Raw genomic sequence first — 461373 nt, forward strand, 5'->3', positions numbered from 1 at the left:
GCCATTAAAGATGGATTAGTTGTAACACCATCTAAAACACCTAAAGCTTGTGCTTCTTCAATTTGAGCTAAGTTTGCTGTATCAATAAAAAATTTCATAGTATTTATGTTGTGTTTATTTGTTATTAAAGTTTATAATGATTCATTAACATTTTTTCGTACATTTTATCTGGTAAAATGCGTTTTAATACAATAGAAAATTTTTGCATAAAAGCACCTATTTTGTAATGTACATTAGGGTTGCCGTTTTTTATAATTTTTGCTATGCCTTGAGCCATTTCTATCGGATCGCTTCCACCAGAAACATGCTCGTTAATTGTAGCTAGCTGTTGGCCGTAAACTTTTTTGTAAGGCGAATTTAAAAGTACGGGGGCATGAAAACGTCTGGATGCAATATCAGTAGCAAAATCGCCAGGAGCAACATTGGTAACCTCAATTCCAAATTGTTTTACTTCCATACGCAACGATTCGGTAATTAATTCTAAAGCACCTTTGCTAGATGAATAAACGCTGCGGAAAGGCAAGCCCATATATCCTGCAATAGAAGTTATGTTTATTATTAATCCTGATTTTTGTTTACGCATTTGTGGTAAAACCGCACGCATGGTTTCAATAGGGCCAAATAAATTGGTTTCAAAGTTGTTTTTAATTTCCTCCATCGGAATTTCTTCTAACGGACCAGTAATTCCAACGCCAGCATTGTTAATTAAAACATCTAATCTTCCTTCTTTTTCTATTACTTGGTTGATGCATTGCTTAATAGAAACTACATCACGAACATCTAAAGCAACTAAAGGAATCAAGCTATTGGTAATTTTTTCCGGAGTACGGCTCGTACCATAAACAATATAACCTTGTTTTTGTAAATATTCTCCAATTGATTTTCCAATACCCGATGAACCTCCGGTAATTAAAATAACTTTTTGCATCCTTTAAAATTGTATATACTGCGAAAATAGTAAATAATAGTTAATCTTACTGCCTTTACCAACAGATTGTAAACAGATAAACATCGATTTTAAGCTTTTTGCCAAAAATTCAGAAATAAGCAAAATTAAGTTTGGTATATTTTGTAAAAACTATAATTTAGCAAAATAAACACAATCAGCATGAGCTTTAAAGCCAAGGTAAATCACTTTAGAAGAACAGTAATGCACGGTTTAACCCGTGGCATAGGAACTAATTCTATAAACAAACTTAAAAACACTAATACAGAATTAGTTATAAAAAATGTTTTAATAAGTAGACCCAACCAACGGTTAGGAAACACCTTGCTTATTACGCCATTAATTCAGGAAATTGTTAAAACTTTTCCAGAAGCTAAGATTGATTTATTCGTAAAAGGAAAAGTTGCACCTATTGTTTTTCAGAATTACCCGCAAGTAGATCAAATTATTGAACTACCTAAAAAACCCTTTAAACAGTTGGCCGATTATATTGGTGTTTGGTTTAAGCTACGTCAGAAAAAATACGATTTGGTTATTAATGTTGAAAAATCGTCTTCATCAGGGCGTTTATCAACCACGTTTGCCAATGCAACGTACAAATTATACGGAGATGAATTTTTAAAGAATGAAGTTGATGAAGATCAGATTCATTATGGTAAATATCCGGTTTATCAGTTTAGAAAATTTGTTGAGCTTTTTACAAAAACCGAAGTTACTGCTCCGTATCCTATTTTAAATATTCAATTAACTGAAGAAGAAATTACGAAAGGAAAAGAAACATTAGCAAGCTTTTTCCCCGATTCTAACAAAAAAACAATAGCTTTTTTTACCTACGCAACCGGCGAAAAATGTTACCCAGTAACGTGGTGGCAATCATTTTACAATTTATTCTACCCAAAATATGCCGAAAATTACAATTTGATTGAAATATTACCGGTAGAAAACATTTCGATGCTAGAACATAAATTACCTGAATTCTATAGCAAAGATGTTCGTGAAATTGCTGCAGTAATGTACAACTGCGAACTTTTAGTTGCTGCAGATTCTGGAATGATGCACTTAAGCGTTGCTGCTCCTACAAAAACCATTGGTTTATTTAAACTTACTTTACCCGTTAAATACTGCCCTTATGGTAAAGGAAATAGTTATTTAATGGTTACAGATGACAACCAAGCTGGTGTTTTAGAACGCATGGAAGAAACTTTACATAAATAAAAAAAGCCCTTGATATCAAGGGCTTTTTTTATGCTAACCAACCTTCACGATCTAAACTTCGGTATTGAATGGCTTCTGCGATATGTTGTGGTAAAATACAAGCTTCAGCTTCTAAATCAGCAATGGTTCTGGCAACCTTTAAAATTCTGTCGTAAGCGCGAGCTGATAAATTTAATCGATCCATCGCTTTTTTTAATAAGGTTAAACTTTTTGCATCTAATTTACAATACTGCTCTAACAAGTTGGTTTGCATTTGTGCATTGTAAAAAATTTGTTCGTGTGCTTTATAACGCTCCAATTGTATGTTTCTAGCTGCTATAACACGTTTTCTAATCGATTCTGAACATTCTCCTTTTTCAGCACTAGAAAGCTGCTCAAATTGCACCGGATTAACTTCAATATGCAAATCAATTCTGTCTAACAACGGACCCGATATTTTTGCTAAATATTTACGCATTTCGTTTACGGCTTGTAACGGAGCATTCTCATCTAAGAAAAATCCTGAAGGACTGGGATTCATACTAGCAATTAGCATAACCGACGATGGATAAGTTACGGTATATTTAGCGCGTGCAATAGTAACTTCTCGATCTTCTAATGGCTGACGCATCACTTCTAAAACTTCGCGTTTAAATTCGGGCAATTCATCTAAAAACAAAACACCATTATGCGCTAATGATAATTCTCCGGGCTGTGGATATCCACCTCCGCCGACCAGCGCAACCGAACTACACGTATGATGTGGGGAACGAAATGGACGTTGTGAAATAAGCCCAACGGCATTTACCTTACCAATTACGCTATGTATTTTGGTAGTTTCTAAAGCTTCATGCAAGCTCATAGGTGGTAAAATACTAGCGATGCGTTTGGCTAACATCGTTTTTCCGGAACCAGGCGGGCCAACCAAAATTATATTATGTCCGCCTGCGGCGGCAATTTCTATCGCACGTTTAACAGATTCCTGCCCTTTTACATCTGCAAAATCAAATTCTGATTGGTGATAAGCATCAAAAAATAATTGACGTGTATTTAATTGCACAGGAAGAATTTTACCAGAATCAGATATAACCTCTAAAACTTCATTCAGGTTTTTAACTCCATAAACAGCAATACCATCTACAATAGCCGCTTCATTGGCATTAGCATGAGGAATAATTAGTTTAGTAAAACCATCTTTTTTTGCCTGAATGGCTATAGGTAAAGCACCTTTTATGGGTAAAACAGAACCATCTAACGAAAGTTCTCCTAGAATAAGATATTCTTTAAAATCAGAAATAGTAATTTGCTGTGAAGCGGCCAAAATTGCAAGGCTTATTGGCAAATCGTAAGCAGAACCTTCTTTACGTAAATCGGCAGGCGCTAAGTTTATGGTAATTTTTTTTCCTGGAAGTTTAAATCCATTATTTGCTAATGCGGCAGCAATTCGGTAAGAGCTTTCCTTAATCGCATTATCAGGCAAACCAACCAAATGGTACCCAATGCCTTTATCTATAAAAACTTCTATGATGATTAATTGTGCATCAATACCAAATACAGCACTACTATAAACTTTTATTAGCATACAAATAGCTTTAAATATAAAAAGGCCAAGCAATGTTGCTTGACCTTAGTATAACTAAAAGAATAATAAATATATTATAATTCTTTAAAAATTGTGTGCATTAATCGTTTTTTATCGTTGATGCTTTCTTCTAACGAAATCATAGTTTCTGTTCTATAAACGCCGTCAATATCATCAATCATAAAAATAACTTCTTTAGCGTGCTTAGTATCTTTCGCTCTAATTTTGCAAAAAATATTGTACTTACCTGTAGTTACGTGCGCAACCGTTACGAAAGGAATTTCACTCACACGCTCTAAAACAAATTTAGTTTGTGAGGTGTTGCTTAAAAATACACCAACGTAAGCAATAAAAGAATAGCCTAGTTTTTCGTAATCTAAAGTTAAAGAAGAACCTTGAATAATTCCTGCATCTTCCATTTTTTTAACTCTAACGTGAACCGTACCAGCAGAAATTAATAATTTTTTTGCAATATCAGTAAATGGTACTCTTGTATTATCGATTAACATATCGAGAATTTGATGATCTACCTCATCTAATCGAAACTTACTCATTGTATTTATTTTATATATTTCTGAAACAAAGTTACAATATTTTAAAAAATAAACGAATAATAATTTAAATAATTATTGTTTTATTAGCAAACCATTAACTAGTTTTAATTTTTCGTTTATTTTGAAGTCGGCCAATTGCCCAACGTGAAATTTATTTAATTCAAAATCAGAAGTTTCCACTCCTAATAAATCGTATTCCAAATGACCGTAAGATTGATCTAAATTATCAATTTGAGATATTTTTGCCACAAATTCTATACGATTGTTAACCAAAACTTCTTCATATTGTACTGCAAATTTAAATGTTTTTTTCAAATTATCTACATTTAATTCAAAATTAACAAACAAAACATCGAAAAAGCTCTTAGTATTCTCAGGTATTTCCAAATAATTCTCTATTTTTTGATGATTATATGTATTTTCTAATAATGATTGAAAAAACGCCAAATAACTAATAAAAATATATTTTCGAGTTTCTTCTCTTTCGTAATCATCCGGATAATGCCCGGCCTCAAACAAAATGGTTGGAATACCTAAACTGGTACACATATCACCAATACAGTTTACATTAAATCCATCGTCAAAACGACCGATTTGATTCGGAATATAATTTTGCAAAACATTATTCATAGCCGCTATTAGTTGCATAGCTGTTTCACGAACTGCATTTATGTTTCGATCTTCATCATAAGAAGGTGCTAAAAAAGAAACCGTTGCTGGCAATTTATGCCCGGTTGTACCAAAAATAGTACGTTGATCGTGCAGGTTTAAACAAAAATCTGGTACAAATGTATCAATTTGATTGCGTAACAAGGTGCTTTCTTTTTGAGATAAATCAACTGAATCGCGATTTAAATCAACTGCATTAGCATTTACACGCGTATAAGCTAAAGCACCATCCGGATTTAAAATTGGAATAATTTGTAACGTACACGTTGTTGCTATTTTTTTTGCTAACTCATTATCAGAACCTAAAAAATTAAACAAATCAAACAAAGCTTTTGTGGTGGTAGATTCGTTACCGTGCATTTGCGACCACATTAATATTTTAATTTTTCCGGTTCCAAATGTTACTTGTTGAATGGGAAGGTTGTTTTCTGAATGTCCAATTTGTTCAACCTTAAAAGCAATGGGTAAATTATGCAATAAAGGTTCTATATGATTATTTGTAATGTAACGGCCCGATAATGCCTCACAATTAAATTGATTGTATAAAGCTGTAAATTCCATGATTCTAATTTAATTACAAATGTAAATATTTCTAAATTAACATTCGTAACTGGTTTTTAGGCCATCTAATAAACAAATGTAAATTGTTAATTCAATTAACAAGAACAAACATGAGTTACATTGTTAAATTGTAAATTACAAAATTAACAAAAAAACATAATTTACTTGTTTTCAGTTTTTTAAATACAACTACCTAAAGTTTACGTTTAATTTAATTTACTTGTTTAATATTTGTTTACATTTGTAACATTGTTTTACAACCTTGTTTTATATATATTTGTAAACACATAAAAAATGATTTGTTACAATGTTAAACCTTGACGAATTTACAAAAAGATTAGAACAGCTTTTTAATTTTTACGAGCTTACCCCTTCTACTTTTGCTGATAAAATTGGTGTGCAACGCTCAAGCGTTTCACATTTACTTTCTGGGCGAAATAAACCTAGCTTGGATTTTGTCTTAAAAGTACAAGATTCATTTTCGGATTTAGATTTGAATTGGTTGTTGCACGGTAACGGAAATATGCTTACTTCGGCATTTGCTTCTACTCCATTTTTAACAGAATCAACTTTTACAAATCAGCTTTCGGATCACGAATCTGAAAATGAAAAAAAAAGAGGAAGCCGTTGCTCAAGCAAAAAATGAAACACAACTAAATGAAGAAAATGCAGTTTCGGTTGCCCAAGCTTTTTTGTCTGAAACCAAAGAAGATTTTGAAATTGAAAAAATTGTAATTTTTTATAAAAATGGTACATTTAAATCTTTTAAACCTGAAAAATGATTTATACCGTATTTTTTTAAAAGTTTTAAGCTATTTATATCCTATTCGTATAAAAACTTTTCAATCTGAATTTTCAGGAAAATTAGAACTTACCTATTACGATGGTGCTTTAGTTTTAGATACACAAAAAACAAATTATTCGTACGGCAATTTGCAACGTTTATTAGCTGCTGGCTTAAAACAAATTCCGGAACGGGAAATAAATCGGTTTACAGAAATTCTGATTCTTGGCGTTGCTGGCGGAAGCGTAATAGAAACCTTGTATAAAAATCATTTTTATACAGGAAATATTGATGCGGTAGATATTGATCCGGTAGTTTTACAAATTGCTGAAGATTATTTTAACATCAATCAATTTACAAAATGTAAATTATGGGTTGCTGATGCGGCGCAATTTGTTGCACAAAGCACCAAGTTGTATGATTTGGTGCTGGTAGATTTATTTTTGGATGAGGTAATTCCTGATTTTGTGTTTACAGAACCTTTTTTAAATCAGCTAAAAAAACTTATTGCAACACAAGGTTACGTGCTATTTAATACCATTAAAACAAAAAATAAAGATGCTGGCATAAACGGGATGTTACATGCTGTTTTTGGAACAGATTACAACATATTGGTGCTTTCGCATCTAAATCCGTTTAATACCTTATATTTAATTCAGAAAAATACATAACGCTGATAAAATAAAAAAATCCGAAAGCAAGCTTTCGGATTTTTTTTAATGTTGGTTGGCTAAAAATAAGCGGGCTTTTTCTAAATCTTCTGCCGTATCAATGCCTAAACTTCCTTCGGTAGTTTCAATCATTTTAATGCGTTTGCCATATTCTAAATAACGTAATTGTTCAAGCTTTTCAGAAGCTTCAAGACTTAACATTGGCAAATTATAAAAATCTAGCAAAGCTGATTTTCTAAATGCATAAATTCCGATATGTTTCATATAACGCACGCCAACATTTGTTTCGCGCGGAAATGGAATTACGGAACGTGAAAAATACAATGCAAAACCGTTTTGATCGGTAACTACTTTTACGTGATTTGGATTGTTTATATCTTCTAAATCCGTAATTTGATACATAGCTGATGCTAAATCTACCTGTTTGGCTGTATCTTGTTTAAAAACCTCAACCAAATTTTGTAAGGTTTGTTTGTTAATAAAAGGTTCGTCACCTTGCACATTAACCACAACATCAACATCCATATTAGCAACTGCTTCGGCAATACGATCGCTTCCGCTTTCGTGTTGTTTTATACTCATAATAGCTTTTCCGTTGTTTTGGATAATTTCATTGTAAATTAACTCAGAATCGGTTACAACAAAAACGTCATCAAACAATTGGGTTGCTATAGCTGCTTGGTAGGTGCGTAAAATAACAGTTTTACCACCTAAATCTTGCATTAATTTTGCCGGAAAACGCGTAGATGCGTAACGAGCGGGAATTACAGCAATTATTTTCATTTTTATTCGGTTTGATCTTTAAATCCTATTAAATATAATTTGTCTTTTGCTCGGGTAATTGCGGTGTACAACCAACGAATATAAGCTTCGCTAATTCCATCGGGTAAATACGGTTTTTCTACAAAAACGGTATTCCAGTGCCCACCTTGTGATTTATGGCACGTAATGGCGTACGAAAATTTAACCTGCAAGGCGTTAAAATATTCGTTTTCGCGCATTTTTTGATGTTTTTTATATTGAGCGCGTTCGTTTTCATAATCCAACATAATTTCTTGATACAACTGATTTTGTTGTTGGTAGGTTAATGAAGGTGATTCGCTATATAACGTATCTAACAAAATCATAGTTTCAAAATCAGGTTCGTTGGGATAATCAATTAACCGAACCTTAACACGGGCAAATTTAAAACCATACAATTCAATGGTTTTATAAATTTGTAATACCTCAATAATATCGCCATTGGCTATAAAATCGGTATGTTTACTATCTTTTAACCAAAAGTAATTATTTTTTACTACCATCATATAATCGCCAGGCGAAATTTCAGATTCTCGGTCTAAAATACGCATACGAATTTGTTGGTTGTATTGGTTGGCACGCTTGTTTGAACGGACAATAAACGCGGTATCTTCAACCGAAAAATCGTTATAAGCCGAATAAATGGCATCTTGAATGTCGTAACCATCGGTTAAATGCACAATATCTTTAAATCCTTTGGTTTTAAAATCAATATGATCCCAAAAGTTTTGATGCAGCAATTCGCGCAATTCGGTAGCGTTATACAAAATACCCGAATCTACTTCTTGGCGCATTACTTCGCTCAGTTCAATATGCGTAACTTCCATATTGTAATTGCGCATCAACTTATCTACATTCAATGCAGGGCTTTCTACGCTACCAACGGGTGGTAACTGCGCTGTATCTCCAACTAAAATAAGCTTGCAGTTTTGCCCTGAATATACGTACATAATTAAATCATCTAAAAGTGAACCGTTTTCGTATAACTGAGAATCGTTGCTGTAATCGGATATCATAGAAGCTTCATCAACAATAAAAATAGTATTTTTATGTTTGTTAGGTTGCATGCTAAAGCCCATGCTTGCTCCTGCTTGTTTTTTAGGAAAATATATTTTTTTATGAATAGTATAAGCAGATTGATTGGCATAATTGCTAATTACCTTTGCCGCTCTACCAGTTGGTGCTAATAAAACATATTGCCATTTTACAGCGGCTAAATTGTTAACCAAAGTAGATATTACAGATGTTTTACCAGTACCTGCAAAACCTTTTAAAACAAAAATTTGATCCTGAATTTTAGTACTTAAAACAAAATCGGCTACTTTATTAAAAAAAATATCTTGGTGCAAGGTTGCGTCGAACGGAAATCCGGAACGTAAAATTTTATAAAAATCGGTAGCAGTCATGTAATCGTTGTATTCATTAGCATACAAAGATACATAGTAATACCCACAGAAACATTTATAACTAAAAAAATTGTATTTTTGTACAAGCAAAATTTTAAATCAAAAATGCTCAATCAACCAATAACTGCTAAAACCTATAAAAAATTACTTATTAAGATAGATGCGCATCATCTGTCTTACGCTATTGTAGATGTACTTACACAAAACATTGTGCATTTACAACAAGTAAAGTTTACTGCCTATGCCAATACAATTAGCGTTTTAACCGAGCAAATTAAGCAAAGCTTAACCACGTTGGTAGATTTAAAAATGGTTTTTGACGAAGTTTTGGTGCTGCACAACAACAACTACAATTGTTTTGTACCTGGCGCTTTTTTTGATAAAAACAAGATAGAAAGCTATTTGCAATACAACACCAAAGTTTTTGAAAGCGATGATACGGCTTATGATTTTTTAGAACGTTATGATTTGTACAACATTTACGTACCGTTTACCAACATTAATAATTTGTTATTAGATTTTTGGCCCGAAATTAATTACAAAAATGCCAATTCGGTTTTAGTGCAAAAAGTTTTAGATTTATCTAAAAACAAAGAGCAAAACCTTGCATTTGTACATTATCAAGAAAATCATTTTGAATTGGTAGTGGTAAACAACCAAAAACTTATTTTTTACAATTCGTTTGAACATAAAACTACTGAAGATTTTATTTATTACCTGCTATTTACTTTTGAGCAGCTTAAACTAAATCCAGAACATATTATTACCTATTTTATTGGTAACATACACAAACAACATACTGCCTTTTTAATGGCTTACAAATACATTCGTTACGTTTCTGTTTACGACACGCAACCTTTTGTAACCTTAAATAAAGCAAGCAAACAAGAAAACTTAGAACATTTTATTTTATTACACGCATGAGAATTATTTCTGGTAAATATAAAGGCCGAAAAATAGATCCACCCAAAAACCTACCGGTACGCCCAACAACCGATATGGCAAAAGAAGCTTTGTTTAACATTTTAAACAATCATTTTAACTTAACCGAACTTAAGGTTTTAGATTTATTTGCAGGTACTGGCAGCGTTTCGTTCGAATTTGCATCGCGCGGTTCTAAACCCATTGTTTCGGTAGATGGCGATATGGGCTGCGTAAATTTCATTAAAAAAGTTACAAAAGAATTTGATTTTGATATTTCTGCCGTAAAATCTGATGTTATCAAGTTTTTAGAGCGTCATCAGGCAACCTACGATATCATTTTTGTTGATCCACCTTACGATTTTTCTGACGAAACCTTCAAACAAATTATCGATTTAATTTTTGAAAATGAATTATTAGATGAAGAAGGTATGTTGGTAGTAGAACATTCTAAACATACCAACCTAGAAAATATAGAACATCATAGTTTTGATCGTAATTACGGCGGAACCGTTTTCTCCTTTTTTGAATATGAATTTGAAGAAGATGAAGACGAGGACGACGATGTAGATGATTTTGAAACCGATAACGAATAATCGTTAAAAAGAGAACAACCATGTTCTCTTTTTTTTTATCTTTAATTAAAATATATAGCAACAAAAAAGTTGTAATCAAAAACCAATCATCATAAAACATGACTATTAAACGCGTATTTTTTGCCTTAGCTTTTATTGTAATAGCTTTAGTTGCTGTTTTGGTTATTAAAATGGTTAGCTATCCATTTCAACCAACCAAAAAACTAAAAGATCATGCTAAAGTTTATCCTTACAACGGCAAAGCGATAAACCGCTTAGCTCAAGCCATTCGTATTCCTACAATAAGCAACGTAAATTACGAAAACACCGATTTTAAACCGTTTAATGATTTTAAATCATTTTTAATCAATTCGTACCCGGCCATTTACAAACAAATGGATACGTTAACCATTAATAAACACGGCTTAGTTTTTAAATGGAAAGGAAAAGATGCTACCAAAAAGCCCATTTTATTTCTATCTCATCAAGATGTAGTACCAATTAGCGATTATAATTTTGAACTTGATCCTACAACAGGCGATCGCGTATTTAACTTAACCAATACCGAAACCGATTCGATTACTGAATACCAAAGCGAATGGAAATATCCGCCATTTAGTGGCGCAGTTGCTAACGGCCGTATATACGGACGCGGAACTTTAGATATGAAAGGGATGCTTATTGCCATTATGGAAGCTGCAGATGAATTAATTGCTGAAAACTACCAACCCGAACAAGATGTTTATTTTGCTTTTGGACAAGATGAAGAAGTTAGCGGACTAAACGGTGCTAAAAAAATTGCAGAATATTTTAAAGAACAAAACATTCATTTTGATGCTGTTTATGATGAAGGCGGATTTGTATTAGGTCCAAAAACGGTATTAAAAGCGGTAGATAAAGCAGTTGCAACCGTTGGCGTTGGCGAAAAAGGCTTTTTAACCGTTGCCATTCGTGTAAACGGTACGGGCGGACATTCTTCTATTCCTCCTAAAAAAGGCAGCTTAGTTTTAGCTGCAGAACTTGCAGAAAAACTAAATACCAACCAATTGCCTGCAACTATAATTCCGCCAGTAGCAAACTTTATTAATAATATTGGTGGTGCCATGGATTTTAAATCAAAATTGGCTATTTCAAACCAATGGTTGCTAGGGGGCGTTTTACTAAAAACACTCGAAAATACGCCAGCATCTAACGCTATGGTTCGTACAACAACAGCTTTAACCATGATGCACGCCAGCGATGCACCTAACGTTTTATCGGCAACAACTACGTTAACCGTAAACTTTAGAATTTTACAAGGACAAACGGTTGCTGATGTTTTAGAACATGTTAAAAAGCAATGCGAAGGTTATGATACCGAAATTGATATTATATCGCAACGTGAACCATCTAACCTTTCGCCAACCGATAGCAAACAATATTTATTTTTAAAAGATGTTATTGCTAAAAACTATCCAAATGCTATTATAACCCCATATTTAACCATTGGCGGAACCGATAGCTATAAATACGAATTGGTTTCTGATAATGTTTTTCGCTTTATGCCAGTACAAATAAATGAATACGAGCAACGTTTAATTCATAATGATAACGAATCGATTTCAATAGAAAACTACATGCGCATGATTAACCATTTTAAATTACTAATGCAACAACCTTAGGTGATTTAATACATAAATGCAAAAAGGCAGTTTTATAACTGCCTTTTTTATTGTTTATAAATTTCTGTATTTGATTGATATAAAACCCCAGAATCAGAATCGTAAGCATATTCAGTATTAGAATACGTTGCCCCATCTTTATTTGGCAAAATAACTGATACATCTGCATCAGGTAAAAATATTTCTGCTTGCGATTTATCACTATTAAATACTATAAAAGCACTAGAAACTGCTGTATCAGCTGTTTCAATAACCGGATCTAATCGAATACCAATAGTAAAAACTTGCACACAACTATTTTGTAATTGGCTCCAAGTTTGGCCTGCGCTACCAATGCATCCATGATCATCTTTATCATTCCCAATAATTGAATGATTTGTTTCTTGCATCGAATCAGTTTCTTTTAAATCAGTAGTAACCGATTTGTTGGTACACGAAATGCTTATAAAAGCTAAAAATATAAAGGTGTAAAATTTATTCATAATGCGGTTTTTTTAAATAATAATTTGTTTTTTCTGCTTGTTCAAAAAACTCTTTACAATATATTTAAATTAATATTTGTAAATCGCATTAAAAAAATAAGTAATTTAAAGTTATAATTTTTTTACGAATGAATGCAACATATGTTCCGATTGCTGAAGCGCAAATGCTTATTAAAAAACCTGTAAGTGAGGTTTTTAATGCTTTTATAGATCCAGAAATCACCAAAAACTTTTGGTTTACCAATGCAAGTGGTAGCCTAGAAGTTGGTACAACCATTACCTGGGAATGGGAAATGTACAAAGTTAAAACCGATGTTTTTGTGTTTGATATAAAACCGAATCAACTTATCGCTTTAACTTGGGGAACGCCTGCAACGTATTTAGATTTTGAGTTTGAAGCAGTTTCTGAGCAAACTACCTACGTACAGATAAAAAATTATGGATTTACTGAAGTTGGAAACGAATTAATTGAAGTTATAAAAAACAACACCGGCGGATTTACAACCGTTTTAGATGGTTTAAAAGCATATTTAGAACATGGGATTAACCTGAATTTGATTCACGATAAGTTTTTAAAAAAATAAAAAATGCCAACAGAAAATAAATTTTGCCAAAGTTGCGGCATGCCAATGAAAGAAGATCCGCAACACGGTGGTACCAATGCAGATGGTAGTAAAAATACAGATTATTGCAGCTATTGCTATGCTAACGGATCTTTTACATTTACGGGCACTGTTAGCGAATTTCAAGAACATTGTAGACAACAAATGATAAAAAGCGGCCGCTCTAAAATAATTGCTTGGTTGTTTACAAGAGGAATGAAACGTTTAGCCCGTTGGAAAAATTAAACTGATAAACTATGAAACATTTATACGTATTACTAGCTCTATTTGCTATGCAAATCCTTTCAGCCCAAAAACTAAGTTCAATCTCGTATTCAGACAACGGAAAACCTTTATCAGGAAAAACCATTAAAACCAACAAAAAAAATATACCGGGGGTACTAATTTTACCTGCTTGGATGGGCATCGACAGCGAAGCAGAACAAGCTGCTGTAAATTTAAACAACCAAGGTTACAAAACCTTTATTGCAGATATATATGGTGTTGGTAACGAGCCTAAAGATGCAAAACAAGCTAAAGAATTATCTAGTTATTACAAAACCAACCCTGAAATATACCAACAACGCATTCAGTTAGCGCTTAATGAATTAATAAAACAAGGCGCAGATCCGAATAAAATTGCAGTTATTGGTTATTGTTTTGGCGGAACGGGTGCCTTAGAAACTGCTCGCGGAATATTGCCCGTACAAGGAGTTGTTTCTATTCATGGTAATTTAGGTAAAGGCGATCGAGCAAACGGACCAATAAAAACTAAGGTTTTGGTATTAAATGGTGCTGCAGATGCAAGCGTTTCTAAACAAGAAATTTTAAATTTTGAGCAAGAAATGGATCAGGCAGAAGCCGATTGGCAATTTATTAATTACGCAAACTGCAAACATACGTTTACCAACCCTGCATCGCCTGATTATAACAAAATTATGGCCGACCGATCTTGGCAGCATATCTTATTATTTTTAGATGAAGTTTTGCGCAACTAAATAAAAAAAAGATGGAAAAGTCCATCTTTTTTTATTTTATAATTAATCGAGTACTACCCCAACCCGTAAAGCTTTTAAACCAGAAACGCCTTGTAAATCTTCCAATTCTAAAAATTCTAAATCATCTTTTAAAACACCTTGTTTCTGTAAATATTTTACGTATTCTTTATATTCAGTTTCTTCGCTTTTGTTGTAATAAACAATTGCTATTTTTTCTGGTTGCGTTAAACGCTGTATCGAATTTTTTATATGCACTTTATCAATGCGTTTTTTAATAATATGATATCGAATATTATAACTACCGTCAACATCAAACTTACGTTCATCTACACGAAACGATATATCAATGGGCAACGAACGTACAAAAATTAATTGCGTAGTTTGTAAGGCATACTCAGAATCAAAAGCAATATTTTGGGTTGCTTTTGTTATTTCGGCCATTGAATTTAGCTGTTTTAATCTGATATTTTTAAGATAAAGCTGATTGAACTTTTTACTTGGCGTTATAGATTGGCCTATGTACAAATCGTATTCTACCCCGTCGGTCCTAAATTTTTCAAAATAAGCCGGAAAAGTTTCTTGCAGTTCGCTATTTAAAACTTCTAAATGCGTATTAATTAAATTATTTACGGCTTTCATAGAATTTTCGAACGCACGGCGGTTTTTATACGCAGCACCCGTTGCTGGGGTTACCAATTGTAGGTAATTTTTTAAATCAGTTTCCAGCTGGCTATTTTCGTTTAAAACAACTTCTTTTAATAGCGGTAAAACTTCTTGATCTAAAAATTCATTCAATAAAACCGCATCATTATCATTAAAATATGCGTTTACAGATGCTAACCATTCTCGCGTTCGGAACAAAATTTCATCTAAAACAATAATTCCGGTTTCAGATTTTGCACTTTCTAATAAATTAGCCAATGCGGTTAACTGAAAAACCAAATCTTGTACCAAAGCTTTGTTACGCATTATGGTAGAATCTTTTACATCTACAACGCCAAAAAGCGGATAAACGTTGGTAAACTTAATATCTTCTATTATTTTACTTTTTCCTGAATCTTTTTGTAAATAATGCCAAGCTATTTCATTAAACTTCCAACGTACGGCAGGTTGCAAGGCCGTAAAGTTGTTTTTAATAATGTTGTCAATTTTATAATTAAAATCGTCGATCGAATTTTTAAGCAATTGCGCCAATGTTGGCAAAACAGCACGAAGTTCGCCCAAACGTCCGGTAAATAATTGCTCTTTTTGCATGCTGTAAATTTCTAAAACCCCAACAATATTACTGCTGTGAAAAATAGGTAATAAAGCATACGACTGAATGTTGGTACGTTTTAAATACTCGGCAATAAACTCATATTTTTCATCAATTACTTCGCCTTCAAAAATAAGCGTTTCTGGATTTTTAAGTAGCTCATCTAATAGCACATGAAAACCTTGCCTAATATTGGTTGCTGCAGATCCTGGGTTGGTATTAAAATCGGTTTCACCCGGAAAAACCGTTCGACCGTTTATTTTAAAATTAGGCAACAAACCAAATTCAATAGCATTAGAACCCATTAAGGATTTTAACGATCGAACAATTTCTTCGTTATCATTGGCTGCGCACGAGCGCTGATTTAAAGCCAGATTTTTAATATTTTCAACTGATTGTTCAGCCGTAACATCTTCAGCACTGGTTATACAAAATCCTTTAAAAGTAAAAAGATTTAATGGCAATTGTTGCAAACCTTTTTCCCAATCAAAATTTTCTTTCTGCATCTCGTTAGCAATTGCAGATAAATTGATTTTTGGCAGCGGTTGTTTGGCTTGAACTTCTACAAATCGGGTATCAATATGAAAACGATAATATTTAGGTAAGCCATTTTTTTCTACAAAAACGGTTTGCGAAAAATCGGTTTTATTAGATACATCGTAATGATACAGGTTTTCTAAAATTAACGTGTAACAAAGCAACATTTTCTTTTTAATCAGTTGCTTGCGGCGATCTTTTAAACTGCTACAATTATCAAACAAACGTGCTTTGCTATGTAACAAATCATAAAAGGCATTGGTGCCATAAAACACAATGGGTTCTATAACTAAACCCATGGCCCAAAAAGCAGTTTCTTCGCATTCTAGCGGAGGTTGTAAAACGCTATAAATCCATTCTAAATCATCTTTAAAATGATTTATATTTTCTAAATCTATGGTATCGTTTATGTACGGATTAGCTTTAATTTTGGCAACGGTTTGTTTAAAAATATCTTTTTTAACCACCGATGCCGATTCAATCCGATTTTCTAAATAGGTAATAAATGGCGTAAAAGACAATTGTACGTCTAAACCATAAACTCCAACATTTATATCATTTGTTATATCGAGTAATTGCGTTTTCATATTTAAAATTTAAATCCAGAGGTAACATACGGGTACCAACCTTCTTTAGAATAACCGGCTTGTACTTTAAGTACAAACATATCTAACGGCACAAAATAAACTCCGCCACCAACACCGGTATGTATTTGGCTGCTATTGTAATTTTTGGCCCAAACTTTTCCGGCATCAAAAAAGCCTAAAACGCCTAATTCGCCTGGTAAAATGTAATTGTTTAAATGTGCTAATCGGATTCGGGTTTGAAAATTGTTATACAACATATTTTCGCCCGCAAATCGAAACTGACGGAATCCCATTAAATTACCTTGTCCACCTAAAAATAAAGCATTGTAAAAAGGCACATCGCCCAATGTTACACCACCACCTAATCGGTTAGAAATTACAAAAACGCTAGCTGGATCTAATTTTTTATTGATAGAAACTTCTGCTTTGGCTTGAATAAAATCTTTAGCATATGAATTTAACCCTTTGTAGCCACCAATTTCTATTTGAAAAAGACCGCCATTTGTTGGTAAAATTACATTATCGCGCGCATCAATTAAATATTTTAAAGATAAACCGGCATATAATTTAGTTTTATCAACAAAATCAGCATCGTAAGTACCAACTAAATTCGGATTCGAAATTAATCGGCCGTCATTTTTATCCGGATTGTACGAATAATATTGAAAAAACGGAGAAACACTAAATGCAGCACGATCGGATTTACGCCATCTAATTTCTGGTTTTGCTTCTAAAATTGAAAAACGGCTGCGGTAATAACTAATATCGCTTTCGTTTTTATTATAATTCGTTCCGTTACCCCAACCAAAATAATTTTGCGTGTTATTTGGTGCCATAACTTGAGCATTAAATAAAATATCAGCTGAACCTAAAGCCTGAATCCATTCGCTATTAAATCCAAAATGGTATGCATTGGTAGCAAAGGAATGTTTAAAATAAAATTCTTGTGAATTGGCATACGGTGCCTTTCTAAATCCTTGATTAATAAACTTAATTCCCGCACCTATTAACAATCCGTCATCTTTATTAAACCCAACGGCTGGTAAAATTCGGGCACGATTGTATAAATTGGTTGGCAAATACGCAGTTGTAATGCTATCATTTTTTAAATGTTTAATTACACGGTTTGTTGCACCGGTAAACGTAACGCCTTCTTTTTTTCCGTAAATACGTACCTTTTTTTGGCTGTTAACAATATTGTACGTTTTATTTCCTTTTTGTCCTACAATGCGTAAACGAATCGGAGTTGTATTATCAACCTGAACAACATCATCGCCCTTATGAACAAACAATCGAATTTCTTTAGTAACTGCCGGATCAAAAACGCGTTCAAAAAGTACCTGATCGGTGTTCCCTTTTTTACTAATTTTATTAATTTGAATCTTTAATTGATTACCAACGGTGGTTATAGAAACTAATTCTTCTTTATTTGAGGTTTGAATATCTACAATACGATTAAAAAACTGATAATACGTTTGCATGGCTTGCGGCATATTATCTCGGCGTTGTTTTAACTGCTCGTAAATTTGTTGGCCTCGAATTTTTTGAGAAGATTCTGGCAAAGCCTGAACAGCAGCTTGTAAAACCGAATCAGTTACCGTAGCAACAAATTCGTTTACCATGGCATTCCAACTGTTTTCGTCATAACGATTTAAAAATTTGCTATTTAAATCGCTCCCAGCCATAAAAAAGTAATTAATCTTTTTAATTTCTCCATCAAAATCGTGCAAGCGTGGCATAACCATTGGCCCAGCAGCAATGCCTGGTAAAATACCATCTACCACATGTAAAACCTGATCGCGATCGCGTGGTACAGCGCTGTATTTTCTATTTCCTTTTTTATCTTTTTTTACAGCCCAACGCCATTGGTCTTGATGACGATCCCAATCGCCAACCAAAACATCTACCAAACGCGCTCTAAAATATTCGTCGGTATCAACTTCGTTATCGTTATCTTTTTTCAGATTTTTAAATAACTTGGGCGTATTATCTGATTTCCCGATAGGTTCGCGCTCTTCTAACAAAACAACTTTTCCAATAAAATCGGGGGCGTAATCTCCTAAATTAATATCGGGCGCAACCACACCAATGATTGGATTGGCGTGAGGAATTTCGGCAGCTTCAGCAATTGGCGGAACTAATAATGCCGAATACGGATGTTGCCCGCTTAATGCATCGCTTACCACATCTTTAGCAAAGGTTTCACGCAGTGCATCAGGTAAAAGCAATTCCATGTTTTTGTTTACGTTTCGTAAAACCCATTCTTTGCCCGACGGATCTACCAATCGTAATGATTTGGTTTGCATACCACCGCCGGCTTGCGTTGGTACTAAACCACCTTTTAATTCTGAAAGTTTAAATACGGGTAGTTTTGTATCGGCAGCCCATTCTTCTCGATAATTTTCGCCCAACCATTTGCGATGTCCTTTGCCGCCTTCATTCAATTTTTCATTGGCTTTAACCACTACCGAATCTTGATGCATTAATGGCGATGTACTTATCGCATTTTCTAATTTGGTTTGTTTTAAAAACGGAACTGTATAAGTAAATGCTTGTTGCATGCTATTTTTATCAATTGCATAATAGGTAATCTGTATTTCGCCATTTTCTAATTGATCGGCAACTACAAATCCGCCATTTTTGGTAGCAAATAAACTGCCATTTCCTTTTTTAATGGCTGTGTTTTTTGCACCTGCGCCGCTTACAACCTGAATGTTGTTGTTATTTTTTATAAACTGCAAGCCGTGTTCGTGACCGGCAACATGAATTACATTTTTATTGTATGCAAATGCTGCATTAATTTGTTGTACCATTTGTTGGTACGATGGATGCATTTGATCTTCTGGGTTTGGCAATGCCGTTCTTAAAAACGGATATAAAGAACCTAAAACAGGTAAAGGCACATATAGATTTTTATTTACGTTTGTTAACGGAAATAAATGATCTTTAAAGCTGAAATGACCGCTATGCACGCCATAACTTTGCATGGGATGATGTGCAACAAGCAAAACCATTTTGTCTTTGTTTTTACCAGCAAGCTCTTCTATTTTTTCAATAAATTCTTCTTTGGTTGTACATTCGCAATCTTCATTAGTTTTGTTATGCGGAAATAACCACCATTCGCTATCAAAAGTTATTAAAACCAGCTTATCATCGATAGGAATTTCAATTGGGCCGGGACAACCGTTTTCGGGCACAAAATGCAACAACGGATTGTTTTGGTTGTTTATAAAATGAGCTTGTTCGGTAACTTTAGCCAAACCTTTTTTACCCATTTTATCCCAATCGTGATTTCCGGGAATAAAATATACGCTTGCATTTTTAGCCAACATGGGCTGATATTGAGATGCTAAAATATGTTCGGTTTTGTTACGTTCTTTAGAACCTGGCAATCCCATTCCTTTAGGATAAATATTATCTCCTAAATAAAAAACAATGGTTTTGTTTGGAATAATAGCTTGTTCGGCATTTTTTAACACCAATTGTTGTTGCTCATTAATTTCGCCGGCATCGCCTATAAAAATAATGCGTTGAAAAATTTTATTTTGTGCGAATAAATTACCAATATTAAAAAGTAAAAACAGGGCAAAAAATTTGGTTGCTTTTTGCATAAATTATTTGTTTATTTTTTATACTCAAATTTCATTAAGGTTGCGTTTGGCTGTTTTCCAGCTTCAGAGCTTATGTACAGATTTGCATCTTTATCAAACACAATGCCTTCGGGCTGTTCAAAAATCTTGCCGTTTAGCTTATGGTAAGTTAAAACTTGTCCGTTTAAATCGGTTTCAACTAACATTTTATTTACAGATGATATTATGAACCATTGTTTGGTTTGTGCATTAAACGCTATAGCGCTTGGTTTAAAAATAATTGGCCCTAATTGATCGGTAGCTACGGTAAACGTGTTTTTTAATTTTAGGTTGTTGGCTGTTATGGAAAATACATAACCGGTTACAACTTTATTTTTACGATCGCCGGGGCATTGTTTGCATAACATAACGAGCTCGTTCGTTAAGGGATTAACTGCTAAAGATTCGTATTCACCTTTGGGAACTAAGTTTTTATATTCTTTTACTTTCGGATTTTCGGTTTGCCAAAAATCTTTTAGTGATAAGCTATAAAGCGTTCCATCACTTTTTAAAATAAATAACATGTTATTATGAGCTGCCAATCCTTCGTAATCTCCTTTTTTTCCAAACTTTTTAGATTCAAATTGATTTTTTTCTTTATCAAACCAATAAATTCGGCCCAATTCATCTTGAACAGCTAATAAAATTTCAGTCCCGTTATCTTGGTAAAAAGTTATGCCAGAAGTTTCGTCAAGTTCTTTAGGTAAAACTTGCGTTTGTGGGTTATTTAAATCGTAACCTTTCGGGCTTGAGTAGTTATTCTGGGGATTTGTGCACGAACACAAAACCAGTAAAAAAAGATTAACTAGTAATTTACTCATATTTTATTGAACAGAGATTACAGAGATTACAAAACCAATTACAGAGACAATAATACCGTACATAAATATGTTGTAAGCCAAGCGCAATAATTTATATTTTCGGCCTAAAACTACGCCCTGAGAATACACATCGTCAATTAAAGTTCCGTACAAAAACGTTCGGTCTTCCATCACTTTCCACATGCCATCGGCATATTCATCACGAGTCATTTTATAAAAATTACCAAAAAAAAGTAAATTTACCTTTTTAGCTTCTATATCTTTTTGAGAAAAAACGCCGGGCGGAATTGAAGGTCGTGTAGCTAAAATACTAACCACCATAGTTACAACTGAAACAATTAATATTAAAAAAGTAGGAACAATTAAATAGGTATTGTTATCTAACTTTCTTAACAACAAACTGATTATTACTGAAAGAATAATAGAATTTACCGTTATTAAAATTTGCGCTTTGTTATCGGCCATGTCGCTTAAACGCTGATTGTTGGTTGAGGTTACGCGAAACAAGGTTTCTACCCCCCTAGCCGTTTCTTTATTACTTTTATCGGTCGTATTTTTTTCTTTAGGCTTGTCAGCAGCTGTTTTTTCTTTAGGTTTGTCGTCTAGTTTAGCAATTAGTTTTTCTATATTTTGTTGTTTTTTTGCATTTAGTAATTGCTTACAATAATCAGTGTGGTACTGGTGCCCCGCTAAAAAGGCAATAGAACATTTGTGCCATTCTTTTTTGGTTGGCGTGAATGCAGATAAAGCGGTGTTTTCATCTCGAACTAATTTATTACAGATAGAAAACTCATCTGTTCCAAGATGAAACAAATCGGCATCGCAAATAATTTGCTCTAACAAATTATTTGGTTGTTGCGGCATTTTTGTTGCTTTAATACAATTACTAACCTGAGTAATTAGGTTTGTTGATACATTAAGATTTGTTAAATAAGATGCTGCCTTTTCGGCGCTAACCTGCTCGTGATTGTTTTTACCACCAAAATAATATCCGATGTCATGAAACCATGAAGCTGCTCGCAAAACAAAAAAATCGGTTTCATTTAATTGATAATGATTTCCTATTTGTTCTGCTGCTTGAACAACATTTAATGTGTGATTTATGTTGTGGTATACCAGCGTTTCGTCTTGATTTTTAGCAAAAACATCTTGCACATATTGCGCAATATTGGCTATTATTTCTTGATAGTTCATTTGTAATTTAACTTTTATATAAGCTATAACTTTTATAAAACATTTTTAGTTTATAAAGCAGCTATACATGGTGCATTTTTAACAATTAAATATACAAATTTAGTGCTGAATAAACTATTAGTACTTAATACAGATTAATACTTTAACAAAAAGATAAAACAGTAACACAAAAAAATCCGTTAGAAATTCTAACGGATTTTTTAAAAACAATTCTATAAGCCGGATTCTGTCACCCTAAGGTGCCTTATCATTTATCTAGGCTTACAATTACTTGTAAGCTCCATCTGCCTACCCCTCAACAACGGACGAGTAACCCTTAGATGTTGATATACATGGCATTTCACCGCATAGAGTTTACCTGGTTTCACTACAGCATTACCTGTACATTCTTTCTGTTGCACTTGTCCTCCTAAAACGAGTTTAGTGACGGGCGTTACCCGCTATGCTACTCTTTGGTGTCCGGACTTTCCTCTGACATAGAGCCAGCGATAAGGCGAATTGCTTGGCAAATTTACGTTATTTAAGTGTAAAACTGTTAGTAAAAAAATATAAAAAATTGTATATTTAGCTAATTAAGTGATAAACAAGTAACCAAAACCTCTTATTATGGAACCTATTTACAAATACGAAACAACAACGGTAGCTTTAGAGCAGCTAAACAACTTAGGGTATACCAAAGATTTTAATGTTGATGCCCACCATTTACAAAAACATTTAGATGATGTAATTATTGATTATGTATATCGTTACGAAGGTAACTCGAATCCGGGTGACGAAAGCTTAGTTTTAGGCTTAACATTAGGACATGAAAAAGGTGTTTTTGTTTCAGGTTTCTCTGCAAATTCAAACAACGATTTGGCAATGCTTTTATGGAAAAAAATTTCACATAAATTCTAGTTATTTAAAAATAGAAAAGATTTTGCAAGTAGCCCTTCTAAAGGTTATATTTGCTATTCAATAATTTTATATGGAACAATTTGTAGTATCCGCACGTAAATACAGACCACAAACTTTTAAAGATGTTGTAGGTCAGCAAGCTATTACAAATACGTTGGTGAATGCCATCGAAACAAATCATTTAGCGCAAGCCTTATTATTTACCGGACCACGTGGCGTTGGTAAAACAACTTGTGCCCGCATTTTAGCTCGAAAAATAAATCAGCCCGGATATGATGATCCGAATGAAGATTTTACGTTTAATGTTTTTGAGCTGGATGCCGCATCAAATAACTCGGTTGACGACATTCGTTCGTTAATAGAACAAGTTCGCATACCGCCCCAAACCGGAAAGTACAAAGTTTATATAATTGATGAGGTTCATATGTTATCTACCTCTGCTTTTAATGCCTTTTTAAAAACTTTAGAAGAACCGCCTGCGCATGCTATTTTTATATTAGCAACTACAGAAAAACATAAAATTTTACCTACCATATTGTCGCGTTGTCAAATTTTTGATTTTAAACGCATTACAATAAAAGATGCTAAAGAACATTTAGCCGAAGTTGCACAATCTCAAAACATTACTTTTGAAGATGATGCCTTACAAATAATTGCTCAAAAAGCAGATGGTGCCATGCGTGATGCCTTATCTATTTTTGATCGTGTTGTTTCTTTTTGTGGCAATCATTTAACGCGAAAAGCAGTTGCAGAAAATCTAAATGTTTTAGATTTTGAAATTTATATCACCTTAACCGATGCAATTTTAGAAAATAAAATACCGGATTTGTTGTTGCAATTTGACAGCATTTTAGCCAAAGGTTTTGATGCGCATCAATTTGTTATTGGTTTAGCTTCGCATTTTAGAGATTTATTAGTTTGTAAAAATCCAAATACGCTTGTCTTGTTAGAAGCTGGTGAAATAGCACAACAATTATATCGTTCACAAGCAGAAAAAGCAAGTACAGAATTTTTACTTGAGGCAATTGATTTAGCAAATACGTGTGATTTAAAATTTAAAACAAGCCAAAACCAACGTTTATTGGTTGAACTTTGTTTAATGCAATTGGCTTCGATAACATTCGAACAAAAAAAAAATCCAATAACACATTCATAATTCCAGCATCGAATTATGTTAATAGCGTTCCAGAAGTAACTAAAACCTCAAATCAAGTTATCAGTAAACCTGTAACTGAAGTTCCTACTGTTAATCAAGTTAAAAATACTGAAGTTATTGAAGCAAAACAGGAAATAGCAGCTCAAGAACTGGTTGCACAAAAACAAGTTGTTTCTAAATACTCATTATTGGGTTTACAGAAAAAAAGGAAGCCGAATTACAACAAAAGGAACGGTTAAATCAATTATCTAAAGGGCCGGTTACGGCTATTGATTATGATAACTTGATGCAACATTGGAATAGCTTTGCTAAAAAATTAAATAAAAATGGCGAAAAAATTATGTACACGTACATGGTTTTAGATACGCCGAAATTAGAGAACAACACCATTAAATTAGATTTTCCGAATCAAAGTTCGAAAGAAGATTTTATAAAAAGACAAGGAAATTTAATGGCATATTTGCGCGAAAGTTTGCAAAATTTTGAACTTACCGTAGAAATTAACGTAACAGAAGAGGTAAAGCAAAAGTTTGCATTTACCCCTGAAGAAAAGTTTGAAAAGCTGAAAGAAATTAATCCAGCTATTGATTTGATGCGAAAATTGTTTGAGTTGGAATTAAGCTAACATTTGAGCTAATTTTTGTCCGGCAAAAACCAAAGCAATACCTACAACAACACTTAAAATGATGTAAATAAAACTGTCGAAAGATTGATTTGTTTGCATCATTTTTTGATTTTCTAAAGCAAAGCTCGAAAAGGTTGTAAAACCACCACAAAAACCAGTAATAAACAACAAACTTAAATGATCGTGGTTAATCTTATTTAAAAAATAAGTTGATAAAAAACCAATAACGAAACAACCAATTAAATTGGCCGCCAAAGTGCTTAAATGCATTTTTGTATTGGGAAAAATGTTTGAATAGCCAATTAAGTAACGAAAAACGCTACCAATACCACCGCCAACAGCTACTAAAATAATGTTTTTAATCATTTTCTATTTAATTTTGTTATAATAAAGTGCTTTTACAATTCCGTCAGAAAGCCCAATTTTAGGAACATAAATGTATTTGGCGCCAGACCATTTCATGGCATTTTTATATATTTTTAGGGCATGAATAATAACATCGGCACGGTCAGTATTTAATCCCAATTCATAAATACGTTCTTCGTATGACAAGCTATTTAGCTTATGATATTCTTTAGATAAATACGTAAAAGAAAGCGGTTTATTTTGTGCCTTACCAGATAGTTTGAATATTTTATTAATGTTACCGCCCGAACCAATTAAAGTAATTTCTGCTCCTATTTTTTTGGTTGTAATTTTTATCCATTGTTCTATTTCATCCCAAACTTCTTGGGTTACCATATCGTTTAACAAACGTACGGTTCCGATTTTAAACGATTTAGATTCGCTAATTTTTCCGGCAGTAAAAAATGAAAATTCGGTACTACCGCCGCCAACATCAATATATAAATAGCTTTTATCATTAGCTATAAACTTTTTTAAATCGGTGGTTGCTATAATTTGAGCTTCTTTTTTTCCGTCAATTACTTCAATAGCAATAGCTGCTTTTTCTTGAATGGCTTGTAAAACTTCAGGTCCATTATTTGCTTCGCGCATGGCAGATGTAGCACAAGCTTTGTATTTTTCAACGCCATAAACTTTCATTAAAAGCTTAAATCCGTTCATGGCATCAATCATTCGCTCTTTATTCAGGTCCGATATTTTACCATTTGTAAAAACATCTTGTCCTAAACGAATAGGCACTCGAATTAAAGAGCTTTTATTAAATTGTGGTTCTTTATCTTTTTCTTCAACAATATTAGCAATTAACAAACGCATGGCATTAGAGCCAATATCAATTGCTGCATATTTTTTAATTGTAATCATGTAGTTTACTTCGGGTTATACTAAAGTACTTTGGCTTCGTAATATTTATATATTTCCTTTTGAGATCTAATTTTTTCCGGATTGTCATCAACTTTATATTCGTTAGCTAAATCGGATGATTGAATGCGTGCTTTTACATTATCGCTCCAACCAATATCAAAAGTTTCAATCAATTCTTTTTTAATTTCTTTGTCGTAAATCGGACAAATTACTTCTACTCGATGATCTATATTTCTTGTCATTAAATCGGCAGAAGAAATAAAAACTTCTGGATTACCTGAATTTCCGAAAATAAACAAACGGGTATGTTCTAAATAATTATCTAAAATGCTAATTACCTCAATATTTTCACTTAAAAAAGGAATTTGAGGACGTAAACAGCAAATACCGCGAATAATTAGTTGAATTTTCACTCCTGCCATGCTGGCTTCGTACAACTTATCTATCATTTTAAAATCGGACAAGCTGTTCATTTTCATTTTAATTAAACCTTCGCGTCCGCTTTCAACATTATAAATTTCGCGTTCAATTAATTTGTAAATGCGTTGGCGGGTATAATGTGGCGAAACAATTAAGTCTTTATAACGATGAATTTTATAATTGGTTTCAAAAAACTCAAAAACGCGGGTTACATCTTTTAAAATAGTTAATGATGAAGTTAATAACGTAACATCAGTATAAAAACGTGCTGTTGATTCGTTAAAATTACCGGTAGATATAAAGCCATAACGTTTAATCTTTTCATTTTCAATACGTTCTACAACACAAATTTTACTATGTACTTTCAAACCTTTAACACCAAAAATAAGTTTGATGCCCTCGGTTTGCATAATTTCGGAATAATTGATGTTGCTTGCTTCATCAAAACGCGCTTGCAATTCAATACAAACGGTAACTTTTTTACCGTTTTTGGCAGCATTTATTAACGAACTAATTATTTGAGAATGTTTAGATAAACGGTAAAGCGTAATTTTTATACTGGTAACCGACGGATCTAAAGCTGCTTCACGTAAAAACTTAATAATATAGGCATAACTTTGGTACGGAGAATGCACCAAATAATCTTTCTCGGCAATGCGTTTTAAAATACTACCTTGCAAAGACAAGCCCGGAACGGGTAATGCTGGTTTAGTTTCCTCTAACAAATCAAACCTACCTAAATTCGGGAAATCCATATAATCACGGCGGTTATGGTATCTTCCGCCAGGAATAATGCTATCGGTCGCATCAATACCCATTCTGTTTAATAAAAAGGATAAAATATCTTCATCCATTTCTTTATCATACACAAAACGTACAGGTTCACCAACGCTACGATCTTTAACGCCTTCGTAAATTTTTTCTAAAAAACTTTTATTTAAATCGCTATCAATTTCTAGTTCGGCATCACGCGTAATTTTAATCATATGTGCCGATATATGTTTGTAATCAAACATATTAAAAATTTCACGCAGGTTGTAACGAATAATATCGTCTATTAAAATGATGTATTTTTTATTATCTGCTGATGGAATTTCTACAAATCGGTTTATTGTAGTAGGAATCTCGATAACGGCATACAACACACGCTTTTCCGGAAACGGCTGCAAACCATATGGGGATTCTGGATTTAAAACCATTTTTATGGCTAAATACCCCGATGTATCACGTAGCAAAGGAAACTCCGTAATATCGTTTAACATAATAGTAACCAAAGAATTGCTTACTTTATGTAAAAAGAATTCTTTTACAAATTTTTCCTGATTTTGTGAAAGTTGCGTTTCATTAATGATATAAATATCATGTTGTTCCAATTGCTTTTCGATATCGCTTAAAATACGTAAGCTTTCGGCTTGTTGCTGAATTACAACTTCGGTAATTTGTTGCATAAGCTTTTTAGACGAAATACCGCCTAAAATTTTTTCCCCCGAAATTTTTTGGTTACGCATACGTCTGATTGTTGCGTAGCGAACGCGGAAAAATTCGTCTAAATTATTAGAAAAAATACCCAAAAAGCGTAACCTTGATAGCAAGGGTACACTTATATCTGCGGCTTCTTGTAATACACGTGCATTAAAAGCCAGCCAGCTTAAATCACGGTTAATATATTTATCACTAAGTCGTAATTCTTTCATTTTTTAATTGCTTTGGAAAAATAGCATGTTCTAACGTGCCGTTATCAATCGATTTCCAACTAGAATCAGGAAATGCTATGGAAATATACGACGAAGTTGGCACATTAATAAGCGTATTACCGGTAAATTTATTAACAAAATCTAATATTGCATCGTTATGACCAAATAAAATAAGGTTAGAATATTTATCGTCGCAATTTTTAATACAATGTTCTAAATTTTCGGCCTCAAAAGTATACAACTCGTTTTTAAAAATAATAGTTTCTAACGGAATTGATAAGTTTTGTGCAAAAATTAGCGCAGTATCTTTTGCGCGTTTTGCAACACTAGACCAAACCACAAATTTTTCAGGTAGGTAATCGGTGATAAATTCTGAAACTTTAAAAACGTCTCGAATTCCTCTACTTGATAAGGGGCGTTCTAAATCTGAAGTCATTTTTTTCCAATCAGATTTTCCGTGGCGAATTAATATTATTTTTTTCATAACAAAATAAGGATATAAAACGGTTGAACTTTTGTTTTATATTTTCGAGAAATAAACTTGTATTTCTCGATTAAATATATTATGAATATACTGCTTTATTTGTAAAGTTAATTTAATAAAACACTAAATTTTATATAATAATCTCTAAATTAACTATTTTTTATTACATAAAGTTAAGTAAAGCAATGGCTGCCATGGCCTCAACAATAGGTACAGCACGCGGAACAACACACGGATCATGACGTCCTTTACCATGTAAAGTTATAATTTCACCTTCGTTTGTTAAAACTTCTTGATTTTGAATTAGAGTTGCTACCGGTTTAAATGCAACGTTAAAATAAATATCCATTCCGTTAGAAATTCCTCCTTGAATACCGCCCGAAAAATTTGTTTTTGTTGTGCCATCTGCATTAAACAAATCGTTGTGCTGGCTACCCAACATTTCAGTACCTGCAAAACCGCTACCGTATTCAAAACCTTTTACCGCGTTGATAGATAACATGGCTTTACCAAGTTCTGCATGTAATTTATCAAAAACAGGTTCACCCAATCCTACCGGCACGTTTTTAATCACGCAAGTTATAATTCCGCCTACAGAATCGCCTGCTTTTTTAACTTGTTTAATATACATTTCCATTTCTGCAGCTTTAGCTAGATCCGGGCAACGTACTGCATTACTTTCTGTTAAAGTTAAATCTAACTCTGTGTATGGTTTTTCAACTTTTATATTTCCTACGGAAGAAACGTAAGCTTGAATGCTAATTGTGGGCATTACTTGTTTTGCAATGGCACCAGCAACTACGCGAGCTGCTGTTTCGCGCGCTGAGCTTCGCCCTCCGCCACGATAATCACGAAAACCGTATTTCTTATCGTACACGTAATCTGCGTGCGACGGACGGAAGGTATTTTTAATATCAGAATAATCGTGTGATTTTTGATTGGTATTTGGAATAAAAAAACCAATTGAAGTTCCTGTGGTTTTTCCTTCAAAAATTCCAGATAAAAACTTTACTTCGTCTGGTTCTTTACGTTGGGTAACAATTGCTGACTGCCCCGGTTTACGACGGTCAAGTTCTACTTGAATTTGATTAAAATCTAACGCAATGCCCGAAGGACATCCGTCAATAACTCCACCAATTCCTTCGCCGTGCGATTCGCCAAAGGTGGTTACTTTATATTTTGTGCCAAATGAATTTCCTGCCATTATTTTACTTAAAATGCGTGTTACGCTAAGTTATTATTTTTAATTCAGAAAGCCAATTCATTACTGAACTGGCTTTTTATTTGCTAATGCTTTTTCATAAATTGCTACATACATAGGTAAAATAGCTTCGATATTAAAAACCTTTGCGCGTTTGTAGGCGTTTTCTTTAAAGGTTTCTAAACGCTCTGGGTTTTCTAAAATATATAAGGCGTTTTTTGCCATATCGGCAACATCACCAACATTACTTAAAAATCCTGATTCTCCTTGAATGTTTACTTCCCCTAATCCGCCAGCGTTAGATGATATTACGGGAACTTTACATGCCATAGCTTCGAGCGCAGCTAAACCAAAACTTTCGCTTTCAGAAGGTAGTAAAAACAAATCAGAATATTTTAATATGCGGTCTACATCGGTTGTATTTCCGAAAAAGATTACTTTGTTTTCAATACCTAATTGTTCGCATAAATCTTCTGCTTTTTGCTTGTCAGGCCCTTCTCCTACCATCATTAACTTAGCAGGAACCGTTTTCTGTATTTCATTAAATATTTTAACAACATCCAAAACTCGTTTTACAGTTCTGAAATTAGAAATATGAGTAATAATAAATTCTTCGGGCTGTGCCATATTAGCACGGCAACATTTAGAAGTATTAAATTGCTCTTTAATTTCGGCATCGATAAAGTTTGGAATTACGTAGATTTCTTTTTTAATATCAAAAAAATCGTAGGTATTTTTCTTTAAACTTTCTGAAACAGATGTAACATAATCTGATTTATTAATACTGAATGTAGCTGCTGTTTTATAATGCGGATGTTTACCAACTAAAGTAATATCTGTACCATGCAACGTAGTTACAATAGGTAAATAAATTCCTTCTTCCAATAACATTTTACGAGCCATATAACCGGCAAACGCATGCGGAATTGCATAATGCACGTGTAAAATATCTATTCCGTATAATTTTACGGTATCTACAATTTTACTTGAAAGCGCTAATTCATAGGGTTGATAATGAAATAATGCATATTCAGGAACATTAACTTCATGAAAAAATATATTTGGATTTAGTAAATCTAAACGTACGGGTTGTTTGTAGGTAATAAAGTGAATTTCATGGCCTTGACGGGCTAATTCTAATCCTAATTCAGTAGCTACTACTCCACTCCCACCAAATGTGGGGTAGCATACAATGGCTATTTTCATTACTTATTATTTTTAGTACAATATAGCACGAACAATTGATATAATTTATTTTTTTATAAAAAAAAGACTAGTAAAACTAGTCTTGAATTGCGTCGTAAATCACACGCTGAATATCTTCTCTAATATTATTTTTGGATAACAAATTGGTATTCGCATTAGGATAGGTTCGGTTTGATAAAAACACATACACCAATTCTTTATCCGGATCTGCCCAAGTCATGGTACCGGTAAAGCCCGTATGTCCAAAACTGCTTTTAGACGTACAACCACAAGTTGGTCCTAAATTACCTAACTGCGGTTTATCGAACCCTAAACCACGACGATTACCCACATTACAATTATAACACGTATTAAATGCATCTAAAGTTGTTTCAGCAATAAACTGATCGCCCCCGTAATAGCCTTTTTGCAAATACATTTGCATCATTTTGGCCACATCGGTCGCATTACCGAACAATCCGGCATGACCAGAAACGCCATTTTGCATGGCTGCTGCCATATCATGCACATAACCTTGTACTTTTGTATGACGGAAATAATTATCTTCTTCTGTTGGTGGAATTCGAGAAACATCAAACTTTTTTAACGGGTTGTAAGTTAACGTATTTGCTCCCATTTTGTTATAAAAAGTTGCATCAACCAAAACATCCAACTTTGTTTTATATTCTTTTTCTAAATATTCTTTAAAAATAATGAATGAAAAATCGGTGTATTTGTATTCTTTTTTAGGCAACAATTTGCTTGTAGCAATGGTTTTTAAAATGGTATCGTTGTAATCGTTTCTCAGGTATAAATTTTCTGAAACTTGTGCAGAAAAACCTGTTGCGTATGTTTGACGGTAATATTTAGCTAAAGGTTGTTTGTTTGCATCTAATGTTTTTAAATAAAAACCAATCCACGGATACAAACGTGCTTGATGCAACAACATATCTTGCACGGTAATTTTTTCTTTATCCGAATTTCTAAAAACAGGCATTAGTTTTCCTAACGGATCAGTAAATTCATATTTATTTTGCTCGTAAGCGCGCATCATCATTGGTAGAGTTGCTAAAATTTTAGTAAGCGATGCCAAATCGTAAATATCGGTATTGGTTATAGCATCTGTTTTTGTATAATCTTGATAACCAAACGATTTTTGATATACAATTTTACCTTTACGCGCAACAACTACTTGAATACCCGGTGTCATTTTCTCAGCAATTGCACGATTGGCAATAACATCAATATCTTGTAACATAATCGAGCTCATTCCAACATTCTCCGGATATGCGGTTGCCAACCTTTTTAAAGGAACCGTTTTAAAGCCCGTACCATAAGGCATTTGTGGAGCAATAGAAACAGGTAATTCCCCCTTAGCGCCTATGCCACCAAAAATAACATCGGCAGCAGCTTGCTGAGCAGGTTCAACATTTTGATACGCAACAATTAGATTGTTGATTTTGGTGTAATCCTTAATATCTAACAAAACATAAGGACGTGCAAAAACCGTAAAATATACCGTATTTTCGGCAGCAATTGCTTGTAATTTTGCAATTTCTGAAGCACTCATGGTTTGCTTTTTCCAAGCTCCATCTTCTTTATGATAACCCACAATTACTTTGCTGTAACCTTTTAAATCGGCTAATAAAGATGGGCTGTCTGCTTCTAAAACAGTTATTTCTTTGTAATTATTTAAGGTGTTTAAAAATGATTGATTATCACCATCGCCTAATTTTACGTAAGCGATGTTTTCAAACTCCAAATCGCGAATCGGAATTTCTCCAACTTCTTTTTTCGCAATGGTAATCATGTTATCAAACAATTCTCGATTTAGAGCGTCATATTTTGGTGCATTTAAATCGGCAACTAAATAATTTAAATCTATTGGGCGGTACTTGTTTAAACCTGCGTAATATTTATATTTTAATATTTTTTTTACAGAAGATGCTAAGCGCTTGTCAGAAAACGCATCTTTTTCATAAGCTTCTTTAAACTTTTCAATCGCTAACGGAACATTTTCTGAAAACAACATCACATCATTACCTGCTAAAAATGCAGCTAAATCAACTTCACCTGGTGATTTGTAGCTTGATGCACCTTTCATGTTTAATGCATCCGTAAAAATTAAGCCTTCAAAGTCAAAATCTTCTTTTAATAACTCGGTAATCGTGCTGTATGATAATGAGGTAGGAACTCCTTTTTCTTTTTCTAAAGCCGGAACATCTAAATGCGCAACCATAACGCTGGCTAAACCAGCTTTTATAGCACTTTTGTATGGATAAAGCTCAACCGCATCTAATCTTTTACGATCAAAATTTAAAAATGGTAACGTATGGTGTGAATCTACCGACGTATCGCCATGCCCCGGAAAATGTTTTCCGGTTGCAAAAATACCACCCTTTTGTAATCCTTTAAGCAAAGCAACGCCTTTATGAGCTACGTTATGCGGATCTTCCCCAAAAGAACGATTCCCGATAATTGGATTTAGCGGATTAACGTTTACATCTAAAACCGGCGCAAAATTAAATTGAACACCCATGCGTTTTGCTTGTTCCGCCATGGCATAACCAGTTTTTTCGATCAATTTTTCGTCTTGAATAGCCCCCAAACTCATATTCCAAGGAAAGCGATAGGTAGAATCTAATCGCATGGCTAAGCCCCATTCGGCATCAATACCAATTAGCATGGGCACTTTACTTTTGGCTTGGTAACGGTTGGTTAATGTTGCTTGACGCACTGGCCCGCCTTGAAAGAAAATAACTCCGCCAATTTTATATTTTTCAACAAGTTCATCAATTTGTTTATAATGCGTTTCGTTTTTATTAGAATAGGCTGCAACCATAAATAATTGCCCCAACTTTTCTTCAAAAGTTAATTGTTTGTAAACGCTATCTACCCAATGATGCATAGCACGCTCATCTACCTGATAATAGCTTGAAATTTTTTGTGCAACTACTAAATAACTACTTAAAAAGAATAAAAAAACAAATTTATAACGCATAATATATTTTAGAAGTAAAAAAAAATCATCATAAAAATATGATGATCTTTTTTAAAATTTTAGATTTTATTTAAAAAAAACGATTGTGCCAACTTTCTTTTGCAGGAACTTCCCAAAACTCTTCAAATTCGCCAATTGTGTTTACTAAATTGTTAAAAACAATGGTATTATTTGATACAGCTTTTTGTTTTGCCATTTGCTTAAATTCAATAAGCGGTTTATGAGCAATATGTTCGCCTAATTTAAAGGTTACATTCATTTTATCCAACAAATCTACCGTATATTTTTTTTCTAATTGCTGAATAAATCCAACAGAAGCATCAATTGAACAACCAGAAACATTTTGAATTTCTTGATTTACCGCAATTATTATAAAACGGTTGTATTTTATTTCGAAAGATGCATGCAAATCTTTACCATGCGTAGCCCATTGTTGCAAGAAGTTTTTTAAATCTTCTTGAATTTCTAGTACTTCTTCATCAGAAAATTTGCGGTTGGATTGATAAATCCAGATTTTAGAATCTTTTGGTAATTCATTAAAAGGAATATACATGTTATTTTTTTTCGATAAATGAAACAATATTAAAAATTCTGAATTGCTTAAGTTTCGGATCGTATAAACTAGATTCAAAATACGTTAACTCAACCACATCATTTTTTTTAAGTTGGTTATCGGTTAACAAATAAGCCGATTCAAAATCATTTAGTAAATAAAATTCGGTTGTTTTTCCTGAATTTTCTTTTATGGTGAAAGACAAAAACTGTTTATTTTGTATTTTATCAAACCTTCCAAATGCCGTTTGATACGCCGTATCATTAGCTTCTTCATCAGTAAAAAGCGCTGTAAATGCATCGGGACATTCTATAGCTAAACGCATGCCAATTTCTTCACCAAAACGTTGCATAGTTTCAATGCCAATTGTACCGTCGGTACCGAAATAATAAATCACATCGTCTTTATAATCGCCAACGTTTTTAAGCAAAAACAAGCCCATAGCTGTATCATTATGAATATCTACGCCTGGCTTGGCTAATTCTTCACAAATATTTTTAGCTATGTGTTCTAAAAGTTCGGGTTTAGAAAGCTTTTGCGCAAAAGCGATTTGGCTTAGTAAAAGAAAAATGATTGTTTTTTTCATGTAACTTTATAAATCTTGTGCGTTAGCAATAATTTCAGCAATATCTAGCACTTGCACTTCACCTTCTTTATGATTAAATTTTACACCGTCTGTTAACATGGTATTACAAAACGGACATCCGGTTGCAATTACATTTGGCGTGGTTTCTAACGCATCATCTGTACGCTCCATATTAACTTCGCGATTTCCTGGTTCAGGCTCTTTAAACATTTGAGCACCTCCAGCACCACAACATAATCCGTTAGCACGAGAGCGTTTCATTTCTACCAACTCGGCATCTAATTTTTCTATTAAATCACGAGGTGCTTCGTAAATGCTATTTGCACGACCTAAATAACACGGATCGTGAAAGGTAATGCGTTTGCCTTTAAAGCTTCCGCCTTCAACCTTTAAACGGCCTTCATCTAACAACGATTTTAAAAATTCGGTGTGATGAACAACCTCATAATTACCACCTAGCCCAGGCCATTCGTTTTTAATGGTATTAAAACAATGTGGACAAGCGGTAACAATTTTTTTTATTTCGTAACCATCTAAAACCTGAATATTCATCATGGCTTGCATTTGAAATGCAAATTCATTCCCAGCACGCTTAGCAGGATCGCCCGTACAACTTTCTTCTTGTCCTAGAATTGCAAAATCAACTTTTGCTTGGTTTAATATTTTTACAAATGCTTTCGTAATTTTTTTAGCGCGATCGTCAAAACTTCCGGAACAACCTACCCAAAATAAAACTTCGGGTTGTTTGCCTTGAGCCAAAAAATCGGCCATTGTTGGTACTACTAAATTTGACATATTTATGTTTTTGAAATCGGTTAATAAATTAGGCTTCGTTTACCCAGTTTGCACGGTCTTGTTGGTTGTACTGCCATGGTGCACCATTGTTTTCTATATTGGTCATCATGTTGTTTAATTCGGTTGGGGCTGCAGATTGCTCCATAACTAAATAACGGCGCATATCCATAATAATAGACAATGGTGAAATGCTTACCGGACATTCTTCTACACAGGCATTACATGTCGTACAAGCCCAAAGTTCTTCTGGCGAAATATGATCGTTTAATAACGAGCGACCGTCGTCAACAAATTGACCGTTGTTGGCATCTAAAACAGCGCTTACTTCTTCTAATCGATCGCGCGTTGCCATCATTATTTTACGTGGAGATAATTTTTTACCGGTAATATTTGCTGGACATGATGATGTACAACGCCCGCATTCAGTACACGTATATGCACTTAGTAATTGAAACCAATTTAAATCCATTACGTCTGAAGCTCCAAACTTTGCAGGAACTGCATCTGCACCTTCTGCAGGAGCAGCGTACGGATCGGCATTTGGATCCATCATTAATTTCACTTCGTTTGTAACCGATTCTAAATTGTTTAGTTCTCCTTTCGGATTTAAATCGGCAAAATACGTATTTGGAAACGCCAATAAAATATGTAAATGCTTAGAATAATACAGGTAATTCATAAAGGCTAAAATTCCTAAAATATGAATCCACCAACAAGCACGTTCTACCATGTAAACCGATTCGGGGCTCCAACCGTTAAAAATTGGCGCAATAAATTGCGAAACCGGAAAGGCTCCAACAGCAGTAAAATGTGAATAACCTAAAGTTTGTAAATGTAAATCGGCTGCGTTCATGGTTAAAAAAACAACCATTAAAACAGTTTCGATTAATAAAATAATGTTCGCATCTTTTTTTGCCCATCCTTTTAAATCGATACTATTGAATCGTTTTAAATGAATAATGTTTCTTCTGATAAAAAAGATAACAACAGCAACAATTACTAAAAAGGCTAAAATTTCGAATGAGCCAATTAGGTAATTGTAAATGCTACCAACTGCTGATAAAACGCGATGGGTTCCAAACAAGCCGTCAATCAATATTTCTAGTAATTCAATATTAATTACCACGAATCCTACATATACTAAAATATGCAAAATACCGGCAACCGGACGTTTTACCATTTTAGATTGCCCTAAAGCAATTCTTACCATGTTCTGAAAACGTTGTTTCGAATTATCCTTTCGATCAACTTTTTGCCCAAGTTTAATGTTACGAATTAGTTTTTTTACATTTTTAGCAAAGAAACCAAATCCGATAATTAAGACAATGGCGAAAAATATATTGTCTAAATAACTCATCATGTAATTTAAGTAGTTTAAGGTTAGTTTATAGTAATTATTGTTCTACCACTTCAATAGTTTCTGGAACAACATATGGTTTATTTTTTTTACCAAAAACAGAAATATTAATATAACGTGTTGGATTTAAACGAACGTCTTGTAATAATAAATTTAATTCGTTAGATGCTTTGGTAAGGTTATCATACATTTCAGGATCTTTAAATATTTTACCCACCGTACCGTTACCTTGCTCAATATCAGCCAACAATCCGTTAACTTTAGTTAAGGTTGATTGTAACTCGTTTACTAATTTATCTAGTTCTGCTTTTTCTAGGTCAGATGCAATATTAGCAAAACTTTTGGTAGTTTGGTCTAAATTGGTAACTGCTGAACTTAATTTAGATTTGTTCTCAACAAGTAACTGATCTACATTTTTAGAAATAGATGTAAAGTTATGCATGGTTGTATTTAAAGATGCAATTGTACCTTTTAATTCTTGCTGTGTTTTAGCATCTAAAATGGTATTAACGCTAGATAAAGTTGTATTTAAACTGCTTAACACCGAATCAACCTTTGCTTGTAAAGGCGATAACAAACTGCCTATATTATCTGTTAAACCTAATTTTACAGTTCCTTCTAAATACGCACCATCTTGTGCATATTCGGTACTATTAAAATCTAAATTTAACGCAATTGCTTTTGCACCAATTAAACTTGGTTCGTAAATGCTTGCTGTAGTATTTGTAGGAATATCTACATCGGTAGTCATTAAAATTTCAACCAATAATTTACCAGATTTAGGTTCTAAAGTAATTGTATTTACTTTACCTACATGCAACCCGTTGATTGTAACAGCAGCCGATGGTGCCAAACCTTCTACATTATCATAAACCACGTAATAGGTATGTGACGTATTAAAAAGGTTACGCCCTTTTAAAAAGCTGTATCCCCAAATAAAAAGTAATACAGATCCGATTACTAAAATGGCTGCTTTTATTTCTCTAGTTAATTTCAAAATATCTATTTTTAATTATTTATCACAAAAGTATAAAATTATTGTTTTTAGAAGTTACTTTAAAGCTTCAGAAACGCTAACTTTTTTTCCGTCTTTGTAGGCAACAACAAATGCTGAGTCGTAACCTTTTGCTTGTGCTTGTTTAAGTAATTCTTTTGCAGCATCATAGCTTGATGTGCTACCGTAGTAATATCGGTATAAATTTCCGGCACTTTCTATAGAAATTGGACTTAAACCTTTAAAATTTTGAGCTTTTAGTTCTAATTTTTTTCCACTTGCAGATATTTGAACTTTAAATTCTACATTATTTATAGCCTTAGAATCGCTCACATTTGTAGCTATTGTAGTACTTGGTGCCGTATCAGCAATTAATAAATTATCTCCACCATAATATTCTTTTTTATAGCTGATAATTGAATTGGCGATTTGCTGTGCTAATTTACGTTGTCCGGCAGCCGAATCTAAATATTTTGCTTCGTTTTTATTGGTTAAAAAACCTAATTCGATTAAAACGCGTGGCATATAAATATCTCGCAAAACTAAGAAACCAGCTTGTTTTACACCTCGGCTGTAACGGTTGGCACCTTCAAAGTTTTTTTCTAACGCTGCTGCTAATTCAATACTTTGAATTAAATTATCTTCCTGTAAAATTGATGTACCAATAACCGATTCGGGCGATTTTGGATCGTACCCATCATATTTAATTTTATAATCACTTTCTAAAGTAATAACCTCATTTTCTCGGCGTGCAACCTCTAAATTGGATGCGTTTTTTGTTACCCCCATTACAAAGGTTTCTGTACCATGCGCCGCCGGTGCTTTTGCTGCCGAGTTACAGTGAATCGAAACAAATACGTTTGCATGCGCTGCATTAGCAATTTTAGGGCGGTTAGCAAGCTCAATAAACACATCGGTTTTACGGGTATAAACCACCTCTATATCTTTTTCTTTTTCTAACATTTCGCCAACTAATAAAGTTGTAGCCAAAACCACATCTTTTTCTTTTACTCCATTTGCAATAGCTCCTGGATCTTTACCACCGTGACCGGCATCAAGTACAACTTTAAATTTTCCATTTTGCGCTGTAACACAAATTGGTACAAAAAACAAGACAATTAATAAAGTAAGTATGTAATTTTTTTTCATATTATTTTAAATCCTAATAAGATTATAATTTTAATAAATGCTTAAATTTCACAAAAAATATATGTAGTTTTGAACCTTTGAATTTAAGCAACATTCTACAAAAATAGTATATAAAGACTTGCGTACAAATATATTTCATATCGTTTTCATATTTTCCTGCGTTTTAGGAACATTTACACCGGCTTTAGCACAAGACGGAAAAGCAAAAAACATTCAGTTAAACGCTGAAAAACAAAACAATATCACCCAAAAACCACTACCTAAGGTTCCTCAGGATTCTATACCTGTAACAGATACAATTCCTGTTAAAAAAAATGCTCCTTTAGATGCCATTGTTAAAAAATCGGCTAAAGATTACGAAAAGGTAAACCTTAAAAAAAGTGAGCTAACCCTGTACAACGAGGCGCATTTAATTTACAAAGATATCGATTTAACAGCCGGAATTATTGTTTTTAACTTTGATAAAGACGAAGTTTATGCCGGTCGCATTAAGGATTCTTTAGGAAATTATACTCAAAGGCCTGTTTTTAAACAAGGACAAAATATTGTAGAACCCGATTCAATCCGCTTTAATACTAAAACAAAAAAAGCATTGGTTTGGAATTCTAGAACCACGCAACAAGATTTTAAAATTAAAGCTGAAGTATCAAAACGTGTTAATGATTCGGTTTATTACATGCAAAAAGCACGTTTAACAACTTCTGAAGATATTGATAATCCGGAATATTACTTTAATATTCAAAAAGTAAAATTTGTACCCGGCGAAAAAGTTGTTGCTGGTGTTACCAATATGGTAATTGCCGATGTACCTACTCCATTAGGTTTGCCTTTTGGCTATTTTCCGATTACTAGCAATGCGGTTTCCGGTTTCATTATTCCGTCATTTGGAGATACCAACAACCGTGGATATTTTATTCAGAACGGGGGGTATTATTTTGCAATTAATGACCATGTTGATTTAACTGTTTTAGGTGATTATTATACAAACGGAAGTTGGGCTACGCGTTTTGAATCGTCTTACGGAAAACGTTATCGATATAACGGACGTGTAAACATTCGTTTTGAAAATATTATTTTAGGTGAGCGTGGGTTTCCTGATTATTCTAAAACAAGAAACTACAACATTCAGTGGTCGCACGCACAAGATCAGAAGGCAAATCCGTATTCTAAATTTTCGGCTTCTGTAAATATGGGTAGTAGCCAATATTTTAGAAACTCATTAAACATGGCTAACATTGGTGCCAGCTTAAACAACACCTTAAGCTCATCTATTAACTACAACAAACGTTTTACTACTGTTCCAGAAGTTAATTTAAGCATCACAGCAACCCATTCGCAAAACACCAACACCAAACGTATTGATATGACCTTACCAACGGTTCAGGCCAGCGTAGACCGTATTTATCCGTTTGCTAAACGTGACGAATCTAAACGTGGTATTATAAAAAACATCAACTTACAATATAATTTTAACGCTCAAAACAAATATACAACTAGCGATTCGTTGTTTTTCTCACCAACCATGTTTAAAGATCAGGGAAAAACCGGCTTTTCACATAATATTCCTTTAAGCACAAACTTTAAAATTTTCAAACATTTTTCGGTTAGTGCCTCAGCAAATTACAACGAGGTTTGGCAATTAAACACCATTCGCAAATATTACGACAGCCAAAGTAACAAGGTAGTTGACGAGAATATAAATGGTTTTGAAGCATACAGAACCTACAACTTAAACACCTCGATCGGAACAACATTTTACGGAACATTTAACTTTGGTAAAGAAAAGCGAATTCAAGCCATTCGTCATACGGTTCGCCCTTCTATTTCTTATATGTACACACCAAGTTTTGAGCAATATTATGATACATATGCGTTAGATGCTTCGGGAACAAATTATGGAGATTATACCAAGTTTCAGGGTGGTTTATACGGAGTTCCATCATTAAACCAGGCCAGCAATGTAGGGATTAATATAGGAAACTCATTTGAAGCAAAAGTACGTGACGACGAAAAAGGCGAATCTAAAAAAGTAATGCTTTTAAATTCATTAAACATTCAAACCACGTATAATTTAGCTGCCGATTCGTTAAAATTGGCTCCTTTACGAATTGTTGGTGGTACCGCCTTGTTTAACAACAAATTAAACGTAAACTTTGGTACAACTTTAGATCCGTATGCAATTGATAACGCAGGACGAAGAATTGACAAATGGAACATTGATAACGGCGGAAGCTTGTTTAGAATGACATCAGCCAACTTAACGTTGGGTTATTCGCTTTCTAGCCGCGATTTAAAAGCCGACGGAAAAGAAAATTTAGAAAATTTAAACGCTGCAAACGGTGGTAGACCAGATGATTTATTTGGCCGTGCTATTGATATGGCAGATCAACGTAAAAGTTTATTTAACAAACAAAGTGAAGAAAATACGAGCGAATTATATAACTTAGATATTCCTTGGGATATTCAGTTTGCTTATTCCCTAACCTACGCTAATACCAATCGTGAAAGCCGAATTGTAACCAATTCATTAATGGTAAACGGTAACCTAGATATTACACCACGCTGGAAAGTTGGTGCATCTACCGGATACGATTTTGCCAATAAAGGAGTTACTTTTACGCAATTGCGATTTGAAAGAGATTTATTATCTTGGCGTATGAGTTTTAACTGGGTACCTATTGGATTTAATTCGAGCTGGGGCTTTTTTATCGGAATCAAATCCGGAGCTTTAAGTGATATTAAATGGGATAAACGCAGTTTACCAGAACAACGATTAAGATAAACTAAAACAACTATGAAAAAAATAATTTATACAGACAAAGCACCTGCTCCAATTGGGCCATACAGCCAAGGCGTTGTAAACGGTAATATTTTATATACATCAGGTCAGATTGGTTTTGATGTAGCTAAAAACGATTTGGTTTTAGATACCATAGAAAACGAAACGCGTACCGTGCTAAACAACGTAAAAGCTATTGTTACAGCTGCAGGTTTTACTTTAGAAGACGTGGTTAAAGCAACCATTTTTATCTCTAACATGGACGATTTTGCACGCATAAATGCGGTATATGCAGATTTTTTTAACGAAGCTACTGCCCCAGCACGCGAATGTGTACAAGTTGCAAAACTACCTAGAAACGTGAATGTAGAAATTTCTGTATTCGCTATAAAAAATTAAACAACAACATATAAATACATAATTAATATGATTATTAAGCCAAGAACCAGAGGTTTTATTTGCCTTACTTCTCATCCAGAAGGAACTGCTCAAAACATAAAAAATCAAATAGAATACGTTAAATCAAAAGGTAAAATTGCTAACGGACCTAAAAAAGTACTTGTAATTGGTGCTTCAACTGGATTCGGAATTGCATCTCGCATTTCTGCAGCTTTTGGTTCTGATGCCGCAACTATTGGGGTGTTTTTTGAAAAACCAGCAGCAGAAGGCAAACCAGGAACTGCAGGTTGGTACAACACAGCAGCTTTTGAACAAGAAGCTCATGCAGCAGGTTTATATGCAAAATCAATTAACGGTGATGCGTTTTCTGACGAAATAAAACAACAAACTATTGATTTAATTAAAAAAGATTTAGGTCAAGTAGATTTAGTAGTTTATTCATTAGCATCTCCACGTCGTACGCATCCAAAAACAGGAGTTGCTTACGCATCGGTTTTAAAACCAATTGGCGAAACTTTTACAAACAAAACGGTTGATTTTCATACCGGAGTAGTTTCTGACATTTCAATTAATCCAATCGAAAACGATGAAGATATTACCAATACAATTGCCGTTATGGGTGGTGAAGACTGGAAGTTTTGGATTGAAGATTTAAAAGCAGCTGGTGTATTAGCAGACGGCGTTAAAACTGTTGCTTACTCGTACATTGGCCCTAAATTAACTTTCCCAATTTACAGAAACGGTACTATTGGTCAAGCTAAAAACGATTTAGAAGCTACCGTACCGGTATTAAACAATTTGTTAGCAGATATTAACGGAGTTTCGTACGTATCAGTAAACAAAGCTTTAGTAACGCAATCAAGTTCTGCAATTCCGGTAGTTCCGTTATATATTTCATTATTATTTAAAGTAATGAAACAAAAAGGAATTCATGAAGGAACTATTGAACAAATGCAACGTTTATTTGCTGAAAGATTATACACCAATGAACCTATTTTATTAGATGCTGAAGGACGTATTCGTGTTGACGATTTAGAAATGCGCGAAGATGTACAAGAAGAAGTTGCCAAACTTTGGGAACAAGTTACTACAGAAAATATTGAAGAAATTTCTGATATTGAAGGATACAGAAATGACTTTTTTAACCTATTTGGTTTTAACTTTGATGCGATTGATTACGATGCAGAAACCAATGAAGTTGTTCAGGTAAGCAGTATTTCTGAATAATTAAAATTAGATAAATAAAAAGCGTGAAAGTTAACTTTCACGCTTTTTATTTTATATCAACCGTATTAAAAATTATTTTAAAATGTTTAATCCAACATAATGCGTTGGTCTAAAAAAGTATAAGGCTCGTCAAAATCATCTTGCGTATCAATAAACTGAATGGTATTAGGGCTTAAAACAACAAAAGCATAACATTCGTAATGAGTTGCTTTTTCTTTTAATTCATAAAATAATCGGTCAGTAACCCACCATTCTCCCTGCTCTTCTAAAGTTTCAACTCCTCCATTAGCATATTGGGTTGTAAATTGTATTTTAAACACTCCGTTTTCATATCTATTTAGTATCCAACTATTTACTTCGCCAACAAAATAACTCCCGTTATCTGTTCCTTTCCACATTCCTACAAAACGAGAATCAATTTCTTTCAAATTTAAGATTTTATTATAGAAAGCAAATGTAATAAAATTGCCTACGTAGTTCATCGATAAAAAGTAATCTTTCATCACATTTTAATAAGTTAAAATAATATTAAAAAAAAAAAACACGTTAATCATTAATTAACAAACAAAAAGTTACCATGAAAAAAATATTTTTTTTTATTTTTAGTATTATAACCCTAAATTCTTTTGCACAAGTTGGTATAAATACGCACACCCCTAAAGCGAGTTTAGAAATTGCTTTTGATGCCGATAGTTCTGTTCCTAGTGGTGTTCTTGTACCGAGAATGACCGTTGCTGAATTAGAAGCTACTACTGTTACTTTAACAGCAGATCATCACGGAACATTAATTTTTATAACTGATGGGGAATCGGGAACAAAAGATGAAACGAGAGAAATTAAAGGTTCAGGTTTTTATCATTATCACTCAACTTTTAAAAAATGGATTCTAAATGACACTGAACCTTGGATGTCTAAAGAAACAAATTCAGCAGCAAGACTAAACTCTGAAAGCATTTATCAGCTAGGGTCTGTTGGCGTAGGGCACTCCCAAATAGATAATTCGGCACAATTAGACATTTCCGCTTCAAACAAAGGTTTATTAATTCCTAGACTTACAACACAACAGCGTAATACCCTGTCTGAAACTGCCGCAAATGGTTTGATGATATTTAATACTACCACCAATTGTTTAAACTATTGGGAAGGTAATCTTAAACAATGGTTAAGTTTATGTGGTACATACGACCCTGCGGAGTTTAATCTTTTAGATTGTACTTCACCCACTGGTCCTTCCGAGAAGTTATTGCAAGGTCAAGGTTTAGTTAGTACATCAGATACTTATACTGTTAAAATAAATGTTACTCAAATTGGCACATATACTATTTTAATTTATACTGCAAATGGCTATTCGTACTCTAAAACAGGTGTATTTACTCAAACTGGTTCGCACACTATAGTTTTAGAAGGACAAGGAACTCCTGCTAAGCCTGGAAACGATGAAGTTAAGCTTCGTTTTAACGGAATTGAAATTACACCAAATTGTACATTACCTACTGTAGAGGTATCACCGGCAAGTACAACTTTTGATATCGTTTGTACCACAACCCCTACATTAGGCCCTGGCGAATATAAAAACGCAATATCAATGACAGGCAGTAATTATGTTGAGTTTGACCTAGCTTCTGTTACGACACCAGGTAGCATAATTATAACAAGTAATAATCAAAATGGCATAAGCTTTTCATCTAATGCAATTACTATTTCTACGGGTGATACAAAAATACGTCTATATGCTCAAGGGACACCTACAAACATAGGTACGTTTACTTACAATATACAGTTACCTGGAACCTCAGTAACTGCTTGTTCCTTCCAAATCAAATTTGAAAACTCAACAGGTACATTTGAAAACCCAGCAACTTCATGTTTAGAAATTCTTAATAACGACTCTTCTACTAAAGATGGTTATTTCTGGGTTCAAGTAGGCGGTTCTGCTAAATATAAAACATATTGCGACATGAGTAATGGTGGCTGGACATTAATTAGTTCTCAATCTGAAAAAACATTAATCTCTTCACCTTATAGAAATTACCAACATACTTTAACTTTATTTGCTGAGATAAATGCGGTTAAAGATAAGACTACTCCTTTTAACGAATATAACTTTAGATTACCTAAAAATGCAATTGATGGAATTAACAAAACTCCTAGTCTTGCAAATCCGATGAAACTAAGGTATAGTATAAAACAAAATGGGCACACCGGTACAACAGTAACTGATATTGAAAATAGTACTGTTGCTCCTAAAGATGATATATGGAGTAATCAGAACTACTATGAAATTGATTTACATGAAAGAAATCCGTTTAACACTTATCATACAGGAAACATTCATGATCATTCATTAAAAGGAAAGTTGTTTAATTTACCTTTTGAAAAGTTGAATTCAAGCAATACACCAAGAACTCAGTTCGACGGGAATGTAAGAGGAAATTCATATGGTTTTTATTCTGATTTTTTTACTGGTTTTTACGGAGATCCTGGTTGGGCGGGTCCTGGTACAAAGAATTATACATATACTTATCCTGCACCAAATGCAGACAAAACCTTTGGCTTTAATGCAAATCAAATTAATGATATTTTTGGCTTATACCCTGGTGAAACTCAAATAAACCATCACATTGGCACATGTAGTCCTGTTGGTGACGATTTTGGTGGTCCTGCTACTTGTAGTGTTGGAGCTTACTGGACTGGTCATAGACCACATAATTTTAACAACAATGAAGGAAGAATTTTACAAGTTTGGTTTAAATAACATAAGTACATTATTTTTAAATATTTATCTATTTAATTTACTATGTTTTATTCCGTAACTAAAATAGATTAATAAACCTATTAAAAGCCAAACCCCAAAATAAATCCAGTTCCATAAAGACAACTCAGCCATCATATAAAAACAGCAAACCAATCCTAATAACGGAATTAAGGATAAATTTTTTCTGTAAGCCCAAACTACCAAGCCAACTAATGAAACAAGAAAAATCCACATCGGAATTTTATGCTGAAATAAAGCCCAGCCAGTTTCCCATTTTTGTGCTTCTGTAATAGGTAATTCAGAAACTACTTGTTTGTACAAATTAAAATCGTGTGCTTTTATTGTTGCTAATTCTTGCTCTACATCGGTAGAATGATAAAAATTATTCGCTAACAAATAAGCTGCAACTTTATCGTGCTGATTACCGGTAAAAGAAGTTACAATACCTGCTGGCGTATTAATTTCTGGCTGATTGGTTAAAAAGTTGTGTGTAGCTTGTTTATTTACTGTAAAACACAAAATTAAGCCTAAAACAAGTGCTGCTGGAGCAATGTATTTAGAATTAATGTAAGGTGTTCTAAATTTACCACGCGGAATATCTTTACGGTCTTGTAAAACCAAAACACCGGCGCAAACTAAAACAAAAGCAAATAAGGTTCCTATACTACATAAGTCAGTTACGGTAGTTAAATTTAAAAATAAAGCAGGTACAGCAACTACAAATCCGGTTACTATGGTTGCGAAAGATGGAGTTTTAAAACGTGGATGTATTTTTGCAAACTTTTTTGGCAACAAACCATCGCGGCTCATGCTCATCCAAATACGAGGTTGTCCCATCTGAAAAACCAATAAAACACTAGCCATGGCAACTACGGCACTAACAGCAATAATTCCGGATAACCATTTTAAGTTTAATGTATCAAAAACATAAGCCAACGGATCGCCTACTGCTAATTCCGAATAATTTACCATTCCGGTTAAAACAAGGGCAATAACAATATATAAAATGGTACAGATAATGATAGACCACATCATGCCTCGAGGTAAATCACGTTGTGGATCTTTACATTCTTCTGCCGTGGTAGAAATGGCATCAAAACCAATATAAGCAAAAAACACGGCCGAAACGCCTTTTAAAACTCCATTAGCACCATTGGGAGCAAATGGATTCCAGTTTTCTACATCAATATAAAATACCCCCACAGCAATTACCAACAATATAACGGCTAACTTAACCACAACCATGGCATTAGATGCGTTTCTAGATTCTTCTATTCCGCGGTAAACCAACCAAGTAATTAAAATAATAATTAACAATGCCGGAATATCTGCCACAAAATGAAAATCGCCCAATAATGGTGCTGTTTGCCATGCCATGTATGCATCTTGAATGTTTTGTGGCAAATTCTCGAACGTTTTACCAGCATTCATTAATGCAACAGCATCTGTAAATCCGGTCGATGCTGTAATATAATCGGTTTGCATCCACATCGGAATTTCAATTCCACCTGTAGCCAATAAAGTAGTAAAATAATCACTCCAAGAAATGGCAAGCGTAATATTTCCTACTGCGTATTCCATTATCAAAGCCCAGCCTATAACCCAAGCCATTAATTCACCAAAAGCAACATAGCTGTATGTATAAGCACTACCCGAAACCGGCACCATAGATGCAAATTCGGCATAAGCAAAGGCAGCAAAACCACAGGCTAGTCCAGTAAAAATAAACAAGAATATTACCGCTGGCCCTCCGTCAGCACTGGCTGTACCAATGGTAGAAAACACCCCCGCCTCCTACTATAGCAGCAATACCAAACGAGATTAAATCTCGTAACCTTAAATGTTTACCTAAAGCGTTGTCTGAAGTTTTAACTTGTTCGAGAATATTTGCTACTGTTTTTTTTCTAATTAATGCGCTCCAGTTCATTTATTTCGTTTGTATTTATACTTTTATTAAGTGAAAAATGATTCAAAATTTATTATATTGCAAATATAAAGCAATTATTACTTTGGTTTTTAATTTATGCATACTATAAGCAAAATCTATTTAAAGATAAAAAATTATAATTAAAGTTTTAAAAATGTCTTGAACCAAGGCTGTATATTTGCAGTATAAATATTAATAATCTAAATAAATTATATTAATTATGTCATTAGTAGGTAAAAAATTCCCAAACATTACAGTTGATGCTATCTCAGAAATGGGTGACAACTTAAGATTAAACATCTTTGAAGAAGCTACAAAGAATAACAAAAAAGTTTTATTATTCTGGTACCCAAAAGATTTTACTTTTGTTTGTCCAACAGAATTACACGCTTTTCAAGAAGCTTTACCAGAATTTGAAAAAAGAAATACAATTGTTATTGGTGCATCATGTGATACAAACGAAGTGCACTTTGCTTGGTTAAACACACCAAAAGATAACGGTGGTATTGAAGGTGTAACTTACCCAATTTTAGCAGATACAACTCGTAACTTATCTAGCGTTTTAGGTATTTTAGATGTTGAAGGAACTGAATACAACGAAGAATTAGACACAGTACTAATCAGCGGTTCTAACGTAACTTACAGAGCTACTTACTTAGTTGATGAAACAGGAAAAATTTTCCACGAAGCAGTAAACGATATGCCATTAGGTCGTAACGTAAACGAATTCATCCGTTTAATTGATGCGTACACACACGTACAAAAATTCGGTGAAGTTTGTCCTGCAAACTGGGAAGAAGGAAAAGAAGCAATGACTGCTGACAGAAATTCTACTGCTGAATACTTAGCAAAACACTAAGATTCAAAAAGTTTAGTCCAAATTCTCGATTCAAGTACATCTTGAATTTGGACTTTTTTTAACCTTTAATTTATTTTTATTATGTTACTAGAATTAGATCAAGATACATTACAAGACGTGGTTTCGTCTAACAAAAAAGTTGCTGTTCAATTTTCTGCATCATGGTGCGGAAACTGCAGAATTATGAAACCAAAATTTAAAAAATTAGCTACAGAAAAAGAAGATATTACTTTTGTTATTGTTGATGCAGAAAAATTTCCTGAATCAAGAAAATTAGCAAACGTTACAAACTTACCTACTTTCGCTACATTTGTTGACGGAAAATTGGTTAACGAAACACAAACAAATAAGGCTGAAGTTTTAACTGAATTAATTAATGAAATTTAATTAAACCATGAAACTACCTATTATTAAACAGTTAACTCAATTTATTGAGGATAACGATCAGGATTACGTAAACGAAGCAATTGAGGTATTAGAATCTATTTGTGAAGTTTCATCTTTAAAAGATGAAGAATTAGATGTTATTGCCGAATTAATTTCGAATATGTACGGCGCTATTGAAGTGGATAAAATGATAAAAGATGGTACTCCTAAAAAAGAAGCGTTAAATGCATTTATGCAACGCGTTTTAGGATCTATTGACAAATAAAATTTACTTACCTACATTGCATATTTCCCCGCAAAATTTAAACTAATTTTGCGGGGTTATTGTTTATAATTAATTTGTATTTATACCCATTTAATAAATTATAATCGTTATTTTTGGTAATAAAAACTTATATATTATGGCTACAATTACTTTAAAAGGAAATGCTTTAGAAACAGTTGGTAACTTACCAGCAGTTAACACTCAAGCTCCAAAATTCGAATTAGTTGCAACAGATTTATCTACAAAAACCTTACAAGATTTTGCTGGTAAAAATGTAGTTTTAAACATATTTCCGTCTGTAGATACCGCTGTTTGTGCAATGTCAGTAAGAGAATTTAATAAAAAAGCTTCAACTTTACCAAATACTGTAGTTTTATGTATTTCTAAAGATTTACCATTTGCATTGGCTCGTTTTTGTGGTGCAGAAGGTTTAGATCAGGTAGTTTCTTTATCTGACTTTAGATCGGATTTTGGTAAAACCTATGGCGTAACTATGCAAACAGGTCCATTGGCAGGTTTATTATCTCGTTCAATTGTTGTTATCAATCCTAAAGGAGAAGTTGTTTATACAGAACAAGTTCCAGAAATTACCCAAGAACCAAATTACGAAAAAGCAATCGAAAATATTAAATAGTAGTACTCTTGAAACAATTCATTATTGGCCGCATTAAAAGTGTAAAATACGCTGCAAAAGGAATGTTTATTTTAGCAACCAACGAGCACAGCGTAATTTCTCAGCTAACAGCTGGTATTTTAGTAACCATAGCTGGCTTTTATTACGATCTTTCGGCTACAGAATGGGCAATGCAATGCTTATGCATTGGCCTTATTGTTACAGCAGAAGGATTAAACACGGCAATTGAAGCGATTTGTGATTACCTACAACCTAATTTTGATCCAAAAATTGGTTTTATAAAAGATATTGCTGCAGGAGCTGTTGCTTTTGCAGCATTTTTCGCTCTCATTGTTGCCCTTATTATTTATTATCCAAAAATATTTTAATTCCGATAGATAATGTCTGAAAAATCAGCTAAAAAAAAGGTTGAAAAAACAACAAATAAAAATACGGCTAACGCACCTTCTAATAAAATGAGCTTTTTCGGGCTCTTTTTGTTATTATTCGCCTTAGCATTACTTATTTCATTTGTTTCTTATTTTTTACACGGACAAGAAGATCAAAGCACATTAACTGCCTTTTCCGACAGATCGCAATTACCTAAAAATGCTTTAGGTAAATTGGGTGCTCATTTAGCCGAATTTTTTATTTTTAAAGGTTTTGGTATTGCCGCCTTTCTTATCATCAGAATTCTTTTTTCACTTGGGGTTCAGCCGTTTCGTTCAGAAGCTAAAAAGAAAACACGCAATCAAATAAAGAAAATGGTTTTCTGGAACCTGTATTTAATGATTACCTTATCGTTTATTTTTAGTTTTTTTAACACTAAAAATGGCGTTTTAGGCGGAATGATTGGTTTTGAAATTAACAGCTTTTTTACCGACTATATTGGTAAAGTTGGTACCTTTTTATTATTTGTTTTACTACTAAGTTTTTATTTTATTTTTAGATTGAATATTTCTGTGCAAACCATTCAAGCGTTTGGAAACAAATGGTCAACGTATTTTAATGCGAAGCTTCAAAAACAAACCAATCCTGAAACCGAAGCAGAAAAACCAATAGTAAATGTTGAAGAAACCGAACCACAACCACAAATTACTAACCCAACGCCTACCCCAATCGTTTCTGAAACAATTGCTGAAAAACCGATTACTAAACCGGTGGTAGAAAATATTTCTATTCCTAAAACCAATGCAACCGATCCGGATATTGAGGTTATTGTAAATAAGGAAGAAGCTTTAAACGAATCTGAAATTACCGCCAAACAATTGGTTACCGATTTTGGCGAATTTGACCCAACTTTAGAACTTTCTAACTTTAGGCTACCCAGCTCAGAACTTTTAAACGAACATGCCAATAGCGACGTAGTTATTGACAAATCTGAATTAGAAGAAAATAAAAATCGAATTGTAGAAACCTTACGTAACTACAAAATCGAAATTACCAATATAAAAGTTACCGTTGGACCAACCGTTACGTTGTACGAAATTGTTCCCGAAGCGGGCGTACGAATTTCTAAAATTAAAAATTTGGAAGACGATATTGCCCTTTCTTTATCTGCCTTAGGTATTCGTATTATTGCTCCTATTCCAGGTAAAGGAACCGTGGGAATCGAGGTTCCAAACAATAAACCATCGGTTGTTTCTATGAAATCGGCAATTCAATCGCCTAAATTTCAATCCGCAGCAATGGAACTTCCAATTGCATTGGGCCGAAACATTCAGAACGAAACGTATGTTTTTGACTTAGCTAAAATGCCGCACTTACTAATGGCCGGAGCAACCGGACAAGGTAAATCGGTAGGTTTAAATGCCATTCTAACATCTTTATTGTATAAAAAGCACCCAGCCGAAGTAAAATTTGTATTGGTTGACCCTAAAAAAGTTGAGCTTACTTTATTTAACAAAATTGAAAGGCATTATTTAGCCAAATTACCTAATACCGAAGATGCCATTATTACAGACAACACCAAGGTAATTCATACCTTAAATTCGTTATGTATCGAAATGGACAACCGTTATTCTTTATTAAAAGATGCAATGGTTAGAAATATTAAAGAATATAACGAAAAATTTAAGCAACGCAAACTTAACCCAGAACAAGGACATCGTTTTTTACCTTATATTGTTTTAGTGGTGGATGAGTTTGCCGATTTGATAATGACAGCAGGTAAAGAAGTAGAAACGCCAATTGCGCGTTTGGCTCAACTTGCTCGTGCTATTGGTATTCACTTAATTATTGCTACGCAACGTCCTTCTGTAAACGTAATTACGGGTATTATTAAAGCCAACTTCCCGGCTCGAATTGCCTTTCGTGTAACATCAAAAATTGACTCACGAACCATTTTAGATGGTCCAGGTGCAGACCAATTGGTTGGCCGAGGAGATTTACTTTTTACGCAAGGTAATGATATGGTACGCGTACAATGTGCTTTTGTTGATACGCCCGAGGTAGAACGCATTTGCGAATACATTGGTTCGCAAAAAGCATATCCGGACGCTTATTTGTTACCTGAATATGTAGGTGAAGACGGAGATGGCACAAAACTTGATATAGATATTTCAGACCGAGATGTATTGTTTAGAGAAGCTGCCGAAATTATTGTTACAGCACAACAAGGTTCTGCATCGCTTTTACAACGTAAACTTAAATTAGGTTACAACCGCGCTGGCCGATTAATTGATCAGCTAGAAGCTGCTGGTATTGTTGGCCCTTTTGAGGGTAGTAAAGCACGCTCGGTTAATATTACAGATTTAGTTTCGCTAGATCAGTTTTTTGAAAATGAAAAAAAATAAATACCATGAAAAAACTTTTTACAATTCTTACTATATTTTTTATTTCGGTAAACGTGAGCGTTGCTCAGGATGCTAAAAAATTATTAGACGAGGTTACAAACAAAGTAAAAACCTACAAAAACGTTCAAATAGATTTTAGATTAACCATTCAGAATTTAAACAAAGAAATTAATCAAGAATCTAAAGGAAACGTAACCATTGAGGGCGATAAATACGCGCTTAACATGATGGGAATTACAAAGCTTTTTGATGGTAAAAAAATATATGTAATTGATCCGGAAGAAGAAGAAGTTACCATTTCATCGCCAAGCGGACAAGATGCTGATTTTACCCCTGCTAAAATGCTTACGTTTTTTAATTCTGGTTTTAAATATACATGGGATATAACGCAAAATGTAAAAGGCAGATCAATTCAGTACGTAAAATTAACGCCTACAAACGCGAAAGATTACCGAAAAGAAGTTTTAATTGGAATTGATAATCAGACCAAAAACATTTACAATTTGATTGAAGTTGGAAAAGATGGTACAAAAACAACAATTATTGTAAATTCTTTTAAAACAAATCAACCCATTTCAAAAAATGAGTTTACCTTTGATGCTTCAAAGTACGCAAATTATTACATTAACAAATTAGATTAAAAGAGTGAAAATTCTTGATCGTTATATTTTAACTTCATTTTTACAAACATTGGCAACAGTGTTTGTAATTTTGTTTTTTATATTCATCTTACAGGGCATTTGGTTGTTTATTGCTGACTTGGCAGGTAAAGATTTAGACCTATGGATTATTATAAAATTCTTATTGCTGTATTCGCCTAGAATGATTCCGTTGGTTTTACCTTTATCGGTATTATTAGCTAGCATTATGACCTTTGGATCGTTCGCAGAAAATTATGAATTTGCTGCCATGAAATCGTCTGGAATTTCTTTAAAACGTACCATGCAGCCGTTAAGCCTTTTTATCTTTATTTTGGCTTTTATTTCCTTCTGGTTTGCCAATAATATCATTCCAAAATCGGAATTCGAATTTATTAAGTTGCGTCGCGAAATTGTACAAACCAAACCAGCAATGGCTATTGCTGAAGGGCAATTTAATCAGATTGGAAATACAAATATTAAGGTTGAAAAAAATCTGGCGAAAACGGTGAAAAACTTGAAAACGTTACCATTCACATAAAAAACCAAAACGGCACTGGCAACAAAGCTTTTATTAAGGCCAAAAACGGGTTATTAACCAGTACTAACACCAACACATTAAGTTTAGATTTATTTGATGGCTATTATTATGAAGATGTTTTAAATATCAGAAAACCGAATAATCCGAATCAGCCGTTTGTTAAATCATCTTTCGAAAAAAACAGAATTAATATTGATATTTCTAAACTTAACGAAAGTAATGCGAATGATGAGAACGTAAGTTCGAACACCATGCTAAACATTACCGAATTAAATTATACTATTGATTCGTTAAACGTAAAGTTTACTAAAGAAATTAATTCGTATTCCGAAACAGCAACCATTCCGTTGCAAGTAAAATTGATTTCATACGCAAAAGATTCAACTAAAATAAAATCTTTTCAGAACATTGATGAAGTGCTGAATCATTTTACACCCGATGATCAAAACCGCGTAATGAATTTAGCCGTTAGCGTTTTTGAAAACAACATTTCTAACATAAGCCTTAAAAAACTTTACTTAGACGAACAACAAAAAAACATAAACAGCCATTGGATTATTTTAAATGAAAAATTTGTAATCGCTGCTTCGTGTATTTTAATGTTTTTTATTGGCGCGCCCTTAGGTGCTATTATTCGTAAAGGCGGAATTGGTTTACCAATTGTTTTTGCCATATTAATTTTTATTACCTACCATTTTATAAACACATTTGGTAAAAAAGTTGCCCAAGAAGACGGAATGAACCCCATGTTAGGTGCTTGGTTAGCAACTTTAGTATTAGTACCTTTGGCTATATTTTTAACCTATCGCGCCACAAACGACATGAATGTTACTATTAACTTAGATTGGCTGATAGATCCGATAAAAAAACTTTTTTCAAAAAAGAAAAAACAAACAACATAACAACAATGCATTCAGAAAAAATAAAATTAAATACGATTGAAGAAGCTATCGAAGATATTCGTCAAGGTAAAATCATCATTGTAGTTGATGACGAAGACCGTGAAAACGAAGGCGATTTTTTAGCTGCTGCAGATAAAGTAACGCCAGAAATGATTAATTTCATGGCTACACACGGGCGCGGATTAATTTGTACACCGCTTACCGAAAAAAGATGTAAAGAATTAGGTTTACCTTTAATGGTTTCTAAAAATACTGTTTTACATCATACCGCTTTTACCGTATCGGTAGATTTGATTGGGAACGGATGTACAACCGGAATTTCGGCTCAAGACCGCTCTAAAACTGTTGAAGCTTTAGTAAACCCAGATACAAAACCTGAAGATTTAGGAAGACCAGGACATATATTTCCATTAATTGCTCGTGAAGGTGGAGTTTTACGTCGTACCGGACATACCGAAGCTGCTATTGATTTTGCGCGTTTAGCTGGATTTAGGCCAGCGGGCGTTATTTGCGAAATTATGAATGAAGATGGTACTATGGCGCGTTTACCGCAATTGGTAGAAGTTGCTAAAAAATTCAATTTAAAATTAGTTTCTATTGAAGATTTAGTAGCTTACCGCATGAAGCATGACAGCTTAATTCAAAAAAAGTTGATTTTGATTTAAACACACGTTTTGGCGTATATCGTTTAAAAGCTTACCAACAAGTAACCAACAAACAAGTACATATTGCTTTAACAAAAGGAACTTGGAATGCTGGCGAAGCTATTTTAACCCGAATTAATTCGTCACAAGTTAATAACGACATTTTACAATCTATTACAGATAATTCGTCAGACGAAAAATTAGATCAAATTTTTGAAGCTATAAATAAAGAAGAAAAAGGTGCTGTTATTTTTGTTAATCAAGATATTGCAACTACCGATTTGCTTGACCGTTTAGAAACTTTAAAAAACTTACAAGCAGAAAACACAAACGCTATTGTAGCAGCGCCAAAAGTACAATTAGATAGCAAAGACTTTGGTATTGGTGCTCAAATTTTACACGATTTAAATATTTCTAAAATAAAATTACTTACCAACTCAGAACAACAAAAACGCGTGGGAATGATTGGTTATGGTTTAGAGATAACAGATTATATTAAATTTTAATAAAAAGGCTTTACAAATTGTAAAGCCTTTTTATTTATAGGAAGGTTTAAAAATAATTAAAGCAACGTTGTTTTGTTATTAAGTTGATAGAAAATAAATATTTAGTTTCTATTTAAGAACACGACGAATAAGTCTTACATAAGACAGAAAAATTACTTTTAGGAGCTAAACAAACACAACGAGAAGTAAATAATAACTAAAATTTTAAGCAACGTCTTTTTAATACACAATAAAAAGCAAGTTAAACGTTAGTTATTAATTAACTACAAAATTAATAGCATGAAAAAGATTATTTTAATCTTAGCTTTTCTGTCTTTTAATCAAACCAAAGCACAGGTAGGTATCAATACTATTGTTCCAAAAGCAACGCTAGAAGTTGCATCAACAGATCCAGACGGAACTTTAACTACGCCAGATGGTTTGCTTGTACCACGTATTTCTAGATTAAGAGCTCAAAGCATGAATAATATTGAAGAATCAACTTTAGTATTTATTCATGATATAAACTCTGGTTCGTTATCAGGAAAAACCATTAATGTAACAGAAAAAGGATTTTATTTCTTTGATACCACATTAAACGTTTGGATAAGAATCAAAGATGCGTTAACAAATATTACAGTAAATAACGGAATAACAAATACAGATGGAGTAATATCCTTAGGTGGAGCATTAAATCAATCTACAATCATTTCTACAACCTCTGCGCATAAATTATCAATTGAAGGAAATCATCAAAACTTATTTTCTGTTGATGGACAAACCTTAAGCGTAGATGGTAACTTAAACAATGTTGGAATAAGAACCAATGCCCCAACCGAAGCTTTACATGTTGTTGGAAAAGCAAAAATTACTGATGTACCTAATAGCGAATCAACGCAAGATTATCAAGTTGTTGTTGATGAAGACGGAATACTAAAAAAGAACGTAAAACAAACTTTAGGTGTATTTAGGGCGTATTTAAGCCAAAATTTTAATGCTGGATCAACTGAAGGAGTTGTTCATCAAGTTAACAACTTTACTGTTATTGATAACCCAAACAACGATTTCAATACTACATCAAATTTTTTTACCGCACCATTAGCTGGATTGTATAAAGTTACTTTCACAGCAACCATTACAATCCCAAGTACAGTAAATACTTCAAATATTGTAATAGGTATTGCAGACTACTCAACTAAAAAATGGATTACTCGATTTGGAATTAACAAAGGTTCCATTCTACCAAATACTAATAGCTCCGGAGGGATGCATAGTTTTGTTGGTCTTATAGTTTTAAATAAAGGGCAAAGATGTTATTTTGGAACTTCAACTGAGGTTAGAATTATAGCCAACCCTACCGGAAGTTCAGGAAGTGGAATTGGAACCTATTTTGAGCTAGAATTAATAAAAACCCTTTAATCTTTTTTAAAAAACATACTAAAACCTCAAAAATTTAAGTTAACTTATTTGTTACAAATAAGTTAACTTTTTTTATATGGTACCATTAAACGCAAAAACGTTGTTTTACAATTTACCTATTGATGCAACTTTGGTTTACTATCAAACGCAATTTGATAACATTACGGGCATAAAAGAAAACAAAACAAGTACTACAACCTTTCATTTGTTTTCTATTTCCGATTCTGATGTAATTGAAAAAGCACTTGCAGATAAAATTTCTTGTAAAGAAGTTAGCACAACCAATCAAAAGGAAGAAAAAAAAGACAACTTACCTCCTATTTCTATTTCAAAACTTCCAAATATTTTTGAAACAAAGCCCGAAAATACAAAAATTGCGGAGGAAAAAACCGATGTGATTTTTGATGAATCCTCAAAAAACAAATTCAAATTTTTAAATAATTATGCGTTAGATAAAAAAAATGTTAATATATTTCAAAATAAAAAACATAAACTACCGTTTAATACTAATATTTCAGATGCAAAAACAAAAACTGCTACTATGTTTACAAATCATATTAAAAAAAGGCACGAAGAACGTGATGTTGTAATTTCAAATGAAATTGCAGAGCAAGCCCAACAAATTCGCGAAACTTTTAACCAATACGAATCTTTTTTTAATTCCGGATCTTTTGATGCCATTAAGCATTTTAAACCCGTTGATTTTGATCGCAGTATTTTAGAAACCGAAGTAAATACAATTTCAGATAGCAGTTTTGATGCCATTAGTAAAATAAACAACTTTTTTTCGCAATCTAAATCAACAAATAAATCGTTAAATTCTGAAACAATTTCAACCATTCAGAATTCAAAAATCACGGTTGACGAAAGACATTTATTATGTCGTTTAAATTTAGATGAGAAAGAAGAAAACAAAACCTTTTACTTAAAATTTGATACGCATCATAATAAATTAAAAGAATGTGCTGAAGAAAATGAAGATAATATTTTTGCAATAAGAAAAGTTGCAAATGATGCCTTTGAATTTGAAATGTTAGAGAACAAAATGGATCATAACTTTTATTATCTAAAAAAAGATTTGTTTTTAGAACTTTGCGAGGTATTAAACACCCAACACGAATCACACAACAAGATAAAAACTATTCGAAAAGGCGAACTTGCTAAAAACCAAGATAAATGGGTAGTTACAAGTAAAGCAAAAACCATGTACCAGTAAAATTAAAACTATATATTTTATTAAAAGCCAGGATTTAAATTCTGGCTTTTAATTATAAAAAAAATCCAAGAATATTTCTTGGATTTTTTTTATTCGTTATGTAAAAAAGCTTGTCTTGCTAATAAGGTTTCTTCAGATTCTACGTGATTATCGTCAGGAACGCAACAATCTACAGGGCAAACAGCAGCACATTGTGGTTCTTCATGAAAACCTTTACATTCTGTACATTTACCCGGAACAATATAATAATAATCGTCAGAAATTGGTGTCTGAGCCGCGTTTGCATCAATAGCAGTACCATCAGGTAAAACAACATTTCCTGTTAAAGCAGTTCCGTCTTTATATCTCCAGTCATCAGCACCTTCATAAATTGCAGTGTTTGGACATTCTGGTTCACAAGCTCCACAGTTAATACATTCATCGGTTATAATGATTGCCATAGCATTTTTATTTATAAATTTGTACAAATTTACAATCAAATCAATTCATACACAAATTTAACACCATGATAAAAATCAATAACATTAAAACTTTTGTAGAATTAGGTCATTTTTTGAGCCAATTTGACAAAAATGGTAACAAAAAGAAGGAAGATGTTTTGTTTAATGACGAATTTTACGATGCTTTTATTGAGCTTATTTATGGTGCGCAATCTTTAAACGGCTGGTTTACACCAGAACAAGTTTATTTTGCTATTCAATCATGGGCCGAAGCACTTACAGAAACAAATTTAAATACGTGGGTAAATGCTTATGCTGATACAGAAAATAAACCAAGCAAAACTATCGGATTAATCTTAGCTGGTAATATTCCGCTTGTTGGTTTTCACGATTTTTTATCGGTTTTAATTACTGGTAACAAAGCTTTGGTTAAACTTTCTAGCAACGATCAAAATTTACTACCTTTTCTTGCCTCGTATTTAATTAAAATAAACCCAGATTTAACTAATCAAATCACTTTTGTAAAAGGCAAATTAGAAGGTTTTGATGCCGTAATTGCTACGGGTAGTAATAATACATCACGCTATTTTGATTTTTATTTTAGCAACGTACCAAACATTATTCGTAAAAACAGAAATTCAGTAGCTATTTTAACCGGAAACGAATCTTTAGAACAACTTACCGCTTTAGGCCAAGATATTTTTACCTATTTCGGATTGGGCTGCCGTAACGTTTCTAAACTTTTTGTACCTGAAAATTACGATTTTAAATTATTCTTTGAGGCCATGTATGCCTATAAAGATGTTATTTATTACGAAAAATACGCCAACAATTACGATTACAACAAAGCGGTATATTTAATGAGCCTGTTTTCTATTTTAGATAATGAATTTATGACATTAAAAGAAGATGCAGGTTACGCCTCACCTATTTCATCAGTTTTTTACGAACGTTATACCGATTTAGAAGCTGTTTTAAATAAAATTGAAACGGATAACCAGCAAATTCAGTGCGTTGTGTCTAATTCTATTAAAAAAGGACATGTTGCATTTGGCGAAACTCAACATCCAAAATTGTGGGATTATGCAGATAATGTAGATACTATTCAATTTTTGTTAAAATTATAATTAAATAATTATTAAATAATTATTAAATAATTATTAAATAATTATTAAATTATTAGTTACTAATTGTTTTTAATTTCTCAATTTTGTAGTTAACACAACTATTTAATTTACAATGGAATTAGAATTTAAAAACAACGAAAGTCCTGTTTTAAAAGATGGGATAAAAAACTATTTGATTGATATTGACGGTACTATTACCGACGATGTACCGAACGAACAACCCGAACGTATGGAAACGTGCTTGCCTTTTCCAGATGCATTAGCTACGTTAAACAAATGGTTTGACCAAGGTCATCAAATTTGTTTTTTTACTTCGCGCACCGAAGCACATCGTGAAGTAACCGAAAATTGGTTAAAAAAACACGGGTTTAAATACCACAGCTTATTAATGGGTAAACCACGTGGTGGTAATTACCACTGGATTGACAACCACATTGTTCGTGCGACGCGTTACGAAGGTAAATTTACCGATTTGGTAGAAAGCGATGCAAAAATTGAAGTTTTTAAAAAATAACATAACCATTAATAAATGAAAATACATAATTTTAGTGCTGGTCCTTGTATTTTACCACAAGAAGTATTTACAAAAACAGCCGAAGCCGTTTTAAATTTTAACAATTCAGGTTTATCAATATTAGAAATATCACACCGTAGCAAAGATTTTGTTGCTGTAATGGAAGAAGCTCGTGATTTAGCCTTAGAACTTTTAAACTTAAAAGGCAAAGGTTATCAAGCTTTATTTTTACAAGGTGGCGCAAGCATGGAATTTTTAAGAATTCCGTACAACTTTTTAAAACAAAACGGTAAAGCAGCGTATTTAGATACCGGAACTTGGGCTAATAACGCAATTAAAGAAGCTAAAGCTTTTGGCGAAACTTTGGTTATTGCTTCATCTAAAGAAGCAAATTACTCGTTTATCCCCAAAGATTATAGCATTCCAACTGATGTAGATTATTTTCATTGCACCAGTAACAATACCATTTACGGAACTCAAATCAAAGAATTTAAATCAAGTTCGGTTCCTTTAATTTGTGATATGAGCTCAGATATTTTTTCTAGAACTTTAGATTTTTCTAAATTTGATGTTATTTATGCAGGTGCACAAAAAAACATGGGCCCAGCTGGTGTAACTTTAGTAGTAATTAAAGAAGAATTATTAGGTAAAACTAACCGAGCAATTCCAAATATTTTAAACTACCAGGTGCACATTGCAAAAGAAAGCATGTATAATACGCCAGCAGTTTCGGCAATTTACACATCTTTATTAACTTTGCAGTGGTTAAAAAAACTTGGCGGCGTACAAGCAATCGAAAGTAAAAATCAGGCAAAAGCCGATTTATTATATCAAGAAATTGATCGCAATCCATTGTTTAAAGGAACAGCAGCTGTTGAAGACCGATCGAATATGAACGCAACGTTTTTATTACAAAACGATGCCGCACATAAAGAACAATTTGATGCCTTATGGAAAGCTGCCGGAATTTCTGGCATAAATGGTCACCGTTCGGTTGGTGGTTACCGCGCATCCATGTACAACGCCTTACCTATCGAATCGGTTCAGGTTTTAGTTGACGTAATGAAAGAATTAGAAAAAAAGCTTAAATAAACAGAATGAAAATATTAGCAAACGACGGAATCTCTGAAAGCGGTAAAGTAGCTTTAGAAAATGCCGGTTTTGAAGTAATTACAACCAAAGTAGCACAAGAACAAGTAGCTAACTTTATTAACGATAATAATATTGATGCTTTATTAGTACGAAGCGCAACTAAAGTAAAAAAAGATGTAATTGATGCCTGCCCTAACCTAAAACTTATTGGTCGTGGTGGCGTTGGTATGGATAATATTGATGTTGATTATGCAAAATCAAAAGGAATTCATGTAATTAACACGCCAGCATCTTCATCTGCATCAGTTGCCGAATTGGTATTTGCACACATTTTTGCAGGTATCCGTTTTTTACACGATTCAAATCGTACGATGCCGTTAGAAGGAGATACCAATTTTAACGGACTGAAAAAAGCTTACGGAAACGGTACCGAATTACGCGGTCGTACTATTGGTATTGTTGGCTTTGGGCGCATCGGCCAAGCAGTAGCAAAAGTTGCTATTGGTTTAGGAATGAAAGTGATTGCTACCGATAAATTTATTGAAAAAGCTACTATTGAATTAGATTTTTTTGATGGCCAAAAAGTAAACTTTACTATTGAAACTGTTCCTTTTGAAACGGTTTTAAAACAAGCCGATTTTGTAACCTTACATGTACCAGCACAAAACGGATATTTAATTGGTGAAGCAGAATTAGCTTTAATGAAAGAAGGTTCTGGCTTAATTAACTGCGCACGTGGTGGTGTTGTTAACGAAGTTGATTTAATTAACGCATTAAACTCAGGTAAATTGGCTTTTGCTGGTTTAGATGTTTTTGATACCGAACCAACCCCACAAATGCAAGTTTTAATGCACACGCAAATTTCATTAACTCCGCATATTGGTGCTGCAACTATTGAAGCGCAAGACAGAATCGGAACTGAATTAGCTACGCAAATTATAGCATTATTAAAATAAAAAAGTAAAGGTCGAAATTAGTTTCGGCCTTTTTATTTTGCATCTTTTCATTATAAACAACAACTGTTAAAATTAAACAGCTAAGTTTTGTTGCTTTCGCTTAAAATGGTAACTTTGTATAGATTCATTTTAAATTATGGAAAAGTTAAAACAACGTTGGGGTTTAAAATCTAACTTTCAGGTAGCAGTAATTTTGCTTGTTTTTGCCATTACTGGTAGTACATCAGCTTATATAGCCAAACCTATTTTAAGCTATTTGGGCATTCAAAAAACAGATATGCACATTTTACTTTATATTGTTTTGTATGTGCTTATCATTTTTCCTATTTATAAAGTTATTCTTTTAGTAATCGGAACCTTATTCGGTCAACATACCTTCTTTAAAAACTTTTTAATAAAAATGCTTTCGCGAATGGGATTTGCTTTTTTATTTAAAAATCAGACAAAATAATATTTTATATGCTAATAAAAACTTAAATTTATTAGCATATTTTTTTTAACATGACCAAAACAAATTTCTTTCTACTGCCCTTTTTACTTTTATATGCCGTTATAACGCATGCACAAACAACCCATCATATTGAAGCGCTTTTTGTAGAAGAAACCAAATCCATAAATATAAAGCAACAAACGCAGTTTTTCACGAGCCAATTATCACAAATTGACACCTTGATTTTTAACGATTGGAATAACGCGTACGCATCTAAAATTTCGCCTTTAGGCAAACGTTTTTCAGACGAATTTAAAGGCAGTTTTTTATTGGCCAACAAAGCTGATTTAGGAAAAACAACCATTCATAAATTTGAAATTAACGGACAAAACGTTTTGCCGTTAATGCAACAAGATATTGATCTTATAAAAATTCCGAATTATTTTAACACAACCCAACCGTTAGCAATTACTATTGAATATACGGTGCATTTACCCAATGCAAAGTTTAGTGGTTATGGTATTGATAAAAACGGAAATGTGGTTTTAAAAAACTGGTTAATTGTTCCTTCTCGTATTGAAGGAAACAAAATGGTTGCTTATCATAATGAGAATTTAGACGATGCAGCTTTACAAAACGCAAATTTTACAGCAACTTTTACTACCTTATCTCAAAACAGATATTTTTTGGCAGCCAACGGAACGGTTGAAACCACCGAAAATGTTTGTAAAATTGAAGCCAATGGAGTAAAAAACTTAGAAATTCAACTTTATAAAAGTGATGAATTTATTACCTACGTTACGCCTGATCGATTGGTTTTTTCGAACATTAACGAAGCTAAAATTACCAACCACCAACAAAGCGAATCGGTTAACAAAATTGTACAATTTGTAGATGGTGCCTTGCTTATTCAAAACAGCAATCCGGTATTGGTTTCTTATCACGATTATTTAGAAAGTCCGCTTTACGGTCTAAATCAATTACCTTCTTTCATTGCTCCGTTTGACAATCAGCTGTTGTTTGAGCTTAAGTTTTTAAAAACGTACATCAGCAAAATTACCTATCAAAACTTTAATGATAATCCGCGAACAGAAACTTGGATACGTGATGGCTACCAAACGTACCTAATTATGGAATATATAAATACCTTTTATCCGGGTATTAAAATGATGGGGAATATTTCGAATATTAAACCGCTTCAATATTACAACTTGTTTCGCCATAACTTTAACGATCAGTTTTATTTGGTTTATTTATTAATGGCTCGAAAAAATTTAGATCAGCCCATTGGCGATTCTAAAGAAAATGCCATTAAGTTTAACGAGCAAATTGCTGGGCGCTACAAATCGGGGTTAAATTTTAATTATTTAGCAAATTATTTAGGCGAAAACACGTTTGAAAACATGTTGGAAAATTACAGCTTGTTAACTCAAAAACAACAAACAAATGAAAATGATTTTTTCAATTTAATAAATAACAAAGCCAGCAAACCAACCGATTGGTTTTACAATTTAGTGCACAGCAATCATTTAATTGATTATAAAATTAAAAAATCTGAAACCGATAGCACAGGCACGTATTTGCACCTTACAAACAAAACTGCAAATCCGTATCCAACAACCTTATATACCGTAAAAAATGATACGATAACCGGCCGCATGTGGATTCCAGGATTTGTAAACGATACGGTAATTCATTTTAAAGATTCAGATCAAAAATATGTGTTAAATTATTTTGGCGAAGTTCCTGAAATGTACCGCAATAACAATTGGCACAACCCAAACGGGACATTCGGAATTAGTAAACCAATAAAACTTACGTTTTTAAAAGATACCGAAGATCCGAACGCCAACCAGATCTTTTTTTTACCAGAATTTGGCTATAATTTGTACGATGGTTTATCGCCAGCATTGAGCTTTAATAACAAATCGGTTTTACCTAAAAAATTTATTTTTGATGTTGCGCCAACATATTCGTTTAAAACAGAATCGTTAATTGGTAATGCTAGCTTTACCTACAACCAAATGTTTCGCAATCAAAAATTACAAAACATTCGGTACAACATTTTTGGAAATACTTACCATTATGCGCCGAATTTGCGTTATTACAAATTTTCACCATCGGTAACTTTTAGTTTTCGAGATCCAGATTTACGCATCAATTCATTTCAAAACATCATGTTGCGTTATGTGGTTCTTAATCGTGAAAAAAGCGCTTTGTTTGATCCAAAAGATGCCAGTTATTCTATTTTTAATTTACGATACTCGAGCGTAGAACATGAATTTATACGTTTATTTTCGAAACGAGTTGATTTACAATTGGCAAATATTTTTGGTAAAATTAGTGCCGAAACCCATTATCGTTATTTATTTAAAGACAAGCGTCACGTATCGGTTCGTGGTTATTTTGGAACATTTTTGTACAATAAAACCGAATCAGCATTTTTTGATTTTGGTGTAGATCGTCCAACCGATTATTTGTACGATTACGGCTTATACGGACGATCTGAAACTACCGGATTTTTTTCGCAACAATTTGTAATGGCCGAGGGCGGATTTAAATCGCGTTTTACCAACCAATACGCCAACCAATGGCTGACAACCAGCAACGTAAGTTTTACCATTTGGAATTGGATTGAAGCTTATGGCGATATTGGTTTTATGAAAAGCAAAGGCTCAAACCCGTATTTTATTTACGATTCGGGCATAAAATTAAACTTAGTACAAGATTATTTTGAGCTGTATTTTCCGATATATTCTAGTAACGGATGGGAAATTGCCGAGCAAGATTATTCCAAACGCATTCGGTTTTTAATAACCTTAAGCCCCAGAACGCTCTCTTCATTATTTACAAGAAAGTGGTTTTAAATTTAAATATTCATTATTTTTAACCCAAAAAAATATATAATAAATAATTACATTGCTATAAAAATATGTTTTTTTAATAATTACTTAGCACAACATAGGCAAACCAATTGCATTTTAATAATAAATAATTAAATTTGTAAGAATCAATATTTAAACTTATGAATCAACCTGCAACTAAAGAAGTACTATCATTTGATGATTTTAAAGCCGAAGTTTTACACGATTACAAATTAGCTCGTGTAAGCCGAGAATGTAGTTTGTTAGGTCGTAAAGAGGTTTTAACAGGAAAAGCTAAATTTGGCATTTTTGGCGACGGAAAAGAACTTCCGCAAATTGCAATGGCAAAAGCCTTTAAAAATGGCGATTTTAGATCGGGTTATTATCGTGACCAAACGTTTATGATGGCAATTGGAGCTTTAACTCCACAACAATTTTTTGCCGGATTATATGGCCATGCGGATATAGATTTAGAACCTATGAGTTCTGGACGTCAAATGGGCGGACATTTTTCTACCCCATTTTTAGACAAAAACGGAAATTGGAAAAACTTAACCGAGCAAAAAAACTCGTCGGCAGATATTTCTCCCACAGCGGGGCAAATGCCACGTTTATTAGGTTTAGCGCAAGCTTCTAAAATTTTTAGAAACGTACCAAACATTGATACAACCAACTTCTCAAACAACGGAAACGAAATTGCTTGGGGAACTATTGGTAACGCATCAACTTCAGAAGGTTTATTTTTTGAAACTTTTAATGCTGCTGGTGTTTTGCAAGTTCCAATGATTATTAGCGTTTGGGATGATGAATATGGGATTTCCGTTCACGCTAAACATCAAACAACAAAAGAAAATATTTCTGAAATATTAAAAGGTTTTCAACGTGAAGAAAACACAAACGGTTACGAAATTTTTACCGTTTTAGGCTGGGATTATGTGGCGTTAATTGAAACGTATACTAAAGCAGCTGATTTAGCACGTAAAAACCATGTACCGGTTTTAATTCACGTACAACAATTAACTCAGCCACAAGGGCACTCAACTTCAGGTTCACACGAACGTTATAAATCGGCAGAACGTTTACAATGGGAAACCGATTTTGATTGTATTGCTAAAATGAAAAGCTGGATGATTGCCAACCAAATTGCAACAGAAGCTGATTTAGATACAATTGATGCAGATGCTAAGGCAGAAGTGCTTGAAGCTAAAAAAGCAGCTTGGAGCGCGTATTTAGAACCAATTAAGGCAGAAAGAGAACAGTTGTTAGTTGTTTTAAACAACTTGATTGTTACAAATGTAGAACCTGCTTATATTTCTAACTTAGCTGCAGAATTAAAAACCATAAAAGATCCAATTCGTAAAGACATTTTAGTAACAGCACGTAAAGTTTTATATAAAATTAAAACACAAGCTGCTAAAACTGAATTAAGCGAATGGATTAAAACATATACCGAAAAAATTCAGCCGTTATATAGCGATCATTTATTTTCGAGTTCAAATGCAAATATCGAAAATTCTCAAACTGTAAATCCTGCTTATGCAGCCGATGCTGAGTTAGTTGATGCTAGATTGATTTTACGAGATAACTTTGATGCTATTTTTAACAAATACCCAGAAACTTTAATTTTTGGAGAAGATTCTGGAAATATTGGTGATGTTAATCAAGGTTTAGAAGGCATGCAAGAAAAATACGGAGAACTACGTATTGCAGATGCCGGTATCAGAGAAGCAACTATTTTAGGCCAAGGAATTGGAATGGCAATGCGCGGATTACGCCCAATTGCAGAAATTCAGTACTTAGATTACTTGTTATACGCTTTACAAATTATGAGTGATGATTTGGCTACGTTACAATATCGTACGCGTGGGCAACAAAAAGCACCTTTAATTATTAGAACGCGTGGGCACCGTTTAGAAGGCATTTGGCACTCAGGCTCGCCAATGGGCATGATAATTAATGCTATTCGTGGTATTCATGTTTTAGTTCCGCGTAACATGACAAAAGCTGCTGGTTTTTACAACACTTTATTAAGTTCTGACGAGCCAGCTTTAGTAATTGAATGTTTAAATGGTTACCGATTAAAAGAAAAAATGCCAATTAATTTGGGTGAATTTAAAACACCTATTGGTGAAATTGAAGTTTTAAGAGAAGGTACCGATATTACTTTAGTTTCTTACGGTTCTACCCTTCGTTTGGTAGAAACAGCTGCTGAAGAATTAGCTCAAATAGGTATTTCTGTAGAAATTATTGACGTTCAATCGTTATTACCTTTTGATATAAAACATGACGTGGTTAAATCAATAGCTAAAACCAATCGTTTATTAATTGTTGATGAAGATGTTCCTGGAGGAGCTGCGGCTTATTTAATGCAACAAATAGTTGAAGAGCAAAATGCTTATCGCTTTTTAGATAGCAAACCGGAAACATTAACGGCTAAAGCACACAGACCGGCATACGGTACAGATGGTGATTATTTTTCTAAACCTTCGGTTGAAGATATTTATGAAAAAGTTTATGCCATGATGCACGAAGCAAATCCAAAAAAATATCCAAGTTTATATTAACAAAAAACCTCCTAGTTAACTAGGAGGTTTTTTTATGCTTAATTAAAGCTTCCTTCAACAGCATGTATAACATTATCAGTGGTCCAAATTGCAATTAAATTATTTGTTTCAAAATTTAAAACTAAATTTACTGGAATATCTAGGTTGTCTTTCCAGGAAATTGATAGCAAGGCATCATCTAAATTTTGACAGCTAATTTTTTCTCTTCCAAAAGAAATGGTTGTGTCTGTAACCATTTTCCAATACATATGATCCTGGTCATCAAATTTAATATGAACGGCTGTATTGTCGTAATTTAAACATGTAACTTTACCTAACATGGAATGCATCATAGCAGTTGGATTTTAAAATAAACGTAACAATTTAATTAACAAAGTTTTATATAAAAAAACAAATCGATTAAATGCATTTTTAATCGATTATTGAAATAAAAAAAAAAGACAACGTAATGTTGTCCTTTTTTTTTATTATTTAGCTATTTTTTAATGCTTTGTGTTTTGCATCCATATCTAAATTTCTGTATGTGTTTAAAAGCAATTGTTTTAATTGATCGTTAGGATTCAATTCGTATGCTTTTTCGAAAAAAGGTAAAGCTTTTTGGAAATTTTCTTTACGTTTTTTTGATAACGCATCGTATTCCGCTTGTTCTTTTTTAGACATTCCTAATGAATTCATTTTATTCACTAAGTTTACATCATCACTTAAATAAACAACTCCAATGTTATTATATGCGTTATAATCTTTCGGGTTTAACTCAATCGCTTTTTTGTAATATTTAATAGCGTTTTCGTTATCTTTTGCTTCTGCAGAAACAACACCTAAATTATAATATAAAACCGGATCGTTTGGTTTTAATTTAATTGCTTCTTGTACTAAGCTAGAATATTTAGCTTTATCACCTTCTTGAAAATACAAGTTTGCTTCTGCTAAAATTAAATCTGTATCTGTTGGATTTAATTTACGTGCATCAGCCATAATGGTTTTAGCTTGAGCACCTTTGTTTTGGTATAATAAAATGTTTACCAAGTTTTTGTAAATATCTCCTTTTTTAGATGGTACGTGCTCTTCTGTTGGGTTTTCATAAACTTTAGAAGTAACAGCTTTATCACGGTTAGCTTTAGAATCAAATAATTCCTCCTGACCAGAAACTTTGTTTACTGCTAAATAATTTGTTGTTTCTCCGGTATAACCGCTATCTAATAAAGCATTGTATAAGTTAACTGCTGCATCTAAATTATTGTTTTGGTGAGATAAAACAGCTGCATTGTATAAATATTCTTGTTTAGAATTATTCATATCATACATTGCTTTAAAACCTAAAGCTGCATTGTTTAAATCTTCAGCACGGTAAGCTTCCATAGTTAACTTGTGAGCAACGGCTTCTAATTGTGCAAACATATCATCAACTTTAGCAGCATATTCTTTTTTTGCTGTGTTATCGTTGTTTTTAATGTTTTGCAATTTTCCTGTAACATCAACAATTTGAGTTAAAGTAAACTGATCAACCGCATTCGGATCTTTTTGGTAAGCCGAAAGTCCTTTAATAATTGGACGGATAGTAGCAAAATAATCTGCTGCTAATTGATCTTCTGCAGATAAACCTGACATTGCAGATAATGCAGTCGAATTGCTGTTGAACGTTGCAACATCTTTATCACTAAGCCCTTGTTTTGCGCTTAATTTATTTAATGTTTTTAGCTCTGATTTTTGAGCATAGTTAGCAGCTGACATTAGTAAAGCTACTGCTAAAATTGAGTATCTAATTTTCATCTGTAATATATGTTTGTTTGTTTTTATTCTTCTGTTTCGTCTTCTAAATCATCTTCAAATTCTTCTTCTTCATCCATCAAATCTTCTTCTGGGAAGTCAAGAATTTCTTGATGCTCAGCAGCTACAACAATTGGATTTCCGTCTTCGTCTAAAGCAGGTTCAAAATCTTCATCTCCTTCTTCACGCATAACTTTTGCTACAGCAGCAATGGCATCGTTACCTTTAATGTTAATTAACTTAACACCTTGTGTATTTCTACCCATTACGCGTAGGTCAGAAACTTTTAAACGAATGGTTAAACCTGAACGGTTGATAATCATTAAATCATCTGCATCAGTTACGGCACCAATAGAAACTAATTGACCTGTTTTATCGGTAACATTCATTGCACGAACACCTTTACCACCACGGTTTGTTTCGCGGTAAACCGAAAGGTCAGAACGTTTTCCGTATCCGTTTTCAGAAACTACTAAAATTTCTGAATCTAAATCAGAAACGGTTACTAAACCAATAACTTCGTCTGTTTCATTAGCTAAGGTAATACCACGAACTCCAGATGCCGTACGGCCCATTGCACGTGTTTTTTCTTCGCTAAAGCGAACCATTTTACCAGATTTTAATGCGATTAAAACTTGGCTTTGTCCGTTAGTTAATTTAGCTGCAAACAATTCATCATCTTCCTTAATTGTAATGGCATTAATACCGTTTAAACGCGGACGTGAATATTGCTCTAATGGTGTTTTTTTAACCTGTCCTTGTTTTGTAACCATGATTACAAAATGAGAATCAATATATTCTTGATCTTTTAAATCTTGTGTACAGATAAATGCTTTAACTTTATCATCACTTTCGATATTGATTAAGTTTTGAATTGCTCTACCTTTTGATGTTTTTGATCCTTCTGGAATTTCGTAAACGCGCATCCAGAAACATTTTCCTTTTTGAGTAAAGAACAACATATATTGGTGATTTGTTGCCACGTACATATGCTCTAAGAAATCGTTATCACGAGTTCCTGCAGATTTTTGTCCAACACCACCACGGTTTTGCGTTTTGTATTCTGACAATGGCGTACGTTTAATATATCCTGCGTGCGAAATGGTGATTACCACTTGCTCGTCAGCAATTAAATCTTCAATAGAAACATCACCACCTGCATATTCAATTACCGAACGGCGTGCATCACCGTATTTATCACGTATTTCAATTAATTCTTCTTTAATTAATTCCATACGTAATTCTTTAGAAGCCAATAATTCTTTTAAATGATTGATTAACTTCATAATTTCGTCGTACTCCGCACGTAACTTATCTTGTTCTAATCCGGTTAACTGACGTAAACGCATTTCTACAATAGCACGTGATTGTACTTCAGATAAATTGAAGCGTTCTATTAAACGGCCTCTTGCTTCTTCCCCATCTTTAGATGAACGGATAATAGCAATTACTTCATCAATATTATCTGAAGCAATAATTAATCCTTCTAAAATGTGCGCTCTTTCTTCGGCTTTACGTAACTCAAATTGAGTACGACGCGTAACAACATCATGACGATGTTCTACGAAATGGTAAATTAAATCTTTTAAATTTAACATTTCTGGCCTACCATTTACTAATGCAATGTTATTAACCGAGAATGAAGATTGTAATTGTGTGTATTTATATAAGGTATTTAATACAATGTTAGGCACTGCTTCACGTTTTAAAACGTAAACAATACGCATACCGTTACGATCGGATTCGTCACGAATGGTAGAAATACCTTCTATTTTTTTCTCGTTTACTAAATCGGCTGTTTTTTTAATCATTTCAGCCTTATTTACTTGGTACGGAATTTCAGTTACAACAATAGCTTCTTTACCATCAACTTCTTCAAACTGCGCTTTTGCACGCATTACCACTCTACCGCGACCTGTTTTAAAAGCTTCACGTACGCCTTCGTATCCGTAAATAATTCCACCCGTTGGAAAATCAGGTGCTTTAATGTAGTTCATTAACTCATCAATAGTAATTTCATTATTATCGATGTAAGCCAATGTACCATCAACCACTTCTACCAAGTTATGAGGTGCCATATTTGTTGCCATACCTACTGCAATACCCGATGCTCCGTTAACAAGCAAGTTTGGTATTTTGGTTGGCATAACTTTAGGCTCTTCTAAGGTATCGTCAAAGTTTAATTGAAAATCAACCGTTTCTTTATCTAAATCTGCTAAAATTTCTTCAGCAATTTTTTTCATTCTTGCTTCTGTATAACGCATAGCAGCAGCGCTATCCCCGTCTACCGAACCAAAGTTACCTTGTCCATCAACCAACGTGTAACGTAAAGACCAATCTTGAGCCATACGAACCATGGTATCATAAACCGAGCTATCTCCGTGCGGGTGGTACTTACCTAATACTTCCCCAACAATTCTAGCCGACTTTTTATGTGCTCTATTAGATAAAACCCCTAACTCATACATTCCGAAAAGAACCCTTCTGTGCACTGGTTTTAAACCATCTCTAACATCAGGTAGAGCTCTCGAAATGATTACAGACATAGAATAATCTATGTAAGATGATTTCATTTCGTCTTCAATGTTAATAGATATTAACTTTTCTCCTTCAGACATATTTATTTTATTAATTTATAATCTTTTTCTTAACGTGCTAATATACGTATTTTAACTTTATTTCACGTAATTCTTAAAACAAAAAAACACAAAAAAAGTTTCGCACTTGTGCACAATTTTTCTTGATTTTTAACGCTTTTATTTTTAAATCTCATATTTTTTTTGTCAATTAGCAAAAGTACAAAACATGACAAGTTAGCATTAAAACTTAAATTAACACTTTAGGTACGATATTTGCGGCTTAAATTATTTACTAACAATTAAAATGTTAACTTACAGATGGATGAAAATTTTTCAAGAACAGTAAAGAACATTATCACATATAGTAAAGAAGAAGCTTTACGCTTAGGACACGAATTTATTGGCACAGAACATATATTATTAGGAATTCTTAGAAACGGCAAAGGATCTGCAATTGATTTATTGCGATCATTAAACATTGATTTAGCCGTTTTACGTAGAAAAATTGAAGGTGTTAATTTGTCTGAAGCCGAAAACGCCTTTACAAGTAGTAATGACAAAAAAAGCATGTATTTAACACGCCAAGCTGAGCGTGCTTTAAAAACATCTTTATTAGAAGCAAAAACATTTCAGAGCCGAGAAATTAAATCGGTTCACTTGTTGCTTTGCATTCTAAAAAATGAAAAAGACCCGATTACTAATTTATTTAACAACAGCTTTAATGTAGATTACGAACAAGCTAAGCAACTTTATAGCTCGCTTGAACATGATAATGATACATTATTAGACACACCGCAAAACGATGCATTTGGCGACTCGGACAACGACGATCGCGATAATCCGTTTGCGCAAAATCCAAGCCAAACCAACAAATCAAACAAAAAATCTAAAACTCCGGTTTTAGATAATTTTGGACGTGATTTAACCGAACTTGCTGAGCAAGGTAAATTAGACCCGGTAGTTGGTCGTGAAAAAGAAATTGAGCGCGTTTCTCAAATTTTATCGCGAAGAAAAAAGAACAATCCGTTGTTAATAGGTGAACCTGGGGTTGGTAAATCTGCCATTGCAGAAGGCTTAGCCTTACGCATTATTCAGAAAAAAGTTTCTAGAATATTGTTTAACAAACGCGTAGTAACTTTAGATTTAGCAAGCTTAGTTGCTGGAACAAAATACCGTGGGCAGTTTGAAGAACGTATGAAAGCAGTAATGAATGAGTTAGAAAAAAACACAGACATTATTCTTTTTATAGATGAAATTCACACTATTGTTGGTGCTGGTGGTGCAACCGGATCGCTGGACGCATCTAACATGTTTAAACCAGCGTTAGCACGTGGTGAAATTCAATGCATTGGCGCAACAACATTAGATGAGTACCGCCAATATATTGAAAAAGACGGTGCTTTAGAGCGTCGTTTTCAAAAAGTAATTGTAGAACCAACCTCGGTTGAAGAAACCATTACGATTTTAAATAATATTAAAGGTAAATACGAAGATCACCACAGCGTAACCTATACGCCAGAAGCTATTGAAGCTTGTGTTAAGCTTACCAATCGCTACATGACGGACCGTTTTTTACCTGACAAAGCAATTGATGCTTTAGACGAGGTAGGTTCTCGCGTGCATATTATTAACATTTCTGTACCAGAAGAAATTTTAACGTTAGAGAAAAACCTAGAAGAAGTTCGTGCAGAAAAAGATGCTATGGTTAAAAAGCAAAAGTTTGAAGAAGCTGCAAAGCTTCGTGATGACGAACGTAATATTGAACGTAGTTTAGCCGTTGCTCAAGAAAAATGGGAATTAGAATCTAAAAATAACAGAATTACTGTAACCGAAGATAATGTTGCCGATGTAGTTTCTATGATGACCGGAATTCCGGTAAATCGCGTAGCACAAACAGAAAGCAATAAACTAGCCCATTTACCTGATTTAATTAAAGGTAAGGTGATTGGCCAAGATGAAGCTGTTTTAAAAATCGCAAAATCAATTCAACGCAACAGAGCCGGGTTAAAAGATCCGAATAAACCTATCGGATCATTTATCTTTTTAGGCCAAACCGGAGTTGGTAAAACGCAATTAGCTAAAGTTTTAGCTAAAGAACTTTTTGATTCTGAAGAAGCTTTGGTTCGAATTGACATGAGCGAATACATGGAGAAATTTGCAATTTCTAGATTAGTTGGTGCACCTCCGGGCTATGTTGGTTACGAAGAAGGCGGACAATTAACCGAAAAAATAAGACGCAAACCATACGCAGTTTTATTGTTAGATGAAATTGAAAAAGCGCATCCTGACGTATTTAACATGTTGTTACAAGTTTTAGACGACGGCCATTTAACCGATTCTTTAGGACGTAAAGTTGATTTTAGAAATACAATCATTATCATGACATCAAACATTGGTGCACGTCAGTTAAAAGATTTTGGCACCGGCGTTGGTTTTGGTACAGCTGCAAAACAATCACAACAAGCTGATATAGAAAAAGGTGTGATTGAAAATGCTTTAAAGAAAGCATTTGCTCCAGAATTTTTAAACCGAATTGACGATGTAGTTGTATTTAATGCTTTAGAAAAAGAAGATATTAATAAAATTATTGATATTGAATTGCAAAAGCTTTATGCACGTATTGCAGATTTAGGTTATAGCTTAAAATTGTCTGACGCAGCAAAAGATTTTATTGCTGATAAAGGTTTTGACAAGCAATTTGGAGCAAGACCTTTAAAAAGAGCCATTCAGAAATACATTGAAGATGCTTTAGCTGAAAAAATAATTACTTCTAAGATTCAGACTGGCGACGAAATTTTAATGGAATTAGACGCAGAAAAAGAAGAATTAACTGTTGAAATCATAAAAGCGCAAGAAGCGAACTAATAAAAAAAGCGAAACCAAAGGGTTTCGCTTTTTTGTTTTATATCTAAATCTAGCTTAAAAACTTTCGTCTAAATCTACATCCATTGCATGTAAAAAATGAATGGCTTTTTCAATATCATAATGTAAAACGCGATCGTTTTCTACTAAAGGCACATCCGTTCTAAATAATTTTACAAAACTTTCAATAAATTCTGACGATTGTAACGGACGTCTGAATTCTAAAGCTTGCGAAGCATTCATCAATTCAATAGCTAAAATACGAACTAAGTTTTCTAGTATTTTGTAACATTTGGTTGCTGCGTTTGCTCCCATGCTAACATGATCTTCTTGTCCGTTACTCGAAACAATACTATCAACAGATGCTGGAGTTGCCAATTGTTTGTTTTGACTTACAATGCTTGCTGCTGTATATTGCGGAATCATAAACCCAGAATTTAATCCCGGATTGTTTACTAAAAATGCTGGCAAACCACGTAAACCCGAAATTAATTGGTAGGTTCTGCGTTCTGAAATACTACCTAATTCTGCCAAAGCGATGCCTAAAAAATCTAAAGCTAAAGCCAAAGGTTGCCCATGAAAGTTTCCGCCAGAAAGCACCTGATCATCACCCACAAAAACATTTGGGTTATCGGTAACCGAATTAATTTCAGTTTTAAAAACTTTTAATGCATAATCAATAGCATCTTTACTTGCTCCGTGAACTTGCGGCATACAACGGAAAGAATATGGATCTTGAACATTTTCTTTAGGTTGCTCAATCAATTCACTACCGTCAAGAAAATCTAAAATACGGCTTGCTGTAACAACTTGCCCTTTATGCGGACGGATTAGATGAATCATTTCATTAAACGGATCTTTACGACCATCAAACGCTTCTAACGAAATGGTTCCGATTAAATCGGCTAAATAAGCAATTTTACGTGCTTTAATCAATATTGAAACACCATAAGCGCTCATAAACTGCGTACCGTTTAATAAAGCTAAACCTTCTTTAGATGCTAATTTTATAGGTTCTAAACCAAGTTTTTCTAAAACTTTATCGGCTGGTTGGCGGTAACCGTCGTAAAAAACTTCGCCCTCGCCAATTAAAGGTAAACTTAAGTGCGCTAAAGGAGCTAAATCGCCCGAAGCACCTAACGAACCTTGTTGGTAAACAACCGGAATTACCTCGTGGTTATAAAAATCAACCAAACGTTGTACGGTAACCAATTGCACACCCGAAAAACCGTAAATTAACGATTGTATTTTAAGCAACAACATTACTTTCACAATTTCTTCGGGCACCAAATCGCCGGTTCCACAAGCGTGAGATTTTACAATGTTTTCTTGTAAAAGGCTTAAGTTTTCGTTCGAAATTTTTACGTTACATAAAGACCCAAAGCCCGTATTTATACCATAAATAGGTTCTTTTTGGGTTTGCATCTTATGATCTAAATAATTGCGGCATTTTTCGATATTAACAATAGCATCTTGCGACAATTCTAATTTTTTGTTTTCTGCTATTATAGCAGCAACATCATCTATGCTTAAAGTTTCGGTACTTAAATAATGTACGGATTCCATGATCTATTTTTTATCAAAAATGGGTATTAATAATATTATTTGCAAATTTTAACCCGAACAAAATACTTAAAATAATGCTAAAACAATTCAATCAATAAAGAAAAACAATATGAAATACGTTGTTTGTACTTTGCAGGATATCTGCATTTAAAATTTTAAAAATTGAAAAAATTACGCTATTTTAGCCTATATTTTTAGAACATAAAAAACAACACATAAAATCATGAAAAACATAGCTTTAACACACATTCATGAACAATTAGGAGCAAAAATGGTTCCTTATGCTGGGTTTAATATGCCCGTACAATATGAAGGAGTAAATGCAGAACATGAAACCGTTCGTAATGGTGTGGGTGTTTTCGACGTTTCTCACATGGGAGAATTCTTTTTAAAAGGAGAAAACGCGTTAGCACTTATTCAAAAAGTTACTACTAACGATGCATCTAAAATTGCTATTGGTAAAGCTCAATATTCTTGTTTACCAAACTTAACAGGCGGAATTGTAGACGATTTAATTGTTTACCGCATGGCAGAAAACGAATATTTATTAGTAGTTAATGCATCAAATATTGAAAAAGATTGGAATTGGATTTCTCAGTTTAACGATTTTGGTGTTGAAATGACAAATGCTTCTGATCAATATTCATTATTCGCAATTCAAGGTCCTAAAGCTGCTGAAGCTATGCAACCTTTAACTAATGTAGATTTAACCAATTTACCTTTTTATTCGTTTGAAGTTGGTACTTTTGCTGGAGTTGACAACGTAATTATTTCTGCAACAGGATATACAGGTTCTGGAGGTTTTGAAATTTATTTTAAAAATGAAGATGCTGAAACTATTTGGAATAAAGTTTTTGAAGCTGGAAAAGCTTTTGACATTAAACCTATTGGATTAGCTGCACGCGATACATTACGTTTAGAAATGGGCTTTTGCTTGTACGGAAATGATATTGACGAAACAACTTCTCCGTTAGAAGCTGGTTTAGGTTGGATTACTAAGTTTGATAAAGAATTTACAAACTCTGAAAACCTTAAAAAAGAAAAAGAAAACGGTCCGAAACGCAAGCTAATTGGTTTTGAATTATTGGATCGCGGTATTCCACGTCATGGCTACGAAATTGTTGATGCAAACGGAAATGTAATCGGTCACGTAACTTCAGGAACTCAGGCACCTTCATTAAATAAAGGAATTGGTTTAGGCTACGTTACTACAGAAAATGCTAAAGTTGATACAGATATTTTTATTCGCATTCGTAAAAACGATGTACCAGCAAAAATTGTTAAAACACCTTTTTATAAAAAATAATTACCAACTAAGAGTTTCTGTACAGAAACTCTTAGTTTTTTTTGATTAACAGAATAAGTTATTTTATTTTTGCAATCAAGTTATTTTGACTTTTAAAACATACATATTTTATGGGAAGAGCGTTCGAATTTAGAAAAGCTAGAAAAATGAAACGTTGGGCTGCTATGGCTAAAACGTTTACACGCATTGGTAAAGATATTGTAATTGCCGTAAAAGAAGGGGGACCTCATCCAGAATCTAACGCACGTTTAAGAGCTGTAATGCAAAATGCAAAAGCAGCAAACATGCCTAAAGAAAACATTGAAAGAGCGATTAAAAAAGCTACCGAAAAAGATACTGCTAATTATAAAGAAGTTTTGTTTGAAGGTTATGCACCTCACGGAATTGCAATTTTAGTTGAATGTGCTACTGACAACAACAACCGTACGGTTGCAAATATTAGAAGTTATTTTAATAAATGTAACGGTACATTTGGTACACAAGGTTCGGTTGAATTTATGTTTGACCATACCTGTAACTTTAGAATTGCGGCTGAAGGACGTGATGTAGAAGAACTTGAGTTAGAAATGATTGATTTTGGTGTAGAAGAAATTTTTGTTGACGAAGATGGTATTTTAATGTACGCTCCGTTTGAAAGTTTTGGTGCAATTCAGAAAGAATTAGAAGGTCGTGAAATTGAAATTCTATCTTCTGGCTTTGAAAGAATTCCACAAATTACTAAAGAATTAACTGCTGAAGAAGCTGCTGATGTTGAAAAGCTTTTAGAAAAAATTGAAGAAGATGATGACGTGATGAACGTATATCATACCATGCAAGAATCTTCTGAAGAATAAAATAAAAAACTTAACCTACCGGTTAAGTTTTTTTGTTTAAGTTAAAACCTACTTTATTATCCGCTTATAAAAATTTTAGTATTTTTGCACAACTTGTAATAAAATACAAATAATGAATATTAACCCATCTGCCAATGGTTGGATTGCTAAATATTTTGCAACAAATGCCAACAATCCGGCTGCGCATCTTAGTGATATAGCGCTGCATCAAACCATTCGTAATTCAGGATTTATTTACGGTTATACGCTAAATTTATTCAATTTAGAACATTTAAGTTTAAAAGGTTTAACTAACGAAGAGCTAACCAAGCTTGCTTTGCTGCATAACTTGTATTTGCTTTATTTTAAACTAGAACCAAACGGATCTGTTGATGCGTTTGTGCAGAAACTTTTAGAATTTTATACCCAGATTCACCCCACTCCAAAAAGTTTTTTAAATCGATTTTTACCGGAAGAAAAAAACAGCATCAAATTAGAAAAAATTATTGCTTTGAGGGTGGCAACTAATCATAATTTTTTCACCAAATCTTTTTCACATCTTATTACAAATGCTTTTTTATATATAGATGTTTTAGCGTTTAGAAAGTATTTATTACACGCCATTAATCCTTTAAAATATATTGAAAAGATCGAAAAGGTTGTAACCAAAATTGCGTACCAAACCTTAGCTATTAAAACAGAAAAAAGTAAATACGACGAGCTCTTTATTAAGTTGTTTGACAGCTCGATGCGAACCATAAAAATAAATACTGAAGAACAACAAATTGAGATTAACTTGGCTTATTTTGATTCTGTTTTAGAACGCAATTATTTTTTAGATATTGCTTGCATGGCCGTTTGGAGTGATGCAAAAATGGAAACCGATGAATTGGCTTTTATACAAAGTTTTGCGCAATATTTAGAAATAAATAAAACGCAGGCGACCGAAGCTTTAGACAGTATTTTTTATTTTATAACCAACTACAAAGACAAAATTCCGTATTTTAATTACAGCAATCCGGTAAAACATTTTTACGATCATACCTCATTAACGGTAATGAACTTAATTGTTCGTAATAAAAACAGATTGGTTAAAGAAATTATGGCCAGTGGTGAATTGGTAAAATTATTAGCAGCTTCAACCCAACGCAATTTAAATAATACGGAACGAAAAAAAGTAAAAAAACAATTAATAGAAATTTGTAAAACCATTCCGTCGTTGGCCATTTTTGCTTTGCCGGGCGGTAGTTTGTTGCTTCCTATTTTAATTAAGTTTGTACCTACTTTTTTACCAGCATCTTTTAATGAAAATTTAGATGTTTTAGACACCGAACTTCCTGCTGATGAAACTAAAAAGTAATTAATTTAGTTATGCCATTTGATTACAAATTGCGTTAATTAAGGTTTCAAAATTAAAAGGTTTTGTCACCACATCATTTATTTGATGCTTTTTTATTTCATTATAAACATCTTCTTTATTATAAGCCGTTAAAGCAATAATCGGCATGTTTTTGTTCAAGTTTCTAATATAAGTTGCAAGTTCAAATCCTGTCATTTCTGGCATATTAATATCGGTTAAAATCACATCAAAATGTTGTTTTTTAATCAATTCTAAGGCTGCTTCGCCAGATTGAACCATGCAGCATTGTATTTCATGTTTCTCGAACATGCGCTGACAACTTAATCGGCTTATTTCATTATTTTCAACCAACAACAAACGTAATTTTTTATAATCAACAGTAATTTTATTTGCTATTGCTGTAGGTTTATCTTCTTGCTGCTGAAAGTTTTTGCAAGGAATTGAAACAAAAAATGTTGTACCTACATTCAGCTTACTTTTTACATTAATTTCTCCTTGCAATACGTTTACTAATTGTTTTACAATTGATAGGCCCAATCCGGCACCAACATATTCTGAATCTTTTAAATTAAACCGTACAAACTTGTCGAATAATTTAGATTTGTTTTTAGATGCTATACCAACACCAGAATCAGTAATTTGAATCTGTAAAAGCAATTGATTCGCTGCAACTTGCATTTGTTTAATCACAACTGCAACTTTGCCATTTTTTGTAAACTTTAGCGCATTGCTTATTAAATTGTATAAAATTTGATTGAGCTTAATTTTGTCAATTACTATAAAAGAATCAGAACAAGCAGAAACATGGATTTGAACTTGATTGTTATTAGCATTTGCAATGGGTTGTAAGCTTGATACGATTCCTTTAATTTCAGATTCAATTTCGTAAGCTGATGGTTCTATTTTAACGGCATTTGCTTCTATTTTTTGCAACTGCAACAAATCATTAATCAAACTCATTAAATAATCTGACGAAAATTTTAATGCTTTAATTATTTTATTTTGTTTTAGATAGGTAAAATCTTGTTCTAAAACCTTAGTAAGTCCAATAATGCCGTACAAAGGCGTTCTGATTTCGTGCGAAACTTTTCCAATAAATTGATTTTTAACCAAAACACGTGATTCGGCTGCATCCTTCGCTAAAGCCAATTCTGCATTCTGAAATGCTATTTGCTGTAACATTTTATTTTTTACTTGATATTGTTTTACAAGCACATAAGTACTATAAGCTAAAAACAAAAGAAGTCCGAACAATAAAATGTAAATAAGTTGGGTATAAGCAATGGTTTTGTTTTGCTGTGCGTGCAACTTACTCATTTTATAAAGTTCGTGCTTAAAATGACTCGAATCAATGCGGGAAGTAAAGTTCGCAATTGAAGGAATATCTATAACCGAAACGAGATTTGTTTTTGTTAGCGTAAAAATATTTAAGTAATAATATGCTAATTCTGTTTTTTGTTACAAATGATAAAAATCGGCTAAAGCCTTGGTTATTTTTAACTTTAACTTTGGTAAAACCACAGCGTTATTATTCTGTTCTATATGATGCAGCGCTTTTAAATAATGTTTTTCGGCTACCAAAAAATTTTGCTTATATACGTGATAATGCCCGTTTAACAGATGAAAATGAGCGTTTAACAACGAAGAATCTTGCAATAAAATTTCGGTAGCAAAAATTTGTAAAACTTTTACTCCATCTTCAAATTGATTAAGTAAAAATAAAGTTTCGGCTTTATGCAATTCGGTCATTAATTTATCGGCAGGTAAAACTTCTGTTGATAAATCAGCTAACGCTTGATTAAAAAAATACAGCGCTTGTTTCGCATCTACCGATTTAAAAACTAAAGCTAAAGTGCGTAATATTTTAAATTTTACTATCGGCTCATGATGCGCTTTTATTGTTTTTAAAGCTTTTTTTAAAATATTAATAGCTTTATCAGATTCTCCTAGTTCATTGTAATTTAAAGCTAAAACAACATAAGCTTGTGCAGCTAAAACTTCGTTAAAAGAAAGATAAGCATGATCCAGTACTTTTTGTGCTTTTTCTAAAGATGCTTTATAATTTAACTCGTGAAAATTATTTTGAGCAGTAACCAACATTTCAGCATAATCTTTTTCATTATGCTGTGCGTTTTTTGCTATTGTTTGGGTACAATACAACAAAAAGCATAGTACAAAAAATTGTACTACTGTTGGTATAGGTTGGGTTTTCATAAAAAAAAGGGCTTTTTTTATTTGATGCTCATTACTAAAAACGTTAAAAATTTAACAAAATTGTGTTTTATTTTTTTTTTTTTAAAATAATATGATAAAAAACATCCTTAAAAACCAACCGAAATACAACATTTATTCACGTTGTGTTTAACAGTAAAACAATTGTATCTACTAAATAAAGTAGTGCATTCACTAAATTATGGCTATCGCCTAAAATTGATTTTATGAGATTTGCGGCTGAAATGTAACTGAATTAAAAAAAATAACATGAATGATATTTTAACCAATGGATTAGAAATACATTTATAAGGTAACGCCTTGATAAGTTATTTATACTGGCAACCAACAGTGGGTTTAAAAGTTTTAATTGGAAAAAATATTAGTTTTTTTTACTTTTAAAACATGAAAATTCAAGGTACGGTGGTTTGCTTGCCCATAAAAAGCATTGAAAAAACATTGCATTTTTATAAACATGTTTTTGAGTTAGAAAATTTGAAAGAAGATGAAGGCATAATAGCCATTGAGCTACTCAATTTATCTTTATTTTTAATTGAACAAAATGCATTTTTAAGCTACAGCAAAAAAGCCAATCGCGGGGTTTTGTTTCCTGAAAACAACGTTGCAAATATTATTAGTTGTGCCGTTGAAACCGTTAATGATGTAGATTTAGCATTAGAAAAAGCATTACTAAACGGCGGTTCTATTTCTAGCAAAGCCGGAATTGATAATCAATATGGTTTTTATATGGGTTATATAAGCGATCCGGATGGCCATTTGTGGGAATTAGTTTGTGCCAAACCTAACCTATAATAATAAAAATCCTTTTGCAGTACATGTAAAGGATTTTTTACTTTAAGTTTACATTACTTAAGCTTTAAATAATTATTGTATTTATTAATTCAGCTTTTTTGTGCAGCATTTACTTATATTTTTGTTTTACTAAATATTGTAAACGCATGAAAAAAATATTTTTAACCACCTCTGCCCTTTTTATTATGGGCTTAGCAACAGCACAAGCACAACAAACACAAATTATTGCACATCGCGGTTTTTGGAAAACCGAAAATAGTGCTCAAAATTCCATCACAGCATTACAAAAAGCAGCACAAGAACAATTTTTTGGTTCAGAGTTTGATATTCATATTACGAAAGATAACGTTTTAGTAATTAACCACGATGCTGACGTAAACGGAATTGAAATAGAAACAAATAACTACAATAAAATTGCGAAAGTAAAATTAAAAAACAACGAGCCCTTACCTACGTTAGAAAATTATTTAAAAGCCGGAAAAGCGCTGCCAAACATAAAACTAATTTTAGAAATTAAACCGCATAAAAATGTCGAACGCGAAAACCAAGCGGTGGCAGAAACCATACAATTAGTAGAAAAATTAAACTTAGCCAATCAGGTAGAATATATTTCGTTTAGCCAAAACATTTGCGATCAGGTTAAAAAACAAAATCCACAAGCAGTTGTTTCGTATTTAAATGGTGATTTATCTCCGCAACAAGTAAAAAGTAAAGGTTGGGACGGCATCGATTATCATTTTAAAATTTATCAAAAAAATCCAACTTGGATTACTGATGCACATAACTTAGGTTTAATTACCAATACCTGGACGGTAAACAATCCCGAAGTTATGGAAGAAATGATTGCGAATAAAATTCAATTTATTTCTACCGATGAACCTTTGGTACTTAAAGCCAAATTACAAAACTAAAAGCACAACAATAAATAGTAAAATACCTGATTATCATCAGGTATTTTTTTATTGCATCATTTAAAAAAAAAAAAAAAATGATTATATTTACTTACTTCTCAAAAAAATAATCCCCCACTTAATTTTTTAAATAATTTATTTATGAATTTAATTTCAGACTACAACAAGTTCAACATCGTTTTTATACACGGTTTGGGTGGAAGCATTACTACGGGTACAAAATTTAATTTTTTTAAAGGTATATATTCGCAAATAAAAGGTTTTGGATGGACGCAGGAAGATAATATTCCGGAAAAATTGGCCGCATTTATACCAGAAAATATAGATTTAGCCAAACCAACTTTAATTATTGGTTCATCAGCTGGCGGAAAAATAAGTTTACTTTTAAAACAAATGCTATTAGAACAAAGCAACCAACAAGTTTTGGTTTGTTTGCTTAATCCTTTGGCAGATGTTAGCATGCGTTTGGTAGAAGTTCCGTTAACCAATTCATACCTTTTAACCGGTGATTTACACAAAACTGCAAAAGATGCTTTGATTATTTGGTCGGCAGAAGATGAAGTAATTAATCAAACCGAATCAATCAAAATGTTTCATCCGCACAATTGGTTTGTACAAGTTCAAGACAATCATCAACTAAAGAATTCTTTATCAACGGTTGTAAAACGCATGGATGAATACGTGTACCAAAACCAAAACGTAACACAACCTGATTTTGTAAACTAATGAAAGCATACCTTGCGTTAAGCTTTTCTAATCGTACCAAATTAACAACCGAAATAGAAACAATTTCGGCTGTTTTGTTAGCACATAAAATTACCCCATGGTTTTTTGTGGATAAATATCAGTTTAGCAATACGCAAGAAAAAGAAATGATGCAACAAGCCTTACATGATATTGATGCGTGCGATTTTTTACTTGCCGAAACCAGTTATAAAGGCATTGGTATTGGTTTAGAAGCCGGGTATGCCAAAGCTAAAAATAAACCGATTGTTTATTTACGCAATAAAAACACTTCGCATTCAACCACCGTTGCAGGTATTAGTGATTATCAGATTATTTATACGGATGCAGCAGATTTAAAACACCAATTGGAATTGGTACTAAATAAATTAAAACCAAATTATGATTTATAAAGCTTCATCAGATACTATGGTTAAAACCATTACCATAGGTTGTTTTATTTTATTTGCAGCAATTGGAGGACCTATTTTATACAAAGCAATTGCAAACGCAAGCAGTTTTAAAGCTATTTTACCAGCTTTAGGTACTAGCTTACTTATGTTTGCCATATTATTTATTTGCTGGCTGTACGCACCTTATTGTTATGAAATTACTTCAACCGATTTTATCATTCGCAGGCGAATTGGTGCTATTAAAATAAAAAAAGATGCTATTCAATCCGTACAAATGCTAACAAAAAATGAAATAAGCGGTTCGATTAGAACCTTTGGCGTTGGTGGATTATTTGGTTATTACGGAATTTTTGAAGTTTCTAAAATAGGAAAAACAACGTTTTACATTACACAGTGTAAAAACTTAATTTTATTGGTTACCAATACCAACAAAAAAATGCTGATTTCACCAAACGATGTAAATTTAATAAACCAATTTACATTATAAAACTTCGCAGGTTGCTTGATGCACAACCTCAAAATTACATGAATTTGCTATAAAACATAATTGATTGGCTTTTTGATGCAAATCTAAAGCCAATTGCTTTTGTGATGCATTTGCGATTAGAACTTTTGGACGCAAAATAGCTTGCGTTATTTGTCCGCTTCCGTCAGGATGAACTTCTAAAATTGCTTCGGCCTGATCGGAGTAACTTACAACCTCAATATTATGTTGCTCACAGCAATATAAATACGACATAAAATGACAAGATGCTAAACTGCTTAACAACAAATCTTCTGGATTATGTAAAGTTGCATCACCTTTAAAAGCTTTTGCAGCCGAAACGTGTAAATCGGGTTTAAACGCGATTGAGATTCGGTGGTTTTTTAGCGCTTTTTTGTTTTGTTTTAAAGTTTTATCGTTGGGCTTGTGCCAATTTAATTCGCTTTTAAAATGATGCTGATTGGACTTGAATTTACATTTAAAATTACTTGCTTACCAAATGTACATTAGATTTACTAAAAACAAATTGTTTTATTTTGAATTAACTTATAAAATTGGCAGCGCGCGTTAGGGATTGTTGCCTTGTTTGAGCACATTTGCTATGCAATAGCAAATTGCGAGGGCTAAAGCCCGATCTAAACTTGAATAAGTTTAGGTAACGCCCTAAAAATTACAGTTTTAAAAATATTACTAATAAATTGTTATAATTCTTTATTTAATTGTTATTTTCGCAGCGCTTTTGGTGCGAACTTTATAGTTCGTTAAAAGGGAATTAGGTGCAAATCCTGAACAGACCCGCTGCTGTGAGCTTCGAAAAAAAATCTTTAACAAACTGCAATCCACTGTTTTTAAAATGGGAAGGACGTTTAAAGATGAAGCAAGTCAGAAAACCTGCCATGAGCTTATACATTTTAACGCTTTCGGGGACTAAAGCTTGAAGTACATTTTTGGGAAATTGGATTTCCTAAATACCTTCATATCTACTCGTTAGCAACAAACTTTAAAAGCTGATGAGATTTACTTTTAATTTTTGTTGTTATTTGGTATTTTTTGCAACTACTGGTGCTGTGGCGCAGGTGGTTCAGGATAGCATTTACCACTTGCAACAACTTGAAATTTTTACACAAAAAAACAAAGAAGTTATTGCTGGGCAATCGCTTAAGGGCGAAGCTTTGCAGCGGTTAAACAGCCAATCGGTTGCAGATGCGGTGCGTTATTTTTCGGGCGTTCAGCTAAAAGATTACGGCGGAGTTGGTGGCATAAAAACCATTGACGTTCGGGGCATGGGCAGCCAACATGTTGGTGTTTTTTATGATGGCATTCAGCTAGGTAATGCACAAAATGGCGTAGTAGATCTAGGTAAATATGCTTTAGATGATTTAGAAGCGATTAGTTTGTACAACGGGCAAAAAAGTTCTGTTTTTCAGGCAGCTAAACATTTTGCATCTGCTTCTTCCATTTACTTACAATCTAAAAAACCAGTTTTTAATGCTGATGCAAAAACCAATGTTACGTTTCGATATAAAACGGGTTCTATTCAGCTAGTTAATCCTTCATTCCGAATAGAGCAAAAATTATCGGATGCCGTTTTTGCCACTGCAAGCGCAGAATACATAAAATCTGACGGGGAATATAAATTTAGATACAGTAAAAAAAATTTAGATCAATCAGTAGCTTACGATACAACAGCAATAAGAAAAGATGGGCAGATTGATGCCAAACGCTTTGAGCTGGGCTTATTTGGCGAAAAAAACAATACTATTTGGCAGGTTAAAGGTTACAGCTATTTGTCGGACCGTGGCATTCCGGGTGCAATTGTTCGTGGCAGATTTGATGCACGCGGACAAACTTTGGTAGATAAAAATTACTTTTTACAAGCTACGATTGAACAAAAGGTTGGACGTTTTGAAACTAAATTAAACACCAAATATGCGAATGATTATACACGATTTACAGATACGGTTAGCCTTTTTAAATATCAAAACACCTACAAACAACAAGAATTTTACGCATCTTGGGCAACGGTTTATAAAGCAACTTCAACCCTATATATAAATGTAGCAGCTGATTATCAGTTTAATACCTTGGATGTGGATTTAACTAATTTTTCTTACCCCAAACGAAAAACAACTTGGGTTGCTTTTGCTGCTTCTTACCAACAAAAAAAATTACAATTTCAGGCAAGCGTTTTAGGAACTTTTGTAACAGAATCGGTTAAAAAAAACACCAATGCACCTGATAAAAACATTTGGGCGCCAACCTTACTTGCACAATATAAAATAAATAATGCATTTAGCATTCAGGCTTTTTATAAGCGCATTTTTAGAATGCCAACTTTTAACGATTTGTATTATACCGCACTTGGCTATTCTAATCTAAAACCTGAATATGCTACCCAATATAATTTTGGCTTTACTTACGCGAAACCCTTAAACGGAATTGTACAACAAATAAGCATTCAGGCAGATGGTTATTACAATTTAATAACAGATAAAATTATTGCTGCTCCTAATGGCAGCATGTTTAGATGGATGATGATGAATTTAGGAAAAGTACAAATTTTGGGTACAGACGTTAAGTTAAAATCAGACTTTATTTGGGGGCAAACCGAATGGCAACTGATGCTTAATTACAGCTACCAAAAAGCACAAGATTACAGCAACAAAAAAACGACATATTACAAACATCAAATTGCTTATATACCCTGGCACAGCGGATCGGCGGTTTTAAATGCCAATAACAAAACTTGGGGAGCAAATTACAGCTTTATTTATGTGGGCGAACGTTATGATGCTAATCAAGACAATATTCAGTACAATCACATAAACCCATGGTTTACGCATGATGTATCGATTCAGAAAACCTTTGCTTTTAATCGGTATACTTCTACCCTATCCTTTCAGGTAAATAATATTTTAAACCAATATTACGATGTGGTTTTAAATTATCCCATGCCAGGGCGTCAATTCAAGTTTATTCTAAATCTAACAATATGATTACTAAATTTAAATCAGCAGCTTATGTAAGCTTGCTTGCCTTGTTGTTTGCTTGTCAGCAAGACGACAACTTAGTTACCTCAACCCCAGAAGTTGTAGCACCGCCAGAAAAAACAGAAGTTTTAGGCTTTTATTTGTTAAACGAAGGCATGCTAAATAGCAATAAAGCAACTTTAGATTTTTACAATTACGAAACCGGTATTTACACAACCAATATATATGCCGAAGCGAACCCGACCATGGTTAAAGAAATGGGCGATGTTGGTAATGATATAAAAATTTACGGTAGCAAATTGTATGCAGTACTTAATGCATCAAACTTTATTGAAGTTATGGATGTAAAAACAGCCAAACACATAGCAACGATTCCGTTAGAAAACGGGCGTTATATTGAGTTTCATAACGGTAAAGCTTATGCAACTTCTTACAACGGAGAAATAGTTTTAGGAAAAGATCAACCGCTAGGTAAAGTTGTAGAAATTGATACCACCAGCTTACAAATTACTCGCGAAGTTGCCGTTGGATACCAACCCGACGAACTTGCTATTGTAAACAACAACATTTTTGTTGCCAATTCGGGCGGATATATGTACCCGGATTACGACCGAACGGTTTCGGTAGTTGATATTGCATCTTTTAAAGAAATTAAAAAAATTGATGTAGAAGTTAATTTACACCGAATAAAGGCAGATAATCAAGGAAATGTTTATGTAACCAGTCGTGGTGATTACTACGATATTGCATCAAACTTATATGTAATTGATGCTAAAACATTGGAAGTTACTAAAACATTTAATGTTCCAGTTTCTAACTTTACCATTGTAGAAGATAAGCTATATTATTTTGAAAATACGTTTAGCTACGAAACTTTTGATTATGTAAAAGGCATGGGAATAATAAACACCAAAACACAAACTTTAGAAACGGCGAATTTAATTGATAATGCCATTTTTGATGAAATAGAAACCCCTTACGGCATTGCTGTTAACCCAATTACCAAACATATATATATTACCGATGCAGGAAATTACGTTTCAACCGGTTTTGTATATAGTTTTGATGCCAACGGTAATTTATTATGGAAACAAGCTGCAGGTAACATTCCGGCACATTTTGTGTTTCTTTATAAATAAAAGATAATAAAAAAAACCACAAAGTTAAACTTCGTGGTTTTTTAATTATTACTTTTCAAGCAAAATTACTTGCATATAACCTTCGGTTCCCATAATCTGAATGTCTTTTATTTTAGAAATCGGAATTTGGTTTAATTCTTTATACGAATATTTTTTATTAGAATTTAAGGTGTAAAAAGTAGAATGTCCAAAAAGCGTGGTAGGAATTGTTAGTTTTCTTTCGGCTAACTTTTTTTCTACCAACTTATATAAATCACTCTTTTCAGCTTCATTTGTAATCGGAAAATCTAAGTTTCTTGAAGACATACCATATTGATATTGCCCGGGTTTTAATGTATGTAAAAATTCATTATAGGTTGCCTCAGCACTTTCAGAAAATGTTGTAGATAAATCTTTTTTTATAGCTTTAGAATTTTTATCACAACCAATAGTTTTAAAATAATATTTACCATTTTCCACTATTTCTATGGTAGTTTGAAAACAATCAATAGGATATACAGGATTAATTGCTTTTAATGATGCTATAGTTGTAATATTTTCAGGAGTACCAGCATAAGTAATTTGAAACGGATATTCTTTTTTTTAAATCTGAGTTATATTCAGCCAGACTTACCGAAGTACTATCATTTGCATAAGTAGTAACAAACCTAACTTGCCAAACACGAATTGCATTATGGGGCGAAGTACGCAAATTGTTTACTTGATACTTATTTAAATTTTCATCTAAATTTTTATAATAAAACTAAGTTTCTTTATCCTGACTCACTTCAATAGTATTTTGAGCGAATAATAATGTTGTAAAAAGCAAAAAGCTGAAGGTTATTAGTGTTTTTTTCAATATAAAAATTTTAATACCTAAATAAACTATTTTATAAAAGCATGGTTATTTTTTCTTATAATTAATTAGAATGTGATTTACTATAATAGTTTTATTTTTTAGTTACTATTATATCATGAATTATCTTAAACAAATAATCAAAATCGTAAGGTTTAGTAACCACTTCTTGAATATCGGTTAAGGCCAAGTCTTTCGCAATATCTTGTTTAGAATAGGCCGTTAAAGCAATTATTGGCGTTTTAATGTTTAGTTTACGTATGCGTTTAGCAAGTTCAAAACCATCTATTTCTGCCATATTAATATCGGTTAAAATGACCGAAAAAGTTTGTTGCTGTAAAACAGCTAAAGCTTCTTTTGCGTTAGCTACTACCGTACAAGCAATATTATGCTTTTTAAATGCATGCTGGCTTACCATTCTATTAATTTCGTTGTTCTCAACCAATAAAACATGTAAATCTGCGCAGTCAAACGGAACTGAATATGCATCAGCAGCATCATTTATTTTTAAATGATGTGCCAAACAAGGAATAGTAAAAGTAAACACTGTACCAACGCCAACTTTACTTTTAACGGTTATAGATCCGCCTAAAACCTGAATCAATTGTTGTACAATAGGTAATCCTAATCCGGTACCTTGATATTCGGAACCTTTGGTATGAAACTGAGAAAATTTCTCAAAAATAGTTTCTAAGTTTTTCTCAGAAATTCCGCTGCCGGTATCTTTAACCTCATAAGTTAATTCTACCGAATTATTAGAAACTATTTTTTGCGATACCGTAACAGTAATAGTACCATTGCTAGTAAACTTTAAAGCATTACTTAATAAATTAAATAATATTTGATTGAGTTTTAGCTTATCTGTTTCTACCGATTTAACTACAAAATCATCTTTTACTATTATAACCTTATTGTTGTTTTTTTGAGCGTAAATGCTAAGGCTTTCTACAATATTTTGCAGCTCTTTTTTAATTGGGTAAGGTTTTAAATCAATCGAAATATTTTGAGATTCTATTTTCTGAATTTCAAGTAAATCGGTAATCAAGCTCATTAAATAATCAGCCGAAAAATTAAGGGATTGTAAAACTTTATTGTTTTTTAATTCCGGGAAATCTTGTTCTAATATTTTAGCCAAACCAATTACACCGTATAAAGGCGTGCGCAGTTCGTGCGAAACGTTGCTGATAAACTGTGTTTTTAAATCTGAAAGTTCTTCGGCCTTGGCTCTTGCTTTTTCGAGTTCAATATTCTTAGATTCAATTTCAGCAATCAGTTTGTTTTTTTGCTTTTGATTGCGTTTTAATAAGATAACCGAAAAAACTAAGTTTAGTACAATAAAGGTAAGCAAACCACCAACTATTTTAGAATAGAAAATAGTTTTTTGCTGTTCTTCATTCAACTTTTCAACCTCGTTAATCTGACGTTTGTATTCGTCTAAATCAATCTGATTGGCAAAGTTAACCATGGCATCCGTTTTTTCTTTAGAATATAAAGAATCTTTTAAGGTTATGTGTTTTAACAAGTAATCATAACCTTTGGTCATATCGCCCAACTTGGCATACAAACGCGCAACATCATCGTAAAGCTCCATTTCGTGAGTCGAAATAAGTTTGAACTTTTCCGGATTGGTTTCGCAATATTTTAAAGCTTCTAAATAATACTTTTCGGCTTTTTTTAATTCATTTTTATGTTTGGCATAAGCAGCCTTTAATGAATTATAGGTTATAAATATTTCGGGCTCGTTAATTTTAAATAAAAACTTTTCTGCTTCTTTTAGATATTTGTTTCCAAGTTCAAAATCTAATTTATCAAAATATAAAATACTTAAATTTAACGTAGAAAGTAATACGTCGTATTCCGAGTTAAGTTGTTTGGAGTTTTCTAACGATTTTAAATGATAATCAATTGCCTGATTATAATCTTTAAAATAAACTTGATAAAGGTTAGCAATATTAGTTTCTATCCAAGATTTAATTCGAATATCATCATTATTTTCTAATACACGCAAACCATTCAAAAAAGCTTCTTCGGCTTTTTTGTATTCTCCATATTCGGTATAATTTAAACCGATAATATTATAAATACGAGCCAATAAAAGTACATCATTACTTTCGTACGCGTGGTTTAATGCGTTTTGAGCATGTCGTAATGAAGCTTTGGTATCTAATTCCTGATATGCCCTACCCGCTTTAGTTACTAAATTAACCAAGCTGTCGTGCGAAATAGTTTGAGCAACACCAAGAGCAGGTGCAGTAACTACATACCATAGCAAAGCTAATTTAACGGGATTAAAATTCATATTTAATTTTATTTCAAATATAACATAATGCAATTATTATAAACAGCAAAACTGTTAAATATATGTAATAAACTTACAAAAATTAAATATCATAAAGAATTCTATTTTATTAGTTATAAAAACAAGCAAAAAAAAAACGACTGCACAAGGCAGCCGTTATTTTTATTAGCGAACTAATTTTTTATATTTTAAACGTGTTGGAGCAACATCACCCAAACGCTTTTTACGATTTTCTTCGTATTCCGAGAACGATCCTTCAAAAAAGTAAACCTGAGAATCTCCTTCAAACGCTAAAATATGCGTACAAATTCGGTCTAAAAACCAACGGTCGTGAGATATAACAACAGCACAACCTGCAAAGTTTTCTAAACCTTCTTCTAAAGCACGTAGCGTGTTAATATCTAAATCATTCGTAGGCTCATCTAATAACAATACGTTTCCTTCTTCTTTAAGCGTCATAGCCAAATGCAAACGATTACGCTCACCACCAGATAAAGTTGAAACTTTTTTGTTCTGGTCTGATCCGGCAAAGTTAAAACGTGATAAGTACGCACGTGCATTAACTTGGCGGCCGCCCATCATAATTAATTCCTGACCATCAGCAAAGTTATCGTAAATAGATTTTTCAGGGTCAATATTAGAGTGCGCCTGATCTACATAACCAATCTTTACCGTATCACCTACAACAAACTCACCACCGTCTGGTGTTTGCTCGCCCATAATCATACGGAAAATAGTAGATTTACCAGCACCGTTTGGCCCAATAATTCCAACAATTCCGGCTTGTGGTAAAGTAAAGTTTAAATTGTCATACAACAATTTATCACCAAATGCTTTAGCAACACCTTTTGCTTCAATTACGTTGGTACCTAAACGTGGTCCGTTCGGAATGTATATTTCTAATTTCTCTTCTAATTCTTTCTGATCCTCATTTAACATGCGGTCGTAATTTTGTAAACGCGCTTTTTGTTTGGTTTGTCGGCCTTTTGCACCTTGACGTACCCAATCTAACTCACGCTCTAAGTTTTTACGACGTTTAGAAGCTACTTTTTCTTCTTGTGCTAAACGTTTTGATTTTTGATCTAACCAAGAAGAGTAATTCCCTTTCCACGGAATTCCTTCCCCACGGTCTAATTCTAAAATCCAACCTGCTACGTTATCTAAAAAGTAACGGTCGTGCGTTACAGCAATAATGGTTCCTTTGTATTGTTGTAAATGTTGCTCTAACCAATGCACCGATTCGGCATCTAAGTGGTTAGTTGGCTCATCTAATAATAATACGTCTGGTTCTTGCAATAACAATCTACATAAAGCAACACGGCGACGCTCACCACCCGAAAGTACTGAAATTGGCGTATCAGCATCCGGACAACGTAACGCATCCATAGCAACTTCTAATTTATTATCCAATTCCCAACCGCCACAAGCATCAATTTTATCTTGTAAGTCGGCTTGGCGATCCATCAGTTTTTGCATTTTATCTGCATCTTCATAAACTTCTGGTAAGCCAAACATATCGTTAATTTTATTGAATTCTTCTAGAATAGCAACCGTTTCGGCCATACCTTCTTTCACAATTTCAATAACTGTTTTATTCTCATCCAATTGCGGCTCTTGCTCTAAATATCCAACCGAATATCCTGGTGCAAACACCACATCACCTTGGTAGTTTTTATCTACCCCAGCAATAATTTTTAATAACGATGATTTACCCGAACCATTTAAACCTAAAATACCAATTTTAGCTCCGTAAAAAAAGCTTAGGTAAATGTCTTTTAATACCGTTTTGTTAGTTGATGAATAGGTTTTAGAAACCTTAGACATCGAAAAAATAACTTTTTTATCTTCTCCGTTGTTACTCATAATGCAAGTAGCGTTAAATAATTTTATTCAATCAACGCAAATATAAGCCAAATAACTTAGAGTTAATAATTTGTCTGCTTTATTTAAGTCAAAGCTATAACTGCCCATTACTAAAGCATTTGGGCGTTGCGCTGCCTAAAAACACCGTTAAAAAACAAACAAATATTTTAGCGGCAGCGCCGGGCTTTACGCCCTTGCTTTTTTACAAGAAAAAAAACTTGTAAAAAAAGTTCAAACAAGGCTACAATCCCTAACGCAGGGTTAGCACCATAAAAAAAACGCTACAACTAAGTAACGTTTTACAAGGTTTTATTCATTTAAATAAAATTGCGCTATTTTAACTTTTTTTACTTTTCCGGTTTTTACATCTTTAAACCGAATAACATTATTTTTTTTCTGTGTAACATGTTTAAAATTAATTAGCTCACACATGGTTTTATTTTGATAAGAAATGTTGTTGTAGGCTAAAACCTGATCGCCAATATTTATCTTATCTTCCAGCTCTTTATTCCATATGGCGCTAACAAATAAGCCATTTTTAGTAATGGTGTTATCAAAAGCTTGAAGCAATTGATTTTTAAAAACAAACAAATCCGGTAGCGGCGTATAATAAAAACGCTTATTTACATAATCTAACGTTACCGTTCCGTAATCTAAAATACCCAAACCTAATCTTGAGGCACGGTCGTAAGTTCCTACAGATAAAACATTTGTAAAAGCAGTACCATTAATACTTAACTCAGGTATTTTATAAATATATTGCTTATTCGGGTCTTCAAACCCAGTATAACTCCACGATAAGGCACCAAACGTTTCGGCAAACACCGAAGCCATTGGGTAGTATTTTTCATACCATTGATACTGTGCAATTGCCAAATCAAAAAAACTAGCTACGCCCGTATCAAAAATTACACTTTCGGCAATTTCGTTTGCTCCATTTTTTAGCGTTACATCCACAAATGGCGAATTCTGATCATCAAATTCTAAACTTTTATACGGTATATCTGATGCATGTAGTTTTGTAATATCTGTAGTAAAAATAAGGTGTTTGTTTTGCATATCAAGTTGCACTATTTTACCTACTAACATATTCGCACCAAAAATACCATCAATACCCAAGCATTTAAAAAACTCAGAGGCATCTTCTTCCATTTTTAAACCTTCTGTATTGTAAAAAGTAATATCGCCCAGTTTTATTTCTGGAACTTTAACAATGGTAACTGTATCTTTTTTTCCGTTGGCATCAGACAAATCGGCCACATACAACTCTTTATAATTGTATTTTTGCTGAATAGTTTTGCTAATAGCTAAAGGAGCCCCCGTATCAAACAAAAAAGTAAAAATTTCTCCCTCAATGGTTACCGGTATTTTTATCTGGTTATTTTCAAACACAAATGGTACTACCTGATAAAAGGATGTGGGCGTAAAGCTCCCCCCGGTACGCTCGTCATCACTTTGTGCCAACGCAAACTGAATAAAAAATAGAGCAACTAAAACAAATACTTTTTTCATCTTTAAATTTTAATACAAAATATGCTTTATTTTAACCCAAAACAATACACTTTATTGCCTTATTTTTTATAAAAACAACAAAGCAAATTACTTATATTTTTACTACAACTAAACCTTTTAAACACAAAAAAACATATTTTACATACAAATTTGCTGTTACTTACGTTATAGTACTAATAATTATATAAAAGGATGAAAAAGTATATCTTATTATTTTTAGTAGCCTTTGGCTTTACACACTTTAGCATGGCACAAGACAACCAGTATTTACTTTCTACCCATATTCTAGATATTTCTGTGGGTAAACCCGCAGCAAACGTAACGGTAGAGCTTTACAAGTGGAATGTTATAAAAGATACTTGGGAGAGAAAAGGAAAAAGCACCACGGACGAAAACGGTCGTATTACCAACTTTTTAGACAAACAAAACAGCCACCCAGGCACGTACAAATTGGTATTTTTTACTCAAGAGTATTTTAAACGCAAGGGCGTGCAAACGTTTTACCCGTTAATAGAAGTATCGTTCGAGATGCTAAATACCGAGCATTACCACGTACCTATTACGCTATCGCCTTTTGGCTACTCTACCTACCGCGGTAGTTAATGCTAATATACCCATTAAAACACATAAAATTATGAAACAAAGAGTTCCCGTATCACACATTATGGCTAAAGGCTTGCTTGTTATTACACCCAATAAAAAAGTAAGTGAAGCCTACCAATTGTTAAACGAATACGATATTAGACATTTACCCGTTGTAGAGGGCACCAAGTTAGTAGGCGTTATTAGTAAAAACGATTTATCTAAAGCCGGTTACGTAACCCCAGAGATGAACGAAACAGCTATAATGGAAATTTACAGCGCTTATAAGGTAGAAGATATTATGGTTAAAAACCCAGTAGCTATTACTGCCGATACCAATATTAAAGAAGCTGCCGAATTGCTAGCCCAACAAAGCTTTCACTCCTTACCTGTAGTAGATAATAACGAGGTAGTAGGTATTATTACCACCACCGATTTAATTAAATATTTAATAGACCAATATTAATAAAAGCCGTTACAAGTAACGGCTTTTATTATGCGCTGTTTTTACAAAAAAAGCACAGTTTACTCTTAAAATTTAATATAAATTGTAACGTTTAAAAAAATAAAAAAAGCCAGCATTACTGCTGGCTTTTTCATACTAAACTCAACTAAACTCACTACGCATTATATGGTTAATGCATCAATCAATTAAACCAAACAAGCTATACGGTATTATAGCCGTTTGCTTTAAAACTTAAACTCACAATTTTATAAATATATTATTAGTTATTGGTTTACTAAAACTTTAATTTACTACCAAATAATTGTTCATAAGCAAGATTGCAATCTGTACATCCATATTTATAAAAACCACGTTTTAAGTATCTTTTCGCAGCACTTTCATTCCCCCTGTAATAAACTGAAATTCCCATATAATACCAAAAATCAGCGCTATGCCACCCATCCTTTTCCGCATGTTTTAAATAATAAAAGGTTTGATCATAATCTTTTTTTATAAATTCTTCTCTAGCCAGATTCATGTAATGGGAAAAATTTTTAAGATTCTGTTCAGACACAATTGGATCAGGAATTTTAAAATTTATTATCTGTAATTGATTCTGAGAAAAAACTTGGTTTGTAAATAATGTAATTATTCCAAATATCAATAAATTAATTTTTTGCATAAATAAGTAAATTAAAAATTAATGTCCTTTTTTAACTAACATCTAGCAAATAACTTAAAATACACGTAGCAAACCCTTTACTTTTTAGTGAACCCTACTTTTTATTTAGTAAACCCCAAAATAGAGCCGAGTGCGCTAACAAAAACGCCCTTAAAAATTGGCAACTTTAGCGGCCTAAATAAAAGCAAGCCCAACAAAAACCCAAACTAAACAATTAATAGCCAAATAAATACGTTAGTAGTGTTTATAAATAGGGTATCATGAAAAAAGAAAAACCGAGCCAAGAACCCGATACGTTTACCCCCCGTACCACAGGTAAAAAGCCTGAAACACCCAAACGTACAGAAAGTACCCCCACCAACAACCAATGGTTGTATGGTGCCGAAGTTAAGCGCATACTAAGTATATCTGAAAGTACATTAAAACGCATGCGAGACCGCAACGATATACCCTTTATTAAAATAGGCCGTACGTATTACTACCCCAGCATGTATTTTGAACACGTTTTATTACAAAAAATAAAAAACAAGTTTAAAAACATTTTTGATTAAGCAACCACAAACACTTGGCAAACCAGGCCAAGTGTTTTTTTTTTGTTTGTAGCTGTAAGTAAGTTTTAAGGCAGTTTGCTTGGGTAAAACGGGTAAAAAGCCGAAGCCACTGCAACCAAACTGCAACCAAACTGCAAGCGCATGTAAAAGGAGTTGTCAAAATACAGCAAAAGCAGTCAAAAACCAGGTGTTTGTATTTTAAATAAGCATACGCAAGCAGGAATAAGCAGCTTGTTTGGGGTGTAAAAAAGGCGTTGTATTTTTATAGTAATAGTAACCGTTTTATTAACCAACAACTAAAAAAAATAAAAATATGGCAACGTATAACAAAGGTATTTTAGGTCCGTTTACCGGAACGGTAGGCACCGTAGTAGGCGCAAATTGGCGCGGAAAAAATGTAATGCGCAGTTTACCTAAAAAAACAGGTAATACCCCCACCCCTGCACAACTTGTGCAACGAGAACGTTTTGCGGTGGTTAGTAAGTTTTTAACCCCGCTCCGTCCGCTACTTAATCGGTACTTTGGTACCAGCACCGGAGTACAATCTAATTTTAATTTAGCTACTTCTTACCATATAAAAGAGGCGTGTTTGGTACAAAACAACACCCCAACTATGGTATACAACAAGGTGCTAATTACTAAAGGAGAACTGCAAGGCTTGCAAGAGGCAACCCTAACAACAAACAACAAGCTTTTATTTACTTGGGCAGACAATTCGGGCCAAGGCCAAGCCTTAGCAACCGATACGTTATTGGTTGTTATTTATGCACCAGATTTGCATTTGTTTGAAGTGTTTGAAACGCAAACTACCCGCCAAGCTAAAAAGGCAACTCTAACAGCCGAAGCGTATTTTACAGGCGTGCCCATTCACATTTGGGCAACTTTTGTTAACAGCACAAAAAAAACAGCAGCGGTTAGCCAATATTTAGGCACAGTAATTTTAAACTAAACAAAAAAAAACCGAAGGCCTAACGCCTTCGGTTTTTTGTTTTTTATAACGTGTGGTAGGTAATTTTTAAAAGTTGCCAATACAACATCCCTTCTTTTTCATATAATTTTGTAAACTGCAGTTTGTTAAGCAATTTTATAGAGGCCGTGTTGCTAACCAAAGTTGCAGCGGTTATTTGTTGCAATTGGGGTGCGGTAAAAGCCCAAGCCAGTAAGGCCTTGGCAGCCTATTCTGCAAAGCCGTTACCTCGTGCAGCAGCAACTAAACCGTAACCCAAATCGCAACTGTTATTGGGCTGATAGCCTTTAAAACCAATATTGCCAATTAAGGTTCGGTTTGCTTTATCAACTATAAGCCACGATTCAAACCCGATAGGGTTGGTAACTTTTTGTAAGTTAATTAAAATACGCGGCTAACTATCTAATACATCGGCGTCTGGCCAACCGGTTGCGGGTTGTAACCCTAGTGCGGTAAGCGTGGTATAATTTGCCTGCAAAACCTCGTTACAAATGGTTTGCGTAAAAGGCAATAGTAACAAATGTGGGGTTTTTATACAAAAGTTTTGGGGTAAGGTTTTTTACAAATGTAGTATAAGTAAAAATTAATTTATGAGGTGGGTTTGGATGGGGTTCTAAAAACTGAAAATAACAAGCCTAAGGCAACCACTACATCAACTACATTCCATAACGTGCGGCCTAAAGCCAATTTAAAAAAGGGCTGAAACAAGAGCATTAAAAAAAGATATACCATTACAGCATTACTTTTTTTAGTTTGATTGGCGCTATACGCCAAATACCCAAAAGTAAAAGCAGCAAGGTAGCGTACTAAAATATAGTAGCCGTAAGGCATAGGCAACAAGCAGCTAAGTAATACAAGGGCTAAACCTATTTTTAATCCGTTTTTCATGATACTAAAATAACACATTTTTGGTGTAGTGAACAAAAAAAAGAGAGCCGTAGCTCTCTTTTTTTATTCAACTTTATCGTCTGTTAACTCAAAGCCCCAGTCTAAGCCTTTGCTTGTTGCCGGAATTCCTTTAGTCATCCAAACAGGCGCTTTTGCATCTTTTAAGTAATAGTCAAAAAACTGTTGCTGACGTATTTGAATGTCTTTACGGTTTTGACGTTTAATTAAATTGTGGTCGTCGCCGTTGTAGTTTAACATCCAAACCGGTTTATCTAACCTGCGTAAAGCCGTGTACATTTCTATACCTTGGTACCATGGCACCGCTCCGTCCTGATCGTTGTGCATAATTACAACTGGTGTATTTACTTTATCAAAATGGAATAAAGGCGAGTTTTCGATATATAAATCTAAATCTTCCCATAAGGTTTTACCAATACGCGATTGTGTTTTTTCGTACTGAAATTGGCGTGTCATACCACTACCCCAACGAATACCACCGTAAGCCGATGTCATGTTCGCTACCGGAGCGCCGGCCCAACCTGCTGCGTACATGTTAGTACGTGTAATTAAGTGCGCTACTTGGTAACCACCCCAACTTTGCCCTTGAATACCAATTTTGTCTGGGTTAATCCATTTGTATTTTTTAATTAAATATTTTACTCCAGAATTGATATATTCTTCAGCAGATTTACCTGGTTTACCGTCTGTATAAGCAATGTCTGGTACAAAAACCACGTAACCGTTAGAGGTAAAATACGGAATATTTAAACGTGATGGTGTTGGTGCTGGTTGCTCGTAACGGTGTAATTCTTCGTTATTTTTTTCGTAAAAATACACAATCATTGGGTATTTTTTGTTCGGATCAAAGTTTTCTGGTTTGTATAATAAACCTTCTGAATTGTTTTTCTTATTGGTTTTCCATTTAACCAATTCAACCGTATGCCAATTGTAGTTAGCCTGTTGTGGGTTTAACTGCGTAAGTTTTGCTTGGTTGGTTAAATTTTGAGTAACGTATAAGTTAGCCGGTTCTATAGCATTTTCTTTTGTAAAGAAATAAAAATCTGCATTTTCTGCTTTTTGAATGTTAGGGTATCCTTTTACCCCTTCTTGAATTACTAAAACCGGATCTTGCGCATTTTGTAACGTTGCCAATTGGTATAAACCGCTTTGCTTATCTGTTTCGTTAAAGCTAGAAAGTAAAACAACGTCTTGCTCGTTTAGGGTTTTAAATTCGTTATGCAGTTTCGGAATTCTGAAACGCACTTTGTTTTTACGGCCGTATCCGTTGGTTACATTTTGTGGCTTTTGGTTGTTGTTTAAATCAAACGCCCAAATGTCGTAACGGTCGTAAATATACGCTTTGTTATCTGCCTCATTAAAAAAAGCGAAACCATACTGACGCGCCGTATCTGGCACATCATTATCTTCTATGGTAAAAGATACGGGTAAGTTTTTAGTTAAATTGGTAGTGGTTTGATTGGCTACGTTGTACGAAAACCATTGGCCTTTGTCTTTATCAAAATAAACAATAAAGTTGCCTTTTGGTGAGGCATATACGCTACCCACTAAATCGGTAATAATTTCGGTTTTATTTTTAGTTTCGCGATCGTAAATATAATACGTTCTTGGAATTGAAGCGGTCCATTGTGACGGGATGCGTTTGCCATAATCTGACGAAAGTAACAAATAACGAGAATCGCCTTCGTTTAACAATTGCGCATCAGCAATTTCTAATGTATTTACCGGAACAACTTGGTTTACATTATTTAAATCTAAAATGGTAGTGTACGAACGTTTTAACTCGCGCTCTAAGTTTTTTAGCTGAATTGGCTGAATAAAATCATCTCTAAAGCCCCAAACATCAACAACTGCCTGATCTACGCTTAACGTTACCGTATCTTTAGCTACCGGAATAGGTGCCACGCCTAAAAATAAGCTTTGTCCGTTTTTAGAGAATTGTAAGTTTTTGTCGCCCGAAACATACCAATTTGCAGGTACGCCAGCAGTTTTTTCATCAATTACCACTTTAACCTCATTGTTGTTTAAATCGGCAACATACAATTGGTGGTATTTAATTAAGGCTTTTTCATCGTCTTGATTTCCGTAGAAAGAAACCCATTGTTCGTTTTCGTCAAAAGCAAACCCTTTAAAAGTGCCCTTCTGATCTACTAACGGTTTGGTAGAAAAATCTTTAGTGTTGATTACAAAAACACCTTTAGGTGCTAACGAATCTTTTTTATTAGTTTCTAACGTATACAATACGTAGTTTCCTTTGGTAGAAACCGCATATTCTAAAATATTTTTAACCTTGGTTTCTTGGTTGGTTTCTAAGTTTTTTACTACTAAATCTTTAAGCTTATCGTTTGGTTTTGCTCCTTTTTTAGTGGTATCTTTTTGTACTTCTGTGGTATAAGCTAAAATAAAATCGTCTTTTTTACCCAACTTGTACCCCGTAACATTAGGAATTTTTTCTAATGCCGATGTGTTTAAGTTTACAATAAAAAGGCTGTCTTTAGCCAACTTTTCTTTTTTAAGTTTTTTAGCCTGAACCAGTTTTTGGTCTTTGTAAAAAGGTTTAATTAACCCAACTGCAAAGGCATCGTTATTTGTAAAAGCGCCTGATGCTGCACGGTTAATTTCAAATTTTTTACTGCGGTTGGTTTGCTCTATAAACAAAGTAGGATCTCCCTCTTGTGGGCGTACGCTGTACATGATCCATTGTCCGTTTTTAGAGATTTCTTTTTGGCCTAAACTTTGCCAGCTGTCGTAAACAGCATGATCTAAGGGCTTTTTCTGAGCCCAAACCGTAGTAGTTATCGGTTGCACTGCAAGTAAACCGAATAGTACCAGTTTTTTCATGATAATTTAGTTTTGAGTTTAATATGAATAGTGAATAGTAAAAGCATGCAATATAATTAAATACTTACAAAACATATTATTTTTTTGTAAAATGAACCGCTTAAAAAAGCTTTTTCTGTACTTTTAAGGCGCTAAACACAGTACAGACCAATATGATTACTTTACAAAACGAGCAGCTTACCGTAAACCTTTCTGCCTTAGGTGCCGAGTTAAAAAGCATTACAAACAAGGTAGGTTTTGAATTTTTATGGCAAGCCAACCCGGCGTTTTGGAACAAAACTAGCCCTATTTTATTTCCTATTGTTGGTAGCTTAAAAAACAACAGCTATTGGTATAACAACCAAGAATATAAACTAAACCGCCACGGATTTGCCCGAGAAATGCTTTTTGATTATCAACAAACCTCTGCAACTCAAGTTGTTTTTACGTTGCAAGATACCGATGCAACTTTAGTTAACTACCCATTTTCTTTTCAATTGCAAGTTCGTTATCAACTGCAAGGCAATCAAGTAACATGTACCTATTTGGTTACCAACACCGGGGTACAAAACATGTTGTTTAGTTTGGGGGCACATCCGGCTTTTGCATTGCCTGAGCTAGCCAATGGTTCGTATTATTTAGCTTTTAATAAAGACGAAACACTAGCACGTTATGTTTTAAATACTGAAGGTTTGGTAACCAACCAAACAAAAAACATAACTTTAAACCACAAAACATTACCTTTAACAAAACCTTTGTTTTATGATGATGCCTTGGTGTTTAAACATTTAAAAAGCGATTGCATTACGTTAAAAAAATACCGAAAATAAGCATGAAGTTAGCATGCAGTTTCCGTCCTATTCGCATTTTGGTATTTGGAGTGCTAAAAACGCCTCTTTTGTTTGTTTAGAACCGTGGTGCGGCGTTGCCGATTTAGAAAGCCATAACAAAAAATTAGAAGAAAAAGAAGGTGTTATAACTTTAGCCCCACAAAAAACTTGGACTGCTTTTTGGAATATTACTTTAAAAGCTTAAAAAATGCACTTTAACAGTTTTTAACATCCCTTTATCTATTTTTTTAGATTCAACAAAAAACCTAGCCTACCTTGTATCATTAAACTTATAGGATATAACAATATGAAATTCAGGTTTTTATTACTGTGTATTTTTGTACAAACTTGGCTTTTTGCTCAAAATAATTATTCGGTTTATTACGAATCCGGTAGCACTGCAATTAGCAGCTCTGAAGAAACCCGATTGTTAAATGCTTTAACAAAAATTGCGCCAAATAACATATCTTCATTTGTTTTTCATTTGTATCATGATGATACGGGCAACAAAGCTGTAAATCAAAGAATTTCTAACCTACGTGCAGCATCATTACAAAAGTTTTTACAAAAAAATGGTTTTACACAAGATGTTGTTAATCAATACGAAGGGGCTATTCCTATTTTAAATATAGAACAGCTTACCAGCATAGAAATTCTGCAAATACGCAATAAAAACCGTAAAATAGAAATTGTTGTTCTTTTAAATCAAGAACCACAACAAGTAACAAATCCGATAGTTTTAGAACAACAATCAGTATTTTTTACTGCAGAAAATATTCAGCCCAATGCAACAGATTTACAAAACTTACTATTCTCTTTAAAAGCAATTGCTGATGAAAAGGTAGAATCAATTACATTACATGTTTATAATGATGATACCGGGGCTAAAAACAGAAATAAGAATAAATTAACCTCACGCAAAAGAGCCGAAGTTTTACAACAACAAATAAACCAAAATTACCCAGATTTAAAGGTTTTAATTACTTACGAAGGCGATATTAAAGCTGATATTAGAGAGGAATATTCTGCAAAACATATTGAATTTTTACGAAATAAAAATAAACGTATTGATGTAACGGTTAACACGCCTAAAGCAATGGCCATTGCACAACAACAACAATCTATTACTCCTAAAAAAGAGCTTCAAATTACACCTGTAAAAATGCAGCATCGCTTTTCGGAAGCCAACAACAGCTATTCTATACATTTTAACACCGACCAAAAAACTAAACCAGAAGCTGAGGATGAAGCTTTGTTAAAAAGTGCTATTCAAGAAATTGATATAGACCAATTTAAATTTATTGTTCTTAATGTTTATAATGAAGATTCGGGCAATAAAAATTCTGACGAAGCTATTTCTAAACAACGCGCAGAAGCAATAAAAAAAATAGTTGCAACCAATCCCAAACTTCAAGTTGTTGTAAATTATAAAGAACCTGTTAAATCAGAAATTAAAGATGTATATTCTGACACACATATAGCCTATTTAAAAACGAAAAACCGACGTATTGATGTTATTGCAAGTGCTGACGGCGTTGTGAATAATTTGACCAGTCAACCTAAAATAAACTTTGTACATCATTTTTCGCCAAACAACCGCGTGGGCGATCGCGTTCATCTTAAAAATGGTGTGTTTTTAAACGACAGAAGCATTATATCTAAAGAAATTGCCAGAGAACTAGATATTATTGCCATGCAATTAACCAAATATAATAATCTTCATATTGAAATTCAAGGACATGTTTGTTGTACCAACGGTGGACATGAAGCTATAGATAAAGGAACCGGTAAGTTAGAACTTTCTGCCAACCGAGCTAAAGCAACCTATCAATATTTGGTTAGAAAAAACATTGATCCGAAAAGAATGCGATTTAAAGGTTATGGCAATTCTAAACCATTAGGTTATGAAGAAGAATTGAATAAACGCATAGAATTTTATGTAATAAAAACATAATACAGATAAAACAACTTGATATAACATTGTTAATAAATTGTAAAATTTGTTTGAGTACTTTTTTTATTTTAATAGTTTTATAAAACATTTTACAGTATTATTCTTATTTATAAAAGAATAAATTGTAGTAATGTTATAAGATAAAAACTCAAATTTAAATTACCTATGAAAAAAATAACAACGTTTTTAGCCCTTGTTGCAGCCTCAACAAGTTTATTTGCGCAAGATTATGATAATTCAATTGGATTGCGTTTCGGATCTGGTTATTATGATGCGGCAGGTATTGCCTTTAAAACTTTTGTTAGTAGAGATGGAGCCATTGAAGCCGATTTAGGTTTTAAAAATTACTCGCGCCGCAACCACAACTGGACCAATGTTTCGGTTTCTGGTACGTACCAACATCATTTTCCTATCGGAAATGTAGAAAACTTTAAATGGTTTGTTGGTGGCGGTATTGTTTTTGCCAATTCGTTTTCTAACCATTCAGATCGTGAAGGATTTAACATGGGTATTTACCCAACGGGTGGTGTAGAATATAAACTTAAAAACGCACCTTTTGTTTTTTCGGCAGATATTAGACCAACCATTCATGTTGTTGAAGCATACGATTATTACAACAATGCCTTTTTTAATACCGGAATTACAGCCCGTTATACCTTTTAATAAAAAAGCTTCGAAAACTCGAAGCTTTTTTATTTTTATAACCCGCTATCTTTAGCCGATAATCTATCTTTTACATATTCTACTTGCGTTTTACCATGAGGTTTTGGTTTACCGTTTTCGTCTAAATTTACCATAGTAATGCGATCAACCGTAATAATGGTTTCGTGTGTCATTTTGTTTCGAACTTCACAGCGTAAAACTAATGAAGTTCTACCAAAACTAATTACGTCAATACCAATTTCAACAATATCGCCTTGCTGGGCAGATGCCATAAAATTAATTTCAGACATAAATTTGGTTACCACATGCGGGTTTTCGAGCTGAACAATGCTATATAAAGCTGCTTCTTCATCAATCCAAGCTAAAAGCTTACCACCAAATAATGTTTTATTTGGGTTTAAATCTTCGGGCTTAACCCATTTTCGTGTGTGAAATCTCATAAACATTTTTTCTAAAATTAAGTCATATTTGGCTATTTCAAAAGCAAAAACACACATTATTTTGTAAATTTTAAGTAACTTGCAATAAAAATATAATTATGAAATATATTTTCGTTTTAGGTTTACTTTTTAGTTTATCAAGTTGTGTAAACCAAACGCAACAACAAAACTTAGAATCGTTAGATCAGAAATCGGCACGCGAGGTTACTTTAACAACAGCAACCAAAGGCGATACGGTTTACCACATTACCAAACAAATTATTTGGGTAAATGGCGAAAAAATTCAAGAAAAAGCAGATACAATAACTACTAATTTGATTGAAAATACTTGGGCATCGGATACAAATGCTGATAAACCATTAAATCAAATTCCTATTTATGTAACGGTACAATAATTATGAAAAAATCATCTAAAGCAGTTCAGTTGGTATTAATCACGTCGTTATTAGCTTCGTGTAACAAGCCCAACCCTGCCCCAGAAACTTTAGGACAAAAGGTGTATATGCGCGCAGATTCTACCGCTCAATATACCGATGTTACACAACAATATTCACAACAACGTACCGGCGGTATGGGCATGGGCAATGCCTTACTTTGGTACATGGCTTTCAGACATTTAGGCGGCGGCATGGGTTATGGTGCGCAAGGCATTCATCCAAGCTCGGTTTCTGGTACAAATGCTAGTAAAGCAAAAGCTTTTGAAGGAGCAAAACGTGGCGGATTTGGTAACACAGCAAAAACTAAAGAAACAAGCGCATCTTCTTAAATGAAAATAAAATACAATACAAAAGATCCGAATTGGATAAAACGTGTGGAAGATTTGGGTTACGGGTACCATACCGACAACCAAACGCCATATTGGATTGATCATTACCATTTTAGCATTACCGATTATTTTGCCGAAAAAATTTATGCTGCCACGGCAGAGCTTTGGCAAATGTGTTTGCATGCGGTAGAACATGTTATCGAACATAAAAAATACGATATATTTCATATTCCTAAATACATACAACATCATATTGAACGTAGTTGGGAAAATGATGTACCAAGCATTTATGGCCGTTTTGATTTTGCTTACGATGCAGAAAAGCAACAACTAAAAATGCTAGAATTTAATGCGGATACGCCAACTTCGTTATTTGAATGCGGTGTGGTACAATGGCATTGGAAAGAACATTTTTTTGGCTCAGGCAAAGATCAGTTTAACAGCGTGCACGAACAATTAATACAAAGTTGGACCGATTTAAAACCTTACTTAAAAGGGAATATTTTACATTTTACTTGTATTCAGGAAAGTTTAGAAGATTTAACCAATACCGAATATTTACGCGACACAGCCATTCAGGCAGGAATAAATACCAAATTAGTTTACATTGAAGATTTAGGTTGGAATGGGCGTTGTTTTGTTGATTTGGAAGGTGAAGAAATAAACAGCATTTTTAAGCTTTATCCGTGGGAATGGATGGTGCACGAAGAATTTGGAATTAACCTTGTAAACGATAGCAACGAAGCGCAATGGATTGAACCCAGCTGGAAAATGATTTTGTCTAACAAAGCTATTTTAGCTATTTTATGGGAGCTTTACCCACATCATCCGTTGTTACTAGAAACCTACATTGGTACACCTAATGGTATGACCAATTATGTAAAAAAACCTTTATTATCTCGAGAAGGTGCTAATATTAGTTTTGTAGTAAACAAAAGCGAAATATATAATACAGAAGGAGATTACGGTTCTGAAGGTTTTGTTTACCAAAAGTTAGCGCAATTACATAAAGAAGAAACTGGTTTTACCATTATTGGTAGCTGGATTATTGGACAAGAACCTTGTGGAATTACTTTTAGAGAAAGTGATTACCCGATTACCACGGATAAAAGTAGGTTTATTCCGCATATTATAGAATAATTTTTATTTTAAAACTTGCGTAATTAAAATTTATACGTAATTTTGCAACGCATTACAGCAAGCTATTGGAGAAATGGCAGAGTGGTCGATTGCGGCAGTCTTGAAAACTGTTGACTGTAACAGGTCCGGGGGTTCGAATCCCTCTTTCTCCGCAAACAAAAAGCCGATGAATATTCATCGGCTTTTTGTTTGCGATTTTTTCACAATAGTTTTAAAAAAAATACGTTAAAAATATAAGCTTTACCCTATAACAAACTTATATCTTTAACCTATGAACGCTTACATCTTATCTAAAATTAAGATTAAACTTCTTTTATGTTTAATTTTTACTTGTATCTCTTTAAGTCTTTATGCTCAGGTTGGTATCAATACCATTTCACCTAAAGCAACTTTAGAAATTCAACATAACCCATTAAGCAACAATGCTCCTGGTATTATTGTTCCAAAAGTTAAAACATCTGATTTGGTTAATTTTGTAACCAATGGCGGTCAATTCACCTCTGATCACATAGGAATTATGACGTATATTATTGATGCAGATGTTGATGTAACTCAAGATAATATTTCTTTAATGTTTAGAGATATTAAAAACCCTGGTTATTATTTTTTTGATGGTACAACTTTTATTGGCTATGCAGCTTCTGCACAGTTTAGTCATATTTCTCAGCCATGGTACAGTGAAACGACAAACTTAGGAGCTACATCTGTGACCGAAAACATTTACCAAGAAGCTCAAGTGGGGATCGGAAAAAGCGGAGTTATTGATCCTAATGCACAACTCGAAATTACTTCAACAGATAAAGGAATCTTAATTCCTCGGCTATCTAGAGCACAACGCGATGCAATTACCACACCGTCAGTCTCTATGTTAATTTGGAATACAGACGAATTGTGTTTAAATTTTTACAAGGGTGACACGCTTGGTTGGAAATCTATTTGTGAAAATAACATTCCTGCTGAGTTTACTATTACAAACTGTTCTAGTAGCTTGGTTCAAGGTACTTATGTTGTGGGTACAGCAACAGATAATTCGAATTACATTCAGTTAAATGTAAATGTTACAAAAAAAGGCGAATATAACATTGAAGCAACCACTTCTATAGGTTTATATTTTCAAAAAAATGGAACATTTCCGGCCGAAGGAAATTACACCATTATAATTCCTGGATATGGTAGTCCAACGGTAGCTACCGAAGATATTGTTGCACCTTTAACAGATGAAGCTGCTATTTCTATCAATGGTGAAGATATTATTTGTAGCGTCCAAATTCCTGTAATTAAACCTGCTACAGTTAAATATTCAATCAATACTGCTAGTACAGAATCAATTACTAAAGGTGTCTCAATTAAGGGCCATAAATTAGTTTTAGACTTAAATGTTTTGGTTGCAGGTACATCAAACATGACTGCCACAGATAAAGCTGGTTTGGGCTTAACTTTTAAAGCTTATAATCAAATTTTAAAAACTGAAACTGATGGTTCTCCTAAACAACAAAACATTACTTTGTACGCTGAAGAAGGAACAGTACCTTCAACTTTTTCAGGGAGTAGCTTAGATTTTGAGTTAGAAGGATTAGGTCAAGACATTGCTCAAACACCATATGACTTTTCAGTTCCGATTATTAGCAATGAAGCAATCGCTACGTGTTCTTCAATAGTACTTGAAGGGGATTATGTAGCCCGCAAAAGCTTAAATACAAATCATTTTATTACCGTTACTGTTGATGTAACCTCACCAGGAAGTTATAATTTTTATGCTACAAATGCAGCAACCAACATTACTTATTCGGCCTCAGGTGGATTTACTAAAACAGGATCACAATCTTTTATAGCCAAAGCAACAACAATATCTAATACTACAATTACAGAAAATATAGGTTCATACAACTTTACATCTACTTTTAACACTAACCCATTTTGTACATTTAATGTAGATGTTATTTATCCTGCAACAAATGTTTTACTATACACGCCTGATGCAAATCAGATGAAGTCGGCGTTAACACCAAGCGTTGCAACAAATAATTTTGCTCCAAAAGGTAAGTTTAAAACAGAAGCTTTAAATTTAATATATGATGCAAGTAGCTGGACTTTATCTAGCGCAACATTATTAAACTACATTAATAATCAAAATGTTCAGATTATTATAATTCCTTCTAGGGTTATCATACCTGACGACGCACAACAAGTTTTAGCTAACTTTATAAACAAAAAGAATGGTTTGGTATTTTTTACAGGCGCAGGTACTCTACAACAAGCTACAATCTTAGAGTCATTAATTCAAAAAACTTATCCGACAAGTGGAGCAGTTGTAAACCCAAATAACTTTGGCGGGCAATATCTTCAAGCTATGACTTTAAGTGGTGATAATGATAATCCGTACATAAATGGGCCATTTGGTAATGTTTTAAATAAATTTTTCCTAACTTATCATTATAACATTACTCCAGATATTGTTTTATCAGGTTCGTCAACGGTTTTAAAATCATTAGTTTCATTACCTAATGCACCGCTATTAACTGCTAGAAATGCATTTGTATATTCTGACACTCCTGGATTATTTATTTTGCCTGGTGACACAGCAACTTTAGGTAATGCAAATACATTATACGGAAACTATTCTCCGATTCAAGCTAATACGCAAGCTATTAATGCTTTCTCGTACAACGGAGTAGCAACATCAACCAATCAATATCCAGTGCAAACTTTAACCCCTGGGTTAGTTATAAATTGGGTACTGTTTGGAAATATTATGGCCGAGTACATTAAATATTCATACAACAATTACAACGATAGCATTGTAATTGATAGGTTACCGTAAAGAATTTAATAAAAAAAGCCGATGAATATTCATCGGCTTTTTATTGATATCGGTAATATTTATTTATCTTTTTTAAACAACGAGAAAAATAACCCACCCATTAAACCACCATATAAGGTACTATTTGTTGGATTTGAAGTTATGGCACAACTACCAGAATGGCATCCCACAAATTTATAATATAAAAACCCGGCTATCAAACCAACCAGAATACCTATAATCCATAAAATATGATTTTTAAAAAACTTTTGTAACATGTATTATTTTTTATGAGATGAAACAGGAAGCGAGCACGCTGAACTTGAACCGCATCCAATGTTAAACAAAGGTAATAAAGCAAAAATTCCTCCAGCAAAAATAAAGCCCACATGGTTTATTTCGATTCCCTGAAATATTACAAAAATTGCTAAAAGCAAGCGTAAAAAACGCATTATATTCCAAGTTTTAAGCCATTTAATCAGTTTCATTTCTTTATTAAATTTATAAAAAGTTCAAAATTATTTCTAGGTTTTATGCTGTTGTAGCAGCTTTCAAATTTATGGAAAGTAAAATACGGTTCAAACAATAATTTATATTCAGCTGAATCACCACCAAAAGGAGGAAATGGATTATTGAAATTTTTAGTAAACAAAACACCAACCAAACGTCCATTATTTTTTAAAAGTTGATGCATTTTTTTTACGTAGTTTAAGCGCATTTCAGGTTGTAATGCACAAAAAAAAGTTTGCTCTAAAATTAAATCGTAAGCGCCGTTATGGGTAAAAAAATCATCGCAAATAATTTTAACTTGAGGGTTGTTTTGAAACTTATTATGTAAATCTGCAATAACTTGCGGTACAATATCTAATAAAGTAATATTTGTAAAGCCTTGCTCAGCCAAAAAAAGTGCTTCGTATGCATTACCACATCCCGGAATTAATATAGCAGCCTGCTTGTTGTTATATTGTTCTAAATAGGTTTTAATAGGTGGCGAAACCTGCCCCAAATCCCACTGTATTTGTTGAGTTTGCCAACGATTGTTCCAATAATGCTTATCAATAATTTCTGTCATACAACGTACATATTTGCAAAACGTATTTCAGATTTGCATCCAAATATAAATATAAAAAATTGTAAGGTTTTATTCGCATCATTTAACAATAATAAAGCTTTGCAAAAGTTATGATTGAATACAAACACATTTTGAGAATATGGAACATCAATACCTTTTACTTATTCATTTATTAGCTGCCTGCATTTGGGTTGGTGGCCATTTGGTTTTAGCCATTGTTATTTTGCCTGAGGTTTTAAAGAAAAAAAGCCCTGAGCTACTTTTAAACTTTGAAAGAAAATATGAATATTTAGGATTACCGTCTTTACTTTTATTGGTAATTACCGGGGTTTGGATGGGATACGGCTATGGCGTTACGGTGCGCGATTGGTTCCATTTTGATAATCCAATTGAAACTGTTATTTCTGTAAAACTCATATTTTTAATCCTGACTGTAGCTTTTGCAATAAATGCAAACTTTTTTGTGTTACCAAAATTATCCGCTAAAACCTTGCCTTTAATGGCTTTTCATATTATTTGTGTTACAATTTTAGGTATTGCTTTTGTTTTTGTAGGATCATCAGTTCGGTTTGGAGGTTTATAAAATAAATCACACAAGCACATTTTTACAACTAAATTACAAACAGCAACTCCTTATAATAATGAGGTTGAAAAACGCTTATTTCATAAATATGAAATTTATCCGGATTATCAATTTTCTTTAAATTCCTCTTTTCGGTTAAGCGCTGAATCACTTAACAGTAATTAGTTATAACCATTCATTTTTAAAAGCAAAACACATTAAACAACTGATTTTGAGGACTATTATTTAACTATATATTTGTTTGGCACGCTTTTTGGCTTACGGCTAAATGATAATGGATTAAAAAATTATAAACCATTCATTTATATAGATAGAACGAAACATTATCACATAATCCTCATAATCATGTTTAAAAATGTACCACATATTATTAACAAAGTTGTGATGGCTAAAGAACCATACAAAAGTTCTATGTATAAAAATGAAATAAAATTATTTACTTATGAAATATTTTATCATGCTAGGCTTATTTATTTCAAGTTTAAGTGCTTTTGCTCAAACTCAAACAGCCGTAACTTCAAACGGAAAAAAAGTACTTTTAAAAGATGATAATACATGGCACTATGTAGAAAATTCTAAACAAAACTCTTATTATTCGAAATGTAACTTAGGAGCTAATTTCAAGGAATCAAGTGGTAATGAAAAACTTAGAAAACAAGTTGCCTTAGAAAATAATTGTAAAACAAGTGATATAATTTTTATTCATATGAATGAAGGCCCTAATCATGGTATATATACATTATGTGTTGAAGGTAATTTCATGAAGTATAAAAAAATTAAAAACTCTTTTATAAGAGTTGATAAAAATAAAAGAAATTAAAAAATAAAAAAGGTTACTGAGTTAGTAACCTTTTTTATTTATTTAAAATCTTGATTTAAAAACTTATGAAATTGCGTACCGCGAACCTTACTTACAATCCACTCATCTAGTTTTTTAATTGGAAACATTACCCACATAGCAAAAACGAACGGAAAGGTTAAAGTTGTAATATCTAAATCCATCATAAAAATATCTACATACGTACCAATAATTACGCTGATTAGAACGTAAATACCAGCGCGTACCTTATCTTCGCCCATGGCAATACCACAAAGTACTGCATTAAAGCTAAACATGCCAGCACCAATTAATGTATTTGAAACCTCGTAATTACGAGCAATAAAAACGCTAATAATTACCGCGGCAAATCCGTAAAGTGCTTGTAACGGTCGACTAATAAATACGCCCACAAAAAATAATAATCCGGCTACAAATGTACCTTGTAACAATACCTCAGCAAAGGCATTAATTAAAATGGTAATGTTGTTGCTTTCTTGAATTATTTTTTCGGCTGTAGAAACCACGCGCACTCCTAAATGGGTTGCATCTAAAAAATACATAGACAACCAAGTAAACAAAACAAACGGAAACGTATAAGCTGGTAATCCGCGCTTTAAGGCCCAATGCATTAAAAAGGTTGCTAAAATAGTTGCTACAAACATGGTTAAATAAACGGCTGTAGATGGCTCAAAAAACACAATTAATGCAATTCCGATTAATGTTGGGTTAAACCCATACAATCCGCTACCTATTTCACCGGCATCGTACTTTAAAAGCTTTGCCATTATAATAGCCACAATGTTGCACATGGCAGCACAAATCCCCATTTCTAATGAATCGTAACAAATAGCTATAAAGAATAAAATACCTGTAATTGCATTTTCTTGAAGCATGATTTGAGCAATTCCTCTAAAAAAAGCTTTAAAATAATATAGTACCACGTTATTCATATTAATCTGTTTTTTAGTTGGTTGGTTGATATTTACAGGTACGCTTCTTCCCAAACTTTTTGTTGAATTTTTTGGAAAGCTTCAAATAGTTTTTCGGCTCCTTGTGCTAAAACACGAATAATAAACCCATTACCTTCTAGCTTGCTAATTCCGAATTCAATATTTTCTTGTTCGCCATATGTTTCTTGAAAAAAATCAATAAAATCAGAAACTAAAACATTTGCCGTGTTGTAATAAATTAATGTGCCCTGATGCGTAAATCCTTCTAAAATACCCATACCTTGAATAGGTAATTTTTGTGGTTGCAACAAAACATTATCTTTTACAACTAACTTGTTATGATGGTAAATTTCAGTCAGGTTTTGAAAATGGTTGTACATAAATTCTTCTCCCGACAATTTTCTACCACAGGTAATAATATCCGACAATAAAAAATGGCAATCATCTTGCAAATAAGCTTTATTATGGCTTATAAATGTAGACTGATTTTGTGGCACCACAGGATGCGGTACAAACGAAAATCCGCTGCCTGATTCTAAATTAATCAACGTAGTTTGTGTTGATTTATTTTCCATATGATACAAACGCTGATATGCTTGCGTTTGCAATTGCATACGGGTATTTGGCGCTAAGTTGAATTCGAGTTGATGATCATCATTATCTAACAAACCCGGAGATGAACTCATTATCATTAAATGCGCTGCTTTGTCACGTTTGTACTGACCTACCGGAACAATACGAAACGGCTGGGTAACGTAGGCATCTTTTAAAAACGAAGTTCCTTCGCGTTGTTCGATTTTTACTTTTAAAGAAGAAATCATATTATCGCACTAAATTAGGTTCATCAATATCTTCTAATAATGCATATTTTTTAATCCAACCAACAATATTTTCTAAACCTTCGCCTGTTTTTAAGTTAGAAAATAAGAATGGCGCTCCTTTACGCATTCGGCGCGCATCGCTTTCCATTACCGATAAATCTGCGCCTACATAAGGTGCTAAATCTATTTTATTAATTAACAATAAGTCAGAACGTGTAATAGCTGGCCCGCCTTTTCTTGGAATTTTTTCGCCTTCGGCAACATCAATAACAAAAATAGTTACATCGGCTAAATCTGGGCTGTAAGTTGATGCCAGGTTATCTCCTCCACTTTCAATTAAAATTAATTGTAAGTCCGGAAAACGGCTTGCTAATTCTTCAACCGCTTCTAAATTCATACTTGCATCTTCGCGAATGGCTGTGTGCGGGCATCCCCCAGTTTCTACCCCAATAATACGATCTTGCGGTAATAAGCTGTTTTTTGCCATAAATTCGGCATCTTCGCGCGTGTAAATATCGTTTGTAATAACTGCTAAGTCGTATTCATTCATTAATCGGCGGCTTAAGCGTTCTAATAAAGCTGTTTTACCAGATCCTACCGGACCACCTACACCGATTTTTACGTATTTTCTATCTTTCATTTTGTGTTTGCGTTTGTTTGTTTATGATAAGTAAAGTCTTGAGTACAAGCGTTCGTGTTGCATACAACGGATGTCGAAACCAATGTTTGACATACCGATTAAGTTACGGTCCATGTTTAACGATTCTGCACTCAATTTTAATAAATCTTCATGTAAATAATACAGAATATCTTGGCCGTCTAATTGTCCTAACGGAACTAATTTTACAGCATTTGTAACTATACCAATGGCTGCGTTGTAATAATACGCATGCATGGTTTCTATTAACGGTACATTCATTACTGCTGCAAATACACCGTACATAATGCAATAATGTGTGTACATGTTTTTTTGTTGAATACGTTTTTCTAAATCTTGAATAACTGGGTTATTGGCTGTATAACGGCTAAATATTTTATAAAAACGTAAGCCTAATTTTTGGCTTCCTTGACGCACTTCCATTGGTCCTTTTAGGGCATTACATTCTTGATCTAACAAAACAATTTCATCTATGTTTCCTTGTTTTGCAGCATCGTAAGCCAATTTCATTAAAGCAGCGTCGTTATATTTTAAATTGTACCATAGGTTATGGCGAACATACATTTCGGCGCTTGCCTTATCGCAAACAATACCTTTTTGTACGTAGGTTTCTAATCCGTTAGAATGTGTGTACCCACCAATAGGTAAGGTTGGATCAGATATATGTAATAGTAGTCCTAAAAAAGCTTCTTGCATAATTTATAATTTTAACGAAAGGCCACCTTTAGGTGGAGTAAATGTAAATTTTTTGTGTTGATAAAAATCAACATTTGCATTTAAAGCGAAGCTTAGTTTTTTTTGCATTACTTCAGGTTGATAGCTGTTGTTTTGTAACCATTCGAACATGGTGCCTTCGTACGGTAATAGCAATCCTGTATCATCAACATAAAGCGGCACATGTTTATTTCCTATTTCGTAAGCTAATAATGCTGTTGTAGTTAATTTTGAATGGTGCAATACAATTGCTTCACATGGTAGCAGGGAAACCATAATTACCGTGTGTGCATCTTCATATAAAATATCTCCGTCTTTTAAATCTTGTCCAGGACCTAAAAACCGAATGGCAACTTCTACTCCATTTTGAGTGGTTAAACGCTGAATACGTTTGGATGTTTGGTACCATTCTATAAACAAAAAATCGATTGCTTGTTTAATTTGTTCTGGCTGAGCGTTTCTAATAGCTTGGGTTACTAACATTTTTATATGAGAAAATGAAAATACAAGGAGAATGTTCCCCTTGTATTGTCATATTGATTAAGTACTTGTCAAAAAAACGAGTTGGTTTAAAACAAGAAATATCTTTGTCCTAATGCAACTTCTTCAATTGGTTCAGTAGTAATTAATTTACCATTTACCGTTACTTGGTAGTTTTCTGGATTTACTAAAATTTCTGGTGTTTCACTGTTATGAATCATATCTGCTTTAGAAATGTTTCTACAGTTTTTAACAGCTAATAACTTTTTAGATAAACCGTATTCTTCACGAATACCTCTGTCAAGTGAAACTTGAGATACGAAGTTAAAAGCAATTTGTTGTACTGCTTTACCTAAACCACCCCACATTGTTCTTAAAATAACCGGTTGTGGTGTTGGAATTGATGCGTTGGCATCACCCATTTTAGATGCAGCAATAAATCCGCCTTTAATAATCATTTCGGCTTTTACCCCAAAAAATGCTGGCGACCAAATTACTAAGTCAGCAATTTTACCTGGTTCAATAGACCCTACGTATTCAGAAATACCTTGAGCTACTGCTGGGTTAATTGTATATTTAGACACGTAACGTTTTACACGGAAGTTGTCGTTATTGTTTCCTTCATCTTCTGGTAAAAAACCGTGTTGTTTTTTCATTTTATCAGCTGTTTGCCAAGTTCTGATAATTACTTCACCTACACGGCCCATAGCTTGCGAGTCAGAACTCATAATACTAAATACACCAGTATCTTGTAAAACGTCTTCAGCTGCAATAGTTTCAGGACGAATACGTGAATCAGCAAAAGCTACGTCTTCTGGAATATCTCTACTTAAACTGTGACAAACCATTAACATATCTAAATGCTCGTCAATTGTATTTTTTGTATACGGACGTGTTGGGTTTGTTGATGCTGGTAGTACATTGTGATACATAGATGCTTTAATGATATCTGGTGCGTGACCTCCACCTGCTCCTTCGGTATGGAAGGTATGAATTACACGGTTATCAATAGCACTCATTGTATCTTCTAAGAAACCTGCCTCATTTAATGTATCTGAGTGAAGAGCAACCTGAACATCAAAACGGTCTGCAACGGTTAAAGAACGATCAATTACTGCCGGGGTAGCCCCCCAGTCTTCGTGAACTTTAATTCCACCAGCACCTGCTTCAATTTGCTCAACAATAGGTTCAATTGTACCAACGTTTCCTTTAGCAAGAATTCCAAAGTTCATTGGATAATCTTCAAAAGATTGTAACATGCGTCTGATGCTCCATTTACCCGGAGTTACAGTAGTTGCATTAGTACCATCTGCTGGTCCTGTACCACCACCAAACATTGTTGTAATACCACTGTATAAAGCAGTTTCAACTTGCGTTGGGCTAATATAATGTACGTGGGTATCTAAACCACCAGCTGTTACAATAAACCCGGCACCATTATGCGCTTCTGTTGATGGCCCAACAATCATTCCTGGTGTTACATTATCCATGGTATCTGGGTTTCCGGCTCTACCAACACCAACAATTTTACCGTCTTTAATACCAATATCACCTTTTACAATTCCCCAGTGATCAATAACTACAGCACCGGTAATTACCATATCTAAAACACCTTGATCACTCAAATAGTTTGAGTTAGAAAGCATTCCGTCTCGTAAAGTTTTACCTCCACCAAATTTTGCTTCATCACCGTAACTTGCGTAATCTTTTTCAATCTCAATAATAAGATCTGTGTCGCCTAAACGAACTTTATCACCTACAGTAGGTCCAAAAATGGTACTGTAGTTAATTTTTGATACTTTTAAACTCATATCTATTTGTTTTTAAAGTGCTTATCTGTTATATTTTTCATTGCTTTTGCTCTAGCTGTATCAGAAACAGTTTCTCCGTTTACTAAATCATTATGTCCTAAAACAATACGTTGTCCTGCGTACGGAACTAATTCCACCGTTTTTTCTTCTCCTGGTTCAAAACGTACAGCAGTACTAGCAGCAATATTTAAGCGCTTACCAAAAGCAGCTTCACGATCAAATTGCATTGCACGATTCACTTCAAAAAAGTGAAAATGCGAACCTATTTGTATAGGTCTATCTCCGGTGTTTACAGCTGTAATTGTAGTAACTTCTCTACCTTCATTACAAATAATATCACCTTCACCAATAAAAAATTCTCCTGGTACCATGTTGTTCAAATTTAAATTATCTAATAGGATTGTGAACGGTTACTAATTTAGTTCCGTCAGGAAATGTAGCTTCAATTTGAACTACAGTAATGATTTCTGGAATTCCTTCCATAACATCTTCACGAGTTAACAAAGTAGCGCCGTACTGCATTAAATCGGCAACGGTTCTTCCATCACGTGCTGCTTCTAAAAGCTCACTACTGATTAATGCAACCGATTCAGGATAATTTAATTTTAATCCTCGTGCTTTACGTTTTTTAGCTAATTCGCCTGCAACGTGTAAAAGCAATTTTTCTGATTCTTTAGGTAATAGATGCATATGTTATTAATTGAATTTAAATATTTTTTATTATAGATATTATTATTTCTAATTGATATGAATTTTATAAGTACTTTATAAAGTTAGTTAATTTTTCAATATATTTTATTTATATAAAAAATTCAATAAGCCTAACGTTTATAAGCGTTAATCAAACTTGCCAAGATAATAACGCAATCATTTTGTTAAATATTATAGGCGTTTAGGTAAAACTATTTCATGCTGATTTTGCTGTACTTGAATAAACGGAATTCCGTAAACTTTTTCTAACAATTCCGAATCGGGTTCGTGATTGTAGGTACTAACAATTTTATGATTTAGCATAAAATAAAAATGATTGGCATATTGATACGCCAAGGTAGGGTCGTGCATTACCGCAATAACCGTTAAGCCTTTGGCAACATATTGCGAAAGCTTTTTCATTAAATGATGCTGAAAATATACATCTAAATGGTTGGTCGGCTCATCTAACAGCAACAACTCCGGATCTTGCATTAGCAACCTTCCAATCATAATTAATTGTTGTTGACCACCTGATAAGGTTGTAAAATCCTGATCTTTTAAATGCAGTAATTCTAAATCGGTTAAAATTTGAATTACTTTTTCGTAATCCGATGCCTTCGGAGCAAACCGATTAAACGCTGCACGTCCGGTTAACATAACTTGTTCTACCGAATACGGAAAAATGCTTTGATAAAACTGAGGTAAATATCCCAAACGTTTGGCACGTTCTTTCCCTTTAAAATTTTGTATCGGTTCGTCCTCCCAAGTAATTTGCCCTTGTTTGTGCTTAACAATGCCCGATATTAATTTAAATAAGGTTGATTTTCCGCTACCATTAATGCCTAATATAACCGAGAATGCATGTTTATGAAAATGCACATTTACATCACGTAATAACGTTTTACTGCCGTACGAAAAAGTTAAATCGGATATTTCTATAAATCGAGGTTCTGTCATTATTTCCAATTTAAATTGTTCTTACCCATAAGGTAAATAAAAAATGAACCGCCAATTAGCATGGTAAAAATTCCAACCGGAAGTTCGAACGTAAATAAAGCTCTCGAAAAATTATCAATAATCAATAGTAAAGTTCCGCCTAGCAAAATACTGCCCGGAATGGTTTTGCGGTTATCTGCTCCCAACATCATGCGCACAATGTGCGGTAAAAACAAGCCATAAAAACTAATTAATCCGGCAGATGCAACCGTTGTTGCCGTCATAATGGTTGCACAGCTAACCAAAATTAATCGGTCCCAAACGGGGTTAACTCCAACAGATTTACCAGCATCATCGCCTAAAGACAAAACATTTAAACGCCAGCGTAAAATGTAAACGATTAATAAGGTTATTAATATTGGAATATACGAACGTTGTACCTCAACCCACGAAGTTGCGTGTAAACTGCCCATTAACCATTGCACAATAATTTGCAATTTAAACGGATTACTGATGTACTGAACTACGGTAAGTAAAGCGGTAAACATACCCGAAATAACCATACCCGATAAAACAATGGTCATAATAGAAACCTGACGGATTGAAACCACAACCAAATATGTAATTAAAACCGCCAAAGCACCTCCTACAAAAGCCGCAACATTTACCGATCCTAAACCATAATTAATAGCTAAGGCTGCGCCAAAAGCTGCACCTGCAGAAATGCCAAGCACGTACGAATCTACCAACGGATTACGGTACACGCCTTGCAAAACGGTTCCGGAGGTAGCCAAAGCTGCACCTGTTAAAAAAGTTAATATAATTCGGGGTAATCGAATATTAAATACAATATTACTGTACAATTCAAAACGTACAAACTGAGATTCATCTAACCCAGCTCCAAAATAGTTTTGATAAGCCATTTGTAAATATTCGAAAAAATTAAGTTGTTCGGACGAGCCAATTCCTAATGAAATAAGCAACACCGGAATGGGTAGTACGTAACAAATAATATAAGCTAATGTTTTGTTCATTGAGCCTTTTTATTATTTAATTGCTTTTAGGGTAAACAAACCTTCGTCAGGTGCATTTGCCAACGGATCAGCTTCAACAACAATGGTTGTAAAACCTATTTTTTCTAAAAATTCAACATCTTTAATTGGACGATTGTATGTATTAACAGCCAATTGTGCTTTAATTTGATTGGCTTGTTCCATAATATCTTCTGGGTATTTTTCATGTCCTTCTTGACTGAATTGGCATTTGCCAAAATCGCCATCCATATTTAATAAAACACCACCATTTTTTAACACGCGAAAGGCTTCGCTGTAAAATTGATTTAAATCCGGAATGGTCCATGTCATTAAACGAGTAAAAACCAAATCAAACGTTTCGTTTTCAAAATCTAAATGTTGCGCATCCATTACGTGATACGTAACCGGAATTTTAAGTGCTGCAGAAACTTCTTTCGCTTCTTTAATCATATTCGGAGAAACATCAACAGCTGTAACCTCATAACCCGCTAAATGCAAAATATTAGCAAAATAGCCCGATGCAGTACCAATTTCTAAAACCTTAAATCCGTTTTGGTCGGCTTTCACGCTTTTAAAATATGTTAACCATTTTTCGGTTTCGGGTTGGCTCCAAGCTTCTTCTTTTTCTTCGCGCCAAATTTCGCTTTGCTTGTCCCAATATTTTGCAATTTCTTGAATCATAATTTAGTTTAGTAAGGTTAATAGGTTTTGCGCTTTTTCTTTACCGTAAAGCACTTCTATTACTTCGCGAACTTGCGCGTTTGCGTTTTCCTGATTGCCGTACGCCCATTCTTTTATTGCAATAGCTGCACAAATAGATTTTAACGTATGCGGGTTGTAAAAAAACATAGGCATTAGGTTGTGGATGGCTTTGTTTTTTATTGCAGTAACATTAGCTAATTCTGGCTTTTTATAAAACAAATTCGGATCATCATTCCACATCACAATCATATCAGGATTCCAAGAAACTAATGTTTCTGGATTGATGTTGGGCTGATCTATAGCGCTGGTGCAAACATTGGTTGTTCCGGCTAAAACCAAACAATCGTTCATCATACTGTTACGTCCGGTTGTAGAATAAATACGACCGTTAGCCCAAGTAAAATATACCGATTTGCGTTGTTTTTCAGGAATTGCATTGGCTTGCTCAGTTAATTTAGCAAATTGTGATTTTGCATAATTTTCAAGCTCTAAACCACGTTCTTGTTTACCAGTTAACACCGAAACGTCCTGAAGTTCTTGCATCAAGTTTGCCTGGCTTTCTGAAGTAAACATATACGTTGCAACCCCCATATTTTTTAAAGTTTGTACCATTCCTGGGTTTAGGTTTTGTACAATTAACAAATCGGGTTTTAAGGCAACAATTTCTTCTAGTTGTTGCAATTCGTTACTACCAGGTGTTTTAATAGTTTTATTGGCAATATCTTGATTTAGTAAACTAAACGGTTGATATAATTCTTGATCTACGTAAACGTCAATCGGAATTCCGACAACTTTATCGGTTGCGCCTAACATGGTTAATAAATCTAAAGCCGGATCGAATAAACAAACAATTCGTTCGGCAGGTTTATCTAAAGTAACTAAATTTCCTTTGGTATCGGTAACGCTAATGGCGTGTTCTTTTTCAGCGGTTTGAGTTGCTTGTTCCTTACAAGAAGCAAGCATGATTAACACAGCACATGCGCTTATTATTTTTGCATATAATTTCATAAGATGAAATAGTTATGTATTAAAAGTTCATTGAAACTACGCAACGAATGCTACGTGGCGCTTGTTGCACCCAATAATACATATCGTTACGTTTCCATGCGGTTGAATATATTTTTTCGTTAAATAAGTTGCTTGCCATAACTTGCACACGGTATTTTTTGCTTGCATAACCAACGCCCATATCTACCTTAAAAATATCTTTTAACGGTTGCGGATCATCGGTTGTAAAACGTTCGGTACGGCCTGCTAAATATTGATAACCAGCGCTCACAGAAAAACCAGGAAGGTTTTTGAATGGCAATTGGTAATCTAACCAAGTATTTTGAATATGACGGATGCGATTTGGCGTTGCTGCTCCTACCATACTCGGGTTAAATTCATCTTTTGTAATTTTAGAATCGGTGTACGCGTAGTTAATAATTACGCTTAACCCTTCGGCAATTCTACCTTTTAAATCAAATTCAAAACCTTTAGAACGGTTTGCACCGGTTTGATAAATTTTACTTGATGCCGGGTCGTTAACATTCATGCGGTTTCTATCAATTAAATAAACCGATGCAGTGGTATTCCAAGCACCATCGTTCCAATCTTTTTTAACCCCAACTTCGTAACTTTTACCTTTTAATGGTTTTAAGTCCGATCCGTCGTGCGCAATACCGATTTGTGGCAAAAAGCTTTGATCGTACAGCGCATAAATATTCATGGATTCAATAGGTAAATAACTTAATCCTAAACGCGGCGTAACTTCAAATTCATCTTGCTTTACTTTATCACCGTATTGGTTAAAGTTACCATGTAATTGCGTTAAACGCACTCCGTAATTTACTTTAAACTTATCATCTAAAAACGAACTTTCGTTAATAGCATGAGCCGAAACGTAGTACAAAGTTGCGTTGGTTTTGTTTGCGTCGGTATAAATGTTGTTTTCTGAATCAAATCCACCACCAATTCCGTTGTTTAAAATAACTTGTCCGTATTGCGGATTAGAAATGCTTAACGGATAAATAGTTTCGGCAGTGCCCCACGTATCAACGCTTGAATTTTTTTTATGGTTGAAATCAATTCCTCCTAAAAATGTATTTTTTACATCGCCGGTTGTAAATTTACCTTGTATGTAACTTTGTGCAGAAAAAGTATTGTATTTAACCGAATCGTACACCAAATAGCGATTTAAAATATCAGGATCTTGTTGGTTTTTACCATAAACCCAAAAAATAGATCCGGCGTAATCGTTATTGATGTTAGAAACGCGTGTGGTTAATTTCCAATCTTGTGCAACTTCTTGTTCCCAAGTTAAAAAGGCATTGTAATCGTTTCCTTTATACGGGCGCATTGACGGATCACTGATAGAAAAATCACGTGGTAAAGTCCCGAATCCGTAAGGCGAAATTTGTGCTTCGCTTAGCAAGTTATAGGTTAAGGTTTGATAAATAAGTTCTAACGTAAGGTTCGATTTTTCGTTAAAGCTATATTTAAACGATGGCGCCATTAAAATACGTTGGCTGTTGTCGTGTTTTAAAAAACCATCGGTTTTCATTCCCATCACATTAAAACGTACAGCTAATTTACGATCTTCTGTAACTACGCCTTGTAAATCGGCTTCAGCACGAAAGGTTCCAAAACTGCCGTACGAAAATTGCGCTGTATTTTTATTGATACCCATCGGTTTTTTGGTTACAATATTGTACGAACCTGCCGGATCGCTCATGGCATTCATAAATCCTGCCGGACCTTTAACAAATTCAATACTTTCTATAATAGCCGTATCATCACCCAGCGGACCTTTTATAATAGGACGTAAATCTACCCCGTTTCGTTGGGCATTAATATAGCCCCCCGCGAAAAAATATCGGGTGAAATAGCGTTGTGTAATTCTTCTCTAAATGTACCGCTTACATTACGTGTTACAGCTTCGGTAACATTAAAAACCGCTTGATCACGTAAAACCTCTGAACTGATTAGCTGAATGTTTTGCGGAATAGCCAACATTTCGGCTTCTAAACGCAACGCAGAAGATATATTGCGGGTATTGTATTTTTTATAATATTTATTTTGTACTACAACTTCGTCTAATTGCGTATCTGCAACAGTATCTTTTTTCACAGGAGTTTGTGCAAATGTCAAGGCCGAAAAAAATAAAGTAGACATTAACGTAACTTTTTTAGTAGAAAAAAAAGTAAAAGATAGTTTTAGGTTGATTGGTTGGTTGTTACTACCCATTATTTAGTTATTTAGTTATTTAGTTATTTATATAACTATTTATTTTTTTGCTTTAAGCAAGTTTTGCGTAAAAAGTTGCCTTTCTGATAAGGTTATTTTATCAGCAAACTTTGCTACAACTTGTTCATACAAATTCCCGTCGTACGGTACATAAAACAAATGTGCCTCCGGTTCTGTAAAAACAGGTAAATGCCGGTTACCTATGTAATAACAAAAATCGGCTACCTCGTTTGCTTGGTTGGAAACAAACGAGATAGTTAACGCCGGTTTTATAAATATTTGAGCAACCAATTTGCCATTGTTATATAAAGCATCGGCATGGTTCCATTCTTTTTTATTGGTATTTATTAGTTGAAGTAAAACCCCAGTTTTGGTTTGACGGCTAAATTTGTGTTTTTGCGTTTCAAACCACTCAATTTCAAAAACATCTGCTTCAGGAAGCATGTTTTTTTGAGGTAAAACTGAATCTATAATTACAGCTTGCTGCATCATTATAAAGCGCTTGCTGCTAATTTTTTAGCTTTTACACGTTCTTTTAACCAATCACACCATTGGTCAATACCTTCGCCATTTAATGTACTAATGGTTATAACCTCGATATTTGGATTTACTTCGCGAGCATCTTGCGTTACGTTTTCTACCTTAAATGGTACGTATGGCAATAAATCAGATTTAGAAACCAACATCAATTCGCTAGTTAAAAACATTCGCGGGTATTTTTTAGGTTTATCATCTCCTTCGGTTGTTGCTAATAACGTTACGCGGTAATCTTCGCCCAAGTCAAACGCAGATGGGCACAATAAGTTTCCTACGTTTTCAATAAACAACAAATCAGTATTATCAATATCAATGTGATCTAATGCTTGTAAAATCATTTGTGCTTCGATATGACACATTCCGCCAGTTACAATTTGTAAAGCGTTTAAACCAACTTCTTTCATACGTACTGCATCGCGATCTGTTTCAGGATCACCAACTAAAACAGAAATATTTAAATCATTCGCTAAACGTTTACCTGTTTCTTGCATTAAAGTTGTTTTACCAGAACCTGGTGATGAACAAACGTTTACTACACAAACATTTTTTAAGCGTTCTCTAATAGCGTTTGCAACAAAATCGTTTGCTTTTAATAAATGTAAAGTTGTATTATCACATTGTAAAGAACCTACACGGTTTCCTAAACTTTTTGGATTTGATGCCATAATTATATTTTATAAGGTTTGTTTAAATATTACTTGAGAAATATACAATTCGTTGCCCTGAACAATATCTGCCGAAGGCGTGCCACAATCGCAAACAAATTTGTGATACAGCACTTTAAAATCTTTATCGCATTTGTGGCAATGCGCCACAATATCGTTTACTACCACCTCGAGTTCCATATTTTGATACGAAGGATTATCGGTAATGAATGCATCAAAAGCATTTTGAATAAGTACCGGCTGAACATTTGAAAGTAAGCCTGCTGTTATTTGTATTTTTTGGATATCATCGACCTTGGTTTGATAATGTTCTTCTAAGGTTGAAAAAATATCTTTTACGATGGTTAATTCGTGCATGTTGTATTTTTTAATAACAAGTTGAAATTCGAGGTTAACTTAATTTTTTATGCATGTTATTCGGCTCACTAAGTTAGCAAAAACAAACTACAATTGCATATGCAATTGTAATTTTTTATTAACAAGTAAAATTGCAGCAAAAAGTGCGTTAACCACCTATTTTACAGTCTTAATTTAATTTTTAATATTTTATAAAATATCAAGAATTATTTAATGATAAATCTAAAAACACAAACAAGAATATACTGTATTTAACGTTTTTTACAATAATTTTCCGGTTAATAAAAGTGCGGCAATTGTGAAATAAATAATTAAACCAGAAACATCGACCAAGGTTGCAACAAATGGTGATGATGCGGTTGCTGGGTCAAAACCAATTCGACGTAAAATAAAAGGCACTAAAGCACCAGCCAAGGTTCCCCAAAGCACAATTATTATTAAAGATAAAGCAACGGTAATAGCAATGGTTAACCAATATTCGCCGTAATCGTAAATACCGGTCTTTTCCCAAATTACAATACGAGTAAAACCAATAGCGCCTAAAATAAGTCCTAAAACCAATCCCGATTTTAATTCTTTTACTAAAACGTACCACCAATCTTTCAGCTTTAGCTCACCCAAAGCCATGGCTCTAATAATTAACGATGCAGCTTGCGAACCCGAGTTACCACCGCTAGAAATAATTAAAGGCACAAACAAGGCTAAAACAATTGCTTTTTCTAACTCATCGTCGTAATGGCTCATGGCTGATGCCGTAAACATTTCGCCAACAAATAAAATAACCAACCAACCGGCGCGTTTTTTTATTAATTCTAAAATTGGCGTTCGCGTGTACGAAACATCAAGTTCTTCCATCCCCCCGAATTTTTGAATATCTTCGGTATCGCGATTTTTCATTTGCTCAATGATATCGTCAGAAGTTACAATTCCAACCAAAACGCCATTTTCTGTAACAATAGGAATAGCCGAGCGGTCGTATTTTTCAAAATCTTCAATCGCTTCTTCAATTAAAACCGTAGTTTTTATAGCTACAAAATGATGATCCATAAGTTCAGAAACTTTGGTATCTGAATCGGCTACCAAAATTTGTTCAATTTTTAAATCATCAATCAACACATTATCATCAGTAACAATAAAAATGTAGTTTAAGGTTTCGGCGCGTTGCCCGTATTTTTTAATATGAGCTAAAACATCGGTAATGGTATAATATTCTTTAATTTGAATGTAATTGGGCGTCATTAATCGCGCAATGCTATCTTCTTTATAACCAATCAAATTCAAGGCGATATTGCGTTGTTCAGGCGATAATAAATTGATGCAATCTTTAATTAACGCATCCGGAAAGGTTTCAAAAAGTTCGGTTCTATCGTCCGGGCTTAAATTATTTAAAACCTCAGCCAAATCAGCATCGGTTAAGCTAACTACCAATTCTTGCTGAATATCAGCATCTAAATAAGTTAAAACTTGAACTTTAGAAGTATTAGATAGCAAATAAAAAGCAACAGTTCGTTCTTTTTTATCTAAAGCAGTTAATTTTTCTGCAATATCAGCAGGGTGCAGGTTTTGAAAATTGGTAACCATTGGTGTCAGAATTCAGGTAAATTATTTTCAATTTATAACTTAAAAAAATGGGCATTAGTATATAAATTGGTGAGTTTATCGATTTTAGTTGTTGATGGTATATATTTTGAAAAAAATAAGAATATATTCGTCATAAATTATTTACCTTAAAAATAAAAAGGATACAAAATGAATGTTTACGAGCTAATTTCTATTGGAATTTACATGCTATTAATGATCGGTATTGGAGTTTATTCATACAAAAAATCGAATGCAAATTCCGACGATTTTTTAATTGGCGGTCGAAAAATGGGCGCCGCAGTTACTGCTTTGTCTGCCGGTGCTGCCGATATGAGCGGATGGTTATTAATGGGCGTACCAGGTGCTATTTATATGTTGGGATTATCTTCTGCTTGGATTGCTATTGGTTTAACCACTGGTGCATTTTTAAACTATGTTATAGTTGCACCTCGCCTACGTACTTATACCGAAATTGCAGGTAACGCCATAACTTTACCTGTTTTTTTTGAAAACAGATACAAAGACAAAACCAACTTACTTAAAATTGTTTCATCAATTTTAATTTTAATATTTTTTACTTTATATACCTCTTCGGGCATGGTTGCTGGCGGAAGGTTATTTGAATCTGCTTTTGGGTTTGATTATAGCTACGGTTTATGGGTTACCAGCTTTGTTGTGGTTTTATATACATTTTTAGGCGGATTTTTAGCCGTAAGTTTAACGGATTTTGTACAAGGTACCATTATGGTTTTGGCCTTGGTTATTGTACCTATTGTTGCCATTTATGAAATTGGTGGCATTACAGAAACCTTAACCATAGTAAGCAACAAAAAAGATACGTACTTAAACTTATTTAATGGCACCACAGCTATTGGTATAACCTCATTAATAGCTTGGGGATTGGGTTATTTTGGCCAGCCGCACATTTTGGTTCGATTTATGGCTATCGGAAAAGTTTCGGATATTCCGAAAGCTAGAAGAATTGGAATTACTTGGATGATTTTTACGGTTGGTGGTGCTTTATTGGTAGGATTAATCGGAATTGCTTATTTGCAAAAATTTGATCAAGAAACAATGGTTATTTTTGACAATTCGAAAGAGCAAGCCGAAACTATTTTTATTTACTTTTCACGCGTATTATTTCACCCTTTAATTGCAGGTTTCTTATTATCAGCTATTTTGGCTGCGGTTATGAGTACCATATCTTCTCAACTTTTGGTTACTTCAAGCTCGTTAACAGAAGATATTTACAAAGCTTTCATTCATAAAAATGCAACTCCAAAACAATTGCTTTTGTTTAGTAGAATTGCTGTGTTACTTGTTGCTATTATTGCTGTGTTACTTTCACTACACCCTAAAGATTCTATTATTAATTTGGTTGGAAATGCTTGGGCAGGGTTTGGAGCTGCTTTTGGTCCTTTAATTTTATTTTCATTATTATGGAAAAGAACAACTTGGCAAGGTGCTTTAAGCGGAATGGTTGTTGGTGCAACTGTAGTTTTATGTTGGGTTTACATAAATCATAATTACAAAGATTGGTATGAAATTTTACCAGGCTTTATAGCTTCAGCCCTTGTAACATATTTAGTTTCTTTACTTACACAAAAGAAAAACGAAGAAATAGAACATGAATTTGAAGCAGCTAAAAAAGCTTTACACGAATAAAATAAAAAAGCTCTCAATTAAATTGAGAGCTTTTTTTTATAAGTCATCTTCGTCGTCTTCATCGATGGGCTCGTCTGAATCATAATCTTCATCATCTGCATCGTCTTCGTCATCGTTTCTACGTGGCTTTTTGATTTCTTCTTCTTCTTCGTCGTCTTCCAACTCAATGTCTTTTAAAGCAGTTGCAGGAATTGCATCTACTGGTAAAACATCTGCATCGTCTTCTTCGTCGTCAAAGTTTTCTATTCTGTCTGCCAGTTTTGTACTAACTTTTACAAGGTAAATTGTATCCTCAGTTCTTACTTCCACCGCTTCTACAGTTTCATTCTTAGCATTTTTAAAACGAATGATATCTGAATCATCATATCCATCAGGAAATTTTTCAACTAAAAGCGTCAAAATCTCATTCGTAAGCTTAGCATAATCTACAATTACTCTTTTCATTTAGTAAAGGGATAGTTCTGTTAAAATTAGTTAAACGAAATAAATTCTTATTTATTTAAAATGTAAGCAAAAATTAATGGCGCTACAATTGTTGCATCAGATTCAACAATAAATTTCGGTGTGTTGATATCTAATTTACCCCAAGTAATTTTTTCGTTTGGAACAGCTCCTGAATATGATCCGTATGAAGTTGTTGAATCTGAGATTTGGCAGAAATACGACCAGAAAGGTACGTCTGTCCACTCTAAATCTTGATACATCATTGGTACTACACAAATTGGGAAATCTCCTGCGATACCACCACCAATTTGGAAGAAACCTACTCCTTTACCTCCAGAATTAGCTCTGTACCATTCTGTAAGGTAAACCATGTATTCAATACCTGTTTTAACAGTATGAACGTTTAATTTTCCTTTTATTACGTTTGATGTGAAAATATTTCCTGTTGTAGAATCTTCCCACCCTGGACAAACGATTGGAATGTTACGTTCTGCAGCTGCTACAATCCAAGAATTTTTAGGGTCAATTTCATAATATTGAGCTAATACTCCAGAATTTACTACTTGATATAAAAATTCGTGCGGAAAATATCTTTCTCCTTTAGCTTCTGCAGCATGCCATGCATCTTCCATATGTTTTTGTAAACGACGGAAAGCTTCTTCTTCGGGAATACAAGTATCTGTTACACGATTGTAATGTTGTTCTAATAAGTCCCACTCATCTTGCGGAGTTAAATCACGGTAATTTGGCACTCGTTTGTAGTGTGAATGCGCAACTAAGTTCATAACATCTTCTTCCAAGTTTGCACCTGTACAAGAAATAATATCAACTTTACCTGCACGAATCATTTCTGCTAATGAAATACCTAACTCAGCAGTTGACATTGCTCCTGCTAAGGTAACCATCATTTTACCTCCTTCATTTATATGTGTTTCGTACCCTTTAGCAGCATCTACTAATGATGCAGCATTAAAGTGTAAAAAGTTTTGCTCAATAAACTGGCTAATTGGTCCTTTATTCATTTTTTTAAATATAATGTATTTAACTTACTTATTTATTTACTAATTATTATTTGTATCCTAAAATTTTTAAAACATCTTCAGCTTGTTGTTGTTCAGAGAAAACTTCGGTAGCAATAATTCCGTTTTCATCGCGGTCAATTAAAATATGTTTAGGTTGCGGAATTAAACAGTGATGTAAACCTCCTTGTCCGCCAATGCTTTCCTGATACGCTCCGGTATTAAAGAAACCAATATACAAAGGTTTTTCTTTATTATACTTTGGTAAATAAATGGCGTTTAAGTTTTGTTCTGAGTTGTAATAATCATCGCTATCACAAGTTAAACCACCTAAAAGCACACGTTCGTAGGTGTCATTCCAACGGTTTACCGCTAACATAATAAAACGTTTATTTATAGCCCATGTGTCTGGTAATGTAGTAATGAAAGACGAGTCAATCATGTTCCATTTTTCTCTATCGTTTTGTTGTTTTTGGTATAAAACTTTGTAAATCGCTCCTGCTGACTCTCCTACTGTAAACGAACCGAATTCGGTATAAATGTTTGGGCAATCAACTTCACCTTCATCACAAGCTATTTTAATTTGATTGATGATTTCGTCTACCATGTACGCGTAATCGTAATCAAAAGTTAACGAGTTTTTAATCGGAAAACCACCACCAATATTTAAGCTATCTAACGTTGGGCATTCGCGTTTTAAGTTGATGTAAACTTTTAAACATTTGCTTAATTCATTCCAATAATAAGCCGTATCACGAATTCCTGTGTTAATAAAAAAGTGAAGCATTTTTAGTTCAACATTTTTATTTTCTTGAATTGCTTTTCGGTAAAAAGGCACAATATTTTTGTATCCAATTCCTAAACGTGAGGTATAAAACTCAAACTTAGGTTCTTCTTCAGATGCAATTCGAATACCGATCGGAAATTTACCTTCAATTTTTTCTTGCAACAAATCTAATTCTTCGTAATTATCAATTACTGGAATTGTATTTTTATGTCCGTTGTTTATTAATCGAGCAATGTTAGATATGTACTGATCGCGTTTAAAACCGTTACAAACTACATACGTATCTTTATTAATTTTATTGTTCTCTAATAAATTTTCTACAATATTAATATCAAAAGCAGATGAAGTTTCTATATGAATGTTGTTTTTAAACGCTTCATTCATTACGTATTCAAAATGCGAACTTTTTGTACAGTAGCAGTAGTAGTAATTACCCGGATAATTATGTTTTTCCATGGCTTTACGGAACCAACCTTTCGCTCTGTTAATATTATTAGAGATTTGAGGCAGGTACGTAAATTTTAATGGTGATCCGTACTGCTCTACCAATTTCATTAAATCAATGTTATGAAATAATAAATTGTTATCGTTATTTAAAGTAAATTCTTCTTGAGGAAAATAAAAAGTTTGATTAATTAAATCGTAATATTTAGTGTTCATGATTTGTAAAGTTTAATAAATGAATAAATTTTTCTGCATTAAACCTTCAAATCATACCCTAAGATTCGCGTAAACTATTTGTAATTCTTCATGTAAAAGCTCCAATATGATAAAATTTTCGAGTTAAACAAATTTGTAAATTTGCCAACGGCTGTTAAACCGCAACATATTTATGAAGTGAACAATTCACTGCAAAATTGCTTTGAGGCACTTAATCATAATTTTGCGCAAATGTAAAAATTAATTACATTTAATGGGCATTTAAAATTATTAAAAAAAACTAATTTTCATAATCTTTAAACGCATTATAAATCAACTCGTTAGAAACTTGCTGATCTAACATTACGTCCCCGATTCCATTTAACAAACAAAATTGAATTTTTCCAAACTCGTTTTTCTTGTCGTAAATTAATAAATCTACTATTTCATTAATAGCAGCTTCATTAAAATTAACTTTATCGTAAAGGTTATTTAGTGTAGTTTTAATATCTAGATATTGGTCATAAGTTATAAATTGTTTTTCTAATGACAAATAACTTTCTAAAATCATTCCAACAGCAATAGCTTCACCGTGTAATAATGTTGGCATAGCTTGGTTTTCTAAACAATAACTTTCTATGGCATGGCCCAAGGTATGTCCAAAATTTAAGGCTTTTCTAATTCCTGTTTCGGTTAAATCTTGCGTAACCACGTTGTTTTTTATTTCAACCGATCTGTAAATTAATGCATCTAAATGCTCGGTAGTTAATTCGTCTAAATGTTTAAACAACTGCCAGTATTCTGCATCTTGTATTAATCCGTGTTTCAGCATTTCTGCTAAACCCGATCGCATTTGCACTTGCGGCAAAGTTTCTAAAAATCCGGTATGAATTAAAACGGCTTTCGGATTGGTAATTGTACCTATTTGGTTTTTTAACGCTCCTAAATCAATCCCATTTTTTCCTCCTACCGAGGCATCCACCATGGCTAATAAAGATGTTGGAATATTAATAAAATCGATTCCGCGTTTAAATACCGAAGCAACAAATCCGCCTAAATCGGTTACTACTCCCCCGCCTACGTTTATAATTACCGATTTACGATCGGCACCTAATTCTATTAAAACATTCCAAATTTGCATGCAGGTTTCCATAGTTTTATATTCTTCTCCCGCATCAAACTCAATAATTTCAAAAGGAATATTGGTTTGCATGTTACTTAAAACAGATGGCACACAATGGTTCACAGTTTCTGAATCGGCAAGAATAAATATTTTAGAATAATTGCCGTCTTTTAACGCATCGGATAAATAAAAAAAACAATCTTCATTAAAAAAAACACTATGGTTATTACTAATTATTTGCTGCATTACATTTGTCATTGAATTTATTTAGCAAAATAAAGCAAAAAATATGATAAATAATATTTCTTATAATATCTTTGTCAGGAACTTTTCTTAATTGTAATGGAAAAAATATTTAACAACACCAAGAACGCTTTTGAATTAAAATCGGACTTAGAGCTTGACCGAGCTTATTTTCTTTTTAAAATGATTGCAAACCCAACGCTTGTTAGCGTGGGTACAAAATTTACTAACTTTGCTTTAAAACTTAATTTACCAGTAGAAGGTATAATTAGAAAAACAATTTTTGATCATTTTTGTGGTGGGGTTTCAGAAACCGACTGCTTAAAAGTAGTAGATCAAATGTATACAAAAGGCGTATCTTCTGTATTAGATTACTCTGTAGAAGGAAAAGCCGAAGAAAAACAATTTGATAGCACATTAGAAATGACTTTGCGTACTATTGATTTTGCACAACAACGACAAGCTATTCCGTATGCGGTTTTTAAACCAACCGGTGTTGGCCGTCATGAATTGTACGAAAAAGTTGGTGCAAAAGTTGCTTTAACCGAATCTGAAACAGCAGAATGGAACAGAACTGTTGCACGTTTCGAATCAATTTGTAAAGCAGCTTACGAAAAAGATGTAATGTTGCTTATTGATGCCGAAGAAACCTGGATGCAAGATGCAGCCGATGATTTGTGCGAAGAAATGATGCGCCGTTACAACAAAGAAAAAGCTATTATTTACAACACTGCACAATTTTACCGTTGGGACCGTTTAGATTATTTAAAAAATTTACAGGCTAAAGCCAAAGCCGAAGGTTTTCATATCGGTATGAAAATTGTTCGCGGCGCTTACATGGAAAAAGAAAACCTACGCGCCGAACAAATGGGTTATAAATCGCCAATATGCGTATCTAAACAAGCTACTGATGATAATTTTGATGCTGGCGTGCAGTACATGATGGACAATTTAGATTGCATGGCTATTTTTGCTGGTACGCATAACGAAAACAGCTCGTACATGTTAATGCGCATCATGCAAGAAAAACAAGTAGATAAAAACGACAACCGCGTTTGGTTTGGCCAATTATACGGCATGAGCGATAACATTAGTTACAACTTATCTAAACACGGCTATAACATTGCTAAATATTTACCTTTCGGACCTGTTAAAGAAGTAATTCCGTACTTAATTCGCCGAGCACAAGAAAACACATCTGTGGCAGGACAAACCTCGCGCGAGTTAAACCTAATTACAACCGAGCGCAAACGCCGTAAGGAAAACAAATAACCAACAAACAGCCTGTATTATGGCTGTTTGTTTTTAATACAAATTCATGAACTTTACCTCAGGACAAATTACTTTTGGAATTATTTTCGCTATTTGCTTTACCTTAGCGATTATTTTTATGTACCGAAAAGATTTAAAAATTCACAACGCGTATTACAAAGGTACAAAATGGATTGTACTTGCGTTTCTGGGTTTTATTGCCTTATTATTTTTAATTAAAGTCTTTTTAAAACAATAATTAGCTATGCAAATAATTAAGTATTTGCTTTACCTTATTATATTAACCTTTGTTTCTATTCTTGTATATATTGCAACTTTAGAAAACAGGTTTGATATTACCAATAATTACGCAGTAAATGTTAAAACGTATTACATAAAAAATTACTTTAACGATCCGTTAAATTGGGCAAACATCAATCATTTAAAAAATGATACATTAAGTGCGCCCGAAAAGTTTTTTGATTCGCAAACCGACTTGCAATTAAAGTTAGATTCGGTTGCAACCAACTTTACCTTATTTTCAGTTTATTTAGGCGATGATAAAATTGGTAAAATGGCATATCAGTTTTCTGATTCGTTAGGTACGCACACCGAAATAGATGGGCGTTTTTATGGAGAAGTAGATTTTTTAGATAAAATAAACATTTTTACCAAAGGTATTTCACCCCGTTTTTATTTCTCTAAAATATTTAACAACATCAACCATCAAATGCAAAATCAGTTAGAAACTGATTTTAGTTACCATAAGTTCGATTCTATCCAGGTAATTTATCAACCCAAAACCTATTATTACAAATCTAGATTTGCTAGCGCAGATTTTTCTCGTGAAGAAATTTTGAATGCCTACCAACTTATTAAAAGCGAATTAGACACCAAAAATGCTTCGGGCAACATTTTCTTTATTGAAATGGTGCTTGATACGCCAAATCGAAAAGAATTTTTTGTTGGCGTACCCGTAAATCAAAAGCTTGCGCCGGTTATTAAATCTGATATTTATTTAGATTCTTTACGTGCAGATAAAGTTTTAAAAACTTCTTTTAGCGGAAACATTACGTTTCAGGAAACGTATGATAAAGCAATTGAAAAACAAATTCAACAACAAGAAATTAAAGTTGATTACAATTCTAAAATAAACATCTGGAACGAACAAATTAAGTTTAACAACCCTAAAAAATGGACGTTTGAAACTTGGTATTATTTAAAACCAGAAATCAATAATTAAAAAAAGCTGAACAATTGTTCAGCTTTTTTTTTATACAAAACGTTCTAAAATTGTAGCATCAATGGCGCTATGCGAAGCGCTGTAAACAACCTTTTCTTTTTTTAAAACAATAATTTGCGGCGATTCGTGTTGTATAAATAACCGTTCGGCAATTGCATTAGAAATATCTCGATGTGCTAATAAATCTAAGAAAAATAATTTTAAATTTTCGTTCGCATCAAACTCATGTTCAAATTGCTTTAGCGCCGTACGCGAAACAATGCAACGAGTGCTATGTTTAAAAATAACGCAGGTAACCGTATTAGAAAGTTCAATAACAGCATCAAGTTGTGCTAATGTGGTTAAATTTTCCCAAGGCACTAAAGTTGGTTTTGTTGCACCGGTGTCATTTTGTCCGAATATATTCTTAAAAAAACTCATATTCTAATTGTTTTAAGACATTTTGTCTTGTTAATTAATAAAAAATTGCTTTTTACTGAAAAAAAGTCATTAAAAACACCATTGGTACTTATTTTGACTAATACAAAGCAAATAACAAATTTAAAGATACATCAAAAATACTAAAAATATGAATTTTAAAAATTATACCATTAAATCACAAGAAGCCGTACAGCAAGCTCAAGTTATTGCGCAAGGCTACCAAAACCAACAATTAGAAAACGAGCACATTTTTAAAGCTATTTTAGAAGTTGACCAAAACGTAGCTCCGTTTTTATTAAAAAAACTAAATGTAAATTTAGATGCGTTTGTACATCAATTAGACAGCATTTTAAACAGCTTTCCTAAAGTACAAGGCGGTGAATTGCAATTATCTCGCGAAGCTAATTTTGCTTTAAACGAAGCTTCTGCAATTGCAAAACAAATGAATGATGAATATGTTTCTATAGAACATATTTTGTTAGCCATTTTTAAATCTAAAAGTAAAATTGCACAATATCTAAAAGACCAAACCGTAACCGAAAAAGCTTTTTTAGCTGCTATTGCAGAAATTAGAAAAGGTGAACGTGTTACCTCGGCTAGTGCAGAAGAAACATATAATTCATTAAACAAATACGCAAAAAATTTAAACGAATTAGCTGAATCAGGTAAATTAGATCCGGTTATTGGTCGTGATGAAGAAATTAGACGCGTGTTGCAAATTCTTTCTCGTCGTTCTAAAAACAACCCAATGTTAATCGGAGAACCTGGTGTGGGTAAAACCGCAATTGCAGAAGGTTTAGCACACAGAATTGTGCAAGGCGATGTACCCGAAAACCTAAAAGATAAAATTGTTTTTTCTTTGGATATGGGTGCGCTTATTGCTGGTGCAAAATACAAAGGTGAATTTGAAGAACGTTTAAAAGCAGTTGTAAAAGAAGTTACTGCTGCCGATGGCGATATTGTATTGTTTATTGACGAAATTCACACCTTAGTTGGTGCTGGTGGTGGTGATGGCGCAATGGATGCTGCCAACATCTTAAAACCTGCTTTAGCTCGTGGTGAATTACGTGCTATTGGAGCAACAACTTTAGACGAGTTCCAGAAATATTTTGAAAAAGACAAAGCGTTAGAACGTCGTTTCCAAAAAGTTTTGGTAGATGAACCAGATACCGAAAGTGCAATTTCAATTTTACGCGGAATTAAAGACAAGTACGAAGCGCATCATAAAGTTCGTATTAAAGACGAAGCAATTATTGGCGCGGTAGAACTTTCGCAACGTTACATTACCAACCGTTTTTTACCAGACAAAGCGATTGATTTAATGGACGAAGCTGCATCTAAATTAAGAATGGAAATTAATTCTAAGCCTGAAGAATTAGATGTATTAGATCGTAAAATTATGCAGTTAGAAATCGAAATCGAAGCTATTAAACGCGAAGATGACGAATCTAAACTTAAAGTTTTAGGCGAAGAATTAGCTAACTTAAAAGACGATCGTAACGAAATATTTACCAAATGGAAATCTGAAAAAGAAGTGGTAGATAACGTTCAGAACGTTAAAAATGAAATAGAAGAATTAAAGCTACAAGCCGAACGTGCCGAACGTGAAGGAAACTACGGAAAAGTTGCCGAAATTCGTTACGGAAAAATGCAAGAAGCCGAAGCAAAACTTCAGGAACTTCAACAACAATTAGATGCCAACCAAAATGGTAAATCATTAATTAAAGAAGAAGTTACTTACGAAGATATTGCCGATGTTGTTGCAAAATGGACCGGAGTTCCGGTAACAAAAATGTTGCAATCAGAACGCGAAAAGTTATTAAACTTAGAAGCCGAATTGCATCACCGCGTAGTAGGTCAAGAAGAAGCAATTGTTGCTATTTCTGATGCCGTTCGCCGTAGTCGTGCCGGATTACAAGATCCGAAAAAACCAATTGGCTCGTTCCTTTTCTTAGGTACAACCGGTGTAGGTAAAACAGAATTAGCAAAAGCATTAGCCGAATATTTATTTGATGATGAAAATGCCATGACGCGTATTGACATGTCCGAATATCAGGAACGCCACAGCGTTTCGCGTTTAGTTGGTGCACCTCCGGGATATGTTGGTTATGATGAAGGCGGTCAGTTAACAGAAGCAGTTCGTCGTAAACCGTACTCAGTTGTGCTTTTAGACGAAATTGAAAAAGCACATCCAGATACGTTTAATATTTTATTACAAGTTTTAGACGAAGGGCGCTTAACTGATAACAAAGGACGTTTAGCAGATTTTAGAAATACAATCATTATCATGACCTCAAATATGGGTAGCCATATTATTCAGGAAAAATTTGATACCATGACTAACGGTTACGACCAAGATATTGTTGACGACGCTAAAAATGAAGTTTTGGGCTTATTAAAACAAACGGTACGTCCGGAATTTATTAACCGTATTGACGAGATTGTTATGTTTACGCCATTAAGCAACGACAACATTAAACAAATCGTTGATATTCAGTTAAAATCTATCGTTAAAATGGTAGCACAACAACATATTGAATTAGAATTTACTGATGCAGCAGTTCAAACATTAGCCGATAAAGGTTTTGATCCGCATTTCGGAGCGCGTCCAGTAAAACGTGTTATACAGAAAGAAGTTTTAAATGCACTTTCTAAAGAAATTTTATCCGGAACGGTAAAAGCAGAAAGCAAAATTGTTTTAGATGCCGCAGAAGGAAACTTAATTTTCAAAAATTAATTCAAAATACAAGCTCTTTTTCAAGTTGAAAAAGAGCTTTTTTTGTAACTTAGGAGTTTAATTTTACAAAATGCCTGCATTAATCCTTAAAAAAACCGACGTAGCTAATCCTTATTTTTTGCAACTTATTAAAAAGTTAGATATAGATCTTGCTGAAAAAGATGGTGATGAAGCACCTTTTTTTGCTGCATTAAATACGCAAGATGCAATTCATCATGTTTTGGTTGCCTATCAAAATAATGAACCGGTTGGTTGTGGCGCTTTTAAAATATATGATACCGAAACGGTAGAAATTAAGCGCATGTTTGTTGAACCTAAAATGCGTGGCATGGGTATTGCTACCAACATTTTAAACGAATTGCAAGCATGGGCTCAGTCATTAACATATTCCTCATGCATTTTAGAAACCGGAATTAAAATGAAAGCTGCTATTGCTTTATATCAAGCAAACGGCTTTCAAGTAATTGCAAACTACGGTCCATATGTTCATGTAGCAACAAGTATTTGCTTTAAAAGAGCAATCAACTAAATAATAAAATCACCAAAAATAAATCGAATGAAAAAACTAATTCTTTTAGCTTGTTTATTTACCAATGCTATTTTTGCTCAAATTCAATTTGAACAAACGTTAACCGAAACTTTTAACAAAGCTAAAAAAGAAAATAAAGGCGTATTTATAGAATTTTATAACGAAACCTGTCACCATTGTCAGCGCGTACAACCTATTTTAGCAAGTAAAGAAGTTGGCGATGTGTACAATAAAACTTTTGTTAGTTATAAAATAAATACGTTTAATGGATTAACTGAAGAAGAAGAAGATTTTTTAAAAAAACATAAACTTTTTTTTACCGACGTACCTAACTTTGTTTATTTTGATAAAAACGAAAACTTTTTACATTACACCACCGGAAAGCCGGAAAAAAACTTTATAATTAACTTAGCTACTGATGCATTTAACCCACAAGTTCAAGCTTCTAAACTTGGCGAACGTGTTAAAAACGGAGATAAATCTTTAGCAACCTTATATCAATATTCGGCTTTAGCACAACTAAATCAAGATAAAGCATTAGCCGATGAAATTGCCGATATGTTGTACAATTCGTTTAATAAAAATCAGCTTGGGAATGATACTAGCTATATTATATTAAAAAACGCTGTGTTTACAACCAATAATGGCTTTTATACGTATTGGGTAAACAATTTAAATAAGTTAAAAGGTTTAGATTCGGGCCAATTAAAAAACAACGAAGTTGATATTCTCAAAAACATCATCAGCATCGATTTAACCGATCCGAACTTTAAATGGACGCCTCAAAGTTTTGAACAACTAAAAAAATATATGCTTGCAACGGGTTACACAAGCAAACCCGAAAACATTTTAGTAAGCAAACGCGTTGAATTTTTTGATGCTAAAAACCCGAGTAAAGAAATCAATAGTTATTTTGAAGGAATTTTGAAAGACAACGCGTATGAATTAGAAGATAAGGTTTATATTTTAGGTGCGTTAAACTCCGAGCTTAAAAACAAACAAGCTAAAAAAGAAATAACAAAATTTGCTGATCTGCTTTTAAAACAAGCTAAAACTGCAAACGATGCAGATGCAATTGCGCAATTAGAAAACATTAAAAAATAAAAAAAAGAACTCCAATTGGAGTTCTTTTTTTTAATAAACTATTTTGTAAATTCTGTTAATAGGTAAAACAATACCTTGTTTTAAAATAACTCGGGCATCGGTAACGCCCCAAACTGTTGTATCTACTCGGTATTTTGTAGAATCGTCTTCAAAAAACAATTCAACTTTAATATGATCACCATTTCCTAAAATAGTAACTTTATCTAAATCTGATAAGCGCTTCGCTATTTCTTCTTTATCTTGTAAAACATCAGTTGTAGGAAAATGCAATGTATCTATTTTTTCCTTTTCTATTATTTGAAAATTTTCCATTGTAATTTAATTTTTATTGTAACGTTTTTTCTAATATTAAAGTACAAAAAAATAAAGACTATTTAAACATAGTCTTTATTAAAAATAACAAAAAAACTCTTAAAATTTCAGGGTAAATCACATGTTATTTAAAAAAATTTAACATTAGATTTTAATATATATTTTAAGCGTTTAAAATTAATAGTTATAAACTCGGGGAAGTTGTAAAACATGCCGCAAAACTACTTTTTATAAACGCAGTAATTCCTGACAAATATCATGTTTCTGCACTTGATTAAAAAAATAACGTTATTTTTATAACTTGTAGTAAAATAAATTATTTTTGTAGCATGGTCAAAAATGTAAATATCCTAAATAAAAGAGCAAAATTCGATTACGAATTTTTAGAAAAATATAACGCAGGTATTGTATTAACCGGTACCGAAATTAAATCCATCAGATTGGGTAAAGCTTCTATTGCCGAAAGTTTTTGTGAATTTCATGGTTTAGAACTTTTCATGATTAATTCTCATATTGAAGAATATTCATACGGAACGCATTACAATCATAAAGCCAAAAGCGAACGTAAACTTTTATTAAACAAACGCGAATTAAAAGGTTTAAATAAAAGCTTACAAAACAAAGGTTTAACCATTGTACCTTTACGTTTGTATACCAACGAAAAAGGATTGGCTAAAGTAGAAATTGCTTTGGCACGCGGTAAGAAAAATTACGACAAACGCGAAAGCATTAAAGAACGAGATACGCAACGCGATTTAGATCGATTAAAGAAAATTTAAGGTAATCGCTTATTTACTTAGTAGATAAGCGATTTTGTACTATATTTAGTTACTAATAATAAAACAAACATGAAAAAATACAGTTTTTTACTTGTGCTTTTAGCAACCCATTTAGGTTTTGCACAACGTACATTAACCATTCAAGAAGCAACTTTAAGCAGCAGTGCTTTTAGTGTAGAAAATTTAAATGGTATAAAATGGTCTAAAAACGACAATACAGTTTCGTATTTAGATGCGAGCTATCAAAACTTAATTGTTCAAAGTGCAGTTACCCAACGTAACGAAACCATTGCAACAAAATCTGATATCGAAAAAGCATTAAAAAACGCGCTACCAAACGAAACGTTTGCCTTAAAAACATTTCCCTACAATTACAATTGGGTAAATTACAACCTAATTACCTTTACTGTTGCTTCAGAGCAAAATAAATATATAGTTGAGTATAACACCAACACAAAAAATATTTTATCTGCTTTACCGTATGCAGAAAATGGTACAAATGCTATTGTAAATGCTAGCAATAGCTTGGTTGCTTGGTTAGATGGTAACAATATTAAAATTACCAATGCAGAAAACGTAACTAAAAACGTTACCAATGATGCCGATACTGCCATAGTTAATGGATCTGATAATACGCATCGCCAAGAATTTGGAATTGATCGCGGTATGTGGTGGAGCCCAACTGCAGATAAGTTATTGTACTACAGAAAAGACGAAAGCATGGTAGCTGATTATCCGTTACCACAATGGGATACGCGTGTTGCGACAATTAAAAACACAAAATACCCAATGGCGGGCGAAAAATCTGAAGAAGTTACATTAATTGTATATGATTTAAAAACCGATCGTAAAGTAACGCTTAAAACCGATGGAGATAAAGAACAATATTTAACAACCGTAACCTGGTCACCAAATGGAGAGTCGGTTTATGTTGGTGTTTTAAATCGTGGACAAGATCATTTAAAATTAAATGCATACGATGCAACAACAGGTAACTTTATAAAAACATTGTTTGAAGAAAAACTTAGCACTTGGGTAGAACCGCAACATGCTTTACTTTTTGTTCCGAACGATGCAGAACATTTTATTTACCAAACCGATGCAGAAGGTTTCAACCAAATGTATTTATACAATACCAAAGGTAAATTGGTAAGAAAATTAGGTTTTGAAAATGTAATTGTAGAAAAAGTTTTAGGTTTTAGTAAAGACGGAAAATCAATCAGTTACATGGGAATTACCAATAATGGTTTAGACCGTCAATTATTTCAAGTTGAACTGAAAAAAGGTAAAACCAAACAACTAACAACAGAACCTGGTTATCATAATGCAAGTTTAAGTACAGATGGCACGTTTTTATTAGATCAGTATTCAAACGTAAACACGCCAAACGTAATTCAAATCATCAATTTAAAAAACAAAAAAACTCAAGTTTTGGTTGATGCTAAAAATCCGTTTGAAGGATTAATTGATATGCCTAAAATGGAATTGGTAGAAATTACGGCTGCAGACGGTAAAACGCCATTAAACGGACGTATTATTTATCCATTAAATTATGATGCAAACAAAAAATACCCGGTAATGATTTACGTTTACGGAGGTTCGCATGCACAATTGGTTAAAAACCGTTGGATGGGCGGCGCTTCGTTATTTGATTATTATATGGCACAAAACGATTATGTAGTATTTACTGTAGATAATCGCGGGAGCGATGCCCGTGGACGTGATTTTACACGCGTAACCCACCGAAATTTAGGTGTGAATGAAATGGCCGATCAATTAAAAGGCGTTGATTATTTAAAATCGCTTGCTATTGTGGACCAAAATAAAATTGGAGTTTACGGCTGGAGCTACGGAGGTTTTATGACAACTTCTTTACTTTTAAATTACAACGATATTTTTAAAGTTGGTGTTGCCGGAGGTCCGGTAATGGATTGGAAATGGTACGAAGCGATGTACGGTGAGCGTTACATGGATACACCGCAAGAAAATCCAGAAGGTTACGCAAAAACATCAACCCTAAATAAAGTTAAAGATTTAAAAGGCGATTTGTTAATTATTCACGGAGCGCAAGATCCAGTGGTAGTTCAGCAACATTCTATGGAATTTATAGAGGCGTGCATTAAAGCTGGTATTCAAGTAGATTACTTTTTATATCCAACGCACGAGCACAACGTTCGCGGCATAGATCGTGTACATTTAAACACTAAAATAGCACGTTATTTTGATACGTATTTAAAAAGATAAAATAAAAAAAAGACAGCTAAAAGCTGTCTTTTTTTATGATGATAAACGTTCAATTTTCCAATCCATTTCATCTCGTATGCTATAACGAATACGATCGTGTAAACGGTTCGGACGTCCTTGCCAAAATTCTACCGAAACGGGCCTAACTAAAAAACCACCCCAAAACTCCGGACGTGGAACTTCTTTTCCTTCCCACTGCTGTTCTAATTCTTTTAAGCGATTTTCTAAAAATTCACGATTTGGAATTACATCGCTTTGAGGAGAAACAATGGCACCAATTTGGCTACCAAACGGACGCGAATGAAAATAGTTATCCGAATCTAAATCTGATGTTTTTTCGGCTAAACCTTTAATAATTACCTGACGTTCTATGCTTGGCCAAAAAAAAGACAAACAAACGTGCGGATTGGCTTGTAAAGCTTTTCCTTTTTCAGATTCGTAATTGGTATAAAAAACAAACCCGTTTTCGTTGTATTTTTTTAATAAAACAACGCGTGCTTTAGGAAACCCATCTAAACCTAAAGTCGAAATCGTCATGGCATTCACCTCTTCTACTCCACCAAATGCTTCGGTTTCTTTAAACCATTTATGAAACAAGTTTAACGGATCTTCTGGTAATTCATTTTCGTTCAACGCACTTTTTTCGTACGATTTTCTATAGTTAGTTAAATCACTCATTATTTCGTTATTTCAGGTAAAATTAATTAATTTTTGGGTACTTTTTATAGCTTTCTAAAACTTAATGGCGACATGCCGCTTTTGCGTTTAAAAAATTTTCCGAAAGCAGATTGGTCTGAAAAGTTTAAAATATCTGCAATTTCTTGTACCGTTAAATCGGGCTGTTTTAATAATTGACGGGCTTCACTGTACAATAAATCAAAAATAAAATCAGAAACCGTTTGCCCCGTAAGCTTTTTTACAATTTGTGTTAAATAATGTGATGTGATATGAATATGATCGGCGTAAAATTGCACCAAATGTTCGGTTTTGTAATGCTTTAAAATTAAAGTTAAAAACTGCTGAAAGTAAACATCTTCCCGACTCGGGTTATCATCTATTTCTTGTAAATAATTGGTTTCTATACAATGGCTTAAATCTAAAAAGTAAATGCGCAACGCATTTAGCAACATTTCGCGATAATAATTATGTTGTGTTTGTAAGCTGATATCATTAATAAACCGAACGGGCTGTTAACAAATTAAAATCAGAATCGTTTAAATGCAAAATTGGATTTTTGTACATTTTTACGTTGTACTTTACCCGTTTATACAGCATATCAATCGAGAACATTTCGGCCACATAATCCTTCTCAATATATAAACTTAAACAAACAAAATCAGAACTTACCTGCTGTATTTTAAACAAATGTCCAAAAGATAGCAGTAACATATCCTGCGTTTGAACCTGATGTTTTCTAAAATTAATTTCTACCTCAGCAGTTCCAGATAAAACCAATAAAAACAAAGTTGATTTTAAGTTGATATTTTGTTGCAAAACAGATAAAAACTGCTGCTGATTTAATTGCAATACGCTCAAACTTCTTTTCGTACTATCTTTCTGGCTGCTTGCTGTAAACAAATCATAATCATAAATTATTTTGTCTGCCATTTTTTATTAAATCTTTTGTATTACAATAACAAAAATATTCAAAATAAACCAATTCTATACAAAAATAGAATAACTAATTTTTTAAAAATTGACGGAAATTTGCCTACGAATTAGTGTAAGATATTTTTTATGAAATTAAGAACAAAAGTACTGCTGTGTTTTTGTGTGCTAAGCAGCTTACCAAGCTATTTACAAGCACAAAACAAAATGTACAACCTAAACGATTTGTTTGCCTTGGCCGATGCAAACAACCGCGATTTAAAGGTTTTAGAAAACTATGCAAAAATTGAAGAACAAGCTGTTCGGGATGAAAAAAACAACCGATTACCCGACGTAAATGCCACAGTAATGGCTTCGTACATTGGCGACGGGTACATTACAGGCCGAAATTTTAAAAACGGTTTTAGCGTACCTATTCCGGAATTTGGAAACAACTTTATTGTAGAAGCCAAACAACTTATTTTTGCCGGTGGTGCAGTAAATGCTGCCATTGCTAAAGCCAAAAACAAGCAATCTTTAACGGTTTTAGAAAAAGAAAAAGTGCAGCAAGGCATTCGTTTGGGAATTGTTGGATATTATTTAGAAATACAAAAGCTAAACAATCAAAAACAAATTATTGAAAACAACATCAAACAAACCCAAAAAGTAATAGAACAAGTTACTGCCAAAACCGAACAAGGCATTAGCTTAAAAAACAACATTACGCGCTTTGAACTGCAATTACAAGCCTTGCAACTAAATTTAATTCGAGTAAATAATGCTACAGCTATTATAAACAACGAATTAGTTAAAATGGTTCAGCTACCATTAGGTACGCAATTGCATTTAGAACCAATTAATCAAATTACGAAAGAAAGTAACGACGATCGTGAATATTGGCAAAACGTGGCAAGCAAAAACGCGAAAGAACTAAAACAAAGTGTTTTAGAAGTTGAAAATGCAGCGCACACCGAAAAACAAGCAAAGTCGAGCAAATTACCACAACTTTTTGCCTTTGCTGGCAATTACTTTAATGGACCGGTCATGATAGAAATTCCGGTTTTAAACAACAATTTTAATTATTGGAATGTGGGCGTTGGTTTAAGTTATGATATTTCGTCTTTATACAAATCAAACGCTAAAATTAAACAAACCCGATTTTTAAAGGAAAATGCTTTAGAACAGCAAGAAAATAAAAAAGAGCAGGTTGCGCTAGAAATAGAATCGGCACGTATTAAATACAACGAAAGCATTGCTTTGTACAACACACAACTTAAAAGCATTGAATTGGCAAACCAAAACTACAACGTAATTAAAAATAGATATCTAAATCAGTTGGCGTTGATAACCGAAATGATTGATGCCGAAAACACAAAATTAGATGCCGAATTACAAGCAGCTAATGCAGAAATGAATATTCTATTTCACTACTACCAACTTAAAAAAATAGCAGGAATTTTATAAAATCAATTAAAAAAATCATATAAAATGAATCATAAACGCAAAAAAAACACCTATAATATTATTGTTGGCGCTTTAGTTTTAGGCGGATTAGTTTGGGTAGGTTCTAAATTTTTCTTTTTAGGAAATGTAGAATATACCGACAACGCACAAGTAAAACAATTAATAGTTCCAGCAAACGCAAGGGTTTCTGGCTATATTAAAGAAATTAAATTTGATGAGTACGAACCTGTAAAAAAAGGAGATACCTTATTAATTATAGAAGATACCGAATTTAGATATCGCTTGGCTCAAGCTGAAGCCGATTATCAAAGCGCATTAGCTGGTAAAGATATTGTTGCATCATCTGTAAAAACAATTGCAAATAATACAGCGGTAACCGATGCAGGATTGGCCGAATTAAAAGCTTTATTAGATAATGCTGAAACCGATTACAAACGCTATAAAAAATTATTAGAACAACAATCGGTAACGCAACAGGAATATGATGGTAAACACACACAATATGTGGCATTAAAAGCCAAATACGAAACTTTAGCACGCCAAAAACAAACCACCATTTTAGCTACAAACGAGCAAAATTTACGCTTAATGCAAAACGATGCAGTAATTGAATTGGCAAAAGCTGCGGTGGAATTAGCAAAACTAAACCTATCGTACACGGTAATTGTTGCGCCAACCGATGGACACACCGGACGCAAAAATTTACAAGTTGGACAATTACTTCAGCCCGGACAACCGGTTGTAGATATTATTGATAACAATGATATTTGGATTATTGCTAATTATAAAGAAACGCAAACGCATCAAATTAAAGAAAATCAAGAAGTTGAATTAGCAGTTGATGCCTTACCTGGCGTTACATTAAAAGGTATTGTAAAATCGGTTGCTAATGCTACCGGAGCAAGTTTTTCGGTTTTACCACAAGATAATTCTGCGGGTAACTTTGTAAAAATTGAACAACGTATTCCTGTAAAAATTGAATTTGCAGATAGCAATGATGCTGAATTGCTTCAGAAATTACGTGCAGGAATGAATGTTGAATGTAAAGTACTTTTATAATGGGAATGGACGCACCTATGGGTCCGTTTCGCATTCCAGCAATTAACAATTATATTCCAGAAAAAATAAAACCATGGCTTTTTGTTCTTTTTGTTGTTTTGGTACAGTTTTCGGGCGGTGGTGTGTATTTAGCTACCTTAAACGAAATGGTTTCTGGAAGAGCATTGCTTACTGAAGATGTGCAAATGGCAGGTTTTGCCTCAATGGTCGGAATGGTTTTGGTGTTTACTTTTATGCTGCGCTTAAAAATGCGCTTTACTAGTAAAACATCCATGTTGGTTTGCTGCGGCGGACTGGTAATTTGCAACATAATTTGCTTATATACCGTAAATTTATTTGTTTTAGTTTCGGTTTGTTTTGTAGCCGGTATGTTAAAAATGTGGGCAACGTTTGAGTGTAATTCTTCCATTCAATTATGGATTACCCCAACGCGAGATATGCCCATTTTCTTTTCATACATCTACCTATTGGTTCAGGGCGTTATTATAATGGGTGGAGCAACTCAAATTTACGTTTCGTTATTTACTAACTTTCAATACGTAAATTACGTAGTTATTGGAGTTTTATTACTTATGATGTTAGCCGTTTTACTTCTGTTTAATAACGGCATGTACATGCCTTTTGTACCTTTATTTGGTATTGATTGGTTTGGTGCTTTTATGTGGGGGTTAATAATGCTGTGCATCAATTTTATATTTATTTACGGTAATCATTTAGATTGGTACGATTCGAGCTCCATACAAATGGCTACTGTTTTTTTAGTTGTGTTGCTTGCTTTAAATATTTATCGCGCCTCGTTTATTCGACATCCGTTTATAGATTTAAAAACCTTTACTTATAAACCCGTTTGGCAATCTGTATTGTTATATTTTATAATTGATATTTTAATCGCTCCAACACATTTAGTAGAACATATTTATTTTGAGGCGGTTTTAGGTTACGATACGCATAATATAAACGATATTAATTTAATTAGCTGGATCGGTGTAGTTGCTGGAGCTTTTTTTACTTGGCGCTTTTTTGCAGTTGCCAAGCAATCATTTAAAAAAACATTTATGATTGGCATCGGCGCCATTGTTTTGTACGAAATTGGTATGTATTTTATAATTGATGCCAATACAAGCAAATACATGTTAGCGGTTCCGTTATTTTTACGAAACTTTGGTTATGTAACCTTAGCTATTGTTTTAATTTCTGATTTGATGCGTGTGCCTTTTCAGCACTTTTTTCAAGCCATTTCAATACAGGCTTTTATGAGCGCAGCTTGCGGAAGTGCAATTGGCGGTGCCTTAACCTACCATTTATTTCAGGTTACAACTACCAAAAACTTTCAGCTTCTTTCTGCCTCGTTAGATAAAGTTAATGCATCCTTATTTAGCGCGCAACCGCAAGTTTTACAAGGATTGCTTAGCAAGCAAATTTTATTAACCTCGTTTAAAGAAATGTACGGTTACTTTGCCATAGCTGGTATTTTACTTTTAATTATCTTGCTTTTGTATCGTTATCCGTATTTGCCTAAAAATTTAATTTATCCGCGCAATAAAACCATTAAAAAAAAATTACGAAAGAATTAGAATAAACAAAACAGCCATGCAATATTGCATGGCTGTTTTACTATAAACAAGTCGGCTAAATAGCCGACTTTTTTATTCATTACCACCAAATAAGGTAGTTTGTCCGTCATCTTCAATTATAATATCTTGAATATCTTCTTCAATTTTAGAATCGTTGTTTTCAGATTCTTCTTCTATAACTTCTTCATAAGGTAAAGGTTCTAAAACTTTAATTTCTTTAACCTTATCTGGAGTTAACTGATTACCTAAAGCTTTAATTCCTTTAAGGGCAATAAATTCTTCTAAATTAATTTCTAAAGATTCTTTTTGCACGCCTTTTATTTTAGGAAAAACAACTTCTATACGCGGCAACCAATCGGTTGAAACAAAATCAACTTTAGTTTTATCGTGCTCAGAAACAAAGGTTTCTTCTTTATTTTCGTTTTCAATAATAAAACGTTTTACATAATGGCGTTCTTTTTCACCCTCAAAATAAACTACAGAAATTGGTTTTTTAGGATTCCATTTTTCTATAATCAGCATATCGGTTTCAAAATGCGTGGTTAATTCAGGAATTATGGTTTTAATTTTACCGGACTCGGTAATAATTAACAAGCGATCGTTAGGTTTAAATTCACCTAACAAGGTACCACGTCCATCAACATTTAGGCGTTTTACAACTTCGTCAAACCAAACTTTTCTTGGACGTAAGGTTGAGATTCCTTTTTCTTTCATCTCAATCTTTTTAACCGCATATTTTGTAACTAAATTACCTTTACTTGCACGGCCTTTAATAGCAATATCGGCAAAATCTAAATCCCATTTCAGTTTTTTAACACTACCTACCTGACGTAGTAAAATAGTAACAATTTCGGCTTCTCCGTTTGGATTACATGAGAAGTAAAGCACTTGTGAATTGGCTGTTCCGGCTGTTAAATCGTACATTTTATCGCGGGTTACCCCAGAAACGTTAAAACGTTTGATGTACGATGGTCCGCTTTTGCCATCGCGATAAATTAAATTGTAAATGGTGCGTTTGTCGTTACGATCAAAAATACCAATGTGAATAATGTCTTTACCAATAAACTTTTTATCGTCAACCTTTGTAACTACAAACTGGCCGCTTCGTAAAAAGATAATTACATCATCAATATCCGAACAATCAGCGACGTATTCGTCTTTTTTCAATCCGGTTCCTATAAAACCTTCTTCACGGTTTACATATAATTTGGTGTTACGTAAAACAACTTTTGTTGCTTCGATATTATCAAAGCTTCTGATTTCGGTTTTACGCTCTTTTCCTTTACCGTATTTTGTACGCAGATTGGTAAAATAATCGATTGAAAAAGGAATGATATGTTCTATGTTGTATTTTACTTTTTCGATATCGCCTTCTAAAGCTTCAATTTTTTCGTTGGCTTTATCAATATCAAAGCGTGAAATACGTTTAATTTTAATTTCGGTTAGCTTGGTAATATCATCTAAAGTTACCGCGCGTTTTAAATTGCCAATAAATGGTTTTAACCCTTTATCGATTGCCTCAATTACGCCTTCCCAGGTTTCTTCTTCCTCAATATGACGGTAGATACGGTTTTCGATAAAAATACGTTCTAACGATAAATAATGCCATTGTTCTTCTAGCTCACCTAATTCAATTTTAAGTTCACTTAGTAAAAGTTCAACCGTACGATCGGTAGAACGTTTAAGCATTTCGGTAACGCCAACAAATAATGGTTTGTTATCTTCAATCACACAACCTAATGGTGCAATAGAAATTTCACAGTTTGTAAAGGCATATAAAGCATCAATCATTTTATCTGGCGAAACACCAGGCGCTAAATGCACTAAAATTTCTACTTCAGAAGATGTATTATCTTCTACCTTTTTTAATTTAATTTTACCTTTTTCGTTTGCTTTTAAAATGCTGTCGATTAGGTTTGATGTGTTGGTAGAAAAAGGAATATCTTTAATTACCAGCGTATTTTTATCTAACTGAGAAATTCGCGCACGCACACGCACACGCCCACCGCGCATTCCGTCGTTATAACTAGAAACATCGGCTATACCGGCCGTTGGAAAATCTGGATAAATAGTAAACGGTTTACCTTTTAAATGTTTAATAGATGCATCTATTAATTCTAAAAAGTTATGAGGTAAAATTTTGGTTGATAAACCTACCGCAATCCCTTCTCCACCTTGAGCCAATAAAAGTGGAAATTTAACGGGTAAGTTTATGGGTTCGTTACGACGTCCGTCGTACGAAAGTTGCCAAGGCGTGATTTTTGGCGAATACAATACCTCTAAAGCGAATTTAGACAAACGTGCTTCGATATAACGCGATGCTGCTGCATCATCACCCGTAAAAATATTACCCCAGTTTCCTTGGGTATCAATCAACAAATCTTTTTGACCAATTTGCACCATGGCATCTCCAATACTTTGATCACCGTGTGGGTGATATTGCATGGTATGCCCAACAATGTTTGCTACTTTGTTGTAACGCCCATCGTCAAGTTCTTTCATTGAGTGCATTATACGGCGTTGCACGGGTTTAAATCCGTCTTCAATCGCCGGTACAGCGCGCTCTAAAATTACATAAGATGCGTATTCTAAAAACCAATCACGGTACATGCCCGTTACGCGCTTTATTGTTTCTCCCCCATCTGTAGGTTCAAAATCTTCTTCCAGTTCTAATTCTTCTGCTTCATCCGCAGCATCTTCCTGGTTTAAAGGTTCGTTATATTGGTTTTGATCTTCTGGATCAAAAGAAAATTCATTGGTATTATTTTCGTCTTGGCTCATTTATTTTGGTCTTGTTAAAATTACGCTTCGGCAGTTTCAACAGCGTCTAATTCTACTTTTAGATTATCGATAATAAATTCTTGTCGGTCTGGTGTGTTTTTACCCATGTAAAATTCTAATAAATTTTCAATAGAAAATGCTTTATCTAACATTACAGGTTCTAAACGAATATCATCACCGATAAAGTTTTTAAATTCATCAGGAGAAATTTCACCCAAACCTTTAAATCGAGTAATTTCTGGCTTAGGTTTTAGCTCTTCAATAGCATTAATTCGTTCTTCTTCGGTATAACAATAAATGGTTTTCTTTTTGTTTCGTACACGGAAAAGCGGGGTTTGTAAAATGTATAAATGCCCCTCTTTAATTAATTCCGGGAAAAACTGCAAGAAAAACGTAATCATTAACAAACGAATATGCATACCGTCAACATCGGCATCGGTTGCTAAAACAATATTATTATAGCGTAAGCTTTCGTAATCTTCTTCAATATCTAAGGCAGCTTGTAGCAAGTTAAATTCTTCATTTTCATAAACAATTTTCTTGGTCATGCCGTAAGTATTTAACGGTTTACCACGTAAACTAAAAACGGCTTGCGTATTTACATCACGCGATTTGGTGATAGAACCCGATGCCGAATTACCTTCGGTAATAAACAACGTACTTTCTAAATATCTTGGGTTTTTAATATCAGTTAAATGTACCCTACAATCGCGCAGTTTTTTATTGTGTAAACTTGCTTTTTTAGCACGATCTTTTGCTAGTTTACGAATACCAGAAAGTTCTTTACGCTCGCGCTCTGCTTGTAAAATTTTACGATGCAAAGCATCGGCAATTTCGGGATTTTTATGTAAAAAGTTGTCTAAATGTGTTTTAACAAAATCGTTAACAAACGTACGTACGGTAGCCAAGTTAGGGCCCATATCGGTAGAACCTAATTTGGTTTTGGTTTGAGATTCGAAAACCGGTTCTTCAACCTTTAATGCAATAGCAGAAACAATTGATTTGCGAATATCTGACGCTTCAAAATTTTTATTAAAAAACTCTTTAACCGTTCTAACTACAGCTTCTTTAAAAGCTGCTAAATGCGTACCACCTTGGGTGGTATTTTGTCCGTTAACAAAAGAATAATATTCTTCTGAATATTGTGATTTACTGTGGGTGATTGCCAATTCGATATCGTTACCACGTAAATGGATGATTGGATAAACCATATCGTCTTGCGAAATATTTTCTTCTAATAAATCTTTTAAACCGTTTTCAGAAAAGAACTTTTCACCATTATAAATTATAGTTAATCCCGTATTTAGGTAACAATAATTTTTAAGCATGCGTTCTATATATTCATTTCTGAATTTGTAGTTTTTAAAAATAGTTTCGTCTGCCAAAAAGGTAACTTTGGTTCCGCGGCGTTTGCTGCTTTCTACAGCATCTTCTTCTTGCGTTAAATTACCTGCAGAAAATTCTGCAGCTTTATGCATATTATCGCGAACCGATTCAACACGGAAAAAACTAGAAAGTGCATTTACTGCCTTTGTACCTACCCCGTTTAAACCAACCGACTTTTTAAAAGCTTTAGAATCGTACTTACCTCCGGTATTCATTTTAGAAACCACATCAACCAACTTACCTAAAGGAATTCCACGTCCGTAATCACGAACCGAAACCAGGCGGTCTTTAATGGTAACTTCAATGGTTTTACCGGCTCCCATAACGAATTCATCGATACAGTTGTCTAAAACTTCTTTTAATAAAATGTAAATACCATCATCCGGAGATGAGCCATCTCCAAGCTTTCCGATGTACATACCGGGACGCATTCTGATGTGTTCTTTCCAGTCGAGAGAACGGATATTATCTTCGGTATATTGGTTTTGCTCTTGCATAAATACTATTCTATTTTTCGCTAATTTACTTAAAATTGTGAAACTTTAAAAGTTCTGAAAATTAATATTTCTTTAAACAGTTAATACCTACAATGTAATACACGATTGATATTTAACTGAAACACTGAACGTTACTTTTAGTGTTTTATTGAAGTTGTTGTAAACAAATTTATTAAACCACAGCGCCAAACAACGGCTTTAAACGAGTTTATAAGCTTATTTTCTCACCTTGTTTCGGGAAAATATAATGTACGTGATATGGGTTTTTAGCTAACAATTCTTGCTGAATCACAGCTTCATTATCACCTTCTGGTTTAATATGCGTAATAATTACGTTCAAATTTTTTAATGCTTTTTTGCCGGTAAATTGAGCTAAGCTAGCTAATTCTTCTTGCAATAAATTTGGAGTTAAATGGCCAAAAAGCAAATGTTCGGGTTGTGCGTTTGGGAAAGAAACCTCAATTAAAATAGCTTTAAGCTGTTTGTTTTTAATTAATGGCGCAACATATTGCCATAAGTTTTTTAGCTGCTCGCTTTTTTCTAATCGGTCTGCTCCTGTATCACTTAAATACAACACATAATTTTGATTGGCATCTGCAATTAAAGCAGCCGAACTTTTATAGGGTTTAACATGATCTAAAACAAATGGCGTTGCTGTAAGCTTTGTATTTTGCAACGCAACGGGTTTTTTAGCTGTTAAATAATGATATTGGTATTTGTTTAAAATAGGCGTTTGCCCATCGTTAGCAAAATTAATCCAGGTGCTGTTTATAAAGTAATGATCTTTGTAAATATCTATTACAAAATCGAATCCGTAAATTGGTTTTTTAGCATCGGAAGGCGAATTGATTATTAAGCCGGAATTATGATCTAAATGCCCGTGGGTAATAAAATAACCTTTAATGTAGTTTTGTAAAACATCGGCTTCTGTGGTTGTAAAAGTTTTATTTTCAACCGCTTTTTTAATTCCAGATCCTACGGTTCCGGCATCAAAACAAATAAATTCATTGGCGTTGTGTTCGCCTATTAAATATGCCGATAAATTTCCTTCTAATCCTCCGCCATAAACACCTAAAGGCACAATATCAAAACTTGGAGTTTGGGCAAATACAAAACTTGACAAACAAACAGAGAATAAAAAGGAAGTAATTTTTTTCATATTTATTTTTATACAAAGGTACTTTAAAAACCAGCAAATTCAGCACTTTGATGCGAAACAATTTATTTATGATGGATGCTTTTAATATCGTTTATTAATTGTTCGGCAATAGGTTTTGGCACTTCGTAATATTTAATAATTGGGCTCGATAATTTATCGGGTTTAATTTTAACGCCGTACATTTTACAATATTCTTTTGTAAATTCAGCTCCGAAATACAAAATCATAGCCGAATAATATACCCAAACTAAAATTAACATAACCGATCCGGCAGCTCCGTAAGCCGTTGCAATATTCGTATTGCCCAAATAAAACCCGATTCCGTATTTACCTAACATAAATAAAACAGCTGTAAAACAAGCTCCAACCGAAGCATCTTTCCATCTAATATGTCCGCCCGGCAAAACCTTATAAATAACTGCAAACAAAATGGCTACAACAAGTAAAATAACCACATTGTTTAAAATCAGCATCAAATAAACTGAAAAGTCGAACAAATCTTTAAAAAAGTTATTGTAAATAAAATCTAAAGCTGAGTTTAAAATTAAGGTTACCAACAAAATAAATCCTAAACTAACAATCATGGAAAAAGACAGCAAACGATTAATTACAAAACGTAAAATACCTTTGGTTGGCTTAGCCTGAAAACCCCAAATGTAATTAATAGAACTTTGAATTTCGGCAAAAACTCCGCTGGCACCAAACAACAAAGTTACACCACCAACAATGGCAGCTATTTTATTTTCGCCATCAATGTTTATGTTTTGCATGGCAGTTTCTATTTGTTGTGCCGAATTTTGTCCAACCAAAGCGCTAATTTGTGCAAATAATTCGCTACGCACTTCGGTTTCTCCATAAAAATACCCGCAAACCGCAATTATTATAATAGATAAAGGTGCAATTGCAAAAACGGTATAATACGACAACGCAGCGCTAAATTTAAGCGCATTATCGTTTAAAAAACTTTGTACGGAATTGTTTAACAACCTAACAACAGGATGTTCTTTTAAAAATTGAATAATAAAATTGGTAAACTTCATTACGTAACTGGTTGCTTTTTTGTTGGAAAGGTTTTTAAAGTAATCTTATATTTTCACTGCTAAATATACGCAATTAAAGCAGAAATATTAATTGCCTTATTTTATTAAACAGCTAATTTATTTTTATATTTTGCTTTCTTAGAAAAATGTCAGATATTCAAACAAAATATGCATTATGAGAAAAAATAATAGAATCACATTTCAATTTATATCTGAACCAACCGATGTTAATTTTGGAGGAAAAGTTCACGGCGGGGTTGTAATGAAATGGATTGATCAGGTTGCGTATACCTGCGCAAGTACTTGGGCCGAAAAATATTGCGTTACCATTTATGTTGGTGGTATTCGATTTTACAAACCCATAAATATTGGCGAAGTAATTAAAGTTGACGCCTACGTTATTTATACCGGTAAAACCAGCATTCATATTGCAGTTGATGTTTATTCTCGCGGAATTCAGAATCCTAATTTTGTTAAAAAAACGCACTGCGTGATTGTTTTTGTAGCTGTTGATGGAAACGGAAAACCATCGAATGTAGAAAAATTTGTTCCACAAGACGAAATTGAAAGCAAATACGAAGAATATGCGTTGCGATTAAAAGCTTTACGCGAAAATATTGATAAAGAAATGATGCCGTTTATTGAAGAGCAAAATTAACTAAACTGAAATGAAAAATTTATCTTTACTTTTACTGCTTTTGTTTTTTGCTTCATGTGGTCCGATGTCTAAAATTTCTAAAAAAAATGAATACCAATACGTAAGTTTAAACGACCAAAAGACCCTGATTAAAATGACTAAAAACAAAAAAATAGATTTTATTAGTTATCAACCTACAGGTTTTATAAATCCAAAAAACAACAAGCAATTTAAAAAACTAAAAAAAGCATCGCAATCAGCGGACATTACCAATTTAAACGATGTTATAACTTGTGGGTTTATTATAAATTCAGATTATACAAATCTTGCAGGAAAAGATTTTTACATATTACTAAACCCAAAAAATAAAGTTATTGTAGATTCCACCCAATATGAACATTATAAAAAAAGAATTGATAATGATATAGTTGAGCTGATTATAAATAAACAATCTCCGCTTTCAGAACAATTATTTATATGGGAGAATATTTACATAAATTACGGAAGGCCAAATGTAAAAACAACCTTCAAAGCACCACAAAAAAATTAACTAACATACAAATTTCCACTATGAAAAAATCACTTTTACTAACCTTGCTTTTTATAGCAACAACAACTTTTGCACAAAAACAAAATGCTACCATTTTTTGGGACAATCTTACAAAGCTTTGCGGACAATCTTTTGAAGGAAAAATTGTAAAAGGCGGCAAAGAAGGAGACGGATTTACGGGCGAAAAATTAGTAATGCACGTAATGAGCTGCGATAAAAATGAAATTCGCGTTCCGTTTCACGTAGGTAACAACCATTCTAGAACTTGGGTTTTAACCAAAGACAGCAAAGGGCTTATTACCTTAAAACACGACCACAGAAAAGAAGATGGATCTGAAGATGAAGTAACACAATATGGCGGAACGGCATCTAATTACGGAAGCGAAACTTTACAATATTTTCCAGCCGATATTTTTACACAAAAGCTAATTGGTTATGCTTACAGCAACGTTTGGTGGATTACTTTAACCAAAGATGCTTTTAGTTATAACTTAGAAAAAATTGATACTGATCGTGTTTTTAGCGTAGTTTTTGATTTAAAAAAGCAAGTAGAAACTCCGGTAAAACCTTGGGGAACAAAATAAAAAAAAGGAAGTACAAATTGTACTTCCTTTTTTTATTTTTATACCCTACCTTTTAAGGCGTTAAATACCCAAGCAATGGCAAAAAAACCAATGCCCACAGCTGCAAAACCTAAGCCAGCAACTTCGTAATATCTAAAAACCCCTAAAGTAATTAACAAAATACCCATTACAATCATAATAAGAGTTGCCCACCCCAAAATTGAATTTTTATTCATCATTTTCTTATTATCTTTATTTTTCATAGCCTGAAGTTGCTTGTTATTTTTTTACATTTTCAAAAATAGAAATTAATGTTTCTTTCAGCAAATCATTGTGCGAAATATTTCCGGCATCAACGCCCTTGCTTTTTACATCCAATCGGTGCAAAGCACTAATAATTTTTGCTGTATTTTTCATCGGAAACAACTTAGCAGCTTGTTCTATTTCACCCACAAAATACGGGCTCATTTTTAAAACCGATGCAGCATTGCTTTTATTTGGTAATGCATGATAAGTTAAAATACGTTTAAAATGCGTATACAACGCACTAATGGTTAACAGCACTGGGTTAGCAGACGGATCTTTAGAAAACTGATTGATGATGCGATACGATTTTTGCACATTTAACGTACTAATGGCACTAATTAGCTCAAAATTATTATAATCTTTACTAAAACCAATATTCTGCTCAATAATATCAACCGTAATTACATCACCTGGTTTTAATAAAATAGCCAGCTTATCAAACTCATTAGAAATTCGGGTTAAATCAGTTCCTAAAAATTCAATAAACAAAGCAGCTGCTTTAGGTTCAATAGTTAGTTTTTTGGTTTTTAGCACGCCGGTCATCCATTTAAGCACCTCGTTTTCATATTTCTTTTTACTATGAAAAATATAATTTTGTTTGGTAAGTGCTTTAGTAACTTTTAATTTTCCGTCTAGCTTATCACGTTTGTAACAAAAAACTAAAATGGTAGTTGGTTGCGGATTTTCAACATAAGCGGTTAGTTCGTTTATGTTTCTAGAAAGTTCTTGCGCTTCGCGCACAATAATAACTTGCTTTTCTCCCAACATCGGAAAACGCTTGGCAGCGCCAACAACATCCTGAATAGAAACATCTTTTCCGTACAAAACTGTTTGATCAAAACCACGGCTTTCTTCGGGTAAAACATTGTTTTCTATAAACTCAGCTATTTTATCTATATAGTAAGGTTCATCTCCCATTAAAAAATAAATCGGCTTTACATTTCCTGCTTTTATTTCTTTAATGATATTTGATACGTTATCCATCAATTTTTGTATTTTAAAGAAAAATTAATAGATATTTGCAACATGCAAACGCTTAATTTTCCTACTTTTAAGTTTCGCTTCAAAAATAGCGAAAATAAAACATCTATTTTCGATGTAGTACGCAAAAAATTTGTGATTCTTACTCCCGAAGAATGGGTAAGACAGCACGTAGTACATTATCTGATTCAAAATAAAGGTTATCCCTTATCGCATATTAATGTTGAAAAAGTGGTGAAAATTAATACCATGAACAAACGTTACGATGTGGTTGTTTTTAATCCGGACGGAAGTATTTTTTTATTGGTAGAATGCAAAGCGCCTCAAGTTACCATAACACAAGAAACTTTTGATCAAATTGCGCGATATAATGGGGTGCTTGATGCCAATTATTTAATGGTTACCAACGGCATCAATCATTATTTTTGTAAATTAGATTACGAAAATCAAGGTTATGTTTTTTTACAAAATTTACCTTAACAAATGAAAAACAAAATTTTATTATATGCTTTACCTGTTATTCAGGTACTAACCTTAAGCTGTAAAAAAGATTTAAAAATGGATACCGAAACACAAACCGATTCGGTTACTTTTGTTGATTCTGATTTAGAGCGTAAAATTCATTTACGCAATGCGAAAAACAAAAAAGCCATTTTTTTCCCAGATTCGTTAAACAGCGATATTTACATTCAAAACATTTTAAAGCTCGAAAACGAGCTGGATTCGTTATTGCGCAAAAAAAGCAGCTTAGAAGCGAATTTACTGTACGAAGATTATTCGCAAGAACTTATTGCCAATTTAACCTCGTTTAACTTTACAAAAAGTGATATTTTAGATAATTATGTAAATTATCCGCCCAACGAAATTCCGGAAGAATGGAAAAAACAAATTGAATATTTAAAAACTTTAGGCATAGAATTGGTTTACGAAGGCGAAGGATATTACAGCTTTCAGTTTAAACACGATTATTTTTATCAGCTTTTTAAAGGTAAAGTAACCTCAGATTTAGAAACCTTTTTAAACAATTATGCCGAAGATAGCAAAGTTGTTTTTCAGGTTGATGCTGGCATTGTTGTACCGTGGAAAGAAATTAGAAAGCGCATTTTGCGTTGGGAAAAGTTTATTATAGATAACCCCGAATCGCGTTACAATACCACCGCCAAAGAAGTTTATGCATTTTATTTAAGCTGCTATTTATTAGGCATGGAAAATACGCGTACCTACGAGGCAAAAACGCGTGAAATATATCCTGAAATTAAAAACGATTATTTGTTGTTTATAAGCGGAAATCCAAATTCGTTTAGTACCGAATTAACCAAGGAATATTTAGAATATTTTGATTACGCTGCTAAAAATTTAAACAACGACCAATTTGAACAAGAAATTCAGCAGCATGTTATTGACATTTTGCAAGAAACATTAAACTACAAAACCAATTGAAACAATTAGCCCTTGTAATATTAAACTGGAATGGTAAAAACTTACTAGAACAATTTTTACCATCGGTCGTAAAATATTCACAACAAGCACAAATATATGTTGCAGATAATGCATCAACAGATAATTCTGTTGCATTTTTACAACAGCATTATCCTGAAATTATAATAATTCAAAACGATAAAAATTATGGGTATGCAGCAGGTTACAACTTGGCCTTAAAAAAAGTTGAAGAACCTATTTTATGCTTACTAAATTCGGATATTGAAGTTACAGAAAATTGGTTAACACCTATTTTAAATGTTTTTTCTGAAAAGCAAAATGTTGCCATTGTGCAACCACAAATTGCCGATTATAAAAACAAAAAATTATATGAATATGCTGGTGCTGCCGGCGGATTTATAGATAAATACGGATTTGCTTATTGCCGCGGCCGTATTTTTGAAACGTTAGAAGCTAAAAACACGTACGGCTCTGCTCCTATTTTTTGGGCATCTGGAGCATGTTTTTTTATTAAAAAAGATGTTTTTAATTCCTTACAAGGTTTTGACACCGATTTTTTTGCACATCAAGAAGAAATAGATTTATGTTGGCGTGCATATAATGCCAATTATCAAGCCTATTATTGTGCCGAATCTACGGTATATCATTTAGGTGGTGCAACCTTACAGCATAGCAATCCTAAAAAAACGTTTTTAAATTTTAGAAACAGCTTGTGCATGTTGGCCAAAAACCTTCCTAAAAATAAATTATTTGCTATTATCTTTTTGCGCTTGTGTTTAGATGGTTTAGCAGGCGTGCGTTTGTTTTTTAAAGGACAATTTGCACATGTTTGGGCCATTATAACTTCTCATTTTGCTTTTTATCGCATGCTAAGTAAAATGTTGAAGAAAAGAAATGGAACACATAAAGAATCGTATTATGGTTCAAAATCAATCATTTGGGCGTACTTTATAAAAAATATAACACATTTTAGTAATATTTAGCATAATTTTATAATTTAAAAACATTTTAAGTCAAATATCTTTATAATTTTGTGGTATTAATAAACGTATAACTCAAACTTTATGAAAAAAGTATTCATTGCTTTATCTGTGGTTGCTTTAACGCTTTCTTCTTGTGGAGCAAAGAAACAAGTAGCAGAATTAGAAGCTAAAAATCAAGAAATTCAAGACTTATTAAACAGCTGTACTGTGAAATTAAACACAACGTTAGCTGAGAAATCTCAATTAAGCGAAGAAGTTTCTAACTTAAGAAGAAACAACATCGATTTAATTAGCAACATGGGTAATTTAACTACCTTAACTAAAAAAGGTGCTGAAAATCTTGAAAAATCTTTAGAAAGTTTAAAAGAAAAAGATTTAAGAATTACTCGCTTACAAGATGCTTTAACTAAAAAAGACAGTGTTACTTTAGCATTAGTTTCAGCTTTAAAAAGCGATGTTGGTTTACAAGATCCAGACATTAACATTAATGTTGAAAAAGGAGTTATCATGATTTCTATCGCTGATAACTTATTATTCAAATCAGGTAGCTACCAAGTTAGCGCTGGTGCGAAAAAAGTATTAGCTAAAGTTGCACAAGTTGTAAAAAGCAAACCAGAATTTGAATGTATGATTGAAGGACATACTGATAATTTATCTATCAAAAACTCAATCATTCAAGACAACTGGGATTTATCTGTTAAACGTGCTACATCAATTGCTCGCGTTTTACAAGATGATTTAGGAGTTGATCCAAAACAATTAATTCCTGCTGGTCGTAGCTTCTACGTTCCTGTAGCTCCGAACGATACAGCTGCTAACCGCGCTAAAAACCGTAGAACAAAAATCATTATTATGCCAAAAATCGATCAGTTTTATGAAATGATCGAAAGTGAAATGAAAAATCTTTCTGAGGTAAAATAATTACTTACATAAAAAGGCAGCTTTAAAGCTGCCTTTTTTATTTTAATGAAATTGAATAGAATTGTTTATATTTTCGAGTACTTGAAATGAATCAGAATCAAAACAAGATCCGTGTTGGCAATAAATAATTTCACATAACATTAATCGATTATTTACAACTTTAGTACTGGTTAAGTTGTACTGAATTTCATTATCTAAATTAAAACTTGTTGTTAAATAGTTATCCGTTATTTTGTAGGTACTTTGTAAAGATGGTGTGCTAAAATCTGAATTTACCAACTGATGCGCTTTTAACTGTTTTAAAAAACTAGCGTTTAAAACTTCATTACAATACGGTTTTTCAAAAATGGTAACAGAAAGTTCGGTTAATCCATCTTCTGAAATCGCTCTAAAAATATCGCATCGAAACGGATTTAAAAATTCTGGAATTTTTAAGCTACATAAATTAGCTATTTGATGTGATTTATATTTTATAGTACCTTCTGCTAAAGAAGGGCTTGGTACAACGTTCAACATATTTATAGAATTTGCTGTAAAAAAACAGCTTCATTATCGGACAATTAAACGCAAAAAACAGGCTTTTTATTGCCTGTTTCTTATTATATAAATATTGTAAATATTAAAAAATATTTTCTCCGTTAGAATTGGTGGTTAAAACTGCCGACATGTAATCAAAAAAAGGACGGAAGCCCAAAAAACAGGCAATAACCTTATTGTAAAAATCAGGAGATAGCACTTCGGCATCTGTAAAATCTTTATAAATAATAAATGATTTCTTTTTCAGTAAATCAATTGCAGGATGATCCTTAGGATATCCTTTCGGAGCCGTTTTTAATTCTTCGCTTTCTAATCCGTCGTATAATTTTTTAAATTCAGGCGTGGTAAAAAAGCTTCTAAATTCATCCGGATCTAAAGCTATTTCTTCGCGAATACGTTTTAAATCATTAGGTTCGGGACCATAAAATCCGCCAGCAACGCGGCAACCTCCTGGTTTAATTCGTAAAAAATAACCACCGCGCAAATACGGTTTTTGACGCGGAATATGCAAGCCAAAATAATCTTTATACGGGAGCTTGTTTTTAGAAAAACGTGCATCACGATATAACCTGTGAATATGAATAGGTTCTAACTGATCGTGCTTTTCCATTTCAGCGTACAAGCTTTTAAAAAAGTTTTTAACCTGATCAAACTCAACGTCTATTTCGGGTTTATGTTCGGTAAACCATTCGCGGTTGTTGTTTTGCGCAATGGCTTTTAAAATATTAAGATTACCTGGCGTAAGTTGTTCCATGATATTTAAATTTTATGCAATAAAAAAACCTCGAACTTTAGGGCTCGAGGTTAAATTTATGAAATAATATTCAATTATTTTACTTCTTCAAAATCTACATCTTGAGTTGCATCTCCACCACCTTGGTTTGGTTGTGCTTGTTGTGCCGCTCCTTGATCTTGTGCTTTGTACATTTCTTCTGATGCAGCTTTCCATGCTTCGTTAATTTTATCTAACGCTGGAGTAATTGTAGCTACGTCACGAGTTTCGTAAGCTTTTTTAAGCTCTTCTAAAGCACCTTGAATTGCAGTTTTGTTTCCTTCTGATAATTTGTCACCAAATTCAGTTAATTGCTTTTCTGTTTGGAAAATCATTGAATCTGCTTCGTTTAATTTTTCAGCAGTTTCTTTTGCAATTTTATCAGCTTCAGCATTTGCTTCGGCTTCTTGTTTCATTCTTTCAATTTCTTCAGCAGTTAAACCAGATGAAGCTTCGATACGAATATCGTGAGATTTACCAGTTCCTTTATCAGTAGCTGAAACTTTAATAATACCGTTTGCATCAATATCAAAAGTTACTTCAATTTGAGGCACACCTCTTTGTGCTGGTGGTAAACCTTCTAAGTGAAAACGACCAATTGTTTTGTTATCGTTTGCCATTGGGCGCTCACCTTGTAACACGTGAATTTCTACTGATGGTTGGTTATCAACTGCAGTTGAGAAAATTTGAGATTTTTTAGTTGGAATAGTTGTATTCGCTTCAATTAATTTAGTGAATACTCCACCCATTGTTTCAATACCTAATGAAAGCGGTGTTACGTCTAATAATAATACGTCTTTTACTTCACCAGTTAAAACACCACCTTGAATAGCAGCTCCTACAGCAACAACCTCGTCTGGATTAACTCCTTTAGATGGTTTTTTACCGAAGAATTTTTCTACTTGTTCTTGGATTACTGGTATACGTGTAGAACCACCAACTAAAATTACTTCATCAATATCAGATGTAGATAAACCAGCATCTTTTAATGATTTTGCAACAGGTTCCATAGAACGTTTTACTAAATCAGCAGCTAATTGCTCAAATTTAGCACGCGTTAAAGTTTGTACCAAGTGTTTTGGTCCTGTAGCTGTTGCAGTAACGTATGGTAAGTTAATTTCTGTTTGAGTTGAAGATGATAATTCAATCTTCGCTTTTTCAGCAGCTTCTTTTAAACGTTGTAATGCCATTGGATCTTGACGTAAATCAATTCCTTCTGCCGCTTTAAAATCTTCAGCTAACCAGTCAATAATAACTTGGTCAAAATCATCACCACCTAAGTGTGTATCTCCGTTTGTAGATAAAACTTCAAAAACACCGTCACCTAACTCTAAGATAGAAATATCAAAAGTACCTCCACCTAAATCGTAAACAGCAATTTTTTTATCTTGTCCACCTTTATCTAATCCGTAAGCTAATGCAGCTGCAGTTGGCTCGTTGATAATACGCATTACTTCTAAACCTGCAATTTGACCTGCTTCTTTAGTTGCTTGACGTTGCGCATCATTAAAATATGCAGGTACTGTAATAACTGCTTGAGAAACTGGTTGACCTAAAAAGTCTTCAGCTGTTTTTTTCATTTTTTGTAGAATCATTGCAGATAATTCTTGTGGCGTATATAAACGTCCGTCAATATCTACACGTGGTGTATCATTATCACCTTTTACTACTTTGTACGCAACATTACCTAATTCACTAGAAACGTCTGAGAATTTTTCTCCCATAAAACGTTTAATAGATGCAATAGTTTTTGTTGGGTTAGTAACCGCTTGGCGTTTTGCCGGGTCACCTACTTTAATTTCACCACCTTCTACAAATGCGATTACAGACGGTGTAGTTCTTTTACCTTCAGCATTAGCAATAACAACTGGTTCATTACCTTCCATTACTGTAACGCATGAGTTTGTTGTACCTAAGTCAATACCTATAATTTTGCTCATAATATTTTATTATCTATTTTATGTTTTAAACTTCTTTATTCAACCATGTTGGTTGCTTTGAATTAGTCAATCTTTGTGCCAAAATAAAAGTTACTAAATAAAATGTCAAATTGTCATTTTCATTTTGTTTGCGCCGACGTTTCGTCACAAAAAATAAAAAAAATCTGCCAAAAGCAAACTGATTTTCTGCCAAAATTATAATGAATTCATTTTATCTCTTAAATATCAAAAAGGAATTTAAATAACAATAAAACTCATTTTTTCCAAATTTAGTACCTAATAACATCTAGATTTACTTAATCAGATTAGGTAAGAATAACGAAACACAAAGTTAATTTCAATAAAAACACAATCAAACCAACAAAATAAAACACATAACGCAACGTAAATTACGAAACTGTGTTTTTTATGTAATAATTTAATAATAAAAAATTAATTAAATTTTAATACATCTTGGTTCGGTAAAAAACGAACTAATTTATATATTTGCATTTTTACTTACAAAATGGATAAAACTTTAGAAAAATTAATAGATAATTATACGGAGCATTGTTTAGAAAGTTATAAGCTTAGCCCGTTGCAAGCAAAAATATTTGCTTATGTATTAATTTATGGTAGAAAGAACGAAATTACTTTTGACCAAGTTATAGATTATACCAAAGCTTGTAAAAGTTCAGTATCAACGAGTTTAAATAGTTTGATTGATCAGAAAAGAATTGTTTTTGAAAACAAACCTAACGATCGGAAAAAATATTACAAGATTAACCGAATGTCTGATTTATTAGAACATGCCAAGGGTATTATTACCCGCGAACTAGTTTTAATTGACGATATGATTGATTATTTTCAGCAAACTGCAGAAAACAAAGACGATTTAATTCAGGTAAATAATATTGAAGCTTTCAAGTACTACCTAGAACAAATTAATTACACCATAGATAATACCTTAACAAAAATCCAATACTAAATTCTTTATATTAAAATGATAAAAAAAACATTTGTACTTATCACTTTATTTGGTACGTTAACTTTTGTATCATGTAATAAAACAGCAGAACAACCACAACCTGCTCCATTAGCATTACAAGCTATAACTGTAACCCAAGCACCCGCTCAGGTTAATTTAGAATTCCCAACTAAAATTGAAGGTTTAAAAAACATTGAAATTAGACCTAAAGCTAACGGATTCATTAAAGAAATTTATGTTGATGAAGGACAAAGCGTAAAAAAAGGCCAACTTTTATTTAAATTAGAAACTGACGTATTAACACAAGATGCATCTGCCGCAAAAGCTGCTATTGAAGCTGCTCAGGTTGAAGTAGACCGTTTAACTCCGTTAGTAGAAAAAGGAATTGTTGGTAGCGTTTTACTAGAAGCTGCAAAAGCACGTTTAGCGCAAACCAAAGCAACATATAGCGGAATTGTAGCCAATATAAACTATGCAAACGTAGTTGCACCAACCGATGGTGTTATTGGTGCATTACCATATAAACCAGGAGCATTAGTTAGTTCTACTATTAATCCGCCTTTAACCACTATTTCAGATACCAAACAAGTTCGCGCTTATTTTAATCTAAATGAAAAGCAAATGATTGCATTTGCTAAAAACGTTCCGGGTGCATCAACACCAGAAAAAATTAAAAATGCACCAGCTGTACAATTAAGATTGGTTGACAATAGCATTTTTTCTGAATCAGGTAAAATTGCTGCAATTGAAGGTTTAATTGATGCAAATACGGGTACTACGCGTTTACGTGCCGATTTTAATAATCCGGATGCTATTTTACGTTCAGGATCAAGCGGAACTATTATTTTTCCGGTAAGCTATGAAAACGTATTAGTAATTCCACAAAAAGCGGTGTTAGACTTACAAGGTAAAAATTTAGTTTATGTTGTAGATAAAGATGGTATTGCACAATCTCGCACAGTAGAAATTTTAAATCAAACAGATCGTGAATATATTATTGCTTCTGGTTTAGAAGTAGGAGATGTAATTGTTACGGAAGGATTAGCAAAAGTTAGAGACGGGCAACCGGTTACTGTAACACTTTCTTCTAAAAACGATAATTAAACAGCAACATCTGCTAAATAAATAATTAAAATTTATGATAAAAACATTTATTGACAGACCCGTTCTGTCAACAGTAATATCAATATTAATCACTATCCTTGGTGTTTTAGGATTAATATCATTACCGGTAGAACAATATCCAGAAATTGCACCACCAACGGTACAAGTTATGGCAAATTATACCGGGGCAAATGCTGAAACAGTATTAAATTCTGTTATTATTCCGTTAGAAGAACAAATTAACGGAGTTGAAAACATGACGTACATGACGTCAACCGCTGCAAATGATGGTAGTGCCAACATTACGGTTTTTTTCGAACTGGGTACAGATCCGGATATTGCCGCAGTAAACGTACAAAACCGTGTAGCAAGAGCTACAAGCAGATTATTACGCAATTGTAAATCAAACGGGGGTAACTACGTTTAAATCGCAAACATCTGCAGTAATGTTCTTGTCGTTATTTTCAGAAAACCCTGATTATGACGCAACATTCGTACAAAACTACGCTAACATTAATATTGTACCTAAACTTCAACGTGTTAGAGGGGTTGGTCAGGTATTAGTTTTTGGTGGTAAAGATTACTCAATGCGTATTTGGATTGATCCAGATAAAATGTCAGCTTATAAAGTTTCGCCAGCCGAAATTCAAGCAGCGTTATTAGAACAAAACATTGAGGCAGCACCAGGTAAATTTGGTGATAATTCAGACGGTGTTTACGAATATGCTATTAAATATAGCGGTCGTTTTAACCAAGTTGAAGAATACGAAAATATTGTTATTAAATCTTTAGGCAACAACCAATTTGTTCGTATTGGCGACGTTGCTGATATTGAACTTGGTGCTTTTAACTATGCTGTAAATAACTACGGTATGGGTAAACCTGGGGTTGCAATGGGTATTTTTCAAACTTCAGGATCAAACGCAAATGATATTATTGAAGAACTGAATTCAATTTTAGCTGAAGAATCTAAATCATTTCCAAAAGGTTTAAAATACATTATTCCAATGGACGTTAAAACGTTCTTGGATGCATCGATAGAAAAAGTTACACACACGCTTCTTGAAGCCTTTTTATTAGTATTTATCGTGGTTTATATCTTTTTACAAGATTTTAAATCAACTTTAATTCCTGGTATTGCTGTACCAGTATCTATTGTAGGTACATTCTTTTTCTTGCAAATGTTTGGTTTCTCAATCAACTTATTAACCTTATTTGCTATGATTCTGGCCATTGGTATTGTGGTAGACGACGCCATTGTTGTGGTTGAAGCCGTCCATGCCAAGCTAGAAGAAGGATATACCGACGCTAAAGAAGCTACAAAAAGTGCGATGAGCGAAATTACAGGTGCTATTGTATCTATTACCTTAGTAATGTCTGCTGTTTTCGTGCCGGTATCTTTCCTTTCAGGACCTGCTGGGGTTTTCTATAAACAATTTGCTATTACTTTAGCAGTAGCCATCGTAATTTCAGCAATTAACGCGCTAACGCTTTCACCAGCTTTATGTGCTGTGTTATTAAAACCACACAACCCAGAAAAAAACAATCAGAAAAAAGGCGTAAAAGACCGTTTCTTTATTGCATTTAACACAGGTTTTGATGTGTTAACCGATAAATACGTTGGTTCCATCAAAGCTTTGATCAAACATAAATGGATTACTGGTACTATTTTGGTAGCTTCTGGTGTTTTTGGTTGGTATTTATTTAGTACTACTCCTGCTGGATTTATTCCGAGTGAAGACCGTGGTGCAATTATTATGGACTTAAGCATGCCAGCTGGTACAACTTTAAAAGAAACACAAAAAGTTTTATTTGAAATTGATACGATGTTAGCTGAAATGCCTGAAGTTGAATCACGAATGATTGTTGCTGGTCGTAGTATTATTAACAACATTAACGGTGGATCATACGGAATGGGAATTGTTAAACTTACCGATTTCGAATTCCGTAAAGATGATAGCTTAAGTGTTGATCGCGTGGTGCAAAAACTAACAGCTAAAACAGCGGCTAGATTTAAAGATGCACGTATTTTATTCTTAGTTCCGCCATCAGTTCAAGGTTTCGGTACTGCCGACGGTTTTGAGGTTAACTTACAAAGTAAAAATGACGACAGCTGGGAAGATATGAATGCCAATATTGGCGCTTATATTCAGGCGTTAAATGCTCGTCCAGAAATTATGTATGCCATTTCTAACTTTAACCCTAACTTCCCTCAGTATCAAATGGATATTGATGTAGATCGCGCTAAAAATGCTGGGGTTTCTGTTACAAATATTGTAAATACCATGCAAGGTTATTATGGTGGATTATATACAACCGATTTTAACCGATTTGGTAAGCAATACCGTGTAATGATTCAGGCCAAACCACAAGATATTGACAAGTTATCGTCAGTTGAAAAAATTAACGTTAAAAACAACGCTGGCGAATTAATTCCTATTTCTCAGTTTATTACGTTTAGTAAAGTTTATGGTCCAGAATCTGTTTCAAGATTTAACATGCTTAAATCTGCAAAAATTACAGGTAAAGCTGCACCAGGTTATTCATCTGGAGATGCTATTCGTGTTGTACAAGAAGTTGCTGCCGAGCATTTAAACCCAACTTACGAATATGAATTCTCTGGGATGTCAAGAGAAGAAATTTTAGCGGGTAACCAAGCTACGTTAATTTTCATATTATGTTTAGTATTTGTTTACTTCTTATTAAGTGCGCAGTACGAAAGTTACATTTTACCATTAGCAGTAATTTTCTCTTTACCGGTGGGTATTGTTGGAGCTATTTACTTTATTAATTTGGCAGGGTTAGAAAATAACATTTATTTCCAAGTTGCCTTAATTATGCTTGTAGGTCTACTTTCTAAAAATGGTATTTTAATTGTAGAATATGCTATTCAACGTAGAAGAAACGGTATGTCAGTAGTTCACGCTGCTTACGATGGTGCTAAAGCTCGTTTACGTCCAATTTTAATGACATCGTTTGCCTTTATTTTAGGATTAGTACCGTTGGCTTTCTCTACCGGAGTTGGTGCCGTTGGTAACCGTTCTATTGGTATGGGAGCTGTTGGAGGAATGCTTATCGGAACCTTAATTGGGGTATTTATTATACCGGTTCTGTTTGTTATTTTCCAAAACTTACAAGAAAAAGTAAGTCCAAATAAATTTAAAACGATTGAAGAAACTGACAATGAATAAAAATATTACTAGAATATCGGTTGTTGTTGGGGCAAGCTTTTTAATGCAATCTTGTTTAGTTGCTAAAAAATACGAACGCCCTAACTTAAAAGCTGAAGAAAATTTCAGAACCGAAGTTGTTGAAAAAGATACCACATCAATCGCAAAAATTGAGTGGAATAAAGTTTTTACAGATCAATATTTACAAAACTACATCCAACAAGGATTAGAAAATAATTACGACATTCAAATTGCTGCTCAAAACATTGCTGCTGCCGAGGCATCAATGAAACGTGGTAAAGCCGGATATTTCCCAACCATTAATGCATCTGCAACATGGACGCATCAGGAAATTTCTAAAAATTCTCAATTTGGGGGTTTGTTTTCTCAATTAGATCAATATCAATTATCTCCTTCCCTATCTTGGGAAGCAGATATTTGGGGTAAAATCAGAAGCAATAAAAGAGCCACAGCTGCCACGTATTTACAAAGCGTAGCAACAAACAAAGCTTTACAAGCACAAATTATTGGTTCTATTGCATCGGTTTACTACCAATTATTATCTTTTGATGCGCAATTAAAAGTTGCTGAAGCAGCTTTAAAAAACCGCGAAAAAAGTGTTGAAGTAATTAAATCTTTAAAAGAAGGCGGTACGGTAAATGAAGTTGGGGTGAAACAAACCGAATCTCAGATGCTAGCTACCAAAGTTACGATTGAAGATATTAAATACAACATTGGTGTTTTAGAAAACAGTTTAAGCATTTTAATTGGTAACGCGCCAAAAAGTATTGAACGTGCTAGCTTAGCAGATCAAAAAATTGATATTGATATTTCTACAGGAGTTCCATCAACTTTATTAGCTAACAGAGCTGATTTAATTGCTGCTGAATACAATTTAATGAGCACGTTTGAGCAAACTAACGTTGCTAGAGCTAATTTTTATCCGTCGTTTACAATCAATGCAACGTCAGGTTTTCAAGCTTTAGAAACTAAAGATTTGTTTAACGCAAATTCTTTGTTTGCTAACATTGTAACGGGTTTAACAGCCCCTATTTTAAACGGTCGTGCAATTAAAACCAATTTCGAGGTTGCTAAAGCAAACCAACAAAAAGCATTTTTACAATATGAAAAGCAATATTTAGTTGCTATTCAAGAAGTTTCTAATGCTTTTGCTAATTACGAAAACGAAACTAAAAAAATCAAAATTCGCGAGCAACAAGTTGATTTGTTACAAAAAGCAGTTGAATATTCTGACGAACTTTTAGTTTACGGTATGGTAAATTATTTAGATGTTATTACGGCAAGCGATAGCGCATTAAACGCAGAGCTTTCTTTAATAGATAACAAATACAAACAGCTTAATGCAATTATTACTTTATACCGATCACTTGGTGGCGGTTGGCAGTAATTTTTAATACAAAAAGGTCGGTTTTTAACCGGCCTTTTTTATTTAAACAAACTTGCATTTCTATCTTCATAAAAGCAAGCAAAATAAATCCAATCTACAATGCAGTATTAGCAACAATTATGCACAATTAGTAAGGCTATATAAATTTTAAATCTAATTTTTAACACAAAGCATATATTCTAAACAAAAAGTAAAAATTATTTGAAATTAGCCAACAACCCACTATATTTGTTTATAACAACAATCTCAAATTATAGTAAAATGGAATGCATCTCTGTTTTTGATATGCTTAAAATTGGCATAGGTCCATCTAGTTCTCATACTTTAGGCCCGTGGAGAGCAGCTGAAGTTTTTATTCGTGAACTAAGAGAACGCGATTTGTTAACTAAAACTAACAAAATTCAAATCGATTTATACGGTTCTCTTTCTTTAACAGGAATTGGTCACGCTACCGATTTAGCTGTTATGCTGGGATTAAGCGGTGCTGATCCGGAATATATTCCGGTAGAAAGCATTGATATAATCATATCAGCCATTAAAACAAAAAAAGAATTATACCTAGGTAACGATCATATTGTAAGTTTTGATCCCGAAACCGATATTATTTTTAATAAAAACTTTTTACCATTTCATGCCAACGGATTGCGCTTTACTGCATATACCACAGGCGAAATTTACGAATCGTATTTTTACAGTATTGGCGGTGGATTTGTTATTAAAGAAGATCAAGACAACTCAGCATCTAATTCGGCTGCTAAAAGAGAATTTCCTTATCCAATTGACAAGGCAGACGAACTATTAAAATACTGTTTATCAAACAACAAAAAAGTTTCTGAAATTGTATACGAAAATGAACTTTCATTGCGTAGCGCTGAGGAAATTGATAAAGAATTAATGCGCGTGTGGAATACCATGTTAGAATGTATTTACATTGGTTGCCACACCGAAGGAACCTTACCAGGCGGATTAAATGTTAGACGCCGTGCGTACGACATGCACAAATCGTTAATTGGTGTTTTACCATATGACGGCATGAAAGATTGGGTACATACCATTAGAAAAACTGAAGTTAAGTTTAGACAAATTTTAAAATGGGTAAGCTGTTTTGCTTTAGCAGTAAACGAGGTAAACGCATCTTTAGGACGTGTGGTAACAGCTCCAACAAATGGTAGTGCGGGTGTTATTCCTGCGGTATTGATGTATTATTTAGTAATCGAAAATCATCAAGCAACCGAAAAAGAAATAAAACAGTTTTTATTAGTTGCTGGCGAAATTGGCAGTATCTTTAAAAAAGGAGCAACTATTTCTGCAGCTATGGGTGGTTGTCAAGCCGAAATTGGCGTTTCTTCTGCTATGGCAGCAGCAGCACTTTGCGAATTAATGGGTGGTTGTCCGGAGCAAGTTTTAATTGCTGCCGAAATTGCTATGGAGCATCATTTAGGTTTAACTTGTGATCCAATCGGTGGTTTAGTACAAATTCCTTGTATTGAGCGCAATACCATGGGCGCTATAAAAGCTATAAATGCGGCAGAATTAGCCTTAGAAACAGATCCGAGAAATGCAAAAGTTCCTTTAGATAAGGTAGTAAATACCATGTGGATGACAGCCAAGGATATGAACAATAAATACAAAGAAACATCAGAAGGTGGATTGGCTGTGGCCGTTAATCTTTCCGACTGTTAATAATATACTAAAAAACCCAAAAAGAACGTCTTTTTGGGTTTTTTTAACATCAATTAGTATCGAATTAATTTTCAAATAATAAAATTTACATAACTTTACGACAAGTATAAAACTATTTCCAAATGTCTGTAGCAAAAAAAGATTACAAAGTAGTGACAACAAAATCACTAATTGACATGAAAGCGAACGGAGAAAAAATCTCTATGCTAACTGCCTATGATTATACCATGGCTAAAATTGTTGACTCTGCAGGGGTTGATGTAATTTTAGTTGGAGATTCTGCAAGTAACGTAATGGCAGGTCATGAAACTACTTTGCCTATTACTCTAGATCAAATGATTTATCATGCCTCATGCGTAGTTCGCGGAGCTAAAAGAGCATTAGTTGTGGTAGATTTACCATTTGGAACATATCAATCAGATTCAAAAAAAGCTTTAAATTCTGCCATTCGCGTAATGAAAGAAAGCGGTGCTCATGCTTTAAAATTGGAAGGCGGAAGCGAGATTAAGGATGGCATTAAAAAAATATTAGGTGCTGGTATCCCAGTAATGGGACATTTAGGCTTAACCCCACAATCAATTTATAAATTTGGAACCTATACTGTAAGAGCTAAAGAAGATGCAGAGGCAGAAAAATTAATTGAAGATGCAAAAATGCTTGAACGTATTGGATGTTTTGGTATTGTTTTAGAAAAAATTCCGGCTAAACTTGCTGAACGTGTTGCTAAGGAAGTTAATATTCCAATAATCGGTATCGGTGCTGGTGGCGGTGTTGACGGACAAGTTTTGGTATTACACGATATGGTGGGTATGAATAATGAATTTAGTCCTAAGTTTTTAAGACGCTACTTAAACCTTTACGACGATATGTCTAAAGCTATTGGACAATATGTTGATGATGTTAAAACGCAAGATTTTCCAAATAGTTCCGAACAATATTAATTTTTTAACGTTAAAGCATTAAAAAATTAAAAAAATCACAAAATAAACACATTACATCGGCTTTCTTTAGTAAATAAATAATAAAATTATATATTTGCAACTTAGATTGTTACACTAATTATTCTTGTTTTGAAAAGTTTAAAGTACATCATTTATATAATAATTACTTTTTTGTCTGTTACCTCATTAATAGCAAAAGAAGAAATTGCTGTACTTTTTCCAGAACAAGAAACCACACATATTATTGTTCCTAATTTCAGTGCTGATTTTACAGAAGCACCAGAAAACGATGTGATACAAAATATAAGGCGTTCTTGTGTTACCAAACAAGACGCCTTTACTAAACTTTTAAACCAATCCCCAACTTCATCTGGTTTAGTAATTTCTAACCTTCACGCTAAGGAAATTTCTGAGTATTTTTTATTGCTTTTTTATAAAACGCATGAAGAAATAAACTTCCTCCATCTTTTTAAATTATACTAAATTGAAACTATTTATTACAAATAACACTTAATTTCAATACTATTATTTAAAAAAATGATCCAAAAAAATATAAAAAGTATCTTTTTTGTAGCACTTGCTGCTACAGCATTTTCTTGTTCAAGCAAAAATGAAAACCAAACAACTGAACAGAAAGAATACCCTGTAATTTCAATAGTTCAACAAGATACTATTGTTAGCAATCAGTTCGTTGCTGATATTCAAGCTAAAAAAAACGTAGAAATTAACAACCGTGTTCCTGGTTTTTTAGAGCACATTTATGTTAATGAAGGACAATTTGTAAAAAAAGGGCAAAAGTTATTTAAAATTAACGATGCCGAGTTACAAATGGTTCTATTAAAAGCTAATGCAACCTTTCAACAAGCTGAAGCTGATGTTCGCATTGCCAAAGTTGAAGTGAATCAGTTACAAATCTTATTTGATAAAAATGTTGTAGCTGACAATGAATTAGAAATGGCAAAAGCAAAACTAGCAGCTGCACAGGCAAGGTTAGCACATGCTGATGCGGCACGTAAAGCTGTTTTACAAAAAATTGGTTTCACTAATATTGTTTCTCCTTTTGACGGAGTAATTGACCGTATTCCTTACAAAGAAGGAAGTGTAGTAGCAGAAGGAACTTTGTTAACTACAATTTCTAACTTAAGTGAAGTTTACGCATATTTTTCAATTCCAGAAAACTTATATTTCGAATTGATGTCGAATAACAAAATGGGTGCACATCAAAAAATTGAACTTGTTTTACCAAACGGCGCAGTATATAACCACGATGGTACCCTACAAACAGCAGAAGGAGAAATTGACAATACAACAGGTGCAATTCAATATAAAGTTGCGTTTCCTAACCCAGATAGCTTTATTAAACACGGTACTTCGGGTAGATTAATTATTTCTGACAAACAGGAAAATGCTATTTTAATTCCACAAAAATCTACATTCTCAATTCAAGACAAAACGTATGTTTTTGTTGTAGATAAAGAGAATAAAGTTAAAATGACACCTATTACCATTGGTGCAACCCTTTCGGATGCTTATATCATTACCGATGGAATCAAACCAAACGATGTAGTTATTTACGAAGGAACTCAATCTTTACGTGACGGTGATGTAATCGCTACTAGATCAATAAAATAAATATAAAAACTCCAAATTAAAATTTTCTCATGGTAGAAATGTTTATTCGACGAAAAGTACTTTCGCTCGTAATCTCAATATTTTTTGTGCTTTTGGGGCTTTTAGCTATTTTTAATCTCCCAATTACACAATTCCCAGATATTGTACCACCTTCTGTATTGGTACAAGCTAAATATACAGGTGCAAATGCCGAAGTTTCGACCGATGCAGTTGCATTACCTTTAGAACGTGCTATTAACGGTGTTCCTGGTATGACATACATGTCAACAGTAACTTCTAATGATGGAGTAACCTTAATTCAGGTTTTCTTTGAAGTAGGTACCGATCCAGACGTAGCAGCCATTAACGTACAAAACCGTGTAACCACCGTATTAGACGAATTACCGGAAGAAGTTATTCGTGCCGGGGTTACGGCAGAAAAAGAGGTAAACAGTATGTTAATGTACTTGAATATTACAAGTACGAACGAAGATCAGGACGAACAGTTTATTTTTAACTTTACAGATATCAACATTTTACAAGAATTAAAACGTATTGATGGTGTAGGTCGTGCTGAAATTATGGGGCAAAAAGAATATTCTATGCGCGTGTGGTTAGATCCTTATAAAATGGGAGCTTACAACGTATCTGCAGACGAAGTTGTTCAGGCCTTACAAAAACAAAACATTGCTGCTGCACCAGGTAAAGTTGGTGAATCATCAGGAAAAACATCAAGCCAATTACAATATGTGATTAAATATTCGGGTAAGTTTTTTGAACCTCAACAATACGAAGAAATTCCGATTAAAGCAGATGTTGATGGAACAATCTTAAAACTAAAAGATATTGCTAAAATCGAATTTGGCGCAATGAGCTACGGAATGGTTTCTAAAACAGACGGACGCCCATCAGCATCAATCATGATGAAGCAAAGACCAGGTTCTAACGCATCTGACGTAATTGCTGCTGTTAAAGATAAAATGGCTGAATTGAAAGAAACATCTTTCCCTCCAGGCGTGGAATATAGCTTAGCTTATGACGTTTCTCGTTTCTTAGAAGCATCTATTTCTGCAGTATTAGTAACTTTAATAGAAGCGTTTATTTTAGTTGCTATTGTAGTATTTTTATTCTTACAAGATTGGCGCTCAACATTAATTCCTATTTTAGCGGTACCCGTATCGTTAATCGGAGCATTTTTCTTTATGCAAATGTTTGGGTTCTCAATCAACTTATTAACCCTTTTCGCTATGGTACTAGCCATTGGAATTGTGGTCGACGACGCCATTGTTGTGGTTGAGGCCGTCCACGTTAAAATGGCCGAAGGTTTAAATGCTTTACAAGCAACATTGGCAGCAGCTAAAGAAATTGCCGGTGCAATTTTAGCCATAACCATTGTAATGGCAGCGGTATTTATTCCGGTAGCATTCTTAGATGGACCAGTTGGTGTATTTTATCGCCAATTCTCTTTAACGCTGGCTTTCAGTATCATGATTTCAGGTATTAACGCATTAACGTTAACCCCTGCCCTATGTGCTATTATTTTAAAACCGCACGAACACAAAGAAAATGACAAAAAGAATTTCTTAGACCGTTTCTTTGAACGTTTTAATAGTGGTTTTGATAAGCTTACAAACAAATACACTGCATTCCTATCTAAATTTTCAACAAAAAAATCTTTCACAATTGGTGTTTTAGTATTGTTTGTTGGTTTAGCTACCATTGCTTCAAAAATTCTTCCAACCGGATTTATTCCGTTAGAAGACCAAGGAATGGTTTATGTAAACGTAACAACACCACAAGGAGCTACTGTTGAAAGAACCGAAAAAGTTTTAGATGAAATTACGAAAATAACCGATTCTATTGATGCGGTAGAAAGTATTACAACTTTAGCAGGTTACAGCATTGTAACAGAAATTGCTGGTGCATCATACGGTATGGGAATGATTAACATGAAAGATTTTGGGGAACGCGATATAAGCGTGAACGATTTAATTAAAATCTTAAATGAAAAATCAAAAAATATTTCTGACGCTCAAATTGAATATTTTGCTCCACCAACAGTACCTGGTTTTGGTAACACCAGTGGATATGAATTACGTTTATTAGACCGTACTAAAGGAAGTATTACTAATACCGACCGAGTAAATAAAGAATTTATTCAGGCTTTAAATGAAGCGCCAGAATTACAAAACAACTTTTCATCTTTTGATGCAACGTATCCGCAATATTTAATACATATTGATTACGATATGGCTGCGAAAAAAGGAATTTCTGTTGATAATGCCATGTCAACCTTACAAACCATGTTAGGTTCTTACTACGCAACAAACTTTATTCGTTTCTCGCAAATGTATAAAGTTATGGTACAAGCAGGTCCTGAGTTCAGAGAAAATCCAGAAAGCTTACTAAACTTTTATTTAAAAAATGACAAAGGTGAAATGGTACCTTTATCAACTTTTGCAAGTTTAGAACGTGTTTATGGACCTGAGGTTTTAACGCGTTACAACATGTATATGTCAGCCATGATTAATGGTGAACCGGCAGAAGGTTACAGTTCGGGTGAAGCTATTGCTGCTATTGAGCGAGTAGCTGCCGAAAAATTACCTCGCGGATTTAGTATAGAATGGTCAGGAATGACACGTGAAGAAATTTTATCAGGTAACCAAACCGTTTATATTTTCGGGTTAGTATTGGTATTTGTTTACTTATTATTAGCAGTACAATACGAAAGTTTTATTTTACCAATTCCGGTATTATTACCATTACCAATTGGAGTATTTGGTGCTTATTTATCTTTATTATTGGCTGGGTTAGACAACAACATTTACGCACAAGTTGCCATGGTTATGCTCGTTGGGTTGCTCTCTAAAAACGCCATTTTGATTGTAGAATTTGCTTTAGCAAGACAAAAAGAAGGTTTAGATATTGTTTCTGCTGCGATTGAAGGAGCACGCGAACGTTTACGTCCGATTTTAATGACATCCTTTGCTTTCATTGCCGGATTAATTCCGTTATGTATGGCAACAGGTGCAGGCGCTGTTGGTAACCGTTCCATCGGTGTTGCGGCAGCAGGTGGAATGTTAATCGGAACATTATTTGGATTGATTATAATTCCAGGATTATATATCATTTTTGCTAAACTTGAAAATAAAAAATACAATGAAACAAACTAGTTCTAAATTATTTTATATCGGATTAATTGCTACTACCATTGTTTCGTGTTCAGCGCCCAATGTGGCAAACAAACAACAGTTAAAAGCAGTACCTACAACCGTAGATAATGATACAATTCAGGGTGAAAATGTTTTCGAAAGCTTATCACTTAAAAGCTATTTTGAAGATCCACATTTAGTTAATTTATTTAACAAAGCTGTTGTAGCAAATCCTGATTATCAAATTACACAACAACGCATTCAAATAGCGAATGCGTTTTTAACCAAAGCCAAGTTATCTAATTTACCATCGTTAGAAATCGGTGCATCGGCTTCTGGAACACATTACGGTAAATATACCATGGATGGCGTGGGTAATTATGATACCAACTTGTCTCAAAACATTACTGAGCAACAAAAAATCAATCGTGATTTTACTCCAAATTATTGGTTAGGAGCACAAACATCTTGGGAAATTTTTGCTTGGGGAAAAGTTAGAAATCAGAAATTAGCGGCAAAAAAACGTTATTTTGCAACTACTGAAGGTATTAAACTAACACAGACTTTAATTTTTACAAATATTGCTAACTTATATTACCAATTGGTAGCGTTAGATAAAAAATTAAATATTTACGAAGAAAACTATAAAATTCAAGAACGTGCGCACGAAATTATTACGGCACAACGTGTTGCAGGTAAAGCAAACGAATTGGCAGTACAGCAATTTAACGCACAAGGGAATAATTTATTAGCTGAGATTGAACGCATCCGTATTGAGGTAATTTCTGTTGAAAAAGCATTATCATCTTTAATTGGTGAATACAACGGTACGATTGAGCGCGGAACTAAGTTATCTACAAATTATTTAGAAATATTGAATCAAAACATTCCTGCTGAAACGGTTATTCATAACCGACCAGATGTAGCAGAAAGTTTTTATAACTTTGAAGCTTCGCAGGCAGATTCTAAAGCAGCTCGTGCAGCCTTTTTTCCTAAAATAGAAATTAGCGCATCAATCGGTCAAAACTCGTTTAATACCGAAACGTTTTTTAAACCAGCATCGTTAGCTACCAATTTGTTAGGAAACTTAATGATGCCAGTATTTAATAAAGGACAAATTAGATACCAATTTAAAGTTGCCAAAGCCGATCAGGAAATTGCATTTTTAAACTACCAAAAAAGCGTTACAAATGCGTATAACGAACTTTCTGAATTGCTAAAGCACATTGAAATTTATGACAAGGTTTTAAATCTGAAAAAAGAAGAAGTTACGTATTTACAACGTGCAGTTGGTGTAGCTAATGATTTGTATTTAACCGGATATGCAAATTATTTAGAAATTATTAATTCGCAAAAAAATCAACTTCAATCTCAATTAGATTTGGTTGAAATTCAATTAAAAAATACACAAACAAACATTTTACTGTTTAAAGCTTTAGGCGGATCAGTTAATTAATAAAAAACTCCATGACAAAGTCATGGAGTTTTTTTTGTTTTTATATTATAAATTTTATTATTTGGAATATAAATCAAATCCTTTTTTACAAGGAAGATTAATTATCATCTAATATTGTTAATTTAAGTACGCGAATGTATAGAAAGAAATATGAAGCGTTTTTCTTTTATAAAAAAAACTCCTTGAGAAATAAATTCTCAAGGAGTTTTTAATTTTATTTCCAATGGCTCCAAACTACACCATCAAAAATTGCTATCATTTTGTTATCTGTATCGTAACAAATAGTTCCGGCAACGGGCTTTTCCATTGTTTTATGCGGACTAGCAACTTTAGGTAAAACCAAAGCTTTTGTTTCGGATTCTAAAACTACAACACCAGGTGCTGTTGAGGATTGATCGCCCAAAATTATTTTGTTTGCAGGATTTTCAACACCGTCCATAAACAAAGCTGGTGTGGTTGCTACAACCCCTTGAACCAAAACCTCATCAAAAGAACCTTCGTCTGTTAAAGATAACCATTGACCGCCAACTAATACTTTTACCTTTTTATCTTGACGATCTACTAAAAGTGAACCATCTACGTAATTTACAGAGGCTGCATCAATGTTAGCAATTGGTAAAACAATTCCTTTTAAGTTGTCCCCCTGTTTATCATCAAAATCTAAGATAACGCTTTCGTTGGTAACCAATTTTCCTATTCCTATTTGGGCAGAAGCACTTAGGTAGGAAAATATACTTATTAATACTATTAGTGAATATTTCATAATTCTATTTTTTTAAAGGGCACAATCTCGTTGTATACAAACCCATGTTGTACCATTAAATAAACTTAAACAATTTTCATTTGTATTATAAATCACCATTCCTTCTATTGGATTTGCAATTTTATCAGGAGTAGTTCTTGTAAGTACAAAGGCATTTTTAGTTGAGTTTATTACCAAGTATCCGTTTGGAACACTTGTTGGCCAGTTATTAAATTCTTGTATTCCGTTTACAGGCAATAAACTTATCCCTACTGATGATGGTTTAAAAACATTTCCTGTTGGAGTCATAGGTGGTTTTGTACAATATGTACAATATGGTAAAATTAATTCACCAGATTGTGACAGGTTTGCTATACAAATATCATCACTATCAATAAATACATCATAAGCAATAATTTGATCAGTAGGATCGGTAGTTAATGCATCAATATCAAAATCTGCTTTACTTGCCGATGCCTTTATTTTAAACTTAATTGTACTTACTCCAGCTGGTATTACTAAGCCTTCATAACTTAACAACTCATCAGTCAATGCTGTATTTAATGTTATTCCGGTAGCAGAAATTGAACCAGGTACTAAACTAAACCCTTCCTGATCAAAATCAAAACCTATTAAAGTATTTGTTAATGCAAATGCGTTTTTGTTGTTTAGCGTTAACGTAAACTCTAATGTTTGGTCTAAATTAAAACAGCTTGAATCTGCTCTTAAAGTTGTATCTAAACCTTCTGGTCTTGCAGAATTACTTGTTGCTACGGTAACCGTTTCTGGTAACCCTGTAAATCTGTCTGTACTTGGCAATGTTTCTGGGCCATTTGCAATACGATCATAAGTAATGCTTGATGTATTAATATAATTGCCAGCTGTTGCCGTATCTTCAAATTTTGCTGTTAATCTAAATACAAAAGATTGTGCGCCACCAGGAACCTGAATGTTTTGCAAATCAACTTTGCCTCCATTAAATAAAATATCATTTTCGCTTATAGCATCTGAATCAATAATTAATGAATTTGGATCCCAATACATACCTGCAGGAAGCTGGTCTGAAAAGTTTACCGGCTTAATACCACAATTTGTATTAATGATTTGGAAAACATAACTAACATCTTCACACAACTCTAATTCTTGAGTACCTTGTTTTGTAAAAATTAACCCTTCATCATTTGGCTCTGGTAATGGAGCAACTTTAACACAAGTAAGTTCCATTGGGCCAATACCAATACGTTTAGTGTAATTATTTGTTGGGCCATCAACTGCATAAGTAATTTCAATACGTTCAACTGGCTGATCAAAATGAATCAACATACGTCCTCTTTGATTGGTATACCCCACTCCACCAGAATAACGTTCTCCTCTCGCTTTTGCTTTACCATGAGCTTGAGTTGCGTTTGATGTACTACTACTATAACTACTTCTATCAGGGAATCTACCATAAACATAAGATACTTTAGGTGTTATTGCCCCAGTACCACAATAGCCTTTTACAATAACGTCGTCTAAATTGTAAGCACCCGTTCTGTCAATATTAAAAATTTCGAAAGTTGTTGATGCAGAAATAGGTTCGTTAGTTGCATTGGTAAAATTAATATTGGTTGTTACAGCTGCAATTCCACCTCTATCAAGGCGTAAAGTATTTGAAGATCCGGTACGTGGATATCTGTTACGTAAAACATTAGATGCATCTGTAACATTAACATTTACCATGAAATCATCTCCTAAATCAATCGATCTACTTTTTTCTCCTGGGGTTGGCCAATTTACACGTCTAAAATCAAGTTTTTTAGTACCAGTAAATTCACAACTTTCACAAATACCTGGTATATTTTTTGCGGCAAATGTAAAATAGGTGTACTTATCAGTAAATGTATATGTAAATTGATGTTCTCCATTTACAAAACTTCCTGGAATAATTTGATCCCACTGATTACTTTGTAATTTATCAGGTGTATCAGCAACTAATAAAAATACTTCAAAACCATCGCCTTGATATAAAAAGTCAGCACCACCTGCTCTAAGAGTAACTTTTTGGGTTGGTAAGTTTGTTTTTTCCACCATCCATACTCTTTCAATTTTACTACTAATTTCACCACATATTGTTTGATCATTAGGATCATAATTTATTGATTCATTTAGAGGCTTGTTATTATTACCCCAAAATAAAGCACTAAAATCATTTGTTAAAGCCGATTGATTATCATTACAAACTTGATCACCAGCAAACATGGTTACAATTGATTCTTTATCTGTAGAACGAGCTATATTAATATGTAACCCAGCATTATCATCACGTATTAAACCTGCCACATTATGATGGAAAGGTACATTTTTAGCATCGGTTCCATTCCATACAATCCTACCGTCAGAAAGTTTATAGTCGAAATTATCTGTTCCATTAACGTTCTTAAGAGTAATTGCATACTTTGATCCAACATAAGAACGTATAGCCTCTTGTTCTGCACTGGTTAATGTACGGTCAAAGAAAAACACTTCACTTAATAAACCTTTAAAAGATGCATCATTAATACTTGCTCCTCCGATGGTTCCACCACTAGCTAATCTAAATCCGGTACCAAAGTTAAATCCTCCATCTGCAACATCTGAAGTTTGCCCAAAATCGTGAGTTGCAGTACCTCGAATTGTTCTGGTACCACTTTTTGTATTAATCATTTGAAAAGCAGTTGCCCCTCTTTCAAATCCAGGTGTATCTCCATTAACATTAGTTTCTCCTGCTCCATCATTACGCAATCTTCCTGCGCCGTTAGGTGGGTAAAAGCCCATAGCTGGATAACGAGTAATAGCAGAGTTTGGAACAACACCACCAAAACCGTGCGTATAATACCTTGTACCACCAGATTCGTATGAATTGTAAACGGTAAAAGTAGTAAACTCATCAGGAGTATTTACTGCCATTGGTGCGGGATTACGCAAATCTCCATAAATTGCTAAATACGATGATTGAGAAAACTCAACAGCTGGTCTAAAGTTCATTAACGGGCTACAATCAATGTATTGAGGATACTGTTTTCCGTTAAGTTGAACTGCATCGTAAGAATAATCCTTTCCGAATGGAGAAACATCACGCCATACATTAACATTTTTATTTCCTGCTAAATCAATGTTCTCAGTATTAGCAACTAACCAAACACTTAAGCCATCAATAACGCCACCTGGCCCTACAGCATAGGTAGCAAAACCAACATAATCGCCAGAGTTGATTTGTAAATTTTCAACAATATTTTCTTCAGAAACAGGATATACATTAGTACTTTGTGGTGCAAAAGTTGGATCAGAAGAGACAAGAACATACATAGCTCCAATATTAACAGCCATATTGATGGCTTCAAAATTATTAGTATTTTGTGCTTTTAATGTGTATCTGTGTCTTGCATTGATGCGCTCTGTTATTTTTGCATTAGCAAATTGTGCATCAACCTCATATTCGTACTTTTCAAAACCTTTTCCATTATTGTTACCAAAAAGTAAAAAACTTTTGTCTGAAGCTATTGAACCAAGGTTATCACGATTTAAGTTTTCAAAATTACCGATATATGCAGTAATTCTTCCGTCGTTATAACTTCTACTCTGTTTCTGGTTTAAACCAGATAAATCATCACGACCAATACCGAAAACGTTATTATTATATCCTGTATTTGCAGTTGCATCCCAGATAACAGTATTATCTGAAGCTAGATAAGTAGAAGTGTTTAAACCATCTTCAGCAAATAAAGTAATTCCGTACTTTAATGACAAATACGAATTTACTTTTTGTACATCAGTAGCACTTGGACTTCCCGTACCAAGTGGAGCAGAAAGTACAATTACCTCACTTACATCTCCATTAAAAGGATAATATGTACCTGATCCATTTTGGTCTCCAAAAACCATTTGGCCAGCTGTAGCACTAACTCTAGAAGCATTTGCAAAAACATCTAATTTACCATTAGCATAAAGGTAAGAGTTAAATCCTGCACCTGTTTTGTTTGGGTTAAATGCCGCACTAACAGCTGTAGTTTTGTTGCCAAACGCTATTGTGTTATGATCTCCGTTACTGTATAACCATGGAGATTGATTACTCCAACCGTAACTATTATTCCATGTACCTCTATTAAATGTAAATAAAACACCCGTTGTATTAGCTTCAGAATGATTTGTAGAAACATGATATATATAATACTCTTTATTAGCCTGAGTTAAGTTTGTATCATTTATAAGTGAGTTTCTGTTTATAAGCACCCTTGGATAAAAATTCAATCCATCATTCACAAAAAACTTTGGTGAACTAACTATCCCATTTTTCTTAAAATCTCTAGAATACAGCGACTGATCGAACCATAAATTTAAGTTAGCCCCATCATTCAATGCAATATCTTCGGCTTTTAACCAAAGCTCAACATCAAACTGCGATCCGCCGGGTGATTTTCTATCTAATACAAATCCAATATAATCGTTATCATTTAACTCAACGTCTTTAGCCACACCGTTAACTACAGGATATAATCTAGTAGCTCCTGGATCAAAAGCTTCTGAACTTGAAACTAAAATATATGGCACAGCAGCCAAATCGTTAGCTAATTTTAAATTTATAGGCCCTATTCCAGTTCCTGTTTTATTTACACGTAAGGTACGTTTATAACGTTCAAAAATGTCTTTAGTAATTGTTGTTCCGTTCGCATAAGTAGTATTAGCTAATTGGCTGTATGTTTCTCCGCCTATTAAGCCATTAGATCCAAATAGTAAAAAGTTATTGTCAGCAACAACTGAGTTATTATTTAAATTTGCTTCTTCTAAATTACCCAAATAAGCAATTACTGAATTGTACTCGTAGTTTGTTGCTTGTTTTTGATATAAACCAGAACCGCTATCTCGTCCTAAACCAAAAATATGCTGATTATGAGTTTTTATTGTTTTTCCGTGCCAAATAACAGATCCGTCTGATGCTAAATACTCAACACCAGTTGCTGCATTATTATCTTCAGGAAGCAATGTTATACCATATTTAATAGCTAAATACGAATTGATTCGATGTACAAAATTATCATCTAAACTTTCTGTATGAGGAGTTGAATACACCAAAACCTCGCTAACATAACCATTTAAAGAATATGCACTACCTGTATCTCTGGCTCCTAATACTGGAATATTAGTCCCTGCATTTAATCTATTATCAGCAGAGTTGAAAAGCTGTTTTATTCCTGAAGAGAAAACCGCCGCTTCACTTGTTGTTTTATTTGGAAAGTAACCAACATTGATTCCAAAAAGTTTACCATTATTATTACCATCTCTATCAGATCCACTATAAACCCATGGATGCGCAGGGGTTCCACGCCAACCGGTTGATCCAACTGTTGTATTTCTTAATGAAAAAACTGTTTGATTTCCATTAGCTTCTGTTCTAGAAACTGTAAATACGTAGTAAGATCTATTTGCATCAACTAAAACATCTTTTCCTACCAATTTTGTTCCGTTAGATTCAGAAAAGTCAACTTTTGGATTAAAGTTCATTCCTCCTTGTATATCAAAAACGGGGATGTCATTAGTTCCATTTTTTACAAAATCATGGACATTACCAGATACATCATACCAAATATCAACATGTTCAGTATTTTCTAAATCAATTTTTGTTGCATCTAACCATAATTCCGCTTTAATATTATTAGTTGCAAAACTTCCCCTTTGTAAGCCAAAACCTACAAAGTCACCATCGTTTATTGCAACATTAGCAACAATACCATCTTCAACCGGATAAAAGCGAGTTGTTCCTGGTATAAAATCTTCGGTTGTTGATACCAATACAAATTGTACTTGGCGCATTTGTCTGCTTAATTTAAAATTTACAGTACCAAATCCATTGGTATTTTGTGCACGTAAAATTTTTAAAGAGCGTTTGTTAACTGGTGATGGTAAATTACCATTCAAATAAGTTGTATTTTCTGGATAGACATAATCCATATCTCCCCCCTGACCATTTGAACCAAGCAATAAAAAGCTTTTATCTGTTGTAATAACGCCATTATTAGCATTATTTAAATAACTTAACTCATCAATAAAAACAGTTATTCCGGGCTCTTTAATACTTTCAGCTTGTTTTTGATTCAGTCCTGATGCGTCATCACGTCCTAATCCAAAAACATTTGTATTATATGCTGTATTAGCAGATGCATTCCAAAAAACAGAATTATCTGATGCTAAATAGTTAGAAACAGATGCCCCATCTAAACTTTTTAAGGTTGTACCGTACTTTAATGCTAAATACGAATTAACTTTTAAAACGTCTGCATCATTAGGTGCACCAGTACCCTTTGGTGCTGATAAAACTATAATTTCATTAATATCGCCATAAAAAGGCCAGGATGTACCTGTATTTGTATTACCAATAATCATTCTATTGGTTGAAGATGTACTAAAAACTCTACCTGTATTGGTAAATACATTCTTTACCCCATCTACATACAAATAAGTATTCGTGCTACTCTGATTAGGAGTAAATGCTGAATTAATGCTATATGGTTTACCAATTCCCAAAGTAGCATCTCTATCTCCTCCAGAATACAACCAAGGATGGGTAGTTAAACCTCGCCAACCATAACTATTGTTTAACTCTTCATTAAAAGATAAAACAGCAGCTGTTGTTGTTGCATTACTTTTAGAAACATGATATATATAATACTCTTTAGTATTATCCATAATATTAGTTGGACCTATCAATTTTGTATTATTTTCTGAAAGATGTAACCTAGGATAATAATTCATCCCATCAAAAAACAAAACAGGAACAGGTTGCGTACCGTTTTGTGCAAAACTTCTACCCTTACCAGAAGCATCCTGCCATTGGTAAACGTAAGTACTATCTGCAGCAGGTACGTTTTCAGCTTTTAACCAAAGCTCTACCTCCAAACTCGTTCCTCCTGGTTTTTCTTGTGCATTCGCTAACATAGAAAAGGCAAGAAAAAACAAGAGCCCAAGCCATTTTTGGCATCTATAATGTTGTTTTTTCATAAATAAATAGTAATATACTGTTAAATGGTTCTAAAACACTTAACGTTTAACAAACTTAATTAGTGTACATTACCATAAAAAATCATTAATTATTTGTTACGCTCGGTATTTTATGAAATAACATTACTTTTGTAAAACATGAATTTTTTATAGGCTATGAAAATCCTTTCAACCAAAAACAACCTTCAGGTTTTATACGAAGACAACCATATAATTGTAGTAAACAAACGCGTGGGCGATATTGTTCAAGGCGACCAAACCGGCGATAAACCTTTATCTGAAGTAGTAAAAGAATATTTAAAAGAAAAATACAACAAACCCGGCGAAGTTTTTATTGGTGTGGTGCATCGATTAGATCGCCCAACAACCGGATTGGTTGTGTTTGCGAAAACTTCAAAAGCTTTATCACGCCTTAACGAAAGTTTTAAAAACCGAGAAACACAAAAAACGTATTGGGCAGCTGTAAAAAGCACACCAGAACCTAAACAAGCAACTTTAACTCATTATTTGGTTAGAAATCCAAAAAACAATCAATCAAAAGCGCACGATAAAGAAGTAAAAGAAAGTAAAAAAGCATCTTTAACTTATAATTTTTTAAAAAAATTAGATAGATTTACTATTTTAGAGATTGATTTACATACTGGGCGTCATCACCAAATTCGAGCACAATTAAGTAAAATTGGGCATCCTATTAAAGGCGATTTAAAATACGGTTATGATCGTAGTAATCCGGACGGCGGTATTCATTTACATGCGCGCAAGCTTACGTTCATTCATCCTGTTAAAAAAGAAACCATAACAATTGTAGCTCCCACTCCAACCGATCCAATTTGGGATGCTATTTAAAATTAAATTCAATTTATATTATGAAAACAAAAACCGATTTAGATCGTTTAATTTCGCAAGGTTATTCCTTAGATTTTAGCCAAACGTTTGATGAAATTTTAGCCTATTTTAAAAAAACCTTTTTATTAAATGGTTTGGTAATTTTAATTACAACCTTACTTTTAGTAATTATCGTGTTTTTTGGTTTAGGAGCGGGTGAATTGTTTAAAAGCTTTTCAGATCCTGCCGAGGTCGAAGCTTTAATGTTAGACAAAACCTTTTTAATTTATTACACCTTATCAATCGTATTCATTGTATTATTATTAGCTCCTTTAAGTGCAGGTTTTATTCAATTAAACCGTGATTTAGATACGGCAGATGAAGTTGGTATTGCAAGCGTTTTTAAACATTACCAATCTAAATATTTTTTAAAAATTGTTGGTTTTACTGTGGTTGTACAAGTAATTAGTTCTGCCCTTACCTTTATTCCATTTGTAGGTACATTAGCAAGTTATGTTATTGCTTGGTTTACCGTTTTAGGTATTCCGCTAATTATTTTTGCAAACCTTTCTGCTTTTGATGCAATAGTTTACAGCATTAAAATTGTAGCTAAAAATCCATTCAACATTTTATTAATTTTAATCGTTTCTATTTTAGTATCATTAGTTGGTTTTATTGGTCTTTGTATTGGTATTTTCTTTACACTACCAATATTATATTCAGCATATTATGTATTATACAAAAATATTGTTGGTTTTGAAGAAGAAGAGCTTGTTTTTGATATAGAAAAAGATCAAAGCTTAGAAGATTAATTTTATAAATCGAAAATATGAAATGGCAAGGCAGACGCAAATCTAACAATGTTGAAGACCGACGCGGACAATCTGGTGGCGGCAAAATGCTTGTTGGTAGCGGTGTAATTGGTATTATCGCATTTTTACTAATTACCTTTGGTGGCGAAACCGGTCAAACCGTAGGAACCATTTTAAATCAAGTAAACGGCCAACAAACCGAAACCTCAACCAGCGAACCTCGTCAATTATCCAATCATGAATTAGAAGTTGGCGAATTCTCTAAAGTTGTTTTTGCAGATACAGAAGATGTTTTTTCAGAACTTTTTGCACAAAACGGATTAGAATACCGCCAACCCAAAATGGTTTTGTTTGACGATCAGGTACAAACCGCATGCGGAACCGGAACTGCGGCAGCTGGTCCTTTTTATTGCCCCGCTGACGAAAAGGTTTATATGGATTTACGTTTTTTTGAAGAATTACGAACCAAGTTTGGGGCTAAAGGTGGCGATTTTGCAATTGCTTACGTAATTGCTCACGAGGTTGGCCACCATGTACAACATTTGTTAGGTACCAATCAAAAAGTACGCGAATTACAAAACAGAAGCAATAAAACGCAAGCCAACAAACTTTCGGTAGCTCAAGAATTACAAGCCGATTTTTATGCCGGCGTTTGGGCGCATCACGTTCAACAATATTTAGATGCCGATGATATTGAAGAAGCGGTAAGCGCTGCTCAAGCCGTTGGTGACGATGCCATTCAATCTAAAATGCAAGGTTACGTGCAACCCGAAACTTTTACCCACGGAACCTCACAACAACGTATTGATTGGTTTTTAAAAGGTTACCAAACCGGCGATTTAAGCCAAGGCGATACATTCTCTAAAATGTTCTAATAATACAAAAGCAGGTTGATTTTAAACCTGCTTTTCTGTTTTTATAATTAGCATGTAAATCAATAAAATCCTACATTTGTGTTTCATTTAAAAATAACTACTTATGAAAGTTGGTATTGATAGCATTTCCTTCTCTATACCTAAAATTCATCTTCCAATAGAAACTTTAGCTACTAACAGAGGCATCGATCCGTTAAAACTTATTAAAGGTTTAGGATTACAAAAAATGGCTTTGTTAGATGTTTATCAAGATGTAATTACAATGGCAGCCAATGCGGCACATAAACTACTTAAAAACAACCCAACAATTGCACCTAAAGAAATTGCCAAAATTTATGTAGGTACCGAAAGCGGAGTTGATAGCTCTAAACCTATTGCATCTTATGTAATTGGGCTGTTAGAACAAATTTATGGCCCACGTAGCTTTAAAAATTGCGATGCGGTAGATCATACCTTTGCTTGCATTGGTGCGGTTGATGCCATGCAAAATGCCATTGATTTTGTAAAAGCAAATCCAACAAAAAAAGCAATCGTTATTGCTACGGATTATGCCAAGTACGATTTAAATTCGACAGGCGAATATACGCAAGGCGCAGGTTCAATTGCATTATTAATAACTGCCAACCCTCGTATTTTAGCTTTTGAATCACAAACCGGTGTAGCAACCGAAAGCGTTTTTGACTTTTTTAAACCGCGCCGCACCGTTAGCAAACAAGCCATAACCGGAGCTACAACTAACGAACCGTGGCAAGGCGTTTTAGAAACCGAAATTGCTATTTTTAAAGATCAACCGGTTTTTGAAGGACAATATTCTAACGAATGTTACATCAAACAAATTCGTGAAGCTTATCAAGATTTTAAAGCCGAAAACGATTTAAAAGATCAAAAAGTTTACAAAAATTGGGAAGCAATTTTAATGCATTTGCCTTATTGTTACCAAGGACGTAGAACGTTTTATGAAATTGTTTTAGACGAAAATCCGGAATTGGTAAACAGATTGGCAGAAGATGCAAAAGATCAGATTAAAGCATTTTCTAAATCCGAAGCTTTTATGCAATTGGTACAAACTAAAATTGCACCATCAGAAATTGCATCTGGGCAAATCGGTAACATTTACACCGGTTCTATATTTTTAGGTTTACTTTCTACCCTAACTCATTTTGCAACAACTAACAAAGCAATTACCGGAAAACCATTTGGCTTTATTGCTTACGGTTCTGGAGCAAAATCTAAAGTTTTTGAAGGCATTGTACAACCAAATTGGCAAAGTGCTTTACCAAAGCAATCTATTTTTGATGCATTAAACCTTTCTACAGCTATTAGTTTTGATGCTTATGAAGGATTACATAAAAAAGAAATAAAAACAGCTGTAATAGCTCCTACAAACGAATTTGTTTTAGATTTTATTGAAAAAGAAGATCCGAATTTAGTTGGTGCTCGTTATTACAGATTTGTACAGTAATTATATAAAAAGGAACTCAAAAATTGAGTTCCTTTTTATTTCAAAAATATATAAATAAAAAAAGGATTTCAGTTTTACTGAAATCCTTTTTTCTTGGGGTGAATGATGGGTCTCGAACCCACGACCTTCGGAACCACAATCCGACGCTCTAACCAACTGAGCTACAATCACCATGTAAGATTTTTAAAGTTATCTTGAAACTTTTTGGGTGAATGATGGGTCTCGAACCCACGACCTTCGGAACCACAATCCGACGCTCTAACCAACTGAGCTACAATCACCATGTAAGATTTTTAAAGCTATCTTGAAACTTTTTTGGGTGAATGATGGGTCTCGAACCCACGACCTTCGGAACCACAATCCGACGCTCTAACCAACTGAGCTACAATCACCATGTAAGATTTTTAAAAGTCATCTTTAAACTTTTGGGTGAATGATGGGTCTCGAACCCACGACCTTCGGAACCACAATCCGACGCTCTAACCAACTGAGCTACAATCACCATTTTGCCTTGTTTTTAACGAGTGCAAATATAAGGTAAAATCTATATTTCACAAGGCTTTTATCAAATAAATTACAAAAAATTTAGATTAAATCAGTTAAATGATTGACAGCCACATATCTTTCAACCGTAAATCCTTCTGCATAATCTTTAAAAATTAATCGTCCTAAATCTTGCGCACGGTAGGTAATGCTATCTAAAAAGTTTTTAGAGGCAATTGGCGATACCGGTTCTTTCGAATTTGGATCGTAAAATTGCGAGCTGTAAGCCATAACCGCTTCTAATTTTTTATCCATATATTCGGTAATATCTACAACAAAATCAGGTTCAATATTTTTCCATTGAATGTAATGGTAAACCAATTTAGGGCGCCAAGCTTCTTGTTCTACCCCATCAAGTGCGGTTTCAATTCGGCGTAAGCCAGATAAAAAACAAGCATCTGAAACTAGTTTTGAGCCTTTACCATGATCAATATGGCGATCGTCAATTGAATTACAAAGTACAATTTCCGGGCGGTATTTGCGAATCATTTTAATGATTTCTAATTGATGCTTTTCATCGTTTACAAAAAACCCATCTCTAAACTCTAAATTTTCACGCGCTACAATGCCTAATATTTTAGATGCCGCTGCTGCTTCTGCATCACGAATTTCGGCAGAACCTCGGGTGCCTAATTCGCCACGTGTTAAATCTACAATACCTATTTTTTTGCCTAAAGCGGCTTCTTTGGCTAATGTTCCGCCACAACCTAATTCTATATCATCAGGATGTGCGCCAAAAGCTAATATATCTAATTTCATGAGCCTAAAATCTTTTTAATTGTTTTAGATTTATTTATTGTTTCTACAAACTCCGCTTCGGGATTACTTTGTGCCATAATTCCGCCACCCACGTACAAATGCACTTTATTGGATTCGAGTTGCATGCAACGCAAATTTACAAAAATGTCCGATTCGTTGGTTTGTTTTGTTAGCGGATTGTAATGCAATTCGCCTAAAAAGCCCGCATAAAATTCGCGATCGTAATTTTCGTGCGATAAAATAAATTTTTTTGCTTCTTGTTTGGGATACCCACATAATGCCGGCGTAGGATGCAACGCAGTTAACACGTTTACAAAATATTCTTTTTTGGCCAATTTGGCTTTGATATCGGTTTTAATATGAAATAAAGTTCCGGCTTGTGCCGTATATGGCTGAGAAAGCTGAAGTTCGGTAACAAACGGTTTTAAGTTTTGTATAATAAAATCGGTTACTACTTTTTGCTCTTCAATCTCTTTTTCAGACCAAACCACATCTTCTATATTCATTTTTACTTGTGTTGCAGCTAATGCAACAGTTTCAATAGCATCGTTATGTTGTTTAACCAATTGTTCGGGCGTTGCACCCATCCAAAAACCAACTTGTGGATGAAAAAATAAATAACGAAATGCGGTTGGATACGCTTTTAGTAATCTTTTATAATACAATAAAAAATTCATATCTGTAATAGCAAGAGTTTCTTTACGAGAAAGAACAACTTTTTTAATTTCGTTATTTACAATTGCATCAATGCCTTGTTGCACCAATTGCATGTGGTTTTGCTTTACAGCTTGGCTGGGCTGAACATCATTAAAAACAGCAAAATCAACTTGTAAATCGGCTATCGAATCTGTAACAACTTCGCAATTTTCTATCGAAAAAAAAATATTTTCTTCGCCATCAAAAGGTGCAAAAACAAAACCAGAATCGGTGTAATTGATTGTACTGTAAATTTGATAATCTTGCTGAAAATAACCAATCAATTTTTGGCTATTGGGCTTGGCGTACAAAACAAACGGCAAGCTTTGGGCAAGATGGTTATTTAAATGGTTTTCTATGGTAATCATCGCGCGCGTTTCGGGATAATCATGTTTGTAATTTTGCTAAGTGAAATTAAATTGTTGTTTTCGTCAACAATACGAATTTCCCACAAATGAATGCTTCTGCCTTGATGCACAATTCTTGCCGTTGCATAAACCGTTCCGTTGCGTTTTGCTTTTACGTGATTGGCCGAAATTTCGATACCGCGTACTTCAAACTTTTCGTTATCTACAAAAAATAAGGAAGCAGCACTACCCACGCTTTCTGCTAAAGCTACCGATGCACCACCGTGCAATAAACCCATGGGCTGATGTACGGTTGGAGTTACAGGCATTTTGGCTGTTAAAAAATCGGGCCCTGCATCAATAAATTCAATACTTAAGGCTTCCATCAATGTGTTTTTACACATTTCTTGGCACATTTTTAAAACAGATTCTTTATCGTATATCATAAATGTATTTTTTGCGTTTGTATGTACAAAGTTACTAAAGCAAATTAAGAATTAATAAAATAGGCTTTTGTTTATTTTTAACTAAATTAGTTGTTGTTATATAGAATCTATGAAAAAAATCACCTTTATATGCTGCTTATTAGCTGCTTTATTTTTACAAGCTTGTCGTGAAGATTTTACGTTTGAAACCAGTACCGGAAATTTAGAATTTTCTAAAAACACGGTTTATTTGGATACGGTTTTTACAAACATTGGCTCAAGCACTTATCGTTTAAAGGTTTACAACCGCTCTAACAAAGATATTAGCATTCCGAACATTCGGTTAGCGCGTGGTGAAAGTTCTGATTATCGTTTAATGGTTGACGGTATGGCCGGAAAATCGTTCAACAACGTTGAGCTTTTAGCTAAAGATAGCTTATTTATTTTTATTGAAACAACGATTGATTACAACCAATACCAAAATCAAACCGCAGAATATTTATACACCGATCAAATAGCTTTTGATTACGGCGCTAATTTACAAACTGTTGATTTGGTTACCTTAGTAAAAGATGCGTACTTTTTGTACCCACAAAAATATGATGACAACAGCTATGAACATGTTATTATTGACGATGACCCCATTTATGGATTTATGCTAGATGCTAACGATGCTGTTAATGGCAACGAATTGCTTTGGAAAAATGATAAGCCCTATGTAATTTATGGTTATGCTGTTGTTCCGACCGAAAAACAATTGGTGGTTGAGGCAGGTGCACAAGTGCATTTTCATTACAATTCAGGGTTAATTGTTGCTTACGATGCTGATTTGCAAATTAACGGTGAAGTTAGTGCACCTGTTATTTTTGAAAGCGACCGATTAGAGCCTAGTTTTAGCGCAATTCCTGGACAATGGGGTTCGGTTTGGCTTACTTCGGGCAGCACGGCACGAATTAATAATGCTATTATAAAAAATGCAACCGTTGGTTTGTTGATTGAAGATAATGCTGAAACGGTACATTTATACAACGTACAATTATACAACCACACGCATTATGGAATTTTGGCACAACATGCAACTATTACCGGAGAAAATGTAGTTACTAATAATTTGGGCGTTGCTGCTGTTTATTTAAACCAAGGTGGAACGTACGTATTTAACCATTGTACGTTTGCTAATTTAGGTGCACCAGGACAAACAACATGTTTAGCGATGAATAATGGTGATGGCAGCACTAATTCAGCCTTAATTAAGGCAACGTTTAACAATTCAATTTTTTACGGTAGCACAGGTACTTCATTAATTTTTCAGAAAGTCGGAAATGATACATTCAATTATTATTTTGCCAACAACTTAATTCGTTTTTCTGATACCGGACAAGCCGCACAAAACAGTTTGTATCCCATTATAAACACCACCAATTACCTAAATAATATTATTGCAAAAAATTTAACCGTTGTACCTGATTTCACAAATGCTGCTGACAATAAATTACAGATTAAATCACAGTCAGCCGCTATAGGAATTAGCAATAACCTACCAAATTCAGGTTTTGATATTTTAGGTAATCCACGCCCTACACAAAATGCTGATGCTGGTGCTTATAATGCAAAAATATAAAAATTATATTTAACGTTTATTTAGGTTTTATTTCTTGTCTGAAATGACTTGTTATTAATAAATTGTTTTTTTTAACTAATTTATTGATACAAATGATTAAAAACTTAAAACCTTTATTATTTACACTATGCCCCTTTATTTTACATGCACAAGTTGGCATTGGTACAATTACACCACAATCTGCTTTGCACATTGTTTCCCAAACTCCCGGTGCGTTAACTATACAAGACGGAACACAAGAGCAAAACAAAATTTTAACTAGCGATAGAAATGGTAAAGCAACATGGGGTGCTAACCCGGCTTTAAGGCCAACTATTTTAGGAACTTTTCCTACATCTTCTAAAACCATTACTTCAGGAACAAGTTCTGGTTACAAATTCTTGGAAACATCAATTACCTTACCTAAAGGAAAATGGATTATTCATGCAGGAATTCATTTACAAAATACTTCTAGATACAATAGTATCAAAAACGTAAACGCATTTATCTCTACTACTACTAATTCAACAGCAATAAGTGGTTTTGAATTTATTGGACATAATTCATCCCTAAAAAGCATTCAAGGTAAAATAGACGGTAAGCAAGTAGATTCGTTTATCCAAGGCGTTTTTATAATTAATGTTATTGTGGATAATTTAAAAATAAATCTTTTACTCAATAATGTTTGGGACTCTGCCCTTTTATCTCCCACAGAGGGAATGTGGACATTCACTACAGATAAAAACGAAAATTATTTGTTTGCGTTACCAATTAACTAAATCTCATTTTTTAAGAATACACAATATGAAAAAAACATTTACTTTAATCGCTTTAATTATATCTTTTATATTTTTTGCTCAAGTTGGAATAGGAACTACTACCCCAGAATCTATGTTACATATAGTATCTAAAACGCCAGGCGCCATTATAATTGAAGATAGCTCACACGGACAGAATAGAATTTTAACCAGCGATGAAAATGGTAAAGCAGGTTGGGTGGAACCTAGAAAAACAGTTTTTGGAAGTTATCCTAATCAAAACCAGGAAAAAAATATTAGAGGAGGCAACACACTATACACAGAAGCATATTTAGAATTAAGTAAAGGAAAATGGCTTGTTAATATTGGGGTTGAGATTTCGAACACAACATCACTTTTAGTATCTAGAGTTCCTTTTATAGTATCTATTTCAGACGAAATATCAAAAAAGTCAAATGAAAATTACAAATATTTAGGCAATTCTGATACCAATAGAATTATACCTGGTGTTATATACAACCCAAATACAGCTTTGTTATTAACAACGGTAACTGGCTTTTTTTCAGGACCAATATTAATTGAAGTTATAGAACCGACTGCTATTTATTTAAAAATTGAAAATAAAGGCAGTAATGATATAAAATACAACACTAAAGCAAATGAAAACTATTTCTATGCTATTCCTATAAATTAAAAAAAGCAACTTAATATCAAGATTTGTTTAATTTTAAAACATGAATATAATTATGTAATAAATACAACTACTCCTTTTAAACAAAAAAGTGAAACTTTAAGTTTCACTTTTTTATAGTTTGGTTAACGAGAAAGTAAAGGCAACTGTTTTATGCTGTTGGTTACCACCAAGTTTAGCTAATGCTATATCTGCTCCTAAAGGGTTACCATTAGAACTTATACTTCTGCTTATTACCAACCTAATATCATCACCTGGTTCTAAATCAACAACCATTGATGGAATAATAGTTTGATAATAATAATAAAGAGAACTACATAAAATCACGTTTCTAATTCCTCCTATATTCTCCCATTTTAAAGACGACCCTCGCTTCTGAATGGTATAATTAAGATATACATACCCCTCTTCTACTTCTGTACCTGTCTTTACAATACTTAATCCAGTATTTACAGAGGAGTCTATCAAATATTTTCCTTTTTCTTTAATTACAATTTTCTGCGGCTGTAAATCTACATATAGCGTATTTGTTATTTCATTTACCGGATCATCAATTGCAATAATAAATTCTCCCCCTTTTTGATTAAAAATATTAGCAAAATCCGTAAATATTTGGCCTTGAACAAATAACTCAGGAGAAGTATAATCTAAACTACTGGTTACAACATCACCCTCATTGGTTACATATAATGCTCTTGGTATTGTAGAGTTGTATGTTGTAATATCTGGAGTTTGGGTTACCCTAAGCTTACCGTTAACATCTAAACTTTGGTTAGGGGTTGTGGTACCAATACCAACACGTTTATTAATAGCGTCAATATTAAATGTTGCATCTGCTACATTAAAATGAGAGGTACCCCTTTGTGGTTTTATAATAAAATCTAAACTCTGAGACTTTTGATCTACAATTCTATTAGCATCTAATGAACCATTACTATTATAAATATTATCATCTAAAACAGAGTCTATTTTAATCCATAAACTTCCATCAAAATAATAAAAACCCGTTGAGTCAATATTAAAAGTAATACCTGTTGCGCTACCATCATCTACATTATCAATATAAATAATAGTTGACTCTTTAACCCCACTCATGTGTTGAGCTCTCAGTCTTGAAACTCTCGGAATTAAAACTCCTTCAGGAGTAGTTAAGTTGGGGTCTGCTGGTTTTTTTGCTTCAATATCTAAAGTTGCCTTCGGTTTTGTTGTACCAATACCTACTTGTCCGTAAGAAAAGCTTATACCACAAAAAAAGAATAAAACAATTTTTTTCATAATATTTTTTTTTACAAATTAGAGCTTAGACAAGAAAATGGTAAAAGCAGATGTTCCGTGATCTGGAGTTCCTAATATAGATCCCTCTATCAAATTAGCTCCTTGCAAGCCACCTTTTTCACCTTTAGATCTATTAATCACTAATCTAATTTGATCGCCTTTATAAAGCATAACTGTCATGGTTGGTAATAAAGAGGTGTGTGCAAACCTTAATTTTCCTGGTGTTAAAAGTACGCTTCTTGCACCTGCAATTGTTTCCCAAGTACTCCCTCCTTTTCTAAGTCTTTGTAAGTTAATAATCAAAAAAACACGTTCGTTTTTACTTTCATCAGTACCTACGGCAACTCTTGTTGTTATAGATGCAGTTACTTTAAAAGGTGCGCTTTCTGTGTCAAATGCACTGCTACCAATCATAATAGAGCTACCGTTAACCTGAGCATCTAACGTATTAATAAGTATGGGTTCACCGGCTAAAGGAAGAGCCCATTGCATCCCATCATTATATATCTGTTTAAAATCCATTGATTAGCACCTCTTATAAAAAAAGACGGTGAACTATAATCATTAGAACTTGTAACAACATCGCCTTCAGCAGTAACATATAAAGGTTTAGGTGGAATTGTTACCGTACCAGAATTAATATTTGGCGTATTGGTTATTCGCATTTTCCCTTCAACATGTAAACTTTGCTTAGGAGTATTTGTACCAATTCCAACCCTTTTATTAACTGCGTCTACGTTAAAAGTAGAACCGTTTACTGTAAAATGACTGGTACCTGTAGTAGGAGTGGCTTGAAAAGATAAGGTTTTATCCCCCTGATTAACAGTTCTATTACTTGTCAAAACACCATCAGCATTATATATGTTATCATACAACTCTGAACTAAATTTAACCCAAAGTATTCCATCATAATAATAAAATCCTGTTGTATCAACATTAGAAGTACTACCAGCTTGACTACCATCTTCTACGCTATTTATATAAATAATAGTAGATTCTTTAACATCAACCATATGTTGTGCTCTTAATCTAGAAACTCGAGGTATTAAAACACCTTCAGGGTTTGTTAAATTCGGATCAGTGGGGTTTTGTGCCACAATGTCTAACGTAGCATTTGGTTTTGTAGTACCAATACCTATTTGACCATAAGAAATACTTATAAAGCCAAATGACAATAACATTAAAATTATTTTTCTCATAACGATTACATTTATTTTTTAATTTCTAACGTGATATAAAATTCTGTATTATAAAAAACAACGTTAAAAAAAATACAAAATCGCATTTTTCAAAAATCATACCAAAAAATTAAAAAAATATTAAATTAGAATATTTTGGCATAACACATAAATTTTCGTAAGATTCATTAACACAAATTAACAGTTGGCATAAATTTCTAAAAACTTATGCACACAGCACTATTAATCAATGTTTTAAAGATTACCCCCACATACTATTTCACTCAAAAAATCGTTTTTTATAATAAAATGATTTTTATGAAGTACATGTTAACCACAGCATTATTAGTTTTTAAACTAGTTTGCCTTGCTCAAGTAGGAATTGGCACTACAGCCCCAAAATCGTCATTACATATAGTATCTAAAACAGAAGGAGCCCTTAGTATTGAAGATGGTACTCAAGGAGCAGGTAAGGTTTTAACAAGTAATAATGTTGGTCAAGCAACTTGGGTAGCACCACGCAAAACAGTTTTCGGGGCTTATCCTACAGCAACAGATAACTTGTCGTCTAAAAATGACGGAGTAACTTACGCAAGGGTTAACCTTAACTTAGAACCAGGAAAATGGGTAATACATTGTGGTTATCAACTATCTATATCAACCTCTCTTTTAGGAGGAGCTAAAAGAAGATATGTACACGCAACACTTTCAAATAGTACGACCCAAACTGTGAACAATGACTTTAGATATTTAGGTACAAATAACACAAACAGATCATTTGCAGGATCAATATTCAATCCTGGAACAGCTATTTTTGGTTCCACAGCGTATGACTTAATAACAGGAACAATTGCCATAGAAGTTACTTCAGCCACTGCCACAACAATATATTTATTACTCGAAAATGTTGGTAATAACGATTGGACATATAATACAAATGCGCCAGAAAATTATTTTTACGCAGTGCCTATTAACTAAAAAAACGCTATATTAGAAGCTATTAATCTTTAAAGAATAATGAATAATATTCAACAAAAAACGAATCAATTTTACACCTCTTTTTTATACAAAATAAACGAAGACAGCTTTAATAAATCTTTAAAGGTAATTGTTAGTGCGTTAATTGCTTTTTTTGTGTTTTATCATAAATTTGGTTCTACCGTTGCCATGTGCATGATATTAGGAATCTGTTTTAGTTCACCCAGCGATATTGGCAATAACTTAAAAGAAAAAGCAAGTGGAATTATTCTTGCAGCCACGCTTGTTCCTTTATTTTCGGTCATTCTAACGGTTTTGTACGGACAAAACATTTTTTTCTATTTTATATTTGCCGTGCTTGTTTTTATTAGCGGAATCATTTCTTTATATGGGCAACGCGCAAATCAGTTATCGTTTACTTTATTAATGGGAATAAGTTTGTCTTTTATTCATATTGCAGATAAAAACCAAGCGGTTGCCAATGGCTTATATATGTGCATTGGCGGTTTGATTTATTTATTGGTTACTACTATTTTTTATTTTATAAGACCATCAAAAAGTATTGATCAGACCATTGCAGACAGCATTAAAAATGTTTCAGATTTTTTACAAATTCGCTCTAAATTTTTGAACGACGATGCCGATTTAAATGCTTTAAAAAACGAACAATTGGCATTACAAGTTAAAAGCAACGATTCTTTTCAAAAAATAAGTCAATATATATCGGTTAATCACAAGCGCATAATTAATTCGAGTGAAAACCGTAAAGTTGTTTTATCGTACACGTTTTTGAATCAGATTATGGAGCTGGCACTTTCTACCACCTACAAAACGGCTGATATGCAAACGTACGTTTCTAAAAACAGCGTACTAAAAAACTTAATTCAAAAATTAATTGTAAGTTTTTCAGAGAACTTAAGCGAATTATCTGAAAGCGAAAGGTTACGCAGGCCTTACAAACCTAATAACGATTTATTAAGCCAATATGCGGATATACAAAATGAAACAAAAACATTAGATACAGCAAATGCTGTTTATTACGACAATATTTTAAACAATTTAAACGATCAAATTGTTAAAATAAAAAGTTTAGAACGTATTTGTACCGATAAATTAACCACTTCAGATTATAAAATTGATGATGAAGATTTAGATCATTTTTTTAAGCCCAACCATTATCGTTTTAAAACTTTATTAGATAACTTAAATTTTGGTTCTACACAATTTAGATATGCATTGCGTTTTACCCTTGCAGCAATTACAGCTTTGTTAGTGAGCAACTTATTCAACTTAAAAAAAGAATATTGGGTTTTATTAACCATTGTGGTAATTATGCGTCCTGGTTACGGTTTAACAAAAAGCCGATTGCACCAGCGTATTATTGGTACTATAATTGGCGGTTTAATAGGTATTGTAATATTATATTTTGTAACCAAAACCACTGTAATTATGGTGTTAATGTTATTGGCCATGTTACTCGGTTTTTGGTTTACAAGCACTGATTACAAAGTTGGAGTAACCTTTATTACTTTATACATTATTTTGTTGTATGGTTTATTAAAAATTGATGCTGATCAGAGCGTAATATATCGCATTACAGATACGTTAATCGGTGCCGCAATTTCATTTTTAGGAACAACTTTTATTTGGCCATCTTGGGAAGCATCTTCTATAAACAACTATTTAATTACATCTTTACAAAACACCAAAGCTTATGTTAGCGCGTTTGGTAAAGTTACAACGGAAGAAGATGCAAATTCTTTTGACTTACAAAAAGCCAGACAAAATGCTTTTATTGGAATTGGAAATTTAATGGCTTCCTACCAACGCTTGGTTCAAGAACCTAAAAACAAACAAAAAAACAGAGCACAATTGTACGAAGTTGCGGTAATAAATCAAACCTTAACCGACGGTGTTGCAAGTTTAGAAACGTTTATTAAACAACATCAGGATACTGATTTTTATCAAAAATACAATACGGTTTTTAATACAATTATAAATAATGTTAATATTTGTTTATCTGCATACGGTAAAACTACAAATACCAATGCAGAACATTTAGATTATGCTTCGGCTAGCGATATTTCTAACTTTCAAATTGAACAAGCAAAAACAATTGCTGAAACACCTGACGATCAGGAAGCGATTAAAAAGGATTTGATTGAAGAACAATTGGCACTATCTCAATTAAACTGGATAGTAAACCTTTCGGATCAGATGACCAAAACGGTTCAATCTATACAATAAAAAAGGAGCAAATTTGCTCCTTTTTTTATTATCCTTCAGCTACTTTTTTAGCTCTTTCTATGCTATCTCCTTTACTTAATGAAAGCCGAACAATGCTATCTTGTTTAGCAAGTAAATCGTGAGGAACACCGCCTTCTAAGGCAATCATCATTCCTTTCTCTAAAGTTACGCGTTCACCATTAAAACCAAAATCAATTGCTCCGTCATAAACGGCTACAACAATAGGAAAATTGGCTTTATGCTCTTTCATTTCTTGACCTTTTTTAAAAACAATTCGCACTTCTTTCACATCGTCAGTATTCAACAAAACACTAACAGCAGGTTTTTCATTACCATATACAACATGATCAAAAATTGATGCTACATTCATAATTATATAATTTTATGGTTATTAATCCTGTAAAAGTTACAACAAAACGACCTAAAAAGAAATAAAATTGTTTTATTTATTCTGCTTCTTGGCGAGGTAAAACTTGCTTTCCGTATAAATAGGTAACTAAACCGCCTAGTAACATAACAACAATAGAAACTATTAAAACTAATTTTGGACCTCCCCAAGAAAGTAATAACGGAATAAAAAACACACCTACTACCCCACCCATTTTACCAATGGATGCAGCTAATCCAACTCCGGTACCACGATCTTCGATTGGATAAATTTGTTGCGGAATTATAAAGGTTAACAAATGCGGACCAGCGTTTAGGCAAATTTCGAAAACTAAAAAGCCTAAAATTGACACCCAATTTGGTAATTTTAATAAATAACCTACTAATAAAATTAGTAATCCTAAGGCTGCAAAAACAAAACCTAATGCTTGTGTTTTAACATGGTATGTTTTATTTACAATAAGCAACCCTATAACAAAACCTATTAATATAAATACGTTGATGTAAGTTGTTATTTCTATCGAATTTATGATTTGCTCAAACGAATTGCTTGATGCACTTTCTAAACCTAAACTCATAACTAAAATTGGTAAAAAAATACCAATTCCGTAAACACCTAAACCTTCACATGCCCATGGCACGCCACTAAAAATTATTTTTTTTGTATTGCCTTGTTTTATAAATTCTTTTAAACTTAATGATTTAGCTGGTTCTTTAGGTGGTGTATTTTTAACAGTTCCAATAGTTACATTTTTACCAAGAAAAAATTGAACCGATTTTTCGGCTTCATCATATCTGCCACGAGCAATTAACCAACCTGGACTTTGCTTAAAGCGTAATCTCAAAAAAAGCATTAAAGCTGCTATTGCAGCAATAATCAGTAACAAGTTGTACCATTCGTGCGCGTTATTCCATTTTATCAATAAAAAATAACTTAACACTGCAACCAAAATACTACCAATTGCAGCGGTTGCTTTTGCAGCACCTACCATCAGCAATTGCCATTTTTTAGGCATAATTTCAGAAATATAATCCGAACCAATGCTGTATTCACCGCCAATTCCAAGCCCCATAACAAATAATCCAATTGCCAAACTTAACGGTCCGTCTGTATAATAAGCGAATAATGAAGCTAAAACTATTAAAGCAGGACAAATACGAAACAAGGTAAGATAACCGTATCGGTCGCTTAAATTTCCAAAAACAGATGACCCAACCATGATTCCTAATAAACTCATACACGAAATAAGCCCTTGTTGTAAAGAAGTTAATTGCGGATGTGCAATAATTTGTATCATCGGAATTATAATTCCGATTAAAGTTGCCAAGCCCGAACCAAGCGCCTGACCAAGTGATGATATAGTAAAAACCTTTATATGTTGCCATGTTAAAGGCATCGTATTCATATCAACAACCTTTGTATCCATACGTAAAACATTTTATAAGTTAAGCAAACCTGCAAACGGTTAGCAATATTGCTTAAAAGTACCTTTTTTTTATTTCTTTTAGAAACAAAACATGAATCTAAAAAATCATATAAAACCAAATATCAGAAGAACCTTTGAAAATGAAACAATTAAAACCTAAATTTTTCAGTAAATTTCTGTTTTAAATAATTGTAATTTTACCAAAAAACAACATGACAAAACTTGTATTTGCTTCTCACAACGAAAATAAAATTAAAGAAGTAAAAAAATTATTAGAAAATCAGTTCGAAATTGTAAGCTTAACCGATATTGGTTGTTTTGAAGATATTCCGGAAACAGCAGAAACAATTGAAGGAAATGCAATTTTAAAAGCCAATTATGTAACCGAAAAATATGGTTTAAATTGTTTTGCTGATGATAGTGGTTTATTAATTGATGCTTTAAATGGAGCTCCAGGAGTTTATTCGGCACGTTTTGCTGGCGAACATAAAAACGATACCGATAATTTAAATTTAGCTTTGCAAAAATTAGAAAATGAAACAAACAGAAAAGCACATTTTAAAACCATTATGGCTCTAAACTTAAACGGCGAACAACATTTGTTTGAAGGCATTGTTCAAGGAGATTTAACCACGCAACCTATTGGTAATAATGGATTTGGGTACGACCCTATTTTTGTTCCTGAAGGATATACAGAAACATTTGCACAATTAAGTTTAGAAGAAAAGTCTAAAATGAGCCATCGCGGTAAAGCTTTGCAAAAAATGGTGCAGTTTTTAAAAGCATAACTATAAAATATTGATTTATTTAAGTATAAAATAGTAAACAATTTTAGTTATTCTCATTAATTCGCAGTACCTTTGCACTTTATTAAAAATATCGAATGAATAATTTTGAACAATTAGGATTAAATGAATCGCTACTGCTGGCGATTAAAGATCTAGGATTTGAAAATCCGTCAGAAGTACAACAAAAGGCGATTCCCCTATTATTGGAAAACGATATCGACATTGTTGCTTTAGCGCAAACAGGGACAGGAAAAACAGCTGCATTTGGCTTTCCAATCATCCAAAAAATTGACGCAAACAACAGAGGGACACAGGCTTTAATTTTATCACCAACACGTGAGTTATGTTTACAGATTACAAATGAAATCAAAAACTACTCAAAATACGTTAAAGGGTTAAATACGGTTGCGGTATATGGGGGAGCGAGCATACATGATCAGGCTCGAGATGTTAAAAGAGGTGCACAAATTATTGTGGCAACACCCGGAAGAATGCAAGATATGATTAACCGCGGATTGGTTAACATTGAAAACATTAATTATTGTGTGTTAGACGAGGCAGATGAAATGCTGAACATGGGATTCTATGAAGATATCCGTTCTATTTTATCACACACACCAGAAAACAAATTTACATGGTTATTCTCTGCAACTATGCCTCAAGAGGTAGCAAGAATAGCAAAAGATTTTATGAAATCTCCAACTGAAATTACAGTGGGGCATAAAAATCAAGGAAACACAAGCGTAACGCACGAGTTTTACATTGCTAACGCACGCGACAGATATGCAGCTTTAAAACGTTTAGCAGATGCAAACCCTGATATTTTCTCGGTTATTTTCTGTCGTACAAAACGTGATACACAACAAGTTGCGGAAAAATTAGTTGAAGACGGGTACAATGCAGCAGCATTACACGGTGATTTATCTCAGGCACAACGTGACGGAGTTATGAAATCGTTCCGTGGTCGTCAAATTCAAATGTTAGTAGCTACAGACGTTGCTGCTCGTGGAATTGACGTAGACGATGTTACACACGTAATTAACTACCAATTACCAGACGAGGTTGAAACATACACGCACCGTTCAGGACGTACAGGACGTGCAGGTAAAACAGGTACTTCAATGATCATTATCACAAAATCTGAATTACGTAAAATTAATCAGATTGAGCGTATCATGAAAAACAAATTCATTGAAAAACCAATCCCATCTGGAGCTGAAATTTGTGAAACTCAATTAATTCACTTAGCAAACAAAATTAAAAATGTAGAAATTGACACTGAAATTGATCAGTACTTACCTGCAATTAATGAAGTTTTAGCTGATTTATCTAAAGAAGATGTTATTAAAAAACTTGTTTCTTTAGAATTTAATCGTTTCATATCTTACTACAAAAACTCACGCGATTTAACTTCGCAAGTTTCTGATCGTGATCGTAAAAGCAGCAATACAATTCCAACAGATGGTGCTGTTCGTTACTTTATCAACATTGGTCAAAAAGATGATTTTGATTGGATGTCGTTAAAAGATTTTTTACGTGATACGTTAGAATTAGGTCGTGATGATTTATTTAAAGTTGATGTTAAAGACGGATTCTCATTCTTTAATACAGATGCAGAACATGCTGAAAAAGTAATGAGCGTATTAAACGGCTACGAACACAACGGACGTAGAATTAATGTTGAAATCTCTAAAAATGACGGCGGATCTAACTCAAGAAGACGCGACCATAACGGACGTGGCGGAAGTGATAGAAAACCGTTTGAAAGACGTGGAGAACGCAATGATCGTAACGATCGCGGATCAAGATTTGACCGTGGTGAAAAACGTTCGGATAGCGGAAACAGACGTTCTACTGACCGATCTAGAGATGACAGAGCGCCAAGAAATGAAAGAAGAACAAGAATATCTTCTGATTTCAGCTCTTCAAGAAGAAGAAGTTAAGTAAGATTAGTTAATTTTATTTAAATATAATTTTAAAACTACAAAATATACCCTACATTTAGACCATAATAAAAATGTATGAAATATTTTGTAGTTTTTTTATTGATGCTTGTTAAGGTTACCACTTTGCAAGCTCAAGAAGATCCTGTTTTACTTAAAGGTACCGTAGTTGACGAGTTTACGCAGCTACCGATATCTAATGCCAATGTTATTAACTTAAACTCGGTTAAAGGTGCTGTAACCGATGAATTAGGGCGCTTTAAAATTGAGGCACAAGTAAATGACACCCTACATATTTCGTTTGTTGGTTATCAATCAATCAAAATTCGTGTTCCTGCTGACTGGATTAAAACACGTGATGATTTTAAAATTAAAATGATTGAAAAATCTAACGCTTTAGAAGAAATTATTATTCACAAATACCAACTTACCGGAGTTTTAGAAGTAGATAATAAACTTATTAGATTAAACGAAAATTACCGTTTAAATTTAACAGGCTTAAACTACGGCTATGAAGCTAATGATGGTTCTAAACTTGGAAGCGCTGTATTGGGTGGTTTTGCAAACCCAGCAGACGCCTTATTTAACACCTTTTCTAAAAAAGGGAAAGAACTGCGTAAACTTAGAAAAGTTAAAGAAGACGAAAACGTACGTAATTCTTTAGCTACAAAATACGATCGTGATATGGTTAGCGCATTGCTAAACATTAGTAAAAACGAAATAAGTGAAATTTTACAAAAATGTGAATATTCTAAAACTTTTATTGATACTGCAACCGATTTACAAATTATGGATGCGATTAAAAGTTGTTACGAAGATTACAGATTTTTATCAAAATAAAAAAAGGTTATCCAAAACGGATAACCTTTTTTTATTTCTTTACAATGATATCAAAATGGCTCATTAAGCCCGGCAGGGCCGTTTCATTAAAAATAGCACGTTTAATTTTTGTTTTTAGTGGATTTAAGGATATATAATAGCTGGTATAAAAATCCGCACCTTCGCAATTCGCTTTTTCAAATTCAGCCAAATGTAAATTACAATTATCAAAAAGTACTTTAGTTAAGTTAGCTTCCATAAAATCGGCACTAATTAAACTACAACTATTAAAACTTACATGTTGCAAATTTAAGGCGTAAAATTTAGCATAATCCATTTTGCAGTTGGTAAAATCAAACTCATAAATAAACTGATCAATACGCGCAAAGTTAACATCGGTAAAATCACAATTTAAAAAATTTACACCACGTAACGAAATATTATTAATATCGGCCGCTTTAAAATTACAATCTATAAATTTACAGCCTAAAAAAACAGCGTTTTTAAAATGACATTCGGTAAAATCACAGTTTACAAACGTACACGATTCGTATTCTTTAAAGTTAAATTCATCATCGAAAAAAAAATCTCCAGTAAATTCTTGATTATATATAATATCAAATGCCATAATAAAATTGTTTGTGCAAAAATAGCAATTTAAAAATTGGTTATTGGTTTTAAAACCAATCAAAAAACCTGCAAAACGTTATTCGTTTAAAAAGTTGTAGCTTTGCTGTTTATAATTAACTTCAGCATTATGTTATCTTTTAAGTTAAAACAAATTATCGAGAAAAAAGAAGACGAAAAACTTTCTTTTCGTGTTTTTGACCTCAATGCAGATCGAATTAAAACATACGCAACGCCGCATCAAAACGATCATTTTTTTATTTTAATTGTTGAAGAAGGAACGATTGAATTGCAAATTGAAGATCAGCATTATTTATTAAATAGCGGAAAAATATCGGTGGTATTTCCAAACCAAGCGCATTACATACAATCTAAATCTAAAAACTTTTTAGGCAAAATTATTTTGTTTGAGGAAGTTTTGTTTTGTTCTGACATTTTAAAAAATGAGCTAAGCGTTTACAACGTAAACTTATCTACGCAATTAAACTGCATAGTTTTAGACGCAAATACGTTTACTGAAAGCATGCAGGTTATAAAAACCGTTCAAGAAATTTATAATAAACCAGGCTTAATTAAAAAAGAACAGGCGCGTTTTTATATCAAAACGTTTTTACTAACATTAATTGAATCCGTTCATGGTCAGCATCCTATTTTAGGGCAACAAACAGCAGATCAGCCTTTGTATGTACAATTTAAAAAACTTTTAAACGAACATTATAAAACTGAAAGAACCGTTCAGTTTTACGCAGATCAACTTTATATAACCACTAAAAAGCTAAACGCCATAACCAAAAAACATTGTGGCGAAACCGCGATTAATACCATTCATCACCGTTTGATGATTGAAATTAAACGCCAGCTAATGTTTACCAAGAATAACAGGTAAATAAATTAACTATTTACTTTATAAAAAAACCCGCTATGTGCGCTTTTTTTATAATTGTAAAAATGTACCAAAACGTTCAAAATGGCACGTATAACCATTCGGTTTTTTTAATAAATAATCCTGATGTTCTTCTTCAGCTGGCCAAAATGTAGTAAAAGGTTCTAATGTAGTAACAATCTTACCAGGCCATCGTTCAGAATCATCAACAATTTTAATAATGGCTAACGCATCTGCTTTTTCTTGTTCATTTTGAATAAATAAAGCTGATCGATAACTAGAACCAATATCATTACCTTGGCGATCTACCGTTGTTGGATTATGAATTCTGAAAAAATAATCTAAAATTTCTTTGTATGATGTAACATTAGCATCGTAAGTAATTTCAATTCCTTCAGCATGACCGGGGTGATTGCGGTAGGTTGGATTTTGGTTCTCACCACCTAAATAACCAACTTCTGTATCAATAACTCCTGGTCTGACACGAAACAAATCTTCCATGCCCCAAAAACAACCGCCTGCTAAATATGCTTTTTTATAATTTTCCATAATTTCATGTTTTAGGTTTTACAATAAACGTATAACACCTTAGTCGAAATAAATAAACAAACCTGACTAATGAAGTAAAAATACAAATTATAAAAATGAATAAGCAATATAAAAGCTAAACCCATGTTTAAATATAATAATAATTCATTTTTAGTTTTCAAATCATATCTTTAAATAAAAAACTTAAAATCATATTTCTGAAATGCAACAAAGCTTTACTTATTACCTAATCACAACATTTATAAAATTAAAAGGTTATAAAAAAGCTTTTAGTGCATCGCCTATTAATTTCGTCAAACTACGCGATCAAGACAAAGCACATCCAACAGGAAACTTTTTTAAACAACATATTACACAACGCTTTGCTATTGAAAACACTGAAATAACAGAAATAAAAATAAAAAAAAACAGTTCTAAACTAATACTATACATTCACGGTGGTGCTTTTGTTTTTGGCCCGACACAGCAACATTGGGAAAGTGTTAAAAACATAGCTAATAAAACAGGATATGCGGTTTGGTTGTGCAATTACCCCAAAGCACCAGAATATAAAATACATCAAATAAATGCGAATTTAGATGCTGTTTACAAACGTGCGTTGCAAGATTATGAAGCGAAAAATATAATCTTACTAGGAGATTCGGCTGGTGGAAACTTAATTTTAACCTTAACGCAAAGAATTATTGCATCTCAACAAGAAGCACCCAATAAAGTAATAGCTATTTCACCGGTTGTAGATGCAGCATTTACTAATCCTGAAATAACAGTAGTAGATAAAAAAGATATTATGCTGTCTATAAACGGCATAAAAAGTACAAAAATGCTAATTGTTGGAGATTCTGAAACTGATATAAATACGTACTCCCCTATTTTAGGCAGTTTTAAAAACTTTCCGAAGTTGTATTTATTTTTAGCAGAGCATGATATTACTTACCCCGATCAAAAAATATTAGTAAAAAAATTAGAAGCTGAAAAATGCGAACATTACGTTTGTTTTGGCAAAAACATGCCACATATTTGGCCCTTATTGCCAATTATGAAAGAATCTAAAGTTGCATTTAATCAACTTATAAAATATCTAGTTAGTTAAGCTGATTGGTAAAAATAGCTTCTAAAAAACCAGAGGTAATATGTAACGGACCTTTTTCTTCTAAAAAGGTTAATAATGATTTAATTCCTAACGGGTTTAAGCCCATCATCAAGCCAATTTCGTAAAGTTTATTTACTTCTTTTTCATGCCAAACGCCATCGCATTGCATCAATAAACTTAATCGATATAATTGAATCACACGTTCTGAAAATGCCAAAGGCATAACCTGCAATTCTGACTTGTACAAAGCATAATACGCATCATCTGCAATACCAAAATCTTTTGCTAAAAGTTTTAAAAAATCCATTTCTCGGTCGTGCAAAACGCCATCAACCTTTGCAAATTCAATTAATTGCTTTAGTAAAAAAAGTTTTTCATCTAAGCTTTCCATATCGGTTACGTTTAAAAAAAGGGCTTGTTTGTTACTGTAAAATAATGTAATTTAATACATATTAACGAATCCAAACTATAAATTCAATTTTAATCTACTAATTTTGTAAAAAAATAAAACGTGCTTGCAACCCAAACAAAAACCTATAGCTTATCGGTCGTTTTAAAACGTGTAAAACAAATTATTCAAACACAAACGCAAAATAAATATTTTTGGGTTAAAGTTCAGGTTTCTAAAATTAGCTCAGACCGCCGCGGTCATTATTATTTAGAATTAATTGAAAGCCAAAACGGAACGGTAATAGCAAAGGCTGATGCAACTATTTGGGCGCAACAATGGGCTACAATTCAAACAAAGCTGGGTAACAATTTACCTCAAATTATAAAAAACGGATCTGAAATTTTATGTTTTGCAACCATAGAATATTCTGAAATTTATGGATTGCGTTTACATATTGTTGATGTTGATTTAAGTTTTAGTTTAGGTGAAATTGAAAAAAGAAAGCAGGAAAACTTACTTTATTTACAAAAAAATAATCTAATTAACCGCAACAAGCAAAAGCATTTACCACTGGTAATTCAGAATATTGCAGTAATTGCATCGCCAAATTCTGCTGGTTTTGCAGATTTTACCAAGCATTTAAAAGAAGTAGATTTTAACTTTTCTTGTCAATTTACCTTATTTCCGTGTGCTGTTCAGGGCGAACATGCAATAGCAGAAATGCTTCAGGCCATACAAAACATACAATTATATGCTTTTGATGCTTTGGTTATTATTCGTGGCGGAGGTTCTAAGTTTGATTTAGAACTGTTTAATGATTTAGAATTAGCTAAAGCCATTGCTAACGCTTCCCTACCGGTAATTACCGGAATTGGACACGAAACAGATAGTAGTTTAGCAGATTTGGTTGCGCATCAAGCACAAAAAACACCAACAGCAGTTGCAAGTTTTATTATAGATCGGGCTAAAAATTACTGGTTGCATATAAAAAACATACAGCAAACAATTAGCAAACAAGCACAGCAAATTCTTCAAGCTAAAAAATACAATACCCAATGGCAAGAAGAACAAATAAAAAACAAAACCCAACAAATTGTAGCCAACAAGCAACAACAACTGCATAGCTTATCAAACAAAATATCTTTTATTAGCCAGCATTTTTTAGCCAACAAAAAATTAGAAATTAATGCCCAAAACAACAAGTTACATTTTTTAAGCAAACAAGTACTAATAAACAAGCAGTTTAAGGTTAAAGAAAACGCAACCTACATTCAGGCGTTTGCCAACCAACACCTAAAAAAAGCAACTAATGAATTGCATATTTTTACCCAAATGATGCAACAATATGCCTTACAAAGCTTACAAACGCAAAAGCAACGCTTAGAAAAAGTAATGCATATTCCTGAGGCTTATAACCCAGAAAATGCTTTAAAAATAGGTTACGCAATGGTACGTAAAAACGGAGCATTGCTTACTAAAGATACTGAAATTATAAACGGAGATGTGCTAACCGTAGAAATGGCAAACAAATTTATTACATTTAGCATTACAGATACAAACCAGCAAATAATATGGAAGGATATACCTACGAAAGTGCAGCAAAAGAATTAGAACAAATTTTAGAAGCGCTAAAGAATGATGAAATATCGATCGATAATTTAGCGACTAAAGTAGAAAAAGCCAGCAAATTAATCGCTTTTTGTAAAGAAAAATTAAGCAATACCGAAAAAAGTGTTCAGGTAATTATTGATAAACTTGAAGCATAATAACGCAAACGTATAGTATAATACGTTATCTTTGCGAGCTAAATAAAAACAAAAATGACAAATAACGATATATTTAAAAAACTTCGTGTTGCCTTAATGTTACGCGACGACCAAATTGTAGAAATTTTAGAATTGGTAGATTTTAGAATTTCTAAAGGTGAAATTGGAAATTTTTTTAGAGCTGAAGATCATCCAAAATATGTTGAATGTGGCGATCAGGTTTTACGCAACTTTTTAAATGCCTTGGTAATTCACTTACGCGGTACTAAAGAAGATCCGAAAAATCCAATAGAAATAATTGAAGCCAATAAAAAAGCAGCAAAAAATAATAAACTAGAAAATTTTTCCGATAAAAAACCTGCTGCTAAACCAGCCGACAAGAAACCACGAGTAAAAACAAATAATGCTGGGAAACCTTTTGTGAAAAAAGAAAAACCAGTTTCTGTAGTTGAGAAAGTAAAGTTTAACAACGGAAAACCAAAAAAGAAATAAAAAAAACCGATTTCAATTGAAATCGGTTTTTTTTATTTGTATCTCGAATTAATTAAGATAAAGCAGCTTTTACTTGATCAGCAGCTTCTTGGAATTGAACTGCAGATAAGATTGGCATACCAGACTCATCAATTAATTGTTTTGCAACTTCTGCATTTGTACCTTGTAAACGTACAATAATTGGCACGTTGATAGAATCACCCATGTTTTTGTAAGCATCTACAATACCTTGAGCAACACGGTCACAACGAACAATACCACCAAAAATGTTAATTAAAATTGCTTTTACGTTTGGATCTTTTAAAATGATACGGAAAGCAGTTTCAACACGTTTTGCATCAGCAGTACCACCTACGTCTAAAAAGTTAGCTGGTTCAAAACCTGCATATTTAATTAAGTCCATAGTAGCCATTGCTAAACCAGCACCGTTAACCATACAACCAACAGTACCATCTAAGTCAACATAGTTTAATCCTACTTCTTTAGCTTCAACCTCAATTGGGTTTTCTTCACGAATATCACGGAATTCAGCTAAATCAGCATGACGGTATAATGCGTTATCATCTAAATCAACTTTAGCATCAACAGCAACAATTTTGTTGTCTGATGTTTTTAATACTGGGTTAATTTCGAACATTGAAGCATCAGAACCAATATAAGCTTTGTATAATGCATCAATAAATTTAACCATTTGTTTGAAAGCTTCTCCAGATAAACCTAAGTTAAAAGCAATTTTACGTGCTTGGAAACCTTGTAAACCTAAAGCAGGATCAATTTCTTCAGTAAAAATTAAATGAGGTGTTTTTTCAGCAACTTCCTCAATATCCATACCACCTTCTGTAGAATACATTACCATATTTCTACCAGTTGCACGGTTTAATAAAACTGAAACATAAAATTCAGAAGTTTCAGATTCACCTGGATAGTACACATCTTCAGCAACTAAAACTTGGTGCACTCTTTTACCTGTTGGAGGTGTTTGAGGCGTAATTAAATCCATACCAATAATTTGACCAGCAATTTCTTTAACCTGATCTAAATTTTTAGCTAATTTTACACCACCACCTTTACCGCGGCCACCTGCATGAATTTGTGCTTTAATTACATGCCATCCTGTGCCTGTATCTTGAGTTAATTGTTTTGCTTTTAAAACAGCTTCTTCGGCATTGCTAGCAACGTAACCACGTTGAACGTTTACACCATATTTGGCTAAAATAAGTTTGCCTTGGTATTCATGTAAATTCATAACTACTATTTGTTTGTTTTGCGAAATTTAATTAAACAAAAATAAAAAACTTAGTTCGATTTTTCATCTTAAAAGCTGAATTTTTTATCTTTTGCATAAAGATACGACATTTTCAAAAAATAAAAAACTTTAGAGCATATATTCAAAAAACACAAGGTTAAATTTTTTATAATAAAAATAATGGTTGGTAATTTTTAAAACTAATATCAGTTCACTATTTCGTAATAATTTAAAAAATTACTTAACCTTAATATATTTATAAAATTGAAAGTTTTAAATAATAGAATAATTAAAATTTTACGGCATATTAATTAATAGGTTCTCTGTATAATTCCCTTCCTAAATATATTGCATCACGTTCAGGTAAATTTGAATTATAAAACAAACTATTATATTCTTCAATAACTTTAAGAATAGCTTCTTTATCAGTTATTCTTATTCTAGTTTCATGATTGGATTTTGTTCCTTTGTCAGTAAAGTTTAAAGAGCCTAGATATACTAATTCATCATCAATAATATATATTTTACTATGAATAAACATATCCTCATAAACACCTGATTTATGTGGAGAAACAAAGACTTTAAATGGAAATAATTTAGAATATGAATAGCTATAAATTCTATAGTTTTTTATCCTTTTCTGAAAATTATTTTTGATGATAAATAATAACAATATTGGAAAAGTTAAATACAAAAACTTCAAATTTTTAGTAAAGTTAAGTAAAGTTATCATTCCTAAAAACAACCCGATTATACCATATAAAAGAAACATATGAATTTGTATCCATTTATTTCTTATTCTTTCAGCTTTAACATCTTTAGATCTATGTTGCTTAATCAATTTATAATTATTTTTTTCATAATTACCATAAAAGTCATCAATTTTATCAGAAGTAATTAAATTAACTTCAATCCCTTTTTCATTTAATTGAATAAGTTCTTTCATTAAAGATGGTGACAAATACGGAGAAATAATTTTTACATTTTTTTTAGCTTTATTAATTTCATCAAGTAATTTTTTTCCTGCTCCCCTTCCAATATAAATATCACAATTTACCCCATTAAAAAATGCACTCATATTATTTACTATTTATGTTTGTAATAATTTTAATAAATTATAGCTAACGCAATTATATATGCATAATTCTATATTAAATAGGTAAACGTTGTTTAATTAAACAAATTGCTTTTATTATATTTGCGGCATTATTTAAAACAAAAATTATTAAAATGCAAAACGAACTATTGCTAGAAGTAGCACAGCAATTTGGCAGTCCGGTTTACGTGTACGATGCCGAAAAGATTATCAGTCAGTACCAACGCTTAACAAATGCATTCGCTAAGGTTGAAAAACTTAGAATTAATTATGCAGTCAAGGCACTTTCTAATATTTCTGTGTTAAAGCTACTGAAACAGGAAGGTTCGTGCTTAGATACGGTTTCTATTCAAGAAGTTCAACTGGGGTTGAAAGCTGGATTTGAACCAAAAAATATAATTTTTACTCCAAACGGAGTTTCGTTAGAAGAAATTGAAGAAGTTGCTGCTTTAGGCGTACAAATTAATATTGACAACCTATCTATTTTAGAGCAATTTGGTCATAAACACCCAAACATTCCGGTTTGTATTCGTATCAATCCGCACGTTATGGCTGGTGGAAATGCTAACATATCTGTAGGACATATAGATTCTAAATTTGGTATTTCGGTACATCAATTGCCATTATTATTACGTATTGTAGAAAACACTAAAATGCGTATTAACGGAATTCATATGCATACCGGATCTGACATTTTAGATATTGAAGTATTTTTATACGCTGCAGAAATTTTGTTTGATACTGCTTTAAAATTTAAAAACTTAGAATTTTTAGATTTTGGTTCTGGATTTAAAGTTCCGTACAAACCAGACGATATTGAAACTAACATTGAAGAATTAGGTGAAAAGCTTACTGAAAGATTTAATGAGTTTCAAAAACAATACGGTAAAAAATTAACTTTAGCTTTTGAACCGGGTAAATATTTAGTTTCTGAAGCAGGATATTTTTTAACAAAAGTTAATGTTGTAAAACAAACTACATCAACCGTTTTTGCTGGGGTTGATTCTGGATTTAATCATTTAATCCGCCCAATGTTTTACAATTCATACCATCATATCGAAAACATTTCTAATCCAGAAGGTAAACCACGTTTTTACTCGGTTGTTGGTTATATTTGTGAAACCGATACGTTTGCAACAAATCGTCGCATAAGCGAAATTAAAGAAGGTGATATTTTAAGCTTTAAAAACGCTGGTGCTTATTGTTTTTCTATGGCATCAAACTACAATTCACGTTTTAAACCTGCCGAAGTAATGATTTACAAAGGTGAAATTCATTTAATACGTGAGCGCGAAACAATGGATGATATCTTGAGAAATCAAATCGAAATAAAATTATAAATAAAAAAGCGACTCAGTTTGAGTCGCTTTTTTTAATATTAAGATATCTTTAATATAAATATTACGTAGCAATTTTATAAAACAAATCTTATACATTTGAAAGAATAATTAAAAGACATGAATAGAAGGAAATTTTTTAAAAACGGAGCTTTATTTACTTTAGGAACTACATTAATAAATCCTATTGATACGTTTGCAGGCACGCCAAATGCAATAGACGATTTTGTTGTTAAAGGTAAAAAAGCAAAAAACATCATTATTTTAGTTAGTGATGGAATGAGCCGAGGAACTTTAACTATTGCAGATCAGTTTCAGTACCGTAAAACAGGTAAACACACCAATTGGATTCAATTATATAACGACAACAAAGTTGCCATTTCATCTATGGATATGTCGTCTAAGAATTCAGTAGTAACCGATTCGGGTGCAGCAAGTTCTTCTTGGGGCGGAGGTGTTCGAGTAAACAACGGATCTATTAACTACAACGAAGACGGAAGTTACAACACACCTATTTGGCAAAAATTTAAAAAAGCAGGTAAAATGGCAGGTTGTGTAACCACAGTGCCAATTACGCACGCAACACCAGCTGGTTTTACAGCCGTATCTAACAAACGTAGCGATATGCCGGGCATTGCTGTACAATATTTAGAAAATGAGTACGACGTAATGCTAGGCGGTGGAGATAAATATTTTAACGCAAAAAAACGCCCAGATAATCGTGATTTATATGGTGATTTTAAGCAAAAAGGTTATCAGGTTGTAAATACGCGTGACGAATTATTAAAGGCAGATACAACAAAACCGATTTTAGGAGTTTTTGGTGAAGAAGATTTACCTTATACAGTTGACAGAATCAATCAACCAAAATTAGCTGCCGAATATCCGTCGTTAGCAGAAATGACTGAGGTTGCTATTAACCGAATGAAAAAAAACAAAAACGGATTTGTTTTACAAGTTGAATCTGGAAAGGTAGATTGGGCTGCGCATGCAAATGATATTGCTGGTTTAATTCACGAACAATTGGCTTTTGATGAGGCAATTAAAGTTGCCATGGATTTTGCTGAAAAAGACAAAAATACGTTGGTAATTATTACTACCGATCACGGTAACGCAAACCCTGGAATTTTATACGGATCGCGTGCTAATGTTGAGTTTGACACGCTACAAAATTATACAGCAACCAATGAATTTATTCTAAATCAAATTAAAGGTTCTGATAACATTCACCGCGTACGCGAAATTGTTAAACAATATAACGGTGTAGATTTACATAAAGAAGATTCTACCGAATTGTTATCTTATTATACAAAGTTGAGCACAGACAACGAAGGCTTATACAACTACAAAAAATTACCTTACAAAGCCATTTCTGATATTCAGAAAAGATATAATTCTGTGGGTTGGCTTAGCATGGATCATACCGGTGATTATGTAGATTTAGCTATGTTTGGACCAGGAAGTGAAAACTTAAAACCTTTTATGAAAAACACAGATTTACATTACTTTATGTTACAAGCGGCAGAAGTAGAAAATAAAGCATAAAAAGCTCTTTTAAAAAGAGGTTTAAAAAAACAAAAACGGGTTAGAAAATTCTAACCCGTTTTTATTATATAAGTTTTAAATTATATTAAGCTTACTACCCAATATACAAGGGCTGCAAATAAAGCAGATACAGGAATAGTTAAAATCCAAGCCCATAATAAGCTAATAGTTACCCCCCAACGTACAGCAGAAATACGTTTGGTAATTCCTACCCCAATAATCGCACCAGTAATGGTGTGTGTTGTAGAAACAGGAATACCTAATTTTTCAGTTAAAAATAAAGTAAACGCTCCAGCAGTTTCTGCAGCAACACCTTCTAAAGGAGTTACTTTAGTAATTTTAGAACCCATGGTTTTTACAATTTTCCAACCACCACTTAACGTTCCTAAAGCAATAAAGATGAAAGATGTAATTGGCACCCATTCGTAATGATCAACAAAATAGTCAAAACGTAAAGATGCATCCATCGCTTGGTAAACATCATTTGCTTCTGCAGGTAATGATAAGTGATAAGAAATAACAGCTGCTCCAATAATACCCATTACTTTCTGAGCATCGTTAGCCCCGTGTCCTAATGAGAATAAAGCTGAAGAAACTAATTGTAATTTTTTAAACCATTTATCTGCTTTGTGTGGGTTTGTTCTTCTACAAATCCACAAAATAGCCAGCGTTATAATATAGGCCATTAACATACCTATAAATGGCGCTAAGAATATGAACAAGAAAATAGGTAAAACTTTAGCAACGTTAATTACGTGTTCAAAAGTTTGGTATTCCATCCAAGCATGCATTAAAGCTGCTCCCATAAAACCACCAATTAAAGTGTGTGATGATGATGAAGGAATTCCTAATTTCCAAGTTAATAAGTTCCATGTAATAGCAGCAATTAATCCTGCTAAAATAACTTCTAATGTAATAAAATCTTCGTGAACGGTTTTTGCAATGGTATTACCAACCGCAAAACCAGCTCCTGCTTTAGCAATAAAATAAGCTGCAAAGTTAAAAAAGGCAGCCCATAAAACCGCTTGAAAAGGCGTTAAAACTTTAGTTGCAACGATTGTTGCAATTGAGTTTGCTGCATCGTGAAACCCATTTATATAGTCAAATATTAAAGCTAAAATTACAATTATGACTAATAAAACAGGAAAATCTAAAATTAAATCCATAATAATATAAATTTATGTATTATTATGAGTGTTTTACAGCAACAGCTTCTAATACGTTAGCAACCCCTTTACATTTGTCAGACGCACTTTCTAAAGCAGAAAGAACTTCTTTATATTTAATAATATTTTTAGCATCTGTTTCGTTCTCAAAAATATCAGCAACTGCTTTATCAAAAACGTTATCTGCTTTTCCTTCTAATTTATTAATACGTTTACAAGCTTCTAAAATACCGTCTAAATTATTCATATTCGGTAAATCTTCAAGCACAGCTTTTTTAATTAACTGACAAGCTTCTAAGTTAATCTCAGTTAATTTTCTAATAGATTTTGTAATTTTTTCAACTTGGTACATTTTCATTCTACTAGCAGCACCGTGCATGTAATTTGCTACATCATCAATAGATTTAACTAAAGCTAAAATATCTTCTCTATCAAAAGGAGTAATAAAATTACGACTTAACTCTAAATTTGTTTTATGCGTAATTTCCTCAATATTAGCTTCAAGTTCTTCTATTTTTTTATAATAAGCATCTCTTTCACCTTTAGAAGCATTTACAGCTTCGTGCAATGTCTCAGCTAAAATTACTAAGTTTGTAGTAGCTTGTTCAAACAAAGGAAAAAACTTTTTATCCTTCGGAACTAAAAATTGAAAAATACTGTTTAATGACATTTCTTCTTTGATTTATTTTGATGCAAAACTAATCCCGTAATGTTAAGTTAATGTTACTAAATATTAAATTTAAAAACAATTTTTAATCTATTTAATTCAAGCCTTTTTTTATTTATTTGATTATATTAGCCTTAGCTAAATCAATCAAGCATGGACTTAAATTTTAATATAAACGAAGATTACAACAAGCAATTATTATCAGACGTACGTCAAAAAATTTCAAAAATTAAACTTGGCGGAGGAAAAAGCAAAATAGAAAAACAGCATCAAGCCGGTAAATTAACAGCCCGAGAGCGTTTAGATTTTTTATTTGACAACGATACCGAAAGCATAGAAATTGGCGCATTAGCTGGCTATGATATGTATAACGAACACGGTGGTTGCCCTGCTGCCGGAGTTATTGTAAAAATAGGCTATGTTTCAGGCAAGCTATGTATTGTAGTTGCAAATGATGCAACAGTAAAAGCTGGTGCATGGTTTCCTATAACCGGTAAAAAAAATTTAAGAGCGCAAGATATTGCCATAGAAAATAACCTACCTATTATCTATCTGGTAGATTCTGCTGGCGTTTACTTACCTTTGCAAGACGAAATTTTTCCAGACAAAGATAATTTTGGACGTATTTTTAGAAACAATGCCATAATGAGCAGCATGGGTATTACCCAAATTGCAGCCGTAATGGGAAGTTGTGTAGCTGGTGGTGCATATTTACCGATTATGAGCGACGAAGCTTTAATTGTAGATAAAACCGGAAGTATTTTTTTAGCAGGAAGTTATTTAGTTAAAGCAGCCATTGGCGAAAATATTGATAACGAAACTTTAGGAGGTGCAACAACACATTGCGAAATTTCTGGCGTTACCGATTATAAAGCAGCAAACGATCAAGACGCATTAGATCGTATTAAAAGCATTATGGGTAAAATTGGAGATTTTGACAAAGCTGGATTTAACCGCATCGCTCCTGCCCTACCTAAAGAAAACCCAGAAGAAATTTACGGCATTTTACCCAAATCTCGTACCGATCAATACGATATGTACGAAATTATAAAACGCCTGGTAGATAATTCTGAATTTGATGAATACAAGGCCGGGTACGGTCAAACCATTATAACAGCTTACGCCCGTATTAACGGTTGGGCAGTTGGCATTGTAGCCAACCAACGTAAATTAATTAAAACAGCCAAAGGCGAAATGCAATTTGGTGGAGTTATTTACTCCGATTCGGCCGATAAAGCTACCCGATTTATTGCCAATTGCAACCAGAAAAAAATTCCTCTTGTATTTTTACAAGATGTAACCGGATTTATGGTTGGAAGCAAATCTGAACACGGCGGAATCATTAAAGATGGGGCTAAAATGGTAAATGCCGTTGCCAATTCGGTAGTTCCAAAATTTACGGTAATTATTGGTAATTCGTACGGTGCAGGAAATTACGCCATGTGCGGCCGTGCTTACGATCCGAGATTTTTTATTGCTTGGCCTTCGGCCGAATTAGCCGTTATGGGTGGTTCACAAGCAGCAAAAGTTTTGTTACAAATAGAAGCATCAACTTTAAAAGCAAAAGGCGAAGAATTAACACCTGAAAAAGAAGCCAAATTGTTTGAAGAAATAAAATCAAAATACGACAAACAAACTTCACCATATTACGCAGCTGCACGTTTATGGACCGATGCCATTATTGATCCGTTAAACACCAGAAAATGGATTTCTATGGGAATTGAAGCCGCAAATCATAAACCAATAGAAAAACCTTTTAACTTAGGTATTTTACAAGTATAACAGCAAAAAAATCCATCGCTTTACAATGATGGATTTTTTAATTGAAACCCAGTCATTTTTAATGTCACAAAATCAAGATTTTAATCCGGCTAAAGAAGTTTTACCTTGGCTTACCGCCTTAGCTTTTTTTATGCAAGCTTTAGACGGAACCATTTTAAACACAGCCTTACCTGCCATTGCAAAAGATTTTAACCAATCTTCTTTACAAATGCAATCAGTCGTTATTTCGTACACCGTAACTTTAGCCATTTTAATTCCGTTAAGCGGATGGCTTTCGGATCGTTACGGAACCAAAAAAATATTTACCTTATCGGTAGTTTTATTTACGTTCGGATCGGTGCTTTGTGCCTTTTCGTACGATATTTTCAACTTGGTTTGCGCACGTATTATTCAAGCTGCTGGTGGCGCCATGATGGTACCGGTGGCGCGTTTGGCCATTTTATATACCTATCCTAAAAATCAATTGCTACGAGTAATGAATTTTATTACCATACCTGGATTGGTTGGGCAAGTTGTTGGACCATCGTTGGGTGGTTTTTTATCCGATTATTATTCGTGGCACTGGGTATTTTTAATTAATATTCCAATTGGTATTATTGGCGTAGTTTTAACGCAGAAAAAAATGCCTAACATAACCAAACCGGTAGGAAAGTTTGATGGTTTAGGCTTGCTTTATATTTCTACCACCATTGTTGCATTAACGGTTATTATGGAACTTATTAGTTTGGGCATCACCAAATGGACGTATTTAACGGGTGCAATTTTACTAACCTTTATTGCCATTATATTATACATAAAACGCTCCAGAAAGCATCCAAAACCAATTATAGATTTAACTTTATTTAAAGTTGATACGTTGCGCATCGGCCTTTTAGGTAACTTATTTACCCGTTTAGGCGTAGGCGGAATGCCTTTTTTATTGCCTTTGTTATTACAAGTTGGCTACGGACATTCGGCCGCAATTTCTGGATTAATGCTTATTCCATCTGCGTTAGCCAATATGTTAGCCAAATACGCAGTTGTACCATTAATTCAGCGTTTTGGATATCGCACCGTTTTAATTACCAACACCTTAATATTAGCTTTTATTATCACTTCTTTTTCCTTAACCGACAAAAGCACGCCGTTGTTGTATTTTATTCCGCTAATGTTATTTTTTGGCTCGGCCAATTCCATTCAAATGTCATCCATGAATACCATTACCATTGCAGATTTAAATAACGACACAGCAAGTTCAGGAAACAGCTTATTAGCCATTATGCAACAGCTTTCAAACAGTTTCGGTGTTTCTATTGCTGCGCTAATTTTAAGTTTAATGCCAAGTTTTAGCGCAACAACAATGTCAACCGCAGATGCATTTAAATACACGTTTATTACCATTGGCGTGATTACAGCTTTATCATCACTTGTTTTTGGTAATTTAAAACCAACAGCTGGATCTGATTTATCTGGACGCTAATTTTAAGTTAAAACACAATATTTAAAAAGTGACTAAGGTTATGTGTTAAAAGCAACAAGCCATGAAGCTGAATAGAAATATTTTTAAAACCGAACTGGGGCAACATAAAAACCAACGCGTAATTTGGATTGATTTTCCGTATGCTGCTCAACATGTTGCAGATTTGCGTGAAGCTTTGCCTCATGTAAAATGGAGTTCTAGTCAGAAAAAATGGTACATCATAGATAAGCCAATTTTTAGAGATTTTTTTAACATTTCTAACGAAACGTATGAAGGCAAAAATTTATTGGTTAAAATTGATGTTATAAATAAACCCGAATTACAAAAGTTTATTCAGCAACTTCGGCTAAAAGCTTATAGCGAAAGTACCATAAAAACGTACAGCGCAGAATTTGCGCAATTTTTATATATTTTAAATAAACACGACGTTAAAAACATCAGTTCAGAACAACTTCGCTCGTATTTATTATATTGCATTACAGAACTTAAGTTGTCTGAAAACCAGATTCACAGCCGATTAAATGCACTTAAATTTTATTTTGAGCAAGTTTTGCACCGTGAAAATTTATTTTTCGAAATTCCGCGTCCTAAAAAACAAAATGCGTTGCCTAAGGTTTTAAGCCAGGCAGAAATAAAACGTTTATTTACTGTTACCAATAACGTAAAACATCAATTAATTTTAAAAGTTGCATACGGATTAGGACTGCGTGTAAGCGAAATTGTTGCTTTAGAATTAACAGATATTGATAGCGACCGCATGTTGGTACATATTAAAAACGCAAAAGGTAAAAAAGACCGATATGTACCATTACCACAAGTTTTACTTACCGAACTTCGTAACTATTACAAAACTTATAAACCTAAAAAATATCTTTTTGAAGGGCAATACAATCAGCCGTATGCAACGCGCAGTGCGCAAGCTGTTTTTAAAACAGCAATGAAAAAAGCACGTATTAACAAACCCATTGGCATTCATGGTTTACGTCATAGTTATGCTACGCATTTGTTAGAATACGGTACCGACATGAGCTTTATACAAAAGCTTTTAGGCCATAACCAAATTAAAACCACACAAGTTTACGCAAAAGTTACCAATACATTTTTAGCTAAAGTAATAAGCCCGTTGGACCGATTGAATCAAGAGTAACAATCACTCACTGCCGTGTTTTGTCGGTAATTATATGTAGTTTTGCATTTTTTAAGCCAATAAAAATGCGTTTAGTACTTAGTTTTTTATGTTTTGTTGTAGCGGTAAGCTTTAGCTTTGCTCAACAATTTTCTGTTATAAGCTGGAATATTGCCAATTTAGGTAAAAGTAAATCCGAAACAACCCTAGAAAAAATAGCCGATATTATTGCACCTGCCGATATTATTTGCCTGCAAGAAGTTGTTGCGGGTTATGGCGGTGCCCAGGCAGTTGCCAAAATTGTAGCGCATTTAAACCGTAAAAACAACGTTTGGGATTACAGCATTAGCGATCCTACCCTATCTTCAACACCGCATACTCGGGAACGTTATGCATATATCTGGAAAAGAAACAAAATAAAAATTAAACGTAAGTTTGAGCTAGAAAGCATTTACAAAAATCAAATTGAACGCGAACCTTACATTGGAAGTTTTACCATTAAAAATTCAGAATTTAAAATATTTAGTTTTCATGCCGTGCCTAAAAAAAGTACTCCAGAAAAAGAAATCAAATATTTTAAAGAATATAGCCGATTATACGGCGATCAGCTTATTTTTTTGGGAGATTTTAATGTAACCAACACCAACTCTGTTTTTAATCCAATTTACAAACAAGGTTTTAAAGATGCATTTCCAAATCAAAAAACAACCTTAAAACAAAACTGCGTAAATAACAATTGTTTAGCCAATGCCTACGATCATGTTTTTTATCCAACAAGCAAATTAAAAGTAATAAAAGCAGAAGCAATTCCGTTTTACACCGATTTTAACGATTTAAAGCAAGCACGTAAAGTTTCAGACCATTTACCGCTTTATGTACTTTTTCAAATTTTATAAGCAAATAAAAAATATCAGCTTTAAAAACTGCTTTTTTTTAATTTATTAAACACGGAAAATTGAATATTTTAAACAGATAAACTATCTTTGTACCATTAAAAAAATTATACAATGCGTATTTCATACAATTGGTTAAAACAATTTATCAAAATAAACAAAACGTCTGATGAAGTAAGTACAATTCTTACAGATTTAGGATTAGAAGTTGAAGGTATTGAAACTTATGAAAGTTTAAAAGGTGGCCTAATTGGCGTAGTAGTTGGTCATGTACTAACTTGCGAAAAACACCCAAATGCCGATAAATTAAACCTAACAACTGTTGATTTAGGCGACGGAAATAATCCCATACAAATTGTATGCGGTGCTCCAAACGTAGCTCAAGGTCAAAAAGTTTTAGTAGCAACAATAGGAACTAAATTATTTGATGCCGAAGGCAATGCTTTCGAAATTAAAAAAGGTAAAATTCGTGGGGAAGAATCTAATGGAATGATTTGCTCTGAAAGTGAATTAGGATTAGGATCATCTCACGACGGAATTTTAGTTTTACCAGAAGATACTGCTCCTGGAACCCTAGCTCAAGATTTATTTGAAATTGAACTTGACGAAGTTTTTGAAATTGGTTTAACACCAAACCGTTCGGACGCAATGAGCCATTGGGGCGTAGCTCGCGATTTACGCGCTGGCTTATTACAACAAGGCGAAGTAGTTAAAGAATTGGTTACCCCATCGGTATCTAAATTTAATGTTGAAAAAAGAACATTAAAAATGGATATTAAGGTAGAAGATGCTAAACTTGCGCCACGTTATTGCGGTGTAACAATTTCAGGAATTGAAGTAAAAGAATCTCCTTCTTGGTTGCAAAACCGTTTAAAAGCTATCGGATTAACTCCAAAAAACAATATTGTTGACGTTACCAATTACGTAATGCACGAATTGGGGCAGCCATTACATGCCTTTGATGCATCTAAAATTAAAGGTGGTAAAGTAATTGTAAAAACCTTACCAGCAGGTACCAAGTTTGTTACTTTAGATGAAGTTGAACGTACTTTACACGAAGACGATTTAATGATTTGTGATGAAATTGGACCGCTATGTTTAGCTGGTGTTTTTGGTGGTAAACATTCTGCCGTTAATGCAAACACAACACAAATTTTCCTAGAATCTGCCTATTTCGATCCGGTAACGGTTAGAAAAGCAGCTAAACGTCACGGATTAAGCACGGATGCATCTTTCCGTTTTGAACGCGGTATCGATCCTAGCATTACCGAATATGCATTAAAACATGCAGCTTTATTAATACAAGAAGTTGCAGGTGGTGAAATTACATCTGATATTGAAGATTTATATCCTAAAAAAATAGAAGATCATCAAGTTTTTCTATATTTTGATCACGTAGATAAATTATTAGGACAAGAAATTTCTAAAGAAGTAATTAAAAAAATATTAGTTTCTTTAGATATTAAAGTAAACAGCGTTTCCGAAGTTGGTTTAGGCCTAACTATTCCGGCTTATCGTGTGGATGTTGATAGAGAAGTTGACGTAATTGAAGAAATTTTACGCGTTTACGGATTTAACAACATTGAAACCGATACAAAAATTAGTGCTTCTATGTCGCGTTCGGCAAGAAACGAAGATTTTAAAATTCAAAATATTATTGGTGATGCATTAGCAAGCCTTGGTTTTAACGAAATGATGGCGAACTCATTAACTTCACCAGAATATGTTAAGTTAACTGAATATTTAAAAGAAGAAGAAAACGTTAAAATGCTTACGCCATTAAGTAACGATTTGTCGGTAATGCGTCAATCTATGTTATTTAGTGCATTAGAAGCTGTTAGTTACAACATAAACCGCAGAAGTACAGATTTAAAATTCTTCGAATTTGGTAAAACGTACCACAAAAAAGGAGAACTTTTTGATCAGTATGTAGAAAACAAACATTTGTCGTTAACCGTTACCGGAAATACACAAACAGAAAGCTGGTTAAACGTTGCAAAACCTATCGATTTCTTTAACTTTAAAGGTTATGTACATGGCATTTTAGCACGTTTAGGTATTGAAAAAACTACGGCTAAACCTACAGAAAATGATATTTTTGCAGAAGGTATTGCTTTAACTTTAGGACGTGAAACTATTGTTTCTTTTGGTTCAGTTAAAAAATCTATTTTAAAAGCAATGGATATTAAGCAACAGGTTTTCTATGCAGATTTTAATTGGGATGCTATTTTAAAAGTAATTTCAACTAAAATTAAAGTTAGTGATTTACCAAAAACGCAAGAAGTTCGTCGTGATTTAGCTTTATTATTAGATGATGCTGTAACGTTTGAACAAGTTTACACAACTGTTAAATTAACCGAAAAAGCATTGCTTAAAAATATTAATTTATTTGATGTGTACCAAGGTGATAAATTACCAGCGGGCAAAAAATCGTATGCAATTAGCTTAACGTTACAAGATGCTGAAAAAACGTTGACCGATAATCAAATTGAAAAAATTATGGGTAAAATTCAGTACCAATTGGAAACTCAATTAGGAGCTACATTACGCTAAGTAAAACAACATAAAAACAAAAGGTCGAATTTAAAATTCGACCTTTTGTTTTTTAAAAAATACTTAAATCGTATTGTTTAACAAGTTCTAAAATCATGTGGTAACCCGCAACCGAATTTCCTGCAGCATCAAGCGGAGCGCTATAAACTCCAATTCCCATTTTATTAGGTACAGCAACAGCAATTCCGCCACCCACACCCGATTTGCTTGGTAATCCAACATTACGCGCATAAACACCGCTTGCATCATACATTCCGGCAATTAACATTTGCGATTCTACCAACTGAGCTAAATCAGCATTTTTATACGTTGCATCGCCATCAAAACGCACACAATCATTAGCAAAAAAATAACCTATTTTAGCTAAATCTTCGGCAGTAACTTCAATAGAACATTGTTTAAAATAATTATCTAACTTATTTTCTTCTCCAGTAATTAATTCAGAGTTTTTTAAAATATGAAACATACCGCGGTTTCTATGTCCGGTTTCACGTTCCGATTGGTACACGGCATGGTTGTAATCAATGCTATTATTTTTAGTTATGTAACGCACCATATCACGAATTCGTAAATAGCCATCTTCACCTTCGTTAGAAATCATTGCGGTAGTTAAAATAGCCCCAGCATTCATCATCGGGTTTAAAGGTTTTCCGCCATTATCTAAATTGGCAAAATGATTAAATGGTTTGTCGGTTCCGTAATATCCTAAACGTTTAAAAAAATCATTTTCTCCATATTGCTTCACCGCTATAAATAAGGCAACAATTTTAGAAATGCTTTGCATGGTAAACTTCTGATCTATATTACCAACATTAACAACATCACCATTAGGTTTTACTACAGAAAAAGCGATTTTATTCGGATTGACTTTAGCCAACTCAGGAATATAAGTTGCTACCGCACCAGAATCAGCCCAATGTTTGTTGTTATTTAAAATAGATTCTAGATTTTTTGACGTAATTTTATTCAGCTCTTTTACCGAGTTTTGAACTGTGCTTAAACTTGTTACAGCAAATAACGCAACAACAGCAATTTTAGAAGATAAATTTATATTCATTTGTTTATTTATTAAGAATTGGAATTGGTAAAAATGCAATTTTTTAGTAAATTTAAAAAATGAATTTAGCCAATAATAGGATGGTACTTATTTGTTTTTAAAACACATTTAATTAGTTGATAAACTTAAAAAAATGAGAAATAGTATGTTTTAAAATTGCTCGCTAATAAAACAACTTCTTTTAGCTAAAAATAACTTTATTTTTCAAACATTTTTTCTTTAAAAGCAGATTTAAAACCGATAAACGGTTTTAGAAATAAATAAAAAGTTATAGGATTACAAATTATTTTAGAAAAGGATTACTAAAAAAACTAATTAATCAATAGATATTAAGTTTTTTTTCACTCCATTTTAACTTTATTAAAATAAGGTAAAAAACATAAGTTAAACTCCTTCTAAATACGTAAAAATTAATAATTATGACGTAATTTTGCTTTGCAACTGGTAAAAAGGTTGTTTTTTCATAATATATTTAGTTTTTTCGTTATATTTAAAAGTATAACAATTTTTGGTTGGTTAAAGCAAGGCGGTAACGCCTTGCTTTTTTTATACTTATTTTATATTTTTTTCGTTAGTTAACTAAAATACATTTATGAGAGCCATTTACTTATATACCGGTGCAGACGGACATTCGCATTTTAAAGAAGGTTATATTCATAACCATACGCATGTTAAAACAACAACCACTACATTTGTAGAAAGCCCTGCTTTTTCTAAATTATATTGGCACACAGCGCCGCAAACACAATTTGTAGTTACTTTAAAAGGTACATTAGAATTTACCGTGCATAGCGGGCAATCGTTTGTTATAAAACCAGGCACTATTTTAATTGCTGATGATACCACCGGAAGCGGACATTATTGGAAATTAATTGATTCTGAACCTTGGCAACGTGTTTATGCAGTTTTTGCAGAACCTTTACTTATTGAAACTATTTTTAAAGAAATATTATAAAAAAATCCAGCGCATGCGCTGGATTTTTTTATAATTTGTAGGTATATTTTTCTATTAAAGCTTGGCGTTGCTGATCTGAAAATCCTAATTGATTTTTAATATAAGCATCAATTCCGCCATATTTAGCATCAATAATATCAAAAGCTGCTTCTAAATATTTTCTATCCACGCTCATTAAAGCACCAATAGCTTCGGGCTCAATTTGTACCTGAGAAGTTGCTGCTTTTTCGGCATAACCTTTTTTCAAAGCTTCTATTTTATCGGCTGTATAAAAATTGGTCATTTCATATTCGTCTAAAATGGTTTGTTTATCTACGCCTAAAACAGCTAAAATTAAGGCAGCTGTGTAACCGGTTCTATCTTTACCTGCAGTACAGTGAAATAAATTTGGATGCTGATCTTGAACAAAAATTTGATGTAACAAGTTATTAAACTTATCCGCATCTTCATTAGCAAAAGTTTGATTTGCATTAACTAACAATTCTTCTGCATCTTGAACCGTTAAAATACCATCATTCATTTTTTGCTGTAAACCTTGCAACATGCCGCTATTTTTGTCAGCAAAAATTGGAAAATGTTCGTACGTTACAGATTTTGGTAAATGATCTTTGGCATTGCCAATTTCAAAATCCGAACGCAAATCATAAACCTTAGCTATTCCTAATTGATTGATGTAAGCAAACTCATTATCTTGTAGTCCATTTAAGGCATCAGATCGATAAAAACGTCCCCAATTTACATAGCGTCCATCTTTTGTTTTTAAGCCGCCTAAATCTCTAAAATTAGCTACTTTTTTAAAAGTTAACTTTCGTTCTGCAACCAATAACGTATCTTTTTGAGGCGTAATAATTCCGAAAAAGGTTCGCACTTCATTTTTAGGAATGCTTAATTTTTGATCGGTTACCGTAATAGGATTTTGCCATTGAATAGTTGTTGGCGAATTGCCTTGATAAACCAAATAGGTGCCGGGCTTTGCAAAATTGAGTTCTAAGCTGTTTGGCGTGGCAGTAACAATTACATCTTCTTTTAAAGTTCTGTTTATTTTTTGAGCAGAAATCTGCTGAGTTGCTAGTACTGACATGCTAAATAAGGTTGTTAATTTTAATAATTTCATCATATAAATAAGTTGTTATGTATTAAATGTCAACTAAATAAGTTATTGTAAGCAATTCGCTTGCCAAAAAACACAGCTAAGCAATTTTTAACATAAAAAATCAAATACATATAATGGCAACGTTATTTTATATAAAATATTAGTGAGCTTATAAACTTTAAGTTTTTTATAAGAATTTGTTCTTGTTTATTCTTTACTATCTTTGCTAAAAAAAATGCGATTTACCGAACAAGAAACTGCGCTGTTGCTATTGTTATTACATAATAAAGACAATAGTTATTATGATTTATTATTAAACAAGCTGCAACAGAATGAATATATAAAAGGGCGTTTGCTACATCAGCTTTATGATGCTTTGCTTGATGCACAAGTAGTTTTTAATGATGAACGTGATACAATGCTTGTTTCGCTTTTAAAGCGTATTAAGTTTAAAGCTACGCCGCGTTAATCAAAAAAGTTATTCAATAACTTTATCAATATATTTAGAATTCATGATGCGCACAATGCCCATATAATCTAAATGAAACCGAACGGTATCACCCACTTTATACTGCGCTTCGTTTTTTCCTAAATCTAAAACCGTCATATCAGACGTTCCGGCTTCAATAGTAAATGTTAGATCGGCTGGCGTTACATGATTGATATCTACATCTAACAACCCAATATCTACAAGGGCTCTAAAAGAAGTTTTTCCTAAATCGTTTTCATCAAAGCTCGGCGTTTCGCCTTCTAAATTAGCTCCTAATTCGCCCGACGGTACTATGGGTTTTTCGTACAACTCAATAATTTCGGCTCGTAATTCAAAAACATTTTGTTCTAAAAAATCATAAGCTTCTTGCGCATACGCATTGGTTCCCATAAATAAAGTTTCGCCTATTCGGAAATGGTTAATAGCACTTGGTAGTAAACCGTTTGCTAATAAAGGCATAGTTACAGAAGAACCGCCCGAAATGTAAGGAAAGGTTTGATTAAACTTAGCTTCTACCAATTGTTTGTATAAATCCAATTGATTTAGTTTGTCGGTATTGGGCAATACGCCGTACAAGCAAGACAAATTGGTTCCGATGCCTAAAACTTGAATGTTAGAAAAAGTTTGTAACTTATCGTAAAAATCTAAAAAATCTTCACGCATAATGCCTTCTCGCAATTCGCCTAAATCAATCATTAAAATAACCTGATGGGTTTTGTTTTGCTTTTTAGCAGCATCATTTAATAATTGAATGGTATATAAATCAGAATTAAAACTTACATCGGCATATTTTATTACATCGGCAATTGCGGTTTTTGCTGGAGGTTTGATGTAAAAAGTTTTTACTTGCGGATTAATTTGTTTAATGGTTTTTAAGTTGGTGATACGAGAATCGCAAACTTGATTGACATTAAAACTTAGCAACAATTCTAAATATTTTTTATGACCACACAAAATTTTGGCTACCACCGACCAATTTACATTTTGAGATTTAAAAAATTGTTCTAAATAATCAAAATTGTGTTTAAGTTTATTTTGGTGTAATATAATATAAGCCATGTTATTTTTGGTATCGCATTTCTAAATATTTATTGGTAAAGCCCAATTTTTCGTACAATTTTTTTGCTGGATTATTGCTTTCAACATGCAGCGCAATAGCACCATTTGCTTCGTTTATTACCGTTTGCATTAGTTTTTTTCCTAATCCTTTTCCACGGTAATCTGCATGAGTAGCAATATAAACCAAAATGTTTTCTGGAATAAAACCCGTCATTCCGGTTTCGTTTACCACACAAGCTGCAATAATTTTTTCAGATTCGTAAAAACAAACAATAAAACCAGCGGTTTGTTTTTCGTTAAGCTCATTAAATGTATAAGCCAAACATTTGTCAATATCTATTTGTTCATCACCATATTCCTCTAAATGATGATATAAAAAATTTGAAATTGCTGCTTTTTGTTGTGCGTTTGGAATGTTGTTTAAATCCCATTTTATTACTTGCATATGTTTTGTTTTTATATGGATTTATACAAAACTACCGGAATGCATTTTTAAAAAAGGGCTAAAACAAGATTTTTAGGTGTAAAAACACCAATTTTTAGAGAAATGCGCTTAGAAGTGCTTAAAAAAGTTTTAAAAAATGATTTATTCGATATCCCAACGAACAAACGAAAAAAAGGTTCCTAAAGCTAAAAATAGCAAGGTAAACCAAAAGGCCCATGAAGTTTCTATAAATAAATCGAGCATTTCTTTCGTATTCAGAACTAAGTTTCCAATAAAACTTAAACGTAAAATTAGAAGCGAAATAAACGCAATTAAACCCAAAATGGTTGCAATGCGATTAATATAATAGGTTTTCAAAAAATACAAAAACAGCGGAAACAGAGTACAAGTGAAAGATATAATTCCAAAAAAATTGGGTGAAACACGTCCTTTTTCATCCGTTATAAAAACAGCATCAGCTTGTACAATATTACCTTTTTCATCAAAAGCTTTTAATCCTTTTATTTCGGTTAAATTGTTGGTTATTTCAGCAGCAACATTAGTGCCGGTTACTAAATTTAAACCGCTAAGCGCTACCAATTGATTGCCGTCACAACTAATCGTGAAAAAATTAAAAAAAAATAGTAACGTGGCACAGCCAAACCAAACCTGAATTAACTTTTTCTTAGCCAAGCTAACAATATCAGGAAATTCAAAATCTACCTTCTGCTTTAACTTGTATTTTGTAAGTTCGCTCATATTGATAAAATACTTAGATTTATCAATATAACTGCAAAACACAAACTAAAGTATTTAAAGGCAGCATTTTATAAACATAAAGTAAGTTATTTAATGTTGTTACAATATTTTTTTGTTGCTAAAAAGCCACGTATATTTGCGTCTTAATTATTATAAACATGCCGAAAGAAACAAAAAAAGGGCTTTATCAAGGAATTATTGAAAAAGACGAAAACGGAAATTATTTTTGTGGTCCGTATTTGTTAGATTATAAATTAGTAAATGCATCTTTTAAGTTGGGAGATAAAATTAGTATTAAAACTTTAATTGCAAACCCAAGTAATAAAAGTGCTGAGCAATACCCACAAAAATCGTTGAAATTTTATTTAGCAAGCGAAGAAAACAAATAAAAAAAGCTTACCAAATTGGTAAGCTTTTTTTATGTAACAACCTATAAAACTATTTTCTTAGTTATATAACTAAAAAAATAGTTTTGTAACTAAATTTTTAGTTACATTTGAATTATTAAATGCATTTAAAATGGAAAAACTTACAAATAAGGAAGAGGAGATTATGCACATTATATGGCAAATACAAAAAGGATTTATAAACGATATTCTTGAGGAAATGCCTGAACCGAAACCGCATTATAATACCTTATCAACCATTGTTAGGTTACTAGAAGATAAAGGTTTTTTAGCTCATAAAAGTTATGGAAAATCACATCAGTATTATCCGATAATTACGTTAGATAAATATCGAAGTAAATATGTTGATGAATCCTTAAAAAAATACTTTAGCAATTCTGTTTCTAACTTAATCAGTCATTTTGTTAAAGATGAAAAGCTGAGCGAGAATGAAATTCAGGAAATATTAGAAATTATATTAAAAAATAGAGCTAAATAAAACTGCGTATGGAATTTGCTTTGTTCTACCTATTAAAAGTAAATATTTTACTTGTTACTTTTTGGGCAATTTATAGATTTTTTCTGGAAAAAGAAAGTTTCTATTCTTTAAACAGAATGTACTTCATTGCAGCAATAGCCTTGTCTTTTATAGCTCCTACTCTATTTTTTAAAAGAATTATTTGGATCCCATTCAATACAACAACGTCTTTAAATAATTTAGATTTAGAACCTAATAATTTATCAACTGAAGCGCTAACAGCTTACTATAGAACTTTTAATTTTCTTAAAGAAATATTTTTTTATTGTTTTATGGCTATTAGCATGATATTGTTACTTATTACGTGTTACAAACTAATTCTGCTTTATATAAAGATTCAAAAACTTGAAACAAAGTTAAAAACCAATATAAAATTAACCTCAGAAAAACAAACCATTTTTTCATTTTATAAATGGGTTGTTGCATCACCTGATATTATACAGTTACCTAATGCAGATTTAATTATTCAACACGAACAAATACACATTCGTTTAAAACATACACTAGATTTAATACTTATTGAATGCGTTACTAAGATATTCTGGTTTAATCCATTGCTAAAATTACTTTAAAAAGATATTATCTTAAATTTAGAGTTTGAAGTTGACAGTTTACTAGTTACTCCAGAAAATGTAAATCGGTATCAATTGTGTTTATTACAAACACAAATACATAAACAAGTTGCTGCTATAAGCTCTTTTAACAGTAGCGATTTAAAAAAGAGAATCATTCAAATTAACAATCAAAAATCGAACTCCATGAAAAAAATTAAAATTTTATTAAGCGTGCCTGTTTTAATACTATTTTTTGTATTATTTCAGATTGAATCTATTGCTCAAACAAAAAATTCTAATGTAGAAGATAAAGAATCAGCAAACAATGTTATAAAAATTAAAGGAAACAAAATTACTTACCTGCCACAAACACAAAAAAAACATGTTGATACCATAACAAAAATTATTGTTATTAAGGAAAAAGAAATTATTAAAAATGATTCTAACCAAGGGAAAAAAAAAGAAAATAAAGAAAAAAAAACAATGAAGAAAATGTTGTGTATTCTATCCAAACAAAAATTATTGCCCAAGATAAAACTCCAAGGATTGTTACAAATAATGTAAATCTTGAGTTTGAACAACCTTTGTATATTATTGATAATGTTGTTACTGAAAATTCTTTATCCAACATTGCTCCAAACACAATAGAATATATTACAGTTTTAAAAGGTGAAGAAGCAATTACTAAGTACGGTGAAAAAGGAAAAAATGGTGTTGTACTAATTACCACAAAAAAAAACAAAACAGAAAAAGATGTTAGTCCTACAGCCAAAACAACAAGTTTTATAACAATTTCTGACAATACAAATCCTAAAAAAATAAATGCGGAAGAAGTTATTCTGATTAAACAAAAATCATTCCTAAAAAATGTTCCCTATCTTCCAAATAGCATAGAACTTATTAAGAAAAGTGATACCTTACTTATTATAAAATAAAAAAAGCTTACCTAATTGGTAAGCTTTTTTTTATTCATATTTATGTTTATGTCTTATAAAAGATAAATACGTATTGATTAACAAAACAACAAGCGCTAACCAATATGCAAAATTAGCTTGAACGCTAACCTTAACAAATTCATTATCTTGTTCTTGTAAATTAGCACTAAAAGTTAATTTTAATCCAATAAGTGCAACAAAAGCAATACCAGCACAAACCGCAGCAATGCTATTAGATGGTGTTGTTGCAACAAATAAAATTACACCACCAATTATTACAGCTGCCAATGCAATAATTGCGTACATATTTGGTGGAATTTTAGATTCTTTTTTCTCGTCATCCTCAACCTCATCTTGCATCGATTGGCTCATACTACTAATATCTTTTAACGGCCCATCTAATTGTTTGCTAACATCAACACCGGTAACTAAATTCATACCTGTTAAAGAAACTAAACTGGTATTGTTACATTTTATCGTTAAAAAGTTAAAGAAAAAAAGAAGGAAAACTAAGCCAAACAAGGCCTGAATTAATGATCTTCTTTTTGCAAGTTCGTGAACAGAAGGAATTTCTACACTAACTTTTTTTGTTGGTTTTTCATCACTCATCGTTTTTTGTTTTTTGGTTATATAACAAACGATTAGAACGAACTTAAATTGCTGATAGCTTATTTATTTCTATAAAGTAAAACTTCTTCGGTGTCATTAGGTAAAGTAATTAAACCAATGCGTTTTAGACCTAGCTTTGTTAGTAATCCTTGTGATGCAAAATTATCTACAGCTGTAATACCGCTAATGGTTTCAATACCTAATTCTGACTGGGCAACTTGCATCAATTTTGCAGCCGATTCGTATCCAAAACCTTGTCCTTCAAACTCGGGTAAAAAAGCAAAACCAATATCAACACCTTCTACTCCATCGCGGTCATATAAACCACATGATCCGATTTTTTTTCCGGTTGCTTTTAAAATTACGGTGTTGTTAGAAAAACCTTTTTTTCTAACTGAGGTAACATTCTGGTTTTTATATAATTTTCAGCTTCGGTAATGGTTTTTACATTTCGATCACCAATGTGCTGAATCCATTTGGGAGAATTAAGTAATTCTAAAATAAATTCGGCATCTTCTACCAAAGTTGGTCGGATAAATAAGCGATCGGTTTCGTATGTTTTAAAAGTCATTTTTTAGTTTTTTGTTTAGTTGCACTAAGATACATTTTTTTTGAATTCTTGTTTCATGCACCTAAAAATATGTGCTTAGGATGCGTTAGCGGGTGATGCCTTGTTTGAGCTCTTTTTACCATTGCAAATGGTAAAAAAGCGAGGGCGAACACGCGCCGTGTTTGGTAACGACGGCAGGAGTTAACAAACGGGAACGCCAAAAAAACAAAAAACCTTTTCTGAAAATAGAAAAGGTTTTTTGGTGGTATTTATTATTTTAATCCGGCTAATGATTGCTCAATAGTTGCAATTTTAGACAGCGCATCGGCTTCTTTTTTGCGTTCGTTTGCAATTACTTGCTCGGGTGCTCCGTTCACGAATTTTTCGTTTGAAAGTTTGCCTTGTACTGATTTTAAAAATCCTTTTAAGTATTTTAATTCTTCTTCTAACTTAGCAACTTCTTCTTCAACGTTTACCGATCCGGAAATTGGAATAAAATATTCGTTAGCATTTACACGGAATGATAATGCTCCTGCAACTTGTTCGTTTACATATTCTAGATTTGCAACGTTGCCTAATTTTGTAATTACAGCATCAAAAGTTGTAGATTTGTTGTCTTTATTCAGCACCTTTAAATCAATCGTTTCTTTAAACGAAATATTTTTGTCTTTACGAATGGTTCTGATACCTGAAATAACTTCGGCAGCATAATCAAAATCAACAATTAATTGCTCGTTATATGACTTAATTTCTGGCCATGCAGAAACAATTAAAGCTTGCTCTGGCGTACGTGTTGTAATATGTTGCCAAATTTCTTCTGTTAAGAAAGGCATGTACGGATGCAATAATTTTAGGTTTGCTTCTAGCATTTCGATAGCCGCTTTATAAGTTACTGCATCAACTGGTTGTTGGTAACCTGGTTTAATCATTTCTAGGAACCACGAACAGAAATCGTCCCAAACCAATTTATAAATAGCCATTAAAGCATCTGAAATTCGGTATTTTTCGAAATGATCTTCAATTTCTGCTAAAGTTTTTTGCAGCTTCGCTTCGTACCATGCAATCGCAGCTTTAGAAGCTTCTGGTTGTGCATTGGTTTCTGAAATTTCCCACCCTTGAATTAAACGGAAGGCATTCCAGATTTTGTTTGTAAAAGCTTTACCTTGGTTACATAATTCTTCGTCAAACAAAATATCGTTTCCTGCTGATGCAGATAACAATAAACCACAACGTACACCATCGGCACCAAATTTCTCGATTAAATCTAACGGATCTGGTGAATTTCCTAGTGATTTTGACATTTTTCGGCGTTGTGCATCACGTACAATTCCGGTTAAATATACGTTTGAGAATGGTTTTTCGCCTGTATATTCATATCCAGCAATAATCATACGAGCAACCCAGAAAAATAAAATATCTGGACCGGTAACTAAATCGTTGGTTGGATAGTAATATTTAAACTCTTCGTTATCAGGATTTACAATTCCGTCGAAAACAGACATTGGCCATAACCAAGATGAAAACCACGTATCTAAAGCATCTTTATCTTGAGTTAAATTTGCCATAGCAAGGTTTGCGTTACCAGATTTTGCTTTGGCTAATTCTAAAGCTGCTTCTTTAGTTTCGGCAACTACAAAATCTTCTTTCCCTTCACCAAAATAATAAGCAGGAATTTGATGCCCCCACCATAATTGGCGTGAAATATTCCAATCGCGAATATTTTCCATCCAATGGCGATAGGTATTATTAAATCGGTTCGGATATAATTTAACTTCTTCGGTTTCTAAAACGGCTTTGATAACTGGTTTAACCAAATCTTCCATTTTAAGGAACCATTGGTCTGATAAACGCGGTTCGATAACGGCTTTGGTACGCTCAGAAGTTCCAACATTATTTAGGTGATTTTCTACTTTTTCTAAAGCTCCGATTGTTTTTAATTCTTCAGCAATTTCATCACGAACTACAAAACGATCTTTGCCTTTGTAATGCATCCCTAAATCATTAAGCGTTGCATCTTCATTAAAAATATCAATAATTTCTAAGTTGTGACGTTCGCCTAATTCTTTATCATTCACATCGTGAGCCGGAGTAACTTTTAAACATCCGGTTCCGAATTCCATATCTACATATTCGTCAAAAATAATTGGAACCACGCGATTTACAATCGGAACAATTGCGTTTTTACCTCGTAAATGCGCGTAACGTTCGTCATTCGGATTAATACAAATTGCTGAATCTCCTAAAATAGTTTCCGGACGAGTTGTTGCAATGGTAAGAAAATCGTTAGTTCCTTCAATTTGATATTTAACGTGGTATAATTTACCTTGACGTTCTTCGTAAATTACTTCTTCGTCAGAAAGCGTTGTTTTTGCTTCCGGATCCCAGTTTACCATGCGGAATCCACGGTAAATTAATCCTTTGTTGTATAAATCAACAAAAGATTTAATTACTGCTGCCGAAAGTTCGGCATCCATAGTAAATTTGGTACGTTCCCAGTCGCAAGAAGCACCTAGCTTTTTAAGTTGTTCTAAAATGGTTCCGCCATATTTGTCGGTCCAATCCCAAGCGTGCTTTAAGAATTCTTCACGGGTTAAATCGTCTTTATTAATTCCTTCAGCTTTTAACTTAGCAACAACTTTTGCTTCGGTTGCTATCGAAGCATGATCTGTACCTGGCACCCAGCACGCGTTAAAACCTTTTAAACGAGCACGACGAATTAGAACATCTTGAATGGTGTTATTCAACATATGCCCCATGTGTAAAACACCTGTGACGTTTGGTGGCGGAATTACAATGGTATAAGGTGTTCTATGATCTGGTGTTGAACGAAAGTAATTGTTTTTCATCCAATAGTCGTACCATTTCGCTTCAACTTGTTTAGCATCAAACTGCGCTGGAATACTCATATATTTAATTTATTTGTAAAAATTATTCAATCTGTAATAAGTTACAAATTTAATTTTTTTATGGCAATAACTGTAATAAAAATAGAATACTCACATAATATTTTAGTTGGCATGTTATTTGCAATGTTAAAATAAATTAAAAAAAGTAATTCTTTTTTATATTAATCTGTTTAAATTTACGTTGTATATATAACTTTTAAGAATTTAGTAACATGAAAAAATTATTGGGAATAGTAGCAATTATTGCTTGTAGTGCAAGTACTTATGCACAAGAAATTGTATTTAAAGACAAAGATAACACAGTAGATTACGGTACGGTTACACAAGGTGTTGATGATGGCTTACGCACGTTTGAATTTACAAACACGGGTAATAAACCTTTAATTATTAAGCATGTACAATCTACTTGCGGTTGTACGGTACCTTCTAAACCAACAGAACCGATTATGCCAGGTAAAACAGGTAAAATTGATGTAAAATACAACATGGTTCCGGGTAAAATTGCTAAAACCATTACCGTAGAAACGAATGCTACGAACGTACCTGATGGACGCGTTTCATTACGTATTAAAGGAAATGTAGTAGCTGGAAAATAATTTTATAAAAAATTAATCATACATTAATTACAATAAAAAACCTTACTGCTAACCAGTAAGGTTTTTTTATGTAGGTTTAGTATATAGCTCACAAACTTTAATTTGCTCTTGATATCCTTTCTGAACCATTTTGGAATAAAAACTGATCGACCTATCAGCCATTTTTTGCATAGCTTTATTGATGTTTTTTATTGTCCTAACCCAATAAACAGCTTTGCTATTCGGAATTTGTAACGTTGTACAAGTTTGATTGCCTAGCATCAACTTATTATATCCTAAATTGGTTTGGTAAACAAAGTTTTTTAAAAGCGTTGAATTGGTAAAACTTACCGTTTTAGGTTCTAAATACAATGATTGTGCTAAAGCAATAGAATCTGCATCGGCTTGTTTTTGCGTTTTGCTCCATAAATAAAGGGCATCAGCTGCTTGCTGTTCGGTATCTACCAACAAATGTTCTGGAATACCCAATAAATAACCCACATATTTCCATAAATGTAAGGTTCCGTTAATTTCTTGTTGGGTAGGTTTAAAGCCTAGTTTTATTAATCCATCAATAAATGCAATAGAAAAACCCAAATTGGTAGCTTGCATATCCCATAAATTTAAAGGTTTCCCCCACTTAGAATTATCCCAAGTCGGATCTTTTAAAATCATAATTCGTGAGTACGAATGAATTAACCGTGTGGTGATGGTGTTATAAAATCCAGCTTGATTGCGCTGTAACTGATTTTTACCCGTAACATTTACCCAAAAAACAACCGTATCTGCCAAGCGCTTAGCAGCACCTTTTTTAAGGCTTCGGTAAAAATTAAAGGTTTGTTTATGGCTGCCGATTCATACCCGCCCATTAAGCTATAATTTCGTAAAGTTGCTAAACCAGAAGTACCCGATCGGTTACAAAAATTAGTTCCTTCGTTCAATAAATCTGCATCCAACCAATCTGGAATATGAAAAATTTGCTGTAAAAAACGTTGTGTGTTTTCAGAATATGTTTCTACATGCAACGGGTACGTTTTTAGTATTTGATGCAACTTCCCCATTCCGGCTCTAAATCCCATTTCAACCAAATATTCTTCAGCAACTGCATCTCCTAAATCATCTACTTCAAAATAATACGGCACCATAGCATTGGCTGCCAATAAATTAATATTGGCTGATTTTATGGTGTTTAAATAACTTTTAGGATTTTCCCAATAACTTGAGAAAACTGAAGTTGTTGTAGTGCTGTGTCGCGTAGGAATCATGTAATTGGGTTTGAATTTTAAATTTACTTAAAAATAAGTACTTACGTTGATTAAATTTGCTAACAAACTGCTAAATTTTAAAAAATAAAGCTTCAGAACTTAAGTTCTGAAGCTTTAAAAGAGATATATAAAAGGGATAAAATAAATGCGTTACTTTAGTTAAGCAAATGTATCAATTGCCACAAAGTTGCCTTGGTGCACGAGTTGCTTTACTGGGGAAATTCGAGCAACTGCTTCGGCAGAACAACTTGCATCAACAAAAACTAAATTGGCAGCATCTTGCTTTTTAGGCCATTGTTGCTCTCCTTTATCATTTAAAGGTAAAACATTTGCAGTGGCAATTTTTAAACTTCTAGAAAGATCAAATTCTGAGCTATATCCGTATAATTGAGCCATTAAATTGGCTTTTTGTAATACGTTTCCGGTTCCGAATGAATCCCAATGGTCCATAATGCTATCGTTACCGGTATAAACCGTTACATTGTGTTTGTATAAAGTAGGAATTGGCATGGTTAAACGACCAAACGGAATGGTTGATATTACTCCTATTCCGGCATCGCCTAATTTTGCAGCTATTTCTTCTTGTTTTTTAGATTCTAATCTGCCTAAAATAAAACAATGACTTAAAAAGGTTTTATTTTTTAAGGCTGGATTTTCGTTTACCTTATCAATAATATATTCTACGGTTTTTAAACCAGCTTCGTTGGTTTCGTGTAAATGTATATCAATGCCTTTATTGTTATCTAAAGCCAGTTGTACGGTAAAATCGACCGTTTTTTCAATAGCTCCGTCAATGCTGTACGGATCTACCCCACCAATAAAATCGACCGTTTTTAATTTTGCAGCTTCTCGCAAATACGGTACCGAATCGGTATAATAAACGCCGTGTTGTGGAAAGGCAACAATTTCGGCAGAAAAATTATCTTTTTTCTTATCTAAAACTTTTAAAACTTCATCTAAACCGCGAAGTTTAGAAGTTGGTTCAATATTAACATGGCTGCGGGTAATTGATGTACCGTTTTTTTGCAGCAATTCCATAATTTTTTCGGCTCTGTATTGGGTTTGATCTTCAATGCTTGGTAACAAATCTTGTTCAAAAGCAATCATGCCTTTAACACCAGCTTTTGTTCTGTTTTTCGCTTGCCAAGATCCACCGTAATATGTTTTATCTAAATGAATGTGCATGTCTTTAAAAGACGGCAACATTAACAAACCTTTCATATCAATAGCTTGAGCATTATTGGGTTGATTTGCATCTACAGCCGTTATTACTCCGTTTGCTATAGAAATGGTAAACAAATCGGTTTTGGTATGTATTACATTTCCTTCATTATCGTATATAAAACCTGTCTCTAGCAATACGTTTTTTAATTGATACGCATTTTTAGTAGGTTTGCTTTGTAACAAATCTAATTCAGCAGGAAAGCTTGTTTGTCCTGCGGCAAACATAGTTCCAAAGTTTAATCCTATAATTCCTAATCCTGATTTTCTTAAAAAATCTTTTCTAGATATTCCTTTATTTTCCATACTTGTAATTTTTTAACAAAATTAGTGAACCCAATACAAACAAGCGCTGTAACATTTATTACATGACTTGAAAAATTTATACATCGCCTTAAATGTTGTAAAAACAAGCATTTAACTTATACAAGTAATAGATTTTACAACATATCGCAGTTATTATACAAGATAAAAAACAAACATTATAAATAACTTTGTATAAGTAAAATTTAAATAAAATAGTATGAAAAATGTATTAATGATATGCTTAATCGCGATATTAAGTTCGTGTGATGCATCAACAACCCCAACAGATATGAATGCAAAAAATATTATTGAATTGGTTAACGCGAACAATATAAATGGCGTTAAAGAAGCGCTTGAAGCAGGCGCAAATGTAAATACAACAGATAATCAGAACCGAAACTTATTGTTACTTGCAACCTTAAATAGCAATACTGCTATGGCTAAATTATTGGTTGAACATGGTGCTGATGTAAATATGCAAGCTAAAAACTTAGATTCTGCCTTTTTATATGCTGGTGCCAGCGGACAAACCGAATTGGTTAAACTTTATTTAGCTAACGGCGCTCGTTTTGATGTATTTAATCGCTACTACGGTTCTGCGTTAATTCCTGCTTGCGAACGTGGGCATGTAGAAACGGTTCGCGTTTTAGCTACAACACCAAATTATCCGATTGATCATATTAATCGTTTAGGCTGGACCGGATTGCTAGAAGCTGTAATTTTAGGTGACGGATCTAAAAATTATCAAGAAATTGTAAATATTTTAATCGAAAATGGTTCTGATATTTCTATTGGTGACCGAAGCGGTGTTACAGCTTTAGAACATGCTAAAGCAAAACGCCAAACAAAAATTATAGAAATATTAACAAACGTGAATAAATAATTCAACAAATAGGATAAATAACACAACAACCAGGACACAAATAACATTTTAATTTGTAAAAATAATATTAATTCATAATTATGAGAAATTTTAAAAATTCAATTTCTACGCTATTATTGTTATTTGTGTCTGTGTTATTCTACAATTGCAGCAACGATGATAACTCATCAGCAGCTGTAACGTTAACTCCTAGCGAAGTTTTAGCAAGTACACCGTGGGAAACTACTAACGCAAAAAACAATAATGGTGAAGATGTACCATTGAACAATGAAAATGTGATCAATTTTGTTGGTTTTGCTTATTTTAATATAGACGGAACCTTTGTAATGTTCAATTTAGATGATTCGCCAAAAATGCAAGGGGATTGGTCTGTTTCGCCAGATGGTAAAACAAGAACAATTACGGCTAAAAATGATGCAGGTGAAACTTTATTTACACGCGTGGTAGATATTACGGTGCTAACTAAAGATGAATTTACGTACAGAATTTATCCTAACGAATCGGATAAATCGGTGTATTACGACATTATTCACACACCAACTAATCATCCAATTCCAGAGGTATTAACGCCAAGTCAAATTTTAGCGAGCACACCTTGGGAAACTACAAATGCATTAAACAATCTTGGGGAAAACGTTGATTTAAGCGATGCGAACGTAAACAACTTTGTTGGTTTTGCTTATTTTAACATAGACGGAACCTTTGTAATGTTCAATTTAGACGATTCTCCAAAAATGCAAGGTGATTGGTCTGTTTCGCCAGATGGAAAAACAAGAACAATTGTTGCTAAAAATGATGCAGGTGAAACTTTATTTACACGCGTAGTGGATATTACGGTGTTAACTAAAGATGAATTTACATACAGAATTTATCCAAACGAATCGGATAAATCGGTGTATTATGATATTGTTCACACACCAACTAATCATCCAATTCCAGCTCCATTAACGCCAAGCCAAATTTTAGCGAGCACACCGTGGGAAACTACAAATGCAGTTAACAACCTTGGGGAAAACGTTGATTTAGAAGATGCTAATGTTATTAACTTTGTTGGTTTTGCTTATTTTAATATAGACGGAACCTTTGTAATGTTCAATTTAGATGATTCTCCAAAAATGCAAGGAGATTGGACTGTTTCACCAGATGGTAAAACAAGAACAATTGTTGCTAAAAATGATGCAGGTGAAACTTTATTTACACGCGTGGTAGATATTACAGTGTTAACTAAAGATGAATTTACGTACAGAATTTATCCTAACGAAGCAGACAAATCGGTGTATTATGACATTGTTCACACACCAACTAATCATGCTATGCCAAACTAAAGATATTTTTTCATAATTTTTTGGTTCTGATAACATCATTAATTAAAACTTGTTTTAATTAATGATGTTATTTTTTTATCTTTAAAAGAAAAAGATGGATTTTCCGGTTATTAGCATTGATGAATTTGTAGAAAAACATACAACCAGCAATAACGAATTACTATATAATGTAATTCAGGGAGAAAAACATATTGATAAACCGCACAAACACGACTTTTTTATTATTGTTTTATTTGAGCAAGCCCAAGGAAAGCATAAAATAGATTTTATAGAATATGAAATAGCCAGCAAACAAGTACATGTATTGTTTCCGGGGCAAGTGCATGAATGGCACATTGAAGAAGATTCTAAAGGTTATCAGTTGATGATTGATCAGGTTTTTTTTGAACGTTTTTCGCCATATTTGCGTTTTTCTGTTACAAATTACATAAACAATCCTTCGATTGCTTTATCTGATTCAAGTTTTGAGTTATTAAAATATGAATTTGAATCGATTAAAAATGAAATAGAAACCAAAAATCCGTTGCAAGATGTTATTTATGCGCGCGCTTCGGTAATTGCTGCCGTGGTAAGTAAGGAAGCGGAGAACTTATTTAAAGATGCTAAAATTTTTCAGGCTAACCCCAGATTGGCAAAATTTAATTCGTTAATTGACAAGCACTTTAAAGAAGAAAAATTTGTGGCTTTTTATGCTGAAAAACTTCATATTTCGGCTAATTATTTAAACATTTTATGCAAAAAGCATTTAAAAATATCAGCCACGCAATTGATACAAAAACGCGTAGTTTTAGAAGCCAAGCGTTTGTTACAATCTACCGATTTAACGATTAAAGAAATTGCTTTTGAGTTAGGATTTGTAGATCATGCTTATTTTTCAAACTTTTTTAAAAGTCAAACAAAAATTACGCCCACGCAGTTTCGAGAAGGTTAACAACTTTGCGCTAGCGCGCTAGGGATTGCAGCGTTGTTTGAGCTTGGGTTTATACCCAAGCGAGCGCGAAAAGCCCGACCAGAAAAAAATGCTTGCATTTTTGCGTGGAAGCGCCCAAAATAAAAAACCCCTCAAATATTTGAGGGATTTTGTTTTATTAGCAATGCACGTCGGCACCGATCATTAAATTCATGATGCTGGGTGATACAAACGGAATGGAAAGCCCTAAACCGCGAATAATAAATAACGCACCCAACAAGATAATAAAAATAGGAATTGCTTTTTGCCATTTGCCACGAGTGAGTTTTTGAATGTTGACTGAGAACAGCACAACCAAGCTCATTAACGGCACGGTTCCTAATCCGTAACAAAACATATAAGTTGCGCCTAAACTTACGTTTTGCAATGATATAGCTCCAAATAAAGCTACATAAACTAAGGCGCAAGGTAAAAAACCGTTTAAGATGCCTATTAAAAAAATAGATCCGTTAGATTTATTTTTGAATTGCTTACCCAGCTTGCTTTTTATTTGACTAAAAAACCGATTGATTGGTTTTGAGAAGTTAATTTGTGCAAAGCTTTTTTCCGAAATTACAGCAACCAATATCATTAAAATTCCTAAAACAATAGATAGGTTTTGTTGCGCACCTGCTAAAAAAAGACCTTTACCAAACAAGCCAAATACAACACCTAAAAACGTATAAGTTGTTATGCGCCCAATATTATACAAGGCAATTTGAGTGAATTTTTTAAGCTGTGAACTACGATTTACCGGGAGCATAAGGGCAATTGGGCCGCACATACCTACGCAGTGCAAACTGCTAATTAAACCTAACAAAAATGCTCCTATAATCATATTATTTTACTTGTAGGGTTTGTTGGTTTAAATATTGGTTGGATTGGTATTGCCAATCTACCGATATGTCCCAAACGCCTTTTTCTAGTTTGTTTTTTGGAATTAATAAATGGTTGGTTTCGAGTTGTAATGGAAATTCAAAATCTAACTTTTCGTTTGACGGACGGTACATAGTTACAGTTCCGGTAATATTTTTTGCATCAAAATCGGTTGGAAATGTAACTACAACTCCTTGTTCGGTATCAATAATTTGTACCGGATTTTTTAACAAGTTTGCCATGCTTTTACGCTCGCGTTCGCCGTTAACGTTTAATTCTTTTTTATAATAATCTTCGGTGACCATTTCGTAATTGTAATACGGATCGGATTGTACCTTATACACGTATTGCAATATAAAGGCCATAAATAAACCAAAGGCAATTACAATACCAGTTCCCCAATTAAATTTCATAATTTTCGATTTTTACTTAATTAAACGTTCGCGGACTTAAAAAGTTAGTTTTGGTTGTTTCTATCAATCGTCCATCGCTATAAACTTCTATTACAACCTGCGTTTTTTCAGTTTCTAATAGATTTTCATTAATTTCAATAAACAACGTTCCTTGAATTAGGCCCTGTTTTGGAACGGTTGGATGCTCGTTTCCGACCAATTGAATGGTTCCTTTAATGTTGCCTAATTTTAAATCGATGTTTTTGTATTCGTCATTGGTTTTGTTTACCATTTTAAAGGTGTAAATATTAGAAATATTATCGCCTTTGTGCTCGTAAAGTTGACCTGGTAAACGTAAAACAGTTGCCTCTACATTACTACGTAAAAATAAGGTTCCAATTAATGTACCAATTAGAATTACTAAAATGGCAACGTAACCTTTCATACGTGGGGTGAAAACAAATTTTTCTTTTTTTGCAATTTCTGATTCGGATGCATAACGAATTAATCCGCGTGGATATCCTACCGAATCCATTACGGTATTACATTCGTCAATACAAGCGGTACAGTTTACGCATTCTAACTGCGTACCGTTGCGAATATCGATTCCGGTTGGACAAACGTGCACACAAAGCTTACAATCAATACAGTCGCCTTTACCCGATTCTTTTCGATCTTCACCTTTTTTAATTCTTCCGCGTCCGGCATCGCCTTCGCCACGAACATAATCGTATGCTACAACAATACTTTTATCGTCTAATAACACGCCTTGCAAACGCCCGTAAGGACAAGCGATAATACAAACTTGTTCTCTAAACCAGCCAAAAATAAAATAAAAAACACCGGTGAAAATTAATAACCCAACAAAGGTTGATACATTCTCAGCTGGCCCAGTTTTTACCATAGCTAGTACAGAATCAGATCCAATAATGTAGGCTAAAAATACATTGGCAATAACGAATGAAATAATAAAAAAGATAAACCATTTGGTTGCTTTTTTTCGGATTTTTTCGGCATCCCATTTTTGTTTGCTTAAACGAATTTGAGCATTTCGGTCGCCTTCTACCCAATATTCTACACGTCTAAAAACCATTTCCATGAATATGGTTTGTGGACAGATCCACCCGCAAAAAATTCTGCCAAAGGCAACCGTAAATAAGGCTAAACCAATTACGCCGGTAATCATTAAAATAACTACCAAATAAAAATCTTGCGGCCAGAAAGGAAATCCGAAAATAGAAAACTTACGTTCTACGAAGTTGAATAATAAAAATTGATTCCCATTTATTTTAATAAATGGACAGGTAAGTAATATAACTAAAAAAATGTAAGATAAAATTTTACGCCAATCGTACAATTTACCTTTTGGTTTTTTAGGATAAATCCAAACCCTTTTTCCTTGCTCGTCGATAGTGGAAATACTATCTCTAAAGCTTTCGTCATTTGGATCAGACATATATATTTATTTTAAACCTGCCCAAATGAAAAATCATTTGGGCAGGTTGATTAAAAATTTTTTATGGCGTAACACCTTCTTCTTCCACCACTGTTTCAGTAACTTCGGTTTCGTTAGAAGTTGTTGCTGTTGTTTCGGATACGTACAAATCACCTTCTGGTGCTTTTGGATCAGCAGGATTAGTGCCCACTAAGCTAAGAACGTAACTTGTAACTTTTTCGATATCTGCTGGTTTTATTTGATCTTTCCAAGGAATCATTCCTTTTCCGGCACGTCCACCTTCCATAATGGTATGGAAAACATCTTGAACGCTACCACCTAAAATCCAATAATTATCTGTTAAGTTTGGACCAATTGACCCTCCACCGTCTGGACGGTGACATGCAATACAATTGGTTTCGTAAATAGCTTTACCTTTAGCAAGATCACTTGGATCGGTAAGTAATTTTACGTTATCTACACTGGTTTTATCTGGTGCAGTTAAATTGTAAATGGCAATTTGTTCTTCAGCTTTAGCTACTTCTTTAACATATTCTTGATCTTGGTTGTCGTAACCTAAAACTTCATACTTAACTAAGTAAACAACTCCAAAAATTGCGGTTAGGTAAAATAACGCGGTCCACCATGGTGGTAAATCGTTATCTAACTCTTTAATACCGTCGTAATCATGATCTAAAACAATGGTTCCTTCTTCTTCAATAGATTTTGAACGGGTTAAGCGAGCCATTAATTTTTTATACCATTGAGCTTCTGACAGTGGTTTATTATCTTCAAGCTCCTGAGCAGCACGTTGTTCTGGAGTTAATAATCTATTTAACAATTTGTTGGTTGCGCTTACAAGCGCTTCAACTGCGATTAAGGTTAAAAAGAAGAATCCGTATAATAATAATACTATGGGATACTTAACAAATGCGGGCTGATTTCCGGAATCAATTGTGTATTCTACAGCAAAGTAAAAAAGCACAAATAATAATGGAACCCTTACATATGGTGGAAAAAATTTTTTCATAACTATTTTTTTTCAGATTTGATAACACAATCATCCTCTAAAGGTATATTACTTAACTCTTTTATCTTATCTTTTTTGTATGTGAACACCCAAATGCCTAATCCAACAAAAAAGGTAAAGAAAATAATGAGGGAGATAATTGGGTAAATCTCAATACCCAATATCGTCTCCATGTTATGTTTTATAAATTTTAGCATAAGATTACATTAATTATTTGATGCATCTGCTGTTTTAACTTTAATGTCGGTACCTAAACGTTGTAAGTAAGCAATTAAAGCAATGATTTCACGGTCTTTAATTGGTACGTAGGTTTTTCCGTTAGCTTCTGCTTTTGCACGGCTGTTTTCATCACTTTTCACAAAATCAGGATCGTTACGTAAGTTGTCTTCAATCATTTGTGATTGTTTTGCGATGCTTTCTGGTGCATTAGCAATATCTGAATCTGTATAAGGCACGCCTAACACAGCCATAACTTCCATTTTTTTGCGAATCTTAGAATAATCTGCTGGTTTGTTATCATATAACCATTTGTAACCTGGCATGATTGAACCTGCTGATGTACTTTGCGGATCCCACATGTGATTATAATGCCAGTTGTCATTATATTTACCACCAATTCGCATTAAATCTGGACCGGTACGTTTAGAACCCCATAAGAACGGGTGATCGTACACATATTCTCCTGATTTAGAATATTCACCATAACGTGCAACTTCTGAACGGAATGGACGAATCATTTGCGAGTGACAGCCCACACAACCTTCACGAATGTAAATATCTCTACCTTCTAATTCTAAAGGTGAATATGGTTTTACTGATGATATGGTTGGAATATTAGATTTTACAACAATCATAGGCACAATTTCAATAACTCCACCAATTAGGATTGCTATAGTAGCTAAAACAGTTAACTGAATAGGACGACGCTCAATCCATGTATGCCATTTTTCACCTTTTTGACGTTTGTTAGAAAGTGCTGTTAAAGCTGGTGCTTCTGCTAATTCATCTTCAATCGGGCTACCTACACGAATTGTTTGGATGATGTTATAAACTAAAGTTAGTAATCCAATTAAATATAAGGCACCACCAACTGCACGCATCCAATACATTGGCATAATTTGCGTAACGGTTTCTAAAAAGTTACCGTAAACTAATGTACCATCTGGATTAAATTGTTTCCACATTAAAGCTTGGTTAAACCCAGCAACATATAAAGGAACAGCGTATAAAACAATACCTAAAGTACCGATCCAGAAGTGAAAGTTAGCTAATGATCTAGAATATAATTCGGTTTTTGTCATTCTTGGTACTAACCAATAAAACATACCAAACGCTAAGAAACCATTCCATGCTAAAGCACCTACGTGCACGTGAGCAATAATCCAGTCTGTAAAGTGGGCAATTGCATTTACGTTTTTTAAAGATAACATTGGTCCTTCAAAAGTTGCCATACCATATCCGGTAATTGCAACTACGAAGAATTTTAAAACAGGTTCTACACGAACTTTATCCCAAACACCACGTAACGTTAACAATCCGTTAATCATACCACCCCAAGATGGTGCAATTAACATAACTGAAAATACAACTCCTAAGTTTTGAGCCCAATCTGGTAAAGCTTGGTATAATAAATGGTGAGGTCCTGCCCAAATGTAAATGAAGATTAATGACCAAAAGTGAACAATTGATAATCGGTACGAATAAATTGGTCTGTTTGCAGCCTTAGGAACAAAATAGTACATTAAACCTAAGAATGGCGTAGTTAAAAAGAAAGCTACCGCGTTATGTCCGTACCACCACTGTACTAATGCATCTTGAACCCCTGCATAAACTGAGTATGATTTTACCATACTAACAGGTAATTCTAAACTATTAAAAATGTGTAATACTGCTACGGTAACAAAAGTTGCTAAGTAGAACCAAATGGCAACATACAAGTGACGCTCTCTTCTTCTTAAAATCGTCATAATCATGTTGATACCAAAAATAACCCAAATTACTGCGATAGCAATATCAATAGGCCATTCTAACTCGGCATATTCTTTAGATGTAGTAATACCTAGGGGTAAAGAAATTGCAGCAGCAACAATAATTAATTGCCAGCCCCAAAAGTGAATATTAGATAGTACATTACTATACATACGCGTTTTTAACAAACGCTGCATTGAATAATATACCCCAGCAAAAATTGCGTTACCTACAAAGGCAAAGATCACAGCATTAGTATGCAGCGGTCTTAAACGACCAAAACTTAGCCAAGAAATTCCGTCAGTTAAATTCGGGAACATAAACATGAGAGCCAGTAACATACCAACCGACATACCTACTACCCCAAACAAAATCGACGCGTATAAGAATTTCTTTACAATTTTGTTGTCGTAATAAAATTGTTGTACTTCCATAATTAATTTTAGTTTCTATTTGTTTTCAGGTTTTATTTCTTCTTCTTTTATAAGTTCGTCGTCAAATAACATGCGTACTGAAGGCGTATAATCATCATCTAATTGCCCACTTCGGACAGCTTTAATAAAGGCATATAAAAAAAATGCTGCAACACCTATACTAATACTTATTAACACATAAATAACACTCATCTTAATCTTATTTAACAATTCAAATATACTATCTAACAGGTGACATAAATATGATATTTATCAACTAATACGCGGTAAATTCGAAATAAAAAAGAGATAAAAAAACAGCCCGATTTTACCTATTTACATCAACTACTATAACATGCAATACAACATTTTATTGTGCCTTTTTGTTAAGAATTTTAACAAATTTTACTTAAAGTTTTAATTTATATGCTTTGTAGTTTGTTGCTAAGGTTACAAACCCAATAATAGTAACGGTTGACACAGGCATAATAATAGCTGCAACCAATGGCGAAAGTAAGCCCATACAAGCAAAGGTTAACCCAATAACATTGTAAGTTAAAGACAAACCAAAGCTTACTTTTATGGTTGAAATGGCTTTTTTACAGAACAACAAGTATTTTGAAATTTTTGAAAAAACCGACGCATCTAAAATAGCATCACAAGCGGGTGAGAAAACATTAATATTTTCTGAGATAGCAATTCCGACATTACTTTTGGCTAAAGCCCCCGAATCATTAAGCCCATCGCCTACCATCATTACTTGCTTGTGCTGTTTTTGTAAATTGGCAATATATTCTAGCTTATCATTAGGCGATTGATTAAACAGCATGGTTGTATTTTGAGGCAAAATGCGTTCTAAAGCAGCACGTTCACCATCGTTATCGCCAGATAAAATTGCAAGCTTATAATTTTGTTGTAACGTATTAAAAAGATCAGAAACACCGTTTCTGTAAATATTAGTAAACTCGTAATATCCTTTTATTTCCTGATCAATTTTAATATAAATAACGGTTTTATTTACCGTTGCAGGATTCTGTTGTTCAACAAACTTTGCCGAACCAACATAAATAGTTTGCTTGTTTAACGAACCAATTACACCCCCACCTACAACTTCATTAAAATCAGAAAGTTTTAAAACCTCGATTCCATTTAAAAAATTGTACAATTTGCGGCTTAATGGGTGATTGGATGAGCGAACAGTTGATTTAACAGCGATTAATTCCTGATCGCTTAATGCTGTGCCGTGATAGGTAATTTTGGTATCTTGATTGGATGTTATAGTTCCCGTTTTATCAAAAACAATGGTATTAATCTGAGCAATTTGTTCAACAACTTGTGCGTTTTTTAAATAAAACTTATGTTTCCCTAAAATACGAAGCACGTTACCCATGGTAAATGGCGTAGAAAGCGCTAAAGCACACGGACAAGCAACAATTAAAATGGCTGTAAAAACATTAAAAGCAGTATTCATGTTAATAAAGCTCCAATAAACAAAAGCTAACACAGCCAAAATAAGCAATGCCGGTGTAAAATATTGGCTTACTTTATTAATTAAAGTTTGATAAGTTGCATTATCTTTTTCAAACGCTTCATTGCTCCAAAGCTGTGTTAAATACGATTGAGAAACTTCGTTAATCACTTCTAATTCTAAAGTTGAACCAACTAACTTACCTCCAGCAAAAATTTTATCGCCCGAGAATTTTTCAACCGGATTTTCTTCGCCCGTTACAAACGAATAATCGATGGCTGCCAAGGGAGAAATTAAAATACCATCTACCGGAACCAATTCTTGATTTCGGATTAAAATACGATCGCCTTTTTTAAGTTCGTAAATTTGAGTAGGAACTTCTTCTTTACCCAAAAGTTTGGTAACAGCAATCGGAAAATACGATTTATAATCGCGTTCAAAAGATAAAAAGCTATAGGTTTTTTGCTGAAAAAGTTTTCCTAAAAGCATAAAGAAAATTAACGAACATAACGAGTCAAAAAAACCTTGGCCTTGATCAAAAACAATATCATACGTACTGCGTAAAAACATTACAATTAAGCCCAGCGCCATAGGAACCTCAATATTCAACCTGCCGTTTTTAATGCTTTTGTAAGCTGCCTCGTAATATCCCCAGCCCGAATATAAAAACGAAGGCATGGCAATAATAAAAATCAGCCATCTAAAAAAATCTTTATACTGATCAATCCAAAATTCATTCACCTCAAAATATTCAGGGAACGAAAGCAACATAACGTTACCAAAACTAAAAAAGGCAACACCAACTTTGTAAATTAAACTTCGATCTACTTGGCGCGTTTTTGTATCATAATTTTCTAATGATATATACGGCTCGTAACCAATTTTAGCTAAAAGTTGTACAATTTGTTTTAATGATGTTTTTTGCTTGGAAAAATAAATTTGAACTTTTTTATCGTGAAAGTTAACTTGCGATTTTACAACACCAGCATCTAACTTATTCAAGTTTTCTAAAATCCATATGCAAGAGCTGCAATGGATATGCGGGATATTTAAATTAACAATGGCCTGATCGCCTTCGTTAAATGATAAAAGTTTTTCTACAATTTGATCGTTATCTAAAAAATCAAACTTTTGCTGGTTGGTTGGTGTTGCTCCAGGAGCTTTTTCTAATTCGTAATACGAGGTAAGATTGTTTTCAGAAAAAATTTCGTAAACGGTTTTACATCCGGAGCAACAAAAATGCTTTTGGTCAAATATAATTTCTTCGGCTTTAATAATTTGTGTACCGCAATGGTAACAATTTTGTTCACTCATAATATAGGTTCTGATTTTGCTTTTGCAAAAGTTACATTTTTTATCTTTCTAAGATATGACAATTATCAAAAAAATTAACATATTTTTTTATAAGATTTTAACACGAAATTTTAATATATTTGTAAAATAAACAGAGAAATTATGGGAAACTGCCAACAATGTATCGTCAGACAATTTAGTTCCTTAAAAGCCTTAAACAAGGAGGAATTACTGCGTTTGGCTGCATGTAAAAGTTCGATGACCATAAAAAAGGGACAACCTATTTTTGAAGAAGGCGATACATCAACCGGAATTTATTGTATTAAAGAAGGAGTTTGTAAACTTTCTAAACTTAGCCCAACAGGTAAAGATCAGATTATAAAATTTATACGTCCGGGTGAATTACTAGGACAACGTTCTATGATTAGTGAAGAATCTGCCAATTTAAGCGCAGTAGCTGTTGAAGATATGGAAGTTTGCTTTATACCAAAATCAGAAATATTAAGCTTTTTTACACAAAACAATCAGTTTTCATTAAACGTTATGAAAGATATTTGTGCTGATTTAAAAGAAGCAGATGATTTGTCGGTTTCTATGGCTCAAAAATCAGTTAAAGAAAGATTAGCTGGTGCTTTGCTTTATTTAGAAGAAGTTTTTGATTGTGATTACGATGATACGCTACGCGTACAATTATCGCGCGAGGAATTAGCTGGAATGATTGGTACAGCAACAGAAAGCTGCATCCGTTTATTATCTGAATTTAACAAACAAGGTTTGATTGAAATTAAAGGCAAAAAAATTGCATTATTAGACAGAAAAGGGCTTGAAAAATTAGCCAATCAGAAATAAAAAAAAGCTATCCAAAATTGGATAGCTTTTTTTATACTAAATGAATACCTTGTTCAGATATGCTTATTAATTTTTGTTTGTAAAGTGCACCTACTGCCCTTTTAAAACTTTTTTTACTCATTTGTAAAACAGTTTTAATTTCTTCTGGATGCGAATCATCATTCAGCCCTAAAAAGCCTTTATTTGCTTTTAATTCGTTTAAAATAAATTCAGCATCAGGTTCTATAGCTTCTACGCCTATTTTTTTACGAGAAACATCAATTTTTCCGTCTGGTCGGATATTTTTAATAAAACCAATAATACGATCGCCGGTTCTTAAATCTTCAAAAACTTCGTTTTTATACATCAAGCCCTTGTACTTTTCATTAATAATAACATTAATTCCGGCTTCGGTAATGTGTGAAACGATTAAATCTACTTCTTCACCATTTTCTAACTCAATGTTATCATTGCTTAAAAATTTATTGGTACGGCTAGAAGCAACTAAACGTTTGGTTTTTTCGTCCATGTACATGTAAACCAAATAGCGCTTACCGTTTTGCATTGGGCGCGCTTGCTCTTTAAACGGAACAAACAAATCTTTTTCTAACCCCCAATCTAAAAAGGCACCAAATTGATTGGTATAATTAACTTTTAATAAAGCAAATTCGTTTAAATAAATATAAGGTTCTAAAGTTGTTGCAACCGGACGTTCTTCATGATCCAAGTAAACAAAAACTTCAATTTCAGCATCTAATTCGTATGTTTCGGGTACGTATTTGGTAGGTAATAACACGTCTTCGGTACCATTGGTTAAAAATAACCCAACATTAGTAGCACGTGCAATTCGTAATACGTTAAATTTACCTATTTCTATCATTTTAATATAAATTGGCTACAAAGTTACAATATAAAGTTATATAAAAAAGCACCCCAAGTTATAACTTGGGGTGCTTTTTTATAATTTGATGCGGATTATTTGTTGTAAACAGCTTCTTTTTTGAAATGTTTAGTTAATAAATAATATACAACCGCGCGGTATTTGTTTCTGTTTGATTTTCCGTATTGTTCAATCACAGCTTGAATGCCTTGATCTAATTTTGGAGAATCTTCTAATCCTAATTTTTTAATTAAGAAATTCTTTTTAACCGTTTCTAATTCGCTTTCAGAAGTTCCTGAAACCACAGACGAATCTGCATTGTAAATTGATGGTCCACAACCAATAGTAACTTTTGTTAATAAATCCATATCAACAGTAACGCCACATTTTTCTTTTAAATCCGAAGCGTATTTCTCAATTAATTCATCTCTTTTGCTCATAATTAGGACTTTATTTTTAATTAGTTATACTCAAATATAACAAAATATTAATATTGTTTTTAAAAAATATTAAGAAATTTTAAAATATTCCTTTAAAACCTTATCATTCACGGTTGTAGGCGTAAAAATCTCAATAATTTGTTTGGTTTCTGACTCAAAAAAAGCTTTTAATTTATCTAAATCTGCCAATTCAGAACAGGTTGTATATTGATATCCATACATTTGCGCTAAATGCTGAGCCGTTAACTTATGTTGGGTTTCAAAATACGTATTAAAAACTTCAGTTTCTTGATGCCCAGGTAAAATTCTGAAAATACCACCACCACCGTTATTCAAAACAATAATTTTAAAATTATTTGGGGTGTAGTTATTCCATAAAGCATTGCTGTCGTATAAAAAAGAAACATCGCCAGTAATTAAAACTGACTTTTTATTGCTTAGTACTGCTGCACCAATTGCGGTTGATGTACAACCGTCAATCCCACTGGTACCACGGTTGCAATAAACAGCAACATTTTGCGGATAATCAAACAATTGTGCGTAACGAATTGCCGAGCTGTTTGATACATGCAACAGCACGTTATCGGGCATATAAGTTGCAACGGCTTCAAAAACTTTTAAATCGCTGTAAGGAGCAGTTAAGGTAAATTTGCGTTGTTTGTTTCGTAAATCAGCATATATGCTTAAAATAGTTTGCTGGTATTTTGATACGACATTACGTTTAGAAATCCTATTAAAAAATTTGTCAGGCGTTATTTTTATATGTTTTGTTAATGCACCAAACGTATCGTAAGCACGTAACGGATCAATATGCCAATGTTCTTGCGGTTTGTATGTACGCAAAAACTTTTTAATGCGTTTAGAAACTACCATACCACCCAAAGTAATTAAAACATCGGGTTGTAATAATTTAAATTGTTCTTCGCTAAAAGTTGTAATTAACGAATCTATAGAACCGATAAAGTTTTTATTTTTTGCGTTTGATGTTACCTCGGTCATAACCACAACAGAGCTGTCTGAAGCTAAGTAATTTAAAACAGCATCAGATAAAACATTTGCATCTTGGACACCAATTAAAACTAATTTCTTTTTGGCAAAGGTCCATTTTGAATCAAGTTCTTCAAAATTTACTGCATCAACAGCAATGTTAAGGTTGGTTTGATTTATTGATGGATTTACAACCAATTCATCAACTACATCGTACAAAGGTTCTTCAAACGGAGCATTAATATGTACCGGCCCTTGGTTAGTAATTGCTTTGTTTATGGCTTGATTGATTAAAAAATCGTTTGCCACTGATGCATCTTCAGATAAATTTGCATTAAACAAGATGTGATTGTTGTAAACATTAGCTTGACGAATGGTTTGTCCGTCACCAATATCTATTTTTGAAGTTGGCCGATCGGCCGAAATAACAACTAAAGGAATTTGACTATAAAAAGCTTCGGCAACTGCCGGATAATAATTTAACAAGGCAGAACCTGAGGTACAAACCAAAGCTACAGGTTGCTTAAGTTGTTGAGCTAAACCAAGGCCAAAAAAGGCTGCACAACGCTCGTCAGCAATGCTAAAACATTTAAAAAACGGATCGCTAGCAAAACCAATGGTTAACGGTGCATTGCGGGAACCTGGAGAAATTACAATATGTTGTATGTTTTTTTTCTTACAAATGGTAAGAATACTTTGTGCTAAAGGAATTTTTGGATATTGCATAAACCAAATTTTATTACTTCAAATATACAAAACAATGCAGCCCTATTAAAGGAATTTACTACTTTTAAATTTAATTTATTTTTATGCAGCCCATTACAATTACTTCTGCCCTTTCACAGCATTTTGAAGAAATTTTAGAGATAATGAACTTTGAGATTTTAAATAAAACCTCGTTATACGATTACGATCCGAGAAGCTTACAAGATGTTATTCAGATTTACGATTCAAAAAAAGTAAAAACTTTCCGTTTTTGGTTGCTTTGCAAAACAACGAGGTGCTAGGTTACGCATATTACGACAGCTACAACCCAAAACAAGGTTATAAATACACGGTAGAACATTCTATTTATTTAAAGCCCGGAAACGAAGGAAAAGGATTAGGCAAGTTATTGATGCAAGCTTTAATTGATGCAGCTAAAAAACAACATATAAAAACCATGATTGCCTTAATTGATGAAGAAAATACCGGAAGCATTAAGTTTCATAAAAAATTTAATTTTACCACCGTTGGCGTGATGAAACAAGTTGGTTACAAATTTGATACCTGGTTAGATTGCCGCATCATGCAACTTATTTTCTAAAAAAACTCCCAACTCAAGTTTTTGAAGTTGGGAGAAATAAAAAAACAATGAAAATATTTATTGTTCGATCCAAGCAATAACTTCTGGATCGTCTGGCACAGTTCTAGGTCCGATTACTTTTTCTAGAAACCCATCTTTGTTAATCAGGTATTTCTGAAAGTTCCAAGTAACTTCACTATCTGAGTTGCCATTTAATTCTTTTTGAGTTAGGTACTCGTAAATCGGTGCCATATCAGATCCTTTAACAGAAATTTTTTCCATCATCGGAAAAGATACCCCATAATTTACGGCACAAAATTCAGCAATTTCTTCATTTGTACCTGGTTCTTGGCTCATAAAGTTATTTGCCGGAAAACCAACAATAACAAAATCAGAATCTTTATACTTTTGATAAATTTCTTCTAAAGCTTTGTATTGCGGTGTTAATCCGCATTTTGAAGCGGTATTTACAACCATAATTTTTTTGCCCTTTAAATCGGCAAAATCAAAAGTTTCTCCATCAATAGCAGTAACTTTATACTGATAAACTGGTTTTACATCCATTGTACTTCTTTGTTCTGCAGTTACAGTTTCTTTTATAGGGTTGGAACAAGCTAAAAAAGCCAATAAAGTTCCGATACCGGTAATAAATTTAATCATAAAACTTATTTTATTTTTAAAGATACAAATTTTAAAAGAAAATCCACAGCTTGGCTGTGGATTTCTATTTTATTTTTTAAAATATTTTTTGTGCTTAAAATAAGCTAAAGTTGATAAAACAACTAGAATAGCTACTGAGTAATAAATGAATGATGGGGTTACAACTTTATCTCCCGATGCATATGAATGCAATCCTGATAAATAGAAGTTTACTCCAAAATACGTCATTAAAATAACGTAGAAAGCAAAAATGCTCATTACATTAAAAATCCATTTACCTCGTAATGCTGGTACGAAACGCGCGTGAATTACAAACGCATAGGTCATAATACTAATTAAAGCCCAAGTTTCTTTCGGGTCCCAACCCCAATAACGCCCCCAACTTTCGTTAGCCCATTGCCCTCCTAAAAAGTTACCAATGGTAAGCATTACCAAACCTACAGTTAAGGCCATTTCATTAATATATGTGATTTCGGTAATATTCAGGTTTAGTCTGTTTTTGTTGTTTTCGTTTGTAAAAATCATTAACAACAACGAAACAATACCTAAAATCATGCCTAAAGCAAATGGTCCGTAACTACCTACAATAACCGCAACGTGAATCATTAACCAATATGAATTTAGTACGGCTTGTAAGTTTGCAATTTCAGGATCCATCCAATTCCAATGTGCTACCATTAAAATCATAGCAACCACAAATGCGGTTGAAGCAATGGTAAGCTGCGATTTACGCCCAAAAATTAATCCAAACAACATAGTTGCCCATGCTACGTAAATCATAGATTCGTACGCATCAGACCAAGGTGCGTGCCCCGAAATATACCAACGAGCAGCTAATCCTAAGGTATGAAGTACGAACAAAAATATAATTACACCGGTTAAAAGTTTAGCGGTAATGTTTAAGAATTTAGAATTCCAGAAAATTTTACAAATTACAACCACAAACATTAACAATCCGGCATATAAGTACCAAGAAAACAAGGTTCTGAAAACGTCGTAATCGTTATAGGTAATTTCGGCAGTAATTTTTTCTTCAGACGGGTAAATTTCTTTTCCGTATTTCTTTTGGAAGTTAATTAATCCGTTTAAATAATTATCGGCAGCTTTATAATCTTCCCCTTTAAAAGTTGCATCTAAAGAGGTTAAATATAAAGGAATTACGTTTTTAGTAAAAGTTGAATCAATTCCTGTAAATCCTGCTTCGTTTAATTCTGGATACGAAACCCATTTTTTATTTTCGTCATAAGGAATAGGAAAAACTTTTAAAATATAACCGCTTAATGCCAAATGCAATAAGTTTACTTTTCTATCAGCCTCAATAAAATCTTTTTGAAATTGATTAGGTACAGCAGCCATAAAAGCTTCTTCTAAATACGGTGCTAATTTGTAGTTACCACGGGCATCAAAAAAGTCAATTAAACGTGCGTATTTAGCACCTTTTTCTATTTCTAGAATTTTATGTAAGCTGTCATTTTCTTTCTTTAAATAAACAAAAGGAACTTGAAACCATAACTGCGGAAATTGCGTCATAGAAACAAAAACCTGATCTGAATTTAAGCTTTGGTATTTGTCTGATTTACTTACTTTACGTAATAATTCTGATGAAAAAGTATGAACAGGTTTCATACGACCACCTTCGTCTTGAATAACTAAACGCGCAAATTTTGCGGCGTGTTCTTCACTAATTTTTAAAGCATTAATTAATGAATCTATTTGTACGGTGTTAGGTAAACTTGGCGCTTGCGCAGGTTGCGTTGGTGAAACAACATGTTGATGATCTGCATCTGCCGGAACTGCATCTGGCGTTTGTGCCTGAACAGCAAAACCAGCAAATAATAAAGCAAGCGTTAACAAGCTTTTTTTCTTAGCTTCTAACTTTTTAAGCTTCCCTTTTAAATCCACAAAACGAGATCCTTTTAAAAATAAAATTAAAATCATAGAAACATATAAAAAGGCATAACCTACGTACGTAATGGTTGTACCCCACCAGTCGTGGTTTACAGATAAAATTGTTCCAGATTCATCTGGAAAAAAAGAAGCTTGAAAAAAGCGATATCCGCGATAGTCTAATACATTGTTCATGTAAATACGCGCATCAAACTTTTCGTTCATTTCGGTATCTGTAATAGTTACCTGACTTTCAAAACTTGAATAACTATTTTGAGTACCTGGATATTTTTCTGCAATAAATTTATTTAATGTTACATTAAACGGTGTTTCGTAAACTTTACTTCCAAAAAATAAAGTAAATTCTAAATCGCCTAATTTTATAGCAACAGGTTCTCCCATTTTGCCTTGATCACCAGAAAGCGAAACCAATTCTTCTTTACCTTGTGTTTTAACTTTTACCGTTAAAACGTCGTCGGTAATACCTGGGTTTTCTTTATAATCGTTATTTGTAGTTTTAACAATATTACCTTTTACGGGTAATTCTGGAATTACAAATTGATTGCCTGATAAATCGTATAAAGACCTGAAGCTTAATGTTTGTAATGAATCGGCATGTACGCGATCTTTAAACTGATCGGCCATGCGCATAAATTCACCTTCAAAAGGAGTTGAAATTTTAAAATCGTCGCCATCCATAATAATATTTACTGCGCCGTCTGTTTGCTTGTTGAAAGCATATAAAATATTATGAATATTTTGTACTTCACCTTCAACCAAGAAATGTTCGTGACGTTCACCCCCCGAAGATTCTACCAATTTTAAATGGTATTTACCATTTTCGTCTGCTACCACATTTTCTGTAGCATTCATGATAAAATCAACATATTCAATTTCAAAAGGAATTCCGTTAAAATCACCTTTTAAAGTAAAATCGTTGGTTGTAACGGGCGAAAGTAAAATGCCTTTTTCAAATTGGCGTCTTCTAATATCTCCGTTATAATCGCCGTCAACCAAAGCGGTTAAATACGTTTTATCAGAGAAAATTTGATTTACGGTTTCGCCTTCTTTAATAGGCATCATCCCTTCGAAAGAAATATATCTGGTTACAAACGCACCTACTAAAATAAAAATAAAGGATAAATGCACAATCAAGGTTGCCCATTTCTCCTTTTTATATAGTTGATAACGTTTAATATTTCCGAAAAAATTGATAAGAAAAATTCCCATTATAGCTTCGAACCACCAAGCATTATAAATAAGAATTCGGGCTGTTGTTGTATTATAGCGGTCTTCTATAAAGGTACCTACCCCCATTGCCACAGAAAACACAACAAACAAAATAGCCATTAATCGAGTTGAGAACAAAAAAGAAAAGAGTTTTTTATCCATGAGATGGAACTTGTTTTTTAGTTTACTGAATTTCACAAAAATACTCAAATCTTTAAAGAACCAAGCTATTTTAACGAATAATTATGTAGATATTATTTACAAAAATCTTATTTTTTAAAGTAGAAAAAATAAAAGCAACCATTTAAAATTAAATAGTTGCTTTTTTGCATTTTTTATAAAGTAATTATTGCTTAAATTCCAATTTCTATTTGAAAACGTACATACCAATCATCTCCTTTTTTAGGCACCATATAATCGCGCTGGTTGTAACTTACTTCGCCCTGAAGTTTAAAAGCGTGTTCCCAAATGTATTTGGTTAAACCAATGGTATATTGTTTGGCATCCGGTTCGTATTGTGCAATTTGCTTGTTTACATTTTGCCATGAATATCGACCAATTAACTCAAAATGATTAGCAAACGTATAACTTGCCTGATAATCCATTCCTTGTCCACCAAAAACAAAACTAATTTGCGAAGGATCTAACGGATTATGCGTTACATAACTGCTATTGGTTGTAGTACGATTCATGTAAGCTACCATAACCGCCCAATTTTGGTATTTAAAAACAAAATCGCCAAAAATATTTTGCAAATTTCGAGGCTGAAACAATTCGGCTCCGTATTGCCCACTAGATCGAACCGCTTGGTTGTTTTTATGGTAAACTGCCGATAAATAAATTTTGGGTTTATTTTCGTAAACAATTGCTCCTTCAAAATTGGTTCCATCATTTTTAAAAGCTCCTAAAGGAAAAAACTCAACCTTTCCGGTATAAGCCAAACCGGTATCGTTTGTTTTAGTCCAATTTCGTCCTTCTCCAGAACTAATAGCTCCGCGAACCGCGTAAGAAAACTTATCGTATTCCATTTTGTTATAATTGGTCTGAAAACCAAAATCACGATCAATATTAAACTTAGCATTGTTTATAGAACGATCAGTTAATTGCAAGGCGCCAGACGAATTTACACGTTGACGGTTACCAGGTAATTTTGTTTGTCCTAATCCAAACGTCCAATTCTGGTTTGGGCGATAAAAAATCATCGCATCGCGAATAATGTTTACATTTTCTCCTTCTTCAATTGTACCTACATCGTTAGCTGCGAATGATAATTGAATGGCGTACAAAAAACGTGGATCTCCTACATAACCATCAAAACGCAAACGCAAACGTCTAATCATTCCTTCAATCACAGGCTTTTCATCCGGATTTTCGTACTCGTAATATGTTACTCGGTTTTGCATTCTAAAACGAATGTTAAGCTGAAAAATACTATCTGCCGAGGTAATTCCTAATCCTTTACCATAGCTATAATAAGGTAAAGATTCTAAACGCAAGCTGTTATTTTTATCAAACTTTACTTGCCCAAAGGCAATAGCGCTACAGAAAAGGATAAATAATATAAATATTTTTTTCATTTGTAAGTTAGGTGTGTGTTGTTAAAAAAATTTATCAAAACTAAATCTAAACCGAATAAATAACAAGTATAAATAGTACATTTGTAAAAAAATAAAAATGCAAAATACATATATTGGTTATCACTTTACAGTTGAACCAAGAGAATTGGGTAGCGAAATTTTAATTGCCGAGTTAGGTGAATTGGCTTTTGATAGTTTTGAGGAAACTGAAAATGGCGTTTCTGCATATGTTTTAAAAGAATTTTGGACCGAAAATATTTTAGACGACGTTTACATTTTAAATAACGATGAATTTAAAATTTCGTATACGTTTGAAGAAATTGAAACCGTAAACTGGAATGAAGAATGGGAAAAAAACTTTCAACCTATTGATGTAGATGGTATTTGCCAAGTTCGCGCTCCGTTTCATGAATCTACCAATGCAAAATTCGAAATTGTTATTGAACCTAAAATGAGCTTTGGTACAGGGCATCATGAAACTACACACATGATGATTCAGCATTTATTAGAAACCGATGTTACCAATCTAAAAACCTTAGATATGGGATGCGGAACAGCAATTTTAGCAATTTTAGCAGAAAAAAAGGTGCACAACCAATTGATGCCATTGATATAGACAATTGGTGTTATTTAAACTCGATTGAAAATGCCGAACGCAATAACTGTCAACACATTAGCGTTTACGAAGGCGACGCATCATTATTAAATCAAGGTCAAAAATACGATTTAATTATTGCCAATATTAATCGCAACATTTTATTAAATGACATGCACAGCTATGTAAATTGTTTAAATAAAAACGGAATTTTGCTTTTAAGCGGATTTTACACCGAAGATTTTGATGCTATTAACGCTTGCTGCGAAGCTTTAGGTTTACAATTTGACAAAAAATTAGAGCGCAACAATTGGTTATCTTTAAAATATAAATATTAATTGATTTTAGATATGAGTTATAAAGAAGAAGTTTTAGAAGAAGTAAGCATTAAAGATCTTTTAAGCGATAGCTATGAAATTATTCTTTTTAATGACGATCACAACACGTTTGATCACGTAATTAAAACTTTAATAAAAGTTTGTAAGCACGACAACCTACAAGCCGAACAATGTGCCCTATTAGTACATTACACCGGTAAATGTGGCGTAAAAACCGGATCTAGAAAAGAACTAGAACCATTATGTAGTAAATTATTAGACGCCGACTTAACGGTAGAAATACAATAAAAATTAAAAAGGTTTAGCTTGCGCTAAACCTTTTCTTTTTTAAAGAAAGCTCCCTTTCTTTAACCATTAAACTCACTAATTTAAAGTGTCACGAAAAATTCACTACTACTACTCCCTCAAACCTATTAAAAATTACATAGAAATCAAAACTTAATATCAAAATTTTAAAAAAAAACTTAATTTTTAAATTATTATCACAAATTTTAACACAACAAAAAAGATAAATCTACATAAATCAGATTTTGTAATAAAATTGCGATAAAATCAATTAAATACTTATCTAAACAATCTGTTTTTATTCCAAATAATTTGCAGTATTTTTGTATCAAACCTTAATAAAACCATGAATAAATTTTCGATTCTAATAAAATGGGCTATTCGTTTCACATTTGTAGCCATTTTATGGACCTATTTAGAAAAACTTTTAGGCTATCATGATGATAAAATAAGTAGCTTATTTTCCTTCGGATTAATTTTTGGAATTGTATATTTTATTACCTATTACTTAACCCTTGCAGAAATTTATTCTAAAGTTTATAACAATAAAATCACCTACAAAAGCGCTTTTATTAATTTAGCAGCCCTTTCTATTTTAATTGCTTTTTTAAGTCCGTTTCCGCATATGGTTATGGAGAATTATATTTCACCCGATTTCTATAACAATGCCATGGCAATGTACGAGGGCAAATCAGAAGATGCGATTGCAAATGCACAACAATTTTACAGCATAACAAGCCGTGTTGTTAACGGAATTCAAAATGCATTATCAATTGGTATCTTATTTGCTGCAATTATGCCGTTGTTTTTTATTAATAGAAAAGATAAAAATGTTACAACACCAGAACCAGCTAAAAAAGTAAAACGCAAGTACCAATCAACCAAAAAAATGTAACATGATTAAAAATGCTATTTACCTTTTATTTTCATTTTTTATTATAGGATGCGTTTCAACCAAAAGCACCTTAAAAAATGTTGATTATAAGGCAACCAAACCTAAAATTGAAAAAGGTAAATACGTAATTACCGAATATGCTAACGATCCTAAATACGGGTATAACAAAGAGTATCCAATAAACATTGGGTTTGCTAACCTGCACTCGGAAGAATATTTTGTAAAGCTTTTTTTTAACGGACTTACCAATCCTGAAGGTGATATTTTTAGTTACGAAAAGATAGAAACTTGTTGCCCGTTTCCGTCTAACCATAACAAAATGGGCGTAGGTTTGTTGCATAAATACCGCGTAACATTTAACAACGGCACAACCAAAGATTTATATATTAATTTATACGAAAAAGGAGAAATTTTATGCCCAAACGGATTTAAAATTTTAGCCAATTAAGCTAACAAATATCAATAAAATTTCTTTTTTTAAACGTAAATTTGCAAAACCTATAATTTAGTACTACATGAATTTAAATTCTATTCCACAAATAAAACATACAGACAGCGGTAACTTTTTTTTACTAGCTGGTCCTTGTGCCATTGAAGGCGAAGAAATGGCATTTAAAATTGCCGAACGTATAGTAACCATTACGAATGATTTAAAAATTCCTTTCGTATTTAAAGGTTCATTTAAAAAAGCCAACCGATCTAGAATTGATAGCTTTACTGGTATTGGTGATGAAAAAGCTTTACAAATTTTACAAAAAGTTTCTAAAGAATTTGGTGTTCCAACCGTAACCGATATTCACGAAGTAAACGATGCACATTTAGCAGCTCAATATGTTGATGTGTTACAAATTCCGGCTTTTTTAGTACGTCAAACCGATTTAGTAGTTGCAGCAGCAAATACAGGTAAAGTAGTAAATCTAAAAAAAGGACAATTTATGAGCCCAGAAAGCATGAAACATGCTGTACAAAAGGTTTTAGATTGCAACAACCCAAATGTTATGGTTACCGATCGCGGAACCATGTTTGGCTACCAAGATATGATTGTTGATTTTAGAGGAATTCCGACAATGCAACAACAAGCTACAACGGTTTTAGATGTAACTCACTCGTTACAACAACCCAACCAAACTATCGGAGTTACAGGCGGGCGCCCAGATATGATAGAAACCATTGCTAAAGCAGGAATTGCTGTTGGCGTTGATGGTATTTTTATTGAAACCCATTTTGATCCAGCAAACGCAAAATCAGACGGTGCAAACATGTTGCATTTAGATTATTTTGAAGATTTAATGAAAAAATTAGTCGCTATTAGACAAACAGTAAATAACTTTTAATATTTAGATAATGAAATTCAATTTAAAAATAGTTGCCCTAACTATTTTAACCACGTTAAGTTCTTTAACAGCTCTAGCCCAAATTGAAGTAACCGATAGCCCACAACGTTATACGGCTAATAACAAAGGTAAGTTTTATATTTATTGGGGTGGTAACAGAGGTTATTATTCTAAATCTGATATTACCTTTAGAGGAGAAGGACATCAATTTACCTTACACGATGTACCTGCTTTTGATAAACCAAAAGGTTGGCATATAGATTATATTAACCCAACTAAAATGACCATTCCGCAAACAAACTTGCGTGTAGGTTATTTTATTTCTAATAAATATAACGTTTCGCTAGGGGTTGACCACATGAAATATGTAATGCCTCAAAACCGTGCGGTTGATATTACAGGTACATATCCTGGAGCAGGATCGTACGGGGAGCTTTTACCAAACGGACAAGTTATGTTAACCGAAGAGTTTTTAACTTTTGAACATACGGACGGATTAAATTACGTAAATGCAGAAATTAATCGTGTAGATGATATTTCTAAATTATTCGGAATTAATAATACAGATGTAATTCAAGTTAATACAACTTATGGTCTTGGCGCCGGTGTTTTATACCCCAAAACCAACGCTCAGTTTTTATCTAAAGAAAGACATGATGCATTTCACGTTTCAGGTTGGGGAGCATCTGCAAAAGTTGGTTTAAACATTACGTTTTTAAAACACTTTTTTGTTCAGGTTGAAGCCAAAGGCGGATATATTAACATGCCAAACATTTACATTACAGAAGATAATTCTTGGAAAGCAAAACAAGATTTTAACTTTATACAAATTCCATTAGTTTTTGGTGGTATATTTAGATTATAAAACAAAAAACTCGAGCAAATGCTCGAGCTTTTTATTTTATATAACTTTATTATTTATTGTGTAATAATTGCATCAGACGGATCGTATTCTAAACTACCATCAATCTGTTTTTCAACAGCGGTTGGCGAAACGTATTTTACAATATTATTTTCACTTAAACGATAACCGTTTGTAGTTTGCAATTGCCAATTTTCAAAAACATACAAACCGTCACTTGTTTGCTGCATAACTAAAGATTGGGGTAAAGCATTTAAAAAAACCTCTGCCTTTGTTTTATCACTATTAAATAACAAATAGGCATTAACTTTTGCTAAATCAACCTCATCATCATCCTCAGCAATTTCTCTTGCATTTGCAGGTACTAAGCGTAAACCGCGTTCAAAAATACGGATGCAGCTATCATCAATTTCTGACCAACGATATCCGGCAGATGCAACACAATCGTTAGCATCGTTATCAGGACCTAAAATTATATTTTCAATCCCTTCGGTATCTGTTGTTTTATTTTTTGATTTGGGTTTTAAAATGTAATCACAAGCTACTAAACTGCTTGCTAAAAACATTCCTCCAAAAAACAATAAACTTTTTCTCATAAATTAAATTTGATACAACACAGAATTAATCACTTCAAAATCAAAAGTTTTGTCGTCATTAATAAAATATTTTAACAAAACGGAACCTCTGGCCTGGCCTGCATAAAAATCGGCAATTATCCAACGGTGATTTAAAACCTTAACCTTTGTAATTAAAGATTTTTCTCCATTTATTGGGTGGTAAACCACGTACGGATTTCCGGTTGGCGTTTCGTCATTTTTTTTAATTAACACATCGCGAATAGCAATTTCTAAAGCTTGTACTTGGTTTGCTTCTAAATTAATTTCACGTTGCGCATCCACATCGTAAGCTAAAGAAAATGCTTCAATTTCTAATGCTTGCGTAGCCAACGAATCTTTTAACACATCTATTTTATGATGTGCTTTTGTAATATCTGCATCTTTAGATTCTATTATTTTGCTCGCGTTAACATAGATAAAAATGTTAACTACTAACGAGAAAATAAATAGGTATAAAAAAGTTTGCTTCATAGTAAATATAAGGTTAAATATTTATTTCTAGGTTATCATAAGCTAAAAAAACATGTTTTGGCAAGCTGGCTTGCACCTCATCATGAAAACCTAACAAATGACTTATGTGTGTTATATACGCTTTTTTGGGCTTAATTTGTTTTATAAATTGTAAAGCTTCGTCTAAATTAAAATGGGTTTGATGTGGTGTAGTTCGCAAGGCATTTATAACCAAAACATCCAAATTTTGTAATTTTTGTTGTTCTGCATCGCTAACAAATTTCACATCTGTTAAATAGGCAAAGTTATCTATTTTAAATCCAAAAATGGGCAATGTTCCGTGTAAAACACGAATGGGCTCAATTTTAATAGTATTTATTTCAAACGTTTCATTTTCATGAATAAGATGCGTTTGCACTGCTGGTGCACCAGGATAACGATTTTCAGTTTCAAAAACATAATCAAACCTATTTTGTAAATTACTTAAAACACGCGGTTCAACGTAAATTGGCATTGGTCCTTGTTTAAAGTTAAAAGGACGAATATCGTCTAAACCAGCCGTATGATCGGCATGTTCGTGCGTAAACAAAATAGCATCTAATTTTTGGCAATTGGCTTGCAACATTTGTTGCCTAAAATCGGGGCCGCAATCTATTGCTAAAGCTGTGTTGTTTTGTTTAATTAATATGGAGGTGCGCAAGCGCTTATCTTTAAAATTAGGGCTTAAACAAACAGGATGATCGCTTCCAATAACTGGAATTCCCTGAGAAGTACCCGTACCTAGAAAATAGATCTTCAAACTTATTTTTTTAATATGTAAAATATTTATGCTAATTTAGGTATTACAGAAATACTAACAAACAACACGCCTACAATTTATTAACTTATGGAAATTAAATTAGCTGGAGATAGAGAAATTGAAACGCTTTTATCCTTTAATGATAAAGCTTTAAAGGTAAATTTAAACAACAACATTTACGGAACCTTTTCTGAAATTGGCGCAGGGCAAGAAACGGTTCGTCATTTTTTTAGAGCTGGCGGATCATCTAAAACCATTGCCAAAGCAATGTCGGCTTATGATAAAGATTTTTCAGATTCTATTTACGGTGAAGAAGCGTACAAAAGATACGTAACCGAAGGCCGTTTGCGTAAAATGTTAGTACACGAAAAAAAGCTAATTGAAGAGCGTTTAGATAGAAAAAAACATCCTGAAAAATTATTTTTTAGTTTTGCTAACACTGTGGCAACTATTGATTTTGAGAAGAAAAACAAAGGCCACGGTTGGGTTGGAATTACTTTTCAGTTAGATCCAAACGAAGCGTACAACGAAATTATTTTGCACATTAACTTTTTAGAAAACGATTCTAAACTACAACAAGAAACCTTAGGTAATTTAGGCGTTAACTTAATTTACGGTGCTTTTTATTATCATAAAAATCCGTTGCAGCTGTTAAAATCTTTGTACGATCATATCGAAAAAGATCAGATAGAAATTGATACCATTAACTTTTCGGGACCACAATTTAAAGATGTTGACAACCGATTAATGAGTTTGTATTTGGTTAAAAATGGCATGACGCAAGCCGTAATTTTTAATTCTAAAGGACATAATGTTTTTCCGGCTGATTTACTTTATGGTAAAAATATTTTAGCGCTACGCGGAAGTTTTAGACCGGTAACCAAAGTTAACATGAGCATGTTAAGCAATTCGTGGCAAAAATTTATTAGTACCGATCCGAATATTACCGAACAAAATTCGCAAGTAATTTTTGAAATTACCTTATCTAATTTATTGGCAGAAGGAGCAATTAACGAACAAGATTTTTTAGATCGTGCCGATTTGTTGTGCGCATTAGGGCAAACGGTTATGATTTCTAACTTTCCGGAATATTATAAGTTGATTAATTACTTCACGTCATTTCCAATTAAAAAAATTGGTTTAGCCATTGGTGTTCCGAGTTTGCACGAAATATTTGAAGAAAAATTTTATACCAATTTAAGCGGTGGAGTATTAGAAGCTATTGGTAAAATTTATTATAAAAATCTAGATATTTTATTATATCCGATGCTTGATGAAAAAAACAATGAAATTGTAAATTCTAAAACATTTAAATTAAGCCCTAAAACACAAGCGTTATATAATTTATTTTTAGATGGAAATAGAATTATTGATGTAGAAAATTACGATGTAGAAGATTTAAAAATTAAATCGAGAAAAGTACTAAGAATGATTCGAAACAACGAATCCGGATGGGAAAATATGTTGCCAGAAGGAATTGCAACCATTATAAAAAACAAACAATTATTTACCAGATAATATATAGAAAACCATGTTTTAAACGTGGTTTTTTTATTTTTCTACCTCCAGCCTATTGTGCCAAACCTGAGTTAAATCGTCAAAATCAATCGGTAGTGCAGCTTCTTGACGCGGCAAACGACGGGTTTTAAACTTTTCTTGCAAAATAGTTTCAATATAAAAATCTTCAATATCCTCGTACGGTAAATATTCTTTTTTTAAATTCAAATCAAAAACCTTTGCGGTGTTGTTAGACCAAAAAGCGCTCCACCCCGATTTTAAATTTTTAACCAAATCAAAAGTTGTTTCACCCGTTTGTCGATGAATAAGTTTAATTAATATTTGTCCGTCTTGGCGTGATAGCTTTTTTAAGCGCGGTTTAAATTCATCTTCTAAATATTTTTCAACCAACTTAAAATATTTTTTCTGATCACGGCTCGATTCTAAAACTTCCAAATTTTGGTTTAATTCCTTTAGGTTATCGGCAGCAGCTTTAGCGTACGGATATACGCGTAAAATTCTATTTTCTAAACGACGCAGTTTCATTAACTCCGTTTCTTCGGTTTTGTACTTCCCGATAACCAACTCATTCAACTGATAATTAAGCACAACAGAATCTTCCACCTGTTTAACAGGCAGATTAGTTTGTATGTTTATCTGTGCAAACATTGGCATCGATGCAAAAAAGAATGTAATACCAATTGTTGTTTTCATAATCGTCATTGTATTTCAAAAATACAAAATCTAAAATAATTATGAATTGTTTTTAGTATTTTTACTTAAAATTATACATAAATGGAAAATACGATATTAAATAAAACAGCAGTTGATTTTTTAACTCAATATTTAAACAATGCATCGCCAACAGGCTACGAAAGTGCAGGACAAAAATTATGGTTAAACTACCTTGCTCCGTATGTTGATACAACTTATACTGATACGTACGGAACAGTAGTTGGCGTAATTAATCCGGATGCACCATATAAAGTTGTTATTGAAGGGCACGCTGATGAAATTTCTTGGTACGTAAATTACATTTCTGAAGACGGATTAATTTATGTTATTCGTAATGGCGGTTCTGACCAAATTATTGCTCCGTCTAAACGCGTAAATATTCATACCAAAAATGGCATTGTAAAAGGTGTTTTTGGCTGGCCAGCTATTCATACCCGTTTACGTGGTAAAACGGTTGAGGATGCACCAAAAATTGAAACTATTTTTATTGATTGTGGATGCGAAACAAAAGCCGAAGTTGAAGCGCTTGGCGTACATGTTGGCTGCGTAATTACGTACCCTGACGGTTTTGAAATTTTAAATGATAGTAAATTTGTTTGCCGTGCTATTGATAACCGAATGGGCGGATTTATGATTGCTCAAGTTGCGCGTTTGTTAAAAGAAAATGGTAAAAAATTGCCGTTTGGTTTGTACATTGTTAATTCGGTTCAAGAAGAAATTGGTTTACGTGGTGCCCAAATGATTGCTCATAATATTAAACCTAATGTTGCTATTGTAACCGACGTTTGCCACGATACAACAACGCCAATGATTGATAAAAAAATTGAAGGCGATTTAAAAATTGGTAAAGGTCCGGTAATTGCTTATGCACCAGCTGTACAAAATAATTTACGTGAATTAATTATTGATACAGCGGTAGAAAAAGAAATTCCGTTTCAACGTACTGCCCTATCTTCACAAACCGGAACAGATACAGATGCGTTTGCTTATTCTAACTCAGGCGTTGCATCAGCTTTAATATCTTTACCGCTGCGTTACATGCATACCACGGTAGAAATGGTTCATAAAGAAGATGTAGAAAATACCATTCAATTGATTTATGAAACCTTACTTAAAATAGAAAACAACGAAACTTTTTCGTACTTTAAATAACCACAAAACACCAAACTTTGTTTGGTGTTTTTTTTTACTCTAAAAATTTTATCAAAAAAAATCTAACAAACTGTAACATTTAAAAAACTAACTTGTCTTTATATAAAACAACCCGAAACATAAGCTATGAATCCAGACGAGAATATTAGCTTACTAATTGAACAATGCAAACAGCAAAACACCGCAGCACAATTTGAAATTTATAAAAAATTCTACAAAAACATGTTTAATACGGCTGTTAGAATTTTAAATAATAAAGAAGAAGCCGAAGATGTAATGCAAGAAAGCTTTTTAAAGGCATTTGCCGAATTGGATTCGCTTAACAATCCTAAAGCTTTTGCTGGCTGGTTAAAACAATTAGTAATTAGATCGTGTTTAAACGCAATTCAGAAAAATAAAAAATGGACGTTTACTGATTTTGAAGAAAATCTGAACGAAACAACCGAATCTGTTTTTGATTTTGAACAGCTAAGCGAAAACACCGAACAAAAAATTAAAATTAATAATGCCTTGCAAAGCATTAAACCCAATTATCGGGTTGCTATTACCTTGCATTTTATTGAAGGTTTTGATTTAGACGAAATGTGCAGCATTTTAAACATTACCAATGGCAATTGCCGCACCTTATTATCTCGAGCTAAAACGGCATTACGAACCAAAATTGTAGCACATGAACAAGTTATATAAAACAACAGAAGATTGGGATTTTTTAGAACCCAACAACGGGCATGAAATGCGCTTTATAAAAAAGCTAGAAGCACAAGCTAAACCTGTAAAAAAAATAAAATACAACGCGTACATAAGTTGGGCAGCTGTTTTAGTTCTAAGCATTTGCTTTGGTATATATTACGTACAAAATCAACCAGTACAAAATCAAAATTCATCTACTCAAAATTATTACAGCAATCAAATTGCTTTACAAATACATACGCTTAAAGAACTTGAAACACCTTTAACCAAACCAATAATCAATGATGCCATTCAGGAAATTAATAAGCTGGAAGCCGATTATAATAAATTAGAAAAAGAACGTAAAGCAAAAGGCAGTAACGAGCAATTACTTAATGCCATGATCGTAAACTTACAAACCAGAATAGATTTTCTACAACGAGTTCAATCACAAATCAATCAAATCAACGAATTAAAAAAATCAAGTAATGAAAACATCCTTTAAACTTTTAGCCTTGCTAATTTGTTTCGTACAATTTAGTTTGGCACATGCCAATCCGTTTACGTATCCTACAAAAAGCAAAACGATTACTAAAGAATTTGCTGTAAGTAAAGATGCTGCAATGGAGGTAAAAAACAGATACGGAAATGTAACCGTAATTCTGTGGGACGAAAGCAAAATTGCGTACGAAGTACAAATTAAAGTTGGTGCCAAAAACGACAAATTAACCAACGAACTTTTAAACGACATTTCGGTAAACTTTACCACTTTAGGTAACGGGGTAATGGCCGAAACTATAATTCCGAAATCAACTAGCGGAAACCGTGAAATTGAAGTAAATTATACCATAAAAATTCCACGCAACGCTCATGCAAAGGTTGAACAGAAATATGGTAACGTTTTAATTCCTGAATTAAACGGTAAATTAAACTTAACCTGCCATTATGGTAGCTTTACGTTGGGTAAAATAAACAGCCAGCATAACGATTTTGATTTGGCTTATGTTAGCAATGCAAAAGCTGCTTTTATAAATTATGCTACATTTAATGTACGTTATTCAACTTTAAGCCTAGATAAAATTAATTATTTGGTAGCTAAAGGCAATTACAACACTTTTAAAATGGAAAATGTTGGCACCTTTAATTTTGAAACCAATTACAGCAATTTAAGTGCAAACAAAGTTCAAAAGCTTGAAATTTCTGGTAATTATTTACGTTTAAATTTTGACGAAGTTGGGGTTTCATCTATTGTAAAATCAAGTTATACCACCATGAAGCAACAAATTACGGCACAAACCGAATTTGTACAATACAAAGGCAATTATGCTACGCTTACCATTAATAACATAAAACCGCAGTTTAATTTTGATATTTTTGGATCGTATTTAAGTTTAAAGTCAAATATGGATTTGAATTATACTACGCAAATAACCAAAGGCAATTCTCGTCATTATACCGGAGCAACAGCAAACGGTAAAGGTTTAAAAATTAATATTGAAAGCAACTACGGAACCGTAAACTTAAACAACTAAAAAATTATATTATGAATAAAATAGCAGTATTAATTTGCTTATTTATAAGCATATCTACAAGCGCAATTGCACAGAAAAAAATTAACGGAAACGGACAAGTGCAAACCGAAACACGTAAAACTAATGCTTACGAAAGCATTAAATTAATTGGCTCATCAAACGTTACCTTAGTTCATGGTACCGTTGGCGAATTAACCGTTACTGCAGAATCGAATATTTTAAATTATTTAGAAACTTATGTTGAAAACAACGAATTAGTTATTCGATTAAAACCCAATCACAATTTCAACACAACCAAAGGTGTGCAAGTTGTAGTTCCGGCTCAAAAAATTAGTCAAGTTACGTTAACCGGATCGGGAAAAATAGCAACTAAAAATACCACATTGCAAGCTAAAAAAATAAATCTTAGCTTGAGCGGATCTGGTGATATGGAACTAGCTATTGAAGCAGAAGCAGTGCAAGCACAAGTTAACGGATCGGGCGATATGGCTTTAAACGGAAAAACCCAAGACTTAAACGCAGCAGTAAAAGGCAGTGGAGATATTGATGCTAGTAAATTAAAAGCTGCAACTGCAAAATTAGAAGTTTTTGGATCGGGCGATATAAAAGCACAAGCCAATAACGAAGTAAATGCAGCAATAATTGGTTCGGGCGATATTCATGTTACCGGAAAACCACAAAAAGTAAATCAAAATGTAAAAGGCAGCGGTAGCGTTGTAGTAAAATAAAAAAAGCGGTTTAAAACCGCTTTTTTTATTTTTTATAAACATATGTATAAAACCACATGATGGTGAATGACGGAATAATATCTATTCCGGGCATAATTTCTTCAATAAACGTAACAATAGATGCTGCTTTACCAGCCTTACTTGGGTACATTACGTTCATAAAATACATGGCCAAAGGCGCCCAAAAAACATCAATACCTTCACCAAGACCCGGAATTAAATAACTTGCATTCCCTAGTAAATCAAACACAACTCCGAGTATTAAATTTCGAATGCGATGTTTGGGTTTGGGTTTTATTTCAAGTAAATCTTTATTTTTCATACCGTATAAAATTGCTACAAAGCTTTAAATTTGGAACAACAACCTTGCCATAAATTAAAAAAAAAAGGCATTCAGGCCGTTTAGTACTTGTAAAAAATCAAATTTAAAATATAAAAAATATAGATTTGAGGTTTGATTTAGACTGAAAATCTTTGTTACTTTGTTTAAATACCATTTCCATGATTTTAGCTCAAAACATTCATAAATATTACGATAACTTTCACGTTTTAAAAGGCGTAAACTTAGAAATTAAGCCCGGAGAAATTGTTTCTATCGTAGGTGCATCAGGTGCCGGAAAAACAACTTTGTTACAAATTTTAGGCACATTAGATCAGCCTAAAAAAGACGGAAACAGCAGTTTGATTATTGATGGCATTGATGTGTTACAATTGAATGATAAAAAGCTTTCGCAATTTAGAAATCAGAAGTTAGGATTTATTTTCCAGTTTCATCAATTATTACCCGAATTTACAGCTTTAGAAAACGTTTGTATTCCGGCTTTTATACAAGGTAAAACACCTAAAGAAATGGAAGAAAAAGCCAAAAGCCTTTTAACTCGTTTGGGGCTTTCACATCGTTTTAATCACAAACCTGCTGAACTTTCGGGCGGAGAACAACAACGCGTTGCGGTAGCTCGTGCTTTAATTAATGATCCGGCGGTAATTTTAGCCGACGAACCTTCGGGAAACTTAGATACGCAATCAGCCGAAAATTTACATAATTTGTTTTTTGAACTTCGTGATGAATTTGGTCAAACCTTTGTTATTGTTACCCACAACGAGGATTTTGCAAACATGGCAGACCGAAAGCTAGTTATGATAGATGGCGATATTCGACATGAAAAAATAAATGAAAAATAAAAAAAATCCCCAAACTTAAGTTTGGGGATTTTTTTTAAACTTTTATAAACGAATATAAAAAAGATGCCAAAAGCAATTATAAATAAAAAGATACTATTAATAAACAACAATACGCTGCCTTTTATACCGGTTACCCAAATGGATTGTTTATACACTTTTTGAAGGGCTATGTAAAAATAAATTACGGTGTATAAAATGATTAATAGGTTTAGTAATTGAATTACAAAAACAACAATTTCTGCATCTACAGGAATAAAACTTAACGCAGTATTACTAATTGACATTACAGCATAGGCTAATAAAAACATAGAGAAATAATGCAACGTAAAAATACCATGATCTGTAAATCGTCAGCAAAAAGTGGACACATAAAATAGAAAAGTTAAGATAGTGTTTAAACGAAAAACATTACTTTTAATTATGGCTACATCTAAAAAGAAAACTCCAGAAAAGTTTGTAAAAGATATTCGCAACAACACGCGTCGAATCTTTACAGCAGAACAAAAGATTTTAATCGTTATGGAAGCCTTGCGAGCCGAAATCTCTGTATCAGAGTTATGTCGAAAGTATAGCATCTCTCAATCTCAATTCTATAAATGGAATAAAGAGTTTTTAGAAGCAGGTAAAAAAAGGTTATCTGGCGATATTACACGTGAAGCAACTAGTGATGAAGTTTCTGATTTGCGTAAAGAAAACCTGCGTTTAAAAGAAATTATAGCTGACTTAGTGGTTCGTTATGATATTGTAAAAAAAACCTCGGATTCGTTGGATTAAAAAATAAATTCGGGAGATACATGCGATTAACAGCTAGTGAAAAATATGAAATAATCCAAATAGTTACTCGCTCAGAAATTGGCGTAAAGCGGACCCTACAAGAGTTTGGTATTGCCAGAAGTACCTTTTACAAATGGTATGCGAGTTACCTGGAAAATGGATTTAAAGGACTTGAACCCAAGCATCAGACCGTATATCGAAAATGGAACAGTATTCCTGAATCACAAAAAGATGTACTAGTTGAGCTAGCCTTGGATTATCCAGAGTTATCCGCTAGAGAATTAGCTTTTAAAATGACCGATGAGTTGGGCGTCTACATTTCAGAATCGAGTGTTTATCGCATTTTAAGACAAAGAGATTTGTTACCAGCCCCTAGTCATATTTTAATTGAAGCCGCGAATGAGTTTAAAGATAAAACTAATTTTGTTCATCAAATGTGGCAGACTGACTTTACTTATTTTAAGATAATTGGTTGGGGATGGTATTATTTAAGTACAATTTTAGACGATTACAGCCGCTATATCATTCATTGGGAGTTATGCAGCTCAATGAAGGCTGAAGATGTAAAAAGAACCGTCAAAACGGCTATTGAAAAGGCAAAGTTAAAAACCAAACAAAAGCCTAAGTTGCTTTCTGACAATGGACCGTGCTACGTATCAAATGAACTGAGTGATTACTTAAAAAACACGCAGAAAATGAAACATATTCGAGGTAAACCACTACACCCACAAACGCAGGGAAAGATTGAAAGATACCACAGAACAATGAAAAACGTTATGAAATTAGATCATTATTACCATCCTGAAGAATTAATACAAGCATTAGAAAAGTTCGTAGAAAATTATAACAACAGTAGGTATCATGAGGCTATAAATAATTTAACACCTGCAGATGTGTACTTTGGTAGATCAGACCAAATTTTAAAACAAAGAGAAATAATTAAAAATCAAACTTTTGCAAAAAGAAAACAACTGTATTTTAAAGAAAAAATAATACATTTATAAAACAAAAACGCTCTCTTAATTTTTTTAAACAAAGTGTCTCAATTCTTTTGACAACATACAATGTTAAATATCGATGATGTAGAAACAAGTTATGAAATTAATTTTTATGAAGACTCATTCGAACTTATTAAACCTTTATCAAGAGAAGAAGCACCAGACTATAACTTAAATGCTGTTAAATTAAAATATACATATAAGAAAACTAATAAATATTAATATCTCATGTATTCAAAGTCACTTTTATTTATTTTGATGCTAACATTTATGAAAATTCCATTATAGCTAAAATCCACATATTCAGGTTAATACACACACAGAAGTGCAAAATTGTACTTCTGTGTGTATTAACCTATTGATCGGCAAAAAGTGGATACTCATAATAGTTTGTCGTACTTCATCACTTCGTAGACCTTAAATACAACTATTTTAGTTTTGATTTTAGTATTTCATAAGGTGTTTTTCCTTTAAATGAACCATGTGGTCTGTTGAAATTATAAAAATTTTCCCATTGTTCTAATTTTTGATTTAGATCGACATCATCAGTATAGCTTAAAAGTTGATAAAACTCTTTTTTATCAGTCAAATGAGATCGTTCAACTTTCCCATTTAACTGAGGTGTACCTACCTTTATAAATCGGTGTCTCATACCTAAATCTTGAACATGCCAATGAAATTTTGATTGAAATTCATGTCCATTATCTGTTTGAATTGTATTAATTCTAAATGGAAATTTTTCTACAACATAATTTATGAAATCAATTGAGCTTAGTTGGTTATGTTTTTCATAGATTTTAAGCGCTCTAATTCGTGTAGCATCATCAATCGCTGTATATTGGAAGCGCTTGATTTTTTGACCATTTGCATCTTTAAAAATTAGAAATTTAACATCAACCTGTACATGATGACCAGGTGTTTCTTTTTCGTATCTAATATTATGCATGGCTCTTCTAGTTACTTTTCTGTCTAACCGACCAATATTATGACGCTTTAGAATACGATAAACACTTGATTCTGATATTAAAATGTCATGATAACGTTCTAAATACCATTTAATTCGCCAAGTCCCTAATTTATGTTCTTTTCGAAGTTCTAATACTTTATTTACAATTTCTTGCTTGATTTGATTGGGAAATGTACGAGGGCTTGGCTTCTTTCTAAGTAAACCTTCTTCTCCATGTTCATCATATGCTTTTTTCCATTTATAAAATGTACTCTTTTTAACGCCAAAAAAATTTATAAAAACATTTATAACATTTTTATTTTGAGTATATAAATTTGTTTTCAAAACAAAACGTCCGTTATTTCAGTTGTTTTTTGTACTTTTGAAGTAAATAACAGACATTTATGAGAAGGCAAATTATTTTACCTCGACACAAAAATACATTGGCACAAATGGGTGAGCAAATTAAGTTGGCTCGTAAACGTAGAAAATTAACAGCTGTGCAAGTAGCAGAAAGAGCAGATATTGCTCGATCTACATTAAGTTTAGTAGAAAAAGGTGACCCTAGTGTAGCTATGGGAGCATACTTTAATGTTCTACGTGTTTTAGGGTTACAAGAGGACTTTCTTAAGTTAGCAGGTGATGATACCTTCGGACGTAAATTGCAAGATTTAGAATTATTGTAAAATGGCTGCACAAAAAATTGATTTATATGTATATGCAGATTGGAAAGGCATAGACGGACCTTTATTAATGGGTATTCTATCTGCTCATCAAGCAAAAGGTCGTAAAGCATTTAGCTTTATATACGATAAGCAATGGTTACAATCAGGCCATGTTGATCAACTAGATCCGGATTTACAATTATATACTGGACCACAATTTGCAAATAATAAAGAAAACTTTGGTGTTTTCTTAGACAGTATGCCTGATACTTGGGGCCGTACACTAATGAAAAGGCGCGAGGCACAACTCGCTATATTAAATAAGGAGAAAGCCAAGAATTTATATGACATTGACTTCTTATTAGGGGTGTATGATGAAACTCGAATGGGTGCTATACGGTTTAAATTAGATCCTAATGGGCCTTTTTTAGATAATGATATGCAAAAAGCAACCCCACCTTGGTCAACAGTACGAGAATTACAACAAGCGGTAGTTCACTATGAAAATGAAACCGATAGTGAAGCCATTTCTAAATGGTTACAGTTACTTATAGCACCAGGATCATCCTTAGGTGGAGCTCGCCCTAAAGCCAATATTTTAGACGAATACAAACATCCTTGGATTGCTAAATTTCCTTCTAAAAATGATACGATAGATAAAGCTGCATGGGAATACTTAGCATATCTATTAGCTATAAAAGCAGGAATTACAATGGCAGAGTGCAAAATAGAAAAAGATTAATGGTAGGTTTCATACTTTTTTTACCAAACGTTTTGATCGAGATGGACTTGAACGCATCCATTTTGCTTCAGCAATGACAATGACGGGTAATAGTGAAGAGCTTTTAAAAAACCAACCGGCTAGTTATTTAGATTTAGCGGAGTTTATCCAAAATAATGGAACGCATATAAAAGAGAACTTAGCGCAATTATGGCGTAGAATAATATTTAATATTGCCATTTCAAATACAGATGATCACTTACGAAATCACGGCTTTATTCTCACTAATGAAGGTTGGATTTTATCACCAGCATATGATTTAAATCCCTCCATAGATAAAAGCGGTTTAGCTATTAACATAGATATGGATAATAATGATTTAGATTTTGAATTAGCAAAAAGTGTTGGAGAATATTTTAGGCTAACAACTAAAGAAATGGATCTGATTATAGAAGAAGTAAAAAATGTTGTGAAAAACTGGGAAATTGTAGCTAAAAAAATTGGAATATCACGAGCTGAGCAGGAATTGATGGCTAGTGCTTTTAAGTATTAAGATTAATTTTAAATTTTAAAATCAATACAATTCTTATCTTTCCAGATATACGTCATGAGCCGATTAAATAAAATAATCGGCTCATTTAACTTTGTAGAACAAAATAAACTTGAGTTACTAAAAATAAGGGTACACCAATATTATACTGTGCTTTTAGATATACTTGAAATTAAATTTATGTTTTTCGTTTAAACAAATTGAAACACTTTCTTGTATAAAATATGATGATGCTTGGCTTATAATTTCATACATTTTTCAAAACAAAAAATAACTCTTATCGGGTATAGAAATAAGCTTTTCAAATATTTTATACCCAATGTGGTATAAAATGTTTTTATTTATTATATTTATACCTGAAAAGGTATATATATGGATTCAATAAGATTATTTGTAAAACAAAAGCGCAAAGAATTAAAACTAACTCAAGAAGAGTTGGCTTTAAATGCTGGAGTCGGATTACGTTTTGTACGTGAATTAGAACAAGGGAAAACTACACTCCGTTTAGATAAAGTAAATGATGTATTATCCTTATTTGGAAAAGAAGTTGGAGTAATAAATAAAATAGAGAATAATGGCACGTCAAGCTAAAATATTTTATCAAGATCTTTTGGCTGGTTACTTAACTGAAAATGACCAAGGATATTTATTTCAATATGATATGGAATATCTTGAAAATAAAAATTCAAAACCAATAAGCTTAACCATACCTCTATCGAAAAAAAGCTACCAAAGCAATATTCTTTTTCCTTTTTTTGATGGTTTAATTCCAGAAGGTTGGTTATTAGAAATTGGGGAAAAACATTGGAAATTAAATCCACGAGATCGTTTCGAGTTATTAATCAATTTATGCAGAGATACGATAGGTGCTGTTTCTGTATATCCAATAGAAGACGAAAATTATGAATAACTGCTTGTTCTGTTATAAACCGGTCGAAATTGATGAATACCATTCTAGTTGTTCAAAGAAGTTCTTTGGAACAACACAAGTTCCTTTTCTAGAATTAGATCAAGAGAAATTAAATAAGCTAGCACAAATAACAGTGAATGAAAGATTAGCTTTAACAGGAGTTCAACCAAAAATATCATTAAGCTTAAGCGGTGAGAAAGGCAATAAACGTTTAACTTTGGTTGGGCTTTGGGGAGATTACATATTAAAACCTCAATCTAAAGAATTTGCTTTTATGCCAGAGGTAGAGGATTTGACCATGCATTTAGCTAAAACATTTAAAATAGTAACTGCTCAACATGCTTTAATTAGAACTTCAACTAACGAGCTTGCTTATATAACTAAACGCTTTGATCGAATAAAAGGCACTAAAATTCATGTCGAAGATTTATGTCAACTATCGCAACTATTAACAGAGCAAAAATATAAAAGTTCTTACGAACGTGTAGGTAAAATAATCAGGCATTATGCAACAAACTCAGGTTTAGATAGTATTAATTACTTTAGATTGGTTTTATTTTGCTTTCTTACAGGTAATAACGACATGCATCTAAAGAATTTTTCTTTGATTCATTCAGAAAACGGAATATTACTTTCACCAGCTTATGATCTATTAAATGTAAATTTATTATATCCAAAAGATGATGAAGAACTAGCACTAACATTAAACGGTCGAAAAAGTAGAATTAAACGTGCTGACTTTGATAAATTAGCAGATAACATAGGAATATCTGAAATTGTCCGAAACAATATTTACAAAGACTTTTCTAAGCAAGCCAATAAAGTTGAAGATTTAATTAACAGGAGTTTTTTAAACAATACTTACAAACAAGAGTATTTTAAAATATTTAAATCCAAGCTAGAGCAAATAAACTTATAAATCAAATCTTGAAAAGATATAAAAATGTACTAAATATGATTTAATTTTCTTCGTTTTATCTATCAATAACCATAACAAACAAAATTATTAATGGCACTGTTTCTTATTAATTTTTCTATAATTTGATTTTAAAAGTGTTGTAAAAAACCTCATACACATACCTCCTACCCCAAATAAACACTCAGGTTTAAAATGTTGAATCAGAAAGTAACCAACTAAAGCAAAACAAACTTGAGTTAATACAAATAACGTTAAGCACTATATTAAATTTACTATTTTATACGTATATTTTTTACAACTTACTTACAGATAAGAATAAAGTAATATATTTATAATATCCTGTATTTATTTAAAAAAAGAGCTATAAATTTATAGCTCTTTTTTTAAATATTATTAATGATGAAAAGTTGCTGAATCATCGGCATCTGAAGATGATGTAACTGGATGTTTTTTAAAGAATTCTATACAGCGTTTTAAATCTTCAATCATCAAAGTTGCCATATCATGACTAAAACCATAACGTACTAAAACACGCTGAATAACCATATCTTCACAATTTGATGGTAATGAATATGAAGCAATGTTCCAACCTCTCATACGCATTCTGTCAGATAAATCAAAAAGATTAAAACCAGGGTTCACGCCTTTTTTAAGTACCCAAGCTGCACCCGGAACTCCACCTTTACCATCGTATAAAATATCGAAAAGTCCAATTTTATCTATCTCTTTAGCTATATATTGCCCGTGATCAGAACATGCTTGTTGAATAGCAGTATAACCTTCACGGCCTAAGCGTAAAAAGTTGAAATATTGAGAAATAATCTGTCCGCCTGGTCTTGAGAAATTTAATGCAAATGTTGGCATGTTTCCACCTAAATAATTTACATTAAAAATTAAATCTTCAGGCAAATCCTCTTTTGTTCTCCAAACAACCCATCCAACACCTAAAGGTGATAATCCGAATTTATGTCCAGATGTATTAATAGATTTTACTCGTGGTAATTTAAAATCCCACACAACATCTTGATGAATAAATGGTGCTAAAAAACCTCCACTAGCCCCATCAACGTGAATTGGAATATCTAACCCGGTATCTTTTTGTAACTTATCTAACGCATCATTTACAGCTTTTACATTTTCATATTGCAATGTAAATGTAACACCTAAAGTTGGTACAACCCCAATTGTATTTTCATCCACACGTTTTAAAACTTCTTCTGGTGTCATTAATAACCTTCCATGCTCCATTGGAATTTCACGAATTTCAACATCAAAATAACGTGCGAATTTATGCCAGCAAATTTGCACTGGCCCAGTAACTATATTTGGTTTATCTGTAGGTTTACCTGCCTTTTGGCGTTTTTCTCTCCACTTCCATTTTAAAGCTAAACCACCTAACATTGCAGCTTCACTAGACCCAGTTGTAGAACAACCTAATGTTGTTTCACTAGCAGGTGAATTCCATAAATCAGCTAAAATGTGAACGCAACGATTTTCAATCTCAGCGGTTTGTGGATATTCATCTTTATCTATCATATTTTTGTCAATACTTTTATCCATGATTTCATGAATTTCATCACCTAAAAACGTTTGACAAAAAGTTGATAAATTTTGTTTTGCATTACCATCTAACAATAATTCATCTAAAATTAAATCCTTAACAGATTTTGGATCGTTAGATGTTTTTGGTAGTTTGTAAACAGATCCGTCTTGCAAACTAATACGTCCTGAATATGCATCAGGAAACTGATCTTTTTTTTGTTTGTTCACTGAATGTAAAGCCATACTATAGAATATTAATGGTTAAAGTTTAAATTATTTATTTTCTTCCCAATGGAAAGGCTCTATTGTAGAATTTGGATCTTCCCATGATTTTTTGCGATTTGCAAAAATTATAAACGGAATTGCAACTACTACAATTGCGCCAATAATTAATACAGAAAACCAAACGGTATTGCTACCCGTATCTATTTGACTTGGTGGAATAAAGCTTAAAACAAAAGCTAATAACGATCCTAAAAAGCCTAAACCTGCTATAAACCATATTAATGAATTTCCTTTTTTACCAATACGGAATGGACGATCAGTATCTTTCATTTTATAGCGCAAAGCGATAGCAGCAGAAAACATTAACAAATACATAATAAGATATAGTAAAACGGTTAGCTGTGATAATATTTGATAAAAGCTTTGCACTGATGGCATTACTACAAAAAGTAAGCTCAATAAAGTTACAATAATGCCTTGAACGTATAAAATATTTTGTTGCACTCCTATTTTATTGGTTTTCTGAAAGAAAGGTGGTAAATATCCTGCTTTACCTACTATAAATACACCTTTAGAAGGGCCTGCAACCCATGTTAACACACCTGCTAAAACCCCGAAAGCTAAAGCTAATGCAATTACAGGTGATAACCAGGACATTTTTAAATATTCAAAATAATTATCAAAACCAACTAATAAACTTTGTGTTAAATTAATTTGATCCTTAGGTATAATAATACCCAGAGCAAAAGTTCCTAAAACAAAAATAGTAACAGTTACTAAAGCACCTATAAAAACAGCCTTGGGATAATTAACTGCTGGCTTATCTACCTCAGAAACATGAACACCACTCATCTCCATTCCGGCATAAAATAAAAATATACTAGATGCTAATACCAAATTATCAAATTTTGATAAGTCAGGAACGAAATTACTATGAAAATCTAAGTTAGAGTGTCCTCCAGAAGCTAAATAAATTACTCCTAAAATAATTAATAACGCGGCTGGAATAATAGTACCGACCAAACCTCCTATTTTAGCAACTTTACCTACCCAATCCATTCCTTTTAAGGATATAAATGTAGCGCCCCAATAAATAACTAAAACAACAATTAAAGTATAAAACTTATTACTAGAAAGTAATAAATCATGCGAATGATCTGTACCTATAAAAGCAATTGATACAGCTCCGAAAGTTAAAACCGTTGGAAACCAAATGGTACTTTCACACCATTGAAGGAAAATAGCAAGAAAACCTACTCGTTTGCCGTAAGCCTCACCTACCCATCTAAAAACTCCACCTTGTTTGTTCTGAAACATAGCTGCCAATTCGGCCGCTACCAATGAGGTAGGAATTAAAAAAACAAGTGCTGCAAATAAATAGTAGAATGCAGAACTTAATCCATAAGTCGCCTCTGCAGGTAAACCTCGCAATGAAACTACAGCAGTAACGTTCATGATTGCTAAGGTAAAAACACCTAGCTTAGCAGTTTGTTTAATATTTGACATAATAAATAGATTGGTTAGTTATAATCGTGAAAATTATTCAATAACAACTTGATCACCACTAAATACATTTAAACTTAATTCGTTCATAATATATTTAATAGCTAATTGGGCTTTAACAGAATTACCAGCATCGTCTAATGGGGGAGCAAAAGCAGCAATACCAAACAAACCTGGCATTACTCCCATAACACCGCCACCAACACCACTTTTAGCAGGAATTCCGGAACTATAAATCCAATCCCCTGTATGTTCGTAAAAACCTACGCTAGCAATTAATGAAGTAATTTTAGGAGCCAAGCCAGCATCAAAAACAACCTGTTTACTAACCGGATTAAACCCTTTATTAGCAATAGTTGCTCCAGTAATAGCAAGTTGTTGAGCTGTAATTCCTAAAGAACACTGGCGTGTATATAAATCTAAAGATAGATCGGGGTCATCATAAATACGGTCGAAGTTTTTTAACAAAAAAGAAATGGCTCTGTTGTTATAATTTGTATCTGATTCAGATTTATATAACTCATCGATTAAAACTGGATCACTAGCACATAAATCTTTAATATTTGTAACAATTGCTTTCCATTTAGCATCTGAGTCACCTGTTGGTTTGACCATGCTACAAGCAGAAATAGCTCCTGCATTGACTAATGGCGTTGAAGGGTGATCATTTTCTAGCAAAATAGCCATAATTGAATTGAAGGGCAATCCGGTAGCGTCTGCACCAATTTTATTTAGCACTTCATCACTTCCATATTGACGCATAGCTAAAATGGCTGTATGCACTTTTGAAACTGACTCAATACCAAAATGATAATCAGTATTCCCTACTTCAATAATTTCACCATTTAGTAAACAAACACTAATACCAAATAAATTTTTATCAATATTTGCCAAATAAGGAATATAATCAGCATTTTTACCTGATTGCTCATTTAAAAATTTTTGATATGCTGCATTAACGACTTCCTTAATTTTGCTTTTACTAATCTTTTTATCCATTTTAAGAGAATATTTAGATTTTAAAACTAATTTTTAGATTTTTTAATAAATAATTAACGCTTATATAGAATTATATATTGTGTTTATAAAAAATAAGTTATTGAATGCTAACAGCTTATTAACTATAAGTATAATTTTAGACGACTATAGCCGCTATATCATTCACTGGGAGTTATGTAGCTCAATGAAGGCTACGGATGTAAAAAAGACCATAAAAATGGCTATTGAAAAGGCAAACAAAAACCTAAGTTGCTTCTGATAATGGGCCGTGTTACGTATCAAGTGAACTAAATGATTACTTTAAAAAATGCACAAAATGAAGTACATTTGAGGCAAACCACTAAACCCACGAACACAGGGAAAGATCGAAAGATATCACTGAATAATGAAAAACGTAGTGAAATTAGATCATTATTACCATCCTGAAGAGTTAATACAAACATTAGAAAAATTTGTAGAAAATTATAACAACAGTAAGTATCATGAGGCTATAAATAATTTAAAACCTGAAGATGTGTACATTGGTAGAGTAGAATTGTTGTGTTGTTGTTGTTCTTGTTGTTGTAAGCTCCCCCAAAAAAAGTACAGTTTAAAACGAGAAAAATTATTAATTTTAAACTAAACTGTAATTATGAAGAGTAGTAAATTTATTCCCAATCAAATTTCTAAGATCCTACAAGAATTTGAATCTGGCAAAGATATTAATGCAATTGTTAGAGAACATGGAGTTAGTAAAGCTACGTTTTATAAGTGGCATGGAAGCAAGTGAATTAAAGAAAATGAAAGCCCTAGAAGAAGAAAATACTAAACTCAAACGCATGTATGCTGATTTAGCTTTAGAACTAGATATGGCTAAATATATATAATCGAAAAAAAGCTTTAAAGCCTTGTTATAAAAGAGCTATCATAAAAGATGTTTTAACCAAATATCCTAAAGGTAAAAGCAAGGCTTGCTGTATTTTACAGACTAGTCGAAGTAGCTTTGTGTATCAATCTATCAAAAATGATTCTGATTTAATCCAGCGATTAGAGAAATTTGCTCAAGACTATCCAAGAGAAGGTTTTTGGAAGTGTTATTATCGCCTTCGTAATGATGGAGACAAAGTAAATCATAAGCGATTGCATAGGGTTTACAAACAGATTGGTCTTGCTCATCGCAGAAAGACTAAAAAGCGTTTACCTCAAAGAGTAAAAGAAACCATTGAAATTCCTGAAAGTTTTACCCATACTTGGAGTATTGATTTTATGAGCGATAGTTTAACCAACGGAAGAAAGTTCCGAAGTTTTAATGTTATAGATGATTTTAATAGAGAAGTATTATTCATAGAAACTGATTATTCACTCAAAAGCAGCAGAGTTATTTGGGTTTTAAAACATCTTGTAAACAAACATGGAAAACCAAAACGAATAAGAATGGATAATGGACCCGAATTTATTGCTAAATTAGCACAGGATTGGAGCCAGATTATGGAAATTGAATTTAAATACACCCAACCAGGTAAACCAACACAAAACGCTTTAATAGAACGTTTTAATAAAAGTTATCGTGAAAACGTACTCGATGCATATTTGTTCGATAACATTGACCAAGTCAGAGAAATAAGTGACCAATGGGTTACCGATTATAATTACCACAGACCACACGATTCTCTAGAAGGTATTAGTCCGGTGAATTATAAAATAAAGAAAGAAAAAACAGTTGAAGGGCTTCGTTCCGCTACGGCTACACCTTCGCCTCACTCAGCCCTTCAACTGTGATAAACTATGTATTATATTGTATACTTTTAACTTGTACTAAAAAGGGGAAGCCTACAAAGTCATTTCTTTTTACAATTGCTTGAAATTTTTTTATAAAGTTTTGTGACAAAACATATGGCTTATTTATTTGTTTTATTTGCTTTACAGTTTCATCATTAATTGTAAATCGTCAGCAAAAAGTGGACACATAAAATAGAAAAGTTAAGATAGTGTTTAAACGAAAAACATTACTTTTAATTATGGCTACATCTAAAAAGAAAACTCCAGAAAAGTTTGTAAAAGATATTCGCAACAACACGCGTCGAATCTTTACAGCAGAACAAAAGATTTTAATCGTTATGGAAGCCTTGCGAGCCGAAATCTCTGTATCAGAGTTATGTCAAAAGTATAGCATCTCTCAATCTCAATTCTGTGAATACGTCACATCTTCGTAGACTAAATTAGTAAAAAACTAATATAGCCTTATGATGATGAAAAAGACAAAAGAAATAGAAGCTTATTTAACTTATAATAAAAAACTACAAGTTCTAAAATACGCTAAAGAATATGGAAACAACTCTATCGCATATAATTTTTTTGGCGTTAAAAAGAGTACATTTTATAAATGGAAAAAAGCATATGATGAACATGGAGAAGAAGGTTTACTTAGAAAGAAGCCAAGCCCTCGTACATTTCCCAATCAAATCAAGCAAGAAATTGTAAATAAAGTATTAGAACTTCGAAAAGAACATAAATTAGGGACTTGGCGAATTAAATGGTATTTAGAACGTTATCATGACATTTTAATATCAGAATCAAGTGTTTATCGTATTCTAAAGCGTCATAATATTAGTCGGTTAGACAGAAAAGTAACTAGAAGAGCCATGCATAGTATTAGATACGAAAAAGAAACACCTGGTCATCATGTACAGGTTGATGTTAAATTTCTAATTTTTAAAGATGCAAATGGTCAAAAAATCAAGCGCTTCCAATATACAGCGATTGATGATGCTACACGAATTAGAGCGCTTAAAATCTATGAAATACATAACCAACTAAGTTCAATTGATTTCATAAATTATGTTGTAGAAAAATTTCCATTTAGAATTAATACAATTCAAACAGATAATGGACATGAATTTCAATCAAAATTTCATTGGCATGTTCAAGATTTAGGTATGAGACACCGATTTATAAAGGTAGGTACACCTCAGTTAAATGGGAAAGTTGAACGATCTCATTTGACTGATAAAAAAGAGTTTTATCAACTTTTAAGCTATACTGATGATGTCGATCTAAATCAAAAATTAGAACAATGGGAAAATTTTTATAATTTCAACAGACCACATGGTTCATTTAAAGGAAAAACACCTTATGAAATACTAAAATCAAAACTAAAATAGTTGTATTTAAGGTCTACGAAGTGATGAAGTACGACACTCTCAATCTCAATTCTGTATGTTGTCAAAAGAATTGAGACACTTTGATTAAAAAAATTAAGAGAGTATTTTTATTTATAAATGTATTATTTTTTCTTTAAAATACAGTTGCTTTCTTTTTTCAAAGTTTGATTTTTAATAACTCCTCTTTGTCTTAAAATGCGGCCTGATATACCAAAGTACACATCTTTTGGTGTCAAATTTAAAATAGCTTTTAAACAAAAAAGCTCACTATTTCAGTAATTTTTAATGTATTTGTATTAAATAACGACATCTAAATATAATAAATTGATACAAAAAATCATCCTATATATAAAGGTCAAACCTTTTTAACTTGCTTTTTAAATCATTCGTACCTCGTATAAATAGATAATTCAAAAAATAAAAACTTATCTATTAAAACATTATCCTAAAAAAAAACATAACAAACGCATTAACAACAGATTAAAAATTAAACAATTAACAAGTTTATTTTTACACTTAGTTAATATTTTCTTAAATAAGTCATAATACATATCCCCCATTTATAAAATAGTTTTGCTTAAAACTAAGCTCAAAAAATTATGCTCAAAAAAACTATTTTATTTTGCTTACCCTTAGCGATTCCATTTTCGCTTTATGCTAAGGAGTATCACGCAACAACTTACAACGTCATTCAAAGCTTTTACAAGCTTCAAGTTATGGATGAGTACAACCAACCCGTTGTAAATGCAATGTTAGAAGTAGAAGGCTATTCTCTAGTTTTTTTTACCGATGAGAATGGTATGGTAGAATTACCTAAAACATTACAAGGAAAAAACTTCTACGTTTCTTTAGACGGTTATATTACAATACACGGTATTGTAGGTTTTAACACTGATTTAGTATTGTTAGAAGATAACATCAACCAATTAGATGAAATTGTTGTAGTTGGTTATGGAGATAGTAAAAGAAAAAATTTAACATCATCGATTGGTAAAGTAAAAACTAAAAATATCTCACCTCGAAATGTTTCTTCTGCAAATCAATTATTACAAGGACAAGTAGCCGGAGTTAATTTAACAACGGCTAACGGAACGCCAGGCAGCAGATCTCGAGTTAGTATTAGAGGTATATCATCTATTAACGGAGATAATGAACCTTTATACGTAATTGATGGTATTCCAATTTCAAAATCAAATGCAAGTTATAATTACTCTGGAGAATTTGTACAAGATCCATTATCACTAATTAATCCGTCTGACATTGAATCTATGGATGTTTTAAAAGATGCTGCTGCAACAGCTATTTACGGTTCAAGAGGTGCCAACGGAGTTATTATTATAAACACAAAGCAAGGAAAAAAAGGTAAATTAAAATTTTCATTTTCTCAGTTAACAGGCTTAAGTACAATGCCAAAGAAAATGAACTTGTTGTCTAGTGATCAGTATATTAATTTACAAAACGAGGCAGTTAATAATTATAACCAAGATTTTGGTTATATACCAGGAAAACCAGGGTACATTGATATTAATAAAGTTTTAGGTAAAGTACCTGAAAACTATACGGATATTGGTTGGCAAGATTTAATTATTAGAAATGCTGCAACAACTACTCAAACAGATTTTTCTGTAAGCGGCGGAAACGAAAAAGTTAAAACTTATAATTCTATTGGTTATGCTTATCAAGAAGGCTTAATTAATAAAAGTTCTTTAAAACGTTATTCACTTCGTTCAAATGTAAATTACAAACCAAATGATAAGTTTGATTTAGGTTTTAACATTGCCGGAAACTTTACACAAAGTTCATCAATACCAAATGGTGATCAAGGAACAGCATTGTTTCAGCGTTCTTTAGAACAAAGACCTTACGATTCTCCTTATTTAGCAAATGGAGATTATTCAGTTGGTGGTAAAGATATTTTAAGACACAACGCATTAATTATTTTAGATAAAGACCATACTGATGATAAAAATTACCAATCATTAATTAACCTGTATGGTGCTTACCACTTTTTGAATGGCTTTACTTTTAAAACCAGTTATAATTCGGAGTTAAGAATTGGTCATGGTGCCAGACGTCAAGAAATTGGTCATCCATATAACGGAGGATTAGGGTGGATTAATGATAGCCGTAATACGAGATACAGCCAGGCTTTTGACAATGTATTGTCTTACGAAAAAACTTTGTTTGATGTCTTTAATGTTAATGCAATGATTGGACATTCTTATTTTTCAGACAAATATACCTTCAACACAGTAACTGGACGAGAGTTTCCAGCTAACGACTTTAAGCACATAAACGCAGCAACAATTGTTACTGGCTCTAGTTCTATGTCAGAATATGCTATTGAGTCCTATTTTGGTCGTTTAAACTTAGGTTTTGACGATAAATATTTAGTATCTGCAACTATTCGTAGAGATGGCTCTTCTAAATTTAATAAAGATTACCGTTACGACTATTTCCCTTCGGTTTCAGCAGGATGGATTTTTTCGAGTGAAAAATTTATGAATAATGTCAACTTTATCAACTTCGGTAAACTAAGAGCCAGTTGGGGGAAAACCGGAAATCAAGATGGGATTGGTAACTACGATTACTTTGCCTTAGCACAAGGAGGATACAACTATAACGGTACTACAGGTTTAAGTATTACATCCATAGGTAATAAAAACTTAAAATGGGAAGTAAATACTCAAAGCGATATAGGTATTGACTTAAGTTTTTTAAGTAACCGTTTAAACTTTACCTATGACTTTTTTATTAAGGAATCTAAAGACTTATTATATAACGTACCTATTTTACAAACTAGTGGTTTTTCTAATATGACTCAAAACATTGGAAAATTGCGAAACGTTGGACATGAGTTTACTATTTCATCAATTAACATATCAAATCCTAATTTTACGTGGACTACAAATTTAAACCTATCATTAATTAAAAATGAAGTAAAAAGTTTATTAGGTGATGGTGTTGTTACTATAGGTAATTGGAACGCTATTATTGAAGGACAACCATTAGGTGTTTTTTATGGATACGAGCATCAAGGAATTTACCAAACAGTTGATCAAATACCAACCAACTTATACAACCAAGGCGTAAGACCTGGAGACATAATTTATGCAGATATTAACGGAGATGGTCAAATAAACTCATCAGACAGAACCGTAATAGGTAATTCACAACCTGATTTTTTCGGTGGATTTACCAATACATTTAAATATAAAAACTTTGACATGTCTATTTTTGCAACTTTTTCAGTTGGAAATGATATTGTTTCAAATTGGCGTACTGGTTTAGACCATTTGGGAGGAACAGATTACAACAATATTGCATCTTCATATAACGACCGATGGACTGGACCTGGAACATCTAATTGGGTTCCGCGTGCAACAAAAGGAAGTTGGAATACAAAAAATAGTTCATACTATATAGAAGACGGTTCATACTTAAGGTTAAAAAATTTAACTGTTGGATACACGTTACCTGAAGCTTTACTTCAAAAAATAGGATTTGAAAATATTAGAGTATTTGCTACTGTAAATAACCTATTTACTATTACAAATTATTCTGGGTATGATCCTGAAGCTGCAAGCGGAACAAATGCAGCAAGCTTTGGAATAGACAATTTAGTTACACCACAACCTAGATCGTTTTTACTAGGTATTACTATCAATTAATCATTAAAATATGAAAACTAAAAAATATTCAATTAAAAATATCCTATTATTTTTTTCTTTAGCAATAGGATTTCAATCATGTCAAAATGATTTAGATATTTATTCAGAAAACGCTATATCTCCAGAACAAATAACAGAAAGTAATATTCAGTTTTTTCTTAACGGTTTGTACCGTACTTCTACCCCTATTCGAGACGATTATTTTTACAACGATATTCGAGGAGGAAATTATACTTGGACTGCTCTTTCAGGTAACAACAGCAAATTTGGTGTTTTAATTACGGGAAATGGGTTAGACGATAGAAATGCATTTTCTAGCAGTTACTGGCAATATTGTTATAAAAATATATACAACGCTAACAATATTATTGAAGCCGCTGAAAAAACAAACAATACAACAATTATAGCAGAAGCTAAGTATATTAGAGCCTACATGTACTACAATTTGGTTACAATATTTGGTGGAGTTCCACTAATTACAACAAATACAACTGCTAATTTACCCCGTGTGTCTGCTAAAGAAATATGGGATCAGATTACTAATGATTTAGACTACAGCATTTCTAACGCAAAGGTTTTAAGCGAAACCTCTAACGATAGGGTTTCTATTCAAGCTAGCAAAGCACTTAAGGCAAGAGTTTTACTTGCTTTAAATCAAAAAACAGAAGCAGCAAACTTAGCTACAGAAGTAATTAATGAAAGTGGTTTAAAATTAGATTCTGATTATGGCAGAATATTTCAGGCAACAAAGTCATCGTCAGAAATTTTATTTGCATTTGCCAATTTAACAACAGAGTCTAACACACGCTTATCTCAATTATTTTGGCCTTATGGTACACAATGGGCAGGATCGTACTTTGTTCAGCCCTCAGAATACGTTGTAAACGAGCTTTACGAAACCAACGATAAAAGAAAAGAAATAAACGTTAAAAACATAACAAATTCTGACGGAACATATAATACAATTATAAGTAAGTACACGGATGTGCAACCTATAATTGTTTCGCGTTTAACAGAAATGTATTTTATTGCTGCTGAAGGTTATGGTCTTGGTACTGGATTATCTTATTTAAATGATGTGAGAACTACAAGAAATCTACCTACATATTCAGCAATTGACATTAGCTCTGAAGATGCTTTTCTAAACTTGGTTTTATTAGAAAGAAGAAAAGAATTATATAGTGAAGGTTTTTTATTCTACGATTTAGTAAGAACTAACAAAGCAATTAACTTACCAAATATTTCTCAAACAGAACAATATGTACTCCCGATACCAGGTAGCCAAGTAATTTTGTCAGATGGTATGTTAACCCAAAACCCAGGATATTAATGAAAACAACTAAATTATTAAAAAAATACAGTATTTTATTAATTTTAGCACTAACTGTTAGTTGTGCTAAAAAAATAACTTCCGCTACAGAAAATACAGAAGAAGTATTATTAGTAAAAGATGGCTGGCAAATAAATCCTTTAGACAAAGGAGTTGTTCATTATGAATTGCCAAAGCAGTTTTTAAAAGATTTCAACTCATTTCAAAATGTTAACGTATTAGCTATAAATCCATTAATTTCAGATTATGAAATAGTTTTTAAAGATATTACCCCAAGGGATAGTATCTCTACGGTAGCAAATAATATGGAAAAAGCTATTTTTGCCATCAATGGTACGTATTACGAAAAGAAAGCAAATAACGGGAACTCTACTTCGTATTTTAAGTCAAATAATGTGTTAATAGATTCTGTTCAGGTACCATCAGGTAGCTTATTTGCATGGAAGCACGAAGGCGCATTCTATAAAAAAGGAAAGGACTTTGGTATTGTTAGAGGAAATAACAAAGTTTATACGTATCTAGAAGCTCAAAATATCATGTCAGGATCACCAATATTAATAGAAAACTTTTACCCCTCAGGAGCATATTTTGTGAGAGATTATGTATCAGACTTAACAACACTACCGTATGAAAATCCTGATAGGCATCAAGGAGTAAGACATCCAAGAACTGCTGTAGCAATTACTGATAATGGCACTATTTTGTTTGTAGCGGTTGACGGCAGAAATACAAAAGCAGCTGGAATGTCTGCCAAAGAGCTTACATTATTTTTAAAAAAATATTTTAACCCTAAGGATGCTTTAAATATTGATGGGGGTGGTTCTACAACATTTTGGTTAAAAAATGATAATAGGTCAGATACAGGGGTTATAAATTTCCCAACAGATAACAAAAAATCAGATCATTACGGACAACGTGCAGTTAGAAATGGTTTTGTTATTTTAAAAAATAATTAAGTAATATATTTTTTGTGGTTAACCTAAAAGTGCTTAGAAAAAATTCTAAGCACTTTTTTTAAATAGCTTGGTAATTAAAAATTATCTTGTTTTATTTTTTTTTCATATTTTTTTTAAAGTCTCTATGCTCTATTGAAGAATTTTAAAATTCACTTTTTTATAATAATTAAGCTAAACTATATTTAGTTTTCATTAATTTAGTCAACGATAACCTAACAACGGTAAATAAAAATTTCCATCAATATTTTTTAAAACTCGTTCAGTACTTAGTTTAAAATAAATGTTAATCGTCAGGAAAAAAGTAGACACTTAAAATAGTATTTCGTAAGAAAATCCAACTTCAATAATGGAAATACAAATTTAATTACTTAACTCTATTACTTTTCTTTTAAAAATAGCATTATACATTTTACGTTATTTAAGGTTTTAGTCTTAAAACTATTTTTAGTAATGCTAAATTTAAAATTATGACTAGTCAAGTTGAAAATATTTATTCAGCTCTTAGTAACTAACATATTCAATGAGAGTTTTTATTCACTATCGCCTAGATAAATAACAAAACATTAATTTATAATTTTCCTAAAAATAGATCTAGATTCAAAAAGTTCTAATTTTGATTTGCTATTTTATTTTACCAACGGAAGTTTTTTTGCTTTCCAATCATTAATACTACCACTGTAATTTAAAATAGTCGTAAATCCTAATCGCTCTAATATTGAATAGGCCATTGCGGCACGAACGCCACTCTGACAATGTATAATCACTGGAACGTCTTTTTGAATTCTAATACTCATTTCATCCAAAGAATTTAAAGACATGTTTTCAAAGCCTTTTATATGTCCACTTTCGTATTCACTAGCTGTGCGCACATCTATTAATTGAACTTTTTTATCTTTTTTGTATTCTAATACTTCTTCAGCTGTAATGATTTTAGATGATTTTAAATTTTTAAAGTTCTTCACTTCAGTAATATATCCATAAAGATTATCCATACCAATGCGTATCAATTTACGTTGAATATCTCTAATTTCAGCTTCAGATGCTATTAAAAGAATAGGCTGGTTATATGAAACTAATGACCCCACAAAGGTGGAAAAAGAGGTACTATTTTCTATGTGTAAACTACCTGGAATATATTCTTTTGCAACCTCTTCTTTTCTTCGAGTATCAATAATCAAAATATTATTTTCATACGCTTTTAGAGCTTCAGTGTTAGTTAGTTTTTTCAATTTAGGAATTTCAATAAGTAGTGGACGTGACGATTTATTCCATTCTTTCATCGTTGAAAAGTATTTTGGAGGTTCTGGTTGACCGTCTAAAACAAACTCAATAAAAGCTTTTTTATCGTTTAAATATTTGAACGCCATACTTGAAGACATTTCTTGCTCTAAAGTCGATTGTGGTACCGTACTTAAACTTTTTCCGCAAAAAGAGCCAGCTCCATGTCCTGGCCAAAGTTCTGTATTCTTGGGTAAATTGATAAACTTATTTAAAGATTCAAATAATTGACTCGCTCCAACAAATTGAGAACCTTCCTTTCCGGCTGTTTTTTCTAATAAATCGGGCCTACCTACATCACCAACAAAAATAAAATCTCCAGTAACTGCCTTTATAGGTTCAGATGTATTTTTCAAATTTCGAATCAAAAAACTTATACTCTCAGGAGTATGCCCTGGGGTATGCATGACTTCAATTTCAAGATTCCCAAAATAAATTTTTTGCAAATCATTTAAAGGCTCGTGTAAAAATGAATACTGCCAATCATCACCTCCTTCAGCAGATAATAATAATTTAGCATTAGTCACTTGTGCTAATTCTCTTGAACCACTCAAAAAATCAGCATGTATATGAGTTTCTGTAACATATTTTATCTCTAATCCATTTTGCTTAGCAAAATCAATGTAGGTATCTATATCTCTCTTAGGGTCAATAACAATAGCTTCTTTATTTTCGTTAGCAATAATATAACTAGCTTGAGATAATGTTTCATCATAGATCCGTTCAAAAATCATATTTTGAGCACGTACAACAAAATTTGAAAGTAAAAAGATACTTAATGTTTTAATTAATAATAGTTTACGTTTCATTTTTTATGTCTTATTTCAACTAAAATACAATATTAAGAAATAGCTATTTGTAACAATTGTTACCTAATTAAAAAAACATTGCTTTAAGCAAAGTTTTATAGATTTTCTTTTAATAAGCGTTCTAATTCATTAGCAGGAAAAACACCTGCTTGTCGCCAAACAATTTTACCGTTTTTAAAAATAATTAAAGTTGGTACACTGCGAACTTGATATTGAGCTGCAACAGCTTGATTCTGATCTACATCAATTTTTATAATAGATACCTGATCTCCAATTCGTTGTTTCACCTCTTCTAAAACGGGCGCTTGCATTTTGCATGGTCCACACCAGGTTGCAAAAAAGTCAACTAAAACCGGTTTGTCTTGATTTATTATTTCTTCAAATGTCATCATTTTTTTTTCTCTTTTAAATAATGAAAAAATTAAACCTCCCATCAAACCACCATATAATGTACTGTTTTTTGGATTAGATGTAATGGTACAACTTCCAGATTGGCAACCTATAAAATACCAGTATAAATAACCAGCTAAAAGTCCGAATGCTATTCCCGAAATGGTCAATATATGTTTTGGAAAGATTTTTTTCATTTTACTTAATTTCTGTAAATGTTGCTTTTTTATTTTTTTCTGATTTTGAATTAGGAACTGCACAAGCTTGGGTTCCACAACAGCCAATATTGAGCAAGGGCATAAGTACTAATAAACCTCCTAAAGCAGCAAATAACCATTGTTCTAATTCAATTCCTTGATAGATGATTAAAAACCCCATAGTTAATCTTAAAAAACGCATAATATTCCAGGTTTGAAGCCATTTTCTCATACACTTATTTTTTTTATAAAATGAATAAAAACTTCGCTACCTTGTCTTGGAGGTATACTATTGTAGCACGTTTCCATTTTTTTGATTTGGAACTGTTTTTCGAAAATAGGTCGATATTCGCAAGGACAGCCTCCAAAAGGTGGGAACGGATTGTTAAATTGTTTATCAAATAAAACACCTACAATGCTTCCGTTATTTTTAAGCAATTCATGCATTTTAGCAACATATTCGTTTCTTCTAAATGGCAGAATAGCACTAAAAAATGTTTGCTCTAAGACTAAGTCGTAATTACCTGAATGTTCAAAAAAATCTTCACATAAAATTTTTATTGCAGTATTTCCCTTAAAGCGTTTCTCTAAATTTTTAACAGCTAAAGGGGCAATGTCAATTAATGTAATATTCTTAAAACCATGTTCTAATAAATATTCAGCTTCATAAGCATTACCACACCCAGGGATTAAAATTGCTATGTTTTTGTCCTTTACTCCATCAATATATTTAGTTATTGCAGGTGATGCATGCCCAATATCCCAACCGGTTTCATTTTTCTCCCAGCGCGTATCCCAATAGGTCTTATCCATCGGCACATCGCATTGGGTGATACAACATGCTTCTATTTTATCTTCTTGTTTCATTTATAGCTTCTTTTATTTGTTGCCAAGTTCCACCATTAATAACGTCAGTAAATCCATTTTGTTCTAAAATAGTTTTTGCCTGACCACTTCTGTTTCCACTTCTACAAAAAACGATAATATTTTTGTGTTGTTTTAATTTACTCAACTGTTTTTCTATTTGATCTAAAGGTATATTTACAGACCCAGGTACATTTCCTTCTGCAAACTCTGCTGCTGATCTAACATCTACTAAAAAAGCATTGTTTTTTAGTACAGTTTCTAATTCTTCCTTTTTGTTCATTGTGAACCTATTTTTTAAAAATTTAAACATTTTAATATAAAATTATTTAAGTTTATTGGTTTTATGAAATTTTTATCCATTTCCCCAATTCCCTAAAACATCTTACTTTGACAAACAAAATCTGTTTTAGGTACTTGTGTAGTCAATATGGCATTAAACCCACCTTCAATTTCAATAAAGTTTCGGTATCCACGTGCTTGTAAAATACTAGCTGCAATCATACTTCGGTAACCACCAGCACAATGCAAGTAAAAAGTTTGTTTTGGATTTATATTTTTAATCCAATCGTTTATGAAAGCTAAAGGTCTATTATATGCATCTTCAACATGCTCTGCCTCGTATTCAGAAGCTGTTCTAACATCTATCACTACAGCTTCCTTACCTTGGATTTCCTGTTCAAAAGTACTTGCAGTAATACGGTTTACAAAATCAATTTCTTTATCAGCTGCTAGCCAAGCATGAAAACCTCCTTTTAAATAACCCAATACTTGATCAAAACCAACGCGACTTAAACGGGTAACAACTTCTTCTTGCATGCCTTCTTCTGTGATTAATAATATAGGCTGATTAACATCTACAATCATTGCACCAACCCAAGGAGCAAAATCACCTTGTATTCCAATATTTATTGATTGTGGAATAAAACCATTTGCAAAATCACTATTTGCTCGGGTATCTAAAATTAATGCAGCAGATTGTTCAGCTATTATTTCAAATTCATCTACACTTAAGGCTCTTAATCCTTGAGATAAAACCTTATCAAAACTTTCATATCCTTTTTTATTCATCGCAACGTTCATTCCAAAATATGCAGGTGGAGGTAATAAACCATCTGTTACGGCTTCAATAAATGCTGCTTTTGAAGGTTGATTCAGTGCGTAATTCATTTTCTTTTGATTACCTAAAGTATCAACAGTTTCTTTCATCATGTTCTTACCACAAACAGAACCCGCACCATGAGCTGGATAAACGATAATCTCATCAGCTAACGGAAGAATTTTATTGTATAAGCTCTCATATAACATTCCAGCTAAATCTTCTTTGGTCATATTAGCTGTTTTTTGGGCTAAATCTGGTCTACCAACATCTCCTAAGAATAAGGTGTCTCCACTAAAAATAGCCGTTTCTTTTCCATTTTCATCAATCAACAAATACGTTGTACTTTCTAAAGTATGTCCTGGTGTATGCAATACTTTTATTTTAATTTTTCCAATTTCAAAGATTTTGTTATCTTTTGCAATTATGGCATCGAATTCAGGACTAGCAGTTGGACCGTAAACAATTGGAGCAGTAGTTTTCTGACTTAAATCTAAATGTCCACTTACAAAGTCAGCATGAAAATGTGTCTCAAATATGTATTTTAGTGTAACACCATTTTTGGTTAAACAATCTAGATAAGGTTGAGTTTCTCTAAGAGGATCAATGATCGCTGCTTCACCATTACTCTCTATATAATAAGCACTTTGTGCTAAACATCCAGTATAAATTTGTTCTACTTTCATTTGTTCTATTTTTTAATTTGTTAAGTAAATTTCGTAAGATTTCTTGATTTAGAAGGTAACATTTGTTACACTAACTACTTTATTATTAACTCTTTAATTAAAATAACTAAACCCATTACCATTACAAAGTATCCAAAGATGGGTTTTAGTTGTTTTGCATCTAATTTTTTATTCAATTGAATTCCAAAGTACATTCCAACTAAAGCAATTACTAATATTTTTGTTAAGAACAAGAAATCTAACATTGAAATATCGTGAGAACCTAAAAAACCAATCAATGATTTAACTCCTATTATAAATAGTGAATTTGCTACAGCTTGTTTCGTACTTAATTTGCCGAAAATCATCAATATAGGTACTATGATAAATCCACCTCCAGCACCAACAACCCCAGTTATTAAACCTTCTATTAAACCGGCAATCATTAATATATAATGGTTGTATGGGCAATCAAAACAATCCGGATTGTTTTTCTTTTGCTTGATCATGAAGAAGCCTGAAATAAGCATCAATATCGAAAAGAACAACAACATAAAAACGTTTTTTTCTATCTCATAGCCAAAAATCATAAACGTTTGTGGAATCGCAGGTAAAATATAAGATCTTACAGTGTACAACGCTAACATAGAAGGAATTCCAAACTGTAGAATTTTTTTAAAGGATAAGCTTTTTTGAATTATATGAGGAGTTGCTGCTACTAAACTTGTGATGCTTACTAAGGCAAGTGAATAGGTAGTAGATAAAGTTGCTGGTATTGCAAATAAATAAACCAATACCGGTACAGTAAGTATGCTTCCACCACCACCAAATAAACCAACCAATAAACCAATTAAAATGGTTAATATAAAACCTAAAATCTCCATGTTCTTTTATTTTGTTATTCAAAGGTCTAACTTTCTAAAAAAACAGAGCGTAACATAAGTTACAAACCAAATCTAATAAAACAGCCCCTAAAAAGTAAAGTACTCTTTAGAGGCTGTTTATGATCATAAATTCTAATTTAAATAATTGAAATACTATTGCGTTGCTGCATAATAAAACCTTCATTTTCAAGCGCTTTCAATAATCTGGAAATCACTACTCGAGAGGTATTCAATTCGTAAGCAATTTCAGCATGTGTTTTATTTACTATTCTTGATTTATTTACACTTGCACTTTCTATTAAATAATTTTTTAAACGACCTTTAGAATCGTTGAATGCCAAATTGTCTATAGAGCGCATCATCTCATCTAAACGGTCTTGATAACTATTAAAAACAAATGCACGCCATGTAGGATATTTTGCTAACCAACTATCCATTATTTGCACGGGAATTTGTAACATTTCTCCAGCTGTTTCTGCTGCTGCTCTAATGTTACTTGTTTTAGTACCTAAGCAACAAGTCATAGTCATGGCACAAGTTTCACCTTTTTCTAAATAATATAATAAAAGCTCTCCATCATTATCATCATCTCGCATAATTCTAATCGCACCATGAAGTAAAAGGGGCATATGTGTTATGGCATCATCTAAATCCATTAAGATATCATTTTCTTTAAACGATCTTATTTGAGCTATCTTGGCCATTTCTTCTAATAGCTCGTCTTCAAATGAAGAACCAAAATACTGCTGAAGTAAACTTTTATCTATCATATTTAAATAATTAATGAGGTAACTTATCTCTTAAAATTCCATACAACCACGTACCAGTTAACGCAGCTAAAAGTACAATAATTATAGAATAAGTTCCTGCACCTAAAAGTACAAAAATAGGACCAGGACAAGCTCCAATAAGTGCCCAACCAAGGCCGAAAGAAATACCTCCAAATAAATAACGACTAACTGATTTATCTTTAGGTTGAATTATGATATTCTTGCCATCGACATCTTTTGCACTTTTGCGTTTGATAATTTGTGTACCGATAACTCCTATTATCAATGCAGAGCCCATAAAACCATACATATAAAATGATTGGAACTGAAACATCTCAACTATTCTAAACCAAGAGGCCGTCTCTGCTTTATACATGGTGATACCAAATAATACACCTAAAACAATATAAATTAAACTTCTCATAACTATCTAAAAAATTAAAGGGAATAAAAAATGAACCATAACCAAGCCACCAATAAAAAATCCAATCACAGCAATTAGGGAAGGTAATTGTAAATTACTTAAGCCTGAAATTGCATGACCTGAAGTGCAACCTCCTGCATAACGAGTTCCAAATCCTATCAGTAATCCACCAACAATTAAAAGCAATAAATTTTTAATATTCATAGTTTCAAATATTTCTATTGGATTGTATGATTTACCAACACTTTCAAAACCCAAATTTTGTAAATATTGCGTTGTAAAAGTAGAAATTTCTGGAATCTGATTTTCTGATAATACATTTGCCGCTAAATAACCACCAAAAATAGTACCTACTAAGAATAGTAAATTCCACTTTTGTAATTTCCAATTGAAGTCAAAGAATGAACAATTTTTTCCGGCTCCCATAGCCGCACAAAGTGTTCTGAAATTTGAAGAAAAACCAAAGCTTTTACCTAAATAAATCAATGCAATCATGATGAATGCAATGATTGGCCCTCCTACAAACCAAGGCCATGTACCTAATATCCAATTCATAGTTTTAAATTTTACTATGCAAATTTGAATCAATTATTTTTAACAATACGTAACATTTGTTACACATATAATAACCATCAGTACATTAAAAATGTTAGAATAGTTATTTACAAAATTTCTAAGCACTATTTAAAAAAATAGTTATAAAAGTTAATAATACAAATATCCCCATGGGTATAAGAATATTTTTCACACTTAGTATGTATAGGTATGTATGTTGTCAAAAGAATTGAGACACTTTGTAAAAAATTAAGAGAGTGTTTTTTTATAATACGTGTTTGAATTAATTTACCTCAGCACTAATTACAAGCTCTTCGGGGAGCATTTTCTCTTGTTTTTAAAACGTTTTCTACATCCTCTAATTTAAATCCTTTTGCTTTTAAAAGTATTAAATAGTGATACATTAAATCAGCTGCTTCACCTAAAAATAAATCACTGTTATTATCTTTGGCCTCAATCACAATTTCTACCGCCTCTTCTCCAACTTTTTGTGCAACCTTATTGATTCCTTTATTAAATAATTTATAGGTATAAGATTCTTTATTATCCCCAAAATCAATTCTATCATTAATTGTTTGTTCTAATTCGTATACAAAACCACGGTTTGAAATTTCCTTAAAACAGGTTGTTGAACCTGTGTGACATGTTGGTCCAAATGGTTTTGCCTTAATTAAAACCGTATCGTTGTCACAATCAATTGCAATCGATTTTACTTCTAAAAAATTTCCTGATTCTTCGCCTTTAGTCCATAACCTGTTTTTTGAACGAGAATAAAAAGTTACCTTTCCTAGCTTTTGCGTTTTATTAAAGGCTTCTTCGTTCATATAACCTAACATTAATACCTGATTGTTTAGGTAATTTTGTATGATAACCGGAACTAATCCGTCGTTACTTTTTGTAAAATTAATGTTCATCGTATCGGAATGTTTTGTTGTTTTAAATAGTCTTTTAGCGTTGGAATTGGAATTTCACCAAAATGAAAAATACTAGCCGCCAATCCGCCACTTGCTTTTGTTTTTGTAAAAACATCTACAAAATCTTTCATTGCTCCTGCTCCTCCCGATGCTATTACCGGAAGGTTTACAGCATCAGCAACAGCTTTTGTAATATCGATATTAAAACCAGTTTTTGTTCCATCGCCATCCATTGATGTTAATAAAATTTCACCAGCTCCTAATTCTTCCACTTTCTTTACCCAATCTAAAGTTTTCCATTCGGTTTCAATGTTCCCGCCGTTTACAAACACCTTTTGAATTCCGTTTACGTCGCGCGTATCAACAGCAACAACTACACATTGAGATCCGAAACGAGCCGCCAAATCTGCAATTAATTGTGGATTTTTAACCGCAGAAGAATTTACCGAAACTTTATCTGCACCAGCTTGAATAACCGTCGAAGCATCTTCAACCGAATTAATTCCGCCACCAACTGTAAAAGGAATATTAATTGCTGCCGCTATTTTATTGACCATTTCGGCTAAAGTTTTACGCTTTTCAATAGTTGCAGTAATATCCAGAAAGACCAATTCATCAGCTCCTTCTTCTACATATTTTTTTGCCAATTCTACAGGATCTCCGCATCGCGTAAACCAATAAAATTAACGCCTTTTACCGTTCTTCCATCTTTGATATCTAAACAAGGAATGATTCTTTTCTTCAACATATTAGTACAATTGCTTTAAATCTTTTAATTGAATACGTCCTTCGTAAATTGCTTTTCCAAGAATTGCACCTTCGCAACCTAATTCCTTTACTTTAATTAAATCATCGATTGAAGAAACACCGCCAGAAGCGATCAGTTTTACGTTAGTAGCAGCTAAAATTTGGGCATACAATTCGTTTGATGTTCCTTGTAACATGCCATCTTTTGCAATGTCTGTACAAATTACATATTCAATCCCTTGGGCTTTGTATTCTTGAATAAAATCAATTACATCTAATTCCGACGTTTTTAACCAACCGTGTGTAGCAATTTTACGATCTTTGGCATCTGCTCCTAAAATAATTTTATTGTTTCCGTATGTATTAATCCATTCTAGAAATAAAGTTGGATTTTTAACGGCAATACTTCCACCAGTAATTTGGTTTGCCCCACATTCAAAAGCAATTTTAACATCATTATTTGCTTTAATTCCGCCGCCAAAATCAACTTTTAAATTGGTCTTAGATGCAATTAGTTCTAAGGTTTTGTAATTGATAATTTGTTTCGATTTTGCTCCATCTAAATCCACTAAATGCAAATATTCGATGCCGTAATCTTCAAATTCTTTGGCAACTTCTAATGGGTTTTCATTATATATTTTTTTGGTATCGTAATCGCCTTGAGATAATCGAACACATTTTCCGTCTATAATATCTATTGCAGGGATGATTCTCATAATGCTAAAAAGTTTTTAAGGATTTGCTCTCCAATTCCGGCTGATTTTTCTGGATGGAATTGCGTTGCATAAAAATTATCTTTGTTTAAAGCAGCTGAATATTCTAAAATATAGCTGGTTTTCGCAATTGTAAATTCTGAATTTTCACAATAAAAACTGTGTACATAATAAATGTCTGAGTTTTCATCAATCTCATCAAACAAATGCGATTTAAAATCATAAATGGTATTCCACCCTATATGTGGAACAATTTCTGTTGACGGAAACAATTTTACTTGGATAGGGAAAATACCTAAACAATCGGTATTCCCCTCTTCCGAATAGGAACACATGAGTTGCTGCCCTAAACAAATGCCTAAAACCGGTTGTTTTAAATTTTTAATAACTTCATCTAAACCTTTCTTTTTTAAATAGGTCATTGCAGAACTTGCTTCTCCAACACCGGGAAAAATGACTTTATCTGCAGTTTGTATGGTTTCAAAATCATCTGTAATTACCGCTTCGTAACCCAAACGGGTTATTGCATTGTAAACTGATTTTACATTCCCTGCGTTATATTTTACAATAGCAATCATTACAACATTCCTTTGGTTGATGGTAAAATCATCTTTTCTGGGTCACGCTTTACCGCAACTTTGATTGCTTTTGCAAAAGCTTTAAATATTGCTTCAATTTTGTGGTGCTCGTTTATACCTTCTGCTTTGATATTTAAGTTTGCTTTTGCTCCATCTGTAAACGATTTAAAGAAGTGATAAAACATTTCTGTTGGCATTTGACCAATCATTTCGCGTTTAAAATCAGCTTCCCAAACCAACCAATTTCTTCCACCAAAATCAATCGTAACTTGCGCTAAACAATCGTCCATTGGTAAAGCAAATCCGTAACGTTCAATTCCTAATTTATTTCCTAATGCTAATGCAAAAACTTCACCTAAAGCAATTGCAGTATCTTCAATCGTATGGTGTTCGTCCACTTCTAAATCGCCATCTACTTTAATTACTAAATCCATTTGCCCGTGACGCGCAATTTGATCTAACATGTGATCGAAAAAGTGAATTCCCGTAGAAATATCTGATTTTCCGGTTCCGTCTATGTTTAAGTCGATTTTAATTTTAGTTTCGTTGGTATTACGAACGATAGAAGCTGTACGGTTTTGAAGCTTTAAAAATTCGTAAATTGCTTTCCACGAAGTTGTTTTTAAAACAATGGTTTCATATAATCCTTCGTTATTTTTAATTTCATCAGCACCTAAAGCTTCATTATTAGATATAAAAATTCCTTTTCCGCCCAAATTATGAGCTAATTTTACATCTGTAATACGATCGCCAATCACAAATGAATTTGCTAAATCGTACGCTGGATTATTGATGTACTTTGCTAATAACGCTGTTCCAGGTTTACGTGTTGGTGCATTTTCATGAGCAAAAGTTTTATCGATATAAACATCTTCAAATTTCACTCCTTCGTTTTCAAATGCCTTTATCACAAAATTTTGAATAGGCCAGAATAATTCTTCAGGATTTGCAGGCGTTCCTAAACCGTCTTGGTTGGTTACCATAACTAACTCATAATCCAATTCGTTTGCTATTTTACCTAAGTAAGTAAATGCTTCTGGATAAAATTCTAATTTTAAAAAGCTGTCTACCTGAAAATCTGCCGGCTCTAAAATCATTGTTCCATCTCTATCTATAAAAAGTACGCGTTTCAAAATTGTAATGTTTTTAGGGTTTGTATTAATTTCTGATTTTCCTGTTCCGTTCCAACAGTTATGCGTAAGCAATTTTCACATAAATCATCGTTGTTTCGGTTGCGGATGACGATTCCTTTTTCAACTAATTGCTTGTAACGTTTATTCGCATCATCAACTTTAATTAAAATAAAATTGGCATCGCTTGGATAGATTTTCTTAACAAAATAAATTTCAGTTAATGCTTGTTCAAGAACTTCCTTTTGTTGAATAATTCTATTTGTAGCTGCTACAACGTTATCGTAATCACTTAAAACCTCAATCGCTTTTAGTTGCGTTAACTGATTGATGTTATATGGTGGTTTAATTTTATTTAAAACAGCTACAATATTTTGTGATGCATATAAAATTCCTAATCGAATTCCGGCCAAACCAACAGCTTTAGATAAGGTTTGTGTAACAATTACATTTGGGTAATTGTTAATTTCTTCAATCCAAGATGATTCAGTAGCAAAATCAATATAAGCTTCGTCAATTATCACTAAACCAGTAAACCGATTGACTATTTTTAAAATCGCATCTTTTTTGATGATTTGTCCTGTAGGATTATTAGGAGAACACAAGAAAATCATCTTAGTTTTTTCATCAATTTTCGAGAAAACATCTTCAAGATTTGGTTGAAAATCTGTTTGGTTTAATAATGATTTGCGATATTCTATCGCATTTAAATTGGCTAAAACCTCGTACATGCCGTATGAAGGTGAAATTGCAATTACGTTATCCAGATTAGGTTCACAAAAGGCACGAAAAATTAAATCCAATACCTCATCACTGCCGTTTCCTAATAAAATTTGAATTGCAGAAAAATTTTTAATCTCACTTAAAATAGATTTCACATTATGCTGTAAAGGATCGGGGTAACGATTTAAGCCGTTGTTAAACGGATTTTCGTTAGCATCTAAGAAAATGTAATCGGCATTTATTTCTTGATATTCGTCACGTGCCGATGAATATGCTTTCATGGCTTTTACGTTGCGACGAATAATACTATCTAAATTAAATTTGTTCATTGTTTTAAATCGTTTAAACGTAATGTTACAGCGTTTTTGTGAGCAAATAACTCTTCGGCTTCGGCCATTAATTCGATAGCAGGACCGATGTTTTGAATTCCTTCTGCAGAAATTTTTTGAAAAGTGATTTTTTTTATAAAACTATCTAAAGAAACACCTGAATAATTTTTTGCATATCCGTTTGTTGGCAGTGTGTGATTGGTTCCTGAGGCATAATCTCCAGCCGATTCACACGAATAGTTTCCTAAGAAAACTGAACCTGCATTGATGATTTTTGGAATAAAATCTTCTGCCTTTTCACATGCAAAAATTAAATGTTCTGGAGCATATAAATTAGAAAAAGCAATACATTCTTGAATCGAATTTAAAACAATTCCTCTTGAGTTTTCTAATGCTTTTCTAGCTAATTCAGCACGTGGTAAAACTGTTAATTGCGTATTTATTTCTGTAATTATTTCTTTTATCGTCTTTTCACACGTTGTTAATAAAATCACTTGTGAATCAATTCCGTGTTCAGCTTGAGATAATAAATCGGCAGCTACGTATTTAGGAACTGATGTTTTGTCTGCAATAACTAAAACTTCACTAGGTCCAGCTGGCATATCAATAGCTACTCCAAAGTTTTGTGCCACTTGCTTTGCAGCAGTTACATACTGGTTTCCTGGACCAAAAATCTTGTCAACTTTTTGTATGGTTTCTGTTCCAAATGTTAAGGCTCCAATAGCTTGTATTCCACCAACCTTATAAATTTTTTTTATCCCGATTAAATTCGCCGTATACAAAATTGTTGGATGAATTTTTCCTTCTTTATTTGGAGGTGTACACAAAATAGTATTAACGCATCCGGCCAATTTTGCAGGTATTCCCAACATTAAAGTTGTAGAGAATAAAGGTGCTGTTCCGCCAGGAATGTAAATACCAACATTTTCAATTCCGCGAAATTCTCTCCAACAACTCACTCCTTTTGTTGTTTCAATAACCTGGACCTGTTCTTGTTGTACTGCGTGAAATTTTTCAATGTTTGAAGCTGCTAATTGAATAGCTTCTTTTAATTCATCTGATATTAAAGCTTTTGCTTCTTCAATTTCTTGGCTAGAAACTTCTAAAGATTTTAATTTAACTTTATCAAAATGCTCGGTAAAGTCAATTAATGCTTGATCTTTATCAATTTTGATTCTAGCAAAAACATCTAAAACAGTTTTTTGTAAATCTTGAGCTTCTTTAGTTGGCCGAGAAGTTAAACCGTGCCATTCAGAAAATTGTGGGTTTATGTATGTTTTCATCTTACAAAATAATTTTTTCAATTGGTACCACTAAAATACCTTCGGCACCGGCATCTTTAAGTTCTTCAATAATGTCCCAAAACTTATCTTCATTAATTACTGAGTGTAAACTACTCCAACCTTGTTCTGCAAGCGGCATCACTGTTGGTGATTTTAAAACCGGAAGAATACTGCTAATAACTTCAATTTTCTCGTTAGGAACATTCATTAAAATATATTTTGATTTGCGAGCTTTTAAAACTGATTCGATTCTGAATTGTAGTTTCGCTAAAATTGAAGCTTTATCTGATTTTAAATGAGGTGATGAAACTAAAACAGCTTCACTTTTAAGAATCACTTCAAACTCTTTTAAATTGTTTTTAAACAAGGTATTTCCGGACGAAACAATATCAACAATAGCATCAGAAAGTCCGATGTTTGGAGCAATTTCAACAGAACCAGAAATCTCGTGAATTTCGATATTAATGTTTTTAGATTTGAAGAAGTTTAAAACAGTGTTTGGATAGGAAGTTGCTATCTTTTTGTTTTTAAAATCTGTTAATGTTAAAAATTGTGACGATTTAGGAACCGCAACTGATAAACGACATTTAGAAAACCCTAGTTTTTGAAGGGTTGATAACGTTATTTCGTTTTCAATTAGTAAATTTTCACCAACAATGGCACAATCTACAACTCCATCTTTTACATATTGAGGAATATCAGAGTTTCTCAGAAAGAAAATTTCTAGAGGAAAATTACGAGCTTGAACGCGAAGCTGATCGATTCCATTGTCTATAGAAATCCCACAATCTTTAAGTAATTTAAGACTATCTTCGTTTAAACGCCCTGATTTTTGAATGGCTATTTTTAATGTATTCATAAGATTTTTTTTACAATGAGCACATCAAAAAAGCTAAAAAAAGAAAACCCGTTTGATGTACTCAAACGGGTTTAATAAAATTTATATATGGTTCACTTACCTATACAACATTATCTTCTCGCTTGAGCGTGAATATGATAATGATGATGTAATTGATTTAAAAACATTTTTTCTTTTTATGAGTGTAAAATTAATACTTTATTTCTTAACTAAAAGTTAAATTATTTAAACTGCTGAAAAAGTTGTCACTTTCAATATATAACGTAACAATGTCATGCTTTAAAAGCTAAAATTCTTTTAATAAATGTCCAAAATATTCTCTTTTTTTATCCAAGTAGCTTTTATTAACTTCATTTGGCTTAATCTCTAAAGGAACTCTACCATTTAACTGAATACCGCTGTTTTTTAAACAATTAATTTTATCCGGATTATTTGTAATTAAATTTATTGCTTTTATATCTAAAACTTTAAGCACCTCAATTGCATCATCAAAAGTTCTTGCATCATCAGGGAAACCTAACATTAGGTTAGCTTCCACAGTATCAAATCCTTTTTCCTGTAAAGCGTAAGCTTTTAATTTGTTAATTATACCAATATTTCTTCCTTCTTGACGCAAGTATATAATAATACCTCCATGTTTAGAAACATATTCCATTGCAACCGAAAGCTGCTGACCGCATTCACATTTTTTTGAATGAAAAACCTCACCAGTTATGCACTCAGAATGAAATCTTACATTTACAGGTTTAGCAAAATCAGTACCTAGTGCAACCCAAACCAAATGAGGATTCCAATCATCTTCAGAATCAGAAAAAGCGTAAACAGTAAAAACACCATAATCAGTAGGAATATCAGACCTAGCCTGTATTTGTAGCATAATTTTAATTTTTAAAAATAAATATAGTACAAATATATACTTTTTTAAAAACAAAAAAGTATATATTTGTACTATTAAAATAGCGTTATAATTAACTATAATATTATTAAATGATTTTGTTAATCCAAATATTAAGGTAACAGCTATAAAAACTTTCATACCCTATTAGATTTATGAAATACGAATTGATAAAAGATGTGCTTGATTTAGTAGCACAGTTTGAAATAGAAAAACCAAATAATAAATCGGTTGATGATTTTAAAAAATGGATTTCAGCTTCTTGTAACGAAAATATTAAACAAGTAGAACCCTATTGGGAAGGGAAAGAAAATGGTAGAAGTGCTGAAAGTGTAATAAATACTTTGCTAGTCCATTTAAATAGGTATGCAAAAAACTATTCTAAATCAGCCATATTCAATTCGAACTTTTCAACTCAAGAAGATTTTATTTACTTAATAACCCTAAAAGCCTTTGGAGAAATGTCTAAAATGGAATTAATTAAAAAAAATGTTCATGAAAAAACAACAGGCATGCAGATTATAAATAGATTAATTGCTAATGACTGGATTGAACAATACGATTCTATAATTGATAGAAGAAGTAAATTAATTAAAATTACCCAAAAAGGCCTTGATGATTTAGAAAAACAAATGAGTAGAATAAGAATTGCTACTCAAGTAGTTGCAGGTGATTTAGATAATAACGAAAAAATGCAACTCATTCACCTTTTAAATAAGCTAAATAATTTTCATTTAAACATCTACGAAAAAAATATAGACACCGAAAATCTATTAAACGAAGTATTAAAAACAAAAAATAATGCATAAAAAAGTAGCTGTAATAGGATCTGGATTTTCAGGAATTTCTGCAAGTGCGTATTTAGGTAAAATGGGGTATGAAGTACATGTTTTTGAAAAACACGATCAACCTGGAGGCAGAGCTAGGCAATTTAAAACAGATTCAGGCTTTACATTTGATATGGGCCCAAGTTGGTATTGGATGCCAGATATTATTGAAAACTTTTTTAATGACTTTGGATATAAAAGTAAGGATTTTTATGAATTAGTTGCTTTAAACCCACAGTTTGAAATGATCTTTGCAGATGCAAAATTAAATGTTCCTCAAAGTTATGAAGAGCTTAAGAATGTTTTTGAAAGCTTAGAAAAAGGAAGCGCTAAAAAATTGGATGCCTTTATGCTGGATGCAAAGTATAAATATCAAGTTGGAATGCAAGAATTTGTTAACAAACCTTCTATAAACTGGCTTGAATATGTATCACCAAAAATTGCAAAAAGTGCTTTAAAACTGGATTTATTATCAAACTTTAGAGATTTTGTGGCTAAATATTTTAAAAACAAAAAGTTACAAGTCCTAATGGAGTTTCCGGTAATTTTTTTAGGAGCTTCACCAAAAAACATTCCAGCTTTATATAGTTTAATGAATTACGGGGGCTATGCGCTTGGCACTTTTTACCCTCAGGGTGGCTTTTACCAGTTAGTTTTAGCAATGAAAAAAATAGCTGAAGAAAACGGTGTTAAATTTCACTTTAACCAAAATGTTACAGAAATAAAAGTTGAAAATAAACGTGCAACAGCTATAAAAGTTAATAATACAGAATTATTTTTTGATTATATAGTTGGTTCATCAGATTATCATCATACAGAAACTTTATTAGAAAAAAAATATAGAAACTACACAGAAAGCTATTGGAGTTCTAAAACTTTTGCACCTTCTTGTTTAATTTATTATATAGGAATAAATCAAAAAATTCCAAAATTAAAGCATCATACTTTATTTTTTGAAAACGAGTTAGATAATCATATTGATACCATTTATACAAATAAAAAATGGCCAGAAAAACCTCTTTTTTATGTTTGCTGCCCGTCAAAAACAGATCCAAATGTAGCGCCTAAAGAAAATGAAAATTTATTTTTTTTAATGCCTTTAGCTATCGGACTAAATGATACTGAAGAAACACGTGAAAAATATTTTAACTTAATGATTAGCCGATTAGAAAACTTGACAAAAGTTTCTGATTTAAAGTCTAAAATAATATATAAAAAAAGCTATTGTGTATCAGATTTTATAAGTGATTACAATGCATATGGTGGTAATGCTTATGGCTTGGCAAACACTTTAAAGCAAACTGCCGTTCTAAAGCCCAAAATAATTAATAAAAAAGTAAAAAACCTGTATTATACTGGTCAATTAACAGTACCTGGACCTGGAGTTCCGCCATCAATTATTTCAGGTAAAATTGTAGCAAATCAAATTTATAAGCAAAAGTAAAAGTACTATGAAAAAGTTATTTGATGAATTGTCATATTCGGTTAGTAAAATTACTACACAAAAATATAGTACTAGTTTTTCTCTTGGCATTTTAGCCTTAAAACCAAATATTCGCAATGCTATTTATTCTATATATGGTTATGTTAGGTTAGCAGATGAAATTGTTGATAGCTTTCATGGGTATAATAAAGAAAAACTATTAAGCAGACTAAAAAAAGAAACAGAACATGCTATTGAAGAAAAAATTTCTTTAAACCCAATATTGCAATCTTTTCAAGAAACTGTAAATAAGTATCAAATTGATTATGCTTTAATAAATCAGTTTCTTCATAGTATGGAAATGGATTTAAACAAAATAGAATATAATTCTGAACTTTACAAAGAATATATTTTTGGCTCTGCTGAAGTTGTTGGACTAATGTGTCTGCAGGTTTTTGTTGAAGGAGATAAAAATCAATATCAAGAGTTAAAGCCATATGCTATGAAGTTAGGATCTGCATTTCAAAAAATAAATTTTTTAAGGGATTTGAAAGAAGATTACCAACTTTTAGGAAGATCCTATTTTCCAAACTTAAATATGGCGGTTTTTGATAATTCTGTAAAGTATAAAATAGAAAGAGAAATTGAAGATGAATTTAATGAGGCACTTATCGGAATAAAAAAACTCCCAAACTCCTCTAGATTCGGTGTTTATTTAGCATACAAATACTACATTTCGCTGTTCAATAAAATAAAGAAAAAAACATCCAATCAAATTCTTAATCAAAGAACAAGAGTTCCAAATTTTATAAAAATATTTGTAGCTTTTAAAAGTTACGTGCGTTACAAAACTGCTTTTTTATAATTTTATTATTTTAATATGTAGATAATTTGAGATATACACAAGTCTTATATAAAAGCACTGTAAAACCCAATTATGCTATCTAACAACAAAGAATACAGAAAAACAAAATTCAAATTTATTTATAAGTTTTGTTAATAAAATTACTGCGAACTTAAATAAAGCATTAAAAATCAATCTATAAAACTATCTGACAAAAAAATGACTAATATTTTAAATATATAATTTACAATGAATTTTATTATTGTTCTGTCCACTTTTATACTAATGGAAGCTACTACATGGGTAGTACATAAATATATTATGCATGGCTTTTTGTGGTTTTTACATAAAGATCACCATGATCATACAAATGAAGGAAAGATAGAAAAAAACGATTATTTTTTTGTGATTTTTGCAATTCCTACGATAGCATTAATGTATATAGGTTCATTAAATAACTTTAACTACATCTTCTTTATTGGACTTGGCATCATGTTTTATGGTATGGCCTATTTTTTTGTACATGATATCTTTATCCATCAACGCATAAAAATTTTAACAAAAACTAAATCACCTTATTTTATGGCCATGAGAAGAGCTCATAAACAACATCATAAACACGTAACTAAACACCATGGTGAATGTTTTGGTTTTTTATACGTACCTAAAAAATTTATAAAAATGTACACAAAAAAATAACTTATGGTAACCTATACATATTTACTTATTCTTTTTCTTACAGTAATTATCTGTTTCGTAGCCTCGTTTGACAAGCGTTTACAATTTAACAAGTACTTTTTACCTTTTTTTAAGGCTGTATTTTTAGTCTCAATTCCTTTTATTGCCTGGGATATTTGGTTTACAAGTAATGGGGTTTGGTGGTTTAATACAACATACACCTTGGGGATTTTAATAGCAGGCTTACCAATAGAAGAATGGTTGTTTTTTATATGCATTCCATTTTCATGCATTTTTACATATTTTTGCGTAGATAAATATTACAGTCTTAAATATTTACAAGCTTATAACAACATGATTGTTTTTATAACTATAGTAGTTTGTGCAGTTGTAGCCCTTTTAAATACAGATAAAATTTACACATTAGTTACAGCAATTATAACAATAATTTCTGTAATTTATTTACATTTTATAGCTCGTGTTACTTGGATTACCAAAGCTTCTCTGGTTTTTGGTGTGCTTATGCTAGGCTTCTTTCCAGTAGATGGTGTATTAACGGGTTTTGGCTTAGAATCGCCGATTGTTAATTACAATCCTAAAGATTTTTTAGGTATTAGACTACTAACGATTCCGATTGAAGACGCTGTTTATGGTTACACACAATTTCTTTTAATTTTATATTTTTTTAGTATTTTCAGAAAAAAAGTTGATTTTAAATCAAACTCGCAATAACATGTTTTTGTTATTTGCATTTTCACTTTTTAAATTACAAGAAAAAAAGCTGCAAACTAATGTTTGCAGCTTTTGGTTTTTAAAAACTAAAATAATTTTAATCAAAAAAACTTATGTTCCATATTATTTAATTTTAAATTCAAATAAATAATTCACATAAAACTTTTATCCAACCTTTTCCATTCTATCCATAAACTTACGCTTAAAAGTAATTCCGATCGGTAGTTTTTTATCTAAAATAAAAACTTCTTTTTCTGTGTAATCAGAAACTTTGGTCCAGTTTATAGCAAAAGATTTATGAATGCGAACAAACAGTTTTGAAGATAAATCCGATAAAATTTCTTGTGTTGTGGTTGAAGCCAAATAATATTTTGAACCAACAAACACCTTAACATAATTTCCAAAACTCTGAATATAATCTATATCCGATTCAGAAAGTTGTATTATTTGCTTATCAACCTTAATGTTTATTAGTTTAGGTTCAAACAATTCGGTTGGGCTGTGTAATAACAAAAAACGATTTACAGCTTGCTGAAAACGGGTAAGAAATCGGCTTTAGCAAATAATCCACAACATCGTAATTATAACTTTCTAATGCATATTCCGAATAGGCCGTAGTTAATATGGTTTTAGGCGGATTGGGATGTAATTCTAAAAACTCAATACCATTTATTTCGGGCATATGAATATCTAAAAAAAGTAATGCTGCGGTATTATGCTTTAAATACGCTGTAAGTTCTAAAACATTAAAACATTGTGCTACCAATTGCAAATTACTTTCTTTAGCAATATAACTTTTTAGCACCATGTGCGCAGCCGGCTCATCATCTACAATAAAGCACGAATAAACATCTTTCATAGTACTTACAATTTAATTTGTAAAAAGGTTTTAAACAGATTGTTTTGCTCGTTTAATTGTAAAATGTGATTTTCAGGATAAATCATTTGCAACCTTGCTTTGGTATTATCTAAACCAACTTTGGTAGATTGTATAGCATCTTTTTTAGTTGAGATTGAATTACTGATTTTCAGTTCAAGAATTCCATTTTTTACTTCTATAACAATAGTTATAAAACAACCTTCAACGTTTCCGGCTCCATGTTTAAATGCGTTTTCAATAAATGTAAAATAATCATGGGTGCCACATAATATTGTTTGATGTTGTCAATAAAAACATCAAAATCAATCGTACATCGGTGCCCAAAGCGCTCTTTTTCAATAGCAATGTAACTATCAATAAAAGCAATTTCTTCACTTAACGAAACCAAATCTTTTTTACTGTTTTCAACCTGATAACGCAGTAACTCAGAAACTTTTATAACCGCATCTGGCGTACGTTCTGGATGCTCAATGCTTAGCCCATAAATGGTATTTAACGTATTAAATAAAAAATGAGGATTAAGTTGCTTGCTTAACAAATCAACCTGCATTTTTCTTGACAGAATTTCTTTGTCGGCTTCAATACGTTGCTTGTGGTAATACGATACAAAAAGAGAAAGGCCGGTAATACAAAAATAAGAGCCCAACAAAATACCTAATTGGTAATGAAAAGAAAGCTTGGCTGGGTTGTTACTCAAAAAGCAAGTTCTGTATAAAAACAGATGCGTCATTTGGCTTAGAATAAACGAAAAAATTATAAGCCCCAAAATGGTAAGCGCAATGTACATTGATACATTTTGCTTTTTAATTAAAAAAGGTAAGGCAATATAGCGATTAAGCTGTGCATGGGCATAAAGCACCAAATAATAAGCAATTCCGAGAGAAAAACTTGTCATCGATTTGATTAATATCCAATCATTCAGTGCAAAAAGAATAAAGGTAAAAATCAATATTCCTACTTCCAACACCCATTTACGTTCGACAGACAGTTTCATTTTAATTAATTTTTTAACATCAAAGATAAGAAATCTGAATCGTTTTTGTAAGAAATAATGACCAATTCAACTCGTCATTAATCGGACTAAAAATTATGCCTGAAGAATCAGAATCAATAATTTTGAGAAAAGATTTAGTTAGAAACAAGCAAAAAAGTCATTTTTAGAGCTTTTTCAATTTAAAACCCAACGCAAAACGGAGTTAAAACTAAATCAAATTTAAAAGTAAGTGAAAATTCAAAATAGATAATTAGAAATGAAAGATTCAGAAAACAAAAACTCAAGAAGGGATTTTATGAAAAAAGCGGGGTTAGCATCTGCCGGAATTATGGCTGCAGGAGTGCCGCTTAGCGCTCATGCTTCGGAAAAAGAAAGAAAAAAAGATCAGGTAACAAAAGTTGCGGTAATTACTGGTGCAGCTCGTGGAATTGGAAGAGCAACAGCAATTGATCTTGCAAAACAAGGAGTTGATATTTGGGGCATTGATATTTTAGGTAAAATATCAGATTTTGCTAAATACGATCCGGCAACAGATCAAGATATTTTAGAAACTAAAAAACAGGTAGAAGCTATAGGGGTTAAATTTAATTATTCTAAAGCAGATATTAGAGATCTGAACAGACTGAAAGAAGTTGCTGAAGAAATTAAATCAAAATACAAACACATTGATTACTTGGTAGCCAATGCCGGATTACAAACGTTTAGTAAAATTTTAGATTCTCAAACACAAGATTGGGCAGATATTTTAGATGTAAACGTAATTGGTACAGCACATAGTATTATTGCTTTTGCACCATTAATGATTCCTAACAAAAAAGGAAAAATTGTAATTGTAGGATCAACTCAAGGAATGCGAGGCATGTGGAATGGAGCTGCTTATTCTGCTTCAAAATGGGCGGTTGTTGGTTTGGCCAAATCGGCAGCAATCGAATTGGGCGAATACAACATTAACGTAAACGTAGTTGTTCCGGGATTAATTTATACAAAAATGTCTAGAAACCTAAAACGTATGCAAGTTGCTATGGGACCAGGTTACGAAAATGCACAAGTTACAGAAAAAGAAGTAGAAGAAACTTTAAGAAAAAAAGATGTATTGGGCGTGCCTTGGTTAACAGCAGAAGAAGTTTCTCCGGTTATTAGCTTTTTATGCTCGGATGCAGCAAATAAAATTACAGGAGCTGTTTATGATGTGGCAGCAGGAACCAGTACGGTTTATACCTCGTAATTATTCAAATAAATTATTTAAAGCACAAAAACCTCAACCGAGGTTTTTGTACTTTAAAAACAGAAAGTAAATGAATTATGTTACTAAAAAATAGCGTATTAAAAAATAAAAAATGGTTTTGCGGCAAAGCAATAATGGGTTTATTGTTATTTTGTATTTCAGCGTCAAGTTTTGGGCAAGAAACTGCTGCTTGGGCTCATTTAAGCTACAAACAACAAGTAAGCGAAAAATGGGGATATGCTGCCGATTTTCAGCTCCGAAGCGGAACATCTTTAAAAGGCATAAAAACCTTATTGGCCCGTGCGTGGGCTAGTTATTATATAACAGATTCTAAATCAGTAGGATTGGGTTATACGCATTTCGGAAACTGGAATAAGGAACAAAACAGAACCGTTTACAATGCGGAGCATCGTATTTTTGAGGAATTTCAATTAAAAAACAAGCTCGGAAAAGTTGGTTTAACCAACCGATTGCGTTTAGAGCAACGTTTTTTAGATGTAGAACACAAAACCGAATTTAGCCAGCGATTACGTTATTTACTAGGTTTTAACATTCCGTTATCAGCTGTTAAAGTATTTAATCGTCCAACTAGCATCGTGGTTCAAGACGAATTGTTTTTAAACGTGCAAAACAAAAACGCAACTAATGGTAAGTTTTTTGATCAGAACAGACCGTATGTGGGTTGGAGCGTATTATACAACGACCATTTAAAAGCAGAAATTGGATATTATTTTAGAACCCATATTCAATTTCCTAACGAAACAGTTAATATGAATATTTTTCAACTTAAATTAAGTGCAGATTTTTAAAATCTGATTTTATATGTTCCGTTTAAATCCTGTTTTTTTTTATGAGAAACAGTACTTTATTTGCTTTTAAAATTTTGTTACCTACAAGTAAAAAGAATTAAAAAAGCTTTATTTGCACATCGAAGGTTCTTTTCATAATTTTAGCTAACTTAACAAAAGTTTTACATTTGTTTACTTGTTTTATTCTTTACAAAATAAGTACGTAGTACAAATTAAATTATTCTTAAAAAAGTTACCTAATATTTAATATGCAAAGTACAAATTCTGCTATACAATATATAACACAAAAAATTGCAAGTTGGCAAAATCGTTCCCCATTTATCCTTCTATTTCTAGCCGGAATTGTTGGGGTTTTTACAGGCTTATTAGGTTCTTTGTTCCAAATTGGTCTTAACTTAATTTTAAACTGGCATAAAAACTTTTCGCAACATCCAGTTACCTCATCTTCTTATTTCAATTACTTTTTAATATTTACCATTGCTGCTGTAATGGGCGCTTTTTCGTATTATTTAGTTAAAAAATTTGCCCCAGAATCTAGCGGATCTGGTATTCCGGAAGTTGAAGGAGCGCTGCTAGATGAAAGGCCCGTACGTTGGTGGCGCGTTTTACCTGTTAAATTTTTTGGAGGATTAGCTGCTTTGGGCAGCGGAATGATTTTAGGTCGAGAAGGTCCAACCGTACAAATGGGAGCAAATTTGGGTAAAATGACTTCGGATGCTTTTAAACTTAAAGATAAAGAATCACAACATACGCTTATTGCAACCGGTGCTGGAGCCGGAATAACAACTGCTTTTAATGCACCATTAGGTGGTATTTTATTTATTATTGAAGAAATGCATGACGAATTTAGCTACACAAAAACTTCGGTTAAAGCTATTTTTGTTGGTTGTATTACCGCATGTATTACGTATCAATTTATAATGAGTTCGGCATCTATATTAACCTTACCAACCCCAAATAATGTCCCGTTAAATAGCTTATGGCTTTTTATTATTTTAGGATTATTTTTAGGTGCAATTGGCTCGCTATCTAATTTTTTAATTTTACGTACGCGAAGCTATTTACAAGCGTTTTATAAAAAAAACAAATTTAATTTTATAGTAACGGGAGCAGTTTTAGCAGGAAGTTTTGGATTACTATTATCGGTTGCTTCAGCCTTATCAGGCGATGGTTTTGATGTTATTCCAAAAGTTACAGAAGGTTTTTATGCCTTTTATCCATTATTACTCATTTTTATATTCAGGTTTTTTGCTACTGTACTTTGTTTCGGATCGGGTGCACCCGGTGGAATATTTTCCCCAACAATGGCTTTAGGTGCCATATTAGGTGTGCTGTTTGGATTAATTATTCAACAACTTTTACCACAATATGATATTCACCTAAGCTCGTATGCGATTTTAGCCATGGCAGGATTATTTGCAGCAACAATTAGAGCCCCGCTTACCGGAATTGTAATTATTATGGAAATGACCAATGGTTACATGTTAATTTTACCGTTGCTTTTAACCTGTGTTTCGGCAACTTTTATTGCACAAACCTTAGGATCATTACCTTTATATTCTGCCATATTACAAAGCACATTAAAAAATAATAATTAAATGTTTATTAAACCGTAACAATAACCATTAAAACTCGCAATGAAGGTTAATTAAAGTATCTAACTTTGTAGAATAATTTATCTAATCTAAAAAAGACGGAAAATACGATTAATATTATGAAAAAATTAATTTACAAAAGCTGTTTTATTTTTCTTTACGTTATAAATGGTTACGCACAACAAGAAAAGGTTAACGCTAATAATCAAGTTGAAGTTGTTTATGAATACAGCCATTCGTTATCTGAACAAATTGCTTTTGATGTATTATTGTATTGCACAGCATCAAAATCACAATATATTTATGATAGCAAAAGAAAAAAATCAACTTAAGTAATGGATTACGCTATACTGCACCATATCATAATTATGTAACTAATTATGACTTTACTAGCAAAACAATTGAAGAAAATAGAGCATTAAAAGACGGTACGGTATTATATGCTAGATGGGATAATGATTTAGTTTGGGAAATATCTGATGAAGAAAAAACTATTGGTAACTACACGGTACGTAAAGCAACTACAAATTCAATAGAATTAAATAAAAAACACCCTAATTATCCTGGAAAAGTAACCGCTTGGTTTTGTCCTGAAATCCCAATTCCTGCTGGACCCGCACGTTATTATGGACTTCCCGGATTAATTTTAGAGTTAAAGTATCAAAAAGATGGAAGTACTTATAAGTTAAAAAGTATTGAAGGAGCTGATGATTATAAATTTAAAAACATAACAACAGAAAATCAAGTCGAAAAAGAAGATGTAATCTATTTTGAACATAAAAACTCTACAAAAGTTAAAGAAACTCAAAAGCTAAAAAAAAGGAGCTAATCATGATTTAGTATTTTTAAACATAGATGCCCCCAAACAAAAATCTCGCTTATATAAGCGAGTTTTTTGTTTTGATTTATAACGATGTAGAAATTCGATTAACTACTTAAGGTTTTAGCTAAATAAACCCATGCTGGCGCAGCTATTATAAAACCAATAACGCTTACCGCTAAGCTTGAAGTTGCTTGGCGCGTATAAACATTAAATTGACCAGAAATAATTACTCCAGAAAATGCAGGCGGTAAAGCTACTCCTAACACAAGCATTTGTAAGGTTAAACTACTTAAATTAAAAAATAAACCAGCTGCTAAAAAAATAGCAGGCATTAAAACCAATTTAAAAAAGGTATTATAAGCAACTTCCCAATCTAACTCAAATTTATAAGCTGCCAATGTAAGCCCAGCTGCAAAAACTGCAACACTCGAGTTGGCTTGTGCGATTAAATTAAAAGTTGGATCTAATTGAGAAGGAACTTTAATTCCGATTAAAACAAAAACTACAGCAAGAATGGGAGCCCAAACTACCGGCTGTTTTAATGAAGATAGAATAGCATTGCCCTGAGGTGGTGCGGCTTGCCCATCATTTGTTGTTCCTGAACTAGCTTTACCAGCGTTTAATAAGTACAAACCTATCGGAATGGTAATTGCATTTACCACAATAGCAACAATAGCCACAACCAATCCGGTTTCAATTCCGGTTCCAAAAAGCGGGTCTAGAATAGCATATCCTAAAAATCCAATAGTTGGCGAACCTGCTACAAGCGCACAAACTGCTCCTTCTGCTTTAGTACGTTTAAAAAACCACTGAATGGTATAATAAGAAAGCATAAACAAAGCAACAAGCCCTACTAACGATATAAGGCTTAAAGTAGCGTTTTCAAAAAGCATTTCTCTATCTGCCTTTACAATAGAAATAAATAAAGCTGCAGGTAAAGCATAATCTAAAACTAACTTATTTAAAACTTGAGATTGTCCTTCTTTAAAAACATTTTTTTTACCACTTATATACGCAATAGCCATAATAACTAAAATAGGTATTAAGTCGGCAAAAAGCATTTTAGACATAAAATCTTCCATATATAACTCTTTTTAAAATATGTTATAATAAATTGAATAAGCAGCAAGTTTACCCTACTGCTTTATCAGTGCTTTTTTAAAATGATATAGATTATCCTTTAACGATTGTTTGATATTTTTGACGCAATGAACTAATAAATGGTTCTTCAATATCTAAATGTCCTGTAACAAAATCTTTAGGCGTAAGTGCTAACCAGTTGTTAAGTGATACGTCACTATAATGGCTTGTATGGAATACGTTTAGAACGCGTACCGGTTCTGTACCAATATTTTCGATATAATGCGATAATGTTCTTGGAACATAACCTACATCACCAGCTACAAAATCAAATGTTCTTGCATTGTTAACCGCATCAAAAACAGTCATACGTGCATGTCCGCTAATGTAATATTGAATTTCGTCAGCATCAGGATGCCAGTGAATTTCACGCATTCCTCCTGGTTCTAAATCAATAATAAGCGTTGCAAGTTCAGTAGCTTCAAAAGAGTTTTTATCGATTAATTGGGTTGCACCACCTTCAAATTTATTTTTAGGAAATTTAGACGCTTTAAAAACATACTTATTAGTAAAGTTAACAGCTCCTAGTTGTTTTTTAACTTCTTCGAGTGGTCCTGGAGTAGGAAGGCGGAAAATATATTTTTCGCTTGCAGGAATACCATCAAATGCGCTTTCAGGCACACCAAAGTTTTTAGCTAAAACTTCTTTTGGTGTGTGAGCAAAAAGTTCAGTAAGTAAAAGTGTTTGGTTTTCAGAAAAGTTTCCGTCATTAAAAACAAGTACAAACTCAGTACCGTCTTCTAAACCTTGAATAGCATGAGGAAACCCAGGAGGTGCAAACCAAAGATCACCTTCTTCTAAATCTTCAATTAAAGTATTACGTTGATCATCAATTAAATAAAAACGCACCTTACCTTTAAGTACATAAGCCCACTCCCCTTCTTTATGCCAGTGCATTTCGCGTGTAACTCCTTCAGGAAGACGCATGTTAACAATAGCCATTTCTTTTAAGCTTCCCATTTCTCTTTGGGTAACTTCACGAGCCCAACCTCCATCTTCTAAACGCATGTGCGCCATAGCAAAAGGGAACTTTAAATTCGGAATTCCTCCGTTATCAGTTTCTGGTGGTAATAAAATGTCTGGATTTTGTTTTTCTACTTCAGGATTACGAGGCCCAAGAATTGTTGCCCCCTTCGTTCCGCGAATAGGTTGTTGTTCTTTCATAATAAATATAGATTTATAGTTTTATTTTAGAAATTGAGGCGATTAAATAATCAAAATAAAAACGTTAAAAAAACATATTTATTGTTTACTTGTTAAAAGTATTTATAAATATCTGGTTAATAATTACTTAAAACAAAAAACAAAACAAACCAATTGACAACAAACGAGTTCTCAGATTATTAATACAAAAAAAATGAGGTTTAAAATACTTTGTGTAAAAATAATATTTTAAGAAAAAGTAGAAAACTTAAAAAAAGGCAAAAAAAATAAACGAAAATCGTTTATTAAAGATATCAGAAGTAGTAATCTGATGAAAGAATGTTGTGGAAAAATATATCGATATGATATGTATAGAAGTTTAATACATCGCCCAGTTTTATCTGCTTAACAAATGATAAAACCCATTAGTAAGCAATGAAGCATTTTAATTTTTATTAAAATACTTCATATAAACTTGTAAAAGCCAACCATTTCTGCTGTTTGCAATAATTAAATCTTCTAAAGTTGGATTGTTTGGGTAATTTCCTTTTTGTTTTTTTTTCTTGTTTATTCATATTTGTAAATTTTAATGATTAATATTATTTATAAAGTTGATTGTTTATTAACAGAAGGTACAAGTAGTTATTCAATTTAAAATTATACATGCCTGAAGCATAAATAAATCAAATTAAGTAGTACAACAAGTTTCAGAAAACACTAGCTTCTGTTTTTCTAATTTAGTTAAAAATTAGGTGTAAAGTTAAACGTAAAGTTGACATTAGGACCGGTAATTAATTATTACAAGCTTAAACTAACGCAATAAGGCAAAATTGAGGTTTTTTTAAGATTATAAAGTTTAAAATAACTTAGCAAGGTTAGACGGATAAACCTTTATAAAAGCAAATTATTTCGTGAAGTAAAACTTTTATCTATGCAAAGATACAACTTATTTTTAAATAAACAAACTTTTTATTTTTTAAACGTATTCACAAAACTACTATTGACCTGTAAAATAAGTTCTACTTTTAGAAAACAATTTTGAAAATAAATGACTTGCATAAATAAAAAAATCCGCTTAGTTAAGCGGATTTTTTGTGACCTCGACAGGGTCGTAACCTATCAGTTACCCCTCCTATTTTTACTAGGTTTAATGCAATTCAATTTTACACAGGGGGAGCAAGAGGGGTAATTTATTGTAAAAACATTTTAAATGAAATATACTTATTAACGTTTTTTTTCATCTTAAAAATCATATATTATTTGTTTTATAAAAAATATATGTATAAACTCATTCTTTAATAAAACAATTATTAAATATATAATAATTATGAACACTAAGCTAAAGAAGTTTCAAGTAGAAGAGCTTGAGCAAAGATTCGAGATGGGTTGGTTCGTTAACGATTCAACTGAAGTTTCACCTGTAACAGGACAGATGCCAAATAACCTAGAAAGTATCGAAAGACCTTCTGAGACATGGTATGGTATTGGCGTTAAGCATAATTTTTAATTAAAGAATTAAACATGTTGACATTTAAGTTAATGTGTTTAATTTTTTTATGTAAACTATTAACTATTTGATATGAAAAAATATATATTGTAATGTTTCTATTCTCTTATCTTAACATATATTCTCAACAAGAATCTATTTTATGGAAAATAGAAAAAGACTCGATATTAAGTTATATTATAGGTACCAATCATCTATTTGGGGAAAAATTTTAAAAAAAAAAATAAATTTTTGCTCTCTAAAGTTGAAGAAAGCAATTTAGTTTTAGTCGAAAATATCGGAGAAAGCTACCCTATAATTAATGTTAGAGAGAATAATTTATCTACTGACTTTTTAAATCAAAACCAATTAAAATTATTAGAAAATATTATATCAAATAAAACAACAATTAAGAAGCTATCTCTTAAGGAAATTATGATTAAAATAGATGAAGTGTGGGCTAAAAAGTCTTGTTTAAACAATCGGGAAAGAAAAGATTCACTATCGTTAGACGACTTTCTAATCAAAAGCTCTCAAGAAAAAGGAATCAAAGTAGTTGGCCTAGAAGATTTATCTATAACCATAGAATATATTAACAAATATACTTATGAAAAATTCGATGATGACAGATTAAAAGAGATTATTGTTGCAAAATTAAATAACATTAATCAAAATATAAAACACTCAAACTGTAAAATAGAAAAAAAATATAGAACTAAAAGTTATGACTATAATTTCAATAAAAATGTAGAACATCCTATTCTCGCAGAAAGAAACATTAATTGGATGAGAAAAATACCAAGCTTTTTAAATGAATATAAAAAAGTTTTTATTGCTGTAGGTATTGGGCACCTTGATTATGAAAACGGTCTATTAAACTTGCTAAAAAACGAAGGCTATAGTATAACACCTATAAAAATTTAAAATATGAAAAAGTATATTATTATTTTATTTTTTATTTCATTTCACAATATAAATAGTCAAAGCAATAATCATACTAGCTATGATTTAGTGAAAAAAGACAGCTTATTCAAAAATTATATTTTTTTAAAATTACCTATAAGCACAATAGTTAAAAGTAATTTTTCTATATATGATAAAAATACAAGTTTTAATAGCAATTATTATATGACAAAAGATACAATTGAGTTTACAGGCCTTCAAAATATACCTCAAAATAATTTTCCAGGTGTCAAAATAGATTCCTATAATCCTCATGGTACAAATAATATAGGAGCATCTGTTTTTATGGGGATTTTTGATTGGTTAACTAAATAAAGGATAAGTCTTAAATCTCACATAAAATGTATAATTAGGGGTGATTTTTTATCAAGGGATAATCCGAGGGGTAATAAGTATGTCTATAATTGTCCAAAAAATCAAAAGTTTTACCCATAAAAAAACCGCAAAATAGCGGGTTTATAGGATTTCGTAGTAATTCATTCTACAAAGTTGTGACCTCGACAGGATTCAAACCTGTAACCTTCTGAGCCGTAATCAGATGCGCTATTCAGTTGCGCCACGAGGCCAATAAAATGTATTCTAAAAAGTTGTGACCTCGACAGGATTCAAACCTGTAACCTTCTGAGCCGTAATCAGATGCGCTATTCAGTTGCGCCACGAGGCCAATAAAATGTATTCTAAAAAGTTGTGACCTCGACAGGATTCAAACCTGTAACCTTCTGAGCCGTAATCAGATGCGCTATTCAGTTGCGCCACGAGGCCAATAAAACTTACCAAGTAAACAACTAAGTGCTTTTCTCTGTAAGACGGTGCAAATATATAACCATTTTTATTACTGCGCAACCCCTATCTACAAAAGATTTTCAATAAAATTCAGGTTTGTTTATATATAACTGAAAGTCAAAACATTTAAAAACAAAAAAAGTATAAAAAAAATTAAAAATTAAAAAATTGAAAGAATTAAACATGATTAAGCAACAGATATTCATTACAAACTTTTTATCATTTGTTCATATATTTTAAATAAAACAAAAAGTATTAAAAGAACGCAAAATACCTTAATCAATAAATTTTTAGGATTCTTTTTCATAATGTACATTTATTAAATTAATCATTATAAACGCTATTACAACTTCATTAGTATTTGTAATTTACCGTATATTTGCAGAAATATTTTTTTATGAAATTACTTGTTGCTTTATTATTTGCCGTTTCGGTTAGTTACGGGCAATACGATTATAAATTGGTAGAAGATTATCAGAATAATTTAATTCAGTTTTATGCTGATTCTACTACAACTCCATTAAAAAGTGAAGAATTAGCTGCTTTTACCGGCATTCAGTTTTTTCCGGTTAACGAAAATTTTTATGTTCGTGCAACTTTTAAACGTACAAAAAACGAGGTGCCTTTTGCCATGAAAACATCAGGTAAAAAAACACCTATGTATGTTAAATACGGAGAAATATCATTTAAAATAGCTAATAAAAAATACAAGTTAGATGTTTTTCAAAATTTAGATTTGGTACGTAATAATCCCAAATATAGAAACCATTTATTTTTACCCTTTACCGATTTAACTTCGGGCGTAACATCATATGGAGGAGGGCGATATTTAGATTTAACCATTCCAGAAAAAAAACATTTTTGGTTAGATTTTAACAAAGCTTACAATCCATATTGCGCGTACACGCTAGGTTACAACTGCCCTATTCCACCAGCTCAAAACGATTTAGAAGTTGCTATTGAGGCTGGCGTAAAATTTGATAATTAAACATGTGGTACAACGTACATACGCATCAATCTAGTAATCAAAACCAGATAACAGAAATTGTAAACCAATATCCGTTACAAATTATTCATACAGAAAAACCTTTCTCAATTGGCATTCATCCGTTTCATGCTAATTTAAATTCGTTACAAAACGAATTAGAAATTATGGAAAGCCAAATACAGCATAACAACTGCTGGGCAATTGGCGAATGTGGTTTGGATAAAAAAAATAATTGGGATGCTAAAGTGCAACAAACCGTATTTATAGAACAGGTAAAATTGGCCGAAAAATACAACAAACCCGTTATTCTGCATTGCATTTCGGCCTACCAAGAAATTATTCAACTAAAAAAGGATTTAAAAATTCAGGTTCCGTTAATTATTCACGGCTTTGCAAAAAGCAGTTTACAATTGGCGCAAGAGCTGATTCAGAAAGATTTTTACTTATCGTTTGGGCAACATCTTTTAAAAAGTGAAGGATTAGCTCATGTTTTTAAAAACATTCCTTTAAACAGTTGTTTTTTAGAAACAGATTCTATGCCCAACGGAACCATACAAGATATATACAAAAAAGCACAAGCAATACACGGCTTGGAAGTAAACAAGGTTATAGCAAATAACTTTAAACAAGTGTTTAACAAGTAATTTAAAACCGATTTTTCGATCGGCACAAGCATTACAAAATATTATTAAAATGGCAGAGTGGTTAGAAAGAGCCGAATTATTATTTAAAGCAGAAGGTTTAGAGAAACTTAAAAACTCAAACGTACTAATTGTGGGTATGGGCGGCGTAGGATCATTCGCAGCCGAATTTATTGCGCGCGCTGGCGTGGGTAATATAACCATTGTAGATGGAGATACGGTAGATATTACCAATATCAATCGTCAATTACCAGCTTTACATTCAACCGTAGGTAAAAATAAAATTGATATTGTAGGCGACCGATTAATGGATATTAATCCGGAACTCAACTTAACACGCATTAACGAATTTTTAAGCCCTGAACGTGCGTACGAAATTGCTACTACAGATTTTGATTATGTATTAGATTGTATTGATAGCATTTCGCCAAAAATAAATTTAATTAAAGGTGCTAAACACCGAGGTATTAAAGTAATTTCTAACATGGGTGCTGGTGGTAAAGTTTTAGCTAGCAAAGTTGTGGTAAAAGACATTAGTAAAACCGAAGTTTGCCCATTGGCAAAAACCATTAGAAAACGTTTAAAAAAAGAAGGCATTTCATCTGGGGTTAAAGCTGTTTTTTCTATGGAAAAACCAGACGAAAGCAGTTTGAAAATGACAGATGGATCTAACTTTAAAAAATCGTTTTTCGGAACCAACTCTTGGATGCCCGGTTTATTCGGTTTACATACCGCCGAAACCGTAATTCGATATTTGTTAAAAAAATAAAAAAAAACCAAAGTTTATGGAACTTTGGCTTTTTTTTTGCTTGCAAAAATCACAACATAAAAGCAACCCAAACGTTGTATTATAATATATTCCTCATCAAATAAATAACATAAATATGAATCAAAATTTAGCAACAAAACAAATAAAAAATGTTCGTTTAGAGACTAGTTTTTTACAAGATGATGTTGAAGTTACAGCAACTAAAACCGATTTATTTACTTTAGATATTCAAGACGGAAAAATAGTTAAAATTCATCAAGAACCGGCGCAAGCTGATGCCTTTGATGCAAAAGGTAAATTAGCCTTACCGCCCATGCAAGACATGCATATCCATTTAGATAAAACCTATTACGGTGGCGCTTGGAAAGCGCGCTCTAAACGCAACCAAACAGTTCAAGACATGATTGCTTTTGAACAAAAGTTATTGCCTGAAATATTTCCAGAAACCGAATTTCGCGCCAATAAAATTTTAGATTTACAACAAAGCCACGGAACCAATTTTACGCGTGCATTGTAATATAGAACCTACATCAAAATTAGATCGTTTAGCACTTACTCAAAAAGTAATTGAAAACAGAAAAAGCACAATGGATTTTGAAATTGTAGCTTTTCCGCAGCACGGTTTATATTATACCGATTCGCTTGCATTAATGCAAGAAGCTGCTAAAATGGATATTGATTTTATTGGTGGATTAGATCCGACAACCATTGATGGAAATTTAGAAAAAGTAATGGATGTTACCATACAAATGGCATTAGACAACAACAAAGGAATTGATATGCACTTGCATGAAACCGGAGCTTTAGGTTTAAAAACTATTGAATATTTAATTAAGCAAGTAAATCAAAACCCAGCCCTTAAAAACAAAACGTTTGTAAGCCATTCGTATGTTTTAGGAACTTTAGATGTTAAAACTACCGAACGTGTTGCTGAGGAATTAGCACAGGCAGGCATTGGTATTATTTCTACCGTTCCAATTGGTTATTTGGTTATGCCAATTCCTTTATTATTACAAAAAGGCGTTCATGTGACTTCAGGAACCGATAGCGTTACCGATCACTGGCAACCATTTGGTTTAGCAAACATGTTACAAAAGGCTAATGTAATGGCAGAATCTTACGGATTAAACGATGAGTTTGGTTTATCTCGTTGTTTAAAAATTGCTACAAACCACGTAACGCCTTTAAACGATAAAGGACAAGTTGCTTGGCCAAAAGTTGGAGATACAGCAAGTTTTGGATTATATGAGACAAGTTGCTCGGCCGAAGCCGTTGCAAGAATGGCTCCTATTCAAAATCATTTTAGCAAAGGCCAACAGATTTTTTAATACAAAACAATATTATGCAAAACGTACAACAAAGTACCAGACAAAAAAACACACAATATTTATTCATTATCGCCTGGATTTTAGGCTTAATTTTTTATTTTATAGATTATGTAACAAGATCAGCCCCGTCGTTAATGTTTGGCGAATTGGCGAACCTTTGGTCTATAGATAAAAAAGGAGTTGTAAACTTAGTTGGCACCTATTATATAACATACTCCGTTTGTGCCTTAGTTGCCGGAATTTGTTTAGATAAATTTGGAGCCAAATATTCTATGTTCGCAGGTTCTTTTATTTTAGGAATTGGCTGTATTTTATTTGTTCTGTCTTCTGAATTTTCCGGAACCGTTGGTCGTTTATTACAAGGTGCTGGTAGTGCATTTGCCTTTCCGGGCTGTGTTTACTTAATTGCCAAAGGTTTTAGCTCTAAACATTTAGCAACTGCCATTGGTTTTACCCAATGCATCGGAATGCTCGGAGGTGCAGCCGGTCAATTTGCTGCGGGACCAATACTAGAAAGCGGATTAGATTTTAAATCATTCTGGATTCAATCAGGTATTTATTGTATTATTCCAGCCATTGCCATGCTTTTACTTATTCCTAAAAATAATGCTGAAGAAAGAGAAACAGAAAAACAAACTTCGTTTTTAAAGCCATTTAAAATTGTATTTTCTAATAAAGATTCTTGGTTGTGCGGCATCATTTCAGGGCTTTTATTTGCTCCTACTACAATATTTTTCATGACATGGGCAGTAGCTTTTTTTGAAAACGATTTACAAATGGATAAGCACAGCGCCGTTTTAAATGCATCAATGGCAGCATTAGGTTGGGTAATTGGATGCCCGCTTATGGGATATTTAGCAGATAAAATAGGAAAAAGACGTCCGGTACTTATAGCAGGTTGCCTAGGTATGATAATTATGTTATTACAATTAATGTACTTGCAAGATGCGATAAACATAAAAGCTACCGTATTTATATTTGGAGTATTTTCTGGCGTAGCCATGATTCCTTATTCAATCATTAAAGAAGTAAATCCTGATTCTGTAAAAGGTAGTGCAACTGGTGTACAAAATTTCATAACTTTCGGTGTTACCACAGCGTTAGGTCCATTATTTGCGGTACTATTGGGTAATAAAATTGCCAATATTGCAGAACCTATTCAGCATTTTAATCAATCCATTTGGTTTTGGTTAATTGGTACTGCAGTTGCCTTAGTGCTTTCATTATTAGTAACCGAAACGGGTTTAAAAGCAAAAAAATAAATTATGGTATTTATTGACAATCAAGGAATAACAGATCCGAGTATTAATTTAGCAATTGAAGAATTTGCGGTACGTTATTTACCAGCAAATCCTCCTATTTTACTATTTTACATCAACAAACCATCAATAATAATTGGTAAAAACCAAAATACGATTGAAGAGATTAACACCAATTACGTTGCCGACAACAACATTCAAGTTGTACGTCGCTTATCTGGTGGTGGAGCCGTTTATCATGATGAAGGAAACCTAAACTTCAGTTTTATCACCGAAAATGACGGAAAAAGCTTTTCAGATTTTAAAAAGTTTTTAAATCCAATTGTCGAAGCTTTAGCCGAAATGGGCATTGAAGCCGAAGTTAAAGGCAGAAACGATATTTTAATAAACGACAAAAAAATTAGTGGCAATGCACAATTTGCCACTATGGGCAAAATTTTCACACACGGAACCTTATTGTTTAATAGCGATATAGATGAAGTTGTTAATGCATTAAAAGTACGCAAAGACAAAATAGAATCTAAAGGAATGAAATCGGTTCGTAGTCGTGTAGCAAATATTTCTGAATTTTTATCTGAAACAATTACAATTTCTGAATTTAAACAAAAAATATTAACTTCTATATTTAAAACCTCAGCTATAAATCAAATTCCTGAATATCATTTAACCGATGAAGATTGGAAGAAAATTTATGAAATTCGAGAAAACAGATATGCCAACTGGGATTGGAATTACGGCAAATCGCCTATTTCAAGCAGTATTTTTTCTAAACGTTTTCCGAGCGGTGTAATCGACATTCATTTAAATTTAAAACAAGGAATGATTGAAGATATAAAAATTTATGGCGATTTTTTTGGTATTGGAGAAGTGAGCGATATTGAGAATATGTTACGAAATAAAAAATACGATCGTGAGGAATTAAAAGCAACTTTAAAAAATGTAAATATTACACATTATTTTGGAGCAATTACTTTAGATGATTTTATGAACGTATTGTATTAAATATAAAAAGCCATAAATAAGTTATGGCTTTTTTGTTTTTTTAGAAATAAATTTCTAATGTATCCAAAAGTATTATTTTACTCTAACGTTTGTAGCGTTTAAACCTTTTTTACCTTTTTCTACGTCAAAAGTAACTTCGTCATTTTCACGAACTCTATCAACTAAACCTGTAACGTGAACGAAAATTTCTTCTCCGTTAGATTGTGTAATGAATCCGAAACCTTTTGACTCATTAAAGAACTTTACTGTACCTTCTTGCATTGTATTAAATTTAAATTATTTTTTTTATGTTTATAGCCCTAAAACCTTTAGGAGTATCTTGTTTGGTAAATGTTACCTTGTCATTTTTTGCAACTGGTTCAACTAAGTTCAAATAATGAAAGAAAATATCTTCTTTCGAATTGTTTTCAATAATAAAACCGTAACCCTTATCTGAAAAATAACTTACTCTACCTTCAAATATTTCATTCGGGTTAAGCTTAATCTCTTCCTTGACTTCTGCTTGTAAATGTGGTGGCGTTTCGGTTAAATTTCCGTTAGCATCCACATAAATAAACATTTCTTCAAGGCTTTTTCCCTTGTTATTATTTACTTTTCGGTCTTCACGCTTATTTAATTTATCAGCTTTTTTCTTTGCCTTTTTTTTATTGAATTCTTTTTTTGAAAATGAGTCTGCCATAGTTTAGAGTTTAGAATGTTATATTACTATTCCATTAAAAATCTAAAAGAATGACGAATGATTTGCAATAAATTAAAGCACTATCGATTAAATATAAAGCTTAAGGGTAACAAAACTTTTATAGAGAAATATAAAGATTGAATCTGAAGTATTTTAAAACTAAGAAAGGATGTATTCCGTTAAATTTTTATGAAACGTTAAATGTAAATAACAAGTTTTACATTGCAAATATACACTTTTTTTTAAAACATATGTATGTTTTATTTAAAAAAATATAAAATTATTTTGCATTTGCTATTTTATTTTAAATGTGCAATTTATAAAAATACGTAAGCAAAACCAATATTGCCGTAAATATTATACATTTTAAAAGAAATTGCTTCAAAATCATGCTTAAAAACCTGATTATTAGCCATGGTTACATCGGCAAAAATACGCAAACTTTTATTTACTTCAAACTCTGCACCCAACTGATTTCCAAACTGAAAGCGAGCTAAATCATCAGAAAAATCATAAATTCCGCGAGCGGTTCCTTCAAAAACGGTTAGTTCACCAACCGGGGTACCTTCTCTAAAATTACCATCGTAAATATGCCCTTTAAAATTACGATCTATTAAACCTGAAAAATACATACCAGCATAAAAATTCCATTTTGGCGTTGCATTCCAAACTAAAGAAACCGGAAAAGTAATGTACGAATTGTTCATTTCTGTAACAACGCGGCCCGTAAAATAACCTTTGGTTTGCGCGCCGGTGTCATCTTCAATCTGCGTGTAATAATTTTTAACGCGTGCATTGGTTTTCATACCGCGGCCCTCAAAAGCTAATCCGATTCGTAAACCTAACTTTTGGCTGTCTGTAAACCATTTGGTTGCATCTAGCCCTAAACCTAATTGTAAAGTAGGATTATAACTTTCTACCTTTCTAATTTGTGCAGGTAAGCCCAAAGGCGAAGCACCACCAATACTAAATTGAGCTTTTACGCGATATTCGGTATTGGTATTAAAAAAGTTTTTTGTTTTTTGCGGTTCTTCTTCAGTCGTTTGAGCAAAAATCTGTGGTGCAAAACCTAAAAGTGCAAAAAAGCTGAATAATACGATATATTTATTTTTCATGTTCCCTTAGTTATAAATCAATTCCAATTCATCAACAATTAACGTACTTCCAATAGCACCCGTAAAATGAGCTCCATCAATACTAGACGACATAACAATAGCCAAAACATATTCTTTTGTTGGATCAAATGTTTTGCCATTTACCATTTCAAAAGGAAATTCTACTTCACGCCATTCGGTTGTTGGTATTCTAAGTTCGTCAGGAATACGAGCTACAGCAACGTTTCTAGAATCTTTAAAATCGTGATCGCCGTACTGAAAATTATCTTTAGCACGAGATTCAAAAAGAATAGCATAAACGTCAAACGTATCTACTGCACCAGGAACAATTCTAAAATCTTGGTCACGAACTTCAGATCCGGCTGTGTATTTATAATACAAGCGCACCGATTTAGGTAAATCACCTGAATAAGGCAATCCGAATTTAGTAGATTTTAAGGTATTGAATAAATTGGTTTTAAAACTACCTAAAAATAAGTTTCCGGCTGCAATTGGGTTACCGGTTGCAGCTGCAAAACTACTGGTGTAAACGGTTTGCATTTTAGCAGCAAAACCACCCGCACGGCCTTCGGCAACGGTTGTTGGATACTCAAAAGGCGTTTTATTACCGGCAACGGTTACATAACCTGAATTTCCACTGGCCCAATCGTAAACTTTATCTCCATTTCCTCCAATAGTATAAAAACGATAATAACGGTCTTTATCTGTTAGCTCGGCATGATCAAACAAATAAGCGGTACTAAGCTCGTCTACATTAAAACTAATGGTATATATTTTTTTCCAACGATTATCTTGCGCCGTTACCACAGAAATTTGAGACGTGGTATAATCACGAACCGTTCCGTTGGGCGGGTCAATAGTTGCGTTAGGCGATATTTCAAACAACGGCGCTTGTTGCGTTAAATCAACATTAGATTTAACACGAAATTCTACCGATGTATTGGTGATGATTGGATCTGTTTTTAAATATTGAACAGGAATATAAGCTTCAACAATATCAGCATCCGTATCTAATTCTTCATCTTTAATACACGAAGTAAAAAGAAAAGGTGCTACTAATCCGACTAAAAAAAGGTTTTGTTTCATAAAATGAGAGCTGCTATAAAAAACATGTAAAAAATTACTTGCTTAATTGTAACGTGTTTTTGCCTATTTTATTTTTAACTAAAGTACATTTTATCGTTTTTTTATAAAAAAACGTTGTTGATTTTTTTGAAGCATAAATATTGAATTGCCACGAGCGTTCTTATTATATTTGCTTCATACATATTTATACTTTTTACAAGTATTTTTTTCACGTAATTACAAAAATGAAAACAGTTACAATTATAGGTTTAGGGTTAATAGGTGGTTCTTTTGCTTTAGGATTAAAAAGAACTGGTTTAGCCGAAAAAATTATTGGGGTTGATACCAACCCAGAGCACTGCCAAGAAGCTTTAGCGCTTGGTATTGTAGATGAAATTAAGGAACTAAAACCTGCCGTTTTACAAAGCGATTTGGTAATTTTAGCTATTCCGATTAATGCAGCACAAGTTGTGCTACCGCAAATATTAGATTATATTCCGTTAGAAACGTATGTTATGGATATGGGATCTACCAAAGCAGGAATTTGTGCGGTGGTTAAAAACCACCCAAACAGAAAAAACTTTGTGGCTACCCACCCTATTGCCGGAACCGAAAATTCGGGGCCAAAAGCTGCATTTGCTGAATTATTTTTAAACAAAGTTTCTATTATTTGTGATGCGCATTTAAGCAGTGAAAAGGCAGTAAACTTGGTTCGTAAAATATACCAAAACTTATGGACTAATGTAATTACTATGAGCGCTGAAGCGCATGACGAACATATTGCTTACGTTTCGCATTTATCGCACATTACATCGTTTGCATTAGGCCAAACGGTTTTAGAGATTGAAAAAGATGAGAAAAATATTTTTGATATGGCCGGATCTGGATTTGAATCAACCGTAAGGTTAGCTAAAAGTTCGCCCGCTATGTGGACGCCAATTTTTATTCAGAACCGTGAAAACTTGCTTAAAGCGATTGACACGTACGAGAAACAAATTCAGAAAATGCGTGAAATGATAGAAAATTCGGAAGCCGAAAACATTTACGAATACCTATCTCAAGTTAACGATATTAGACGCATCTTAAACAAATAAAAAAAATCGACCATATGGTCGATTTTTTTTATTTGTTATATTTTAGAATCTTTATGAAAACGATTGGCTCTTTTAATAGAAGCTAAATCGTTAAAACGAACACCGCTTGCACGCATAATTTGGTGTGCTTTTTTTCGGGTTAAATGCCTTACATAAAAAGTTTCGTTTACTACAAAATGATGAATGGCATGGGTCCAACCAAAAAAGAAACAGAAAAATTGTAACGGAAAAGTCCACCAAACATTAATAACTTGTGTTTGTTCTACCACATTTCCTTTTTCTACATCGCCAAAATAATGCAAGTTTGATGTGACCAAATGCAAACAAAACTGACGCAATAAGTTTGGAATTAAAATAATATAAATTAACGGACTTAAATACGTTAATAAGCTAGTTAACTGCTCTGGCAAGTAAATACCTAAACCAAAATTAACATCTAAAAAGTTTAATATTAATTGAATAGAAAACAGATATAAAATAAGATGCGATACAATAGTAATCGGAATTAAACCAAAAACACCAGCTTGTTTTATTTTATGTGCAACTTCTATTTTTAAATTGCCGTTTGCAACTTCTTGTTTTATATCGGCAAATAATTTACGCACGCGAATTAAATTACCTAAAACCAAATCTGGAGTAAATAAAAAACGAATAATTCCCCATTTTTCTCCATTGGTTACTCCGCGTTCTTCAATATCATGCAACGTTCCTGAAAAACGATGATGATGAAAATGCAACGTACGTCTAAACCACGGATTTAAAGTTAATGGTCGTAAAAGCCAAACAAACAAAAGCAACAAATTGTGTACAATTTTATTGTTTTTAAAATACATATAATGTATTAAATCGTGCTCTAATTCGTGTAAAACGCCAAACAAAAAAGCATTAACCACAACCAACAACCAGGTTGACACCATATTGTTTAACCATAAAACACTAATGGTTGCACTAAAAATAACGGATAAAGCAAAAATGGAAAACCCAATGGCATTTTGGTGTTTTAAAATGGGATATTTGCTTCTAAAGTTTTTATAGGTTTGTGTAATTTCTTGTCTAATATAAGACGTCGTTTTTTGATACATACATAAACATTTGGTGTAACAAAGCTACTCGATATTATCTGCCCAAAAAAACAAATTACATTATTTTAAAATCATTTAACATTATTAATGTAATAATTCAGAAAAAATATCTTAATCCTATAAAAAAAGAGTTAATCAAGCCTTTAGTTCGCATTATTTTATATCATTTTTTATAAAAAACATACTATTTTAATGACTTTTTGGTTTATATTCAAAAATAGATTCATGAGTTTTAAAAATATTACGGTTGCTGGCAGTGGCGTTTTGGGTTATCAAATAGCATTTCAAACCGCTTTTAAAGGTTTTAACGTTGTAGTTTACGATATAAACGATGCAGTTTTAGAACAAGCAAAAAGCAAGTTTAGCAACTTAAGCGCAGCTTATAAAAAAGACATTCATGCTACCGATAAGCAATTGGCCGAAACGCAAAGCAGATTAACTTACTCATCTAACCTTAGTGAAGCTTTAGCAACTGCTGATTTGTTAATTGAAGCTATTCCGGAAAATCCGAAAATTAAAATTGATTTTTATCAAAACGCCGGAAAAGTAGCACCCGAAAAAACAATTTTTGCAACCAATTCATCCACCTTACTACCTAGTCAGTTTGCTTCGTACACAGGCAGACCAGAAAAGTTTTTAGCCTTACATTTTGCAAATGAAATTTGGATTCATAATACGGCTGAAATTATGGGTCATTCGGGTACAGATCCAGAAGTTTTTAAAGCTGTAGTTGCATTTGCTAAGCAAATTGGCATGATTACTTTACCCCTGCATAAAGAACAGCCCGGTTATATATTAAATACATTATTGGTTCCGTTGTTAGATGCAGCAACTTATTTATTAGTTAATGACATTGCAGATTATAAAACCATTGATAAAACTTGGATGGCTGCAACAGGAGCTCCAGTTGGCCCATGTGGTATTTTAGATTTGGTTGGTATAACTACTGCATACAACATCAATTTAATGGCAGCAGCTAATAACCCGGAAAAAGAAAAAGTAGTTGCATTTTTAAAATCAAATTTTATTGATACCAACAAGTTGGGTATTAACACCGGACAAGGTTTTTATACCTATCCAAATCCTGAATTTGAAGACAAAGACTTTTTAAAATAAAAAAAACTCCTTAACGGAGTTTTTTTTATTTTAACTCTTTCATTAAGATAACTTTATAATAATTATAAGTTTTGGTTTCCTGTAGTTTTTTATTTTTGTTATATACCTTATAAAATTAGAACCCCAAATTTATATTCTAATTGAAATAAAGTTTTTAATAATGAAATAAAGCAAATTAAAACTTAAACCCCCGCCCTGTAAGTTTTATTTTGTTGTTTTAAATTGCCCTCATAATATGACAAAAAAAAGTAATGAAATTTTTGCTAACAAAAACAGCAAAGAAAAACGTAAAGAAATAGATTTTGTAAAAGGTTATTTTTTGTACGAAGATGGCCGTTGTTATAGCGAAAAATCGAATAAATTTTTATCAAAAGTTAGAACTAATGGTAAAACACCAAACAAATATTATTACATGTACGATTTAACTCCGTACGGTGGTTGTTTGGTTTCTAGATTAGTAATGTATGTTTTTGGTGATCATGAATATACCAACTTTAAAGAAATGCCAAAGGTAATTCAGGTAGATGGCGATCCAGAAAATTCACACATTAGCAATTTAAAATTTGCTACACAAAGTGAAATTAATCTTATAAATAATATTAAACCTTCGCCTGTTTGCTATACCGACACCGGAACTATTAAAATAAAAGACAAAAAACTTGTTGTGAACATGTTGGCTCAAAATTTTACTTATAAAAAAATAGCTGCCGTTTTTGAAACTTCAGAAATGTCGGTATATCGTTTTGTAAAAAGACATATAAAAGGCCAAACTGTATAATTCTTTAAAGGGATAAGCTCGAATTACTTGTTTTTATAGTTAAAAAGAATGTACATTTAACTCAAAAACTATTGTGATGCAAACGCAACCTTCTGCCCCGAATTTATGGACAAATAAAGAGTTTATCCCTTTCGTATTTCTACGCTTTTCTTTAATTTTTGCACTTTTTATACAAAGTACTTCTGTTGCTTACGAAATTTTTAGAGTAACCCAACAAGAAATTTATTTGGGCTTAATTGGCCTTTTTGAATTTGTTCCTATTTTATTCACGGCATTTTACGCCGGTCAATTGGTTGACAAATTAGATAAACGAAAAATTTTAGTAATCTGCATTAGCTGTTTTATGGCAACATCGTTTATTTTAATGTACGTTAATTTAGAATCTGTTAAAAACTCAGTTAGCACAACTACCTATTTAAGCATATGTTATTTTGCGTTTTTTATGTTAGGTTTAACTCGTGCGTTTAGTGGTCCTTCTTTATTTGCCTTATTATCATTGGTTGTAAAAAAAGAAAATTATACCAAAGCCATTCCTATTTCATCTTCTGCCTTTATGATTGGTTCTGTTTTGGGTCCATTAGCTGGTGGAGTAATATTAGCACAATTTGGTATAGAAATTACATTGATGACCGCATTTGCGATTATGTGCGTTTCTATGGTAATGATATTATTAATTGCTCCTAAACCACCAGATAATACCGAAGCTGATTTAACCGAATCACCCATGAAGCGAATAAAAGAAGGGTTAAAATTTATTTGGGCAACGCCTATTATATTAGCGGTTTTAAGTTTAGATATGTTAGCGGTATTTTTTGGCGGTGCCGAATCATTATTACCTGCTTTTGTAGAAAAAGTTTTAAATCAAGGACCCGAAACTTTTGGTTTTTTACGTTCGGCTCACGGAATTGGATCATTAATTATGATGATTTGCTTATCAGCTCTTCCGTTATTAAATGGTAACGTTGGCCCTAAGTTATTAGGTGCTGTTGCGTTATTTGGTGTTTGCATTATTTGTTTTGGCCTTACCCGCAACGTTTATCTTTGTTTTGCAATTTTAATGTTGGGCGGTGCATTTGATGCCGTTTCAATGGTTATCAGACAAAGTATTTTACAAATTAAAACTCCAGAAAAATTAAAAGGGCGCGTTTCGTCTGTAAACTCAATTTTTGTTAGTTCATCTAACGAATTAGGCGCTTTAGAAAGCGGTATTGCAGCAACATTTTTAGGTTTGGTACCAGCCATTGTTTTTGGTGGAACTATGACCATTTTAACCGTAATTATTATTGCCGTAGTAATTAAACCTATCAGAAATGTAGAATTAAAGTAACTATTTATGATTCGATTTTTATTCATCACCTTATTAATAACACAGCTAACTTGGGCTCAAAAACCAAGCACGGTTTCTGGAATTGTGGTAGATAACGGCTTATTACTTAAAAAAGTTGAAGTTGTAAACCTATCTAACAAAAGCAACACGACTACAAATAGTAAAGGTTTTTTTAGCATTGAAGCACAACCAAATGATACGTTAGTTTTTCATCTAACGAAGTACGAAGCACAAAAGTTTATTGTTGAAGAATTAGATTTAGCGCCGAATGTTGTAGAAATAATTCTTGATCAAAAAGCAACAGAATTAGATGAAGTTGTGGTACATAAAAATCAAAACAAAAGTTCAAGAAAAGAAATACAAGCTATTATTGATAAGCAATATGTTGATGATTTACAATCGTCGCCCAAAAACAGATTGGTTTACAATGGTAGTATAGAAAATGGCGTTGATTTATCGCGTATTGGTAAAGAAATATTTAATCTTTTTAAATCAACCAAAAAACAACCTCAAATTTCATTTAGAAGTTTTGTTTTTAAACATTGTGATAAATATTTTTTTAGAGATCAATTAAAGTTAGAAGAAGATCAGGTGCTCGATTTTATTGCTTTTTGTGAAACCGATCCGAATATAAATGCCGTAATAGCGAAAGATAATGTTTTTGATTTGATGGATTTTTTAACCTCAAAAAAACAAGCCTTTACAGAATAATATATAGCCCAATAAATAACCGTTTTTAACGGTTATTTTTTTTTGCATACTAAAAATATCAGATTTAGGTTATATTAATAAAACAGATCATCTTATAAAAACTACTATGGCAAATAAAAAAAACACGGATAAACAAAAGTACGAGCAACAAAACGAGCAATTAAGAGAAATGGATTATGCACCAAATGAAGATATTTTTGCTCATGAAAAGCACATTCGTTTAGATGAAAATGGAGAACCTGTTTATGATGAGAATTTAGACGATTACGACATGGAAATGGGCTTAGATGTACCTGGATCGGATTACGACAATCAGCAAGAAGAAATAGGTTCTGAAGATGAAGAAAACAACTATTGGAGCATCAGTGATAACGAAGACGATCACGAAGAAATAAATGAAGATTTAGTAGAATAAAAAAATCCCATCTAAAATTTAGATGGGATTTTTACCGTAGCGAAGACGGGAGTTGAACCCGTGACCTCAGGGTTATGAATCCTGCGCTCTAACCAACTGAGCTACCTCGCCATTAAAAACTTATGTTTTGCGGAGAAAGAGGGATTCGAACCCCCGGACCTGTTACAGTCAACAGTTTTCAAGACTGCCGCAATCGACCACTCTGCCATTTCTCCTTGGTCTTACTTGTTAAAAACAAGTTGTTTCAATAAATTTTAATTTTGCCGTTATGACTTTTTCCTTGCGGAGAAAGAGGGATTCGAACCCCCGGACCTGTTACAGTCAACAGTTTTCAAGACTGCCGCAATCGACCACTCTGCCATTTCTCCAATACTTTGCAATCTTTCTGTGTATTTACTTACGTATTGCGAGTGCAAATATAGAACGTTTTTCTTGTTTTACAAGGCTTCGCAAAGTTTTTTTTATACTTTTTTTACGTTTATTTTTTAATTAACTGATAGCCAATATTTAGGGCGTATAATATTTTTTATCTTTTTTTTAAATCTGGAATAAAAATAAAGTAAAATCTATTTTTTATCGTCTTCCTGCCATTCGGTAGTGTTTTTAATTCCTAATTTTTCTGGATTAAAAACGGGATTAATTCCTTGTGATCTTTGTTCTTGATAATCTTTTAAGGCTATAAGCGCTGGTTTACGCAATAATAAAATAGCAATAATGTTTAACCATGCCATAACACCTACTCCAATATCTCCTATTTTCCATGCACTTCCGCCGTCAGATACTGCTCCGTAAATTACACTGGCTAAAAAAGCAAAACGCATGGTCCATAACAAATACACATTTTTTTTATATTTTGATAAGTAGTAATAGTTAGATTCTGCAATAAAATAATAAGCCATTGCGGTTGTAAAAGCGAAAAGAAATAAGGCAATAGCAATAAATTCGCTTCCTATTGTAGGAAAATAAACCGAAACAGCATGTTGGGTATAAGCTGCCCCTGCTTGCACTCCTGGTAAATATTCAACTAAATAAGTAGAATCGCTTTCGGTACTATTTACAGAATCGACTACATTATATTTTTGGGTAAATAAAATAATAAATGCCGTTGCAGAACAAACAAATAACGTATCAATATAAACCGAGAAAGATTGTACCAAACCTTGCTTTACAGGATGTGTAGTTGCTGCTGCTGCTGCTGCGTGAGGAGCAGTTCCTTGCCCGGCTTCGTTAGAATAAATACCACGTTTTACTCCCCATGAAATGGCACTTCCTACAATTGCACCAAAAGTTGCATCAAAAGATAATGCTGAACTAATAATCAATTTAAAAACCTTAGGTACATCTCCTATATTCAAAACAATAATTACTACAGCCATTAAAATATAGGCACCTGCCATAAAAGGAACCACAATTTCAGAAACGCGTCCAATACGTTTGGCGCCTCCAAAAACAACCAAAGCCAATAAACCGGCAACTAAAACCCCAGTGTTTAAATGTTCAATATGAAATGCATTGTACAAACCATCGGCAATACTATTACTTTGTACACCAGGTAAAAATAACAAGCATCCAACAATAGTTACAATTGCAAAAATCCACGCAAACCATTTTTTATCTAATCCTTTTTCTATGTAATATGCGGGACCACCACGGTATTCTCCTTCTACATTCACTTTATAAATCTGTCCTAAAGTTGCTTCTATAAAGGCTGTAGAAGCTCCTAAAAAAGCAATCATCCACATCCAAAATACAGCTCCAGGCCCACCCATAGCAATGGCTGTAGCAACCCCTGCAATATTACCTGTTCCTACCCGACCCGCAATTGCAATAGAAAAGGCTTGAAACGGAGAAACACCTTTATCATTAGATCCTTCGGTAAACAAAAGTTTAACCATGTCTTTTAAATAACGTACTTGTAAAAACTTAGTAACAAAACTAAAGTACAAGCCCGTACCAATACACAGAACGATAAAAACGTCTGACCAAATAATAGCATTTAAAAAATCTACAAATTGAGAGAAACCTGAAACGGAAGAAGTATTCATTAAAAAGTTAGTAAAGGTTAGTTTCTCAAATATAAATAATTTGTTAAATTATAGTACTTATTTTGTAAGTTAAATTGTAATGTCTTATTCGTACAACTAAAAGTTACATTAATATAAGTAGTCATTTGTATAATTTATCCTAAATTTGTAAAAAATAAAAATTATGTCTTTTTTATCAAAAGTAATAAGCGGGTGTTGTCCGAATTGTGAACAAGAAAAAATGTTTAAAACTAACGGAAATCCTTTTATATTAAAGATGCCGGTAATGAACAAAAGTTGTTCGAAATGTGGTTATGTTTACGAAAGAGAAACGGGCTTTTTTTTCGGAGCTATGTATATTAGCTATGGCTTAACTTGTGCCGAAATGATTGCAGTTTTTGTTTTGGGCTTATTATTCAACATAAGCTTCATGAATATGTTTATTATCATTCTATTTATAGCTTTTGCACTTTCAACAATAAACTACAAATTAGCGCGAATTATATGGTTGAATATTTTTTACAAAAAAATGTAAGAAATCTTTGCGTATTTTAAAACTAACCGTATATTTGCATCACATTTGAAACGGGTGTAGTTCAAGGGTAGAATAGCGGTCTCCAAAACCGTTGATGGGGGTTCGAATCCCTCCACCCGTGCAAAAAAAAGCAACTCATTGAGTTGCTTTTTTTTATGCTCTATTTTTAGTATTTTATCTTAAAATCTAAAACCAATTCCACCGGTTACACGGCCACCATCACTTCCTTTAAAATAAGCAACATGTCCGGTTAAGGCATCAAAAATGCTTAACCAAATGCCGGTACCGTACGAAGAATGCCATTTTTTTGACGGATCAGAATATTTCCAAACCTTACCAATATCGTAACCAAAATAAATTCCAAATTCCATAGGTGCAATGGTTTCACCAATGGTACCAATATTCCAACGAATATCAGTTGATTGTAAAAAGGAATTTTGTCCGCTAAAACGCTCACGTCTAAAACCACGTAAATCATCATCCCCGCCTAAATTTGCACCCTGAAAAAACTCAAAATTATCGGTAAAGGTAAATTTAGCCTTAGATAAGGTTGCTAAAATAAGTTTTTGACTTCGGTTTAACGGAAAGTCAAAATTTAAACGCGTGTGTAAAAACGGAACGTTTCTACTTTCGTTTTGTAGGTTTACGTACCAGCCCATTTCTAAATTATATCCTAATCCTAAACTTGGGTTGTGAGGTAAATTATAATTTTCAAAATCAAAAGTAATTTTTGGCACCGCATAATATTGCCCTTTGTACAAATCGTAATTTTCAGGGAAATAACTCGTTATAAATCGATTCGCATTTCTATCAACCTTAATATATTCAAACGCTGTAGAAACTCCAAAAACAACCCCACCGGGAGTAAATAACTTATACGCCGGCTCGAGTTTAATATTCTGCATGCGTACGCGGTAATAATTAACTGAACTTTCTCTGTTATTTTCGGTTTCGTTACCAAATCCGAAAAAGTTTTGAGAAAAATTAGGCGTTGAATAATTGGCAAACAATTCAAAACGCCAATCGTTAGAAAGGTTTGCAAACCTACCATAATAATACATATTAACTCCGCCGGTTAACGTACTTACTTTAGCACCAATGCTATGTTGGCTACCAAACGGGTTTTGTAAAAAATTGTCAATTTTATAATTGGCTTGTAACCCAATAATGGTTCCGTCGTCGGGGTTAAAATTGGCTTGCGGTGCCATAGTAAAAATACGCATCGGTGCTTTACGCCAATCGTATAAATTTAATCGGTAATTATCACTTAATAATACGCGTGTTTTTTTATTTAATTCAAAAACGTTTTTATTGGTTTGAAAATCGTAAACATTTAATTTAGAACCGTTTTCAGAATTGTACGTATCCATTCCTAATCCGCCAATTAAACGAATTAAAATTTTAGATTTTACATCGCCAAATACATGAAATTTATCTTCTTCATCCAATCCATAAATCCAAATTTCATCGGTTATTTTATGAGAATAAACAGCGGAACTAACTTTTACAATAGAATAATGGCTGGCATCGTAAATGGTAACTTTAACATCGCCGTTTGGTAAACGTTCTATTTCAAAATGATCGTTTAAATCGGTGCCCGAAATAATAATGGTTTTAGATAAGTAATTTCTAAATTCTAAAACATATCGAGCTAAATGATCGCGGCGGTATTGTAAAATAGTTTTTATCTCATCTGTAGTTGCATCAACAACTTCAGCTGGTAATTGCGCAAAAGTTTCGTTAATTACTTCGTCGGTTAATTTAGCTTGAATGTAAGCAACCGTTTCTAACCATTCTTGCTCCGAAATTCCGGTTAAAAACTTCACATCCATAGAAAATGTGGTTTTATTAATCCAACGCGGATGCGCAAACTTTTCAGAATAATTTTGCATATGGCGCAATGCAGGCATGTTGCGCAAAACGCCTAATAAAACACCATCTATTTTTGCGAAAGCTTGATCGTGATTACGCGGAATGGGTTTGAAAATAATTGAATCTTGTTTATGAAATTCAGCCCAACGCCAATGTTCTTCATTCCTGTCCCAATCGCCAATTAAAATATCAAACAAGCGCGTTTTTAAATACAATTTGGCATCAACTTTATGTTTAAAATCCAAACGTAATTTTTCCATCATGTCCGAAGTACTGTAAATAGCTTCGGACGAATCGTAATTATCGGTTGTTGCGTCCGAATTGTTTACGCGTTCTTCAACCAAATACAAGGCATTTCCAAAATCTTGATTGTAAATACCTAATCCTTGTTGTTTGGGTACAAAATAAATAACCGGATTGGTGCTATAAATACCAATAGCATTGGCAAAATGATTTAAAATGGTTGGTGCAAACGGATGCGCGGTGGTATAAAAATCGTTTACAAATGATTCGGCATACGTGCCTATTAATCGTTTCTCAATATTTTTGTCTTTAATAACGTCTTTTTGTAAAAATTTTGACGCGTTTTTTTTAAGCGGGCTCAGTACAAATTCTTGTCCTTCTTCATTTACCAAATGTAAATTAGTAATTTGATTGCCACGGCCCGTTAACGTTGGTATTAAACGGCCGTATTTAGAATTAAACATGTTTAAATTTGGATATTCTATAGGAATAGAATACAAATGGCGATAATGATCGCCCCACAAAAAGCGATAAAAATCAGATTTGGTTGTTTCGCGCTCCGAATAAATGCTTGCTAACGTAGTTGCTTCAATATCTTCTTCAACTTCTTCTTCAAAAGTAGGTAAGTTTTCTAGTATTTTACGTGTAAAAATAGGCTGATCGTAATCGGCACGATAAAAATGCAACCAAGCTTCACCGCCTTGCAAAACATCTACAACCGCATAACCAACTTTTGAAGACGAAAAACTAATTAAATCTTTATTATTGGTAGCAATTCCGTATGATCCGGTGCCTGAAATAATTTGTTTTACTCCTTCTTTCTCAATGTACTGCAAAGAATGATCGTGACCGCCAACCACAAAAACGTTTTCACGATTTTGAATGGTTGTTTTTATACGATTGATTAACGAGATGTATTTTTTATTTTGAAGATCTTGATTAATGATTCCTGAAGCTTTACGCACATAGGTATAAAAAGAACCTACAATGGGCAACGGAATATTTTTTATAGGAAAAATATGATCGTGAAAAGAATATTTACCGCCATGCTGCGCGTTAGAAAACAGCGGATGATGCATAGCAACCAACACCGTATGATTTTGGTACTTGTTAATTAAGTTCTCAAAAGCATCAAAAAATTCTTCGCGCGTTCTAATGTAACAATCGTCATTAATGCCCGGGTATTTGTTCCAATTGGCCAAAAACCATTGCGAATCTATAGTAATAACAACCAAATTGTCTGACAAAACCAATTCGTCTAAAGCGCAAGTTTTGGTTGGGTAATACGAATTTTTGTGATATTGCTGATTTACATAAATTTCCTGATTTACCAAACTGCGATAATTGGACCAATCTAAATTCCCAGAAATAAAATAGGTTTTTCCCTGAAAAGCTTTAGCCGTTTTAATTTGCAAATCAAGCGCTTCGGGCGGACTTTGCATGGCAACAAACTTATAGTTTGCAATATTATCTCCTAAAAAAAACAGCGAACTTTTTATTGCAGAATCGGATTGTTTAACAATAGCTTGTAAGTTTTGTTGCGCAATTTCTGTTGATAAATCGCCAGCAGCACCAACTAAAAAAAAGCGATGTTGTACTTGAGTTGAATCGTAATCGGGTGCTTCTATAGAAGTTAACAAACCCAATTGTGTTTTTTTTGTAGCACAAGAAACAAATACAAAACACATTACAAAAATTGTAAAAATGTAAGTATTACTTCTTTTAAAAAAAACGTGATTCATTGAATTTTATGTGTAAACCCAAACAAGTGCGTTATTTGTGTTTGTTACGTAGCAAATTTACTTGGTATTATAAACCGATAAAGATAATTAAAGTTTAGAATACTTGTTTCATTTTAAACAACTTTCATTACAATTTGTAATCTTACAAAACCGTAAAGAAATTGTAGTGAATTGTAAGAAAAAAATATATATTTGTTTAAAGACCACAAAAACTAAACGAATCATGACAAAACCTATTGCTTTTTTGGCGTTGTTAACGGCTTTTGCCTGTAAATCGCCTGAGGTTGCTACTACTACTCAAACTCCTACACAACCTAAAAAAATTGATGTTGCCGAACGTTATGTTAAAAGCATCAAACCAGAAGAATTAAAAAAACATTTGTATATCGTAGCTGGCGATTCGATGCAAGGTAGAAATACCGGTAGCGAAGGGCAAAAAAAGCCGGAAGATATTTAATTGAACAGCATCAAAAAAACGGATTAACCTATCCTACTGGTGCCGATTCATTTTATCAAGAAGTTCCTTCAGATTTTATGAAACGTCGTTTTGGCCCGAAGTTACCCGATTCTGAAAACATTTGGACGTTTATTGAAGGCACAACCAATAAAGATGAAATTGTGGTTATTAGTGCGCATTATGACCACGTAGGTTACAAAGGCCAAGAAATTTATAATGGTGCTGATGATGATGGATCTGGAACCGTTGCATTAGTTGAAATTGCAAAAGCATTTAATCAGGCAAAAAAAGATGGTAATGGACCAAAACGTTCGATTTTAATTTTACATTTTACGGGTGAAGAATATGGCTTACATGGTTCTCGTTTTTATTCAGAAAACCCATTGTTCCCGCTTAGAAAACACCGTAGCCAACATTAATATTGATATGATTGGACGCCGAGATAGCATCTACCAAAAAACAAACGATGATTATATTTATGTAATTGGTTCTGACCGTTTAAGCACTGAACTGCATGAAGTTAACGAACAAGCCAATCAGAAATACACCAATTTACATTTAGATTATAAATACAATGCAGAAAATGATCCGGAACGTATTTATTACAGATCCGATCATTACAACTTTGCTAAACATGGAATTCCAAGTATTTTCTATTTTAACGGCGTTCACGAAGATTACCACAAACCAACCGATACGCCAGAAAAAATTGATTACGAGGTAATGGCAAAAAGAGCTCAATTGGCCTTTGCAACTGCTTGGGAAATTGCCAATCGAGAAGAGCGAATTGTAGCAGATAAAAAATAATTTTAAAAAGGTTTAGTTATTACACTAAACCTTTTCTAATTTTACAAGAATACTTACTTTATATTTTTTTAGGATGTTTAAAAATTTTAAAAACAAAGTTTATTTATTTGGCAAACAAATCTTTCAACTTTCTGATGTTGTTATGATGCTGGGTAAAACAAACTTAACCGACCGCCAATTTGTTTATTGTGCAAGCATTATTGTAGCAATTTCTGTTTCGTTGGCCGTAATTGTTTTAAAATATTTTGCGCACAATGTATTAAGATTTGCTAATTATATAGATTCAATTTTACATTTACCCTATTCTAACAGTATTTTACCAATAATAGGTATTTTATTAACGGTTTGGGTGGTACAAAAACTTTTAGGAGGTTCTATTCAAAAAGGAACCGCACAAATTCGAATTGCTATTGCTAACAAGGCAGGTTTTATACCCAAAAAGCAAATGTACAGCCAAATTATGACCAGCTCATTAACCGTTGGTTTAGGAGGTTCTGCCGGGTTAGAATCGCCCATTGCTTTAATGGGAGCCGCATTTGGTTCTAATTTTGCACGCTATCATAAATTAAGTTATAAAGATCGTATTTTACTATTAGCTTGTGGGGTTGCTGCCGGGATTTCTGCAGCGTTTAATGCACCTATAACAGGAGTTTTATTTGCGGTAGAAATTATTTTAACCGATGTTAGTATAACTGCTTTTATTCCGTTAATGATTGCTTCTGCTTCCGGAACATTAGTTGCCAAGTTAATTATGAATGAGGATGTTTTATTACATTTTTCAGACGATTTAAATTTCAATATTTCTAATACGCCGTATTATATTATTATCGGGGTGGTAATCGGTTTTGTATCAGTGTATCATGCGCGTGTGCTTCGCAAAGTTGAGCATTGGTCCGGTAATTTAAAATATGGTGTTTATAAACGAGCCATGATTGGGGCATCGCTTTTAGCAGTTTTAATATTCTTATTTCCAACTTTATTTGGTGATGGGTACAACAGCATAAAAACTTTAGCGTCTGCCAACCCTGAAAATATGTTAGATAATACCATATTAAGTGATTTTAAAGACAAAGCTTGGGTATTTACCTTATTTATTATCGGTGCAGGTTTTGTAAAAGCAATTGCTACCGGTTTAACTTTAGGGAGCGGTGGTAACGGAGGTAATTTTGCTCCTGCCCTATTTGTTGGTTCCTATTTAGGCTACGGAATGGCTAAGTTTTTTGAATATTTGGGTTTATCTAACAACATTCCGGTTACCAATTTTACAATTGTTGCCATGTCTGGTATGGTAGCAGCCTTATTTCATGCACCGTTAACCGGTATTTTTTTAATTGCCGAAATCACTTCAGGATATGGGTTAATTGTGCCATTGCTTATCGTTTCATCCATCAGCTTTGCAATTTTTAAACAAATTGAGGTTTATCCGATGGATATTAAAGAAGTAGTTGACCAAGGCATTGTTTTTACCGAGAATAAAGATTTAAACGTACTAACGGCTTTAGATTTAAAACAATACATAATTACACAATACCAAAGCTTAGTGATTACTGATCCATTGGATATTGTTGTTAAAAAAATAAAAAACAGCAAACAGCTCGATTTTCCTGTTGAAGATTTGAGCGGAAACTTTGTTGGTATTGCCGAATTTAGCGTGCTTAAAAATTACATTTTTGATTCACAACTAATACAAACCACAGCTTTAAAAGATATTATTAATTATCAACCCACGGTAATCAACCATATCGATTCTATTAAAGAAGTTATGACCAAGTTTAGTGATGGCAATATAAACAAGTTATATTACATATCTAACAACAAATGCATGGGCTATATTAAAAAGATAAAACTTTTAGAAGCTTATCGTGAAACTTTAAACGATTTACGCATCGAATAATCCGTGCTAAAAATTGGCCGTAGCCAACAAATTAAATTAAAAAAACGTATCTTTGCGTTTTGCCTTAAATATGTTAGAACAAGACGAATATATTGAAGTTTTAGGTGCTCGAGCACACAATTTAAAAAATATTGATGTAAAAATTCCGCGCGAAAAATTGGTAGTAATTACCGGTTTATCCGGATCCGGAAAATCATCCTTAGCGTTTGATACCATTTATGCTGAAGGACAGCGTCGTTATATAGAAACTTTTTCGGCTTATGCCCGCCAATTTTTAGGCGGATTAGAACGCCCCGATGTAGATAAAATCGATGGCCTTTCGCCAGTAATTGCAATCGAGCAAAAAACAACTTCTAAAAACCCACGTTCAACCGTTGGTACCATTACAGAAATTTACGATTTTTTACGCCTTTTGTACGCCCGCTAGCGATGCGTACAGCTACAACACAGGCGAAAAAATGGTTAGTTTTACCGACGATCAGATTCGTGAACTTATTTTAGAAAGCTTTAAAGGCAAACGCATCAATATATTATCTCCCGTAATTCGTTCTAGAAAAGGACATTATCGAGAACTTTTTGAACAAATTTCGAAACAAGGATTCGTTAAGGTTCGTGTTGATGGCGAAATTAAAGATATTGAATTCAACATGAAAGTTGATCGATATAAAACGCATGATATTGAAATCGTGATTGACCGTTTGTTAGTAAATGATGACGAAGAAACCTTAAAACGATTAAACGAAAGCATTCAAACCGCCATGTACCATGGCGATGATGTAATGATGGTAATAGAACACGGTACAGAAAACGCTCGTTTTTTTAGCCGTAATTTAATGTGCCCATCAACCGGATTATCGTATCCTAATCCAGAACCTAATTTCTTTTCATTCAACTCTCCAAAAGGAGCTTGCCCATCATGCAACGGTTTGGGTAATACGCAAGTAGTAAATCTAGATAAAATTATTCCTAACCCAAAACTTTCTATTAAAAATGGTGGTTTTGCACCTTTGGGCGAACAAAAAAGTACCTGGATTTTTAAGCAATTAGAAATCATTGCACTGAAATACAATTTTAAATTAACCGATCCGATTCAGAACATTCCGGCCGAAGCTATGGATGTAATTTTAAACGGCGGTAAAGATAAATTTGCCATTCATTCTAAAACCTTAGGAATTACTAAAGATTACAAATTAGATTTTGAAGGCATTTCTCAATTTATTAAAAATCAATACGACGAAGCTGCATCGTCAACAATAAAACGTTGGGCTAAAGAATTTATGGATGAAATTCCGTGCGAAACTTGTCACGGAACACGCCTTCGTAAAGAATCATTATTCTTTAAAGTTGCTGAAAAAAATATTGGCGAATTAAGCGCGATGGATATTTTAGATTTGGCTTTGTGGTTTAATGAAGTTAAACCCAAACTATCTGAAAAGCAATTAGCGATTGGTGAAGAAGTAATAAAAGAAATTACTACACGTTTACAATTTTTGTTAGATGTAGGTTTAGATTATTTGTCGCTTAATCGCAGTTCAAAAACATTATCGGGTGGTGAAGCACAACGTATTCGTTTAGCAACACAAATCGGATCTCAATTGGTTGGTGTTTTATATATTTTAGACGAACCAAGCATTGGTTTACACCAACGCGATAACGAAAAGCTAATTAAATCGTTAACGCAATTGCGCGATATTGGCAACTCGGTTATTGTTGTAGAACACGATAAAGACATGATCGAATCGGCAGATTATGTAATTGATATCGGCCCTAAAGCTGGTCGTTTTGGTGGTAAAATTATTTCAGAAGGAACACCAAAACAATTACTAAAAGAAAATACTATAACGGCCCAATATTTAAAAGGCGAGTTAGCCATTCCTATTCCTAAAGAACGCAGAAAAGGTAGCGGAAAAAGCTTAACCATTAAAGGTGCAACAGGTAATAATTTAAAAAATGTTACCGCAACTTTCCCTTTGGGCACGTTAATTGTAGTTACTGGGGTTTCTGGCTCAGGTAAATCAACTTTAATTAACGAAACCTTATATCCGGTTTTAAACAAGCATTTTTTTAATGCTGTTAAAGAACCGATGCCGTATAAAAATATAGAAGGTTTAGAAAATATTGATAAGGTAATTGCTATAGATCAAAGTCCGATTGGGCGTACGCCACGCTCTAACCCAGCAACGTACACCGAAGTTTTTACCGAAATCAGAAATTTGTTTACCCAAACACCAGAAGCGCAAATACGCGGTTATAAATCAGGGCGTTTTAGCTTTAACGTAGCTGGAGGACGTTGCGCAACTTGCGAAGGTTCGGGAATTAGAACCATAGAAATGGCTTTTTTACCTGATGTGCATGTTGAATGCGAAACATGTAACGGCAAACGTTTTAATAGAGAAACCTTAGAAATACGTTACAAAGGTAAATCTATTGCAGATGTTTTAGATATGACGGTAGATGAAGCGGTTGAGTTTTTTGAAAACATTCCGAAAATTTATCGCAAAATTAAAACCATACAAGATGTTGGTTTAGGATATATAACCTTAGGTCAACAATCTACAACCTTATCGGGTGGTGAAGCGCAGCGTGTAAAATTAGCAACTGAGCTTTCTAAACGCGATACCGGAAATACGTTTTATATTTTAGACGAGCCAACAACCGGATTACATTTTGAAGATATTCGCGTTTTAATGAATGTCATCCAAAAATTAGTTGACAAAGGAAATACCGTTTTAATTATTGAACACAACATGGATGTAATTAAAATTGCAGATTATATTATTGATGTGGGCTATGAAGGCGGTAAAGGCGCGGGGCCAAATAGTTGCAGTTGGTACTCCCGAAGAAATTGTAAAAAATAAAAAAAGTTTCACAGCTAGGTTTTTGAAAAAAGAATTAAATTAGAAACCGGCAAAATTATTTTTAAAGATGAGTAACGAAGAATTTGAAAAAGAAGAACTAAAGATAAAAGAGAAATTTCAACAAAAAACTTGGAATGAAATTCGTGCGCACGATTCGTGGGCAATTTTTAAAATCATGTCTGAATTTGTAAGCGGATACGAAAACATGAGCCGCATCGGTCCTTGTGTTTCTATTTTTGGTTCTGCCCGCACAAAATCTGACGATCCGAACTATTTATTAGCAGAAAAAATTGCTTATAAAATTTCTAAAGCCGGGTACGGCGTAATTACCGGCGGTGGTCCTGGTATTATGGAAGCTGGTAATAAAGGTGCACATTTAGGTGGTGGAACATCGGTAGGTTTAAATATCGAATTGCCTTTTGAGCAACATTTTAACCCATATATCGATAAAGACAAAAACTTAAACTTTGATTACTTTTTTGTACGCAAAGTAATGTTTGTAAAATATTCGCAAGGATTTGTTGTTATGCCAGGTGGATTTGGAACTTTAGATGAATTGTTTGAAGCAATTACATTAATTCAAACTAAAAAAATCGGAAAATTCCCAATCATTTTAGTAGGTCGCGAATTCTGGTCAGGTTTATTAGACTGGATTAAAAACGTAATGATTGACAAGTACAAAAATGCATCACCAGATGATATGAATTTGATTAAAATTGTTGACAACGAAGATGAAGTTGTTGAAATTTTAGACAACTTCTATAAAAAATACACATTAAAACCCAACTTTTAATGCTTTAAAAACCATTGTTCGCAATGGTTTTTTTATGCATACAATTTTTTTATTCTTTGTGCGTTGTTTGTAAGTAACCAACCTACTATATGGTATGAAAAAAAGTATAAAACTATTTTTATTAGTCGTTTTATCGGGCCTAATTTGGTCGTGTAAAAAAGATAAAGCAGAAACAAACGCAAATCAAGTTACAGAAACAACTACGGAATCGTTTCAGGATAATTCAGGATTGCAAGACGAAGCTGGTTTAACATCGGCTGATTTTATTGCGAAATATTTTCCGAATGAAAGCTTAACCGATGTTAAAAATACCGACGATGGTTTTGAAATTACTTTAACCAACGGTACAGAAATAGAATTTGATTTAAACGGGAACTTGTTACAAGTTGAAGGAAATGGCAAAGCAATTCCACATGAATTAGTTCCTGCTAAAATTGTAGAATACGCAAATAAAAACTCTAAAACACCCGTTACCATTTTAGAATATGAATACAAAAATCAAGTACATGAAATTAACTTGAGTAACGGAAAAGAATATAAATTCGATTCGGATTTAAACTTAATGCCTTAATACCCAAAAAATCCCTAAATATATATTTAGGGATTTTTTATTTTATAATTGTTTCATGGTATAAAGTAAAACACGCGATTTATCTTTAATGTACATTTGCGATAATTTAGTGGTTTTAGATGTAGTTAAAGTTATTTCAGTCGTTTCTCCTTCATTGCTTAAACATCTAAAAAAGTTAATAAACTCGGTATTATTTTCTTTTTCCGGGTAATATTCGGCAATGCGATAAACTTGTTCAAACTCAGAATAAACAATTATCCTATTTCTTTCAAAATCAATCGTAATCGGAACTTCTGTTTTTTTAAACGGCGGATATTCAGACCATTTTCCATTTTTCTGAATTGCACTCATAGTTACTGCAGTTGCGGTAAAATCGGTTCTAGCTTGTGCCCAACCTGAAGCCGTTAGCAGCATAAAACATGCTGCAAAAAACATTTTTATTGTATTCATATTAAAAAAGTTGTGAAATACCAGCTTTTGAAGCTTGGTACTCGGTAATCATGTCGTTTATAATTTCTTGACAAGGTTTTATATCAGTAAACAAGGCTGCTATTTGACCAATTTCAAGTTCGCCATCTTCTAAATCTCCCTCAAACATGCCTTTTTTTGCTCGTCCGCGACCTAAATGACCTTTTAGTGCATCTACATCAGTTCCGTTTTTATAAAGTTCCTGAATCTCGTTAAAAAACTTATTTTTAATTAAACGTACGGGTGCCAATTCTTTTAACGTTACTTGCGTATCGCCTTCTTTCGTTTGTAAAATAGCTTGTTTAAAATTAGCATGTGCTGAACTTTCTACTGACGCAGCAAATCGGCTACCAACTTGCACCCCATCTGCTCCTAAAATCATTGCTGCTAACATGGCTCTGCCCGTAGCAATTCCGCCGGCAGCAACTAAAGGAATAGTTACTTGTTGTTTTACAACCGGAATTAAAGTTAAGGTTGTTGTTTCTTCACGGCCATTGTGCCCGCCTGCTTCAAAACCTTCTGCAACTACGCAATCCACACCAGCTTCTTGCGCTTTTAAAGCAAAATTTGAACTACTAACTACGTGAGCTACAATTATATTGTGTTGCTGTAAAAAGGTAGTCCAAGTTTTAGGATTTCCGGCTGATGTAAAAACAATTTTTACTCCTTCTTCCACAATAATATTCATGATTTCGTCCAACTGCGGATATAACATCGGTACATTAACACCGAATGGCTTATTGGTTGCTTTTTTACATTTTTGAATATGCTCGCGCAAAACTTCTGGATACATAGATCCGGCACCAATTAATCCTAAACCACCTGCGTTAGAAACCGCTGCAGCTAATTTATAACCGCTGTTCCAAATCATTCCACCTTGTATAATTGGATATTCAATGCCAAAAAGTTCAGTTATTCTATTCATCAATCAAAAGTATTTTTGGTTTGTATAAATGTAGTAAACTTTTTAAAATATGTTGCTTAAAAAAAGCCGTTTAAGTAGTTCTTAAACGGCTTTATATTATGCGATCACACCAGATCCGATTAATTCATCGTCAATATGCCATGCTGCAAATTGACCTTGCGTAATGGCTGATTGTGGTTCATTAAATTCAATGTACATCCCCGAATTTACTTGATGTAAAGTTGCTTTTTGCAACGGTTGGCGGTAACGCACACGTACCATAACTTCCATTGTTTCTCCAGGTGCTAAACGTAAATCTTCACGAATCCAATGTAATTCGGATTGATCAATAAACAATGCTTTTTTAAATAACCCCGGATGTGCATGACCTTGCCCTGTATAAATGGCATTATCATTTACATTGGTTGCAACAATAAATAGTGCTTCTTTAGTTCCTCCTACATTTAATCCTTTACGCTGCCCAATTGTAAAATAATGCGCACCTTGGTGGTTGCCAACAACTTTACCAAATTGCGGCTCATAGGCAATATCTTTTGCTAAAAAAGCAAGTTCTTCTTCTTTAGTCTGAAAACTTGGTTTAGGCTGATTATAAATAGGATGATTTGCATCAACCTCGTAAATTAATCCTTCTTTCGGTTTTAGCTGCTGTTGTAAAAATTCTGGCAAACGTACTTTACCAATAAAACACAATCCTTGAGAATCTTTTTTATCGGCCGTAATTAAATCTAATTTTGCAGCAATTTCTCGAACTTGAGGTTTAGTTAATTCTCCAATCGGGAAAAGCGCTTTTGCCAATTGTTCTTGCGATAATTGACATAAAAAATACGATTGATCTTTGTTTTGATCTACCCCAGCAAGTAATTGATATACCGGATCGTTTTCGGTTTCAATTTCTGCTTTACGGCAATAATGCCCAGTAGCTACGTAATCGGCTCCTAAACTTAATGCAATTTTCATAAACACATCAAATTTAATTTCTCGGTTACATAAAACATCGGGATTTGGCGTACGTCCTTTTTCGTATTCACTGAACATATAATCAACAATACGTTCTTTATATTGCTCACTTAAATCAACAGTTTGAAAAGGAATTCCTAATTTATCAGCAACCAGCATGGCATCGTTGCTGTCTTCTAACCAAGGACATTCGTTTGATATGGTAACCGAATCGTCGTGCCAATTTTTCATAAAAAGGCCAATTACTTCGTATCCTTGTTCTTTTAACAAATAAGCTGCCACGCTAGAATCTACTCCGCCTGACAAACCTACAACTACACGTTTCATAGTATTTATTTTGTTTTATTTGCGTTTGATTTGGCGGTGCGCTTTGGGTTTGTAATTTGCGTTTTACTCACGCTAACTTCTTTACCATTTTTATCAAACACCGGCCAATGCCCAACTTTAATATTATCTTTATATTCACCTTTGGTATATATTTTACCGGTTGATGAGTAATATTCACCCAGCCCATTTAATTTACCTTCTGCATAATTTAAGTTATGCAACAAGTTGCCTTGCTCGGTAAATCGCTGGTATTTGCCATGTAAGGCGTTATTTTTATAATATTTATGTTCTAATAACTTACCGTTTTTGTAAAAGGTTTTAGATTCACCTTCTAACAATCCGTTTGCGTAATTTTCTTCAGACATTATGGTATTGCTATCTTTAAAATAGTACACCCATTTGCCCGTTTTTTTACCGTTAATAGAGCTACCTTCGCTTACTTTGTTTCCTTTCTGATCTAAAAATGTTTCGACAACAACACCATTATTTGCTGTGAAATCGCGCGTAGAGATTACTACCTTATTTTTGGTATTGTCGTATAAATAAAAAATTCCTACTTCTTTTCCATCATTAAATTCACCTTCATAGCGTAAATTATTGGTGTCTTTATAAACACCCGACCATTTACCATGGCGCTTACCGTTGCTATTGTATGCGTTTTGAGCCAAAGCAAACTGAACCATACACAGCATAAATAAAGTATAAATTTTCATAATTATGGACTTAGTAATTTGCAAAATTACAAAACAAAAACTATACCTAAAAACGAAACCGAATAAAGCTTAAGTTAATGCCATTAAAAAGCCCGAATTAAACATTCGGGCTTTTTAATTTATTTATTGTTTTTAGCTTTTTTCTGCTCTTCTGCTTGTTCTAGCATTTGTTGCATTCTTTGCTGAAACTTACTTTTTGGTTTTTCAGATTTTTTGTTTTCTTGAATTTGTGCATGAATTTTATCTTCATTTACAATTCTATTTTTAATTACCCACATAATACCAATGGTAATTAAGTTTGATACAAAATAATATAACGATAAACCTGATGCATAGTTGTTAAAGAAAAACAACATCATTACTGGCGAAACGTAAATCATGATTTTCATGATTTTACCCATATCTGGCATACCTTCTTGCGGTGGTGTGCTCATGGCCTGATCACCTGTTGTCATTTTCATGTAAAAGAAAATAGCTACTGATGCTAAAATAGGGAACAAACTTACGTGGTTACCATAAAATGGAATGTAGAATGGTAATTTAATTACTGCATCATACGTTGCTAAATCGTGTGCCCACAAGAAAGATTTTCCTCTTAAATCAAAAGCTGCCGGGAAAAACTGGAACAACGCATAGAAAACCGGAATTTGCGCTAAGGCTGGTAAACAACCTGCCATTGGGTTTACCCCTGCAGATGAATACAACTTCATGGTTTCTTGTTGTTTTTTCATCGGGTCTTTAGCGTACTTTTCATTCAACTCATTAATTTCTGGGCGTAAAACTTTCATTTTAGCTTGCGAAACATATGATTTGTATGTAATTGGCGACATAACCAAACGTACAATTATGGTAAAAACAATAATTGCAATACCGTGAGGAATGAATTTAATTAAAACTCCAAAAATAGGAATAAATAAAAACTTGTTAATCCATCCAAAAATACCCCAACCTAATGAGATTGATTTTTGTAAATTTTTATCGTATGATTTTAACAATTCGTAATCCGACGGACCGAAATATAAATTCATTGCATAATTTACTTCACCGTTTTTAAAATCTAACGGAATGCTAGAGTAAAAGTTTTTAGTAAATGTAGTATCAATTTTTTCGTCTTTAACAATGTTTTCAGACTTTAGTTCCACATTATTAAACGGCGTATCTGTAAGTAAAATTGAGGTAAAAAAGTGCTGTTTGTAAGCAATGTAAGTTACATCGTTTTCCTTTGTTTCAGCAACAGATCCTTGTCCTAAATAATCTGTTTTTTTACCATCGTATTCATAAAAAACTTCTGTATAACGATTTTCGTACGAAACCGATTGTTCGTTACGAAACGCTTTTAACTGCCATTGTAAATCTAATGGTGAAGTTGTGTTAACTACCGATTGTAAACCTTGGGTACGAATTCCAAAGTCCATCATGTAATTATCTGGACGTAATACGTAACGGTATTCTAAGTACGAATTTTCTGAAGCTTTTAAGCGCATGCTTAAAACCTGATTATCACCTTCTTTAGTTAATGTAGGTTCGAAAAATAAATCTTGCGTATTTAAAATGCGGTTATCTAACGTTTTAACTTCCATATTTAAAAACGAGTTACCGTCTTTAACTAAAGTAATAGGTTCTTTGGTTTGAAAGTTTTCTTCGTTATTTAAAATAACTTCTTTTAAATATCCTCCTTTGTTAGCAAACTTTAAGGTTAAAACCCCGTTTGAAACTTCGGTTACGGCATCAGTTGCAGATGGTAAAGTTGCGCTGTAAGAAAAAGCACCTAATGTTGCTTGTAAAGCATTTAGTTTGGTTGAATCTGAGGCTGCAGCAACAATATTTTCAGACAATTGTTGTGCTTCGGCAGCTTTAGCTTCAATTTGCTTTTGCTCAACTTCTTGAGCCATTTTTTCACTTTCTTTATTGACGTTGTTATACATCATCCAGATCATTACTCCGGAAATTAATAACAATCCAATAATAGATTTGATGTCAAATTTTTTTTCTTCCATTTAAAAAAATGTTTAATAATCTTGTTTGTAAGCGATTTGCTTATTGGTTTTTGTGCGCAACCGCTGCTGCCACAAAGTTAATAAATAAAGGATGCGGACTTGCCACAGTTGATTTATATTCTGGATGATACTGAACGCCGATAAAGAATGGATGTTCTTTAATTTCGATTACCTCAACCAATCCGGTTTCTGGATTCACACCCGAACAAATTAAGCCAGCAGCTTCTAATTGCTCTTTATATGCGTTATTGAATTCGAAACGGTGACGGTGACGCTCTAAAATATCTGATTGGCCGTAAATTTTATGAGCTAAAGTTCCCGGTTCTAAACTACATTGCCAAGCACCTAAACGCATGGTTCCGCCTTTTTCGGTAACTAATTTTTGCTCTTCCATAATGTTGATTACCGGATAAGCTGTTTGCTCGTTCATTTCGGTTGAATTGGCATTGGCAAAACCTAAAACATTTCTGGCGTATTCTATAACAGCCATTTGCATACCTAAACAAATACCTAAAAATGGAATTTTGTTTTCGCGTGCGTAACGAACCGTTTCTATTTTACCTTCAATTCCGCGACCTCCAAAACCTGGTGCTACTAAAATAGCATCTAAATTAGCTAATTTTTCTGCTACGTTTGCTGCATCAATATATTCAGAATGAATGCTTACAACGTTTACTTTGGTTTGGTTTGATGCACCTGCGTGAATAAAGGCTTCTAAAATAGATTTGTACGAATCTTGCAATTCTACATATTTACCTACTAAACCAATATTTACTTCGTGTTTTGGATTTTTTAAACGTGATAAAAATTCGTTCCAGTTTTTTAAATCTGGTTCAGCCTTTTCTGGTAAGTTTAATTTTTTAAGCGCAACGCGATCTAAACCTTCTTCTAACATTAAATTAGGCACTTCATAAATAGTTCCTGCATCAATAGATTGAATTACGGCTTCTTGTTTTACGTTACAAAATGCTGCTAATTTTTTACGAATATCTAATGATAATTCATGTTCGGTTCTACAAACCAAAATATCAGCTTTAATACCGCTTTCCATTAAAGTTTTAACCGAGTGCTGCGTTGGTTTGGTTTTTAATTCGCCAGCGGCAGCTAAATATGGTACTAAAGTTAAATGGATTACTATTGCGTTTTCTTCGCCTAGATCCCATAATAACTGACGTACAGATTCGATATATGGTAATGATTCAATATCACCAACTGTTCCACCAATTTCGGTAATTACAATATCGTATTCGCCTGTTGTACCCAACAATTGCATACGTTCTTTAATTTCATTGGTAATATGTGGAACAACTTGTACGGTACGACCTAAAAATTCACCACGGCGTTCTTTTTCGATTACCGATAAATAAACACGGCCCGTAGTTACGTTATTTGCTTGTGATGTTGGAACGTTTAAAAAACGTTCGTAATGACCCAAATCTAAATCGGTTTCAGCTCCGTCATCGGTTACATAACATTCACCATGTTCGTAAGGATTTAAGGTTCCTGGATCTACATTAATATACGGGTCAAATTTTTGAATGGTTGTGCGGTATCCTCTTGCTTGTAGTAGTTTAGCTAGGGATGCTGCAATAATTCCTTTTCCTAAAGATGATGTTACACCACCTGTTACGAAAATATACTTTGTATTACTCATTACTATTTAATTATGTTGTGTTGTTGTTGATTTGTATTCGCTACAAAGTAGGCAAAAATACAATTATAATTTTTCATTAAGAAATGAAAAACCTTTTTTAAATATAATTTTATGAACTATTTAAACGGATTAGGATACTGCTGTTTTATTTTACGAATTAAACCTTCTAACCCATTTAATTTTATTTCGTAAACCATCTGGAGTTGTTGCCCTAACTTACCGGCTGGGAAACCTTTATTGTGATACCAAACCACATAATATTCGGGTAAATCTACAAGAAAATACCCTTCGTATTTACCGAAGGGCATTTTAGAATACGCTAATTCAATTAGCAAATTTTTGTCTGTCATTATAACCAATTAATGGTAATATCTTTTTCTATTTTTGGATGTAAACTAAAATGTACTGGGCAAGTAAATGCGGTACGTTCTAAAATAGTTTTGGTTTTCTCATCGGCTGCAATCCCCATATTTAAAACAACTTTAATTCCGGTTACGCGTCTTGGTTCTGTACCCATAATTTTGGTTACATCTGCAGTTGCTCCTGTAAAATCAACTCCTAAAGTTTCGGCTTTAATACCCATAACCGTTAGCATACAAGTTGCTAAAGAATTGGCTAACATATCGGTTGGTGAAAAGGCTTTGCCACGTCCGTGATTATCTGTTGGAGCATCAGTTAAAATAGTTGCTCCTGATTGCAAATGCGTAGATTCGGTACGCAAATTACCTAAATATTTTACTTTAGATGTACTCATAATTATTTTGCTTCTTTAATGGTTAAATCAGTATCATAATACAACAGATAAACACCTTTGTTATGATGGGCACCATCAACATTTACATAATTAAACTTATTTTCTAATTGTTGTGAGGCTGCATTCTCAACCGTACTATGAAATCCGTCTTGATTGTATAAACGTAAAATAGTATCAAAAGTTACATCAAAACCACGAGTTGCAAACTTATTAGGTAATGTATTGTTTTGCGCTTTGTATGTTTTAGCAAAATCGGTAAGTTTTAAACCATTAGCATCGTTGGTTACTGATGGATACAATAGTTTTAATTTAGTTAAATCGGTTAACGGAATTTCGTCAGATTCTAAGATTTCGTTTTTATCTAAAGTAACTAACTGAATATCGTAATCTTTTAACTGATTTAATAAAGTTTTACATGCACTTACTGTTAAGGCAGTACTTTCGGTTTCTAAAATTACAAAGTTAATTCGGCTTTTATCTAATGTTTGTCTGATTTGGTTGGCATCTACCAAGCCATCTGCTTTAATAGGCGCAATTTTAACTGACGGAAAAGATTCGTTGATGTATTTGCGCATGCTGCCCTTTTTCGGATCTACAATAGCAACAATATTTCCGTTTTTAGCATACATATAATCAATCAACGCTTTTTTAACATCTTCAGTACTTGGCATTGATTGGTACAAGTTTGGCATTGGTTTTCCTTTTTCATTAGATAAAGGAGAAACAATTGCTATGGGCTGGTTTGCTAATAAATTAGCTAAGTTTTCTACCTGATTCTGAAAAAATGGTCCAATAACAACATCTGCACGATTAAAACTGCCTTTGTTTACTAAAGATGCAATGTTAGATCCGGTACGGGTTTCTTTAGAATCTAAAACCTGAACTTTAACAGGTAATCCTAATTTTTTAGCTGAATCAATAGCAACCAAAGCGCCCGAATAAAAATCTAACGTCATATTCGCAAAACGATCATTTTTTAGTTGTTCTTGAATAGTAACCGCGCTATTATTACCGTATTTGTCGGTATTAAATGGTAATAACAATACTAAATTTTTGCTAGAATTAGGAGCTAAATTTAAAGTTAAATCGGTAATTGGTTTGTTTACCTGTACCTTATTTCTTGGCATCTTTATAGTCATGCCAGCAATTACACCATTTTCTAATTCCGGATTTAAAGCTAAAAATTCATTTACTGTCAATCCAGAACGTTTATTAAGGCTATAAAACGTTTCTTGCGGTTGTACCACATACTCCGTATATTTTGACCCAATTATCCCTTCATTATTGCCTACTACTGTTTTTGGCATTTTAATAATGGTACCAGACTGTACGCCTTGTGCTACATTTGGGTTTAATTTTAAAAACTCATTTACTGTTAACCCAGATTGTTTGGTTAGGCTATAAAGCGTTTCTTGCGGTTGAATTACATATGTTTCATAAACCACATCATCATCTGCCAACAAATCGGCAACAGATGGCGAAGTTGTTTTAGGCATTTTTATTGTGGTACCTTCTTTAACGCCCGAAGCTAAACTTGGATTTAACTTTAAAAATTCGCTAACAGAAAGCCCTGCTTTTTGAGACAAACTAAATAACGTTTCTTTGGGTTGAATAATATAATTCCCTGCTACATCAGCCGGATTATGTACCGATCCGTATGGCGGAACCTGATCGGTTAAGCGTAGTACAACACCAACTTCTAAATGTTCTTTACCTTTAATTTCAGGATTAAATTTTTCTAGTTCAGCAACCGTTAAATTATACTGACGTGCAATGCCGTATTTTGTTTCTTTAGCACTTACCGTATGGTAAATATTTTTTATAGGATTGTTTTTTACTTTATCTGTTGTTGATTGTGTTGAGGCAGCTGTTTTTACAGGTTTGATGGGTACTTGTTCAACAACCGTGTTTGAATTGGGCTGCCCATTTTTAGTTGGAATAACCAACACAGCACCTGGTTTTAAAACTTCTTTTAAAACTTCTTTATTAGCCAACTGCAAATCTGCTGGGCTAATTTCGTATTTACGAGCAATGCTGTAAACAGTTTCTTTAGGTGCTACAACATGTTTTTTTCCTGTTGTAGAAGCTACTGTTTTGGTTTGCGAAACCGGAACCTTAAGTATTGCATCTAACTGAATACCTTGCGCAGCGCTAGGATTTAATCTGTAAATATCGCTTGCAGAAACATTATATTTTCTGGCAATAGAAGTTACCGTATCTCCTTTTTCAACCTTATGTTCTACCACTTTGTTTTGAGCCAAACTGGTAAACGAACAAAAAACTAAAAAACTAAACGCTAAAACTATATTCTTTTTCATTATACAAAAATAAGGTTAAATAAAAAGTCGTTACAAATTTAATTAATGTAACGACTTAAAAGGTTATTTTTTATAGAATTTTATTATTCCCACTCAATTGTTGCTGGTGGTTTAGAGCTAATATCGTAAACCACACGGTTCACACCTTTAACTTTATTAATAATTTCATTCGAAATATTCATTAAGAAATCATACGGCAAATGTACCCAATCTGCTGTCATTCCGTCGGTAGATTCTACCGCACGCAAAGCAACAACTTTTTCATACGTACGTTCGTCGCCCATTACCCCAACCGAATTAATTGGTAATAAAATAGCTCCTGCTTGCCATACTTTATCGTATAATCCGGCTTTCTTTAATCCTTCAATATAAATTGAATCTACTTCTTGTAAAATAGAAACTTTTTCTGGTGTAATATCACCTAAAATACGAATAGCTAAACCTGGTCCTGGAAACGGATGTCTGCCTAATAAATCGGCATGAATACCTAAAGCAGCTCCTACCCTACGAACCTCATCTTTAAATAACATGCGTAAAGGTTCTACAATTTGTAATTTCATAAAATCGGGTAAACCACCCACGTTATGATGTGATTTAATAGTTGCCGATGGGCCTTTTACTGAAATAGATTCAATAACATCCGGATAAATAGTTCCTTGCGCCAACCATTTAACATCTTCAATCTGATTGGCTTCATCATCAAAAACTTCAATAAATACACGACCAATAATTTTACGTTTTCCTTCCGGATCGCTTTCACCAGCTAATTCTGAAATAAAACGAGAAGATGCATCTACGCCTTTTACGTTTAATCCCATGCCTTCGTATTGCTTAAGCACGTTTTGGAATTCGTTTTTACGTAATAAACCGTTGTTTACAAAAATACAATATAAGTTTTTGCCAATAGCTTTGTTTAATAAAACTGCAGCAACGGTAGAATCTACCCCGCCAGAAAGTCCTAAAACAACTTTATCGTCTTTAATTTTTTCTTTTAATTCAGCAACAATATCGTCAACAAAAGCATTTGGAGTAAAAGTTTGTTGTACGCCTGCAATGCGAACTAAAAAGTTTTCTAATATTTTACTTCCGTCTGTAGAATGGTAAACTTCTGGATGGAATTGAATAGCATAAGTAGTTTCGCCCTCAATGCGGTAAGCAGCATTTTCAACATCTTTGGTTGATGCCAATTTTACCCCATTTGTTGGTAGTTGCTTTATGGTATCGCTATGGCTCATCCAAACTTGTGATCCTTCAGAAACACCTTCAAAAAATAATTCGCCTGCTTCAATGTAAGATAAATTTGTACGGCCGTATTCTCTGATATTAGACGGAGCAACTTCTCCACCCGAAAAATGAGCTAAATATTGCGCACCGTAACAAACAGCTAACAAAGGTTTTTTGCCTCTAATTTGAGATAAATCTGGTTGTGGCGCATCTTCTGCACGAACAGAAAATGGGCTTCCTGAAAGAATTACAGCGTTATAAGCCGACAAATCACTTGGGATTTGATTGAAAGGGAATATTTCGCAGAAAATATTTAATTCGCGAACCCTGCGCGCAATTAACTGAGTATATTGCGATCCAAAATCTAAAATAAGTACGTTGTGTTGCATGCGCAAAAATAGTCATTATTTAATATTTTAGAAATTTATAAGCAACAATTTTAAATCACTTCAGTATATTTCTGAATAAAAAATTTTACATTCGCACTATGATGCAAACAAACGATTATTTAAACTTAAAAAAACAATTAACTACTACAAAAAAAGTAGTTATTATTCCACATAGAAACCCAGATGGCGATGCCATGGGATCCACTTTAGGCTTGTACTTTTTTCTTAAAAAATTAAACATTGATGCAACGGTTATTGCTCCTAACGATTTTCCGGAATTTTTAGCTTGGTTGCCCGATGCAAACAAAACCGTTATTTATGAAAACACACCCGAAAAAGCTTCTAAAATTTTAGACGAAGCTGAGTTAATTTTTACTTTAGATTTTAATGCTTTTCACAGAACTGGTGATGTAATGGGGCAAAAATTAGCTACCTTACAACAACCTTTTGTTATGATTGATCATCATGAATTACCAGATCCGTATGCAACTTATATGTATTCGGATACCAGCATGAGTTCAACCTGCGAAATGGTTTATCATTTTATCAGCAATTTAGGATATGAAAACATGGTTGATTACAACATAGCAACTTGTTTATATACCGGAATTGTTACCGATACAGGCTCGTTTCGTTTTCCAAAAACAACAAGTACCACGCACCGTGTGGTAGCCAATTTAATTGATAAAGGAGTTGAAAGTGATTTTGTTTTTAACAATTTATACAATAATAGCACATATGCACGTTTACAATTGTTAGGCAAAGCCCTGCAAAACTTAACGCTTTTACCAGAATATCATGCCTCGTACATAACCTTAACTCAAGATGAACTAAATCAGTTTAACTTTGAAAAAGGAGATACCGAAGGTATTGTAAATTATGGCCTGCAAGTAAAAGGTATTAATTTAACAGCTATTTTTATAGAAAATAAACAAGAAGGCATTATTAAAATTTCATTCCGTTCTCGTGGTGATGTAGATGTTAATGCTTTTGCACGTGCTCATTTTAATGGTGGCGGGCACATTAATGCGGCAGGCGGTAAATCTGTTGACAACATGGAACAAACCGTTAAAAAATTTATTACTATTTTAGAGTCAACAAAATAAAAATAATGAAAACATCACATTTTTATTCTATATTTTTACTTGCTATTTTTATCACTTCGTGTAATAATGTACAAGAAGCCAGATATCCTATTTCTCAAACTTCTTCTCAATTTTTAGACGAATCTATTGCTCGAAATAAAGTAATTATTAATTCGGAAGAACAAACGTTTGAGAATATGTTTAAACAAGATACAGCCAACGTTTACATTCCGTCAACCAAAGGTTTTTGGTTTAAATACGAAACTAAAGTAGAAGAAAATTCTGCATTACCGGTTCGTGGTGATATTGTTTTATACGATTATGAAGTTTACGACATTAACGGTTCTATTATTTATACAAAAGAAGAAACACAACCGCAACGTTATTTGGTAGATAAAGAAACCATAATGACGGGCTTACGTTACGGCATCAAACAACTAAAACAAGGAGAAGAAGCTACGTTTTATTTTCCTTCGCACATTGCGTATGGCTATCACGGAGATAACAAAAGCATCGGAACCAACGTACCGCTTATTTGTAAAGTAAAAATCAATCAAATTATAAAATCAAACTAATCACATTATAAATGAAAACAATGAATGCAATCTTACTATCACTTGTTACCTTTTTTATGTCGTGCACCACAAGTTCGCCTACTGCTAAGTTAGAAGACGGATTGTATGCCGAAATTAAAACCAATAAAGGAACTATTGTTGCTGAATTATTTTACCAACAAACCCCTGTTACAGTGGCTAACTTTGTAAGTTTAGCAGAAGGAAAAAACAAATTTGTTTCTACCGAGTACAAAGGAAAAAAATATTACGATGGCGTTAAATTTCACCGCGTAATAAATGATTTTATGATTCAAACCGGAGATCCATCAGGTACCGGAAGTGGTTCACCAGGTTACAAATTTAAAGACGAAATTGTTGAAGAATTAAAACACAGCGATGGCGGATTTTTATCTATGGCCAATGCAGGACCGGGTACAAACGGATCGCAATTTTTTATTACTCATAAAGCAACGCCATGGTTAGACGGCATGCATACCGTTTTCGGAAAAGTTGTTGAAGGAATGGATGTAGTAAATGCTATTAACCAAGGTGATGAAATTGAATCGGTAAAAATTATTGCTAAAGGTTCATCAGCTAAAAAATTCAAAGCAGATAAAGTTTTCGAAAAATATTTTAACGATTTTGCTAAAGCTCAAAAAGAAGAAGAAGAGCGTAACGCAAAAGTAATTGCAAGTAAAAAAGCATTAATTGAAGAAGCTAAAGTAAAAGGTACTAAAACACAATCAGGATTAATTTACTATGTAGTAAAACAAGGAGATGGAGAAAAACCTGCATACGGCCAAAATGTAAATGTAAATTATGCCGGATATTTTGATGATGGTAATTTATTTGATACCTCGTGGGAAGATGTTGCTACCGAATACAACCAATTAGATCCGCGCCGTAAAGCTGCTGATGCATATGCACCAATTCCATTTAAATATGGTGATAAATCAGGTTTGATTCCTGGTTTCATTGAAGGGATTGAAAACATGAATTTTGGCGACAAAATTATGGTTATAATTCCTCCGTATTTAGGTTATGGCGAACGTGGTGCTGGCGGAGTTATTCCTCCAAATGCAACTTTAATGTTTGAAATGGAATTATTAAAATAACAAAAAATCTCGAGCGTTGCTCGAGATTTTTTGTTTTACATCTATAATAAACTACCTTTAATCTAAAACAAAAATAACTTTATACGTTTACAAGTAAAGTGCTGTTTATAAATTTAATAGTAAACAAACCATATAATTTTTCCGAAAACTGTTTTTTAATTACAAGCTAAAAATACAGTTTTATTATTTTCTCGTAAATTGAAAAAGGACAACTAGCTACAAGTTAGTTGTCCTTTTTTTATTTTTTAAACTTCCAAACAAAGTTATCCGACTTGTCAATGGTAGCACCAAGTTCTACACAAATAATTTCTTCATATTCAGCAACCAAGGTTAACCAATTTTTTTCATTAAACAAACGCGTCATGGTATCAATATCATCTTCTTCCCAAATCGGCATGCCTTTGGCAGTTAATTCTTTTTTAACTTTTTCTGCATTTTCATTAAACAGCTTAATTCCGCTTAATTCTAACTTAGGATGCGTACAAATAACGTAGCCAAATTTAAAATCTTCGTCAGCATAAAAAGTTAATCGTGCTTTGTAGGCGTTGTACAAATAAACTTTGTTTCCATCTTCATCTTCAAAAGCTTTATTAGGTTTACCCAAAACTTGCTCTACATCTTTAGTTTTCATTCCAAAAACCAAATCGCCAATTCCAATTGCCGGAAGTACTTTCATTTTACTAACTTTTATTGTATTTTTATAAAGGCAAAGGTACACAAGTACTTTGTAATTTAAATCACTTCAAAAATATTTATTTGGTATAATTTATCTAAAAAATGCTAGCAACAAAACAATTTTATAGTTTACTGGTTATTGGCTGTTTGTTAGGTTGGGCATGGGTTTTAATACATGTGTTTCAGGTTACAGATTCTGGTACTTCATTACAAGTTTGTCTTTTACAAAAAGCAACAAACTTACCTTGCGCATCGTGCGGAACCACGCGCGGAGTTTCAGCATTTTTTTCTGGTAACATAGTGCAAGCCTTTTTACACAATCCGCTATCTTTATTTATAAGTTGTTGCTTACTTATATTACCTGTTTTTTTATTAAAAGATGCTGTTTCAAAAAAAAAACAGCTTTATCGGGCGTATCTTAACTTTAATTTAAACCGAACTTTTTGGATAATTGGTCTCACAATATTTATATTGTGTTGGACTTGGAATTTATACAAGCATTACAACCAACTCGCCTTTTAATCGAATAAAAAAATTAATAAATTTGTTAAAAATTTAAACATGGAAAATTTAAAAAATCAAAACGCTATAATTACTGGCGGTGGACGTGGTTTAGGTAAAGCTACAGCTATTGCTTTTGCAAAAGAAGGAATTAACGTTGCTATTACTGGCCGAAACGAAAATAATTTAAAAGAAACGGTTGCTGAATTACAAGCTTTAGGTGTAAAAGCAACTTATGCCGTTTTTGACATTGCAAATTACGAAGAAGTAAAAGCTGGAATTGCTAAAATTGTTGCCGAATTTAAAACGGTTGATATTTTAGTAAATAATGCAGGAGTTGCTCAGTTTGGAACTTTATTAGAAATGGATCCGAAAACTTGGACGGATATTATTAACACAAACTTGTTAGGTAGTTATTATGTAACGCACGAGGTTTTACCGCATATTATTGCTAACGGACAAGGTGATATTTTTAATGTTTCGTCAACAGCAGGATTAAGCGGTAATGCAGGAACATCGGCTTATTCAGCTTCAAAATTTGGTTTAATTGGTTTATCAGAATCAATATTGCGTGAAGTTAGAAAGCACAACATTCGTGTTTGTACATTAACGCCATCAACCATTGCTTCTGACATGTCAAAAGAATTAAACTTAACAGACGGAGATCCAGAAAAAGTACTTCAACCAGAAGATTTTGCAGAACTTTTAGTAGGTACCTTAAAACTACCACGCCGCGCCTTATTAAAATCGGCAGCTATTTGGTCTACAAACCCTTAATAAAAAAATGCGATACAACAGTTGTATCGCATTTTTTTATTATTTTTACAGCAACCCAATTAGTTTTATTATGAAAAAACGCTGTTTACCTGCCCTACTATCAACCTTAATTTGTTTAGGAATTATTTTTGTGGGCGCAAATGTTTTAAAAATATCAATAGAAACTCAAATTACCTGGAAAATATATGCTTCGGCAATTTCTTTACTTCTATTTAGTTGCATCATTGCGCTAAACATTCTCACAATAAAAAAGTTAAGATGTTTATAATACTAAAGGTTATCTATTGCAGATAACCTTTTTTGTTTATTAATCTATATTATTTTAATTCAAAAATAAAGTACGTAAATTAGTGAAACTAAATTTTTAATCTATGGAATTAGGAATATCAATGTTTGGAGATATGCAATATAACCTTCAAACTGGCGAAAAAGTACCTGCACAACAACGATATAAAGAAATGCTAGAACAAGTTAAATTAGCCGATCAGGTTGGTTTAGATTATTTTGGTATGGGCGAACATCACCGTGAAGATTACAGCGTAACTTCACCACAAATGTTTTTAGCTGCTGCTGCCAGCATTACTAAAAATATCAGATTAGGAAGTGCTGTTTCTGTAATCAGTTCTTCTGATGCGGTGCGTTTGTACGAAGATTTTGCAACTTTAGATAACATTTCTAACGGCCGTGCCGAACTTATGGCTGGACGTGGAAGCTTTATAGAGTCGTTTCCGTTGTTTGGTTACAATTTAGACGATTACGATAATTTGTTTGAAGATAAATTGATGCTTTTGTTAGAACTAAACAAAACCATTAACGGCAAAATAAATTGGAACGGGCGTTATACCCAAAACTTAGTAAATCAGGAAATTTTTCCGAAACCGGTACAAAAAGAAATTCCGATTTGGATTGCTGTTGGCGGAACCGTTTCTTCAGTACGCCGAGCAGCTTTATTAGGTTTACCTATTACTTATGCCATTATTGGCGGGTTACCGATTAACTTTAAACCGCTAGTAGATTTTTATAAAACCGAATATTTAAACGGGCCATCCAGCCGATAAAATGCAGGTTTGCATCAATTCGCATGTTTTTGTTGGCGAAACGTCTAAAATTAGGGATGTTTATTATCCGTATTACTCTGCACAAATGGATCGTATTGGTAAAAGTCGTGGTTGGGCTCCTTTTACAAAAGAAGCGTTTGAAAATACTGCACGACCAGAAGGTGCTTATTTTATGGGTGATCCGAACGAAGTGATTGATAAAATTTTAGCCCAACACGAATATTTTGGACATACCCGTTTTACTGGTCAAATGGATGTTGGAGCACCAAGCCATGATTTAATCATGAAATCGATCGAATTGTTTGGTGATAAAGTTGCACCAGCCGTTAGAAAAGCACTTAATAAATAAAATGAAAATAAACCCCAAGTTAAAACAAATTTTATGCATTTGGTTGGGCTTGTTTCCAACCTCGATTTTAATAAACTATTTATTAGCCGAATGGCTTTTAGATTTTCATCCAACCATTAAAATTTTAATAACAACGGCTATTATTGTACCCATTATGGTTATGGTTATGATTATGATTCCGTTATCGGTTAAAATAGTTTCTAAATGGTTAAAATAATACAACATGTCAAAACTTTTTAGTTCCTTACAAATAAACAACAGCATCCAATTACAAAATCGAATTGTTGTAGCACCCATGTGCCAATATTCGGCAGATAATGGCTATGCCAACAATTGGCATTTGATGCATTTAGGACAATTTGCGGCTGGAAAAGCTGGTGCTATTATTCAGGAAGCAACAGCAGTAGCTCCAGAAGGACGTATTTCTTATAAAGATTTAGGTTTATGGGAAGATGGTCAAATAACGAAATTAGCCGAAATTAATGCCTTTATAAAAGCACAAGGTTCAGTTCCGGGTATTCAATTGGCTCACGCGGGTCGTAAAGCATCAACAAACTTGCCTTGGTTGGGCCGCGAACAATTTGCACCAGAACATGAAAACGGATGGCAAACCGTTGCGCCATCTGCGTTGGCTTTTCATCCTTCAGATTACACACCAAAAGCAGTAACCGAAAGTGAAATTACAACCTTAGTTGATCAATTTAAACAAGCAGCAGTACGTGCTGTAAAAGCCGGTTTCGAAATTATCGAAATTCACGGAGCGCATGGATATTTAATTCATCAATTTTTATCGCCATTAAGCAACCAACGTACTGATAAATATGGTGGATCTTTTGAAAATAGAATTCGTTTTACGCTTGAAGTTGTTTCAGCCATAAAATCGGTTTTAACAACACAATCGCTTTGGATCAGATTATCTGCTACCGATTGGGTAGATGGCGGATGGAATTTAGAAGAAACCATTGCTTTGTGCAAAATTTTAAAACAACAAGGTGTTGAAGTTTTTGATATTTCTACCGGAGGATTAGATAGAAATCAAAAAATTGAGGTACATCCTAATTACCAAGTTCCTTTTGCCGAAGCGGTAAAAAACCAAGCACAAGTAATTACAGGTGCCGTAGGTTTAATTACCAAAGGCAAACAAGCCGAAACAATTTTAGAAAACCAACAAGCCGATTTTATTTTAATTGGTCGCGAATTTTTACGCAATCCGCATTTTGTTTACCATTGTGCTACCGAATTGCGAGTTAATTTACCATGGGCTAACCAATACGAACGCGGTAAAGAATAATGTTAGATTTACAAAACATACATCATATCGCTATTATTTGTTCGGATTACGAAAAATCTAAAAAATTTTATACCGAAGTTTTAGGTTTACAAATTGTGCGCGAGGTTTACCGAGAAATTCGAGAATCGTATAAATTAGATTTAGCTTTAAACGGGCAATATGTAATTGAGCTTTTTTCGTTTAAAAATGTTCCACCCAGATTGTCGTTTCCAGAAGCTTGTGGTTTACGCCATTTGGCCTTTTCGGTTACTCATTTACAAGATGCGTTAAAACAATTGGATCAACTGCAAATTGCACACGAAGGCATTCGAATCGATCCGCATACCGATAAAAAATTTACTTTTTTTTCTGATCCTGACGGATTACCGATTGAATTGTACGAAATATAAAAAAATCCAAACCTTAAGGTTTGGATTTTTGTTTTAAAATAAGCTGAGCTGTTTTTCAGGAAATCGTAAATGCAAGCCAAATGCTGCATTCAATCTTTGAATAAAGTGCGTTGCCAACAAAGGCGATTCAACTTCAATATTTTGATGTATAAAAAAATACAACTTGTTTAGTCCTGCTTTTCTCCAGGTAACAAGTAAATCAATCCAATCATTCAATCGGTCGTAATCCGAAGGATGATTGGCCCCTACATAACGTACAAATGCCGTATCGGTAGTTAATAGCATGTGCAACATATCTCGGCGGCCGGCTGTATCAACAATAATATTGGTTGCGTTGTATTGCTGCAATAAATTGGTGAATGAATTAAAAATATTCGCATCTGCAAACCATTCTTCATTTCTTACTTCAACCGCTAAAGGTATTTGCGTTGGAAATTGATATAAAAAATCAGCCAATCTGTTTACATCTTTAGGTTTAAAATTTTCATGCATCTGCAAAAAGCTCATGCCCAATTTGTTTTCAAAATTCGCTATGGCATTGGTAAAGTTTAAAACGGTTTCGTTTACATTTTGCAAACGGTTATAATGGCTAATGCTTTGCGGTATTTTAGGAAAAAATTTAAAATCAGTCGGAACTTTATCACGCCAAGTTATTACCTGATTTACAGATGGTGATTGATAAAACGTAGCATTTAACTCGATGCTATTAAACTGCATGGCATAATACGTTAATTCGTCTTTTACGCCTTTAGGATAAAATCCTTTTAAATCATTTTTATTCCATTTCGCACAACCCACGTAAACCTCAAATGGCGTTTCAGAATTTTGAGTTTGTTGCAACACATCAAAAGTTTTAGGATGCGTGACTGGTAATTTAAAAGATATTAAACTAGGATCAGGAACTTGGCCGAACTTCATAACAAAACGTTTTATTACACACAAATATAAGATGCTTTAGCTTATAACCTGCTTATTTTATATAAATGTTGTAGCTTTGCAGGCTTAAAACAATACGAATGAATAAAGGATTAATAGCTTTAGCTTTTGGTGGTTTAGCCATCGGAATGACTGAGTTTACCATGATGGGGATTTTAGAAGTTGTAGCAACCGATTTACAAATAAGCATACCAAAAGCCGGTAATTTTATTGCTTTATACGCTTTAGGCGTTGTGGCTGGCGCGCCAATTTTGGTTTTATTTTCTAGCAAGTTTCCACCCAAAAAAGTACTTCTATTTTTAATGTTGTTGTTTTTTGTGTTCAATGCTTTGTTTAGCATTGCTCCGGAATATTATACGTTATTAACAGCACGTTTTTTATCTGGTTTACCACACGGAGCTTTTTTTGGCGTAGGAACGGTAGTTGCAGCACGATTAGCAAAGCCAGGAAAGGCCGCACAAGCCATTTCTATTATGTTTACCGGAATGACGCTTGCAAATTTAGCTGGGGTGCCATTAGGTACTTATTTAGGGCAAGAATATTCTTGGCGCTTAACTTACGGAATTATTTCGTTATTAGGATTACTTACCATGTTAGCTATTCATTTTTGGTTACCCGATTTAAAAAACGAAAGCAAACCTTCTGCCATATTCAGCCAATTGGATTTCTTTAAAACAAAAGTTGCTTGGTTACTAATGGCAATTATTTCTATCGGTACAGGGGGATTATTTGCTTGGATCAGTTATATTTCTCCTATGGTAACTAAAGTTTCAGGCTTAACCGAATCTCAAGTTCCTATTATCATGATATTAATTGGTTTAGGTATGTTTTTTGGTAATTTATTAGGCGGAAAAGTTTCTGACACGGTTTCACCAACCAAGGCAGCAATTGGCTCGTTTAGTGCAATGGCATTAATTTTAGTTGTGGTTTACTTTACTGCTCATAGCAGCACCATGGCTTATGTCATGGCATTTATTACCGGAATGATTGCTTTTACCATTGGCCCACCGTTACAAATGATGCTAATTACAGCAGGTAAAGGTTCTGAAACTTTAGCTGCCGCTGCAGGACAAGCAAGCTTTAATTTAGGAAATACCTTTGGCGCCTTTTTTGGAGGTATACCAATTACCTTAGGTTTTGCCTACAATTCGCCACCGCTAATTGGGGTTGGCATGGCAACCATTGGCGCCTTATTGGCTGTGGTATTTTTAATAAAATACAGTGCTAAAAAAGCATAAAAAAAAGAGCAGTTTATTCTGCTCTTTTTTGTTTTCGTAAAACTTGGTTTAGGTTTTTAGACTTATATATTTTTCCTTGATCTGTAATAAATAAACCAGCGTAATTAGGATATTTTTGCAATAAAAACTTGCCAGCATCTAATCCTAAAACCATAATGGCCGTGCTAAATGCATTTGCTTTTTCGGCTGATGGACCAACAACAGTAACGCTTGTTAAACCTGTACTTGGCCATCCGGTTTTTGGATTTATAATATGGGAGTACCTTTTTCCATCAATAAATAAAAACTTTTGGTAATCACCAGATGTGGTAACTGATGTAGTATGTAATTGAAATACAGCTGCCCATTTATTGCGCTTGGTTGGATTGGTTATGCCAATTTTCCAATATTTAGCAGCTAATGGATGGCCTAAGGTAGCTAAATCTCCAGAAGCATCAACAATGCCAGCCTTTACGTTACGTTGTTTTAAAACTTCACGTCCTTTATCGGCAGCGTAACCTTTACCAATTGATCCGAATCCAATTTTCATACCGGGATATTTTAGAAAAATAGTTGTATCCGCCGGGTTTAAAATTATATTTTGGTAACCAACTTTAGCAATTGCATTTTTAATGGCTGCATCGCTTGGTAATTCATCCATATAATCATTAAAATCCCATATTTTTTCCATGGCAGCAAAGCTAATATCAAAAGCACCTTGTGTTATTTTGGAATACTGAATGGCACGCTGCGTAAGCTCAAAAACTTCCCAATCAACTTTTATTGGTTGTTTACCAGCCATTTGATTTACTTGTGAAACTTGTGACGCAGGAATCCAATCTGAAATAAGATTTTCGATACGAACAATTTCTGTAATAACCGCATTTACATTTTCTGTGGCAATGGCATCGTTTTCAGAAACCACGGTTATTTGAAATTTGGATCCCATTAAAATCGTATCACGAACTTGGGTTACTTGTGCCCATCCGGATTGCATAAACAAAAAAAATAATATCCAAAAACAATTTTTCATACTTAATAACAATCGGTTAAAAATTGGTTGTTTGCTACATAAGTTGCAAATGGTTGTATGTTTTGTTCAGAACAAACTTGTTCTAAAACCAATTCTACATCCCGTTGCATAGCTAACGCACCGCAAATCATGATAACACCACCGTTATTTAAAATTGATGCAATTTGTACCGCATCTTTTTTAATTAAATCCATAACATATGTTTTTTCGGCTTCGCGAGAAAAAGCAAATTGTACGGTTTTTAATTTATTTAACGAGCTATTATGCTGCATAAATTGCTGATAAAATGCAGTGGTTTCATTGTTATATCTAAAACCTGCATAAAGATGCGTTTCAATCGCTTTATCGTTTTCATCAATCATGCCTAAAAAAGGAGCAATTCCGGTTCCATTTGCAATTAAAACAACTTGCTTTGCGGTTTGCGGAAAATGAAAATTAGCATTTTTAACTAAACGCGCTTTTATGGTTTGATTGACTTGTAATTGATATAAAAACTGAGAACCTAACCCAAATTCGTGCAATTTTACCACCAACTGCAATTGTCCGTTAACTTTACCGATAGAATACAAACGTTCGCGGTAATCGTTAGCTGGATAAACAGCTAATAAATCGCCCGATTTAAATTTCTGTTTGGTTTGTAAAGCAACGGTAAAAGTTGTATCGTTTGCAAAAACGGTAGATGTAGCCAGTACTTCAAAAGGTTTGGTTTTAGGCATTTCTATGGCATAAAAATCGGGAGATGCATATAATTTATAGCGAGAACCTTCATTAAAAGCTTTAACCCATTGTGCAAATTCAATAGGTGATTTGTCATTCACAGTAAAAACAGGTAACAATGGTTTGGCCCAATTTTGTTGCGCTAACAATGCATCAACTTTATAAGCAAAAGCACAGAATTCTTTATAAGCTTTAGATCCAAAACCAACCACCGTATATTTGACAGTTGCATTTTGGGCGGTATTTGCGATTAACTTTTCGAACTTTTTAGCATTGCTTGGTGCCTCACCCATACCATAAGTTGATGTAAAAAAAACAAAATGCTTGGCTTTAGCAAAGGTTTGATATTCGTTAAAAACAGCGATATAAGCTTTAATATCTTGATTGATTAATTGCGTAAATATTTTGTTTGCAAAAGTTAGGGTTGAACCATTTTCTGAACCAACAAACAAAACAATTTCTGCTTCATCTACCGAAATGCTATTTTTTACCAATTTGGTTTTGGTACGTTTGTAGGTAATTACAAAGCCAGACCAAATAAAAAAGATAATGTTTATTGAAGCAATGCCCAAAATAATAGCCCAAATGCTATTTGTACGCCCGGTATGCAAATCTAAACTGAATTGCTGAAAAATTTCTGCTTTAGCAATTGGTTTAGTTTGTACAATATTTCCTGAATATTGGCTGATTAAAACTTCTTGATCTGTAAGTTTTATTTTGTAAAATTCTTCAGGATCTTCCATAAAAGGAAATTCAATTTTCTGAACTTCACTTAATTTTATGTTTTTAAAAGCCGGAAAGTTTTGAACATCCATCGGATCTTCAATCGATTCAACAAGCAATTCAGAAGCTTCTTGTGATGCAACCATCGGAATCATTTCAAAACGCAACATAAACAAATATGTTCCGGTTAAAGAAATAATTAAAATAGGAATTAGCAACAAACGCCCAGCAAACACGTGATAATATTGAGCAAAAAATTCTTTAGTTATTTTATTAAAAAAGTTTTTAATGCTTTGCTGGCGCTTAATAATTAATATCGTACCCGAAAAAGCGATTAAAAACAATAAAAACGAAACAAAACCAATAATAAAACGGCCCGTTTCGTGTAAAAATAACGAACGATGTAAAGAAGTAATCCACTGAAAAAATTCGGATTGTTGTTGGGGTTTACCCAAAACCTCACCCGTTTCTGGATTTATAATATGCGTATAATCATTACCATCGGCATCAAAACCTTGAATGGTTACAAATTGATTTTCATCAATCGATAAATCTAAAATTTCATCATATTGTTGCTTTAAAACCGGAACAACCTGGTTTAAAGTTAATTGATTGAAGTTTGAAGATTTGTAAGCTGCCGATTTTTCGATAACCGGTTCTAATGATAAAATGGCTCCAGTTACTGAAGCCATTAATATGAATAAAAAAGAGAATACAGCTAAAATTAAATGGGCTAAACGCCAAATTGACGTAGTCATAAAAATTAATTGGCTTTAGTTAACTTAACGTATCTAATGTATCCGTTTCCATCTGTTTTTTGTGTAATACCTGCTGTAGTTAAAGGAATTTCTACATCGGTTACAAAATAATCTTTGTCCTCAACTGCCGATTCAAAACGTAATTTATAGCCTTTATCTAACTTACTTTCATCCAGGTTAAAAGTTGTTAAACTACGATTACCTGCAGCAATAGAAGCTCCAGTAATTCCGTTTAATTTTTCTTTTTTCTTTTTATTAAACTTGTCCCATTCTTTAAAACCGTTGTACCATTGCTTATCAGGGCCCATCATGTACAACGTTTCTTCGTAATTTCCTTTTGGATCAATTAAAGAAACAACTACATAAGCTTCTAAACCTTGGTAATTGGTCATTTGTAACATGCATTTGTATTTAGCTGTTTGTGCAAAAGCTGTGATTGAGCTAGCAAATACAAATAAAACTAGTAAAATATATTTATTGGTAATTTTCATTATTGGTAAAAATTGTAATTATTTTAAAAACTCGATGTTTACGTTGTTTGCTTTAAATGATTCGTTTTCTGAAGCAATGTCATAAACCGTTTCGTCAAAATCGGTTAAAACATCTTTTTTAGCACCATGAGCCAATAAGTATTTTAAAATACTATCGTTTTGCCCCATCATAGCAGCTTTATGTATAGGTGTTAAACCTTGATCATCTTTTGCGTTGATATCGATTTGAAAACCTTCTAACATTTTTAAAAGTTCCATATCATTTTTTACAACCGCAGCATGATATAAAGATGATCCGTCAGCTAACGTTGCTGTAAAATCAACTCCTTGATTTTTTAGAATATTTAATTTCTGAACAAATTCGTCTGAATTTTGTCCCGGGCGAGGTTTTTGATAAGCTTGAACTAAAGCAAAAGCTAAATTACCGTCTTTCGTAACAACATCTGCATTTGCTCCTTTTTCTATTAAAAAAGTAATAACTTCTGGTGTACTTTTTTGAACCGCAGCATAAAGTGCTGTTTCACCTTTATTATTTGCAGCATTAATATTTTTAGTTCTAGCTAAAATTTGTTGTACTGTAGCCAAATCTTTAGCACCAGCAGCAACCATTAAAACGTTATCACCAGCTTTATCTACCGCATTTACATCAACTTTTTTAGTTATGAAATAGGCAATTATTTCTTGTTGATTTGGTTTTTTAGCTAAATGATGTAAAACTGTTTCTCCGTTTTCGCCAACTGCTTTAGGTTTAACTTTAGCTTTATTTACTAAATATTCAAAAGTTTCTAAATTATTGTTATGAAAACGAGCTCCTTGTGCTGCAAAAATAAGTGCGTTTTGCGTAGGTTTAACACCTTGTGCTAACAAGTTATTCATAATTTCGATGTTGCCATTACGAGCAGCATAATCAAAAGCTGTACGACCTAAATCGTCGGTATCTTTTATATTTAATCCTTTAGAAATAAAATATTCTTTTAATTTTAAATCCTGATCTTGCGGAATTGCTAACATTAATACGGTAGCACCACCGTTGTATTTTTGAGTAGGTTTTATACCTGCGTTAAAAAACAGTTCGTAAACGTCTGTGTTTTTCTGACCGTTTGAAGCAGCAAACGCAACTGGTGTTGCCCCTTTATCGTCAGTACGATTAATATCAGAACCTTGTTCTATTAAATATTTAACTAATTCTACATTACCTTTGCTTGCAGCCCAGTGAATGTACAAACGGCCATCGTGCGTAGTTTTGCTAACCGCATTACCCGGTTGGTTTATTAAAAATTTAATAACTTCTAAATCGGCACCATTATTAATTGCCATACTAACCACATCGTGATTGCCCCCATTTGCTTCGCTTGGATTATTGCCTTTAGCAATTTGATCTTGAACTAAAGATAAGCTTGGATTTTCTTTCCAGAAATTTCCGTTTAAAAGGATGTTATTTTGAGCTTTTGCAAAGAAAGAAGCAATTAAAAAAGCAGCGATAAATATTCTTTTCATAATGTATAAATGCAAATTTAGTTTAATACTGATTTTATTTAGATTAAATCTTAATTAAGGCCAAATATAAGAGGATTAATTTAATCTGCAAAGAATTTTAAAGAATATTAACGTGAATAACTTACAAAAAAAGGGCTGTACTACGTACAGCCCTTGGATTATTTTGCAACATTACTTAAAAACATTTGTTTAGTTTTTTCTAAATCATAATGTGAAGATTTATCGGTGGTATTTTCTAATTCTACTGATGAAATTACATTTAAAACCTGATCATTTGAATCTAATACAAAGAAAAACGGATATCCCATTTTCTTCCCTTCTGGTGCGTATTTTTCAAAAATTGCTTCGTTTTTATTTTCTTTAGAGTAATTTAAATGGTAATAAATAAAATTATCATCTACAATCTGTTTTAATTCTGGTGTTTTTTGTAAATAATCGTTAAAACGCAAACACCAAATGCACCAATTTCCTCCTGCTTGTACAAAAACATTTTTACCTTCTGCTTTAGCTTGTACTAGCAATTCGTTAATTTTAGACTGCGCATCTTCCTGATCATCATAAGGTTTTGCCAATGCATCACGTTCTTTTTGACGTGCCTCTTTTACTAATGCAATTGAATCTTTTTGCGCAACAGTTAATGTATCATTTTCAGTTACTACCTGATCGGTAACCGATTGTTTTTTACAGCTAATGATAAGCAAAGCTATAACAAAAAAACTTGCTAAAAGTTGAATCTTTCTCATATTTTTATTTTTGATAAATTTAAAAATTGTAAGTTATAAAACAAAAAAAGAACGTAACGCATGTTACATTCTTTAAAAAAATCTATACTACATATTATTTTTTTGGAGCATATTTTAATAACAATTGTTTGGTTTTAGTAAAATCATAGTAAACATCTTCATTATCAGACGCAACAGTTTCTGAGGAAATAATATCTAAAACATCACCATTACCGTTTATAATGAAGAAAAACGGAAATCCGTAATCTCGTCCATGTGGCGCATATTTTTCGAAAACCGCATCATTTTTATTTTCTTTAGAATAATTTAAATGATAATATAAATAATTGTTTTCGATAATTTGTTTTAACTGCGGCTGCTTATTTAAAAAATCAGTAAAACGCAAACACCAAATACACCAATTTCCACCAGCTTGTACAAAAACATTTTTGTTTTGAGCTTTAGCCAATTGAATTAATTCTGTCAGTTTAGCCTGAGCATCTTCTTTTTCATGGTAAGGTTTAGGTAAATGAAGCATATCTTCTTTAGCCTTTTGCATCAAAGCAAATGTATCAATCACCTTAACAGGAACAGAATCCGTAGTAGATGTATTTTTTTTACTTGCATTATTGGTACAGCCAACCATAAAAATTAGCAAAATAGCAGCAATTACAAAGTATATTTTTTTCATTTGTATTGATTTGTTTAACACAGCATATAAATATACAGCATTCGCAAATAGTAAAACATTTTGCTTTTGGCTTTTCGATAAAAGCTCATATAAATTAGACAAAATAAAAAAGCCACCCGAAAACGGATGGCTTTTTCTATTAGGAATGAAAAGATTAGTTATTATCTTTTTCCATTTTTGCTTTTAATTCAGCTAAAGCATCAATATCACCTAAAGTAGTTTTTTCTACAGCATTTGTGTTATTGTTGTTAGAAGATTTTTCTTCTTGAGCTTTAACATTTTTTTCTTCTTCCTCACGGAAAATAGCAGTGTGAGAAGCAACTACACGTTTGAATTCTTTATTGAATTCAATTACTTTGAAATCAGCAACATCACCTTTTTTCAATTTCTTACCGTCTTCTTTTTCTAAGTGACGAGTAGGAATGAAAGCAACGATATCGTCACCAAACTCAACAGTAGCACCTTTATCAACTACTTCAGAGATAGCTCCGTTGTGGATTGTTCCAACAGCAAAAGCTTCTTCATATTTATCCCATGGGTTTGGAGTAGTTTGTTTGTGACCTAAAGATAATTTACGACCTTCAACGTCTAATTCTAAAACAACTACGTCTAATTTATCACCTACAGAAACAAACTCAGATGGGTGCTTAATTTTCTTAGTCCAAGATAAGTCAGAAATGTAAACTAAACCGTCAATTCCTTCTTCTAATTCTACGAAAATACCAAAGTTAGTAAAGTTACGAACTGTACCTGTATGTTTAGAACCTACTGGGTATTTTTCAGCAATATTATTCCAAGGATCTTGAGTTAATTGTTTGATACCTAAAGACATTTTACGATCTTCACGATCTAATGTTAAGATAACAGCTTCTACTTCATCACCAACTTTTACGAAATCTTGAGCAGAACGTAAATGTGTAGACCAAGACATTTCAGAAACGTGAATTAAACCTTCAACACCTTCAGCAACTTCAATAAAAGCACCGTAGTCAGCTAAAACAACTACTTTACCTTTAACTTTATCACCAACTTGTAAGTTAGCATCTAAAGCATCCCAAGGATGAGCGTTTAATTGTTTTAAACCTAATTGGATACGTGTTTTCTCATCATCAAAATCTAAGATAACAACGTTTAATTTTTGGTCTAATTCTAAAACTTCAGATGGGTGATTAATTCTTGACCAAGATAAGTCAGTGATGTGGATTAATCCGTCAACACCTCCTAAGTCAATGAATACACCGTATGAAGTGATGTTTTTAACAACACCTTCTAATACTTGTCCTTTTTCTAACTGACCGATAATTTCTTTTTTCTGAATTTCGATATCAGCTTCGATTAACGCTTTATGAGAAACAACTACGTTTTTGAATTCGTGGTTAATTTTTACCACTTTAAATTCCATAGTTTTGTTTACATACTGATCGTAATCACGGATAGGTTTAACGTCAATTTGAGAACCTGGTAAGAAAGCTTCAATACCAAATACGTCAACGATCATACCACCTTTTGTACGACATTTAACGAAACCATTAACAATTTCTCCTGTATCGTGAGCAGCAATAACTCTATCCCAAGCTTTAATTGTACGAGCTTTACGGTGAGATAATACTAATTGTCCATTTTTATCTTCTTTAACGTCGATTAAAACTTCAACTTTGTCACCAACTTTTAAGTCAGGATTGTAACGGAATTCGTTTAATGAAATAACACCTTCAGATTTAGCGTTGATATCAACGATAGCGTCTCTATCAGTGATTCTAACTACAACTCCTTCTACAACTTCTTCATTGTCAGTTGAGATGAAAGTTTTGTCTACTAATTCTTCAAATTGTTGTAATTGAGCTGTATCTACTGCGTCAATTCCTTGTTCGAAAGTATCCCAGTTAAAGTCAGCTAAAAACTGTTCTTGTGTTTTTGTAATTTCAGACATGTCTAAAATTTTTGGTTTTGTATTCTGGTTTTCTCAAGTTTTTTCGCGCTAGAAAATCACAGAAGTTGTTTTACATAAAAAATTAAATACCTATTTAAACTTTTCGCGCCAAAAGGTTTGCAAAGATAATATTTTATTTTTAATGCAACACGTTTTTTTATTAATTATTTGGATTTAAAAACGTTAAAGATAAAAAAGGTAAGTTACGTAGTACAAAATACAAACAAATAACCACTAAAAGACATTTAGAAAAAAAAGGTGAATATAGTAATTGTATCTGCTTCTTTTTTTCGAATATAAAGTTGTATAAATACAATCCAAACATATAAGCTAAAAAAGGAAAACAAATTATCAATAACGGGTTATATAAAAAAGCTTCTTGCAGATGTAAATGTAACAAGGCATGAATAGCTCGCTGGGTACCACAACCAGGGCAAACCAACCCGAAAAAAGAATACGAAGGACATTTCGGAAACGGAACGCCTTGCATGGTAGGGTTATAAAAAAAATAGATAAATAAAAAAGCTCCAAATACAAGTAAAGTGGAGCTAAATTTTAATAAAATACGTGTTTGTTTTTTCATTAATAATTTTCAGCAAAAACACCCGCCATTCCAACAAAAACAAAAAATATCACATACAACACCCATAAAACACATGCTGCAACTGCGCTATAAATAGCAAAATTTTTAGCAGCTTTTGATGCTTTATGCGCTTCTTCAAAACGGCCTTGTGACCATAATGTATTTACGTTAGAAGATTTTACAATTGAAACAATACCTAAAGGCATACAACAAAGTATGGTAGATAATATAGCCCAAACTAAATAATTGTCGGGTGCTTGACCAACTTCTTCAAACGAACTTCTTGAATTATGATTTTCCATTTATATTTAATATTTATTAAACTGCAAATAAGTAAATTGAACTTAACATCATTACTAATGATAAATACGTTACGCTACCAACCGTTAAGCCAATTATTGTAGTTACGCGAACAAAAAAAGCAGTTTGTTTTGCTTCTTCATAAAATCCTTTTTTCCAAAGTTTATTTACCTTTAAAGCCTTTAATAAGGCAATAATGCCTAAAGGGAAGAAAAACAACAAGGTTAAGCAAGCCCAAACCATATAATTGTTGGGTGCTTGGCACAAGTGAGTAAGGGACAATTTTTCCATTTAAATGTACTAAGGTTAGCGCGATTAATAGTTGATAATAATGATAAGCCACAATATTCCACCCACAATTAGGGCAAGTTGACCGAACTTTAGGGCATTGTCCGATGCAATTCTGGCTTGTTCATACTTTTTTTGATTCCAAAGTTTAGATACTTTTATTGCATTTAAAATAGCAACAATACCTAACGGTGCAAAGCAAATAAAAGTTGAAAGAATTGCAAAAAAAAGATAGTTATCTGGTTTAATAAAATCGTCATAAAGATCAGCTTTGCATTCTTTCATAAAAAAATCTAAATTTTGTTAAAATAAATGTAAATAATAAAAAATAAAAAAGCAAGGCATAAAGCCTTGCTTTTTTATTTTTTATACAAATTAATGTTTTATATCATTAATTTCTGTCAAACCTGAATTGTGCTTGTGTTTAAAGAAAAGAGCAAAAAGAATTGCTATGACTAAAGAATACAAAGCAAAACAATACCAAATATTTGACCAATCTTTCATATAAATTTCACTTGATAAATTTCCTATCGCATCCATGTTTACAGAGTTTTTAGTAAGAAAATTAATAAAATGATCATTACTTGTATCTGTTTTTAAAAAGGCAGCCAAGTCATTAGTGTTAGTAAACTGCTTCGTAAAGTATTTATCTATTAACCAACCTGATGTTAAACTGCCAAAAACTGCTCCAAATCCGTTGGTCATCATCATAAATAAACCTTGGGCTGAAGATCGAATTTTAGAATCGGTATTGGTTTCTACAAATAACGAGCCCGAAATATTAAAAAAGTCAAAAGCCATACCATAAACCACGCACGATAAAATAATCATCCACAGCCCATCCGTTGGGTTACCTAATCCTAAAAGTGCAAAACGAAGCACCCAAGCTAACATTGATATTAACATTACATTTTTAATACCGTAACGTTTTAAAAAGAAAGGAATCGCTAAAATAAATAAGGTTTCTGATATTTGAGAAATAGACAATATAATGGTTGAATATTCTACTACAAATGAATTGGCATATTTAGGAAAGTGCTTAAACTCATCTAAATAAACATCACCATACGCGTTGGTTAATTGTAATGCACCACCTAAAAACATAGAGAAGATGAAAAACAATGCCATTTTATAATCTTTAAATAACTTGAAAGATTCTAAACCGAATTGTTGAATCCAGGATGCATTTTTGTTGATTAAATGTTGTGGTTTACATTTTGGAATAGCAACCATAGAATAAATAGCCAAAACAGCCGCTGCAACACCGGCAATATAAAATTGATTTGCGCTGGCTTTACTTCCGGTTAAATTCGTTATCCACATGGCAACAATAAAACCAACAGTACCCCAAACACGAATTGGCGGAAATCTTTTACCACATCACCACCTGATAATTTTAACGAGGTATACGAAATAGAATTATTAAGCGCAATGGTTGGCATGTAACAGCACATGGCAGCAAACATAACCCAAAAAAACTGCGTTGGCGTATTTACAGATGGTAAATAAAACAATACAGCTGCGTATAACAAATGTAAACCTGCATAAAGTTTTTCTGCATTAATCCAGCGGTCGGCAATAATACCGGTAATGGTTGGCATAAATAAAGAAGCAAAACCCATAGTGGCAAAAATTGCTCCAAATTCTGCTCCACCCCAGCCTTTAGTACCAAACCAGAAATTTCCGATCGTTATTAACCAAGCTCCCCAAACGAAAAGCTGTAAAAAGTTCATTAATATGAGGCGATTTTTAATGCTCATTGTAGTAATAATTTATTTTTAGTAAAGAGTTTGTATAAAAAAAGCCAATACAAAACAGCAAGGTTTTGTATTGGCTAGCAATATTTTAGTTTAATAAAGATTGAACAAGTTGCATAACTTGCTCGTACTGTTCGTCTTTAGATAAGTTAGAATTATCTATTGCAATAGCATCTTCAGCTTTAATTAACGGAGAATCAGTGCGTGTAGAATCAATTAAATCACGTTCTTGCACGTTTTTTAAAACCTCATCATATGCAACGTCATCGCCTTTTGCAACAAGTTCTTCGTAGCGGCGTTTTGCGCGTGTTGCAGCATCAGCTGTCATAAACAACTTTAAATCAGCATCCGGAAAAACAACCGTACCAATATCGCGGCCGTCCATAACAATGCCTTTATCTTTGCCCATATTTTGCTGCTGTTCTACCAACTTAGCCCGTACTTCAGAAATAGCAGCTATTTTGCTTACTTGGTTCGAAACTTCTAACGATCGAATTTGCTTTTCAACATTTTCACCGTTTAAATACATTTCTGCAAATCCTAATGTTGGGTTGTACACAAATTTAAGCTGTACATTAGGTAAGGCAGCAATTAAATCTTGTTTTAACAACTGCTTGTCATTTACCCAATTATTTTGCATGGCATACAAAGCAATTGCTCGGTACATAGCGCCCGTATCTACATAAACATACCCTAGCTGTTTTGCAATTTGCTTAGCTAAGGTGCTTTTTCCTGTTGATGAGAATCCGTCTAAAGCAATGGTAATTTTTTTCAAAGTAACTTATTTTAGTAAAAAAGATACTATTTTCTGGCGCAGATTTTGTCTAATATAATGAATTTAAATTAGTTAAAAACGTAGTTTTATTGCAAAAAGTTATCAAATTTAACAATAAGATAAACAACAAAAATACGCAACCTTAAAAAGGTAACGCTAAAAATAGTAATCAAAAGGCAAATGCCTTTGGCAAAATTACTTAAAAATATTGGTATTTAATTCAATTTCTAAGCGGATGCGAAGATAATTGTTAATCTTGACAAAAAATAAAAAAAGGAGTTTTAAATACTTTCAAAACTCCTTTTTTAATATTACGCTATGTAGTTAGCTAATTTTAAATTCTTTAGGATTAGCTACATCCTCATTAGTAACGGCAATTTTAATTACCTCATCCATTTTTGTAACGTAATGAAAGGTTAAACCTTCTAGATATTCTGTTTTAATTTCATCAATATCTTTTTTATTATCGGCACATAAAATGATTTCGGTAATGCCCGAACGTTTAGCAGCTAATATTTTTTCTTTAATTCCGCCAACTGGTAAAACTTTACCACGTAAAGTAATTTCACCCGTCATAGCCAAATTGGTTTTAACACGTTTTTGTGTTAAGGTAGAAATTAAAGAAGTTAACATTGTAATCCCAGCACTTGGTCCGTCTTTTGGTGTTGCACCTTCTGGCACGTGCATGTGAATGTTATATTTTTCAAAAACTTCAGGTTTAATATTGTATTCATCGGCATGTGCTTTAATATATTCTAAAGCAATGGTTGCCGATTCTTTCATTACCGTACCTAAGTTTCCGGTAATAGATAATTGCCCTTTTCCTTTTGAAGCGATAGATTCGATAAACAAAATATCTCCACCAACGCTGGTCCAAGCTAATCCGGTAACTACGCCGGCAACATCATTATTTTCGTATAAATCTTGTTCCAATTTTGGCGTACCTAAAATTTTAACAATATCGTCTGGTGTTAATGTACGGTTATAATCTTCTTTTAAAACAACAGATTTAGCTACATTTCTAACTACTGCTGCTAATTTTTTATCTAAACCACGAACACCAGATTCTCGTGTATAACCGGTTACAATTTGTCCAATTTCTGGTTTTTCAATACGCAACTGCGTTTTAGTTAATCCGTGTTCTTTTAATTGTTTAGGAAACAAATGTTGAGAACCGATTTCAATTTTTTCTTCAATGGTATATCCTGACATATGAATTACTTCCATACGGTCACGTAATGCCGGCTGAATGGTTGACATATCGTTTGATGTTGCAATGAACATAACTTTAGATAAATCGTATCCCATTTCTAAGAAATTATCGTAGAAATCTGAATTTTGTTCTGGATCTAAAACTTCTAATAAAGCAGAAGATGGATCACCGTTGTGAGAATGCGACAGCTTATCAATTTCATCTAAAACAATTACTGGATTAGATGTTCCTGCTTTTTTAAGCGATTGAATGATACGCCCTGGCATAGCACCGATGTAGGTTTTACGATGCCCACGTATTTCAGATTCATCACGTAAACCACCAAGTGAAATACGAATATATTCACGTCCTAAAGCTTCTGCAATAGATTTTCCGATAGATGTTTTACCAACTCCTGGAGGTCCGTATAAACATAAAATTGGCGATTTCATGTCTTTACGTAATTTAAGCACAGCTAAATGCTCAATAATACGTTTTTTAACATCTTCTAAACCAAAATGTTCACGATCTAATATTTTTTGCGCTTTATCTAAATCAAATTTATCGCGAGAATATTTTTGCCACGGTAAATCTAAATACAATTCTAAATAATTGCGTTGCACTCCGTAATCAGGCGATTGCGGATTCATGCGTTGCAATTTGGCAATTTCTTTTTCAAAATGTTTCGCTACTTTTTCGCTCCACTTTTTGGTTAAAGATTTTGCCTTCATTTGTTCTATTTCTTGCTCATTAGAAACGCCACCCAATTCGTCTTGAATGGTTTTCATTTGCTGATTCAAGTAATATTCTTTTTGTTGCTGATCTAATTCTACACGAACTTTGTTTTGAATATCGTTACGTAGTTGCAGTTTTTGCAACTCGGTATTCATGAAACGCAACAAATTAATGGCTTTATCTTGCAGGTTATTATTTTCTAACAACTGCTGCTTTTGACTAACGCTTATGGTAAGGTTAGAAGAAACAAAGTTGATTAAAAACGGATTGCTTTCAATATTTACAATAGCCGATGATAAATCGGTTGGAATGTTTCCGTTTTCTGAAATGTATTTAACCGCTGTATCTTTTATAGCATCAACCGTGCTAACAAAAATTTCATCGTCAGCTGCTGGTCTTTCTTCAACCAAATCAATTACGGTTGCTTTTAAATACGGTTCGTTTTCAATAACCTCATCAACCTGAAAGCGTTTTTTACCTTGTAAAATAACCGTCATGTTGCCGTCTGGCATATTAATAACGCGTAAAATACGAGCTACGGTTCCTACTTTATAAATATCGTCAGCCCCCGGATTTTCGATCTTTTCATCAATTTGAGAAACTACACCAATATTTTTATCGTTGGCATTGGCTTCTTTAATTAATGCAATTGATTTTTCTCGACCTGCCGTAATAGGAATTACTACTCCAGGAAAAAGCACCATATTGCGCAAAGGCAAAATGGCTAATTCATTGGGTACAATTTCTTGATTCATTTCTTCTTCTTCTTCCGAAGTTAATAAAGGAATTAAATCTGAATCGGCATCAAGTTCTTGAAGTGACATGCTGTCAATTGTTATTATTTTATTTTTAGACATATGTTTTTTTTAAGACATTTTGTCATTTACCTAAATTTTAGATAAATAACATTTGTTTTTAATTTACTGACTGTGAGCGCATTTATAAACCTCGCAATCAAATTACCATGTAGTTTACTTAAATATGTCAATCTTTATGCCATATTTAAACTACTAAAAATCGGATTGATTTTGATACAGTTGATAAGAAACAATTCTGTAGGTTGTATTTTGGTTTTCATTAATAATGCTAACCGGCCCTACTCCGGGCTGAAACCAGATTTCGCGGTTCACAACATATTCTTTATCATTCCATAAATAGGTATAGGTATTTTTTACTTTAGTTACTTCAGTAAATACGTATCCCCCAACAGCTTCTAATACATATTTATCAAGCACTTCTGACGTTGCGGTAACTTGAATTTGTTGAACAACATCTGGATAAGTAAGTTGAATGGTTGATGTTGTAGTTAATAAATCACCTATATTACTACGTTCTATTGCAATTGGAATTGCAAATTCAGAAAACTGAACTTCTTGCTCGTTAACCCATTGCTTGGTAGCTACTATTTCTAAATAATAAACATTTTGATCGGCGTATATATAAGTTACAGCGGAATCGGCAACAAAAAAAGGAGGCGTAAAAAACGGCATCAACCCGTTTACATAATAATGATTGGTTTGATTGGCTAAAAAAGAAGAATCTATAACAATTGTTTTGGGTATGGTATCTTTACCCAAGCTCCAGGTATTAAAATTTTCTAACGGCCATAAACTAACCGGAACCTCTGGCAAAGTTGGATTGGTATCAAAATCATTATTTGAGCAAGCCGAAAAACAAATTGCAACGACTAAAAGGAGTAAACCAACTATTTTTTTCATGTACTATTTATTATACAAACGATTAGATTTAATAATTATTAGCTTTTTGCCACTTTTTAACGCGCAACAGTAAATAAATACCTACGGCAAAGAAAACCATTAAAAAAACAATAGCATTACGCATACTGCCTGTAATTTGATCTATAGCGCCATAAATTAGCATACCAATTACAATTCCAACTTTTTCGGTCACATCATAAAAACTAAAAAACGAGGTAGTATCTTGCGTATCTGGTAAAAACTTAGAATAAGTTGAACGTGATAACGATTGAATGCCTCCCATTACCAAACCAACAAATGCTGCCGTTATGTAAAAATGCACAGGCAAGGTTACCCAATAAGCAACCAAACATATAACCAACCAAATGGTATTTATAAAAATTAGTGCTTTTACATTACCAACTTTAGCAGATAATTTTGCTGTTAAAACAGCTCCTACCACAGCAACAATCTGAATTAATAAAATACTTACAATTAATCCTACTGTTTTTTGCTCATCATTTGCCCAAGCAATTTCTTGTTCACCAAAATACGTAGCAACTAACATTACGGTTTGTACCGCCATGCTATATACAAAAAAAGCAACTAAATATTTTTTTAATACTGGTGTATGTTGCAAGCTTTTCCAAACTTTTTTTAGCTCAGTCACGCCAGACCAAACTACATTTTTAGTTACCTTACCTTTTGATGCAAAAACAGGTAAATATTTAAAGCTATATTGTGCAAAAACAATCCACCAAACTCCAACAGTAATAAAAGCAATTCGCATTCCTTTTTGCGCAGCTAATTGTGGGGTTGCTTCTTGTATGCCAAAAAAATCAGGTTTCATAACCATAACCAAATTAACCAACATAAGCAATACGCTACCAATGTAACCCATTGAATAACCTTTTGCGCTAACAGCATCTTGTTGTTCTGTAAAAGCAATATCGGGTAAGTACGAATTATAAAAAACTAAACTTCCCCAAAAACCAATTAATCCGCCATAATACAAAAACAAACTAAAATAAATATTTTCTAGGCTAAACCAATATAACCCCATGGTACACAATGCTCCAAACCAGCAAAAAAATTGCATAAAGCCTTTTTTACTTCCGGTAAAGTCAGCTATTCCTGATAAAATAGGTGATAAAATAGCAACGGTTAAAAAAGCAAATGCGGTTACAAAAGATATTAGTGCAGTTGATTTAAAAGTAATTCCGTTCAAATCAATATAATCAGATCCGTGCAGGCTAAAAAGCATACCGTAAAATATAGGAAAAATAGCTGATGCGATAACCAAGCTGTAAACCGAATTGGCCCAATCGTAAAACGCCCAAGCATTTAATAGTTTTTTTGATCCTTTAGGAAGATTTTGCATGCTGTTTTTATTTAAATAACAAAAGCTGCCTGAAATAGACAGCTTTTAAAAGTAGAAATTTTATTTTGATTTATTTAAAATTAACTCCAAATTTTGCAGCTTCTGCTTTTGCTTCTGGAATTAAGGCTTTAATATCGTTAATACGCGTTTCATTGCTTGGGTGCGTGCTCAAAAATTCAGGGGTTGAACCACCACCTTGCGCAGCCATTCTTTCCCAAAAAGGCACAGCTTCTTCTGGGTTATAACCTGCAATCGCCATTAAAGTTAATCCAATTCTATCCGCTTCAAGCTCATGTTTTCTACTAAAAGGCATCATACCGCCATATTCTGTTACGGCACCATAAGCAGTCATAGCAACTTGTTGTGTTACGGCACTTTTTTCGCCAACAGCCGCTTGCGTAATTGCCGATCCAGCTTGTTGTAATTTAGCCGCACTCATACGTTGTTGGCCGTGATTTGCCAATGCGTGAGCAACTTCGTGCCCCATAATAGTTGCAATTCCAGCATCTGTTTTTGCAACAGGCAAAATACCAGTATAAAAAACAATTTTACCACCCGGCATACACCAAGCATTTAATTCGTCCGACTGAACCAATGTATATTGCCATTGGTAATCTTTTAAATAATCAGCATATCCATTAGCAGTTAACCATTTTTCAGAAGCTTCTTTAATTTTATTTCCAATATTTTCAACACGTTTTGCATCAGCAGTACCTTTTACCACTTTATTTTCGGCAATAAAATTAGAATATTGTTGAAATGAAGATGGAAAAATTTCGCTATCGGGAACCAACGCCATGGTAGATTTACCCGTAAACGGATTGGTAGCACATGCAGCAAGTAACAAAGCCCCCGAGCAGCTTAATAATGTTGTTTTAATTTTCATAAGATTCAATGTATTTTAGAAGACTAAAATTAATACTTTTTTTTTAAATAATTTATTACAACGTTTCGTTTCTTCAAAATATATATTTAAGCTAAATTGCATGCATTCGGATAAATAAAAGAACATGACATCAGCAGAAAAAAATAAACAACCTTCTTTACAAATACCCAAAGCTATTGTAACTACTGCAAAATTGTTAGAAAAAGTTGCTCCAAGTTTGCTTTTAAAATTTGCCTACAAGTTATTTATTACGCCAATTAATTATCCTACGCCAGAGCGCGAAAAGGACATGATAAAAAATTCGGTTATAGAAACTTGTTATATTCCTGCATTTAAAAAAAAAGTTGCGGTTTATAAATACAAAAATCCGGATGCTTTAAAAAAGGTTTTATTGGTGCATGGTTGGTCTGGCCGTGGTACGCAATTATTTAGCATTGCTAAAGAAATGGCTAAATTGGGTTATCAGGTAATTAGTTTTGATGGCCCGGCACACGGTAAATCTGAAGGTAAAAAAAGCACTATGAAAGAATTTATACAGACCATTCAGGAAGTAGATAAACAATACGGTCCGTTTGAATTTGTTATTGGCCATTCATTAGGTGCTATGGCTGTTGCAAACGCGCTTAACGAAGGTTTAGTTGTTAAAAAAGCTGTGCTTATTTCGGGCGGTGATATTGTTACCGATGTTATTGCAGATTTTGTTGATCATTTAAAAGTTGACACCAGCTACAACAAAAAATTACAAGATAAATTTGAAAAGGAATATCAATTAAAAATGAACGATTATTCGGTTTCTGCTGTAGCAAAAAACATTACCATTCCGTGCTTAATTATTCATGACACAACCGATACCGATGTTAAGGTTGAAGCAGCGTACAACATCCATAAACATCTACCAGGCAGTGAATTGGTAATTACTGAAGGTTTAGGGCACCGTAAAATTTTGGGTGATAAAACAGTAATTCAAAAAATAATTTCTTTTTTAAACTAGATTGATACATATGAGTTTTCCGCTACAAAAAACAGAAGAAGAATGGTTGGCTATATTAGGACCAGAAAAATATTATATTTTAAGACAAAAAGGCACGGAACGCCCGTTTACCGGACAATATAATTTACATTTTGATAAAGGAACTTATTGTTGTGCCGGATGTGGTGAACCTTTATTTGAATCTGATTCTAAATTTGATTCACATTGTGGTTGGCCAAGTTTTGATGATTCGATTCCGGGCAAAGTTCTTTATGAGCATGATTTTAGCCATGGCATGCAACGCATAGAAATTTTATGTGCCAATTGCGGCGGGCATTTAGGCCATGTTTTTAACGATGGTCCGCAAGAAACTACCGGAAAAAGATATTGTGTAAATTCGGCTTCAATAAATTTCTCTGAATAAAAGCAAATAAAAAAGCTCATTCCGAAACCGAAATGAGCTTTAAAGATGTAACTTTAAATATTAATGCCCTAATATTTTATTACTTCTCCCTTATTCCCAGCACAAAATTAGGAAATAAAAACAGATTAAAAATGGCTAATTTGTAAACGCAATCATTTAAACGTTCAAATAACTTAAATAAGGCTTAAACGTACAATTTAAAGCTAATTTTATTTTGGTTTAATTCAGAAATATATGTAATTTGGTTGGCTTTTGTTTGGTTGCAGTTTTTAATACATTCTTCTAACAGCTGTAACGTATTGTAAAACCTATTATTTACTTGGGTTGCAATGGGTGCAATAGATTCGCCGTTATGTTGGTACGTAATTAAAATAGATGCATCATCTACCTCATCAATATAAATTTTTATGTAAGCTGATGTGCTATTTTCATAAAATGAATGATTTAGCAAAATTTCTACAATAGGATGCAAAACAAAAGATGGTAAAAGCGCATCATTGGTATCTAAATTATCCTCAATAATCACATCAAAATCAATAGTAAAATCAAAACGCGAACGTTCTATTTCTAAATAGCTTTTTATATAATTGATTTCGTTTTGAATAGAAACCGTTGTTTGAGATCCGTTATATAATAAGTTTCTGAAAAATACAGCAAATTGCTCGTTGTATTGCAAAGCTTCCTGATTGTGTTTTTGTAATAATAGGTATTGAAAATAACTTATGGCGTTAAAAATAAAGTGCGAATTTAATGCATTTAAAACCATTCGCGTTCCTACAGCGGGTTGAGATGCATTAGGTAACAAAACTGCATCTTTTTGAGGTTGAAGGTTATAATCTAAATTGGTAATTTGATTCAGGTAATTTACCAAATTTTTACTTTTATAAAATAAAAACACAAGAAAACCACTACAAATACAAATCACTAAAATAACACCAATTAATACCCAGTTGGTATGATCAACCTCAACCGTAAGTAAATAAAATTTCTGACGATTTTTATTTACAACATCTAAAAACTCCAATTCAATTTGATAGCTTTTTTTATTTAAATCAGGAATATGCACCACATGTTCGGCAGAAAAGCTGCTCCATGGCCCGTTAGGTTGGGTTTTATAGCGTACCAAGTGCCCTTTGGTATCTTTTTTTGTAAACGGAATAAAATCTATTGTTAAAGCATTTTGTTTAGAACTAACTTTTAACAGCTTATGCTTTTCTACTTCTGAAGTATAATAATTTTGCTTATTTTCATCAAAAATGGCATTTATAGCCACGTTTTTTACTTTGTTGTCGTACAATAAAAAATCGGGAATATTAAATTTGTAATATCCTCCCTGCCCGCCAATATATAAATCGTCATCAATAACTTTACCTGTTATGTATTTATTTTGTGGTAATCCGTACGATTCTCCTAATATAAAATGAGAATCTTCAGAAAAAAACTCAATACCAGATTCTGTACCAATTATCATATATGGACCATAATTATCTACAAAAAATGGCGTTTCTCCACGTAAATTTGAGGCTGGTATTTTTTTAATTTGCTTAAAACCTTTGGAAAGATCAAACTCAAAAATACCGTCGGTTTCTGTAGCAACAACCAATGTGTTATTTTGTGTTTTTTGAATAAAACTTATTTCGGTTATCGGAAAAACCTTATTGTGTACCAATGATTTAGCTTCACCTTTTTCAATTAAAAAAAGCCCGCGATTATTGGTTAAAACTACTATTTTATCATCAAAAACATAACCTTCTTGCAGGTTATTTGGTAACGAGTTCGGATTTTTTGCGTAAAGATTACCAATAAATTCGTTTACCGGTTGTTGGTTGGTATGTTTTTTAAAACAATAAGGCTTTTTATTTTGTAAAACAATTGGCGCTTCGGATTCAGATACTTTTATAAATTTCTGAAAATCTTTGGTTATTTTAAACTTACCAATATTGGTTTGTACAAATAAAATATCGTCATCAACTTCAACATTTAAAAAATGGATGCGTAAGTTAGGATCTACCGTTTCATCGTCAAAAAATTTACGATCAAATTCGTACAACAAATCGTCTTTTTTATTTTTTATTTCGATGCGATCATTATAAACAATAATAACCTTTTCTTTATAATCTTTTATTTTAGTTACCGTTGCATGGTTGGCTTTAAAAAATCTTTTGTTTGGATTCATATCAAAAACCATTAAACCATCTTGCTGAGTTGCAACATAAGCTTTTTGAGTTTTATCGTTAATAGCAACTTTGGTATAGGAATTAGAAAATCGATCGTCCGGAAACTTGTATTCTTTTATGCTATTGTCAGGATAAATAAAATGCACGCTGCCGTTATCGCCAGAAATAGAACGGCTGATTGCAATAAAATGATCGCCTCGATTTATAAATCGGTTGGCGTTATGAATCGGAATTTCTGCAACGGAGTTTAAATTATTTACATAATCGTCAGCATTATAAACTTTAATGGCATTTAAATTTCCTTCGTAAATTTTATTTTGCCATAAAAATAAGCTGGTAACGTAATCGTGATTTCTAACTTTTACAATTCGGGGCTCGAGCTTAAATTGATTGATAATTTTAAACACCCCGTCGTTTGGAGTTATAAAATAAAGTTGGTTGTTAATTTCTGCAAAATCAACAATTGGGAAATCCAGATACTTTTTAAACTGTTCAATTTTAGGAGAAATAATACCTTGAGTTTCGGTATTATAAATAGATAATCCTTTATCAGTACCAATATAAATTAATTCATCTTTAATATAAATTCGATTAATTTTATTGCTTAGCAATCCTTTAGATTCATCTATTTGTTGCAACTGGTTTTGCGCATATTTATACAATCCATTACCATAGGTTGCAAACCATAAATCCTGATTATCATCTTGTTTAATGTCAGAACATTTTAAAACAGCACCTCCGTTTTGCGGTATTAAATCGTACAACTTACCGCTAACAAACAAGTAAACCCCGGCATCGGTACCAACCCAGGTTTTATTGTTAGAATCGATAAATACGGTAGTAACATGATTACTAGCTAATCCTGATTTTCTAGAAACTTGTGTGGTTAAATAACTTTGGGAAAAGGAGTTTGTAGTAAATAAAAGGAAAAGAGATAGATAAAGTAGTTTAAGGCGTAAAAAATGCATTTGAAAAATCTTTTTTATTTCTAATAGACATTGGTAATACCGTTCCGTCAACCAAATAAATATTGCCTAAAGATTTATCGAAAGATTTTACATAATTGATGTTTACTAAATAACTGCGATGGCATTTTTTAAAAATTGCAGGATCAAGCTGATCTTGAACACTTTTTAATGATTTAGAACATACAAAACCTTTTTCGTCATTAATGGTAAAAATTTCACAATACGAGCCGTCTGCTTTTAAATGCGTAATTGTATTTACGCTAAAAACCTCAAATCCGTGGGCATTCGGGATTACAATACGAGGGCTGTATGTAGAATTGGTACTCATATTATCCATTAATATAGAAATCCGATCTACTTTGGTAGTTTGTGTTTTACGCTTTTTTAAGCGTGCAACCACTTCTTTAATATGATTTTCGGTAATTGGTTTTAAAATATAATGCATGGCAGCCGACTCAAAAGCGCGTATGGCATATTCTGCATGTGCTGTAACAAATACAATTTCGCAGTTTACGACGTTTTTAGTCCGCTCTACCACCTCAAATCCGCTTTTATTTTGAATACTAATATCTAGAAAAATAAAATCGGGTTTTAATTGGGTTATATTTTTAACCCCTTCATCAATAGTTCCGCATGAAGCTACAATTTGTATTTCATTTGGAAATGACTGTTTGCAAATTTCCTCAATGTGTTTCCGAACGTGCAGTTCGTCGTCAATTATTATTGCTTTAATCATTACTTTCATTCGTTTAGTTAAATCCCGCTCAAAAATACAATAAAATTCCCGATTTTATTACAAAACCTATCAAAAACCTAATTTTACAAGAAAAAAAGATAAATAATCATTTTCTTACATTATTATAATAACGAGTTGGGCGCTTGTTAACAAAAAAGAAACAATTAGAGAATTAAATTGTATTTTTGAATTTATGAAAATCAATGAATTAAAAGAATTTTTAGACGAAAAAGTTTTAACATTCAATAGTCCGGATTTTATTGCAGATGATCCGGTACAAATTCCGCACTTATTTACTGAAAAAGAAGATATTGAAATCGCTGGCTTTTTAGCTGCAACAATTGCGTGGGGAAACAGAAAAATGATAATTAACAATGCGCATAAAATGATGCTTTTAATGGGCAATTCACCCTACGATTTTGTGTTGCATCATACGCCGGAGCAATTAGAAAAATTAGACGGGTTTGTGCACCGTACCTTTAACGCAACTGATTTTAAACAATTTATTCGGTCGTTGCATCATATTTATACCCAACACGAAGGTTTAGAAAATGTTTTTTACAACCAAGGTAATTATAACTTGCAACAAAACATTTCGCATTTTAAACGCGTTTTTTTTGAAATTGAACACGAAGTGCGAACCGAAAAACATATTTCGGATCCGTTAAAAGGTTCGGCTGCAAAACGCATAAATATGTATTTACGTTGGATGGTACGTAACGACAACCACGGAGTAGATTTAGGGATTTGGAAACAAATTACACCTGCTCAACTTTCGTGCCCGTTAGATGTGCATTCGGGTAACATAGCGAGAAAATTAAACATCTTAAAACGTAAACAAAACGATGCCAAAGCATTATTAGAATTGGATACGTTTTTGCGTAAATTAGATCCGGTTGATCCGGTTAAATACGATTTTGCGCTGTTTGGATTAGGTGCAATTGAGAAGTTTTAATATAAAAACGGTTAACCAAATGGTTAACCGTTTTTATTATTTACGCTTGTTATTTTAATATTTTTTTTGCTGAATCGGCTGCTATAACTAAACCACCGGCCATCATAATAATATCTTTAATTACCAATCTACCTGCTGCAGATAAATATGGGAAACCAAATTGAGGCGACGGAAAATCTCCTCCTAAGTTAGGCACCCAAGTTTCTGGAGTAGTTATTAAAAACGATAAAGTAACAATAGCCATCAAAAAGGTTAAAACACCGCCAATAAAACCAGCCTTATCAAACCAAATGCCCAATAAAACAAAAGTTCCAATTCCAATAATAACAACGCCTAATCCGTATGAGAAAATGTAGGTATGGTTTTGTTTGTGCCAATCAATGTTTTTTTGAACTACTTTACCTTCTGGATTTTTATACAACGTATATTCGGCAACCAATTCGCCTTTATCATTCTCTGCCATATTACCCGAATTTGCGTAGAAAAAACTCATAAACGGACTATTTGTTACAAATGCAACAATACCGTCTGCCTCGTACTGAAACGCTTTTAATCCGCCAATCCAAGCCATTACAACAAAAATTGAAATACGTAAAAAGTTAATAAAGTTTGCTTCTAACTTAGCAAATGCAACCAATAATTTTTCCATGCTTATATTTTTTAGAATCCAAAATTACATGGATATATATAATAATAGAATGGATAAAAACGAGTAATGCATGTGTTATTTTGCCACTTTGGCGATGCCAACATTATCTCTAAAAACTTTAGGCGAAACCCCTACTTCGTTTTTAAAAAATCGACTAAAATAAAATTCATCTTCAAAACCTAATTCTAAAGCAATTTGATTGATATTTTTATAGGTTAAATGCAACATTTTTTTGGCTTCTAAAACCAATCGTTCTTGAAGCAATTTTTTAGGTGGTTTACCAAACAGATTTTTTATTTTTTTGCTGAAATTACTTTCAGAATACCCATAATGCTCGGCATAAAACGACATGTTTTTTTGTTGTTTAAAATGCAGTTCTATAAAATTTTTAAAATCGGCTAAATCCGACTTATTTTCTAGGGGCGTTTTTAATGCATCTTCTTGCTTTTCTTTACTGCTTAAAGCCAATATTAATTGCAAATAAGCTTTTAGTACCGAAACAACATAACTTTCGGTTGCCGATTGTAAATTTTCAATTTTAATAAATAAACTTGCTATTTCATTAAACTCAGATTCTGGTACGGTTACAAAAGGCGTTGAATAAACGTTATTAAACAAAATTCCGTTACAAGCAACTTCTTCTTTATGATATTCTATACAATAAAAATCACCATGAAACTCAAGTAATTTTATTGCTTGATTGGGCAACGTATCAAATTGTAACAATTGATAAGGCGCTAAAAACAACAAGGTATTTTTAGGCACGTTATAAGAAATAAAATTGATAGAAAACGAGCAAGCTTCGGGCAACAAAACCACCAAATAATAAGGCAAATTAAAAGGAGCAGTTGTTGTTTTGGGGGCAATCGTTTCTATTTTTATGTATGTACTAGAATCCATGGCTTAAAAATAACGAAATATTTAAAACCGAACCACAACTGTTTTAAAAAAACAAAGCGATTGCACGTGCTTTGTACTTCAAAATACTATCTTTGTAAAAATATTAAGAAATGAAAACTTTTGAGCAATTTAACTTACCCAAATCTTTACAAAAAGCCGTTGACGAATTAGGATTGGTGCACCCAACGCCGATTCAGGAAAAAGCATTTCCCGTAATTATGTCCGGCCGCGATGTAATGGGAATTGCTCAAACCGGTACAGGTAAAACCTTTGCTTACTTATTACCTATTTTAAAACAATGGACATTTGCTAATGTACATACGCCGCGCGTATTAATTTTAGTACCAACGCGTGAATTGGTAGTGCAGGTTGTAGAAGAAATAGAAAAATTAACGCAGTACATGAATGTGCGCTCGTTAGGTGTTTTTGGTGGAGTAAATATAAATACCCAAAAAAATGCCGTTTACGAAGGTGTTGATATTTTGGTAGGAACGCCAGGCCGTGTTATGGATTTGGCTTTAGATAACGTAATTCGATTTGATTTACTACAAAAATTAGTTATTGACGAATTTGACGAAATTTTAAACCTTGGGTTCCGCTTTCAGCTTACTTCTATCCTTTCTATGCTAAAAGATAAACGTCAAAACATTTTATTCTCGGCAACCATGACCGATGATGTAGATGATGTTTTAGAAGATTATTTTGATTTTCCGGAAGAAATTACTTTAGCAAAATCAGGAACTCCGCTAGAAAATATTGAACAAATTGGTTACGAGGTACCAAACTTTTTAACAAAAGTGAACCTGCTGAAAGATATGTTAACCAATCAAGAAAACATGTCGCGCATTTTGGTCTTTGTAAACAATAAAAAAGTTGCCGATATTGTTGAAACTAAATTAGCCGAAACCTTTGAAGATCAGTTTGGCATTATTCACTCAAACAAATCTCAAAATTACCGTTTAAATACCATGGCAGCTTTTCAGCGTGGCGAATTGCGCGGTATTGTTACAACCGATGTTATGGCGCGTGGTTTAGATTTTGACGATGTTACCCATGTAATTAACATGCAGTTGCCTCAAATTCCGGAACAATATATTCACCGTATTGGACGTACCGGACGTGCTGATAAAAAAGGAATTGCCATTTCATTCATTGCTCCAAAAGAAGAAGAAGTTTTATTGAGCATTGAAGAATTGATGGATATTGAATTAACGCTTGAACCGTTGCCAGAAAATATTGAAATTTCTGAAAGCCGTTTAGATTTTGAAAAAGATAAAGTAAAAGTGAAGTTTTTACTTAAAAAACCAAAATTAGACGGCGGAGCATCTTTTCATGAAAAGAAAGATAAAAACAAAAAAGTTAATTTAGGCGGACCAGGTAAACGCACACCAAGAAAATCTGCCCCAACAAACCGAGCGGTAGAAAGAAAAAGAGCTCAAAAAAGAAAAAAATAGTTTATCTTTTAATTGTTATATTTGATAAACTTTACATAAAATGCAATTTAAAAATCCAGAAATACTTTACTTTTTATTCGCTTTACTTGTACCTGTTTTGGTGCATTTATTTCAATTAAAAAAGTTTAAAACCATGGAATTTTCTAACGTTGCATTATTAAAAGAAATTCGCTTACAAACACGTAAAAGTTCACAAATTAAAAAATGGCTTTTATTGGTTTGTAGGCTTTTTTTATTAGCAGCATTAATTTTTGCTTTTGCACAACCTTATTTTCCGGCCAAAAACCCCAACTTAAAAACGATGCCGTGGGTTATTGCATTAGATAATTCTTTTTCGATGCAAGCTCAAGGTGCAAAAGGACCGTTATTACCGCGAGCCGTTCAGGAAATTTTAGAAACAATTCCTAAAAACCAAACCTTTTCGTTGCTTACCAACAACCAATCTTTTTGGGAAATTGATTTAGCCACCAATCAAACCGAATTGCAACAAATAACATATAGCGCGCATCCGTTTTCTATTCAAAACACACAACATATTTTAGATAAACATTTTAACCGACAACCTTATCGTTTATTGGTAATTTCTGACGGTATTTTTGCTAACTATTCTACAACAAATCATTTAGAAAATGCGTATTTATACCAAATGCAAGCCGTAAATAAAACAAACGTTGCTATTCAATCGAGTGCTTTTAACGGCACTGATTCAAATTTTAATGTTTTAGAAATTACCTTACAAGGTTACGGAATACAAGACAGCCTTTCGTTTAGCTTATCGGTAAACGATGCAAACAAATTATACAGCAAAACCAAAGTTACTTTAGGCAGTGCAAGTAAAAAAGTTACAATTAATTTACCCAAACAACCTATAAATGGGCAAATTAGCATTGATACGCCCGATTTAGAATACGACAATCATTATTATTTTAGTATTGAAGCTCCTCAAGCTATTAAGGTTGGCGTAGTTGGTACATCAATTCCTGAAATAGAAAAAATTTTTAATCCGCAACAAGTTGTTTTTGAATCCGTACAAAGTGCTGAAAAACTTAGTGATTTTTCAACAATTTTAATAAACCAACAAAATACCGATTTAAACCTTTGGGGCAGTGCTTTAAAAAAGGCATACAACCAAGGATCTCAAATTATTTATATTCCTAGCTTGCAGGTAACAACCGCAGCACATAATGATTTTTTATCGCATTTTGGTGCGTTAAAATTCAGTACAATTCAAACATTTAAAAACAGCATTACCCAAATTCATACCGATCATTCGGTATATAAAAATGTTTTTGAGCATAAACCTGAAAAGCAAACCTACCCAACAACCAGTCAAAATTTTGTGTTACAAGGTACCGTTTTACCAATTTTATCGTATGCAAATAACGAAACGTATTTAGGCAATTTAACTAACGGATTGGGGAATTTATATGTATTTAGCTCTGATTTGCAGCTTGCACAAAGTTCTATTTTACAAGCGCCCATAATTGTACCAACTTTTTATAATATGGTAACGCAACAACAAGAAAATCAGCTCCAAAACTTTGGTATTTACAGTACCGATTCTTGGGTTATAAATGGTAGTTTCAATCAAAAACAACCGATTGAATTGGAAGGTAAAAAACAATCTGGCATACCACAGCAACAACCTATTGGAAATAAAACAAAAATAGGTTTTGAAAATTTCCCTGACTTTGCAGGTAATTATATAGCAAAACAAGAAAACAAACCAATAGCTTCGGTTGGCTTAAATTATAATCGTTCAGAAAGTAATTTAACGTTGTCTGATGCTAAATTATTTAATAATTTTGTACCCGTAGAATCTGTTAACGAAGCGCTTGTGCAAATGAACCAAAACAATTCTGGCACAGCACTTTGGAAATATTTTATACTAACAACACTACTTTTTTTAATACTAGAACTACTAATCCAGAAATTCGTAAAATGAACGTAATTTTAAAAAATGCAAAAGTAATTGATGCGCATTCTCCGTTTCACAACCAACAAGTTGATATAAAAATTAAAGACGGGGTTTTAGTTGAAATTGCTGCTTCGATAGCAAACGATTCTGAATACCAAACGGTAAATTTACCAAACTTACATGTTTCGCCAGGTTGGTTTGACAGCTCGGTTAGCTTTGGAGAACCGGGATATGAAGATCGCGAAACCATTGCAAACGGTTTACAAACCGCTGCAAAATCTGGATTTACTTCCGTTGCTTTACAGCCCAATTCTAATCCAGTAATAGACAATCAATCACAAATTTATTTTGTAAAAAACAAAGCACAAAATCAAGCTACCGATTTATATCCGATTGGTGCATTTACAAAAAATGCAGCCGGAACAGATATGGCAGAAATGTTTGATATGCAAAATGCAGGAGCCGTTGCTTTTGGTGATTATCAAAAAAGTACAAGCAACGCCAATCTTTTAAAAATAGGTTTACAATACGTTCAAGATTTTGATGGCTTGCTAATCGCATTTGCTCAAGACAAAACTATTAAAGGAAATGGCGTGGTACACGAAGGCATTGTTTCTACAACCTTAGGTTTAAAAGGAATTCCGCCTTTGGCTGAAGAAATAGAAATTGCTCGTAACTTATTTTTATTAGAATACACCGGCGGAAAGTTACATATTCCAACCGTTTCAACCGCACAATCAGTTGCGTTAATTAAACAAGCAAAAGCAAAAGGTTTGCATGTAACATGCAGCGTTGCAGTGCATAATTTGGTTTTAACCGATGCTATTTTAACTGAGTTTGATACGCGCGCTAAAGTTATGCCACCGGTTCGTGACGAAAAACATCGTGAAGCTTTAATTCAGGGCGTTTTAGACGGAACGATTGATGTCATAACTTCTGACCACAATCCGCTAGATATTGAGCTTAAAAAAATGGAATTTGATGTAGCACAATTTGGTACCATTGGTTTAGAAAGTGCTTATGTAGCTTTACAAACCGTTTTACCTACCGAAGTTATTGTAAAAAAACTAACAGCCGGTAAAACCATTTTTAAACTAGAAAACAACACCATAAATACCAATCAAAAAGCAAACTTAAGTTTGTTTACTCCAAACGGAGATGGTATTTTTACCAAAGCAAATATTTTATCAAAATCTAAAAATAGTATTTTCTTAAATCAGCCCGTAAAAGGTAAAGTTTACGGCATATATAATAATAAAACTTTAATTACGAATGAGTAACAACAATTTCGAAAAAAAATCTAACGAAGTAGAAACGGGTAAAAACATAGCCATTGTAGCCTATTTTTTTATATTAGGTACTATTATTGCAATGTTTATGAACATTGATAAAAAAAATCAATTCGCATCCTTTCACATCCGCCAAGCTTTAGGGCTAAATATTGTTTTTTACGCCTTAGCATATTTGGTTGGTAATATTGACAATTGGATGGCATCAGCAGCTTTTTATCTTTGCTTTTTAATTTTGTGGTTGTACGGCTTTACAAGCTGTTTACAAGGACAAAAAACAGAAATTCCTTTGTTAGGAAAGTATTTTCAAAACTGGTTTAAAAATATATAAATATGTTACATACAAACTTATCGGTAAGTTACATTGTTAGAGAACCTAAAAATGTAAAAGCAAGCAATCCTTTAATTTTATTATTACATGGATACGGAAGCAATGATGAAGATTTATTTTCGTTTGAAGGCGAATTAAATGAAGATGCGTACATTGTTTCGGCACGTGCACCACATGCATTACCTGGTGGATACGGATTTGCTTGGTACGCAATAAATTTTGATGCCGACATGAACAAGTTTACAGACGATAATCAAGCAAAAGCTTCGCGCGATTTAATTGCTACGTTTATTGATGAGCTTGCTGCAACATATCCAATAGATAAAAATGATGTAACTTTAATTGGTTTTAGCCAAGGTGCTATTTTAAGTTATGCAATTGCTTTAACGCATCCTGAAAAAATAAAAAACATTGTAGCCTTAAGCGGTTATTTTCATCATGAAATTATGCCAGAAGGTTACCAAAACGATCCGAAAGTAAAACAAGTTAATATTTTTGCTTCGCACGGAACGGTTGATCAAGTTATTCCGATTGAATTGGCTAGAAAAACACCGCAAATCTTTAAAGATTTTGGTAAAGAAATTGAATACCGCGAATATCCGGTTGGGCACGGAGTTGCACCACAAAACTTTCACGATTTTAATACGTGGTTAAAAAACAACTAATAAAAAAAGCAATGAATTATTCGTTGCTTTTTTTATTATCGTCATCGGTTTTATCTGTTACTAAAACCTCATCCTCATTTTCTTGTTCATTTTCTATTTCAACTTTATTAACTTTAGCTTGCAAGCCTAAAAGTTGTACCCAATTAAATAGCAGTATAAAAAAGATAATTTCGGCTCCAATACTGTAAAATTGATTGTTACTTACCACATTTAATAAGGCGTTTAATAAGTAAAAATTAATGGCTATAAAAAAGGAAAAAAACAGGCTATGTAGGCGTTTTAAAATCCAGGCTTCATCTTCATCTTTTCTTTTATAAAAATTTAAAAAAAACAAAGCTAAAGAAGCGAACCCGAAAAGCAATTGTTGTAAGGTTTCTACTTTTAATTCAGACAAATTTGTTCCAAAAATTAAAAGTAATACATAGCTTATCGCAGTAATTACCAATAAAACAAAAGCAATTTTTTTAAAATAACGCGGTAGCAATATTAAGTTTTTCATAATACGTTTGTGAAATACAAACATAACAAAAAAGGAATAAGTGTTTAAACATCTTATTCCTTTTTTCTGTTTTATAACGAACTAACTTCTTGTGCTGTTTCGTAAAAATAGGTTTCTTTTTTATTAATATATTCTATATAATCGTATATAATTTTATCATTGGTAGCAATATAATCACCAGTAACATTTGGTCCTTCGTATGTTCCTCCATTTTCGCGAACGGTTAATGCAATTTTAGTTATGTTAGAATTGGCTAATTGTTGCATTTGGCTTGGAGTTAAAGAATACAATGATTCTGCCATTCCGCCGGCATCCATTCCGCCTTCGTTATCTAACAATTCGTTTGCAGGTACCGTAAAATTTGTTCCGTTTTTTAAAAACACGGTTAAATCACCATCCATAAAAACGGTTTGGTCCGGAACCGGTAAAACTAAAAATAAATAACCACCATTTGAATTCTTAGCAATTTGCACCTGCAACTTTTCTGCCCATTGGTAATTTTTAATTTGAAAATTCCAGATATTAGTTGCCGGAAATTTAGCTTGCCCAACGCTAATGAAATTTTGAGAAAAAGCAGTAAATGAGATGGTTAAAAAGAACAATGTTAGAAGTATTTGTTTTTTCATAATAAAAGTAGTTTTATATAATATATCATTTTAGTTATTAACGTTGGATTAAACAAAATCTTGCATGGTTGCACTAAAATAACGAATATTTTTATAATTTATGTATTAGTAAAAAATAGTGCATAAAAAAACGTCCTGTTTTAAACGGGACGTTTATTATTTATAAATATTGTTTTTCGAAAAAATTTAAATGATGTATTTGATGCCCTAAAATAACTGCAAAAATTGCATCAACAGAAATTTCATAATTTCCGATAAGGCCTACTTTATTTAAATCAGCAGTTGTTAAAGATTTGTATAAAGCTATTGTACTTAACCTAACATGACTCAGCTCTTCTAAAATTGCTTTTAAATGACGCTTTTTTGCTTGTTCTGCAACGGTTTGCGCGTACAAATTTTCGTCAAACAACAACATTGTGTTTTTATCGTTACGCGCAATTGCTAAAGCACGGTAAGCAAAAATTCGTTCACAATCAATAAGGTGTTGCAAAATTTCTTTAATGGTCCATTTTCCTTCTGCGTAAGCATAATCAAATTTATCCATCGGAATATTTTGCACAAACTTAATGCCCTCGTATAACTGAATTTCTAACGATTCAACTAAAGTATAATCTGAAGGAATTAAACCTACATAATACGCATCAAAATCAGGATATATCATCTGTTTTTATTTTAATCCACTTTCTAACCAAGCTTTATATTCGGCAACATCTGGTACATAACCAACCGGTTTATTGGTATCAACGCCATCTTTATTTAAAACAATATAATAAGGTTGTGCGTTGGCGTGATAACGCGTAATTTGATAATCGCTCCATTTGTTACCCACTGTTCTTATTTTTTTACCTGTTGTTGGCGAAACATACTGCTCGTTTTCTGGTAATTCTTGCTTATCATCTACGTACAAAGAAATAATAACAAATTGATCGCGAAGTAAATTTAAAACTTCGGGTTTAGACCAAACTTTATCTTCCATTCTACGGCAATTTACACAAGCATAACCTGTAAAATCTAATAAAATATGCTTGTTTTCGCGTTTAGCATAAGCCAATCCGGTTTCATAATCTGTAAACGTAAGTAAATCATGAGCTCCGTATTTTGCTCCTTCTGGAAGTGCAACACGGTTATCTAAAATTCCTCCAGCTTTAGAATATCCTACGCCATAAGGGCTTTCGGCATACGTCATTGGTGGTGGAAAACCAGAAATTAACTGCAACGGAGCGCCCCATAAACCTGGAACTAAATAAACCGTAAACATGGTTACAAGCAAGGCTAAGTATAAACGCCAAACTGAAATGCTGTTTTGTGGTGAATCATGCGGTAAAGTTAATTTACCAAATAAGTACATTGCCCAAGCACCAAAAATTACAATCCAAATTACCAAGAAAACTTCGCGCGTTAACCAGCCTAATTGCAATACTAAATCGGCATTTGATAAGAATTTAAAAGCTAAAGCTAACTCTAAAAATCCTAAAGAAACTTTTACAGCATTTAACCAACCGCCCGATTTTGGTAAAGTATTTAACCACCCCGGGAACATAGCAAATAACATGAATGGTAAAGCTAATGCTAATGAAAAACCGAACATACCAACAACTGGTGCAATTCCGCCTTTAGATGCAGCTTCTACCAACAAAGTTCCTACAATTGGTCCCGTACAAGAAAAAGATACAATAGCTAAAGCTAAAGCCATAAATAAAATACCAACAAATCCGCCGCGATCGGCTTGTTTATCTACTTTATTTGCCCATGAATTCGGTAACATAATTTCGAAAGCTCCTAAAAAAGAAGTTGCGAAAATGAATAAAATGATAAAAAATATTACGTTAAACCAAACGTTGGTAGATAATGCATTTAGCGCATCGGCCCCAAAAATGGCAGTTACCAATAAGCCTAAAACTACGTAAATAATGATAATTGAAATTCCGTAAAAAATGGCATTTCTAATTCCTTTTGCTTTGGTTTTACTTTGTTTGGTAAAAAAGCTCACCGTCATTGGGATCATTGGGAAAACGCAAGGCGTTAACAAAGCTGCAAACCCTGAAAAGAAAGAAATAATAAAAATACTTAGAATACTTAAATCATCTACTTTCGTTGGGTTACCCGGAGCTGCATCTTGAGCAGTTGCTACAACTGCTTTATTTTGTTGCTCTGAAACGGTAAAATTCATGCCTGACAAATCAAACGTAAAGGTTTCATCGCCCTGAATACAAGCTTCTTTACAAATTTGATATTCTACATAAACTTCTATATTTTTTATATTTTTATTTTCGATTTTTATTTTTTGTTGAAACTGAACTTCATCTTCAAAAATATATTCATCTACTTCAAAAATATCACTATAAACTTTTTTATAAGGGCTTTCTGTAGTTTCGCCCACCAAGCTATAATTTCCTGGTTGATTTAAATAATCAAAAACGGTTGGTAATGAACCGCCATCTGGCGTATGTTGCGAAAACATATGCCAATCTTTTTCTATGGTTGCTGTAAAAGTTAAAAGCACTTCTGAATCAGAAATTTTTTCGGCCGAACTTTTCCACTTTGCAGGGGTTAAAATTTGCGCTTGCGCCATAAAGGCCACCAGAACAAAAAAATAGTGAGAAAATTTTTTTCATTTTAAATTTGTAATTGTATGGTATTAATTGAGTTTATAGTTGCTAAAAATCGTTTATCTGCTCGGTGTCCCACAATCCATATTATATCTATATCGTTGTTTTGAACTAAAAGCCATGTTTCGTTTTTTTGAAATTGAGAAAGTTTTTCGTCTTTAAAAAATTTGGCTATATTTTTCTTTCCGTTCATCCCAAAAGGATAAAAATAATCACCTTCTTTCCATTTTCGCAAGATTAAAGGGAATTTTAACTTTTCTAGATCTAAAAAAACTTCTAATTTATCATTTTTTTCATGGAAACGGTTGTAATTAACAGAAATATTAACAGGCAACTTTTCAAAATCAGCAACAGATGAAATTATATAACTTTCCGTTTCGGTCGTTTCAATATTCTTCAACAACAATTCGTTACGATTTTTAAGTAACAAATGCGTTGCTGAATAAATTATTTTACCGCTTTTAGCTTGTGGTAACGCATAAATATCGTTCCAGGCAGTAAAGCCAAAAGGTTTTAACAACTCAAATAAAAAAGCTTGTGGCGCCTGCAACTGCATTAACGGAGTTATAGCAATAGCTACATAATTTTCGTGTGGTGTTACAATTTGTTTTTTTAAAACTGAAAACCCATCTAAAAAACCTTGATTGAATTGATTAAGATGCGTTAGCGTATTGGTAAACGATTGTAAAAAATCGGTATTCAATTCTTTTAAAACCGGAACAACCTGATGCCTAATTTTATTTCTAAAATATTTGGTTGATTGGTTTGAGCTGTCTTCTCGCCATTCTATATTATTTGCTTGGGCGTAATTCAAAATTTCATCTCGAGAAACGGTTAACATTGGGCGTAAAATTTTGTCGTTTTTAGGTGGTATTCCCAAAATGCCGTCTACCCCGGTACCTCGCGTAACATTTATTAAAAAAGTTTCAACTTGATCATCTAAATGATGCGCAGTTAAAATATAATCTAACTTATGTTCATCTATTAATTTATAAAACCAATCGTAACGCAATTTGCGTGCCGCTAATTGAATAGAAAGTTTATTTTGCTCGGCATATTGCTCGGTATCAAAATAAATAATATGATGTGCTAGGTTTTGATCAACAAAATATATTTTTTTAAAAATTCGGTTTCTTCATCACTTTCTGAACCACGCAATCTAAAATTACAATGTGCAACTGTAACGTTATAATTTAGTTTGTTTAACGTATGTAACATAACCATGCTATCTACCCCACCGCTAACTGCTAGTAAAAGTTTAGCGGTACCTATTTCAGAAAAATTTTCCTGAATGTGATTTTGTAGCTTAGTTAGTAACATGGCTGTTAAATACAGTAAATAAAGCTGAAGCTTTAATTAAACATTCGTTATATTCTTGCTCAGCGTTGGCTTGAGCTGTTATAGCGCTACCAACTGCATAGGATACATAATTGTTTTGTTGGTTATATAAAATGCTGCGAATAATCACATTAAAATCAAAATCGGAATCGGGAGTAAAATAACCAATTGCTCCAGAATATAGCCGCGTTTAAAATCTTCTAACGTTTCGCAAATTTGCATAGCCGATATTTTAGGTGCCCCGGTCATACTGCCCATTGGAAATGTAGTTTGAATAACATCGGTAGCCGAAAATTTTTCATCAACGGTTGCTTCTATTGTCGAAATCATTTGATGAACCTGACTAAAAGTGTAAATTTTACAAAGCTCGGTAACGTTAACACTTCCGGTTGTTGCGGTTTTAGACAAATCGTTACGAACCAAATCTACAATCATAATATTTTCGGCACGTTCTTTACTGTTGTTTTCTAAATCGATTTTTAATTGTTCATCTTCGTCCGCATTAGCTCCGCGTTTTGCCGTACCTTTTATGGGCTGGGTAATAAGTTGTTTTCCTGTTTTTTGCAAATATCTTTCAGGCGAAGCCGAAAGTGCAAAATGCTTATTCATTTTAAAAAAAGAAGCAAAAGGTGCGTGAGAAATGTTGTTTAATGCGTTATAAACTTGTAACGGATCAATAGTTGCATGGCTATAAAACTCCATACAAAAATTAGTTTCGTAAATATCGCCGCGATGAATATGATCTAAAACGGTGTTTACCTTGTTTATATAAGCTGCTTTTGGCGTTCTTGCTGTAAAGTTTATTGGCGAAATAACTTGATCAAAGCACGTAGTATTTAAAATTTCTTGCCAATCTGCATCCATTTCATCTGCAACAAAAGCTAAGTATGAAAGGGTTATTTCGGTATCTTTTATAACAAATAACTTTTTAGGCTGAAAAAAATAAATATCAGGAAATTGCAGTGCGTCGGTATTTTCAGAATGCAGTTTTTCTATACCATTTTTTAAATCGTAAGTAAAATAACCTAAAATATAATCTTTTACATTTTGTTGGTATTCTGCTAACGATTCGAAAGCCGAAAAACTATCGGTTTGTAAACTGGTAAAGGCATCTACCCCCAACATTAACTCAAATTTGCTAAGTTGGTTTTTATGTTGGTTGCTATCTAAATAGCCTATTTCTCTAAATTGTTGACTCCAAAACAGCAGTTTTTGCTTAATTAAGGCAACATTTTCTAAAGGAATAACTTGGGTAATTCGCACTTTTATTTATTTTAAATTTTTAATATAAGCCGCATCAATAGCGTTAAAATCGGTTACAATAGCACTGGCTTTAGATAAATCTTGTTTTTTAGAATTTGCACTGGTATAACCCAAACAAAAAACTTCGGCGCCAACAGCAGCTTCTACCCCATTGGTGCTATCTTCAATAATAATACAAGCTTCTTTAGGATGGATGGATAAATTAGCGGCGTGAACAAAAATAGCTGGATCTGGTTTTGATCGTACAAAATCTTCGCCCGAAATTTTATGCGTAAAATATTGGTTTAAGTTAAAGCGATTAAAAACGCGAGCAATAGTACCTTTTGATGCTGATGATGCTAAAATAAGTTCAAAACCATTTTGGTACAAATCAACAATTAATTTTTCTACCCCATCAATCAAATACAAATCTTCTTTGGTATCAAAAGCTTCGTTAAACAAAAAACGTTTACGTAAAACCAATTCGTTTACATCTGTTTCTATATTAAAGGTGTTTTTTAATTTTTGATATACATTTTTGGTAGAATTACCAGTAAAGGTTGCAAACATTTCGTCGCTTACTTCAATTCCTAATTCATCAAAATGCTTGTAATAGGCGTATTTATGAACCGGTTCCGAATCAATAATAACGCCATCCATATCAAAAATAACAGTTTTAACCATAATGCAATAAGTTGTGTTTCTTGCAAATTTAAAACAAAAGCACACATAAAACTCATAATCTAGCTTATTAATGCATTTAATAAAAGTGAAAAAACAACAGAAAAACTTTACAAACACATTTTAAATTGTAATTTAGTTTTTGAAATGCAGGAGAACGAAAAACAATTTATAAACGAACTTTTAAGCCCTAAAACGCAAAACCAAGCGTTTAAAAAACTTATTGGCCTTTATAAAGTGCAGCTGTACCATCATATTCGGAATATTGTGCTCAATCACGACGATACGGATGATGTGTTGCAAAATACGTTTATTAAAGTTTTTTCTAACCTAGATTCCTTTAATCAAGAAAGTAAATTAAGTACTTGGTTGTATCGCATTGCAACTAACGAAGCTTTAAACCATTTAAACAGCAAAGCACGTAAAAACGGATTGCAAACCGACGAAATTACCGAAAGCGCAGCAACAAATTTACACAGCGATTTATATTTTGATGGCGATGAAGTACAACGCAAGCTGCAACAAGCCATAAATACTTTGCCAGAAAAACAAAAGCTAGTATTTAACATGAAATATTTTCAGGACTTAAAATACGAGGAAATTGCACAAATTTTAAATACGTCAGTTGGCGGGCTTAAAGCATCTTACCATTTGGCTGTAAAAAAAATAGAAACTTTTTTTAATTCCGATTAAACCTTTTACTATTCTAATTGTCTAATATATAGATATGAAACCATTTAACTTACATAACGAAAAAATTGAATCTGGTTTTCAGGCACCCGAAAATTATTTTGATAATTTAGAAGATGTTATTTTAGCAAAACTGAATCAGAATACTGAAAAACCAATAAAAAAACTTGGTTTCAGTAAATTATGGTTATACAACAGCGTAGCAGCTTGTGTTTTATTGGTTGGCGGATTGCTTTTATTTTGGAATCAGCAACAAAACGAATTAGATAGCAACTTTTTAGAAACCTATTTAATATCAAACACAACTTCTGACGAAATTTATCAGAATTTTACCGACGAAGATATTCAAGAATTAACCGAAACCATTTTAAACAAACAAGACATTTACGAATACGTTTCGATTGACATGGGCTACTATTCTCATTTAGATTACGATTAATTATGAAAAAAATTATATTCTTATTTTTACTTATTCCTGCTTTTGTGTTCGCTCAGAATAACGAAAACAAACGCGAAAAAATAAAACAATTAAAAATTGCTTTTATTACTACCGAATTGGATTTAAACTCGGACGAAGCTGCTAAGTTTTGGCCCATTTATAACGCCGCAGAAAATAAAATATACGACATTAAAAAAATTAGATATAAAGCATATAGCGATTACATTAAAGGCAAGAAACAAAATGAAATTTTAGAAGCAGATGCAAAAAAATACATTAACATTGCCGATGATTGCGAAAAGAAAATTTTTGAAATTAAATCAGAATTAAATCAAGAATTGGGTAACACCGTATCGTACAAAAAAATTGTAAACCTCAAAAAAGCTGAGGACGATTTTAGACAAAAGTTATTAGAACAATACCGCAAAAAATAATGCGGTATTTTTTTTTGCATAAAACGGACATTTTTGTATTTTTAGTACATGAAAAACATTCATGTACTTAACATAGCTCAATTTAACAACAACAATTTAGTAAGTGATTTTTACGTAAATACCTTACAAAATCATTTAGTAAATGCACACGCACATATCGATCGTCCACATAAACACGATTTTTATGTAACCGTTATTTTTACAACCGGAACAGGCACGCACGAAATAGATTTTGAAACGTTTGAGGTAAAACCAGGCAGCATCTTTTTTTTAAGCCCGGGCCAAGTACATAGCTGGAATTTATCGGACGATGTTTCTGGTTACATTTTTTTTCATACCCAAACTTTTTTCGAGCAAGATTTTGCGCGCAATCATATTCAGAGCTATCCGTTTTTTAATTATAATACTACGCATCCCTATTTGTATTTAGAAAACAACAAAGTTTCTTATTTTAAAAATCTTTTTCAACATTTATTGAAAGAAGGAGTTGAAAATAACTTATTAAAATCCGAGAAAATATTAATTCTTATACAACTTATTTATATAGAATGTGCTCGCAAATATTTAGCAGACATTCATACCGAAACAACAACAAAACATACCTATTTAAGACAATTTAAAGATTTTCAGCATTGGGTAGAAATGCATTTTAAGCAAGAAAAATCGGCAGCGTTTTATGCCGAAAAACTTAATGTTTCGTCTAAACATTTAAATCGCATTTGCCAAAATGTAATAGGTAAAACTACTACCGATTACATTTTAAGCCGTGTACTTTTAGAAGCGAAACGTGAAATTATTTACCAAAAAAGAAGTTTAGCAGAAATTGCATACCATTTGGGTTATGAAGATTATGCCTATTTTTCGCGCATCTTTAAAAAACATTTTAAAGAAACGCCATCAGAATTTATTAGTAAATATAGATAATAACATGTATAGATAATTACTATCTTTGTAAGCTGAAATAATTTATATGAGACTGCATAGAAACTTAGTATTTACTGTTATAGATTCGATCATGATGATCTATAACGAAAATCAATATGCCGATAAAGTTGTTGCGTTAGCACTAAAAAAAGATAAACGTTGGGGAAGTGCCGATAGAAAATTTGTTGCCGAAACCATTTACGAAATGGTGCGTTGGAAACGTTTGTATTCTGAAATTGCAGATGTAAAAGAACATTACACGCGTGATAACGTATGGAAAATGTTTGCGGTTTGGGCTGTATTACGCGGAATTAAATTACCCGATTGGAGATATTTTGAAGAAACGCCAGAACGCAAAATTAAAGGACGTTTTGATGAGCTTTCTAAAATTAGAAAATACCGTGAATCTATTCCTGATTGGATGGATGAAGTAGGCATTGAAGAATTAGGAGAACCGCTTTGGACCAAAGAAATTCATGCTCAAAACGAACAAGCTAAAGTTGTTTTACGTGTTAACCGCTTAAAAACAACTAAAGAAAAATTGAGAGCCATTTTAATGGATCAGGATATTAAAACAGAATTTGATGCTAAATATTCAGATGCATTAGTTTTACCAGAACGTGCAAATGTATTTATGACGCAAGCATTTAAAGACGGTCTGTTTGAAGTACAAGATGCATCTTCACAAATGGTTGCTCCGTTTTTAGAAGTTGAACCAGGAATGCGCGTGGTTGATACGTGCGCAGGTGCAGGCGGTAAAACGTTACATTTAGCTTCGTTAATGGAAAACAAAGGGCAAATAATTGCCATGGATTTATACGAAAGCAAATTAAATCAATTAAAATTACGTGCACGTCGCAACGGCGTTCATAATATAGAACCGCGTGTAATTGATGGTACAAAAACCATTAAAAAATTAATTGAAAAAGCAGATCGCGTTTTAATTGATGCGCCATGTAGCGGATTAGGTGTTTTAAAACGTAATCCGGATAGCAAATGGAAATTGCAACCTGAGTTTATTGATAATATCAGAAAAGTACAGGCTGAAGTTTTAGGAAGCTATTCACGAATTGTTAAACCAGGTGGTAAATTGGTTTATGCAACTTGTTCTATTTTGCCTTCTGAAAATCAACAACAAGTTGAAAAGTTTTTAGCTACAGAAGCTGGCAAACAATTTAAATTTGAAAAAGATATTAAAGTACTGGCTTCAGAATCTGGTTTTGACGGATTTTATATGGCACAGTTTACTAAAAAATAAAAAAAGAGAGCATTTGCTCTCTTTTTTTATTTACTTTTCTATTTATTTACAAAAGCTGAAACATCAACGCCTAATCCTTTAGCAACTTCAGTACCTAAATGTTTAGATGCTCTAAACCAATGGCACAACTGACGCATAACAATTTCATCTTTTTTAGGACCATCAATTCCAGACATAGCTGCAACAATATTATTAACTGTATTTTGTTTGGCTTGCGCATCCATAACTTGATCAAATAAAATGCCCGGTTGTGTGTAATGATCATCATCTCCTTTTCCACCAGAATTTCTGTCAAAATAAGCTACCGTAGCTTCATCTAATTCGTAAGCTAAACCTTTATGATCATCCGATTGATAATTTCCATCAAATGAATTAGGGAAATAATTAGGTTGTGAACCTCCGTTATCAGTAAACTTCATTGCACCATCACGATGGTAACTGTTTGTCATATACGGACATGCATTAACAGGCAAATCTTGATAATTAGATCCAATTCTGTAACGTTGTGCATCGGGGTACGATAAAATTCGCCCTTGTAGCATTTTATCAGGAGAAAAACCTACACCATCAACAACATTTGTTGGCGCAAATGCAGCTTGTTCTACATCTCTAAAATAATTGGCAGGTATTTCATTTAATTCAAAATACCCCACTTCAATTAACGGATATTCTTTTTGTGACCAAGTTTTAGTAACATCAAATGGATTCCATGCAAAGTTTTTAGCTTGTTCTAAAGTCATAACCTGAATAAAAACATTCCATCTCGGGTATTCTTTTCTGTCAATAGCTTCAACTAAATCTCTTTGTGCATAATCCGGATCTATGCCACGGTACGCTTCGGCCGTTGGACCATCAAAATTTTTAATTCCTTGAGCAGAACGGAAATGAAACTTAACATATACACGTTCGTTTTTTGCATTAATTAATGAGAAGGTATGCGAGCCATAACCGTGCATAAAACGAAATCCATTAGGCGTACCACGATCGGACATTAAAATTAAAACCTGATGCAACGACTCTGGGTTTAACGACCAGAAGTCCCACATCATAGTTGCAGATTTGCAATTGGTACGCGGATCTCGTTTTTGTGTATGAATAAAATCTGGAAACTTTTTAGCATCTTTAATAAAAAACACCGGTGTGTTATTACCTACCACATCCCAATTTCCGTCTTCAGTATAAAATTTAAGTGCAAATCCTCGTGGATCTCTTTCCGTATCAGCCGAACCTTTTTCGCCACCTACGGTAGAAAAACGAGCAAACATTTTAGTTTCTTTACCTACTTTATTAAATATTTTGGCACGTGAATATTGTGAAATATCATTGGTTACTACAAATTTACCAAAAGCACCAGAACCTTTTGCATGTACAATTCGCTCCGGAATTCTTTCGCGGTTAAATTGTGCTAGTTTTTCGTGCAAGAAAAAATCTTGCAATAAAACTGGGCCTCTGCTTCCTACGGTTTGAGAATTTTCGTACTGATCTTTTCCAACAGGACAACCAGCATTGGTTGTAATTTTAGAATTTTGTGCCATACTGCTCTTTATTTATAAGTTAGTACCTATGCTAACTACAAAAACCGGGCTAATATTGCAAATTAATAGAAATTTAACATTATAAAACGCAGTAAAAACCTACTAATATTATTGTATAATATTTTGATTTCTAATAACATACAAATAACATTGTGTTAACAACACGTAACAAAAAAAAGTTGCAACTTTGTTGTGTAATAAAAGAGTAATTTCATAGTTTCTCATTTAGTTAGGGTTAGTTAAAAAAAAAAAACGCATCATATTAAAATATGATGCGTTTCTTTATTCTAAATCCATTCGTAAATGCAAACGTTTAAAGTAATCAAAAGCTTTAATTAAGCGGCTTCCGTACCAAGAAAACATTTCACCATCTACAAAAATAGCTTGTGCATGATGGGTATGTCGTCCTAATTCAAATGCATGTTCATCTTTAAAAGGAAAAGGTTCTGATGGTAAAAATACAATATCTGGATCGCCTTGAATACGCAACTTTTGAATAATAACTTCGGGGTAGCGCTCGTCGCGCGATTCGTATATGTTTTGAAACTTATTTAGCTTTAATAAGGAGTTGATAAAATTATCTCGTCCAACAGCCATATACGGGGTTGCCCAAATAAAATAAGCTACTTTTTGAGGTTCACGATTTTTCATGAATTCCTGAAAATCATCGTGTGCAAAAATAATTTTATCGATTATTTTTTTGGCATTGGTACGTTTGTTAAAAATAACTCCTAAAGTTTCTATAGCATCCAAACAATCTTGAATGGTTATAATATCAGTCACAAAAACGTTTGGGCATATTTTGCGCAAGGCTTCAATCATTTCTTGCGTATTTTCTTCCTTATTACAAATAATAATATCGGGCTGTAAAGCTTCTATTTTATCGTAATTTACTTGTTTTGTTCCGCCTACGCTAATTTTAGTTGTTTTAAAATGAAACGGATGCACGCAAAATTTGGTTACGCCAATTATTTCATTTTCTAATCCCATTTCATACAACAACTCGGTAAGCGAAGGTACTAAACTGATAATACGTTTAGGCGTTTCGGCAAAGGTAAAGTTATTTCCTAATTGATCGGTAACCTGTTTCATAATTAAATAATATTGTGGGCTTGTAAAATTTGTTCCATTTCGTGTTGCATCTTTTTAGCTTCAGTTACTGCTTTATCTGCAAAATCGATTTCGTGAGATGCATAAATAATTCCGCGAGAAGAATTAATTAATAATCCTACTTGTTCGTTTAAACCAAACTTACAAACATCGGCTAAATTACCACCTTGTGCCCCAACACCAGGAACTAATAAAAAGTTGTTCGGTACTATTTTACGAATTTCTGCAAAATATTCGGCTTTGGTTGCTCCAACTACATACATTAAGTTGTGGCTGTTTTGCCAAGTTTTTGAGGTTTCTAAAACTTGTTTATATAATTGAGAATGGTTTACGGTTTGCGTCTGAAAATCAAAAGCACCTTGATTTGAAGTTAAAGCCAATAAAATGGTATGCTTATTCTCGAACGCTAAAAAAGGTTCTACCGAATCTTTACCCATATAAGGTGCTACCGTAACCGAGTCAAATGCTAAATCTTGAAAAAAGCTTTTGCGTACATGCTTGATGTATTACCAATATCGCCACGTTTAGCATCGGCAATAGTAAAAATATCTGGATAATTGGTGTTTATATAAGCAATTGTTTTTGCTAATGCTTGCCAACCTTTAATGCCATAAGCTTCGTAAAAAGCCGTGTTGGGTTTATAAGAAACCGCTAAATGATGGGTTGCATCAATTATGGCTTTATTAAATTCAAAAATAGGATCTTCATATTGTAATAAATGAGTAGGAATTTTATCTAAATCTACATCTAAACCAATACAAAGAAATGATTTTTTGGTTTTAATTTGTTCTAAAAGTTGTTGTGTGGTCATTTTGGGTTTGTTGCTAAATGTTTGGTACAAATTTACTCTTTATTATGGCAATTTAAAATGACAAAAATCTATTTTTAGCTTTTGTTTCTTTAGATTAAAATAAACTCAACTAAAAATGCAATTCAACCCATAATTATATCGTTATATAGATAAATATAGGCGGTTAATAAAATTTATTGTAATACAATTAGGAGTTTGAAAATATGAAAAGGATTGTACTTGTTTGTTTGGCTTTATTTGTTTGTTTGCCATTACTGGCGCAAAACACCGCTGGTTTAAAAAAAACGGGGGCTTATATTGCAGATAGTGATTTTGAAAACGTTTTGGTTTTAAAAAACTTTAATTCGGTTTCAGAAATAGCCATGCCACATAAAAACTTAGTAAATCAATGGTTATTAAAGTCGGAAAAAGATATTTGTAAACTTTGTGAAGAATCGTTTGTAGAGGTAAATCCGATTTGGTCGGATGCAAATCAATTTCCGGCAGAAATAATTATGCGTTATATTATTCGTCCGTCAGCACAAGTTGTCGAATTGAATTATACCTATAATATTATTAATCATTTTAATGAAAATGCATTAATTACCAAATTGGTAGAAGTACACAGTGGAATTGAAAAAATAATTAATGAACACCGTGAGCCTGAGAATAATTTAATTACTAAAAAAATTGCTGTAGTTCCGGGCAGAAGTTATTATATTGATGTGGTTGCAAAATACGCATCTAAACAACATCAAACTATTTTTCAGTTTGATAGCTTAAAAGTTTCAGAACAAATTTTGTCTGGCACTATGGTTTTTAATCCGCATAACAAATAAAAAAAGCTCGAAATTAATTTCGAGCTTTTTACATTTTATAAGTAATGATTAGTAAGCGAACAATGGTCTTTCTCCCATAAATTCAGTTACCTCATCTCCAATTTGTTCTAAAACCTCATCATTGTTAGCATTCATTAACGCGCGGTCAATAAACTCAACAATAACTTCCATATCAGCTTCTACCAAACCACGAGTTGTGATTGCTGGAGTTCCGATACGGATTCCTGAAGTTGTAAATGGTGATTTATCGTCAAACGGAACCATGTTTTTGTTTACCGTAATTTCAGCCTTACCTAAAGTTTTTTCTGCATCTTTACCAGTAATATCTTTATTTCGTAAGTCAATTAACATCATGTGGTTGTCTGTACCTCCAGAAATAATGTTATATCCACGTTTTACAAATGCAGCTGCCATAGCTTTTGCATTTTTTTGAACTTGTAATGCGTAAGCAAAAAACTCATCAGAAAGTGCTTCACCAAAAGCAACTGCTTTGGCTGCAATAATATGTTCTAATGGTCCACCTTGGTTTCCAGGGAAAACAGATCCGTCTAAAATAGCCGACATCATTCTTGTTTCTCCTTTTGGTGTTTTAATTCCCCATGGGTTTTCAAAATCTTTACCCATCATAATCATTCCGCCACGTGGCCCACGTAATGTTTTGTGCGTGGTTGTAGTAACAATATGACAATGTGGAATTGGATCTGACATTAAACCTTTAGCAATTAATCCTGCTGGGTGAGAAATATCTGCCATTAAAATAGCACCAACTGAATCAGCAATTTCGCGGAAACGTTTAAAATCCATATCGCGAGAATATGCAGAAGCACCAGCAATAATCATTTTTGGTTGCTCTTTAGTAGCTATTTCTTGAATTTTATCGTAGTTTAAAACACCTGTTTCTGGATCAACCCCATAAAATACCGGATTGTATAATTTACCAGAAAAGTTTACTGGAGAACCGTGTGTTAAATGCCCACCGTGAGATAAATCAAAACCTAAAATTTTATCTCCTGGTTTTAAACAAGCTGCAAAAACAGCTGTATTTGCTTGAGACCCCGAGTGCGGTTGTACGTTTGCATATTCTGCACCAAATAATGCTTTTGCTCTATCAATAGCAATTTGTTCAACTTGGTCTACAACTTCACATCCTCCGTAATATCTTTTACCTGGGTAACCTTCAGCATATTTATTTGTTAAAACAGAACCAGCAGCTTCCATAACTTGTTCTGATACAAAGTTTTCTGAAGCAATTAATTCTAAACCATTAATTTGTCTATCTTTTTCGTCTAAAATTAAATCAAAAATTAATTCGTCTCTTTGCATAAGTATTATTATAAAAATAGTTATTGTCAAATTTACACAAAATAATGAATTTTTATACTGTTTTGGCACTTAAATAATGGTAATATTAGCAGGCTTAAATGTTAAATTCTATTAAAAAATAAAAAATAAAATTTTTAATTCATTTTATTTCTATATTTGCAGCGTGAAACACTTAGTATTAAATAGTAACCTACAGTCGCGGACAAGATTAGCATAATTCAAAAATAGTTTTTTGATTATGCACTTCCTCTTTATATCTATAAAGTCCGTTGGTTAACTTATTTAATTTTTTGAAGTGAACAATTTCCTAAATATAGCCCATCTTCATGGAGCTATTCTTACAAACATATTTTCCACACAAATTTTATTCCGGTACGCGATAATTAGACAGTAGTTAAAGTTTTCTTTATCTACAATAAAGTTATTCTTCTCTCAATTATGTTGTTAGAAGTACCTTATAATATACCATTCAATTTTTTAAGTTAACAATTTATTTATTATCTGTAATGGATGTAAAAATTATGGTTGCTCAGCCTGAGCACTATTGTTTCGCACAAGAAATCGTTGATACGATTGAAGCATCTGCGAAAGTTAGAGGTACTGGTATTGCCAAACGTACTCCTGAATATATTCAGAAAAAAATTGACCAACAACAAGCTATTATTGCGCTTACCAAAAGCGGTCAGTTTGCTGGTTTTTGTTATATAGAAACTTGGTCGCACGGCAAGTACGTTGCACATTCGGGGCTTATTGTTCACCCTGATTTTAGAAAAGACGGATTAGCAAAAGAAATTAAAACGTTTACGTTTGATTATTCTAGAAAACTATTCCCAGAAGCAAAAATTTTTGGTATTACAACGGGCTTAGCTGTTATGAAAATAAATTCGGATTTAGGTTATCATCCGGTTCCATTTTCTGAATTAACCGACGATCCTGCGTTTTGGGCGGGATGCAAAACTTGCGTGAATTTTGATATTTTAACCCGTAAAGAAAACAAAATGTGCTTGTGCACAGGCATGTTGTTTGATCCGGCAAAGCAACGCAAACAAATTAAAAACGGAGAACCCGTTGCACCAAATTATACCTTTAATAAAAAGGTTTTAGAACGTTTAAAAAACATAAAAAAAGCATTATTCCTTAAAAAATAATTTGACATGAAAAAAGTAGTTTTAGCATACAGCGGTGGTTTAGATACCTCATATTGTTTAAAATATTTACAAGACCAAGGTTACGAAGTACATACCGTATTAATTAATACCGGAGGTTTTGATGCAGCCGAATTACAAGCTATTGAAACAAGAGCGTATGAATTAGGTAGTGCAAAACATGCTAATTTAGATATTGTAGAAAAGTACTACGAAAAAGCTATCAAATATTTAATTTTTGGAAACGTATTACGCAACAACACCTACCCGCTTTCGGTAAGTGCTGAACGTGTTTTTCAAGCTTTAGAAGTTATTAAATATGCTAAAGAAAACGGTGCAATTGCTATTGCTCACGGATCTACAGGTGCTGGAAACGATCAAATTCGTTTCGATTTAATTTTTCAAACCATTGCACCAGAAATCGAAATTATTACGCCTATTCGTGATCTAAAATTATCACGTCAGGAAGAAGTTGCTTATTTACAAAGCAAAGGTGTGAATTATTCATGGGAAAAAGCGCAATATTCTATCAACAAAGGTATTTGGGGAACATCGGTTGGTGGTAAAGAAACTTTAACTTCTGACCAACCATTACCAAGCGAAGCTTATCCGTCTCAATTACAAAAAGAAGGCTCAGAAAAGGTACGTTTAACATTTAAAAACGGAGAATTAGTTGCTTTTAACGGCGTTGCCAATACACCAACTCAAAACATTATAGCGTTAGAAAATATTGCTTCACAATACGCAATTGGACGTGATGTGCATGTGGGTGATACCATTATTGGTATTAAAGGCCGTGTGGGGTTTGAAGCTGCTGCACCATTAATTATCATTAAAGCACATCATTTATTAGAAAAACACACGCTTTCTAAATGGCAATTGCATTGGAAACAATCGTTAGCCGATTTTTATGGTATGTTATTTCACGAAGGTCAATTTTTAGATCCAATAATGCGTAACATCGAAGATTTTTTACAATCTACCCAAACTTCGGTAACTGGCGATGTTATTGTTACGCTGCAACCGTATCATTTTAGTTTAGATGGAATTGAATCTGAATTTGATTTAATGAACTCAGAATTTGGTCAATATGGCGAAATGAACAATGCTTGGACAGCAGATGATGCGAAAGGCTTTATTAAAATTTTAGGTAACGCACAAAAAATTTACTCAAACGTAAATAAATTAAAATATGATTAAAGTTGGAATCATAGGAGGTTCTGGATATACCGCAGGCGAATTGCTTCGCATCATTCAAAACCATCCTAACGCACAAGTCGACTTTGTTTATTCAACTACAAATGCTGGTAAACCCATTACAACGGTTCATCAAGATTTGTTCGGCGAAACAGATTTAGTTTTTACTGATACAATTAACCCAGAAGTTAATGTAGTGTTCTTATGCTTAGGTCATGGTCAATCTATAGATTTTTTATCTCAGAACGCCTTTGCTTCTCACACCCGTATAATTGATTTAGGCAATGATTTTCGCTTAAATAAAGATGCGGTATGGCAACATAAAAATTTTGTTTACGGGTTACCAGAATTAAATAAAGCTAAAATTAAAAACGCGCAGTTTGTTGCCAATCCGGGTTGTTTTGCAACAGCTATTCAATTGGCATTATTGCCATTAGCCATTCATAATACATTACAAAACGAACTACATATTAATGCAACAACCGGAAGCACGGGGGCAGGCGTAAAACCTTCGGCAACAGGGCATCATAGCTATCGCAACAACAACATGTCGCATTATAAAGCTTTTAACCACCAACATATTGGTGAAATTACAGAAAGTTTACAAAAAGCGCAAAGCACATTTAATCAACCGTTGCTATTTATACCTAATCGTGGCGATTTTACACGTGGTATTTTTGCAACCTTATATACCAAAGTAAATCAGGATTTAGATACCATTTTAAAATGGTACCAAGATTATTACAAAAACGAACCTTTTACGCATGTAACTACCGAACCAATTCATTTAAAACAAGTGGTACAAACCAACAAATGCATTATTTCGTTAGAAAAACACGGTGATTATTTACTAATTACCTCAATTATTGACAACTTAGTAAAAGGAGCTTCAGGACAAGCTATTCAAAACATGAATTTAATGTTTGGATTACCTGAAAACACAGGTTTAAATTTAAAATCAGGAAACTTTTAGGTTTCGATGACCAATTATGAAAAACTTATTTGACGTATATCCAGTATATGATATTGTTCCGGTAAAAGGCGAATATGCTAAAATTTGGGACGATAAAGGCAATGAATATTTAGACTTTTACGGCGGACACGGCGTTATTTCAATCGGACATGCGCATCCAAATTATGTAAAAGCAGTTCAAAACCAGGTAGCAAAATTAGGGTTTTACTCTAATTCTATTGTAAACCCAATTCAAGAAGCTTTAGCCGAAAAATTAGCACAAGCTTCAGGATATTCAGAGTACAATTTATTTTTATGTAATTCTGGAGCCGAAGCCAATGAAAACGCATTAAAACTAGCATCTTTTCATAATAAAAAGAAAAAAGTTATTGCCTTTCATAAATCGTTTCACGGACGTACATCAGCGGCTGTAGCAGCAACCGACGGGCCATCTTTAGTTGCGCCATTAAATGCCAATCACGAAGTTGTTTTTTTAGCTTTAAACGATGCTGTTGCGCTAGAACAAGAATTAGCTAAAGGCGATGTTTGTTGTGTAATTATTGAAGGCATTCAGGGCGTTGGTGGTTTAGATCAAGGTACAACCGAATTTTTTCAGCAATTACGAACTTTAACCAAACAATACGATGCTGTTTTAATTTTAGACGAAATTCAGTCGGGTTACGGACGTTCAGGAAAATTCTTTGCGCATCAATATCATAATATAGAAGCCGATATCATTTCAATGGCTAAAGGCATGGGCAACGGTTTCCCGATTGGCGGAATTTTAATTGCTCCAACTTTTAAAGCATCTCACGGTTTATTGGGCACAACTTTTGGTGGAAACCATTTAGCATGTGCAGCAGCGTTATCGGTTTTAGAAACTATTGAAGCCGAAAATTTAATGCAAAACGTAAACGAAATGAATGCGTATTTTACAGAAAAAACAAAAGAATTTTCTGAAATAACTGCCATTAAAGGCCGTGGTTTAATGTTAGGAATTGCTTTTGATTTTGATATTGCTGCCCTTCGCAAAAAATTAATTTTAGAGCAAAACATATTTACGGGTAGTGCATCGCAAAAAAATTTATTACGCATTTTACCTCCATTAGGAATTACAAAAACAGATATCGATTTCTTTTTTAACGGCTTAAAAAAGGCATTGGCAAACTTAAATAATTAATTATTTAGCATGAAAAACTTTACATCAGTAGATCAAATAGAAAACGTAAACGCGTTGGTTGAATTGGCAAAATCAATCAAAAAAAATCCTTTCGGCAACAAACAATTGGGCGAAAACAAAACCATTGGTTTGTTGTTTTTTAACCCAAGTTTACGCACGCGTTTATCTACCCAAAAAGCGGCTCAAAACCTAGGCATGAATGCTATGGTTATGAACCTAAATAATGAAGGTTGGACGTTAGAATTTGAAGAAGGTGCAATTATGGACGGCAACAAATCAGAACATATTATTGAGGCAGCACAAGTTGTTTCTCAATATTGCGATATTATTGCCATTCGCAGTTTTCCTACACTGACTGATAAAGAAAAAGATTTAGCTGAACATGTTATTAATAGCTTTGTTAAATATGCTACCGTGCCAGTGGTAAGCTTAGAAGGTGCAACCGAGCACCCGTTACAAGCGTTAGCCGATATTTTAACGATTGAAGAACAAAAGCAAACCGCACGCCCTAAAGTTGTTTTAACTTGGGCGCCGCATCCTAAAGCTTTACCACATGCTGTGCCTAATTCATTTGCAAAAATGATGCTAAAGGCTGATGTTGATTTTGTTATTACGCATCCAAAAGGATATGAGCTAAATCCAGAAGTTACACAAGGAGCAACAATTATTTACGATCAGGATGAAGCCTTTAAAGATGCTGATTTTATTTACGCCAAAAACTGGAGTAGTTTTACCGATTACGGTGCCATTTTATCGCGTGATGAAAAATGGATGGTAACCAATAAAAAAATGGAGTTAACAAATAATGCGAAATTTATGCATTGCTTACCCGTGCGTCGTAACCAAGTTGTTGCAGACGAGGTTTTAGACGGACCAAATTCTATTGTTTTTGAACAAGCAAACAACCGTACTTATGCGGCTCAAGCTATTTTAACTCAAATTCTAGAAAATGCAAAATAAATCCCAACTTACCGTTGTAAAAATTGGCGGTAAGGTTTTAAATAATCCCGAAGCGCTAAACCAATTGTTGCAAGATTTTAGTTCTATTACAGGTCCTAAAGTTATTGTGCACGGTGGCGGATCTGATGCTACCGAAATGGCAAAAATATTGGGCATTGAGGCAACTTTAGTAAACGGCCGTCGCATTACAGATGCAGCTATGTTAGATATTGTTGTCATGACATATGCGGGTTTATTAAATAAAAATATAGTAGCAAAGCTTTCGGCTTTAGGTAATTCTGTTATTGGCTTAACCGGAGCCGATGGTAATAGCATTTTAGCTACCAAACGCGTACATCCCGAAATAGATTTTGGATTTGTTGGCGATGTACAGCAGGTAAATGCACCGTTTATTCATAACTTATTACAGCAAAATTGTATTCCGGTTTTTTGTGCCATTACACACAACGAAAACGGGCAATTATTAAACACCAATGCCGATACCATAGCCTCAGAAATTGCAATTGCACTGACAAAATATTATCAGGTTAAACTTTTTTATTGTTTTGAGAAACTTGGAGTACTAGAAGATGTTGAAAATGAGGAAACTGTGATACAAAATTTGAATGCACAATTGTATGCCGATTTAAAGCAAAAAAATGCTATACATTCTGGTATGATTCCTAAATTAGACAATTGTTTTTACGCCTTAAAAAACGAGGTAAACGAAATTCAAATTGGCTTACCTAAAGCGTTAAACAACTCGAATGTAAAACGAACGTGCATACGTTTATAAAACACTGGAAATGAAATCCATTGAGATACTAACTACAGAAGCAATTGAACTTTTAAAAAATTTAATTCAAACCCCATCTTTTTCTTCTGAAGAAGATCAAACAGCGCTTTTACTTGAGCAATGGTTTATACAAAACCTTATTCCGTTTGAAAGAGAAAATAACAACGTTTGGGCCTATAACCAACATTTTGATGCTAACAAACCAACCTTATTACTTAATTCGCATCATGATACGGTAAACCCAAACACCGCTTATACCAACAATCCGTTTGATACTTTTGTAAAAGATGGGAAACTTTTTGGTTTAGGCAGTAACGATGCGGCGTGGTGCTTTAGTTTCTTTACTTGCAACGTTTACTTATTTTTATTCACAAAAAAATTTATCTCACAATATTGTAATGGTTGCTTCTGCTGAAGAAGAAAGCAGTGGTAAACACGGTTTAAACTCGGTTTTACAACATTTACCCAAATTAGATGTTGCCATTGTAGGCGAACCTACACAAATGCAATTGGCTATTGCCGAAAAAGGCTTGTTGGTTTTAGATGTAACCGTAAAAGGTACCGCATCGCACGCAGCACACATCAATTCGGATAATTCAATTTATAACACATTACCGGTTATTGAATGGTTTAAAGATTTTACGTTTGAAAAAGTTTCTGACATTTTAGGCCCCGTAAAAATGACGGTTACCCAAATTAATGCAGGTAAACAACATAACGTAGTACCAGCAGATACGCATTTGGTGGTAGATGTACGTGTAAACGACAAATACAGCAATTCTGAATTATATCAAATCATTCAACAACACGTAAATTCAGATAAAGTTGAAGTTAAAGCGCGTTCGTTAAATTTAAATTCATCGGCTATTGCAAAAAATCATCCGTTGGTTCAGGCAGGTATTCAGTTAGGGTAGAACTACATACGGCTCTCCTACCCTTTCCGATCAATCGGTATTATATTGTCAGTCGTTAAAAATGGGGCCGGGCGATTCACCTCGCTCACATACCGCGGACGAATTTATTTATTTACATGAAATTGAAGAAGGAATTCAGATTTACATCAACATGTTATCTGATTTTCTTCTACAAAAATAAAGCTCACAATTATGAAATTATGGGAAAAAGGCATTCCGACTGATAAAAAGATTGAACATTTTACCGTTGGAAATGACAGAGAATTAGATGTTTTATTAGCCAAATATGATGTTTTAGGCAACATAGGCCATGCTAAAATGTTGGCTAAGGTTGGTTTAATTACAGAACAAGAACGCGATATTTTATTGGCTGGATTAGCTGAAATTTTAACAGAAATAGAAGCTGGTAATTTTGTTATTGAAGATGATTTTGAAGATGTACATTCTAAAATTGAATACGATTTAACGCAAAAAGTTGGTGAAGCTGGAAAAAAATACATACCGCACGTTCTAGAAACGATCAGGTTTTAGTTGATGTGCATTTGTTTTTAAAAGATGAGATTACCGAAATTAAAAGTTTGGTAAAAGAACTTTTTGATTTGTTGATGCTAAAAGCAGCGCAATACCAAAACGTTTTATTACCAGGTTACACGCATTTGCAAGTTGCCATGCCATCCTCGTTCGGTTTGTGGTTTTCTGCTTACGCCGAAAGTTTGATTGATGATATTACCATGCTAAATGCAGCTTATAAGGTTATAGATCAAAATCCTTTAGGTTCGGCCGCTGGTTACGGAAGTTCGTTTCCGATTGACAGAACAGAAACGACTCAAAACTTAGGTTTTAGTACATTAAAATATAATGTAGTTGCTGCACAAATGTCGCGCGGTAAAGCTGAAAAAACAACAGCTTTTGCTATGGCTAGCGTTGCTGGAACCTTATCTAAATTAGGAATGGATGTTTGCTTGTACCTTTCTCAAAATTTCGATTTTATGAGGCTGCCTGCTCACCTAACAACCGGTTCGAGCATTATGCCGCATAAAAAAAACCCAGATATTTTTGAATTGCTACGCGGAAAAGCAAATAAAATTCAGGCCTTACCTTACGAATTAACATTAATTACAAACAATTTGCCAAGCGGTTACCACCGTGAAATGCAAATTTTAAAGGAAGGTTTGTTTCCGGCCATTCAAAACTTAAAAGCATGTTTAAGCATGGCACATCATGCACTTAAAGATATTACGGTAAACGAAACTATTTTTGAAGATCCAAAATACAAATATTCGTTTACGGTTGATACGCTAAATGAAATGGTGGTTAGTGGAATTCCGTTTCGTGATGCGTACAAATTGGTAGCAGAACAAATTGAAAACGGAACTTTTAAGGTTCCTGAAGCCACACAACATACGCACGAAGGTAGTATAAACAACCCGTGCTTTAATGAAATAAAAATAAAAATGGAGCAATCCTTTTAAATCACAAAACCTCAAGCAATGCTTGAGGTTTTGTTTTATAAATAATAACCTATGAATTAATATAATCTAGTTTGATTTAATTTTAACTAAAGCTTCTCCGTTCATGCAATAACGCAAACCGCTAGGTTCGGGTCCATCAGGAAAAACGTGTCCTAAATGGGCATCGCAAACATTACATTGCGTTTCTACACGAACCATTCCATATGAAACATCTTTAATGTATTTGATGCTATTTTCTTGAATAGGTTGGGTAAAACTTGGCCAGCCTGTACCTGATTCAAACTTTTCTGTCGCATCAAATAACAAATTATCACAACAAACACAGGCATAAATTCCCGGATCAAAACTACGGCATAAATCGTTACTATGAGAACGTTCGGTACCGTGTTTACGGGTTACATAAAATTGTTCGGGAGTAAGTTGTTGTTCCCATTCTTTCTCTGTTTTTTCTACTCGTTTGCTCGGCGCAGGATTACCAGAAGTAACAAAATGTATAATTGAATTCCAATTTAGCATAATTTAAAATTTAAGGTTACAAATAGTTTGTTCATTTTCGGTAACTAATTTTTTAAAAATAGATGCAGTAAAACTAACGTAATTTTTTTATAACAAATCGTATCCTACCCATTTTTTAAGATGTTAGTAAGGGCAAGTTGGTGCATCTGCATTAAGACCAGAAACTACAATATAACGTTGGAGTTTTTGTAAATATTTTTCAGCGTTAATTTTATTTTTTTTCTATTCTGAACCTTTTAATTGAAGTTTTAAATTTCGATATTTTTCTAACTTAGGTGCAATAACTAATTGACAATATCTAGCTTCTGTATTTTCGGCATAATAGTTTTGATGCTCAATTTCAGCAGGATAAAAAGCAACAAAAGGTTTTACCTCGGTTACTATGGGTGCATCAAATATTTCTTCTAAATTGATAAGCTGATTAATAATAATTTCTTTTTCTTGTTCGGTATTGTAAAAAATAATACTGCGATATTGCGTGCCTTTATCTCCTCCTTGAGCGTTTAATGTAGTAGGATTGTGGGTTACTAAATGAATGGCAACCAAATCTTGCAAACCAATAACTTCAGGATTGTATGTAATTTGAACAACCTCAGCATGGCCCGTTCTACCCGTACAAACTTCACGATAAGCTGGTTTTTTAATAAAACCTCCGCTAAAACCGCTTGTTACAGATAAAACACCTTCGGTTTCTTTAAAAATAGCTTCGGTGCACCAAAAGCAACCACCGCCTAGCGTAATTTGTTTTGTTTCCATCTTCGTTATTTTTTTATATAGTCGTTACATAAAATAAAACCTGACAAATACTTATAAAAAATCCCTTTAAACAATGTTTATAGGGATTTCTGCATGTTAAGCTTATTCGTTTATTTAAAATTGAATCGAAAAATTGATTTATAAATTTTCAATGCCTACAAAATTTGCATCAACAATTCTTTTCCATTCTGAATTTTTTTTAATGTAAGCAAAAACTAAAGGACAAATGGGCATTAACGTGAAATTATTTTGTTCTATGTATTTCAATGTCTTTAAAATTAAAGCTTTTGCAACACCAAGCCCTGCTAATTCAGGAGCAGTTTCTGTATGAATTAGCTTAATTACTGAACCAGATTCTTTAAAATCAATAAAAGCAGTAAATCCGTTAACTTCTAATTCAAATCTATTTGTAATTAAATTTTTTACAATATCTAAATCTATATATTCTTGCTTCATTACTTTTTATTAAAATAACAATTGGTTATATTCTGGATGCTTATCAAACTGTGCTTTTGCAAAGGGACATAATGGCAAAATTTTATAATTATTAGCTTGTGCATAATTAATTAAAGCAGTTAGTAACTCTTTACCAACGCCGCGTCCGTTATAACCTTCGGCAACATGTGTGCTATCAATAATAAATTTGGTGTTTCCTGCCCACGTATATGTCATTTCGCCTGCAAAATCATCATCAATATAAGCTTTAAATATACCGTTTTTTGTGTTGTTTTCGTGTTTAATTTCCATGCTGTATAGTATTTAATTAATTATATCACAATTTTTATACCGAAAATAAAAAAAGCTACCTAAAAAGGCAGCTTAACTTATGCTTCTGTTTCATCAGATGTTTCATCCATAAAATCTTCATCGTCAAAATATGCTTCATCTTCTTCGTCGGCGTCCATATCAAACCAATACGGCTCAATCATTTCTCGATCAGCTAAAAAATCTAAACGTTCGGTTATATTTTGCGCAAAAAATAAACGTTGGGTTTTACCAATAGCATCGGACAAGCGAATTAATTTGGGTTCAAAACGGCTTTTTAGCAACAAATCACAATCGTCGATAATGAACATTTTAAGTTGGTTGACATCGAATCCGGCAGAACCGAACATTTCGTTTAAACGCAACGGTGTTCCGATCAAAATATCAATTCCTACTGAAATTTGATTTTTATCGTCGTCTAAATCTGTTTTATCGTGTGTCATAAATACGCGTAGCCCGCTGTGCTTGCACATTTCTTTAAAAATGGCTTCGGTTTCTAAAGCTTTTTCACGATCTAAAACAATAATTAGCGCACGTGGAGATTGCTCGAATGGCTTTTGTAGTTTTTGGCAAACATTAATAGCCATGGTTGTTGTTTTACCCGATTGTGGGCCTGAAACTACAACAACGTCTGAACCGCTTTTTATGGTGCTCCAGGTTTCGCGTTGCATTTCGTTGGGTTCGGTTAAACCCATTTCAATCAAGGCTTGTTGTAGGTTATCGTTTATTTTTTTTAATTTCATTTTGGTACTATTTGCTGGCAAAAAGTTTCACATCGTTTTCTGATATTTCTTTTTCGCCTAATATGATTAATCTTTCGATTACGTTACGTAATTCACGAATGTTTCCGGTCCAATCGTATTGTTGTAAAAGTTGAATGGCTTTGGGTGAAAACTTTTTTTGTTGGGTGCCTTGTTCGTCGGCAATTTTTTTGGTGAAATATTCGATTAACAACGGAATATCATCACGGCGATCGTTAAGCGCTGGAACTTTTATTAAAATTACGGCTAAACGGTGGTATAAATCTTCGCGGAAACGCCCTTCGGCAATTTCTTTTTTTAAATCTTTATTGGTTGCTGCCAATACGCGAACATCAATTTTAATATCTTTATCGGCACCTACGCGCTGAATTAATCCTTCTTGCAGGGCACGTAAAACTTTGGCTTGGGCTGAAAGGCTCATATCGCCAATTTCGTCTAAAAATATGGTTCCGTTATTGGCAGCTTCAAATTTACCTGCGCGGTCTTTAACGGCAGACGTAAAAGCGCCTTTTACGTGACCAAATAATTCAGATTCGATTAATTCACTTGGAATGGCTGCACAATTCACCTCAATTAACGGTGCTGAGGCACGATTAGATTTTTCGTGAATTTGATGCGCAACTAATTCTTTACCTGTTCCGTTTGGTCCGGTAATTAAAACGGGCATCGGTTGGAGCAACTTTATCAATCATAACCAAAACATCTTTTATAGCTTGGCTTTGACCGATTATTTCGTAGTTTTTAGAAACTTTTTTCTTTAAAATTTTGTTTTCTACCACCAATTGTTTGGTATCTAATGCATTGCGCATGGTAGTTAACAAACGATTTAAATCGGGCGGTTTAGAAATATAATCGTAAGCACCTAAACGCATGGTGTTTACAGCGGTATCTAAATCACCGTGGCCAGAAATCATAACGATTGGAATTTCGGGCTTAATTTTTTTGGCTTCGACCAAAAATTCTTCGCCGTCCATATTAGGCATTCTAATATCACATAAAACCAAATCGTAATCTTCGGCTTTGTACTTTTCTAAACCTATTTTACCATCTTCCGCTTCATCTACCACATACGTTTCATTTTCTTCGGTTAAAATTCGAACTAAAACGCGACGAATGGCTGCTTCGTCTTCAATGATTAAAATTTTACTCATACGTTACGCATTTACTTACTTGCAAAAATACATTTTTATTTGGTTGTGCTTCATTACTTACTGAGAATATACAAAAAAACTGCAACCTTACGTTGCAGTTTTTTATTTAATATTTTAACCATTTGTAAATTTCTTTCCAACTTGGCTTTTTGCCGTACATTAAAATACCTACGCGGTAAATTTTTGAGGCAAACCAAACCACTGCAAAAAACGTGGCAATAAGCAATATCATTGATGTTATAATTTGCCATAACGGCACACCAAACGGAATACGCATTAGCATTACAATAGGCGATGTAAACGGTATGAATGAAAATATGGTTGCTACGGTACCGTGCGGATCGTTCATTACAGTAAAGAAACCTACATAAACCCCCAACATTAATGGCATAATAATAGGCATTAAAAATTGTTGTGAATCGGTTTCGTTATCTACCGCTGCACCAATAGCTGCATATAATGAGCTATATAAAAAATAACCACCGGTAAAGAAAACAACAAACGATATTAATAATGTTGCTATTGGTAGTTTCATTACTTCATCGATATATAAATTGATATTATCTAATCCGCTTTGTCCGTGCTGAATGGCATTGGCCATTTCTTGGGCTTGTGCTACTTGCGGGCTACTGCCCATAAAAGAATGTGCGGCTAATAAAATAGCTAAACCACAAATGGCCCAAATTGCAAATTGTAAAATACCAGCTAATGAATTTCCGATAATTTTACCCATCATTAAATCGAAAGGTTTTACGGATGAAATGATGATTTCTATAATACGATTGGTTTTTTCTTCAATCACCGAGCGCATTACGTAATTACCGTAAATAATAATGAACATCATAATTAAATAGCCAAATAACGAACCAATGGCAATTTTAATTTCGTTGATGCCTTTTAAGGTATTTTCGCCCGAAAACTTAACTACGGTAATTTCAGAATCGGCTTTAGCTTCATCAATCTTTTTGTAATCAATATTTAGTTTTTCAATGTTATTGCGAGTAATTACATCGTTTATTTTTCTTTCGATAGAAAAAATGGCATCTAAAGATGGGCTATCTTCTGAAATATATTGAACCGTTTTTGCGATTTGCTGAATGCTATCGGCTTGTGGCACATAAATTAAAGCTTTATAACTTTCACTAGCTTGTGCTTTTGCCTCGTCAATTGGCAAGGCAGAAAGATCTATATATTCGGTATGTTTATTGTTTTTGAACTCGGAAATTACATATTGATTGGCATCATGAATGGCAATTTTTTTAATATCCGAATCGTTAATTTTGGTAAGAAAAGCAATTAATGCTGTCATTCCTAATATTAATAAAGGCCCTAAAATAGTCATTACAATGAATGATTTGTTACGCACTTTATTAATAAATTCGCGATTAATGATTAAAAATAAATTTTTCATACTTAAAATTGATTCGGGGTTGCACCTTGAACTGACGAAATAAAAATATCGTTAATGCTCGGAATATTTTCTGTAAAATGCGTTACTACGCCGTTTTGTAACAAAATAGGTAAAACTTGGTTGGGCACATCGTTACCTAAATGAACGTTTAACTTTAGCTCGTTGTTTAACGATTTAAAATCGGCTTGTTCTACCTTGTATTTTAAAGTTAGCTCGTACATTAACTTTTCTACATCGTTCGGAATAATTCCAACTTGGTACGAATTGTTGCGGTATTGCTTTTTTACATCAATTAATTTACCCTCGATAATTTTGTTTGATTTGTCGATTAGCGCAATATAGTCACACATTTCTTCAACCGATTCCATTCGGTGGGTAGAAAAAATAATGGTTGTACCTTTTTTGTTTAGTTCTAAAATTTCGTCTTTAATCAGATTGGCATTTACCGGGTCAAACCCAGAAAACGGTTCGTCTAAAATTAACAATTTAGGCTGATGCAAAACGGTAACAATAAATTGCACTTTTTGCGCCATTCCTTTAGAAAGTTCTTGTAGTTTTTTATCCCACCAGCTTTCAATATTTAATTTTTCGAACCAATATTTTAATTGTTTTTTGGCTTCGTTGCGATCCATCCCTTTTAGCTGTGCTAAATACAAGGCTTGTTCGCCTACTTTCATAGATTTATACAAACCGCGTTCTTCTGGCATATAGCCAATTTCGCCCACATGGTGCGGTGCTAAAGGTTTGCCATTAAAAAGTACTTGCCCTTGATCTGGATATGTAATTTGATTGATGATGCGAATTAAGGATGTTTTTCCTGCGCCGTTAGGGCCTAAAAGCCCATAAATGCATCCGCTAGGAATGGTTAAAGATACGTTATTCAGTGCCGTATATTTGCCGTAACGTTTTACAACGTTTTTAACTTCTAAGATGTCGTTCATTTAAAAAACTTTTAACGGTACAAATTTAACTTATAAGTAGGCAAATGCCTATTATTGTTACATAAAAAACCCAACTTATTCAAGTTGGGTTTTAAATATATAAAATAAGATGGTAGTTATGAGAACATTTCTTTTACTTTTTCGAAAAATGATTTTTCGGATTTTGATGGATGTGGTTTAAAATTATCATCTTCCATCATGTTTTCAAAGAATTGTTTTTGCTCTTTATTTAAAGTTTTTGGTGTCCAAACATTAACGTGAACCAACATATCGCCAGATCCGTATCCGTTTAATGAAGGAATACCTTTGCCTTTTAAGCGTAAAATTTTACCAGATTGTACGCCTGCATCAACTTTAATACGAACTTTACCTGTTGCTGTTTCAATTTCTTTAGATGTTCCTAAAACAGCTTCTGGATACGAAATATACAAATCAAAATGAATATTTTCGCCTTCACGTTTTAACGTTGGATGCTCAATTTCTTCAATTACCACTAATAAATCGCCCGGAACAGAATCTTTACCTGGAGCTTCGTTTCCTTTGCCAGAAACTTTTAATTGCATGTCGTTACCAACACCTGCAGGGATTTTAATTGTTACAGTTTCTTCTTCAACAATTAATCCTTGCGCATCGGCATTATTAGGTTTTGAGCTAATTACTTGGCCTGATCCGCCACATGTATTACAGGTTGCAGCAGTTTGCATACGACCTAAAATAGTTTGCTGAATACGTGTAACTTGACCGCTACCATTACAAGTAGAACAAGTTGTATAAGTTACGCCTGGTGCCTGAACTTTACGTTTTACTTTTACTTTTTTCTCAACGCCCAAAGCAATATCTTCTAAAGTAAGTTTTACTTTGATACGTAAGTTTGCGCCTTTAACGCGCGCTTGACGGAAACCACCGCCTCCGCCGCCAAATCCGCCAAATCCGCCGAAACCACCACCGAAAATATCACCAAATTGGCTAAAAATATCTTCCATGTTCATTCCGCCGCCGCCGTATCCGCCGCCGCCTTCAAAAGCTGCATGACCGTATTGGTCGTAACGCGCCTTTTTGTCAGCATCGCTTAAAATTTCATAAGCTTCGGCTGCTTCTTTAAATTTTTCTTCGGCTTCTTTATTACCTGGGTTTTTATCAGGGTGAAATTCTACCGCTTTTTTACGGTAAGCCTTTTTAATTTCGGCTTCCGTAGCACCTTTAGAAATCCCTAATATTTCGTAATAATCTTTTTTCATTGTAAATATGTCTTATAAGAAATTATTGGCCAACCACTACTTTTGGGAAGCGAATAATTTTATCTCCTAATTTGTATCCTTTTTCTATAACATCAACAACTTTACCTTTAAGTTTATCGCCTGCAGGGGTTTGCGTTATAGCTTCGGCAATATCTGCATCAAAAACATCACCTGCTTTTAATTCTACTTCTTCTAAACCTTTGCTTTTTAAGGTTGCTTTTAATTTGTCAAAAATTAATTCTACACCTTTAACTAAGTTTTCGCCTTCAGATTTAGAAATTTGTGGTAAAGCTCTGTCAAAATCATCAACAACCGGAAGTAAAGCTTGTAATACTTCTTGGTTTGCTGTTTTCATTAATTCTAATCTTTCTTTAGAAGTGCGCTTTTTATAGTTTTCAAATTCTGCAAACAAACGTAAAAAACGATCTTTTTCGGCAGCTAATTCTTGCGTAAGTTTTTCTTCTGCAGAAAGAACCTCGTCAGTATTTGTTGCGTTTTCTTGAACGTTTTCGTTTTGTAACTCTTCATTTTCTATATTACCCGTGATATCTTGACTCATAGCTTATATTATATTTTATTTATAATAGCAGGTTAACAGCAAATAATTTGCCAATTTGAATTTGATGCCACAATGTCAGCTTTTGGCTTATTTTAAGAAAAAACTTGCTTTTTTAATACTTTTATTAGCTTTTCTTAACCTAGATTAATTTGAGTTGAAGGAATTAGATAGTAGTTTTGCGGTAATAAATAATAATTCACATTTTAATAAATAAAACTATGAAAAAACAATTATTAAGTGTTTTCGCTTTATCTATGATGACTTTAGCGGTTGTATCTTGTAAAAACGAAGCTTCTCAAGCTCAAGATGCAGTAGAAATTACTGAAAACGCTGAAAATGCTGACGTATATACTGCCAACGTAGAACAATCTAAAATTAACTGGACTGGTTCTAAAGTTGTTGGTGGACAACACCAAGGTACAATTACTTTAAAATCTGGTGATGTTGCTGTTGCTGATGGTGCTGTACAAAACGGTACTTTTGTAATTGACTTTACTACAATTAACGTAACTGACTTAGAAGGTGACGATAAAGCATATTTAGAAGCACACTTAAAAGGTACAAACCAAGATGATTCAGTAGATCATTTCTTTAACGTAACAGAATTCCCTGAAGGAAAATTTGAAATTGCTTCTGTTACTACAAATGGTGCTGAAACTACAATTACAGGTAACTTAACTGTTAAAGGAATTACTAAATCTGTTTCTTTCCCAGCTAACGTAACTGTTACTGACGAAGTTGTTACTATTGAAACACAAAGTTTCCCAATTAACAGAACTGACTTTAACATTAACTACGGTTCTAAATCTAAATTTGCTGATTTAGCTGCTGATCAAGTTATTAGTGATGATATTTTAGTTCAATTAAATGTTGTAGCTAACAAATAATCTGACTTACAATTTAATTTAAAAAAAACGAGCGATTTAAACCGCTCGTTTTTTTTATACCAAGCTTTTAACAGCGGTATTAATATCTTCATAAACAAAATTAAAATCGTGTGTTTTAATTTTGTTGTTTACTACAAATTGGCCATCTAAAACCAAATGTGCCATTTCGCCCATTGCCATTTTTAATAATCCGGATGGAATGTTAGGTAACCATATTTTAGAGCCAACTTGATTGGCAATGGCTTGCATAAGCTGTGCACAAGTTACCGGATTAGAAGCTACTGCGTTAAAAACGCCATCTAATTCGTGCATTAAAACAAAGGCATACATGCGCACCAAATCGTCAATATGAATCCATGAATAAATTTGCTTACCTGATCCGAAATTAGCACCAATATATTTTTTTACAGGATTAACCATTAACGGAAAAGCTCCGCCAGCTCTTGCAAGTACCAATCCGGTACGAAGCTTGGTTACTTTAATATGTAAAGATTCGAAAAAATCGGCGGTTTGCTCCCATTTTTCAACCACATCTGCTAAAAAATAATCGCTATGACCGTGGTAAGATTCTGTATATTTTTCGGTTAAGCTATCCGGATAAATACCAATAGCCGAAGCGCAAATAAAATGTTTAATTTGATGTGCTGGCAATTCTCGAACCGCATTAAACAAAAGCTTAGTGCTATTTACACGGCTGTCGATTATTTGTTTTTTATATCCTTTGGTCCATCTTTTAGAAATGGTTGCTCCAGCTAAATGAATAATTGCATCAACGCGGGCAAAACAAGCTTTGTCCATAATTTGCTCGTCAGTATCCCAAAAAAAACTTTTTACTTTTTTATGATTAAAAATAGTTGCTTTACTTTGAGAATGTGTTAAAATATTAACCTCGTGATTTTGGTTAATTAAATATTCAACCAATTGTTTGCCAACTAGGCCAGTTGCTCCGCTAATTAATACTTTCATTTACTTTTTAACCTTTACGGTCCATTTAAAATTAAATTCTGATACTACATCATTTTTTTCGTCGTAACCAATTGCTTTAAGCCAAAACGTTTCGCCATCGCCCGTAAAAACAGTTTTTGCAATACCTTCTTCTACAATAAACCCATCTTCACAAATAAATCTGATTTTACCGGTAGCTTTTTTGGTAAAGGTTGCATTGCATTCAGCAACCAACATAGAAACTTTTTTGCCTGATTTTTTAATTTGATTCATAACCAAGGCACCGGTTGATAATTCCGCAGCCATGGCTTGAGCAGCAAAATACAATGATTTGAACGGATTTTGATTAAACCATTTGTGTTTAATGCCTACTTCTGCCCTGCTTGTAGATATTGCTGTTAAACGTACGCCGCTCCACCATGCAGAGGGCAATTTAAAAAATAAAAAGCGATTAATATTACTTGGTGTAAAATTCATGATAGTAGTTTTTTTATTAGTTTTAAATACAAGATAACATTTTTTTTTATAAAATCTAAAAAAGAACAAATGTTAATATTTTGTTAAATAACAGTACTTTGTATTGCATAATACCATCTAATAGATATATATTTGTATTAGATATTACAATCTTATAGATAGTATTATTTCATCATCAATCACAATCAAAAAATGAACAGTTTATTTAAAAATTATCTTTATGAACATAGAGAACACTAAAGCACAGATGCGTAAAGGCGTTTTAGAGTTTTGTATACTTTCTGTATTAAAAGAAAAAGAAGCGTATACATCAGAAATTTTAGACACCTTAAAAGACGCAAAATTATTGGTAGTTGAAGGCACTATTTACCCTTTGCTAACGCGATTAAAAAACGATGGCGTACTGACTTACAGATGGGAAGAATCTACCTCTGGACCACCACGAAAATATTACGGTTTAACAGATGACGGACATATTTTTTTGGAAGAATTAAGTAAAACTTGGCAAGAATTAGCAGGCGCAGTAGCAACAATCACTTTAAATCAACACAACCATGAATAAAACAGTAAATATAAACGTTGGAGGTTTATTTTTTCATATAGACGAAAATGCCTACATCAAACTAAACAACTATTTAAAAGCAATTAAAGCTTCTTTAGCTGAAGATTCTAAAGAGGAAGTAATGAATGATATAGAAATACGCATTAGCGAAATTTTTACTTCTAGAATTAAGCAAGACAAGCAAGTAGTAAACTTGTTAGATATTGAATACGTAATCGACATTATGGGGCAACCGGAAGATTACATTATTGAAGAGGATTTTGTTAAACCAGAACAACCAAATTACGACACAGAAAGTTTTAACAAAAAACTATATCGTGATGAAGATGAAGGTAAAATTGGTGGCGTTTGTGCCGGTTTAGGTCATTATTTCGGTATAGATAGCATTTGGATTCGTTTACTATTTATCTTTTTATTCTTTGTAACAGCTGGAACCAGCTTATTAATTTACTTTATATTATGGGTTATTGTACCTAAAGCAATTACTACGTCAGAAAAATTGCAAATGAAAGGGCAACCTATAAACATTTCGAATATTGAAAAAAAAATTAAAGAAAGTTTTGATAGCGAAGAATTAAACCGAAAATCTAAAAACGTAGTTTCGGGCATCGAAAGTTTTTTAAAAAAAACATTTTACGTAATTTCTAAATTCTTTGGTGTTTTCTTATTATTCATTTCAATTGTTTCTTTAGGCGGAATTTTAATTTTTGGAGGGACATTAATGTTGGCATCTGCCAGCTTAATTGATACGGTTGCTGTTTTTGACATTCCGTTTGAATCTATGACCTTGTTTTGGTTTGCCTTACTAACAACCTTAACCAGCGGAATTCCATTTTTATTCCTAATCCTATTCAGCTTTAAAATTTTAAATCCAAACTTTAAAACTTTTGGCCGTTATACCACATTAAGCTTATTAATTATTTGGTTTTTATCAATTTTAGGATGGATTGCTTTCGGAATTAGACAAGGTGCGCAAGAACAATATGTGGGCCGTGTAACTGAAAAAATGGAATTAAATCTAAGCCCAACTGATACGTTATTGGTAAACTTTAATAACAATAGCTTTTATTCGGCTGAAGAAAACCCGAGCTATTCTGGTAAAGTTATGCTGAATGAAAACGGAGAAAAAGTTTTATATTCTAACCGAGTAGAATTAATTTTTAAAGAAACCGATGCAACACCTTATGTTTTAATAGAAAAAAATGCACGTGCTGCAGAAATTGGCGAAGCAACAAAAATAGCAACGGATATTCGTTTTAATACTCAAGTAAATCAAACATCAATTTTAGCTGACAATTACTATACGTCAGATAACAAAAATAAAAAGAACAGAAAATCGGTTAAATTATACGTTTACGTGCCAAAAAACACCGTAATAAAAATGAATAAAGAAGCGCGAAACTTTTCGAACACGTTTTTAAATTCAAACCAAAAATCGGACGCACCTTTATTTAGTTTTGACAGCAACAACCTGCTAACTTGTGTAAACTGCGAAACAATTATTGATCCTGTATTTAAACCCAATCAACCAACCAATTTAGAATTTGAAATTGATTCTATTTTAAACGCAACCAACTAAACTATGATACGATTTACTCTTTATTACATAAAACTAATTATTGCCTTTATTACAGCCTTATTTTTTACCAGCTGCAACTTAAATTTTAATGGCATGGAAACCATTGCTCATAAAGGCGATATAATTAAAAAAGAAATTAGTTTACCAAGCAGTTTTAACAAAATTAAAGTTTCAAACGCTTTGCATGTTATTGTTTCTCAAAATGCAGAAACTAAAGTTTGGGTAGAAGCGCATGAAAATTTACACGAACATATTAGCGTTTCTGTAGAGAAAGAAACTTTAGTAATTAAAAAAGATAAGAATTTTAAATCTAACAGCGTAAATACCATTTATGTAACGGCGCCAAATATTGAAAAACTAAAGGCATCTAGCGGGTACTATAAAATCGTTTAACGAATTAAAAGTGCAAGAATTAGATATAGAAGCATCAAGCGCAGCCGAAATAGATTTGCATGTAGTTGCTAAAGAAATTGCTATAAACGCATCTTCAGCCGCACATGTTAACCTAATGGGTAAAGTAGTTGATTTAGAAATTAGTAGTTCGAGTGCAGCAACTGCAGATGCTAGCAAACTAACCAGTAAAGATGCAGAAGCAAACGCATCAAGCGGAGCTACCATAAAAATAAACGCCGTAAACGAGTTAAAACTAAATGCATCAAGCGGTTCGAGCATTTTGTATTATCCAACAGCAAACCATTTAGAAACTAAAACAAGTTCTGGAGGTTCTGTAAAGGCTTATTAATTAAGATATAAAGAAAATCATTAGTGCTAAACTAGTGATTTTTTTTATATTTGTAGAAACACAATACATATGCGCAGTTTAAAATCAGTTATAATTTTATCCATTTTAGTATTTTCTTTTACCAATGCGTTGGCTCAAAAAAGAGAAAAAATTAAAGGTTCTAAGTTCATTGCTATCACCCAGCATGAAATAGAAAACTTTGATACAATGGAAATTTATAATGACATAGAAGTACATTTAATTGCCAGTAATAAACCAAGCATTGAAATTGAAGCCGACGATAATTTGCATGAAAATGTTGAAAAAGTGGTAGAAAACAATCGGTTAATTTTACGAACAACAAATGATGTTACCGGCGCAAAAAAATTTGTGATACGCGTAAGGTACACACCAAGCTTAAAGCTTATAGAAATGAAAGATGATGCACAGCTTAATGCTTTGCAAACCATAGAAATTGATAACATTACCATTAAAAACTTTGACAATTCGCGTTCTTTTTTAAACGTAAAAAGCCCAATGTTTACTTTAATTTTATCGGACAAAGCAAGAGCAGAACTTAATTATGCTGGTGAAAATGTTTCGTTAGAAATGAGTAAAAACACCTCAATAAAAGCATTAATTACAAGTGATATTTTTAAATTAGATATGTATCAAAAAGCCAACGCAACTATTGAAGGTGATGCAAATAAAGGAAAAATACGCTTGGATAACGATGCTACCTTTAAAGGCCGAAATATTGGTTTAGTTACAGCTGATGTGTTGGTTGAAACGAATGCTACCGCTATTGTAAATATTAAAGAAAGCATCAGCATTTCTGCTTCAGGAAAATCGCAAGTAGAAATTTATGGAGAACCTACTACGTTTACCATTAAAAAGTTTATAGACAAAGCAAGTTTATATAGAAAATAAAAAAAGCTCTGATACATCAAATCAGAGCTTTTTTATTTTTATTTATTTAGCAGCTAAATAACGTTCGGCATCTAAGGCTGCAATACAACCTGATCCGGCAGCAGTAATAGCTTGTCTGTAATCTTTATCCTGAACATCACCACAAGCAAAAACGCCAGGTAGGTTTGTTTTTGAAGTTTTTCCTTCAGTAATTAAATATCCTACTTCATCCATGGTAATTTGTCCTGCAAAAATATCGGTGTTCGGTTTATGTCCAATAGCAACAAAAAATCCGGTAGCTTCAATTGTTTTTTCTGTATTTGTAGTTTTATCTAAAACTTTAATACCCGTAACTACATTTCCATCACCTAAGACCTCAACAGTATCTGTGTTCATTAAGATTTCGATATTTGGCGTATTTCTAACACGATCTTCCATAATTTTAGAAGCTCTAAATTTATCGCTACGTACCAACATGGTTACTTTTTTACAAAGTTTAGCTAAATAATGTGCTTCTTCGCAAGCGCTATCACCAGCACCAACAATTACTACATCTTGATTTCTGTAAAAAAAACCATCACAAACCGCACAAGCAGAAACACCACCTCCCATTTGTAAATAATGTTGTTCTGATGGAAGTTCTAAATATTTTGCTGTTGCTCCGGTAGAAATAATTACCGTTTCTGCATGAATTTCAGTTGTTTCGTTAATCCATACTTTTTTAACATCGCCTTGTAATTCAGCTTTAGTTGCCCACCCGTCACGAACATCAGTTCCAAAACGTTTAGCTTGAGCTTGTAATTGCATCATCATTTCAGGTCCGGTAATCCCTTCTGGATATCCTGGAAAGTTTTCTACATCATTTGTAGTGGTTAATTGTCCACCAGGTTGCATCCCTTGGTATAAAACTGGATTCATATTTGCACGTGCAGCATAAATAGCAGCTGTATAACCTGCCGGTCCCGAGCCAATAATTAAGCATTTTACCTTTTCTATAGTATTTGACATAGTTAAATATTCTTTATTTATATCTCGCAAATGTAACCAAACCAATACAAATCTACAATTCGATTTACATACAATTTATCACATAAGTCCTTATAAAAAATCAGATAGGTGACTAAACTTACAGTAAAAAACTAAAAATAAGTTTTTTATACCCTATTATAAATCAATCGCTTAAAAAATCATTCAAAAAAAAGAGTAAAAAAAACAGCAAAAAGCTTTTAATTTTAAAAATATGTGTTACTTTTGCATCGCAATACAGAACAAACGGGGTGTAGCGTAGCCCGGTTATCGCGCCTGGTTTGGGACCAGGAGGTCGCAGGTTCGAATCCTGCCACCCCGACAAGTTTTTATAAAACAAATCGTTTATTTTGTATTGCAAATTAAGATAACCTTCGGGGTGTAGCGTAGCCCGGTTATCGCGCCTGGTTTGGGACCAGGAGGTCGCAGGTTCGAATCCTGCCACCCCGACAAAACAAAAGCCATAACAAATTGTTATGGCTTTTTTATTTTTAATTAATCTTATACAGAATATTCTGCATACATTTTTCTACAAAATTCATATCGGTTGGATTATAATCTAACATGTAATGAATTTCTTTATTTTTTAATAAATATTTACGATGGTAAATAACATGG

General features: G+C 33.0%; 430 protein-coding genes, 14 tRNA genes, 1 other RNA gene, 20 pseudogenes and 1 riboswitch (2 of these 466 cut by a window edge). Of the genes and pseudogenes, 229 read left to right on the forward strand and 236 right to left on the reverse strand.

Going from position 1 to position 461373, the window contains the following annotated elements; genetic code table 11:
• Positions 1-98, reverse strand: the start of a protein-coding gene (fsa, locus tag K5I29_RS04650; RefSeq protein WP_264434694.1) for a fructose-6-phosphate aldolase. 559 nt of this gene lie to the left of the window's left edge; the window shows 98 of its 657 coding nt (coding positions 1-98); the start codon lies at positions 96-98; its stop codon lies off the left edge, out of view.
• Positions 99-124: 26 nt separating this feature from the next.
• Entirely contained in the window at positions 125-928 is an 804-nt protein-coding gene (locus K5I29_RS04655) for an SDR family oxidoreductase (RefSeq protein ID WP_264434695.1), read from the reverse strand.
• Between the two features lie 180 nt (positions 929-1108).
• Here K5I29_RS04655 and K5I29_RS04660 point away from each other — a divergent pair, with 180 nt between their 5' ends.
• Positions 1109-2161: a glycosyltransferase family 9 protein gene (locus tag K5I29_RS04660; protein ID WP_264434696.1), complete on the forward strand. Its 1053-nt coding sequence runs from the start codon at positions 1109-1111 to the stop codon at positions 2159-2161.
• Between the two features lie 28 nt (positions 2162-2189).
• On the opposite strand, the gene K5I29_RS04665 is transcribed toward K5I29_RS04660, so the two are convergent.
• The 3 genes from K5I29_RS04665 to K5I29_RS04675 all read right to left on the reverse strand — a co-directional run bounded on the left by K5I29_RS04665 (position 2190) and on the right by K5I29_RS04675 (position 5506).
• A complete protein-coding gene (locus K5I29_RS04665) occupies positions 2190-3722 on the reverse strand; it encodes a YifB family Mg chelatase-like AAA ATPase (RefSeq protein WP_264434697.1) in 1533 nt (510 codons plus the stop codon).
• A 74-nt stretch (positions 3723-3796) separates the two neighbouring features.
• The gene (locus K5I29_RS04670) at positions 3797-4276 is read right to left on the reverse strand and encodes an Lrp/AsnC family transcriptional regulator (protein ID WP_264434698.1); all 480 of its coding nucleotides are present in this window, start codon (positions 4274-4276) and stop codon (positions 3797-3799) included.
• A 72-nt stretch (positions 4277-4348) separates the two neighbouring features.
• On the reverse strand, positions 4349-5506 hold the full coding sequence (locus K5I29_RS04675; protein WP_264434699.1) for a M14 family metallopeptidase: 1158 nt from the start codon (positions 5504-5506) through the stop codon (positions 4349-4351).
• Between the two features lie 307 nt (positions 5507-5813).
• Here K5I29_RS04675 and K5I29_RS13415 point away from each other — a divergent pair, with 307 nt between their 5' ends.
• The 3 genes from K5I29_RS13415 to K5I29_RS04690 are packed head-to-tail and all read left to right on the forward strand — an operon-like array spanning position 5814 to position 6961.
• The gene (locus tag K5I29_RS13415) at positions 5814-6152 is read left to right on the forward strand and encodes a helix-turn-helix transcriptional regulator (protein WP_317134299.1); all 339 of its coding nucleotides are present in this window, start codon (positions 5814-5816) and stop codon (positions 6150-6152) included.
• Entirely contained in the window at positions 6112-6288 is a 177-nt protein-coding gene (locus K5I29_RS04685) for a hypothetical protein (RefSeq protein WP_264434700.1), read from the forward strand. The genes K5I29_RS13415 and K5I29_RS04685 overlap by 41 nt, the downstream gene beginning before the upstream one ends.
• Entirely contained in the window at positions 6254-6961 is a 708-nt protein-coding gene (locus K5I29_RS04690; protein WP_264434701.1) for a spermidine synthase, read from the forward strand. The genes K5I29_RS04685 and K5I29_RS04690 overlap by 35 nt, the downstream gene beginning before the upstream one ends.
• A gap of 45 nt (positions 6962-7006) precedes the next feature.
• Here K5I29_RS04690 and kdsB read toward each other — a convergent pair whose 3' ends face one another.
• Together kdsB and K5I29_RS04700 are read right to left on the reverse strand one after the other, a co-directional pair.
• Entirely contained in the window at positions 7007-7744 is a 738-nt protein-coding gene (gene kdsB, locus K5I29_RS04695) for a 3-deoxy-manno-octulosonate cytidylyltransferase (RefSeq protein WP_264434702.1), read from the reverse strand.
• A 2-nt stretch (positions 7745-7746) separates the two neighbouring features.
• Positions 7747-9168, reverse strand: coding sequence for an ATP-dependent DNA helicase (locus K5I29_RS04700; protein WP_264435161.1), 1422 nt, complete (start codon positions 9166-9168; stop codon positions 7747-7749).
• A 105-nt stretch (positions 9169-9273) separates the two neighbouring features.
• Between K5I29_RS04700 and K5I29_RS04705 the strand changes: the two genes are divergently transcribed.
• The 3 genes from K5I29_RS04705 (at position 9274) to K5I29_RS04715 (ending at position 12325) form a co-directional block, all read left to right on the forward strand.
• Entirely contained in the window at positions 9274-10092 is an 819-nt protein-coding gene (locus tag K5I29_RS04705) for a DUF3822 family protein (RefSeq protein ID WP_264434703.1), read from the forward strand.
• Positions 10089-10685: a 16S rRNA (guanine(966)-N(2))-methyltransferase RsmD gene (gene rsmD, locus K5I29_RS04710; RefSeq protein ID WP_264434704.1), complete on the forward strand. Its 597-nt coding sequence runs from the start codon at positions 10089-10091 to the stop codon at positions 10683-10685. Before K5I29_RS04705 ends, rsmD begins: the two co-directional genes overlap by 4 nt.
• Positions 10686-10783: 98 nt before the next feature.
• A complete protein-coding gene (locus tag K5I29_RS04715; protein WP_264434705.1) occupies positions 10784-12325 on the forward strand; it encodes a M20/M25/M40 family metallo-hydrolase in 1542 nt (513 codons plus the stop codon).
• 47 nt (positions 12326-12372) lie between these two features.
• Here the strand turns inward: K5I29_RS04715 and K5I29_RS04720 are convergent, their stop codons facing one another.
• Positions 12373-12807 (reverse strand): hypothetical protein, encoded by a 435-nt coding sequence (locus tag K5I29_RS04720; RefSeq protein WP_264434706.1) that lies wholly within the window; start codon positions 12805-12807, stop codon positions 12373-12375.
• Between the two features lie 128 nt (positions 12808-12935).
• Between K5I29_RS04720 and K5I29_RS04725 the strand changes: the two genes are divergently transcribed.
• Genes K5I29_RS04725 through K5I29_RS04735 form a run of 3 tightly spaced genes read left to right on the forward strand, consistent with a single transcriptional unit; the run spans position 12936 to position 14407 of the window.
• Positions 12936-13391: an SRPBCC family protein gene (locus K5I29_RS04725; protein WP_264434707.1), complete on the forward strand. Its 456-nt coding sequence runs from the start codon at positions 12936-12938 to the stop codon at positions 13389-13391.
• Between the two features lie 3 nt (positions 13392-13394).
• Entirely contained in the window at positions 13395-13655 is a 261-nt protein-coding gene (locus K5I29_RS04730) for a zinc ribbon domain-containing protein (RefSeq protein WP_264434708.1), read from the forward strand.
• 11 nt (positions 13656-13666) lie between these two features.
• Positions 13667-14407, forward strand: a complete 741-nt coding sequence (locus K5I29_RS04735) for a dienelactone hydrolase family protein (protein WP_264434709.1) — start codon at positions 13667-13669, stop codon at positions 14405-14407.
• Between the two features lie 42 nt (positions 14408-14449).
• Here the strand turns inward: K5I29_RS04735 and K5I29_RS04740 are convergent, their stop codons facing one another.
• The 5 genes from K5I29_RS04740 to rnpB form a co-directional block, all read right to left on the reverse strand.
• Positions 14450-16786, reverse strand: a complete 2337-nt coding sequence (locus tag K5I29_RS04740) for a GAF domain-containing protein (protein ID WP_264434711.1) — start codon at positions 16784-16786, stop codon at positions 14450-14452.
• 2 nt (positions 16787-16788) lie between these two features.
• Positions 16789-20397 (reverse strand): BamA/TamA family outer membrane protein, encoded by a 3609-nt coding sequence (locus tag K5I29_RS04745; RefSeq protein WP_264434712.1) that lies wholly within the window; start codon positions 20395-20397, stop codon positions 16789-16791.
• Between the two features lie 11 nt (positions 20398-20408).
• A complete protein-coding gene (locus tag K5I29_RS04750) occupies positions 20409-21236 on the reverse strand; it encodes an SdiA-regulated domain-containing protein (RefSeq protein WP_264434713.1) in 828 nt (275 codons plus the stop codon).
• A gap of 3 nt (positions 21237-21239) precedes the next feature.
• Positions 21240-22430, reverse strand: a complete 1191-nt coding sequence (locus K5I29_RS04755; protein WP_264434714.1) for a Pycsar system effector family protein — start codon at positions 22428-22430, stop codon at positions 21240-21242.
• Between the two features lie 199 nt (positions 22431-22629).
• Positions 22630-22935, reverse strand: an RNA gene (gene rnpB / locus K5I29_RS04760) — RNase P RNA component class A.
• A 101-nt stretch (positions 22936-23036) separates the two neighbouring features.
• Here rnpB and K5I29_RS04765 point away from each other — a divergent pair.
• From K5I29_RS04765 to K5I29_RS04775, 3 genes are all read left to right on the forward strand, one after another.
• Complete coding sequence (locus K5I29_RS04765) at positions 23037-23327, forward strand: hypothetical protein (protein ID WP_264434715.1); 291 nt, start codon at positions 23037-23039, stop codon at positions 23325-23327.
• Positions 23328-23397: 70 nt separating this feature from the next.
• On the forward strand, positions 23398-24483 hold the full coding sequence (gene dnaX / locus K5I29_RS04770; RefSeq protein ID WP_264434716.1) for a DNA polymerase III subunit gamma/tau: 1086 nt from the start codon (positions 23398-23400) through the stop codon (positions 24481-24483).
• 286 nt (positions 24484-24769) lie between these two features.
• On the forward strand, positions 24770-25108 hold the full coding sequence (locus K5I29_RS04775) for a DNA polymerase III (protein WP_264434717.1): 339 nt from the start codon (positions 24770-24772) through the stop codon (positions 25106-25108).
• Here the strand turns inward: K5I29_RS04775 and crcB are convergent.
• The 13 genes from crcB to K5I29_RS04840 form a co-directional block, all read right to left on the reverse strand.
• A complete protein-coding gene (crcB, locus tag K5I29_RS04780; RefSeq protein WP_264434719.1) occupies positions 25100-25474 on the reverse strand; it encodes a fluoride efflux transporter CrcB in 375 nt (124 codons plus the stop codon). The two genes, K5I29_RS04775 and crcB, sit on opposite strands and share 9 nt — an antisense overlap.
• Positions 25475-25477: 3 nt before the next feature.
• Complete coding sequence (locus K5I29_RS04785; RefSeq protein ID WP_264434720.1) at positions 25478-26374, reverse strand: Ppx/GppA phosphatase family protein; 897 nt, start codon at positions 26372-26374, stop codon at positions 25478-25480.
• 20 nt (positions 26375-26394) lie between these two features.
• A complete protein-coding gene (ppk1, locus tag K5I29_RS04790) occupies positions 26395-28488 on the reverse strand; it encodes a polyphosphate kinase 1 (RefSeq protein ID WP_264434721.1) in 2094 nt (697 codons plus the stop codon).
• Positions 28469-28972 (reverse strand): SixA phosphatase family protein, encoded by a 504-nt coding sequence (locus tag K5I29_RS04795; protein ID WP_264434722.1) that lies wholly within the window; start codon positions 28970-28972, stop codon positions 28469-28471. Before K5I29_RS04795 ends, ppk1 begins: the two co-directional genes overlap by 20 nt.
• 163 nt (positions 28973-29135) lie before the next feature.
• Complete coding sequence (aroC, locus tag K5I29_RS04800; RefSeq protein ID WP_264434723.1) at positions 29136-30176, reverse strand: chorismate synthase; 1041 nt, start codon at positions 30174-30176, stop codon at positions 29136-29138.
• A 60-nt stretch (positions 30177-30236) separates the two neighbouring features.
• The gene (bshA, locus tag K5I29_RS04805) at positions 30237-31379 is read right to left on the reverse strand and encodes an N-acetyl-alpha-D-glucosaminyl L-malate synthase BshA (protein ID WP_264434724.1); all 1143 of its coding nucleotides are present in this window, start codon (positions 31377-31379) and stop codon (positions 30237-30239) included.
• Positions 31380-31455: 76 nt separating this feature from the next.
• On the reverse strand, positions 31456-34359 hold the full coding sequence (locus K5I29_RS04810; RefSeq protein ID WP_264434725.1) for a glycoside hydrolase family 3 N-terminal domain-containing protein: 2904 nt from the start codon (positions 34357-34359) through the stop codon (positions 31456-31458).
• Between the two features lie 70 nt (positions 34360-34429).
• Positions 34430-34912 (reverse strand): ABC transporter ATPase, encoded by a 483-nt coding sequence (locus K5I29_RS04815; RefSeq protein ID WP_264434726.1) that lies wholly within the window; start codon positions 34910-34912, stop codon positions 34430-34432.
• A gap of 1 nt (position 34913) precedes the next feature.
• Entirely contained in the window at positions 34914-35498 is a 585-nt protein-coding gene (locus K5I29_RS04820) for a hypothetical protein (RefSeq protein ID WP_264434727.1), read from the reverse strand.
• Between the two features lie 6 nt (positions 35499-35504).
• Complete coding sequence (locus K5I29_RS04825) at positions 35505-36293, reverse strand: (Fe-S)-binding protein (RefSeq protein ID WP_264434728.1); 789 nt, start codon at positions 36291-36293, stop codon at positions 35505-35507.
• A 28-nt stretch (positions 36294-36321) separates the two neighbouring features.
• Positions 36322-37650 (reverse strand): (Fe-S)-binding protein, encoded by a 1329-nt coding sequence (locus K5I29_RS04830; protein WP_264435162.1) that lies wholly within the window; start codon positions 37648-37650, stop codon positions 36322-36324.
• Between the two features lie 37 nt (positions 37651-37687).
• On the reverse strand, positions 37688-38647 hold the full coding sequence (locus tag K5I29_RS04835; RefSeq protein ID WP_264434729.1) for an MlaD family protein: 960 nt from the start codon (positions 38645-38647) through the stop codon (positions 37688-37690).
• A 54-nt stretch (positions 38648-38701) separates the two neighbouring features.
• Positions 38702-39793 (reverse strand): N-acetylmuramoyl-L-alanine amidase, encoded by a 1092-nt coding sequence (locus K5I29_RS04840; RefSeq protein ID WP_264434730.1) that lies wholly within the window; start codon positions 39791-39793, stop codon positions 38702-38704.
• Between the two features lie 118 nt (positions 39794-39911).
• On the opposite strand from K5I29_RS04840, the gene K5I29_RS04845 reads away from it, so the two are divergent.
• Genes K5I29_RS04845 through fabV form a run of 3 tightly spaced genes read left to right on the forward strand, consistent with a single transcriptional unit; the run spans position 39912 to position 44198 of the window.
• Positions 39912-42575, forward strand: coding sequence for a putative LPS assembly protein LptD (locus tag K5I29_RS04845; protein ID WP_264434731.1), 2664 nt, complete (start codon positions 39912-39914; stop codon positions 42573-42575).
• A gap of 12 nt (positions 42576-42587) precedes the next feature.
• Positions 42588-42971: a Rid family detoxifying hydrolase gene (locus tag K5I29_RS04850; RefSeq protein WP_264434732.1), complete on the forward strand. Its 384-nt coding sequence runs from the start codon at positions 42588-42590 to the stop codon at positions 42969-42971.
• Between the two features lie 27 nt (positions 42972-42998).
• Positions 42999-44198: an enoyl-ACP reductase FabV gene (fabV, locus tag K5I29_RS04855; RefSeq protein ID WP_264434733.1), complete on the forward strand. Its 1200-nt coding sequence runs from the start codon at positions 42999-43001 to the stop codon at positions 44196-44198.
• Between the two features lie 86 nt (positions 44199-44284).
• On the opposite strand, the gene K5I29_RS04860 is transcribed toward fabV, so the two are convergent.
• Entirely contained in the window at positions 44285-44626 is a 342-nt protein-coding gene (locus tag K5I29_RS04860) for a hypothetical protein (RefSeq protein WP_264434734.1), read from the reverse strand.
• A 149-nt stretch (positions 44627-44775) separates the two neighbouring features.
• Here K5I29_RS04860 and K5I29_RS04865 point away from each other — a divergent pair, with 149 nt between their 5' ends.
• Positions 44776-46953 (forward strand): fibrinogen-like YCDxxxxGGGW domain-containing protein, encoded by a 2178-nt coding sequence (locus K5I29_RS04865; RefSeq protein ID WP_264434735.1) that lies wholly within the window; start codon positions 44776-44778, stop codon positions 46951-46953.
• A 24-nt stretch (positions 46954-46977) separates the two neighbouring features.
• Here K5I29_RS04865 and K5I29_RS04870 read toward each other — a convergent pair.
• A pseudogene (locus K5I29_RS04870) lies at positions 46978-48880 on the reverse strand (amino acid permease).
• A 220-nt stretch (positions 48881-49100) separates the two neighbouring features.
• Between K5I29_RS04870 and K5I29_RS04875 the strand changes: the two are divergent.
• From K5I29_RS04875 to K5I29_RS04925, 12 genes and pseudogenes are all read left to right on the forward strand, one after another.
• Entirely contained in the window at positions 49101-49739 is a 639-nt protein-coding gene (locus tag K5I29_RS04875; RefSeq protein WP_264434737.1) for a peroxiredoxin, read from the forward strand.
• 81 nt (positions 49740-49820) lie between these two features.
• Positions 49821-50126, forward strand: coding sequence for a thioredoxin family protein (locus K5I29_RS04880; RefSeq protein WP_264434739.1), 306 nt, complete (start codon positions 49821-49823; stop codon positions 50124-50126).
• A 7-nt stretch (positions 50127-50133) separates the two neighbouring features.
• Positions 50134-50391 (forward strand): DUF6952 family protein, encoded by a 258-nt coding sequence (locus tag K5I29_RS04885; RefSeq protein ID WP_264434740.1) that lies wholly within the window; start codon positions 50134-50136, stop codon positions 50389-50391.
• A gap of 136 nt (positions 50392-50527) precedes the next feature.
• Positions 50528-51025: a thiol peroxidase gene (tpx, locus tag K5I29_RS04890; RefSeq protein WP_264434741.1), complete on the forward strand. Its 498-nt coding sequence runs from the start codon at positions 50528-50530 to the stop codon at positions 51023-51025.
• 8 nt (positions 51026-51033) lie between these two features.
• Positions 51034-51393, forward strand: a complete 360-nt coding sequence (locus tag K5I29_RS04895; protein ID WP_264434742.1) for a diacylglycerol kinase family protein — start codon at positions 51034-51036, stop codon at positions 51391-51393.
• A 12-nt stretch (positions 51394-51405) separates the two neighbouring features.
• A complete protein-coding gene (locus K5I29_RS04900) occupies positions 51406-53799 on the forward strand; it encodes an FtsK/SpoIIIE family DNA translocase (protein ID WP_264434743.1) in 2394 nt (797 codons plus the stop codon).
• A 5-nt stretch (positions 53800-53804) separates the two neighbouring features.
• On the forward strand, positions 53805-54440 hold the full coding sequence (locus K5I29_RS04905; protein ID WP_264434744.1) for a LolA family protein: 636 nt from the start codon (positions 53805-53807) through the stop codon (positions 54438-54440).
• A 4-nt stretch (positions 54441-54444) separates the two neighbouring features.
• Positions 54445-54978 (forward strand): LptF/LptG family permease, encoded by a 534-nt coding sequence (locus K5I29_RS13420; protein WP_317134300.1) that lies wholly within the window; start codon positions 54445-54447, stop codon positions 54976-54978.
• On the forward strand, positions 54975-55880 hold the full coding sequence (locus tag K5I29_RS13425; protein WP_317134309.1) for an LptF/LptG family permease: 906 nt from the start codon (positions 54975-54977) through the stop codon (positions 55878-55880). The genes K5I29_RS13420 and K5I29_RS13425 overlap by 4 nt, the downstream gene beginning before the upstream one ends.
• Before the next feature lie 5 nt (positions 55881-55885).
• A pseudogene (ribB, locus tag K5I29_RS04915) lies at positions 55886-57030 on the forward strand (3,4-dihydroxy-2-butanone-4-phosphate synthase).
• Positions 57031-57309: 279 nt separating this feature from the next.
• The gene (locus tag K5I29_RS04920) at positions 57310-58428 is read left to right on the forward strand and encodes a hypothetical protein (protein ID WP_264434745.1); all 1119 of its coding nucleotides are present in this window, start codon (positions 57310-57312) and stop codon (positions 58426-58428) included.
• A gap of 76 nt (positions 58429-58504) precedes the next feature.
• Positions 58505-59644 carry a hypothetical protein gene (locus K5I29_RS04925; protein ID WP_264434746.1) on the forward strand — a complete coding sequence of 380 codons (1140 nt, stop codon included), beginning with the start codon at positions 58505-58507 and terminating at the stop codon, positions 59642-59644.
• Between the two features lie 89 nt (positions 59645-59733).
• On the opposite strand, the gene K5I29_RS04930 is transcribed toward K5I29_RS04925, so the two are convergent.
• A complete protein-coding gene (locus K5I29_RS04930) occupies positions 59734-60084 on the reverse strand; it encodes a 4Fe-4S dicluster domain-containing protein (protein WP_264434747.1) in 351 nt (116 codons plus the stop codon).
• Positions 60085-60149: 65 nt separating this feature from the next.
• Between K5I29_RS04930 and K5I29_RS04935 the strand changes: the two genes are divergently transcribed.
• From K5I29_RS04935 to K5I29_RS04965, 7 genes are all read left to right on the forward strand, one after another.
• Positions 60150-61211, forward strand: a complete 1062-nt coding sequence (locus K5I29_RS04935; protein ID WP_264434748.1) for an acyl-CoA reductase — start codon at positions 60150-60152, stop codon at positions 61209-61211.
• A 112-nt stretch (positions 61212-61323) separates the two neighbouring features.
• Complete coding sequence (locus K5I29_RS04940) at positions 61324-61725, forward strand: LNS2 domain-containing protein (protein WP_264434749.1); 402 nt, start codon at positions 61324-61326, stop codon at positions 61723-61725.
• Between the two features lie 15 nt (positions 61726-61740).
• On the forward strand, positions 61741-62817 hold the full coding sequence (serC, locus tag K5I29_RS04945) for a 3-phosphoserine/phosphohydroxythreonine transaminase (protein ID WP_264434750.1): 1077 nt from the start codon (positions 61741-61743) through the stop codon (positions 62815-62817).
• A gap of 5 nt (positions 62818-62822) precedes the next feature.
• On the forward strand, positions 62823-63773 hold the full coding sequence (locus K5I29_RS04950) for a D-2-hydroxyacid dehydrogenase (RefSeq protein ID WP_264434751.1): 951 nt from the start codon (positions 62823-62825) through the stop codon (positions 63771-63773).
• A gap of 136 nt (positions 63774-63909) precedes the next feature.
• Complete coding sequence (locus K5I29_RS04955; protein WP_264434753.1) at positions 63910-64224, forward strand: DUF6787 family protein; 315 nt, start codon at positions 63910-63912, stop codon at positions 64222-64224.
• A 50-nt stretch (positions 64225-64274) separates the two neighbouring features.
• Positions 64275-67070, forward strand: coding sequence for a gluzincin family metallopeptidase (locus K5I29_RS04960; RefSeq protein ID WP_264434755.1), 2796 nt, complete (start codon positions 64275-64277; stop codon positions 67068-67070).
• A gap of 158 nt (positions 67071-67228) precedes the next feature.
• A complete protein-coding gene (locus tag K5I29_RS04965; RefSeq protein ID WP_264434757.1) occupies positions 67229-69631 on the forward strand; it encodes an alpha-ketoacid dehydrogenase subunit alpha/beta in 2403 nt (800 codons plus the stop codon).
• A gap of 38 nt (positions 69632-69669) precedes the next feature.
• Here K5I29_RS04965 and K5I29_RS04970 read toward each other — a convergent pair whose 3' ends face one another.
• From K5I29_RS04970 to gyrA, 3 genes are all read right to left on the reverse strand, one after another.
• Positions 69670-69963 carry a MoaF-related domain-containing protein gene (locus K5I29_RS04970; RefSeq protein ID WP_264434759.1) on the reverse strand — a complete coding sequence of 98 codons (294 nt, stop codon included), beginning with the start codon at positions 69961-69963 and terminating at the stop codon, positions 69670-69672.
• Positions 69964-70102: 139 nt separating this feature from the next.
• Positions 70103-71401, reverse strand: coding sequence for a tetratricopeptide repeat protein (locus K5I29_RS04975; RefSeq protein WP_264434761.1), 1299 nt, complete (start codon positions 71399-71401; stop codon positions 70103-70105).
• Positions 71402-71424: 23 nt separating this feature from the next.
• Entirely contained in the window at positions 71425-74016 is a 2592-nt protein-coding gene (gyrA, locus tag K5I29_RS04980) for a DNA gyrase subunit A (RefSeq protein WP_264434762.1), read from the reverse strand.
• A gap of 279 nt (positions 74017-74295) precedes the next feature.
• Here gyrA and K5I29_RS04985 point away from each other — a divergent pair, with 279 nt between their 5' ends.
• Positions 74296-76842, forward strand: coding sequence for an ATP-dependent Clp protease ATP-binding subunit (locus K5I29_RS04985; protein WP_264434764.1), 2547 nt, complete (start codon positions 74296-74298; stop codon positions 76840-76842).
• Positions 76843-76896: 54 nt separating this feature from the next.
• On the opposite strand, the gene hutH is transcribed toward K5I29_RS04985, so the two are convergent.
• Positions 76897-78405 (reverse strand): histidine ammonia-lyase, encoded by a 1509-nt coding sequence (hutH, locus tag K5I29_RS04990; RefSeq protein WP_264434765.1) that lies wholly within the window; start codon positions 78403-78405, stop codon positions 76897-76899.
• Positions 78406-78628: 223 nt separating this feature from the next.
• Here hutH and gcvT point away from each other — a divergent pair, with 223 nt between their 5' ends.
• The 3 genes from gcvT (at position 78629) to K5I29_RS05005 (ending at position 81883) form a co-directional block, all read left to right on the forward strand.
• Positions 78629-79711 carry a glycine cleavage system aminomethyltransferase GcvT gene (gene gcvT, locus K5I29_RS04995; RefSeq protein ID WP_264434766.1) on the forward strand — a complete coding sequence of 361 codons (1083 nt, stop codon included), beginning with the start codon at positions 78629-78631 and terminating at the stop codon, positions 79709-79711.
• A gap of 110 nt (positions 79712-79821) precedes the next feature.
• Entirely contained in the window at positions 79822-80544 is a 723-nt protein-coding gene (locus K5I29_RS05000) for a YebC/PmpR family DNA-binding transcriptional regulator (RefSeq protein ID WP_264434768.1), read from the forward strand.
• Between the two features lie 112 nt (positions 80545-80656).
• On the forward strand, positions 80657-81883 hold the full coding sequence (locus K5I29_RS05005; RefSeq protein ID WP_264434769.1) for an LETM1-related biofilm-associated protein: 1227 nt from the start codon (positions 80657-80659) through the stop codon (positions 81881-81883).
• 9 nt (positions 81884-81892) lie between these two features.
• Here the strand turns inward: K5I29_RS05005 and K5I29_RS05010 are convergent, their stop codons facing one another.
• Positions 81893-83200, reverse strand: coding sequence for an ATP-binding response regulator (locus K5I29_RS05010; protein ID WP_264434771.1), 1308 nt, complete (start codon positions 83198-83200; stop codon positions 81893-81895).
• A gap of 141 nt (positions 83201-83341) precedes the next feature.
• On the reverse strand, positions 83342-84097 hold the full coding sequence (locus K5I29_RS05015) for a hypothetical protein (protein WP_264434772.1): 756 nt from the start codon (positions 84095-84097) through the stop codon (positions 83342-83344).
• 402 nt (positions 84098-84499) lie between these two features.
• Between K5I29_RS05015 and K5I29_RS05020 the strand changes: the two genes are divergently transcribed.
• The 5 genes from K5I29_RS05020 (at position 84500) to K5I29_RS05040 (ending at position 87441) form a co-directional block, all read left to right on the forward strand.
• A complete protein-coding gene (locus K5I29_RS05020) occupies positions 84500-84907 on the forward strand; it encodes a VOC family protein (RefSeq protein WP_264434774.1) in 408 nt (135 codons plus the stop codon).
• A gap of 146 nt (positions 84908-85053) precedes the next feature.
• Entirely contained in the window at positions 85054-85818 is a 765-nt protein-coding gene (locus K5I29_RS05025; RefSeq protein WP_264434776.1) for a glycerophosphodiester phosphodiesterase family protein, read from the forward strand.
• Positions 85819-85959: 141 nt separating this feature from the next.
• Positions 85960-86544 carry a hypothetical protein gene (locus K5I29_RS05030; protein ID WP_264434777.1) on the forward strand — a complete coding sequence of 195 codons (585 nt, stop codon included), beginning with the start codon at positions 85960-85962 and terminating at the stop codon, positions 86542-86544.
• Positions 86544-86954, forward strand: coding sequence for a nucleoside 2-deoxyribosyltransferase (locus K5I29_RS05035; protein ID WP_264434779.1), 411 nt, complete (start codon positions 86544-86546; stop codon positions 86952-86954). The genes K5I29_RS05030 and K5I29_RS05035 overlap by 1 nt, the downstream gene beginning before the upstream one ends.
• A complete protein-coding gene (locus tag K5I29_RS05040; RefSeq protein ID WP_264434781.1) occupies positions 86944-87441 on the forward strand; it encodes a PH domain-containing protein in 498 nt (165 codons plus the stop codon). Before K5I29_RS05035 ends, K5I29_RS05040 begins: the two co-directional genes overlap by 11 nt.
• On the opposite strand, the pseudogene K5I29_RS05045 reads toward K5I29_RS05040, so the two are convergent.
• Positions 87436-87897: pseudogene (locus K5I29_RS05045) on the reverse strand (OsmC family protein); the annotation flags it as partial. The gene K5I29_RS05040 and the pseudogene K5I29_RS05045 overlap by 6 nt on opposite strands.
• Before the next feature lie 264 nt (positions 87898-88161).
• Positions 88162-88351: riboswitch (cobalamin riboswitch) on the forward strand.
• 97 nt (positions 88352-88448) lie between these two features.
• Between K5I29_RS05045 and K5I29_RS05050 the strand changes: the two are divergent.
• Together K5I29_RS05050 and K5I29_RS05055 are read left to right on the forward strand one after the other, a co-directional pair.
• Entirely contained in the window at positions 88449-90434 is a 1986-nt protein-coding gene (locus tag K5I29_RS05050; protein WP_264434783.1) for a TonB-dependent receptor, read from the forward strand.
• The gene (locus K5I29_RS05055; protein WP_264434784.1) at positions 90431-91567 is read left to right on the forward strand and encodes a YncE family protein; all 1137 of its coding nucleotides are present in this window, start codon (positions 90431-90433) and stop codon (positions 91565-91567) included. The genes K5I29_RS05050 and K5I29_RS05055 overlap by 4 nt, the downstream gene beginning before the upstream one ends.
• 48 nt (positions 91568-91615) lie before the next feature.
• On the opposite strand, the gene K5I29_RS05060 is transcribed toward K5I29_RS05055, so the two are convergent.
• From K5I29_RS05060 to K5I29_RS05075, 4 genes are all read right to left on the reverse strand, one after another.
• Positions 91616-92026 carry a hypothetical protein gene (locus tag K5I29_RS05060; protein WP_264434785.1) on the reverse strand — a complete coding sequence of 137 codons (411 nt, stop codon included), beginning with the start codon at positions 92024-92026 and terminating at the stop codon, positions 91616-91618.
• A 470-nt stretch (positions 92027-92496) separates the two neighbouring features.
• Positions 92497-94701, reverse strand: coding sequence for an ATP-binding protein (locus tag K5I29_RS05065; RefSeq protein WP_264434786.1), 2205 nt, complete (start codon positions 94699-94701; stop codon positions 92497-92499).
• Between the two features lie 165 nt (positions 94702-94866).
• Positions 94867-96564 (reverse strand): energy-dependent translational throttle protein EttA, encoded by a 1698-nt coding sequence (gene ettA, locus K5I29_RS05070; RefSeq protein ID WP_264434787.1) that lies wholly within the window; start codon positions 96562-96564, stop codon positions 94867-94869.
• A gap of 309 nt (positions 96565-96873) precedes the next feature.
• A complete protein-coding gene (locus tag K5I29_RS05075; protein ID WP_264434789.1) occupies positions 96874-98076 on the reverse strand; it encodes a retropepsin-like aspartic protease in 1203 nt (400 codons plus the stop codon).
• A gap of 192 nt (positions 98077-98268) precedes the next feature.
• Between K5I29_RS05075 and uraH the strand changes: the two genes are divergently transcribed.
• Positions 98269-98679, forward strand: a complete 411-nt coding sequence (gene uraH / locus K5I29_RS05080; protein WP_264434792.1) for a hydroxyisourate hydrolase — start codon at positions 98269-98271, stop codon at positions 98677-98679.
• A 31-nt stretch (positions 98680-98710) separates the two neighbouring features.
• The gene (locus tag K5I29_RS05085; RefSeq protein WP_264434793.1) at positions 98711-99124 is read left to right on the forward strand and encodes a CBS domain-containing protein; all 414 of its coding nucleotides are present in this window, start codon (positions 98711-98713) and stop codon (positions 99122-99124) included.
• Positions 99125-99398: 274 nt separating this feature from the next.
• On the opposite strand, the gene K5I29_RS05090 is transcribed toward K5I29_RS05085, so the two are convergent.
• Positions 99399-99785 (reverse strand): hypothetical protein, encoded by a 387-nt coding sequence (locus K5I29_RS05090; protein WP_264434794.1) that lies wholly within the window; start codon positions 99783-99785, stop codon positions 99399-99401.
• 260 nt (positions 99786-100045) lie between these two features.
• Here K5I29_RS05090 and K5I29_RS05095 point away from each other — a divergent pair, with 260 nt between their 5' ends.
• Entirely contained in the window at positions 100046-100336 is a 291-nt protein-coding gene (locus K5I29_RS05095; RefSeq protein WP_264434795.1) for a helix-turn-helix domain-containing protein, read from the forward strand.
• A gap of 313 nt (positions 100337-100649) precedes the next feature.
• Complete coding sequence (locus K5I29_RS05100) at positions 100650-101285, forward strand: DUF6266 family protein (protein WP_264434796.1); 636 nt, start codon at positions 100650-100652, stop codon at positions 101283-101285.
• 43 nt (positions 101286-101328) lie between these two features.
• Here K5I29_RS05100 and K5I29_RS13525 read toward each other — a convergent pair.
• The 3 genes and pseudogenes from K5I29_RS13525 to K5I29_RS05110 all read right to left on the reverse strand — a co-directional run bounded on the left by K5I29_RS13525 (position 101329) and on the right by K5I29_RS05110 (position 105050).
• A pseudogene (locus tag K5I29_RS13525) lies at positions 101329-101691 on the reverse strand (GNAT family N-acetyltransferase).
• Between the two features lie 200 nt (positions 101692-101891).
• The gene (locus K5I29_RS05105; protein ID WP_264434797.1) at positions 101892-102191 is read right to left on the reverse strand and encodes a DUF6804 family protein; all 300 of its coding nucleotides are present in this window, start codon (positions 102189-102191) and stop codon (positions 101892-101894) included.
• 63 nt (positions 102192-102254) lie between these two features.
• Positions 102255-105050, reverse strand: a complete 2796-nt coding sequence (locus tag K5I29_RS05110; protein ID WP_264434798.1) for an alpha/beta hydrolase family protein — start codon at positions 105048-105050, stop codon at positions 102255-102257.
• A 152-nt stretch (positions 105051-105202) separates the two neighbouring features.
• Between K5I29_RS05110 and K5I29_RS05115 the strand changes: the two genes are divergently transcribed.
• The 4 genes from K5I29_RS05115 (at position 105203) to K5I29_RS05130 (ending at position 108476) form a co-directional block, all read left to right on the forward strand.
• Entirely contained in the window at positions 105203-105859 is a 657-nt protein-coding gene (locus K5I29_RS05115) for an aldose 1-epimerase family protein (protein WP_264434799.1), read from the forward strand.
• A gap of 13 nt (positions 105860-105872) precedes the next feature.
• Positions 105873-106064, forward strand: a complete 192-nt coding sequence (locus K5I29_RS05120) for an aldose epimerase family protein (protein WP_264434800.1) — start codon at positions 105873-105875, stop codon at positions 106062-106064.
• Positions 106065-106166: 102 nt separating this feature from the next.
• Positions 106167-107813, forward strand: a complete 1647-nt coding sequence (locus tag K5I29_RS05125; protein WP_264434802.1) for an OmpA family protein — start codon at positions 106167-106169, stop codon at positions 107811-107813.
• Between the two features lie 165 nt (positions 107814-107978).
• Positions 107979-108476 (forward strand): hypothetical protein, encoded by a 498-nt coding sequence (locus K5I29_RS05130; RefSeq protein ID WP_264434804.1) that lies wholly within the window; start codon positions 107979-107981, stop codon positions 108474-108476.
• A 35-nt stretch (positions 108477-108511) separates the two neighbouring features.
• On the opposite strand, the gene K5I29_RS05135 is transcribed toward K5I29_RS05130, so the two are convergent.
• Positions 108512-108916, reverse strand: coding sequence for an acyl-CoA thioesterase (locus K5I29_RS05135; protein WP_264434805.1), 405 nt, complete (start codon positions 108914-108916; stop codon positions 108512-108514).
• 98 nt (positions 108917-109014) lie between these two features.
• Here K5I29_RS05135 and K5I29_RS05140 point away from each other — a divergent pair, with 98 nt between their 5' ends.
• The 5 genes from K5I29_RS05140 to K5I29_RS05160 all read left to right on the forward strand — a co-directional run bounded on the left by K5I29_RS05140 (position 109015) and on the right by K5I29_RS05160 (position 113643).
• Positions 109015-109311: a hypothetical protein gene (locus K5I29_RS05140; RefSeq protein WP_264434806.1), complete on the forward strand. Its 297-nt coding sequence runs from the start codon at positions 109015-109017 to the stop codon at positions 109309-109311.
• 2 nt (positions 109312-109313) lie between these two features.
• Entirely contained in the window at positions 109314-109682 is a 369-nt protein-coding gene (locus tag K5I29_RS05145) for a hypothetical protein (protein WP_264434807.1), read from the forward strand.
• Complete coding sequence (locus K5I29_RS05150) at positions 109683-110822, forward strand: glutathionylspermidine synthase family protein (RefSeq protein WP_264434808.1); 1140 nt, start codon at positions 109683-109685, stop codon at positions 110820-110822.
• Positions 110823-110889: 67 nt separating this feature from the next.
• Positions 110890-110974, forward strand: a tRNA-Ser gene (locus tag K5I29_RS05155).
• A 119-nt stretch (positions 110975-111093) separates the two neighbouring features.
• The gene (locus K5I29_RS05160) at positions 111094-113643 is read left to right on the forward strand and encodes a hypothetical protein (RefSeq protein WP_264434810.1); all 2550 of its coding nucleotides are present in this window, start codon (positions 111094-111096) and stop codon (positions 113641-113643) included.
• A 59-nt stretch (positions 113644-113702) separates the two neighbouring features.
• Here the strand turns inward: K5I29_RS05160 and K5I29_RS05165 are convergent, their stop codons facing one another.
• Genes K5I29_RS05165 through K5I29_RS05175 form a run of 3 tightly spaced genes read right to left on the reverse strand, consistent with a single transcriptional unit; the run spans position 113703 to position 114694 of the window.
• On the reverse strand, positions 113703-113900 hold the full coding sequence (locus tag K5I29_RS05165; protein ID WP_264434812.1) for a DUF6132 family protein: 198 nt from the start codon (positions 113898-113900) through the stop codon (positions 113703-113705).
• 3 nt (positions 113901-113903) lie between these two features.
• The gene (locus tag K5I29_RS05170) at positions 113904-114110 is read right to left on the reverse strand and encodes a hypothetical protein (protein WP_264434814.1); all 207 of its coding nucleotides are present in this window, start codon (positions 114108-114110) and stop codon (positions 113904-113906) included.
• Positions 114107-114694, reverse strand: coding sequence for a TPMT family class I SAM-dependent methyltransferase (locus K5I29_RS05175; protein ID WP_264434816.1), 588 nt, complete (start codon positions 114692-114694; stop codon positions 114107-114109). The genes K5I29_RS05170 and K5I29_RS05175 overlap by 4 nt, the downstream gene beginning before the upstream one ends.
• Positions 114695-114833: 139 nt before the next feature.
• Here K5I29_RS05175 and K5I29_RS05180 point away from each other — a divergent pair, with 139 nt between their 5' ends.
• Both K5I29_RS05180 and K5I29_RS05185 read left to right on the forward strand, forming a co-directional pair.
• Positions 114834-115277 carry a copper resistance protein CopD gene (locus tag K5I29_RS05180; protein ID WP_264434818.1) on the forward strand — a complete coding sequence of 148 codons (444 nt, stop codon included), beginning with the start codon at positions 114834-114836 and terminating at the stop codon, positions 115275-115277.
• Between the two features lie 442 nt (positions 115278-115719).
• The gene (locus K5I29_RS05185; protein WP_264434820.1) at positions 115720-116097 is read left to right on the forward strand and encodes a DUF3157 family protein; all 378 of its coding nucleotides are present in this window, start codon (positions 115720-115722) and stop codon (positions 116095-116097) included.
• A 38-nt stretch (positions 116098-116135) separates the two neighbouring features.
• On the opposite strand, the gene K5I29_RS05190 is transcribed toward K5I29_RS05185, so the two are convergent.
• The 18 genes from K5I29_RS05190 to mgtE form a co-directional block, all read right to left on the reverse strand.
• A complete protein-coding gene (locus tag K5I29_RS05190; protein WP_264434822.1) occupies positions 116136-117047 on the reverse strand; it encodes an urea transporter in 912 nt (303 codons plus the stop codon).
• A gap of 32 nt (positions 117048-117079) precedes the next feature.
• Positions 117080-117868, reverse strand: a complete 789-nt coding sequence (locus tag K5I29_RS05195) for an urease accessory protein UreD (protein WP_264434824.1) — start codon at positions 117866-117868, stop codon at positions 117080-117082.
• A gap of 1 nt (position 117869) precedes the next feature.
• Complete coding sequence (ureG, locus tag K5I29_RS05200) at positions 117870-118508, reverse strand: urease accessory protein UreG (protein WP_264434827.1); 639 nt, start codon at positions 118506-118508, stop codon at positions 117870-117872.
• A gap of 21 nt (positions 118509-118529) precedes the next feature.
• Complete coding sequence (locus K5I29_RS05205; protein WP_264434828.1) at positions 118530-119222, reverse strand: urease accessory protein UreF; 693 nt, start codon at positions 119220-119222, stop codon at positions 118530-118532.
• Positions 119223-119225: 3 nt separating this feature from the next.
• Positions 119226-119723: an urease accessory protein UreE gene (locus tag K5I29_RS05210; RefSeq protein WP_264434830.1), complete on the reverse strand. Its 498-nt coding sequence runs from the start codon at positions 119721-119723 to the stop codon at positions 119226-119228.
• An 86-nt stretch (positions 119724-119809) separates the two neighbouring features.
• Complete coding sequence (ureC, locus tag K5I29_RS05215) at positions 119810-121531, reverse strand: urease subunit alpha (protein WP_264434832.1); 1722 nt, start codon at positions 121529-121531, stop codon at positions 119810-119812.
• Positions 121532-121533: 2 nt separating this feature from the next.
• Positions 121534-121902, reverse strand: coding sequence for an urease subunit beta (ureB, locus tag K5I29_RS05220; protein WP_264434834.1), 369 nt, complete (start codon positions 121900-121902; stop codon positions 121534-121536).
• A gap of 16 nt (positions 121903-121918) precedes the next feature.
• Positions 121919-122221: an urease subunit gamma gene (gene ureA / locus K5I29_RS05225; RefSeq protein WP_264434836.1), complete on the reverse strand. Its 303-nt coding sequence runs from the start codon at positions 122219-122221 to the stop codon at positions 121919-121921.
• A 192-nt stretch (positions 122222-122413) separates the two neighbouring features.
• Complete coding sequence (locus K5I29_RS05230) at positions 122414-123181, reverse strand: ABC transporter ATP-binding protein (protein ID WP_264434838.1); 768 nt, start codon at positions 123179-123181, stop codon at positions 122414-122416.
• On the reverse strand, positions 123181-124194 hold the full coding sequence (locus K5I29_RS05235) for a FecCD family ABC transporter permease (RefSeq protein WP_264434840.1): 1014 nt from the start codon (positions 124192-124194) through the stop codon (positions 123181-123183). Before K5I29_RS05235 ends, K5I29_RS05230 begins: the two co-directional genes overlap by 1 nt.
• Positions 124195-124206: 12 nt before the next feature.
• Positions 124207-124875, reverse strand: a complete 669-nt coding sequence (locus K5I29_RS05240) for a class I SAM-dependent methyltransferase (protein ID WP_264434842.1) — start codon at positions 124873-124875, stop codon at positions 124207-124209.
• Between the two features lie 3 nt (positions 124876-124878).
• On the reverse strand, positions 124879-125904 hold the full coding sequence (locus tag K5I29_RS05245) for an ABC transporter substrate-binding protein (protein ID WP_264434843.1): 1026 nt from the start codon (positions 125902-125904) through the stop codon (positions 124879-124881).
• Positions 125905-125923: 19 nt separating this feature from the next.
• Positions 125924-127777, reverse strand: a complete 1854-nt coding sequence (locus K5I29_RS05250; protein ID WP_317134310.1) for a TonB-dependent siderophore receptor — start codon at positions 127775-127777, stop codon at positions 125924-125926.
• The gene (locus tag K5I29_RS05255; protein WP_264434844.1) at positions 127708-128052 is read right to left on the reverse strand and encodes a hypothetical protein; all 345 of its coding nucleotides are present in this window, start codon (positions 128050-128052) and stop codon (positions 127708-127710) included. Before K5I29_RS05255 ends, K5I29_RS05250 begins: the two co-directional genes overlap by 70 nt.
• A gap of 111 nt (positions 128053-128163) precedes the next feature.
• Positions 128164-128616 carry an urease accessory protein UreE gene (locus tag K5I29_RS05260; RefSeq protein ID WP_264434845.1) on the reverse strand — a complete coding sequence of 151 codons (453 nt, stop codon included), beginning with the start codon at positions 128614-128616 and terminating at the stop codon, positions 128164-128166.
• Positions 128616-129326: a hydrogenase nickel incorporation protein HypB gene (gene hypB, locus K5I29_RS05265; RefSeq protein WP_264434847.1), complete on the reverse strand. Its 711-nt coding sequence runs from the start codon at positions 129324-129326 to the stop codon at positions 128616-128618. Before hypB ends, K5I29_RS05260 begins: the two co-directional genes overlap by 1 nt.
• 9 nt (positions 129327-129335) lie before the next feature.
• Positions 129336-129683 (reverse strand): hydrogenase maturation nickel metallochaperone HypA/HybF, encoded by a 348-nt coding sequence (locus K5I29_RS05270; RefSeq protein ID WP_264434848.1) that lies wholly within the window; start codon positions 129681-129683, stop codon positions 129336-129338.
• A gap of 261 nt (positions 129684-129944) precedes the next feature.
• Positions 129945-131264: a magnesium transporter gene (gene mgtE, locus K5I29_RS05275; RefSeq protein WP_264434849.1), complete on the reverse strand. Its 1320-nt coding sequence runs from the start codon at positions 131262-131264 to the stop codon at positions 129945-129947.
• A gap of 168 nt (positions 131265-131432) precedes the next feature.
• Between mgtE and putP the strand changes: the two genes are divergently transcribed.
• A complete protein-coding gene (gene putP / locus K5I29_RS05280; protein ID WP_264434851.1) occupies positions 131433-132929 on the forward strand; it encodes a sodium/proline symporter PutP in 1497 nt (498 codons plus the stop codon).
• A 36-nt stretch (positions 132930-132965) separates the two neighbouring features.
• Here putP and K5I29_RS05285 read toward each other — a convergent pair whose 3' ends face one another.
• The 4 genes from K5I29_RS05285 to aroB all read right to left on the reverse strand — a co-directional run bounded on the left by K5I29_RS05285 (position 132966) and on the right by aroB (position 137187).
• Entirely contained in the window at positions 132966-133373 is a 408-nt protein-coding gene (locus K5I29_RS05285) for a DNA primase (protein WP_264434852.1), read from the reverse strand.
• Between the two features lie 47 nt (positions 133374-133420).
• Positions 133421-134395 (reverse strand): deoxyhypusine synthase family protein, encoded by a 975-nt coding sequence (locus K5I29_RS05290; protein WP_264434854.1) that lies wholly within the window; start codon positions 134393-134395, stop codon positions 133421-133423.
• A gap of 46 nt (positions 134396-134441) precedes the next feature.
• Positions 134442-135839 carry an arginine decarboxylase gene (locus tag K5I29_RS05295; RefSeq protein WP_264434855.1) on the reverse strand — a complete coding sequence of 466 codons (1398 nt, stop codon included), beginning with the start codon at positions 135837-135839 and terminating at the stop codon, positions 134442-134444.
• Between the two features lie 280 nt (positions 135840-136119).
• The gene (aroB, locus tag K5I29_RS05300; RefSeq protein ID WP_264435165.1) at positions 136120-137187 is read right to left on the reverse strand and encodes a 3-dehydroquinate synthase; all 1068 of its coding nucleotides are present in this window, start codon (positions 137185-137187) and stop codon (positions 136120-136122) included.
• A 96-nt stretch (positions 137188-137283) separates the two neighbouring features.
• Here aroB and K5I29_RS05305 point away from each other — a divergent pair, with 96 nt between their 5' ends.
• From K5I29_RS05305 to K5I29_RS05315, 3 genes are read left to right on the forward strand one after another with little or no spacing between them, the layout of a single operon-like run.
• The gene (locus tag K5I29_RS05305) at positions 137284-138456 is read left to right on the forward strand and encodes a proline dehydrogenase family protein (protein ID WP_264434856.1); all 1173 of its coding nucleotides are present in this window, start codon (positions 137284-137286) and stop codon (positions 138454-138456) included.
• A 46-nt stretch (positions 138457-138502) separates the two neighbouring features.
• On the forward strand, positions 138503-138694 hold the full coding sequence (locus tag K5I29_RS05310; protein ID WP_264434857.1) for a hypothetical protein: 192 nt from the start codon (positions 138503-138505) through the stop codon (positions 138692-138694).
• Positions 138695-138700: 6 nt separating this feature from the next.
• Positions 138701-139678: a hypothetical protein gene (locus tag K5I29_RS05315; RefSeq protein ID WP_264434859.1), complete on the forward strand. Its 978-nt coding sequence runs from the start codon at positions 138701-138703 to the stop codon at positions 139676-139678.
• A 30-nt stretch (positions 139679-139708) separates the two neighbouring features.
• Here the strand turns inward: K5I29_RS05315 and ytxJ are convergent, their stop codons facing one another.
• A complete protein-coding gene (ytxJ, locus tag K5I29_RS05320; RefSeq protein WP_264434860.1) occupies positions 139709-140098 on the reverse strand; it encodes a bacillithiol system redox-active protein YtxJ in 390 nt (129 codons plus the stop codon).
• Positions 140099-140246: 148 nt separating this feature from the next.
• On the opposite strand from ytxJ, the gene clpB reads away from it, so the two are divergent.
• From clpB to K5I29_RS05335, 3 genes are all read left to right on the forward strand, one after another.
• Positions 140247-142835: an ATP-dependent chaperone ClpB gene (gene clpB / locus K5I29_RS05325; RefSeq protein ID WP_264434862.1), complete on the forward strand. Its 2589-nt coding sequence runs from the start codon at positions 140247-140249 to the stop codon at positions 142833-142835.
• 70 nt (positions 142836-142905) lie between these two features.
• Positions 142906-143364 (forward strand): GNAT family N-acetyltransferase, encoded by a 459-nt coding sequence (locus tag K5I29_RS05330; RefSeq protein ID WP_264434863.1) that lies wholly within the window; start codon positions 142906-142908, stop codon positions 143362-143364.
• Between the two features lie 27 nt (positions 143365-143391).
• Positions 143392-144468 carry a TlpA family protein disulfide reductase gene (locus K5I29_RS05335; RefSeq protein ID WP_264434865.1) on the forward strand — a complete coding sequence of 359 codons (1077 nt, stop codon included), beginning with the start codon at positions 143392-143394 and terminating at the stop codon, positions 144466-144468.
• A gap of 30 nt (positions 144469-144498) precedes the next feature.
• On the opposite strand, the gene K5I29_RS05340 is transcribed toward K5I29_RS05335, so the two are convergent.
• Entirely contained in the window at positions 144499-144780 is a 282-nt protein-coding gene (locus K5I29_RS05340; RefSeq protein WP_264434866.1) for a hypothetical protein, read from the reverse strand.
• Between the two features lie 329 nt (positions 144781-145109).
• Between K5I29_RS05340 and smpB the strand changes: the two genes are divergently transcribed.
• Positions 145110-145559, forward strand: coding sequence for an SsrA-binding protein SmpB (smpB, locus tag K5I29_RS05345; RefSeq protein WP_264434867.1), 450 nt, complete (start codon positions 145110-145112; stop codon positions 145557-145559).
• Positions 145560-145628: 69 nt separating this feature from the next.
• On the forward strand, positions 145629-147803 hold the full coding sequence (locus K5I29_RS05350) for a S9 family peptidase (RefSeq protein WP_264434868.1): 2175 nt from the start codon (positions 145629-145631) through the stop codon (positions 147801-147803).
• A gap of 33 nt (positions 147804-147836) precedes the next feature.
• Here the strand turns inward: K5I29_RS05350 and pdxH are convergent, their stop codons facing one another.
• Genes pdxH through K5I29_RS05365 form a run of 3 tightly spaced genes read right to left on the reverse strand, consistent with a single transcriptional unit; the run spans position 147837 to position 149411 of the window.
• Positions 147837-148481 carry a pyridoxamine 5'-phosphate oxidase gene (gene pdxH, locus K5I29_RS05355; RefSeq protein WP_264434869.1) on the reverse strand — a complete coding sequence of 215 codons (645 nt, stop codon included), beginning with the start codon at positions 148479-148481 and terminating at the stop codon, positions 147837-147839.
• A gap of 44 nt (positions 148482-148525) precedes the next feature.
• Complete coding sequence (locus tag K5I29_RS05360; protein ID WP_264434870.1) at positions 148526-148933, reverse strand: helix-turn-helix domain-containing protein; 408 nt, start codon at positions 148931-148933, stop codon at positions 148526-148528.
• 40 nt (positions 148934-148973) lie between these two features.
• Positions 148974-149411 carry a hypothetical protein gene (locus K5I29_RS05365; RefSeq protein ID WP_264434871.1) on the reverse strand — a complete coding sequence of 146 codons (438 nt, stop codon included), beginning with the start codon at positions 149409-149411 and terminating at the stop codon, positions 148974-148976.
• Positions 149412-149540: 129 nt separating this feature from the next.
• Here K5I29_RS05365 and K5I29_RS05370 point away from each other — a divergent pair, with 129 nt between their 5' ends.
• The 3 genes from K5I29_RS05370 to K5I29_RS05380 are packed head-to-tail and all read left to right on the forward strand — an operon-like array spanning position 149541 to position 153487.
• Positions 149541-150854 carry a TolC family protein gene (locus tag K5I29_RS05370; RefSeq protein ID WP_264434872.1) on the forward strand — a complete coding sequence of 438 codons (1314 nt, stop codon included), beginning with the start codon at positions 149541-149543 and terminating at the stop codon, positions 150852-150854.
• A gap of 24 nt (positions 150855-150878) precedes the next feature.
• A complete protein-coding gene (locus K5I29_RS05375) occupies positions 150879-151913 on the forward strand; it encodes an HlyD family secretion protein (RefSeq protein WP_264434873.1) in 1035 nt (344 codons plus the stop codon).
• Between the two features lie 5 nt (positions 151914-151918).
• Positions 151919-153487, forward strand: a complete 1569-nt coding sequence (locus K5I29_RS05380) for an efflux MFS transporter permease (RefSeq protein ID WP_264434874.1) — start codon at positions 151919-151921, stop codon at positions 153485-153487.
• A gap of 72 nt (positions 153488-153559) precedes the next feature.
• Here K5I29_RS05380 and K5I29_RS05385 read toward each other — a convergent pair whose 3' ends face one another.
• The 4 genes from K5I29_RS05385 to K5I29_RS05400 all read right to left on the reverse strand — a co-directional run bounded on the left by K5I29_RS05385 (position 153560) and on the right by K5I29_RS05400 (position 160350).
• Positions 153560-156268: a DNA gyrase/topoisomerase IV subunit A gene (locus K5I29_RS05385; RefSeq protein WP_264434875.1), complete on the reverse strand. Its 2709-nt coding sequence runs from the start codon at positions 156266-156268 to the stop codon at positions 153560-153562.
• Positions 156269-156288: 20 nt separating this feature from the next.
• Positions 156289-158151 carry a DNA topoisomerase IV subunit B gene (locus tag K5I29_RS05390; protein ID WP_264434876.1) on the reverse strand — a complete coding sequence of 621 codons (1863 nt, stop codon included), beginning with the start codon at positions 158149-158151 and terminating at the stop codon, positions 156289-156291.
• A gap of 208 nt (positions 158152-158359) precedes the next feature.
• A complete protein-coding gene (locus tag K5I29_RS05395; RefSeq protein ID WP_264434878.1) occupies positions 158360-159310 on the reverse strand; it encodes a 3',5'-cyclic-nucleotide phosphodiesterase in 951 nt (316 codons plus the stop codon).
• Positions 159311-159372: 62 nt separating this feature from the next.
• A complete protein-coding gene (locus K5I29_RS05400; protein ID WP_264434880.1) occupies positions 159373-160350 on the reverse strand; it encodes a YihY/virulence factor BrkB family protein in 978 nt (325 codons plus the stop codon).
• A gap of 175 nt (positions 160351-160525) precedes the next feature.
• Between K5I29_RS05400 and K5I29_RS05405 the strand changes: the two genes are divergently transcribed.
• Genes K5I29_RS05405 through K5I29_RS05415 form a run of 3 tightly spaced genes read left to right on the forward strand, consistent with a single transcriptional unit; the run spans position 160526 to position 162121 of the window.
• Complete coding sequence (locus tag K5I29_RS05405) at positions 160526-161008, forward strand: acyl-CoA thioesterase (protein WP_264434881.1); 483 nt, start codon at positions 160526-160528, stop codon at positions 161006-161008.
• A 10-nt stretch (positions 161009-161018) separates the two neighbouring features.
• Complete coding sequence (locus K5I29_RS05410; protein ID WP_264434882.1) at positions 161019-161537, forward strand: hypothetical protein; 519 nt, start codon at positions 161019-161021, stop codon at positions 161535-161537.
• Positions 161538-161557: 20 nt separating this feature from the next.
• Complete coding sequence (locus tag K5I29_RS05415) at positions 161558-162121, forward strand: hypothetical protein (RefSeq protein WP_264434883.1); 564 nt, start codon at positions 161558-161560, stop codon at positions 162119-162121.
• A gap of 38 nt (positions 162122-162159) precedes the next feature.
• On the opposite strand, the gene K5I29_RS05420 is transcribed toward K5I29_RS05415, so the two are convergent.
• Together K5I29_RS05420 and holA are read right to left on the reverse strand one after the other, a co-directional pair.
• A complete protein-coding gene (locus tag K5I29_RS05420; RefSeq protein ID WP_264435166.1) occupies positions 162160-162336 on the reverse strand; it encodes a CAL67264 family membrane protein in 177 nt (58 codons plus the stop codon).
• Between the two features lie 43 nt (positions 162337-162379).
• Complete coding sequence (gene holA, locus K5I29_RS05425) at positions 162380-163390, reverse strand: DNA polymerase III subunit delta (RefSeq protein WP_264434884.1); 1011 nt, start codon at positions 163388-163390, stop codon at positions 162380-162382.
• A 42-nt stretch (positions 163391-163432) separates the two neighbouring features.
• Here holA and K5I29_RS05430 point away from each other — a divergent pair, with 42 nt between their 5' ends.
• The 4 genes from K5I29_RS05430 (at position 163433) to K5I29_RS05445 (ending at position 166731) form a co-directional block, all read left to right on the forward strand.
• Complete coding sequence (locus K5I29_RS05430) at positions 163433-163867, forward strand: type I restriction enzyme HsdR N-terminal domain-containing protein (protein ID WP_264434885.1); 435 nt, start codon at positions 163433-163435, stop codon at positions 163865-163867.
• A 3-nt stretch (positions 163868-163870) separates the two neighbouring features.
• A complete protein-coding gene (locus K5I29_RS05435) occupies positions 163871-164827 on the forward strand; it encodes a hypothetical protein (RefSeq protein ID WP_264434887.1) in 957 nt (318 codons plus the stop codon).
• Positions 164824-165810 (forward strand): glycosyltransferase family 2 protein, encoded by a 987-nt coding sequence (locus tag K5I29_RS05440; RefSeq protein ID WP_264434888.1) that lies wholly within the window; start codon positions 164824-164826, stop codon positions 165808-165810. Before K5I29_RS05435 ends, K5I29_RS05440 begins: the two co-directional genes overlap by 4 nt.
• Before the next feature lie 81 nt (positions 165811-165891).
• Positions 165892-166731, forward strand: coding sequence for an OmpA/MotB family protein (locus K5I29_RS05445; protein WP_264434889.1), 840 nt, complete (start codon positions 165892-165894; stop codon positions 166729-166731).
• 42 nt (positions 166732-166773) lie between these two features.
• Here K5I29_RS05445 and K5I29_RS05450 read toward each other — a convergent pair whose 3' ends face one another.
• The 3 genes from K5I29_RS05450 to dnaK form a co-directional block, all read right to left on the reverse strand.
• Complete coding sequence (locus tag K5I29_RS05450; protein ID WP_264434890.1) at positions 166774-167247, reverse strand: hypothetical protein; 474 nt, start codon at positions 167245-167247, stop codon at positions 166774-166776.
• Positions 167248-167350: 103 nt separating this feature from the next.
• Positions 167351-168022, reverse strand: a complete 672-nt coding sequence (locus K5I29_RS05455; protein ID WP_264434891.1) for a DUF2461 domain-containing protein — start codon at positions 168020-168022, stop codon at positions 167351-167353.
• Between the two features lie 74 nt (positions 168023-168096).
• On the reverse strand, positions 168097-169980 hold the full coding sequence (gene dnaK, locus K5I29_RS05460; protein ID WP_264434892.1) for a molecular chaperone DnaK: 1884 nt from the start codon (positions 169978-169980) through the stop codon (positions 168097-168099).
• A gap of 505 nt (positions 169981-170485) precedes the next feature.
• Here dnaK and K5I29_RS05465 point away from each other — a divergent pair.
• The 10 genes and pseudogenes from K5I29_RS05465 to K5I29_RS05510 all read left to right on the forward strand — a co-directional run bounded on the left by K5I29_RS05465 (position 170486) and on the right by K5I29_RS05510 (position 185472).
• Complete coding sequence (locus tag K5I29_RS05465) at positions 170486-170947, forward strand: hypothetical protein (protein ID WP_264434893.1); 462 nt, start codon at positions 170486-170488, stop codon at positions 170945-170947.
• Between the two features lie 15 nt (positions 170948-170962).
• Positions 170963-172051, forward strand: coding sequence for an efflux RND transporter periplasmic adaptor subunit (locus K5I29_RS05470; protein WP_264434894.1), 1089 nt, complete (start codon positions 170963-170965; stop codon positions 172049-172051).
• A gap of 34 nt (positions 172052-172085) precedes the next feature.
• Positions 172086-175242, forward strand: a pseudogene (locus tag K5I29_RS05475) (efflux RND transporter permease subunit).
• On the forward strand, positions 175235-176629 hold the full coding sequence (locus K5I29_RS05480) for an efflux transporter outer membrane subunit (protein WP_264434895.1): 1395 nt from the start codon (positions 175235-175237) through the stop codon (positions 176627-176629). Before K5I29_RS05475 ends, K5I29_RS05480 begins: the two are co-directional and overlap by 8 nt.
• A gap of 261 nt (positions 176630-176890) precedes the next feature.
• Complete coding sequence (locus K5I29_RS05485; protein ID WP_264434896.1) at positions 176891-178312, forward strand: L-serine ammonia-lyase; 1422 nt, start codon at positions 176891-176893, stop codon at positions 178310-178312.
• Between the two features lie 122 nt (positions 178313-178434).
• On the forward strand, positions 178435-179253 hold the full coding sequence (panB, locus tag K5I29_RS05490) for a 3-methyl-2-oxobutanoate hydroxymethyltransferase (protein ID WP_264434897.1): 819 nt from the start codon (positions 178435-178437) through the stop codon (positions 179251-179253).
• A 171-nt stretch (positions 179254-179424) separates the two neighbouring features.
• Positions 179425-179736 (forward strand): hypothetical protein, encoded by a 312-nt coding sequence (locus K5I29_RS05495; protein WP_264434898.1) that lies wholly within the window; start codon positions 179425-179427, stop codon positions 179734-179736.
• A gap of 54 nt (positions 179737-179790) precedes the next feature.
• Entirely contained in the window at positions 179791-180885 is a 1095-nt protein-coding gene (locus tag K5I29_RS05500; protein ID WP_264434899.1) for an efflux RND transporter periplasmic adaptor subunit, read from the forward strand.
• Positions 180886-180914: 29 nt separating this feature from the next.
• On the forward strand, positions 180915-184037 hold the full coding sequence (locus tag K5I29_RS05505) for an efflux RND transporter permease subunit (protein ID WP_264434900.1): 3123 nt from the start codon (positions 180915-180917) through the stop codon (positions 184035-184037).
• Positions 184024-185472, forward strand: coding sequence for a TolC family protein (locus tag K5I29_RS05510; protein ID WP_264434901.1), 1449 nt, complete (start codon positions 184024-184026; stop codon positions 185470-185472). Before K5I29_RS05505 ends, K5I29_RS05510 begins: the two co-directional genes overlap by 14 nt.
• A 214-nt stretch (positions 185473-185686) precedes the next feature.
• Here K5I29_RS05510 and K5I29_RS05515 read toward each other — a convergent pair whose 3' ends face one another.
• Together K5I29_RS05515 and K5I29_RS05520 are read right to left on the reverse strand one after the other, a co-directional pair.
• Positions 185687-186235 carry a hypothetical protein gene (locus tag K5I29_RS05515; protein WP_264434902.1) on the reverse strand — a complete coding sequence of 183 codons (549 nt, stop codon included), beginning with the start codon at positions 186233-186235 and terminating at the stop codon, positions 185687-185689.
• A 12-nt stretch (positions 186236-186247) separates the two neighbouring features.
• Complete coding sequence (locus tag K5I29_RS05520) at positions 186248-193228, reverse strand: hypothetical protein (RefSeq protein ID WP_264434903.1); 6981 nt, start codon at positions 193226-193228, stop codon at positions 186248-186250.
• A gap of 156 nt (positions 193229-193384) precedes the next feature.
• On the opposite strand from K5I29_RS05520, the gene K5I29_RS05525 reads away from it, so the two are divergent.
• The 4 genes from K5I29_RS05525 to K5I29_RS05540 all read left to right on the forward strand — a co-directional run bounded on the left by K5I29_RS05525 (position 193385) and on the right by K5I29_RS05540 (position 197202).
• Complete coding sequence (locus tag K5I29_RS05525; protein ID WP_264434904.1) at positions 193385-194074, forward strand: RluA family pseudouridine synthase; 690 nt, start codon at positions 193385-193387, stop codon at positions 194072-194074.
• Positions 194075-194094: 20 nt separating this feature from the next.
• Positions 194095-194865 carry an olfactory receptor gene (locus K5I29_RS05530; RefSeq protein ID WP_264434905.1) on the forward strand — a complete coding sequence of 257 codons (771 nt, stop codon included), beginning with the start codon at positions 194095-194097 and terminating at the stop codon, positions 194863-194865.
• Between the two features lie 17 nt (positions 194866-194882).
• On the forward strand, positions 194883-195740 hold the full coding sequence (ypfJ, locus tag K5I29_RS05535) for a KPN_02809 family neutral zinc metallopeptidase (protein ID WP_264434906.1): 858 nt from the start codon (positions 194883-194885) through the stop codon (positions 195738-195740).
• A gap of 103 nt (positions 195741-195843) precedes the next feature.
• On the forward strand, positions 195844-197202 hold the full coding sequence (locus tag K5I29_RS05540; RefSeq protein WP_264434908.1) for a hydroxymethylglutaryl-CoA synthase family protein: 1359 nt from the start codon (positions 195844-195846) through the stop codon (positions 197200-197202).
• Between the two features lie 94 nt (positions 197203-197296).
• On the opposite strand, the gene K5I29_RS05545 is transcribed toward K5I29_RS05540, so the two are convergent.
• The 7 genes from K5I29_RS05545 to K5I29_RS05575 all read right to left on the reverse strand — a co-directional run bounded on the left by K5I29_RS05545 (position 197297) and on the right by K5I29_RS05575 (position 199993).
• Positions 197297-197373: transfer RNA gene (locus tag K5I29_RS05545), tRNA-His, on the reverse strand.
• A 35-nt stretch (positions 197374-197408) separates the two neighbouring features.
• Positions 197409-197484, reverse strand: a tRNA-His gene (locus K5I29_RS05550).
• A gap of 35 nt (positions 197485-197519) precedes the next feature.
• A tRNA-His gene (locus K5I29_RS05555) sits at positions 197520-197595 on the reverse strand.
• A gap of 34 nt (positions 197596-197629) precedes the next feature.
• Positions 197630-197705 (reverse strand) — tRNA-His (locus K5I29_RS05560).
• Between the two features lie 82 nt (positions 197706-197787).
• Positions 197788-198504 carry a bacillithiol biosynthesis deacetylase BshB1 gene (gene bshB1 / locus K5I29_RS05565; protein WP_264434909.1) on the reverse strand — a complete coding sequence of 239 codons (717 nt, stop codon included), beginning with the start codon at positions 198502-198504 and terminating at the stop codon, positions 197788-197790.
• A complete protein-coding gene (locus K5I29_RS05570; protein WP_264434911.1) occupies positions 198501-199568 on the reverse strand; it encodes an isochorismate synthase in 1068 nt (355 codons plus the stop codon). The genes bshB1 and K5I29_RS05570 overlap by 4 nt, the downstream gene beginning before the upstream one ends.
• Positions 199565-199993: a PaaI family thioesterase gene (locus K5I29_RS05575; protein WP_264434912.1), complete on the reverse strand. Its 429-nt coding sequence runs from the start codon at positions 199991-199993 to the stop codon at positions 199565-199567. Before K5I29_RS05575 ends, K5I29_RS05570 begins: the two co-directional genes overlap by 4 nt.
• Positions 199994-200102: 109 nt before the next feature.
• On the opposite strand from K5I29_RS05575, the gene K5I29_RS05580 reads away from it, so the two are divergent.
• The 3 genes from K5I29_RS05580 (at position 200103) to K5I29_RS05590 (ending at position 203024) form a co-directional block, all read left to right on the forward strand.
• The gene (locus K5I29_RS05580) at positions 200103-201593 is read left to right on the forward strand and encodes a hypothetical protein (protein WP_264434913.1); all 1491 of its coding nucleotides are present in this window, start codon (positions 200103-200105) and stop codon (positions 201591-201593) included.
• A gap of 92 nt (positions 201594-201685) precedes the next feature.
• Positions 201686-202351, forward strand: a complete 666-nt coding sequence (locus K5I29_RS05585; protein ID WP_264434914.1) for a hypothetical protein — start codon at positions 201686-201688, stop codon at positions 202349-202351.
• A 25-nt stretch (positions 202352-202376) separates the two neighbouring features.
• Complete coding sequence (locus tag K5I29_RS05590; protein WP_264434915.1) at positions 202377-203024, forward strand: hypothetical protein; 648 nt, start codon at positions 202377-202379, stop codon at positions 203022-203024.
• Between the two features lie 111 nt (positions 203025-203135).
• On the opposite strand, the gene K5I29_RS05595 is transcribed toward K5I29_RS05590, so the two are convergent.
• Genes K5I29_RS05595 through K5I29_RS05605 form a run of 3 tightly spaced genes read right to left on the reverse strand, consistent with a single transcriptional unit; the run spans position 203136 to position 205495 of the window.
• Positions 203136-204296 (reverse strand): hypothetical protein, encoded by a 1161-nt coding sequence (locus K5I29_RS05595; protein ID WP_264434916.1) that lies wholly within the window; start codon positions 204294-204296, stop codon positions 203136-203138.
• Between the two features lie 18 nt (positions 204297-204314).
• Positions 204315-204788 carry a hypothetical protein gene (locus tag K5I29_RS05600; protein WP_264434917.1) on the reverse strand — a complete coding sequence of 158 codons (474 nt, stop codon included), beginning with the start codon at positions 204786-204788 and terminating at the stop codon, positions 204315-204317.
• Positions 204767-205495 carry a hypothetical protein gene (locus K5I29_RS05605; RefSeq protein ID WP_264434919.1) on the reverse strand — a complete coding sequence of 243 codons (729 nt, stop codon included), beginning with the start codon at positions 205493-205495 and terminating at the stop codon, positions 204767-204769. Before K5I29_RS05605 ends, K5I29_RS05600 begins: the two co-directional genes overlap by 22 nt.
• A gap of 207 nt (positions 205496-205702) precedes the next feature.
• On the opposite strand from K5I29_RS05605, the gene K5I29_RS05610 reads away from it, so the two are divergent.
• Entirely contained in the window at positions 205703-206452 is a 750-nt protein-coding gene (locus tag K5I29_RS05610; RefSeq protein ID WP_264434920.1) for a hypothetical protein, read from the forward strand.
• Between the two features lie 39 nt (positions 206453-206491).
• Positions 206492-208699, forward strand: a complete 2208-nt coding sequence (locus K5I29_RS05615; RefSeq protein WP_264434921.1) for an FUSC family protein — start codon at positions 206492-206494, stop codon at positions 208697-208699.
• A 28-nt stretch (positions 208700-208727) separates the two neighbouring features.
• Here the strand turns inward: K5I29_RS05615 and K5I29_RS05620 are convergent, their stop codons facing one another.
• Together K5I29_RS05620 and K5I29_RS05625 are read right to left on the reverse strand one after the other, a co-directional pair.
• Positions 208728-209069 carry a cupin domain-containing protein gene (locus K5I29_RS05620; RefSeq protein WP_264434922.1) on the reverse strand — a complete coding sequence of 114 codons (342 nt, stop codon included), beginning with the start codon at positions 209067-209069 and terminating at the stop codon, positions 208728-208730.
• A gap of 76 nt (positions 209070-209145) precedes the next feature.
• Positions 209146-210513: an MFS transporter gene (locus K5I29_RS05625; RefSeq protein ID WP_264434923.1), complete on the reverse strand. Its 1368-nt coding sequence runs from the start codon at positions 210511-210513 to the stop codon at positions 209146-209148.
• A 212-nt stretch (positions 210514-210725) separates the two neighbouring features.
• Between K5I29_RS05625 and K5I29_RS05630 the strand changes: the two genes are divergently transcribed.
• The 3 genes from K5I29_RS05630 (at position 210726) to K5I29_RS05640 (ending at position 214084) form a co-directional block, all read left to right on the forward strand.
• Positions 210726-211301, forward strand: a complete 576-nt coding sequence (locus K5I29_RS05630; RefSeq protein ID WP_264434924.1) for a non-canonical purine NTP diphosphatase — start codon at positions 210726-210728, stop codon at positions 211299-211301.
• A 95-nt stretch (positions 211302-211396) separates the two neighbouring features.
• Positions 211397-213244: a DEAD/DEAH box helicase gene (locus K5I29_RS05635; protein WP_264434925.1), complete on the forward strand. Its 1848-nt coding sequence runs from the start codon at positions 211397-211399 to the stop codon at positions 213242-213244.
• A gap of 78 nt (positions 213245-213322) precedes the next feature.
• Positions 213323-214084: a carboxypeptidase-like regulatory domain-containing protein gene (locus tag K5I29_RS05640; RefSeq protein ID WP_264434926.1), complete on the forward strand. Its 762-nt coding sequence runs from the start codon at positions 213323-213325 to the stop codon at positions 214082-214084.
• A gap of 31 nt (positions 214085-214115) precedes the next feature.
• Here K5I29_RS05640 and K5I29_RS05645 read toward each other — a convergent pair whose 3' ends face one another.
• Positions 214116-214691 (reverse strand): pentapeptide repeat-containing protein, encoded by a 576-nt coding sequence (locus K5I29_RS05645; RefSeq protein ID WP_264434927.1) that lies wholly within the window; start codon positions 214689-214691, stop codon positions 214116-214118.
• 129 nt (positions 214692-214820) lie between these two features.
• Here K5I29_RS05645 and K5I29_RS05650 point away from each other — a divergent pair, with 129 nt between their 5' ends.
• On the forward strand, positions 214821-215576 hold the full coding sequence (locus tag K5I29_RS05650) for an AraC family ligand binding domain-containing protein (RefSeq protein ID WP_264434928.1): 756 nt from the start codon (positions 214821-214823) through the stop codon (positions 215574-215576).
• Positions 215577-215624: 48 nt separating this feature from the next.
• On the opposite strand, the gene msrA (K5I29_RS05655) is transcribed toward K5I29_RS05650, so the two are convergent.
• Positions 215625-216122: a peptide-methionine (S)-S-oxide reductase MsrA gene (gene msrA / locus K5I29_RS05655; protein ID WP_264434929.1), complete on the reverse strand. Its 498-nt coding sequence runs from the start codon at positions 216120-216122 to the stop codon at positions 215625-215627.
• 202 nt (positions 216123-216324) lie between these two features.
• Here msrA (K5I29_RS05655) and K5I29_RS05660 point away from each other — a divergent pair, with 202 nt between their 5' ends.
• The gene (locus K5I29_RS05660; RefSeq protein WP_264434930.1) at positions 216325-217212 is read left to right on the forward strand and encodes an alpha/beta hydrolase; all 888 of its coding nucleotides are present in this window, start codon (positions 216325-216327) and stop codon (positions 217210-217212) included.
• Here the strand turns inward: K5I29_RS05660 and K5I29_RS05665 are convergent.
• A complete protein-coding gene (locus K5I29_RS05665; protein WP_264434931.1) occupies positions 217205-217603 on the reverse strand; it encodes an excinuclease ABC subunit B in 399 nt (132 codons plus the stop codon). The genes K5I29_RS05660 and K5I29_RS05665 overlap by 8 nt on opposite strands.
• Before the next feature lie 120 nt (positions 217604-217723).
• Between K5I29_RS05665 and xseA the strand changes: the two genes are divergently transcribed.
• Genes xseA through K5I29_RS05680 form a run of 3 tightly spaced genes read left to right on the forward strand, consistent with a single transcriptional unit; the run spans position 217724 to position 219861 of the window.
• Positions 217724-219214, forward strand: a complete 1491-nt coding sequence (xseA, locus tag K5I29_RS05670) for an exodeoxyribonuclease VII large subunit (RefSeq protein ID WP_264434932.1) — start codon at positions 217724-217726, stop codon at positions 219212-219214.
• Complete coding sequence (xseB, locus tag K5I29_RS05675; protein ID WP_264434933.1) at positions 219175-219369, forward strand: exodeoxyribonuclease VII small subunit; 195 nt, start codon at positions 219175-219177, stop codon at positions 219367-219369. The genes xseA and xseB overlap by 40 nt, the downstream gene beginning before the upstream one ends.
• 54 nt (positions 219370-219423) lie before the next feature.
• Positions 219424-219861, forward strand: a complete 438-nt coding sequence (locus K5I29_RS05680) for a DUF1456 family protein (protein ID WP_264434934.1) — start codon at positions 219424-219426, stop codon at positions 219859-219861.
• A 52-nt stretch (positions 219862-219913) separates the two neighbouring features.
• On the opposite strand, the gene sucC is transcribed toward K5I29_RS05680, so the two are convergent.
• Both sucC and K5I29_RS05690 read right to left on the reverse strand, forming a co-directional pair.
• Positions 219914-221107, reverse strand: coding sequence for an ADP-forming succinate--CoA ligase subunit beta (sucC, locus tag K5I29_RS05685; RefSeq protein ID WP_264434935.1), 1194 nt, complete (start codon positions 221105-221107; stop codon positions 219914-219916).
• Between the two features lie 307 nt (positions 221108-221414).
• Positions 221415-222185 carry a phospholipase D family protein gene (locus K5I29_RS05690; RefSeq protein WP_264434936.1) on the reverse strand — a complete coding sequence of 257 codons (771 nt, stop codon included), beginning with the start codon at positions 222183-222185 and terminating at the stop codon, positions 221415-221417.
• Between the two features lie 152 nt (positions 222186-222337).
• On the opposite strand from K5I29_RS05690, the gene lysA reads away from it, so the two are divergent.
• Positions 222338-223543 (forward strand): diaminopimelate decarboxylase, encoded by a 1206-nt coding sequence (gene lysA / locus K5I29_RS05695; RefSeq protein ID WP_264434937.1) that lies wholly within the window; start codon positions 222338-222340, stop codon positions 223541-223543.
• Positions 223544-223660: 117 nt separating this feature from the next.
• Positions 223661-225085 (forward strand): alkaline phosphatase, encoded by a 1425-nt coding sequence (locus K5I29_RS05700; protein ID WP_264434938.1) that lies wholly within the window; start codon positions 223661-223663, stop codon positions 225083-225085.
• A gap of 80 nt (positions 225086-225165) precedes the next feature.
• Here the strand turns inward: K5I29_RS05700 and K5I29_RS05705 are convergent, their stop codons facing one another.
• Positions 225166-226251, reverse strand: a complete 1086-nt coding sequence (locus K5I29_RS05705) for an inorganic phosphate transporter (RefSeq protein WP_264434939.1) — start codon at positions 226249-226251, stop codon at positions 225166-225168.
• A 22-nt stretch (positions 226252-226273) separates the two neighbouring features.
• Complete coding sequence (locus K5I29_RS05710) at positions 226274-226921, reverse strand: DUF47 domain-containing protein (protein WP_264434940.1); 648 nt, start codon at positions 226919-226921, stop codon at positions 226274-226276.
• A gap of 150 nt (positions 226922-227071) precedes the next feature.
• Between K5I29_RS05710 and K5I29_RS05715 the strand changes: the two genes are divergently transcribed.
• The 5 genes from K5I29_RS05715 (at position 227072) to pheT (ending at position 234731) form a co-directional block, all read left to right on the forward strand.
• Positions 227072-228700 (forward strand): acyl-CoA carboxylase subunit beta, encoded by a 1629-nt coding sequence (locus K5I29_RS05715; protein ID WP_264434941.1) that lies wholly within the window; start codon positions 227072-227074, stop codon positions 228698-228700.
• 25 nt (positions 228701-228725) lie between these two features.
• Entirely contained in the window at positions 228726-230159 is a 1434-nt protein-coding gene (locus K5I29_RS05720) for a DHA2 family efflux MFS transporter permease subunit (RefSeq protein WP_264434942.1), read from the forward strand.
• Positions 230160-230220: 61 nt separating this feature from the next.
• Entirely contained in the window at positions 230221-231306 is a 1086-nt protein-coding gene (locus K5I29_RS05725; RefSeq protein WP_264434943.1) for a tyrosine-type recombinase/integrase, read from the forward strand.
• Positions 231307-231371: 65 nt separating this feature from the next.
• The gene (locus K5I29_RS05730) at positions 231372-232181 is read left to right on the forward strand and encodes an endonuclease/exonuclease/phosphatase family protein (protein ID WP_264434944.1); all 810 of its coding nucleotides are present in this window, start codon (positions 231372-231374) and stop codon (positions 232179-232181) included.
• Positions 232182-232292: 111 nt separating this feature from the next.
• Positions 232293-234731, forward strand: coding sequence for a phenylalanine--tRNA ligase subunit beta (gene pheT, locus K5I29_RS05735; RefSeq protein WP_264434945.1), 2439 nt, complete (start codon positions 232293-232295; stop codon positions 234729-234731).
• A gap of 52 nt (positions 234732-234783) precedes the next feature.
• On the opposite strand, the gene glsA (K5I29_RS05740) is transcribed toward pheT, so the two are convergent.
• On the reverse strand, positions 234784-235788 hold the full coding sequence (gene glsA, locus K5I29_RS05740) for a glutaminase A (RefSeq protein WP_264434946.1): 1005 nt from the start codon (positions 235786-235788) through the stop codon (positions 234784-234786).
• Positions 235789-236380: 592 nt separating this feature from the next.
• On the opposite strand from glsA (K5I29_RS05740), the gene K5I29_RS05745 reads away from it, so the two are divergent.
• Positions 236381-236743, forward strand: a complete 363-nt coding sequence (locus tag K5I29_RS05745; RefSeq protein ID WP_264434947.1) for a cupin domain-containing protein — start codon at positions 236381-236383, stop codon at positions 236741-236743.
• A 28-nt stretch (positions 236744-236771) separates the two neighbouring features.
• Here K5I29_RS05745 and K5I29_RS05750 read toward each other — a convergent pair whose 3' ends face one another.
• The gene (locus K5I29_RS05750) at positions 236772-237860 is read right to left on the reverse strand and encodes a tyrosine-protein phosphatase (RefSeq protein WP_264434948.1); all 1089 of its coding nucleotides are present in this window, start codon (positions 237858-237860) and stop codon (positions 236772-236774) included.
• 211 nt (positions 237861-238071) lie between these two features.
• Between K5I29_RS05750 and K5I29_RS05755 the strand changes: the two genes are divergently transcribed.
• On the forward strand, positions 238072-238305 hold the full coding sequence (locus tag K5I29_RS05755; protein ID WP_264434949.1) for a hypothetical protein: 234 nt from the start codon (positions 238072-238074) through the stop codon (positions 238303-238305).
• A 9-nt stretch (positions 238306-238314) separates the two neighbouring features.
• Here K5I29_RS05755 and K5I29_RS05760 read toward each other — a convergent pair whose 3' ends face one another.
• From K5I29_RS05760 to K5I29_RS05770, 3 genes are all read right to left on the reverse strand, one after another.
• Positions 238315-239385, reverse strand: a complete 1071-nt coding sequence (locus tag K5I29_RS05760) for an alanine racemase (RefSeq protein WP_264434950.1) — start codon at positions 239383-239385, stop codon at positions 238315-238317.
• A 1-nt stretch (position 239386) separates the two neighbouring features.
• A complete protein-coding gene (locus K5I29_RS05765; protein WP_264434951.1) occupies positions 239387-239830 on the reverse strand; it encodes a GNAT family N-acetyltransferase in 444 nt (147 codons plus the stop codon).
• Between the two features lie 141 nt (positions 239831-239971).
• The gene (locus tag K5I29_RS05770) at positions 239972-240568 is read right to left on the reverse strand and encodes a hypothetical protein (RefSeq protein WP_264434952.1); all 597 of its coding nucleotides are present in this window, start codon (positions 240566-240568) and stop codon (positions 239972-239974) included.
• Positions 240569-240726: 158 nt separating this feature from the next.
• Between K5I29_RS05770 and K5I29_RS05775 the strand changes: the two genes are divergently transcribed.
• The 5 genes from K5I29_RS05775 to K5I29_RS05795 all read left to right on the forward strand — a co-directional run bounded on the left by K5I29_RS05775 (position 240727) and on the right by K5I29_RS05795 (position 242981).
• Positions 240727-240957 carry a hypothetical protein gene (locus K5I29_RS05775; RefSeq protein ID WP_264434953.1) on the forward strand — a complete coding sequence of 77 codons (231 nt, stop codon included), beginning with the start codon at positions 240727-240729 and terminating at the stop codon, positions 240955-240957.
• 130 nt (positions 240958-241087) lie between these two features.
• Positions 241088-241453: a BlaI/MecI/CopY family transcriptional regulator gene (locus K5I29_RS05780; RefSeq protein ID WP_264434954.1), complete on the forward strand. Its 366-nt coding sequence runs from the start codon at positions 241088-241090 to the stop codon at positions 241451-241453.
• An 8-nt stretch (positions 241454-241461) separates the two neighbouring features.
• Positions 241462-242064 (forward strand): M48 family metalloprotease, encoded by a 603-nt coding sequence (locus K5I29_RS05785; protein ID WP_264434955.1) that lies wholly within the window; start codon positions 241462-241464, stop codon positions 242062-242064.
• A 186-nt stretch (positions 242065-242250) separates the two neighbouring features.
• Positions 242251-242610, forward strand: a complete 360-nt coding sequence (locus K5I29_RS05790; RefSeq protein WP_264434956.1) for a hypothetical protein — start codon at positions 242251-242253, stop codon at positions 242608-242610.
• Positions 242544-242981, forward strand: coding sequence for a hypothetical protein (locus tag K5I29_RS05795; RefSeq protein WP_264434957.1), 438 nt, complete (start codon positions 242544-242546; stop codon positions 242979-242981). Before K5I29_RS05790 ends, K5I29_RS05795 begins: the two co-directional genes overlap by 67 nt.
• Before the next feature lie 30 nt (positions 242982-243011).
• Here the strand turns inward: K5I29_RS05795 and K5I29_RS05800 are convergent, their stop codons facing one another.
• The 4 genes from K5I29_RS05800 to K5I29_RS05810 all read right to left on the reverse strand — a co-directional run bounded on the left by K5I29_RS05800 (position 243012) and on the right by K5I29_RS05810 (position 247046).
• Positions 243012-243590, reverse strand: coding sequence for a hypothetical protein (locus K5I29_RS05800; RefSeq protein ID WP_264434958.1), 579 nt, complete (start codon positions 243588-243590; stop codon positions 243012-243014).
• 59 nt (positions 243591-243649) lie between these two features.
• Positions 243650-243952 (reverse strand): GNAT family N-acetyltransferase, encoded by a 303-nt coding sequence (locus K5I29_RS13430; protein ID WP_317134311.1) that lies wholly within the window; start codon positions 243950-243952, stop codon positions 243650-243652.
• The gene (locus K5I29_RS13435; RefSeq protein WP_317134301.1) at positions 243952-244161 is read right to left on the reverse strand and encodes a GNAT family N-acetyltransferase; all 210 of its coding nucleotides are present in this window, start codon (positions 244159-244161) and stop codon (positions 243952-243954) included. The genes K5I29_RS13430 and K5I29_RS13435 overlap by 1 nt, the downstream gene beginning before the upstream one ends.
• 251 nt (positions 244162-244412) lie before the next feature.
• Entirely contained in the window at positions 244413-247046 is a 2634-nt protein-coding gene (locus K5I29_RS05810) for a valine--tRNA ligase (protein ID WP_264434959.1), read from the reverse strand.
• A 212-nt stretch (positions 247047-247258) separates the two neighbouring features.
• Between K5I29_RS05810 and K5I29_RS05815 the strand changes: the two genes are divergently transcribed.
• Positions 247259-247642, forward strand: a complete 384-nt coding sequence (locus K5I29_RS05815; protein ID WP_264434960.1) for a DUF1573 domain-containing protein — start codon at positions 247259-247261, stop codon at positions 247640-247642.
• A 66-nt stretch (positions 247643-247708) separates the two neighbouring features.
• Here the strand turns inward: K5I29_RS05815 and K5I29_RS05820 are convergent, their stop codons facing one another.
• The 3 genes from K5I29_RS05820 to K5I29_RS05830 form a co-directional block, all read right to left on the reverse strand.
• The gene (locus tag K5I29_RS05820) at positions 247709-248413 is read right to left on the reverse strand and encodes an oxygenase MpaB family protein (RefSeq protein ID WP_264434961.1); all 705 of its coding nucleotides are present in this window, start codon (positions 248411-248413) and stop codon (positions 247709-247711) included.
• Positions 248386-248886 (reverse strand): hypothetical protein, encoded by a 501-nt coding sequence (locus K5I29_RS05825; RefSeq protein WP_264434962.1) that lies wholly within the window; start codon positions 248884-248886, stop codon positions 248386-248388. The genes K5I29_RS05820 and K5I29_RS05825 overlap by 28 nt, the downstream gene beginning before the upstream one ends.
• A 159-nt stretch (positions 248887-249045) precedes the next feature.
• Entirely contained in the window at positions 249046-250413 is a 1368-nt protein-coding gene (locus K5I29_RS05830; RefSeq protein WP_264434963.1) for an amidohydrolase, read from the reverse strand.
• A gap of 217 nt (positions 250414-250630) precedes the next feature.
• Here K5I29_RS05830 and K5I29_RS05835 point away from each other — a divergent pair, with 217 nt between their 5' ends.
• The 3 genes from K5I29_RS05835 to K5I29_RS05845 all read left to right on the forward strand — a co-directional run bounded on the left by K5I29_RS05835 (position 250631) and on the right by K5I29_RS05845 (position 253552).
• The gene (locus tag K5I29_RS05835) at positions 250631-251296 is read left to right on the forward strand and encodes an ankyrin repeat domain-containing protein (protein WP_264434964.1); all 666 of its coding nucleotides are present in this window, start codon (positions 250631-250633) and stop codon (positions 251294-251296) included.
• A gap of 80 nt (positions 251297-251376) precedes the next feature.
• Complete coding sequence (locus K5I29_RS05840; RefSeq protein WP_264434965.1) at positions 251377-252621, forward strand: DUF4822 domain-containing protein; 1245 nt, start codon at positions 251377-251379, stop codon at positions 252619-252621.
• Between the two features lie 94 nt (positions 252622-252715).
• The gene (locus tag K5I29_RS05845) at positions 252716-253552 is read left to right on the forward strand and encodes a helix-turn-helix domain-containing protein (RefSeq protein ID WP_264434967.1); all 837 of its coding nucleotides are present in this window, start codon (positions 252716-252718) and stop codon (positions 253550-253552) included.
• 157 nt (positions 253553-253709) lie between these two features.
• On the opposite strand, the gene K5I29_RS05850 is transcribed toward K5I29_RS05845, so the two are convergent.
• The 8 genes from K5I29_RS05850 to K5I29_RS05885 all read right to left on the reverse strand — a co-directional run bounded on the left by K5I29_RS05850 (position 253710) and on the right by K5I29_RS05885 (position 262466).
• Positions 253710-254408 (reverse strand): sulfite exporter TauE/SafE family protein, encoded by a 699-nt coding sequence (locus K5I29_RS05850; RefSeq protein WP_264434968.1) that lies wholly within the window; start codon positions 254406-254408, stop codon positions 253710-253712.
• A 1-nt stretch (position 254409) separates the two neighbouring features.
• Complete coding sequence (locus K5I29_RS05855) at positions 254410-254859, reverse strand: FixH family protein (protein ID WP_264434969.1); 450 nt, start codon at positions 254857-254859, stop codon at positions 254410-254412.
• Positions 254860-254875: 16 nt separating this feature from the next.
• Complete coding sequence (gene ccoG / locus K5I29_RS05860; protein ID WP_264434970.1) at positions 254876-256294, reverse strand: cytochrome c oxidase accessory protein CcoG; 1419 nt, start codon at positions 256292-256294, stop codon at positions 254876-254878.
• A 61-nt stretch (positions 256295-256355) separates the two neighbouring features.
• Positions 256356-257303 (reverse strand): cbb3-type cytochrome c oxidase N-terminal domain-containing protein, encoded by a 948-nt coding sequence (locus K5I29_RS05865; protein WP_264434971.1) that lies wholly within the window; start codon positions 257301-257303, stop codon positions 256356-256358.
• 2 nt (positions 257304-257305) lie between these two features.
• The gene (locus K5I29_RS05870; RefSeq protein ID WP_264434972.1) at positions 257306-257500 is read right to left on the reverse strand and encodes a cbb3-type cytochrome c oxidase subunit 3; all 195 of its coding nucleotides are present in this window, start codon (positions 257498-257500) and stop codon (positions 257306-257308) included.
• Positions 257501-257509: 9 nt separating this feature from the next.
• Positions 257510-259705, reverse strand: a complete 2196-nt coding sequence (gene ccoN, locus K5I29_RS05875) for a cytochrome-c oxidase, cbb3-type subunit I (RefSeq protein ID WP_264434973.1) — start codon at positions 259703-259705, stop codon at positions 257510-257512.
• Positions 259706-259720: 15 nt separating this feature from the next.
• Complete coding sequence (ccoS, locus tag K5I29_RS05880; protein WP_264434974.1) at positions 259721-259897, reverse strand: cbb3-type cytochrome oxidase assembly protein CcoS; 177 nt, start codon at positions 259895-259897, stop codon at positions 259721-259723.
• A gap of 196 nt (positions 259898-260093) precedes the next feature.
• Complete coding sequence (locus K5I29_RS05885) at positions 260094-262466, reverse strand: heavy metal translocating P-type ATPase (RefSeq protein WP_264434975.1); 2373 nt, start codon at positions 262464-262466, stop codon at positions 260094-260096.
• Positions 262467-262607: 141 nt separating this feature from the next.
• Between K5I29_RS05885 and K5I29_RS05890 the strand changes: the two genes are divergently transcribed.
• Positions 262608-263294 carry a Crp/Fnr family transcriptional regulator gene (locus K5I29_RS05890; RefSeq protein WP_264434976.1) on the forward strand — a complete coding sequence of 229 codons (687 nt, stop codon included), beginning with the start codon at positions 262608-262610 and terminating at the stop codon, positions 263292-263294.
• A gap of 31 nt (positions 263295-263325) precedes the next feature.
• Here the strand turns inward: K5I29_RS05890 and K5I29_RS05895 are convergent, their stop codons facing one another.
• The 3 genes from K5I29_RS05895 to menD form a co-directional block, all read right to left on the reverse strand.
• Complete coding sequence (locus tag K5I29_RS05895; protein WP_264434977.1) at positions 263326-264153, reverse strand: CvfB family protein; 828 nt, start codon at positions 264151-264153, stop codon at positions 263326-263328.
• 95 nt (positions 264154-264248) lie between these two features.
• Entirely contained in the window at positions 264249-264593 is a 345-nt protein-coding gene (locus K5I29_RS05900; RefSeq protein WP_264434978.1) for a DUF2853 family protein, read from the reverse strand.
• Positions 264594-264662: 69 nt separating this feature from the next.
• On the reverse strand, positions 264663-266306 hold the full coding sequence (gene menD, locus K5I29_RS05905) for a 2-succinyl-5-enolpyruvyl-6-hydroxy-3-cyclohexene-1-carboxylic-acid synthase (protein WP_264434979.1): 1644 nt from the start codon (positions 266304-266306) through the stop codon (positions 264663-264665).
• Between the two features lie 250 nt (positions 266307-266556).
• On the opposite strand from menD, the gene K5I29_RS05910 reads away from it, so the two are divergent.
• Positions 266557-266886 (forward strand): GNAT family N-acetyltransferase, encoded by a 330-nt coding sequence (locus tag K5I29_RS05910; protein WP_264434980.1) that lies wholly within the window; start codon positions 266557-266559, stop codon positions 266884-266886.
• A gap of 57 nt (positions 266887-266943) precedes the next feature.
• Here K5I29_RS05910 and K5I29_RS05915 read toward each other — a convergent pair whose 3' ends face one another.
• The 3 genes from K5I29_RS05915 to K5I29_RS05925 all read right to left on the reverse strand — a co-directional run bounded on the left by K5I29_RS05915 (position 266944) and on the right by K5I29_RS05925 (position 272219).
• Positions 266944-267525, reverse strand: a complete 582-nt coding sequence (locus K5I29_RS05915) for a glutathione peroxidase (RefSeq protein WP_317134302.1) — start codon at positions 267523-267525, stop codon at positions 266944-266946.
• 69 nt (positions 267526-267594) lie between these two features.
• Entirely contained in the window at positions 267595-270804 is a 3210-nt protein-coding gene (gene ccsA, locus K5I29_RS05920) for a cytochrome c biogenesis protein CcsA (RefSeq protein WP_264434981.1), read from the reverse strand.
• A gap of 191 nt (positions 270805-270995) precedes the next feature.
• Positions 270996-272219 (reverse strand): OprO/OprP family phosphate-selective porin, encoded by a 1224-nt coding sequence (locus K5I29_RS05925; RefSeq protein ID WP_264434982.1) that lies wholly within the window; start codon positions 272217-272219, stop codon positions 270996-270998.
• Positions 272220-272316: 97 nt separating this feature from the next.
• On the opposite strand from K5I29_RS05925, the pseudogene prmA reads away from it, so the two are divergent.
• The 6 genes and pseudogenes from prmA (at position 272317) to K5I29_RS05955 (ending at position 276531) form a co-directional block, all read left to right on the forward strand.
• Positions 272317-273152 (forward strand): annotated as a pseudogene (gene prmA, locus K5I29_RS05930) (50S ribosomal protein L11 methyltransferase).
• A gap of 12 nt (positions 273153-273164) precedes the next feature.
• Positions 273165-273440 (forward strand): ATP-dependent Clp protease adaptor ClpS, encoded by a 276-nt coding sequence (locus K5I29_RS05935; protein WP_264434983.1) that lies wholly within the window; start codon positions 273165-273167, stop codon positions 273438-273440.
• Between the two features lie 343 nt (positions 273441-273783).
• Complete coding sequence (locus K5I29_RS05940) at positions 273784-274332, forward strand: DUF4199 domain-containing protein (protein WP_264434984.1); 549 nt, start codon at positions 273784-273786, stop codon at positions 274330-274332.
• A gap of 1 nt (position 274333) precedes the next feature.
• Entirely contained in the window at positions 274334-274780 is a 447-nt protein-coding gene (locus K5I29_RS05945; RefSeq protein WP_264434985.1) for a 2-dehydro-3-deoxyphosphooctonate aldolase, read from the forward strand.
• Between the two features lie 67 nt (positions 274781-274847).
• The gene (gene kdsA, locus K5I29_RS05950; protein ID WP_264434986.1) at positions 274848-275666 is read left to right on the forward strand and encodes a 3-deoxy-8-phosphooctulonate synthase; all 819 of its coding nucleotides are present in this window, start codon (positions 274848-274850) and stop codon (positions 275664-275666) included.
• Between the two features lie 10 nt (positions 275667-275676).
• Positions 275677-276531 (forward strand): hypothetical protein, encoded by an 855-nt coding sequence (locus K5I29_RS05955; RefSeq protein ID WP_264434987.1) that lies wholly within the window; start codon positions 275677-275679, stop codon positions 276529-276531.
• Between the two features lie 53 nt (positions 276532-276584).
• Here the strand turns inward: K5I29_RS05955 and K5I29_RS05960 are convergent, their stop codons facing one another.
• The 3 genes from K5I29_RS05960 to K5I29_RS05970 are packed head-to-tail and all read right to left on the reverse strand — an operon-like array spanning position 276585 to position 278394.
• Positions 276585-277124, reverse strand: a complete 540-nt coding sequence (locus K5I29_RS05960) for a hypothetical protein (RefSeq protein WP_264434988.1) — start codon at positions 277122-277124, stop codon at positions 276585-276587.
• 3 nt (positions 277125-277127) lie between these two features.
• Entirely contained in the window at positions 277128-277616 is a 489-nt protein-coding gene (locus K5I29_RS05965; RefSeq protein ID WP_264434989.1) for a hydrolase, read from the reverse strand.
• Positions 277617-277629: 13 nt separating this feature from the next.
• The gene (locus K5I29_RS05970) at positions 277630-278394 is read right to left on the reverse strand and encodes an MBL fold metallo-hydrolase (RefSeq protein WP_264434990.1); all 765 of its coding nucleotides are present in this window, start codon (positions 278392-278394) and stop codon (positions 277630-277632) included.
• Between the two features lie 87 nt (positions 278395-278481).
• On the opposite strand from K5I29_RS05970, the gene K5I29_RS05975 reads away from it, so the two are divergent.
• Positions 278482-279912, forward strand: coding sequence for a TonB-dependent receptor (locus K5I29_RS05975; RefSeq protein ID WP_264434991.1), 1431 nt, complete (start codon positions 278482-278484; stop codon positions 279910-279912).
• A gap of 33 nt (positions 279913-279945) precedes the next feature.
• Here the strand turns inward: K5I29_RS05975 and K5I29_RS05980 are convergent, their stop codons facing one another.
• The gene (locus K5I29_RS05980) at positions 279946-280605 is read right to left on the reverse strand and encodes a DUF4294 domain-containing protein (RefSeq protein WP_264434992.1); all 660 of its coding nucleotides are present in this window, start codon (positions 280603-280605) and stop codon (positions 279946-279948) included.
• 81 nt (positions 280606-280686) lie between these two features.
• On the opposite strand from K5I29_RS05980, the gene K5I29_RS05985 reads away from it, so the two are divergent.
• From K5I29_RS05985 to K5I29_RS06005, 5 genes are all read left to right on the forward strand, one after another.
• Positions 280687-281778, forward strand: a complete 1092-nt coding sequence (locus K5I29_RS05985) for a zinc-binding metallopeptidase family protein (protein ID WP_264434993.1) — start codon at positions 280687-280689, stop codon at positions 281776-281778.
• 126 nt (positions 281779-281904) lie between these two features.
• Complete coding sequence (locus K5I29_RS05990; RefSeq protein WP_264434994.1) at positions 281905-282465, forward strand: RNA polymerase sigma factor; 561 nt, start codon at positions 281905-281907, stop codon at positions 282463-282465.
• Positions 282449-282952, forward strand: a complete 504-nt coding sequence (locus K5I29_RS05995) for a hypothetical protein (protein WP_264434995.1) — start codon at positions 282449-282451, stop codon at positions 282950-282952. The genes K5I29_RS05990 and K5I29_RS05995 overlap by 17 nt, the downstream gene beginning before the upstream one ends.
• Positions 282936-283979, forward strand: a complete 1044-nt coding sequence (locus K5I29_RS06000) for a hypothetical protein (protein ID WP_264434996.1) — start codon at positions 282936-282938, stop codon at positions 283977-283979. Before K5I29_RS05995 ends, K5I29_RS06000 begins: the two co-directional genes overlap by 17 nt.
• An 11-nt stretch (positions 283980-283990) precedes the next feature.
• On the forward strand, positions 283991-284707 hold the full coding sequence (locus K5I29_RS06005) for a head GIN domain-containing protein (protein ID WP_264434997.1): 717 nt from the start codon (positions 283991-283993) through the stop codon (positions 284705-284707).
• 25 nt (positions 284708-284732) lie between these two features.
• Here the strand turns inward: K5I29_RS06005 and K5I29_RS06010 are convergent, their stop codons facing one another.
• Positions 284733-285029 (reverse strand): hypothetical protein, encoded by a 297-nt coding sequence (locus K5I29_RS06010; RefSeq protein ID WP_264434998.1) that lies wholly within the window; start codon positions 285027-285029, stop codon positions 284733-284735.
• Between the two features lie 179 nt (positions 285030-285208).
• On the opposite strand from K5I29_RS06010, the gene K5I29_RS06015 reads away from it, so the two are divergent.
• Both K5I29_RS06015 and K5I29_RS06020 read left to right on the forward strand, forming a co-directional pair.
• On the forward strand, positions 285209-285889 hold the full coding sequence (locus K5I29_RS06015; RefSeq protein ID WP_264434999.1) for an ABC transporter ATP-binding protein: 681 nt from the start codon (positions 285209-285211) through the stop codon (positions 285887-285889).
• 420 nt (positions 285890-286309) lie between these two features.
• Positions 286310-287667 (forward strand): annotated as a pseudogene (locus K5I29_RS06020) (IS3 family transposase).
• A 421-nt stretch (positions 287668-288088) separates the two neighbouring features.
• On the opposite strand, the pseudogene K5I29_RS06025 reads toward K5I29_RS06020, so the two are convergent.
• A pseudogene (locus tag K5I29_RS06025) lies at positions 288089-288898 on the reverse strand (IS481 family transposase); the annotation flags it as partial.
• A gap of 113 nt (positions 288899-289011) precedes the next feature.
• Here K5I29_RS06025 and K5I29_RS06030 point away from each other — a divergent pair.
• The 6 genes from K5I29_RS06030 (at position 289012) to K5I29_RS06050 (ending at position 292372) form a co-directional block, all read left to right on the forward strand.
• On the forward strand, positions 289012-289293 hold the full coding sequence (locus K5I29_RS06030; RefSeq protein WP_264435000.1) for a helix-turn-helix domain-containing protein: 282 nt from the start codon (positions 289012-289014) through the stop codon (positions 289291-289293).
• Between the two features lies 1 nt (position 289294).
• A complete protein-coding gene (locus K5I29_RS13440; protein ID WP_317134303.1) occupies positions 289295-290014 on the forward strand; it encodes a type II toxin-antitoxin system HipA family toxin in 720 nt (239 codons plus the stop codon).
• A 73-nt stretch (positions 290015-290087) separates the two neighbouring features.
• On the forward strand, positions 290088-290546 hold the full coding sequence (locus K5I29_RS13445) for a type II toxin-antitoxin system HipA family toxin (RefSeq protein WP_317134304.1): 459 nt from the start codon (positions 290088-290090) through the stop codon (positions 290544-290546).
• 369 nt (positions 290547-290915) lie between these two features.
• Entirely contained in the window at positions 290916-291134 is a 219-nt protein-coding gene (locus K5I29_RS06040; RefSeq protein ID WP_264435002.1) for a helix-turn-helix transcriptional regulator, read from the forward strand.
• Entirely contained in the window at positions 291118-291453 is a 336-nt protein-coding gene (locus tag K5I29_RS06045; RefSeq protein WP_264435003.1) for a HipA N-terminal domain-containing protein, read from the forward strand. The genes K5I29_RS06040 and K5I29_RS06045 overlap by 17 nt, the downstream gene beginning before the upstream one ends.
• A complete protein-coding gene (locus K5I29_RS06050; RefSeq protein ID WP_264435004.1) occupies positions 291446-292372 on the forward strand; it encodes a HipA domain-containing protein in 927 nt (308 codons plus the stop codon). The genes K5I29_RS06045 and K5I29_RS06050 overlap by 8 nt, the downstream gene beginning before the upstream one ends.
• Before the next feature lie 393 nt (positions 292373-292765).
• On the opposite strand, the gene K5I29_RS06055 is transcribed toward K5I29_RS06050, so the two are convergent.
• From K5I29_RS06055 to glsA (K5I29_RS06065), 3 genes are read right to left on the reverse strand one after another with little or no spacing between them, the layout of a single operon-like run.
• Complete coding sequence (locus tag K5I29_RS06055; RefSeq protein ID WP_264435005.1) at positions 292766-294157, reverse strand: glutamate decarboxylase; 1392 nt, start codon at positions 294155-294157, stop codon at positions 292766-292768.
• A 30-nt stretch (positions 294158-294187) separates the two neighbouring features.
• The gene (gadC, locus tag K5I29_RS06060; protein ID WP_264435007.1) at positions 294188-295645 is read right to left on the reverse strand and encodes a putative glutamine/gamma-aminobutyrate antiporter GadC; all 1458 of its coding nucleotides are present in this window, start codon (positions 295643-295645) and stop codon (positions 294188-294190) included.
• A 33-nt stretch (positions 295646-295678) separates the two neighbouring features.
• Positions 295679-296641, reverse strand: a complete 963-nt coding sequence (glsA, locus tag K5I29_RS06065; RefSeq protein WP_264435008.1) for a glutaminase A — start codon at positions 296639-296641, stop codon at positions 295679-295681.
• A gap of 385 nt (positions 296642-297026) precedes the next feature.
• On the opposite strand from glsA (K5I29_RS06065), the gene K5I29_RS06070 reads away from it, so the two are divergent.
• The 7 genes and pseudogenes from K5I29_RS06070 to K5I29_RS06100 all read left to right on the forward strand — a co-directional run bounded on the left by K5I29_RS06070 (position 297027) and on the right by K5I29_RS06100 (position 305738).
• The gene (locus K5I29_RS06070) at positions 297027-297263 is read left to right on the forward strand and encodes a hypothetical protein (RefSeq protein WP_264435009.1); all 237 of its coding nucleotides are present in this window, start codon (positions 297027-297029) and stop codon (positions 297261-297263) included.
• A gap of 9 nt (positions 297264-297272) precedes the next feature.
• Positions 297273-298318 (forward strand): annotated as a pseudogene (locus K5I29_RS06075) (IS3 family transposase); the annotation flags it as partial.
• 290 nt (positions 298319-298608) lie between these two features.
• Positions 298609-298833: a transposase gene (locus K5I29_RS06080; protein ID WP_264435010.1), complete on the forward strand. Its 225-nt coding sequence runs from the start codon at positions 298609-298611 to the stop codon at positions 298831-298833.
• A gap of 36 nt (positions 298834-298869) precedes the next feature.
• The gene (locus K5I29_RS06085; protein WP_264435168.1) at positions 298870-299781 is read left to right on the forward strand and encodes an IS481 family transposase; all 912 of its coding nucleotides are present in this window, start codon (positions 298870-298872) and stop codon (positions 299779-299781) included.
• Positions 299782-300380: 599 nt separating this feature from the next.
• Positions 300381-303452 carry a SusC/RagA family TonB-linked outer membrane protein gene (locus K5I29_RS06090; protein ID WP_264435011.1) on the forward strand — a complete coding sequence of 1024 codons (3072 nt, stop codon included), beginning with the start codon at positions 300381-300383 and terminating at the stop codon, positions 303450-303452.
• A gap of 10 nt (positions 303453-303462) precedes the next feature.
• Entirely contained in the window at positions 303463-304782 is a 1320-nt protein-coding gene (locus tag K5I29_RS06095; RefSeq protein WP_264435012.1) for a RagB/SusD family nutrient uptake outer membrane protein, read from the forward strand.
• Positions 304782-305738 (forward strand): phosphodiester glycosidase family protein, encoded by a 957-nt coding sequence (locus K5I29_RS06100; protein ID WP_264435013.1) that lies wholly within the window; start codon positions 304782-304784, stop codon positions 305736-305738. Before K5I29_RS06095 ends, K5I29_RS06100 begins: the two co-directional genes overlap by 1 nt.
• Positions 305739-306364: 626 nt before the next feature.
• Here the strand turns inward: K5I29_RS06100 and K5I29_RS06105 are convergent.
• The 19 genes and pseudogenes from K5I29_RS06105 to ribA all read right to left on the reverse strand — a co-directional run bounded on the left by K5I29_RS06105 (position 306365) and on the right by ribA (position 321985).
• Positions 306365-307825, reverse strand: a complete 1461-nt coding sequence (locus tag K5I29_RS06105; protein ID WP_264435014.1) for an MBL fold metallo-hydrolase — start codon at positions 307823-307825, stop codon at positions 306365-306367.
• 95 nt (positions 307826-307920) lie between these two features.
• Positions 307921-308412 (reverse strand): thioredoxin, encoded by a 492-nt coding sequence (trxA, locus tag K5I29_RS06110; protein WP_394358588.1) that lies wholly within the window; start codon positions 308410-308412, stop codon positions 307921-307923.
• Between the two features lies 1 nt (position 308413).
• Complete coding sequence (locus K5I29_RS06120) at positions 308414-308644, reverse strand: hypothetical protein (protein ID WP_264435015.1); 231 nt, start codon at positions 308642-308644, stop codon at positions 308414-308416.
• Positions 308641-309279, reverse strand: coding sequence for a TPMT family class I SAM-dependent methyltransferase (locus K5I29_RS06125; protein ID WP_264435016.1), 639 nt, complete (start codon positions 309277-309279; stop codon positions 308641-308643). The genes K5I29_RS06120 and K5I29_RS06125 overlap by 4 nt, the downstream gene beginning before the upstream one ends.
• Complete coding sequence (locus K5I29_RS06130) at positions 309263-309559, reverse strand: rhodanese-like domain-containing protein (RefSeq protein WP_264435017.1); 297 nt, start codon at positions 309557-309559, stop codon at positions 309263-309265. The genes K5I29_RS06125 and K5I29_RS06130 overlap by 17 nt, the downstream gene beginning before the upstream one ends.
• Before the next feature lie 92 nt (positions 309560-309651).
• Positions 309652-311061, reverse strand: coding sequence for an MBL fold metallo-hydrolase (locus tag K5I29_RS06135; RefSeq protein ID WP_264435018.1), 1410 nt, complete (start codon positions 311059-311061; stop codon positions 309652-309654).
• Positions 311062-311135: 74 nt separating this feature from the next.
• On the reverse strand, positions 311136-311924 hold the full coding sequence (locus tag K5I29_RS06140) for a sulfite exporter TauE/SafE family protein (RefSeq protein ID WP_264435019.1): 789 nt from the start codon (positions 311922-311924) through the stop codon (positions 311136-311138).
• Positions 311925-312061: 137 nt separating this feature from the next.
• Entirely contained in the window at positions 312062-312694 is a 633-nt protein-coding gene (locus K5I29_RS06145) for a Crp/Fnr family transcriptional regulator (RefSeq protein WP_264435020.1), read from the reverse strand.
• A gap of 10 nt (positions 312695-312704) precedes the next feature.
• Complete coding sequence (locus K5I29_RS06150) at positions 312705-313118, reverse strand: YeeE/YedE family protein (protein WP_264435021.1); 414 nt, start codon at positions 313116-313118, stop codon at positions 312705-312707.
• Positions 313119-313124: 6 nt separating this feature from the next.
• Positions 313125-313673 carry a YeeE/YedE family protein gene (locus K5I29_RS06155; RefSeq protein WP_264435022.1) on the reverse strand — a complete coding sequence of 183 codons (549 nt, stop codon included), beginning with the start codon at positions 313671-313673 and terminating at the stop codon, positions 313125-313127.
• Positions 313674-313972: 299 nt separating this feature from the next.
• The gene (gene hisIE / locus K5I29_RS06160; protein WP_264435023.1) at positions 313973-314587 is read right to left on the reverse strand and encodes a bifunctional phosphoribosyl-AMP cyclohydrolase/phosphoribosyl-ATP diphosphatase HisIE; all 615 of its coding nucleotides are present in this window, start codon (positions 314585-314587) and stop codon (positions 313973-313975) included.
• A pseudogene (gene hisF / locus K5I29_RS06165) lies at positions 314584-315335 on the reverse strand (imidazole glycerol phosphate synthase subunit HisF). Before hisF ends, hisIE begins: the two are co-directional and overlap by 4 nt.
• Position 315336: 1 nt before the next feature.
• Complete coding sequence (gene hisA, locus K5I29_RS06170; protein WP_264435024.1) at positions 315337-316050, reverse strand: 1-(5-phosphoribosyl)-5-[(5-phosphoribosylamino)methylideneamino]imidazole-4-carboxamide isomerase; 714 nt, start codon at positions 316048-316050, stop codon at positions 315337-315339.
• On the reverse strand, positions 316047-316625 hold the full coding sequence (hisH, locus tag K5I29_RS06175; RefSeq protein ID WP_264435025.1) for an imidazole glycerol phosphate synthase subunit HisH: 579 nt from the start codon (positions 316623-316625) through the stop codon (positions 316047-316049). The genes hisA and hisH overlap by 4 nt, the downstream gene beginning before the upstream one ends.
• Positions 316625-317758 (reverse strand): bifunctional histidinol-phosphatase/imidazoleglycerol-phosphate dehydratase HisB, encoded by a 1134-nt coding sequence (hisB, locus tag K5I29_RS06180; protein ID WP_264435026.1) that lies wholly within the window; start codon positions 317756-317758, stop codon positions 316625-316627. Before hisB ends, hisH begins: the two co-directional genes overlap by 1 nt.
• Positions 317755-318807, reverse strand: a complete 1053-nt coding sequence (gene hisC / locus K5I29_RS06185; protein ID WP_264435027.1) for a histidinol-phosphate transaminase — start codon at positions 318805-318807, stop codon at positions 317755-317757. The genes hisB and hisC overlap by 4 nt, the downstream gene beginning before the upstream one ends.
• Positions 318804-320090 carry a histidinol dehydrogenase gene (hisD, locus tag K5I29_RS06190; protein WP_264435029.1) on the reverse strand — a complete coding sequence of 429 codons (1287 nt, stop codon included), beginning with the start codon at positions 320088-320090 and terminating at the stop codon, positions 318804-318806. Before hisD ends, hisC begins: the two co-directional genes overlap by 4 nt.
• A gap of 1 nt (position 320091) precedes the next feature.
• Positions 320092-320949 (reverse strand): ATP phosphoribosyltransferase, encoded by an 858-nt coding sequence (gene hisG, locus K5I29_RS06195; RefSeq protein WP_264435030.1) that lies wholly within the window; start codon positions 320947-320949, stop codon positions 320092-320094.
• Positions 320950-321235: 286 nt separating this feature from the next.
• Positions 321236-321985: a GTP cyclohydrolase II gene (gene ribA / locus K5I29_RS06200; RefSeq protein ID WP_317134305.1), complete on the reverse strand. Its 750-nt coding sequence runs from the start codon at positions 321983-321985 to the stop codon at positions 321236-321238.
• A gap of 14 nt (positions 321986-321999) precedes the next feature.
• Here ribA and K5I29_RS06205 point away from each other — a divergent pair, with 14 nt between their 5' ends.
• The 6 genes and pseudogenes from K5I29_RS06205 (at position 322000) to K5I29_RS06230 (ending at position 326348) form a co-directional block, all read left to right on the forward strand.
• The gene (locus tag K5I29_RS06205) at positions 322000-322653 is read left to right on the forward strand and encodes a MarR family winged helix-turn-helix transcriptional regulator (protein ID WP_264435031.1); all 654 of its coding nucleotides are present in this window, start codon (positions 322000-322002) and stop codon (positions 322651-322653) included.
• The gene (locus tag K5I29_RS06210; protein WP_264435032.1) at positions 322646-324115 is read left to right on the forward strand and encodes a phytoene desaturase family protein; all 1470 of its coding nucleotides are present in this window, start codon (positions 322646-322648) and stop codon (positions 324113-324115) included. The genes K5I29_RS06205 and K5I29_RS06210 overlap by 8 nt, the downstream gene beginning before the upstream one ends.
• Positions 324116-324122: 7 nt before the next feature.
• Positions 324123-324959, forward strand: a complete 837-nt coding sequence (locus K5I29_RS06215) for a phytoene/squalene synthase family protein (protein WP_264435033.1) — start codon at positions 324123-324125, stop codon at positions 324957-324959.
• 228 nt (positions 324960-325187) lie between these two features.
• Positions 325188-325637, forward strand: coding sequence for a sterol desaturase family protein (locus K5I29_RS06220; RefSeq protein ID WP_264435034.1), 450 nt, complete (start codon positions 325188-325190; stop codon positions 325635-325637).
• 3 nt (positions 325638-325640) lie between these two features.
• Positions 325641-325865, forward strand: a pseudogene (locus tag K5I29_RS06225) (lycopene cyclase domain-containing protein); the annotation flags it as partial.
• Positions 325866-325970: 105 nt separating this feature from the next.
• Positions 325971-326348 carry a lycopene cyclase domain-containing protein gene (locus K5I29_RS06230; RefSeq protein ID WP_264435171.1) on the forward strand — a complete coding sequence of 126 codons (378 nt, stop codon included), beginning with the start codon at positions 325971-325973 and terminating at the stop codon, positions 326346-326348.
• A 165-nt stretch (positions 326349-326513) separates the two neighbouring features.
• Here K5I29_RS06230 and K5I29_RS06235 read toward each other — a convergent pair whose 3' ends face one another.
• The 3 genes from K5I29_RS06235 to K5I29_RS06245 form a co-directional block, all read right to left on the reverse strand.
• The gene (locus K5I29_RS06235; RefSeq protein WP_264435035.1) at positions 326514-326861 is read right to left on the reverse strand and encodes a LytR/AlgR family response regulator transcription factor; all 348 of its coding nucleotides are present in this window, start codon (positions 326859-326861) and stop codon (positions 326514-326516) included.
• Positions 326830-327207: a LytR/AlgR family response regulator transcription factor gene (locus K5I29_RS06240; RefSeq protein WP_264435036.1), complete on the reverse strand. Its 378-nt coding sequence runs from the start codon at positions 327205-327207 to the stop codon at positions 326830-326832. Before K5I29_RS06240 ends, K5I29_RS06235 begins: the two co-directional genes overlap by 32 nt.
• Positions 327208-327415: 208 nt before the next feature.
• Positions 327416-328222, reverse strand: a complete 807-nt coding sequence (locus tag K5I29_RS06245; RefSeq protein WP_264435037.1) for a sensor histidine kinase — start codon at positions 328220-328222, stop codon at positions 327416-327418.
• A gap of 256 nt (positions 328223-328478) precedes the next feature.
• Here K5I29_RS06245 and K5I29_RS06250 point away from each other — a divergent pair, with 256 nt between their 5' ends.
• The 5 genes from K5I29_RS06250 (at position 328479) to K5I29_RS13530 (ending at position 332680) form a co-directional block, all read left to right on the forward strand.
• Complete coding sequence (locus tag K5I29_RS06250; protein WP_264435038.1) at positions 328479-329447, forward strand: SDR family oxidoreductase; 969 nt, start codon at positions 328479-328481, stop codon at positions 329445-329447.
• A 77-nt stretch (positions 329448-329524) separates the two neighbouring features.
• Positions 329525-330256 carry a DUF2490 domain-containing protein gene (locus K5I29_RS06255; protein ID WP_264435039.1) on the forward strand — a complete coding sequence of 244 codons (732 nt, stop codon included), beginning with the start codon at positions 329525-329527 and terminating at the stop codon, positions 330254-330256.
• A gap of 248 nt (positions 330257-330504) precedes the next feature.
• The gene (gene clcA, locus K5I29_RS06260; RefSeq protein WP_264435040.1) at positions 330505-331854 is read left to right on the forward strand and encodes a H(+)/Cl(-) exchange transporter ClcA; all 1350 of its coding nucleotides are present in this window, start codon (positions 330505-330507) and stop codon (positions 331852-331854) included.
• 116 nt (positions 331855-331970) lie between these two features.
• A complete protein-coding gene (locus K5I29_RS06265; RefSeq protein WP_264435041.1) occupies positions 331971-332183 on the forward strand; it encodes a hypothetical protein in 213 nt (70 codons plus the stop codon).
• Positions 332174-332680, forward strand: coding sequence for a GLPGLI family protein (locus K5I29_RS13530; protein ID WP_394358599.1), 507 nt, complete (start codon positions 332174-332176; stop codon positions 332678-332680). Before K5I29_RS06265 ends, K5I29_RS13530 begins: the two co-directional genes overlap by 10 nt.
• A 98-nt stretch (positions 332681-332778) precedes the next feature.
• Here the strand turns inward: K5I29_RS13530 and yfdV are convergent, their stop codons facing one another.
• On the reverse strand, positions 332779-333756 hold the full coding sequence (yfdV, locus tag K5I29_RS06270; RefSeq protein ID WP_264435042.1) for a transporter YfdV: 978 nt from the start codon (positions 333754-333756) through the stop codon (positions 332779-332781).
• Positions 333757-333847: 91 nt separating this feature from the next.
• The gene (locus tag K5I29_RS06275) at positions 333848-334978 is read right to left on the reverse strand and encodes a cupin domain-containing protein (protein ID WP_264435043.1); all 1131 of its coding nucleotides are present in this window, start codon (positions 334976-334978) and stop codon (positions 333848-333850) included.
• Between the two features lie 1306 nt (positions 334979-336284).
• On the opposite strand from K5I29_RS06275, the gene K5I29_RS06280 reads away from it, so the two are divergent.
• The 3 genes from K5I29_RS06280 to K5I29_RS06290 all read left to right on the forward strand — a co-directional run bounded on the left by K5I29_RS06280 (position 336285) and on the right by K5I29_RS06290 (position 337721).
• A complete protein-coding gene (locus tag K5I29_RS06280; protein ID WP_264435044.1) occupies positions 336285-336464 on the forward strand; it encodes a hypothetical protein in 180 nt (59 codons plus the stop codon).
• A 198-nt stretch (positions 336465-336662) separates the two neighbouring features.
• Positions 336663-337367, forward strand: a complete 705-nt coding sequence (locus tag K5I29_RS06285; protein ID WP_264435045.1) for a TraB/GumN family protein — start codon at positions 336663-336665, stop codon at positions 337365-337367.
• 3 nt (positions 337368-337370) lie between these two features.
• Complete coding sequence (locus tag K5I29_RS06290; protein WP_264435047.1) at positions 337371-337721, forward strand: hypothetical protein; 351 nt, start codon at positions 337371-337373, stop codon at positions 337719-337721.
• Positions 337722-337898: 177 nt separating this feature from the next.
• Here the strand turns inward: K5I29_RS06290 and K5I29_RS06295 are convergent.
• From K5I29_RS06295 to K5I29_RS06305, 3 genes are all read right to left on the reverse strand, one after another.
• Positions 337899-337972, reverse strand: a tRNA-Arg gene (locus tag K5I29_RS06295).
• Between the two features lie 24 nt (positions 337973-337996).
• Positions 337997-338070 (reverse strand) — tRNA-Arg (locus K5I29_RS06300).
• Between the two features lie 24 nt (positions 338071-338094).
• A tRNA-Arg gene (locus K5I29_RS06305) sits at positions 338095-338168 on the reverse strand.
• Positions 338169-338586: 418 nt separating this feature from the next.
• Between K5I29_RS06305 and K5I29_RS06310 the strand changes: the two genes are divergently transcribed.
• From K5I29_RS06310 to K5I29_RS06340, 7 genes are all read left to right on the forward strand, one after another.
• Entirely contained in the window at positions 338587-339177 is a 591-nt protein-coding gene (locus tag K5I29_RS06310; protein WP_264435048.1) for a DUF1684 domain-containing protein, read from the forward strand.
• A 2-nt stretch (positions 339178-339179) separates the two neighbouring features.
• On the forward strand, positions 339180-339821 hold the full coding sequence (locus K5I29_RS06315; protein WP_264435049.1) for a TatD family hydrolase: 642 nt from the start codon (positions 339180-339182) through the stop codon (positions 339819-339821).
• A gap of 49 nt (positions 339822-339870) precedes the next feature.
• A complete protein-coding gene (locus K5I29_RS06320) occupies positions 339871-340587 on the forward strand; it encodes a tRNA threonylcarbamoyladenosine dehydratase (protein ID WP_264435050.1) in 717 nt (238 codons plus the stop codon).
• 115 nt (positions 340588-340702) lie between these two features.
• Entirely contained in the window at positions 340703-341104 is a 402-nt protein-coding gene (locus tag K5I29_RS06325) for an amidohydrolase family protein (protein WP_264435051.1), read from the forward strand.
• Positions 341094-341915, forward strand: a complete 822-nt coding sequence (locus tag K5I29_RS06330) for an amidohydrolase family protein (RefSeq protein WP_264435052.1) — start codon at positions 341094-341096, stop codon at positions 341913-341915. The genes K5I29_RS06325 and K5I29_RS06330 overlap by 11 nt, the downstream gene beginning before the upstream one ends.
• Before the next feature lie 14 nt (positions 341916-341929).
• Positions 341930-343177, forward strand: coding sequence for an MFS transporter (locus K5I29_RS06335; RefSeq protein WP_264435053.1), 1248 nt, complete (start codon positions 341930-341932; stop codon positions 343175-343177).
• Positions 343178-343180: 3 nt separating this feature from the next.
• Positions 343181-344176: a lipoate--protein ligase gene (locus K5I29_RS06340; RefSeq protein WP_264435055.1), complete on the forward strand. Its 996-nt coding sequence runs from the start codon at positions 343181-343183 to the stop codon at positions 344174-344176.
• Between the two features lie 72 nt (positions 344177-344248).
• On the opposite strand, the gene K5I29_RS06345 is transcribed toward K5I29_RS06340, so the two are convergent.
• From K5I29_RS06345 to K5I29_RS06360, 4 genes are all read right to left on the reverse strand, one after another.
• On the reverse strand, positions 344249-344437 hold the full coding sequence (locus K5I29_RS06345; RefSeq protein WP_264435057.1) for a cold-shock protein: 189 nt from the start codon (positions 344435-344437) through the stop codon (positions 344249-344251).
• A 10-nt stretch (positions 344438-344447) separates the two neighbouring features.
• A complete protein-coding gene (locus tag K5I29_RS06350) occupies positions 344448-344855 on the reverse strand; it encodes a cold-shock protein (RefSeq protein WP_264435059.1) in 408 nt (135 codons plus the stop codon).
• A 317-nt stretch (positions 344856-345172) separates the two neighbouring features.
• Positions 345173-345970, reverse strand: a complete 798-nt coding sequence (locus tag K5I29_RS06355) for a PorT family protein (protein ID WP_264435061.1) — start codon at positions 345968-345970, stop codon at positions 345173-345175.
• Between the two features lie 6 nt (positions 345971-345976).
• On the reverse strand, positions 345977-347056 hold the full coding sequence (locus tag K5I29_RS06360; protein WP_264435062.1) for a PCMD domain-containing protein: 1080 nt from the start codon (positions 347054-347056) through the stop codon (positions 345977-345979).
• Between the two features lie 224 nt (positions 347057-347280).
• Here K5I29_RS06360 and K5I29_RS06365 point away from each other — a divergent pair, with 224 nt between their 5' ends.
• A complete protein-coding gene (locus K5I29_RS06365; protein ID WP_264435063.1) occupies positions 347281-348129 on the forward strand; it encodes a prephenate dehydrogenase in 849 nt (282 codons plus the stop codon).
• A gap of 35 nt (positions 348130-348164) precedes the next feature.
• On the opposite strand, the gene K5I29_RS06370 is transcribed toward K5I29_RS06365, so the two are convergent.
• Positions 348165-349211 carry a fatty acid desaturase gene (locus K5I29_RS06370; protein WP_264435064.1) on the reverse strand — a complete coding sequence of 349 codons (1047 nt, stop codon included), beginning with the start codon at positions 349209-349211 and terminating at the stop codon, positions 348165-348167.
• A gap of 225 nt (positions 349212-349436) precedes the next feature.
• Between K5I29_RS06370 and K5I29_RS06375 the strand changes: the two genes are divergently transcribed.
• The 5 genes from K5I29_RS06375 to K5I29_RS06395 all read left to right on the forward strand — a co-directional run bounded on the left by K5I29_RS06375 (position 349437) and on the right by K5I29_RS06395 (position 353558).
• Entirely contained in the window at positions 349437-350327 is an 891-nt protein-coding gene (locus tag K5I29_RS06375) for a 3-hydroxyacyl-CoA dehydrogenase (protein ID WP_264435065.1), read from the forward strand.
• A gap of 235 nt (positions 350328-350562) precedes the next feature.
• Positions 350563-351105, forward strand: a complete 543-nt coding sequence (locus K5I29_RS06380) for a helix-turn-helix domain-containing protein (protein ID WP_264435066.1) — start codon at positions 350563-350565, stop codon at positions 351103-351105.
• A 76-nt stretch (positions 351106-351181) separates the two neighbouring features.
• The gene (locus K5I29_RS06385) at positions 351182-352432 is read left to right on the forward strand and encodes an MFS transporter (RefSeq protein WP_264435172.1); all 1251 of its coding nucleotides are present in this window, start codon (positions 351182-351184) and stop codon (positions 352430-352432) included.
• Between the two features lie 6 nt (positions 352433-352438).
• Entirely contained in the window at positions 352439-353143 is a 705-nt protein-coding gene (locus tag K5I29_RS06390) for a carboxypeptidase-like regulatory domain-containing protein (protein ID WP_264435068.1), read from the forward strand.
• A gap of 106 nt (positions 353144-353249) precedes the next feature.
• Positions 353250-353558 carry a hypothetical protein gene (locus tag K5I29_RS06395; RefSeq protein WP_264435069.1) on the forward strand — a complete coding sequence of 103 codons (309 nt, stop codon included), beginning with the start codon at positions 353250-353252 and terminating at the stop codon, positions 353556-353558.
• Positions 353559-353595: 37 nt separating this feature from the next.
• Here K5I29_RS06395 and K5I29_RS06400 read toward each other — a convergent pair.
• The 4 genes from K5I29_RS06400 to K5I29_RS06415 form a co-directional block, all read right to left on the reverse strand.
• A tRNA-Met gene (locus K5I29_RS06400) sits at positions 353596-353669 on the reverse strand.
• A gap of 19 nt (positions 353670-353688) precedes the next feature.
• Positions 353689-353773 (reverse strand) — tRNA-Ser (locus tag K5I29_RS06405).
• A 68-nt stretch (positions 353774-353841) separates the two neighbouring features.
• Positions 353842-353926, reverse strand: a tRNA-Ser gene (locus K5I29_RS06410).
• Positions 353927-354124: 198 nt separating this feature from the next.
• Positions 354125-355603, reverse strand: a complete 1479-nt coding sequence (locus tag K5I29_RS06415; RefSeq protein WP_264435070.1) for an alanine/glycine:cation symporter family protein — start codon at positions 355601-355603, stop codon at positions 354125-354127.
• 265 nt (positions 355604-355868) lie between these two features.
• Here K5I29_RS06415 and K5I29_RS06420 point away from each other — a divergent pair, with 265 nt between their 5' ends.
• Together K5I29_RS06420 and K5I29_RS06425 are read left to right on the forward strand one after the other, a co-directional pair.
• Positions 355869-356117 carry a DUF983 domain-containing protein gene (locus K5I29_RS06420; RefSeq protein ID WP_264435071.1) on the forward strand — a complete coding sequence of 83 codons (249 nt, stop codon included), beginning with the start codon at positions 355869-355871 and terminating at the stop codon, positions 356115-356117.
• Positions 356118-356167: 50 nt separating this feature from the next.
• A tRNA-Trp gene (locus K5I29_RS06425) sits at positions 356168-356238 on the forward strand.
• A 58-nt stretch (positions 356239-356296) separates the two neighbouring features.
• On the opposite strand, the gene K5I29_RS06430 is transcribed toward K5I29_RS06425, so the two are convergent.
• On the reverse strand, positions 356297-359974 hold the full coding sequence (locus K5I29_RS06430; RefSeq protein ID WP_264435072.1) for a ShlB/FhaC/HecB family hemolysin secretion/activation protein: 3678 nt from the start codon (positions 359972-359974) through the stop codon (positions 356297-356299).
• A 223-nt stretch (positions 359975-360197) separates the two neighbouring features.
• On the opposite strand from K5I29_RS06430, the pseudogene K5I29_RS06435 reads away from it, so the two are divergent.
• The 5 genes and pseudogenes from K5I29_RS06435 (at position 360198) to K5I29_RS06455 (ending at position 367354) form a co-directional block, all read left to right on the forward strand.
• Positions 360198-361238, forward strand: a pseudogene (locus tag K5I29_RS06435) (M28 family metallopeptidase).
• A gap of 73 nt (positions 361239-361311) precedes the next feature.
• Positions 361312-363132: a chloride channel protein gene (locus K5I29_RS06440; RefSeq protein ID WP_264435073.1), complete on the forward strand. Its 1821-nt coding sequence runs from the start codon at positions 361312-361314 to the stop codon at positions 363130-363132.
• A 70-nt stretch (positions 363133-363202) separates the two neighbouring features.
• Positions 363203-366033 (forward strand): annotated as a pseudogene (uvrA, locus tag K5I29_RS06445) (excinuclease ABC subunit UvrA).
• Between the two features lie 24 nt (positions 366034-366057).
• Complete coding sequence (locus K5I29_RS06450; protein WP_264435074.1) at positions 366058-366783, forward strand: LOG family protein; 726 nt, start codon at positions 366058-366060, stop codon at positions 366781-366783.
• 94 nt (positions 366784-366877) lie between these two features.
• Positions 366878-367354 (forward strand): PepSY-like domain-containing protein, encoded by a 477-nt coding sequence (locus K5I29_RS06455; protein ID WP_264435075.1) that lies wholly within the window; start codon positions 366878-366880, stop codon positions 367352-367354.
• A gap of 42 nt (positions 367355-367396) precedes the next feature.
• Here K5I29_RS06455 and K5I29_RS06460 read toward each other — a convergent pair whose 3' ends face one another.
• From K5I29_RS06460 to guaA, 10 genes are all read right to left on the reverse strand, one after another.
• Positions 367397-367804: a hypothetical protein gene (locus K5I29_RS06460; RefSeq protein WP_264435076.1), complete on the reverse strand. Its 408-nt coding sequence runs from the start codon at positions 367802-367804 to the stop codon at positions 367397-367399.
• A 1-nt stretch (position 367805) separates the two neighbouring features.
• Entirely contained in the window at positions 367806-368747 is a 942-nt protein-coding gene (locus tag K5I29_RS06465) for an NAD(P)H-dependent flavin oxidoreductase (protein WP_264435077.1), read from the reverse strand.
• A gap of 96 nt (positions 368748-368843) precedes the next feature.
• Positions 368844-370031, reverse strand: a complete 1188-nt coding sequence (gene mnmA / locus K5I29_RS06470; RefSeq protein WP_264435078.1) for a tRNA 2-thiouridine(34) synthase MnmA — start codon at positions 370029-370031, stop codon at positions 368844-368846.
• 5 nt (positions 370032-370036) lie between these two features.
• The gene (locus K5I29_RS06475) at positions 370037-370744 is read right to left on the reverse strand and encodes a toxin-antitoxin system YwqK family antitoxin (RefSeq protein ID WP_264435079.1); all 708 of its coding nucleotides are present in this window, start codon (positions 370742-370744) and stop codon (positions 370037-370039) included.
• A gap of 119 nt (positions 370745-370863) precedes the next feature.
• Complete coding sequence (gene yidC, locus K5I29_RS06480) at positions 370864-372741, reverse strand: membrane protein insertase YidC (protein WP_264435080.1); 1878 nt, start codon at positions 372739-372741, stop codon at positions 370864-370866.
• Between the two features lie 40 nt (positions 372742-372781).
• A complete protein-coding gene (locus tag K5I29_RS06485; protein ID WP_264435081.1) occupies positions 372782-374395 on the reverse strand; it encodes a CTP synthase in 1614 nt (537 codons plus the stop codon).
• 116 nt (positions 374396-374511) lie between these two features.
• Entirely contained in the window at positions 374512-374745 is a 234-nt protein-coding gene (locus K5I29_RS06490; RefSeq protein WP_264435082.1) for a DUF3820 family protein, read from the reverse strand.
• Positions 374745-375149 carry an OsmC family protein gene (locus K5I29_RS06495; protein WP_264435083.1) on the reverse strand — a complete coding sequence of 135 codons (405 nt, stop codon included), beginning with the start codon at positions 375147-375149 and terminating at the stop codon, positions 374745-374747. The genes K5I29_RS06490 and K5I29_RS06495 overlap by 1 nt, the downstream gene beginning before the upstream one ends.
• Positions 375150-375151: 2 nt before the next feature.
• Complete coding sequence (locus K5I29_RS06500; protein WP_264435084.1) at positions 375152-377467, reverse strand: PBP1 and LysM peptidoglycan-binding domain-containing protein; 2316 nt, start codon at positions 377465-377467, stop codon at positions 375152-375154.
• 83 nt (positions 377468-377550) lie between these two features.
• Positions 377551-379080, reverse strand: coding sequence for a glutamine-hydrolyzing GMP synthase (gene guaA / locus K5I29_RS06505; protein ID WP_264435085.1), 1530 nt, complete (start codon positions 379078-379080; stop codon positions 377551-377553).
• Between the two features lie 101 nt (positions 379081-379181).
• Here guaA and K5I29_RS06510 point away from each other — a divergent pair, with 101 nt between their 5' ends.
• The 3 genes from K5I29_RS06510 to K5I29_RS06520 are packed head-to-tail and all read left to right on the forward strand — an operon-like array spanning position 379182 to position 381834.
• Complete coding sequence (locus K5I29_RS06510) at positions 379182-380186, forward strand: DHH family phosphoesterase (protein ID WP_264435173.1); 1005 nt, start codon at positions 379182-379184, stop codon at positions 380184-380186.
• 5 nt (positions 380187-380191) lie between these two features.
• Complete coding sequence (gldI, locus tag K5I29_RS06515) at positions 380192-380740, forward strand: gliding motility-associated peptidyl-prolyl isomerase GldI (protein ID WP_264435086.1); 549 nt, start codon at positions 380192-380194, stop codon at positions 380738-380740.
• An 11-nt stretch (positions 380741-380751) separates the two neighbouring features.
• On the forward strand, positions 380752-381834 hold the full coding sequence (locus tag K5I29_RS06520) for a peptidylprolyl isomerase (RefSeq protein ID WP_264435087.1): 1083 nt from the start codon (positions 380752-380754) through the stop codon (positions 381832-381834).
• Between the two features lie 238 nt (positions 381835-382072).
• On the opposite strand, the gene K5I29_RS06525 is transcribed toward K5I29_RS06520, so the two are convergent.
• Entirely contained in the window at positions 382073-382510 is a 438-nt protein-coding gene (locus K5I29_RS06525; protein ID WP_264435088.1) for a hypothetical protein, read from the reverse strand.
• 101 nt (positions 382511-382611) lie between these two features.
• Between K5I29_RS06525 and K5I29_RS13535 the strand changes: the two genes are divergently transcribed.
• From K5I29_RS13535 to gloA2, 7 genes are all read left to right on the forward strand, one after another.
• A complete protein-coding gene (locus tag K5I29_RS13535) occupies positions 382612-383031 on the forward strand; it encodes a DUF2752 domain-containing protein (protein WP_394358589.1) in 420 nt (139 codons plus the stop codon).
• A 39-nt stretch (positions 383032-383070) separates the two neighbouring features.
• Positions 383071-383787, forward strand: a complete 717-nt coding sequence (locus K5I29_RS06530) for a 3-ketoacyl-ACP reductase (RefSeq protein ID WP_264435089.1) — start codon at positions 383071-383073, stop codon at positions 383785-383787.
• Positions 383788-384158: 371 nt separating this feature from the next.
• A complete protein-coding gene (locus K5I29_RS06535) occupies positions 384159-384845 on the forward strand; it encodes an LLM class flavin-dependent oxidoreductase (protein WP_264435090.1) in 687 nt (228 codons plus the stop codon).
• Between the two features lies 1 nt (position 384846).
• Complete coding sequence (locus K5I29_RS06540) at positions 384847-385194, forward strand: hypothetical protein (protein ID WP_264435092.1); 348 nt, start codon at positions 384847-384849, stop codon at positions 385192-385194.
• A 1-nt stretch (position 385195) separates the two neighbouring features.
• Positions 385196-385411, forward strand: coding sequence for a hypothetical protein (locus K5I29_RS06545; RefSeq protein WP_264435093.1), 216 nt, complete (start codon positions 385196-385198; stop codon positions 385409-385411).
• 6 nt (positions 385412-385417) lie between these two features.
• Positions 385418-386485, forward strand: coding sequence for an NADH:flavin oxidoreductase/NADH oxidase (locus tag K5I29_RS06550; RefSeq protein WP_264435094.1), 1068 nt, complete (start codon positions 385418-385420; stop codon positions 386483-386485).
• A complete protein-coding gene (gloA2, locus tag K5I29_RS06555) occupies positions 386485-386874 on the forward strand; it encodes an SMU1112c/YaeR family gloxylase I-like metalloprotein (protein ID WP_264435095.1) in 390 nt (129 codons plus the stop codon). The genes K5I29_RS06550 and gloA2 overlap by 1 nt, the downstream gene beginning before the upstream one ends.
• A gap of 33 nt (positions 386875-386907) precedes the next feature.
• On the opposite strand, the gene K5I29_RS06560 is transcribed toward gloA2, so the two are convergent.
• Complete coding sequence (locus K5I29_RS06560; RefSeq protein WP_264435096.1) at positions 386908-387792, reverse strand: DUF72 domain-containing protein; 885 nt, start codon at positions 387790-387792, stop codon at positions 386908-386910.
• A 98-nt stretch (positions 387793-387890) separates the two neighbouring features.
• On the opposite strand from K5I29_RS06560, the gene K5I29_RS06565 reads away from it, so the two are divergent.
• Positions 387891-389048, forward strand: coding sequence for an MFS transporter (locus tag K5I29_RS06565; RefSeq protein ID WP_264435097.1), 1158 nt, complete (start codon positions 387891-387893; stop codon positions 389046-389048).
• Positions 389049-389061: 13 nt separating this feature from the next.
• Here the strand turns inward: K5I29_RS06565 and K5I29_RS06570 are convergent, their stop codons facing one another.
• The 17 genes and pseudogenes from K5I29_RS06570 to K5I29_RS06645 form a co-directional block, all read right to left on the reverse strand.
• A complete protein-coding gene (locus K5I29_RS06570; protein ID WP_264435098.1) occupies positions 389062-390060 on the reverse strand; it encodes an FAD:protein FMN transferase in 999 nt (332 codons plus the stop codon).
• A 2-nt stretch (positions 390061-390062) separates the two neighbouring features.
• Positions 390063-392258 (reverse strand): PepSY domain-containing protein, encoded by a 2196-nt coding sequence (locus K5I29_RS06575; RefSeq protein WP_264435099.1) that lies wholly within the window; start codon positions 392256-392258, stop codon positions 390063-390065.
• Positions 392259-392263: 5 nt separating this feature from the next.
• Complete coding sequence (locus K5I29_RS06580; protein WP_264435100.1) at positions 392264-392749, reverse strand: DUF2271 domain-containing protein; 486 nt, start codon at positions 392747-392749, stop codon at positions 392264-392266.
• Positions 392750-392767: 18 nt separating this feature from the next.
• Positions 392768-394246, reverse strand: a complete 1479-nt coding sequence (locus K5I29_RS06585) for an ankyrin repeat domain-containing protein (RefSeq protein ID WP_264435101.1) — start codon at positions 394244-394246, stop codon at positions 392768-392770.
• A gap of 158 nt (positions 394247-394404) precedes the next feature.
• Entirely contained in the window at positions 394405-394989 is a 585-nt protein-coding gene (locus K5I29_RS06590) for a thioredoxin family protein (RefSeq protein WP_264435102.1), read from the reverse strand.
• A 94-nt stretch (positions 394990-395083) separates the two neighbouring features.
• A complete protein-coding gene (locus K5I29_RS06595; RefSeq protein ID WP_264435103.1) occupies positions 395084-395659 on the reverse strand; it encodes a thioredoxin family protein in 576 nt (191 codons plus the stop codon).
• Between the two features lie 154 nt (positions 395660-395813).
• A complete protein-coding gene (gene rpsA, locus K5I29_RS06600; RefSeq protein WP_264435104.1) occupies positions 395814-397589 on the reverse strand; it encodes a 30S ribosomal protein S1 in 1776 nt (591 codons plus the stop codon).
• A 160-nt stretch (positions 397590-397749) separates the two neighbouring features.
• Positions 397750-398172 (reverse strand): DUF2752 domain-containing protein, encoded by a 423-nt coding sequence (locus K5I29_RS13540; protein ID WP_394358590.1) that lies wholly within the window; start codon positions 398170-398172, stop codon positions 397750-397752.
• Entirely contained in the window at positions 398172-398474 is a 303-nt protein-coding gene (locus K5I29_RS06605; RefSeq protein WP_264435105.1) for a CD225/dispanin family protein, read from the reverse strand. Before K5I29_RS06605 ends, K5I29_RS13540 begins: the two co-directional genes overlap by 1 nt.
• A gap of 16 nt (positions 398475-398490) precedes the next feature.
• Positions 398491-398763 carry a CD225/dispanin family protein gene (locus K5I29_RS06610; RefSeq protein ID WP_264435106.1) on the reverse strand — a complete coding sequence of 91 codons (273 nt, stop codon included), beginning with the start codon at positions 398761-398763 and terminating at the stop codon, positions 398491-398493.
• Between the two features lie 24 nt (positions 398764-398787).
• The gene (locus tag K5I29_RS06615; protein ID WP_264435107.1) at positions 398788-399045 is read right to left on the reverse strand and encodes a CD225/dispanin family protein; all 258 of its coding nucleotides are present in this window, start codon (positions 399043-399045) and stop codon (positions 398788-398790) included.
• 90 nt (positions 399046-399135) lie between these two features.
• Positions 399136-400520 (reverse strand): annotated as a pseudogene (locus K5I29_RS06620) (nucleoside permease).
• Positions 400521-400605: 85 nt separating this feature from the next.
• Positions 400606-401292 (reverse strand): (d)CMP kinase, encoded by a 687-nt coding sequence (gene cmk, locus K5I29_RS06625; RefSeq protein ID WP_264435108.1) that lies wholly within the window; start codon positions 401290-401292, stop codon positions 400606-400608.
• A 324-nt stretch (positions 401293-401616) separates the two neighbouring features.
• Entirely contained in the window at positions 401617-404076 is a 2460-nt protein-coding gene (gene lon / locus K5I29_RS06630; RefSeq protein ID WP_264435109.1) for an endopeptidase La, read from the reverse strand.
• A 153-nt stretch (positions 404077-404229) separates the two neighbouring features.
• Positions 404230-404937 carry a hypothetical protein gene (locus K5I29_RS06635; protein ID WP_264435110.1) on the reverse strand — a complete coding sequence of 236 codons (708 nt, stop codon included), beginning with the start codon at positions 404935-404937 and terminating at the stop codon, positions 404230-404232.
• A 28-nt stretch (positions 404938-404965) separates the two neighbouring features.
• The gene (locus K5I29_RS06640; RefSeq protein WP_264435111.1) at positions 404966-406297 is read right to left on the reverse strand and encodes an MFS transporter; all 1332 of its coding nucleotides are present in this window, start codon (positions 406295-406297) and stop codon (positions 404966-404968) included.
• A 70-nt stretch (positions 406298-406367) separates the two neighbouring features.
• Positions 406368-407183, reverse strand: a complete 816-nt coding sequence (locus tag K5I29_RS06645; protein ID WP_264435112.1) for a M48 family metallopeptidase — start codon at positions 407181-407183, stop codon at positions 406368-406370.
• 124 nt (positions 407184-407307) lie between these two features.
• Between K5I29_RS06645 and K5I29_RS06650 the strand changes: the two genes are divergently transcribed.
• Both K5I29_RS06650 and msrB (K5I29_RS06655) read left to right on the forward strand, forming a co-directional pair.
• On the forward strand, positions 407308-408174 hold the full coding sequence (locus K5I29_RS06650) for an alpha/beta hydrolase (RefSeq protein WP_264435113.1): 867 nt from the start codon (positions 407308-407310) through the stop codon (positions 408172-408174).
• A 10-nt stretch (positions 408175-408184) separates the two neighbouring features.
• Positions 408185-408577, forward strand: a complete 393-nt coding sequence (msrB, locus tag K5I29_RS06655) for a peptide-methionine (R)-S-oxide reductase MsrB (protein ID WP_264435115.1) — start codon at positions 408185-408187, stop codon at positions 408575-408577.
• A gap of 184 nt (positions 408578-408761) precedes the next feature.
• Here the strand turns inward: msrB (K5I29_RS06655) and K5I29_RS06660 are convergent, their stop codons facing one another.
• Positions 408762-411722 carry a histidine kinase gene (locus K5I29_RS06660; RefSeq protein ID WP_264435116.1) on the reverse strand — a complete coding sequence of 987 codons (2961 nt, stop codon included), beginning with the start codon at positions 411720-411722 and terminating at the stop codon, positions 408762-408764.
• Positions 411703-412458: a LytR/AlgR family response regulator transcription factor gene (locus K5I29_RS06665; RefSeq protein WP_264435117.1), complete on the reverse strand. Its 756-nt coding sequence runs from the start codon at positions 412456-412458 to the stop codon at positions 411703-411705. Before K5I29_RS06665 ends, K5I29_RS06660 begins: the two co-directional genes overlap by 20 nt.
• Positions 412459-412651: 193 nt before the next feature.
• Here K5I29_RS06665 and K5I29_RS06670 point away from each other — a divergent pair, with 193 nt between their 5' ends.
• Positions 412652-413413, forward strand: a complete 762-nt coding sequence (locus K5I29_RS06670; protein ID WP_264435118.1) for a TIGR02757 family protein — start codon at positions 412652-412654, stop codon at positions 413411-413413.
• A 49-nt stretch (positions 413414-413462) separates the two neighbouring features.
• Here the strand turns inward: K5I29_RS06670 and K5I29_RS06675 are convergent, their stop codons facing one another.
• Positions 413463-414062, reverse strand: coding sequence for a YkgB family protein (locus K5I29_RS06675; RefSeq protein WP_264435119.1), 600 nt, complete (start codon positions 414060-414062; stop codon positions 413463-413465).
• A gap of 75 nt (positions 414063-414137) precedes the next feature.
• Positions 414138-414962 (reverse strand): AraC family transcriptional regulator, encoded by an 825-nt coding sequence (locus tag K5I29_RS06680; protein WP_264435120.1) that lies wholly within the window; start codon positions 414960-414962, stop codon positions 414138-414140.
• A gap of 110 nt (positions 414963-415072) precedes the next feature.
• On the opposite strand from K5I29_RS06680, the gene K5I29_RS06685 reads away from it, so the two are divergent.
• Genes K5I29_RS06685 through K5I29_RS06705 form a run of 5 tightly spaced genes read left to right on the forward strand, consistent with a single transcriptional unit; the run spans position 415073 to position 420619 of the window.
• The gene (locus tag K5I29_RS06685) at positions 415073-416416 is read left to right on the forward strand and encodes a DEAD/DEAH box helicase (RefSeq protein WP_264435121.1); all 1344 of its coding nucleotides are present in this window, start codon (positions 415073-415075) and stop codon (positions 416414-416416) included.
• A gap of 40 nt (positions 416417-416456) precedes the next feature.
• The gene (locus K5I29_RS06690; RefSeq protein WP_264435122.1) at positions 416457-418361 is read left to right on the forward strand and encodes a BatA domain-containing protein; all 1905 of its coding nucleotides are present in this window, start codon (positions 416457-416459) and stop codon (positions 418359-418361) included.
• Positions 418358-419614, forward strand: coding sequence for a dihydroorotase (locus tag K5I29_RS06695; protein WP_264435123.1), 1257 nt, complete (start codon positions 418358-418360; stop codon positions 419612-419614). The genes K5I29_RS06690 and K5I29_RS06695 overlap by 4 nt, the downstream gene beginning before the upstream one ends.
• Complete coding sequence (locus tag K5I29_RS06700) at positions 419607-419954, forward strand: hypothetical protein (RefSeq protein WP_264435124.1); 348 nt, start codon at positions 419607-419609, stop codon at positions 419952-419954. The genes K5I29_RS06695 and K5I29_RS06700 overlap by 8 nt, the downstream gene beginning before the upstream one ends.
• Before the next feature lie 2 nt (positions 419955-419956).
• The gene (locus K5I29_RS06705; protein WP_264435125.1) at positions 419957-420619 is read left to right on the forward strand and encodes an alpha/beta hydrolase; all 663 of its coding nucleotides are present in this window, start codon (positions 419957-419959) and stop codon (positions 420617-420619) included.
• 16 nt (positions 420620-420635) lie between these two features.
• Here K5I29_RS06705 and K5I29_RS06710 read toward each other — a convergent pair whose 3' ends face one another.
• From K5I29_RS06710 to K5I29_RS06745, 8 genes and pseudogenes are all read right to left on the reverse strand, one after another.
• On the reverse strand, positions 420636-421118 hold the full coding sequence (locus tag K5I29_RS06710; protein WP_264435126.1) for a hypothetical protein: 483 nt from the start codon (positions 421116-421118) through the stop codon (positions 420636-420638).
• 71 nt (positions 421119-421189) lie between these two features.
• Positions 421190-421744, reverse strand: a complete 555-nt coding sequence (locus K5I29_RS06715; protein WP_264435127.1) for a hypothetical protein — start codon at positions 421742-421744, stop codon at positions 421190-421192.
• A 160-nt stretch (positions 421745-421904) separates the two neighbouring features.
• Entirely contained in the window at positions 421905-422405 is a 501-nt protein-coding gene (locus K5I29_RS06720) for a DinB family protein (protein WP_264435128.1), read from the reverse strand.
• Positions 422406-422411: 6 nt separating this feature from the next.
• A complete protein-coding gene (locus K5I29_RS06725) occupies positions 422412-424316 on the reverse strand; it encodes a protein-disulfide reductase DsbD family protein (protein ID WP_264435129.1) in 1905 nt (634 codons plus the stop codon).
• A 44-nt stretch (positions 424317-424360) separates the two neighbouring features.
• A complete protein-coding gene (gene tilS, locus K5I29_RS06730) occupies positions 424361-425479 on the reverse strand; it encodes a tRNA lysidine(34) synthetase TilS (protein ID WP_317134312.1) in 1119 nt (372 codons plus the stop codon).
• On the reverse strand, positions 425443-425673 hold the full coding sequence (locus K5I29_RS06735) for an ATP-binding protein (protein WP_264435130.1): 231 nt from the start codon (positions 425671-425673) through the stop codon (positions 425443-425445). Before K5I29_RS06735 ends, tilS begins: the two co-directional genes overlap by 37 nt.
• Positions 425660-426816: pseudogene (locus K5I29_RS06740) on the reverse strand (anthranilate synthase component I family protein). Before K5I29_RS06740 ends, K5I29_RS06735 begins: the two are co-directional and overlap by 14 nt.
• Positions 426817-426960: 144 nt before the next feature.
• Complete coding sequence (locus K5I29_RS06745) at positions 426961-427617, reverse strand: HAD family hydrolase (RefSeq protein ID WP_264435131.1); 657 nt, start codon at positions 427615-427617, stop codon at positions 426961-426963.
• Between the two features lie 144 nt (positions 427618-427761).
• Here K5I29_RS06745 and K5I29_RS06750 point away from each other — a divergent pair, with 144 nt between their 5' ends.
• Genes K5I29_RS06750 through K5I29_RS06770 form a run of 5 tightly spaced genes read left to right on the forward strand, consistent with a single transcriptional unit; the run spans position 427762 to position 431359 of the window.
• Positions 427762-428307, forward strand: a complete 546-nt coding sequence (locus tag K5I29_RS06750) for an RNA polymerase sigma factor (protein ID WP_264435132.1) — start codon at positions 427762-427764, stop codon at positions 428305-428307.
• Positions 428308-428341: 34 nt separating this feature from the next.
• A complete protein-coding gene (locus K5I29_RS06755; RefSeq protein ID WP_264435133.1) occupies positions 428342-428743 on the forward strand; it encodes a hypothetical protein in 402 nt (133 codons plus the stop codon).
• Between the two features lie 2 nt (positions 428744-428745).
• Positions 428746-429177 (forward strand): sensor of ECF-type sigma factor, encoded by a 432-nt coding sequence (locus tag K5I29_RS06760; RefSeq protein WP_264435134.1) that lies wholly within the window; start codon positions 428746-428748, stop codon positions 429175-429177.
• A 48-nt stretch (positions 429178-429225) separates the two neighbouring features.
• Entirely contained in the window at positions 429226-430101 is an 876-nt protein-coding gene (locus K5I29_RS06765; protein ID WP_264435135.1) for an AraC family transcriptional regulator, read from the forward strand.
• 46 nt (positions 430102-430147) lie between these two features.
• Positions 430148-431359: an RsmB/NOP family class I SAM-dependent RNA methyltransferase gene (locus K5I29_RS06770; RefSeq protein ID WP_264435136.1), complete on the forward strand. Its 1212-nt coding sequence runs from the start codon at positions 430148-430150 to the stop codon at positions 431357-431359.
• 38 nt (positions 431360-431397) lie between these two features.
• Here the strand turns inward: K5I29_RS06770 and K5I29_RS06775 are convergent, their stop codons facing one another.
• The 3 genes and pseudogenes from K5I29_RS06775 to pyrF form a co-directional block, all read right to left on the reverse strand.
• Entirely contained in the window at positions 431398-432894 is a 1497-nt protein-coding gene (locus K5I29_RS06775) for a catalase (RefSeq protein WP_264435137.1), read from the reverse strand.
• A 282-nt stretch (positions 432895-433176) separates the two neighbouring features.
• Entirely contained in the window at positions 433177-433986 is an 810-nt protein-coding gene (locus K5I29_RS06780) for an ABC transporter substrate-binding protein (protein ID WP_264435138.1), read from the reverse strand.
• 2 nt (positions 433987-433988) lie between these two features.
• Positions 433989-434815 (reverse strand): annotated as a pseudogene (gene pyrF, locus K5I29_RS06785) (orotidine-5'-phosphate decarboxylase).
• A gap of 203 nt (positions 434816-435018) precedes the next feature.
• Here pyrF and K5I29_RS06790 point away from each other — a divergent pair.
• Positions 435019-435633, forward strand: a complete 615-nt coding sequence (locus tag K5I29_RS06790) for a hypothetical protein (protein WP_264435139.1) — start codon at positions 435019-435021, stop codon at positions 435631-435633.
• A gap of 48 nt (positions 435634-435681) precedes the next feature.
• Here the strand turns inward: K5I29_RS06790 and glyA are convergent, their stop codons facing one another.
• Positions 435682-436956, reverse strand: coding sequence for a serine hydroxymethyltransferase (gene glyA, locus K5I29_RS06795; RefSeq protein WP_264435140.1), 1275 nt, complete (start codon positions 436954-436956; stop codon positions 435682-435684).
• Positions 436957-437462: 506 nt separating this feature from the next.
• On the opposite strand from glyA, the gene K5I29_RS06800 reads away from it, so the two are divergent.
• From K5I29_RS06800 to argH, 8 genes and pseudogenes are all read left to right on the forward strand, one after another.
• Positions 437463-438104, forward strand: coding sequence for a GNAT family N-acetyltransferase (locus K5I29_RS06800; RefSeq protein WP_264431881.1), 642 nt, complete (start codon positions 437463-437465; stop codon positions 438102-438104).
• Positions 438105-438110: 6 nt separating this feature from the next.
• Complete coding sequence (gene argG, locus K5I29_RS06805) at positions 438111-439301, forward strand: argininosuccinate synthase (protein WP_264431883.1); 1191 nt, start codon at positions 438111-438113, stop codon at positions 439299-439301.
• Positions 439294-440271 (forward strand): N-acetyl-gamma-glutamyl-phosphate reductase, encoded by a 978-nt coding sequence (gene argC / locus K5I29_RS06810; RefSeq protein WP_264431885.1) that lies wholly within the window; start codon positions 439294-439296, stop codon positions 440269-440271. The genes argG and argC overlap by 8 nt, the downstream gene beginning before the upstream one ends.
• Before the next feature lie 16 nt (positions 440272-440287).
• Positions 440288-441430 carry an aspartate aminotransferase family protein gene (locus K5I29_RS06815; RefSeq protein ID WP_264431888.1) on the forward strand — a complete coding sequence of 381 codons (1143 nt, stop codon included), beginning with the start codon at positions 440288-440290 and terminating at the stop codon, positions 441428-441430.
• Positions 441431-441439: 9 nt separating this feature from the next.
• On the forward strand, positions 441440-442390 hold the full coding sequence (locus tag K5I29_RS06820; RefSeq protein ID WP_264431889.1) for an N-acetylornithine carbamoyltransferase: 951 nt from the start codon (positions 441440-441442) through the stop codon (positions 442388-442390).
• Entirely contained in the window at positions 442380-443165 is a 786-nt protein-coding gene (gene argB, locus K5I29_RS06825) for an acetylglutamate kinase (protein ID WP_264431891.1), read from the forward strand. The genes K5I29_RS06820 and argB overlap by 11 nt, the downstream gene beginning before the upstream one ends.
• A 10-nt stretch (positions 443166-443175) precedes the next feature.
• Positions 443176-444260, forward strand: a pseudogene (locus K5I29_RS06830) (M20 family metallo-hydrolase).
• 11 nt (positions 444261-444271) lie between these two features.
• Positions 444272-445551 (forward strand): annotated as a pseudogene (gene argH / locus K5I29_RS06835) (argininosuccinate lyase).
• A gap of 66 nt (positions 445552-445617) precedes the next feature.
• Here argH and msrB (K5I29_RS06840) read toward each other — a convergent pair.
• From msrB (K5I29_RS06840) to K5I29_RS06885, 10 genes and pseudogenes are all read right to left on the reverse strand, one after another.
• Positions 445618-446067, reverse strand: coding sequence for a peptide-methionine (R)-S-oxide reductase MsrB (msrB, locus tag K5I29_RS06840; protein WP_264431893.1), 450 nt, complete (start codon positions 446065-446067; stop codon positions 445618-445620).
• A gap of 222 nt (positions 446068-446289) precedes the next feature.
• Positions 446290-446823 carry a peptide-methionine (S)-S-oxide reductase MsrA gene (gene msrA / locus K5I29_RS06845; protein WP_264431895.1) on the reverse strand — a complete coding sequence of 178 codons (534 nt, stop codon included), beginning with the start codon at positions 446821-446823 and terminating at the stop codon, positions 446290-446292.
• A 138-nt stretch (positions 446824-446961) separates the two neighbouring features.
• Positions 446962-447279: a GNAT family N-acetyltransferase gene (locus tag K5I29_RS06850; protein WP_264431897.1), complete on the reverse strand. Its 318-nt coding sequence runs from the start codon at positions 447277-447279 to the stop codon at positions 446962-446964.
• A 9-nt stretch (positions 447280-447288) separates the two neighbouring features.
• On the reverse strand, positions 447289-447570 hold the full coding sequence (locus K5I29_RS06855; protein ID WP_264431898.1) for a GNAT family N-acetyltransferase: 282 nt from the start codon (positions 447568-447570) through the stop codon (positions 447289-447291).
• Positions 447571-447647: 77 nt separating this feature from the next.
• On the reverse strand, positions 447648-448331 hold the full coding sequence (locus K5I29_RS06860; protein WP_264431900.1) for a DEAD/DEAH box helicase: 684 nt from the start codon (positions 448329-448331) through the stop codon (positions 447648-447650).
• Between the two features lie 7 nt (positions 448332-448338).
• Positions 448339-449500 (reverse strand): annotated as a pseudogene (locus tag K5I29_RS06865) (sigma-54-dependent transcriptional regulator).
• Positions 449501-449606: 106 nt separating this feature from the next.
• On the reverse strand, positions 449607-450911 hold the full coding sequence (locus tag K5I29_RS06870) for an ABC transporter permease (RefSeq protein WP_264431903.1): 1305 nt from the start codon (positions 450909-450911) through the stop codon (positions 449607-449609).
• Positions 450912-450913: 2 nt separating this feature from the next.
• Positions 450914-451852, reverse strand: a complete 939-nt coding sequence (locus tag K5I29_RS06875; protein ID WP_264431906.1) for an ABC transporter ATP-binding protein — start codon at positions 451850-451852, stop codon at positions 450914-450916.
• A gap of 116 nt (positions 451853-451968) precedes the next feature.
• Complete coding sequence (gene dnaJ, locus K5I29_RS06880) at positions 451969-453090, reverse strand: molecular chaperone DnaJ (RefSeq protein WP_264431908.1); 1122 nt, start codon at positions 453088-453090, stop codon at positions 451969-451971.
• 22 nt (positions 453091-453112) lie between these two features.
• Positions 453113-453649 (reverse strand): nucleotide exchange factor GrpE, encoded by a 537-nt coding sequence (locus tag K5I29_RS06885; RefSeq protein WP_264431910.1) that lies wholly within the window; start codon positions 453647-453649, stop codon positions 453113-453115.
• 218 nt (positions 453650-453867) lie between these two features.
• On the opposite strand from K5I29_RS06885, the gene K5I29_RS06890 reads away from it, so the two are divergent.
• Entirely contained in the window at positions 453868-454536 is a 669-nt protein-coding gene (locus tag K5I29_RS06890) for a YceI family protein (RefSeq protein WP_264431912.1), read from the forward strand.
• Between the two features lie 54 nt (positions 454537-454590).
• Here K5I29_RS06890 and K5I29_RS06895 read toward each other — a convergent pair whose 3' ends face one another.
• Both K5I29_RS06895 and K5I29_RS06900 read right to left on the reverse strand, forming a co-directional pair.
• The gene (locus tag K5I29_RS06895) at positions 454591-455502 is read right to left on the reverse strand and encodes a TIGR01777 family oxidoreductase (RefSeq protein ID WP_264431913.1); all 912 of its coding nucleotides are present in this window, start codon (positions 455500-455502) and stop codon (positions 454591-454593) included.
• Positions 455503-455958, reverse strand: a complete 456-nt coding sequence (locus K5I29_RS06900) for a DUF4442 domain-containing protein (RefSeq protein ID WP_264431915.1) — start codon at positions 455956-455958, stop codon at positions 455503-455505.
• Positions 455959-456178: 220 nt separating this feature from the next.
• Between K5I29_RS06900 and K5I29_RS06905 the strand changes: the two genes are divergently transcribed.
• From K5I29_RS06905 to K5I29_RS06920, 4 genes and pseudogenes are all read left to right on the forward strand, one after another.
• A complete protein-coding gene (locus tag K5I29_RS06905; protein WP_264431918.1) occupies positions 456179-456520 on the forward strand; it encodes a PadR family transcriptional regulator in 342 nt (113 codons plus the stop codon).
• Positions 456513-458099, forward strand: coding sequence for a PspC domain-containing protein (locus K5I29_RS06910; RefSeq protein WP_264431919.1), 1587 nt, complete (start codon positions 456513-456515; stop codon positions 458097-458099). Before K5I29_RS06905 ends, K5I29_RS06910 begins: the two co-directional genes overlap by 8 nt.
• A gap of 93 nt (positions 458100-458192) precedes the next feature.
• A pseudogene (locus K5I29_RS06915) lies at positions 458193-458841 on the forward strand (head GIN domain-containing protein).
• Between the two features lie 69 nt (positions 458842-458910).
• Complete coding sequence (locus K5I29_RS06920) at positions 458911-459750, forward strand: DUF2807 domain-containing protein (protein WP_264431921.1); 840 nt, start codon at positions 458911-458913, stop codon at positions 459748-459750.
• 42 nt (positions 459751-459792) lie between these two features.
• Here K5I29_RS06920 and trxB read toward each other — a convergent pair whose 3' ends face one another.
• Complete coding sequence (gene trxB / locus K5I29_RS06925; RefSeq protein WP_264431922.1) at positions 459793-460737, reverse strand: thioredoxin-disulfide reductase; 945 nt, start codon at positions 460735-460737, stop codon at positions 459793-459795.
• Positions 460738-461002: 265 nt separating this feature from the next.
• On the opposite strand from trxB, the gene K5I29_RS06930 reads away from it, so the two are divergent.
• Together K5I29_RS06930 and K5I29_RS06935 are read left to right on the forward strand one after the other, a co-directional pair.
• Positions 461003-461077, forward strand: a tRNA-Pro gene (locus K5I29_RS06930).
• 53 nt (positions 461078-461130) lie between these two features.
• Positions 461131-461205: transfer RNA gene (locus K5I29_RS06935), tRNA-Pro, on the forward strand.
• Positions 461206-461246: 41 nt separating this feature from the next.
• Here K5I29_RS06935 and K5I29_RS06940 read toward each other — a convergent pair.
• On the reverse strand, positions 461247-461373 hold the 3' portion of the coding sequence (locus K5I29_RS06940; protein ID WP_264431924.1) for a hypothetical protein. 323 nt of this gene lie beyond the right edge of the window; only the last 127 of its 450 coding nucleotides appear in the window; its start codon lies off the right edge, out of view; the stop codon is at positions 461247-461249.

Source organism: Flavobacterium agricola (assembly GCF_025919725.1).
Lineage (GTDB): Bacteria > Bacteroidota > Bacteroidia > Flavobacteriales > Flavobacteriaceae > Flavobacterium > Flavobacterium agricola.

What these genes read in the sequence shown, in the direction of transcription:
- ccoS (WP_264434974.1), bottom strand. Translation starts at nt 259,897, where the DNA reads ATGAGTGTTATTTATGTGTTAATAAGTATTAGTATAGGTGTTGCAGCA.
- glyA (WP_264435140.1), bottom strand. Translation starts at nt 436,956, where the DNA reads ATGCAAAGAGACGAATTAATTTTTGATTTAATTTTAGACGAAAAAGAT.
- K5I29_RS05935 (WP_264434983.1), top strand. Translation starts at nt 273,165, where the DNA reads ATGAGTTATAAAGAAGAAGTTTTAGAAGAAGTAAGCATTAAAGATCTT.
- K5I29_RS05985 (WP_264434993.1), top strand. Translation starts at nt 280,687, where the DNA reads ATGGAAAATACGATATTAAATAAAACAGCAGTTGATTTTTTAACTCAA.
- hisD (WP_264435029.1), bottom strand. Translation starts at nt 320,090, where the DNA reads ATGAAAACATACATAAACCCACAATTTTCTGAATGGCACGGTTTAACT.
- K5I29_RS05285 (WP_264434852.1), bottom strand. Translation starts at nt 133,373, where the DNA reads ATGAAAAGAGTAATTGTAGATTATGCTAAGCTTACGAATGAGATTTTG.
- K5I29_RS06090 (WP_264435011.1), top strand. Translation starts at nt 300,381, where the DNA reads ATGCTCAAAAAAACTATTTTATTTTGCTTACCCTTAGCGATTCCATTT.
- K5I29_RS04905 (WP_264434744.1), top strand. Translation starts at nt 53,805, where the DNA reads ATGAAAAAACTTTTTACAATTCTTACTATATTTTTTATTTCGGTAAAC.
- K5I29_RS06105 (WP_264435014.1), bottom strand. Translation starts at nt 307,825, where the DNA reads ATGAAACGTAAACTATTATTAATTAAAACATTAAGTATCTTTTTACTT.
- K5I29_RS05310 (WP_264434857.1), top strand. Translation starts at nt 138,503, where the DNA reads ATGAACTTTACCTCAGGACAAATTACTTTTGGAATTATTTTCGCTATT.
- K5I29_RS04705 (WP_264434703.1), top strand. Translation starts at nt 9,274, where the DNA reads ATGCTCAATCAACCAATAACTGCTAAAACCTATAAAAAATTACTTATT.
- K5I29_RS05170 (WP_264434814.1), bottom strand. Translation starts at nt 114,110, where the DNA reads ATGAAACTGATTAAATGGCTTAAAACTTGGAATATAATGCGTTTTTTA.
- K5I29_RS06100 (WP_264435013.1), top strand. Translation starts at nt 304,782, where the DNA reads ATGAAAACAACTAAATTATTAAAAAAATACAGTATTTTATTAATTTTA.
- K5I29_RS06290 (WP_264435047.1), top strand. Translation starts at nt 337,371, where the DNA reads ATGAAAAAGTATATTATTATTTTATTTTTTATTTCATTTCACAATATA.
- K5I29_RS06085 (WP_264435168.1), top strand. Translation starts at nt 298,870, where the DNA reads ATGAAAAAGACAAAAGAAATAGAAGCTTATTTAACTTATAATAAAAAA.
- K5I29_RS05480 (WP_264434895.1), top strand. Translation starts at nt 175,235, where the DNA reads ATGAATAAAAATATTACTAGAATATCGGTTGTTGTTGGGGCAAGCTTT.
- hisA (WP_264435024.1), bottom strand. Translation starts at nt 316,050, where the DNA reads ATGAGAATCATCCCTGCAATAGATATTATAGACGGAAAATGTGTTCGA.
- dnaX (WP_264434716.1), top strand. Translation starts at nt 23,398, where the DNA reads ATGGAACAATTTGTAGTATCCGCACGTAAATACAGACCACAAACTTTT.
- K5I29_RS06610 (WP_264435106.1), bottom strand. Translation starts at nt 398,763, where the DNA reads ATGGAAAAATTGTCCCTTACTCACTTGTGCCAAGCACCCAACAATTAT.
- uraH (WP_264434792.1), top strand. Translation starts at nt 98,269, where the DNA reads ATGAAAAAGTATATCTTATTATTTTTAGTAGCCTTTGGCTTTACACAC.
- K5I29_RS06750 (WP_264435132.1), top strand. Translation starts at nt 427,762, where the DNA reads ATGCAGGAGAACGAAAAACAATTTATAAACGAACTTTTAAGCCCTAAA.
- K5I29_RS04655 (WP_264434695.1), bottom strand. Translation starts at nt 928, where the DNA reads ATGCAAAAAGTTATTTTAATTACCGGAGGTTCATCGGGTATTGGAAAA.
- rsmD (WP_264434704.1), top strand. Translation starts at nt 10,089, where the DNA reads ATGAGAATTATTTCTGGTAAATATAAAGGCCGAAAAATAGATCCACCC.
- K5I29_RS06465 (WP_264435077.1), bottom strand. Translation starts at nt 368,747, where the DNA reads ATGAATAGAATAACTGAACTTTTTGGCATTGAATATCCAATTATACAA.
- mnmA (WP_264435078.1), bottom strand. Translation starts at nt 370,031, where the DNA reads ATGAAACGTGTAGTTGTAGGTTTGTCAGGCGGAGTAGATTCTAGCGTG.
- K5I29_RS05095 (WP_264434795.1), top strand. Translation starts at nt 100,046, where the DNA reads ATGAAAAAAGAAAAACCGAGCCAAGAACCCGATACGTTTACCCCCCGT.
- ccoN (WP_264434973.1), bottom strand. Translation starts at nt 259,705, where the DNA reads ATGGAAGTACAACAATTTTATTACGACAACAAAATTGTAAAGAAATTC.
- msrA (WP_264431895.1), bottom strand. Translation starts at nt 446,823, where the DNA reads ATGGAAACAAAACAAATTACGCTAGGCGGTGGTTGCTTTTGGTGCACC.
- K5I29_RS05510 (WP_264434901.1), top strand. Translation starts at nt 184,024, where the DNA reads ATGAAACAAACTAGTTCTAAATTATTTTATATCGGATTAATTGCTACT.
- ureC (WP_264434832.1), bottom strand. Translation starts at nt 121,531, where the DNA reads ATGAGTTTAAAAGTATCAAAAATTAACTACAGTACCATTTTTGGACCT.
- K5I29_RS05635 (WP_264434925.1), top strand. Translation starts at nt 211,397, where the DNA reads ATGAATAATTTTGAACAATTAGGATTAAATGAATCGCTACTGCTGGCG.
- aroB (WP_264435165.1), bottom strand. Translation starts at nt 137,187, where the DNA reads ATGCAGCAAATAATTAGTAATAACCATAGTGTTTTTTTTAATGAAGAT.
- K5I29_RS05815 (WP_264434960.1), top strand. Translation starts at nt 247,259, where the DNA reads ATGAAAAAATTATTGGGAATAGTAGCAATTATTGCTTGTAGTGCAAGT.
- K5I29_RS06735 (WP_264435130.1), bottom strand. Translation starts at nt 425,673, where the DNA reads ATGTTACTAACTAAGCTACAAAATCACATTCAGGAAAATTTTTCTGAA.
- K5I29_RS04950 (WP_264434751.1), top strand. Translation starts at nt 62,823, where the DNA reads ATGAAAATATTAGCAAACGACGGAATCTCTGAAAGCGGTAAAGTAGCT.
- K5I29_RS05835 (WP_264434964.1), top strand. Translation starts at nt 250,631, where the DNA reads ATGAAAAATGTATTAATGATATGCTTAATCGCGATATTAAGTTCGTGT.
- K5I29_RS06310 (WP_264435048.1), top strand. Translation starts at nt 338,587, where the DNA reads ATGAAATTACTTGTTGCTTTATTATTTGCCGTTTCGGTTAGTTACGGG.
- K5I29_RS05260 (WP_264434845.1), bottom strand. Translation starts at nt 128,616, where the DNA reads ATGATGCAGCAAGCTGTAATTATAGATTCAGTTTTACCTCAAAAAAAC.
- K5I29_RS04740 (WP_264434711.1), bottom strand. Translation starts at nt 16,786, where the DNA reads ATGAAAACGCAATTACTCGATATAACAAATGATATAAATGTTGGAGTT.
- K5I29_RS06380 (WP_264435066.1), top strand. Translation starts at nt 350,563, where the DNA reads ATGACAAAAAAAAGTAATGAAATTTTTGCTAACAAAAACAGCAAAGAA.
- K5I29_RS05120 (WP_264434800.1), top strand. Translation starts at nt 105,873, where the DNA reads ATGCAGTTTCCGTCCTATTCGCATTTTGGTATTTGGAGTGCTAAAAAC.
- K5I29_RS06320 (WP_264435050.1), top strand. Translation starts at nt 339,871, where the DNA reads ATGGCAGAGTGGTTAGAAAGAGCCGAATTATTATTTAAAGCAGAAGGT.
- K5I29_RS05390 (WP_264434876.1), bottom strand. Translation starts at nt 158,151, where the DNA reads ATGCAAGAGCAAAACCAATATACCGAAGATAATATCCGTTCTCTCGAC.
- sucC (WP_264434935.1), bottom strand. Translation starts at nt 221,107, where the DNA reads ATGAATTTACATGAATACCAAGGCAAACTTATTTTAGCCAAATATGGT.
- K5I29_RS04735 (WP_264434709.1), top strand. Translation starts at nt 13,667, where the DNA reads ATGAAACATTTATACGTATTACTAGCTCTATTTGCTATGCAAATCCTT.
- mgtE (WP_264434849.1), bottom strand. Translation starts at nt 131,264, where the DNA reads ATGGTTACCAATTTTCAAAACCTGCACCCTGCTGATATTGCAGAAAAA.
- ypfJ (WP_264434906.1), top strand. Translation starts at nt 194,883, where the DNA reads ATGAAATGGCAAGGCAGACGCAAATCTAACAATGTTGAAGACCGACGC.
- K5I29_RS06360 (WP_264435062.1), bottom strand. Translation starts at nt 347,056, where the DNA reads ATGAAACAAAACCTTTTTTTAGTCGGATTAGTAGCACCTTTTCTTTTT.
- K5I29_RS04730 (WP_264434708.1), top strand. Translation starts at nt 13,395, where the DNA reads ATGCCAACAGAAAATAAATTTTGCCAAAGTTGCGGCATGCCAATGAAA.
- K5I29_RS06245 (WP_264435037.1), bottom strand. Translation starts at nt 328,222, where the DNA reads ATGAAACTGTCTGTCGAACGTAAATGGGTGTTGGAAGTAGGAATATTG.
- K5I29_RS05005 (WP_264434769.1), top strand. Translation starts at nt 80,657, where the DNA reads ATGAATATTAACCCATCTGCCAATGGTTGGATTGCTAAATATTTTGCA.
- K5I29_RS04970 (WP_264434759.1), bottom strand. Translation starts at nt 69,963, where the DNA reads ATGATGCATTCCATGTTAGGTAAAGTTACATGTTTAAATTACGACAAT.
- K5I29_RS06885 (WP_264431910.1), bottom strand. Translation starts at nt 453,649, where the DNA reads ATGAGTCAAGATATCACGGGTAATATAGAAAATGAAGAGTTACAAAAC.
- K5I29_RS04880 (WP_264434739.1), top strand. Translation starts at nt 49,821, where the DNA reads ATGTTACTAGAATTAGATCAAGATACATTACAAGACGTGGTTTCGTCT.
- gyrA (WP_264434762.1), bottom strand. Translation starts at nt 74,016, where the DNA reads ATGTCTGAAGGAGAAAAGTTAATATCTATTAACATTGAAGACGAAATG.
- K5I29_RS05530 (WP_264434905.1), top strand. Translation starts at nt 194,095, where the DNA reads ATGAAAACAAAAACCGATTTAGATCGTTTAATTTCGCAAGGTTATTCC.
- K5I29_RS05710 (WP_264434940.1), bottom strand. Translation starts at nt 226,921, where the DNA reads ATGTCATTAAACAGTATTTTTCAATTTTTAGTTCCGAAGGATAAAAAG.
- K5I29_RS06910 (WP_264431919.1), top strand. Translation starts at nt 456,513, where the DNA reads ATGAATAAAACAGTAAATATAAACGTTGGAGGTTTATTTTTTCATATA.
- K5I29_RS04960 (WP_264434755.1), top strand. Translation starts at nt 64,275, where the DNA reads ATGACCAAAACAAATTTCTTTCTACTGCCCTTTTTACTTTTATATGCC.
- K5I29_RS04820 (WP_264434727.1), bottom strand. Translation starts at nt 35,498, where the DNA reads ATGAAAAAAACAATCATTTTTCTTTTACTAAGCCAAATCGCTTTTGCG.
- trxB (WP_264431922.1), bottom strand. Translation starts at nt 460,737, where the DNA reads ATGTCAAATACTATAGAAAAGGTAAAATGCTTAATTATTGGCTCGGGA.
- ureA (WP_264434836.1), bottom strand. Translation starts at nt 122,221, where the DNA reads ATGCATCTATTACCTAAAGAATCAGAAAAATTGCTTTTACACGTTGCA.
- K5I29_RS05205 (WP_264434828.1), bottom strand. Translation starts at nt 119,222, where the DNA reads ATGCAAGAAGCTTTTTTAGGACTACTATTACATATATCTGATCCAACC.
- K5I29_RS06045 (WP_264435003.1), top strand. Translation starts at nt 291,118, where the DNA reads ATGGCACGTCAAGCTAAAATATTTTATCAAGATCTTTTGGCTGGTTAC.
- K5I29_RS05630 (WP_264434924.1), top strand. Translation starts at nt 210,726, where the DNA reads ATGACAAAACTTGTATTTGCTTCTCACAACGAAAATAAAATTAAAGAA.
- K5I29_RS05465 (WP_264434893.1), top strand. Translation starts at nt 170,486, where the DNA reads ATGGATAAAACTTTAGAAAAATTAATAGATAATTATACGGAGCATTGT.
- K5I29_RS04665 (WP_264434697.1), bottom strand. Translation starts at nt 3,722, where the DNA reads ATGCTAATAAAAGTTTATAGTAGTGCTGTATTTGGTATTGATGCACAA.
- K5I29_RS04865 (WP_264434735.1), top strand. Translation starts at nt 44,776, where the DNA reads ATGAAAAAAATATTTTTTTTTATTTTTAGTATTATAACCCTAAATTCT.
- K5I29_RS04965 (WP_264434757.1), top strand. Translation starts at nt 67,229, where the DNA reads ATGAATCAACCTGCAACTAAAGAAGTACTATCATTTGATGATTTTAAA.
- fabV (WP_264434733.1), top strand. Translation starts at nt 42,999, where the DNA reads ATGATTATTAAGCCAAGAACCAGAGGTTTTATTTGCCTTACTTCTCAT.
- aroC (WP_264434723.1), bottom strand. Translation starts at nt 30,176, where the DNA reads ATGGCAGGAAATTCATTTGGCACAAAATATAAAGTAACCACCTTTGGC.
- K5I29_RS04985 (WP_264434764.1), top strand. Translation starts at nt 74,296, where the DNA reads ATGGATGAAAATTTTTCAAGAACAGTAAAGAACATTATCACATATAGT.
- lon (WP_264435109.1), bottom strand. Translation starts at nt 404,076, where the DNA reads ATGTCTAAAAATAAAATAATAACAATTGACAGCATGTCACTTCAAGAA.
- serC (WP_264434750.1), top strand. Translation starts at nt 61,741, where the DNA reads ATGAAAATACATAATTTTAGTGCTGGTCCTTGTATTTTACCACAAGAA.
- K5I29_RS06460 (WP_264435076.1), bottom strand. Translation starts at nt 367,804, where the DNA reads ATGAATACAATAAAAATGTTTTTTGCAGCATGTTTTATGCTGCTAACG.
- K5I29_RS06575 (WP_264435099.1), bottom strand. Translation starts at nt 392,258, where the DNA reads ATGACTACGTCAATTTGGCGTTTAGCCCATTTAATTTTAGCTGTATTC.
- K5I29_RS06690 (WP_264435122.1), top strand. Translation starts at nt 416,457, where the DNA reads ATGCAATTTAAAAATCCAGAAATACTTTACTTTTTATTCGCTTTACTT.
- K5I29_RS05255 (WP_264434844.1), bottom strand. Translation starts at nt 128,052, where the DNA reads ATGTCTACTTTATTTTTTTCGGCCTTGACATTTGCACAAACTCCTGTG.
- K5I29_RS13445 (WP_317134304.1), top strand. Translation starts at nt 290,088, where the DNA reads ATGACAATGACGGGTAATAGTGAAGAGCTTTTAAAAAACCAACCGGCT.
- K5I29_RS05570 (WP_264434911.1), bottom strand. Translation starts at nt 199,568, where the DNA reads ATGATTACCATAGAAAACCATTTAAATAACCATCTTGCCCAAAGCTTG.
- K5I29_RS06315 (WP_264435049.1), top strand. Translation starts at nt 339,180, where the DNA reads ATGTGGTACAACGTACATACGCATCAATCTAGTAATCAAAACCAGATA.
- K5I29_RS05090 (WP_264434794.1), bottom strand. Translation starts at nt 99,785, where the DNA reads ATGCAAAAAATTAATTTATTGATATTTGGAATAATTACATTATTTACA.
- K5I29_RS13535 (WP_394358589.1), top strand. Translation starts at nt 382,612, where the DNA reads ATGCTAGCAACAAAACAATTTTATAGTTTACTGGTTATTGGCTGTTTG.
- K5I29_RS05580 (WP_264434913.1), top strand. Translation starts at nt 200,103, where the DNA reads ATGAAAAAAATCACCTTTATATGCTGCTTATTAGCTGCTTTATTTTTA.
- K5I29_RS04875 (WP_264434737.1), top strand. Translation starts at nt 49,101, where the DNA reads ATGTCATTAGTAGGTAAAAAATTCCCAAACATTACAGTTGATGCTATC.
- K5I29_RS04920 (WP_264434745.1), top strand. Translation starts at nt 57,310, where the DNA reads ATGAAAAAGATTATTTTAATCTTAGCTTTTCTGTCTTTTAATCAAACC.
- glsA (WP_264434946.1), bottom strand. Translation starts at nt 235,788, where the DNA reads ATGAATATAAATTTATCTTCTAAAATTGCTGTTGTTGCGTTATTTGCT.
- K5I29_RS05240 (WP_264434842.1), bottom strand. Translation starts at nt 124,875, where the DNA reads ATGATTCAAGAAATTGCAAAATATTGGGACAAGCAAAGCGAAATTTGG.
- ureG (WP_264434827.1), bottom strand. Translation starts at nt 118,508, where the DNA reads ATGAAAGATAGAAAATACGTAAAAATCGGTGTAGGTGGTCCGGTAGGA.
- K5I29_RS06920 (WP_264431921.1), top strand. Translation starts at nt 458,911, where the DNA reads ATGCGCAGTTTAAAATCAGTTATAATTTTATCCATTTTAGTATTTTCT.
- tpx (WP_264434741.1), top strand. Translation starts at nt 50,528, where the DNA reads ATGGCTACAATTACTTTAAAAGGAAATGCTTTAGAAACAGTTGGTAAC.
- K5I29_RS05075 (WP_264434789.1), bottom strand. Translation starts at nt 98,076, where the DNA reads ATGAAAAAAGTATTTGTTTTAGTTGCTCTATTTTTTATTCAGTTTGCG.
- K5I29_RS05030 (WP_264434777.1), top strand. Translation starts at nt 85,960, where the DNA reads ATGAATTTAATTTCAGACTACAACAAGTTCAACATCGTTTTTATACAC.
- K5I29_RS06050 (WP_264435004.1), top strand. Translation starts at nt 291,446, where the DNA reads ATGAATAACTGCTTGTTCTGTTATAAACCGGTCGAAATTGATGAATAC.
- putP (WP_264434851.1), top strand. Translation starts at nt 131,433, where the DNA reads ATGAATGTTTACGAGCTAATTTCTATTGGAATTTACATGCTATTAATG.
- K5I29_RS05620 (WP_264434922.1), bottom strand. Translation starts at nt 209,069, where the DNA reads ATGAATGTAGCATCAATTTTTGATCATGTTGTATATGGTAATGAAAAA.
- K5I29_RS06345 (WP_264435057.1), bottom strand. Translation starts at nt 344,437, where the DNA reads ATGCAAGAAGGTACAGTAAAGTTCTTTAATGAGTCAAAAGGTTTCGGA.
- K5I29_RS04850 (WP_264434732.1), top strand. Translation starts at nt 42,588, where the DNA reads ATGAAAAAAATAATTTATACAGACAAAGCACCTGCTCCAATTGGGCCA.
- K5I29_RS04885 (WP_264434740.1), top strand. Translation starts at nt 50,134, where the DNA reads ATGAAACTACCTATTATTAAACAGTTAACTCAATTTATTGAGGATAAC.
- K5I29_RS06280 (WP_264435044.1), top strand. Translation starts at nt 336,285, where the DNA reads ATGAACACTAAGCTAAAGAAGTTTCAAGTAGAAGAGCTTGAGCAAAGA.
- K5I29_RS05050 (WP_264434783.1), top strand. Translation starts at nt 88,449, where the DNA reads ATGAGATTTACTTTTAATTTTTGTTGTTATTTGGTATTTTTTGCAACT.
- K5I29_RS04765 (WP_264434715.1), top strand. Translation starts at nt 23,037, where the DNA reads ATGGAACCTATTTACAAATACGAAACAACAACGGTAGCTTTAGAGCAG.
- K5I29_RS06700 (WP_264435124.1), top strand. Translation starts at nt 419,607, where the DNA reads ATGAGTAACAACAATTTCGAAAAAAAATCTAACGAAGTAGAAACGGGT.
- K5I29_RS06890 (WP_264431912.1), top strand. Translation starts at nt 453,868, where the DNA reads ATGAAAAAACAATTATTAAGTGTTTTCGCTTTATCTATGATGACTTTA.
- K5I29_RS05110 (WP_264434798.1), bottom strand. Translation starts at nt 105,050, where the DNA reads ATGAAAAAACTGGTACTATTCGGTTTACTTGCAGTGCAACCGATAACT.
- K5I29_RS05195 (WP_264434824.1), bottom strand. Translation starts at nt 117,868, where the DNA reads ATGATTTCTTCTTTAAAAGTAAAAATCGAACAACGCGAAGGAACTTCG.
- K5I29_RS06120 (WP_264435015.1), bottom strand. Translation starts at nt 308,644, where the DNA reads ATGAGAAAATGGCTTCAAACCTGGAATATTATGCGTTTTTTAAGATTA.
- K5I29_RS05015 (WP_264434772.1), bottom strand. Translation starts at nt 84,097, where the DNA reads ATGAAAACCCAACCTATACCAACAGTAGTACAATTTTTTGTACTATGC.
- K5I29_RS06675 (WP_264435119.1), bottom strand. Translation starts at nt 414,062, where the DNA reads ATGGAAAAATTATTGGTTGCATTTGCTAAGTTAGAAGCAAACTTTATT.
- K5I29_RS05135 (WP_264434805.1), bottom strand. Translation starts at nt 108,916, where the DNA reads ATGAGATTTCACACACGAAAATGGGTTAAGCCCGAAGATTTAAACCCA.
- K5I29_RS05175 (WP_264434816.1), bottom strand. Translation starts at nt 114,694, where the DNA reads ATGACAGAAATTATTGATAAGCATTATTGGAACAATCGTTGGCAAACT.
- K5I29_RS06565 (WP_264435097.1), top strand. Translation starts at nt 387,891, where the DNA reads ATGAATAAAGGATTAATAGCTTTAGCTTTTGGTGGTTTAGCCATCGGA.
- K5I29_RS05615 (WP_264434921.1), top strand. Translation starts at nt 206,492, where the DNA reads ATGAATAATATTCAACAAAAAACGAATCAATTTTACACCTCTTTTTTA.
- K5I29_RS04725 (WP_264434707.1), top strand. Translation starts at nt 12,936, where the DNA reads ATGAATGCAACATATGTTCCGATTGCTGAAGCGCAAATGCTTATTAAA.
- K5I29_RS04830 (WP_264435162.1), bottom strand. Translation starts at nt 37,650, where the DNA reads ATGAGTTATTTAGACAATATATTTTTCGCCATTGTCTTAATTATCGGA.
- K5I29_RS05160 (WP_264434810.1), top strand. Translation starts at nt 111,094, where the DNA reads ATGAACGCTTACATCTTATCTAAAATTAAGATTAAACTTCTTTTATGT.
- K5I29_RS06875 (WP_264431906.1), bottom strand. Translation starts at nt 451,852, where the DNA reads ATGAACGACATCTTAGAAGTTAAAAACGTTGTAAAACGTTACGGCAAA.
- K5I29_RS06580 (WP_264435100.1), bottom strand. Translation starts at nt 392,749, where the DNA reads ATGAAAATTACCAATAAATATATTTTACTAGTTTTATTTGTATTTGCT.
- K5I29_RS06005 (WP_264434997.1), top strand. Translation starts at nt 283,991, where the DNA reads ATGAATAAAATAGCAGTATTAATTTGCTTATTTATAAGCATATCTACA.
- ytxJ (WP_264434860.1), bottom strand. Translation starts at nt 140,098, where the DNA reads ATGAGTTTTTTTAAGAATATATTCGGACAAAATGACACCGGTGCAACA.
- K5I29_RS06520 (WP_264435087.1), top strand. Translation starts at nt 380,752, where the DNA reads ATGAAAACAATGAATGCAATCTTACTATCACTTGTTACCTTTTTTATG.
- K5I29_RS05360 (WP_264434870.1), bottom strand. Translation starts at nt 148,933, where the DNA reads ATGTTGCTAAATGCGTTGCGCATTTACTTTTTAGATTTAAGCCATTGT.
- K5I29_RS06550 (WP_264435094.1), top strand. Translation starts at nt 385,418, where the DNA reads ATGTCAAAACTTTTTAGTTCCTTACAAATAAACAACAGCATCCAATTA.
- K5I29_RS05540 (WP_264434908.1), top strand. Translation starts at nt 195,844, where the DNA reads ATGAAAGTTGGTATTGATAGCATTTCCTTCTCTATACCTAAAATTCAT.
- K5I29_RS05365 (WP_264434871.1), bottom strand. Translation starts at nt 149,411, where the DNA reads ATGGCAGACAAAATAATTTATGATTATGATTTGTTTACAGCAAGCAGC.
- K5I29_RS05435 (WP_264434887.1), top strand. Translation starts at nt 163,871, where the DNA reads ATGAAAAACAAAATTTTATTATATGCTTTACCTGTTATTCAGGTACTA.
- K5I29_RS04815 (WP_264434726.1), bottom strand. Translation starts at nt 34,912, where the DNA reads ATGTATATTCCTTTTAATGAATTACCAAAAGATTCTAAAATCTGGATT.
- K5I29_RS05370 (WP_264434872.1), top strand. Translation starts at nt 149,541, where the DNA reads ATGAAATTAAGAACAAAAGTACTGCTGTGTTTTTGTGTGCTAAGCAGC.
- K5I29_RS06540 (WP_264435092.1), top strand. Translation starts at nt 384,847, where the DNA reads ATGCAGGTTTGCATCAATTCGCATGTTTTTGTTGGCGAAACGTCTAAA.
- K5I29_RS06125 (WP_264435016.1), bottom strand. Translation starts at nt 309,279, where the DNA reads ATGAAACAAGAAGATAAAATAGAAGCATGTTGTATCACCCAATGCGAT.
- K5I29_RS06135 (WP_264435018.1), bottom strand. Translation starts at nt 311,061, where the DNA reads ATGAAAGTAGAACAAATTTATACTGGATGTTTAGCACAAAGTGCTTAT.
- K5I29_RS04940 (WP_264434749.1), top strand. Translation starts at nt 61,324, where the DNA reads ATGGAATTAGAATTTAAAAACAACGAAAGTCCTGTTTTAAAAGATGGG.
- K5I29_RS06155 (WP_264435022.1), bottom strand. Translation starts at nt 313,673, where the DNA reads ATGAATTGGATATTAGGTACATGGCCTTGGTTTGTAGGAGGGCCAATC.
- guaA (WP_264435085.1), bottom strand. Translation starts at nt 379,080, where the DNA reads ATGCAACACAACGTACTTATTTTAGATTTTGGATCGCAATATACTCAG.
- K5I29_RS06800 (WP_264431881.1), top strand. Translation starts at nt 437,463, where the DNA reads ATGGATGTAAAAATTATGGTTGCTCAGCCTGAGCACTATTGTTTCGCA.
- K5I29_RS04670 (WP_264434698.1), bottom strand. Translation starts at nt 4,276, where the DNA reads ATGAGTAAGTTTCGATTAGATGAGGTAGATCATCAAATTCTCGATATG.
- K5I29_RS06365 (WP_264435063.1), top strand. Translation starts at nt 347,281, where the DNA reads ATGAAAACAGTTACAATTATAGGTTTAGGGTTAATAGGTGGTTCTTTT.
- K5I29_RS05350 (WP_264434868.1), top strand. Translation starts at nt 145,629, where the DNA reads ATGAAAAAATACAGTTTTTTACTTGTGCTTTTAGCAACCCATTTAGGT.
- K5I29_RS06535 (WP_264435090.1), top strand. Translation starts at nt 384,159, where the DNA reads ATGGAATTAGGAATATCAATGTTTGGAGATATGCAATATAACCTTCAA.
- K5I29_RS05105 (WP_264434797.1), bottom strand. Translation starts at nt 102,191, where the DNA reads ATGAAAAACGGATTAAAAATAGGTTTAGCCCTTGTATTACTTAGCTGC.
- K5I29_RS05525 (WP_264434904.1), top strand. Translation starts at nt 193,385, where the DNA reads ATGAAAATCCTTTCAACCAAAAACAACCTTCAGGTTTTATACGAAGAC.
- K5I29_RS05990 (WP_264434994.1), top strand. Translation starts at nt 281,905, where the DNA reads ATGAATCCAGACGAGAATATTAGCTTACTAATTGAACAATGCAAACAG.
- msrA (WP_264434929.1), bottom strand. Translation starts at nt 216,122, where the DNA reads ATGGAAAATTATAAAAAAGCATATTTAGCAGGCGGTTGTTTTTGGGGC.
- K5I29_RS06440 (WP_264435073.1), top strand. Translation starts at nt 361,312, where the DNA reads ATGTTTAAAAATTTTAAAAACAAAGTTTATTTATTTGGCAAACAAATC.
- bshA (WP_264434724.1), bottom strand. Translation starts at nt 31,379, where the DNA reads ATGAAAATAGCCATTGTATGCTACCCCACATTTGGTGGGAGTGGAGTA.
- K5I29_RS06510 (WP_264435173.1), top strand. Translation starts at nt 379,182, where the DNA reads ATGCAAACAAACGATTATTTAAACTTAAAAAAACAATTAACTACTACA.
- K5I29_RS06695 (WP_264435123.1), top strand. Translation starts at nt 418,358, where the DNA reads ATGAACGTAATTTTAAAAAATGCAAAAGTAATTGATGCGCATTCTCCG.
- K5I29_RS06650 (WP_264435113.1), top strand. Translation starts at nt 407,308, where the DNA reads ATGACATCAGCAGAAAAAAATAAACAACCTTCTTTACAAATACCCAAA.
- K5I29_RS06390 (WP_264435068.1), top strand. Translation starts at nt 352,439, where the DNA reads ATGATTCGATTTTTATTCATCACCTTATTAATAACACAGCTAACTTGG.
- K5I29_RS05775 (WP_264434953.1), top strand. Translation starts at nt 240,727, where the DNA reads ATGCCGAAAGAAACAAAAAAAGGGCTTTATCAAGGAATTATTGAAAAA.
- K5I29_RS06755 (WP_264435133.1), top strand. Translation starts at nt 428,342, where the DNA reads ATGAAACCATTTAACTTACATAACGAAAAAATTGAATCTGGTTTTCAG.
- K5I29_RS04975 (WP_264434761.1), bottom strand. Translation starts at nt 71,401, where the DNA reads ATGAAAATTAGATACTCAATTTTAGCAGTAGCTTTACTAATGTCAGCT.
- ppk1 (WP_264434721.1), bottom strand. Translation starts at nt 28,488, where the DNA reads ATGAAAGAATTACGACTTAGTGATAAATATATTAACCGTGATTTAAGC.
- K5I29_RS05420 (WP_264435166.1), bottom strand. Translation starts at nt 162,336, where the DNA reads ATGAATAAAAATTCAATTTTGGGGTGGGCAACTCTTATTATGATTGTA.
- crcB (WP_264434719.1), bottom strand. Translation starts at nt 25,474, where the DNA reads ATGATTAAAAACATTATTTTAGTAGCTGTTGGCGGTGGTATTGGTAGC.
- ribA (WP_317134305.1), bottom strand. Translation starts at nt 321,985, where the DNA reads ATGAAAGTTTTTATAGCTGTTACCTTAATATTTGGATTAACAAAATCA.
- K5I29_RS05190 (WP_264434822.1), bottom strand. Translation starts at nt 117,047, where the DNA reads ATGAATAACGTGGTACTATATTATTTTAAAGCTTTTTTTAGAGGAATT.
- clpB (WP_264434862.1), top strand. Translation starts at nt 140,247, where the DNA reads ATGAATTTTAAAAATTATACCATTAAATCACAAGAAGCCGTACAGCAA.
- K5I29_RS06220 (WP_264435034.1), top strand. Translation starts at nt 325,188, where the DNA reads ATGAATTTTATTATTGTTCTGTCCACTTTTATACTAATGGAAGCTACT.
- K5I29_RS05400 (WP_264434880.1), bottom strand. Translation starts at nt 160,350, where the DNA reads ATGAAGTTTACCAATTTTATTATTCAATTTTTAAAAGAACATCCTGTT.
- K5I29_RS06355 (WP_264435061.1), bottom strand. Translation starts at nt 345,970, where the DNA reads ATGAAAAATAAATATATCGTATTATTCAGCTTTTTTGCACTTTTAGGT.
- K5I29_RS05515 (WP_264434902.1), bottom strand. Translation starts at nt 186,235, where the DNA reads ATGAAATATTCACTAATAGTATTAATAAGTATATTTTCCTACCTAAGT.
- K5I29_RS06560 (WP_264435096.1), bottom strand. Translation starts at nt 387,792, where the DNA reads ATGAAGTTCGGCCAAGTTCCTGATCCTAGTTTAATATCTTTTAAATTA.
- K5I29_RS06790 (WP_264435139.1), top strand. Translation starts at nt 435,019, where the DNA reads ATGAAAAGGATTGTACTTGTTTGTTTGGCTTTATTTGTTTGTTTGCCA.
- K5I29_RS06775 (WP_264435137.1), bottom strand. Translation starts at nt 432,894, where the DNA reads ATGGCACAAAATTCTAAAATTACAACCAATGCTGGTTGTCCTGTTGGA.
- K5I29_RS06375 (WP_264435065.1), top strand. Translation starts at nt 349,437, where the DNA reads ATGAGTTTTAAAAATATTACGGTTGCTGGCAGTGGCGTTTTGGGTTAT.
- K5I29_RS05065 (WP_264434786.1), bottom strand. Translation starts at nt 94,701, where the DNA reads ATGAATTTTAATCCCGTTAAATTAGCTTTGCTATGGTATGTAGTTACT.
- K5I29_RS05140 (WP_264434806.1), top strand. Translation starts at nt 109,015, where the DNA reads ATGAAATATATTTTCGTTTTAGGTTTACTTTTTAGTTTATCAAGTTGT.
- K5I29_RS06900 (WP_264431915.1), bottom strand. Translation starts at nt 455,958, where the DNA reads ATGAATTTTACACCAAGTAATATTAATCGCTTTTTATTTTTTAAATTG.
- K5I29_RS05340 (WP_264434866.1), bottom strand. Translation starts at nt 144,780, where the DNA reads ATGGAAAATTTTCAAATAATAGAAAAGGAAAAAATAGATACATTGCAT.
- K5I29_RS06145 (WP_264435020.1), bottom strand. Translation starts at nt 312,694, where the DNA reads ATGATAGATAAAAGTTTACTTCAGCAGTATTTTGGTTCTTCATTTGAA.
- K5I29_RS05470 (WP_264434894.1), top strand. Translation starts at nt 170,963, where the DNA reads ATGATAAAAAAAACATTTGTACTTATCACTTTATTTGGTACGTTAACT.
- K5I29_RS06205 (WP_264435031.1), top strand. Translation starts at nt 322,000, where the DNA reads ATGAAATACGAATTGATAAAAGATGTGCTTGATTTAGTAGCACAGTTT.
- K5I29_RS06815 (WP_264431888.1), top strand. Translation starts at nt 440,288, where the DNA reads ATGAAAAACTTATTTGACGTATATCCAGTATATGATATTGTTCCGGTA.
- K5I29_RS05790 (WP_264434956.1), top strand. Translation starts at nt 242,251, where the DNA reads ATGAAAAAAATTAAAATTTTATTAAGCGTGCCTGTTTTAATACTATTT.
- K5I29_RS04840 (WP_264434730.1), bottom strand. Translation starts at nt 39,793, where the DNA reads ATGAAAAAAAATTACATACTTACTTTATTAATTGTCTTGTTTTTTGTA.
- K5I29_RS04935 (WP_264434748.1), top strand. Translation starts at nt 60,150, where the DNA reads ATGATAAAAATCAATAACATTAAAACTTTTGTAGAATTAGGTCATTTT.
- K5I29_RS05500 (WP_264434899.1), top strand. Translation starts at nt 179,791, where the DNA reads ATGATCCAAAAAAATATAAAAAGTATCTTTTTTGTAGCACTTGCTGCT.
- hutH (WP_264434765.1), bottom strand. Translation starts at nt 78,405, where the DNA reads ATGGAATCCGTACATTATTTAAGTACCGAAACTTTAAGCATAGATGAT.
- K5I29_RS06000 (WP_264434996.1), top strand. Translation starts at nt 282,936, where the DNA reads ATGAAAACATCCTTTAAACTTTTAGCCTTGCTAATTTGTTTCGTACAA.
- dnaJ (WP_264431908.1), bottom strand. Translation starts at nt 453,090, where the DNA reads ATGAAAAAAGATTATTACGAAATATTAGGGATTTCTAAAGGTGCTACG.
- K5I29_RS06660 (WP_264435116.1), bottom strand. Translation starts at nt 411,722, where the DNA reads ATGCATTTTTTACGCCTTAAACTACTTTATCTATCTCTTTTCCTTTTA.
- K5I29_RS13540 (WP_394358590.1), bottom strand. Translation starts at nt 398,172, where the DNA reads ATGAAAAAACAAACACGTATTTTATTAAAATTTAGCTCCACTTTACTT.
- K5I29_RS06385 (WP_264435172.1), top strand. Translation starts at nt 351,182, where the DNA reads ATGCAAACGCAACCTTCTGCCCCGAATTTATGGACAAATAAAGAGTTT.
- K5I29_RS05980 (WP_264434992.1), bottom strand. Translation starts at nt 280,605, where the DNA reads ATGAAAACAACAATTGGTATTACATTCTTTTTTGCATCGATGCCAATG.
- K5I29_RS05780 (WP_264434954.1), top strand. Translation starts at nt 241,088, where the DNA reads ATGGAAAAACTTACAAATAAGGAAGAGGAGATTATGCACATTATATGG.
- kdsA (WP_264434986.1), top strand. Translation starts at nt 274,848, where the DNA reads ATGAATTTAAATTCTATTCCACAAATAAAACATACAGACAGCGGTAAC.
- K5I29_RS04745 (WP_264434712.1), bottom strand. Translation starts at nt 20,397, where the DNA reads ATGCAAAAAGCAACCAAATTTTTTGCCCTGTTTTTACTTTTTAATATT.
- K5I29_RS05385 (WP_264434875.1), bottom strand. Translation starts at nt 156,268, where the DNA reads ATGAGCCAAGACGAAAATAATACCAATGAATTTTCTTTTGATCCAGAA.
- K5I29_RS05745 (WP_264434947.1), top strand. Translation starts at nt 236,381, where the DNA reads ATGAGAGCCATTTACTTATATACCGGTGCAGACGGACATTCGCATTTT.
- K5I29_RS05180 (WP_264434818.1), top strand. Translation starts at nt 114,834, where the DNA reads ATGGAACATCAATACCTTTTACTTATTCATTTATTAGCTGCCTGCATT.
- K5I29_RS06150 (WP_264435021.1), bottom strand. Translation starts at nt 313,118, where the DNA reads ATGAGAAGTTTAATTTATATTGTTTTAGGTGTATTATTTGGTATCACC.
- K5I29_RS05210 (WP_264434830.1), bottom strand. Translation starts at nt 119,723, where the DNA reads ATGTTAGTAACCCAAGCTATTAGAAACGCTCAGCCAGAACAAATTAAA.
- K5I29_RS04785 (WP_264434720.1), bottom strand. Translation starts at nt 26,374, where the DNA reads ATGATTACAATTAAAAAATATGCAGCAATTGATATTGGCTCTAATGCC.
- K5I29_RS05590 (WP_264434915.1), top strand. Translation starts at nt 202,377, where the DNA reads ATGAAAAAAACATTTACTTTAATCGCTTTAATTATATCTTTTATATTT.
- K5I29_RS04825 (WP_264434728.1), bottom strand. Translation starts at nt 36,293, where the DNA reads ATGTCAAATTTAGTAGTACCAACAATGGCCGATTTTTTGGCTCAAGGC.
- K5I29_RS13435 (WP_317134301.1), bottom strand. Translation starts at nt 244,161, where the DNA reads ATGACTTTTAAAACATACGAAACCGATCGCTTATTTATCCGACCAACT.
- K5I29_RS05035 (WP_264434779.1), top strand. Translation starts at nt 86,544, where the DNA reads ATGAAAGCATACCTTGCGTTAAGCTTTTCTAATCGTACCAAATTAACA.
- K5I29_RS05330 (WP_264434863.1), top strand. Translation starts at nt 142,906, where the DNA reads ATGCCTGCATTAATCCTTAAAAAAACCGACGTAGCTAATCCTTATTTT.
- gadC (WP_264435007.1), bottom strand. Translation starts at nt 295,645, where the DNA reads ATGTCAAATATTAAACAAACTGCTAAGCTAGGTGTTTTTACCTTAGCA.
- K5I29_RS06820 (WP_264431889.1), top strand. Translation starts at nt 441,440, where the DNA reads ATGAAAAACTTTACATCAGTAGATCAAATAGAAAACGTAAACGCGTTG.
- K5I29_RS05245 (WP_264434843.1), bottom strand. Translation starts at nt 125,904, where the DNA reads ATGAAATTATATGCAAAAATAATAAGCGCATGTGCTGTGTTAATCATG.
- K5I29_RS06855 (WP_264431898.1), bottom strand. Translation starts at nt 447,570, where the DNA reads ATGGAAATTAAACACGAAAACAACACAAAAAACGGTATATTTAAAGCT.
- K5I29_RS06590 (WP_264435102.1), bottom strand. Translation starts at nt 394,989, where the DNA reads ATGAGAAAGATTCAACTTTTAGCAAGTTTTTTTGTTATAGCTTTGCTT.
- K5I29_RS05230 (WP_264434838.1), bottom strand. Translation starts at nt 123,181, where the DNA reads ATGACAGAACCTCGATTTATAGAAATATCCGATTTAACTTTTTCGTAC.
- K5I29_RS05730 (WP_264434944.1), top strand. Translation starts at nt 231,372, where the DNA reads ATGCGTTTAGTACTTAGTTTTTTATGTTTTGTTGTAGCGGTAAGCTTT.
- hisIE (WP_264435023.1), bottom strand. Translation starts at nt 314,587, where the DNA reads ATGAACATTAATTTTACAAAAAGTAACGACGGATTAGTTCCGGTTATC.
- K5I29_RS06895 (WP_264431913.1), bottom strand. Translation starts at nt 455,502, where the DNA reads ATGAAAGTATTAATTAGCGGAGCAACTGGCCTAGTTGGCAAACAATTG.
- K5I29_RS05855 (WP_264434969.1), bottom strand. Translation starts at nt 254,859, where the DNA reads ATGAAATTTAATTGGGGAACTGGTATTGTAATTGCCTTTGGTTTATTT.
- K5I29_RS05185 (WP_264434820.1), top strand. Translation starts at nt 115,720, where the DNA reads ATGAAATATTTTATCATGCTAGGCTTATTTATTTCAAGTTTAAGTGCT.
- K5I29_RS05840 (WP_264434965.1), top strand. Translation starts at nt 251,377, where the DNA reads ATGAGAAATTTTAAAAATTCAATTTCTACGCTATTATTGTTATTTGTG.
- K5I29_RS04660 (WP_264434696.1), top strand. Translation starts at nt 1,109, where the DNA reads ATGAGCTTTAAAGCCAAGGTAAATCACTTTAGAAGAACAGTAATGCAC.
- K5I29_RS05610 (WP_264434920.1), top strand. Translation starts at nt 205,703, where the DNA reads ATGCACACAGCACTATTAATCAATGTTTTAAAGATTACCCCCACATAC.
- pheT (WP_264434945.1), top strand. Translation starts at nt 232,293, where the DNA reads ATGCGTATTTCATACAATTGGTTAAAACAATTTATCAAAATAAACAAA.
- K5I29_RS04900 (WP_264434743.1), top strand. Translation starts at nt 51,406, where the DNA reads ATGTCTGAAAAATCAGCTAAAAAAAAGGTTGAAAAAACAACAAATAAA.
- argC (WP_264431885.1), top strand. Translation starts at nt 439,294, where the DNA reads ATGATTAAAGTTGGAATCATAGGAGGTTCTGGATATACCGCAGGCGAA.
- trxA (WP_394358588.1), bottom strand. Translation starts at nt 308,412, where the DNA reads ATGAAAAAAATCTTTCCAAAACATATATTGACCATTTCGGGAATAGCA.
- K5I29_RS06265 (WP_264435041.1), top strand. Translation starts at nt 331,971, where the DNA reads ATGAAAAAATTAATTTACAAAAGCTGTTTTATTTTTCTTTACGTTATA.
- K5I29_RS04930 (WP_264434747.1), bottom strand. Translation starts at nt 60,084, where the DNA reads ATGGCAATCATTATAACCGATGAATGTATTAACTGTGGAGCTTGTGAA.
- K5I29_RS05915 (WP_317134302.1), bottom strand. Translation starts at nt 267,525, where the DNA reads ATGATTAAATTTATTACCGGTATCGGAACTTTATTGGCTTTTTTAGCT.
- K5I29_RS06705 (WP_264435125.1), top strand. Translation starts at nt 419,957, where the DNA reads ATGTTACATACAAACTTATCGGTAAGTTACATTGTTAGAGAACCTAAA.
- K5I29_RS04810 (WP_264434725.1), bottom strand. Translation starts at nt 34,359, where the DNA reads ATGCGTTATAAATTTGTTTTTTTATTCTTTTTAAGTAGTTATTTAGTA.
- K5I29_RS06745 (WP_264435131.1), bottom strand. Translation starts at nt 427,617, where the DNA reads ATGGTTAAAACTGTTATTTTTGATATGGATGGCGTTATTATTGATTCG.
- K5I29_RS05785 (WP_264434955.1), top strand. Translation starts at nt 241,462, where the DNA reads ATGGAATTTGCTTTGTTCTACCTATTAAAAGTAAATATTTTACTTGTT.
- K5I29_RS06275 (WP_264435043.1), bottom strand. Translation starts at nt 334,978, where the DNA reads ATGAAAGAACAACAACCTATTCGCGGAACGAAGGGGGCAACAATTCTT.
- K5I29_RS06495 (WP_264435083.1), bottom strand. Translation starts at nt 375,149, where the DNA reads ATGAGTACATCTAAAGTAAAATATTTAGGTAATTTGCGTACCGAATCT.
- K5I29_RS05055 (WP_264434784.1), top strand. Translation starts at nt 90,431, where the DNA reads ATGATTACTAAATTTAAATCAGCAGCTTATGTAAGCTTGCTTGCCTTG.
- K5I29_RS06030 (WP_264435000.1), top strand. Translation starts at nt 289,012, where the DNA reads ATGAGAAGGCAAATTATTTTACCTCGACACAAAAATACATTGGCACAA.
- K5I29_RS05040 (WP_264434781.1), top strand. Translation starts at nt 86,944, where the DNA reads ATGATTTATAAAGCTTCATCAGATACTATGGTTAAAACCATTACCATA.
- K5I29_RS06255 (WP_264435039.1), top strand. Translation starts at nt 329,525, where the DNA reads ATGTTACTAAAAAATAGCGTATTAAAAAATAAAAAATGGTTTTGCGGC.
- K5I29_RS05430 (WP_264434885.1), top strand. Translation starts at nt 163,433, where the DNA reads ATGCAAACGCTTAATTTTCCTACTTTTAAGTTTCGCTTCAAAAATAGC.
- K5I29_RS05665 (WP_264434931.1), bottom strand. Translation starts at nt 217,603, where the DNA reads ATGGAAAGCTTAGATGAAAAACTTTTTTTACTAAAGCAATTAATTGAA.
- K5I29_RS05945 (WP_264434985.1), top strand. Translation starts at nt 274,334, where the DNA reads ATGATTAAAAATGCTATTTACCTTTTATTTTCATTTTTTATTATAGGA.
- K5I29_RS06680 (WP_264435120.1), bottom strand. Translation starts at nt 414,962, where the DNA reads ATGGATTCTAGTACATACATAAAAATAGAAACGATTGCCCCCAAAACA.
- K5I29_RS05405 (WP_264434881.1), top strand. Translation starts at nt 160,526, where the DNA reads ATGAGAAAAAATAATAGAATCACATTTCAATTTATATCTGAACCAACC.
- K5I29_RS05375 (WP_264434873.1), top strand. Translation starts at nt 150,879, where the DNA reads ATGAATCATAAACGCAAAAAAAACACCTATAATATTATTGTTGGCGCT.
- K5I29_RS05575 (WP_264434912.1), bottom strand. Translation starts at nt 199,993, where the DNA reads ATGATATACGATAAAGAATCTGTTTTAAAAATGTGCCAAGAAATGTGT.
- K5I29_RS06570 (WP_264435098.1), bottom strand. Translation starts at nt 390,060, where the DNA reads ATGAAAAATTGTTTTTGGATATTATTTTTTTTGTTTATGCAATCCGGA.
- K5I29_RS05450 (WP_264434890.1), bottom strand. Translation starts at nt 167,247, where the DNA reads ATGTTGAACGTTGTACCAAGCCCTTCTTTAGCAGAAGGTACTATAAAA.
- K5I29_RS05965 (WP_264434989.1), bottom strand. Translation starts at nt 277,616, where the DNA reads ATGAAGCAAACTTTTTTATACCTATTTATTTTCTCGTTAGTAGTTAAC.
- K5I29_RS06545 (WP_264435093.1), top strand. Translation starts at nt 385,196, where the DNA reads ATGAAAATAAACCCCAAGTTAAAACAAATTTTATGCATTTGGTTGGGC.
- K5I29_RS05850 (WP_264434968.1), bottom strand. Translation starts at nt 254,408, where the DNA reads ATGATTATAGGAGCATTTTTGTTAGGTTTAATTAGCAGTTTGCACTGC.
- K5I29_RS06645 (WP_264435112.1), bottom strand. Translation starts at nt 407,183, where the DNA reads ATGAAAATTAAAACAACATTATTAAGCTGCTCGGGGGCTTTGTTACTT.
- K5I29_RS06335 (WP_264435053.1), top strand. Translation starts at nt 341,930, where the DNA reads ATGCAAAACGTACAACAAAGTACCAGACAAAAAAACACACAATATTTA.
- K5I29_RS05295 (WP_264434855.1), bottom strand. Translation starts at nt 135,839, where the DNA reads ATGAACACTAAATATTACGATTTAATTAATCAAACTTTTTATTTTCCT.
- K5I29_RS05455 (WP_264434891.1), bottom strand. Translation starts at nt 168,022, where the DNA reads ATGGAACAACTTACGCCAGGTAATCTTAATATTTTAAAAGCCATTGCG.
- K5I29_RS05885 (WP_264434975.1), bottom strand. Translation starts at nt 262,466, where the DNA reads ATGAGTGAACAAAATTGTTACCATTGCGGTACACAAATTATTAAAGCC.
- K5I29_RS05755 (WP_264434949.1), top strand. Translation starts at nt 238,072, where the DNA reads ATGCGATTTACCGAACAAGAAACTGCGCTGTTGCTATTGTTATTACAT.
- K5I29_RS06860 (WP_264431900.1), bottom strand. Translation starts at nt 448,331, where the DNA reads ATGAAATTAAAAAAAATAAACGATAACCTACAACAAGCCTTGATTGAA.
- K5I29_RS06450 (WP_264435074.1), top strand. Translation starts at nt 366,058, where the DNA reads ATGAGTAACGAAGAATTTGAAAAAGAAGAACTAAAGATAAAAGAGAAA.
- K5I29_RS13415 (WP_317134299.1), top strand. Translation starts at nt 5,814, where the DNA reads ATGTTAAACCTTGACGAATTTACAAAAAGATTAGAACAGCTTTTTAAT.
- K5I29_RS06095 (WP_264435012.1), top strand. Translation starts at nt 303,463, where the DNA reads ATGAAAACTAAAAAATATTCAATTAAAAATATCCTATTATTTTTTTCT.
- K5I29_RS05125 (WP_264434802.1), top strand. Translation starts at nt 106,167, where the DNA reads ATGAAATTCAGGTTTTTATTACTGTGTATTTTTGTACAAACTTGGCTT.
- K5I29_RS06530 (WP_264435089.1), top strand. Translation starts at nt 383,071, where the DNA reads ATGGAAAATTTAAAAAATCAAAACGCTATAATTACTGGCGGTGGACGT.
- K5I29_RS04715 (WP_264434705.1), top strand. Translation starts at nt 10,784, where the DNA reads ATGACTATTAAACGCGTATTTTTTGCCTTAGCTTTTATTGTAATAGCT.
- ettA (WP_264434787.1), bottom strand. Translation starts at nt 96,564, where the DNA reads ATGAGTAACAACGGAGAAGATAAAAAAGTTATTTTTTCGATGTCTAAG.
- K5I29_RS06130 (WP_264435017.1), bottom strand. Translation starts at nt 309,559, where the DNA reads ATGAACAAAAAGGAAGAATTAGAAACTGTACTAAAAAACAATGCTTTT.
- K5I29_RS04675 (WP_264434699.1), bottom strand. Translation starts at nt 5,506, where the DNA reads ATGGAATTTACAGCTTTATACAATCAATTTAATTGTGAGGCATTATCG.
- K5I29_RS06585 (WP_264435101.1), bottom strand. Translation starts at nt 394,246, where the DNA reads ATGAAAAGAATATTTATCGCTGCTTTTTTAATTGCTTCTTTCTTTGCA.
- K5I29_RS06455 (WP_264435075.1), top strand. Translation starts at nt 366,878, where the DNA reads ATGAAAAAAAGTATAAAACTATTTTTATTAGTCGTTTTATCGGGCCTA.
- K5I29_RS05130 (WP_264434804.1), top strand. Translation starts at nt 107,979, where the DNA reads ATGAAAAAAATAACAACGTTTTTAGCCCTTGTTGCAGCCTCAACAAGT.
- K5I29_RS04750 (WP_264434713.1), bottom strand. Translation starts at nt 21,236, where the DNA reads ATGAGTAAATTACTAGTTAATCTTTTTTTACTGGTTTTGTGTTCGTGC.
- K5I29_RS05870 (WP_264434972.1), bottom strand. Translation starts at nt 257,500, where the DNA reads ATGCTAAAATTTATAAAACATAACATGGAGACGATATTGGGTATTGAG.
- K5I29_RS05960 (WP_264434988.1), bottom strand. Translation starts at nt 277,124, where the DNA reads ATGAGAAAAAGTTTATTGTTTTTTGGAGGAATGTTTTTAGCAAGCAGT.
- K5I29_RS05395 (WP_264434878.1), bottom strand. Translation starts at nt 159,310, where the DNA reads ATGAAAAAAATTACTTCCTTTTTATTCTCTGTTTGTTTGTCAAGTTTT.
- K5I29_RS05505 (WP_264434900.1), top strand. Translation starts at nt 180,915, where the DNA reads ATGGTAGAAATGTTTATTCGACGAAAAGTACTTTCGCTCGTAATCTCA.
- K5I29_RS05115 (WP_264434799.1), top strand. Translation starts at nt 105,203, where the DNA reads ATGATTACTTTACAAAACGAGCAGCTTACCGTAAACCTTTCTGCCTTA.
- msrB (WP_264431893.1), bottom strand. Translation starts at nt 446,067, where the DNA reads ATGCTAAATTGGAATTCAATTATACATTTTGTTACTTCTGGTAATCCT.
- clcA (WP_264435040.1), top strand. Translation starts at nt 330,505, where the DNA reads ATGCAAAGTACAAATTCTGCTATACAATATATAACACAAAAAATTGCA.
- K5I29_RS05085 (WP_264434793.1), top strand. Translation starts at nt 98,711, where the DNA reads ATGAAACAAAGAGTTCCCGTATCACACATTATGGCTAAAGGCTTGCTT.
- K5I29_RS05605 (WP_264434919.1), bottom strand. Translation starts at nt 205,495, where the DNA reads ATGAGAAAAATAATTTTAATGTTATTGTCATTTGGCTTTATAAGTATT.
- K5I29_RS06670 (WP_264435118.1), top strand. Translation starts at nt 412,652, where the DNA reads ATGAAAATCAATGAATTAAAAGAATTTTTAGACGAAAAAGTTTTAACA.
- panB (WP_264434897.1), top strand. Translation starts at nt 178,435, where the DNA reads ATGTCTGTAGCAAAAAAAGATTACAAAGTAGTGACAACAAAATCACTA.
- K5I29_RS06640 (WP_264435111.1), bottom strand. Translation starts at nt 406,297, where the DNA reads ATGCAAAATCTTCCTAAAGGATCAAAAAAACTATTAAATGCTTGGGCG.
- K5I29_RS05270 (WP_264434848.1), bottom strand. Translation starts at nt 129,683, where the DNA reads ATGCACGAATTAACCATCGTAAAAGATATTTTTTCAACCTTAGAAGAA.
- K5I29_RS06605 (WP_264435105.1), bottom strand. Translation starts at nt 398,474, where the DNA reads ATGGAAAATCATAATTCAAGAAGTTCGTTTGAAGAAGTTGGTCAAGCA.
- K5I29_RS06040 (WP_264435002.1), top strand. Translation starts at nt 290,916, where the DNA reads ATGGATTCAATAAGATTATTTGTAAAACAAAAGCGCAAAGAATTAAAA.
- K5I29_RS04925 (WP_264434746.1), top strand. Translation starts at nt 58,505, where the DNA reads ATGGTACCATTAAACGCAAAAACGTTGTTTTACAATTTACCTATTGAT.
- K5I29_RS04955 (WP_264434753.1), top strand. Translation starts at nt 63,910, where the DNA reads ATGGAAAAGTTAAAACAACGTTGGGGTTTAAAATCTAACTTTCAGGTA.
- hisH (WP_264435025.1), bottom strand. Translation starts at nt 316,625, where the DNA reads ATGATTGCTATTGTAAAATATAACGCAGGGAATGTAAAATCAGTTTAC.
- K5I29_RS04720 (WP_264434706.1), bottom strand. Translation starts at nt 12,807, where the DNA reads ATGAATAAATTTTACACCTTTATATTTTTAGCTTTTATAAGCATTTCG.
- bshB1 (WP_264434909.1), bottom strand. Translation starts at nt 198,504, where the DNA reads ATGAAATTAGATATATTAGCTTTTGGCGCACATCCTGATGATATAGAA.
- kdsB (WP_264434702.1), bottom strand. Translation starts at nt 7,744, where the DNA reads ATGAAAATAATTGCTGTAATTCCCGCTCGTTACGCATCTACGCGTTTT.
- glsA (WP_264435008.1), bottom strand. Translation starts at nt 296,641, where the DNA reads ATGGATAAAAAGATTAGTAAAAGCAAAATTAAGGAAGTCGTTAATGCA.
- K5I29_RS05020 (WP_264434774.1), top strand. Translation starts at nt 84,500, where the DNA reads ATGAAAATTCAAGGTACGGTGGTTTGCTTGCCCATAAAAAGCATTGAA.
- K5I29_RS13440 (WP_317134303.1), top strand. Translation starts at nt 289,295, where the DNA reads ATGGCTGCACAAAAAATTGATTTATATGTATATGCAGATTGGAAAGGC.
- K5I29_RS05595 (WP_264434916.1), bottom strand. Translation starts at nt 204,296, where the DNA reads ATGAAAAAAATTGTTTTATTCTTTTTTTGTGGTATAAGCTTTTCTTAC.
- K5I29_RS06770 (WP_264435136.1), top strand. Translation starts at nt 430,148, where the DNA reads ATGAGACTGCATAGAAACTTAGTATTTACTGTTATAGATTCGATCATG.
- K5I29_RS06765 (WP_264435135.1), top strand. Translation starts at nt 429,226, where the DNA reads ATGAAAAACATTCATGTACTTAACATAGCTCAATTTAACAACAACAAT.
- K5I29_RS06415 (WP_264435070.1), bottom strand. Translation starts at nt 355,603, where the DNA reads ATGAATACTTCTTCCGTTTCAGGTTTCTCTCAATTTGTAGATTTTTTA.
- K5I29_RS05975 (WP_264434991.1), top strand. Translation starts at nt 278,482, where the DNA reads ATGGAAATTAAATTAGCTGGAGATAGAGAAATTGAAACGCTTTTATCC.
- K5I29_RS05380 (WP_264434874.1), top strand. Translation starts at nt 151,919, where the DNA reads ATGGACGCACCTATGGGTCCGTTTCGCATTCCAGCAATTAACAATTAT.
- K5I29_RS06420 (WP_264435071.1), top strand. Translation starts at nt 355,869, where the DNA reads ATGAACAAAAGTTGTTCGAAATGTGGTTATGTTTACGAAAGAGAAACG.
- K5I29_RS06370 (WP_264435064.1), bottom strand. Translation starts at nt 349,211, where the DNA reads ATGTATCAAAAAACGACGTCTTATATTAGACAAGAAATTACACAAACC.
- K5I29_RS06430 (WP_264435072.1), bottom strand. Translation starts at nt 359,974, where the DNA reads ATGAATCACGTTTTTTTTAAAAGAAGTAATACTTACATTTTTACAATT.
- K5I29_RS05940 (WP_264434984.1), top strand. Translation starts at nt 273,784, where the DNA reads ATGAATAAATTTTCGATTCTAATAAAATGGGCTATTCGTTTCACATTT.
- msrB (WP_264435115.1), top strand. Translation starts at nt 408,185, where the DNA reads ATGAGTTTTCCGCTACAAAAAACAGAAGAAGAATGGTTGGCTATATTA.
- K5I29_RS05800 (WP_264434958.1), bottom strand. Translation starts at nt 243,590, where the DNA reads ATGAGTGATGAAAAACCAACAAAAAAAGTTAGTGTAGAAATTCCTTCT.
- gloA2 (WP_264435095.1), top strand. Translation starts at nt 386,485, where the DNA reads ATGTTAGATTTACAAAACATACATCATATCGCTATTATTTGTTCGGAT.
- K5I29_RS06240 (WP_264435036.1), bottom strand. Translation starts at nt 327,207, where the DNA reads ATGAAAGATGTTTATTCGTGCTTTATTGTAGATGATGAGCCGGCTGCG.
- K5I29_RS05600 (WP_264434917.1), bottom strand. Translation starts at nt 204,788, where the DNA reads ATGCAATGGGCTCTTCCTTTAGCCGGTGAACCCATACTTATTAATACG.
- K5I29_RS05900 (WP_264434978.1), bottom strand. Translation starts at nt 264,593, where the DNA reads ATGAGCAAAAGAGATGAATTAATTGAGAAATACGCTTCGGATTTAAAA.
- K5I29_RS05700 (WP_264434938.1), top strand. Translation starts at nt 223,661, where the DNA reads ATGAATAGAAGGAAATTTTTTAAAAACGGAGCTTTATTTACTTTAGGA.
- hypB (WP_264434847.1), bottom strand. Translation starts at nt 129,326, where the DNA reads ATGGCATCAAATCCAAAAAGTTTAGGAAACCGTGTAGGTTCTTTACAA.
- K5I29_RS06210 (WP_264435032.1), top strand. Translation starts at nt 322,646, where the DNA reads ATGCATAAAAAAGTAGCTGTAATAGGATCTGGATTTTCAGGAATTTCT.
- gcvT (WP_264434766.1), top strand. Translation starts at nt 78,629, where the DNA reads ATGAAAAACATAGCTTTAACACACATTCATGAACAATTAGGAGCAAAA.
- K5I29_RS04755 (WP_264434714.1), bottom strand. Translation starts at nt 22,430, where the DNA reads ATGAACTATCAAGAAATAATAGCCAATATTGCGCAATATGTGCAAGAT.
- dnaK (WP_264434892.1), bottom strand. Translation starts at nt 169,980, where the DNA reads ATGAGCAAAATTATAGGTATTGACTTAGGTACAACAAACTCATGCGTT.
- K5I29_RS06485 (WP_264435081.1), bottom strand. Translation starts at nt 374,395, where the DNA reads ATGAGTAATACAAAGTATATTTTCGTAACAGGTGGTGTAACATCATCT.
- K5I29_RS05830 (WP_264434963.1), bottom strand. Translation starts at nt 250,413, where the DNA reads ATGGAAAATAAAGGAATATCTAGAAAAGATTTTTTAAGAAAATCAGGA.
- K5I29_RS05720 (WP_264434942.1), top strand. Translation starts at nt 228,726, where the DNA reads ATGATGGATTTTTTAATTGAAACCCAGTCATTTTTAATGTCACAAAAT.
- K5I29_RS05890 (WP_264434976.1), top strand. Translation starts at nt 262,608, where the DNA reads ATGGGAAACTGCCAACAATGTATCGTCAGACAATTTAGTTCCTTAAAA.
- K5I29_RS04775 (WP_264434717.1), top strand. Translation starts at nt 24,770, where the DNA reads ATGCAACATTGGAATAGCTTTGCTAAAAAATTAAATAAAAATGGCGAA.
- K5I29_RS06665 (WP_264435117.1), bottom strand. Translation starts at nt 412,458, where the DNA reads ATGATTAAAGCAATAATAATTGACGACGAACTGCACGTTCGGAAACAC.
- K5I29_RS05315 (WP_264434859.1), top strand. Translation starts at nt 138,701, where the DNA reads ATGCAAATAATTAAGTATTTGCTTTACCTTATTATATTAACCTTTGTT.
- K5I29_RS06325 (WP_264435051.1), top strand. Translation starts at nt 340,703, where the DNA reads ATGAATCAAAATTTAGCAACAAAACAAATAAAAAATGTTCGTTTAGAG.
- K5I29_RS05640 (WP_264434926.1), top strand. Translation starts at nt 213,323, where the DNA reads ATGAAATATTTTGTAGTTTTTTTATTGATGCTTGTTAAGGTTACCACT.
- K5I29_RS06140 (WP_264435019.1), bottom strand. Translation starts at nt 311,924, where the DNA reads ATGGAGATTTTAGGTTTTATATTAACCATTTTAATTGGTTTATTGGTT.
- K5I29_RS05810 (WP_264434959.1), bottom strand. Translation starts at nt 247,046, where the DNA reads ATGAGTATTCCAGCGCAGTTTGATGCTAAACAAGTTGAAGCGAAATGG.
- K5I29_RS06725 (WP_264435129.1), bottom strand. Translation starts at nt 424,316, where the DNA reads ATGGCGCAAGCGCAAATTTTAACCCCTGCAAAGTGGAAAAGTTCGGCC.
- rpsA (WP_264435104.1), bottom strand. Translation starts at nt 397,589, where the DNA reads ATGTCTGAAATTACAAAAACACAAGAACAGTTTTTAGCTGACTTTAAC.
- K5I29_RS05025 (WP_264434776.1), top strand. Translation starts at nt 85,054, where the DNA reads ATGAAAAAAATATTTTTAACCACCTCTGCCCTTTTTATTATGGGCTTA.
- K5I29_RS05925 (WP_264434982.1), bottom strand. Translation starts at nt 272,219, where the DNA reads ATGAAAAAAATATTTATATTATTTATCCTTTTCTGTAGCGCTATTGCC.
- K5I29_RS06615 (WP_264435107.1), bottom strand. Translation starts at nt 399,045, where the DNA reads ATGAAAGAATGCAAAGCTGATCTTTATGACGATTTTATTAAACCAGAT.
- K5I29_RS05825 (WP_264434962.1), bottom strand. Translation starts at nt 248,886, where the DNA reads ATGATTCCTACGCGACACAGCACTACAACAACTTCAGTTTTCTCAAGT.
- K5I29_RS05415 (WP_264434883.1), top strand. Translation starts at nt 161,558, where the DNA reads ATGAAAAAATCACTTTTACTAACCTTGCTTTTTATAGCAACAACAACT.
- K5I29_RS04795 (WP_264434722.1), bottom strand. Translation starts at nt 28,972, where the DNA reads ATGAAAAAAATAATATTAATTCGCCACGGAAAATCTGATTGGAAAAAA.
- K5I29_RS06635 (WP_264435110.1), bottom strand. Translation starts at nt 404,937, where the DNA reads ATGAAAAAAATAGTTGGTTTACTCCTTTTAGTCGTTGCAATTTGTTTT.
- K5I29_RS05650 (WP_264434928.1), top strand. Translation starts at nt 214,821, where the DNA reads ATGTTATCTTTTAAGTTAAAACAAATTATCGAGAAAAAAGAAGACGAA.
- menD (WP_264434979.1), bottom strand. Translation starts at nt 266,306, where the DNA reads ATGCAATATCCAAAAATTCCTTTAGCACAAAGTATTCTTACCATTTGT.
- K5I29_RS06230 (WP_264435171.1), top strand. Translation starts at nt 325,971, where the DNA reads ATGATTGTTTTTATAACTATAGTAGTTTGTGCAGTTGTAGCCCTTTTA.
- K5I29_RS06710 (WP_264435126.1), bottom strand. Translation starts at nt 421,118, where the DNA reads ATGAAAAACTTAATATTGCTACCGCGTTATTTTAAAAAAATTGCTTTT.
- K5I29_RS06395 (WP_264435069.1), top strand. Translation starts at nt 353,250, where the DNA reads ATGGCAAATAAAAAAAACACGGATAAACAAAAGTACGAGCAACAAAAC.
- smpB (WP_264434867.1), top strand. Translation starts at nt 145,110, where the DNA reads ATGGTCAAAAATGTAAATATCCTAAATAAAAGAGCAAAATTCGATTAC.
- ureB (WP_264434834.1), bottom strand. Translation starts at nt 121,902, where the DNA reads ATGGTACCAGGAGAATTTTTTATTGGTGAAGGTGATATTATTTGTAAT.
- K5I29_RS05585 (WP_264434914.1), top strand. Translation starts at nt 201,686, where the DNA reads ATGATTAAAAACTTAAAACCTTTATTATTTACACTATGCCCCTTTATT.
- K5I29_RS05690 (WP_264434936.1), bottom strand. Translation starts at nt 222,185, where the DNA reads ATGAGTGCATTTTTTAATGGGGTAAATTGTGATATTTATATTGGAAGG.
- K5I29_RS05290 (WP_264434854.1), bottom strand. Translation starts at nt 134,395, where the DNA reads ATGAATAAAGGACCAATTAGCCAGTTTATTGAGCAAAACTTTTTACAC.
- K5I29_RS06715 (WP_264435127.1), bottom strand. Translation starts at nt 421,744, where the DNA reads ATGAAAAAACAAATACTTCTAACATTGTTCTTTTTAACCATCTCATTT.
- K5I29_RS05145 (WP_264434807.1), top strand. Translation starts at nt 109,314, where the DNA reads ATGAAAAAATCATCTAAAGCAGTTCAGTTGGTATTAATCACGTCGTTA.
- K5I29_RS05715 (WP_264434941.1), top strand. Translation starts at nt 227,072, where the DNA reads ATGGACTTAAATTTTAATATAAACGAAGATTACAACAAGCAATTATTA.
- ccoG (WP_264434970.1), bottom strand. Translation starts at nt 256,294, where the DNA reads ATGTCTGATCCAAATGACGAAAGCTTTAGAGATAGTATTTCCACTATC.
- K5I29_RS06070 (WP_264435009.1), top strand. Translation starts at nt 297,027, where the DNA reads ATGAAAAACGTAGTGAAATTAGATCATTATTACCATCCTGAAGAGTTA.
- K5I29_RS05305 (WP_264434856.1), top strand. Translation starts at nt 137,284, where the DNA reads ATGGAAAAAATATTTAACAACACCAAGAACGCTTTTGAATTAAAATCG.
- xseB (WP_264434933.1), top strand. Translation starts at nt 219,175, where the DNA reads ATGGAAGGATATACCTACGAAAGTGCAGCAAAAGAATTAGAACAAATT.
- K5I29_RS06850 (WP_264431897.1), bottom strand. Translation starts at nt 447,279, where the DNA reads ATGAAGCAAGAATATATAGATTTAGATATTGTAAAAAATTTAATTACA.
- K5I29_RS05765 (WP_264434951.1), bottom strand. Translation starts at nt 239,830, where the DNA reads ATGCAAGTAATAAAATGGGATTTAAACAACATTCCAAACGCACAACAA.
- K5I29_RS06760 (WP_264435134.1), top strand. Translation starts at nt 428,746, where the DNA reads ATGAAAAAAATTATATTCTTATTTTTACTTATTCCTGCTTTTGTGTTC.
- K5I29_RS06010 (WP_264434998.1), bottom strand. Translation starts at nt 285,029, where the DNA reads ATGAAAAATAAAGATTTACTTGAAATAAAACCCAAACCCAAACATCGC.
- K5I29_RS06720 (WP_264435128.1), bottom strand. Translation starts at nt 422,405, where the DNA reads ATGATATATCCTGATTTTGATGCGTATTATGTAGGTTTAATTCCTTCA.
- K5I29_RS06015 (WP_264434999.1), top strand. Translation starts at nt 285,209, where the DNA reads ATGATTTTAGCTCAAAACATTCATAAATATTACGATAACTTTCACGTT.
- gldI (WP_264435086.1), top strand. Translation starts at nt 380,192, where the DNA reads ATGAAAACATCACATTTTTATTCTATATTTTTACTTGCTATTTTTATC.
- K5I29_RS06905 (WP_264431918.1), top strand. Translation starts at nt 456,179, where the DNA reads ATGAACATAGAGAACACTAAAGCACAGATGCGTAAAGGCGTTTTAGAG.
- K5I29_RS05235 (WP_264434840.1), bottom strand. Translation starts at nt 124,194, where the DNA reads ATGAACAAAACATTAGCTTATATTATTTGTTACGTACTACCCATTCCG.
- argG (WP_264431883.1), top strand. Translation starts at nt 438,111, where the DNA reads ATGAAAAAAGTAGTTTTAGCATACAGCGGTGGTTTAGATACCTCATAT.
- hisG (WP_264435030.1), bottom strand. Translation starts at nt 320,949, where the DNA reads ATGAATACATTAAAAATAGCCATTCAAAAATCAGGGCGTTTAAACGAA.
- lysA (WP_264434937.1), top strand. Translation starts at nt 222,338, where the DNA reads ATGCAAAACGAACTATTGCTAGAAGTAGCACAGCAATTTGGCAGTCCG.
- K5I29_RS06870 (WP_264431903.1), bottom strand. Translation starts at nt 450,911, where the DNA reads ATGAAAAATTTATTTTTAATCATTAATCGCGAATTTATTAATAAAGTG.
- K5I29_RS05000 (WP_264434768.1), top strand. Translation starts at nt 79,822, where the DNA reads ATGGGAAGAGCGTTCGAATTTAGAAAAGCTAGAAAAATGAAACGTTGG.
- K5I29_RS06340 (WP_264435055.1), top strand. Translation starts at nt 343,181, where the DNA reads ATGGTATTTATTGACAATCAAGGAATAACAGATCCGAGTATTAATTTA.
- K5I29_RS05705 (WP_264434939.1), bottom strand. Translation starts at nt 226,251, where the DNA reads ATGGATTTAATTTTAGATTTTCCTGTTTTATTAGTCATAATTGTAATT.
- K5I29_RS05865 (WP_264434971.1), bottom strand. Translation starts at nt 257,303, where the DNA reads ATGAAAAAATTTTTTCCACCATATGTAAGGGTTCCATTATTATTTGTG.
- K5I29_RS06595 (WP_264435103.1), bottom strand. Translation starts at nt 395,659, where the DNA reads ATGAAAAAAATATACTTTGTAATTGCTGCTATTTTGCTAATTTTTATG.
- K5I29_RS06500 (WP_264435084.1), bottom strand. Translation starts at nt 377,467, where the DNA reads ATGAAAAAGAATATAGTTTTAGCGTTTAGTTTTTTAGTTTTTTGTTCG.
- K5I29_RS05100 (WP_264434796.1), top strand. Translation starts at nt 100,650, where the DNA reads ATGGCAACGTATAACAAAGGTATTTTAGGTCCGTTTACCGGAACGGTA.
- K5I29_RS05150 (WP_264434808.1), top strand. Translation starts at nt 109,683, where the DNA reads ATGAAAATAAAATACAATACAAAAGATCCGAATTGGATAAAACGTGTG.
- K5I29_RS05410 (WP_264434882.1), top strand. Translation starts at nt 161,019, where the DNA reads ATGAAAAATTTATCTTTACTTTTACTGCTTTTGTTTTTTGCTTCATGT.
- holA (WP_264434884.1), bottom strand. Translation starts at nt 163,390, where the DNA reads ATGGATAACGTATCAAATATCATTAAAGAAATAAAAGCAGGAAATGTA.
- K5I29_RS05165 (WP_264434812.1), bottom strand. Translation starts at nt 113,900, where the DNA reads ATGTTACAAAAGTTTTTTAAAAATCATATTTTATGGATTATAGGTATT.
- K5I29_RS05660 (WP_264434930.1), top strand. Translation starts at nt 216,325, where the DNA reads ATGCAACAAAGCTTTACTTATTACCTAATCACAACATTTATAAAATTA.
- K5I29_RS05445 (WP_264434889.1), top strand. Translation starts at nt 165,892, where the DNA reads ATGAAAAAAGTATTCATTGCTTTATCTGTGGTTGCTTTAACGCTTTCT.
- argB (WP_264431891.1), top strand. Translation starts at nt 442,380, where the DNA reads ATGCAAAATAAATCCCAACTTACCGTTGTAAAAATTGGCGGTAAGGTT.
- K5I29_RS05770 (WP_264434952.1), bottom strand. Translation starts at nt 240,568, where the DNA reads ATGAGCGAACTTACAAAATACAAGTTAAAGCAGAAGGTAGATTTTGAA.
- yfdV (WP_264435042.1), bottom strand. Translation starts at nt 333,756, where the DNA reads ATGGAAGATTTTATGTCTAAAATGCTTTTTGCCGACTTAATACCTATT.
- K5I29_RS05845 (WP_264434967.1), top strand. Translation starts at nt 252,716, where the DNA reads ATGGATTTTCCGGTTATTAGCATTGATGAATTTGTAGAAAAACATACA.
- K5I29_RS05520 (WP_264434903.1), bottom strand. Translation starts at nt 193,228, where the DNA reads ATGAAAAAACAACATTATAGATGCCAAAAATGGCTTGGGCTCTTGTTT.
- K5I29_RS05955 (WP_264434987.1), top strand. Translation starts at nt 275,677, where the DNA reads ATGAAATTCAATTTAAAAATAGTTGCCCTAACTATTTTAACCACGTTA.
- yidC (WP_264435080.1), bottom strand. Translation starts at nt 372,741, where the DNA reads ATGGAAGAAAAAAAATTTGACATCAAATCTATTATTGGATTGTTATTA.
- K5I29_RS06215 (WP_264435033.1), top strand. Translation starts at nt 324,123, where the DNA reads ATGAAAAAGTTATTTGATGAATTGTCATATTCGGTTAGTAAAATTACT.
- K5I29_RS04700 (WP_264435161.1), bottom strand. Translation starts at nt 9,168, where the DNA reads ATGACTGCTACCGATTTTTATAAAATTTTACGTTCCGGATTTCCGTTC.
- K5I29_RS06780 (WP_264435138.1), bottom strand. Translation starts at nt 433,986, where the DNA reads ATGAAACAGGTTACCGATCAATTAGGAAATAACTTTACCTTTGCCGAA.
- K5I29_RS05895 (WP_264434977.1), bottom strand. Translation starts at nt 264,153, where the DNA reads ATGATAGAAATAGGTAAATTTAACGTATTACGAATTGCACGTGCTACT.
- K5I29_RS06475 (WP_264435079.1), bottom strand. Translation starts at nt 370,744, where the DNA reads ATGAAAATTTATACTTTATTTATGCTGTGTATGGTTCAGTTTGCTTTG.
- K5I29_RS06490 (WP_264435082.1), bottom strand. Translation starts at nt 374,745, where the DNA reads ATGACAGACAAAAATTTGCTAATTGAATTAGCGTATTCTAAAATGCCC.
- ccsA (WP_264434981.1), bottom strand. Translation starts at nt 270,804, where the DNA reads ATGGATAAAAAACTCTTTTCTTTTTTGTTCTCAACTCGATTAATGGCT.
- K5I29_RS04690 (WP_264434701.1), top strand. Translation starts at nt 6,254, where the DNA reads ATGGTACATTTAAATCTTTTAAACCTGAAAAATGATTTATACCGTATT.
- K5I29_RS05725 (WP_264434943.1), top strand. Translation starts at nt 230,221, where the DNA reads ATGAAGCTGAATAGAAATATTTTTAAAACCGAACTGGGGCAACATAAA.
- K5I29_RS05645 (WP_264434927.1), bottom strand. Translation starts at nt 214,691, where the DNA reads ATGGCATTTGATATTATATATAATCAAGAATTTACTGGAGATTTTTTT.
- pdxH (WP_264434869.1), bottom strand. Translation starts at nt 148,481, where the DNA reads ATGAGTGATTTAACTAACTATAGAAAATCGTACGAAAAAAGTGCGTTG.
- K5I29_RS05750 (WP_264434948.1), bottom strand. Translation starts at nt 237,860, where the DNA reads ATGATGAAATTATTAAAATTAACAACCTTATTTAGCATGTCAGTACTA.
- K5I29_RS05680 (WP_264434934.1), top strand. Translation starts at nt 219,424, where the DNA reads ATGACAAATAACGATATATTTAAAAAACTTCGTGTTGCCTTAATGTTA.
- K5I29_RS04685 (WP_264434700.1), top strand. Translation starts at nt 6,112, where the DNA reads ATGAAAAAAAAAGAGGAAGCCGTTGCTCAAGCAAAAAATGAAACACAA.
- K5I29_RS05760 (WP_264434950.1), bottom strand. Translation starts at nt 239,385, where the DNA reads ATGGCTTATATTATATTACACCAAAATAAACTTAAACACAATTTTGAT.
- K5I29_RS05335 (WP_264434865.1), top strand. Translation starts at nt 143,392, where the DNA reads ATGAAAAAACTAATTCTTTTAGCTTGTTTATTTACCAATGCTATTTTT.
- K5I29_RS06055 (WP_264435005.1), bottom strand. Translation starts at nt 294,157, where the DNA reads ATGGCTTTACATTCAGTGAACAAACAAAAAAAAGATCAGTTTCCTGAT.
- K5I29_RS06685 (WP_264435121.1), top strand. Translation starts at nt 415,073, where the DNA reads ATGAAAACTTTTGAGCAATTTAACTTACCCAAATCTTTACAAAAAGCC.
- K5I29_RS06250 (WP_264435038.1), top strand. Translation starts at nt 328,479, where the DNA reads ATGAAAGATTCAGAAAACAAAAACTCAAGAAGGGATTTTATGAAAAAA.
- K5I29_RS05995 (WP_264434995.1), top strand. Translation starts at nt 282,449, where the DNA reads ATGAACAAGTTATATAAAACAACAGAAGATTGGGATTTTTTAGAACCC.
- K5I29_RS05010 (WP_264434771.1), bottom strand. Translation starts at nt 83,200, where the DNA reads ATGAGTAAGTTGCACGCACAGCAAAACAAAACCATTGCTTATACCCAA.
- K5I29_RS05485 (WP_264434896.1), top strand. Translation starts at nt 176,891, where the DNA reads ATGGAATGCATCTCTGTTTTTGATATGCTTAAAATTGGCATAGGTCCA.
- K5I29_RS06525 (WP_264435088.1), bottom strand. Translation starts at nt 382,510, where the DNA reads ATGAAAGTACTTCCGGCAATTGGAATTGGCGATTTGGTTTTTGGAATG.
- K5I29_RS05625 (WP_264434923.1), bottom strand. Translation starts at nt 210,513, where the DNA reads ATGGATACAAAGGTTGTTGATATGAATACGATGCCTTTAACATGGCAA.
- hisC (WP_264435027.1), bottom strand. Translation starts at nt 318,807, where the DNA reads ATGAACAAATTTAATTTAGATAGTATTATTCGTCGCAACGTAAAAGCC.
- K5I29_RS06350 (WP_264435059.1), bottom strand. Translation starts at nt 344,855, where the DNA reads ATGGCAGACTCATTTTCAAAAAAAGAATTCAATAAAAAAAAGGCAAAG.